Below are 461,373 nucleotides of genomic sequence, written 5' to 3' on the forward strand. Positions count from 1 at the left end.
TTGCAGGATAATCAAATAAGATTACAGGGCATTTAAAGTGTTTTTCAACTAAAAACCGTTCATGCTCACTTTGTAAATCTGCTCCCCATTCATCAATTAAATATTGAAATTTCTTTTTCTTGTTTGGTTTAGAATTTCTTAATATATCAATAGCTTCAGTATAGCTAACTCTTTTAAAGTTATTATCTACAACAAATCTTAGCTTGTCTGTAAGCGTCATTTCATTTCGCTCAATTTGAGGTTTCGATTTATCTTCTTGTATTTGACGTTGCTCTAAAAAGGCTAAGTCTTCTTTGTTGTTTTCTAGCACATAATTTAATACGGATTTCATGAAATCTTCAGCTAAATCCATATTACCATCTAAATCCATAAAAGCTACTTCAGGCTCTATCATCCAAAATTCTGATAAGTGACGGGACGTATTAGAGTTTTCTGCTCTAAACGTTGGTCCAAACGTATATACTTTACCAAGAGACATGGCATAGGTTTCAGCTTCTAATTGACCAGAAACGGTTAGATTAGCTTCTTTACCAAAGAAATCTTGAGAATAGTCTACTTTTCCATCTTCAGTAAGTGGTGGGTTTTTAGCATCGAGTGTACTCACTCGAAACATTTCACCAGCACCTTCGGCATCACTACCAGTTATAATTGGTGTATGCATATTATAAAATCCATTTTCAGTAAAATACTTGTGAACTGCAAATGATAATGATGAACGTAAACGCATTACAGCACTAAATGTATTTGTTCTAGTGCGCAAATGAGCATTTTCACGTAAAAACTCTAGTGAGTGTTTTTTAGGTTGAATAGGATATGTTTCTGGGTCTGAATCTCCTAAAACCTCTATTGATGTTGCTTGAACTTCAACGTTTTGGCCCTTTCCTTGACTCTCAACCAAAAGCCCTTTTATGTAAACCGCTGCTCCAGTAGTAATTCTTTTAAGAATAGCTTCATCAGTATTTTCAAAATCTACTACGCATTGAATATTATTGATAGTAGATCCATCATTTAGAGCAATAAAACGATTGGCTCTAAAGGTTCTAACCCAACCTTTAACTTCTACATCTATTAATGTGGTTTCTTGAGAAAGTAATTCTGAAACGGTACTTAATTTCATGGTTCATTTAATTTAAGCTGCAAAGATAAGGCATTCCTCTAAATTATTTATCGGCATTTTTATCTTCTTCATCTGGAATAATTCTAAAGTGAGGTTCTTTTAAAACCTCTTTGTTGGCAATGCTTCTTTCTAATGATAATAAAAGAGATGGTAACAATAATAAATTGGCTAACATAGCGAATAATAATGTTCCAGATACTAAGGCACCAAGAGCCACCGTACCTCCGAAATTAGATATTATAAATACTGAAAATCCAAAGAATAATACGATAGAGGTATAGAACATACTGACACCAGTTTCTCTTAATGCTGCGTATACCGATTTTTTAATCCTCCAGTGATTTGCTTGCAATTCTTGTCTGTATTTTGCTAGGAAATGGATAGTATCGTCTACCGAAATACCGAACGCAATACTGAACACTAAGATTGTGGAGGGTTTTATGGGTACACCTAAATAACCCATTAAACCAGCTGTAATAAGCAATGGTAATAAATTAGGAATTAACGACACAATAATCATTCTAAATGACCTAAACATATAAGCCATAAAAAGCGATATTAAGAAAATGGCTAACGATAAGGATAAGATGAGGTTATTTACTAGATACTTGGTTCCCTTTTGAAATAAATACGCTTTTCCAGTAATAATTACATCGTATCTATCTTTTGGAAATACTTTATCAATTTTTGTGCGAAGATTGTCTTCAATTCGTTCCATTTTATCTATACCACTATCTTTCATAAACGTGGTAATTCTAGCATATTGTCCAGTAGAATCTACAAAGTTTTTAAGCAGATCTACATCACTTGAAGAATTTTTTGCATAAGATAGAATGAAGCTATTTTCCTGAGATGTAGGTAACTGATAATATTTTAGGTTGCCATTATAATAAGCTTGCTTCGAGTATTTTACCAAACTAACAACAGAAATTGGTTTTGAAAGTTCAGGCGTTTCAATAATGAGCTCCTCAAGATCGTTCATTCGTTTTAATGTAGAGAGTTTCATAACTCCCTTTTTACGATTGGTATTCACCATAATTTCTAATGGCATAATGCCATTAAATTCTTCTTCAAAAAAGCGAATATCTTCAAAAAAAGCAGCCTTTTTTGGCATATCTTCAATTAAACTACCAGATATTTTTATTTGATAAATACCAATAATACTAGCTATTAACAAGATTAATGCAGTTACATAAATAGTAATTTTTCTATGCCTTACCATGTTTTCCATCCAATCAACAAACCCATTTATCCAACGCTTATTTAAATGCTCTAAATGCTTGTCTTTTGGCATTGGCATATAACTATAAATAATAGGAATAATAAGAAGGCATAGCAGGAAAATCCCAAGAATACTAAGCGAAGCAACAGTACCAAACTCTTTTAGTAATTTACTTTCGGTAATAATAAAGGTTGCAAAACCAGACGCAGTAGTTACGTTGGTCATTAAAGTGGCATTTCCAATTTTAGTAATTACACGCTGTAAAGACTTAGCCTTGTTACCATGTTTGTTTACTTCATGCTGATATTTATTAATTAAAAATATACAGTTAGGTATACCAATAACGATAATTAAAGGCGGAATTAAAGCTGTAAGTACAGTAATTTCATATTCTAATAAACCAATAATACCAAAGGTCCACATTACGCCAATCAATACTACAAACATTGAAATAAAGGTGGCTCTAAAAGACCTGAAAAAGAAAAAGAAAATGCAGGAAGTCACTAATAAAGCTGCACCAATAAATAGACTTATTTCGTCAATAATATTTTGTGAATTTAGGGTGCGTATGTATGGCATTCCAGATACACGAACATCGAGACCATAGGTAGTCTCAAATGCTTCAATTTTTGGTATAAGAATCTTAGTTATAAAATCTTTTCTTGCAGGAGTATTGACAATTGATTTTTCAAGATATATAGCAGACCTAATAGTTTTGGTCTCCTTATTAAACAAGAAATTATCATAAAAAGGATACTGCTCAAAGAGTTGCTCTTGCAACTCTTTAAGTTCATTAACATTGCTAATGGAATCCTTTATAAACGGTTCAAGATCAAACTGCTCTTTTTGGGTGTTCTTTATTAATTTTTGAAGATCATAAATAGAAACAACTGTTTCAACTTCTTTATTAGATTTAAAACTAGTAGATAGTTTATTCCAGGCATTTAAGTTTTCAACTGTAAAAAGTGAAGAATCTTTAATCCCAAGAACAATTAAGTTCCCTTCTTCTCCAAACGTTTCTAAAAAAGAATTGTATTCTAAATTTACACTATGCTCATCTGGTAATAAATTTGCTTCGGTATAAGTAAATCGCATTTTATCCCATTGCAAACTAAAAAAGACTGTTGCAGTAATTACAACTAGAATAATTCCAATTCTATTTCTAAGAATTAATCTAGCAATAGCTTCCCAAAAACCAACCGAAAAAAGTTTTGTCATAGCAAAATTAATGGCTGCAAAGGTAGATAAAATGAATAGATTATTCTCCTAAAATACAAGGATTTAATAGTATTAGTCCAGACTAATATTAAAAGTAAATTTAATGGCGATGTTATCCTCAAGATTTGGTAAATGATAAGCACCATAACGATAAGCGAAACTTAACCCAAAACCAAAAAACAACTTGTTTATTTCTAGTCCAGACTCTGTAAACCCTTTATCGAGCGTATTGAAACTAATACCTTCATGTCTAAATGTGTCTTTCATAGTGCCAAGCGCAAATCGAGAAATTAAAACGAGCTGAGGCTTAAACCAAGGAGAAATATTGAATGGTGCTAAGGCATGTTTTATTTGAAAAGTCACAAATGAATCTGAAAAGAACTCATTAAAATACATGGTTTCAAAACTATTGGTACCAGCAACAGAAAACCTATTCCATATTGTTTCTTTATTCACATTATTGGGATACGCATGGTACATATGGGTAAGTGGTGTGTTTTCACTTGTTATACCTGTGGTTAAAACTAATTCAGTAGAGGCATTATTTTTGTAATTAAATTTTTGAATGGTTCTAAAATCCAATTTTGAAAAACTTAAATCACCACCTAATACATCCGCTAAACTTTTGGTGTACTGAAGCGTAAATTTTGGATAACCTATAGTAGTTTCGTCAATACCATTATCGGTATATTCAAAATCACTAAAAGGGTTCCATTGCCATGAGGTTTTAAACAAGGTTAAATCGTAACTGTTAAAACTTCCTTGAGAACCTAGGTTAAAAGTATAATTGTAAGTTGGAGTTATTTTACTCACACCAAACTCAGTTTCGGTTATGACTTTTGGAAGTAATTGATGCTCAATAGATACTGTTTTAGAAATATATTTATGAAATAAATCAATATTAATTAATCGAGGCTCAAAAAATTGAAAGAAACGCTTATCTGTTAAAAAATTTGAACTTCCTGTTTCTTGTAAATCGCTTGTGTATGTTAGGTTAATCCAGGTGTTTGTCTTTTTTGCAACTTTAAAACCACCACCAAAACTATATTTAAAATTGTGGTCTAGAAAACCATAAACGGTATAACCTTGCAATCTAAAATTAGATGAAAACTCAGTATTTGTGACACCTCCCAAACCAGTTCTAAATCCTTCATATTGGTTGTATTTTATTAAATACCTTAAATCAATATTTATGTATTTAGTAGGAAAGTAACCATTGCCAATACTCCGTAAGAACTCTGCTTTTTTGATAGAATCTTGTTGACTTGTCTTAACAGAAGTGCTATCTACTTGAGATAATCCTTTATTTGAGAAAAGGAGAATAAATAGTAAGGGCAAAAAATACTTCATATAGGGAATTAAAGTAAGTATATAACACAAAAAAAGCGACTTTAGTGTCGCATCAATTAAACCGTCATAATCTCTTTTTCTTTTACATGGAAAATATCATCGACTTTCTTTACATAGCTGTCAGTCATTTCTTGAATATCCATTTCTGCATTGTTCTGTAAATCCTCAGAGGCATCATCTACTTTTTTAATATCATGATTTGCGTCTTTTCGAGCATTTCTTATACCTATTTTAGCATCTTCAGCTTCAGCTTTTGCTTGTTTTGACAATTCACGGCGACGTTCTTCGGTTAACGCAGGCACATTAATTATAATACTTTCACCATTATTCATTGGATTAAAACCAAGATTAGCAACCATAATACTACGTTCAATTTCCTGAAGCATACTTTTTTCCCATGGTTGTACTGTAATAGTCCTACCATCTGGTGTGTTGACATTGGCAACTTGATTTAATGGTGTTTGTGACCCATAATAATCTACCATGACGCTGCCTAACATTGCAGGACTAGCTTTTCCTGCTCTAATATTTACAAATTGTTTTTCAAGATGCTTAATAGCAGCATCCATTGCTTCTTTTGCTGTATCTAAAATAAATTGAATGTCTTCGTTCATTTCTAAAATTTTAATGTAATTATTTCAAAAACTAAGCCAAAAATAAACAATAACGTGATTATAAATTGACAGTTGTACCAATATTTTCTCCAGAAACTACTTTTAATAAGTTCCCTTTTTTGTTCATATCAAAAACTATAATAGGTAATTTGTTTTCTTGACTTAACGTAAAAGCTGTGGTATCCATAACTTTTAGTCCTTTTCTTAAAACGTCATCAAAACTAATATTATCGAATTTTATTGCAGCCGAATCTTTTTCAGGATCGACATTATAAATACCATCAACACGAGTACCTTTTAAAATTACATCTGCTTCAATCTCAATAGCCCTTAAAACTGCTGCCGAATCTGTTGTGAAATAAGGATTTCCTGTACCTCCGCCAAAAATAACTACACGTCCTTTTTCAAGATGTCTCATGGCTTTACGTCGTATAAAAGGCTCTGCAACTTCGTTTATTTTGATAGCAGATTGTAATCTGGTTGGGACGTTAGCATTTTCTAAAGCACTTTGTAAAGCTAGTCCATTTATAACTGTTGCAAGCATTCCCATGTGATCTCCTTGTACGCGATCCATTCCCTTGCTTGCGCCTGCAACACCTCTAAAAATGTTCCCACCACCTATAACAATGGCAACTTCTACGCCTAGATTTGTTATTTGTTTGATGTCTTGGGCATATTCTGATAGACGATCAGGGTCAATACCATATTGTCTAGTTCCCATTAAGGCTTCACCAGATAATTTTAGTAGGATTCTTTTATACTTCATTAGTTTGTTTGAATGTTTAGCAAAACTACAAATTTTTGTGGTTTACTGAAGTCCGATTTATTAAAATTAATGATGAGCTGAGAAAATATAATCAATGTCTTATATGTTTAACAGTAGAAATTCTGCATAAAAAAAGCTTCGATAACTATCGAAGCTTTTATATATAATTATGATAAGGTTATTATCTATCCTAAAGATACTCGAATAAAATCAGTTACAGCTACATCACCATAAGTGTTAATATAACCTGCAACGTTTAACTTTTCGTCTTTAATAAAATCTTGATCAAGTAAACATTGTTCTTTATCAAGAGTTGTATTATCTGAAATGAAACGATCCATTTTACCTGGAAGGATTCTATCCCAAATTTGCTCAGGTTTTCCTTCAGCTTTCAATTCTGCTTTAGCATCTTCTTCTGCTTGTGCTAATACTTCAGGAGTTAATTGTGCCATAGAAATGTACTTAGGTACATTTTTAAGAGTTTTTCCTAAACGACCAAGCTCGATATTATCTTTTTCAATAACCGCGATTCTTGCTTCAGTTTCTGACGCTACATAAGCTGGGTCAAAATCTTTGTAAGATAATGTAGTTGCTCCCATTGATGCTACTTGCATTGCTATATCTTTAGTTAATACATCAGCTTTGTCAATAGCATTGTTTAATCCAACAATAGCAGCAATTTTTCCAATATGTGTATATGCTCCAACGTAAGGTGCTTCTATTCTTTCAAATGCAGTGATATCAATTTTTTCACCAATTACACCTGTTTGCTCAATAAGTTTTTCAGCAACAGTCATGTTACCAAAACTAGCAGCTAAAAATTCTTCTTTGCTAGAATGGTTAATAGCAATGTTTACAAACTCTTCTGCTAAAGCTTTGTAAGTATCGTTTTTAGCAACGAAATCTGTTTCACACGCTAATACGATGGCAACACCAACAGTATTGTCACTGTTTATTTTTGTAATTGCAACACCTTCAGATGATTCTCTATCAGCTCTTTTTGCAGCAACTTTTTGTCCCTTTTTACGTAAAACTTCAATCGCTTTATCAAAATTTCCTTCAGCCTCTACTAAGGCTTTTTTACAATCCATCATTCCTGCACCAGTAGCTTCTCTAAGCTTCTTTACATCTGCTGCACTTATTTTTACTGTATTTTCCATAATGTATTCGTATAAAATAAAAGTCGTTTATATCTCTTCAAGAAAAGAACTAAACGACTTTTAAACTTTTAAAATAGTTTTTTATTCTTCTTCTTGAGTTGCAACTGGTGCAGGCGCAGGTGCTTCTTCCTTAGCTGGTTTAGCTTTTGGAGCATCCTTACCTTCAGCTTTTGCTTCTTTTTCAGCTTTTCTATCTGCTAATCCACTTGCAATACCATTGCTAACGTGTGTTAAAATTTTATCGATAGATTTTGAAGCATCATCATTTGCTGGTATTACATAATCAACCTGTCTTGGGTCAGAATTTGTATCAACCATTGCAAATATTGGAATGTTTAATTTTTGTGCTTCTTTAATTGCGATATGCTCACGCTTAATATCAACTACAAACAAAGCTCCTGGAAGACGTGTCATATCAGAAATAGAACCTAAGTTCTTTTCTAATTTTGCTCTTAAACGGTCTACTTGTAAACGTTCTTTTTTAGAAAGTGTCATGAATGTTCCATCTTTCTTCATTCTATCAATTGAAGCCATTTTTTTAACAGCTTTTCTAATAGTAACAAAGTTAGTTAACATTCCACCTGGCCATCTTTCAGTAATGTAAGGCATGTTTACGTTTCCTGCTTTTTCAGCAACGATATCTTTTGCTTGTTTTTTGGTAGCTACAAATAAAATTTTTCTACCTGATGCTGCAATTTTTCCTAAAGCTTGAGATGCTTCTTCTAATTTTGCAGCTGTTTTGTAAAGGTTAATTATATGGATACCGTTTCGTTCCATATAAATGTATGGAGCCATGTTTGGGTCCCATTTTCTGGTAAGATGTCCAAAGTGTACACCACCATCTAGTAAGTCTTTTACTTCTACTTTTGCCATTTTGTAATAGTTTACGTTCTGTTGAATTAGCAATGATTAAGTGGTCTTTATTTTAAATCGCCTTAATCATTTAGATGCTAAACTAAATCCTGACATTACTGTCATGGACAACAATAACTGGTTTAAATTTCTTTTAATATTAACGTTTAGAGAACTGGAATTTCTTACGCGCTTTCTTCTGTCCGAATTTTTTACGCTCAACCATTCTTGGGTCTCTTGTTAATAATCCTTCAGGTTTTAAGATGCCTCTGTTTTCTTCATTAAGCTCACACATTGCGCGAGATAATGCTAAACGAACAGCTTCTGCCTGACCTGTAACACCACCACCAAATACATTTACTTTTACATCAAAGTTACCTTCGTTGTTAGTCAATGCTAACGGTTGGTTTACTTTGTACTGTAAAGTAGCTGTTGGGAAGTATGTGTTAACATCTTTTTTGTTGACTGTGATGTTTCCTTTTCCTTCTGAAACATACACACGAGCAACAGCCGTTTTTCTACGACCAATTTTGTGAATTACTTCCATTAGTTAACTTCGTTTAAGTTAATTGCTTTTGGTTTTTGAGCAGCATGAGCATGCTCTGCACCAACAACAACATTTAAATTACGGAATAAAGCTGCACCTAATTTGTTTTTAGGGAGCATTCCTTTTACTGACTTTTCTACTAATCTTGCTGGATCTTTTCCAAACATTTCATTAGCAGTAAGCGATCTTTGACCACCTGGATAACCTGTGTGACGAATGTACGTTTTGTCATTCCACTTGTTTCCTGATAAGTTGATTTTTTCAGCATTAATAACAATAACGTTATCGCCGCAATCAACGTGTGGTGTAAAGTTAGGTTTGTGCTTACCTCTTAAAAGTATTGCTACTTTAGAAGCTAAACGACCTAATGTTTGACCTTCAGCATCAACTAAAACCCACTCTTTATTAACAGTAGCTTTGTTTGCCGAAATCGTTTTGTAGCTTAATGTGTCCACACTAAATTATTTTTCTAAATTAAACATTCCTCTCTCAAAAAGAGTTTGCAAATTTACAATTATATATTTGATTAACAAACTCTGTAACACGTTTATTTTCAGAGAATATTTTAAGTCTTAAGTTTGATAAAATTTTAATGCTTTAAAAGTTAAACTTTTCTCAAAGCATCGTGTTATTTAAAGCAACTATTTTAGCTTTAGTCTGTATTTTTATTTTCTTGACATGATTAATTGTATTTTTTATCAAACCACTATGGTTTATCATTGTCAATAGTAAATCAATCAAAAATCTTATGAAACTTCCAATCAAATTGCTTTTGTGTTTTTTATTGTGTTGCTTTAGTACTATCCAAGCACAAGAATCTTTATCAATAGCTAAGAGAATATATACAACTACCAATATTGGTAATAATACACCACCAGTAATTGATGGGAAACTGGATGATGCTGTTTGGGATATGGTTGAATGGGCAGAAAATTTTACTGAACTTATGCCTAATGAAAACACACCACCAAGTCAACGAACAAAATTTAGAATTCTTTATGACGACAAATATTTATATGTAGGCATTAGAGCTTATGATACTGCAGTTGATAGTATTGCAAAACGACTTGGGAGACGAGATAGTTTTGCTGGAGATTGGGTGGAAATAAATATTGATAGTGATCGTGATTTAAGAACGTGTTTTTCATTTACATCTTCAGCAACTGGTGTTAAGGGTGACGAATTTGCAAGTTTAAATGGTGGCAATTGGGATGGAAGTTGGAGTCCAATATGGACAAACAAATCTCAAATAGACGAAGAGGGTTATAGTACTGAAATGAGAATACCGTTAAGTCAGTTGCGTTTTAGTAGTGATGATGAGCAAATTTGGGGAATTCAAGTACAGCGCTTCTTTTTTAGAAAACAAGAGCGTTCTCTATGGCAACGAAAGCCTGTAACTGCTCCAGGTTGGATTAGTGAATTTGGAGAACTGCATGGGTTAAAAGGATTAAAACCTCAAAAGCAATTAGAAATTCAGCCCTTTACAGTTACAAAGTTAGATACTTATCCAGAGGAAGTTGGAAATCCATATCGTGATGGGAACGACTTTAGCATAAATGCAGGACTTGATGCTAAAATTGGAATTACAAATGATCTTACATTAGATTTAACCGTAAATCCAGATTTTGGTCAAGTAGAAGCCGATCCAGCGGCAATAACATTAGATGGTTTTGAAATTTTCTTTGAAGAGCAACGACCATTTTTTGTTCAAAATAAAAACATTTTTGACTATAATTTTGGAAACAATCAAGACAATCTATTTTTTTCAAGACGTATTGGAAGGAGTCCCCAAGGGTATCCAAACGCACCATCAGGAGCTTATGTAGATCAGCCTGATAATACTACCATATTAGGGGCTGCAAAATTTTCAGGAAAAACCAAGAATGGTTGGTCTATTGGTGTTTTGGAAAGTGTTACAGCAAATCAATATGCCGAAATTGACCTTAATGGTAATAGAAGCAAAGAGCTTGTTGAACCACTAACCAATTATTTTGTAGGTCGTTTACAAAAAGATTTCAACAATAGAAACAGCTATGTAGGAGGCATTTTTACAGCTACAAATAGAGATTTAGAAGATCATTTAAGCTACTTAAGAAAAGAAGCTTATACTGGAGGGTTTGACTTTAAGCACCAATGGCAAGGTAGAAAATACTTTGTTGAAGGAAATATTGTAACCAGTCATGTAAAAGGGAGTAAAGAAGCCATTACAGAAACTCAAACATCTTTAACACATTTATTTAATAGAGTAGATGCAGATCATGTTAATGTAGACCCTAATAGAACATCGTTAACAGGAACAGGAGGGCGTTTATCTGCTGGAAAAGTTGGTGGTGGACATTGGCAATATAATGGAGGTGTTATTTGGCGTTCACCTGAATTGGAATTAAATGATGTTGGGTTTTTAAGGCAAGCAGATGAGGTGCGCCAGTACTTTAATTTAAGTTATAGAACCTTGAAGCCAACAGAAACTTTTAGGCGAATTAGTGGAAATTTACAACAATTTACTACGTATGATTTTGAAGGAAATTTTAATAGGGTTCAATATTCTTTAGGAGGGAACTTTTTATTTAAGAACAATAATGGTATTAATTTAAGGGCTGTACACAAGCCTCGAATTTTCACCAACACAGCTTTACGAGGAGGTCCTCGTTGGAGGTTTTCTCAAGAAGATCATGTTTCTGCATTTTTTAATACTGATGTAAGCAAAAAATTTAGAACTAGCTTCGGATTTGCTTATTCAGGAGCAAAGCAAAATAATTTTTCTTTCTTCTTTACAGAAGCAGATTTTACGTATCAACCAACAAATGCATTAACTATATCTTTTAATCCAAGTTATAATAACAACCCAAGCAAAACACAATATGTTACACAAACTGATTATAATGGTACCACACGTTATGTGCTTGGAACTATTGATAATAAAACGTTAAGTGCATCCATTAGATTAAATTATACCATAAATCCTAATTTAACGATTCAATATTACGGACAACCATTTATTTCTAGAGCGAGGTATTCTAATTTTAAATATGTTACCAATCCAAAAGCTGATGATTTATATGACCGTTTTGATGCTTATGACAGCAACCAAATAACCTACAATAATGGTGTTTATGAGATAGATGAAGATATAGATACGACCACTGATTATTCGTTTGGTGACCCAGACTTCTCTTTTGTACAATTTAGGTCAAACTTGGTAATGCGTTGGGAATACATTCCAGGATCAGAACTTTATTTTGTTTGGTCTCAAGGCATCACAGGACTTGTAGACCCTAGTGATGGTTTGACTGATGGGTTGGAACAAGGAATTTTAAACCAAAAACCACATAACACCTTTTTAATTAAGGCAACTTATAGGTTTGTTTTGTAGTAAGCGAATCTTATTCAGCGAACACTTCGTAATGAGTGACTTTTTCTGGGAAATCAATTAGATAATTGTTGTCTTCTGGATAGTATTTTGCTTTTTCAAAATCATCTCCTGCAAAATTTTTAATAACCTCGATGTTTTTCCAAAACGTCAATAAATCGAAATAAGCAAATTCATTGTCCATTCGTTTAAGAAATGTCAGTTTAATAAATCCGTCGGTTTTTTTATAATCAGGTATTGCACGAACTTTCATAAACTCTGTGTAATCTTCTACATGTTCAATTTTTGTTTTTCCTTTCCAGATTCTTGCTATCATATCTAATTAATGTCTAGTTATTATTACGAAAATAATCGACTTGTCACAACGTATTCGTATTGTGGCTAGTCACTAAGTTAGCAAAAGAAAACGAACCATAGGGAAATTCTACGGATTTTCAGAGTAAGCATATCGCAAGCTACTAATTATACCAAACCGCATATCTTTTTCGTCTAAGTTCTAACGCTAAGAGCTCTTCCATTTTTAAAGCTTCAGTTCTTGTTGCTAATGGTGGAATATGATTATATAAACTTGGGCGTAAATACTCACCATATTTTTGAACAATATTAGAGGATAGTTTATGTCCTTTTTTGTTTCTATAGCCTGTTTTATGTTGTAAAAAGCGTTCTTTAGGCGTTTTACTTGTCATGCCAACATATAAGCATTCCAACACACCATTAAATTGAGGATTTACCGCTCTAAACTTAGCATTTTCGGTAAACACACGTTTGGATAATTCAACTACATATATATAGTATTTAGCCATTCAAGAGCGTTTAATGTGCTTCTAACCAATTATCGCCAATATCCAAATCGACATCCAAAGGCACTTCTAGTTTATAAGCATTTTCCATTTCGGTTTTAACAAGTGTTTTTATAGCTTCCAATTCCGTTTTAAAAACATCAAATACCAATTCATCATGGACTTGTAGTAACATTTTAGTTTTATAATGACCGTCTTGTAATTTTTGATAAATACGAATCATGGCAATTTTAATAATATCTGCAGCACTACCTTGTATTGGCGCATTTACGGCATTACGTTCAGCGGCGCCTCTAACCACAGCATTTCTAGAATTAATATCTTTTAAATAACGTCGACGACCTAACACTGTTTCTACGTAACCATTATCACGTGCAAAATCTACTTGTTTACTTATATAGGCTTTTAATTTTGGATAGGTTTCATAATAAGTGTCAATAAGTTCTTTAGCTTCCGTTCTATTTAAATCGGTCTGATTGCTTAAACCAAAGGCAGACACACCATAAATAATTCCGAAATTGACTGTTTTGGCATTACTACGTTGTTCGCGCGTGACTTCATTTAAAGGCACATTAAATACTTTTGAAGCTGTTGAGGCATGAATATCTTCACCATTTTTAAAAGCGTTAATCATGGTTTCTTCTTCACTCAAAGCTGCAATAACACGCAACTCAATTTGCGAATAATCCGCTGCTAAAAGTGTATAATTTTCATCTCTTGGTACAAATGCTTTACGCACTTGTCTACCACGTTCAGTTCGGATTGGGATATTTTGCAAATTAGGATTGTTGCTACTCAATCTTCCTGTAGCTGCAACGGTTTGCATATAATCGGTATGGACTCTTCCAGTAATTTCTTCAACTTGTTGAGGTAAGGCATCCACATACGTACTCTTTAATTTAGCTAATCCACGATACTCCAAAATGTGCCGAATGATTTCATGGTCTTTTGCCAAATAGCTTAAAATATCTTCTGAAGTGGCATATTGCCCAGTTTTAGTTTTTTTAGGCTTATCTACTAATTTTAGTTTTTCAAAAAGAATGATTCCTAATTGCTTAGGAGATGCTATATTAAATTCTTCGCCAGCAGCTTTGTAAATGTTAGTTTCTAATGTTGCAATATCGTTGTTAAGTGCTTCTGATAGTGAATTTAAGAAGTCTACATCTAGATTAATGCCTTCTAATTCCATGGCTGCAAGCACACGAAGCAATGGGATTTCGATTTCATCAAAAAGCTTTTGAGTATTTGCTTCACCTAATTCTTTTTGAAAGTGTTCTTTTAGCTGAAGTGTAATATCGGCATCTTCAACAGCGTATTCCGTTTGTTTGTCTAAAGGAACCTCTCTCATGGAAAGTTGGTTTTTTCCTTTTTTGCCAATCAATGTTTCTATTGAAATAGGTGTATAATTCAAATAGGTTTCTGCTAGTACATCCATGTTATGTCGCATATCTGGATTGATGAGGTAATGCGCCAGCATGGTATCAAACAGTTTTCCTTTTACATCTATGTTATATTTTGCAAGTACTTTAATATCGTATTTTAAATTCTGACCAATTTTTTCAATTACTTCGTTTTCAAAAAATGGTCGAAGTTGTTCAATATGTTCTTGTGCTTCATCACGATTTTCAGGAAAAGGCATATAAAACCCTTTACCAACTTCCCATGAAAAAGCAATACCAACCAATTCGGCAGTTATTGGGTTTATTCCAGTGGTTTCAGTGTCAAAACATACTGACTTTTGCTGCATTAAATTTTTGATAAACAATTTTGTGGCCATTCCAGGGGCAACACTTTGGTAAAAATGCGAGGTGGTTTCTGATGTTTTTCTGGTATACTCTGATGTGGATTCTGTTTCAGTGGAAGTTTCTTCAGCTCCACCAAATAATGAGAATTGTCCAGCTCCAGCTGCTACTTTTTCTTTTGGAGTAGCTTTTATCTCTTCTTTATTTGATAATTTCGTTGTTTCAGTTGAAGGAGTATCAGTACCTTCCGAAAAGGTTTTTAAGAAATTATCTGTTAATCGTCTGAATTCTAAATCCTGAAAAATCTCTTTTACTTTGTCAATGTCTGGATGATCCAGCTCAAAATCTTTAGCATCAAAGGTCACTGGAACATCAAGCATAATACGAGCCAACTCCTTTGATAGCGTGCCTAATTCTTTAGCAGCTTCCACTTTTTCTTTCATTTTGCCCTTAAGCTCATGGGTATTTGCTAATAAACCTTCCATGCTTCCATAAGCAGCTATGAATTTTTTAGCTGTTTTCTCACCAACTCCAGGAAGTCCAGGTATATTATCAGATGAATCTCCCATCATACCTAAGAAGTCAATGACTTGTTCAGGGCGTTCTACTTCAAATTTCTTTTGTACTTCTGGAATTCCCCAAGTCTCATAACCACCACCAAAAACAGGCTTGTACATAAAAATATTATCAGACACTAATTGTGCAAAATCCTTATCTGGTGTTACCATGTAAGTTTTATAACCCTCTTTTTCGGCTTGCTTAGAAAGGGTGCCAATAACATCATCTGCCTCAAAACCTTCTTTGACCATAATAGGAATATGCATGGCTTTTAAAATGTCTTGTATATAAGGGACAGCAATTTTAATGGCTTCAGGTGTTTCATCCCTGTTGGCCTTATAGGCTTCAAACATTTCAACGCGATCTACACTTCCACCTTTGTCAAAACAAACTGCTAAATGGTCAGGTCGTTCACGTTTGATAACATCTAGAAGTGAGTTCATAAAACCCATAATAGCTGAAGTGTCAACACCTTTTGAGTTTATTCTAGGATTTTTAATAAACGCATAATAACCTCGAAAAATTAAAGCATAGGCATCGACTAAAAAGAGACGTTTTTGTTCTGACATTGAATTTGTTTTTGAAGATTATAAAACTACAAAAACTTATGCTTTAATGAATGTTATTTGGATTGCAATTTGTAATTTTCGACCCTAAATAATTTTAAATGAATAACTTCTCAATTGTTATACATGGAGGTGCAGGAACTTTAGTAAAGGGCTTAATGACGCCTGAGTTGGAAGCTGAATATAAAGCAGCATTAAGAAACGCAAGAGATAAAGGGTATGAAGTTCTTGAAAAAGGAGGTTCAGCATTAGATGCAGTTGAGGTTGCTGTAAAGCTTCTGGAAGACTCTCCTTTATTTAATGCAGGTAAAGGAAGTGTATTTACAAACGAAGGCACACATGAAATGGATGCTTCTATTATGGAAGGAAAAACACTGGAAGCTGGTGCAGTGAGTTTGATTACAGGAATTAAAAATCCAGTATCCTTGGCAAGAGATGTCATGGAAAAAAGTTACCATGTATTTTTAGCTGGTGAAGGAGCTATGAAATTTGCAGATGGTTTGGGTTACGAAATTGAAGATCAAGATTACTTTTATGATGAGGTTAGGTACAAACAATGGCAAGGAATAAAGGATAGCGATAATTTTCAATTAGATCATAGTGTAAAAAAAGACGGTAAATTTGGAACAGTTGGCGCAGTGGCTTGTGATAAACATGGAAATATTGCGGCTGCCACATCTACTGGAGGTATGACAAATAAAAAATGGGGACGTGTAGGTGATTCTCCAATGGTTGGAGCAGGCGTTTATGCAAATAATAAAACATGTGCTGTAAGTTGTACAGGAAGTGGTGAGTTTTTTATTCGAGGCGTTGTAGCTTACGATGTATCTTGTTTGATGGAACACAAAGGTATGTCACTTGAAGATGCAGCAAAAGAAGTGATTCAAAAACGAGTCTTAGAAATTAATGGTGATGGTGGTTTAATCGCTGTGGATGCCCAAGGAAATATTGCCATGCCATTTAACACTGAGGGAATGTATAGAGCTTTTAAAACTTCAAAAGGCGAAAAAGGAATTTCTATTTACAAAAGCTAAATAAAAGGAGCATCAATAGCTAAAACAGTTACTTTTCGATTTTTTATATCATACATATCACTGTTTGATAAGACATGAACAGTCATATTAGCCATGGTCATTGGCGTTCCTTTCTCAAGTAGCTTTTCGTTATTATGTGTAAGTGTACTTCCATCAAAAATAATTGCCATTCCTGATCCAATTACAGTACAGTCATTCCCATTTTTTATTATCATGCCTGTGTCTTCCGCAAGTCCAATACCTAATAGATTAGGAAATGCTGCAACAGCTTCTGACACACGACCAAAACGACCTCGCTTAATGAAGTGTGTATCAATCATTAATTCAGGAATTAAACCTAAGCCATGATACATGGTAACGGCTCCTTTAATAAAAGCGTCTCTTGGGCTACCTCCAGCAATCATTTCATTTGTCATAGCCATAGCACCAGCGCTAGTTCCAGCAATTACAAATCCTTCTTCATTTTTATAACGATCAAGAAGAATTTTATGGATGGTTGTACCTCCAATTCTCTTCGTGATTTTTGATTGGTCACCACCTGAAAACATGATGCAGTTGGCAGATTTAATCAACTCAATAGAAGTTGTCTTTTCGGAATCTTTCTTACTTCTTATGTCAAGTATATGCACATTTTTGCAACCTAAAGTTGTAAAAGCTTCAAGGTAGTTTTCGCCCACTTCAACAGGAATACTCGAGGCTGTCGGAATTACAACTATTTTTGCATCAATGCCTCCTGCTTCTTTCACAACGTGAAAAAGTATACCTTCTTCAATAAATTCAAGGGTGTGTTTTTCATCGGTTTCAAACCCTTTATCTTCATTTCCGCCTATTGGGATTAGCGTACCTTTTACCTTTTGCATAAAATCAATCTAAAAATTACTGGGCAAAAATAAGGTAATTTTTTTATTGAAAATTGTCTATATTTATAATCTTTCACTTTAATAAACCTAAAAACCAACAAAACATGAAGATAAGAGAAATCAATGCTATGAGAGGGCCAAACTACTGGTCGGTAAGACGCCATAAACTAATTGTAATGGTTTTGGATCTTGAGGAGATGGAAGAGCTCCCATCCAATAAGGTAGATGGGTTTTATAATAGGCTAACAGCAATGTTTCCTGGGATGTACGAACATCGTTGTTCTGTGGGTGAACCTGGAGGTTTTTTTCAACGCGTTGAAGAGGGCACTTGGATGGGACACATTATAGAACATATTGCTCTTGAAATTCAAACTCTTGCTGGAATGGATGTTGGCTTTGGTAGAACTCGTGGTTATGGTGAAGAAGGAGTGTATAGTGTGGTATTTGCCTATATGGAGGAGTCTGTGGGTCGTTATGCAGCAAAAGCATCAGTTAGAATTTGTGAAGCTTTAATTGCTGGGGGAGATTATGATTTATCTGAAGACATACAGGAGATGCGAGAATTACGTGAGGCAGATCGCTTAGGACCAAGTACTGGATCCATTGTCGAAGAAGCCGCTAGTAGAGGAATTCCTTGGATTAGATTAAATAAATACTCGCTATGTCAACTAGGGTATGGTGCTAATCAAAAGCGTATTCAAGCAACAGTAACCAGTGAAACTAGTAGTATTGGAGTAGAGTTGTCTTGTGATAAAGAAGATACCAAGTACTTGTTAGAACAAGCTGAAGTAGAAGTTCCTCGTGGTGATATTATTCGTCGTGAACGCAGCTTAAAAGAAGCTTGTGGTTATGTAGGTTTTCCTTTGGTTATTAAACCAATTGATGGAAATCATGGTAGAGGCATTACAGTGGATATTCAGAATTATGACGATGCACTTCAAGCATTTCATCACGCGAAAGAAAGTTCAAAAAGCGGAGCTATTATAGTTGAAAAGTTTATAGAAGGTCAGGATTATAGATTATTAGTCATTAATAATAAATTAGTAGCTGCAGCCATACGCACGCCAGCACATGTAATAGGTGATGGAAAATCTACGGTTCAGGAATTAATTGATGAGGTAAATAAAGATTCTCGTCGAGGTTATGGTCATGAAAATGTGCTAACACAAATTACTGTTAACGAACTAACAAAAACAATTATAAAAGATGCAGGATATACACTCGATTCTATTATAGATGAAGGTGAAAAATTGATTTTAAAAGATACGGCAAACTTAAGTACAGGAGGGACAGCCGAAGACGTTACCGATATTGTGCACCCTGCAAATGTAAGTATGGCTGAACGTATTTCAAAGATTATAGATTTGGATATTTGTGGAATTGACATTATGACTACAGATATTTCTAAACCATTGTCCGAAACTGGAGGTGCTGTACTTGAGGTGAATGCAGGACCTGGATTTAGAATGCATTTAGCACCAACAACTGGATTGCCACGTAACGTTGCCGCTCCAGTAATTGATAAATTATTCCCACAGAAAGGAGATACAGGTCGTATCCCTATTATAGCTATAACTGGAACCAACGGAAAAACAACAACTTCTAGGTTAATAGCTCATATTGCAAAAATGAAAGGTTATAGAGTAGGCTACACTACTAGTGATGGGGTATATATTCAAAATAGACTGCTTATGACAGGTGATTGTACTGGTCCAGCGAGTGCAGAATTTGTACTAAAAGACCCAACGGTAAATTTTGCAGTTTTGGAGTGCGCACGAGGTGGTTTATTGAGGGCTGGTTTAGGTTTTAAAAAATGTGACGTAGCTGTAGTAACAAATGTAGCAGCAGACCATTTAGGTTTAAAAGGAATTCATACAGTTGACCAATTGGCTAAGGTAAAAGGTGTGGTGCCAGAAACAGTATTACCAGATGGCTATGCTATTTTAAACGCTGATGATGACCTAGTATATGATATGAGACGAACTGTTGATTGTAACGTTGCTCTGTTTTCAATGGATGAAAACAATCCTAGAATTAAAGCTTTACAACGTTTAAACGGTATTACAGCAATATATGAGAATGGTTATGTTACTATTTGTAGAGGCGAATGGAAAATGCGATTAATGAAAGCTGAGAATATCCCGTTAACCTATGGTGGGAAAGCTAAATTCATGATTCAAAATGTATTGGCAGCTGTACTCGCTGCACATGTTCAAGGCATTAGTATAGAAGATATGAAAGCTGCTTTAGAAACGTTTATACCATCTGCTACGCAAACTCCTGGAAGACTTAATTTATTTGAGTTTAATAATTTCACTATTTTATTAGATTATGCTCATAATCCTGCAGGAATGCGTGCGTTACAAAAATTCACTAATGAATTGGAAGCAACTGTAAAGGTTGGGATTATTGCTGGCATTGGAGACAGACGTATTGAAGACAATAATGAAATGGGAGCTATTGCAGCCGAAATGTTTGACGAAATTATTATTCGTCAAGATAAACGCCTACGAGGAAAAACTGAAGAAGAACTTATTAAAATGTTGAATGATGGTATTAAAAAGAAAGATCCTAATAAGAAGACTACCATTATCCCATCTGAAAAAGAAGCGATTAAATTTGCAGTTAAGAATGCAGTGAAAGGATCACTTATTATTATGTGTAGTGATGTGATTCCAGATGCTTTAGATTTGGTAAAACATTTTAAAGAACAAGAAGCCAAAGGCGAATTAAACTATGCTGATTAAAAATATTATTTCTATTAGAAATAAAAAGCCTCTGAATTATCAGAGGCTTTTTGCTATTTCACTATTATTATTTGATAAATAAAATGAATTTTAACTCATTACAGTTGCCTTACGCTTTAACTGTAAACTCTTTATATATGCCTTAACGCTAATAATATCGCTACTCTTTTTAAAGTTAAGGTCTAGATTTTGTTTTTTTGGATTAATTGAGATAGGATCAACTTTCTTAATAGTGAGCTTTAAATCTTTATTGATTTCTGCTTTAATAATAACATTAGCTTCAACTTCTACTGTAATTTCAGTTTTGTCGATTTTAGTATCGTTTTGCGCAGAAGCGAAAAATGGAACGATTAAAAATGCTATTACTATTAATACTCTTTTCATGACTTGGGGTTTGTTTCTGAGGCAAAGGAAAGGGACATAAAGAGTTACGACTCTAAATTTTTGTTCAAATGCAGAGAAAACTAGTTAAATTGAATTCTTTGTAAAAAAACATCGATGAAATACACTTTTAACTATTACCGTTAATCTAACAAACGTGTATTTGGTCGTTAATAGAGGTAATTTAACCATTCATCGAAACCAGAGGGTATATTAATTGTAGGAAAAAGACTATTTATCAAATTTATTCTTTATTGAAATAATCAGACGAAATATTTTTATTTTGGTCACTTTGATACTTCATATATGTAAACCCCTTATGAATACAATACGAGCCAATGTCTCCAGCTTTATTCATGGCGAGATATGCAATTTGAAAATCTTTATAGCGATCTCCTTTAGAAACAATTCTACTAATAGCTTCCTCACATGCTTCTTGTGGTGATTTTCCTTGACGCATTAATTCAACAATTAGAAAACTACCAACAGTTTTTACTACCTCTTCTCCCATTCCAGTGGCCACAGCACCACCAATTTCATTATCTATAAACAATCCAGATCCAATTATTGGTGAGTCACCAATTCTCCCTTTCATTTTATAAGCCAATCCAGACGTGGTGCATGCACCAGCAATATTCCCGTTTTTGTCCATGGTGAGCATACCTATAGTGTCGTGGTTTTCTATATTAATAATTGGTTGGTACTTTGAAGTTTCTTTCCACTTTTCCCAAGCTTTTTTAGATGCTTCTGTTAAAAGTTCTTCTTTTTTAAATCCTTGGGTATAGGCAAATTCTTCAGCACCTTTCCCAGCTAGCATTACGTGAGGTGTATCTTCCATCACTTTTTTGGCTAATGCTGCAACGTTAGTAATATTTTCAACACATAATACAGCACCACAATCCCCATCAGAGTTCATAACACAAGCATCTAACGTAACGTTACCATCTCTATCTGGTGCGCCACCTTTACCAACGGTAGTGTTTTTTATGTTTTGTTCCTCAACGGCAACACCTTTAATGGCTGCATCTAAAGCAGATATATTTTTAGATAATGCTTCTCCAGCTTTGGCATTGGCTTCAGCAAATCCCCAAGTACAAATAGCTATTGGAAATTTTGATGTGTCTATTGTTGCAGCTTTTTTTGAAGGCGTTTTTTCTTGTTCATTGCAAGCTATAGCTGAAGCTCCTACTGTAATACCAACTCCTGTTAAGGATGCGTTTTTTATAAAGTTTCTACGTTTCATCGAAAAATTTATTTTCATTCCCTAGAAAAAGGGAGTTATATTATTATTACATCTTTACTTTTTTGGTTACCTCTCTATCCTTACTCATTGAATATGGTAAGTCTTCTTCTTTACTTCCCCAATCTTTATTAGGTTTATTACTCATTTCAAAATTCAGAGAACCTCCATTTTGAACAGCATCGTAGGTTAAAAAATTGCGTGAATAAGACTTATTATTTAAAGAAGCTGATTGAATATAAAAATTATCTTCAGAATTATTATCGGCTTCTATCACAAAAGTATTTCCGTTTTCTAAATGCATGGTAGCTTTTTTGAACAACGGGCTTCCAATAATATACTCATCTGTAGCGGGAGTCACAGGGTAAAACCCTAATGAACTAAATACATACCACGCTGAGGTTTGTCCATTATCTTCATCTCCACAATAACCATCTGGTGTCGCACTGTATAAGGTGGTTAAAACATCTCTAATCTTTTCTTGTGTTTTAAAAGGAACACCTGCATGATTATATAAATAAATCATGTGTTGTATTGGCTGATTGCCATGTGCATAATTCCCCATATTTACGATTTGCATTTCGCGGATTTCGTGAATGGTGATACCATAATATGAATCGTCAAAATCTGGTGGCATTGTAAATACACCATCAAGTTGCTTGATGAAGTTTTCTTTTCCTCCCATTAAATTCGCTAAACCCTCTACATCTTGAAATACAGACCAAGTGTAGTGTAAACTATTTCCTTCTGTAAATGCATCTCCCCATTTTAGAGGATTAAAAGGTGATTGAAATGTGCCATCTTCATTTTTACCACGCATTAAATTAGTGGAAGGGTCAAATACATTTTTATATCGTTCGGACTGTTTGTAAAACTTTTCGGCAATCTCTGTTTTACCTAATTTATCAGCCATTTGAGCAATGGTGAAATCGGCATAAGCATATTCTAAGGTTCGTGCTACGTTTTCATTCACACCTATATCGTAAGGCACATAGCCAAGACTGTTGTAATACTCCAAACCTTCCCGACCAACCGAACCGACAGGTCTACCATCAGCAACTTCAGCATTTTTTAAGATAGCTTCAAATAGGGTAGCTGTGTCCTTATCATCTACGTTGCCTTTTAGAAATGCATCTGCAATAATTGGAGCAGAGTTAGAGCCAATCATACAATCTCTATGACCTGGACTTGCCCATTCTGGTAGCCATCCAGATTCCTTATAGGTGTTTGCTAAGCCTTCCATAATCTGACTATTTAATTCTGGATACATCATATTAAAAAATGGGAAGACTGCTCTAAAAGTGTCCCAAAAACCATTATCTGTAAACATGTAGCCTGGTAAAACTTCACCATTGTAAGGACTGTAGTGAACCACATTATTGTCAGCATCATATTCGTAAAATTTTCTTGGGAATAGCAACACACGATATAAACAAGAGTAAAAAGTTCTAATATTATCAATGTTGTCGTCTTCAATTTGAATTCTGTTCAGTTCGGTTTCCCAAGCTTGTTTGGCTTTTTCTTTAGTGGTTTCAAAAGAATCGTCACCAATTTCCCTATCTAAATTGAGTTGTGCTTGCTCTGGACTAATAAAGGACGACGCTACTTTTACATTTACCACTTCACCTTTTTTTGTTTTAAAACCAATAATGGCACCAACATGCTGTCCTTCGCTATCTGTTGTATTTTCTTGTAAAGTCCAATCATCATTCCAAGTATGGTTGATTTCGAAATCCTTATCAAACTCGGCAACAAAATAATTATGAAAATTATTAGGAACACCACCAGAGTTGTTACGGCAATAGCCAATAATTTTGCGTTCTTCAGGAATTATTTTCACCATAGAGCCTTTAAAAAAAGCATCGAGCATGATGTATGAATTATCAGATTCTGGAAAGGTAAATCTAAATTGAGCAGCGCGTTCGGTTGGTGTGACTTCCACTTTGGTATCATAATCTGCTAAATAGACTTCGTAATAATGTGGCTTCACGGTTTCAACTTTATGAGAGAACCATGATTGACGCTCTTCTTCTTTATATTTTAAATCGCCAGTGACAGCCATAAACGAAAAGGCTGCATAATCGTTTATCCAGGGACTTGGTTGATGCGTTTGTTTGATGCCTCGAATTTTGTTTTCATTGTATTTGTAAGTCCAACCGTCTCCCATTTTAGAGGTCATTGGCGTCCAGAAGTTCATTCCCCAAGGTGCCGCGATTGCTGGATAGGTGTTTCCGTTTGAAAGACTGTATTTGGAATCGGTACCCATTAACGGATTGACGTAGTCCACTAAATCTTTCTGTTGAAACACGATGTTTTCACCTTTATTTTCTTGATTGTTGCATGAAAATAGTCCTATTGTTATGATGAATAGTAATGTGATTTTGTTTTTCATTTATTACTGCTTTGGTTGATTAGACATTTCAAAAACGAGTTCTCCTCCATTCATAATATCATGATGTGATAACAAGTTGCCTTCAATAGTTTTTCCATTAATAGACACGCTTTGCACATACACATTTTCTTTACTCTGATTGTTGGCTTTAATCGTTAATGTTTTTCCATTGTCCAAATGAATTTTGGCTTCTTTAACCAATGGACTTCCCAACGCATAATCAGCAGAACCTGGAGTTACAGGATAAAACCCTAAACTACTGAAAACATACCAAGCACTCATTTGGCCAGCATCGTCATTACCACACAAGCCTTCAACAGTTGGGCCATACATGGTATCCATAATCATGCGTACACGAGATTGGGTCTTTTCTGGATGACCAGTCCAATTATATAAATATGGAATATGATGCCCTGGCTCATTGCCATGCACATAGTTGCCTATGATGCCATCACGAGTAATGTCTTCGTGTTTTGCGATATATTTTTCATCGATGTCCATCGTGAATAATGAATCCAGATGTTGTGTAAAACGTTCTTTTCCACCCATCATATCGACCATTTTATTAATATTTTGAGGCACATACAAGCCATAATTCCATGCATTGCCTTCAATAAAGCCTTGACCATGAGTGTCCATTGGGTCAAAGTTTTTTCTAAAAGTTCCGTCGCTTAATTTTGGTCGCATATACCCAATTTTTGGGTCATACACATTGTTATAATATTCTGAACGTTCCATGAATTCTTCTTCAGTAGAAGTATTCCCAACTTGCTTTGCCATTTGAGCAATACACCAATCGTTATAAGCATATTCCAAAGTTTTTGATACCGACGAATGACTTAAATCGTCAGGTACATATTTGTAATCGATATATTCTCCCAAGCCATCGAAATATCTAACACTTGCTGTATTGACTGAGGCTTGTAAAGCACGTTCATGGTCAAAATCACCAACATTTTTTGCCATGGCATCTGCAATCACTGATGTGGCGTGATAGCCAATCATACACCAGTTTTCATTGGCATAATGAGACCAAATGGGCAACATATTATGAACACTTTCATCATGATGCGCCAACATACTTTTTATCATATTGTTGTTACGTTCAGGTTGTGTGATGTTGAATAAAGGATGTAGCGCACGATAGGTGTCCCAAAGTGAAAAAATAGTGTAATTGGTAAACCCATCTGATTGATGAATGTTTTGGTCCAAGCCACGATATTGGCCATCAACATCTTCATATAAAATAGGAGAGAGGTTGGTGTGGTACATCGCTGTGTAAAAGGTAGTTTTATCAGCTTCTGTTAAGGTTTCAACTTCAATTTTAGAAAGTTCTGCGTTCCATTTATCACTTGTTTCTTCGTAGGTTTTATTGAAATCCCAATGCGGAATTTCGGCTTCCAAATTCTTCAATGCTCCAGCAGTACTTACTGGCGACAATGCGAATTTAATATTGATTTTTTCGTTTTCTTCTGTATCAAAATTAAAATAGGCACGAATATCCTTTCCTGCCATTTCTGGAAAATTTTCATCTTGTTTGAAACGTCTGTAAAAGCCATCGTAAAGTATGTCGTCGTACTTCTTATGTCCATAACTTTTAAAAGGTTTTGAGAATTGCATGGCAAAAAACACTTTTTTAGTCCTTGCCCAACCTTTGGTTTGTCTGTAACCTGTAATAAGCGAATTATTTTCAACACGAATAAACGTCCATACGTTTTTGTTGTCGTGATGATACACATTATACACCAAATCTAAAATAATATGTGCATCATCAGATTTTGGAAAGGTATATTGATGAAAGCCTACACGTTCGCTCGCTGTGAGTTCTGCTTTAATATTGTAACTGTCTAAATCCACTTTGTAATAACCTGGTGAGGCTTCTTCGTTGTCGTGTGAAAAGGTCGAGTAAAAGCCTTTTTTGCCTTCTGAAGTTTCTAATGGTTCAAGAATTAAATCGCCAGTTGTTGGCATGACCAGAAAATCGCCCAAATCTGAATGACCTGTACCACTAAAATTGGTGTGAGCAAATCCAATTATGGTAGAATCGCGATATTGATAACCTGCACAATATTCATAGGTTTCAGTGTTATAGCTACCGTCTTCGTTGTGCATGACTTCAAAGTTGGTCTGGGGACTTAATTGCACCATACCAAAAGGTGCAGTCGCTCCTGGAAATACATGTCCCATTTTACTGGTACCTATAAACGGATTCACAAATTGTGTATAATCGGTTTTTGAAGAGTTAATTGTTATTTCTTCGTTCGAAGTTGTTTCGTTTTTACAATTAAAAACAATTCCTAATAATAGAATGAATACAATTTTTTTATGCATGTGATACTGATTTTTTAGAATTTCTATACCCAAACCATAGAATGTATGAGTAACAAATTATGATAAATAATAAAGCTGTTTTAAATCCTATTTGGTCTGTTAGATAACCATATAAAGGCGGAATCAATGCACCTCCAACAATTGCAGTACATAATAATCCAGAGCCTTTTGGTTTTAATTCGCCTATTCCATCAATGGATAAAGTAAAAATAGTTGGGAACATAATCGAGTTGAACAATCCTACTGCTAAAATACTCCACATGCTTACCAATCCTGTCGTGCTGATTGAAATAATGATAAGTGTAATTGCTATAGTTGCAAAAATGCCAAGGACTTTTCCTGGTTTCATGATTCGTGTGAGATATGAACCTACAAAACGACCAATCATAGCGCCAGACCAATAAAATATGACGAATATTCCTAATAAGGCTTTGCTGTCACTTCCTTCCAACGATTTATTAAAAATACTCGCAACACCATCAGCAATTGACATTAAGACGTTACTCTCACTTATTAAAGGCGTTAAATTCATGTCTAAAAAGTAGCTAACTAAATAACTTCCAATAGCGACTTCGGCGCCTACATAAAAGAAGATACCTAAAACACCAAGCATTAAATTTTTGTTTTTGAAAGCTTCAGCATACGTTCCAGTCGAAGTTTCACTTATCATTTTTGGTAATTTTGCAAAGAGGAAAATAACAGCAATCAGGCCTATAAACAATGCTAATCCCAAAAATGGCATTTGCACAGCTGAAGCTTCAGTAGCAAGATAAGTGTCTTTGGCAGTTTCGGTTAAAGCTGCAATTTCATCTTCGGTTTTTATAGTATCGCTTAAAATAAACAAAGCGCCAACTGCAGGAGCGATTGCTGTTCCTAATGAGTTAAAAGCTTGAGATAAGTTTAATCGACTTGAGGCTCCATCTTCACTTCCTAAAACTGCAACAAACGGATTGGCAGCTACTTGTAAAATGGTCATACCTCCAGCTAAAATGAAATAGGCTAACATAAAGATGCCAAATACACGATAGGAAGCTGCAGGATAAAACAATAAACATCCAGTTGCCATCGTTAATAAACCCAGAATGATTCCTTTTTTGTACCCAATTTTAGATAAAATGTAACTTGCTGGAATAGACAGTAAGAAATATGCCCCAAAAAAAGCAAATTGCACTAAACCTGCTTGAAAGTAGGTTAGTGTAAATAGCTCACGTAATCGAGGGATTAAAGAATCTACTAAAACCGTTATAAATCCCCAAAGGAAGAATAGCGTAGTTAGTAGAATGAATGAGGAACGATAGGATTTTTGTTGGTTCATGTTAGTTTATGGTTGTTAGAATTCTGCATTTATAGATATTGTCTAAATATGTTTTGCTCTCATAATATTCATCAGGAATATCGTCATCAATTTCTAATAACTTATCCTGATAAATATAAATACACTTGCAATAGTCATCAAAATCTAGATTTTGATATTGTTCGTAATCTTCTATTTCAGAGTATAAATTTCTAAATTCTTGAAAGTCCTTATCGTTAAAAGGAGTTTTTGGAGGAATAAAAACATCTCTAAAATATATTTCTAATATTTTTTTAGTTGTTTTAATTTCATAAGCATCTAATAACATTCTTGCATTTAAATTAAAATAATCCCAACTGTCATACTTTTTATTATACACACCTATTATATCAGAGTTTACATTAACTAGTATTTTGTTTTCGCCTTCAATAGTTGTTATAAGGTTATTGTTTAAATAGTTTTTTATTTCATTTATAAATATGATGTCAAAACCTTTTTTTATATCAAATGTTTCATTTGCGCTTATTAATACAAAGTAGTTGTTGTCGGCTTTAATAACATCACTATTTTTATTAATTACCACATTATGATTTGAGAAATAATCAGGATTACTATTTAAAGGATTGTTTAATATTTTAGTTAAGCTATCCATTGCATTGAGCATAGAATCTTTACTTCTTTTTTTCCAGTATTTTTTTGGATAAAATGAAACTACTCTTTTAGTGTAATTTTCCTTGTTTAATAAATCTTTTTTGGTTGTTTTCTCAATATTATTTGTTTCTTTTTTTATGTCAAAGGCTGGCTTACAACCAATGATTGCCAATAAAAAAATAAGTATTAAGCAATGTTGTTTCATATTATCTAATAGTAATCTCATCAACAAACAACCAGCTTCTCCCATCATGTTCGTAACCTAAATGCCATTCAGGCAAGACACCCAATTTTTTGGCAATGATTTTTACATAACGATAGTTGGTATTTGCTTGTTTAAATTCAACAGTTTTTATATCGACTTCATCTGTGGGCAAAATTTCATCAAACTTATAATCCCCTATGGATTTAAAGTTTTTGCCATCATTAGAAACTAGACACTCTACTACAGTTGGGAAAAATATCCATGATTTTTGGTCTTTTAAAAAGTTCACTGAAATGGTATTGATAGGTTTTTCGCTTCCCAAATCAACAGTTGCTATTAAGTCTTCGTCAAAATACCCTTGCCAAGTACCTGTTCTGAAATCTCTAGCACCTATTATTCCATCAATTAAAGCATCATTTCCTCCAGCGTTGTATTGGTTAGCATATTCTGTTTCTAGTGTAATAGAAATATTTGGGTCTATTTTATAGAATTGTGTTTCAATGGTTGCACTTTTCACATCTTCCTTTTCAGAAAAAACACTTAATGTTATTGGTTCAGAAATGGTAAAAGGAGCTTCATACTTTTTATAATCTTCTTCTCCAAGCTTGTAAAAAATAGCCGCATTTTCATCTACATTTTCTAAGACAACTTCAGTGTCGCCTTTGAAAGCTACATCACCTTTTGCAATAAATGGTGCAGGAATAATTAAATGGTCTGTTATTTCGGTTTTTGGTTCTTGACCTTCTTTTGTTCCCCATTTTGAAGGCTGATTTGTCATTTGAAATTCTAGTGTCCCACCATCTATAACTTCATTATGATATATGAAAGTTCTGTTCAAAGGTTTTCCATTTAAAGTGACACTCTCAATGTATTTATTCGAATCACTAATACCATGCGCTACAATTGTAAATTGCTTATCATTTTCTAAGTTAATCGTAGCTTTAGGAAATAGTGGTGTTCCGATAATATATTGGTTAGACGCTGGTGTTACCGAATAAAATCCCATAGAACTTAAAATATACCACGCACTCATTTGTCCGCAATCTTCATTTCCTGAAATTCCATCAGGAGCGTTTTGATATAATTCGGTTAAAATTTGATGCACTCGCTCTTGCGTTTTGTGTGGCTTATTTACAAAGTTGTACAAATAAGCCATGTGATGACTTGGTTCGTTACCATGTGCATATTGACCAATTAAACCAGTAATATCTGCTTGATTGCGACCAGAAGTTTCAACTTTAGCTGTAAATAATTCATCCAGATTTTCTTCTAATTTGTCTTTTCCACCAAGTAAATTCATAAATCCTGAAATATCTTGAGGCACATAAAAACTATATTGCCATGAGTTAGCTTCGGTATAATTGAAATTAACTTCGTAAGGATCGAAAGGTGCAAACCACGTATTTCTGAAACGACCTCTCATAAACTGTGATTCTGGGTCAAAAATGTTTTTATAATACTGCGCTCTTTCAGAGAAGATTTTATAATCATCATCTTTACCTAAATCTTTTGCCATTTGCGCAATGGTCCAATCGTCATAAGCGTATTCAAGGGTTTTAGACACCGATTCACTTTCAAATTCTACTGGAATATAACCAAGTGATTTATAAGATTCCAAACCTAATTTATCTTGATTAGCCGAATGTTTCATAGCTTCAAAAGCTTTTTCAATATCGTAATCTCGAAGTCCTTTTAAGTAAGCGTCAGCAATTACAGGAACAGCATGATAACCAATCATACAGCCTGTGTAGCAGCCTGCTAAATCCCAAATTGGCATAATGCCGCCTTCATCATATTTTGCTAAAAACGTATTGATAAAATCATTGGTTCTGTCTTGTTCAATAATGGTGTACAATGGATGTGCAGCTCGATAGGTGTCCCAAAGTGAAAACACTGTATAGTAATCGAAATCTTTAGTTTCATGAATTTCTAAATCCATACCTCGATATCTGCCATCCACATCTTGGTAAAGGTTTGGTGCAATACTTACATGATACATCGATGTGTAAAAGTTGGTTTTATAATCATCGTTATCGCTTTCAACAACTATTTTTTCAAGTTGTTGTTCCCAGATATTTTGAGCTTCGGTTTTGATGTCTTCGAACGATTTTCCATCAAGTTCTTCTCTTCTGTTTTTGCGAGCACCCTCTTCATCAACAGGAGATATACTAACTTTTATTTCAAGCAAATTGCTCTCAGAAGAATCAAACTCAAAAGCCACTTTTACTTTTTTTCCTTCATTAACTTCATCAAGAAAAGACATATTTTTAAAGGGTCTTGAAAACTCCATATTGAAAAATAAGTATTGGTCAGTCGCCCAGGCTTTTGAATGTCTTTGTCCTCCAATTTCTGTGTTGGAATACATGTTTACTTTAGAGTCTAGTACTTCATCACGATGTTCTAAATCTAGAATCACAATTTGTTTTGAGCCTTCAGAAAATTGATATTTATGAATACCACTTCGTTTTGAAACCGTCAACTCTACATCAATTTCAGTGGAATCTAAATGCACTTTGTAAAAACCAGGTTCAGCCACTTCATTGGCGTGACTAAAATGTGCTTTATAGCCTTTTTCACCATCAGCACCATTATTAAAAACAACTTCGTTTGTTGGCATTAAGAGAATATCACCATAGTCAGAAACTCCTGTACCACTTAAATGTGTGTGCGAGAAACCATAAATGTAACTATCTGAGTAATGGTAACCTGAACAACCGTCCCAACCATCCAAACGTGTGTCTGGGGATAATTGCATCATACCGAAAGGCATCGTTGCTCCTGGATACGTATGACCATGACCTCCTGTTCCAATAAATGGATTAACATATGAGATGAGGTTCTTATCTTTTTTTGCTGGTGAGATATCATTGTTTTTCTGGCAGCTAACTATTAACAGAACAATGCTGAGGGAAGTAAAAAATCGGTTCATTAGTGTTTTTTGAAATAGAAGTTGAAAGATAATAAAACTTAACTAATCTTAAGCGAAAAGAATAAGGTTAAAAAGAAGTGTTGGATGTTAATTTATAGAGGAAAGAATAACACTCTTAACTGCCATTTTTTCAGTTTATAACTCTTTTTGGTACTGATATTGTTAATGTTTGCTAAAAGGATTATTAAATACAAGTTTTGGAGTTATTTTTGTGTTGGTAAGGAAAAGAAAAAATGATAAGGTGGTTAATTTTTGTTGCAATTTATGCAATAGTAGATTTTTATGCTTTTCAGGCAATTAAAACCGTTACAAAGAATAAATGGGTACATTATTTTCATGTTTTGGTATCTATTATTGTTGTGGGAAATTTTATTTATCAATTTACTCAAGCTAGTGATGGAAGGGTTTTATCTCCTGAAAAAAGTTATGCTTTTGGTTTTTTATTGACGCTTTTAGCTCTAAAAATAGTAGTCGTGCCAATTATGTTTAGCGAAGATATTTTTCGAAGTGTTTTAGGTATGTATAATAAAGTATTTTCTAAAAGCGACACCTTTCATTTACCATCACGCAGAAAATTTATTAGTCAACTTGCCTTAGGTCTGGCTGCCATACCATTTACATCACTTTTATACGGAATGTATAAAGGCAAATACAATTTTAAAGTATTAAAATACACCTTACATTTTGAAGATTTACCTGAGGCTTTCGATGGTTATAAGATTACCCAGATTAGTGACCTTCATAGCGGTAGTTTTGATAATAAAGAAAAGGTTTCTTATGCTGTAGATTTAATTAACGAGCAACAATCAGATGCTATTTTATTTACTGGCGATATGGTTAACAATAAAGCTACCGAAATGCTGCCTTGGAAGGATACTTTTAAAAAGTTAAAGGCCACAGATGGCATTTATTCAGTTTTAGGAAACCACGATTATGGTGATTATGTAGATTGGGATTCAGCCGAAGAAAAGCAGCAAAATTTAGAAGACTTAAGAAGCATTCAAAAAGATATAGGGTTTGATTTAATGCTAAATGAGAGCCGATTTATTGAAAAAAACGGACAACGAATCGCTATTGTTGGTGTTGAAAACTGGGGAAAAGGATTTAAGCAAAAGGGAGATTTAAAAAAAGCCACTAAAAGTATTAAATCAGAAGATTTTAAAATTTTAATGAGCCATGACCCAACACATTGGCAAGAACAAGTGATAGATGATGACTACCATTATCATCTTACTTTAAGTGGTCATACACATGGTATGCAGTTTGGTATTGAAATCCCTGGATGGATTAAGTGGAGTCCAGTAAAATGGCGATACAAATATTGGGCTGGAATTTATAAAGAAGCAGGTCAATATATTAATGTAAATCGTGGTTTTGGTGTTTTGGCTTATCCAGGGCGTGTTGGAATTTGGCCAGAAATAACCGTGATAGAGTTAAAAAGAGGTTCAAATAATGCATAATTGTTTGAAAATGTTATATTTTTATAATTAAGTAAGCGTGAACCTAATAGAATACTTGATTTAAAGCATAGTATAAAAAAAATACGTAGGTTTGTATAAGCACATTTGATTTAAAGCTTTAAAGTATGTCAAAGTTTGGTGAATTAATAGATGTAAATATTCCAGTTTTGTTAGATTTTTTCACAGAATGGAACGAGCAATCTGTATCAATGCATGCAGTTTTACGAGATGTAGCAGCAGCTCTTGGAGATAAAGCCAAGGTTATTAAAATTGATGTGGAAAAAAACAAAGACCTTGCAGAGGCTTTACGTATAAAGGGATTACCAACCTTAATCATCTACAAAAACGGTGAAATGAAATGGCGTCAAAGTGGTGAGCAAGATGCCAACACACTAATTGGTCTTATCCAGGAATACGTTTAAACGTAAATCCTTTTTCAGTAAAATATTCTAATATTTTTGGGAGTACGTAAGTCATATTTTTAGAGGCTTTAACGCTGTCATGTAATACAATGATACTTCCAGGTCCTGCATGATTCATAACGTTTTTCAAACAGGTTTCTTCAGTTAGAGAATTGTCCCAATCAATTGAGAGTACATTCCACATTACAATTTTATACCCTAATTCTTGAAGCTTTTTTATTTGCTTAGGCGTTATTTGACCATAAGGAGGTCTAAATAATTTTTCACTTTTAAAGTTTTGTCCTTTGAAGACTTTCTCACATAAAATAACTTCATCAAGATAACTTTTGGTTGTCGTTTTCCAGCCTTTTATATGATTTTGAGTGTGGTTACCAATGCTATGACCGTCTTTAACTATTTGTTGAAATATATTAGGATGCTGTTCTACATTTTTCCCAATACAAAAAAAAGTGGCTTTTGCGTTAAACTGTTTTAAAGTATAGAGCACCCAATTAGTGATTTCTGGTGTTGGACCATCATCAAAAGTCAAGTAAATATCCTTACTCTTAGTTGGGAAATCCCAAGTCAATGTTGGGAATAACGATTTAACAACTTTAGGAGTTGTTATTGGTGTGAAATTCATTTATTCAGTACTGTCAATAGGAACAATGGTTGTGTCTCTTGGAATATCAGCATCTTGACTGTCAAACTCTTCAGTTTCACCAGTAAATAGGCGAATAAAGTTGTTGTACTTTTGCATTTCGGCTTCTACAAACGATTGTTCTTCGTATCGCATTAACACATCAATTAACCCTCTATATCTTGCAATATCTGTAGATATTTCATCAATATATTGCGTCTGTTTTTCTTGGGATAAAGCACTAAAATAAGTCAAACTTTCTTGATATTTCATGGAAACATCTTTATATAGCTGTCTGCCTTTATCATTAGCTTCAACTTCATAATATGCACTAATAAATGGTTCCAGTAGCGTATAGAATCCAAACTCATCGACAGGCATTTTTTCCATTGCTAAATCGGTCATTTCTTCAGCTTTATCTAATTCATCTTCGTTGATAAGTGATTCAACTAAACGTGCAATATTACCTCGATAAGAAATTCCGTTTTTTCGTGTTTCAACATCATGATAAATGCCTTCACCACTATTTCCCCAGTCCCAATTTTTCACTTGCTCATACATTAAATCAGGATCCACTCGTCCCATATCAAAAGGGTTAGCTCTATCAACAGGCGTTTTTATAGGTACTAATTTGTAGCATAATCCATCTAGCTGTAAATAATCTTTCATCCAAATATAATCGTCGTCACCAAAAGCTCCGCCTGTAAAATATATTGGACGCTCCCAGTTATTGTTGGCGACAATATCCAACATTAATAGTCGGTTTTTGTATAAGGCGTTGTCAGTGATAGTTAAATCAATATAAGGCACTATCTCGTCAGCATCTTTAGGTTTTACAATGCCATGTTTTAGTACAGATTCCTTATCCACAGGAACTCTTAGGTGTCTTGTTGGTAAGTAATTGGCTTCTAAATCTTGACGTCGCATAGCATTTAGGTCATATCCTTTTTGTTGAGCTACATATTTAAATTTGGCTCTTTCATTATCACTAGTAATAAAATTTAATGCTTCTTTAATATCTAATGAAACTGAGTCAGGAAGCATCTGTTCTACAGATAAAGCGTCTCTTGTTCCGTATTTGTACTGGTCATGAGTTAACTGTGATGGAATAGGGTCACTCTCATAAGCTTTACGTTTCATTTGGTCAATATACCAATCGGTTTGAAATAAACTGGTGTTCACCACTCTTACATCTGTACGTACGCCTTCAATTTCCTGAATATACCACAAAGGGAAGGAATCGTTATCGCCGATACTAAATAAAATGGCATTTGGCGCACAGGATTCTAAGTATTTTCTAGCCATAGAAAGGGCTGTTTTTTTACCAGAACGGTCGTGGTCATCCCAATTGTTTGCTGCTAAAATACCTGGAACCAAGACTAAACAGACTAAGGTTACAGCAGGTGCTAATAACTTGTGCTTTGCGAATTTGGAAAGGAAATCATAAAGTGCATAAGCACCAAAACCAATCCAGATAGCAAATACATAAAAAGAGCCAACAACAGAATAGTCACGCTCTCTAGGCTCGAATGGTCGTACATTAGTATATACTTGAATGGCTAAACCTGTAAATAGGAAAAACACCAACATGACCCAGAACAGTTTTTTGTCTGAATTAAACATAAAAAACAAACCAATTAATCCTAAAATTAATGGTAAGAAGTAATAGGTGTTTCTGCCTTTATTGTTAAGTACATCACTTGGTAAGTTGTCTTGAGGCAAGCCAAGATGGATTTCATCAATAAAATTAATACCGCTAATCCAGTTGCCATGCATATCGTATTTACCTTGAATATCGTCTTGTCGTCCAGTAAAATTCCACATAAAATAACGCCAATACATATAGCCTAATTGGTATTCAAGCATATAAGCGACATTATTAAGTAAAGATGGTTTTTCTATATCAAGAAGTTGGCCTCCATATTGTCTCAAGAAATTATGATATTGTTCATAATCAATCTCTCCGTTTTGTACTCTTGATCTAAACTCATTCACTATAGATCTCACTTCATTATTCATCTGGTAATCGGGTTTTATCTTGAAGTTTAAAAACCCAGTGTACATCATATAATTTTCGGCGTGTTCACCACTCCACATTCGAGGCAAAAGAGATGCATGCTCAGAATTGTAATTTTGTTTAGCATTTATGTAATCGTTTACAATAACGTATTTCCCTTTCTCTAAATCTTTTTCGTATTTAGGCTTATCATCTCCATACGGATTATTTTCATCAAGGTATGCGTATTGATCTGTGAACTGTGGCCCATAAAACAAGTACGTTTTAGGATATTGCTCTAAGTTATAATAAGCCAATAGTTCTCTAGCGCTAGAAGGATTATTTTCATTAATAACCACATTAGCATTTGCTCTAATAGGCAACATTAGCCATGTAGAAAATCCTAAAATTACAAAGGTTAAACAAAAAATACCTGTGTTAATATGCTTGTATTGCTTTTTTCGAGTGTAGTTTAATCCGTAATAAATGGCAGCTACAATTAACAATCCAGCAATTATAGACCCAGAATTAAACGGTAAACCAATACTGTTCACAAAAAATATTTCTAAGGCACTAAAGAAACGTAAAATGTTTGGTGCCAATAACTTAAATATAAATAGTAAAATAGCAACTACTACTACATTGGCTACAATAAAGTTCTTTACGGTTATAGTTTTATAATTTTTAAAGAAGTAAATAAGTCCAATAGCCGGAATCGTTAGTAAGCCCATAAAATGCACTCCAAAAGACAATCCAACAATAAAAGAAATTAATACAAGCCATTTATTCCCTCTAGGCTTGTGCATATCCCTTTCCCAACGAAGCCCTAAATAAAACATTAATGCCATAATCATGGTTGCCATGGCATACACCTCAGTTTCAACAGCATTATACCAAAACGAATCTGTAAAAGTAAAAGCAATACTACCAACTAAAGAAGCTCCAAGAATTGCTTGCCCTTGGCTTAAAGATATTGTTTCACTTTTAACAACAACTTTTTGTAATAGCATTGATATAGACCAAAACATAAATGCAATAGTAAATGCACTTGCTGCAGCACTCATCATATTAAGCATTAATCCAACTTGAGAGGACTCCATTGCAAATATTGAGAAAAAAGCTCCAAGCATTTGAAAGAAGGGTGCTCCAGGCGGATGTCCAACTTGTAATTTTGACGAAGTCAGTATGTATTCTCCAGCATCCCAGTAACTTACTGTTGGTTCTACGGTTAAACTATAAGTTATAAATGCTATTAAAAAAGTGGTCCAACCTAAAATGGTATTCCATTTTTTAAAGTTGTTTTGTGTCATAATGGTTGTTTATTACTGATGGCGAATTTAATAATAAAAATATTACACTAGGCTATTTTTAAGTAAACGTTAAGGGTTTCATATTATTTTCTTCTAAAAATACTTGTGCAAATAAAACTTTGTTATAAATTTGCAACCTCAAAATAAGAGAATGGCCTATGGTGTAACTGGCAACACGTCTGGTTTTGGTCCAGAAGAGTCTAGGTTCGAGCCCTAGTAGGCCAACAAAAATCCAACATTATGTTGGATTTTTTTGTTTCTAACAATGATCAGAACAAAGAATTAGCTTTTTGAGTAAATCGAGCAAAAACCCTTGTAAAAATCAATAATAATGTTGTATATTTGCAGCGTTGTAAGAAAAAAGAATAAATGAGGGGACGATAAGTCCCCTCTTTTTATACTAAAAAATGTTCAAAGAGTCAGTTAAAACATTATTAAGTGAAGCACTTGATGAAAGACAGGATTTGTTTTTATTGAGTTGCGATATTTCAGAAGCTAATGCTATTAAGATAATAATTGATGGAGACAATGGCGTGCTTGTTGAAGATTGTATGTTTATAAGTAGAGCTATTGAGCATAATTTAGATAGAGAAGAACATGATTTTTCTTTAGAAGTGGCTTCGGCAGGAGCAACAACACCATTAGTTCATAAAAGGCAGTATAAAAAAAATATTGGCAGAACCTTACAGGTGAATGCTAATGGAGAAAAGTTTGAAGGTGTATTATCTCAAACCAATGAAGAAGATATTGTACTAACATGGAAAGCTAGAGAGCCAAAACCAGTAGGAAAAGGAAAAGTTACAGTAGAAAAAGAAGTAGCATTGCCTTATCAAAATATAACAGAAGCAAAAGTTAAAATAAAATTTTAATCCAGAATAATTATGGAAAATATTGCGTTAATTGAGTCATTTTCAGAATTTAAGGACGATAAACTAATAGATCGTGTTACCTTAATGGCGATTTTAGAAGATGTTTTTAGAAATGCATTAAAAAAGAAATTTGGAGATGATGATAATTTCGATATTATTATCAACCCAGATAAAGGTGATTTAGAAATTTGGCGTAATCGTGTTGTAGTTGCCGATGGTGAAGTAGAAGAGCCAAATCAAGAAATTTCTTTAAGCGAAGCACGCAAAATCGAACCAGATTTTGAAGTCGGTGAAGATGTGTCCGAAGAAGTGAAACTTATTGACTTAGGGCGTAGAGCTATTTTGGCATTGCGTCAAAACTTAATTTCTAAGATTCATGAGCATGATAATACAAATATCTATAAACAATTTAAAGATTTAGTTGGAGAAATTTACACAGCTGAAGTACATCACATTCGCCATAGAGCAATTATATTATTAGATGACGAAGGCAACGAAATAATTTTACCTAAAGACAGACAAATTCCATCGGATTTTTTCAGAAAAGGTGAAAATGTTAGAGGTGTTATAGAAAGCGTAGAGTTAAAAGGTAATAAGCCAGCAATCATTATGTCTAGAACTGCGCCAGTATTTTTAGAGAAATTGTTTGAGCAAGAAATTCCTGAAGTATTTGATGGCTTGATTACTGTTAAAAATGTTGTGAGAATTCCTGGTGAAAAGGCTAAAGTAGCAGTAGATTCTTATGACGACAGAATTGATCCTGTTGGAGCATGTGTTGGTATGAAAGGCTCTAGAATTCATGGTATTGTTCGTGAATTAGGAAACGAAAACATAGATGTTATCAACTATACTAATAATTTACAACTCTATATAACCAGAGCATTAAGTCCTGCAAGAATAACATCAATAAAACTTAATGAAGAAACTAAACGTGCTGAGGTTATTTTAAAACCTGAAGAAGTTAGTAAAGCAATTGGTAGAGGTGGTCATAATATTAGATTAGCTGGTCAATTAACAGGTTATGAGATAGATGTATTTAGAGAAGGTGTTGAAGAAGATGTTGAATTATCTGAATTCTCAGATGAAATCGATCCATGGATAATCGAAGAATTAGCAAAAGTAGGTTTAGATACTGCAAAAAGTGTTCTAGAACAAGATGTTGATGATTTGGTAAAACGTACCGATCTTGAAGAAGAAACAATCAATGAGGTTGTTAGAATTCTGAAAGAAGAATTTGAAGAATAAAAAATTATTATATATTAGGTGGATAAAGTAACACGTCGTTAGTTTTTCATCAAATTTTGTAAGCGCAAAACATAAACAGTTTATACCTGTTTGATATTAAAGGCAATTTATGGCTGAAACAATTAGATTAAATAAAGTACTAAGGGAATTGAATATCTCTATAGATCGTGCTGTTGATTTTTTAGAAACAAAAGGCATCGAAATAGAGAAACGTCCTACTACTAAAATTACTACAGAAGTGTATGATATTCTTTCAGGAGAATTTCAAACAGATGCTAGTAAAAAAGTAGCCTCTAAAGAAGTAAGTGAAGCAAAGCTTAAAGAAAAAGAAGCTTTGAGGTTAGAACGTGAACGTGAAATCGAAGAAAAACTTAAAAAAGAGGAAGCTGCTAAAAAAGAAGTTGTAAAGGCAAAAACAACACTTGAAGGGCCAAAACAAGTTGGTAAAATTGATTTAGAAGAACCTAAAAAAGTCGACACTACCAAAAAAGAAGAACCCGCTAAAGAAGAGCCTAAAAAGCCTGTTACTAAAGAAAAGTCTACAAAAATTATTGCCAAAAAGGAAGCTCCTAAAAAAGTAGAGGAAAAGGTTGAGGTAATAAAGGAGAAAAAAATAGTTGCTCCAAAAGTAGAAGAAACAGAGCAGCCAAAAGAGGAAAAAGTTGCTACTAAATATCAAAAACTTACTGGTCCAAAAATTTCAGGAGACAAAATAGATTTGTCTAAATTTAATAAGCCAAAGAAAAAGAAAGAAGATAAAAAACCAGATACCAATTCAAGTGCTGACGCTAAAAAGAAGCGTCGTCGTATAAGTAAAGTTGGTAATGGTAATGCTCCTGGAGGACAAAGAGGCCAGCAACGAGGAGGAAATAGAGGCGGTGCCAAAGGAAGAGGAGGGCAACGTCGTCCACAAGTAGTAAAAGAAGAGCCAAGTGCAGAAGAAGTACAAAAGCAAGTAAGAGAGACCTTAGAAAAGCTACAAGGAAAATCTAGTAAAGGTAAAGGTGCGAAATACAGAAGAGAAAAAAGAGATCAACACCGTCAGCAAACAGAAATTGATCAAGAAATTGCAGCAGCAGAAAGTAAGACAATAAAGGTAACCGAATTTGTTACAGCAAGTGAGATGGCTACAATGATGGATGTTTCTGTTACTGAAATTATTTCAGCATGTATGTCGCTTGGAATGATGGTAACTATGAACCAACGTTTAGACGCCGAAACGTTATCAATAGTTGCTGAAGAGTTTGGTTATGAAGTTGAATTTGTCACTTCAGATATTGAAGAATCAATTGAGGAAGTTGAAGATAAAGAAGAAGATTTATTGCCAAGAGCACCTATTGTAACCGTAATGGGTCACGTAGATCATGGTAAAACATCACTACTTGATTATATTCGTGAAGAGAATGTAATTGCAGGAGAGTCAGGAGGTATTACTCAGCATATCGGTGCTTATGGTGTAGAATTAGCAAATGGTCAAAAAATAGCATTTTTAGATACTCCTGGTCACGAGGCCTTTACAGCAATGCGTGCTCGTGGAGCTCAAGTTACAGATATAGCAATTATTGTCGCAGCAGCAGACGATGATATAATGCCACAAACTAAAGAGGCAATCTCCCATGCTCAGGCAGCAGGAGTTCCTATAGTTTTTGCAATAAATAAAATCGATTTACCAGCTGCTAACCCAGAAAAGATTAAAGAGGGATTGGCTGGTATGAATTTATTAGTTGAAGATTGGGGAGGAAAAATCCAATCGCATGATATTTCAGCTAAAGTAGGAACTGGTGTAAAAGAATTATTAGAAAAAGTATTGCTTGAAGCTGAATTATTAGAGCTAAAAGCAAACCCAAATAAACCTGCAGTTGGAACTGTAGTTGAAGCTTTCTTAGATAAAGGACGTGGATATGTTTCTACAATTTTAGTACAAGCAGGAACTTTACGAGTTGGAGATTATGTATTAGCTGGTAAAAACAGTGGTAAGGTAAAAGCAATGCACGATGAACGTGGAAATGATGTTGAAGCAGCTGGACCATCAACACCAGTATCTATTTTAGGATTGGATGGTGCACCACAAGCAGGGGATAAGTTTAATGTGTTTGAAGATGAGCGTGAAGCAAAACAAATTGCTGCAAAGCGTACGCAACTTCAACGTGAGCAATCAGTAAGAACACAACGTCATATTACACTTGATGAAATTGGACGACGTATTGCATTAGGAGACTTTAAAGAGCTTAACATCATCCTCAAAGGTGATGTTGACGGATCGGTTGAAGCATTAACTGATTCTTTCCAAAAATTATCTACAGAAGAGATTCAAGTAAATATTATACACAAGGGAGTTGGAGCAATTACAGAAAGTGATGTATTGTTAGCAACAGCATCTGATGCTATTATTATTGGGTTTAATGTAAGGCCAATGGGTAATGCTCGCCAAATAGCCGACAAGGAAGAAATCGATATCAGAATGTATTCAATCATTTATGATGCGATTAATGACTTGAAAGATGCTATGGAAGGAATGTTGTCGCCAGTATTTAAAGAAGAAATCACTGGTACAGCAGAAATAAGAGAAATTTTCAAAGTATCTAAAATAGGAAGCATTGCAGGATGTATGATAACTAATGGTAAAATTTATAGAAATTCTGGCGTGCGACTAATTAGAGAAGGAGTCGTTATTTACACTGGAGAACTAGCATCGCTTAAGCGTTTTAAAGATGATGTTAAAGAAGTTTCTAAAGGTTACGATTGTGGTATGCAAATTAAAAACTATAACGATATTAAAGAAGGTGATGTTATAGAAGCATTCCAAGAAGTAGAAGTTAAAAAGAAATTAAAATAAATCATTTTTTTCGAGAGATTCATTTTGTGAATTTTTTCGAGAAGTATTTGAAACAAAAAAGCGACCTCAGGTCGCTTTTTTTATGTATTTATTAGTAAAGAACTTTAATATTAATTTTTAAGATTGATAATAAAAGCGTTTCTAAACTCTTTTTTAATTCTTAGCAAAGCACGATCGGCTTCTAAGCGGGTTTTAAAACTACCAACCCAAATCTTATAATTTGGTGTTTGAAATTTCATTGACGGATTCCAATCAGAAAACACTTCTTTAAAGTCTGTTTCTGCTTTTTTTGCACCTTGACGATTACCATTATAAATTTGTATTCTGTAGTTAACAAGTGTTCGGTTAACATCCTTTTTCAATCGTAAAAGGGTTTCAACATCTTTGTCTTGATTTATGGCAACAACACCATCTTGAGCATTACTCGTATTTACGAATAATACTGAAAATAAGAACGTTAGAATTAAAAATTTATAGCTGTTTTTTTTCATCTTTATTTTTATTTTGTGCAAATGTAAAGTATATAAACTTAAACATTATTAGTTTTATTATTTAGAATCCTTATAAATTATGCTTTAACACTTATCTAACATTTCTAAAATCGACTTTAAATGTTACTTTTGTCCGAGATTTTTATAACCGAATATTGTCTATTTGTATGAAAAAATCGTACCAAAGTATAGAAGGTAATTCAACTAACGATATGAAACAGGTGATAAACCGTAAATTAACCGCAAGATTTCTGCTTTTAGGGTTAATATTTTTACTAACATTTTCAACATCATCATTTGCACAGGATGGAGATCCTGCAAAAGGTAAATCTTTATTTAACACCAATTGTGCTGCTTGTCATAGTCTTGATAAAAAAATGACTGGACCTGCACTACGATTTGTTGAACAGAGATTAGCTGACGATGAAGGCTTAGATAGAGATTGGATTGCAGCATGGATTAGAAACAGTGCCGCAATGGTTAAAGATGGAGATGCTTACGCAAACAAAATTTTTAATGAGTATGGTGGAGCTGCAATGACAGCTATGCCTCAATTAACCGATCAAGATATTGCAGATATCTTAGCGTATACTGCTCAAGAAAAAGCGACACCAGCTGCAAGTGCAGGAGCTGGAGCAGATGCTGCTACAGCGCAATCTGAAGGAGGTATTTCCAATGATTTGGTTCTTGGTGCATTAGCTATTTTATTTGTGTTATTAGCCCTTGGGTTAATAATGGTTAACAGAACATTACGTCGTTTCGCTGCTGCAAATAATGTTGAAATCCCAGAGTCTTCACAAAGAAAACCACTTTGGAAAGCATTTGTACAAAACCAATTTTTAATGTTGGTTGTTGCAATATTCTTTTTATTATCAAGTGCATATTTTGCCTATGGGTACTTTATGCAGTTGGGTGTAGACCAAGGTTATCAGCCAGTTCAAGAAATTCACTTTTCTCATAAAATACACGCAGGAGATAATGGTGTAGATTGTAAATATTGCCACTCTTCAGCAAGGGTAAGTAAAACATCAGGAATTCCATCGTTAAATGTATGTATGAATTGCCACAAATCTGTATATGAGTATACTGGAGAAACTACTGCTGAATACTCTAAGGAGTTTTATGATGGTGAGATAAAAAAATTATATGCTGCTGTTGGTTGGGATGATGAAAATCAAGAATATACAGGAGAAACTCAAGCTGTAAAATGGACAAGGGTACATAATCTTCCAGATTTTGCTTATTTCAATCACTCACAACACGTTACTGTTGCTGGATTAGAATGTCAAACATGTCATGGACCTGTTGAGGAAATGGAAATAGTGTATCAATATTCACCTTTAACAATGGGATGGTGTATTAACTGTCACAGAGAAACAAATGTGAAGGTTAAAGACAACGAGTATTATACAAAAATACACGAAGAGTTATCAAAGAAATATGGCGTAGACAAACTAACTGTAGCTCAACAAGGAGGGTTAGAATGTGGAAAATGTCATTATTAATATTAAAGAAGTAATTCAATTATAATATGTCATCAAACAAGAAATACTGGAAAAGTGTTGAGGAGCTAAACCAAGACAATAGCTCTATGGTTGAGGCGCTTAAGCATAAAGAGTTTGTGCAAGAGATTCCTGTAGATGAATTTTTAGGAGATAAAGAAACTCTTGAAACTTCTTCAACTACACGTCGTGATTTCTTAAAATATGTTGGTTTTAGTACTGCTGCTGCATCTTTAGCGGCCTGTGAGGGACCAGTAAGAAAATCGATTCCTTATGTAGTACAGCCAGATCAAATTATTCCTGGCGTTGCAAATTATTATGCAAGTACTATTGCAAATGGTCATGATTTTGCAAGTGTTTTAGTTAAGACACGCGAAGGACGTCCTATAAAAATTGAAAACAACGATTTAGCCGCAACAAATGGTGGAGCTAATGCTAGAGTAAATGCATCAGTTCTAGATTTGTATGATAGTTTGCGAGTTGGATGGCCAAAAAAGAATGGAGAAGATAGCTCTTGGACTGAGTTTAATGCAGATACAACTCAAGCATTAAACAGTGCTGTGGCTTCTGGGAAAGACATTGTGTTGTTAACACAAACTTTCGCAAGCCCATCTACATCTAAATTAATTTCAGAGTTTAAAGAAAAATATGGTAATGTTCGTCATGTAGTTTACGATGCTATTTCAGAGTCGGCTGCAGTTGAGGCATACCAAAACACATATGGAGAACGTGGTTTAGCTAATTATGATTTCTCTAAAGCCGCAACAATCGTTTCTATTGGTGCAGATTTCTTAGGAGATTGGCAAGGTGGTGGATTTGATTCTGCCTATGCAAAAGGACGTATTCCTAAAAACGGAAAAATGTCTCGCCATATTCAGTTTGAGTCTAATATGAGCTTAACAGGTGCTAATGCTGATAAGCGTGTGCCGTTAAAACCTAGCGAACAAAAAGTTGCTTTAGCTAAATTATATGGTAAGATTACTGGAAATGCTGTTTCAGGAAATCTTCCAGCACATGTTGAAGAGGCTGTTGGTACAGCAGCTTCCGAATTAAGTAAAGCAGGAAGCAATGGTGTAGTTGTAACTGGGATTCAAGATGTAAATGCACAAACTGTAGTGTTTGCAATTAACGAGGCTTTAGCAAGTAAAGCATTCGACCCTAAAACCCCAATTAAAACTAGACAAGGTAATGATAAAGCAGTTGCACAATTAGTAACTGATATGAATGCTGGAAAAGTTGGTGCACTTATTATGAGTGGTGTTAACCCAATGTACACATTGCCAAATGCATCAGAATTTGAAGCTGGTTTAGCAAATGTTACTACAACTATTACGTTTTCTATGAAAGAAGATGAAACATCTTCTCTAACAGATTATATAGCTGCAGCACCTCATTACCTAGAATCTTGGGGAGATGTGGAGCTTAAAAAAGGACATTATGGATTAATGCAGCCTGCAATTCGTCCATTATTCGATACAAAACAATTTCAAGAGGCTTTATTAATGTGGAATGGTAATGATATGTCTTACCATGATTATATTAAAGATAATTGGAATACAAACATATTAAATGGTGGTTCTTGGAATCAAGCATTACACGATGGTGTATTTGTTGGAACTGGGTCGCAAGTAGAAGAATATGTAGATGATGCCATTGAAGACCAAACACCAATGGATGCAAGTGCTGCTGCAAGAGCATTAGCAACAGCATCTTCTTCTGGATTTGAATTAACATTATATTCAAAAACAGGAATGGGAGATGGTCAACAAGCTAATAACCCATGGTTACAAGAGTTTCCAGATCCATTGACGCGTTTAACATGGGATAACTATTTAACCGTTTCTGAAGCTGATGCTAAAGAGCTAGGGTTAGATTTGGATCCAAGTACGTTTTTCACTGAAGGTCAACATGAAGCTACTGGAGGTTTAAACGGAAAATATGCTAACGTAACAGCTAATGGCGTTACAGTTACTGTTCCAGTAATTATTCAACCAGGACAAGCTAAAGGAACTTTTGGATTATCATTTGGTTATGGTAGAACATTAGGAATGAAATCTGAGATGCAAACAGGTGTGAATGCTTATCCATTATATGCTAATTTCAATCCTGTTCAAGAGGTAACAATTGAAGCTACATCTGGAAGACACGAATTTGCTAGTGTACAATTGCACAATACCTTAATGGGTCGTGGTGATATTATTAGAGAAACTTCTCTAGAGATATTTAACACAAAAGATAAAGATTATTACAATGCTGTTCCTGTTGTTTCTTTAAATCACAAAGAAACACCAGTTAACTCTTCTAGAGTTGATTTATGGGATGAATTTGATCGTTCTATCGGACATCATTTTAACTTATCTATTGACCTAAATGCCTGTACAGGTTGCGGTGCTTGTGTTATTGCATGTCATGCTGAAAACAATGTGCCAGTAGTTGGTAAAGAAGAAATTAGACGTAGTCGTGATATGCACTGGTTACGTATTGATAGATACTATTCATCGGAAGAATCATTTGATGGTGATAACGAAAAGAAAGACAACATTAAAGGCTTAAGTAGCTCATTAAGTAGTTTTGGTGAAATGGAATCTCCATCAGCTAATCCTCAAGTAGCATTCCAGCCTATTATGTGTCAGCATTGTAACCATGCGCCTTGTGAAACTGTTTGCCCAGTGGCAGCAACATCACATGGTCGTCAAGGTCAAAACCACATGGCTTATAACCGTTGTGTAGGTACAAGATACTGTGCAAACAACTGTCCTTATAAAGTGCGTCGTTTTAACTGGTTCTTATATAGTGAAAATGATGAGTTTGATTACCACATGAACGACGATTTAGGTCGTATGGTAATTAATCCAGATGTTACAGTAAGATCTCGTGGTGTTATGGAAAAATGTTCTATGTGTATTCAAATGACACAAAAAACAGTTCTTGATGCCAAACGAGATGGAAGAGAAGTTAAGCCAAACGAATTTAAAACAGCCTGTTCTGCAGCATGTAGTAATGGCGCAATGAAATTTGGTGATATCAATGACAAAAAGAGCGATATAGCTGCTCTTAAACATGATAAAAGAGCGTATCACTTATTGGAAGCTGTTGGTACTAAGCCAAATGTGGTGTATCAAGTGAAAGTAAGAAATACGAACGAAGCATAAATAAATTAATTAAGAAACAATTATAAAAGGATTATGGCGTCTCATTACGAAGCACCTATTAGAAGACCTTTAGTTACAGGAGAAAAATCATATCACGATGTATCGGTAGATGTGGCTGCTCCTGTTGAAGGAAAAGCAAATAAATCTTGGTGGATTGTATTTTCAATAGCACTTATCGCTTTCCTTTGGGGAATTGGCTGTATTATATACACAATTTCAACAGGAATCGGAACTTGGGGTCTAAACAAAACCGTTGGTTGGGCTTGGGATATTACTAACTTCGTTTGGTGGGTTGGTATTGGTCACGCAGGAACATTGATTTCTGCAGTACTTTTACTCTTCCGTCAAAAATGGAGAATGGCAATTAACCGTTCTGCAGAAGCAATGACGATATTCTCGGTTGTTCAAGCAGGTTTATTCCCAATTATTCACATGGGTCGTCCATGGTTAGGTTATTGGGTATTACCAATACCAAACCAATTTGGTTCGCTATGGGTGAACTTTAACTCACCGTTACTTTGGGATGTATTCGCAATTTCCACATATTTATCGGTGTCATTGGTGTTCTGGTGGACAGGTTTATTACCAGATTTCGCAATGATTCGTGATAGAGCAGTAAGACCTTTCCAAAAGAAAATTTACTCGTTATTGAGTTTTGGTTGGTCTGGTCGCGCAAAAGATTGGCAACGTTTTGAAGAAGTATCATTAGTACTTGCTGGTTTAGCAACACCTTTAGTACTTTCGGTACATACTATTGTATCGTTTGACTTCGCAACGTCGGTAATTCCAGGTTGGCATACTACAATATTCCCTCCTTACTTTGTTGCAGGAGCCATTTTCTCAGGATTTGCTATGGTAAACACCCTTCTTATCATTATGAGAAAAGTGTGTAACCTTGAAGATTATATTACAGTACAACACATCGAGTTAATGAACATAGTGATTATGATTACTGGTTCTATTGTTGGTGTGGCATATATTACTGAGTTATTTATTGCATGGTATTCAGGTGTTGAATACGAACAATATGCATTCTTAAACAGAGCAACAGGACCTTATGCTTGGGCATATTGGGCGATGATGACCTGTAACGTGTTCTCTCCTCAGTTTATGTGGTTCAAGAGATTGCGTACAAGTATTATGTTCTCATTCTTTATCTCTATTGTAGTAAATATTGGAATGTGGTTTGAGCGTTTTGTAATTATTGTAACATCGTTGCATAGAGATTATTTACCATCATCTTGGTCTATGTTCTCTCCTACGTTTGTAGATATTGGAATCTTCATTGGAACAATTGGATTCTTCTTTGTATTATTCTTGTTATACGCTAGAACATTCCCAGTAATTGCACAAGCGGAAGTGAAGACGATTTTAAAATCTTCGGGTGAGCGTTATAAAAAGATAAGAGAAGCTGGAGATAGTTTGGTTGGTACAGGAGCAGATGCAAGAACATCAGGAAAAACAGTTGCAGTTGAAGCACCAAAGGTTGAAGTATCGGAAAGCGATAAATCTGAAATGACGAGTTCATTACTGGATAGTATTGGAACCTTTGATCCATCAACTCAAACGGCTGATGATTTAAAGAAAATAAGTGGTGTTGGACCTAAAATGGAAGAAGTACTTAACAGTATTGGTATTTACTCATTCCTTCAGGTTAGCAAAATGACGAAAAGAGAATATGACTTGTTAGACTCTATCACAGGTTCTTTCCCAGGAAGAGCAGAACGTGATGATTGGTCTGGACAAGCTAAAAAATTAATAAACTAAAAGTAGCATATGGAATCTTCAAAAGTAATTCACGCTATTTATACGGATGATGATGTGTTAATGTCGGCTGTTAAGAAAGTTAAAGCTGCAAAACATCATATAGAAGAAATTTATACACCTTTTCCTGTTCATGGACTAGACAAAGCAATGGGATTAGCACCAACACGTCTTGCTATTACAGCATTTATGTATGGATGTCTTGGTTTGATTGTATCTATCGTAATGATGAATTATATCATGATAGAAGATTGGCCGCAAAACATTGGTGGTAAACCAAGTTTTAGCTATTTAGAAAATATGCCAGCGTTTGTGCCAATTATGTTTGAGTTAACTGTATTTTTCTCAGCCCATTTAATGGTAATTACGTTTTACTTACGTAGTAGAATGTGGCCATTTAAAAAAGCTGAAAACCCAGACCCGAGAACAACAGATGATCACTTTTTAATGGAAGTATCTGTACATGGAGACGAAAAGGAATTAGAAACATTCCTTGCAGGAACAGGAGCAGTAGAAATTAACATTGTAGATAAAGAAGCACATTAGTATGAAAGGCTTAGTTAAAATATTAGTATTAGCAATAATGGTAAGTTCGATAGTGTCTTGTAAAAACAACGAAACACCAAACTATCAGTTCTTTCCTAATATGTACACATCTCCAAGTTATGAAACGTATGGAGCGTACGAAATATTTCCAGGAGAACAATCGGCAATGCTTCCTGTTGAAGGAACCATTTCTAGAGGTCACTCAATATTCGATTATGGGAGCTCTACAGCTGAGTATGATCGCGCTAAAGCAGAATTAGTAAGTCCTTTAGATTCTACTCAAGTTGATTATGTTAGAGGAAAGGAGCTTTATGATATTTACTGTAGTGCTTGTCACGGAGCAAAAGGAGATGGTCAAGGAAATCTTGTAAAGAGAGAGAAGATTCTTGGAATTCCGTCATATGATGATGCAGCTAGAGCCATAAATGAAGGCAGTATTTACCATGTAATTTATTATGGTAAGAATGCTATGGGATCTCATAAGAACCAACTTAGGGAGGAAGAGCGTTGGCAAGTTTCAGCTTACGTGATGAAATTAAAAGCAGATTTAGAAAAATAAGATTTAGATAAAGTTATATATCGATATGTATACCATTTCAAATAGATTAAAAATAGTTTCTCTTATCCTAATGATTGTAGGAGGAGCATTTTGGGGAACAAGCTATGTGTCTTCACACGTTACTGTTGAAGACGTAAAAGTTATGTTAGCTGAAGAAGAAGCGTCTCATGGTGGAGGTCACGAAGCAGAGGCAACCAATCATGCGCCTGCGGACACACATGGAGAAGCAACAGCTGATCATGGTGATGAGCATGCAGAACACGTAATGCATCAAATACATAATAGACCGTATTCTGCATTGTATGTTGCAGCATTCTTTTTCTTTATGATTGCATTAGGTGTGTTGGCTTTTTATGGCATACAGTATGCTTCACAAGCTGGATGGTCTCCAGTATTGTTTAGAGTTATGGAAGGTATAACATATTATGTATTACCTGGAGGTTTAATAGTTTTAGCTATTGCATTTTGGGCAGGAGATCACATTTTTATTTGGATGGATCCAGAAGTGGTAGCTCACGATGAGTTAATTCAAGGAAAAGCTGATTGGTTAAATAAACCATGGTTCTTTATTCGTGGATTAATTTTCCTTGGTGGTTGGAGTTTGTATAGATATTTTTCTCGTAAGTTCTCAATTGCACAAGATAGTGCGGACGACAATAGAAACTTTAAAAAGAATTTCCGTATCTCGGCAGCATTCTTAGTATTCTATATTTACACAGAATCTATGATGTCTTGGGATTGGATTATGAGTGTAGACCCTCACTGGTTCTCTACATTATTTGGTTGGTATGTATTCGCATCTATGTTTGTAAGCGGTATTACAGTAATTGCATTAGTTACCATGTATTTAAAATCTAAAGGATTAATGGATTTTGTAAACGATAGTCATATGCACGATTTAGCTAAATTTATGTTTGCTATTAGTATTTTCTGGACTTATTTATGGTTCTCACAATTCATGTTGATTTGGTACGCTAATATTCCTGAAGAAGTAACATATTTTGTAACTAGAATAGAGGATTATAAATTACCATTTTTCGGAATGCTAGCTTTAAACTTTATTTTCCCATTCTTAGTATTAATGAATAGCGACTATAAGCGTATTAACTGGTTTATAGTAATGGCAGGTATTGCAATACTAGTTGGGCATTATGTTGATGTTTACAACATGATTATGCCAGCAACTGTTGGTGATAGATGGGGATTCGGATTAGCAGAATTTGGAGCTATATTCTTTTTCCTTGGATTGTTTATGCTAGTTGTATTTTATGCAATTTCAAAACAACCATTATTAGCCAAAGGAAATCCTTTTGTTAAGGAAAGTGAACAATTCCATTATTAATTATTAAAATAAAGACGAAGAATAACAATGACAGCTTTATTAACAATTATAGTTTTAGTATTTATTACAGTTGCCATTTGGCAAATGGTAAAAATCTTTGATTTAGCCAATGCTAACAATGAGAACTCTCAAGTTGCCAATGACAAGGATAATAGAGTTAATGGATATTTAATGTTAGGCTTTTTAGCCTTCATTTACATCATCACAATAGTATGTGTTGTTAAGTGGGGAGATTTACCACTAATGTCTAATTCAGCATCAGAACATGGACCTCAGATAGATAATTTAATGATTATCTCAATGGTGTTGATTTTCATTGTGCAAACAATCACTCAGTTTTTACTACATTATTTTGCATTTAAATATAAAGGAGAAAAAGGGCGTAAAGCATTATTCTTTGCCGATAATGACAAATTAGAATTTATCTGGACAATTATTCCAGTAATTACACTAGCTGGTTTGATTATTTATGGACTATTTACATGGTCAGATATCATGAATTTTGAAGAAGATGAAGATGCTCTAGTCGTTGAATTATATGCCCAACAGTTTAACTGGAAAGCAAGATATGCTGGAGAAGACAATGTTTTAGGTAACGCTAATGTTAGATTAATAAACCTTGACAATGCCAATATTTTAGGATTAGATGAAGCAGATCCGAATGCTCAAGACGATATTATTACTACCGAATTACATTTACCTGTTGGAAGACAAGTAATATTTAAAATGCGTTCACAAGACGTATTGCACTCTGCATATATGCCTCATTTTAGAGCTCAAATGAACTGTGTTCCTGGTATGATAACTCAATTTGCTTTTACTCCAACAGTAACTACTGCTCAAATGAGACAGACACAGCAAATGGTTAAAAAAGTAGAAAATATTAATAAAATTAGAACTGAGAAGAGTAAAGATTTAGTTGCTAAGGGAGAAGAAGCATTAGACCCTTATGAGTTTGATTATCTTTTAATTTGTAATAAAATTTGTGGTAAATCACATTATAATATGCAAATGAAGATTATTGTTGAAACTGAGGAAGAGTACAATGCTTGGATTAAAGAACAACAAGTTTTTAAAAACTCACTAGTTCAAAATTAATTATAATAAAAGAATAAAATAAGATATAGATTATGTCAGCACACGCAGATACTCACGCACACGAAGACGATCACGGACATCATCATAAAGAAACCTTTGTAACTAAATATATATTTAGTCAAGATCATAAAATGATTGCAAAGCAGTACCTTATCACAGGTACAATCATGGGAGTTATTGGTGTAATTATGTCACTAATGATTCGTATGCAAATTGCATGGCCTGAAGAACCTAATGTTATTTTTGAAGCATTATTAGGTAAGTGGGCTCCAGGAGGTGTTATGGATGCTGATATGTATTTAGCTTTGGTTACAATACACGGTACCATTATGGTATTCTTTGTATTAACAGCTGGTTTAAGTGGTACGTTCAGTAACCTTTTAATTCCGTTGCAAATTGGTGCACGAGACATGGCTTCTGGATTCCTTAACATGGTATCTTATTGGTTATTTTTCCTTTCAAGTGTTGTCATGGTAATTTCATTATTTGTTGAAGCAGGACCTGCAGCAGCTGGGTGGACAATTTATCCTCCATTAAGTGCATTACCTATGGCACAAGGAGGTTCAGGAATGGGTATGACCTTATGGTTAGTGTCTATGGCAATATTTATTGCTTCATCATTATTAGGGTCACTTAACTATATCGTTACTGTAATAAACTTACGTACTAAAGGAATGTCTATGACTAGACTACCCTTAACAATTTGGGCTTTCTTTGTGACTGCAATTATTGGTGTAGTATCGTTCCCAGTATTATTATCTGCGGCATTATTATTAATAATGGATAGAAGTTTTGGCACGTCTTTCTTCTTATCAGATATATTTATTCAAGGCGAAGTATTACACTATCAAGGAGGTTCTCCAGTATTATTTGAACATTTATTTTGGTTCTTAGGTCACCCTGAAGTATATATTGTTTTATTACCAGCTTTAGGGATTACTTCCGAAATTATTGCCACAAACTCACGTAAACCAATTTTTGGTTATCGTGCCATGGTAGCTTCAATTTTGGCAATTGCGTTCTTATCAACAATTGTTTGGGGTCACCATATGTTTATATCTGGAATGAATCCTTTCTTAGGATCGGTATTTACATTTACAACCTTATTAATTGCTATACCATCAGCGGTAAAAGCCTTTAACTATATAACCACCCTCTGGAAGGGTAATCTCCAATTTAACCCAGCGATGTTATTTTCTATAGGATTAGTATCAACATTCATCACAGGAGGTTTAACAGGAATTATTTTAGGAGATAGCGCATTAGATATTAATGTTCATGACACCTATTTTGTGGTAGCTCACTTCCACTTAGTAATGGGTATATCGGCACTATATGGAATGTTTGCAGGAATCTATCATTGGTTCCCTAAAATGTTTGGTAGGATGCTTAATAAGAACTTAGGATACATTCACTTCTGGGTAACAGCAGTCTGTGCGTACGGTGTTTTCTTCCCAATGCATTTTATTGGAATGGCAGGATTACCAAGACGTTATTACACAAACAGTAATTTCCCATTATTTGATGATTTATCAAATGTAAATGTGATAATTACCTTATTTGCTATTATAGGTGGTATCTTCCAATTAGTATTTCTATGGAACTTCTTCTATAGTATTTTCTATGGTAAGAAAACTGTTCAAAACCCATGGAAATCTAATACACTTGAGTGGACTGCACCAATTAAGCATATTCACGGAAACTGGGAAGGAGAGATTCCTCATGTACACCGTTGGGCTTACGACTATAGTAAACCAGGACATGATGAAGATTTTGTTCCTCAAAACGTACCACTTAAAGATGGTGAAGAAGAACTTCAGCATTAGCATTTTAAAATAAAAGTTATATAATATATTAAAAAGCCTTTCAGTAATTGAAAGGCTTTTTTTATCCAACACTTTGTAGTCTTTATCTCCTATCTATAATAGATGAAATACATTTTTTATCGATAAAATGTAAAATAATTACAAAAAAATCGTTTAAATACAAAAAAATCAGTTAAATTGCGCTCAATTAAATAATTATGAGTAGTTATATCTATGTGATTTAGGATAGTGCTCAGAGTTAAAAGCTATTACAAACAGTTAATAATTTAACCTACTATGAAAACAAAAGTCTTGTTTAGGAATGTTATAAAAAGAGCATCCTCTATAATGGTATTTTTATTTGCCACATCTTCTGCTTTTGCTCAATGCCCAACAATTAGTAATCCAGCACCAACTATATGTGATGCGTCAGGATATACTTTTGCCGATTTAAGTACTGACTATGCAGTTGATGGTGGTAATGGAATAGTTTGGTATGACGTACTTAGTGAAGGAAGTCCTTTTAATCCCAATCAGTTGGTTGAAGAAGGAACTTACTTTGCAGATGATAATTCAGGAACTTGTGGAGCGAGAGCTTCAATAGTAGTTGACTTTCAAGTTGACGCATCTGGGCAAAACCTGGACCAAATTTATTGTAGTAATGAAAACCCAACAATTCAAACGTATATAGATGATGTATTACAACCACATATTCCATCTGGTGGTTCTGTGGAGGTGTATACAGATATTGATTTAACAACCTTAACTAGCGGGACTGACCCTATTCCTGGTGGAGCAACGAACTTTTTTATAGTATTTGTTGATAATGGTGGTTGTAAAAGCCAAATAGAAATTGGTAGTACAGCAGTATTTGATTCACCACCAGATCCAACTCCTGCTAATCCACAAGATTTCTGTTCAGATACTAATCCAACAGTGGGAGATTTAGACCCAGGAACAACAGCTAGTTATAGTTGGTATGATAGTCTTGATGGTTTTGGAGATCCAATATTGCCAGCACTTTCGCTTTCAACACCTTTAATTGATGGAAACACATACTATGTTCAAATTAACGAAGTATTCTGTGTGAGTAATCCAGTAGCCGTTACTGTAAATATAGATACGCCTTTTAATCCTGGAACTCCAGGCTCTTTAGAATATTGTGATGATAATATCCCATCTGCAGACTTTAATTTATTTGACGAACTTGGTGGTACACCTGACACTAACGGAACATGGTCTGGACCTTTAACCACAACAAATGGACACTTAGGAACAGTTAATATTACAAGTCTAACAACTGCAGGTAACTATGTGTTTACATATACAGTGCCAAGTAATGGCGTTTGTCCAGAAAGCACATCTACAGTTGCAATTACAATTTATGAAACGTTTTCATCTGGAACACCATCAGCGACTAATCCTGCTACGTTTTGTGTTATAGATTTACCATCAGCGTTCGATTTATTTACATTATTAGAAAATGAAGATCCAAATGGACAATGGACGCAAGGTACTTTAAGTACAGATCCAGTTGTATCGACTCCAATAGATTTAACAGGATTTACTCCAGGAACGTATAATTTTACATATACTCAAAATGTATTACCAAACCCATGCCCTGAAGAATCAACAACTGTACAAGTTATTGTATTACAAGATCCTAATGCAGGCAATGCTGTTAATCAAATATTTTGTGAGAATGATTTGACGGCAAACTCACCTTTCGATTTATTTTTAGCCTTAGATGGTTCACAAGATAATAATTCTGGTGTTTGGACAGATGCAAATGATGTAGTAGTAACGAACCCTATTGATATAACAACATTCACTGTAACAGGAAGTCCTTATCAGTTTACCTATACGATATCAAACGGTACATGTGAAGATACAGAAACAATAACCATAACAGTAGAACCTTCTCCAGAATCCGGAACAGCTAATCCAGCAATTGAGTTTTGTGAAGGAGCAGCTCCTACAAGCTATAATTTATTTGATTTACTCACAGGAGAAGATCAAACAGGAACATGGTATATAGGTACAGACAATACTGGATCAACAACTGCTAACCCAATAGATGTATCAGTATTAACCGCTGGAACATATAATTACACCTTTGATGTTGACGCCATTGGTACTTGTGATGACGAACTAGTTACGGTAACAATTATAATTAACCCATTACCAAATACAGGAACGCCAACACCAGCAATATTTTGTGAGAACGATTTAGCAGCTAATTCACCATTAGATTTATTTGGACAACTTTCTGGTAATGATGCTGGAGGGACATGGACAGATGATGATGCTACAGGAGCTTTAACAGGAAGTGATGTTGACTTAACAATATTAACAATTGGCACATATGGTTTTACATATAGTATAACAAACGCTAATGGATGTACAAATAGTAGCACAGTTACAGTAGTTATTGAAGACGCACCAGAATCTGGAACAGTTAATACACCTTTAGAATTTTGTGTTGCAGATATTACTACCGCTCAAACAGTCAACTTATTTGATATATTAGAAGGAGAGGACCAAACAGGAACTTGGAATGATGATGATGCCACAGGTGCTTTATCTGGAAACTTAGTAACTATAGATGGTCTAACAGCAGGAACATATAATTTCACTTTTGATGTAGATGCCATAGGTAGTTGTGATGACGTTTTAGTCACCGTAAGTGTTATTCTTAATGATACTGCAACGCCAACTGGAGCAATTACTCAAGAGTTTTGCGACACTGCAACAGTAGCCGATTTAGTAGCTACAGGAACTTCAATTCTTTGGTATGATGAAGCAACAGGTGGAACACCTTTAGCAGATACAACAGCATTAGTTGATGGCGAAACGTATTATGCAACTCAAACAGATGCAACTACAGGATGTGAATCTTCGGTAAGATTAGAGGTTACTGTTACCATATTCCAAACACCAAATTCAGGAAACCCAAATGCAACACCAATAGTTGTTTGTAATGACAATACTACTGTTGATTTATTTTTAGGGCTAGATGGCACACAAGATGCAGGAGGAGTTTGGCAAGATACAGATGGTACAGGAGCCTTAACAGGAAATATTTTTGATGCTACGGCTGTGACAGCGGGAACTTATCAATTCACATATTTTATTGCAGGTTCTGCACCATGTGCAGATGCAAGTACGATTATAACTGTTACAGTAGAAGAACCCTATAACTCTGGTACTGATGCTACGCTTGATATATGTAGCGATAATGGTACAGTCGATTTATTTACACTAATAAATCCAGCAGATACAGGAGGAACTTGGTCACCAGCCTTAGCTAGTGGTACTGGAGTTTTTGACCCTTTAGTTGATTTGTTAGTTGGAACAAGAACGTACACTTATACATTATCTAATGCTTGCGGAACTACCAGTAGTGATGTAGTAGTTACTGTAACTCAAGCTCCAGACGCAGGAAGTGATAACACCATAATAGCTTGTGTTATTAATGGTACCGTCGATTTATTTACACAATTGGGAGGCACTCCAGATTCAGGAGGGACTTGGTCACCTGCTTTAGCAAGTGGCACAGGTGTTTTCGACCCAAATACAGATGCTTCAGGAACTTATACTTATACAGTTACTGCGACTTCGCCTTGTAACACAGATGCTACTGCGCAAGTTTCAGTGACAATAAGCGATATTTCGGCACCAACAGTATTGGATGCTAATCCTACTTTTTGTAGAACAGAAAACCCAACAGTCAATAGTTTAAATGCAAGTATTTCAGCAACTGGAACATTAACATGGTATACCGATAATACACTTACAACGTCATTAAACGGAACAGAAGCTTTAATCGATGGAGAAGATTATTATGTGACCCAAACTAATGGTTCGGGTTGTGAATCTTCCCAAAGCGTTTTTGTGGTTGCAACAGTAAATGATGCGCCAACACCAACACTTATTAATCTTAATATGGAATATTGTATTAATGACAATCCAACAATTGGTGATTTAACAGTAAACATCACAGAGTATAATGCATCCTCAAACAACATCATTTGGTATGATGCTGCAACAAACGGAACAGTATTAAGCGCAGGAACTTTACTTGTAAATGCTACTACATATTATGCAGTAATTTTTGACTCAAATACTGGTTGCGAAAGCAGTATAAGATTAACAGTCACACCTAATCTTTCAGCTTGTGGTAAATTAATATTACCAGATGGATTTTCACCTAACGGAGATGGTGTTAACGAAACGTTTAACATTGATAATTTAGATGTTATATACCCAAATTTTGTAATGGAAATTTATAATAGATACGGTAACCTTATATATAAAGGAAATGCATCAACACCTCATTTTAATGGTAAATCTAATGTTTCTGGAACATCTGGAAAAGACTTGCCAGTTGGTGTATATTTTTACATTTTCAATTTTAACGATGGTCAAAATAAACCTGAACAAGGACGATTATACTTAAGCAGATAATTTGTTGATAACACACAATTTTAGAAAAATGAAACAATCAAAAATATATCATAAAATAGCAGCTTTAATTTGTTTGACATTATTGTCCTTTCAAAGTAATGCACAGCAAGACCCTCAGTTTACACATTATATGTATAACATGAGTGTTATTAATCCAGGTTATGCAACAGCAACCGGAGATATCCTAAATATAGGAGGCTTATATAGAACGCAATGGGTTGGTATGGAAGGAGCACCTAAAACAGCAAGCTTTTTTGCACATACTCCAATAAACGAAAAGATAGAGTTGGGTATTTCTTTTACTAACGATAACATTGGAGATGTTATTAATGAAAATAATATATATGCCGATTTTGCTTATGTATTACCTATTGGTCTAGAAGCTAAATTATCATTAGGACTAAAAGCTGGCTTTACCTTTTTCAATGCCAACTTCGATGGCTTTATATTGAACTCTGGTAATACATCAACAGATATTGCTTTTAACGAAAATATAAATAGAACATTCCCAAATATTGGTATTGGAGCCTTTTATTTTACAGATAATTATTATTTAGGCTTATCAGCTCCAAACATGTTAACCACAACACATTTAGAGTCGGAAAACGGAATTAAATCGACAGGTGTACAAGACATACATTATTTCTTAACAGGAGGATATGTTTTTGATATTAATGAAGATTTAAAATTTAAACCTGCGTTTATGGCTAAAGGCGTTAAAGGAGCACCTTTGGCAATAGATATAACAGCAAACGTATTGATAAACGAAAAACTTGAAGCAGGATTAGGATATCGCTTAGACGATGCCATAAGCGCCTTGGTTAATTTTAGGGTATCTCCCGATTTAAGGATAGGCTACTCATATGATTTTACAACATCTAACTTGGGAAGTTTTAATTCTGGATCACACGAAATATTCATCTTATTCGATGTAGATTTATTTGGACTTAAAGGCGGTTACGACCGCTCACCAAGATTCTTCTAAACTTTAACGAAACAACCATGAAAACACAAAAATATATTCTTGTTTGCCTTTTATTAGTTAGTGGAATAACAATGGCACAAAACGCAAACCTAAAAAGAGCCAATAAGCTTTTTGAAATGAAAGCTTATGTTGAGGCAGCAGAAATTTATGAAACAAAAGAACGTTCACAAACTGTGCTTCAAAACTTGGCAGATAGTTATTACTACAATACGTCTTTACAAAAGGCCATTAAAACCTACCGTGAGCTATTTGTAACTTATGGAGACTCTATAGATATTGAGTTGCATTTTCGATATGCTCAAGCCTTAAAAGGAGTTAAAAGTTATAAAGAAGCCGATGTTCATTTAAGCAGATATTATAACAAAAGAATAAACACTCAAGCTTTTATTGAAAAAACAGAAAAAACAACACCTCATACATTTAGCCTAAAGGAAATTGAAAATAAGGGCTCTAGTAGTGATTTCGGATTGTCTTTTTACGGTGATGATAAAGTGGTTTTTGCTTCTGCAAGGAATAACGAAAACCCAACGTATGCATGGAACGACTTACCTTACCTAGACTTGTATAGTGCTAACTTAACAGATGATAATAAACTAGAAAACATCACGCCTTTTTCGGATGCTATTAATACAGAATCTCACGAAAGTAACGCCACATTTAGTCGCGATGGTAAAACCATGTATTTTAATAGAACCAACAAGACACGCAATAAAACAGATGAAGAAAGGATTGCTCATATTAAAATTTATAAAGCAGAATTAGTTGATGGTAATTGGACAAATGTGACTGCATTACCATTTACATCAAACAAGTATAGTACGGAGCATCCAAGCCTGAGTAAAGATGGTAAAACACTTTATTTTGCTAGTGATATGCCTGGAGGCATGGGAGGTTTTGATATTTATAAAGTAGCTATCAATGATGACGGTACTTATGGAGAGCCTGAAAATTTAGGAGCAACCATAAACACTAAACATAGAGAGCAGTTCCCATTTATCAGCAATTTTGATGTCCTGTATTTTGCATCAGATGACCATCAAGGATATGGTGGATTAGATGTGTTTAGAAGCAATATGGTAAATGGTAGTTTTGACAAACCAGTAAATTTAGGAAGCACTATTAACAGTAGTCTTGATGATTTCGCTTATGTCATTAGAGAAAAAGACAATAAAGGCTTTGTGTCCTCAAATAAAAGTGGGCACGATAGATTATATGGTTTTTCTAGAGAAGAAAATATGCTCACTAAATACCTTGTAGAAGGAATTGTTCAAGACAAAAACAGCAAAGAATTACTAGCAGGTTCATTAGTAACCTTATTTGATGAAACTGGAACTGTGATTCAAGATTCAATTGTTGGTAGTAAAGCAGATTACTTGTTTAAAATTGAGCCAAATAAAAAGTACACTATTCGCGGAACTAGAAAAGCATATATCCCTCAAGATGTAGAATTTTCAACAGATAGTGAAGGAAAAATTCAGCATAATATATACTTAACTCTAGAGTCTTATGCTGATGCTGAAGAGCGCGTGAAAGAAAATGAAAAAGGCGATGTTCAAATTGAGTTAGATAAAATTTACTTTGATTTCGACAAATCTAATATTCGTATTGATGCTGCAACAACTTTGGATGTACTAGTAGATTTAATGAACAAATATCCTAACATGGAGGTCGAAGTGTCTGCTCATACAGATGCTCGAGGAAAAGACCAATATAATTTAGAATTATCTAAAAAACGTGCTGCATCAACTTTAGAATATCTTGTTAGTAAAGGTATTGACAGAAATCGTTTAAAGAGCATTGGTTATGGAGAAATGCAGCCATTAAACAAATGTGATAAAGAAGGCATTTGCGAAGATGAAGAATACGATATTAATAGACGTTGTGAATTCACAATTATCAATTAAGTTTTAAAAACTAATATTTAAAAGCCTTTCTAATTCAGAAAGGCTTTTTTTATATAGAATTTTGCTTGAGTATCTTTATATTTGAAGTATGAACGAAAATCTTAATCCATCTAGCGAAAACCTCTCTTCAGAAGAACATGATATAGAAAGAGCGTTAAGGCCTTTGTCCTTTGAAGATTTTGCAGGACAAGATCAGGTATTAGAGAATCTAAAGGTGTTTGTTGAAGCCTCTAATTTACGTGGCGATGCACTAGATCATACCTTATTTCATGGACCACCAGGATTAGGAAAAACAACCTTAGCACACATTTTATCTAACGAATTAGATGTTAGTCTTAAAGTAACCTCTGGACCTGTACTAGATAAACCTGGAGATTTAGCTGGATTGCTAACAAACCTTGAAGAAAGAGATGTATTGTTTATTGATGAAATCCATCGTTTAAGCCCAATAGTTGAAGAATATTTATATTCAGCTATGGAGGATTTTAAGATAGATATCATGATTGAAACAGGACCTAACGCAAGGTCTGTTCAAATAAATTTAAACCCTTTTACCTTAGTTGGTGCAACAACACGTTCAGGTTTGCTAACAGCACCAATGCGAGCACGTTTTGGAATAAGCAGCAGATTACAATATTATTCAACTGAACTATTGTCAACCATTGTACAACGAAGCGCACATATTCTAAAAGTACCAATTTCTATGGAGGCTGCTATCGAAATTGCAGGTCGAAGCAGAGGTACACCTAGAATCGCAAATGCACTATTAAGAAGGGTCAGGGATTTTGCTCAAATAAAAGGGAATGGAAGCATTGATATTGAGATTTCTAAGTACAGTTTACAAGCCTTGAATGTAGATGCACATGGTCTGGACGAAATGGATAATAAAATTCTAACCACAATAATCGATAAGTTTAAAGGAGGGCCAGTTGGTATTACAACCATTGCAACTGCTGTAAGCGAAAGTGCTGAAACTATTGAAGAAGTATATGAACCATTTTTAATTCAACAAGGGTTTTTAATGCGAACACCTCGTGGTCGCGAAGTGACTGAACAAGCATACAGACATCTTGGAAAAATAAAAGGAGGGAATCAAGGTGGATTATTTTAATTAAAGGAAATGAAGAATTATATTTTATTATTTATACTCTTATTTATTGCGAAAACTTCTGCGCAACAAGGAGAACTCGTAGGAATGAATAGGGCAGTAGAAAGTCATAGATTAGATAAAAACTCAATAATAATTGATAAAGAAACCTCTAAAAAAATAACCCTTGCTGAGTATAGAGAATTATGGAAGCAGTATCCAAATTCATATACAGAAATGAAGGAAGAAGATCTTTATGGTAATCCAATATCATTCTATTACATAAAATCTCCTAGGCCATTAAATGAAAATATTATTGGAAAAAGCATTCAAATTCACAGAAAGGATATTAATGATGAAGAGTTTGATTTAAGCAAAATAAAAGGTAAAAATATTTTGATTATCTTACAATTAGACCTAGAGTTTCCAATGATAAATGTTGATTTAATTAAAGAAGCAGAAAATTTAGCCCTAAAAAAAGAAGGCTTTATTTCAGTTATAATTTCTCATACTAATTACGACAATGCAAAAGTTTTTGCATCTGAGCACAATTTAAAATCAATTATTATTCCTAATTCAATTAATTTGATAAGCCAAAAGTTCAAATTCTCTAGATATCCTATGTTTTTAATTTTGAATGAAGAAAAAAATGTAGAGTCTGCTGTGAAATATGATTATGAGCTAGAAGAAGAGTTGTTAAAATTTGAGTAGTAAAACAACACATACAAATCTCATTAAAACCGAAGCCAAACGCCTCGGTTTTTTGTCTTGTGGTATTAGTAAGGCAGCTTTTTTAGAAAAAGAAGCGCCTCGTTTAGAAAATTGGTTAAACAACAATATGCATGGCCAAATGCAATACATGGAAAACCATTTTGATAAGCGCCTTGACCCAACAAAACTGGTCGAAGGTTCTAAAAGTGTTGTGTCTTTATTATTGAATTATTTCCCTTCTAAAACTCAAAAAGACATAACTGCTCCAAAACTCAGTAAATATGCTTACGGAACAGATTACCATTTCGTCATAAAAGACAAACTGAAATCGCTTCTACAGTTTATTCAAGAAGAAATAGGAGAAGTAGAAGGCAGGGCTTTTGTAGATTCTGCTCCTGTATTAGACAAAGCTTGGGCAGCAAAATCAGGTTTAGGTTGGATAGGCAAACATAGTAACCTGCTAACGCAACAAGTGGGCTCTTTCTATTTTATTGCTGAGTTGATTATCGATTTAGAATTAGAATACGATACACCAGTTACTGATCATTGTGGTACTTGTACTGCCTGTATTGATGCTTGCCCTACACAAGCAATTACAGAGCCTTATGTGGTTGATGGTAGCAAATGTATTTCGTATGTCACCATTGAACTTAAAGAAAATATTCCAACGGAGTTTAAGGGACAATTAGATGATTGGATGTTTGGTTGCGATGTATGCCAAGATGTATGCCCTTGGAATCGTTTTTCAAAACCACATAACGAGCCATTGTTTAATCCGCATCCAGAACTACTCGATATGACCAAAAAAGATTGGGAAGAGATTACGGAAGATACTTTTAAAAAAGTGTTTAAAAAATCGGCAGTAAAACGTACAAAATTCTCAGGACTTACTAGGAACATTAAATTTTTAAAAGATTAGGCAATTAATTTCTAGGTTGTATCTTTGCCAATTCATAGCAACTAACTAATATATGAGCAAGGAAAGTAAACGAAGAGAGGCCTTAATTTATCACGCAAAACCAAATCCTGGAAAAATAAAAGTAGTACCAACTAAAAGGTACGCCACGCAAAGAGATTTATCTTTAGCGTATTCACCTGGAGTAGCCGAACCTTGTTTAGAGATTGAAAAAGATAAAGCCAATGCTTATAAATATACAGCAAAAGGAAACTTAGTAGCGGTAATTTCTAACGGAACAGCTGTTTTAGGACTTGGAAACATTGGGCCTGAAGCATCAAAACCAGTGATGGAAGGAAAAGGCTTGCTTTTTAAAATTTTCGCAGATATTGATGTGTTTGATATAGAAGTAGATACCGAAAATGTTGAAGAATTTATTCAAACAGTAAAAAATATTGCACCAACTTTTGGAGGCATTAACCTTGAAGATATTAAAGCACCCGAAGCTTTTGAAATTGAAAGGCGTTTAAAGGAAGAGCTTGATATTCCTGTAATGCATGATGACCAACATGGTACTGCTATTATTTCGGCTGCTGCATTGCTCAACGCATTAGAAATTATTGAAAAAAATATAGAAGATGTCACTATTGTAATAAGTGGCGCTGGAGCTGCTGCAATTTCTTGTACACGACTATACCAATCTTTTGGAGCTAAGAGAGATAATATTGTCATGCTAGATAGTAAAGGTGTCATTAGAAAAGACAGAGACAATTTGACTTCTCAAAAAGCAGAATATGCTACATCAAGAGACATCACTACTCTTGAAGATGCTATGGAAAATGCTGACGTGTTTATTGGCTTATCAACATCAGATATTGTAACGCCTGAGATGCTTAAAACAATGGCAAAAGACCCAATAGTCTTTGCTATGGCAAACCCAGATCCAGAAATAGCTTATCAACTAGCTGTAGATACTAGAGACGATATTATTATGGCAACTGGACGTAGTGATCATCCTAATCAGGTAAATAATGTACTAGGGTTTCCATTTATTTTTAGAGGTGCTTTAGATGTTAGAGCTACAGCTATTAATGAAGAAATGAAAAAAGCTGCGGTTATTGCTTTGGCAGATTTAGCAAAAGAACCTGTCCCAGAACAAGTAAATGTAGCCTACGGAGAAACACGTTTAACATTTGGAAGAGACTATATTATTCCAAAACCTTTCGATCCTCGATTAATAGGTGTTGTACCACCAGCTGTAGCAAAAGCAGCTATGGATAGTGGTGTAGCGACAGAGCCTATTGAAGATTGGGACAAATATGAACAGCATTTATTGCAGCGTTTAGGAAACGACAACAAATTAGTTCGATTATTGCACAGTCGCGCCAAACTAAATCCTAAACGAGTTGTTTTTGCTGAAGCTGATCAATTAACCGTTTTAAAAGCCGCCCAAATAGTTCATGAAGAAGGTATTGCTATACCGATTTTATTGGGGCGTCGTGATAAAATAGAAAAACTAAAGGAAGAGATTGAATTTGATGCAGATGTAGAAATTATCGATCCGAAATCTGATGAGCAAGAAGAAACCAAGAATGCCTACGCGGATATTTATTGGGGTCAAAGCAAAAGGCGTGGAATTACTCAACTAACAGCTAGAAAATTATTAAGAGAACGTAATTACTATGCGGCAATGATGGTAAATGAAGGCGATGCGGATGCACTTATTTCAGGATTTTCAAGAAATTACCCAACAGTCGTAAAACCAATGTTAGAACTTATTGGACTTGATAAAGGAGCTACTAGAATTGCTACGACCAATGTGTTAATGACCCAACGAGGATCATTGTTTTTAAGTGATACATCCATAAATATTGACCCAACCTCAAAAGACCTTGCCAAAATTGCACAAATGACTGCCACCACTGTAAAAATGTTTGGACTGGAGCCTGTTATGGCAATGATTTCTTATTCTAATTTTGGATCTTCCAATAATGAAAAAGCGTCAAAAGTAAGGCAAGCAGTTTCATATTTGCATCGTTTTTATCCAAGCTTGATAGTTGATGGTGAATTTCAAACGGATTTTGCATTGAATAATGAAATGCGTCAGGATATTTTTCCTTTCTCAAAATTAGCTGGAAGAAAAGTTAATACATTGATATTTCCTAATTTAGACGCAGCAAATATTACTTACAAGCTTTTAAAGGAGTTAAATAAGGCTGAAAATATTGGTCCAATAATGATGGGATTAAAGAAACCTGCACATATTTTACAGCTTGATGCTAGTGTCGACGAAATAGTAAATATGGCAGCGATTGCGGTAATAGATGCTCAAAAAAAGCAAAAAAGAGTGTAAAACTAGGGTCTGCGGTTTAATTATGTCGTTATAATGTATAATTATTTTATTACATTTGGAGCGTAACTAAACCAAATCTATGATTACGCATATACAAGGTAAACTTGTTGAAAAAAATCCTACAGATGTTGTGATTGATTGTAATGGTGTTGGCTATATGCTAAATATTTCATTGAATACGTATTCTCAAATACCCAATCAAGAACATCTAAAATTGTATACGCATCTTCAAATTAAAGAAGATTCGCATACGTTATATGGGTTTTCATCACTTGGTGAAAGACAAATTTTTAGACTGCTTATTTCTGTAAGTGGTATTGGAACAAGTACAGCACGAACCATGTTATCATCCTTAACACCTAAACAGATTAGGGAAGGTATTGCGCTTGAAGACATAGCTTTAATCCAATCGGTTAAAGGTATTGGCCTTAAAACTGCACAACGTGTTGTGATAGAACTAAAAGATAAAGTTTTAAAAGCCTACGATATTGATGAAGGAATTACATTCCAAAGCAATACTAATAAAGATGAAGCGTTATCTGCATTAGAAGTTCTTGGTTTTACCAAGAAACAGTCTGAACGTGTAGTAGATAAGATTGTTTCCATTAATCAAGAAGCAAGTGTCGAAGCTATTATAAAAGAAGCCTTAAAAAAATTATAATTGATTTGAAAGCCGCCAACATTAATTTTTCCAAACCTACTAGAACATTCATGCTGACAAGCGTGATGCTCTTAATGTATATAGCCTCTTTTGGGCAGCAAACTACAGTTAGAGATTCGACAAGTACCACGTTTTCGTTTAATAATTTATTATTACCAAATCCAGATAGTATTGTATCTAAGTACACTTACGATCCTTTAACTGATAGATACATCTTTAATCAAAGTTTAGGGAAGATAAACATTAACTACCCTATTATCTTAACACCTGAAGAATTTAGAAAACTCGTTGCTCAAGAAAATTTACGTAATTATTACAAAGATAAAATTGACGCTTACGATGGTAAAAAGACAGGTTTAGAAGATGCTAAGAAAAATTTAATTCCTGAGCTTTATGTCGATTCTGATTTTTTTGAGTCAATTTTTGGAGGAAGTACGATCGAAGTGATTCCTCAAGGATCGGTAGAAATGGATTTAGGGATACTATATACCAAACAAGACAACCCATCATTTTCGCCAAGAAATAGAAGTAATTTTACATTTGATTTTGATCAACGAATCGAACTAAGTTTACTTGGTAAAGTTGGAACAAGATTACAAGTAACTGCAAATTACGATACTCAATCGAGTTTCGATTTTCAAAACTTAATTAAATTAGAGTATACACCTACCGAAGATGATATCATTCAAAAAATTGAAGTAGGTAATGTGAGCATGCCATTAAATAGCTCGCTTATTACTGGAGCGCAAAGTTTGTTTGGTGTAAAAACTCAGTTGCAATTTGGAAAAACGACTATAACAGGAATTTTCTCTGAGCAAAAATCACAAACTAGAACCGTGGTTGCTCAAGGAGGTGGTACATTGCAGGATTTTGAGTTTTTTGGATTGGATTATGACGAAAACAGACACTTCTTTTTAGCCCAATACTTTAGAGATAATTATGATACTGCATTGCAAACCTATCCTCATATAAATTCAACTGTTCAAATTACTAGAGTTGAGGTATGGGTTACCAACCGTTCTAATCAAACAGATGATGTAAGAAATATTGTGGCATTGCAAGATTTAGGTGAGTCTAATCCAGCTAAAGTTGGGTCTGCGGTAAACATAACAGCTGGACCAAACGCATACCCCAACAACGCAAACAATGCTTACGATCCTACTAATATTGGAGGAGGAGGCTCTCAAATAACCAATGCTATTAGAGATATTGCAACGGTAGAATCTGGTATTTTAGTACCAGGAGTTAACGAAGGTTTTGATTATGGAAAACTTGAAAATGCTAGAAAACTTCAAGAAGGATCAGAGTTTACACTTAATACACAATTAGGATATGTGTCGTTAAATCAACGTTTACAAAATGACGAGATATTAGCTGTTGCTTATCAATTTACAGTTGGAGATCAAGTTTATCAAGTTGGTGAATTTGCAAACGATGGTGTGGATGCTACTGATGTTACTACAGTAGGTGGAAATACTGTTGTAACTAATAACAGTTTAATTCTAAAAATGCTTAAAAGTACAGTCACAAGTGTGGATCAACCAATTTGGGACTTAATGATGAAAAACATCTATAATACAGGTGCTTTTAACTTAGAAAGAGAAGATTTTATATTAAATATTTTTTACACAGAATCGTCGCCTGTAAATTTTATTACACCTGTTGGTACAACACCTTTTCCAACACCTGCCCCAACCGAAGATGCCTTAGAAGAAACCCCTTTATTAAGAGTATTTAATTTTGATAAGTTAAATTATAATAATGACCCTCAATTTAATGGTGATGGATTCTTCGACTTTGTACCAGGAATTACAGTAATTCAACAAAATGGAAAAATAATTTTCACGAATGTGGAACCATTTGGTAAATACTTATTTGATATTCTTGATATAGATAATAACCCAAGTGATAACGAGGCTGATTATAACGATCCTGCACAATTTAACCCTAACCAAGCTAAGTACGTTTACGATAAATTATATAAATCGACCAAAACAGCTGCCTTAGAAGACGGAGAAAAAAACAAGTTTCAGATAAAAGGACGATATAAAGCTGGCGGCGGCGGCGGAATTCCAATAGGTGCATTTAATGTTCCTCAAGGATCGGTTAAGGTAACAGCTGGAGGACGTGTATTGGTAGAAGGTGTAGATTATACTGTTAACTATCAAATGGGTACGGTTCAAATTTTAGATCCTGCCTTACAAGCATCTAATACACCTATTCAAGTATCTGTAGAAAATAATGCGGTATTTGGCCAGCAAACTAAACGTTTTACAGGAATAAACGTAGAGCACCAGTTTAATGAAAACTTTGTGTTGGGAGCAACATTCTTAAATTTGAATGAGCGTCCAATTACTCAAAAAGCAAATTACGGTACAGAGCCTATAAACAACTCTATTTTTGGAATTAATGGGAACTTCTCTACCGAAGTACCTTTCTTAACAAGACTTGCAAACAAGTTACCTAATATTGATACAGATGTACAATCTAATTTATCTATTAGAGGAGAATTTGCCTATTTATTACCTGGAGCACCAAAGGGATCAGATTTTCAAGGTGAAGCTACTACTTATGTAGACGATTTTGAAGGAACCCAAAACGCTATCGATTTATTATCCCCTATCTCATGGAATCTATCCAGTAGACCTAAAGAATTAGGAAAAACCTATGTAGAAGGACCAGAAGATGATAACGGTGTGCAAAATGGTTTTGATAGAGCGCTTTTAAACTGGTATTCGATTGATCCAATTTTCTATGGTGGACAAAGGCCAAGTGGTATTGACGACGATGATATGTCCAATTTATATACAAGACGTATTTTTATCGATGAGATTTTTCCTCAACAAGATATAGTTCAAGGGCAACCAACAGTTATTAACTCTTTAGACCTTGCTTTTTATCCTTCTGAAAGAGGACCATATAATATGGAACCAAGCGCAAGTAGTGGGACATTGGCAAATCCATTGGATTCTTGGGCAGGAATTACACGACAGTTAACATCAACCGATTTTGAACAAGCCAATGTTGAGTATATTGAATTTTGGATGCAAGATCCATTTTTAGATAATGCTTCAAATCCTGGAGGTAAGCTAACCTTAAATCTTGGTAATATCTCTGAAGATATTTTAAAAGATGGTAGAAAACAATATGAGAATGGATTACCAGAAAATGGTGACATTAGTACATTACCACAAACAGTTTGGGGAAGTGTAGCGCCACAAAATCAAGCGTTAATTTATGCCTTTTCAACATTAGGACAGCAAAGAGCAAATCAAGATGTTGGATTTGATGGTTATGATGATGGTGAAGAAGCAACTGCGTTTCCAGCGTTTTCAGGATTGGAAGATCCTGCTAACGATAATTACACTTACTTCTTAAATACTACTGGAGATGTTTTTGAACGTTATAAAAAATATAATGGATTAGAAGGAAATTCACCTGATACTTTTACACAAACCAATAGAGGTTCTACTACTGAGCCTGATGTAGAAGATATCAATAGAGATAACACTATGAACACCATAGATAGTTATTTTGAATACGAATTGGACATCACACCAACTAGTTTAGCCAACATAAACAACACTTTAATTAGAGATAGAAAACAAGTTACTGTAACACTTCCAAATGGTGATTCTGAGCAAGTAAGGTGGTACCAATTTAGAATTCCATTAACAGCCTATACAAATCAAATTGGAGGAATCACAGACTTTAGATCGATTCGATTTATGCGAATGTATTTATCTGAATTTTCTGAAAACACAGTGATGCGTTTTGGAACCTTAGATTTAGTAAGAAGTGATTGGAGACGTTACCAACAATCTTTAGATGACGACCCAAATAACGATGCTGATGGCACGGATTTTAGTGTTGGAATTATAGGTATACAAGAAAATGATGGACGCTATGTGTCTCCTCCTGGAGTTGAAAGAGAACAACTAAATAATAATAACACGCTTGTAAGACAAAATGAGCAATCATTAGTCGTTAACGCATGTAAGTTAGAGCCAGAAGATTCTAGGGCTGTATATAAAAATATTAATGTAGATATGCGTCAGTTTAAAAAGCTACGTATGTTTATTCATGCTGAAGAAGGTCCAGCTTTAGGATTACAAAATGGTGATGCTGTTGGATTTATTAGAATGGGTAACGATTTTACTCAAAACTATTATCAAATCGAAATTCCTCTAGCAGTTTCAATTCCAGGATCAACAAGCGAATCTGAAGTTTGGAAACCAGAAAACGAAATCAATCTTCCAATAGAAGTGTTAGCAAAAATAAAGGCACTTGGTATTTCAGCTGGAACTTTAGGGAATCTGGAGCCAACATTCTATAACGTCATTGATGGTGTTTTGGATGAAACTGGTGTTCCTGAATTTTCACCCTACACTATTGGTCAACAACGAGTAGCAATTAAAGGTAACCCTAACTTTGGAGATATTAGAACGTTAATGGTTGGTATTAAAAACTCTCATGAACAGATGGAAAGTATTGATGTTTGTGCCGAGGTTTGGTTTAACGAATTACGTTTGTCTGATATGGATAATGAAGGTGGTTGGGCAGCAATTGCAAGTATGGATTCCAATATTGCCGATTTCATGGATATTAGTGCAACTGGTAGACGAAGCACTACAGGTTTTGGAACCATAGAGCAAGGTCCAAATCAAAGAAGTAGGGAAGATGTGAAACAATACGATGTTGTTACAAATATAAACCTAGGGCAATTACTTCCTAAAAAATGGGGAGTACAAATTCCTTTTAATTATGGACAAAGCGAGGAGCTGATAACACCTGAATTTGATCAACAATATAAAGATGTGAAGCTTCAAGACAGATTAGATGCCGCTGCTACAAATGCTGAAAGAGAAACGATCAAACAACAATCTGAGGATTATACAAAAAGACAGAGTATTAACTTTATAGGTGTTAGAAAACAAAGAACAGGTGAAGCAAAGCCAAAGTTTTATGATGTTGAAAACCTTACATTAAATTACTCGTACAACCAGGTTGAGCATAGGGATTTTGAAATTGAGAATTCTTTAAATCAAAACGTTAGAGTTGGAGCTAATTATAACTTTAGCTTTGAGCCTTTGAAAATTGAACCATTTAAAAAGAACGATTCGTTATTTAAAAGTAAATACTTAAAAATTTTAAAAGATTTTAATTTCAATTTATTACCAACTAGTATTTCGGTCAATACTGACTTTATTAGACAGTTTAATAAGCAAAAATTTAGAGACCTAGATTTAGGAGGTTCAAATATTGGTATTGAAGAATTATATAGAAGAAATTACACCTTCGATTTACAATATACTATTAATTACAACCTTACTGATGCTTTAAGTTTAAACTTCTCAGCATCAAACAACAATATTGTTCGTAATTATTTTGTAGACGACAATCTTAATGGTGCTCAAGACCCAACAAAAGAAGTTTGGGATGGGTTCTTTGATGTTGGAGACCCAAACAGACAATTCCAACAATTAGGAGTTAACTATGAGCTACCTTTAAACAAAATTCCAGCATTAGAATTTCTAAGGGCTACTTATGCATATACTGGAGATTTCTTATGGCAGAAAGGTTCGGATTTGTATGGAAACTTAACCATAAATGGATTGACCTACGATTTAGGAAATTCGGTATCCAATGCTAGTTCACATACGCTAAATACAACTTTAGATATGAACCGCCTGTATCGTTATATTGGGTTGACAAGAAAAACGAATGCTAGACAGGGAACAACAAAAGGAGTGCCACCAGGAGCGCAACCAGGTGGAGCGCAACCAGTAACACCTAAAAAGAACGGTCTCTACAATGCGGCAATAGATTTATTGACAAGCGTTAAGAGAGTTCAAGTTAATTATACCCAACGCAACGGAACTTTCTTACCAGGGTATTTGCAAACCCCAGGGTTTATAGGAACACTAAAACCTACCTTTGGGTTTACGTTTGGTAGCCAGAGAGATATTAGATATTTAGCAGCTAAAAATGGGTGGTTAACTGTATTTCCAGAATTTAACCAACAATATACCGAGGAAGAATCAAAAATATTAGATTTTTCAGCAGCGCTCGAACCGATGCAAGATTTAAAAATAGATCTAACAGGAGGAAGAACTTATAATGAAAATTTAACAGAAAGCTTTAATACGGTAGATAGTAATAACGATGGACTTAGTGACAATTATAATCCATTAATTAGAAATAGCTTTGGAAATTATAATATCTCAACCTCAATGATTAAAACTGCTTTTGCTAGTAGTGACGAAAATGGATCAGCAACGTTTGATGATTTTAGAGCTAATAGATTGGAAATTGCAAGAAGACTTGCAACAAAAGCAGGTGTTGATATAAATAACCCAGCAAATTTAGATGCCGAAGGTTATCCATTAGGATTTGGTAAAACAAACCAAGCAGTATTGTTACCAGCATTTTTATCGGCCTATACTGGAAAAGACGCAAATAAAGTATCACTTGGGGCGTTTAGGGATATTCCAATTCCAAACTGGACACTAAAATATACAGGTTTAATGAAGTTGCCATGGTTTAAAAAACAATTTAAGCGTTTCTCTATAACTCATGGATATAATTCGGTCTATACCATTAATCAATTTAGATCTAACCTAGATTACAATGCTTTTGACCCTAATTCCGATTATGCATCACAAAATCCTAATGTTTTAGATCAATCAGGAAATTACAAAAACAAAACATTATTTAGTGCAGTTGCATTAACCGAAATGTTTAGTCCGCTAATAAAAATTGATTTTGAGATGAAAAATTCGATGAAAATTTTAGCTGAAATAAAAAAGGATCGTCGATTATTTTTAAGTTTTGACAATAACTTATTAACCGAAATTAAAGGTAGTGAATATGTTTTCGGTTTAGGTTACCGAATTAAAGATGTAAAGATAAACTCTAAACTAGCTGGTCCAAGAAATGTAATTATGAGCGACCTTAACATGAAAGCAGATATCTCCATTAGAGAAAACAAAACCATAATTAGATATCTTGATTTAGAAAACAATCAAGTAACAGCTGGACAAACTGTTTTGGGACTTAAATACACTGCCGATTATGCTTTTAGTAAGAATCTAACTGGGATTTTCTATTTTGATTATACTTTCTCAGAATATGCAATTTCTACAGCATTCCCTCAAACATCTATCCGTTCAGGCTTAACTTTGCGATATAACTTTGGAAATTAAATAAAAAACTAACATATTTACCAAAAATTACATTTTTATGAATATTCCATCTGAATTAAAGTACACTAAAGATCACGAATGGGTAAGCATTGATGGCGATGTTGTTACCATTGGTATAACCGATTTTGCTCAAAGCGAATTAGGAGATATTGTTTATGTTGAAGTAGAAACTGTTGATGAAACTCTTGATGTCGAAGAGGTTTTTGGTACAGTTGAAGCAGTTAAAACAGTTTCAGATTTGTTTTTGCCTGTAACAGGAGAAATTATTGAATTTAACGAATCTTTAGAAGACGAACCAGAAAAGGTAAATACCGATCCTTATGGAGAAGGTTGGATGATAAAAGTTAAATGCTCAGATACTTCACAGTTTGATGCATTACTTTCAGCAGAAGATTATAAGGCTTTAATAAGTGCTTAATAAGCGAGTATTTCTTTTTTTAGCACTAATTTATTCAGTTGCACTTGCGGCAATAAGCTTAGTTAAAAACGATGGCTTGCCCTATTTTGGGACTAATTACGAAGATAAGATATATCATCTACTAGCTCACGGAATATTATGCTTTTTGTGGTATAAAGCACTAGAAAGTCAAAAAATTAAGCGTCCAATAGTTATCGCTCTTATTATTTCTATCATTTATGGTATAATTATTGAAGTATTACAAGGACAGCTAACAACGACTAGAGATGCTTCAATTGGAGATATCTTAGCAAACATGGCTGGAGCTGTTGTTATTTCTTTAATTTTAACAATAAGAAGGAAAACAATCGTTAAAAATTTATAAACTCTTGCTTTTTTAGCAAATTATTGGTTATTTTACCAATCTCGAAAAAATAATAACTATGGAACCTAAAAAGAATCCGAATGCAGATGTAAGAAGAAACAGCTCAATTTATTTTGCTGTTGGTCTTGCCTTAATGCTTTTAATTACCAATTATTCAATTAACTACAAGACTTACGATAAAGAAGCTATCGATATTGGTCAGTTAAATATGGATGAATTAGATGACGAAGAAATTCCAATCACAGAGCAAATTCAAACACCTCCACCTCCACCTCCTCCACCAGCAGCGCCTGAAGTGATTGAGATAGTTGAGGATGAAGAAGAAATTGAAGAAACTGTAATTGAGTCTACAGAAACTACTGAAGAAGAAGAAATTGTTGAAGTAGAAGAAGTTGTAGTTGAAGAAGTAGAAGAAGACATTGAGGTGCCTTTTCATGTTATTGAAAACGTTCCGGTTTTTCCAGGTTGTGAAAATGGTAGTAACGATGTAAAGAGAAAATGTATGTCTGATAAGATTACAAAATTTGTACAAAAGAAATTTAATACAGACTTAGCTGGAGATTTAGGCTTATCAGGTAGACAAACCATACGTGTAATGTTTAAAATAGATAAAACAGGTTCTGTAACTGGCGTAATGGCTAGAGCACCACACCCAAGATTAGAGAAAGAAGCAGCACGAGTAATTAACTCACTTCCTAAAATGAAACCAGGAAAGCAAAGAGGTAAAGCTGTAACAGTACCTTATTCGTTGCCAATTATATTCGCAGTTCAAGACTAAGAATAGAACGACATAAATTTTAAATCCCGCTACTTTTAAAGTAGCGGGATTTTTTTTGGTATGTTTCTTGTGAGTTTACATAATATTAACATTTTAAAACAATAATTATGGAAACAAAAAAAAACCCGCGTGCAGACGTACGGAGAAACAGCTCAATTTATTTTGCTGTTGGCTTAGCTCTAATGCTTTTAGTTGCTAACTATTCTATTAACTACAAAACCTACGATAAGGAAGCTATTGATATAGCGATGTTGTCAATGGGTGAATTAGACAATGAGGTTATTCCAATTACCGAGCATCCTGTAACACCACCACCACAAACCAAGCCACCAGTGATTCCTGATGACTTTGATGTTAAAGAGGATGATGATCCTATTATTGAAGATATTATAGATTCAACAGAGGACAGCGAAGATGATCCAATTTTAGACGTTGTAGATGTTGATGTTGAAGATGTGCCAGAAGATGATGTAGAAGTGCCTTATATTTTAATTGAAGATGTGCCAGTTTTTCCTGGATGCGAAGAAGGTAATAATAAAGAAAGAAGAGCTTGTATGTCCAATAAGATTTCCAAACACGTCCAAAAAAAGTTTAACGCTGACTTAGCGGAAGAATTAGGTTTGTCAGGTAAACAAACGATACGTGTTATGTTTAAAATAGACAAAACAGGAAACATTGTTGGTGTACAATCTAGAGCACCTCACCCAAAATTAGAAAAAGAAGCAGCGAGAGTAATTAATTTGCTTCCTAAAATGAAACCTGGTAGACAGCGTGGAAATGCTGTTACCGTATCATATTCGTTACCAATTATATTTCAAGTTCAAAATTAAGAATATAATTTGTTTAAAATTAAAACCCCATTACAACTGTAATGGGGTTTTTTGGTATGTTTCTTGTGATTTACTCATAACATTAACATTTTAAAACAATAATTATGAATTTTTCAAAGAAAATTCACGAACTCGTTGGTCAGAACGAGCAAATCGTGAAAACATCACAGAAGCATGATGCAAATTTACAAAAAAACTCAACCCTCTACTTTCAGGTTGGGTTGATTTTAACACTTCTCGCAACTTATGGCTTGTTTGAAATGCAGTTTCAAACTAAATCAATTATTTGGGAAGATAATTATCAAGAAGCAGAACTTGATGTTTATGTTAACTATGTCCTTGAGCCAACTCCAGAGCCTGCTAAAGCCAAAAAAGTAGAACCAGTTAGGAAAAAATTATTGGCAATAAGTTTTAAACCAATTGACAATAATTCTCCAACAAAAGAACCAACAAAAGATGTTATTACCGAACCAATTCCTCTTAGTAAGCCAACAGTAAATAAAAAACCCAGCAAACCAGCGCCACCAGAAAAATCAACATATTCTATTATTGGTGTAGAACAAGTACCTATCTATCCAGGATGCGAAGATTTTCAAACCAATGATGAATTAAGAAACTGTATGTCAAAAAAAATAGGACGATTAATTAGTAGAAAATTTGATTCCGATCTTGCTGGAGAACTAGGTTTTACAGGAAAGCAACGTATTAATGTACAATTCAAAATAGATGAGTTGGGCAATGTAGTGGAGGTAAAAGCTAGAGCACCTCATAGCAAATTAGAAAATGAAGCTATAAAAACGATTAATAAAATTCCAAAAATGATACCTGCAAAACAAAGTAATAAGGAAGTAACGGTTATGTATTCGTTACCAATAATTTTACAGGTTCAGTAGAATAAAAGTATACTTTTTTTTAAGCTGCTATCGTTATATGATAGCAGTTTTTTTATAATTAAACTTAAAAAATAGTATCTTTCCCAAACAAAAAATTTTGTAGCTTCCTATGAAGAAATTATTCCTACTTCCTTTAATTTTCTTTTCTCTAAATGTACTTGCTCAAGATGTAGATTATGAAAAATCACCAGTTTTCCCTAAGTGTGAATCTCAAGATATTGAAGTTTTAAGTACTTGTTTTAAAAGTGAGTTAGCACATTTTATTCATGAAAAATTTAAAACACCTCAAATTATTATTGATGAGAATTACAAGGGCAATATTTTTGTATTATTTGAAGTAACAAATCAAGGAAATTTTAAGGTATTATACACAGATGCAACTTACACAGAATTAAAAACAGAAATTGAAGAGGTATTTAATCAATTACCTAAAATACAACCAGCCACTTATAACGGAAGACCCATATTTAAACAATATTCGTATAAAATAAGTATTCCGTTAGAAGCACCATTGACTGTTGAGTTAAGCGATGAGAATATTGAAATGAACCCTATTTCAAAGATAGAGCTAGAGGCTAAAAGTGAATATGACGATTTAAATGCTTCCATAAAACCCTATGAAGATTTAGAATATAGTAGCACGCTTAACGTTCCGTTTTTGCACAGTTCTTATGCGAAATTTGATAGAAGTTTAAATCTTGTAGGTACTAATAGTCATACAGCAGCTAAACCATTTATGTATAGTGAGGTTATAGATTATTATGATTTTAAAGCCGCTAAAGATGCTATGGTGAAAGAATCGAATAGTTGGTGGCAAAAAAAATTATTCAACGAACATTTGGTTCAACTGCAAGGGAAAGGGTATTGGTTCACTCTTGACCCAATTTTCGATCTTCAAGTTGGAAAGGATTCTGATGCAGATTTTAAATCAACCTTTAATAATACCAGAGGGTTTTATGTCCAAGGAGGTTTAGGAGAAAAGTTAAGTTTTTCATCTTCTGTGTATGAAAGCCAAGGACGTTTTGCAGATTATATAAATAGATATGCTGAAAGTTTAAGAGGTTTTGGTCCAGACCCAGCGGTTATTCCAGGTCGTGGTATAGCAAAACGATTTAAAAATGATGCTTATGATTACCCTGTAGCTGAGGCTTACTTATCGTATTCTCCAACCGATTTTTTAAACGTTCAGTTTGGTCATGGTAAAAACTTTATAGGTGATGGTTATCGTTCGTTATTACAAAGTGATGTTGCAAGTCCTTCACCTTTTTTAAAGCTGAGCACCAAATTCTGGAAAATTAAATACACCAATACTTGGATGTGGTTAAAAGATATTAGGACAGATGTTGTAAGTGATAAAGCTTTTTTAACAAAGTATATGGCTAACCATTATTTAAGTTGGAATGTGTCTAAAAAATTCAATCTTGGATTATTCGAGTCAGTATTATGGACCAACTCAAACAATAGAGGATTTGATGTTAATTATTTAAACCCTATTATTTTTTATCGTGCTATTGAGTTTGAAACTGGTCAAGGCGCAGGAAATGCCGTACTTGGAGCTACAGCAAAATATAAGGTGAATGATAATATTAATATTTACAGCCAGTTTGTGTTAGACGAATTCTCTTTAGGGGATATCAAAGGAGGTGAGAGGAGTTGGAAAAACAAATATGGTTACCAATTAGGTATGAAATATTATAATGCCTTTAAAGTAGATAATTTGTATTTACAATTGGAGTACAATCGCGTAAGACCTTACACATACTCTCACAATACTATTGTGCTTAATTATGGACATAACAACCAATCTATGGCGCATCTTTGGGGAGCTAATTTTAGTGAAGCCATCGTCATTGGACGTTATAACTATAAACGTTGGTTTGCCGATGCTAAGTTGGTGTTCGGGTCTAGAGGATTAGATTATAATAATGGCACAGACGATTTTAGTTATGGCGGCGATATTTATCGTAATTATAATGACCGTCCTTTTGATACAGGCGTTGAAGTTGAACAAGGCATAAAAACTAATATTTTTCATGCCGAATTACAATCAGGTTATGTGGTAAATCCAGCAACCAACTTAAAGTTGTTTGCTTACTTAAGTTACAGAGACTTTAACCCTAATGCAACCACAGCAACAACTTTTGAAAACAATACCCTTTGGTTTAGTATTGGCTTACGTACCGATTTATTTAATTGGTATTTTGATTTTTAATATTTCAAGCTTTCAACTTGGGAATAAATTAAACTTATAATAGTTATTGAAATACAGTAATTCAAAATAGTGAGGTATGCGATTAATTTATTGCTTAGGAGTATTTTTCTTATTCTTTGCTTCATGTGAAAAAGAAAATAATAGTGAAGAAGTTAAACTTATTGGAGATTTTTACAATAAAACATCTATTAAACTGCCTTCAGATAAGTCGCAATTAGACTTGAATCAAGATAAGTTAAATTTTTTATATGGTATTAACGAGAATTTAAATAATGAAGGTTTAAATAAAGAGATTGTAAATTCATTTTTTGTTTTTGATTCTGACGTTTTATTTGAAAGAAAAGAAATTAGCGAAGAGGAATTAGCATTAATTAAAGATTTAAAAGCTCTTAAAGGCAAAAAAATTAATAAGGAATTACTTGATGAATATGTTGGCAGAAGTTTTATTTATGTTAATGAAAGAATTATTAGCAATGAGATTAAACAAGAATACGGGATTGATGGAATATTAAGTTTTTCTAGAGTGTCATTTAATAGAGAGAAGAACAAGGCGGCATTAGCAATTGGAAAGAGTCTTGGAAAACTAAATGGAGAATTAACATTGTACATTTTTGAGAAAAATAATAATGAATGGAATCCTAAGTATTATTTAGTCTTAGAGGAGTCGTAATATTACTAATTTAAAAATAAGAAGAGTAGAATCAGGGTTAAGTATAGAAGTTAAATCTTAACCCTATTTTTTTTCAGTCAAACTCTTATAAATAGCACGTCTAATTTTTTCAGAATTAATAAAACTCCAGCTATAGTTTAAGACGTCGTATTCTTTAGTAATAGCAGTGTTGGCAACTACTTCAGCTTCGGTTTTTCCTTTGTCAATCTCAGCTTGTACATTGGTTCTTAATTTTGTGAGCATCTCTAAAAACGCCGCATATTCCGCTTTGTTAGATAAATCGCCATGACCAGGAATAATCTTTGTGTTTTCATCAATAACCATTAAGGCCATTTTTACAGCATCAATGTAACCGTCAATACTTCCGCCAGAATTCACATCAATATAAGGATAGCGCTTATGAAAATAGTTGTCTCCAGTATGCAATACATTACTTTCAGTAAAATAAAGCATTGCATCACCATCGGTATGTGCATTATCAACATGAAACACGAGTACTTGTTCGCCATTCATATGCACACTTAATTTATCGTTAAATGTGATAACAGGTAGTCCTTCGGTTGTCTTTCCTTCCGATAAACGCTTGTAAACATTATCATGTGCAATAATTTTAGCACCAGCTTTTTCCATATTTGCATTTCCTCCAGTATGGTCACCATGATAATGTGTATTTACTACAAACTGTATGGATTTATCACTCAATTTTTTTATGGCCGCAAGAATTTTAGGCGTTAATTGTGCAAATTGGTCATCTATTACAAAAACACCATCATCGCCTACAGATACCCCAATATTTCCGCCTTGACCAACAAGCATATACACATTATTGGACACAGGAATGGTTTTTATAGTAACGTCATTTTGAGCCGAGATAGTTGTTAATGCACTAACAAATAAAAGTGATAAAAATAGTTTAAGCGTTTTCATAATGTATATGTTTTTAAAGACCGTTAAAGATACTAAACTTATAGGAAGGTTTTTAAATGTGCAATTACTTATATTTTACATTGCTCAAAACCAATTTTAAAAGTATCTTTGCCAGCGCAAAACTTTAGCACAAAACCGACCAATGTCAAAGGTTTCAGATTCTACAATACCAAAGGCTTCGATAATTTCAAATTTTAAGGAAATTACAAAGATGCGCTTATCGTTAAGTGTGGTATTCTCGTCACTAGCAGGTTACTTGTTGGGAGCCGATGAAGTTAGTTTTTATACGTTGTTGTTGTTGGCATTTGGAGGTTATTTTATGGTAGGAGCTTCTAATGCATACAATCAAATTATCGAACGTGATTTGGATGCTTTAATGGAGCGTACTAAAAACAGACCAATTCCTTCAGGAAGTATGTCTGTGCAATCGGCATTTATTTTAGCAACAATTTTCACGATATTAGGTATTACGGTATTATATATTATCAATCCGCAAACGGCAATGTTTGGTGCCATATCTATCTTTTTATATACTAGTGCTTATACGCCTTTAAAAACTAAAACGCCATTATCGGTTTTTGTTGGAGCTATCCCAGGAGCCATTCCTTTTATGTTGGGTTGGGTTGCAGCAACCAATGATTTTGGCATAGAACCAGGAACATTGTTTATGCTTCAATTTTTTTGGCAGTTTCCTCATTTTTGGGCGATAGGGTGGTTTTTACATGAAGATTATCAAAAGGCAGGATTTAATATGTTGCCAACAGGCAAAAGAGATAAAGGCACAGCGGTACAAACTATTTTGTATACCGTTTGGACCATAATAGTATCTATAATTCCTGTATTTGGTTTTACTGGAGAATTAAAACTAACCATTGTAGGAGCTATAGTTGTATTGCTACTAGGATTGGTTATGTTGTATTATGCGATACAGTTATTTAAAAAAATGACAGTAGTAGCTGCAAGACAATTAATGCTAGCAAGTGTACTGTATATTACATTAGTGCAAATAGTTTACGTTTTAGATAAGTTTATTAGATAATTATGGATTTAACACAAGGAACCTTAGAAGAAAAGAATAAGAGAGCAAAAAAAATGATGCTATGGTTTGGTATTGTTTCTTTAATTATGTCGTTTGGTGGTTTAACAAGTGCTTTTATTGTTAGTAGTGTAAGAGAAGATTGGTTAAAAGATTTTATGTTACCTCAAGCCTTTACTATTAGTTTAATATTAATTGTTTCGAGTAGTATCACATTTATTTTAGCTAAACGTGCTTTGAAATCTGATAATAGAAATGCCACAACAATATTCTTACTAATTACATTAGCACTTGGTATTAGTTTTATTGCCAGTCAGGCTATTGGGTTTGGTGAAATCATGAAAGAAGGTTATAATTTTACTGGTCCTACGAGTAATATTACAATGTCATACATATTTTTAATCGCTGCAGTGCACATTGCGCACGTCATTGCTGGGTTAATTTGCTTATTAGTGGTAATTTATAATCATTTTAAACAAAAGTATAACGCCGCTGAAATGCTTGGTTTAGAACTAGCTGCAACCTTTTGGCATTTTATAGATATTTTGTGGATATACTTGTTTTTCTTTTTATATTTCTTTAGATAAGAAAAATGATTATTTTTGTTCAATTTTAAAAACGAAATTCATCTTATGGATAATACAGTTGTAAGTACTGGAACCGAGGGAAAAACTTGGGGTGGTGGAAATAAGCCATTAAAAGCAAGCTATGGAAAAATGATGATGTGGTTTTTCATCGTTTCTGATGCATTAACATTTTCTGGGTTTTTGGCTGCTTATGGATTTTCTAGGTTCAAATTTATAGACTCTTGGCCAATTGCCGATGAAGTTTTTACTCACGTACCATTTTTTCATGGGAATTACCCAATGATTTATGTGGCATTCATGACCTTTGTACTTATTATGTCGTCGGTAACTATGGTACTTGCTGTAGATGCTGGACATGAAATGAAGAAAGCAAAAGTAACATTTTACATGTTCCTTACCATTATTGGTGGTTTAATATTCGTTGGTTCTCAAGCTTGGGAATGGGCAACATTTATTAAAGGTGATTATGGTGCTATTCAAACAAAAGGAGGGAACATACTTCAATTTGGTGAATATGTTGAAAAAGATGGAGAGCAAATTTTTAAACGTGTCGCACTTCGTGATTTTGCAGTTATTGATGACCACAAAGAACGTGTGCAAGATGAAAGAAAATCTGGTCTTTGGTTTACAAGCGAAGGCACATTGCCAACTTATACTGTTGGTGAGGTTTTAAATGGTCTTGAGGCTAACAAAAATGTGTTAGTCCGTACCCAGATAATAAATGAGGAAGGGCATAAAACAGTATTGTCAAGGAAAGAATCTTTAAGACAAATTGAGGAAAACGGAATAATGGTAGTTGAGGGCGCAAATCTTCATGTTAATGAATATGGCACACCTTTATTTGCCGATTTCTTTTTCTTTATAACAGGGTTTCACGGTTTTCACGTATTTTCTGGAGTTGTTATTAATATCATTATTTTCTTTAATGTGATTATAGGAACTTACGAAAGAAGAAAAAACTACGAAATGGTCGAAAAAGTTGGACTTTATTGGCACTTTGTAGATTTGGTTTGGGTATTTGTATTTACATTCTTCTACCTTGTTTAATTATAGATAATTCGATTTTAAAATGGCAGATCACGCACATAAATTAGAAATATTAAGAGGTTTAATTAAGTTTAAATCCAATACACAAAAAATTTGGGGAGTATTAATACTTCTTACTATTGTTACTGCAGTAGAGGTTATATTAGGTATATACAAACCTGACGCATTAATGGCTCCATTTTTAGGAATGAAGATTCTAAACTGGATATTTATTATCCTTACAATAGTAAAAGCATATTATATCACTTGGGATTTTATGCACATGAGAGACGAAACTAAGTCATTGCGCCGTATGGTAGTTTGGACTGCAGTATTCCTTATTTGCTATTTAATTTTCATTCTATTATTAGAAGGAGGTTATGTTTTTGATGTATATAAAGAAGGATTTGTTAAAACAGATTTTTAATAAAAAATTAAACATAGAAATATGTTAAAACATATAGATAAAGGCGGTTATTAAGACCGTCTTTTTTATTTTTGTGCCATGCAAAAAAAGAGCTTAAAAAAAACAATCATACTATCGGTTTTATTCTTTCTACCAGTATTATTTTTATTGTTTTTATACCCTTCAAAACACAATTACAATCCTCTAGATGTTGTTAAAACGCAAATAGAAGAGGTTAGTGGTTTTAAGGATAAAGATGGAAATGATATCAATTTTAAAGGCAACATAACAGTTGTCGGTTTTCTAGGTAGTGAACCTATGCAACAAACCACAACAGCCTTAAACCTTAAAGAGCTAATCTATGATAAGTTTAAAGGCTTTAAACGTTTCCAAATACTTATTCTAGTACCAGATGGTTCGCAAGAACAAATTGCAGAATTAAGGAAAGAATTACTTAAATATGATGAGTTAAAATATTGGCATTTTGCTTATGGGAATCCGCAGGATATTTTAAACGTTTTTAATAGCTTAAAATCTGAAATTCCTTTAAATGACAATTTTGCAACTAGTCATGTATTTATAGTTGATAATGAGTTGAAACAACGAGGTAGAATTGACGATAGAACTGAAAATGAAATTGAAGCCAACAAAGCTGTTTATAGCATGAATTCTTATGATTGTGTAGAAGTTGCAGAACTCAAAAACAAAATGAGCGAAGACATTCGAATTTTGTTTACAGAATATAGACAAAAAAGAGATGGAAATTTTGACTCTTCATCAAGAAGAGCCGATGATATAAAAACAAATGAAGAAAACTAATTATTCATACGTAGGCATAGCACTAATCATCTTAGTGTTCGGAATTATTTTTATTCCAAGAATTATTGATAGAATAACCAGTGATGACATTACTAGGGAGGAGAGCAGAAGCAAAAAAGCAAGCACTCAAGTATCAAATGATGAGCCATTAGCTTTTTTAGAAATAAATGGAGAGCCTAAAAAAGTGCCAGCATTTAGTTTTACTAACCAAAATGGTGAAACGATAACTAATAAAGATTACGAAGGCAAAGTGTATTTGGTAGAGTTCTTTTTTACGACCTGTCCAACAATTTGTCCAAGAATGAGTAGGAACTTGGTACAAATACAAAACAACTTTGAAGGATATGATAACTTTGGCGTGGCTTCTTTTACTATCAATCCTAAAAACGACACGCCTGAAGTTTTAAAAGCCTATGCCGAAAAGTACGGCATAACGAATCCTAATTGGCATTTAATGACAGGAAATCAAGACACCATTTATGCGTTAGCTAACGAAGGTTTTAATTTATACACTGCTGAAGATGGAACTGTTGAGGGTGGATTTGAGCATTCAGGTAATTTTGCACTCATAGATAAAAACGGATTTATTCGATCTAGAACAGTTAATGGAAATCCGTTAATATATTATAATGGTATTATTAGCGAAGAAGAAAAATATGACGAAGATGGTTTTAAGGAGGAAATAACCATACTCAAAGAAGATATTGCAAAGCTTTTAAAAGAGTAATATGACAGACGATATAGCAAAAGAAAAAAAATACAATAAGTGGATAGTTGTTTTGTCTATTGTAATCCCTCTAATTGTCGCTGCTTTATTCGGAATTAAAATACCAAATGTAGAGCCACTTACGTTTCTACCACCAATTTATGCATCAATTAATGCGTTTACAGCATTTGTTTTAGTAGCTGCTTTTTGGGCTATTACCAATAAAAAGCAAAACCTACATAAGCGATTAATGCAATTTGCTATTTCGTTATCTGTAGTGTTTTTAGCAATGTATGTTGCCTATCACATGACTAGTGAATCTACTAAGTTCGGAGGTCAAGGAGCTATAAAGTACATTTACTATATCATTTTAATTTCTCATATTATATTATCTGTTGCTGTCATACCATTTGTGTTAATCACCTATGTTAGAGCTATTACAAATAACTTTGAAAGACATAAAAAAATAGCTAGAATTACATTTCCTTTATGGTTATATGTAGCAGTTTCTGGAGTAGTGGTTTTTATTATGATTTCACCTTATTATTGAACCTTTGAAAAAAAGTAACGTCATATTATTAATAATCATGCTTTTTGCAATTAGCAATGTTGAAGCACAATGCGCAATGTGTCGTGCAGTTTTGGAGAGTGAAGATGGGCAAAAGACAGCTCAAGGGATTAATAATGGTATCGTTTACCTAATGCTTATTCCTTATATATTAATAGGAGGGATAGGGTTTGTAATCTACAGGAAGCTTAAGCAAAAATAATTTTAACATTTAATTAAGTTTATTGATGTAACAAAAAAAGACTTTTGCAGTCTAATTGTTGTTATAGCTTATAAAGCTAAAAAACACTAACTATGTTAAAAATTAACCAACTACATAAATCCTATCCCATAGGAGATTCCAGTTTACATGTATTAAAAGGTATAGACCTTGAAGTAGAAGCTGGAGAAATGGTTGCCATTATGGGCTCTTCAGGTTCTGGAAAGTCGACATTATTAAATATTATTGGAATGCTGGATGAAGCAGATTCTGGTGACTATATTTTAGATGGTGTTCCAATTAAGAATCTTAATGAAAAAAAGGCAGCTATCTATAGGAATAAATTCTTAGGATTTATTTTCCAATCTTTTAATCTAATAAATTATAAGAATGCACTAGAGAATGTAGCATTACCATTATATTATCAAGGATTAAAACGTAAAGAGCGTCAGGAAAAAGGAAAATTTCATCTTAAAAAGGTAGGATTATTAGATTGGGCACACCACTTACCTAGTGAGTTGTCTGGTGGACAAAAGCAGCGTGTCGCAATTGCAAGAGCATTAGCTGCTGATCCAAAACTATTATTGGCTGATGAGCCAACTGGAGCTTTAGATACTACAACATCGTATGAAATTATGGAATTCCTTCAGCAATTAAACGATGAAGGCAAGACCATTTTAATTGTAACGCATGAGGAAGATATAGCAGAAATGTGTAAAAGGGTTGTGCGCCTACGAGATGGTGTTATTATGGAAGACAAAAAAGTTGAACAAGTAAGAGCTTCAGAATATGTTTGATATAGATCTTTGGCGTGAAATATTTCAAAGTATTAACAAGAATAGGTTAAGAACCATTTTATCTGGTTTGACTGTTGTTTTTGCTATCATGCTATTCACTATACTTTTTGGGTTAGTAAATGGTTTACAAAATACGTTTACAGAAGCTTTCGCAGACGATGCTAATAATGCTATTTTTATTAATTCAGGTAGAACTACTAAGGCTTACAAAGGGCTACAAGCAGGCAGACAAATTCAATTTGAGAATAAAGAGATAGATTATATTAAAGACGAAAATGGCAATAAAGTTGAATTTATTACTGCAAGAATTTATAAAAATGTAGTTGCTTCTTTTAGAAATGAAAAAAGTAATTACTCAGTAAGAGCTGTTCATCCAGATCATCAATATCTGGAAAGAACTATTATGGATGAGGGTCGTTATATTAATCAAAGAGATTTAAACCAAAAAACTAAGGTTATAGTTATTGGAAGACTTGTTGAAGAAGATTTATTTAGAAAAACTAAAGCACTAGGTAAATACCTTAATTTAAGTGGTATACAGTATAAAATTGTTGGAATTTTTTCTGATGAAGGGAATGATGATGAAGAACGGTTAATTTATATGCCAGTTACTACAGCTCAACAAGTATATGGAAATAATGAATTTGTAGATCAAATCAACTTAACATACAATCCAGATATGAATTTTGATCAAGCTATTGCTTTTAGTAATAGTATTGAGAAGAAATTAAAAGAGCGTTTCTCGGTTGCAAAACTCGATCAAAGAGCAATACGAGTACGTAATATGGCTGAAGCTTCCAAAAACGTTAATCAAATGATGGTGGTTTTAGGAATTCTTGTATTGGTAATTGGTCTTGGGACTTTAATTGCTGGAATAGTTGGTATCAGTAACATTATGATATTTATTGTTAAAGAGCGTACAAAAGAAATTGGAATACGAAAAGCATTAGGTGCTTCTCCAAAATCTATTGTATCAATTATTTTATTAGAGTCTGTTCTTATAACTGCTATCGCAGGATATATTGGGCTATTAATAGGTACAGGAATTTTAAATTTGGCAGGACCAAGTTTAGAGGAATATTTTATAAAGGATCCTAGTGTTAAAACATCACTTGTTGTATCTGCAACTATTCTTTTGGTTTTAGCAGGAGCTTTAGCAGGTTATGTACCAGCAAAAAAAGCATCAAAAATAAAACCAATTATAGCACTTAGAAACGAATAACTATGATTAAATTTTTATTTGATAGAGATACTTGGCAAGAAGTTTATGATAGTATGAGCAAGAATAAGCTTAGAACTGTTATAACAATGATAGGTGTTTGGTGGGGAATATTATTGCTTATTGGATTGTTAGGTGCTGCACGTGGAATGGAAAATTCTTTTAACCGATTATTTGGAGACTTTGCTACCAATAGCGTGTTTATTATTGGAGGCACAACTAGTATGCCTTTTAAAGGATTTCAAGAAGGAAAACGAGTGCGTTTAACATTATCAGATACAGAAAAAATACAAAACAATGTAGAAGGAGTAGAGTTTGTTGTACCAAGAAACCTAACTCAAAGTCTGGTTGTTCGAAATATGCTATCTGGAACATTTGGTGTGGCTGGAGATTTTCCATTATTAGATAAAGTTCAAAAAAAGAAACTATTGCATGGACGATTTATTAATCAGAATGATATAGATAACAGAAGAAAAGTTGCAGTTATTTCGGAAGATGTATACAAACAATTGTTTGAGAAAGATGTAGATGCGATTGGAGAATTAATTCAAATAAATAATAGTAATTATTCAGTCATTGGTGTGTTTGATGTAGGCAATATTCAAATGGGTCCAAGCGATGATATTCATATCCCATTTTCAACATTTCAACAAACATATAATCAAGGTGATCGTATAGGATGGATGATGATTACAGGAAAGCCAGAATTTAATATTGTACAAATTGAGCAAGATGCCGAATTAATGTTAAAGAATTTGCACAAAATCCACCCTGAAGATGATAGAGCTTTTAGAGGCTTTAATCTCGGTAAAGAATTTGCAAAAATCACCGGATTTTTAACAGGAATGCAATTCTTAACCTGGTTTGTAGGTATTGCTACACTTATTGCGGGTGTTTTTGCAATTGGAAATATATTACTTATTACAGTAAAAGAACGAACAAAAGAAATAGGAGTACGTCGAGCATTAGGTGCTACACCTTTTGAAATAAAAAGACAAATTGTAGTCGAGGCTGTATTTTTAACACTAATAGCTGGATTATTCGGAATTCTAACAGGAGGCTGGATTTTAATTTGGTTAGATTCAGCTTTTGGTCAAGGACCAGATGCAACATTAGTTAACGCATCAGTATCAATATTTGTAGTATTTGTGGCCCTTTTAGTTTTAGTATCATTAGGGACTATAATCGGATTAATACCTGCATTTAAAGCAACAAGTATTAAGCCAATAGAAGCATTAAGAGAAGAATAAAAAACCAACAATTATATTAATTAAAAAATGAAAAAACCAGTAAAAATTATTTTAGGAATAGTATTATTAATCCTGTTAGTTTGGGTATTAAAATATTTCAAAGATTCAAATACAGCCGAGGTAGTTGACTACAAGGTTGACGAACCATACTTTACATCTATAGATTTTAAAGTTGTGGCAACAGGTAAATTGAATCCTGAAGAGGAAATAGAATTGAAGCCTCAAATTTCAGGTATCGTTGATAAAATTGTTGTAGAAGAAGGAGATATTGTTCAAAAAGGAGATCTAATTGCAAAAATTAGAGTTGTACCTAATGAGCAAAGCTTAGTAAGTGCTAGAAGTAGAATAAAAACGGCAGAGTTATCAAAAAATAATGCACAAACTTTATATGATAGAAATAAAGCTTTATTTGATAAGGGCGTTATCTCTAAGCAAGATTTTGAAAACAGCGAGTTATCATTAAATCAAGCAAATGAAAGTTTAAGACAAGCACAAAATGATTATCAAATCATTAGACAAGGGTCATTATCGGGAGGAAGTTCAGCTAATACAAATATTATAGCACAAATTCCAGGAACTGTTTTACAAATACCTATTCGTGAAGGAGATCAAGTAATTCAAAGTAATAACTTTAATGCGGGAACAACTATTGCAACTGTCGCAGATATGAGCAAAATGATTTTTGAAGGAAAAGTTGATGAAGCAGAAGTAGGTAAATTAGAAGAAGGGAAAGACATAATAGTTGTTCTTGGAGCAATTAACGAACAAGAATTTCCTGCGAAATTAACATTTGTTGCGCCTAAAGGAATAGAAGAAGGTGGTGCTGTCCAATTTACAATTAAGGCAGATGTTGAAGTAGAACAATCTACTAAAATTAGAGCAGGATATAGCGCAAATGCCGAAATTGAAATTGAAAGCAAAGACAGTATCCTTTGTATTAAAGAAGCATTGTTGCAATTTAATAGAATAACAGAAAAGCCATTTGTAGAGATTTTAAAAGAAGACGGAAAATTTGAAAAAGTAGATGTTGAGCTAGGTCTATCGGATGGAATTAACGTAGAAATTACTGAAGGCGTAAAAGAAGGAGATAAGATTAAAGTATGGAATAAAGCTAAAGAAGATAATAATGATGATGATAACAATTAATCGAATAACTTTTAACCATAGCTTGAAATATAAGCTTACAGTATTATCCCTTTTGATTGGTTTTACAATATCTGCTCAAGATAAGGTATGGACTCTTCAAGAATGTGTGACTCATGCTTTGGAAAACAATATTACCATTCAAAAGTTTGAAAATAATTTGCTGATTAACGAGCAAGATATTATTGGAGCTAAAGGTCAGTTTTTACCATCAGCTGGTGCAAACATGTCGCAATCATTAAGTTTTGGTCAGCAAGAATTATTTCCTGGTGAATTTGTAAATAGAACCAGTAACTCAACTAGTATGAGTATAAATGTTTCTCAAACAATTTTTAATGGTTTTAGGTTGACCAATTTATACAAGCAAGCACAATTAAATTTAGAAACCAACGAGTTAGAATTAAACAGAATTAAAGATGATATTTCTTTAAACGTTGCAAATTCATACCTAAATGTATTGTTTAATAAAGAGCGTTTGGAGACCGCAAAAGCACAATATGAATTTTCAAGTAAGCAGTTACAACAAGTAAAAGACCTTGTTGATGCTGGAGTACAGCCACGAGTTAATATTTATGATGCTGAAGCAAATTTAAGTAATGATGAACAAAGTGTTACAGTTGCCGAAAACAATTATACATTGGCATTATTAAATTTATCTCAATTATTGCAGGTGCCTTTTGAGGGATTTAATGTTGAGGTTATAGAAATCGATACACCTTCGGCAGCATTAATGTACAAAGATATTAAGCCTATTTTAAACTACGCCTTAGAAAATAGAAACGAAATAAAAGTGGCAGAAAAAAATATTGAAAATGCTGAGTTAAGTACTGAGATATCTAAAAGTGGTTTTATGCCAAGCGTAAGTGCTAGTTATGGATTAGGAACAAACGCCTTTTATACTAATTTAAGCAGTACAGAAGAAAGCTTTCTTAATCAATTAAATGACAATAAAGGACATAGTTTTAGACTAAGCGTTAATATCCCAATTTTTTCAAGATTTCAAAATAAAACAGCAGTTGCTAAATCAAAAATCAGGGAAGAAAGTTCAAAATTAGATTTAGATCAAGCTAAATTAACTTTAGAATCTAATATTCAAAGAGCTTTTACTGATGCACAAGCTGCACTAAAAACGTATGTTGCTGCACAAAAATCTTTGCAAGCACAAGAATTGTCATTCTCTAATTCACAAGAGCGTTATAATTTAGGTGATATGAATTCTTTTGAGTTAGAGCAATCTAGAATACGATTGATAAATGCAGAGTCATCTTTAATAAATGCTAAGTATGATTTTGTTTTTAAAACAAAAGTGTTAGACTTTTTTCTTGGAAAAACAATAGTTTTATAAGATTGGCATACATACTTAACATAGAAACATCAACAACAAACTGTTCGGTCTCTCTTTCTAACAAAGGAGAGACTGTTGTTTTAAAAGAAGATTACAATAGTAACTATTCTCACGCCGAACGTTTGCATGTATATGTCGATGACGTTTTAAAAGAGGCTGATGTGTCGTTAAACGAATTGGATGCTATAGCCATTAGTAAAGGACCAGGGTCTTATACAGGTTTGCGTATTGGTGTTTCGGCAGCAAAAGGGCTTTGTTTTGCTTTAGATGTACCTTTAATAGCTATCCCAACTTTAGAATCTTTAGCACATCAAATCAATACTGAAACTGGAGTTATTGCTCCTATGTTAGACGCAAGACGCATGGAAGTTTATTCAGCAGTATTTGATGCTAATCATTCTCAAATTAGAGATACACAGGCGCAAATTCTTAATGAAACATCTTTTAATGAGTATTTAGAAGCAGGTAAAGTGTTTTTTGTGGGTAATGGCGTTGCAAAAACAAAAGCACTTATAACACATGTTAATGCTGTTTTTATTGAAGACAAATTACCTTCTGCAAACAATATGAGCCAGTTAGCTTACCAGAAGTATAAAAAAAGCGACATCGAGGATGTCGCCTATTTTGAACCTTATTATTTAAAAGATTTTATAGCATTAAAGCCTAAATCTAAATAAGTAATTACGCTTCTTTGTGTATTTCTACCTGATGAGGATAAGGAATCTCTATGCCAGCTGCATCAAGAGCCTCTTTAGTTTGTTCGGTAACATCAAAGTACACATCCCAATAATGTTCAGCTTTACACCAAGGTCTTACAGCAAAATTCACTGAACTGTCGGCTAATGCTGATACATTTACTGTTGGTTGAGGGTCTTTTAAAACTAAAGGATGTGAAGTGAGGACGTTCATGAGCACACCCTTGGTTTTCTTAATATCCGAATCGTATCCAACACCAAAAGTTAAATCAACACGACGTGTTCCTTCAGTTGTATAATTAATAATATTTCCATTGGATAAAGCACCATTAGGGATGATAATTTCTCTATTTGACAGTCCTGTAAGTTTTGTAGTGAAAATTTCTATTTCTTTAACCACGCCAACTTCTCCTTGGGCTTCAATAAGGTCACCAATTTTTATAGGTTTAAAAATCATAATTAAAACACCACCAGCAAAATTACCTAAGCTTCCTTGTAGTGCCAACCCTATTGCTAAACCAGCAGCAGCTATAATAGCAGCAAAAGAGGTTGTTGGAACGCCTAGAGTACCTAAAAGTGTTATTACCAATAGGATTTTTAATATCCAATTAATAAGATTGAGTAAAAATTTCTGAAGACTTTCATCATAATTACGCTTAGACATTACTTTTTTAATACCCCTCACTATCTTTTTAATAAGCCATGAACCAATGATCCATACTAAAATTGCACCTATTATTTTTATGCCATAAACTGTGGCAAAGTCTATAAGCTTGTCTAAAATGATTTCTAAATCCATTACTATTTTTTGTTTTTAATTATTAATTAATATTATTAAAAGAGCTAATATGGCTGGAATACCTTGTATGTAAAATAATCTAACCTTACGCGTACTATACGACCCATAAATGGCAGCGATAGTCACACAAACTAGAAAGAAAATTGAAAGATTTTTATCCTCAATAATTAAAGAATATACTAATCCAGCAGCTAAAAACCCATTGTATAAACCTTGGTTTGCTGCTAAAACCTTTGTGTCTTCAGCAAATTCTTTCGATTTTAATCCAAAGGTTATTATGCCTTTTGGTTTGGTCCATAAAAACATTTCTAAAATTAGGAAGTAAATATGTTCTATGGCTACAAGAACTATTAAAACTGTAATGAGTAATTCCATGTTATTTCATTAAATCAATTGCTTTGCCAACTTCAGATACTGGAAATTGGCAAGCTTTGTTAACACACACGTAAATGAGTGTTTTATCTTTTGAATACCTGTTTTTTAATAAAGGTAAATTATTTTCAATATTACTACCTGCAATAAGCTTATTTGGTAGGTATACTTTGTTTAAAGTACTGACTTTTTCTTTAGCATGTGCTCCAATTATAGCAACTTCGTAATAGTTATTTGTAAAATTCAGCATTAAATCCATCCAATTCGAAAAAGCTGATGGATATTTTTTTAGCTCAGGTAACATATTATGCAACATAGTTATTGAAATGGTTTCATAAGCTGAATTGCCATAAAAATGAGATAGTTTGAACAAATTTTTAGCCATCATAGAATTGCTAGCAGGAATCACATTATCTCTATATTCAATAGTTCTTGATACTAATGTAGGATCCTGATTGGAAGTAAAATAAAACATTTTGCTTTCCTCATTGAAAAAATGGTCAAGAGTATAGTTTGTTAAATTTCTAGCGTGTTGTAACCACGTTTCATCTAAAGTATTTTCATAAATCGAAATAAAAGCTTCAATGGTAGAGGCATAATCCTCTAAATAACCATTAATGGTGCTTTTTCCGTTTTTATAATTGTGATATAAACCTCCATCGTCTTTGGATTGCTTAAAAATGATAAATTGTGCATTTTTTAGTGCAGCTTTTAAAAAGCAATCTTCGTTAAAAACACGAAAGGCATCCATGTAGCCTTTAATCATTAAGGCATTCCAAGATGTTAGAATTTTATCATCTAGTCTAGGTCTGTTTCTTTTTTCTCTTTCTTCTAACAGTAAATATTTCCAGCGTTTTATTTTTTCTTTTAAATCTTTAGAAGTGATTCTATGTTTCTTAGTAATAATCTCTTCTGAATCTCTTCTAATTAATACAAAGTTATTATGCTCCCAAAAACCATAATCATTAATCGAATAGTAATCTGAAAATAATTGAAAATCTTCATTAAGTAATTCTTTTAATTCTTCCTTAGTCCAAACATAAAAAGCACCTTCTTCTAAATCTCCTTTTTTATTGATACTGTCCGCATCTAAAGATGAATAAAATGTACCATCAGTGTTAGTGAGTTCGCGTTCTACAAAGTCTAAAGTATCAAAAACAACCTGTTTATAAAGCGGATTTTTGGTTGCCAAATAAGCGTCGCTATATAAACTGACCAATTGTGCATTGTCGTAAAGCATTTTTTCGAAATGAGGGACATGCCATTTATCATCTACCGAATAACGTGAAAAACCACCACCAACGTGATCAAAAATGCCACCAAAGGCAATTTTTGTCAACGTGATATTTACATATTTTTGAAGCTCCACATGATCGTTTTGATATGCTTCTCTCAATAGAAAATGAAGATTATTAGGCATCATAAATTTTGGGGCACGATTGGTGCCTCCTTTTTCATAATCAAAGTTTTGTGACCAACTATTTATAGCATAGTCAATGATGGGCTTTTCAAACTTTACATCATCGGTATTTAGGTTTACAACATCTAACGATTTAATTCCAGTTTCTAATTGCTCAGCATATTCATGCAATTTTTCTGGATTCGAATGGTACAAATCTGCTATTTGAGTCAATGTGTTTATCCATTGTTTTTTCTTAAAATAAGTACCTCCCCAAACTGGTCTACCATCAGGTAATGCCACTATATTTAATGGCCAACCACCACTTCCAGTTAGGAGTTGTACAGCATTCATATAGACTTGGTCAATATCTGGGCGCTCTTCTCTATCTACTTTAATGTTTATATAATTATCATTCATTATTTGGGCGACTTCAATATCTTCAAAACTTTCATGTTCCATAACATGACACCAATGGCAAGCAGCATAACCAACGCTAATTATAATGAGCCTGTTTTTTTCTTTGGCTTCAGCTAAAGTATTGTCGTTCCATGCTTTCCAATGTATTGGATTGTGTGCATGTTGTAACAAATACGGACTCGTTTCATTAATAAGCTCGTTTGTATGTCTATGTATCATTTCTTAATGTACTATTCGAAGACTTTAGTGGCAGTGAATAAAAGAAGTTCATCGAATACGTTAATTTCAAATTTACAAAAAAGCATAAAAAAAGCGTTCCTTTTGGAACGCTTAATAATTTATTTGAAAATTAATTTTAATTAACTTCAAAAGTAATTTTTAAGTTTACTCTGAATTCTGTTACTTCATCATCTTTAACAACAGCACTTTGTGATTGTACAAATGCCGATTTAATATTTTTTACACTTTTTGAAGCTTGCTTAATCGCCTTTTTAGTTGCGTCTTCCCAACTCTTATCTGAATTTGCTAATACTTCAATTACTTTCATTACTGCCATGGTTATATTTTTTAAAGATTAATACTATCTATAAGAAACAAAAAAATAGACAAAGTCACAATGAAAGTGAGTGTTTTTTTATCCATTTATAGCCTCAACAGTTTCAACCTTTCCTTGCAACATTTCTTTTAACATATTTTCTATGCCATTTTTTAATGTGAATGTAGAAGAAGGACAACCACTACAAGCGCCTTGTAAAATAACTTTTACTTTTTTTGTGTCTGCATCATACGATTCAAATTGAATATTTCCACCATCACTAGCTACTGCTGGTTTTACATATTCCTCTAAAATATTTACAATCTCTTTTGAAATATCGTCCAGAGTTTCAAACTGCTCTTCTTTAGCAACTTCAGAGTTTTTAGTTATTTCAGGAGCATCATCTGTTACTACAGCTTTCCCATTTTCAATATAGGTTCTAATAAATTCTCTCAACTCTATGGTAATATCGTTCCATTCAGCAACGTCATATTTGGTGATAGACACATAGTTTTTGTCAATAAAAACGCTTTTAACAAATGGGAAATGAAACAATTCAGTAGCAAAAGGCGATGTTTTCGCCTCGTCTATTGAAGTGAATTCTAACATAAAAGGTGTTAAATTTTTGTTGGCAACAAATTTTGTAACTGCTGGATTTGGCGTGCTTTCGGCATATACTGTTACAGCAGTTTTTTTCTTTGTTTCTGTAGGAGCAACAACAACACCGTCGCTATTTAAATAATTTTCTATTTGTTCTCGAACTTCATTTTGAACATCATTCCAAGTGACTATATCAAATCGCTCAATAGCAACGAAATTACCAGATATATAGACTTTTTTTACAAATGGTAAGTAAAACAATTGTTGAGCTAAAGGTGAATTTTTAGCATCATCAATATTATTGAATTCAAAACTTTCGTATTGTGTTAAAAAAGAATTAGCTTCAAATTTAAGTATGGTTGGATTATTTGTTTCTTGAATTGAAACTTCAATTTTTTTCATTGCAAATATATTTTTTGCAAAAATAATAAAAGAAATGTCGAGTTATATATATATTTGATAATCATTAACCTAAATTTAGCAATCATTTTGCTAAATGATGTAAGGTAACTTACTTAAGCCCCAAGTACCTTGAAATATAAAATTATATGAAATTGAAAAAACTTTCGTTATTCTTCGTTGTGCTTTTTTTAGCACAATTTTCCAAAGCACAGGAAGGCTTGCCAATATACTCTGATTATTTAACAGATAACTATTATTTAATCCATCCATCTATGGCTGGAGCAGCAAATTGTAATAAAGTAAGGTTAACTGGGCGTCAGCAATGGTTAGGACAATCTAATGCGCCAAGTTTACAAACGTTAAGCGTTAATGGTCGTTTTGGGGAAACACCTTCAGCTTATGGAGCCATTGTCTTTAATGATAAAAATGGGTATCACTCACAAACTGGTGCTTATTTGACCTATGCACACCATTTAATGTTTTCTAGAAACCCAATTGATTTGAATATGTTGTCATTTGGATTGAGTGCTGGAATGATTCAATACAAATTAGATGAAACTTCTTTTTTAGCTGATGGTTTCGACCCTATTATTTCTGGAATAGAACAAAGTGCCACCAATTTCAATATCGATTTTGGGTTCTCATATTTCTTTCTAGACTTCTATGCACATGCAACTGTCAAGAATGTTCTAGCTAATGATGGTATAAATTTTAACGAACAAGGGCTTAGTTATAACAACTTAAGAACTTTTTTGTTTTCTGCTGGAAATGTATTTAGCCGTCTAGGTAGCGAATGGAGTTACGAACCTTCTATTATGTTTATGCACCGTGATGCTACTAAAGAATCTTTAATAGACTTAAACATGAAAGTGTATAAGGAGGTTGAATTTGGAAAGTTTTGGGCTGGATTATCCTATAGAACAAGCTTAGATGGTGCCGAGTTTTTAAATGGCACAGGCGTAAGCAGTCAAAAACTACAATATATTACGCCATTAGTTGGTGTTAATTATAAAAACTTTGTCTTCGCCTATACCTATTCTTATCAAGCAAATTCAGTGGTTTTTAATAATGGAGGTTTTCACCAAATCACGTTAGGAATCAACTTTGGCTGCAGGCGAGAGAAGTACGAATGTAAATGTCCAGCAATAAACTAATATTAAAAAGCCTTGATTATTTCAAGGCTTTTCTTTTTAATTCCACTGGTAATTTTTCTTTTTCGCTTGTGTTTTTATGGCTTGTATCATAGCGTTTTCTAAACCATTTTTAGTGTCTTTTTGTTTTGAAGCTATATAGGTTCTTCGTTTTGTATTTAATTCCTGTATCTCTTTTTGAATTTGTAATCGTTCTTTACTTTTTTTAGCAACATACGTCTTAATTTCTTTAATTGATTTTCCTTTTAATTCCGCTGGCAATGAAGTGTCGTCTAAACTGTCTAGTTCAATTTTGTCTTCTTCAATAGCATCAACTAAATCCCAAGTTGAGTTTTTATAAAAATGAGAACTTTTACTTATCGTTCGGCCTACCGCATTTGCTTTACTATAGTTTTCAGCTTCGTTATCCTGAGCCATTTGCATTGATGCTTTAGCAACTCCGCGTTTTCCATAAGCGATGTAGGTGTTGTTTAGTCTCTTGTTTAACTCTAAAATAGCATCGTCATAAGGTGAAGCTATATGAACTGTTTTCTGGTTATGGTCTATAGCTAAATAATCTCCATTGGTCAATTTTGCACCATCTTTCCAAAAGGTAGAAACCCCTTGTTGATAGTTGCCACAATAAATAGTGTTAATCGTTACATCTTTTTCATTGGCATTAGTTGCTGCATGTTTATAGTTGATTTTTCCTTGGTTAAATGGTTCGTTTCCAGCAATAAAAACGAGTTTTAAATCGTCTTGGTTGTTTCCCCAATCTAATTGATTTAATGACGATTGAATAACTTGACCGCAAAACTCACTACCTCCATTAGTTGTTAAAGAGAAGAGTTCTTTTGAAATATCATCCAAGTCGTTGGTAAAACCTAAAACTTGTCTAATATAGCCTTCATACGAGCTTAAATTATCATTTCCATATTCATAGAGTGCAATTTGAAGGTTAGGACGCTCATCATCACATTTAGCATACGACAACTCGTTTACAATGCTCCAAAGTTGTGCTTTAGCTTGGTCTATTAATCCGTCCATACTATTGCTAGTATCTAATAAGAGTGCAACTTTAATAAATTGCTTGTTTTTTTCAGTATGAGGTTTTTGATTTTCATAAATCTCGTTTGTGGCGTTTGTGGTAATAAAGCCAATCATTAAGGTCAATGTGAGACCAAGTTTTAACAGTGTTTTCATAATATTCGATTTTTATTGATGCTGTAAACATAGAACCAAACTTTTTGCAAAAAAACCCAGAATGAGTAAACTAGATATATTAATGAGTGAACTAACTTTTTGAATGAGTAAAGTGGTTAATTTGTAAGTGAAACTAACTTTTATAAGCTAAAAGGCATTTTATTTTACCAAGTAAAGTATGTAAGTTTACCTTTCAATAAATAAAAATGATAAAACTTGCTCGACATATTATTATACTACTTGTACTGTTGTTTTCAAGCTCAATACTTGCTCAAGAAGTAAATAACGAAGCGGCAAAAGAAACATTTGTAGTAAGAGGTTCGGTGTTAGAAAAAAGTACTTATAAACCTATTCCAAAAGTAAATATTCTAGTAAATGGAGGTGCTTATACTACTACTAATTCGCTTGGAGAATTCAAAATTAATGCATCTAAAGGTGATGAACTCATTATAAAACATAGTGATTTTGAAACCATTTACTATATTATTCAAGATAACGAGCGTATTAGGGTCGAGGTAGAGCATAATGACTCAAAAAACTTTATTAGTAAAATTTCTAAAAGAGATGCTGGTGCTTTTAAATCTTTAATAGATTCCGCAGATACCTATCTAAAAAAAGATGCAGAAAAGAGTATTCAATTTATTACCGACGCATTGACTATTTCTAGTTCTACAAAAGAAAATGCCGAAGTTTACGAAACTTTAGGTGATGTGTATTTTGAGTGGAAACAATACGATTTAGCGATTTCAAATTATAGAATAAGCCTTCAAAATATTGATGAGAATGCGGTGAAGTTAAAACTCGCTAAGTCATTTAAATTCAATGAAAACTATCAGGAAAGTATTGATGAGTATCTATCAATAAATAAAGAGAATTTGTCCAATTGGCAGCTAACTAGTCTTTACGAAGGCTTGGGTGATGTGTATGTCATTACTCAAAGTTTTGACGCTGCTGTAAATGCTTACAAAGAAGGACTCAAAATTGCTCAAAAACATTTAATCACGCCAAAAATCACAGATTTAAATTCTAAAATAGCTGAAGCCTATGATGCTTCTGGTGAAACTGAAGAAGCTGAAGGATATTTTCAAAATTCTCTAAGTCTTGCTTCCCAAGAGAATAAAAAAAGAGCTGTAGAAGAAAAAGTAAAAGTTGCTGACTTTGAAGGAAAAAATAAAGCGTATAACAAAGAGATAGAACTTAGAAAACAAGCACTTGTTGAAATAAATGATATTGAAGCTGATTCAACTTTTGATAACGAAAGTGCAATTACACCACAAAAGCAGAATTACAAAATTGGGAGTGCTTATGCCATACAAAAAGATTTCCCAAATGCTATTCAATACCTTGAAAAGAGTATTGAGGAAGCAGACGATAAAGAAGATTTAGTGGTACAAAAAGATGCTACTAGAAAACTTTCGGAAGTATTAAGAGACGCAGGAGATATTGATAAAGCCATTTCTACTACACGAACTTACGAGCGTTTAGTAGATGAGCTTTATATTAAAAAGGAGCAAGAAATATCACGCGCTGCACGTTTGGCAAAAGATTTGGCCGCAAAGCAAAATCGAATTACAAGTCTTGAAAGCGACCGAGCATTGTCCGAAAGCAAATACCAATTAACTACAGAGCGAAACAAACGTCAAAAACTCATTATTTATTCCTTAATTGGAGGTGTTTTATTATTACTTTTTGCAGTGTATTTTATGCTTAAAAACATGAAGCAACAAAAGTTAAACAATAATCTCTTGGCATTAAAATCTTTGCGTAGTCAAATGAATCCGCATTTTATTTTTAATGCTTTGAACTCGGTAAATAGTTTTATAGCAACTAATGATGAACGTACAGCTAACAAATATTTATCTGATTTTTCTCTGTTGATGCGTGCAGTGTTGGAAAACAGCGAAGAAGATTTTATTTCTCTGGAAAAGGAAATAGAATTACTTAAACTTTACACCAAATTAGAGCATTTTAGATTTAAAGATAAGTTTGATTACGATATTATTATTGATGAGAATGTAAAAGTAGACGAGTTTCAAATACCACCAATGTTATTGCAACCATATATTGAGAATGCTGTGTGGCACGGATTAAGGTATAAAACAGCGAAAGGAAATCTTACTATAAGTATTTCGCAAGTTGATACAAATCAACTTAAAATAAGCATTGTAGATGATGGTATTGGACGTACAAAATCCAAAGCCATGAAAACCGAAAATCAAAAAAAGCACAACTCTAAAGGTTTAGGGAATATTAAAAAGCGTGTTGCTATTTTAAACGAGATGTATAAAGATAAAGTAGATGTGTTTATTGATGATTATTTAGATGTCGAGGATTCTGGGACTAAAGTTGTAGTAACACTTAAAAAAGATTAAATGAAACTAAAATCTATCATAGTAGAAGACGAAGAAACAAGCAGAGAAATTTTAAAGAATTATCTTAAAAAATACTGCCCTAATGTTGAGGTGTTAGCCGAAGCTGCTAATGTTGATGAAGCGTTATTACTTATAAGAAATAATGAATTAGACCTTGTGTTTTTAGATGTAGAAATGCCTTTTGGCAATGCATTTGATTTGCTGGAAAAAGTAGGTGATAGAGATTTTGAAACAGTGTTTGTAACAGCCTATAATCATTACGCAATTGATGCTTTAAATGCACATGCGAGTTATTATTTAATGAAACCCATTTCTATTGATGAGCTTATTAAAGCAGTAGATTACGTGGTTGAAATTAAAACGAAAGAAGACGCTTTACAAGATCAAGTGCTAATTCCTAAAACCAATAACGTAAACGGTAAAATAACCATCCCGCAACAAGATGGATTTGAGGTATTGGAAACTGCCAATATTTTATATTGTAAAGCCGACGATAACTATACCGAGATTTATTTAAACAACAACAAAAAGAAGTTGGTTAGTAAAACGCTTAAGTATTTTGAAGAGACGTTAACAGATTCAGGATTTGCCAGAGTACATAAAAGCTACTTGGTAAATGTTAATGAAGTTGTTAAATACATAAAAGGAAAAGGAGGGAGTGTTATGTTAAGTAACGGAAAAGAGATTATGGTCTCAGCTTCTAAAAAATCAGATTTATTATCTTATTTTAAATAAAAAAAGAATGTCACTTCGAGTGATTTCACATAGCAAATTTTATCGAGAAGTACTTAACAAGTTCTCAATACATTTTCATCCAGAAAATACTCGAACAGACAAAGGACAAATAACGAATCAACCTATAAACAATAACACATGCCAATAATAAAACTAGTAAAAGGTAAATCACCAAACATACCAAACGATTGTTACATCGCGGAAAACGCAACTATTGTGGGTGAAGTCACTATGGGAAACCAATGCAGTATTTGGTTTAATGCAGTAATTCGTGGTGATGTACATTACATAAAACTAGGTAATAAGGTAAACGTACAAGATGGCGCTGTTATTCATGCTACTTATGAAACCTCACCAACTAATATTGGTAACAATGTATCTATAGGTCATAATGCTATAGTTCATGGTTGCACTATTCAAGATAATGTACTTATAGGTATGGGAAGTATTGTGATGGATGATTGTGTCGTTGAAAGTAATAGTATTATTGCTGCAGGAGCAGTGGTGACAAAAAACACAAGAGTTGAGGCAGGAAGTATTTATGCTGGAACTCCAGCTAAAAAGATTAAAGATATTAGCAAAGAATTGATTTCAGGAGAGATTAACAGAATTGCAAATAATTATGTAAAATACTCTAGTTGGTTTAAGGAGTAGTTTAAAACTCCAAATACTCAACATGATAGTTACCATCTAAAAGCTCAGTCATAACCTTAGGATTTACATTGGTACAAAATTGATGTGTTGATTTGGTGTGTTGAGTACAAAGTAGTTGATGTTTTTCTAAAATTGCCTTAGTCTGTTTAGCTACAGCTTCACCAGAATCTATAATTTTAAAATGTTTTGGGAGTATTTCAAGCAATATTGGCATTAAATATGGGTAATGGGTGCAACCAAGTACTAAATGGTCTATATTGGCTTCTATCATGGGTTTTAAATAGATGTTTAGCAACCCTTTCATTTCATCGGAATATAATTTTCCAGTTTCAATAAGCTGTACAATACCTTCACCCTCTTGTTCTATGATATTAATGCCGCTCCCAAATAGGTTGGTGGTTTTATGAAAAAGCTTACTTGAAAGGGTGCCTTTTGTTGCCAAAATACCAATGGCATTGGTTTTAGTTTGTAAAGCAGCTGGTTTTATTGCTGGTTCAATACCAATAAAAGGAATAGTATAGTTAGCGCGTAAATAATCAATAGCATTGGTTGTAGCAGTGTTACAAGCAACAACAATTAGTTTGCAGTTTTTGTTTAATAGAAGCTCTGTGTTTTTTATACAGAGTTCTTTAATGCGCTCTTCACCTTTTGGACCGTAAGGAGCATTAATACTATCTGCTAGATAGATAGTGTTTTCAAAAGGTAATAGTGTATGGATTTCTTTCCAAATAGAAGTGCCTCCAACACCAGAATCAAATATGCCAATAGGTTGTTTGTTCATTGTACTACAAAAATAAAAAAGCCGTTTCGTTAAAAGCGGCTTTTTAGTTATTATTTAGATTCCTAACTTCAAAGGAATAACAAATAGTAGTTTTTTAGAATCCTAATTCTTTCTTTACATCTGCCATTAAATCTTTACCATCGGCTAAGATAACTCCTTGCCCTTGTGTAGAATCCAATACATATTGAAATCCTTGAGCTTTGGCAACTTTAATAATAGCTGCTTTAGCTTTTTCGGTAATTGGCTTTAATAAATCAAACTCTTTCTTTTGCATTTCTTGTTGCGCATTACTTTGATATTGGCGGATATTTTGCTCCATAGCTGCAACTTCTTGCATTCTCTTTTGATTTGTTTCTTGAGTTTGAGCAGAAGCTTCAGCATCATATTGCTTTACCTTGTTTTCATATTCCTTCCCCATTGATTGAATATCTGCTTCATAAGTTTTACCCAATTTTTCCATTTCTGCTTGAGCTGCTTTATAATCTGGCATCGCAGCTATTAACTCCTGCGTGTTAATATGAGCAACTTTACTTTGCGCATTCATAATACTTGTGCTCCCAAATAAAAATATTGCTGCTAATACTAAGGTCTTTAAATGTTTCATTTTTAAATAAATTGTGTTATAAATTGTTGTCTATTAATTATTCTTTTTCTTTTTTGCTTTATTAATGCTGTCTTGAACTCTTTTTGCTTCAAGCTTTGCCTTTCTATCGGCTAATATTTTCTGTTTTTTTTCTTCTAATGCTTTTTTACGAGCTTCTTTAGGGCTTAATTTTTTTGCACCTGTACTATCTGTTGTTTTTTTAGCTGCTTCTTTTTCTGCTTTTTGGGCATCAATTTTTGCTTGTCTATCAGCTAAAATCTTCTTTTTCTTATCTTCTAGTGCTTTCTTTCTTTTTTCGGCAGCACTTAACTTAGGTTCTTCAGTTTTTTTCGTTTCCGTTTTAACTGCTTCTTCAGTTTTTTCTGTTTTATCTACTGTTTTTGTAGCTTCCTCTTTAACATCATCCGTTTTATTACTAGTATTGTTGCGTGCATCTAGTTTCTCTTGTCTTGCCTTAGCACGTTCTTCGAGAATTTGTTGTCTCTTATCTTCAAGCGCTTTTTTCTTAGCTTCACGATCTGCTTGCTGTTTAGCACGCTTATCTGCAATATCCTTTTCTCGTTCCGCTTTTTTATCTGCTAAAGCTTGTGCTCTTGCTTCTTGGCTTTCATTTATTTCAGGAACAACTTCTTCAGCTTCAGCAGCTTTTTTCTCTTTGCGATTTTGAACTTGTGTACGTTTTGCCGTTCTAGTAATAGAACGCAATACTTGGTCGCTTATATCAAATCTATCTGCCGAATAAAGCATTACAACATCTGCTGATTTATCAAAAACAAAATCATAGTTTTTACTTGAAGCAATTTCTTGTACTGCTGTGAAAATTTGATCCTGGATAGGTTGCATTAATTGTTTTCTTTGAATCATTAAATCGCCGTTAGGCCCAAAACGTTTTTGTTGATAATCTAGAACTTCATTTTCTTCAATGTTTATGTCTTCTTGACGCTCTTGAATTAGTTCAGGTGTTAACAGGACACTTTCAGAAGATAATTGCTTCTTCTTTTGGTCGATGTCACTTAAACGTTTTTCGATTTCTTTTTTCCATTTATCAACCTTGGTATCTAATTGAGTTGAGGCACTTTGGTATTCTGGGACATTTTGTAAAATATACTCAGTATCTATATAACCAATTCGTACACTTTTTTGTGCAAAAGTAGATAGACTAATAAAGGATGCTATTGCCAGTAAAAAAAGAACTTTTGTTTTCATCCGTATATGTTTTAAATAGTTTTTTTAATTTTAAAATACAACACTAACAGACAATTTTCGATTTGGATGCGAGCGTTATTATTTATCAAATTAACGAAATATATTTTGAAAAATTTTAACGCGCTAATTAAATCGTTAAACTGTACATTGAAAATATCGTGCCAAACTTAAAATTGTTGCCCAATTATAAAGTGTGTTTCCCATCCATGCTTTACAGTTTGTCCAGGTAAAGGATCAAATCCATGCCCAAAATCTATACCTAATAATCCAAATGCAGGCATAAACAATCTAATACCTAAACCAGCCGAACGCTTTAGAGCAAATGGGTTATAGTCTCTAAAACTATCATACGATGCACCGGCTTCTAAAAAGGCTAATGCGAAAATTTTTGCTTGTTGCGATTTTAAGGTTATTGGGTATCTTAATTCTAAAGAGAATTTATTGTAAATAGTTCCACCATCTTGTGATGATAATGATTGGTTTGGGTATCCTCTTAAAGCAATGGCTTCTCTGCCATCTAAACTGTAAGTTCCCATGCCATCACCTCCTAGGAAATAGCGTTCAAATGGAATTACACCTCGGTCATTATTATATGCGCCTAAGAATCCAAATTCCATTTTAGGGCGTAATACCATGTCCCCAACAACTCTAGTGTACCATTCACCATTAAATTTTACTTTATAAAACTCTAGCCATTTAAAGCGTTCTTGATCTATTTCTGCAATTCTATTCGCTGCTTCAGTTCTAATAGAGTTGGAGTTAGTCGTATTATTTTGAATTTCCAATTGATCTTCTCTTTCTTCTTTCAATCCCGTATAATCAATTTTGTTAAATGCTGAATACGGTAAAGACAATTTGGCAGTAATACCAAATTTAGAACCACCTGTTGGATAAATAGGGTCGAAATTTGTATCATCTCTACTTAAACCAATAGTATATGCTAAGTTGTTAGCTGATCCATCACCGAAAGTAAATAAGCCAGTATTATAATTTTTTAAATCGTAATGCTGAAAACTTATGGCTTGCGATAAGACAAAGAAATCATCAGGGACTGTTAATCTTTTTGCAAGTCCAACAGAAAGCCCTGTAATGTTAAAGCGTCTGTCTTTGTCTGCATCTCTTGTTAATGGATTATACAAAAACTGTTTTGTATGAGAAATAGATGTTGAAAAACTCACAGGTTTTTTACCACCAAACCAAGGCTCTGAAAATGAAAAGCTATAAGTTTGGTAAAATCTACTTGCTTGTAAACGAAGGGCTAGTTTTTGTCCATCTCCCATAGGAATTGGTTGGTAAGCTTCTTTTTTAAAGATATCTTTTATAGAAAAGTTGTTAAATGATAATCCTAAAGTACCAATAAAGCCACCGCCACCGTATCCGCCTTGTAATTCTATTTGACTCGAACCGCGCTCAACTACAGAGTATTCCATACTTAATGTACCATCATTAGGGTTAGGATCTACAAAATTAGGCACTATTTGTTGTGCATCGAAAAAGCCTAATTGCCCTAATTCACGAATAGTACGAAGCACATCTGCTTTACTGTATCTTTGCCCTGGACGTGTTCTAATTTCTCTATAAATAACATGGTCGTTTGTTTTGTCGTTTCCAACAACCGATATTTTATCAAAATATGCTGGTTTACCTTCAACAATTCTAATTTCCATGTCGATAACATTACCATCAGCACTAGTTTCAACAGGGGTTATATTTGAAAATAAATAACCGTTATTTTGATATAGGTTTGCTAAATCGTTCCCGTCTGGTTTGGTTTCGTCTTGGATTCTTTTTTCTAATTCGACACCATTATAAGTATCTCCTTTATCAATTCTCAAAATGGTGTTTAATTGTTTATCGGTATAAACGGTATTCCCTAAGAATTTTATATCACCATAAGTATATTTTTCGCCTTCTTCTAATTGTATGTTTAAGGAAACTGTATTATCTGCATTGTAAATTAAAGAGTCGGATATGATTCGCGCATCTCTATAACCGTTTTCTTTGTATTTATCAACAATACTGGTTAAATCTTCATTAAAGTCTGCTTCAATATATTTTGAACGTTTAAAAACTCTAATAGGATTCTTTTTCTTAGTGTTTTTCATGGCCTTTCTTAGCTTTTTCCCACTAAGCTTTTCGTTGCCATTAAACACAATATCTTTTACTTTTACTTTGTCACCTTTATCTATGTTAAGCTTCATGTTCACCCTTTGCTTATCGATAGAATCAGTTACTTCAGATGTTGTAATAACAACATCTGCTTTTAAAAAGCCTTTCTTTTGGTAAGAGCTCTCTAAATAATTTTTGGTGGTTGTAATTAGATTTTCGGTAACCTTTACTCCTGGGATGAGCTTATTGTCTTTTATAATATCATCGAATTTAGATTTCTTGACACCAACAATATTTACATCTTTTAGCTCTGGAAGATCTCTTAGTTTAATTTCGAGATTAGCCACATTACCGTCTTCAATACTACTTATAAATATTTCTATATCACTAAATAAGTTTAATTTCCATAGTTTTTTTACTGCTTCACTAATTTTTGAAAGTGAAGCTCTTGGTACAGTAATTTCTTGACCTGCTCTTAATCCAGAATATGTTATTACAGATTCCGCATTAAAACTCGTGCTTCCAGTAACGGTAATTTCGCCAATGGTATAGGTTGTTGAGTTTTCGGTATTTTCTATTTGTGCAGATACAGTTATGCTGCTAAATATAAAGGCAATAAATAAAAGTCTAGTAATATTTGCTCTCAATAGTTTAATATTAGCTAAGTTGTTCACTCGTTTTTCCAAATCGTCTTTCTCTTTGTTGATAGTTTATTATGGCTTCATACAAATGTTGCTTTGTAAAATCTGGCCAAAATACATTTGTAAAATATAATTCGGCATAAGCAATTTGCCATAATAAGAAATTGCTTATACGTTGTTCGCCACTAGTTCTAATTAATAAATCTACGTCTGGCAAATTTTGCGTGTAAAGATGCTCATTAATTACCGATTCATCAATTTTTTCTGGCGAAATTATATTATTTTTAACTTTAATACTTATTTGTTTAACAGTATTTATCAATTCATCCCTAGAACCATAACTTAAAGCAAGCGTTAAGGTTAAGCGATTGTTAGATTTTGTTAACTCTATAACATCTATAAGTTCATTATATACCTTTAAAGGCAAGGCTTTAAGGTCTCCTATGGCGTTAAGTTTTATATTGTTTTTTTGAAGTGTTTTTATTTCCTTTTTCAAGGATGAAATTAGTAGCTTCATAAGGGTTTGAACTTCAATTTTTGGTCTGTTCCAGTTTTCGGTAGAAAAGGCATATAGTGTTAAAAATTTAACACCAAGTTCTGCAGAACCCTCTACAACTTCTTTAACTGTTTTACTTCCTTTTTCGTGACCAAATAAGCGTAATTTACCTTTTTCTTTAGCCCAACGACCGTTACCATCCATAATAATGGCAATATGTTGAGGGAGGTGGTCTATATGTATTTGCTCTTTTTTATCCACGTTAAAAATCGCAGTAACAGGGTTTTCGTGCAAAGGTATAAGTTAAAGTGATACCTGTAAACATATACCAATCATTATTGTTTAAATTTCCAAAACTGTAATTGAAAAGTGATGGTCTTTCGGGGAAATTACCGTCAAGCTCATCGGAAAATGTGTAGCGAACTCCAATTTCGGCAGCGATTAAGATATGATCAGTTATTGTTGTTTTATAGCCTATTGCCATTGGGATTCCAGGAGCCCAACTTGATGTGTTTTCAGAGGCTTGAATACCATTTCTAAAATAATAATTGTCATGCTTTGTAAAAGAAACACCTGTATAGATGTATGGTGTAGATTTATTACCATCATTATGAAGGTTAAAATCAAAAAACGTAAATTCCATACCTAATGCTACCTCTAGAATACTTCCATTAAATGAATAATCCCTTTCAATCCTCCTAGGATCGTCCGATTTGTAATCTTGCGCATCTAAATCGGAAAAAATCACAGACAGCCTGTAAGAGTGTCTAGGGCTTCTATTCCATTTAAAAACGCCTCCAAACGCTGGTTGATTGGGAGCAATATATTTTGTTGAACCTACATCGCCAATTAAATTACTGCCACCAGCAAAAACACCAACCTCATAAATTTGGCCATAATTTAATTGACTGCTTAAAACGCACATAATAAAAATGGTTAAATACCTCATAGATGTTCAAAAGTTTGCAAATATAATAAATAAGATGAGCCTATTATAATTTGTTGTTTAGTATTACAGATAAACACCAATTAAGAAAATTTATTGTCTAATTCCGTTTATCTTCACCCCAAAGAAGTTTATTGCGAAGTGTACTTAAAAAACTCTCACTGTTTAGTTCAATCATTTTAATTTTGAAGTCGGCTAATTTTATAATAACAGTTGAGTTATTATCTAGAGTAGCAATTCTTGAGTCTAGCGAAACCAGATAGCTGTCTTCTCTTCCGCTTACTCTCAATTTTATTTCGGTAGAGTTTTGAATGACTAATGGTCTAGCATTTAAATTGTGCGGTGCTATTGGAGTTAATGTAATGCTATCTGATTCAGGCATTATCACAGGACCTCCACAACTTAAAGAATAGCCTGTAGAGCCCGTAGGCGTTGAAATAATGAGCCCATCTGCCCAATACGAGGTTAAATATTCATTATTTAAACTTGTTTCAACCGTTATCATAGAGGTTGTGTTTTTTCTACTTACGGCAATTTCATTTAGTGCAGCATTAAACTCAAATAGCGACTCATTTTCAGGATCTGTACTTATAGTGAGTAGGCTTCTTTCAGAGATTCTATAATTCCCTTTAACAATATCATCAATGGCTTTTGCAATATTATTTTTTTGGATGGTTGCCAAAAAACCTAAGCGCCCAGTATTGATACCAATAATTGGAATGTTTAAATCACGGACATAAGTGACAGCTCTTAATATGGTGCCATCACCACCAATACTAATAAATAAATCAAAAGAGTTGTCTAATTCTTTAAAGGTATTAAAGTCCTTGATAATTTCCCGAATGCTTTCTTCTTGTTTAATAGACTTAAAAAAGGAGGTTTCAATATAAACATCAAATGATTTTTTATGACAAATTTGAAAAAGGCTTTCAATGGGAATCAATGAGCTTTTTTGATACACTTGACCATATATAGCAACTTTCATGAACTTACAAGTTTAAGTATTTGTTTAAATAATCCGAGCGATCTTTAAGGTTTTGAACAAATGTATCGTCCTCATGACCAGAAATAATGTTATAACTATAGCGCCTAAAACTCTGGATAATATCGTTTAGTCCTGTATTTCCAATTTTTAGTGTTATTTGCACCATGTCATTTTCTGTTTTTGAAATAAATGTACCTAAAAGTTTTCCGTTATTGGATTCGACAATTTGGCAAATTTCGCTAAAAGAGTAATCATTATAGCCTTTTTCTACAATCAAAATTCCACCAGGTTCCGAGAAAAAAGGCGTTTGATTGAACATTGATATAATATCATTAAGCTCATAGTATCCTAAATACTCATTGTTGTCGCTTAAAACAGGCATGATATTGGTGTCTTTTTGAGCAAAAGCTTCCAAAACATCCAGCCAAAGCGTAGACCTTCGCACAAAAAACCCTTCAAGTGTATATAAATATTCTGCTATGGGTTTGCCCGAATCAAAGCAATGTGCATCGGTTTCAGAGAGACATCCAATATAAATTCCTTCTTTTTGAATAGGAATATGTGAATATGTTAACTGGTTAAAAAGCTGTTGCGCCTCACCAATATTGCTGGTGGCTTTTAGTGGTTTTATATCATTGATAATATACTCGCTTAAAGGCATAATTTAGGTTTGTTATTAACTGCAAAATAATCAAAAATAAGTACAATAAGCGTAACTTACTTTGTATTTTTGTCTTTAAAATTTTACTGATGACAAAGTTAAGTGTAAACATTAATAAGATAGCAACGTTGCGAAATTCAAGAGGGGGAAATACACCAAATGTAGTCCAATTTGCTAATGATGTTCAAGAATTTGGAGCCGAAGGTGTGACCATTCATCCGCGTCCTGACGAGCGTCATATTAGATATCAAGATGCTCACGATTTAAAGCCAGTTGTTTATACCGAATATAATATTGAAGGTAATCCTATTCCAAAATTTGTCGATATGGTTTTAGACATTAAACCAACACAAGTCACATTAGTGCCCGATGCTGTAGATGCCATAACAAGCAATGCTGGTTGGGATACCATTAAACATAGAGAATTTTTAACAGAAATTATTAAAGAATTTAAAAACAACGGTATAAGAACTTCTATTTTTTTAGATCCAGTTATTGCTCAAGTGGATGGAGCTATGGAAACTGGAACAGATAGGATTGAATTATACACCGAAGCTTTTGCACATCAATACAGCCTAGGGAACAAAAAGGCTATTGAATCATATACAAAATGTGCTGTTAGATGTAATGATTTAGGATTAGGTATAAATGCAGGACATGACTTATCACTAGAAAACATCAAGTTTTTTAAAGATAACATACCAAATCTTTTAGAAGTTTCTATTGGACATGCATTGATTTCCGAAAGTTTATACTTAGGAGCAGAAAACGTTGTACAAATGTATTTACATAAACTTAAATAATGTTGTTGCACTCAAATACAATAGGAGAGGGAAAACCATTTGTAATCCTTCATGGTTTTTTAGGAATGGGTGACAACTGGAAAACCCTTGGTAAACAATTTAGCGAACAAGGTTATGAGGTTCATTTGGTGGATCAACGTAATCATGGACGAAGTTTTCATGATGAAGATTTTGATTACGATATTCTTGCTGAAGACTTAAAAAAATACTGCGACCATCATAAATTAGAGAATATTATTCTTTTAGGTCATTCTATGGGAGGAAAAACAGCTATGCTATTTGCAGCAAAATACCCAGAAAAAGTAAAAAAATTAATAGTTGCCGATATTTCTCCACGCTTTTATCCAATACATCATGATGCAATTTTAGAAGGGTTAGGGTCGCTAGATTTAAATCATATAAAATCCAGAACAGAAGCAGATAAACAACTTTCAAAATATGTTTCGAATTTTGGAATAAGACAGTTTTTGTTAAAGAACTTGTATTGGGTAGAAAAAGGTAAACTAGGGTTAAGAATTAATTTGGAAATATTAACCAAAAACGTCTCTGAAGTAGGCGAAGCATTACCAATTCACTTAAAATTTGATGGAGATACGTTGTTTTTACGTGGTGATCGATCGGAATATATTGTAGCTAATGACGAACACTTAATAAAAATGCAATTTCCTAAAGCATCAATTTCTACAGTGTGTAAAGCTGGTCATTGGTTGCATGCCGAAAACCCTAAGGAGTTTTATCAATACGTTATGGATTTTATAGAAGAAAACTAATATTTTGTATCTTGAGTCAAATTAAAAAATAATATAGATGAAACTATTAATGAAACTCGTATTAAGTGCTATTGCAGTAATTATTTTAGCAAAATTATTGCCTGGAGTAACACTTGATGACACTTTTACGACACCTTTAATTGTTGCTTTAGTTTTAGCAATATTAAATGTGTTGGTAAAACCAATATTAATTATTTTAACCTTGCCTATTACCATCCTAACCTTAGGGTTATTTTTGTTAGTAGTAAACGCTTTAATTATATTATTGGCTGATAAGTTAATTGATGGTTTCCAAGTGTCTAGTATATGGACAGCTATTCTTTTTAGCTTGTTACTTTCGTTTTTACAATCCATCTTATATTCTGTATTAAAAGAAGATAAAAAATAGACTGAACTTCAGTCTATTAAAACTTTGTTCAATCTCAAAAATATCGTACTTTTGCAGCCAAATTTTATTTAGGCAAAAATGAATATTACAAGAGAAAATATCGATGCATTAAATGCAGTAGTAAAAGTAGATATTGAAAAAGGCGATTATGCAGATAAAGTAGAGAAAATATTATCTGATTACCGTAAAACTGCAAACATTCCAGGTTTTAGAAAGGGACACGTTCCAATGGGAATGGTAAAAAAGCAATATGGAAAGGCTGTATTGGTAGATGAGGTAAATAAATTACTTCAAGATGCATTGCACAAATACTTAACCGAAGAAAAACTTGACGTTCTTGGAAATCCGTTGCCAAAAGCACAAGACGATTTAAATTGGGATGCCGATAATTTTACTTTTGAGTTTGAATTAGGTTTAACGCCTGAGTTCGAAGTGAAGCTTAAAGGGAAAAAAGCCATTACACATTACGATATTGTTGCAGATGATAAAATGATTGATGACCAAGTTGAAAACATCCAGAAACAATATGGTAAGTTAATTTCTAAAAACGAAGTTGCAGAAAATGACGAAATCACTGGAACTTTTGTAAACGAAGAAAAAGAAATTAATAATACTACAACCCTAACTTTAGATAAATTAAAAGGAAAGGTAAATGCCAAAAAATTTATTGGCTCTAAAATAGGTGATGTTATTACCTTAAAAACAAAAGGGTTATTTAATGATGACCATGATTTAATGAATTTCCTAAAAGTCTCTCGCGAGGATGCTCATGGATTGGCTATTGATGTAGATTTTACAATTACGGAAGTAAATACAAGAGAACTTGCCGATTTAGACCAAGAGTTATTCGATAAATTATTTGGTAAGGGTGTTGTAACTTCTGTAACCGAATTAAAAGATAAAATTAAAGAAGATGCTGCAAAGCAGTTTGTACAACAATCGGATCAAAAATTATTGAATGATGTAACCGAATATCTAGTTGAAAGCACAAAATTTGATTTGCCAGCTGAGTTTTTACAAAAATGGATTCAAACCGCAGGAGAGGAGCCATTAAATGAGGAACAAGCTAAAGAAGAGTATGAAAAATCTGAAAAAGCAATGCGCTATCAGTTAATTGAAAGCAAGTTGATTGTAGATAATAATCTTCAAATTAACTTTGAAGATTTAAAAGCTTATACGCATGAAATGATTAAAGGTCAAATGGCACAATTTGGACAAATGAATCCATCTGAAAAAGAGTTAGATGATATTTCTGCTAGAATACTATCAAATCAAGATGAAGTTAAGCGTTTGTCCGAACAATTAACGAGTCAAAAACTATTAGCTTTCTATAAAGAAAATGCAAATCTTAAAACTAAAGAATTGTCTTACGACAAATTTGTTAAGGAAGTTTACGGTTCATAGTTTTAAAAATTCACTATATTTAGGCGTTGAATTCATAAGGATTCAACGCTTTTTTTATTATCAATTATATCACTTAAAATAACTATGGATTACGGAAAAGAATTTGAAAAATTCGCTATAAAAGATCAAGGTATTAGCAGTACATATTACAACAAAATTATCAGTAGTATGTATCCAACTAATTTAACGCCAAATATTATTGAAGAACGTCAAATGAACATTGCTATTTTTGATGTATTTTCAAGGTTAATGATGGATCGTATCATTTTTATGGGAACTGCAATTAACGACCAAGTAGCAAACATTATTCAAGCACAATTATTGTTTTTAGAGAGTACAGATTCTTCAAAAGATATTCAAATATATGTTAACTCTCCAGGTGGAAGTGTCTATGCTGGTTTAGGAATTTACGACACTATGCAGTTAATTAAACCAGACGTAGCAACCATTTGCACTGGAATGGCAGCATCTATGGGAGCGGTGTTATTATGCGCAGGAGAAAAAGGAAAACGCAGCGGATTAACGCACAGTAGAGTCATGATTCATCAACCTTTAGGTGGAGCGCAAGGACAAGCAAGTGATATTGAAATTACAGCACGTGAAATATTAATACTTAAAGAAGAGTTGTATAAAATAATAAGTAAGCACTCAGGTCAAGATTACGACAAAGTCTATAAGGATAGTGATCGTGATTACTGGATGAAAGCAGATAAAGCTTTAGAATATGGAATGATTGACGAGATATTATCTCGTAACTAATATAGAATTATGGCGAAGGAAGAATTAGAATGTTCGTTTTGCGGTAGAAAAAAACCAGAAACCAATTTATTGATTGCTGGATTAGACGCACATATTTGTGATCGTTGTATCGAGCAAGCTCATGGTATTGTTATTGAAGAATCCAAGCAAATGGATTCAGGTGACTTATCTGCCGAATTAATGTTGCGTAAACCCCAACAAATTAAAGGGTTTTTAGATGAATACATAATAGGTCAAGAGTATACTAAAAAAGTAATGTCTGTCGCTGTTTATAATCACTATAAGCGTTTATTGCAATCTCCAACAGATGATGATATTGAGATTCAAAAATCTAATATCATGATGGTTGGTCAAACTGGAACAGGTAAAACCTTAATGGCAAAAACTATTGCTAAAATGTTAAATGTACCTTTGGCTATTGTTGATGCCACAGTACTTACTGAGGCTGGCTATGTTGGTGAAGATGTTGAGAGTATTTTAACACGTTTATTGCAAGCAGCCGATTATAATCTAGAAAAAGCAGAAAGAGGTATTGTGTTTATTGATGAAATAGATAAAATTGCTCGAAAAAGTGATAACCCATCAATTACTAGAGATGTTTCTGGTGAAGGTGTGCAACAAGCACTTCTAAAACTTTTAGAAGGAACTGTTGTTAATGTGCCACCAAAAGGAGGAAGAAAACATCCAGATCAAAAATTTATTGAAGTAAATACCGAAAACATTTTATTTATAGCAGGAGGTGCTTTTGATGGTATTGAGCGTCATATCTCTAAACGTTTAAATATGTCATCTATTGGCTATAAGGCTTCTCATGAAGGCGAAATAATCGATAAGGATAATATTTTACAATATATTATACCTAAAGATCTTAAAGATTTTGGATTAATACCAGAAATTATTGGTCGACTTCCAGTATTGACTTACATGAACCCATTAGATGCCAATACACTTAGAGCTATTTTAACAGAACCAAAAAATGCTATAGTAAAACAATACAAAAAACTATTTGCAATGGACGATATAGAATTATCCATAACAGATGGTGCTTTAGATTTTATTGTAAAAAAAGCTGTTGAGTACAAATTGGGAGCTCGTGGCTTACGTTCGCTTTGCGAAGAAATTTTAACTGATGCTATGTTTAATTTACCAAGTACGAACGAAACTAAGTTAAATGTTACAAAAGCTTACGCAGAAGGAAAATTAACTAAAACTAGACTTAAAAAACTAAAAGCCGTTTCTTAAGCGTTAGGGAATACTGACTTTTTTCATCAGAAAAGTAATCTCTTTAATGAAAGCAATTATAAACTAAAACCACTCAAATTTGAGTGGTTTTTTGTTAGTAATGGATTGCTTTGTTGAAAGTTAGAAAATTATAAACACCATAAAATAAGGCATCCTAAAATAATTTTTTCTAAATTTGAGAAAAAGCACTCATGAAAAAGTTTAAGAACACACTGTTATTAATGGTTACAATATCTGCAATAGTAAGTTGTAGTAAGAATGAATCAGCTCCTACGCCACAAGCAAGAACAGCTGATGATGTTATAGAAGATTTTCAAAATCTAGATGTACAGCCTGGAATTAATGATTTTCGATTAGAAACACTAGTAAAAGATACTTATTGGAGCTTTAGGGTTATTGCACCAGCAGATGCCACAATTGATAATTTGAGACCTTTAGTTATAGATTTGCATGGAGCTTCTGGAGGAAGTCCATCTGCACATCAAAATACAGAATGCTATGTTGAAACTGGGTTGCAAACTCTAAATGCATTTATTATTAGTCCAAATGCAGGTTTTGATGAATGGTACGATTCTACAAACCAGCAACAAATTTTAGCGCTAGTAGATTTAGCAAAATCTAATTGGTTTATAAATCCGAGCCAAGTGATTATTACAGGATATAGTAACGGAGGAAACGGAAGTTGGTTTTATGCCGATTATTATCCTGAATTATTTTCAGCAGCGATCCCTATGGCAAGTTCTTACGATCCGGCGAGAAGCAGTGGAGAAGTTCTACCAATTGAAGTACCAATGTATGTAATACATGGTGAAGATGATGAGTTGTTTCCAATTGCAGAGACTGAAGCATTTGTAAACGAATCAATAGATGCAGGATCTAGTATCGAATTTGTAGTAGCTACTGGATTATCACATTTAGATGTTTGCGATTATGCTAGTTATTTAGCAGACGCAGCCACTTGGGTTCAAACCGAAATTTGGAATTAGAGAACTAAACTAAAATGCCCTTTGTAAGTAATGGCAGTATTGTTTTGGAGATCTGCGACACTTATGGTAAACCAATAATCACTAGAAGGTAATAATTTTCCATTATAAGTTCCGTTCCATCCAGAATTAGGTTTCATATTAATGAGTAGTTTACCATATCTGTCAAAAATATTGATATCCGAGAAAGTAAAATTATCATAATCTAAACCTTTTACTCTCCAAGTATCGTGATACCCATCATTGTTTGGTGTTAAGAATTTTTGAAAACCAAAAACAAAAATTCTTTCTACGATTGTACCACACACATTATTTACATAAACATCATAAGTGCCAGGAGGAACATTGTAAAAAGTGTTTTCTGGCTGGTAATTAAATGTAAAAACATCATCTATATTATTTAAAGCGTATAGGTTATCGCTATTTTGAGCAGCTGAAATGGTTACAGTATTAGAATCTCCAACATCAACAGTAATACTATTTAAAACAGGAATGGTTGAGCTTAACACTTTAAATATTTTTTGCTTTTCGCAACCCGAAACATTATCTACAATGGTTAGCGTTACTGTTTGAGCACTTGGTATAGAGATTTGGTAATTTGTGTCGTTTGTACTCCAATAGTAACTATAATTATTTTGCAAGTTTATTGGTATAGGTGCAGTTAATGTTATTGGAAAAGAATTATCACAAATAACAATAGTTTCTAGAGAATTTAAGTCTGGGAACGTGCTAATAATTAAATTTATAGTACCTGAGCCATAACAATTCCCATTGTCTTCAACTTTAAAAAACAACATGGTTGCTCCAGTTGTGTAATTGTTTCCAGAAATGGCATTGTCATTTATAGCATTTTCAAGAGAATCGTATAAGGTAACAGTATATGTTCCAGCTGGACCTAGAGAATTAACAATATTATTTTTTATTTCATTTAGTTTAAATAAAGCAGTGCTATCTCCTAAGTCACAACCATATTCATTTATCGGAGGGATTACGTCGCTAGGAGTTGCAACCAATTCTATATTGCTTAAACTATAGCAATCATTTCCTATTTCAAATACTTTCGCTATAACAACTTGGTTAGCCGCAGTATTAGAAAAAATTGGGTCTAAGCCATTTTCATTTAATGAGTCTGAGTTGGCATCAGCTGCATTTAAATAAAAATAAACATTGAATCTATGAGATTGATTACTTGTAATTAAATCAATACTATTTCTTAGGTCAAATGTCGTTAAGCCATCTTGCGAGTTATTGTCAAATAAATCACATTTGTCTAATACAACGTTAGTGTTTATTGTAGGAGGTAAATTAAATGTTATGTTTGCAAAACCTTCATATTTATTATCACACTCATCATGTGAATCAACAAAAAGTGAGTATGTTCCAATAGTATTAGTTCCATCACTATTAATAATTAATTGATGAGGTGGCGATGGTGTTGGTATCGGTGTTGTCGTTGTGCCATCGTTAAATGCCCAGAAATAATCTGCACCAGGAATATCTGGGCCATTTAGTGTATAAGTGCTATCATAACATATGGCTAGGTCTGCACTTGTTTCGGTAACTTCTTCATTAGGATTTACAATGTTAAAATCGTTTACTATAAAGAACGATTGAATAAAAGGAGGTAAACCTTGCATTACCTGTCTTCCATTTCCAAAATCGATATAATCCAACTCAAAATTACAATCATCACCTTTTAATTCAGGATTGTGTATCACGTCTAGATACTGCGTCCCAATTGTATATTCTTCGGGTATCGTGACATATATTTTTAAATCTGGACCTAGTTGTAAAGCACCTCTGTAGGCTAATTCTGAATGTAGAAGGGACATTCTCGTTCTAAGATTTGTATCTTTTAAATCGAATTGATAAAGTTTGTAGGTATCAAAATCTAAAGTAGAAGCATATAGCATATCGCCACTTGGTGAAAACTCAATACCATAAGGTGCTTCAGAACCACCAGAATTATATATCATTTCGCCATTGTTGGCAACAACCCCTGTACTATTGTTAAAACCGTATAAAAGCAATCCGCTTGTACTTGAAGTTAACCCTTGATGAGCTACAGCTAGTTTTTTTCCGTTGGGAGAAATTTTTAAATAGCCACGTGATTGTCTTGACATAAAATCTACTTGAGAAATAACTGGTGTTGGGCTCACTCCACTCTCGGTTACTTTATATGAGTAAAACAAATTATCAACTAACGAAATCACCCAATAGCCATCACAGTCAGCAGTTTCTACTGCTGTAATTTTTTCCGACCAAAAGCCTCCATCACTACTTCCAGATAAATCTGTAGCAACTCCTGAAATATCGCCTAAACCATTGTTAAGTGATAAATCTACCGTGTAATAATGATATCCCGAAGGTTCTATAGTAGAGCCAACAGTAAATAAATAATAAATATTTGGATATGTAGGATTGGGAACTATGATAGCTGATTGTGTACTAGATTCATCACCTAACAAATCGGTGCCATTTGGCATTGGTTGATGTGTTCTAGTCCATGCTGTTGAACCGTCAGAATAAAACAACAACCGTCCATTTGCATCAGAAATTGACGCACAACCTTCTAAGGTGTTCAAACTTCCTTGTTGAACTACTGGTCTAGGCGAATTACGATTAAACCTTAAGCCCATATTCTCACCAAAAAACCAGTTATTGGCTTCATTTTGAGAAAACATAAAAGTAGTGAACAACAAAAAACCTACTAAAATCTTCTTTTTCACTTACTAAATGTATGAAATTCTAAATAAACAGTAGTTTTTATTGGGTGTAAGCTATTAAACTTAGACAAAATGAAAAGTTATTAAAATAAAGAAACCACTCAATTTTGAGTGGTTTATTATTTTGGATTATAATTAATGTTTGCTTGTAGGGTTTTTAATGTCTTGTGTCTTAATTATAGTTTAAAAGTAGTATTATAATCGAAAGAAAAAAAAGTGAGTCTCTATTTTTAGATGAATATAGGTGTATATTCGTTTAAAGAAAAAAGTGCGTTATTATTACCGATAAAAAGCGCCCCGATTTTAATTGTTTAATTCCAACAACTCATCCAAATAATCTCTTGAATTTGAAAGTCTAGGTATTTTATGTTGCCCTCCAAGCTTATCTTTTTTCTTTAACCAATCATAAAATAATTGTGGTCTAGCCACATTTACTTTTGGTTGATTCAAAGTGATGTTGTTAAAGCGTTTCGCTTCATAGTCTGAGTTTAAAGATTGTAAAGCGCTGTCTAATAGCTGTTTAAAATTATTTATATCGACAGGAGGTGTTTTAAATTCAATAAGCCATTCATGTGACCCCTTTTCTTTGCCTTCCATAAAAATTGGTGCAGCTGTATAGTCAATGATTTCGGCATTGGTTTTTTTGCAAACATCTTTTAGGGCATCTTCAGCATTTTCAATAATAAGCTCTTCTCCAAATACATTAATATGGTGTTTGGTTCTTCCAGATACTTTTATACGATATGGACTTAAAGAAGTAAATCTAATAGTGTCCCCGATTTTATAGCGCCATAATCCAGCATTGGTAGTAATAATGACTGCATAGTTTACATCTTTTTCAACGTCACTTAAGGGAATGACTTTTTCTTGAGGCGTTCCATAAGTAGACATATCTATAAACTCATAAAAAATTCCATAATCCAGCATCAATAATAATTCACTAGTATTGTTTTGATCTTGAATTGCAAAAAATCCTTCAGATGCATTATAGATTTCGTAATACTTAAAATTTTTACTTGGCAAAATGGATTTATATTGGTCCATATAAGGCACAAAACTCACACCTCCATGAAAATACACCTCTAGGTTTGGCCAAATATCTAGTATATTTTGTTTTCCAGTTGTTTCTAATACATTATTTAATAGTACCAACATCCAGGAAGGGACTCCTGCTAAACTTGTCACGTTTTCGTTAATGGTTTCATCAACAATGGCTTGCATTTTGTATTCCCAGTCACTCATTAGTGATACTTTGTTGCTTGGTGTGCTACTGAATTCTGCCCAAAAAGGCATATTATCTATTAAAATTGCTGACAAATCACCAAACGCAGTCCCATTTTCTTTATAAAGTTCTTTACTGCCACCTAAACGTAAACTTTTTCCTGTAAAAAGCTGAGAATCTTCATTGTTGTTTAAATACATGCACAGTAAATCTTTTCCTGCTGCATAATGACAATCTTCAAGAGACTCCACACTTACTGGAATAAATTTGCTTTTTGCGTTGGTTGTTCCACTTGATTTAGCAAACCATTTAATTGGAGTTGGCCAAAAAATATTTTGAGTTCCTTGTCTTGATGCTTCAATATCATTCTGAATATCTTCATACGAAACAATTGGAATTCTTTCGCTAAACGTTTTATAGTTTTTAATAGAAGTAAAATCATATTGTTTTCCTATTTGCGTGTCTTTGGCAGTGTCTAAAAGCGAAAAAAGCAACTCATTTTGTACTTCATTAGGGTATTTTAAAAACAATTCAATTTGATGAAATCGTTTTTTTAAAAACCATGAAGCAATAGAATTTACTAAGGGAATTGGCATATATTGGTTATCTTTACGAGGTCTAAAATAGGAAAAATCTTTTTATGCAGTACCAAGGTGTGTTAACAAAAATGGAAACTGAATTTAGCAGTCCAATTAATTATTATTTAGTGTTTGAATCGGATTTTATAAATATGAATCAGCTTCTGAATAAAACGCTAAAAATCAGTTTTGTAAAATTTCAATGTCTTAATTGTGGTTTAGATAAAACCATTTATAGGCAGGGTTTTTGTAAAAGTTGCTTTTTTGATATTCCACAAGCAGCTGACTGGATTATGCGTCCAGAATTAAGTACAGCACATTTAGATAAAGAAGATAGAGACTTAGAGTATGAAAAAAAAGTCCAGTTGCAACCTCACGTAGTGTACTTGGCTAACTCAAGTAATGTAAAAGTAGGCGTGACTAGAAAAAGTCAAGTACCAACGCGTTGGATAGACCAAGGCGCTCATGAAGCAATAGAAATTGTTGAGGTGCCTAACCGATATTTAGCAGGAATTACCGAAGTTGCTTTAAAAGAGCATGTGGCTGATAAAACCAACTGGCGAAAAATGCTTAAAAACGATATTGAAGATGAAAATTTAGTGGACTGGCGTGAACGACTCAAAGATTACATTCCTGATGAGGCAAAGGAGTATTATATTGCCAACAATTCTGAAACTAATATGGAGTTTCCTGTTTTAGCTTACCCCAAAAAACCGTCTAGTTTAAATTTGATTAAATCACATGAATACCAAGGAACATTAGTTGGCATTAAAGGACAATATTTAATTTTTGAAGACGAAACCGTTTTCAATATTAGAGCTAATGAAGGATTGGTAGTTGATATTTCTATCAATTAAAAAATCCCATTCAAAACTAATTTCAAATGGGATGGATACTTTTATTTTATGAAATACTAAATATCTTCTTGGTCTCTTAGACTTTGAATATAAGAAGCTTTTTGGATTTCACGGCGTCTTTTAACTGAAGGCTTTGTGAAAAATTGATTTTCTCTTAAATTTTGCATCACCTTAATATTTCTGTGCTTTCGTTTGTAACGTTTTAAAGCACGCTCTATATTTTCTCCTTCTTTAATAATAATTTTTAACATATATATATTTATTAATGTTTTACTTTTAGGCTTATCCTAAATATGTTTTTAATACTTTACTTTTTGATGTATGTCGCAACCTGCGAATTCCTTTTTCTTTTATTTGCCTAACACGCTCTCGTGTTAATCCAAAAGAGTCGCCTATTTCCTGAAGGCTCATAGGTTGTTTTTGATCGATACCGTAATAATGGCGCAAAACTACGGCTTCTTTTTCTGATAGCGTGTCTAAAGCACGATTTATTTCAATTGTTAATGAGTTTCTCATTAAATCAGCATCAGGTTTTGGCGATTCCTCCGACTTTACAACATCGTATAGTGTTGATGTTTCTCCATCTTTTAAGGGCGAATCCATAGATACATGCCTTCCAGAAATTTTCAATGACTGTTTAACGTTGCTAACTGAAAGGTCTAGATTAAGGGCAATTTCTTCTGCACTTGGCGCTCTTTCATGCGTTTGTTCTAAGAAAGAATACGCTTTATTTATTTTATTAATTGCTCCAATCTTATTTAAAGGAAGTCTTACTATTCGTGATTGCTCTGCCAATGCTTGTAGAATGGCTTGTCTAATCCACCATACAGCATAAGATATAAACTTAAAACCTCTTGTTTCGTCAAAACGTTTAGCTGCTTTAACTAATCCAGCATTGCCTTCGTTAATTAAATCTGGTAATGATAAACCTTGGTTTTGGTATTGTTTTGAGACTGAAACTACAAAACGTAAGTTAGCAGTTGTGAGTTTATCTAAAGCATCTTGGTCTCCTGCACGAATCTTTTGTGCTAACTCAACTTCTTCCTCAGCAGTAATTAATTGAATTTTTCCAATGTCTTGTAGGTATTTGTCAAGTGATTTAGATTCTCTATTGGTAACTTGTTTCGTAATTTTTAATTGCCTCATATATTATATTGCCGTTTTTAATTATACATCTTTATAACTTAACGTTTTTATTAAAAAATCCTAATAAATGAGGTGTTTTTATTAAAAAAACTCTAAAAAAGAGCAAATTAGTAGAAGGAAGCTTAGTTTACGGTGTCTTTTTTCTTCTTACGGTTCTTAAGTAAATTACCCAAAAGACCCTTTACAGCATCTTCGGTTTTGGTTTTTGTAGAATCGCTTTTAGTGATTGTGCTGTCTTTCTTGGTTTGAGTTTTAGCCTTTGTGGTATCCGTTGATTTTTTCTTGTTGTTTAAAACGCCATCTAATAAATCTTTTAACTTGTCTTTTCCAGAATTTAAAAGTTTTTGTTTTTCAATTTCAATGAGTTGCTTGGTTAAATTAGAAATACCACTAGTTAAATCGGTTGATACTTGTGGACTAGCATAGGTGCCAGAAATATTTGCAGTGACAGGAATGGTTATTTTGTTGACTTCGATATCGTTAATTCTCCCAATTAATCTATTAACCTCTCCACCTAAATATTTTGCAGGCACATCAAGTACGGCTTTGTAATTTAAAGATTTATCGAAACCATGTGAACCTGCTACTTGAATATTAATGTCCTTATAGGTTACATTAAATGGTTTGACGTTTACCAAACCATCTTCAAAAGATAGATTAGTTTTTAAATCGTCTAGGTTGAGTTTTTTGAAATCAATAAAGCTTAAGTTTTCTTGTAGTTTCTCTAGCACTTGTAATTTTTCTGAATTTACAGAACTTACAAAAAGCTGCGCAAAAGTGTTTCCAGAAATTGTAGCCATATCTGGTGTAAATGACTGGTTTAAATTGCCTTTTAAGTTAATAGTAGAGTTTAATTTACCTTGTAATGCAGTAGCAATAGGTGCTAAACTTTGAAATAACTCTAAACCGTTAAACGACTTTGCGATATCAAAACTATCAACTCCTAAGTTAATATTAAATGTTGGTGTTGCTTCTTGGGTCGATACATTTCCAGTAATTGCTAAAATACCTTCAAATAGCTTTGAGGTCAAGCCTTTTAAATGGGCTTGCTGGTTATTAATAGCTAATGAGCCACTTACGTCTTTTAAATTAAGATTATCATAAATAACAGTATTGACATCAGCCGTGATATTACAATCTAAAAACTCAGGGATTTTGAGGGATTCTGTATTAGCTGTTGTTTTGTTTTCTTCGGCAGTGTCATCCTGTGCGACCATAAAATCGTTCACTGCAAATACGTTTGACTTTACTTTAAAGTCACCTTGCAATTTATTTTTCTGCATTAAAAAACCAATGAGGTTTTTAATAGTTCCAGTGGCATTAATGTCACTTTCGCCAGTTTTAGCAGCAAAATTGTTTAGCGAAATGGTTCCTGGTTTAAAAGTTAAATCAGCCTTTGAAATATGAATTGGGTTTACAATATCTTCCGAAGAGAAAATAAAATCGGTAATACTTACGGAGCCATTATTTTTTATTCGATTATACGAATTAGTTTCAATGGCATTCATATCGAAAGAGGTGTTTAGTTTCCCTTTTAAAATACCACTAAGTTCTTTGTTAATCTCAATTGGGTAGGCTTTTGATATGTTTGCAAGATTAAGAGTTCCGTCTAAATCGGCATTGACTTGCGTGTTATCTCCTAAGTTCTTGAAAATAGCAGATGATTTAAATACATCTTGGTCTATTTTAAAATTAAGTGTGCTTAAATCAACATAAGTGTCGTCTGGATTACCGTTATCATTTTTAACTGTTGCATTAATGTTTATGTTCTCGACGCGTTTAGGAAGATTAGGATATTTAAACGATGCATTGTTAGACATCATCTTTATATCGATAGTTGGAATTGTTATATCAGTCATTAATCCTTTGATAATGCCTTCAACCTTAAAATCGCCTGATGTTTCTACATCATTTAAGTTTTTAGCATAACGTTCTGGCATGACAGCTAGAAAATCTTTAAAAGATGACTCAGGGTTTTTAAAAGTGATATCTATTAATTGCCCTTCGTCTTTGAGTTGTACAAAACCATCAAATTCTAAAGATAACTGATTAATAAAACCTTTATTTTTTTTAAATGTGTAGGTATTACTTTTTAGGTTTAAATCGATTAGAGCATCTAAAGTCACATGGTTGTTTTCAAGGTAAGACGTGCTGTCTATACTTAAACTTACGTTAGCTTCAGACTTAGTATCTAGCTCAGAAACTACATCAGTAAACTTAGCATTCCCAGAGTGGTTTAAATTGGTGACATACACTGTTGTGTTAGAGCTTTCGTCAATATATGTTAGAGCACTATTATCAATTGTGTAGTCTTCAATGTTAATTTTAAAACCGCTGCTTTCAGCAGAAGAAGCACTTGTGTTTTCGTTGGTTTCTGTTTTAAAAATATCCCAGTTAGAGCTTCCAGCGGTATTTTCTTTTAAGGTCATTAAGGCTTCATCAATAGTGACACTTGTAATAGCAATAGGTTCATCTTCTTGGTTTTTAAAAAGCTCTTTTATAGCCATTTTTAAACCAATAGATTTTGCTGTTGTAAAAATTTCATCCTTAAATGGTTCGTTATTGGTAATGGTAAGATTCTCTATGGTCACTTTGGCATTAGGGAAACTACTAATTAGACTTAAACTAACATCGTCAAATTCTACTTTGGCATTAATATTTTCATCAGCATAGTTTTGTACAATAGCATCTATTTTAGATTCCAATACAAAAGGAATTGCCACTAAAATCGCAACAAAAATTAATAATATAATGCCAATAATCTTAAATACTTTCTTCATACATGTTGGTTTACATCTATATATACGATTAAAATTAGAAAATAAGTCTTAAAGAACTATTAAAGGAGTGAAATTTCTTCGTTTACTTTTAGATTGAAACGTTTTCTAAATAGATACACACCTAAATACAAGAAAGGTGTGTCAAATGCAGCAACCATCACTTTGAATAGGAAACCACTAATTAATAAGCCTTTAAAGCTTTCCCATGGCAAGACTTCAAAAGTGCATAATAAAGTAAGGATGGAAAAGGTGTCAATGAATTGCGAAAACCAAGTGGAAAAATTATTTCGCAGCCATAAATGCTTGCCTTTGGTTAGGCGTTTCCAAAAGTGATAAATTTGAATATCGATAAACTGAGCAAATAAATAGGCAGTCATGCTTGCAAATACTGCAATGGCTGATTGCCCAAAAACTTTAGTGAATAAGGCATCATCTACTGGAGAATTATTTATTGCAGGAACATTATCTGCCACCAGAATTATTAGAAGCGAAAAGATGGATGCAAAAATCCCAGTAACTACTACTTGGTTGGCGCTCTTTTTGCCATAAATTTCACTTATTAAATCCGTGATTAAAAAGGTAATTGGGTAGGGCAAAATACCTACTGAGATTTCAAAAAGACTCGCACCAAAAATTTCCATATCAAAAGGATACCAATAAAAAAACTTTTGAAAAATTAAGTTTGAAACCACTAAAGACGTAATAAACAAAGCTCCTAGTAGCATGTAAATACGTTGGGCTAGAAGTTTGTCTTTTAGTGTCATTTAAAATTGTGAATAAATACGCTATGTAAATATAAACTAATAAATTTTCTTTTAGTTAATTTGCCATTGCTTATGAACCAACCACAGCAAGTATATATATCATTAGGAAGTAACGAAGGCGATAGATTTAAAAATCTACAAGATGCCATTGACCTTATTCATTTAAAAATCGGGACTGTTAAAATTATATCTAAAGTGTATAACACACCTGCTTTTGGTTTTGATGGAGACGATTTTTATAATGCTTGCCTTCATGTATCAACCTATTTGAAGCCAAAAAAGGTAATGCAAGAATTGTTGTCGATTGAGAAAAGTTTAGGCAGAATTAGAAGCAGTAAAAAAGGTTACCAAGCACGAACAATTGATTTAGATATTTTGCTAATTGATGATGAAGTAATCAACACAAAAACGCTTAAAGTGCCTCATCCTGAAATGTATAAAAGGCGTTTTGTATTACGTCCTTTAAACAACATTGCTCCAAAAGTTGAGCATCCAAAACTTAATAAGTCTGCAAGTTTACTTTTAGAAGTATGTGAGGATGTTAGTGAATTGGAAGGCATTAATATTTGGCTTAAGAATCCAAGTAAAGTATTTAATTTTTCTAAGCATAACTATATTGCTATTGAAGGGAATATTGGTGCAGGAAAAACAAGTTTGGCAACAAAAATATCACAAGATTTTAATGCTAAATTGGTATTAGAACGTTTTGCAGATAATGCCTTTTTACCAAAATTTTATAAAGAACCACAGCGTTATGCTTTTGCATTAGAAATGTCTTTTTTGGCTGATAGATACCAACAAATAAGTGACGATTTATCACAACTGGATTTGTTTAAAGATTTTATTGTAAGTGATTATGATGTGTTTAAGTCGCTTATTTTTTCTAAAATCACCTTACCAGAAGATGAATTTAACCTATACCGAAAGCTATTCTATTTAATGTATAAAGACATTGCAAAGCCAGACTTATATGTCTATTTATATCAGAATACAGAGCGTTTACAAGCAAATATTAAAAAGCGAGGACGCGATTACGAGCAGAATATTGAAGACGATTATTTAGAAAAAATTAATGCGGGTTATTTAGAATTTCTGAAAAATCAAACGGAGATTAAAGTCAAGATTATTGATATTTCTGATGTAGATTTTATTAAAAATAGAGCAGACTATTTATGGTTACTAAACCAAATTTGTGAAGATGACGCATAGAATTATTCAATCACCTGAAATTTTAATTGTTGGCATGAAAGCAACAATGTCTTTCAGCAACATTAGCGAAGAAACGGGTAAGTTAGCAAGACAGTTTATGTCTAGACTGAAAGAGATTAGAGGTCGAGTAGATGACAATACTTTGTCGCTTCAAAACTATGATGATTTTGATTATACCAAAGTATCACCAACCATGACTTTCGAAAAATGGGTTGGTGTTGAAGTTGATAACTTAAATGATGTTCCAGAAGGAATGGAAACGCTTACTATTAATTCAGGCAGATATTTGGTAATTGATTTTAAAGGTTCTATACAAGAGTTTGTGAAAAACTGGAATTATCTACATTCGCAATGGTTGCCAAATTCTGAGTATGAATTAGACAACAGGCCGCATTTTGAAAAACTAAGTCCAAGTTACAGTCCAATGAACGCTGTTAATCAAGAAGAGATTTGGATTCCTGTTATTTAAGTTTACAAAACAAATCCCAAATTACAACACCAGCACTTACAGAGATATTTAACGAATGTTTTGTACCATATTGTGGAATTTCAATTACCACATCACTAGTATCAACAACCTCTTGTTGAACACCTTTCACTTCATTGCCAAAAACAATCGCGTATCTTGTTTCTTTATCAGGCGTAAAGTCATTAAGCATTGTGGCGTTTTCGGCTTGTTCGATTGATATAATTTTAATGTTTTTTGTTTTTAATTTTTCAACTAGCGTTAACGTATCTTCAACATATTCCCAATCAACAGTTTCGGTACTTCCCAATGCTGTTTTATGAATATCCTTATGAGGTGGTTTGGCAGTAATACCGCATAAATATATTTTCTCTATTAAAAACGCATCACTTGTTCTAAAGACACTTCCAATATTGTTGAGACTTCTAATGTTGTCTAAAATCATAATTAGAGGCGTTTTCTTAGATTCTTTGAATTTCTCAATGGACAATCTATCTAGTTCGCTATTTTTTAGTTTTCGCATCAAAATTTTTTTTTGTCATGCTGAGCGCAGTCGAAGCATCTTTTTAGTGAAGATTCTTTACCTTGTTCAAAATGGTTATCAACTGTTGTTAAAATCTCCTAATAATTGTAAATAACTTATAATGTTAAGCCTTCACTAAACATGAAATATTAGTTACATTAGCATTCTTACAATCTTTGCAAAAGTAACATTTAAAAATCACTTAAAATTGGCTAAAAAAGCAAAAAAGGTAACACCATTAATGAAACAATACAATGCCATAAAGGTAAAGTATCCTGATGCGTTGTTGCTTTTTAGAGTTGGTGATTTTTATGAAACATTTGGTAGTGACGCTGTAAAAGCATCCAAGATATTAGACATCATTTTAACCAAGCGTGGTGCAGGAAGTGAAAGTGAAACCGAACTTGCTGGATTCCCACACCATTCATTAAATACCTATTTACCAAAATTGGTAAAGGCTGGTGAGCGTGTTGCTATTTGTGACCAACTAGAAGACCCAAAGCAAACTAAAACCATTGTAAAGCGAGGTGTGACAGAACTGGTCACTCCTGGAGTTGCCTTAAATGATGAGGTGTTAAACTCAAAATCTAACAACTTTTTAGCATCGGTATATTTTGGTAAATATATTGGCGTGTCGTTTTTGGATGTCTCTACTGGAGAGTTTTTAACTTCTCAAGGGAATGCTGAATATATAGATAAACTGCTTCAAAATTTTAATCCAAGTGAGGTCTTAATTGAAAAGCAAAAACGCACAGCATTTTCTGAAACATTTGGCAACGATTTTCACACATTTTATTTAGAAGATTGGGTATTTCAAGATGATTATGCCAACGAGACATTGAATAATCATTTTCAAACAAAGTCATTAAAGGGGTTTGGTATTGAAGATTTATACGAAGGCATTGTTGCATCTGGTGCTATCATGCATTATTTAGGAGAAACACAACATCACAAATTACAGCATATTACATCCATTCAACGAATAGCCGAAGATGCCTATGTGTGGATGGATAAGTTCACCATTAGAAATCTTGAATTATATCATTCTACAAATGCAAATGCAGTTACATTAATTAACGTTATTGATAAAACCATTTCTCCAATGGGAGGAAGAATGCTCAAACGATGGTTGGCATTGCCTTTAAAGAATGCCAAGAAAATTAAGAGCAGACATGAAGTGATACAGTATTTGCTTGACAATGAAGCCGTATTACATAAAGTACAGCATCAGATAAAGCATATAGGAGATATTGAGCGTTTAATATCTAAAATAGCGACAGGAAAAGTGAATCCTAGAGAGGTTATTCAGCTTAAAAATTCTTTAGAAGCGATTGTTCCAATAAAAGCCTTGGCAAGCAATTGTAATAATGAAGCGCTAAAAGTTATTGGAGATAATATCCAGAACTGTGAAGTCTTAAGAGAAAAAATAAAGGAAACCTTAAATGAGGATGCTCCAGTAAATATATTAAAGGGGAATTCTATTTCATCTGATTTTTCTTCTGAATTGAAAGAACTAAGAGCATTGGCTTTTTCTGGGAAAGATTACTTAGATAAAATGCTAGAAAGAGAGAGCGAACTCACAGGTATTACCTCTTTAAAAATTGCCTCTAATAATGTATTTGGATATTACATTGAAGTAAGAAACACTCATAAAGATAAAGTTCCAGAAACTTGGATTCGAAAACAAACTTTGGTAAATGCAGAGCGTTATATTACTGAAGAGCTTAAAGAATATGAAGCTAAAATTCTTGGAGCCGAAGAGCGTATTTTAGCCATAGAACAGCAGCTATTTGCTGAGTTAGTAGGCTGGATGAACCAATACATTAAACCAGTACAACAAAACGCCAGTTTAATTGGTCAATTAGATTGTTTATGTGGTTTTACGCAATTGGCAAAAGAAAATAATTATGTGTATCCAACAATGGATGAATCGTTCGATTTGGATATTAAAAATGGACGCCATCCAGTTATTGAAAAACAATTGCCAATAGGCGAGCCTTATATTGCTAACGATTTATTTTTAGATAGAACTTCACAACAAATCATTATGATAACTGGACCTAACATGTCTGGTAAATCAGCTATTTTACGTCAAACTGCATTAATAGTTCTATTAGCACAAATAGGAAGTTTTGTATCAGCAGATTCAGCTAGAATAGGTTTAGTAGATAAAATATTTACTAGAGTAGGAGCCAGTGATAATATTTCTATGGGAGAATCAACCTTCATGGTTGAAATGAATGAAACTGCGTCTATTTTAAATAACATTTCTGAGCGTAGTTTGGTATTGTTAGATGAAATTGGTCGAGGAACAAGTACTTATGATGGTATTTCTATAGCTTGGGCAATTAGTGAATACTTACATGAGCATCCAAGTAAAGCTAAAACGCTTTTTGCGACGCATTATCATGAGCTTAATGAAATGACCGAAACCTTTGAACGCATTAAAAATTATAATGTGTCTATTAAAGAGTTAAAGGATAATGTCTTGTTTTTAAGAAAATTGGTTGAAGGTGGAAGTCAGCATAGTTTTGGTATTCATGTTGCAAAAATGGCAGGCATGCCACAACAAGTGATTCATAGAGCCAATAAAATATTAAAGCAATTAGAAAAGTCACATTCAAGTGAAGAGCTAACAGATAAAGTTAAGTCCCTAAATGATGAAATGCAGTTAAGCTTTTTTAATTTGGATGACCCTCTTCTTGAGGAGATTAAGGATGAGATTTTGCATATAGATATCAATACCTTAACACCTGTTGAAGCTTTAATGAAGCTCAATGAAATTAAGCGAATGTTGCAAAAAAAGAAAAGAGCATAAAAATTATAAAAAAGCCTTTGCTATTATTAGAATTGTTTTAAATTTGCATCCGCAATCATTGGATTGCACGTTCTTTAAAAACTGCGAAAGTAGCTCAGGGGTAGAGCATCACCTTGCCAAGGTGAGGGTCGCGGGTTCAAATCCCGTCTTTCGCTCTGAAGACTTTCTTTAAAATATACCAAGATGCTGAAGTGGTGGAATTGGTAGACACGTTGGACTTAAAATCCAATGAACATTAGTTCGTGCGGGTTCAAGTCCCGCCTTCAGTACAAAAGCCTTTATCGAAAGATAAAGGCTTTTTTTGTAAAATTTGAACTTAAAATAGGTCCTAGTTTTTTATCATATCAGCTGCTTTGTCAGCATCTTTTTTAGCGTCTTCCATCGCATTTTTTGCTTTTTCAACAGATTCTTTTGAAAGAGCTTTTAGTTCTTCAAGAGCCTTTTTAGCTTCTTCAACTTTTTTGTCAGCTGCTATCTTAGCGTCACCAACAGCATTTTTTGCAGCTTCTTGAGCTTCCATTAATGCTTTTTCCGCATTAGCAACTAGTTCGCTACCTGCTTCTTTAGCTTTAGTTACAGCATCTTCAGTGTTTTCTACAATCTCTTTAGTGTTTTCCACAACCTCAGTCATAGTTTCTTCAACTTCTTCTGAAGCTTTTTTGTCTTTACAAGATGTAAATGTTAAGCTTAATGCTAAAACAAATGCAGTACTTAAAATCAATTTTTTCATTTTTAGTGAATTTTAGTGTTTAAATTAGTTTTTATGAATTATAAATAGTTGTATTAGAGATAATATATTTCCAATAACTACACTATTTACGAATGAAATATGGATTTGGATGTTTATAAATAAAAAAGTTTTACAGTTTAGGAAGGTCTTCTTTATTTTTAATCTTATTGATTTTTGTATTCATACCCTCTAGCCATTTAAAATGTTCTTTAATTTTTAAACGTCTTTCCTCAACGGTTTGAAATTTTTCTTCTCTTAACTTTTGTAGCTCAAGTTTTTTGGCTTCTCTAAGGGCTAACTTTTGAAGTTTTAGCTTTTCTCGCTTTTTTTCTCGGCGAGCTTCAATGATTTCAGGCATCCAAGAATATAAATACATAGCTCCGAAAAAAAGAGCCATAGCGAGAATCATTTTTAAACCATCTGCCATATTCTAGAAAGTTAGTAAACATGTTTTGCCACAGATTTTATACTTCTAATGTCAATTATGTTTACTTAAATATATAAAAAAAAGCTCTAAACATTTTATTTAGAGCTTTATAATTTTTAGTAGAAACTAAATTAGAGCATTATTTATTTGATACAACACCTCCTTTTTCACTGTCTACAATAATAGTATAATTGGAATTTCCTTTAATAATCCAACGTACTTTAACAATGCTATTTCCAGGAATATTAGCAACTTCTATTGTTTCAGGATTCATTTTTTGTTCTTCTGTGAATCCAAAATCCTCATTAGTAACAATCATTCCTGCGACTACTTTTGCACCTTTTATGGAGATGTAATCTGGTCTAGTAATCTTATACTTTAAATCTTGACTTGCATGAGTTGGCATTAATCGTTCATTTTTAATGTATGCTGTAACTTCAGTTAAACCACCACCTAATTTTTTCTCTTTAACAGAGTCAACACTCAAGAGAGGCATGTGAAATGCATGATAAAATGTAAACGCCATATTACGATGTAATTCTTCTTCTAGCATAAAACCAGGAGTTGCACGACCAATATTCTTTCTAAAACCACCAATTTCAATCTCTCCATAGGTTGGATGATTGTAAGGTTTCCAATCGGTAAATGCATCACCCATTAATAAATCTTTTTCAAAATTATACATTTGGTTAGGGTCTCTTTCTTTTGTTTTATAATAAGCAAAAGAGCTAAATATTTCGTTGGTGAAAGTGTAAATACCCCGTCCACCGTAAAACCAATCTAATTCACCACCAAACACAGAATATAAATCTTTATAAACTACCATATAACGGTATCCAGGCATCATTTTTTCACCTTTTTTTCCAATAGCATCATATATAGCAATATCAGCTCTATTATAAGTTGATAGATCTTCTTCTGCGCCTGGACCTCTTAAAATCATACCTCCAGAGTTATGAAAACTTTGGGCTCCTGCAATATTTGGATGCTTCAATACAAAATCTGCAACAGCTCTTGTTTCTGGGGCCGAAAAAGGGTATTTATAGGCTCCACCTTGAATATAATCTGGTTGCCATTTCCAAGCCCAATCTCTATTTGGGTCGTAATAACCTGGACGATCTTCATTTACACGACCATCACCATCATTATCAATACCTTCAGATCCTAAAAATTCATAGCGTTGAGCAGTAACTACATCATCTGGTCCAATTTCAATCATCATTCTTGGGTCTTTAGGATCTACAATCATATTCCCATTCGGATTTTTTCGACGCATTCTTGTAACCGAACCATCACCATCTAAATCTTCAAGACCATCTTCATCAAATAAACCGTCTCTGTCGTCGTCTAAAGGAATCATTCCAGCTCTAGGACTGCTTCCAGTGTTAGCAGCTTTCATATAATTGTTTCTTGCATCTGGATTGATTGTTGGAACAATGTAGAATATGCGGTCGTTAAGCATGTTTGTGATGTAGTCAATATCTCCAAAATTTTCGGTTAAATACCAAGCCGTATAAGTGCTTATTTCGGCACCTTGAATTTCGTTTGAGTGTATGTTACCATCAATATAAAACCCTGGTTTTCTATCGGCATCACCTACTTTGTAATTGGTAATTGCCATCATCCAAATGTCTCTACCTTCGGTAGATTTTCCAATAGATTCTCTTTTAACAAGATTGGGATGCGCATCAGCAATTTTTTTGCTTATGGCAGCTAAACCTTCTGCTGTGTAATATTTATTAAAAGAAATTTGAACTTTTGGATTATGAGGTGAGCCTGCTGCTCTATAAATGTCTTCGGTTTTTTGTGCTAATATTGCTAATGGAAACATCATTGAAAGCAATACTACTTGTAATATATATTTGTGTGATTTCATGATATCTTATTTTAAGTTGATGGTTGTTGAGTCTGTTCCTGTGTGTGAAGCACCTGCTTGAATTGTTAAGGAGCCTTTTCCTTTAATTAACCATGTTAATTCTTTAGAGCTGTCACCATCAATACTATTTATAAGCTGCACTTTTCTTCCAGAAATAACTTCTTGATTGCTATTCAATTTTAAGTCAACTTTTATGCGCCTTAACCATCGTGAACGTTTACCCATTTCGGTGTGTGTTGGTAACAATCCTTTGTTGTGAATGTTAAGTGTAACTCTAGTAAGTCCGTTATCTACTTTTTCGGTAGTGACGTTTTCTATAGAGATATTTGGTTGCATTTTAGTGACTTCTACAACAAAATCTGTATGTTTTTTACTTATCTCATCTACCATACTATATGGAGGGTTGGTCATTACAAAAGGTGCAATACCACCAACTTCAACTTTTTTATTTGGAAAATCAGGATGACTTACTTCTTTCCAATCTACGAAGTAGTTTGATAGACCTTCTTGTTCTGCCCACTGTAAAAAATTAGCTTTATAATTCTTTTTGGCTTTTACTGTAGAATCGCCTTTAAATTTTGGTGCCCACCAACCTGGAGTACTCATGGCTAATTTTCCAAAATGGAAGTACGACCATTCAAAAAAGCCACCATCTTTTCCTTTAGCAGGAGGCGCTCCTTTAGTGTCAGTGATTTTAGAATATTTTTCTGAAAGAAATTTGTTTAATGCTTCATCATCTTTTAAAATACTGGTAACAACTCTTTTTTTGGCATTTGCTGCATTATACTTTAACGGATTTGATAGATTATTTGTTGGTCCCAAAGTAAGTATGGCATATATATTCCATTGTTCGTAAAGAAAATCTAGAAGAGCTCGATGTTCTTTTTCAGACACAGAATGCTCACCAGCACCTGGTTTAAAATAAGGGTAGTTATAACTAAGGTTTTTATTAAAATGAACGCCACCTTCTCCATCTTCATTATAATTTCCGTCTTTGTCATTGTCAATTCCTTCACTAAAAACTTTATAAGTGCCTAATTCGCCTTCTTTAGCATTAGCCTTAGACATGATTCTTTCATCTTCTTTCAGTTTTATGTAATCTCCAGTAACGTCTTCAACTCTAATCATGGTAATTAACCCATCATTGTTTAAGTCTTCAAAACCGTCTTCATTTATACGACCATCTCTATCATCATCTGTTTTTTTAGCATTACCAAGTTTATGATATTTAAGTTTTGAGAAATATTGCTCAGATGCATTAGGACTCATGTTTGGAAAAATATAAAACGTGGTATTATCTAATATTTCTTTATGATTGTTTAAAATGTTTTCGGCAATATTAACAGCCATGTCTCTGCTTAATAACAAACTACCGTCAACACCACCAACAATAGCTATAGCGGGATTATTTTCAGGGTTTCCTTTAAATAGAGTTAAAGCCCAAATATCATGTCCTCCAACAGTTTTTGTTAGAGACTGTAATTTTACATTGGCTGCATGTTTACTTTTAATTTGTTTGAGTGCATTGGTTAACTCGTTATTGGTTCTGTAATCTGATTGCGCAAAAGTGTTTACAGAAACGAGACACATACATATCCAAAATAGTTTGAATATGGGTTGGTTGGTTTTAAACATAATGTGTGTGAATTTAGTTTATGATTATGAATTACCCTATGAATAAGGTATCTAACAAACCTATTTGATATTTATATATAATCCAAACAAATTAAAGGCTTTAACGTTTGTTTAAGTAGCTCATAATTTGTTTTACTGCACCTCTGTTTTTAGAAATATAGTCAGCATTAAGTTGACCAGATTTTATTCTAAAACCAGCATCATTTATCAATTCATTTAAGATTACATCAAACTTTTCTTGAGTTTTAATACTAAACATGCCTTTATTAGAAATCATTGATTTGGCTTCGGGAAATTTATTATGATTATACCCAATAATAATTGGAACGCCAAACACAGCAGGTTCTAGAGTGTTGTGCAACCCAGTAGAACCCATTGCGCCACCTACATAGGCAATATCAGCATAACTATATATTTTTGATAGCAGACCAATAGTATTAACAATAAGCACTTTTACTTTTGCTAAATCAGCAGTGTCTTTTTCAGAATAAAGTATGGTTCCTTTATTAAGTTTACTCTTTAAGCTCGAAATTTGACCACTTTTTATGTTGTGTGGTGCAATAATATATTTGGTTTTTGAGCTATCATTGTTAATAAAATCAATTAGTAACGCCTCATCTTCTGGCCAAGTGCTACCAGCTACCACACATAGATTATCTTGCTTGAAGGTTTCAACAAAATGGAATTTATTATTGATGTTTAATTGATTTGAAACCCTATCAAAACGTGTGTCACCAGAAACTGTTACTTCATTATAGTCAATTTGCTTAAGCAATTCCTTAGACTCTTCATTTTGAACAAAAATATGATTGAAAGCAAACAACGCTTTTTGCATCCATTTTCCAGTAGGTTTAAAAAAGCTCTGATTTTTTCTAAATAATGCAGAAATCAACACTGCTTTTATCTGTCTTTTTTTAATTTCTAAAAGATAGTTGGGCCAAATTTCATACTTTACAAAAACCACTAATTCTGGATGGACTAAATCAAGAAATTGTTTTGCATTTTGTTTTGTGTCTAAAGGTAAATAGACCACACAATCTGCAATAGGTGCATTTTTTCGTATTTCATAACCAGAAGGAGAAAAAAATGACAGCACAATTTTATGGTTAGGATGTGAAGCTTTAATCTCTTCAAAAACTGGAAGTCCTTGCTCGTATTCGCCCAAGGAAGCGCAATGAAACCAAATTACGTTATCTGCAATAGTAATATTATCTTTTAAAACAGCAAAGGTTTTTGCTCTACCTTTTACACCAAGTTTTATCTTATTATTAAAAATGGCTGCTATTTTTATGTGGAAAGCTGCAATATGAGTTAATATGTTGTAAAGTCCTTTCAAAGTAATTTCTATAAAGCTAAAATACATTCTTTAATCTAAAATACATTCGCAAAAACCTATGAATTTTGTATTTTCGCTATCTAAGAAATTCAAATTCTACTGATGAAAAAAATACAAATGGTAGACCTTAAAGGTCAGTATGAAGAAATTAAAGAAACGGTTAATTCTTCAGTATTAGAAGTTATAGATTCTACAGCTTTTATTAATGGACCAAAGGTTCATGAATTTCAAAAACATTTAGAAGATTATTTAGGCGTAAAACATGTTATTCCTTGTGGCAATGGTACAGATGCGTTGCAAATAGCCATGATGGGGTTAGGTTTAAAACCAGGAGATGAGGTTATAACTGCCGACTTTACCTTTGCAGCAACTGTTGAGGTTATTGCATTATTAGGCTTAACACCAGTTTTGGTTGATGTTGAACCAGATACTTTTAATATAGATATTGAAGCAATAAAAAAGGCTATTACACCTAATACTAAGGCGATTGTACCTGTGCATTTATTTGGGCAATGTGCCAATATGGATGCTATTATGGCAATTGCAAAAGAGCACAACCTTTATGTTATAGAAGATAATGCGCAAGCAATTGGAGCAACTTACACCTCGAAAGATGGAACAAAACAGAAAGCAGGAACCATTGGTCATGTGGCTTCTACATCATTTTTCCCATCTAAAAACTTAGGTTGTTATGGTGATGGTGGTGCTATTTTTACTAATGATGATGATTTAGCTCATACTATTAGAGGTATTGTAAACCATGGAATGTATAGACGCTATTATCATGATGTAGTTGGCGTAAATTCTAGATTAGATTCTATTCAGGCTGCTGTTTTGAATACAAAACTCCCAAAACTCAACTCTTATAATAAAGCAAGACAAGATGCTTCAAGAAAGTATAATGATGCTTTTAAAGGTGTAAAAAACATTATCACTCCAGTAACAAAACAATCTTGTGATTCTATATGCGCCGATTGTGATTGCCATGTATTTCATCAGTACACTTTAAAAATAACAAATGGTAAACGAGACGCACTTGTTGAGCATTTAAATAGTAATAACATTCCTTGTGGTGTGTATTACCCTGTGCCACTGCATAGTCAAAAAGCGTATCAGGATTCAAGATATAATGATGAAGACTTTACTGTAACAAATCAGCTTATAAAGGAAGTGATTTCATTGCCAATGCATACAGAGTTAGATGATGAACAAATAGCATTTATAACTACTACAGTAATAAACTTTGTAAATGGCTAAAATACTTGTAACAGGAGGTTTAGGGTTTATAGGTTCTCATACAGTTGTAGAACTACAAAACGAAGGGTTTGAAGTGGTTATTATTGATAATTTATCAAACTCTTCAGAAGATGTTTTAGATAGAATTACTTCAATAACAGGCATAAAACCTCTTTTTGAAAAACTTGATTTAAAGGAAAAATCTAAAGTTCAATCTTTTTTTGAAAAGCATAGCGATATACAAGGCGTTATTCATTTTGCAGCAAGCAAAGCCGTTGGAGAAAGTGTAGAAAACCCACTTTTATATTACGAAAACAATATAAACACCTTGGTTTACGTACTTCAAGAAATGCAACAGCTTGAAACAGCTAACTTTATTTTCAGCTCCTCTTGCACAGTTTATGGACAAGCAGATGTTATGCCTATAACTGAAGATGCACCTGTAAAAAAAGCCGAGTCACCTTATGGAAATACTAAACAGATAGGAGAGGAGATTATTCAAGATGTATGTAATATAAATAGTGATTTTAATGGTATAGCTTTGCGTTATTTTAATCCTATTGGTGCACACGAAGGTGCAAAAATTGGGGAATTACCAATTGGAGTACCTCAAAACTTAGTGCCTTTTATTACTCAAACAGCCATTGGTTTAAGAGAACAGTTATCTGTTTTTGGTGATGATTATCCTACACATGATGGTACTTGTATTAGAGATTATATTCATGTGGTAGATTTAGCAAAAGCACATGTTGTTGCGCTTCAAAGATTGTTAGTTAAGAAAAACACTTCCAATTATGAAACTTTCAATATTGGCACAGGAAAGGGCAGTAGTGTGTTGGATGTTATAAAATCTTTTCAAAAAGTTTCTGGACAAAAGCTCAACTATAAAATAGCTGATAGAAGAGCAGGTGATGTTATTGAAGCCTATGCAAATACCGAAAAAGCCAATAATATTTTAGGATGGAAGTCACAATCTAGTTTGGATGATGCTTTAGCCTCTGCATGGAAGTGGGAACAGAACATTCGAAAAAATTCCTAACTTAGAGGTTTATTAATACAAACTTCTAACCAACCAATTATGAAGAACATATTTTTTTTATTAGCAGTATTACTGTCTTTCAGTATTACAGCACAAAACACCTATTTACATTGCGGAAAATTAATAGATACTAAAACTGGAAAAGTTCTAGAAAATAAAACGGTTGTAGTGTCTGGCAACAAAATACAATCGATATTAAACGGATTTGTTAATCCTAAAAGCGAAGACGATAAAGTAATCGATTTAAAAAGCAAAACCGTTATGCCTGGACTTATCGATATGCACGTACATATTGAAGGTGAATCTAGCCCAAGCAGATATATGGATGCATTTACTAAGAACGATGCAGATGTAGCTTTTGGATCTCTTAAATATGCAAAAAAAACACTTATGGCTGGCTTTACAACCATTAGAGATTTAGGTGGAAGCGGTGTTAATATTTCGTTACGGAATGCTATTAATAGCGGCGAAATTAAGGGTCCTAGAATTTTTACCGCCGGAAAGGCAATAGGTACAACTGGAGGGCATGCAGATCCAACCAACGGATTACGAAAAGATTTAATGGGAAATCCTGGACCAAAAGAAGGTGTAGTAAATAGTGTTGATGATGCAAAAAAAGCAGTAAGACAACGCTATAAAGATGGTGCAGATAATATTAAAATAACTGCTACAGGAGGTGTTTTGAGTATGGCTAAAAATGGTCAAAACCCGCAATTTACGCTTGAAGAAATACAAGCTATAACTCAAACGGCTAAAGATTATGGAATGATAATCGCAGCCCATGCACATGGTGACGAAGGAATGCAACGTGCAGTAATTGGAGGTGTCACTACCATTGAACATGGAACTTTGATGAGTGAAGAAACTATGGACTTAATGATAAAGCATGGTACCTATTATGTGCCGACAATTATTGCAGGAAAAAAAGTAGTTGAAAAAGCAAAAATTGAAGGCTATTTCCCAGCAATTATAGTTCCTAAGGCTTTAGAAATTGGTCCTAAAATTCAAGCTACTTTTGGAAAAGCTTATAAAAAAGGTGTTAAAATAGCTTTTGGTACAGATGCAGGTGTTTTTAATCATGGAGAAAATGGGGAAGAATTTGGTTATATGGTTGAAGCAGGAATGCCAGCAATTGAAGCCATTCAATCAGCAACTATTACAAATGCTAAAGTGTTAGGAATGGATAATGAACTTGGGCAGATATCAGATGGTTTTTTAGCAGATATCATTGCTACTGATGACGACCCAACAACAAATATTAATACCATGACAAACGTAGTTTTTGTTATGAAAGAAGGTAAAATCTATAAAAAATAGGCGAATAGTAATTTAAAATTTGTTAAAGATTATTGCTTTTTATTGTCAAAATCACAGCTATTGACTAATATAGCTATTGATATCATATTTAACACATTGATTAACAATGATTTAATATTTTAAATTAGGAGTTAGTCTTTAGCTTACGTTTCTTTGTAGCTAATGATAAATGATTTACAATGAAATTGATTAGTATTAAAAGAGAAACAAAACTTGAAGACAGGTACACCCCTAAGATGGGTTTACTACATGCAAAAGTTACTTACATTAAGAAACAATTTCTAAGTATTCCTTACAAAACACTTCACAAATACCGTGAAACTTATTACGGTGAAGTTAAAGACTGCGAAGATTGTGTTTTAGCAAGATAAAAAAAAAGAGCCTCTAATATGGAGGCTCTTTTTTTTATTTAAGCATTTATTTTATCTTTTTTACGTTGTTTTAAGCTTGACCAAAGAATTAATATCATTCCAGTGGTAACAGATAAATCGGCGATATTAAAAATGCCTGTTCTTACAAAACCTAAATCAATAAAAAGAAAATCGGTTACTGAACCATAGATAAACCTATCAAAAACATTGGCAATACCACCTCCGACAACACACGAAAAACCTATTATTGACAGTTTATCCATTTGTTTTTCTTTAAACATATAATATAAGACAAATAGTAGTACTGCTGCAGGAATAATTAATAGAACAAAGAATTTTAATGTCGGATTTAAGTCACTTCCCATTCCTAAAAAAGCACCTTCATTTTCAACATTCCTTAAAGTAAGATAGTCACCAATTATAGGAGAACTACTGTAAGGCTCTACCATAGCTCTAACCCAAAATTTTGAAATTTGGTCTGCTGCAATATTTGCAATAACCAATAGAATAATTGATACGTTACGAGATATATTCATTCAATTAAGCTTCTAAAGTCGCAGATGCTGTTTCGGCGTCACGATGTATTTTCTTTACTAACCCTTGCAATACTTTTCCTGGACCTACTTCAGTAAAATGTGTAGCTCCATCAGCAATCATTTGTTGTACAGATTGCGTCCATCTCACAGGTGCTGTTAATTGTGAAATTAAATTCGCCTTTATCTCATTTTCATCTGTTACTGCACTAGCAGTTACATTTTGATAAATAGGACAATTAGGTTTGCTAAAGGTTGTGTTTTCAATGGCTGCTGCCAATTCTTCACGAGCGGGCTCCATCATTGGAGAGTGAAATGCACCACCAACTGGTAATACCAAAGCACGTCTTGCGCCTTCTTCTTTTAAAGCCTCACAAGCTCTATTAACAGCATCAATCTCACCTGAAATTACTAACTGCCCTGGACAATTATAGTTAGCAGCCACCACAACACCATCGGTTGTAGCGCATATTTTTTCAACGACATCATCTTCCAAACCTAAAACGGCAGCCATAGTACTTGGTTGAATTTCGCAGGCTTTTTGCATAGCTAAAGCGCGTTGAGAAACTAGTTTTAAACCATCTTCAAAAGTTAAAGCACCAGCCGCTACCAATGCAGAAAATTCGCCTAACGAATGTCCTGCAACCATATCTGGTTTAAAATTATCTCCTAAGGTTTTTGCTAAAATTACAGAGTGTAAAAAAATGGCTGGTTGCGTGACTTTGGTTTCTTTTAAATCTTCAGCCGATCCTTCAAACATGATGTCTGTAATTGGAAATCCTAAAATAGTATTGGCTTTTTCAAATAACTCTTGCGCTAATGGAGAGTTTTCGTATAAGTCTAAACCCATTCCTGAAAATTGGGCTCCTTGACCTGGAAAAATATATGCGTTCATGTGTTTTATTTTGAGTTGCAAAAATAAGAATTATAATATTATTTATTTTCAGATTTTTTAAAACTAGAAGCAAGGTAAAGAAAGATTATAGCATTAAAGGCAATTGTTAATGCATCATCAACACTCGTTCCAAAAGTGATTCTTGTAATAAGTGCACCAACCATTACAACAAATAATATAATGCCTCCAAGATGTCTAGTTTTTGGGATGATTAAAAGTAATGCACCTAGTGTTTCGAAAACACCGATTAATGTTCTAAACCAATCGGGATAACCCCATTTTATAAAAGCGTTAGTCCAAAACCCTTCAGGATCTAGTTTTTGAAGGCCATGATACCCTAATCTATAAGCAAACCATAATGAGATTAGCCATAATAATATAGGTTGGATTTTTGTAATAAAATCTCGAAATGCATTTAAATATTTCATGATATTTGGATTGGTTTGCAGAACATCAAATTATAAAATATTAATTCTAAAAATGTGAATAAAAACTTAAATATTAGTTGCTGCTTCCGCACAACGTTCACCATCCATTGCTGCCGATACTATTCCTCCAGCATAGCCACCACCTTCACCACATGGAAATAAGTTATGTATGTCTGGATGATGTAATTTTTCATTTCTTGGAATACTTACTGGAGAAGATGTTCTGGATTCTACACCAACAACATTGGCTTCGGCTGTGTAATAACCTTTCATTTTCTGTCCAAATACAGCAAAGCCTTTTCTTAAGTTACTTCCAATTAATTTTGGTAATAACGAATGTAATGGTGCCGATTTTAATCCTGGTTGATACGAAGTTGAATTTAAATCTCGAGATAAATTTCCTTCAACAAAATCGGTGAGTCTTTGTGCTGGAGCTGTCTGTGTCCTTCCACCTGAAGTAAAGGCTAATCGTTCTAAATTCTTTTGGTACTCGAGACCTTTTAAAGCGCCAAATTGTTCATATTTTGGAAGGTCTTTATCAATATTTATTTCTACAACAATGCCTGAGTTGGCAAATTCGTTGTTTCGTTTTGAAGGCGACATACCGTTAACAACCACTTCACCATTGGCCGTAGCAGCTGGCACAATAAAACCACCAGGACACATGCAAAACGAATATACGCCTCTATCATTTACTTGTTGCACTAAACTGTAAGCAGCAGCAGGAAGTAATTCATCTCTTTTACCTAAGCAATGATATTGTATAGAATCTATAATATGTTGCGGATGCTCCACACGAACTCCCATAGCAAACGATTTTGCCTCTAGTGCAATGCTTTTTTTATCTAATAAATAAAAAATATCTCTTGCTGAATGTCCCGTTGCTAGAATCACTTTTTCGGTCGTAAATTCTTTACCGTTTTGTAATTGAATGGCCTGTATGGTATTATCTTTAATAATAAAATCAGTAACACGGCTTTCAAAATGAATTTCACCACCATATTTTAAAATAGTTTCTCTAATATTTTGGACCACTTTTGGCAATTTGTTTGTGCCAATATGTGGGTGTGCATCAATTAAAATTTGCTCTGTGGCTCCATGAAATACTAAATTTTCAAAAATGCGTCTTACATCACCACGTTTTAAACTTCGGGTATATAATTTGCCATCACTATAAGTTCCTGCACCACCTTCTCCAAAACAGTAATTGGAATCTTCATTCACAAAATGGTCTTGATTAATAGCTTTTAAATCACGACGCCTGTCCTGTACATTCTTTCCTCGTTCTAAAACTATTGGTTTATACCCTAACTCAATGCAGCGTAAAGCAGCATACATGCCTGCTGGACCAAAGCCAATAATATGAATAGGTTTAGCTTTCGATACATCTTTGTAATCAAATTGATATTCGGAAGTTTCTGGTAATGGTTCTTTTATAAAAACAGTAACTTTATAATTGAACATGATTTTAGGCTTTCTGGCATCAATGGATTTTCTAAGAATTTTAATGCCAGAAATATCACGACGTGGTATATCTAGAAATTCGGCAGATTTCTTTAGCAGAATATCTTTAATTCTTTCTTCTTTTAAAGAAATGCGAAGCTGAATGTCTTTTACCATAGCACAAAATTAGGTATATTTAGTAAGTTTAAAAGATAATTAAGAATAAAGATGGAGTTTACATTAACTACAACCATAAAAGCGACTGCAAAGCAAATTTATAAATCTTGGTTAAGTACTCAAGGACATACAAAAATGACAGGAGGTGTTGCCTTTGTGTCTGATAAAGTTGGCGACAAATTCACAGCTTGGGAAGATTATATTACAGGCGAAAATTTAGTGTTAGAACCTTACTACAGAATTGTACAATCATGGCGAAGCAAAAATTTTGAAGACCATGAACCAGATTCTCAAATAGAAATCACATTATCAGAAAACGAAGATGACACCACTCTAACTTTAAAGCATAGCACTGTGCCAGAATCTGGAGAGCATTATAAAAAAGGTTGGGAGGAGCATTATTTTATGCCAATGAAACGTTATTTTGAAGTTTTGAAGTAGGATTTTCGAAAGTAGGCTAGAACTAGCGATTGATTATATACCTTGTTAGTATGTTTATTAGATATTTTTTCTTTTTTAAGAAGAATAATTCGCAAAATTATCCATTAATGCTTTCCACCAAACCCAATCATCAACGTAATACATTAATCCGTGTTGTACAATTATAAAAACCAGAAAAGGGACATAAGTTAGCTTTATTTCCTTTTTATTTCTCTCTTTCCAAATAATAAATAAGAGTACTAGTTCAATAGCTAGGTAGGAGTAGGTTAGAGCTTGATTAAAGTTAGAGGCAATTCCAAATGTAAATAAGAACATCCTTGCAAGCGCAGGAAGTAGGGGGCCAAATATTGTTGCTACCATAAAACGAGAATGAAGCATTAGCTTCTTTCGGAAATATAATGCTAATACATACAATAAGGCAAAACTTAGTAAAGTACAAGCATCAATAAAAGCAAGTTGATAGACCAATTTCGGAGGGTAATTTGCTTGACCCTGTATCATTAATCTCATCATTATTACTCCACAAATCACTATCAGAGGAACTAACAATAATGAGATCCAGCCCAAATATCTATGAGTTTTTAGTTTACCTTTTTGAAATAAATAAGGTTGTACAATAAGTAAAATCATCCATAGAGTTGCACTAATTCCATGAACATGATATGGAAGAGAAAAATCACCTAATCTACTAAAATAGGTAGTACTAAATCCTAATAACACAATTACTAAGCCCAGCGTTAAATATAGGTGTGCATATTTGTAAAATGCTTTTCTAGGCATAGCCTTAGATTTAAATTACCGTCAATTCAATGTTTTAATAACAGACGTTAAACGAAGTTAGTTGTTTTTTGCTAGAAAGTCAAGCCTACTTTCTCGTGTAAGTTAAAAACGAAAAGGCATACTCATGATTCTCGTCTTTATCATGAAAGGTATTACTGGTTTCTTGCCATATGGAGGTGTCTATCTTTGGAAAAAAGGTATCTGCCTCAAAGGAGTGATGTACCCTAGTCAGTTCAATTATATCGGCCAAAGGCATGGCTTGTTTGTAAATTTCGCCACCTCCAATCACAAAAGGTTGTGTGTCGCTTTTAGACGCATCAATAGCATCTTCAAGAGAGTTAACTACAATAACACCATCTGGAACTTTGTAATTTGCTTGACGCGTAATGACTACGTGAATTCTATTTGGTAAAGGCTTTGGGAAGCTTTCAAACGTTTTACGTCCCATGATAATATGGTGATTATTAGTTAGACGTTTAAAACGTTGTAAGTCGTCACTTAAATGCCAAATAAGCTTATTGTCTTTGCCAATAGCATCGTTTTCTCCCGCAGCTACAATAATTGTGAGTTTATTTGTTTTTTTTTTGGAGATAACTTCTGTGGTATTTTCAGGATTAACTTCGTTATAAGCTTGACTTTGTGCTATGAGTTTTCCCTCTTTTATAAAACCTTCTTTTAGTTTGGCAATGCGCTCCTGTTGTTTTGTAACTAACTTATCTAACTGTTGTTTTTCCCAATCTTTCCCCATAAATTTATTGGTAATAAACACGTTAAATAAATGGTATAGAAATAAGAATAACCATATAATTATAGCAAAAAGAAACCACTCTTTACCAAAGAATTTGAGGTCTTTGCCAATCCCTAAAACAGTATTTGCTAGTATTAAAAACACAGAGCCAATTAAAAAAATAACAAAGTGAATGTATAAGCGTTTTTTTTGCTTAACACGTCGTTGTGCATTTTGAATTAACTCTAATTGTTCACTATCTATTGATGGTGTCCTTTTCTTTTTTCCAAACATATCAATATGCTTTATGTACTATGATTAAGAATTGTAAATTTAATCAAATAGATTAACAAAAAGAAGGGTTTTAACTTTCGCTAAAACCCTTCTTTTTTAATATTTACGTATTTTATTTTTTAATAAATCGTTTAACACCATTTTTTCCATTAGAAGAAATTTGAATAAAATAAATCCCAGTATTTAAACTATTAACATCTACTTGACTGTTTTCTAATGTACCTCTCATAACATTTTGTCCCAAGATGTTATTAATTATAAATGAGGCATTATCACTTAATTCGTTAGGCATGCTTAAGTTTAATCTGTCACTAACAGGGTTAGGATACACTTTAATGCTTTCACTAATTTCGTTGTCTTCTAAACTTAGTACATGATTAATAGTTGCTTCAAACATACCATTACCATGCGTTCCAATCAATAACTTATTATCTGCAGGTCTATAAGCCATAGATCTTACTACTGCATAGCCAATTAAATTTGGAGCTTCTCTAGTCCAATCAACACCTCCTGCGTTAAGAGGGTTTGTAGAACTATAAAGACCTCTTCCAGTACCTACAAGATACAAAGCTTCTCCAGCTGTATTTACAGTAATTGCTGCAGATCTTATGGAGTGGGCTGATAAATTACGTTCGGCAACAGCCCACACTGGTGAAGCTACCGTAACATCTTGAGTAATGTAGATACTCGTAATCCCATAATTAGAATATGTTAACATTACAATTTTATTATCTGTTGGATGAATCGCTAATCCTGAAACAATTCCAGTGGCACCACTCGGTGTGATGTTCACTGAAGAAGCTACAGAAGCTGCATTTTGAGGGTCATCTAACCTATGAACAGCACCATTCTCCCCACCTATTAATAAATAACTCGTTCCAGCATTATAGGCTCCCCAACTAGTTCCAAACCTTGAAATATTAGCTAAGCCACTTGGTGCTCCCATGTTTGTCCAATCTGTAGCGCCAGCGCCAACCACAGTTGTTACATTAGTTGCATCTGTAGTTCTATATAAAATACTGCCTCCACCATAATACAAGTTTTTATTATTATCTGGATCTAAATGAAAATAAGTTACAAATTGACTAGTTGATCCAGCTGGCTCAATATTAGTCCATCCGCCAACATTTTTGAAAATTCGATAAAATGATCCGAGTTGAGACCCAACAAATAAAGGAACATTTGCATTATCTCTCGAAATACCGACAGCAACACCATCACCACCCCATATTCTTGTTTGTTCAGTTAAACTGCCACCTGTTCCTCCTTCATTTGTTCCATTATCTTGAAGGCCACCTATTACATAATCTGAAGCTGATTGAGGATCTATAGCCACATGATAGAATTGCTGAGTTTGATAGTTGTTGTTTAAACTAGTCCAAGCGACTGAGCCAGCAGTAACATCGGTTGTTTTATGTATACCTCCATCAGTACCAGAAAATAGAGTATTAAAATTAGGGCTATCTGTTGGGTCAAAAACCAGAGAATGAATATCTGGGTGATGTTCAGTTCCTCCTACACTGTATAGAGCGTAACTACCAGCAGATGCATAACCTCCAATTCTACTAAAACTTCCTACAGCAGTAATATCTGCCATTTTATATGCGTTTGTTCCACCAATAACTACAAAATTTTCATTATTAGGTTTTACGCTAACTACTAGATCATAACCTCCTTGCACAGCCATTGGGTCATTACCGTTGCTGCATCCAGGTTCATCTGGAAGTTTACTTGAATAATCTGTCCAAGTTGTACTTGATTGATCCCACATAAATAAATCTGCTTCAGGAGCTGCTATACCAGCACAATCTGATGACACACCATTTACATAGAGTACATATAATTTATTTTCGTTTGATGGGGAAAGCCCTAAAACCGCTCTTCCTGTAAGTTTGGTATGTAATGGAATTCCTCCTGGATTAGATATTGCAGTTGGATAAACTGTATTGTCTGATATTCGAGTCCAACCACCAGTACCAGTAGCTGAGGTCCAAACCCCTTCAATAGCTGCACCAGTTGTACCACCCATAGCAACATAAACTCTACCTGTTGAAGTAATTACAACATCAGTATCATTACCAGAATTAAAGCCAGATGGCATTGTTACTTCAGCAACCCAAGATACTCCATTAAATCGTACAACGCGTCCTACAATAGCAGCAAAAAGTTCACCTGTTGTTGGGTGTACTGCTAATGTGTAAATTTGATCAAAAAGATTGTCAAATGATTCATAAGTTGAAAAAGTGCCAGCCATTTGCGTCCAAGTCAATCCACTATCGATAGATTTCCAAATTCCTTGGCCTAAATAATAAGTGGCTCCATTTGCAGCTGAACTACCTAAGCCCCTTTCTCCAGTCGCATAGTACCAAATATTTTGAAAGCCAACTCTTGGATCTTGTGCAATAGCTGATACATTATGTATCTCATCATTTGCAGAAACTTTAGTCCAAGAACTGCCACCATTTGTAGTTCTAAAAACACCACCGCTTACACCTCCAGCAATTATTGTATTTCCTGTTCCATCACTTTTATCAAAAACTATAGTTCTGGTTCTTCCTCCTAGATTTGTAGGTCCTCTATTAACAAAGCTTGCTACTGGAGCTCTGAGATTGTCATCACCGTCAATTCGGATTTTTGCTTTTTGAGCATTCTGAAATTCTATAATTGTTTCTTCACGAGGAATTTCTCCAGTCGCAGGATTTGCTAATTGCTTATATTCAAAACGCGCTCTTTCTTCAGCATATAAAGCTCTTTGCTCAGGCGTTTTTTTAGTTTTCTTCACAAGTTTAGCTTCACTTGCTTTATCGACTACTAAGTTGTTTTCTTCTTCTTGAGTTGTAAATTTAAAAGCAACAAAAGCTAAAATTAAAAATACTCCGATGGGTAATAGTTTCTTCATAGTTAATGTTTTAGTGTTTCTTATTTCGAGAGTTGTAAACTACTAAATTAAAGTTTTATTCGTCAAAGGCAAAACAATTTTCGATGAACTGTAATTGAGTCGTATTTTATTTAAATTAATTACACAGCTACAACACCTTTTATGTGAGGATGCGGATTATAATCTACAAGCGTAAAATCATCAAAAGTGAAATCGAAAATATTTTTCACCTCAGGATTTAAGATCATTTTGGGCAATGGTCTTGTGTCTCTAGATAGCTGCAATTCTAATTGTTCATAATGGTTGCTATAAATATGAGCGTCTCCAAATGTGTGTATAAATTCACCAGCTTCGTAACCACAAACTTGAGCCATCATCATCGTAAATAAGGCATAAGACGCAATATTGAAAGGCACGCCAAGAAAAATATCGGCACTACGTTGGTATAATTGGCAAGATAGTTTGCCATCTGCTACATAAAATTGAAAAAAAGCATGACAAGGAGGTAGTGCTGCTTTACCATTGGCTACATTTTCACTAAATGATACTGAAGTGTCTGGTAAAACCGAGGGATTCCATGCAGATACTAGCATACGTCTACTATCTGGATTGTTTTTTAAGGTGTCAACTACTTCTTGTATTTGATCAATCTCATCACTATTCCAGTTACGCCATTGGCGTCCATAAACAGGTCCTAAATCGCCATTTTCATCAGCCCACTCATTCCAAATTCTAACACCATTTTCGGTTAGGTAATCTATGTTAGTATCACCTTTTAAAAACCACAACAACTCATATACTATAGATTTTAAATGTAATTTTTTAGTAGTGACCATTGGAAATCCTTCACTTAAATCGAAACGCATTTGATGTCCAAACACGCTTTTAGTGCCAGTTCCTGTGCGGTCTGCCTTTTCATTTCCATTTTCTAAAACGTGTTTTACGAGGTCTAAATATTGCTTCATTATCTCTTTAATTTCGTGGAAATAAAAGTAAAAAAAAGCTCTAAACCTAAAAGGCTAGAGCATATATTTATTTAAAAAGTTATTAACGATTTATCCAATAATCATTCCTGCAATTGTAGCCGAAATAAGAGAGGCAATAGTACCACCAATTAAAGCTTTCATTCCAAATTTTGACAAAGTTTTACGTTGTCCTGGAGCTAAAGAACCAATACCTCCAATTTGAATACCAATGGATGCGAAATTTGCAAATCCACAAAGCATATACGTTGCCATAATAATGGATTTGTTGTATGTTAAGTGAGTTGCACTAGCTGCATTTTTCAAATCTGCTAATTGAATATAACCAACAAATTCACTTGCTGCAAGTTTGATTCCTAGGAGTTGTCCCATGAGAGCCATATCTTCCTTAGCTACTCCTAAAAGCCACATTAATGGAGCAAAAGCATAGCCCAAAATAAATTCAAGTGACAAACTTTTATAAGGTGTGTTTGCTACTATCCAATCATTTAGACCTCCTATTTGTCCTATTTGTAAAAAAATCCAATTACCCATTGCAATAAAAGCCACAAACACTAACAGCATTGCACCAACATTTACTGCTAATTTTAAACCTTCGGTTGTTCCATTGGCGATAGCATCAAGAATATTCGTTCCAATCTTCTCTTGTGAAACGGAAACATCTGAATTTATGTTTTCAGTTTGAGGGTATAATATTTTTGAGATTACTATAGCGCCTGGAGCTGCCATAACAGAAGCTGCTAAAAGATGCTTAGCATACTGTAAACGAAGAACTGGGTCATCACCTCCAAGGAAACCAATATAGGCAGCCAATACGGCACCAGCTACGGTTGCCATACCACCAATCATTACTAAAAGCATTTCAGATTTATTCATCTTTTCTAAATATGCTTTAATTAATAGAGGTGCTTCGGTTTGACCTAGAAAAATGTTTCCAGCCACACTTAAACTTTCTGCACCAGATATTTTAAGTAATTTAGAAAGTAACAATCCAAATGCTTTAACAATCCATTGAATAATACCTAAATAAAAGAGAACAGAAGTTAAAGCAGAAAAGAATATTATAGTCGGTAATACTTGAAAAGCGAAAATAAAGCCAAAAGTATCCATATCAACCACCAAGCCTTCAAATAGAAACTGACTTCCTGCACGAGTAAAATCTAGCACCTTAACAAATAGTTGTCCGACTAATTCAAAAGAATTTTGAACAAATCCAACTTTTAATACACCTATGGCAATTAATAATTGAAATGAAAGCCCAATACCAACCGTTTTCCAATTGATAGCTTTTTTATTGCTACTAAATAAATAGGCAATAAAGATAAGAGAGATCATTCCTAGAATACCTTTCCAAATACTAGTAAAAGAGGTGCCCTGACTTGGAACTATTTCAGTTAAAACTTCTTGTGCAAAAGTTGGTGTAATCACAAAAAAAATAGCTATAACAGCTAAGAAACATTTTTTCATAAGATTATATTTAAAAGTGAAGGACACTCATAATAATTAGCTTTCAGTAAAATTAGAAAAGCAAGATAAGGATTTATTTTGGTATAGAAGTTAGTAAAATCTAACGCTTAGACATTTCGTCTCTAATTCTTGCAGCAGTTTCGTAATCTTCGTTTGCAACAGCTTGATCTAGCATTTTTTGAAGTTCTTTTAAAGTCTTGCCTTTAAAATTATCTTTACCTGCTGAGGTTTCGATTTCTTCGGCAAGTACTTCATCTACTAAAATATTATCAGCTTTTTCTTCATCTTCTTTATTTACTTTTAAATAAATTCCAGCTTTATCTAGAATGTTTTTATAAGTAAATATAGGTGCTTGAAAGCGTAAAGCTAAGGCAATTGCGTCACTGGTACGTGCATCAATAATTTCCTCAATTTTGTCGCGTTCACAAATTAAACTAGAATAAAAAACACCATCTACCAACTTGTGGATAATAACTTGTTTTACTACAATATCAAATCTGTCGGAGAAATTTTTAAATAAATCATGAGTTAGAGGTCTTGGAGGTTTTATCTCTTTTTCTAAAGCAATTGCGATAGATTGCGCTTCAAAAGCTCCAATGACGATTGGAAGTTTTCGGTCTCCATCAACTTCGCTCAAAATAAGTGCATAAGCACCATTTTGGGTTTGGCTATAAGAGATTCCTTTTATGTTAAGACGTACTAAACTCATAATATTTAAAAGACAAAGAACTGTTTAAATTTAGACTTTACCAACTACAAAAGGTAGAATTAAGATGAACGAACCTCAAATTTCGCTAAAAGTTAGAAATTTGAAAAGTCATGGTCATTTTAAAGAAGATTTAAACAGTTCTTTGGTATTTAAAGTTAAGAAAATTATGCGTTTTGCGCTTTAAATTCTTTTAATTTTTCAATTAACTGTGGAACAACTTCAAAAGCATCACCAACTACACCATAATCTGCAGCTTTAAAGAAAGGCGCTTCAGGATCCGTGTTTATAACTACTTTTACTTTAGAAGCATTAACTCCAGCAAGATGTTGAATAGCTCCCGAAATTCCTATAGCAATATACAAGTTAGATGCCACTGGTTTTCCTGTTTGACCTACGTGTTCGCTGTGTGGTCTCCAACCAAGATCCGAAACTGGTTTTGAGCATGCTGTAGCTGCACCTAACACTTCGGCTAATTCTTCAATCATTCCCCAATTTTCAGGTCCTTTTAAACCTCGCCCACCAGATACTACAATATCTGCATCTGCAATAGATACTTTATCTGTGGCTTTATCTACCGATTGTACTTTAGTGTTAGAAGTTATTAAACTAGGAGAAAAATCTTCAACTGTTGCACTTCCTGAGTTTTCTACTAACCCAAATGAATTACTTGAAACACCAACAACTTTTACATCTGTATTAATTTCAGTAAAATTAAATGCTTTATTAGTGAAGGCTGTTCGTTTTACAGAAAAAGGAGATGTGCTAACAGGTGCTTCAATAACATTAGAAGCATAACCAGCGTTTAAACCTACAGCTAACAATGGAGCTAAATACTTTGAGTCTGCACTAGAACTTACAATTACAACTTTCGCATCTTCTTTTTCGGCAGCTTGTTTTAAGGCGTCTGCATAAATTTTAGCGTTGAATTCGCTTGTGTTTGTTATGTTTAATACTTTATCTACCCCATAGTTCCCCAATTCGGAAGCATCACTAACATTAAAAGTAACAGCAGTAACAGTTGTTCCCATTTGCGAAGCAACTGCTTTGGCATACGAAGCGACTTCTAGAGCTGCTTTTTTTAATTTTCCTTCTTCTGATTCTGTATATACTAAAACTGACATGTTTTTAAATTTTGAGAATGATTAAATCACTTTAGCTTCATTGTGAAGTAAGCTTACTAATTCGTCGATATTGTCTGGCGACACTAATTTCACAGCACCTTTTGGCGCAGGTTTTTCAAATTTTACAGCAGAAGTTTCTGCGCTTGCATCAACTGGTTCCAAAACGTTTAAAGGCTTTTTACGAGCCATCATAATTCCTCTCATATTCGGTATACGTAAATCACTTTCTTCAACCAATCCTTTTTGACCACCAATAATTAAAGGCAAACTCGTTGAAATTGTTTCCTTTCCTCCATCAATTTCTCTAGTCGCAGTCGCATTAGAACCATCAACTTCTAAACCAATACAGTTATTTACAAAATTTGCATCTGTTAAAGCGGCTAACATTCCTGGAACCATTCCTCCATTGTAATCAATAGACTCACGACCAGCAATTACTAAGTCGTAACCACCATCTTGGACTACTTTTGCTAATTGTTTCGCCACAGCAAATCCATCAGTTGCATCAGTATTAACTCTAATTGCGCTATCTGCTCCAATAGCTAGTGCTTTACGTAAGGTTGGCTCAGTTTCAGTGCCTCCAATATTAACCACATCTACGCTAGCTCCTTGTTTCTCTTTAAACCACATGGCTCTTGTTAACCCAAATTCATCATTAGGGTTTATTACAAATTGAACGCCATTTGTGTCAAATTTTGTGTCACCTTCAGTAAAATTGACTTTTGAAGTTGTGTCTGGCACATGGCTAATACATACCAATATTTTCATCTTATTTATTTGATTTATTAAGTGTAAAATTTTGAGGTTACGAAGGTAATTAAAATTCTAATAATTTCCTATGCATGCATAGGAAATTATTAAAGTGAAGAATCTCCAATATTTTTCTAATTATTGTTATTTTTGCTGTTCGATTAAAACTTTATAAATGAAAACAATTCAGTTTAGAGAAGCCGTTTGTGAGGCAATGAGTGAAGAGATGCGTAGAGACGAAAGTATCTACCTAATGGGAGAAGAAGTGGCAGAATATAATGGTGCTTACAAAGCGTCAAAAGGCATGTTGGATGAATTTGGTCCAAAGCGCGTTATTGATACACCTATTGCAGAACTTGGTTTTGCAGGTATCGCAGTAGGCTCTACAATGACAGGTAATAGACCAATTGTTGAGTTTATGACGTTTAACTTCGCCTTAGTCGGTATTGACCAAATTATAAATAACGCAGCTAAAATCAGACAAATGTCTGGCGGACAGTTTAAATGCCCAATCGTGTTTAGAGGACCTACTGCATCAGCTGGTCAATTAGCGGCAACACACTCTCAAGCTTTTGAAAGTTGGTATGCCAACTGTCCAGGATTAAAAGTAGTAGTGCCTTCAAATCCTTACGATACTAAAGGCTTATTAAAGGCAGCTATTAGAGATGATGACCCTGTTATTTTTATGGAAAGTGAGCAAATGTATGGCGATAAAGGGGAAGTGCCAGAAGGCGAGTATGTTTTGCCTATAGGTGTAGCTGATGTTAAAAGAGAAGGAACCGATGTGACTGTAGTATCTTTTGGAAAGATTATTAAAGAGGCGTTTAAAGCAGCCGACGAACTTGAGAAAGAAGGTGTTTCTTGTGAAGTTATCGATTTACGTACAGTTCGTCCTTTAGATATTAACACGATTTTAGAGTCGGTTAAAAAAACGAATAGACTGGTAATTTTAGAAGAAGCGTGGCCTTTTGGAAATGTATCTACTGAAATCACCTATCAAGTGCAAGAAAAAGTATTTGATTATTTAGATGCTCCAATTCAAAAAATTAATACGGCTGATACACCAGCACCATATTCACCTGTTTTACTTGAAGAATGGTTGCCAAACAGCAACGATGTGGTAAAAGCAGTTAAAAAGGTGCTTTACAAATAAAAACATATCTTTTACGTTATATAAACTTCATTAGCACGATTGTTGATGAAGTTTTTTCTTATTATGAAATATAGATTAGTAGTACTTCTTTTTTTATTCGGAATAGTTTCTGGATTCACCCAAACAAAAGTTAGTGGTCACGTGCTTGATGAGAACGACGAACCTGTGTCTTTTGCGAATGTTATTTTTAAAAATTCTTCCGAAGGAACCATCACCAACGAAAATGGACGGTTTTATTTGGAGTCCGATCAAATTTGGGAGACTATTATTGTTTCTTTTTTAGGGTATGAAACTTTGGAATTGAAACTTGATAAAAAAGTAGCTTTCGATTTAAAAATTATTTTAAAAGAGTCAGCAGCTGAACTTGATGCTGTCGTTTTAATTTCTGGGAAACAGCCAAAAAAGAATAATCCAGCCATTGACATTCTACGAAAAGTGTGGGAACATAAGCGTAAAAACGGACTTAAACAGTTTAAACAATACGAATATGACAAATACGAAAAGGTAGAATTCGACATAAATACCATTGATAGTGCCCTTATAAAAAGCAAACTGTTTAGAGGGATGGAATTTGTGTTTGACCAAGTAGATACATCTAGTGTTACAGGTAAAACCTATTTGCCAATGTTTATTAATGAGGCGGTTTCTAAAGTATATGGCGATAATACTATTAGTAAGGAGAAAGAGGTTTTGCAGGGAAACAAAAACTCTGGATTTAGCGATAACCAAGTCATTATAGATTTTGTGGATGATTTGTATTCCGATTTTGATGTTTACGATAATTACTTAAAGTTTTTCGACAAGAGTTTTGTTAGTCCACTCTCCAGAACTGGCATACAAACTTATAACTATGTCTTATCCGATAGTGCTTTTATAGATAACAAATGGTGTTACAATATCATTTACTATCCACGGCGTAAAAACGAATTGACGTTTAAAGGAGATTTTTGGGTGAACGATTCCACCTATGCGATTAAAGAAATTAATCTGCAAGCCACCAAAAGCGCCAATATTAACTGGGTAAAAGAAATTTATATAGAGCAAGAGTTTGAAGTCCTTAACGACTCCTTGTTTCTGGTGAAACGTGACTATATGCTATCTGATTTCGCTTTTAATAAAAAAGAAAAATCACGAGGCGTTTACGGAAAGAGAACTACCTTATTTAATAATTACATGTTCGACGTTAAAAAGGATAAAAAATTCTATGACGAAGAAGTATATTATTACGACAAGGATGTTTATGATCGAGGCGATGAATTTTGGAACGCCAACCGTTTAGAGGAGCTTAGTAAAGATGAAAAAGGGGTTTATAAAATGTTGGACACTTTAAAAACCGTCAAGAAATTTAAGCGACTCTATAATTTGGGTAGTATTTTATCCTCTGGTTATATAGAGTTTAATAGTTTGCCATTAGATTATGGGCCCATATTTTCAACTTTTGGATTTAATGAAGTAGAAGGTATACGCTTGCGAACTGGAGTGAGAACTTACTTTGGGCGAAATGATATTTGGCGATTAGAAGGTTTTTTAGCTTATGGTTTTAGAGACGATAAATTTAAATATGGTATTTCTGGAAAATGGTTGCTCGATAAAAAGAATCGACTCATTATTTCTGGAGGTAACCGTCGTGATGTAGAGCAAATAGGAGCAAGTTTAACAACATCAACCGATGTGTTAGGACGAAGTTTAGCCTCTTCATCAGTAGTTGGGACAGGAAGTAACGACAAGCTTACGTCTATTAATTTAACCAGCGCTGCTATCGAAATGGAGCCATGGAGAAATTTGATAATGCGACTTGGTGGAAACTATCGAACCTTAGAATCGGCATCTCCAACTTTTAGTTTAGATTATAATACACCAACTGGAATCGCCTCTAAAATTGAGCAGTTTGAAACCACATTTTCTATGTCTTATTTCCCAGGACGGAAAATGACAGGTTTTGGTGTAGAACGCTATGATGCTAATGATGATTATGCACGACTATTTGCTCAAATTAGTTTAGGAAATAAAAATATGTTTAATAGTGATTTTGATTACACGAAGTTACAATTTTCATATTTACAACCATGGCAAATAGGAGGTTTTGGACGTTTAACCACTACCATTGAAGCAGGAAAAACTATTGGCGATGTACCGCTTGGGTTATTAAGCGTCATTCCGGGAAATCAATCGTATTTTTCGATTTATAACACCTTTTCGCAGCTTGATTTTTATGAGTTTGTTACTGATACTTATGCGTCTTTACATTTAGAGCATAATTTTAACGGACGCTTTTTTTCTAGAATTCCATTATTACGTAAGTTGAATTTGCGTGAAATTATTAGTGTGCGTGGTGTTTGGGGAGAACTATCTGATGGAAATATAGCTTTGAATAGTCCAACCAATATTCCATTAGTGGCGCCTAATGATGAAATTTACTGGGAATACAGTTTGGGTGTTGGTAATATTTTTAAAATCTTTCGTTTAGACTTTAACTTTAGAGGGAACTATCTTGATAACCCTGATGCCAGAAAATTTGGGGTAACAGGAACTTTTGGGTTTCATTTTTAGGAGATTCATTTTTATATTAATATTCGTCAACTATCTTCAAAATATTTTTTAAAAATGGATGTTTGTATTTTACCAATATTATTTTGTCTTGTATAATTGTAATCGTTTAAAAACACCCAAAACTCCTTTTTTATTTCTGAATCTTGATGTAATCTCAGTGTTATAGATTTGTTTTGAGATTCAATTTTAATCTCAATTTTTTCTGTTGGATGAGAATTGTGCCCTTGATAATTATCTATTAGAATTAATTGATTTTTCACATTTTTAAAAAAATCACCATCTAGTTTTTTATTATTAATTTTTAGCACAATATTCGGCTCATTTAATAATGACTGAATCTCTTTCAAAGCTAAGTAATCCATGACAAAAAACAAGCTATAACCGACTCCCCAAACAAATACGAATACTCCAATTAATACAAGTCCAGTCTTTTTTTTGTCTTTATGTTTTTCAAATTTAGACTGATATAGGATTATGTAAATTACACCAATAAATCCGAAAAAGAATCCTGGTATTATTAGCCATTTTCCCCAAAATGAAGTAATTAAGTCTAGTTCATTCATTTCATTTTATATCACACATTTATTCCAAAAGCCCATCCAATACAGTAAACGATTCTTCACTATCGCCAACAAAACGGTATAGAATTTTGCCTTCAGGGTCTATAATAAACTTGGTTGGGAAACCTGCAACATTAAACTTCAATACAAAATCATCATCGCCATTACCATTCATTAAATGTGTCCAAGTATAATTGTTTGGCGTAATAAATTTTTCAACTTGCTCTTTGGTATCTCCTTGGTTTACACCTAGAACTACCAACTTATCTTTATACTTTTCTTGGTATTCTTTTACTTTAGGCATTTCGGCAATACATGGTCCACACCAAGTTCCCCAAAAGTCGATTAAGACATATTTTCCTCTTAAAGAGTTAAACTCAAAAGAATCTCCAGTAAAAGTGTTATTGGTACTGAAGTTAGCAACAGTGTTTCCAATTTTTGTAGATTTAATTCCTGCGACGCGTTTCGTTACTGCTTTGTAAAAAGGGTAGGTTTTTAAGTTATCACTAAAAGCATTGTAGGCAGTTACTGCATCATAATCAGAGACTTGATTACGCAACATCATATCGGATAAATACCAAACAGCCGCTTCCGAATTTGGATTAGATAGTACAAACTCTTTTTTTAAAGCAACTACTTTTTCATCTAAATGCTTTATAGAATCTTCAAGGACAGATTGCCTTGGGTCATTCTTTTCTAATTTTCCTTTTTCCAATAAGTAGTTTATAGATGTATTCATTAATGGAAAAACTTTACTATTAATACTTGCTAAATCTTCATTGGCTTTTGTGCCAGAAGGATATGCGTTTATATAATCGGTTACTTTGCCATTAAAAACAATATGGTCTCCAGGGCTTGCTAAAAAAGCCAATTGAGACGATTTTACAGGATAATAACCTGTCTCTGTCCTCTTCATAGTACTCTCAACATTAGGCCAAAAGAAGATAAAAGTTGGTTGGTCAATTTTTGCTGTATAAGAGAAGCTTCCATTTTCTACAAAAATAGAATCGGATACGCGATTGCCTTCAGCATCTCTGTAGCTTCTACTCATATATTCTGTATCTAAACCTTCTATAGTTCCAGATACTGTAAATGAATCTGCTGGAACTTTAATTTCTTCTTTGCAGGTTTGAAAAAATGCTATTGTAAAAAATGCTACGCCTAGTTTTATAAAATTCTTGATCATAATCTATTGTTTTTCTCCGGGTTTATATGTCTTCGTAGCTCTTTTTTCTACATCTTCTCTGTAATACGCAACTTCTTTAAACTCACCATCTGCGTAATGTTGTGCTTGGTCATCGAAATGAGGAGAATTAGGGTCGCCACTTTGCCCTCCAGCTAACATAGATTTAGCTTTCACCTTATCTCCAAACTCTACAACAGCTACAAAGCTATTTCCAGAGGTTCCATATTGACGCTTGGTATCTTTACCAAAACGTGTTCCGTAAGATGCTAAAGCTCCCCAAGAACCAGAAGCCATACCTACCGCAATACTAGGTTGAGAGTCGTCAAACTCTTGATTGATTTTACCATCCAAACGTTGAAAACGGTTGAATTCTCCCCAAGGTGTTTTCCAAGAGCCAAAATCTTCAACTAATTTTTTGATAGCAGTTTGAAAAACCTCTAGACGTTCTTCTGGATCTGCAGTTTTACTCATATAATCAAAGCGTCCTAATCTGGTAATGCGTTTATTTCCTGTCATTGTTGGAATGTTTCCTGATCGATAATAGGCATTCAAATAAAATTGCGCTAGTGTCATTTCAACCGATGTTTCAGAAACCCTAAAATCCCAATTTTTTAATAAAGCGATGGCATCTTTAGCTTCTTGAGTTTTAGCAGGTGCTTTTTCGGCAGCATCCAACAATCCAGAAATCAATAAATCAGCTCCAGGTAAATAGGTGTCGTACGCCAAATCTAGTAATGTGTCTAAAGTTAAATCGTCTGCTTTTTGTAATAAAGGAATAGCATGCATACCTCTAAAGTTCTCAGGATACGAACTCATATATTCTGGATAATCCTCTTTTTTAGGACTATATTCTGCTGCACTTGTAAAAGGTGTAGAGTTACAATTTTGTATCCAACCATTTGGTGGATTTAGCACTAAAATATTATCCTCTAAAGGATGTAGTCCATCCCAATCCGTTTCAGGATTACTCCCATCTACAGGTTTTGTGTAATCAAATTTTACGTTTCGTTTTGGAATAAAGTTGCCATGATAATACGCAATAGTACCATCAGCATCCGCGTACACCGTATTGTTTGAAGAGTTGGTGCGAATATCCATCATATTGTAAAACTCATCATGATTCGATTTTTTTGTTCTTGTAAACGATTGCTCTAAAGCTTTTATAGGACTCCACATTAAAGCGGTAGAGACCCATTTGTCATCATTGGAATGCGTTATTGGTCCATGATGTGTGCGATACATCATAAAGGTTTTGTCTTTTAAACCATCAGCACTTTTGTAGTTTAAAGTCACTTCCATAGAATCTACTGGGCGTAATTCCTCACCATATTTATAAGATGTTTTTCCGTTTTCTTGTACAATGGTTTCTTCAAATTCATCAATAATATCTGTTCCAGTTGAGGTGTGCATCCAACCAGTTTTTTCGTTAAAGCCTTGGTACACGAAAAATTGTCCCCAGGTTACAGCGCCATACGCATTTAAACCCTCTTCGCTAACGACGTGTACTTCGCCTCGAAAATAAAATGATGTGTGTGGATTAATCAATAACATTGCATTACCAGATTTTGTTTTGTCTCCAGAAATTGCAAAGCCATTAGAACCGCGTGGCTCATCATCTTTTAGTCTAATTAACCCATCGTTAACAGCAAGAACTTCTTCATTCTCATTATCATAAAAATCTTTAATTTTTCTAGTAGAAACTCGTTCAATATCTCCGCCAATAGAACCTTCGCTAAAATACATTGGCATCCAAGGTTCAAAGTGAGTTAGTAATTTTGGCTTCACTTCAGGGTGAGTTTTAAGGTAATAGTTGACACCATCAGCAAAAGCTATACATAAATCTTTTAACCATTGTGGACTATTATTGTAGTTTTCAATGGCCTCTTCTTTGGTCATGTATAACTTAGCTCTCAAATCACTATAAATAGAAGCTTCGCCTTCAACTTCGGCTAATCTTCCAATAGCCCAAATATAGTTGCGTTCAACACGATTAAAATCGTCTTCGCATTGTGCATATAATAAGCCAAACACAGCATCAGCATCTGTTTTGCCATAGATGTGAGGTACGCCAAAGTCGCCTCTAATAATTTCAACGTTTTCGGCATGTTGCTGCCAACGTTTCTCTTCTTTGGTTAACGTTGTTTCATTTTTACAACTGACTAAAATAAAAAGGATAAGAAGGGTTAATGCACGATTCATAATGGTTGGTTTTTTCAGTGTTTTAATTATTAAAATAACTATTGATTAAGTATGAATTTGGAGGAGCACCAAGTTAGTTTTTTTTTCTAACAAAATCAATGCGTTTTTTGTTGCTAAAAGTTAAAACGATAACTACCTTTGCGCACCCAAAAAGAAATGTAATTATGAGTAAGAATAATGAAACGACATTCGACGTGTTAATCGAAATTCCAAAAGGAAGCCGAAACAAATATGAGTACGATTTTGTCTTGAATAAAATACGTTTTGATAGAATGTTATTTTCGTCAATGATGTATCCTGGTGATTATGGTTTTGTACCAGAAACATTGGCATTAGATGGTGATCCACTTGATGTATTGGTACTTGGAGCCGAACCAACATTTCCAATGTGTGTTATGGAAGTACGCCCAATAGGTGTGTTCCATATGACAGATGAAAAAGGTCCTGACGAGAAACTAATTTGTGTATCAGTAAATGATCCATTTTGGAATAAAATAAATGATTTAAGTGAATTAAACCCTCATAGATTAAAAGAAATAGAACACTTTTTTGAAGTTTATAAGGATTTAGAAGAAAAGAAAGTAGATGTTGGTGGCTGGGGAAATGCCGAAGAAGCAAAAAATATTTATCATAAATGTGTACAACGTTATGATGAAAGTGAGCATAAAAAGAATCGTACTTTTACAATATAAATAGTACTTTAATAAAAGTAAGCAGGCCATTCTTTATAAATTAAGAGTGGCTTTTTTTATCTGCCATATTTTACTATTTTTGGCGGAGTTTAAAAATAAACAACTAACATATGGAATTATTAGTAAAATTATTACCTGCATTTGGTGTTTTGGCCTTGATTTTTGTTTTTATAAAAAGTGGCTGGGTTTCAAAACAAGACGTTGGTGATGCAAAAATGGCACGTATAGCCAAAAATATTGCAGACGGTGCAATGGCATTTTTAAAAGCCGAATACAAAGTTCTAGCAATTTTTGTGGTTGCAGTAGCAATCCTATTGTTTTTTAAAGGAAACAGCGAAGAAGGTTCAAACTGGATGGTAGCAGTATCGTTTATAGTTGGAGCTATTTGTTCAGCGTTGGCTGGATTTATTGGAATGAAAGTCGCTACCAAAGCAAATGTTAGAACCACACAAGCGGCAAGAACATCATTAGGGAAAGCACTAGAAGTTGCTTTTGCTGGGGGTTCTGTAATGGGATTAGGTGTTGTAGGTTTAGGTATTTTAGGTTTAAGTGGCTTATTTATGGCATATCAAATGATGTGGCCAGGAGCAGACAATATTCCAATGGTACTAAACGTACTTTCTGGATTTTCTTTAGGAGCATCATCTATTGCATTATTTGCACGTGTTGGTGGAGGTATTTATACTAAAGCAGCCGATGTTGGAGCAGATTTAGTTGGTAAGGTTGAAGCTGGTATTCCAGAAGATCACCCTTTAAACCCTGCAACTATTGCAGATAATGTTGGAGATAATGTTGGAGATGTAGCTGGAATGGGAGCCGACTTATTTGAATCGTATGTAGGATCTATTATAGGTACAATGGTATTAGGAGCTATTATTATAACTCCTAATTTTGATGGTTTAGGAGCGGTATATTTACCATTGGTTCTTGGAGCTGTAGGAATTATAATGTCAATTATAGGAACATTTTTTGTAAAAGTAAAAGATGGTGGAAATCCACAAACAGCATTAAATATTGGTGAATTTGGTTCAGCAGGATTAATGGCTGTTGCAACTTACTTTTTAATTCAAGAATTTATTCCAGAAACGTTTAACTTAAATGGCGTTGAGTACACATCTATAGGTGTGTTTTTTGCTGTGATTGCTGGTTTAATAGCTGGTTTGGCGGTTGGAAAAATAACAGAGTATTATACAGCTACAGGTAAAAAACCTGTAATGTCTATTGTAAGGCAATCTGAAACTGGATCTGCTACAAATATTATTGCTGGTTTAGGTGTAGGTATGATGTCTACAGCAATTCCTATTATTTTAATCGCTGCTGCTATTATTGTATCTCATCATTACGCAGGGTTATATGGTATTGCAATTGCAGCTGTAGGGATGTTAGCAAACACAGGTATTCAGTTAGCTGTAGATGCTTACGGACCAATTTGTGATAATGCTGGTGGTATTGCTGAAATGGCAGAATTACCAAGTGAAGTACGTGAGCGTACAGATAAATTGGATGCTGTTGGTAATACAACTGCAGCAGTAGGTAAAGGATTCGCCATTGCTTCGGCAGCATTAACAGCGTTAGCATTATTTGCCGCTTTTATGCAGACAGCAGGTGTAACTGCAATTGATGTATCTAAACCAAATATTATGGCAGGATTATTAGTTGGTGGTATGTTGCCATTTGTATTTTCTGCTTTGTCTATGAATGCAGTTGGTAGAGCAGCTATGGCAATGATTGAAGAAGTTAGACGTCAGTTTAGAGATATTCCTCAATTAAAAGCAGCTTTAGAAGTAATGCGTAAGTATGATAGTGATATGTCTAAAGCATCTGACGCAGATAGAAAAATATTTGATGATGCAGATGGCGTTGCGGATTACGGAAAATGTATTGATATTTCTACGAAAGCGTCAATTAAAGAAATGGTGTTGCCAGGTCTATTGGCAATTGTTGTTCCTGTTGCTGTTGGATTTATTGGAGGAGCAGAAATGTTAGGAGGTCTTCTAGCAGGTGTAACAACTTGTGGAGTACTTATGGCAATCTTCCAATCGAATGCTGGAGGTGCTTGGGATAACGCTAAGAAAACTATTGAAGAAGAAGGTAGAAAAGGAACAGAGGCTCATAAAGCTGCTGTTGTTGGTGATACTGTTGGAGATCCGTTTAAGGATACATCAGGACCATCATTAAATATCTTATTAAAGTTAATGTCTGTAGTAGCATTAGTTATTGCACCAAGTATTGCTTTAACTGGAGACAGTGCTTATGCTGTTGAAGCAAATGAAAAAGTTTGGATTGATGAAGATGGTAAAAAACACGTTGTTAAAGGAGATATGGCAATGTTAACTGAAGAAGCTGAAAAAATAGTAAAAGTAAACATCGAAAAGAATGACGATGGTACTGCTAAAGCAACTGTAACAACTACCGCTACTAAAGATGGCAAAACAACAACTGAAGATAAAGTATATGAAGGTACTTTAGAAGAAGTTAAAGCAAAGTTAGATGCGCTTGAAGATGTTGGGCAAAAGGTAGAAGGGAAAAAGAAGATGATTAAAAAAGTTATCGAAGAAGTAGAAGAAGAGAAAAGCTAATACTTCAAACTTCATATTAAATAAAAAACCACGCAATTAGCGTGGTTTTTTATTTATAAATTTGAGGTACATTCTAAAATCGTCAAAATGAAAAGATTTTTTTTATTACTCTTAATAGTTCTTATAAGTTGTAAATCAACAACGGATCAAGAAATTAGCAACACTAATGAACAGCACGTCATCTTGATTACATTAGACGGATTTAGATGGCAGGAATTGTTTTCAGGAATAGATGAAGATTTGATGACCAATAAAGATTTTTCTAGTGATTCTTCTGGATTAAGGAAGCTTTTCTGGAAAGGCACACCTCAAGAAAGACGTAAAGCATTGTTGCCTTTTATTTGGGAGACTGTTCCTGAATTAGGTCAAATATATGGTAATAGAATGTTGGGTAGTCATGTTAATCTTACCAATTCCTATTGGTTTTCTTATCCAGGGTATAATGAAATTCTCTCTGGGGATGCTGATGATGATAGAATACAAAGTAATGACAAAATACCAAATCCAAATAGAACTATTTTGGAGATAGCTAATGCAGATGAACGTTACAAAGGTAAAGTTGGTGCTTTTGCAAGTTGGGATGTGTTTCCATATATAATAAACGAAGAGCGTAGTGGAGTGCCTGTAAATGCAGGTTTTGATTTAGCTGAAGGAGATTTAACTAGTAACGAAGCCTATTTAAATAAGTTACAAGAAGCAACACCTAGTCCGTGGAGTACTGTTAGATTAGATGTGTTTACACATCATTTTGCTTTAGAATATCTAAAAAAAGAACATCCAAGTTTGGTATATATTTCTTATGGTGAAACAGATGATTTTGCTCATGATGGAAATTATGATGCTTATCTAAAATCGGCAAATACGACTGACGGATTTATTAAAGAACTATGGGAGTATACTCAAAATGATGCTATTTATAAAGATAAAACAACCTTTATCATTACTACAGATCATGGACGTGGAACACAACCAATTGAAACCTGGAGAGGCCATGGTTCAAGTGTAGATGGTGCAGATGAGGTTTGGCTTATTGCATTTGGAGCAGGAGTAAAGCCTTTAGGCGAAATTACTCAAGGTGAACAATTATATTCTAATCAAATTGCTAGTACCGTTGCGCAATTATTAAAACTGGATTTTGAATCTAGTAAGGTACCAATTAGCTTAAAAGATTAAATAAAAAACCACGCTATATGCGTGGTTTTTTATATTATTTAAGAACTCAGCTTAATCATTTTTTGGTGTTTCCCTATTCATCTCAGTCATATCTATTTCATTTGGACCAACACCTAATAAGTGTTCGCTGAAATAGTCAGCCCACATCCAGAAAAAATATTGACTCATATTTCCATAGCCATGACGTTGGGTTGGGAAAAGGAAAAAGTCAAAACGCTTGTTAGCTTTTATTAAGGCATTTGCCATTCTAATGGTTCCAGCTGGATGTACATTATTATCAATATCACCTGTGGTTAGCATTAAATGACCTTTTAAATTTGCCGCTAAGGATTGATTTTTATCGATCATATATTTGTAGCTAATCTTACCGTCAGCATCTTTTTCTTCTTTTATACCATGGTGCGTTTCACTCCACCAGCTATTATATACTGTATTATCATGATTCCCAGAAGACGACACCGCAACTTTAAAGAAATCTGGATATACTAACATGGCAGCAGTACTCATAAATCCACCTCCTGAGTGACCAAAGATGCCTACCTTTTCAATATCTATAAAGGAGTGTCTATCAGCTAATTGCTCAGCAACATATTTCTTATCTGCTAAACCATAATCTCTTAAATTATTGTAACCGTAAGTGTGGTACCATTTAGAACGCGCAGGATGACCACCTCTGTTACCTAAAGTAACCACAATAAACCCTACTTGAGCTAAACGATCAACCCTATCCATTCGAGCTGAAAATGATTTATTTACAGCTTCAGTTTGAGGTCCTGGATATACATATTGGATTAATGGATATTTTTTGTTTTCATCAAAATCGAAAGGTTTATATATTACGCCATAAATATCTGTGATGCCATCATCTGCTTTAGCTTTAAAAGGTTCAGGGAACTTATAACCAGTTGCCATTAGCTGAGATAAATCAGCTTCTTCTAATTTCATAACTAAGCCTCCAGTGCTGCTTCTTAACTCAGATTTTGGGACTGTATTTACTCTAGAAAAATTACTTACAAAATATTTATTAGAATCAGATACGTCCACACCACTATTGAAGTCGCCTGGATTTAAACTTTTAAAACCAGATCCATTTAAGTTGATTTTATATAAATGGGCATAATAAGGATCTATGTTTTTATCGACACCATTAGCTGTAAAATAAACTGTACGTTCACTTTCATTAATCCCTTGGAAAGTATCTACATGAAATTCACCACTCGTAACTTGACGCTTTAAGTTTCCGTTTGCATCGTATAAATAATAATGACCCCAACCATCTCTTTCAGACCAGAATAAAATTTCAGATTCATTATTAAATAATCTAATACTCTTTCCTCTACTTTCTATGTATGTATTAAAGTGTTCTTCTATTAAAGTAGTTGCTTCTCCAGTATTAATATCTGCAACATGCACGTCAAATCGTTTACGATCTCTACTAGTAGTATTGAAGTATACTTTTCCTTTTTTAGAAAGTAATAAAGCAGGTTTATGTTTGCTGTCGTCATTTTTCTTGTATCTATGAGAGTATAACCCAACACTTTGTTGTGCAGTAGTATCTAATTTAATTTCTGTCATTCCTTTTGTTGGAATATCAAAAATATGAACATAAGGCTTAGCAAATTCTTGTTCTCCAGCCATGTGGTATTTATAGGTTTCGAGAGTTGGACGACCTTTTGAAGCGTTGTTAATTACCCATAAATCTTTTATTTCTCTTGAATCTGAACGCTGTGTAACAAATTTCTTAGAATCATGCGACCATAAACCAAAAATACCTTTTCTGTGATCTTTAGTTTTTTCTTTTTCAACATTGGTTTGGCCTCTTCCACCACCTCCATAGCTAAAATGTTCAATACCATCAGTTGTCCATTGATGCTCAACAATGGTTGAGTCTTTTTCATCCTCTATGGCTTTAAGGAAGTTTTCTTTATCCATCCAATATAAGTTGTGTTTTTTGGAGAATAATACAATAGAGCTATCTGGTGCCACATTTGCCCAACGTATACGTTTTTCGTCATCTTTAGAATTGTCAATGATAGTTAAACCATTTCCTCCAAGACGATATTCAAGATAATACACCTTTTTTTCCATTTTAGGTTTTTTCTTTTTGGCCTTTTTAGCTTTTGTAGAGTCTTGTTCGGTTTCTTCTTTTTCTTCTTTTTCGTCGTCTTTAGCCTCAACTTCTTCAGTTGAGGTTACTCTAAAACGAATAGCTGTTTCATTTTTAACGAATTCAAAATCAAAACGTGGTAAGTGTTGTGCATCATATGGATCTTTTGTGATTTCGGTTAACCACTTAGCCATTTTAGCATTATCGAATAGTTTAGTTCTAGTACGCTTATCTGGATCTACAATGTAGTAGTTAGACCCTTCGGTGGTTTTGTATTGATACCAAAAACGATTGCCAGTTTTTAACCAATTAGGACGCACTGTGGTAGAGTGTACTAATTTACCAAGGTTGTTTGGTGAATATTTTGCGGCTAATCTATAATTAGGGATTGGCGTTTGACTTTCATCTTGAGCAAAAATGAAAGTTGTGCTTAAAATACATATAAGCAAGAATGTGAACTTTCTCATAATTGTTGGTTGGAAATTTATATAAACTTTAGTTTGAGTGACTAAAGTAATAAATCTAACCTTAAAAATGAGTAACTATTTTCTTAAAATAAACCGTGAATTTCGGCGTCGATAGTGTTTAAGATGCTTCCTAAATCTTCAGGATTATCTACAAAGTCTAGATTATCAACATCAATAATAAGTAATTTACCTTTGTCATAACCATGAATCCATGCTTCGTAACGTTCGTTAAGTCTACTTAAATAATCAATACTAATGGAGTTTTCGTAATCGCGACCTCGCTTATGAATTTGACTCACTAAATTTGGAATTGAGCTTCTTAAATAGATTAATAAATCTGGACCTTTTACTAAAGATTCCATAAGCTGAAATAATGATGAATAGTTTTCAAAATCACGATTGGTCATTAATCCCATTGCATGTAGGTTAGGTGCAAAAATGTGTGCATCTTCATAAATGGTTCTATCCTGGATAATTTCTTTCCCACTTTGGTGAATTTGTAAAACTTGACGAAAACGACTATTTAAAAAATATACTTGAAGGTTAAAGCTCCAACGCTCCATTTGATTATAGAAATCATCCAAGTAAGGGTTGTCAACGACATCTTCTAATTGAGCTTCCCATTTATAATGTTTTGCGAGTAATTTTGTGAGTGTAGTTTTTCCTGCGCCAATATTTCCTGCTACTGCAACGTGCATATTTTATTCGTTTATTAGTTGGTATTGATGAAGCATTTCACCGTCGTAAATATACAAGGTTTCATTGGTTACAAAAAACCGTTTTATTAACAATTTTGGTAAATCCAACTCAGTCATTTTACCACTATCTTTAGGTAATATAAACAGACTGTTATTAGATTTTAAAACTAAACTGCCGTTGGTTTCGGCTAATTGCTCAAAGCCATTATTTGGTTGTTTTGAGATAAGGCTTCCAAAATAATTATAAGTATAAATAAAAGTGTCGGTTAAAAGCCAACAAAAGTTATAGTTGCTTTTTAAATCTAACACATTTCCGTCTATTGGAAGTGTTGTATGTTTTGTTTTATTATTGATGAAATCAAAAAGTTCTAATTGCTGTGTGTTGTCATTAAAAAGCCAAATGGCATTGTCATTGGCTGAAGAGATTTTTGTAACAATCCGGAAAGGTGTAAGCAAATTAAAATCTATCTTTTTTATCTCTGCTAATCGATTGTCGAGAATTACAATAGTATTAAAATCTTTATAAAAAAGATTAATCTTTAAAGGATTAAAAGCATTTACAGATGTAATGTCCCCTAACTGTAAATTGCTATACTCAAAGTTTCCTTTTGTGCCTTTTGAGTAAAATGTGTTATCACTAAAGCTATATTGTGTTCCAAACTTATCTATCTGGATAATATTTTCACCTTCAAAATTATACTTGGCTATCTGCTTTACAGGAATTTTTTCTTGAGCAAACAACGAAAAAGAAAGAATAATAAATATGTACTTAGCGTAATTCATAACAGAATTGAAAAGTACAAAAATCAAACCATTTTTTAGCAAATTAGTTTATAACCAAAACCACGAACATTTACAATTTGAATACTCTCATCTTGTTTTAATTTTTTACGAAGCTTGGTTATAAAAACATCCATGCTTCGGGCTGAAAAGAAATCGTCGGTTCCCCAAAGTTTATTTAAAATTAACGAACGGTCTAAGACTTGGTTTTTATGTTTTATCAAATGATACAATAAATGTGCTTCCCTATGAGTGAGTTGTACTTTTTCGGAGTTTTTAAACGTGATGTGTTGTTTTGGAAAGTTAAACGTATACGCTCCAATTTCTAAAATATCAGCTGTTTTTTGTAGTTGCGTTCTATTTAGCAAATTATTAATTCTAGCAATAAGCTCCTCAATGCTAAATGGCTTTTTTAAATAATCATTGCCTCCAATATTAAAGCCTTCAACAACATCCTCAGTTTGGGATTTTGCAGTTAAAAAAAGTATTGGAATAGCATCGTCTTCCAAACGAATTTCTTTTGCCAAAGTGAACCCATCTTTTTTTGGCATCATCACATCAAGCACCAATAATTCTGGACTGCTTTGTTTATAAGCCTGATAGGCTTTTTCACCATTTTCACAAAGAAGTACGTTAAAGTTTCTGGTTTCTAAACTTTCCTTAATTATTTGCCCCAAAGCAGGTTCGTCTTCGGCTAGTAATATGGTGTTTTTTGATCTATCCATTTGGAACCGAAATTTTAAATGTTGTCCATTGATTATCTAAGTTTAAATGGACGGCACCATCATGCTTTTCTATAATTTTTTTTGCGTAATACAATCCAATTCCAAAACCTTTTATGTCGTGGGTATTCCCTTTTGGGATGCGATAAAATTTTTCAAAAATCCTATCCTTATTCCCTTCGGTTAACGTTTTTCCATCATCAGAAATAGTTACAGTAAAACCAATGGTGTTTTGTTTCAGACTTACCTTTATGTTTTTTCCACCATATTTTAGGGCATTATCGATTACGTTATTTATGGCATTTTCAAAATGAAAGCCATCTATGTTGGCAAAAAACTCTTTTTCTGAATCATCAAACGATATAGATTTTTCTTTTAATTCTAACGCATGCTTGCTTATAAGGGTTTGAATTAAATGAGTAACATTACTTTGTTCCTTTTTTAATTCTAAATTTTCGCTATCAAGCGATGCTGTTTCAAGAAGTTTTTCGACCATAACATTCAATTTTGTTAATTGATTGTTAGACATATCTATGTATGTTTTGGTTTTTTCTTTATCATTTATAACATTAAAATTTTTAATACTTTCTAGCGCAACACCAATAGTGGCTATTGGAGTTTTAAACTCATGTGTGATGTTGCTAATAAAATCGTTTTTAACTTCGGCTATTTGTTTTTGGTGTTTTATAATTTTAAGCAAATAGAACAAGCAACTTATTACAACTAGTACCAGTAATGTAGATAGTAAAATTCCTGTAAGTATGCGTTTTAGTATCTCTTTTGTGGAATTGGTAAAATGAATGGTTAAAGTGCTGTTTTTTGGTAAAAAAGTAGATTTTGAAATCGCATTTAAAGAGGCTGCTTCAATAATTTTTTCATTATACAATTCTCCCTCTTCGTCATTAATAATAAATGACAAGCCAAAATCAACATTCAATTTTTTTCTGAGAACTTCTTGCTTTATAAGAGTGTCTATTGAAGCTAAACTTAAAGAATCTTGAGATAATGAAAAAATGACTTTAGAGGTAAGAACTTTAAAGTTGTTAATAATTAAAGAATCTGGCTTATCTTGATTCAAACTTATATATTCAATTCTCTTACTTACATGACTACTATCATTGTGGTTATTGTGTATGGTTTTTAAAAGTGAATCTGCTTTTAATCCTTCAAAAACCTGTATACCATTAGGTTTGTCAACACTAATTTTTAAAGAATCAAAATTTGGCAACTTATTTTCACTGAATTTAATGGCGCCAAAAATACTATCAAATTTTCCAGCCTTGGCAAAAATATCATCTTCTGATGTTGCTTCAATGGCAAACCCAATAGTACTTTTTTCTGCTAAATTCGCATAATAGGTCTCAATAGCATTATCTAAACTAGCTTGTACATCATTAACTAATTGTTGTTTGTTTACGCCATAATTTTTATAGTTCCAATATATTTGAATACCAATGGTGCTAATAATTACAGCAATAATAATGTATAGAATTAGTCTATATCTAGTATCATTCATAAATCAAAAGTAAACGTTAAAAGCTTACTAAACCAATCACTTAACACACGTTAACACTAGTTAACGGTAAAATTGTAAATTGCTTGTCATATTTGTAATATCAAATTATTAATCAAAAAATAAAATGAACAGATTTACAAAATTATTAGTCGTCATCACAGTGCTTATATCTTCAAGTGTCATAGCACAAGATTTTCAAGGAATAGCTACTTATAAGTCACACCGAAAAGTGGATATTAAGTTAGATAGCTCTCAAATGAATTCCGATATGCATAAACGCATGATGGATATGATGAAAAAACAATTTGAAAAAACATACAAGCTTACTTTTAATAAGGAAGAGTCTGTTTTTAAAGAAGAAGAAAAATTAGAAGCACCACAGTCTCAAGGAATGGTTATGGTAATGGTTGAAACAGGTGGCTCAGATGTGTTGTATAAAAACACAAAAGAAAAGCGTTATACCAATCAAAATGAATCGTACAGCAAGCTGTTTTTAATTCAAGATGAATTAGAAGATTTAGAATGGGAATTGGGTAGTGAAACAAAAAACATTGGAGAGTATACAGCCTACAAAGCAACCTTAACAAGAGAGGTAGAAGTTCGTGAAAGTGGTATAAGCGTTAATGGAGACAAAGATCTTGATGAAGAAGCCGCCGAGCCAAAGATGGAAGAAATCACCATTACTGCTTGGTACACACCAGAAATACCTGTAAACTCTGGGCCAAGAAGTTATCATGGTTTGCCAGGATTAATTCTTGAGGTTACAGATGGCACCGAAACTTTAATGTGTACAAAAGTTGTTTTAAACCCTGAAAAGACTATAGAGATTAAAGAGCCTACCAAAGGCAAGAAAATTACTCAAGAAAAATACGATGCCATTATGGAAAAGAAGATGAAAGAAATGAGAGAGCGTTTTAGAAATAATCGTGAAAGAAGAGACGGAAACAGTGTCGAAATTCGTATTGGAGGCTAATTTTCTGAAATAATTAACATACCTCGATTAAACTATTCATCAATTTTATAGTCAAATACGTGTTAAACGTATTTTTTAACAAAAACTTTTAGACTTAAAAACAGATGAAATCACAATCTATTAAATTAATAATTAGCGCTTTAGTAATAATTGCGACTACCTTTTCTTATGGACAGCAAGATTTTCAAGGAAAAGCATATTATTTCTCTAAAACAACCATGGATATGGGGAACTTTGGCGGAAGAGAAATGAGTCCAGATATGAAAAAACGAATTGAAGAAAGAATGAAAAGCATGTTTGAAAAAACATTTATTCTAACTTTTAATAAAGAAGAATCTATTTATAAAGAAGAAGAAAAATTAGAAGCTCCAGGTGGCGGCGGAATGCGTTTTGGTGGATTTTCTATGACTGGAGGTGACCAATACAAAAATGTAAAAGAAAATAAACTGCTTATAGAACAAGAGTTTTTTGGAAAGCAATTTTTAATTAACGATGAATTAAAAAAACTAGATTGGGTAATGACTGCCGAAACCAAACAAATTGGGAAGTATATGGCAATGAAAGCTACTGCTGTAGTAGAATTAGATAACACAGATTTTATGAGCGCAAGAAGAAGAGATAGAGGTCGAGATAATGCAGATAGAGCTAAAGCGAGTGATTCTACAAAAACTAATAACCCAATGGATGAGATAGAAATACCAAAAACGCAAATAGTTACTGCATGGTACACACCTCAAATTCCAATTAACCAAGGACCAGGAGAATATTGGGGACTTCCAGGACTAATTCTAGAAGTAAGTGCAGGAAGAACAGTTATTTTATGTTCAAAAATAGTGATGAACCCTGGAGAGAAAGAAGAAATTAAACGACCATCTAAAGGAAAAGAAGTGAACCAAAAAGAATATAGCGATATAGTTAAGGAAAAGATGGAAGAAATGGTGAATATGCGAGGTAGAGGTCGTCCAGGAGGAGGTAGAAGAAACTAAAAATCATTAATCAAAAAAATCAACTAAAAACATCTAGATGAAACAATTAATTACAGCAATTATTTTGCTAGTAGCATGCACCTCTTTTGCTCAAGTGAGAGTAGAAGGCGTTATAAAAGATAGTATTGGTAATCCGCTTGAACTCGCTAATGTGATAGCAATCAATCAAGACACCAAAATTTTAGATTCTTACGGTATTACCAATGGTCAAGGTAGATATAAATTAAGTCTAAAAGAGAATTCAAAGTATGAGATTCAGGTGAGTTATATAGGCATGAAAACTGCCAAAGATAGCATTGAAACCAAGACTGAAGCCTTTAATAAGGACTTTACTTTATATGCCGACAATTCATTAGATGCCATAGAGTTGACCTATGAAATGCCTGTATCTGTAAGAGGTGATACTTTGGTTTATAATGCAGATTCCTTTAAAACAGGTACTGAAAGAAAACTAGAAGATGTACTTGAAAATTTACCTGGAGTTGAAATTAATGATGATGGGCAAATTGAAGTCGAGGGTAAAGTAGTTTCTAAAGTTATGGTAGAAGGTAAAGAGTTCTTTGATGGAGATTCTAAATTAGCAACTCAAAACATTCCATCTAATGCTGTAGATAAAGTACAAGTACTTAAAAATTATGCTGAGATTGGACAATTAAGTGGTGTTACTAACAATCAAGATAATGTAGCTATTAATATTAAACTAAAAGAAGGTAAAACTAATTTCTGGTTTGGTAATATAACAGCAGGTGGAGGTGATTCGCCTAATGGAGGCTTATACATGTTTCAGCCTAAGTTGTTCTATTATAGTCCAAATTACAGTATCAATGTTATTGGAGATTTAAACAACCTTGGTGAAGTGGCTTTTACAAGAAGAGACTATTTTAATTTCTCAGGTGGGTTTAGAGGTCCTAGTAGATCTAGCGGAACAAATATTAACTTAGGAAACAATAACTTAGGGTTTTTATCAACTCAAAACAATAGAGCGAAGGATATCGAAACCAAGTTCGGAGCTGCTAATTTTAGTTGGGCGCCAAACAAAGCTCTTGATTTAAGTGGGTTTGCAATCTTTTCTAATAACAAGACTGAAATACAAGAAAATAGAGATTTACAATATGTAGATCCTGATTCAAGTAATCGTGATGAAAGAACAGAAAGCAACACGGTTCAAAATAGTGATTTAGCAATGTTGAAGTTGTCTGCAAAATACAAGCCAAATACAAATAATCAATTGGATTATGATATTTTTGGAAAGGTTTCAAAAGAAAGGCAAGACCAAGGACTTTTGTCTTCGCAAATTGGGAATATCAATCAAATAGAAAGTTCTAGCCCTTATAGTATTAATCAGAATGTAAACTATTATTATACACTAGACGCAACCAATATTTTCGCCTTTGAAGCACAACATTTATTGAGCGATGAAGATCCATTTTACAATGCTATTTTAGCTGATAAAAGTAATTATGATGATACAGCAGTTAAATTAGGTTTAGATGGTGCGCAATTAGATTATAATATTGGACAAGATAAACGCATAAAATCTAATCAATTAGATGCCAAGCTCGACTATTGGAATATTTTAAATACCAAAAGCGATATTAATTTCACTCTAGGTACCATATTGAGTAATCAAAAATTTGACTCTAATATTTTTCAATTTTTAGATAACGGTTCAAGGTTTAATCCAACACCAACTATTAATGGAGGCTTAGACGACAATAATATAGATTATAGTTTTAGTGATGTGTATTTAGGGATTCATTACCGCTTAAAATCTGGTATTTTCACCTTTACACCAGGAGTTTCTGCACATGCATATAGTACAAAAAATGACCAGTTTGGAACAGAAACTACAGAAAGCTTCTTTAGAGTGCTCCCAGATTTTAATATGCGTTTGCAATTAAAAAAGAGTGAACAATTAGTATTTAATTATCGTATGCAAACACAATTTACAGATGTGTCTAAATTTGCTAGAGGTTTGGTGTTAAACAATTATAACTCTTTGTTTTCTGGTAATCCAGAGTTGGAAAATGCATTATCACATAATGTTAGCTTAAGTTATTTTAGTTTTAATATGTTTAATTACACTAATGTAAATGCTAGAATTGGTTATAACAAAAATATTGATAACATTAGAAATAGGTCAAATTTTGAACCAGGAAGCGTTATAAATATTAGTTCGCCTATTAATTCAGACTTTGCAGATGAAAGTGTAAGTGCTTCGGGACGTATGCAACGAACGTTTAATAAAATTCGAGGTACTTTAAGTGGAAGTTTTAATTATTCAAAATTCAATCAACTTGTACAAGATGTACCTTCTGTAAATGAAAGTTTTACACAAAACTATAGAGCGCAATTAAGAACTAATTTTAGAACGGCACCAAATGTAGAAATAGGATATCGATATACAATTCAAGATAATCAACAAGGTAGAGGAGACGATTTAAAATATTATACAAAAGCACCTTCCATAGAAGTGGATGCTTATATTTTAAAAGCGTTCACGTTTAGAACAGATTATTCGTATAATAACTTTAGCGACGAAGAGAAAACTATAAATACCTATGAGTTTTGGAATGCTTCCTTAGCTTATAGAAAAGACCGAGACGCAAAATTTGAGTACGAAATAAAAGCAACAAATTTATTAGATACTAGAGCGCAAAACCGAAGTAGTGCTACGGATTTTGTAGTGAGTGCCACCGAGTACTTTATACAACCTAGGTTTGTCTCCTTTAGGTTACGATACGAACTTTAATCATATGTATTTAAAAGAGCTTGTAAATTACAGGCTCTTTTTTTGTTAAACTTTATGTTAAAGCCGCATACTTTTAAGGCATATTTGTATATTAGACATCTTATATTTATGAATTTACAACCAATCAATTTTTAAAATGAAAAACGCAATTAAATTATTGTTAGCATTTGCATTACTATTTAGTAGTAATATTTATGCTCAAAGTGACGATCCTGTTATAGAAGGAATCGTTAAAGAAGCTAATGAAAACTCACAACTAGAGCGATTAGCACACGAACTTTTAGATGTAGTAGGACCAAGATTAGTTGGGACACCTCAAATGGAACACGCAAGTAAATGGGCAATCGAACAATATGCTAAATGGGGAATAGAAGCAAGACAAGAAAAATATGGTACATGGCGTGGTTGGGAGCGTGGTATTACGCATATCGATATGGTATCGCCTCGTGTACAGTCACTAGATGGTACGCAATTAGCCTGGAATCCAAGTACAGGAAGTAAAGGTGTCACAGCCGAGGCAATTACATTGCCAAACTTTGCCGATGAAGCTGCCTTTAAAGCATGGTTGCCTAGTGTTAAAGGAAAATTAGTGCTTATCTCAATGAACCAACCAACAGGGCGTCCAGATTATAACTGGGAAGAATTTGCAACTGAAGAATCTTTTCAAAAAATGAAGGATGGTCGTGATGCAATGACTAGAGAATGGAGAGCAAATATTCGTAGAACAGGATATAATACACGTACTATTATTGCCGCTCTTGAAGATGCTGGAGCAGCAGGTCTTGTGTCATGTAACTGGTCTAGAGGATTTGGTGTTAATAAAGTATTTAGTGCAAGAACAAAAAAGATTCCAACAGTCGATATGGAATTGGAAGACTATACAATGGTATATAGAATGGCAGAATATGGTGACAAGCCAGTACTTAATATTGTTGCAGAATCTAAAGATTTAGGTGAAGTACCAACGTTTAATACTATTGGAGAAATTAAAGGAAGTGAAAAACCTAATGAGTACATTATACTATCTGCACATTTTGATTCTTGGGATGGCGGACAAGGAGCTACAGATAATGGAACAGGAACTTTAGTAATGTTGGAAGCCATGCGTATTTTAAAGAAAATATACCCTAATCCAAAGCGTACTATTATTGTAGGACATTGGGGAAGTGAAGAACAAGGTTTAAATGGTTCCAGAGCTTTTGTTGAAGATCATCCAGAGATTGTAAAAAATGTACAAGCATTATTTAACCAAGATAATGGTACTGGTCGTGTTGTAAACATTTCAGGATCTGGATTTTTACATGCATACGACTATTTAGGACGTTGGCTAAATGCTGTACCAAGAAGCATTACCAATCATATAGAAACCAGCTTTCCTGGAACACCAAGTTCGGGAGGGACAGACCATGCAGCGTTTTTAGCTGCTGGAGCACCTGCATTTAATTTAAGTGCTTTAAACTGGTCTTACTGGAACTATACATGGCATACAAATAGAGATACTTATGATAAGATAGTATTTGACGATGTTCGTAATAATGCTATCCTTACCGCTATTTTAGCTTATAAGGCATCTGAAGATCCAGAAAGAGTCTCAAATGAAAAAATGGTAATGCCAATTAATCCAGGAAATGGAGAACGCCGCGAATGGCCGGCTCAAAGATCCCCTAATAGAAAAGGTGGCATGTAATCCTTTTGCATAAATTATAAAGCCTTCTCATAACGAGAAGGCTTTTTTTTGTTTCTTTAAACAATTCGAATATAAATTGTTTTAATGTTTTTAAAGGGAAAAGCTATTTTTAATTTAACTCAAGAAATGCTTAATTAAGATTCTGAAAACACTACAGAGGAATTTTCTAAAACATAGAAATATTCATCGTCTTCTTTTACTACAGATAAGGTACCTGTTACGGTAACAATGTCATCGGTTTTAAATTTTGACTTTTCGTTTTGAAAATCCGCAAGTTCAATAACCGTTTCAGGACCAACACCAGTGCAAAAAAAGCAATTTTCAAAAGGAAATCTTGATAGCATGTACCATATAGAATCTGCACCTAAGTCTAAAAAATAGCCTCTAACAGTAATCTGTTTTCCTTCAACATCTTTTAGGGTTAATGTTTTTTCATCGTCATTTTTGTTAGGAAGATATACGACAGTTGATTTTTTACCGTCATTTTTGTTAGGTAAAATTTCATTGCGATATACGGTAGTGAGTTCTTTCCAAGTTATTTTTTCTTGACTAAAAGCAGTAGTGTAAAATAAAGTAAAAAGAAAAAGAAACAATACAGATTTAACTTTCATGACTTATAATTTTAGAAATATCCATTTTAAATATTGGACGAATGGCTATTAATGTTGCAATAATAATTATGCCAAATATAAACAATAACAATTCTAAGATGTCATTTTGGTATTCTAATAAATAGATCTGTTGTTTATAAGTGTCTTTAATTAAAGAAATTATAGTTTGTAAACTAAAAGTAGCTAATAAAACACCTAAGAAAAAACTAAAAACGCCAACTAATAAACCTTCAGAAAACACAAGTAAAATTAAGGTGTTTCTATTAGCACCATAGGTTCTAATTAACGCTAATTCTTTGGCTCTTTCTTTTACCATTCTATATAAACTAACAAACATACTTATACCAGAAACAAATAGAATGGAAAGAGCAATCCATGTAATTGCTTTTGTGCCTATTGCTGTAAATTTAAAAAGCTTATCTAGCTGATATTTTGGTAATGCTGCTTGAAATGGAGTGTTTTCATTAATATTTCTTGGTAGGAATAGCAAGCCTCTTTTGTTTTTAAACTTTATTAATAATGCTGTTATATCTTCGTTGTCATGAGTGTGATCTTGGTTGCCATTTTCATCTTCATGCTCATGGAGATGCCAAATACTTTCTAGATTTGTTAAAATCAATCGATCTATAACATTTTGTGTAGGTTTTAAGATTCCTACAACTTTAAGAGGATAATCATCATGACTTTCAACAGCATTTTCAATCATTCCGTGCCCGCTGTAAAAAGTATCTCCAATGTTTAAGTTCAAGTTTTTAGAAACAGCATTGCCAATAACAACTTCATAGGTTTTATTGAACATAGCTCCAGCTTCTATACTTGTTTTATTCAGATCGACATAATCAACAGAAGTACCAACAATTTTATAGCCTTTATAATTATCACCAATTGCAATTGGAATAGCACTTCCGATGTACTTATTTTCTGCAATCTTTTTTGCTTCATTATAAGGAAAATTCCCAGTAGGATTGTCAATATGTAAAACAGTAGAAAGTACTAATTGTAACGGACTTCCTTTGGCACCAACAACCATATCAACTCCATTTAAACTTTGCTGTAATTGAGATTCAAAAACTTTGTTTAGTTGTTTTACTCCAAGTAGTAATCCAATACTTAAAGAAAGTATCAAAACCGTTAAAAAAGTTTGTAACGGTTTGGCAATAATGTTTTTGTAACTAAGCTTTACAATGTTCATAAAACAATAGTGTTAGTAAATGAATTTTTTATACGTTGATCATGAGTAATGATAATCAAATTCGCATTCGACTTTTTTGCCTGACTTTTCAATAAATCAATTACTAATTCACAATTTTCATCATCTAAACTTGAAGTTGGCTCATCCGCAAGAATAATATCTGGTTTATGAATAACACCTAAAGCAATCCCTAAACGTTGCAATTGACCTGTACTTAATGTATTAGGTTTTTGGTTTTTTACAGAAACTAAATCTAATTGATTCAAAATGTTTTCAATCGCTTCTTTTTGCTTGGAAATTCCACTAAAATACAATCTAGCTTGTAAGTTTTCGTAAACGGTTAATGAAGAAACCGCAATGGTATTTTGAAAAACAATACCAATATGCCTTCCCCTAAAAGCATCTAATTTTTTACTACCAATACTGGTGATATTGGTGTCGTTGATGAAAATATTTCCATTATCCGGACTTAAAATTCCTGCCAATAAATGTAAAAGAGTGGTCTTGCCAATACCCGATTTACCAAGAATTAATAATGATTGACTGCTGGTTAACTCAATATCAGGAAAATTAAAAGAAGATTCTTTAGTATAAGAAAAAGTTACATCTACTGTTTTAAGCATAAAAAACTATATAAGAGTGTAAATATATTAAGTTTTAATATTTATGAAGATACTTTATAAACGAATGTAGACATTTTTCTTATAATGATAAGAATAAAAAACCTCATAACAATCAAGTTATGAGGTTTTATTTTTTTATTGAGAAGAGGAATTAGAGTCCGAATTCTGTTTTTACTTTATCCACATAATCCAACTTTTCCCAAGTAAATAACTCAACGTCCATAGTAATTGGTTCGCCATTTGGTTGTTCAAAGGTTTTAGTTACAATCTCATGAGGTCGTCCCATGTGTCCATAGGCAGCAGTTTCGCTGTACATTGGGTTGCGTAGTTTTAAACGTTCTTCAATAGCAGCAGGTCGCATATCGAAAATCTTTGAGACTTTTTCTGCAATTTCACCATCAGTCATATTAAAAGCGCATGTGCCATAAGTATCTACAAAAATCCCCATTGGTTCAACAACACCAATAGCGTAGCTTACTTGTACTAGTACTTCGTCACAAACACCAGCAGCAACTAAATTTTTTGCAATATGTCGCGTTGCATATGCAGCACTTCTGTCTACCTTACTTGGATCTTTACCAGAGAAAGCGCCTCCACCATGAGCACCTTTTCCACCATAAGTATCCACAATAATTTTACGTCCTGTTAATCCTGTATCGCCATGAGGTCCTCCAATCACAAACTTTCCTGTTGGGTTGATGTGGTATTTAATATCATCTGTAAACAATGCTTGTATATCGCTAGGTAATTTTGCTATAACTCTTGGAATTAATATCTCAACAATATCTTTTCTAATTTTAGCTAGCATTGTCTCATCAGTATCAAAATCATCATGTTGTGTAGATATTACAATAGCCTCAACGCGCTGTGGTACATTGTCGTCGTTATACTCAATAGTAACCTGACTTTTAGAATCTGGACGTAAATAGGTAATCTCCTTATTTTCACGACGTAATTCAGCAAGTTCCTTTAAAATTAAATGAGCTAAATCCAATGCCAAAGGCATATAGTTTTCTGTTTCACGAGTGGCGTAACCAAACATCATACCTTGGTCGCCTGCTCCTTGTTCTTCTTTGTTTTCTCTATCAACACCTCTATTAATGTCCTCTGATTGCTCATGAATTGCCGAAAATACACCACAGGAATTACCGTCAAACATATATTCACTTTTGGTATAACCAATTTTATTAATGGTTTCTCTTGCTATTTTTTGAACGTCTAAATAGGTGTTCGATTTCACTTCACCAGCTAACACAACTTGACCAGTGGTTACTAAAGTTTCACAAGCTACTTTTGAGTCTTTATCAAAAGCTAAAAAATTATCAATTAAAGCATCACTAATTTGGTCTGCTACTTTATCTGGATGTCCTTCAGAAACACTTTCCGAAGTAAATAAATATGCCATAAATCACTATTTTGTTTAATAAAATAAGAAAAAATGTGATTGCTTGGTCGCTAGAGAAGTATCTTGATTACTGCTTTAGCATTTTTTAATGAGGTTGCAATCAGAACAAATTTTTCCTCTTATAATTTGATGGCAAATGTAAATAATATAAGGTAACTAAAAAATGGTTTTTATATAAATTGCGATTAAACAGAAAAATATTCTATAATTAGAAGTTTATTGGTTTTATAAACGAATATTTTTCTGCGGTAATTGAATTTGGTTATTAAAAATATTATTCTAATATTTGAACTAACAAATGCAAAAGCAAATATTAAATATCATTTCTATTATTAGCGTCGTGATTATTTCGCAACGGTAAAAGGATGGTATCTAAAATTCAAATAAAAATTTAAGCCTTCCTTTTTTCGGAAGGCTTTTTTTATGAATTACAAAATGAAATACATAGTCAACATTATAATTATTGCCATTATTAACTCAAGTTGAGTTGATGCAGCTAGCTATATATAATTTAGGCCTGTATCAATTTGATTCAGGCTTTTTTTGTTAGAATTTTTATACGTTGAACATCATATATAAAGCAGCTTAAAGTACTGATAAACAATAAAATACAAAAGATGAACACATAATGACTTTAGACTAGCTTAATTGATGTTCAATTAGTAAAAGATGGAAACCTCTAATTTCGAAATCTCTAAGCTTTGCTTAGCATCAAAAACGTAAAATGAAAGCATTAAATAAATACAGTAGAACAGTTACTCAAGACCCAACACAGCCTGCCGCGCAAGCTATGTTACATGGTATTGGTTTAACAAGAGAAGACTTTGAAAAACCGTTAGTAGGTATTGCAAGTACAGGTTATGAAGGGAATCCTTGTAACATGCACTTAAATGATTTAGCAAAATTGGTGAAGCAAGGAACACTTAATGAAAATGTAGTGGGATTAATATTCAACACCATTGGTGTTAGTGATGGAATTTCGATGGGAACTCCAGGAATGCGTTACTCATTACCTTCTAGAGATGTTATTGCTGATTCTATGGAAACAGTAGTGCAAGCTATGAGTTATGATGGTTTGGTGACTGTAGTTGGATGCGACAAAAATATGCCTGGAGCCTTAATGGCAATGATTCGTTTAAATAGGCCTTCCATTTTAGTGTATGGTGGAACTATAGACTCAGGTTGTCACAATGGTAAAAAATTGGATGTTGTTTCTGCTTTTGAAGCTTGGGGAAGTAAAGTGGCTGGAACCATGGAGCAAGAAGAATTTGAATGCATCGTTAAAAAAGCGATTCCTGGTGCTGGTGCTTGTGGTGGAATGTATACAGCTAATACTATGGCGTCAGCCATTGAAGCATTAGGAATGGCATTACCTTTTAATTCTTCAAATCCAGCGAGAGGAGAGGCAAAAGAAAAAGAAGCTGTAAAGGCTGGCGAAGCGATGAGATTGTTGTTGGAAAAAGATATCAAGCCTTCAGATATTATTACCAGAAAATCACTTGAAAATGCTATTCGATTAGTGACTATTCTTGGAGGCTCTACAAACGCAGTCTTACACTTTTTAGCAATAGCAAGAGCAGCACAAATAGACTTTACTTTAGCGGATTTTCAAAAAATAAGTGATAATACACCATTCCTTGCCGATTTAAAACCTAGCGGAAAATATTTAATGGAAGATGTTCATGCCGTAGGAGGTATTCCTGCGGTTTTAAAATACTTATTGAAAAAAGGGTTACTTCATGGTGATTGCTTAACTGTAACAGGAAAAACGCTAGCTGAAAATTTATTAGATGTTGACGATTTAACAGTAGGTCAAGAAGTAATTAAGCCAATAGAAAATCCTATTAAAATTTCAGGACATCTTAGAATGCTGTATGGCAATTTAGCACCAGAAGGTAGTGTTGCTAAAATCACAGGCAAAGAAGGATTGAAATATCGTGGAACTGCAAAAGTTTTTGAAGGAGAATACGATGCTAATGATGGTATTCGTGATGGCAAAGTACAAAAAGGAGATGTCGTTGTGATTCGTTACGAAGGACCAAAAGGAGGTCCAGGAATGCCAGAAATGCTAAAACCTACTGCTGCTATTATGGGGGCAGGTTTAGGAAAAGACGTGGCTTTAATTACAGATGGTCGTTTCTCAGGAGGAACTCATGGATTTGTTGTTGGACATATCACTCCTGAAGCGCAAGAAGGAGGAACAATTGCTTTGGTAAAAGATGGTGATATAATTACTATTGATGCCGAAACCAATAGTATTACTCTTGAAGTTTCAGAACAAGAACTTCAACAAAGAAAACAACAATGGAAAGCACCAAAATTAAAAGTAGAACGAGGTGTATTATACAAATATGCAAGAACAGTTTCATCAGCAGCCAAAGGTTGTGTAACCGATGAATTTTAAATTATGATTATGGAAACATTAACGGTAAAACAAAAGCAATACCTAGAGCAACCAAAAGAACGTATTTCTGGAAGCGAAGCTATTGTGAGATGCTTATTAGCTGAAGGAGTAGATGTACTATATGGTTATCCAGGAGGAGCCATTATGCCAGTTTACGATGAGCTTTATAAATATCAAGATAAAATTCATCATGTGTTAACACGTCATGAACAAGGTGCAACACATTCGGCACAAGGTTATGCACGTATTTCTGGAAAAGTTGGAGTAGCCATGGCAACATCAGGTCCTGGAGCAACAAATTTAATTACAGGTATTGCTGATGCACAAATTGATTCTACACCAATTGTATGTATAACAGGTCAAGTACCATCGCATTTATTGGGAAGCGACGCATTTCAGGAAACTGATATTGTTGGTATTTCAACGCCTGTAACAAAATGGAATCATCAAATCACTAAAGCTTCTGAAATTCCTGAAGTCATGGCTAAGGCATTTTACATTGCAAAAAGTGGACGACCAGGACCAGTTTTAATTGATATTACCAAAGATGCTCAGTTTGAAGAGTTTGATTTTCAATATAAAAAATGCGAAGGTATTAGAAGTTACAATCCTGTTCCCAAAGTTGAAGATTCTAAATTAGCAGCAGCAGCAGATTTAATAAACAATGCCAAAAAACCAATGATTGTTTGGGGGCAAGGTGTGATTTTAGGAAAAGCGGAAGATGAATTAAAAGCAGTGATTGAAAAAGCAGGAATACCTTCTGCATGGACAATTATGGGAGTATCGGCAATTCCAACATCACATCCATTAAATATTGGAATGGTTGGTATGCATGGGAACTATGCACCAAATGTTTTAACTAACGAATGTGATGTATTAATTGCCATAGGAATGCGATTCGATGATAGAGTAACTGGAAAGTTAGATGAATATGCGAAACAAGCCAAGGTCATTCATTTTGAAATAGATCCAGCCGAAATAGATAAAAATGTAAAAACTGACGTGGCTGTTTTAGGCAATTCTAAAGAGAGCCTAACAAAGTTATTACCACTATTAAATGCTAACTCACATACCGAATGGCTTCAAAAATTCAAAGATTTATATACTATTGAATTTAACAAAGTGATAAAAAATGATTTACACCCAACAAAGGAAGGTTTAACTATGGGAGAAGTATTGAATGAAATCAATACACAAAGTAAAGGAGAAGCTGCAATTGTGTCTGATGTTGGTCAGCACCAAATGATAGCTTGTCGTTATGCGGAATTCAATAAAAGTAAAAGCAATATTACTTCTGGAGGATTAGGAACTATGGGATTTGCCTTACCAGCTGCGATCGGAGCAAAAATGGCTGCTCCAGATAGAGAGGTTGTAGCTATTATTGGTGATGGTGGTTACCAAATGACTATTCAGGAATTGGGAACTATTTTTCAAACCAAAGTACCTGTGAAAATAGTGGTATTAAATAATGATTTCTTAGGAATGGTTCGACAGTGGCAACAACTGTTTTTTGACAAACGCTATGCGTCGACTGAAATGACAAACCCTGATTTTGTAGCTATTGCTAAAGGATATTATGTAGATGCTAAACGTGTGACTAAGCGTGAAGAACTAGCGTCTGCAGTAGAAGAAATGATGCAGAGTAAAGATGCTTATTTCTTAGAAGTTTGTGTAGAAAAAGAAGATAATGTATTCCCAATGGTGCCATCAGGTGCTTCAGTTTCAGATATTAGATTAGAGTAATTATGGATAAAAAAATAAAACAGTTTACGGTTTCGGTTTATACTGAAAATAACATAGGATTACTGAATAGAATTTCAGCAATTTTTCAACGAAGACATATAAATATTGAAAGTATTAATTCATCTGCTTCTGAAATTGAAGGCGTGACTCGTTGGACCATTTTGGTGAACATGACCGAAGACCAAATGAAAAAAATTATTGGTCAAATCGAAAAGCAAGTCGAAGTAATTAAAGCCTATTATCATACAGACGAAGAAACAATTTATCAAGAGTCGTGTATGTTTAAAATTAAGTCTGATTTACTGTTTGACGAACGTCAAATTCAGAATATTATTAAAGAAAGTAATGCTCGTATTGTTACTGTAAATAAAGAGTTTTTTGTACTTGAAAAATCAGGGCGAAGAAGCGAAATAGAATTATTACATAGAGAATTAAGTGCTTTCGGAATCATGCAATTTGTTCGTTCAGGGCGCATTGCAGTGACTAAAGATGAAATGAAAATAACAGAAATGCTAGCCGCATTCAATAATTAAAAATTAAAGTTGAGCTGTCACTTCGAGCGCAGTCGAGAAGAAGTGAAAACTAATAAAATTAAAAAAATGACAAATTATTTTAACACATTATCGTTAAGTCAAAAATTAGAACAATTATCTAAATGCAGATTTATGGAATCTTCAGAATTTGAGGATGGTGTTTCTGCATTAATTGGTAAGAGAATAGTAATCGTTGGATGTGGAGCCCAAGGTCTAAATCAAGGATTAAATATGAGAGATTCAGGATTGAATATTTCTTATGCATTACGTGAACAAGCAATTGCAGAACAACGTCAATCTTACAAAAATGCCACAAGCAACGGATTTAATGTTGGTACCTATGAAGAGTTAATTCCAACTGCAGATTTAGTATTGAATTTAACGCCAGATAAACAACACTCTAATGTTGTGGATACTGTGATGCCAATGATGAAAAAAGGTGCAACCTTATCGTATTCTCATGGATTTAATATCGTGGAAGAAGGCAAACAAATTCGTAAAGATTTAACGGTAATCATGGTAGCACCAAAGTGTCCAGGAACCGAAGTTCGTGAAGAATACTTACGTGGTTTTGGAGTGCCAACATTAACTGCTGTGCACCCTGAAAACGACCCAGAAGGAAAAGGTTGGGCTCAAGCTAAGGCATATGCTGCTGCAACTGGAGGGCATAAAGCAGGCGTGTTAGAATCGTCTTTTGTTGCTGAGGTAAAAAGTGATTTAATGGGTGAGCAAACCATTTTATGTGGTGTATTACAAACAGCGTCTATTTTGTCTTTTGATAAAATGGTTGAAGAAGGGATTGATGCAAATTATGCGGCAAAACTCATTCAATATGGTTGGGAAACAATTACAGAAGCATTAAAACATGGTGGAATTACCAATATGATGGACAGATTGTCTAATCCTGCAAAAATTAAAGCTTTTGAATTATCAGAAGAATTAAAAACAATCATGAAGCCATTGTTTGAAAAGCATATGGACGACATCATGTCTGGACATTTTTCAAAAACCATGATGGAAGATTGGGCTAATGACGATGTGAACTTGTTAAAGTGGAGAGCTGAAACAGGAGAAACAGCTTTTGAAAAAACAAGTGCAACTGCTGAACATATTTCAGAACAAGAATATTTTGACCATGGTGTATTAATGGTTGCATTTGTAAGAGCAGGAGTAGAGTTGGCTTTTGATACTATGGTTGCTTCAGGAATTATTGAAGAATCTGCTTATTATGAGTCATTACACGAATTACCATTAATTGCAAATACTGTTGCAAGAAAGAAGTTATTCGAGATGAACAGAATTATTTCTGATACGGCTGAGTATGGATGCTATTTATTTGACCATGCTTGTAAACCACTATTGGTAGATTTTATGAAATCCGTTGACACTGATGTTATCGGTAAATCGTATGCGTCTTCCAATGCAGTTGATAATGCTGAATTGATTGCCGTAAATGATGCGATTAGAAATCATCCCATTGAAGCTACAGGAAAAGTACTTCGTACAGCAATGACAGATATGAAAGTGATTAAAACTGAAGCCCAAGAAGCTGTACTAGCTTAAACTAATATATGCAAACGACAACAACATATTTTCCAAGTTTAAAAGACGTTGAAGCTGCCTCCGAAAAGTTAAAGGAGGTAGTTTCAGTAACACCTTTGTCTAAGAATGAACGTTACTCAAATCAATTTGATTGTAATGTGTTTTTTAAGCGCGAAGATTTACAGCAAGTTCGTTCCTATAAAATTAGAGGTGCATATAATAAAATGTCTTCGCTAACAGATATTGAAGCTGAAAATGGGATTGTATGTGCAAGTGCTGGAAATCATGCACAAGGTGTTGCATTATCATGTAAATTATTAAAAATACATGGCACAATTTATATGCCTGCACCAACACCAAATCAAAAAATTGAGCAAGTCAAAATGTTTGGTGGTGACTTTATAAACGTGGTTTTGGTTGGAGATACATTTGATGATGCCTATGAAGCTTCAAAATTGGAATGCGAACGCCTAAATAAAACTTTTATTCATCCATTTAATGATAAAAAAGTTATTGAAGGGCAAGCAACAATTGGTTTAGAAATAATTGACCAAGCACAGCACCCAATTCATTATGTGTTTGTTCCAGTTGGAGGAGGAGGATTGGCCTCAGGTTTATCTACACTGTTCAAAGAGTTATCTCCAGACACAAAAATTATTGGTGTTGAACCAGAAGGAGCACCTTCAATGTCAGTGGCTATTCAAAAAGATAGAATTGTTGAGCTTAAAAATATTGAACGTTTTGTAGATGGTGCTGCTGTACGTCGTATAGGAGATAAAACCTTTGAAATTTGCAAACAAAACTTAGATGTTGTCATCACAGTACCAGAAGGTAAAATATGCCAAACCATTTTGGAGTTGTACAACAAAGATGCTATCGTCGTTGAACCAGCAGGAGCTTTGAGTATTGCAGCTTTAGATTTATATAAAGATGAGCTAGTAGGAAAAAATGTAGTGTGTTTGGTAAGTGGTAGTAATAATGATATCACTAGAACACCTGAAATAAAAGAACGCGCTTTATTACACGCTAATTTAAAACACTACTTTATAATTAAATTCCCACAACGCGCTGGTGCTTTACGTGAATTTGTTGTAGAGATTTTAGGCCCAAATGACGATATTACACATTTTGAGTACACCAAAAAAGTAAACCGTGAAAATGATGTGGCTGTAGTTGGTTTAGAATTAAAATCTCCGAGCGATTTACAACCATTAATCACTAAAATGAAACTTCACAATTTTTATGGAGATTACCTTAATAACAAGCCAGACTTGTTTCAGTTTTTGGTTTAGAAGTGCCTTATTGTATTAATGAATAAATAAAAAACGTACTCCTAAGAGTTCGCTTTCAAAATCCATCAAATTTAATTTCAATTAACCATCAATTTACTATCAAATAATCGTTGATTGTCCTAAATGTATGTTCGTAAAATTAAGGTTTGTATCGTTAGGATGTAAAATATAATCTTCGATAAAATCACCTACTTTTTCTGTAGTCACGTTATCATATTTGGTGTTTAAATCTGGTATTGTAATATGTAATCTCAATGATTTTTCAACAGCAGTTTTTATAAGGTCAGCTTCAGTATGTAAATTAAAATGCTCTAACAACATAGCTGCAGACAAAATAGATGCAATTGGGTTAGCAATACCTTTTCCTGTTGCTTGAGGATACGAACCATGAATAGGTTCAAACATCGCATATTTATCTCCTACAGACGCCGAAGCCAATAAACCTATTGAACCACCAATAACGCTAGCTTCGTCACTAATAATATCGCCAAACATGTTCTCTGTTAAAATCACATCAAATTGTTTTGGGTTCAATATCATTTGCATGGCTGCATTGTCTACAAATAAGAAATCCAATTCAACATCTTTGTAGTTTGCTGCCACATCTGTGACCACTTTACGCCATAAACGAGAACTTTCCAATACATTCGCTTTATCAACTAAAGTCACTTTGTGTTTTCTAGCTTGTGCAGCTTTAAAAGCTAAATGAGCAATACGCTCAATCTCTTCACGAGAATATTCACATAAATCAGATGCAACATTGCCATCATCACTAAGGTGTTTTTTACCAAAATAAATACCTCCAGTGAGTTCACGATATATACTAATATCTGTGCCTTTAATGATATGTTTTTTCAAAGGTGATTTGTCAATAAGCGTATCATAGGCTTTTACAGGGCGAATGTTTGCATAAAGTCCTAATGACTTACGTAAACGCAATAAGCCTTGTTCTGGGCGTACTTTTGCCGAAGGATCGTTATCATATTTTGGGTCACCAATAGCTCCAAATAAAATAGCATCAGTAGTTTCACATACATCTAATGTTTTCTCAGGTAATGGATTCCCAGTTTGGTCAATGGCAATAGCACCAACTGGAGCGTAGGTAAATGTAAATGTATGGTCAAATTCCATAGCGATGGCTTTCAACGCTTTTATGGCCTGATTGGTGACTTCTGGTCCAATACCATCTCCTGGTAAAACTGCAATATTAAGTTTCATCGATTTCTTTTAATATGTTTTTTCAGCTTCAAAAGCTTCAATTTGTTCTTTTTTGCTCAATAAATAGTCAATATCATCATAACCATTTATCATGCATGTTTTTTTATAAGGATCTATATCAAATGATTCTGATACCTCAGAATTTGAAATAGAAATTGTTTGATTCTCTAAGTTGACTTCAAGGTTTGTTTCAGGGTGTGCTTCCACAGTTTGCAAAAGTGATTTCAAAAAAACTTCAGACACCTGAACTGGAAGTAAACCATTATTTAAGGCATTGCCTTTAAAGATGTCTGCAAAAAAACTCGATACAATAACTTTAAAACCATAACCAACTAAAGCCCAAGCTGCGTGCTCACGACTTGAACCACAGCCAAAATTATCTCCAGCAACTAAAATGCTTCCAGAATATGTTGGATTGTTTAAACTAAAATCCTCGTTGATATTTCCGTGTTTATCAAATCGCCAATCTCTAAAGACATTACCTCCAAATCCTTGCTTATCTGTGGCCTTTAAAAAGCGAGCAGGAATTATTTGATCTGTATCGACATTTTCAATGGCTAATGGAATAGCTCTAGACGTAAGTGTTGTAAATTTTTCCATGTTAAGCTAGTTCTAAAGTTTCAATGTCTTTTGTAACGTCTACTATTTTCCCAGCAACTGCTGTTGCTGCTGCTACCAATGGACTTGCTAATATAGTTCGTGAACCTTGTCCTTGTCTCCCTTCAAAATTCCTATTGGATGTTGAAACGCAATATTCGCCTTGAGGGATTTTATCATCGTTCATCGCTAAACATGCAGAACAACCAGGTTGTCGTAATTCAAATCCAGCATTTTCAAATATATCTTTAAGACCTTCATTTATAATTTCAGCTTCTACTTGTTTGCTTCCAGGAACTAACCAAGCAGTTACATTATCTGCTTTTTGTTTTCCTTTAATAAAATTAGCAGCCACTCTAAAATCTTCTATTCTAGAATTGGTACAGCTACCAATAAACACAAAATTTATTGGTTTATTAATTAGTGATTCACCAGCTTCAAAATTCATGTATTCCAATGATTTTTTAAAGGATGCATTATCATCAACTGGAATTGATTCAGAGATTTTAATACCCATTCCAGGATTGGTTCCATAAGTCACCATTGGTTCTATGTCTTCAGCATCAAAATAGTATTCTTTATCAAAAACAGCATCATCATCAGTTGGTAATGTTTTCCAATAGGATACTTTTTTGTCAAATGTTTCACCTTTCGGTGCAAATTCTCGACCTTTTACATACTCAAAAGTAGTTTCATCTGGAGCAATCATACCACCACGTGCTCCCATTTCAATACTCATATTGCAAACAGTCATACGGCCTTCCATACTCATGTTTTCAAAGACATCGCCAGCATATTCGCAAAAGTATCCTGTGCCTGAATTAGTACCTAATTTTGAAATGATATATAAAATTACATCCTTAGGTAATACGCCATTTTTAAGCTTACCATTAACAGTTACTCTTAGGCTTTTTGGTTTTGTAAGTAATAAGCATTGACTAGCAAAAACCTGAGCAACCTGACTGGTGCCAATACCAAAGGCAATAGTGCCAAACGCGCCATGTGTTGAGGTGTGACTATCACCACATACCATTGTCATTCCTGGTTGTGTGATGCCTAGTTCAGGAGCCATAACATGAACAATACCATTATACTTGTGACCAAGTTCGTAAAGTGTAATATTGTTTTTAGCACAGTTTGCAGAAAGTTGTTCTAACTGTTTTCTAGACAATTCATCCTTAATTGGTAAATCTTGATTTAAGGTTGGTGTGTTATGGTCTGCAGTAGCCACAATTTGATTTGGCCGATAAACTGGGATTCCGCGAGCTTCTAATTCATTAAACGCTTGTGGACTTGTTACTTCGTGTATTAAATGTTTATCTATATATAAAATTTGAGGTCCATTTTGGACTGAATCGACGACGTGTGTATCCCAAACTTTATCGAATAAGGTTTTTCCCATTAAGCTGAAATTATTTGTTGATAAACTTTACTGGTTTCAATAATTTGATGAATATCGTTATCGTTGATTTCTTTCTTTTTGTCTGCAAATGTTAAGAAATTTGCATATACTTCATCCAATTGTAACTTGGTTAATTCATAACCAACATTTTTCGCTCTGTAGGCTAAAGCTGCACGACCACTTCTTGCAGTCAATACAATTGCAGATTCTGTTACACCAACTTCTTTTGGGTCTATGATTTCGTACGTCTCACGATTTTTAATCACACCATCTTGATGTATTCCAGAACTATGTGCAAATGCATTGGCACCTACAATGGCTTTATTTGGCTGCGTATAAATTCCCATACTATCTGATACTAATTGGCTAATGCCATATAGCATTTCAGTTTGGATATTGGTGTCCAAATTTAAGTATGGATGTTGCTTTAAAATCATTACAACTTCTTCTAATGCGGTGTTCCCTGCACGTTCTCCAATACCATTAATGGTACATTCAATTTGACGAGCACCATTGATGACACCTTCAATAGAATTCGCTGTAGCTAAACCTAAATCGTTATGACAATGACAAGATAAAATGGCCTTTTCAATGCCTTTTACATTTTCTTTTAAGTACTTTATTTTTGCACCATACTCATGTGGTAAACAGTAACCAGTGGTGTCAGGAATATTCAACACTGTTGCGCCTGCTTTTATGGCTGCTTCACAAACGCGAGCTAAATAATCGTTATCTGTACGTCCTGCATCTTCAGCATAAAACTCGACATCTTCAACAAACGATTTTGCATAACTTACAGCTGCATAAGCACGCTCTATAATGTCTTCACGATTGGTCTTAAATTTGTGAATGATATGTGAATCAGAAGTACCTATTCCAGTATGTATTCTTGGTTTTTTAGCATATTTCAAAGCTTCAGCTGCGACTTTAATATCATTTTCAACTGAACGAGTTAAACCACAAACTGTTGCGTTTTTTACAGTTTTTGAAATTTCTTCAACCGATTTGAAGTCACCTGGACTTGATACTGGAAAACCAGCTTCTATAATATCAACACCTAAAGAGTCTAGCTGTTCGGCAATGACTACCTTTTGTTCAGTATTTAATTTGCAGCCAGGAACTTGTTCGCCATCTCTGAGGGTTGTATCAAAAATTTGTACTTGAGAATTCGACATTTCTTTTAATATATTTTCGTATTGTACTACGAATTTATATTTTGGATTATTCAAAGTGCCATTTGGCTATCATTTAATTACGATGTCAAAGCATATAATGTAATATTTAATATATTGAAAAACAGCAAATTAAATGATTAAATCACACTATGACTAAAGATCAAAAAGATAATCTATTTGTATTGGTGAAGTCACTGTCTAAATCTGAAAAAAGACAGTTTAAGCTTTATGTTGGTCGTTTAGGTGTCAATGAAGACTCAAAATTTTTGTTGCTGTTTAATATATTGGACAAAATGCTTGTGTATGATGAGCAAATAATTCTTAAAAAGGGCATTGTTAAAAAGCAACAGCTTTCTAACTTAAAGGCACACCTTTATAAGCAGATTTTAATTAGCTTAAGACTTAATCCATTGCATCAAAATATTAGGGTTCAAATTCGCGAACAATTAGATTTTGCGACTATTTTATATCATAAAGGATTGTATAAGCAAAGTTTAAAAATTCTTGATAAAGCCAAAACATTGGCTCTTAATTATGAAGAGAAAAATATTGCCTATGAAATTTTAGAGCTTGAAAAAATTATTGAATCTCAATATATTACTCGTAGTATAAGTAATCGTGCTGATGAACTGACAATTCAAGCTAAGCAGTTAAATGCTCAAAATATTCTAGCCAGTAAATTGTCAAATTTATCATTGCAACTTTATGGATTATTCCTTAAAACAGGTTATGTAAAAAACGATGAAGAGTATAATCGAGTAACAAAATATTTTAATGCTAGATTACCAAAATACGATATTAAGGAGCTTGGTTTTAGAGAAAAATTATGGTTATATCAGTCGTATTTGTGGTATAGTTTTTTAGTGCAAGATTTTTTATCTTGTTATAAATATTCGAGAAAATGGGTGGATTTGTTCTATGAACACCCTGATATGATGAAGCTTAATCCAGTTTTTTTTCTAAGAGGGAATCAATACCTGTTAGAGGCATTGTTTTTTATCAGGCATCACGATAAATTCAAATTAGCACTTAATAAATTAGAAACAATTACTCAAGAAAAATGGTTTCCAAGGAATGATAATGTAGAAAGCTTAACGTTTTTATATGTTTATTCAAATAAGTTCAATTTACATTTTATGGAAGGTGCTTTCAAGGAAGGTTTGCCTTTAGTGGATGAAGTTTTGGTGGGTATTAAGGAGCACAAAAGTAGAATAGATGAGCATCACATAATGGTGTTTTATTACAAAATTGCAAGTTTATATTTTGGTATTGGTGAGAATAAAAAATGCATAGAATTTTTAGATAAAATCATTTCCAATAAATCACTTTCCATGCGAGAAGATTTATTATGCTTTTCAAGAGTTTTAAATCTTGTTGCACATTATGAAGCTGGATTGGACTATAATTTAGATGCACTTATTAGAAGCACCTATAAATTCCTTATAAGAATGGAAGATTTGTACGAAGTGCAAAAAGAAATGATTAAATTCTTAAGAAATTTAGGAGATATTTATCCAAATCAACTGCGAAGAGAGTTTATTAATCTTCATAAAAAATTAAAAACTTATGAAGACCATCCATATGAAAGTCGCGCATTTTTATATCTAGATGTTATTTCGTGGCTAGAAAGTAAAATAGAAAATAAATCGGTTGATGTGATAATTAGAGAAAAATTTCAATTAAAAAATCTAAAAAAATAAAATAAGCCGAAAAATATTTGGTTATTAAGTATTTCTTTCTGAATATTTGCGCTCACAAAGTTCAAAAACTTACTGAAATGTTATCAAGAAAGGTGGAGGGATTAGACCCTGCGAAGCCTTAGCAACCCTTTAGCAATAAAGAAGGTGCTAAATTCTACCTGAAAAACGATTCATTTATCGTGATTCGGATAGATAACTCAAACGTAATTACTCATCTGTAATCTCGTAATTTTCTTATAACATTTTTCTATTAAGTATGCTTCTAACGAAGCTTATTTGACTTTTGGTTTAATTATTTATTAACTCAAAAAACTAGAAAAATGAGTACTCAAAAATTTGCAACCAAAGCGTTGCACGCAGGACATGACGTTAGTCAAAATGCTGGAACAAGAGCAGTTCCAATTTATCAATCAACAGCTTATGTTTTTAATGATTCTGATCACGCAGCAAATTTATTTGCTTTAGCAGAACCAGGAAACATTTACACACGTATTAACAACCCAACAAACGACATTTTAGAGCAACGTTTGGCAGCTTTAGAAGGTGGAATTGCAGCAGTTGTAACTGCTTCGGGAACATCTGCAATTGCTACATCGTTGCTAACGCTTTTAAAAGCAGGTGACCATATTGTAGCTTCAAACAGTTTGTATGGTGGAACATACAATTTGTTAAGTGTCACTTTGCCAAGACATGGTATTACAACCACATTTGTAGACCCTTCTAATCCTGAAAACTTTAATAAAGCAGCTCAGGAGAGTACTAGAGCATTTTTTATTGAGTCTCTTGGAAACCCAAAATTAGATGTACTTGATATTGAGGCTATTTCTAAAGAGGCAAAAGCATATAAAGTGCCATTAATTGTTGATAATACAGTAGCAACACCTTATTTATTAAATCCTATTGAGTTTGGTGCAAACATCGTTATACATTCGTTGACTAAGTATATTAATGGAAACGGAACAGCGCTTGGAGGTGTTATTATAGATGCTGGGACCTTCGATTGGAGCAATGGTAAGTTTCCTGAATTTACAGAGCCATCAGCTGGATATCATGGTTTAGTCTATAGCGAAGCTTTAGAGGCTGCTGCTTTTATTGCTAAGGTTAGAATTGAAGGACTTCGTGATTATGGAGGTGCATTAAGTCCTTTTAATGCCTTTCAAATTATTCAAGGATTAGAAACTCTAGAGTTGCGTATAAAAAAGCATAGTAGTAATGCTTTAAATCTTGCCAAATGGTTACAGGAACAACCAGAAGTTAATTGGGTAAACTATCCTGGTTTAGAAACTAGTAAGTATAAAGATTTAACAAGAAAGTATTTGCCAAATGGACAAAGTGGTATTGTAACCTTTGGAGTTCATGGTGGTTATGAGGCAGCTAAAACAATTGCAGATAAGACTGAACTATTTTCTTTATTAGCAAACATTGGTGATACTAAATCTTTAATAATTCACCCAGCAAGTACAACACACCAGCAGTTAAATGACGAAGCTCAAGAAGCTACAGGTGTTACTAAAGACCTCATTAGGCTGTCAGTTGGAATTGAAAACATTGAAGATTTAAAGGCCGACTTAAAAGAAGCTTTTAAACTTATAAAAGAACCATCCAAAATTTTAGTTTAGTTCTCTTGAACAGGTATGCTTATTTATTGAGTGTGCCTGTTCTTTTTTTAACATTAATCTAGACCAATGAGTGCATTAAAAATTTTGGAAATAACAAACTATATTACAAGTACAAGTTATAAAAGTGATATAAAACTTTCTTACGAGGTATTTGGGAAACCACTAGGGAGTGCGCCTGTAGTATTAGTAAATCATGCTTTAACAGGTAATAGTAATGTTGCAGGTAAAAATGGTTGGTGGAAAGATTTAATTGGTGAAGAAAAAGCTATAGATACAAATACGTACTCTGTTTTATCTTTCAACATACCAGGAAATGGTTACGACGGTTTTGTTATAGATAGTTATAAAGACTTTGTAGCTAGAGATATTGCAGATATTTTTTTAAAAGGGTTAAAGCTTTTAAAAGTAGATAAGCTTTTTGCAATTATAGGAGGTTCATTAGGAGGTGGAATTGCTTGGGAAATAGCAGTTCTTAATCCAAAAATAACTGAACATTTAATTCCAGTTGCAACCGATTGGAAATCTACAGATTGGCTAATTGCAAACTGTCAGATTCAAGAACAATTTTTATTAAACTCAACTAATCCGGTTCATGATGCTAGGATGCACGCTATGTTATGCTACAGGACGCCAGAATCATTTAAAGAACGATTCCAACGTTCTAAAAATGAAACATTGGAAATTTTTAATGTAGAAAGTTGGTTGCTACATCATGGAAATAAATTGCAAGAGCGATTCCAACTCTCTGCTTACAAATTGATGAATCAATTGTTAAAAACCATAGATGTTACAAAAGGTAGAGAAGATAATTTTAAAGTATTGGACACTATCAAAGCTAAAATTCACATTATAGGTGTTGATTCTGATATGTTTTTTACTGCTGAAGAGAATAGAGACACACATAAACAGTTGGCTTTAACGCATCCTAATGTCACTTACAACGAAATTAATTCGGTACACGGACATGATGCCTTTTTAATTGAGTATAAACAGTTAGAAAAAATAATTAAAGGAATCTTTAAACCAGATTCAAAAGAAAAACGAATGAAAGTATTAAAGTTTGGAGGAAAATCTTTGGCAAATGGAAAAGGTTTAGAAAAGGTTGTATCCATAATTGAAAATAAAGTAAAACAAGGGGAGCATATAGCAGTAGTTGTATCTGCAAGAGGAAACGCAACCAATGAGCTTGAGGCAATTCTAAATAAGGCTGTTAAAAATCAAACCTATAAAGAACAGTTAGAAGCTTTTAAAGAATACCAATCTAGCATCGCCACTAACATAAACTTTTCGAAAGAATTTTCAATTTTAGATAAATTGTTAGAAGGTGTTACATTATTAAAAGATTATAGTAACAAAACAAGAGATGAGCTTTTAGCACAAGGAGAACTTTTATCAATTAAATTATTGGAAACCTTATTAAAAGAGCGAGGTATTAACGCCAAGGCCACTGATGCAAGAACACTTATTAAAACCGATGAAAATTTTGGTGAAGCTCAGCCACTAATGAAACTGTCGAAAGAAAATGTTTTAAAACATTTTGAAAAATATAATGGAAACACCGTAAACATTGTTACTGGCTTTATAGCTTCTAATATAAAAAACGAAACAACTACCTTGGGTAGAAACGGTAGTAACTATACAGCATCATTATTAGCAAACTATTTAGATGCAGAAGAGTTACAAAACTATACGCATGTAAATGGCATTTATACAGCAAACCCAGATTTAGTTTCTGATGCAAAGAAAATAGACGAGTTAACATTTAGTGAAGCAAACGAATTAGCCAATTTTGGGGCAACGATTTTGCATGCTAAAACTATAATTCCTTTAATAGAAAAGAATATTTCTCTTAGAATTTTAAACACGTTTAACCCAGATGATAAAGGGACATTAATTACTTCCAGAACAAATTCTAAAGGGATTAAATCACTTTCTATTATCGATAATGTAGCTTTAATAAACTTAGAAGGTCGTGGTTTATTAGGGAAAGCTGGAGTTGATGCTAGAATTTTTAGAGCCTTGAGTTATCATAATATTAGTGTCAGTATCATTTCTCAAGGTTCTTCCGAAAGAGGTATAGGCTTGGTAATAGATGCTAACAAAGCTTCAGAAGCAGTTATTGCTTTAGAAAGAGAGTTCGAAAACGACTTCTATTCAAAAGATGTAAATAAGATTGAAATTATAGACAATGTTTCTGTGATATCAATAATTGGTCAGGACTTAAGTACATTTCATAAACCATTTAATGCATTAATAAAAAACCAAGTTGTACCATTACTATTTAACAACACGGTTACTGGTAAGAATGTAAGTTTAGTAGTTAAGAATAACAAATTACATAAAGCTTTAAATGTTATTCATGGTGAAATCTTTGGTATTTCTAAAAAAATAAATCTAGCCATTTTTGGTCATGGATTGGTAGGTGGTACATTAATTAATCAAATAATATCTTCAGCAAATGACATAGAAAAACGTAAAGGTGTTAAACTTAATATTTTTGCAATAGCTAACTCCAAAAGTGTGTTGCTCAATTCTAGAGGTGTAAATAGTAACTGGAAGCAAAACTTAGAATCACAAGAAAAAAATTACACAATAGAAGATATAATTGCTTACGCTAATGAAAATCATTTAGAAAATTTAATAGCTGTCGACAATACATCTTGTATAGAATTCGTACAACAATACACTAAGTTAGTAGATCATGGATTCGACTTAGTGTCTTCCAATAAAATAGCAAATACTATTGAGTTAGGGTTTTATCATAAACTTAGAGAACACTTAGTAAAACATCAAAAACGTTATTTATACGAAACCAATGTTGGCGCAGGTTTACCACTTATCGATACCATTAAGCTATTACACTTGTCAGGTGAAAATATTACTCGAATAAGGGGTGTGTTTTCAGGGTCATTAAGTTATTTGTTTAACAATTTTTCTAATGAAGAAAGGCTATTTTCCGAAGTGCTTAAAGAGGCAGTAAACAAAGGCTTTACCGAACCAGATCCAAGAGAAGATTTATGTGGAAACGATGTGGCCAGAAAACTATTGATTTTAGCTCGCGAATTAGACTTGCATAACGAAATTGAAGACGTGAAAATTCAAAACCTTATTCCGGAATCATTACGTACTGTTGATGCTTCAGAGTTTTTAAATTCTTTTGGAAAAATGGATAAAGAATATCAGATTTTAAAGGACAACCAGTCACCCAATCACGTTCTACGGTATATTGGCGATTTGCATGGTAATCTAGCAGATGAAAATGGAGCTAAGTTAGATGTTAAATTAGTGTCTGTTCCTCAAAGTTCACCATTAGGAGCTCTAAAGGGTTCAGATTCAATATTCGAAATATATACAGAATCTTATGGAGAACAACCATTAGTAATTCAGGGAGCAGGAGCAGGAGCTCAAGTAACAGCTCGAGGTGTATTTGGAGATATTTTAAGATTAGTAGATAACAATAACTAAATGAGTTAACGTCATTCTGAACTTGTTTTAGAATCACATAAAATTATAAAATGGACAATCATAAACTAGAAACAGAAGCAATAAGAACGCAATTAGAGCGTACGCAATTTTTAGAACACACAAGTCCATTATACTTAACCTCCAGCTTTGTGTTTGTAGATGCCGAAGATATGCGATCGTCTTTTGCAGAAGAAAAGCAACGTAACATTTACAGTAGGTTTTCTAATCCTAATAATTCTGAGTTTGTAGAGAAAGTTTGTAAAATGGAGGGAGCCGAAGATGGATATGCTTTTGCTACAGGAATGTCAGCTGTGTACTCAACATTGGCAGCACTTTTGGAAAGTGGAGATCACATCGTATCTGCCCAATCTGTATTTGGTTCTACACATACATTGTTCACCAAATATTTTCCAAAATGGAATATTACTACAAGCTATTTTAAAGTTGATGAGCTTGATACATTGGAAAGTCTTATAACTCCAAATACTAAAATACTATATGCTGAATCACCAACCAACCCAGCAGTAGATATTTTAGATTTGGAGCTTTTAGGAAACATTGCTAAAAAGCACAACTTAGTTTTAGTAATTGATAATTGTTTTGCAACTCCTTATTTACAGCAACCTATTAAATTTGGAACAGATGTAGTGATACATTCAGCTACTAAGTTAATGGATGGTCAAGGACGAGTATTAGGAGGAGTAGCAGTTGGGAAAGCTAGTTTAATTAGAGAAATTTATTTATTTTCTCGAAATACAGGACCAGCATTATCACCATTTAATGCATGGACATTGTCTAAAAGTTTAGAAACCTTAGCTGTACGTGTAGATAGACATTGTGAAAACGCTTTAAAAGTTGCCGAATTTCTTGAAAATCACGATAAAGTGAATTGGGTTAAATATCCATTTCTAAAATCGCACCCACAGTACGAAGTAGCAAAAAGGCAAATGAGTCAAGGAGGCAGTATTGTGGCGTTTGAAATAAAAGGAGGTATTGAATCTGGGCGTAACTTTTTAAATACGATTAAGATGTGTTCACTATCTGCAAACTTAGGAGATACACGTACTATTGTGACGCATCCAGCTTCTACAACGCATAGTAAGCTGAGTGAAACAGACAGACTTGAAGTAAGTATTACTGACGGATTGGTTCGCATATCTGTTGGGTTAGAGAATGTAGAAGATATTATTAAAGATCTAAATCAGGCATTAAAAAAATGAGTGATATAAAAAAAGAAATCCAAAAACGAATTTTAGTCCTCGATGGAGCCATGGGAACCATGCTTCAGGAGTATAATTTTACAGAACAAGATTTTCGTGGCGAACGTTTCAAAGACTATCCTTCGTCATTAAAAGGAAATAACGACTTGTTGTCCATTACGCAACCACAGGCGATTGCAGATGTTCATAGAAAGTATTTTGAAGCAGGAGCAGATATTGTTGAAACCAACACCTTCTCTGGAACTACCATCGCAATGGCAGATTACAACATGGAAGATTTGGTGTATGAACTCAATTTTGAATCTGCTAAAATAGCAAAGCAAGTAGCTGAGGAATTTACGAAGGCAAATCCAGACAAACCAAGATTTGTGGCTGGAAGTATTGGGCCAACAAACAAAACAGCGAGCTTATCTCCAGATGTTAATAAGCCAGAATATCGTGCCATAACATTTGATGAGTTACGAATTTCTTACAAGCAACAAGTCGAAGCCTTAATAGATGGAGGGGTAGATGTGGTGTTGGTGGAGACTATTTTTGATACACTTAACGCCAAAGCTGCATTATTTGCGATTGAAGAGGTTAAGGAAGAACGACAAATTGATATACCAATAATGGTTTCTGGAACGATTACAGATGCTTCTGGAAGAACATTATCTGGGCAAACGGTTGAAGCATTTTTAACTTCAATATCTCATATTCCACTGTTAAGTGTTGGTTTTAATTGTGCATTAGGAGCCGAACAGTTGAAGCCATATTTACAGCGTTTATCTAACAAAACAGAATTTTTTACATCAGCACATCCAAATGCTGGATTACCAAATGCTTTTGGTGAATATGACCAAACTCCAAAGCAAATGCAGCAATTTATTGAAGACTATCTACAAGATGGACTAATAAATATTATAGGAGGTTGTTGTGGAACGAGTCCAGCACACATAAAAGCTATTGCCGAAGTAGCAAAAATTTACAAACCTCGAAAAATTGTATTAAATGTATGAGTAGGGTAATATCAAAATACTTAACATTATCTGGTTTAGAACCTCTTGTAGTAACTCCCGAAAGTAACTTTATAAATGTTGGCGAACGTACTAACGTTACTGGCTCAAGAAAATTTCTTCGATTAATTAAAGAAGAAAAATATAGCGAAGCTTTAGAGGTAGCAAGGCATCAAGTTGATGGTGGTGCACAAATTCTGGATGTCAACATGGACGAAGGTATGCTTGATGGTGTATATGCTATGACCACTTTTTTGAATTTGATAGCCTCGGAACCAGATATTGCTAGAATACCAATAATGATTGACAGTTCGAAATGGGAAATCATTGAAGCAGGATTAAAAGTAGTTCAAGGAAAATGTGTGGTAAATTCCATTAGTTTAAAAGAAGGTGAAGCCGAGTTTATTCGTCAAGCAAAATTAGTAAAACGTTATGGAGCAGCTGTCATTGTAATGGCTTTTGATGAAGTTGGACAAGCAGATTCTTATGAACGAAGGATAGAGGTTTGTGAACGCTCTTATCACATTTTGGTTAATGTTGTCAAATTTTCGCCGCAAGACATCATTTTCGACCCTAATATTTTCCCAGTAGCAACAGGAATGGAAGAACATCGTAAAAATGCTTTAGATTTCTTTTATGCTACAAGATGGATTCGAGAAAACTTACCTTATGCAAATGTATCTGGAGGAGTGAGTAATGTGTCATTCTCTTTTAGAGGGAATAATACAGTTCGTGAAGCAATGCATTCCTCATTCTTATTTCATGCTATAAAAAATGGCATGAATTTAGGAATTGTCAATCCGACAATGTTGGAAGTTTATGATGAAATTGACAAAGAATTATTGCAATGTGTTGAAGATGTATTGTTTGACAGACGTGACGATGCGACCGAACGATTATTAGATTTTGCTGAAACTGTAAAAGGTCAGAAGAAAGAAACCGCAGAGCAAATTTTAGAGTGGAGAAATGATGCTTTACAAGACAGGATTACTCATGCATTAGTAAAAGGAATTGATGCTTTTATCATTGAAGATGTAGAAGAAGCACGTTTAGCTTCAGAGAAACCGATTGAAGTCATCGAAGGTCATTTAATGATTGGAATGAATGTCGTAGGAGATTTGTTCGGAAGCGGAAAAATGTTCTTACCTCAAGTAGTAAAATCAGCACGTGTCATGAAAAAAGCCGTAGCTTATTTGCAACCATTTATTGAGGCTGAAAAAGACGGCAAACAAGAATTTTCTGGTAAGATTTTAATGGCAACTGTAAAAGGCGACGTGCATGATATTGGCAAAAATATAGTGAGTGTCGTATTGGGATGTAATAACTATGAAATAGTCGATTTAGGCGTAATGGTGCCACCAGAAAAAATTATTGAAACAGCAATCAAAGAGAAAGTAGATATTATTGGTTTAAGCGGATTAATCACACCTTCGCTTGATGAGATGGCCTATGTTTCCAAAGAAATGGAAAAGAAAAACCTAAATATTCCATTAATTATTGGAGGTGCAACCACTTCAAGAGCTCATACTTCTGTTAGAATTGCTCCGAATTATAGTGATACTGTAGTACATATTAATGATGCTTCGAGAGCTGTAACCGTTGTTGGAAATTTACTTCAAAAGGATAATAAAATATATAAAGAACAGATTAGGGAAGAATATGATAAGTTCCGTGAGCAATTCTTAAAACGAGGAAGAAATAAAGAGTATTTATCTATTGAAGAAGCGCGGAAAAATAAATTCAAAATCGATTGGAATTCAACTGAAATAGTGAAGCCAAACCAATTAGGAATTCAAATTCTTGAAGATTTCGACATTACATTATTAGAAGATTATATTGATTGGTCGCCGTTTTTCCGTAGTTGGGATTTGCACGGTAAGTATCCTCAAATTTTAAAAGATGAGGTAGTTGGAAATCAAGCGTTAGAATTATTCAAAGATGCGCAAGAGTTGTTAAAACGAATCTTTGATGAAAAGCTACTTAAAGCTAAAGCTGTTTTTGGATTGTTTCCAGCCAACACAATTAATGATGATGATGTAGAATTATACGATAAATCTGGAAATGTTGAATCTACATTTCTAACCCTTCGTCAACAATCCAGAAAAGCAGAAGGAAAGCCAAACATAGCTTTATCAGATTTTATTGCGCCAAAAGATTCAGGGAAGCAAGACTATATAGGCGTATTTTGTGTGTCGACTGGTTTTGGAACTGAAAAACTTGCTAAAGAGTTTGAAGCAAATCATGACGATTATAATGCCATAATGATAAAAGCATTGGCTGATCGTTTAGCAGAAGCTTTCGCAGAATCTTTACATAAAGAAGTAAGAACGAATTATTGGAGTTATGCTCAAGATGAGGAGCTTACTAATGAAGAGTTAATTAAAGAAACCTATAAAGGCATTCGTCCTGCTCCAGGATATCCAGCTTGTCCAGACCATTTAGAAAAACAGACGATTTGGAAACTGTTAAATGTAAAAGAAAACATTGGTGTAGAACTTACAGATAGTTTGGCCATGTGGCCTGCGGCAAGTGTAAGTGGGTATTATTTTGGAAATCCTGAAGCGAGATATTTTGGCTTAGGAAAAATAACCGAAGACCAAGTAAAGGATTATGCAAGACGTAGAGGTATTTCTACAGAAGAAGCAAAGAAATGGTTGAATCCTAACATAGCAGATTAAAACATGAAAGTAACAGAACATTTAAAAAAAGCAAACGGAAACACACAGTTTTCATTCGAGATATTGCCGCCTTTAAAAGGGCAGCACATTCAATCTATATTCAATAATATTGACCCTTTAATGGAATTTAATCCACCATTTATTGATGTCACATACCATCGAGAAGAGTATGTTTATAAAGAGTTAGAAAATGGTTTGTTAAAAAAGCAAGTGGTCAAAAAACGTCCTGGAACGGTTGGTATTTGCGCTGCAATTCAGAATAAATATTCAGTAGATGCGATTCCACATATTTTGTGTGGAGGTTTTACCAAAGAGGACACAGAGAACTTTTTAATCGACTTAGATTTTTTAGGTATTGATAATGTCATGGCTTTACGCGGAGATGCAGTGAAAACAGAAACGTATTTTAAAGCAGAAAAAGAAGGGCATAATTATGCTAGCGAACTAGTCACTCAAATTCAAGAATTAAATCGAGGTAATTATTTAGATGAAGAATTACTTAATTCTTCAGCGACAAATTTCTGTGTCGGTGTGGCAGCTTACCCTGAAAAGCACATGGAAGCGCCAAGTTTAGATAGTGATATTCATTTCTTGAAAAAAAAGATAAGAAATGGTGCTGAGTATATTGTTACACAAATGTTTTTCGATAATCAAAAGTATTTCGACTTTGTTGAAAAATGTAGAAAAGAAAATATTACAGTCCCAATTATTCCGGGATTAAAACCTATCTCAACCAAGAAGCAACTTAATTTAATTCCACATAGGTTTCATGTAGATTTACCAGAAGAACTTATTATTGAAGTAGTTAAATGTAAAGACAATGCACAAGTAAAGCAAATAGGGATTGAATGGTGTATCGAACAATCTAAAGAACTTAAAAAAGCTGGAATTCCAGTATTACATTATTATTCTATGGGGAAAAGTGACAACATAAAAAGCATTGCTTCGCAAGTGTTTTAAGGTTACTTTAATTGCCTATATTTACTGACAATTATGAGAGCAAAACTGTTTCTACTTTTTGTTGGTTTTTCAATTTTTAGCTTTTCTCAAGAGAAAAATACATCTACTTTTTCCAGTATTGATGTTAACTATTTTAAAGGCAATATTGCACTTCATAATGATGGTATTTTACATCTAATTACAGGACATCCAGAAGGTGTCATCATCAGTTGGAATAAAAAAACATTTGGGTTCAATACTTGGGAACAACGCTATAATTACCCAGATTATGGTGTGTCGTTTAGTTATCAAAATTTAAAAAATGAGGTGCTCGGTAATAATTATGCGCTTTATGGTCATTATAATTTCTATTTTCTAAATCGGAATTTAATGGTTCGAATCGGTCAAGGGTTGTCCTACACAACCAATCCTTATGATAAAGAAACAAATCACAAAAACATAGCCTTTGGAACTAAGTTAATGAGTAGTACCTATGCTATGATTAACTATAAAAGAGAGCGTATTTTTGATAATTTCGGATTTCAAGCTGGTTTGTCACTCATTCATTATTCCAATGCCAATGTTAAAGCACCCAATACAAGCATTAACTCCTTAACTCTAAGCGCAGGAGTAACTTATAATTTTGATGACGAAGACCCAGAATATCAATACGATTTGAGTGACGATATAAAGTTTAAGCAACCAATAAAATACAATGTTGTTTTTAGGAGTGGCGTCAATGAAAGTGATGTGCTTGGAAGCGGTCAGTTTCCTTTTTATATTGTCTCTGCTTATGCAGATAAACGTTTGAACAGAAAAAGTGCCATCCAATTTGGAGTAGATGCTTTTTTCTCTAGGTTTTTAAAGGAGTTAATTTATTATGAATCTATTGCTTTTTCAGACAGAAATATTGACCCAGATACAGATTATAAGCGCTTAGGAGTGTTTGTTGGGCATGAGTTGTTTATTAATAAGCTATCCATTGAAGCACAGCTTGGATATTACGCCTATTATCCTCACGATTTTGAAGGTAGAGTGTATCAACGTATAGGTGCTAAACGCTATTTTGGAGATAAGTGGTTTGTTGCAGTTACCTTAAAATCGCATGCTGCAAAGGCTGAAGCTGTTGAACTAGGAATTGGAATAAGATTTTAGATGAAACAATTAATTTACATATTGATATGTTTATTACTGGTTGCTTGCAACAGTGAAGACGCTCTTGATTGTTTTCAAACAGAAGGAGCTATGGTACAAAAAGAAATCACAGTAAATTCTTTTGAAAACATCTTGGTGAATCGTGATATTGAATTAATTATAAAAGAAGGTTTAGAGTACGAAGTAATTGTAGAAACAGGAAAAAACCTTTTAAATGATGTTGAAGCAATAGTGGTTGGGAATGAGTTGCAACTAACAGATAATAACGGTTGTAATTACGTAAGGGGCTATGGCATCACCAAAGTATATGTCATTGCTCCAAATATTAAAGAAATTAGAAACTCTTCGCAATACGAAATATCATCAAACGGGATATTAACCTATCCCGACTTAACACTCATTTCTGAAGATTTTAATGCTCCTGGAAGTTTTACTGTTGGCGATTTTAGATTGCAAGTAAACAATAACAAATTGAGTGTGATATCTAATAATATCTCCTCATTTTATATTTCTGGAAATGTCAATAATTTGTTTGTAGGTTTTTATGCAGGCGCTGGACGTTTTGAAGGCGAGAACTTAGTAGCTCAAGATGTGGATGTATTTCATAGAAGCAGCAACGACATGATTGTAAATCCGCAAGTATCTCTTACAGGAACATTAAATGGTACAGGGAATTTAATTTCGGTAAATCAACCTCCAATGGTTGATGTTGAGGAACTTTATATTGGTGAGCTTATTTTTAATTAGAAGTCTTAATTAAATGGTTTCCATAGTAAAGGATACTTAAGGCGATTAATAGGCAAGGAAACAAACCTGAAAATAACCCAACTTGTAAACCGGTTAAAAACCCTCTCATAAAAAACGCTGCAAGAATATAAAATATAAATCCACTACCAAATTTCAATAGGCGCTCAATATTATTCATTTTTTGAGTCTTGTAAACAATAAAAAACGGAATTAAAAAGCTTAAAAGAAAAGCACAAATCTTACTGTTTAAGTTTGCTCCTGTATCTAAAGTTGAATAACCAAAAATCCCTATTAGAGCAATATTTAAAAGAACAAGAAAAACCCCATTAATTATTAAACTAGCGATTGAAGTTTGTTTGCTAGAGCTATTTTGAAGTTTAAACGTGATAGCATCTAGCTCTAAAGCATTACAAATAAGGTTTAATGTTTGACCACGAGGAGTGTTCTCGTCGTTTTCAATACGTTGTATCGTTCTAAGATTAACTTTACTTAGTTCAGATAATTCTTCTTGGGTTAATTGCTTTGTTTTTCGAGCTTCTTTAATTTTTTCTCCTAATGATTTCATTTAAGTAAATGTTTCTTTAAAATTAAAAAATTAAATAGTTTTTGATAACGGTATTTAAACGACATTTTTACGGCAAAGTGCATTTGTCGTATAGTTTTAACTCGTCAACTCCCTAAACAAACTCTCCAAACTGGCACTTTTTTGGTTTAATTGTAGAATTTTTAAATCGTTATCATGTGCAAAATCAAATACGTAAGAGCGCATATCTTCAGTAGAATCAAAGGTTATTTCATACATAAAGTCATAGAGGTTTTCAATTTTAACAACTTTAGGCATACTCTTTAAAAAAGCTTCTTCAACTCTATAATCAAAAGCTACGACTATCACTTGTTGTGAGCCTTCTCTAAGTTCTTTTAAGGTTTTATCAGCAACAATTTCGCCTTTATTAATAATAATCACACGGTCGCACATAGCTTCAACCTCTTGCATAATATGCGTCGATAAAAACACGGTTTTTTCTTTACCAATGGTTTTAATGAGGTTTCTAATATCTACCAATTGGTTTGGGTCTAATCCTGTGGTTGGCTCATCTAGTATCAATACATCAGGATTGTGCAATAAGGCATTTGCTAATCCAACACGTTGACGATACCCTTTAGAAAGCTGTTCAATGGTTTTATGTGCTTCAGGTGTTAAGCCAGTAAGCTCTATTACTTCCGCAATTCGCTCTTTTGAGACATTGTATATTTTTGCATTAAACGCTAAATATTCTTTTACATACATGTCTAAATACAACGGATTGTGCTCAGGTAAGTAACCAACACTTTGTTGTACTTTTTTGGTTTCGGTAGTGACATCAAAATCGTTGACATTTGCTGTCCCTTTGGTAGCATCAATGTAGGTGGTAAGTATTTTCATCATGGTCGATTTTCCAGCACCATTAGGCCCTAAAAACCCAACGACTTCAGGTTTTTTGACTTCAAAACTTACATTATTAAGTGCTTTTTGGGTTCCATAAACCTTTGTGAGTTGCTCTACTTTTATTGACATGCAAAAAAAATTTAATCAAAAATAAACATTAAATAAACTTTATTTTAGGTAAAACACCTAAAAAAATGCTTTAGTATTTTGATTTTTTAAAATAATAGTTACTTTAGCCCAATCAATTAGGATATAATGACATCAAACTTTGCATATTATAACTGGTTTTATTTCTTTTTTAGCAAAAGAAACGAGACGTTATATGTGTAATTTATAGATATAAATTTAAATGTAAGTCTCGATGAAAATCGGGACTTTTTTTATATATGATTAAATCAGTAGCCATACAAGGAGTAAAAGGATCGAACCATTATATTGTGTCACAACAATATTTTAATAATGGCGTGTCGGTTATGGAATGCTTAACTTTTGATGAGGTTGTAAACAATCTAATTACTAAAAAGTGTGATGCAGCTATTATGGCAATAGAAAACTCGATTGCAGGCTCTATTATTCCAAATTATGCCTTAATTGATGGTCAAAATTTGCATATAGTAGGAGAGCAATATTTAGATATTCAACATAATTTAATGGCACTTTCTGGACAGTCTATTAAAGATATTAAGGAAGTATATTCGCATCCAATGGCTTTACTACAGTGTAAAGAATTTTTTAAGAAACATCCTCATATAAAATTGGTTGAAGATAAAGATACAGCCGAAGTTGCACAGCGTATTCAGAAGGGTCAATTAAAAAATATTGGAGCTATCGCCACCGAAATGGCAGCCGATATTTTTGAAGTTGAAATTCTAGCTAAGAGCATTCAAACCATAAAGCACAACGAAACGCGATTTGTTATTGTAAAACGCACAAATTCTGAAATACCAGAAAATCAAATAAATAAAGCATCTTTGAAGTTTGAGTTAGACCATAAACGAGGTAGTTTAGCAACTATTTTAAATGTAATGAGTGATTGTAAACTGAATTTAACTAAGATACAGTCATTACCTAAAATAGAAACACCTTGGAAGTATGCATTTTTTGTGGATGTTACTTTTGATGAATATGAAGATTACACAAAAGCGAAATCAATTATGAATATTATGGCACAAGATTTTAAAGTGCTTGGAGAATATACAAATGCAAAGTTATGATTGAAGGAGCCAAGAGATTGCATACAGTTGAAGAATACTATTTCTCCAAAAAATTGCGAGAAGTAAACATGCTAAAAGCAGCAGGGAAACCAATTATTAATTTAGGAATTGGAAGTCCAGATTTGCAACCACCTCAAAAAGTGATAACAGCTATTACTGAAGGTTTGCAAGATGCAAATGCTCATAAATACCAGAGTTATCAAGGATTACCTGAGCTTCGAGAAGCTATGGCTGGGTTTTACCGAGAGCAGTTTCAGGTGCATTTAAGTCCAATGACAGAGATTTTACCTTTAATGGGAAGTAAGGAAGGTATCATGCTTATTTCAATGGCTTACCTAAATGAAGGCGATGAGGTGTTAATTCCTAATCCTGGATATCCAACCTATCAATCTGTTACTAAATTATTAGGCGCTAAACCTGTCTTTTATGAGTTAGATGAGGCCAATAATTGGATGCCTAATATTATGGCTTTAGAAAAGCAGGATTTAAGTAAAGTTAAACTAATGTGGATAAGTTATCCGCATATGCCAACAGGTGCACAAGCTAATTATAAGGTATTTGAAAAATTAATAGATTTTGCAAAAAGAAATAATATACTACTTGTAAATGATAACCCATACAGCTTCATTTTAACAGATGCTCCTAGAAGTATCTTAAAAGTTAACGGTGCAAAAGAGGTTTGCATTGAGTTAAATTCGCTTAGTAAAACATTTAATATGGCTGGATGGCGCGTAGGAATGGTGTTAGGGGATGGTAAGCATATCAATAACATATTAAAAGTGAAAAGTAATATGGATTCTGGTATGTTTTACGGAATCCAAAAAGGAGCTATTGAAGCATTACGTTGCTCAAAATTATGGTATTTAAGTTTAAATAGTGTGTATGAACAACGTCGAGCATTGGTATGGAAATTGGCTGAGGCTTTAAACTGTACTTATGATAAGAATGCTTCGGGATTATTTGTTTGGGCAAAGTTGCCGCCTTACGCTAAGGCAGAAGAATTTATAGATGTGTTATTAAAAAACAATCACTTATTTGTAGCTCCAGGAACCATTTTTGGAAGTCAGGGAGAAGGTTACATTCGATTTTCTTTATGCGCATCAACTGAAGATATACAAGAAGCAATAACTAGAGTATTATGAAAAACATATATATCATAGGAGTTGGATTAATAGGCGGAAGTTTAGCATTAGATATTAAAAAACTAGATGCAACAACTACTATTTATGGAATCGATAAGAGTGATGAGCATTTAGATATTGCTTTAGAGAATGGTATTATAGACCGCAAAGCAACTATTGAAGATATTAAAAATGCAGATTTAGTAATTGTGGCCATTCCTGTAGATGTAACAGTTAGAGAATTGCCAAAGTTGTTAGACATGGTTTCTGATAACACTTTAATTGTGGATGTTGGTTCAACTAAAGAAGATATTTGTTCAGCAGTAGAAAATCATCCTAAGCGTAGAAATTTCTTGGCAATGCATCCAATAGCTGGAACAGAATTTTCTGGCCCAAATGCTGCTCTATTAGGCTTGTATAATGGTAAGACTAATATTATTTGTGAAGTAGAGGAAACTGCTTTTAAGCTTCAAGAAAAAGCACTAAAACTGTTTTCAGGTATTGGTATGCGAATACGCTATATGAAACCAAAAGCACATGATAAGCATATAGCTTATATGTCCCATTTATCGCATATTAGTTCATTTATGCTGGGAAAAACAGTTATTGACAAAGAAAAAAATGAACGCGATATTTTCGATATGGCAGGTAGTGGATTTGAATCAACAGTAAGACTAGCAAAAAGTTCACCAGAAATGTGGACACCAATTTTCGAACAAAATAAAACTAATGTTATTGAAACATTAGAAGAATACATCAATAATCTAACGCAATTTAAAGAATTAATGCAGCGTGATGATTTTGAAGCTATTTACAACGAAATGAAAAATACGAATTACATAAAACAAATTCTTAACGGAATTGCTTAAAAACAAGTTATGGAAAACAAAAAAGAACTTAGAACATGGTTAGATAATTTTGGATTAGACCACCCATTAGTAATAGCTGGACCATGTAGCGCAGAAACTGAAGAACAAGTACTAACTATTGCGCACCAATTAAAAGATAGCGATGCTACAGTATTACGTGCAGGAATTTGGAAACCTAGAACACGACCAGGGAATTTTGAGGGTGTTGGTGCTTTAGGGTTAAAATGGTTGCAAAAAGCAAAGGAAGAAACAGGATTGCTTACTGCTACTGAGGTTGCAAATGCAAATCATGTAGATTTAGCATTGCAACACGATATTGATGTTTTATGGATTGGTGCACGTTCTACCGTAAGCCCATTTATCGTTCAAGAAATTGCTGAAGCACTTAAAGGTACCGATAAGCCAGTATTAATTAAGAATCCAGTAAATCCTGATTTAGCACTTTGGCTTGGAGCAGTGGAACGGTTTTATACTGCTGATGTTAAGAACCTTGGAGTTATTCACAGAGGATTTTCTACTTACGAAAAAACAAGATATCGTAATAATCCAGAGTGGCAATTACCAATCGATTTACAAAATAGATTCCCAGATTTACCATTAATATTAGACCCGTCTCACATTGCAGGTAAACGCGATATTATTTTCGATTTATGCCAGACAGGATTAGATTTGAATTTTGATGGATTAATGGTGGAAACTCACCATAACCCTGATAAAGCATGGAGTGATGCTGCACAGCAAATTACACCAGGAGAATTAATACAGTATATGGACGATCTTAAAATTAGAAAAGAAACATCTGCTGAAGCCGAATTTAATAACAAGATAAACACTTTGCGTACTCAAATAGATGTGATTGATCATCAATTAATTGAAGTGCTTGGGAAGCGAATGAAAGTGTCTGATGGAATAGGAGAACTTAAAAAAGCAAATAACGTTGCGGTATTGCAGTCTAAACGTTGGAACGAGATTTTAGGAAAAATGATTTTAGAAGGTGAACAACATAAATTAAGCGAAGAGTTTGTGTTAAGAATGTTTAAAGCCATCCACCAAGAATCTATTAACCATCAAGAAAAGATATTCAAGCAATCTTAAATATAAATAATGAGATAAAAAACTGCTTTCGAGCAGTTTTTTGTTTTTTAAACACTTTCACTCACTCAAAAGAAGACTTCACTCATTTGTCTTTTTTTTAACTTTCTCTTTGATTTAGTTTTGATGTCTAATCAAACTTTAACAAGATGAAAAATATAATACTCTTAATAGTTGTAATTCAACTTCCAATAAATATTAAAGCCCAAATTAACTTTACGGGAACTATTAAAGATAATTATGCAGTTCTAGCGGATGCAAGTATATTTAACGAAAGAACTCATGTAGGAACAATTTCAGATACTAAAGGTAATTTTAGTATAGAAGCGAAAAAGAATGATACACTTTCAATTTCTTATGTTGGGTATAAAAGAATTAGTTTAATCTTATCTAATTTTAAACATCAAGATATAACATTAGAAGTTGATAATGCTTTAGAAGCTATTTTAGTTGTAGCACAACCTATGAATACCACAACTCATACGATCAAATGTAATTTAGTGAAATGTGAAGTTTTTTGCTGGGTTAAAGGTGTTAAAATAGAACACCTAAATGGTCAAGTAGAAGAAAACTTGAACGTTCTTTATCCAAATCCATCTAAGACAGGTGATTTTAAACTTGAAATAGATATACCATTTACTCATTTTGAAGTAGAAGTATATACAATTACTGGTCAACTTGTTTTAAGTAGGAGGGTAAGTTATTTTAGTAAGCGAATAGACATCGATTTATCAAGTCATCCTAAAGGAATCTACATTATTAATTACTTAATTGATGGAAAAAGACAAACCCCAAAGAAAGCGATAATTGGATAAGTTTAAATAAAAAAGGGCGCCAACGGCGCCATTTTTATGTTTATATAAATCGAAAATTATTGAACGGAAAAATCAAAAACAGATTGATTAGATCGTCCTTGAGGTACTTGTCCTTGATATAGAAAAGCATATTCTCCAGCTTCTAAATTATCTATAGTCACTTTAAATTTATTTGACTCTATTTCTTCAATATTAAAAGGTATTGCATATTTTGGGTCAATACCAGATTGACTAGATACCCAACTCTTCTTTCCAATAATTACTTCTCTAGTATTTTTACGCTCTTTTACAGTTAATTTCACTAATACAAACTCATTTGGAGAGCTAGCAGTTCTAAACCACCAGTTTAAAATACCAGCAGAATTTCCTTGCGTAGTCTGTAAATTATCCACTTCGGTAACCGATGGGTCAAAAACAAAAGTAAACTCAAGAGGTCTTGGTAAAACATTGTTTGATCTAATTTTAGGAAGTACAGCTCTTTTTTTGGAGTTTATAAATCCAGAAACTAATTTTTGTGCAGCAGAGTTTGAATTTGAACCAGAAAAAACCGATGGAGGCAAATGTTTTTGTTCGCCATTAACAGCATAATAGATACCTGTACGAGACTTAGTGTTATGCTTAGATTTTTTCATAATCAAGCTAATAATGTCTGAAGAAACGTTGGCTTTTTTTAGTTTGCTGAGTTCGGCAATAGAAGTTTCAAATTTTACATCCGAAGTGTTTATTTTGTCAATAATGATATCATCGCTAAACCCCAATTCTACCATTTGAATAACCGTTTCGTTAGTAATAGTTTCTTGAGCAAACGTATATGCTGATAGGGTAAAACATATTAAAAATAAAGAGTATTTGATTTTTTTCATTTAATTCTAAGTTAATGGATTAATAGTGTTAAATATAATAAATTTAAAATCAATGCATTAAGTGTTCACATTTCAAATTTTAAAAGCTGCATTAACTATTCTTTATCTCTTTTAAAAATATATCTGGTAATAAAAATACCGTTACCATCACCTTTTCCTGAGTCGCTTTCAACAGCACTTGTTACAAAAGCCAATTCCCAGCCTTCGCTAATCATTGTATTGATTTTAGAAGATATTACAGCGTCGTTTGCAGCAATATTTTGAAAACGAATGCCTCCTAAATTAAAAAAGTTCAGCAATTTAGTCTCTTCAAAATCTTTAACACGTATCTCATTTCTTTTAGATTTGTTTCTAGTGTTGTCTTCTTCGGTTTGTTCCGATGTAAATTCTTTGTAATCTCTATTTTCATCTGTCGAAATAATTCTAGACCTACCTAAACCACCAGGAACTATAGACTCTACACTTGTAATTACTTTATATTCTACTTGTGCATTAATTTCGATGCAAACAAAAAATAAAAGGGCTATTAATACTGAAATTTTTCTCATGTTTTTGAGTTTTTTAATTTATGTTTCTAAGATAAGACTTTCTTTATATAAAATTGTTACTTTGTAATTCAGTTTAATATAATTAATGACAGGACTCGTTTATAAATCTACAGGCAGTTGGTACACCGTTAAAGCACTTAATGGTAAGTTTCACGAATGTCGAATTAAAGGGAAATTTAGATTAAAAGGGATTAAAAGTACTAATCCAATTGCCGTTGGCGATTATGTAGAATTCGAATTGGAAACAAAGAATAACGAAGAAACAGGAATCATTAATCGTATTCAAGACCGAAAAAATTATATTGTTAGGAAGTCAGTAAACTTATCCAAACAAACTCATATAATTGCTAGTAATATTGACCAAGTTTTTCTTTTAGTTACAATCAATAACCCACCGACTTTCACGAGTTTTATTGATAGATTTTTAATAACGGCTGAGGCATACTCAATTAAAACAGTATTATTGTTTAATAAAATTGATACCTATGATGAAGATACGCTGCTAGAAGTGAAATTATTAGCAGCATTATATAGGAAAATTGGGTATGAATGTATTGGTATTTCGGCTAAAACAGGCAAAAATATAGATAAGGTCAAGACACTAATGAAAGATAAAGTAAGTATGTTTACGGGTCATTCAGGAGTTGGAAAATCTACTTTAATTAATACTATAGAGCCTGGGTTGGATTTAAAAACTAAGGAAATATCCGAACAACATCGACAAGGACAGCATACTACAACATTTGCCGAAATGTTTGATTTAAGCTTTGGCGCTAAAATTATAGACACTCCAGGAATAAAAGGATTTGGTGTGGTTGATATGGATAAAGAAGAAGTTGGTGACTATTTCCCTGAGTTTTTTCAACTTAAACAACACTGTAAATTTAATAACTGTTTGCATTTAAAAGAGCCTAAATGCGCAGTAAAAAAAGCTTTAGAAAATGGCGATATTGCTTTTTCAAGATATAGAAGTTATTTACAGATTCTAGAAGGAGAAGATGAGCATTTTAGAACCGATAATTTTGATAACGAGTAAATGAAAGTAGTCATACAACGTGTTACCAAAGCAAGTGTCACCATTGATGGAATAAAAATCGCCTCTATAAATGATGGTTTATTAGTGTTGCTGGGAATTATAAATGAAGATACTCAAGAGGATGTTTCCTGGTTAAGTAATAAAATAGCCAATCTTCGCATTTTTGGAGATGACGGAGGTGTTATGAATAAGTCAGTTATTGATGTAAAAGGAGATGCTATTGTAGTAAGTCAATTTACACTCCATGCAAATACAAAAAAAGGCAACAGACCAAGTTACATTAAAGCGGCAAAGCCAGATGTGGCTATTCCGTTATATGAGCAATTCGTCTCTCAGTTAGAAGCCGATTTAGGCAGAAAAGTACAAACTGGCGAGTTTGGAGCCGATATGAAAGTAGAATTACTCAACGATGGTCCAGTAACCATAATTATAGACACCAAACAAAAAGGCTAATGGCATCCGTTTTTGGTCATAGCATTATTGGTGTAACCTTAGTTAAATTATTTGCATCAAAACAAACTAGATTATTATTGCTCTTGGCAATACTATCTACAATACTTCCAGATTTAGATGTAATTGCCTTTAATTTTGACATTCCTTATTCACACCCTTTTGGACATCGTGGTTTTACACATTCAATTTTATTTGCTGTTGTTTGGTCGTTATTACTCATGTGGTTTTTTGGGAAAAAAGATAAAATTGTTTGGTTTATAGTTATTTTTTTATCAACTATCTCTCATGGGGTTTTAGATGCAATGACTTCTGGAGGGAAAGGAATAGGTTTCTTTATTCCATTTAATAACGATCGGTTTTTCTTTCCATTTAGAGAGATTAAAGTGTCGCCAATTGGTATAGAAAAGTTCTTTTCGGAATGGGGTATGCAAGTGATTATTAGTGAATTAAAGTATATTTTCATTCCTTGTTTTATTATGCTTTTAGTGAGTTTTTTCTTTAAAAGACAAAAAAAATTCTATTTTAGCAAATATGATTAATGTCATATAATAAGTCCCCTAAGACTGCGTAATTAGACATTTGATAAATCTACTTTATATGAACTACAAAAATATAGTAGGCATAATTCTATTGCTTACTACCTTAAATGTTATGTCACAGAGCGGAACTTACGCTGTGTTCGAAATTCCTGAAGAACTTAAAAAGAATGCTAATGCTGTTGTTAGACTTAGCAATTTAGATATAGTAATAGAGAGAAAAAACAAGATGACTCTTACCTACACAAGAGTGGTTACAGTATTAAACGAAAGAGGGAATAAATTTGTTGAAGCTTACGCAGGATATGATAATCAACTTAAAATTCGAAAAATTGAAGCTCATGTTTACGATGAGTATGGAGAAGAAATTAAAAAAATTAAGAAAAGAGATTTTATTGACCAAAGTGCTGTAGATGGTGGTACTTTGTATTCAGATTCAAGAGTGTTGTATATGCCTTATATGCCCACGACATACCCTTACACAGTTTTTTTTACTTACGAAATGGAAACCCAAAACACAGCTTTCATACCTTCATGGAGACCAATTACGGGGTATTATGTAAGCACAGAAAAGGATAGTTACACTCTTAAAGATTTAGCCAATTTAGGAATTAGATATAAAACGAAGAACTTTGAAGAGTATGATATTGAAGTAAAAAATAACGATAAATCATTAGCGTTTAATTTATCTAATATTCAAGCAAAAAAACCTGAGCAATTAAGTCCAGTATTGTCAAAAATGACACCTCATGGAATGATTGCTGTAAATCAATTTCATTATTACGGAGCTGATGGCTATGCAAGTAATTGGAAAGAGTTTGGTGACTGGGTATTTAATGCCTTATTAAAAGGAAGAAATACCGTAAGCAATGCAACACAAGATAAGATTACACAATTGGTCAAGGGAATTGATAATCCGTTAGAAAGAGCTCAAAAAGTGTATGAATACGTTCAGAATAACACAAGATATATTAGTGTGCAGGTTGGTATTGGCGGCGTACAACCAATTCCTGCAAGTGAAGTAGATAGACTCAAATATGGAGACTGTAAGGGGTTAACAAACTATACGCAAGCTTTATTGACTGTTGCTAATGTGCCTTCCTATTATTCGGTAGTGCAAGCTGGCGATGAGATTGTAGATTTTGACCCAGAGTTTGCCACTTTAGAACAAGGAAACCATATTATTTTGGCCATCCCAAATGGAGATGAGTTAACATGGATTGATTGCACAACACAAGTGCACCCATTTGGGTTTATAGGTGATTTTACAGATAATAGAAATGTACTATTAGTTAAAGAAGGCGGAAGTGAAATAGTAAAAACTACTTTTTATCCTGACAACCAAAACACACAAAACACTAATGCTAAAATTAAATTAGAGTCTAACGGAAACTTTTCTTCGGATGTAGAAATTAATACTCAAGGAATTCAGTATGATTCAAGATTTCGTATTGAAAGTCTTTCAAATAAAGATTTAATGAGTTACTACAAAAATCTTTGGGGTAGCATTAACGATTTAAATGTTAGCAGTTACAAATTTAGTAATGATAAAGATTTAGTCAAGTTTACCGAAGAACTACAAGTAAATGCAAAAGGGTATGCGACCATAAATAATGAGAGTATCATTTTTTCTCCTAATGTGTTTAATAAAAATACGTTTGTTCCAGATAGGTACAGAAATAGGCAATTCAACATGGAAATTCAACGAGGATATTTAGATGTTGATGAATTTGAAATTGAAATTCCTGAAAATTATGTGGTTGAAGGATTGCCAGAACATGTAACCATCAACAATAAATTTGGAGAATATGCCATTGAGTTTTCTGTTAATGAGAGCAATATAGTTTATAAGAGAAAGCTTCTTATTAAGAAAGGAGAATATAGCAAAGAAGATTACAACCTATATAGAGACTTTAGAAGAAAAGTATCTAAACTAGACAAATCTATTATTGTATTAAAATCAAAATAATTAGTCATGATTAAAAAAATTAGCCTAATAATACTGTTAATCTCTGTAAGCTTTTTATCAGCACAAGAGATGGAGTTTGGAGAAGTAACTAAAGAAGAACTTTTAGAAACAAAATGTCCAATTGATAGTTCAGCGAATGCCATGGTCATTTATAAATATAGAAACACATATTTTGATGTTAATATTAGTGGAGGAGGACAGACAGTTACTGAAATTTATCAAAAAATTAAAATCTATAACAAAGAAGGGTTTGAAAATGCAACAAGACAAATACGTTTATTTGAAAGCAAAAGTGCAAGAGAAGTATTAAGCAAACTTAAAGCGGTAACTTATAATCTTGAAGGCGACAAAATTGTTGAAACAAAACTAGAAAAAAATCAAATTTTCGAAAATGAACAAAGCTACAATATCACAGAGACTAAATTTACGATGCCTAAAGTAAAGGAAGGGTCTGTAATAGAATTTAAATATAGAGTAACCTCACCTTTTTATTGGGCTATTGATGAGTTTCGTTTCCAAAGCCATATTCCAATAAAAAAGATTGAAGCACGAATTAAAACTCCTGAAAGCTTTGTGTTTAAACCAACGTTTAAAGGTTATATTAGTTTTTACCCAAAAAGAGAATCTTACATAGGTTCTGGCCTTGGAGGTGAAAGTATGGTTGTAGATGTTTATAATTTAGATAATGTCCCAGCTTTAAAAGAAGAGTTATATGTAGATAATATAGATAATTATACAGCTGGAGTAAATTACGAATTAGCTTCAGTTGAGGTGTCGCTTGGTGTTACTCGCGATTTTGCAAAAACTTGGGGCGATGTTGCTAAATCCATTGGAAGCTCAGATGATTATAAAAAAGAATTAGATAAAACAAGAACATTTGATAAAATATTAGACCCCATTTTAGCCGATGCAAGCAGTAAAGAGGAAAAGATGAAGCTCATTTTTAAGTATGTTAAGGATAATATTAAATGGAATGGTAGAGATGGCATATACTTTCAAAAGGGAATTAAAAAAAGCTTAAAAGAAAAAGAAGGAAATGCTGGCGATATAAATTTAGCATTAGTGGCAATGTTAAGGTATGCAGATATTGATGCTAACCCTTTAGTAATTAGTACAAAGGATAATCAGATACCATACTTTCCAACTTTAGAAAAACTAAACTATGTAGTTGCCTATGCAGAGATAAACGAAAAACAGTATTTCCTAGATGCAACACAAGAGTTTAGCGATATTAACTTATTGCCATTGAGGGATTATAATTGGGATGGAATCTTTATAGATAACCCTAATAAAATATGGAAAAAGGTAAGCCTTCTTAGCCCTAAACAAGCAATAACACAATATCAAATAGATGCTAAATTAGCCGAAGATGGTGTAGTGGAAGGAGACTTTAAATCACGCTTATCTGGTCATCAAGCATACCTATTTAGAGAAGAAATAAAAGACCAAGATATGGATGCTTTTATAACAAGCAGAGAGGATGATTTTAATGATATAGAAATCTCTAATTACGAAACTAAAAACACAGATGCCTATGAGGGTAATGTTAATGAGTCTTTTAGCTTTTATCAAGAAAACGGAGCAGAAGTTTTAAGTGATAAAATTTATTTTCAACCATTGATGTTTATGAGAATGAACGAAAATCCGTTTAAGCTAGACAAAAGAGAATATCCAATCGATTTTGGATTTCCATTTAAAGATATGTACATTGTAAATGTTGATATTCCCGAAGGTTATGAGTTAGAATCAGACTTAACACCACTTATGCTTCGATCTCCAGATGGAAACATAGAGTTTAAATATACTGTTTCTGTAATGAATAATAAATTAAGATTATCGGCAGTTTTTGATATTAAAGAAGCCAAACATGCTGCTGAAACTTATTTAATACTTAAAGAGATTTTCAAACAAGCAATTTCTAAACAAGCAGAACAAATAGTACTTAAAAAAATATAATCATGAACATCCAAAACGCACAAAAAGAAGTAGATAATTGGATTAAAAACCATGGTGTTCGCTATTTTAATGAGCTAACCAATATGGCACAATTAACCGAGGAGGTTGGTGAAGTAGCACGTATTATTGCTAGGCGTTATGGTGAACAAAGCGAAAAAGAAAGCGACAAAAACAAAGATTTAGGTGAGGAGTTAGCCGATGTCATGTTTGTAGTACTGTGTTTAGCGAATCAAACTGGTGTTAATCTTCAAGAAGCGTTTAATAAAAAATTAGATTTAAAAGCGAAAAGAGACCATGATAGGCATCATAATAACGAAAAGTTAAAGTAACTTTGCTAAACTCTTAAATGAGTTGTTGTTATGAATATTACCCTTCAAAAATCTAAAATTGCTAAAGCATCCATTGTTAAAATTACTGGTTCTAAAAGTGAGTCTAATCGGTTGTTGTTGTTGCAAGCATTATATCCAAATATTGAGATATCGAATGTGTCAAATTCCGACGATTCTAAACTCATGCAAAAAGCATTAAGCAAAGACTCTAGCATTATAGACATTCATCATGCAGGAACTGCAATGCGATTCTTAACAGCCTATTTTTCATTACAAGAAGGTAGAGACATTACACTAACAGGTTCGTCCAGAATGCAAGAGCGACCTATAAAAATTCTTGTTGATGCACTTAGGGATTTAGGAGCGGATATATCATATTTAAAAAACGAAGGCTATCCACCACTTAAAATTAAAGGGCACACATTAAAAAAACATCAAGTCACTTTGGCTGCAAATGTTAGTAGTCAATATATATCTGCTTTATTGCTTATAGCACCTCGATTAAAAAAAGGACTAGAGCTTACTTTAAAAGGCAAAATTACGTCTGTACCTTATATAAAAATGACACTCAATTTATTAGAGCAAATTGGCGTAATCACAAGTTTTGAAGACAATAAGATAATAGTTAAGCAAAATAATGAAGTTGCTGCTAAAAAAATAGTTGTTGAATCCGATTGGTCATCAGCATCGTATTTTTACAGTATTGTTGCTTTATGCAATGTTGGAACTAAAATAGAATTAGCTTCATACAAGCCAAACAGTTTACAAGGCGATTCTGTACTAAGTACTATTTATAAGGATTTTGGCGTGGAAACTGTTTTTAACAACACATCTATTACCTTAACTAAAGTAGATAGTAAGTTAAATCATGTGTCTTATAATCTTGCAAATGCGCCAGACATTGCGCAAACCATTGCAGTAACTTGCTTAGGTTTAGGAGTAGGCTGTCATTTAACAGGATTACATACACTAAAAATAAAGGAAACAGATAGGCTAGTAGCTCTAAAAACCGAAATCGAAAAATTTGGAACACAAGTAGAAATTTCTAATGATAGTTTAACTGTTTCAAAAATCAATCCTTTGGTAAGCAAAGTAGATGTCGAAACCTATCACGACCATAGAATGGCAATGGCTTTTGCGCCACTAGCTATTAAAACAACATTTAATATTCTTGAAGGCAATGTAGTCACGAAATCCTATCCAGACTTTTGGAATGATTTAAAAAATATTGGGTTTAACTTCACCGAATTTTAAAATAAAGGCTCAAATACTTGACAACCCCTATTTTGAGATTGTATATTTGCACCTCTCAAAAAAATAAATAATACATGAAATTATCACATTTCCATTTTGATCTTCCAGAAGAATTATTAGCCGAATACCCTTCAGAACATCGTGACGAAGCAAGATTAATGGTGCTTAATCGTAAAGATCAAACTATAGAGCATAAACTTTTTAAAGATCTTATCGATTATTTTGAAGAAGATGACGTTATGGTATTGAACAATACCAAAGTGTTTCCTGCAAGATTATTTGGTAATAAAGAAAAAACGGGAGCTAGAATAGAGGTGTTTTTATTAAGGGAATTAAATCCTGAACAACGCTTATGGGATGTATTGGTAGATCCAGCCAGAAAAATACGTATTGGTAATAAACTGTATTTTGGTGAGGATGAAACTTTGGTAGCTGAAGTTATAGATAACACAACATCAAGAGGTAGAACATTACGTTTCTTATATGATGGATCTTATAGTGAATTTAGAAGAAAACTAACAGCGCTTGGGCAAACACCATTACCAAAGTACATCAAAAGAGATGTTGAGCCAGAAGATGAAGAACGTTACCAAACTATTTTTGCTAAAAACGAAGGCGCTGTAGCGGCTCCAACTGCTGGGTTACACTTCTCGAAGCACTTGTTAAAACGTTTAGAAATTAAAGGTATAAATTTCGCCGAAGTAACTTTACATGTTGGTTTAGGAACCTTCAATCCAGTAGAGGTTGAAGATTTATCTAAGCACAAAATGGATAGTGAAGAAATCATAATTAATAAAATTGCTAGCGATACAATTAATTCTGCATTAAAAGAAAAAAGACGTATCTGCGCCATTGGTACCACAGCAATGAGAACTATTGAAAGTTCGGTGTCATCTAGTGGTACATTAAATGAGTATGAAGGGTGGACTAATAAATTTATTTTCCCTCCTTACGAATTTAGTATTGCTAATAGTATGGTAACCAATTTCCATACACCTAAGTCCACTTTATTAATGATGGTTTCTGCGTTTGCAGGACACGATTTTATAAAGCGTGCTTATCAAGAAGCTATAAAAGAAGGCTATAAATTTTATAGTTATGGCGACGCCATGTTAATCATATAAATTTAAAATGAGCCTCGTTTTTCGAGGCTTTTTTCTACAATGACACAAACTAAGAAAGACATACGTGCATTAACAAAAGACGAGCTCAGATCCTTCTTTGTAGATCAAGGGGACAAGGCATTTAGAGGTAATCAAGTGTACGAATGGCTTTGGCAAAAATCGGCTCATAGTTTTGATGATATGACGAGTATCTCAAAACAAACCAGACAAATGCTTGATGATAATTTTGTCATCAATCATATTAAAGTCGATAGTATGCAACGAAGTAGTGATGGTACTATTAAAAATGCTGTGCGATTGCATGATGGCTTAATTGTAGAATCTGTATTAATCCCAACAAAAACTAGAACAACAGCCTGTGTGTCTAGTCAAGTTGGCTGTAGTTTAGATTGCAAATTTTGTGCGACTGCACGTTTAAAACGTATGCGAAATTTAAATCCAGACGAAATTTACGATCAAGTAGTAGCTATCGATAAAGAAAGTAAATTATATCACAACAGGCCACTATCAAATATTGTATTTATGGGGATGGGAGAGCCTCTCATGAATTATAATAATGTACTTAAAGCGATAGATAAAATAACGTCACCTGAAGGTTTAGGGATGTCTCCAAAGCGTATTGTGGTGTCCACCTCAGGAGTTCCAAAGATGATTAAAAAAATGGCAGATGATGAGGTGAAGTTTAAATTAGCTGTGTCTTTGCATTCTGCAAGGGATTCAGTACGTACCTCTATTATGCCGTTTAATGCCACATTTCCATTGGCCGATTTACGAGAAGCATTAGAATATTGGTATACAAAAACTAAGAACCCAATTACCTACGAATATGTTGTTTGGCAAGGAATTAATGATAAAAAGGAAGATGTAGATGCTTTGATTAAGTTCTGCAAATTTGCACCGAGTAAAGTAAACCTTATTGAATATAACCCTATTGATGATGGCGATTTTAAACAAGCAGATAACGAAGCCATCAATATGTATGTATCGATGTTAGAAAGAAATAGAATTACCGTAACTGTAAGACGTTCACGAGGTAAAGATATTGATGCCGCTTGTGGTCAATTAGCAAATAAATCTTGATTATATTTGACTAAATCTTAGCATAACTAGGTTAATGAAAATAGTAGAGCAGATAAAACAACCAATAGATTATGAAATGGAACTGTTTGAGCAAAAGTTCCGATTGTCTATGTCAAGTAAAGTTGCGCTACTTAATAGAATCACACATTATATAGTTAATAGAAAAGGGAAGCAAATGCGACCTATGTTTGTGTTTCTAGTTTCTAAAATGGTTAGTAATGGCGAAGTAAGCGAACGCACTTATAGAGGTGCCTCGGTTATTGAATTGATTCATACGGCTACCTTAGTACATGACGATGTCGTAGATGATAGTAATAGACGACGAGGATTCTTTTCTGTTAATGCGCTCTGGAAAAATAAAATAGCCGTTTTAATTGGCGATTATCTGTTGTCAAAAGGATTATTGCTATCCATAGATAATAACGATTTTGATTTGCTTAAAATTATTTCGGTAGCTGTTCGTGAAATGAGCGAAGGCGAATTATTACAAATTGAAAAAGCAAGAAAACTTGATATTACCGAAGATGTGTATTACGAAATTATTCGCCAAAAAACAGCAACACTTATTGCTGCTTGTTGTAGCTTAGGTGCAGCATCAGTAAAACCAAATTCTCCTGAAGTGGATACCATGCACAAGTTTGGAGAACTTATAGGAATGGCATTTCAAATAAAAGACGATTTGTTTGATTATGGCAATACTAAAATAGGCAAGCCAACAGGAATTGATATCAAGGAGCAAAAAATGACCTTACCATTAATTCATGTACTGAATAATTGTTCTAAAAAAGACCGCGATTGGCTTATTAACTCCATTAAAAATCATAATAAGGATACCAAGCGTGTTAAAGAAGTCATTGCTTTTGTAAAAGCTAATGGAGGTTTAGACTATGCGGTAACTAAGATGAAACAATTTCAAGAAGAAGCCTTACAGTTATTGCAAAACTATCCAGACTCACCTTATAAAAATTCGTTAGAACTTATGGTGAATTATGTGATAGATAGGAAGAAATAGTCTACTTTAATATTTGTGCAGCTTCCCAAACAAATTCTTTAGGAAACTCACCAAAGTAGCTTATATAATCACCTTTACCGGAAATAACCACAAAACTTTTACAAGGATAATGGTGTTTAAAAAACAGTTGTTCAATAAATTGGTTGGGGTCCTGTTTCCAATCTAGCAAACCATAATAATCTTCTATATCTTTTGAATCTTTATAAACATATAGAGGTTTAATTTGAGCTACCTGCTCTAAGCCATCTTCAAGTTGTTCGTGCCAATTTTTAATCCATTCTTTATTTGTTGTACCACTATTATTGCAATCGTCTTCTCCTGGATAAAAGATAATAGCAATAGGTTTACTTGTGTCTAATTTGGTGTTTAAACCAACTTCTAGTGTTTCAATAAACTTTGACACATTCTTAAGTGTACCTCGTTTTTCTCTAGTTGTTAGCTTGAGTGTAGTAGAATCTATTGTAATGGGTAAATACTTTCGAGTTTGCCTCTTTTTATTAAACGCTTTCTTGCTTATTTCTATAGTATTTTCATCAAAATAGCTGTAGTCTTTTGTAGATGAACAAGAGAAGATAAATATGCTAAGAAGCAAGAATTTAAGTAGGATTCTCATTTTTAAAATGAAAGGTTCGTTTAATGCGATGATATGCAACGTTTCAATGTTTTATATCAGTCGTTAAACGAAGTTAGTAGTTTTTTCTCACAAAATCAATGTTTTACGACAATCAATACTTTGTCTAAATTGCAGTCTCAAAAAATATTTTTTAATCGCATACAACCATTTGCATCATTATTGCGTCTATATAAATAGAAGATTAAAATGAATCCATTGAAAGTCATTCAACTTTATAAAAATGAAGCTCAGCTTATAAAAAAAGCGAGTCGAAATAATAGAGAAGCGCAACATGTGTTGTACGAATGGCATGCACCAAAAATGTTAAGCGTATGTCGTTATTACATAAGCGATTTACAACACGCTGAAGAGGTGATGCTTAATGGATTTTTTAAAGTATTTACAAAGCTGAAAAGCTTTAACAGTAATGGAAGTTTTGAAGGATGGATACGACGTATTATGGTTAACGAGGCCATTTCGTTTTTACGCTCAAAAAAGCAATTAGAGTTTAGTGCAGACGACACGGTGTTTCCAGAAACAGCAACAAATAATATTAAAACAGAGATTGATGTTGCCGAGATTCAGCAACTCATAGATAATCTTCCTGAAGGTTACCGAATGGTATTTGTAATGTATGCCATTGAAGGATATAAACATAGCGAAATAGCAACGATGCTTGGTATTAACGAAGGCACTTCTAAATCGCAATTATTTAAAGCAAGACAGCTTTTACAACAACAATTAGCAAAACTTAATAACCTTACCCATGGCACCAATGAAATATGAAGATCAGCTAAAAGATAAATTGGAGCAACGTACCATACAACCTAGCTCTGTTGCGTGGCAAAAGTTAAATGATAAACTTGATGCCAACAAATCTAAAAAGAATAACAAAGGCTTTTGGTATTTAGGTATTGCAGCGAGTATCGTTGGTATCTTATTAATAACAAATGTATTTGATAATAGTAATACAAATATTGTTGAGCCAACTATAGTTGATACAGATAAAACAAGCTCAGAATCAATTAATAATAAGGTGCAAGAGGACATTCCTACTAAAGAAAAAGAAATATTTTCTAATGAAACTAAAGTTTTAGCTTCTGAAAATGATAAGACAGAAACTCCTAAAAAACAAACAACAAATAAATCTCAGTTAAAACAAAAAATAATTAAAGAGCAGCTTAAGTTAATTCCAAGTAAAACCGAAGAACCAATTGTTGCCAGTAATATTAAAGAAGAAAACAAAGAAACAGTCCCTAAAAAACTAAGCTTTGAAGAGCAAAAAGCACATGAAGTAGTAGCTCAAATTCAAAACATGCAAAAAACTAAGGAAGTGACAGATGCCGAAATAGACGCTTTACTAAGTGCGGCGCAACGAGAAATTACTTTTAAAAGGTTATATAACGAAGGCACTAAAACAATAGACGCTAATGCCTTATTGCTGAGTGTGGAAGAAGACATAGAAGAGCAGTCGTTTAGAACACGAGTTTTCGAAATGTTAAAAGCAGGATATAACGAAGTAAAAACAGTTGTAGCCGACAGAAATAATTAAAAAATCATCAAATCAAATCAATAAAAAACGAACAGTTATGCAAACAATTACAAAGTACTTATTAATTTCAATTTTATGCTTTAGTGTGCAATTAATGAACGCTCAAGAGCGAGCAACTAAAGAAGAGAGCATCGAAATGCTCATTAAACTTAAACAAACAATTGAAGAAGAAGAGCGAGAAGCTTTAAAATCTAAAGTTGAAGCGATTAATCAACGCTTAAGCAAAGGAGATATTACACAAGCTGAAGCCGAACGCCTAAAAAAAGAAGCTGCTCAAAAGCACGCTTTAAACATCGAAAACAGAATAGCCATTATTGACAACAAAATTGAACTATTAAAAAGAAATGGTTATGTATCTAAAGAACCTTCTGACGATGATGACAGTTATACATTTAGAATTGGAAGCGGAGAAGGTGAAGGTGACAGTTTTATCTATTTTGGAAAAAAGCGTTATGATAAGCCAAGAAAATACGACAGGCGGACATCAAGCGATATGGTTTTAGCCTTTGGTTTAAACAATGCTTTAATTGAAGGCGAAAATTTTGATGATACACCATACAAAATTGGAGGTTCTCGTTTTTTTGAAATAGGTTGGGCTTGGAAAACGCGAATATTTGAAAACTCTAACTTTTTAAGAATAAAGTATGGTTACTCATTTCAAATAAACGGTTTGAAACCAAAAGACAATATGTACTTTACTCAAAATGGAGATGAAACCATGCTAGAAGAATTTCCTTCTGAGTTAAAGAAATCAAAGCTATCTATTACCAACTTAGTGTTTCCTGTGCATTTTGAATTTGGTCCATCTAGACGTATAGATAGAGAAGATTATTTTAGATATACCACGCGTAACCAATTTAAAATAGGTATTGGAGGTTATGCAGGTTTTAATATTGGTACGAGACAAAAGCTTAAATATTCGGTTGATGGAGAAAAAGTAAAAGACAAAATGAAAAAAAGCTTTAATGCTACAAGCCTTGTATATGGTTTAAGTGGTTACATTGCCTTTGATGATACAGCGTTGTATATAAAATACGATTTATCACCAATATTTAATGATCAAGCCGTAAAACAGAATAATATTTCACTAGGTGTGAGATTCGATATGGATTAATAATCACTACTTACTTGTTTTTATAAAAAAGGTAGGTAAGAATTTATTCTTACCTACCTTTTAAATAATTATTACTATGGGTTAAACAGTAACAGGACTATTAGTTACAGCTTTTAATTTGTGCTTTTCCTCAATACGTCTTATAGCTTCAGTAGCAATATGATCTTGAATTCCCATGTCTAAATGACTAGTAAACCCAACACAGGAGCAATTAAACTCTCCTAAAACATATTTGTCGTTGCCATTTTCATCATAATCTAGCATAAAATCAGCTGTCCAGATAAGAGGTATGTCTATACCACCTATTTTTTCTGATATAATAGGTAGCGAGTCATTAAACATTTTCATTAATTCTGGCCAATCTCTAGGTCTGTCGTATGTGTAATGAGCACCTGAGAATAGTGTAGCCGAAAATGCATTTTCAGCTTCAGCAGGTTTTTTGTGTACCACAAACATTGGTTCGTTTCCAACCATTAAAATACGAATTTCCCCTTCTTTAATTCTTGGCATAAAACGCATATCTACTATCATTCCATTCTCACCAACAATATACTGCTCACAAAAATCCATAAATTCTTTAAGTGTATGGTACTCCACATGATTGTCTAATGCTTCAGTGCATTTTAATTTAGTGTCTAAAGGCAGACTATCTCCATGTTTGTGTTCTCTATCATCAATAACCTCTACACGCCATATACCGCTTCCAGTAGAGCCTCTGTTTTGCTTTAATACACGAACACCATAAGAAATACTTTTTGGAAACGTATCTCTAAAACTTTGGATGTCATAATATGCATAAGTATCTCTTGGAACTAAATTGGTTGTAGATAATTTTACTAAGGCATCTTTAGCTCCAAATTGAGTCATTACATCTGGATGCGGCATGCCAACTAGTCCAACATCCGAAAGTCTTCTTAGAGTCTCAAAATATACTTTCTCCCCATTTGGTAAATTCCCAGGATTTATTCGACTTATATAACCATCAAACTTATTGCTTACATAATCAAATATGAGGTCATTCCATTCATCTCTATAATATACAACTTCACTATCCCAATCTTTTTCTTTAATAGCGTTTAAAATGGGTCTTGTGTCCCTTCTGTGACCATTCATACATTTGTCTGATCCTCCTTCAGCTTCAAAAATTACAATACGTTTATACATATTCTTATAAGTTTTAATGTTTGTGTTTCAAAAATATTAGCCAAAAAATATCTAAAAAAGAACAAAAGTCATTGTTTGAATTTTTACGGTAATTTTTCTCAATATTTAACTAAATTTACACTCTTGTTTAATATTTAGAATGATATCAAAATCCACCATAGATAAAGTATTTGAAACTGCTCGTGTAGAGGAGGTTATTGGCGATTTTGTGAATTTGAAAAAATCTGGAAGTAACTTCAAAGGATTAAGCCCTTTTAGTGAAGAACGTTCACCAAGTTTTATGGTATCTCCCGTGAAGCAAATATGGAAAGATTTTTCAAGTGGAAAAGGTGGAACTGTAGTATCTTTTTTAATGGAGCATGAACACTTCACGTATCCAGAAGCGATAAAATACTTAGCCAAAAAGTATAATATTGAAATAGAAGAAACCGAACAAACCAACGAACAGAAGGAAGAAGCTAGCGAACGAGAAAGTATGTATCTGGTAAGCGAATTTGCGAACACGTATTTTCAAAATATCATGCACAAGACTGATGTTGGTAAGTCTATTGGTCTAAGCTATTTTAAAGAGCGAGGGTTTACAGATGAAATTATTAAAAAGTTTCAGCTTGGTTATGCATTAGATGAGTGGCAGGCTTTTACAGACGAGGCCATAAAGAAAGGATATCAGCTTGAGTATTTAGAAAAAACAGGGCTTACCATTGTTAAAGGTGAAAAACAATTTGACCGTTTTAAAGGCCGTGTTTTGTTTCCAATACATAGTATGTCTGGTCGTGTATTGGGTTTTGGTGGCCGTATTTTAGGCACAAATAAAAAAGCAGCTAAATACTTAAACTCTCCAGAAAGTGATATCTACCACAAGAGTAAAGTCTTGTATGGTATTTTTTATGCCAAACAAAGCATTGCTAAAGAAGATAATTGCTATTTGGTTGAAGGTTATACAGATGTGATTCAGTTTTATCAAAAAGGGATTACTAATGTAGTATCATCATCTGGAACAGCTTTAACGTCTGAGCAAATACGATTAATTAATCGTCTTACAAAAAACATTACTGTGCTTTTTGATGGTGATGCAGCAGGAATTAGAGCCTCTTTAAGAGGCATAGATTTGATTCTGGAACAAGGCATGAATGTAAAGGTGTGTACTTTTCCAGATGGCGAAGATCCAGACAGTTTTGCAAAACAAAACACACAAGAAGAATTAGCAGATTATTTAAAAAATAATGCTAAAGATTTTATAGCTTATAAGGCATCTTTGCTCATGGAAGATGCAAAGAACGATCCTGTTAAAAAGGCTGCTCTAATTAGAGATATGGTAACGAGTATTTCTAAAATCCCAGACCGTATTCAAAAAGAAATCTACGTACAAGAATGTGCTAGAATAATGGATATTAGTGAAGAAGTACTTTTTAGCACCTTAGCTCAGATTGGTAAAAAAGAACTTCAAGAAGCCAATAAATCTATTAAAAAAGAACAAAAAGCGTTTGAGGTCGTAAAGCCACGAATAGCCGCCAAAAAAGTAGATATTCAATACGAATTAGAAAGTAAAATAATTGAGGCTTTATTGCTTTATGGGAACAGGACTGAAGCGTTTGAAGATTTGGTTTTAAAAGAAAATGACGAAGGTGATCTGGAATTAAAACCTGTAGTGCACGAAGCCAAAGTTTTTGAGAAAATATACTTAGACTTACAAGAAGATGAAATGGAATTTTCTAACGATAATTTTAGAGAATTGTACTATGTGTTGATTGATACTTTAAACCAAGAATCTGAATTTGCCTTAGAGAGTTTTGTAAATAAAGTTGAACCACATATTGCCAACGAAATCACTCATATTTTAATGAATGATGAGCGATATAATTTGCATGATTGGGAAAGTAAAAATATTTACCCTAAGTCTAAAACTCACAGTATAGCACAATTAGTTAGTGAAACGATTTTAAGTTTACGTTGCTACTTAATAGATCAAAAAGTAAGTGACTTTAAACAGGAAACCATAGAGAATCCTTCAAATTCTAAATCGGTTTTAGAAGATGTTATGAATTACTCTAACCTAAAGATGTTACTTTCTAGAAAGCTTAATCGTGTACTGTAATTAACCAATATCTAGATGTCTAGCTTGATTAACAAGGTCTACTAAATTAGTAACATTTAGCTTTTTCATTAATCGTGCTTTGTAAGTACTTACGGTTTTTTCATTAATATCCAACTCTTTAGCAATTTCTTTATTTCGTCTTCCAGAAGAGAGAAGTTTTAAAACTTCAACTTCACGTGTAGATAACTTTTTGTAAAGCTTACTTGGTTTATTGCCACGTTCGTCAAAAGCTAAACGTTGTGCTAAATTGTTACTAATGTAAATACCACCATTGTATACTTTTAAAATAGCATCTTTAATGGTTTGTGTGCTTACGGTTTTAGTTAAATATCCAGAAGCACCAGCTTTTATGGTACTAACTGCATAAATTTCTTCAGGATGAATACTAAACATAATAACTTTTACGTCACTGTATTCCTTTTTTAGAGTTCTTAGGGCAGTAATTCCATTAAGTTCTGGTAAATCAATTTCAGAAAGAACAACGTCTACATTGTGATTTCCAACAAAATCAAATAATTCTTTTCCAGTAGTAACACTACCTACTACCTGAATGTCAGGAGATTTCTCGAAAAGCATTTTTAAACCAGTTCTAATGATAGGATGATGATCTGCAACCAATACCTTAATCATGATTAGTGTTTTTAAAAATTAGTAATTAGGGAAACATAAACTCAAATTAAGATTAAGTTTAATTTAAAAATGGAGAGATACTAAATTTACAAAAAAAAGTGTTAACTTTTTGTTTTTTAATAATAATTTTTTGTGCTATACCTTAAATTCTTTAGGAATTTCACAAATTGGAATTGGAATCATTTTGTGTTTATTGGCTGTGTTATAGCGTTTAAAGATTTGAAAAACTTCTTTTTCGCGACCTGAAAAATCTTCGGCAGTTTTACCTTCTCCATCCATTGTCATAGCCCATTCTAATTCATCATAATTAGCACCAATCTGGTCTTCGTCACTTCTTGCATCACCAAATAGACCATCACTTGGAGCAGCATTCATAATAGACTTTGGTACTTTTAAATACTCGCCAATTTTATAAACTTCTGATTTCACTAAATCAGCAATCGGACTTAAGTCTACACCACCATCGCCATATTTGGTATAAAAACCAACACCAAAATCTTCAACTTTATTTCCAGTTCCAGCAACTAATAAACCTAGCAATCCTGCATGATAATAAAGGGTTGTCATTCGTAAACGAGCTCTAGTGTTTGCCAAAGCCATATCTACAGTAGCTTGCTTCCCTTCTAGAGATACTTCTGTTTTAAACTCTTCAAAAACTGGCGTTAAATCAACTTCAATATCCGATACATTTGAGTATCGTTCTTTGAGTTGCGTAATGTGTTCTTGTCCTCTACTTACGTGACTCTCAGCTTGATGTATAGGCATTTCAATGCATAAAACTTTTAGGCCTGTTTCAGCACAAAGAGTAGAAGTGACCGCTGAATCGATACCTCCGGAAATACCAATAACAAATCCGTTTACTCTGGCATTTTCAGCATAATCTTTTAGCCATTGCGCAATATATTGGGTTACTTTTTCGGTATTCATTTGGTAAGGTTTTTTGTGTAAAGAATAGTACCTTTGCTCAACAAAAATAAACCAATAGAATAATTAATAAAAATTAAAGGCGTTTAAGTTTATTATCCTTAGTCTTATGAAGAAATTCCACATTATTTTGCTTGTTGCAATTATTTTTGTCTCGTGTGATAACGAGTCCAAAATAGAAAAAGAAATTGCTACAGTAGATGTTGACCTCACTATTGAAAGATTTGATAGGTTATTTGCTAATGCAGATGAAGCATCGTTACCAGAGTTAAAGCAAGCGTATCCATTTATGTTTTCTAGGCGCTATAACGATTCGGTTTGGATTAACAGAATTCAGGACACTTTACAACAACAACTAAACATTGAAGTAGATAAAGTGTATGGTGATTTTAAAGATGTTGAAGATGAGATGTACCGTTTTTATCAACACATGACATATTATTTTAAAGAGTTTAGAACGCCAAGAGTTATTACTGTTACCAATGATGTTGATTATAGAAATAAAGTGATTGTTACAGATTCTATAGCACTTGTTGCATTAGACACCTATTTAGGCGCAAGTCATGATTTTTATTACGATATATACGATTACATTAAGTTAAACATGGACAAAGACCAAATAGTTCCAGATTTAGCTTTTGGTTATGCTGAAAAGTATATTTACCAACCAAAACGAAAATCACTTCTGGATGAAATGATATATTTTGGAAAAACACTCTATTTTAAAGATGTAATGTTACCAGACACACCTGACGAAATAAAAATAGGCTATACTAAAAACCAATTAGATTGGGCAACGCTTAACGAAGAAAACATTTGGCAGCATTTTGTAGAAAACGAAATGCTATTTAGTACAGATAGTAAATTGCCTGCAAGATTTATTAATCCAGCACCATTTTCAAAGTTTAATTTAGAATTGGATGGTGAATCTCCAGGTCGATTAGGACAGTACATAGGTTGGCAAATAGTAAGAGCTTATGCAGAAAAAAGCGATGCATCACTTAAAGAGATATTAAATGCTACTGCTGAAGACATTTTTAATAACGCAAAATACAAACCACGTAAATAATGGCAAATACACATACATCTAAAATAGAGTTAAACGTAGAATTGGATGATAACAGAATTCCTGAAAAACTCTCTTGGACTGCACAAGATGGAGGTATTACCAATGAAGAAGCAAAAGCTGTGATGCTGTCGGTTTGGGACAGTAAAAATCAAGAATCGTTACGAATAGATCTTTGGACTAAAGATATGCCTGTTGATGAAATGAAATTGTTTTTTCATCAAACCTTAGTGAGTATGAGTGATACTTTTAATCGTGCAACACAAGACGAAAAAATGACAGCGACTATGAAGGATTTTTGCGATTATTTTGCTGAGAAGTTAGAGTTGAAGAAGTAATTAATGATATGCTTTGACCTGCTTTCGTTATTTGGAACTTCGATAATCGTCTATTGCTTTTATGACTTCATTACCTTTTTTTGTTAAGTTATCATAATGCTTTCTTGCAGTTTGTGTTACTAATTCATATCGAAATAAAATATATAATAGCTCATCATTTTCCATGATTTTAAGAAAATCAAAATGTGGATTATTATATTCAGTCGTAGTTGTATATCTGTTTTTGCGAAATGTTTTCCAAACAGTTCTAAAATATCCATTTCCAGCAGTTATCATTTCCATATTTTCAACCGCAGAGTTTTCTTTTATTTCAAATACGTTTAGAGTGTTAGAAATCTGTAAATATGACTTGATAAGATCTCTAATGCTTTCCATTTGTTCTAGTTCAAAGGCAGAGGACGCTATAACTTTATCAATGCCGTTTCTATTGATTTCAAAATTTCTTTCTGATAAAACAGGGTAGAGTAAAGCAATAAACTCATTTTCGTTAATCTTGATTTGATTTTCATAGTTATCAATTAAAAAACCAGCTCCTTCTGATACCTCTAACCTTCTTTCAATAAGATTTGATAGCTGAAGTTTATTACTTTCCAAATCCTCAATTAAGTTTTGAAAATTATTTACCATCTTGTTTTGAGCTTGCTGCTTTTCATTCCAATTGTTAATTGACAATGCAATCAATATTCCAATAACAACAAGAATAATTTCACCAATAGCATATTTTAGATATTTACCTATTTTGTTTTGTTCCATTAGGTTGTAGCGTATTTTTCTAAAGAATTTTATCATGCTTATTGGTTAGTTGTTATTAATTTAAAATATTAATAATTAATCTGGTAGCAAAACCTTACCACTCAACTCAGTTGCCAAATTCTCATTGTCCCTAACTAATTTTCCATTAACTAACACCTTATCAAATCCTTTTGAAAGTTGATGCGGATTTACATAATTTGCAGGTGCTTTGACGTTTTCTGGATTAAAAATAATAATATCAGCTTTATAGCCTTTTTTTAATAGACCTCTATTTTTTAGGTGTAGAATTTCAGCAGCGTAACCTGTCATTTTTTGGACAGCCTCTTTTAATGTTAATAGGCTATCTTGAACCACATAGGTTTCAATAATTTTAGCAAAAGTTCCATGACCACGAGGGTGATGTCCTGTTTTACTTCCATCAGAACAAATACCAACAAGGTCATCTTGTAATAATGTTTCTTGCAACTCTTTATCCATTACAAAATAAGCGCCAGAAGAGCCTTGAGGCCCAACATCTTCTATTAAAAACTTCTCAAAAGGTTTGTTTTTTTCTTTTGCAGCTTCAGCCAAAGTTTTTCCTGTATAAGGAGCAGAACCCAATAATGTAGCCTCTGGGCCGTTACGTAAATTCACTTTGTTTTTTATGAAAGTTTCCAATTCTTCGCGTCTGTCCCGTTTGGCAATTGCAAATTGTTTAGGAGTTTTAGACCAATCTGGAAACACAATGGAGATTCCTGTATAGCTTGCCATATATGGATATAAATCGGCAGTAAGTTTGACACCTGAATTTCTAATTTCTTTAATAGTGTCTAAAATTTGATGAGCGCGTTCTTTTCCTTTTCCATAAACCGATTTTAAATGTGCAATATGCACACGAGCATGTTTGCCTTGAGCAGCTAACGCTTTAATAGATTTAATGACTGCCTCATCATCTTCATTGCGCATGTGGCTCATAATCATTTTGTCTTGTTCGCCAACAACTTCAGCTAAAGCCAATAATTCACTCTCTTCAGCATATAATCCTGGAGCATATTCCAATCCAGTTGAGAGACCGTAAGTGTATTGTAGTTGTTCTCGTAATAGACTTTTTAAACTGTCTAATTCAGCAGCATTAATTTTGTTTTTAGTGCCAATTCCAGTAAGACCTCGTAAAGTACCATGACCAACAAATTCAATAATATTGACACCCAAGTTTTGTTTGTTAACCTCGTCTAAATAGGCTTTTAAATCTGTTACTCTTGTACTAGAACCATCTTGTCCTAACACAATAGTGGTTACACCCATTGCTAAAAAATTTTCAAAATCAGGTGTTTTTAAGGGATTTCCATGAGCGTGTAAATCGATAAATCCTGGGCTTACAAATTTGCCTTTTGCATCGATGGTATTACCAATTTTTAAATCAGGATTTGTAAGATTTCCTATGTATGAAATGGTGTCGCTATTAATGTAGATATTCGCCTTATAAGCTTCTTTCCCAGTTCCGTCTAAGATATTTCCATTGATAATCGCTACATCTACAGAGGTAATATTTGGTTGGGTTTCTTTTGTATCTTCTTTAGATTTATTTTCTTCACAAGAATAAAGAAGTAAGAAAAAAGCAATAAACACTAAAAGTAGGCCATTGTTTTTTAAAACAGTGTGGCGTATTTTTCTAAAGAACTTTATCATTTGCTAATCTTTGATAACTTATAAGTTTGTTTTCTTTTCATCTTATTTTACTTTGTTACATAAAGACATGTTTTAGAAATCACGATAAGGTGCATCTAAAAATGTATTGGCTTCTTCTTCAGCAAACTTTGCGTTTTTACTGTCCCAGTGTAAGGTTCTATTTGGGAAACGTTGTGCAATGACGCCAAGTAATATGGTTTCGGTTAGGCGAGAGGCATAGGAGAAAGGTGCTGTACATTCATCTTTACCTAAACAGGCATCTACAAACTGGTGATAGTGTTTAGGAGCTTCAGTTCCATAATCACGAATAGGTTCTTCTAAATTAAATTTTGAGACATCCATGTCTTCAAATTTCCCATCTATAATAAGTTTAGGCATCAATTGAAAATGTGGTAGGTATAAGTTCCCTTTTTCTCCAATAAACATAGCACCTTGATCGTGTAACTTTTCGTTATTTGGTAACATTAAATCCTCGTGCTGAGTAGGTGCACCTTCACCATCGTACCAGATCCATTTAAAATTTTCAGTGGTATACTTAGTTCCAGGAAATTCGTAGGTGACAACATTTTTTTCTGGAAACCCAAATCCTGTTGGTTGTCGGCATTCTGTTTTAATGGTATTAGGAACATCCAAATCCAATGCATTGTATGGTGTGTCAAATATATGAACGCCCATATCACCTAAAGTACCACAACCATAATCTAATACTTTTCGCCAATTCATAGGATGGTAATGTCCTTCTTTATATTGCCGTTCTGGAGATGTACCTAGCCAAAGATTCCAATCTAAATGATTGGGAACAGGATCAGAACCTTCTGGAGCTGCACCATCAAATCCCCAGTTTTTAGGAGACCAAGCGTGGACTGTACTTACTTTACCAATAATACCAGACTGGATTAATAAGGTTGCTAGCTTATAATCGTAAAAGGAATGTACTTGAATTCCCATTTGTGTTATTAGATTTCTGTCTTTTGCCATTTTTTGCATGGCTCGAGCTTCTGTAACATGATGAGTTAAAGGTTTCTGACAGTATACAGCTTTATTCATTTCCATAGCCATAAGTGAAGCAGGAGCGTGTGTATGATCTGGGGTAGATATTACAACCGCATCAATTTCATTTTCGAGTTCTTTTAACATCACACGATAATCCTTATATACTTTTGCATTAGGAAACATTTTATGCGCAACGTCAAGATAATTAGAATCGACATCGCAAAGAGCTGTGACATCTACTGATGGATGTGAAGACATCGCTTTTAAATCTTCCATTCCCATTCCACCGACACCTATGTGAGCAGATCTGATGCGTCCTGAAACCATATTTTTACAAGAATTAAGGATTGGCATAATAGCTATTGATGATGCTATAGCAGTCGTTTTTATAAAATTTCTTCTTTTCATTATATAGCCCAGATATTATAATTTTTTAATTTTTATGTTTTTAAACCATAATGGACTGTCATGATCTTGAAGGCCAATAAATCCAGATTTAGAAGTTCCGTAATTTGGGTAGTCTTTCCATTTTCCTTTTAATCTTCTGGCGTTCCAATCGTCTGACCAAGGTACAAATGATAATACTTTTTTTCCATTGAGCCAATGTTCTACTAATTCTTCAGTAAAAATAATTCTGGTGGTATTCCATTCACCAGCAGGTTTGGTGATTTTTACATTATTATCTGGAACATACATAGCATAATCAGCAGCCGTTTTTTGCCATTCTTGTAAAGTAGCTTTGTTGATTGCTTCCCAACCCAAGTCATCAAGTAGTTGATATTCAGGAGAAATTTCTGGAGGACTGTTATAACCTTCCTTTAAATGGTAAAAGACACCACTATTACCACCAGCAGGTAGTTTCCATTCTAGGTAGAGTTCAAAATTATCAAATTCTTCCTTTTCATAGATTATGTCTTTACCTCCTTGTTTTTCAGATTCTAATTTCTTTTCGGTATCAAAGGTTAAAGCACCATCTTTAATAACCCATTGTTCTGGAAGTGATTCGCCATTATAGGCTCGCCACCCTTCTGTTGTTGTACCATCGAAAAGATATATCCATTCGTCAGTTTCCGAAGTTGATTGGTTTTTGCAAGATGAAATCAATACGAATATTGAGAGTAATAATAAAAAGCGTTTCATTTTGGGTTGGTTGAGTTGCTACTAAGTTAATAAAAAAGAAAGTTTTTAATCTTCCTGATAAGCTTTCCATTTTTCAGCAAAGGTTTCATTAATGAGCCAAGAAGCATTTTCTGTATTATTCGGATAGTCATCAAAATTGTATATCTCTTTAGTTGTATTGTTTCCTAGCCATCCTGAATTTTCTGGAATAGAGACGAGTGCATTTGTGTCTTCAGTCAACCTTTTATCTAAAGCTGCTGATAAAAAAGCTCTTGTTAATCGCCAAGAAGTAAATAATCCTCCAAAATGATCCATATCTGGTTCTATTGCTAAACCAAAAAGACCTCCTTCATCACGTTTTGAAAGTACTACATTTGTCATTCGTTGGTTTCTTGAAGGTTCGTCGTTTTCGCCTAATAACATCAACCCTGGAATATGATTATTTGTACTAGATGTTGTGCCAATACCACCACCTCGAATGTTTACAAAGGCAATGACCCGTTCTGGTTTAAAATGTGAAAAGTTGTAGCTATAAACGCCTCCAGCGGAATATCCTTGCAGCAATAAAGGCAGTTTGCCTACGTCTGGTAAGTTATTTTTAAAAGATATGGTATCAAGTGCTTTAATTAATGCGTTGCCGCTACCTTGTTCTGGGTCAACATAGTTACCCCCTCGAAGTGTAACTCCCATGAGAGCTAATTTTTCATTTTCTGCATAAGTTTTCCATTCGTCTAGAGTTATGTCGCCAAAAGAGCTGCCATTGCTAAAACTTAATATGACTAATACAGCTTTTATATCATGATTGTTTTCTGGAAGCCATAATCTAAATTTGGCTTCGTCAAAGTCAAGAGATGTTTTTGAAAATACACTAAATGTCCAATCGTCAAGAAACTCACCCACTGGTTGAGATATAACAGGAGTGTCTGAAGGTTTTCTGTCGAGCGCATCAAAGCTACAAGCTGTTATTGATAGAACAACAATACATATTATTGGAAAATGTTTTTTCATGACGTTTTTTTAAACTCGAAAGACATAGCTTTAAATATACGACTAATTGGCTAGTAAATAACTAGTTTTTTTAGGCTAGAAATTTTTAAGTATCTTTAAACAAACACCAACCACGATGAAAAAAAGAGACTTTATTAAAACGTTATCCTTGGCTGCATTGGCGACACCTTTATATGGAAGTGTATTGCATTCTTCTTTGGAGGAAGTAGTGTCAACAACAGCAACTAACCTTGCTTCAAACGAAGATTTTTGGCTAAAAGTAAGAAGTGATTATAAACTAAAGTCAGACTATATAAACCTTGAGAGTGGTTATTATAATATCATTCCAACGCCAACACTCGAGGCACTTCATAAGCATATAAACATGGTCAATTATGAAGGGTCTTATTATATGCGTACCAAAAGAGTTAATGATAAAAAACGAATGGCAGCAAAATTAGCAGCTATTATTAAAAGTCCTACTAAGAATGTAGTTATCACTAGAAATACGACAGAGTCTTTAGATTTAGTGATTAAAGGAATGAATTGGAAATCTGGAGATGAAGCTGTTTTTGCCATTCAAGATTATGGTGCTATGAGAATGATGTTTGAACAGGTAGCAAATCGTTTTGGAGTTGTAAATAAAATTGTTTCTGTTCCCAACCATCCAAAATCTGACGAAGAAATTGTAGAGCTTTACGCTAATGCGATTACTCCAAAAACTAGATTATTGATGGTATGTCATATGATTAATATTTCTGGACACATTTTGCCTATTAAAAAGATTTGCCAAATGGCACACAGCAAAGGTGTAAAAGTAATGGTTGATGGAGCACATTGTGTTGGTCATTTCGAGTTTGATATTAAAGAATTGGAATGTGATTATTATGGTTCTAGTTTGCATAAATGGCTAGCTGTTCCGTTAGGAACAGGATTATTATATGTTGCTGACGAACATATAGATACTACATGGCCAATTTTTGCCTCGCATACAAAAGAGTCTGGAAATATTGCAAAGTTAAATCATACAGGAACGAATCCTGTGTATCATGATCTATCAATAGAAGATGCTATTGACTATTACAATATGTTAGGTGGTGCTAGAAAGGAAGCTAGATTAAGATATCTTCAAGAATATTGGACAAAACAAGTGAGAGATTTACCAAAGATTATTCTTAATACTCCAAAAGAATCTCATAGAGCCTGTGGAATTGCCAATGTGGGAATTGAAGGCATCATTCCAACGGATTTAGCTAAAAGATTAATGGATGAATATAAAATTTTTACCGTAGGAATAAATGGAAAGGTAGTTCGAGGCTGTAGAATAACTCCTAATGTGTTCACAACAATTGAAGAGTTAGATGTTTTTGTAGCAGCATTAAAAGAAATGGCTGCCTAATTACCATTCGTTAATTCGGTTTGAGTCTAACTTCACAAATACAAATAGCAGTAAGGTAAAGCCCCAAAGTCCTGAGCCTCCATAACTAAAGAAAGGCAATGGGATACCAATGGTTGGAATTAATCCCATAACCATTCCAATGTTAATCATAAAATGAAGAAATAATATTGAGGCAACACTATAGCCATAGATGCGACTAAATTGTGATTTTTGTAACTCAGCAAGATGTAAAATTCTAATAAGAAGTAATACAAACAAGATTACTACAAAACTACTTCCTAAAAAACCCCATTCTTCACCAACAGTACTAAAAATATAATCTGTGTGCTGTTCTGGTACAAATTTACCAATGGTACGTGTGCCTTCCATAAATCCTTTTCCAGTAACTCCACCAGAGCTTATCGCTTTTTCAGATTCATTTAAATTATATAAAATGGTACGTTTCATCTGTTCTAATTTCACTGGGTCTTTTTCTAAGCGTAGCCAAAGACTAATTCTATCTTGTTGGTGAGGCTGTAGAATATTGCTGTAGAAAAAGTAAACGCCAAAACTAAAAACAATACAAGCTAGCGTAATAAATATGGGTTGAAGGATACTCCCTTTTTTCTTCTTTAGAAAAAAGTGATGTACAAAAATTAAAACAGTAACTATAATTGAAGTTATTAATACCGAAAATTTTAATGCTGAGACTGATAGTAAAATAATACTTAAGAGTAATAGTAAATATATTTGTGGAATTCCTTCACGATAAAACACAAAAAAGAAAGCTGCATAAACAATAGTACTTCCAGCATCATTTTGAAGCAAAATTAAAAATGCAGGCACAAAAATGATTAAAGCAGTTTTAAGCTGGTCCTTAAGAGTTTTGATATTGGTTTGTAGGTCACTTATGTATTTGGCAACAGCCAAAGCAGTTGCAAATTTGGCAAACTCACTTGGTTGTAATGTAAACCCACCTATACCATACCATGAAGTGGCACCATTAACTGTTTTCCCAAAAAGAAACAAACCAATTAAAGATAGCATTGAAACAAGGTATATAACACTTGCAAAACGTTCATAAAACTTAGCTTCAATAGATAAAACTAAAATGATAAGGACAAAAGTGAATAGAATAAAAACCGACTGCTTCCCATAGGGCTGACTCATATCAAAATAGGAAGTTATTTCACCAGAAGACGATGCAGAAACAATATTAAGCCAACCAAAACCAACCAATAGTAAGAATAGTACTATGGTTATCCAATCGAATTTAAAATTTCGAGTCCTGTTTAAACTCATTGTAAATCTGTTTGAGTTTGCTCGTTTTCGATTTTCTTTAAACGTTCATATTGTTCAACGGTCATTAATCCTGAATTGGCATTTATTCTAAATGGTTTCCCAGAAGTAGGTTTTTCATATTCATGTTCTAACGTGTAATCCATGACCCATTTTTCTAAATCGGTTCGTGTAATGTCGCCTTTAATGTATTTTTCAATCATCAAACTGGCAATTCTTCCAGCAAAACGAGCTCCAAAGTAACCGTTTTCAACTAACACAGCAATGGCAATTTTTGGGTTTTCCTTTGGTGCAAACGCTACAAATATGGAATGGTCTGTTAATTGTGTTTTAACGCCATCAATAACTGTAAAATTTTCAGCTGTACCAGTTTTACCACAAATTTCAATATCTGGAACTTGTAAAAAATATGCAGTTCCTCCAGGTTTGTTGTAAACATCAAATAGCCCTTGGATTACTGGCTCAAAATGCTGCTTATCAATTGAGGTATGATGTTCTTTAGTGTAAGTACTGTCAATAGGTTGTCCTTCAATGGACTTGATAATATGCGGTGTATAATAGTGCCCTCTATTGGCAATGGCAGCCATCATGTTAGCTAATTGTATTGGAGTTACTAGTACTTCTCCTTGACCAATGGAGTTAGAAATATTGGTGGTTGCACGCCATCTAAAATCTGGGTACATTTTATCATAATAAGTACCATCTGGGATATTTCCTTTTTTTCCAATTGATAGATCATATCCTAGATAATCACCCAATCCAAAACTTTTAATATGACTGCTCCAAACATCCATAGCATGGGAGGCGTCATCATATTTATCGATGGTTCTTCTATATAATGTTGCAAAATAAGAGTTACAAGATTCTGAAATGCCATCAAATATATTTCTAGTTCCTGTACCACAATGACAACCCATTGGTCGCCTACCACCATAATTATAAGCACCAGAACACCTCACCGAAAAATTTTCATCTACAACGCCTTCTTGCAACGCAGCCAGTGCAACAAGTGCCTTAAATGGTGATCCAGGTTCGTGCATTCGTAACAAACCTTTGTCAATTAAAGGTAAATGGATAGAGTCATTACGTAGCTTTATGTAATTGTCGGAGCGTTCTCGACCAACCATTAAATTTGGATTGTATGAAGGTGCAGATACCAAGCTTAAAATTTCACCACTACTAGGTTCTATAGCAACAATACCACCAACTTTGTTTTGCATGAGCATTTCTCCATAGGCCTGCAATTTGGCATCAATTGACACTATAATATCTTTTCCAGGTGTAGGAATTGTGTCTTGTTTGCCATCATCAAAAGGACCTATGTCTCTATTAAATCGGTTTTTTTGAATAAACTTAACGCCTTTAACACCTCTTAATTCGTTCTCATAAGATTTTTCTATACCTTGTTTTCCAATAAGATCACCCATTTGGTAAAAACCATCAGCTTCAATTTCACCTTGGTTGGCTTCGGCAATAAACCCTAATACATTAGCACCAATAGTGGTTTGGTAATCTCTTAACGAACGTTTTTGAATATAAAACCCTTTGTATTTCCACATTTTCTCTTGAAGAACAGCATAATCTTTTTTAGATAACTGTGGCACAAAAGGCGATGGTAATCGAGGAGAATAATTATTTGCTCTACTAAATTTCTTTTTAAAATCGTCTTTACTAATTTTTAATAAAGAACAAAACTCCAAGGTGTCTAAAGGTTCAACTTCTCTTGGAATTATCATCACATCGTACGATGGTTGGTTGGCAACCAATAACTCGCCATTTCGGTCGTACACATACCCTCGTTTTGGGTAATAGAATACTTTTCTTATGGCATTGTCTTCATAAATATTATACGCTTTCCCTGTATATACTTGAAGATAGAAGAGTCTTGCAATAAAAGTGATTCCCACTAAAACAATTATAGAAAAGAGTAATAGTTTTCTCATTTAGTTTTTCTACTGAATAAAACGGTTATTAAAATAATAAGTATTAAAGTAAAGATACTAGAGAATAACGTCTTTTTTAAGATTAAAATTATTTTTGAGAAGTTAAAAATTTCTAAACTAAATAAAAGGAAGTGATGTACGAGAATAATGATTAAAAAATAGGTTAATCGCTGTCCAATATCTGTATTACTAAATTTTATGGTTTGATGCTCGTAAATAGCGCCAAAAGAAAATTTTAAAACAACAGGTCTTATGTAGGCTATCGTTACACTTGCAGCTGCATGAACACCTCCTGAATCTGTAAATAAATCAACAGTTAATCCTAGTAAAAAAGCTAAAAAGATAAATAACATTCTATTGTTTTTTATAGGGAATAGAATGATAAATAAAATATATAAGTATGGATTTATATAACCCAAAAAGTTAATATGATTAAGCACTAAAACCTGTGCCAAAACCAATACTATAAAGCGAACGATATTTGTGGTTGTGGCGTTATTCATCTAAATTGTTTAGATTAGAAATTTCTGCAGCATCTAAATTTTCTATGATATATACATGACCTATGTTAGTCATGTCATTAAAAAGTGCAACATCAATTTCAAAGTAATTTTCGGTTTCATCTGTTTTAACATATGCGACCGTTCCAATTGGGATTCCTTTAGGAAAAATAGTTGAAAGCCCTCCAGTAATAATGGTATCTCCAACCACAACAGGTGCTTGTTTCGGTAAATCGATAAGTTGTACCATATATGGTGAATTTCCATTCCAAGTTAAAATACCAAAATGATTGGTTTTTTTTAGTTGTGCGTTAACACCAATATTTGAGTTTAAAATTGACCGAACTCTACCATAATTAGGAGATACTTTGTCTATGATACCAACGATTCCTTTTGAAGTAATCACTCCAAATTCTTCTTTAATACTATCTTTTTGACCTTTGTTGATGGTCAAGTAGTTATTTGTTAGAGAGTAACTGTTTTTATAAACTTGAGCAGGCGTGTATTTATAATTGGCATTATAGTTTAAAGAGTCTATGAAGGCTTCCTTTAATTTACCTGTTTGAGCGTTAAATAGAACAGATTTAAGCCTATTGTTTTCTTCAAGCAATATTTGATTTTCTTTTTTTAAACCAAAGTAACCCCCAATATTATTTGCCGATTCGTAAACACCTCCTGTTAAAAAATTAGCTGAGTTAATGAATTTGCTTCTGTGATAAGAATGTGATTGGAACGTAAAAATTAGAGATATACAAAACAGCAACAAAAACAAAAGAAAGGTTTTGTTTCTTATTATAAAATTTATAATCTGTTGCATGAGTTATGCTCTATTTAATCAATACGCTTTTAAACTTTGGAAGGTTTTTTAGTACAATTCCAGTTCCTCTTACAACTGCTCTTAAAGGGTCTTCGGCAATGTACACAGGTAAATCTGTTTTTAAGGATAAACGCTTATCTAAGCCTCTAAGCATCGATCCTCCACCTGCAAGGTAAATTCCAGTATTGTAAATGTCTGCTGCTAATTCTGGAGGCGTTTGCGATAATGTTTCCATAACCGAATCTTCAACACGCAAAATGGACTTGTCTAAAGCTTTAGCAATTTCTCTATAGGAAATATTAACCTGTTTTGGCTTTCCAGTTAGTAAATCACGCCCTTGCACACTCATTTCGTCTGGTGGTAACTCTAAATCTTCTGTTGCTGCACCAATCTGAATTTTTATTTTTTCAGCAGTTCTATCACCAACATATAAGTTATGTTGCGTTCGCATGTAATAAATAATATCATTTGTAAATACATCACCAGCAACTTTGACCGATTTGTCACAAACAATTCCACCAAGCGCAATCACTGCAATTTCGGTAGTACCACCACCTATATCAACAATCATGTTTCCTTTTGGTTGCATAATATCAACACCAATACCAATAGCTGCTGCCATTGGTTCGTGAATTAAATACACTTCTTTACCATTAACACGCTCACACGATTCTTTTACAGCTCGCATTTCTACTTCGGTAATTCCAGAAGGAATACAAACCACCATACGTAATGCAGGAGCGAATAATTTCTTTTTCAAAGCAGGAATATTTTTAATAAACATGCTTATCATTTGCTCACTAGCATCAAAATCGGCAATTACACCATCTTTTAAGGGTCTAATCGTTTTAATGTTTTCGTGTGTTTTTCCTTGCATTAAGTTGGCTTCTTTACCAACTGCTATTATTTTTCCTGAAATTCGGTCTCTGGCTACTATCGATGGACTATCTACAACTACTTTATCGTTGTGAATAATAAGTGTGTTTGCTGTTCCTAAATCTATGGCTATTTCTTCGGTTAAGAAATCAAAAAATCCCATGTGCTATTGTAAATTATCTGAGGGTCGTTAATATTAAATTCTGATTGATTGTAAATGTAATAAAATATACGTTATTATTATGAAAATAGACTTCTAAAAAGCAGACTTTATTTTCTGCTGAAATTTAGTGTTTAAAATGTCTAGTTCCAGTCATTACCATTGTTAAATTATTCTCATTACAATAATCAATACTTAGTTGGTCTTTTATGGAACCTCCAGGTTGAATAACAGCAGTGATTCCTGCATTATCAGCAATTTCCACACAATCTGGAAAAGGAAAAAATGCATCACTTGCCATAACAGCACCTTTTAGATCGAAATTAAACGATTGTGCTTTATGAATGGCTTGATTTAAAGCATCAACACGACTTGTTTGTCCAGTACCACTTGCACATAACTGCTTATTTTTTGCAAGAACAATGGTGTTGGACTTTGTATGTTTGCATAATTTTGAAGCAAATAGTAAATCTTCAAGTTCAGCTTCAGAAGGTGAGTTATTTGTAGCAGTCGTCAGCATATCACGAGAATCTGTAATGTTATCTCTAAACTGAACTAAGGCACCATTTAAACAAGTTCTCACTGTGGTTTGAGGTAATTCAATATCTTTTTGAACTAAAAGAATTCTATTCTTTTTGCCTTTTAATATTTCTAAAGCTTCATTTGAAAAAGAAGGAGCAATTACCACTTCACAGAATAACTTATGAATCTCATTTGCAGTAGCAACATCAATTTCAGTATTGCTAATTAAAATTCCTCCAAAAGCAGAAACAGGGTCACCTGCCAAAGCATCAACATACGCTTGATGAATGGTGTTTCTTTGTGCCAAACCACAAGCATTGTTATGTTTTAAAATGGCAAATGTTGGTGCATCACCTTTAAATTCGTTCATTAAATTAACCGCTGCATCAACATCTAGCAGATTGTTATAGCTTAATTCTTTGCCGTGAAGTTTGTCGAACATCGCTTCAAAATCACCAAAGAAAAATCCTTTTTGATGCGGATTTTCACCATAACGCAACACTTGGCCTTTGGTCTCACTAAATTTTAATGATGCAATTTCGTGGTTTTTATTAAAATAATTAAAAATAGCAGTATCATAATGCGAAGACACATTAAACGATTTTGCTGCAAAATGCTTTCTGTTTTCTTCTGTAGTCACACCATTATTTTCAGAAATTAAATCTAAAAACTCTTGGTAATCATTAACAGATGATACACAAATCACATCTTTATAATTTTTAGCAGCAGCTCGAATTAATGAAATACCACCAATATCTATTTTTTCAATGATATCTTGGTTGCTTGCTCCAGAAGCTACAGTTTTTTCAAAAGGATATAAGTCAACAATCACACAATCAATTTGAGGGATTTCAAACTCCACTAATTCTGCAACATCTTGAGCATTGTCTTGACGATTTAAAATACCACCAAATATTTTTGGATGTAAGGTTTTAACACGCCCTCCAAGAATAGAAGGGTAAGACGTGATGTCTTCTGCAGGCACTACGTTAATTCCTAAATCATTAATGAATTTTTGTGTGCCACCAGTAGAGTATATAGTAACTCCTTGCTCGTTTAATTTATTTACAATTGGTGCTAAACCGTCTTTACTAAAAACGGAAATAAGTGCAGATTTAATGGTTTTGTTGTCGCTCATTTTAGTGTGTTGTGTTTCAAAAGGCAAAAGTAGCAATTAAAAGCAAAAAATGGAGACAAAGACCTCTTGAAAAGAAGATGATTTTTTAACTAAATAGGAAAGTTGTTAACAAAAAAAATAAGATAACATCATAAGTATAGATGCTAGAACTAAAATGCTCCCAGTAACCAGTAAAACTATATGAGATTGAAATATTCTTAGTATTTCCTTTTTTTGAGAATCAATATTTTTTTCATATTTCTGGCTCTTTTTATTTCCAATGAAAAAAAGAATCAGTCCGACAATTAAAAAAATAACATTTTCCATGTTATTTTAAAATACTTGAAACCTGCTTACAAATAAACTCCAAGAAACGTTCATCAGCTTCAGTAAAAGGGTCAGGAGTATTTGAGTCAATATCTATTTGTCCAATATTTTCACCATTAACAAAAATGGGTACTACAATTTCTGCTTTTACAGTAATACTGCATGCTATGTAGTTATCTTGTGCAGCAACGTCTGGTACTACAAAATTTTCATTGCTTACTGCTACTTGTCCGCAAATACCTTTTCCAAACGGAATAATAGTATGGTCTGTTGGTTCACCTACATAAGGACCTAGTTTTAGCTCTTCTTTGTCACCATTTTTAAAATAAAAACCAACCCAATTATAGTAGTTAATATTAGATTCTAATAACTTACAGATGTTATACAACCGATTTTCTACAGTTTCATTGGTGTTTGAAACAATTTCGATTATTTTTGGTTCGAGAGCCTTTAGTTCCATATTGTAATTTTTTGTAAAAGTATTTAAAAATCAAATCAATTTGCAAGCACTTTTAGTAAAATATAAATCGGTTATAAAATTCATTCTAACATTTGTGTTGGTGTATGCTGTTTTATCGTTTGCTTATAAACTGTATTTAGATTATTCCGATGGCTCAAAATTTTACCCCGATTATGTCACAAATCTCACTGCTAAACAAAGTGAGTCACTTTTGGACTCGCTAGGTTATGAAGCTTCAATTGAAGCGCATCCAGATGAGCCATCTATGAAGTTAATTATAAATAACAAATACGTTGCAAGGGTTATTGAAGGCTGTAATTCCATTAGTATTATTATTTTATTTATCTCGTTTATCATTGCTTTTGCTGGAAGAATAAAACCAACTATTATTTATCTTTTAGCTGGAAGTGTATTGATTTATGCGGTTAACTTATTTAGAATAGTAATACTATCTATAGGTTTATTTCATTACCCTTGGCGACGTGATATTTTGCATAATATAATCTTCCCATTAATTATTTATGGTATGGTGTTTTTATTGTGGATGGTTTGGGTAAATCGTTTTGCTAAGTTAAAAAAACAAGATGCATAAGTGGTCAAAATACATATTCGTTTTTGTATTGATTCTTTTGTTGGCGTTGATACGATATTTTGAAGATTATTTGTTTTACGATCCGTATTTACAGTTTTTTGAAAACGATTATTTGTATATCGATTCACCAAGACGCGAAGCTTTAAAACTTACGCTTTTTACAACGTTAAGATATGTTTTAAATACTGTGATTTCCTTAGGCATTTTATATGTTGTTTTTAAGGATAAAAGTGTTGTAAAGTTTTCGGTTATTATTTATGGAATTGCATATTTATTTCTGTTAGCTGCGTTTCTATATTTTGTAATAAACCCAAAGCAAGAAGAGTATTACTTGTTTTTTAATATTCGTAGGTTTTTAATTCAGCCTTTAATTTTGGTAGTGCTATTGCCAGCCTTTTACTACAATAAAATAAGACGTTAATGTTTGTAAAAAAGCAAAGCTTATTTTTAGTTTTTATATCTTTGCTGACATCTATGATAATGATAAAGCAAATATTTCATAAAATTTTTTCACTAAGTCTCGCTCTTATTGTGTTGTGCTCTACAGTGTCTTTTAAAGTTGAAAAGCATTTTTGTGGTGATGCTCTAATAGATGTAGCTGTTTTTACTGGAGCAGAAGATTGTAGTGGCATTAACACAAATAATACTGATTACACAAAAAAAAGCTGTTGTAAAAATGAAATATCTGTTATTGAAGGTCAAAGTGAATTACTTGTAAAGGTTTTTGATGATTTAGATTTAGAACAACAAATTTTTGTTGCCTCTTTTACGCATTCATACAGTAATCTTTTTAAAGGATTACCTCAATTAGTAATACCTCATAAAGATTATTCTCCTCCAAACTTGGTCACTGATAGGCAAATCATGGATCAAGTATTTTTAATCTGATATTTTTTTAATAGTATTTTGCTATAACTTCTAGCAATATTTAGTGCATTGATTTCAATGCGAAATTCTCAAATCATAAACTATTAGAAAAAAATATACTTTGAAACGTATTATATACATACTGCTTTTAATGCCAATCTTTATGTTTTCACAAGAAGAACTTAAAGGAATAATTTTTGAAGCAAACGAAAAAAACGAGCAAATACCTTTGCCAGGAGCAAATGTGTATTGGCTTAATAGTACAGTTGGCGATGTTACTGATATTGATGGAAAATTTAGTGTTCCTTATAAAAAGGAATACAAAAAACTAGTCATAAGTTATGTTGGTTTTACAACCGATACTATAACGATTACCAGTAATAAAATGGTGGAACATTGGCTGAACCCATCGTCAAACTTAGATGAAGTTACTATTAGAGGTAGAAACAAAGCTATGGCAACATCATATTTTGCGTCGCAAAATGTGATTAATGTGAGTAGTGAAGAGCTGTTGAAAGCTGCTTGCTGTAATCTATCGGAAAGTTTTGAAACCAACCCTTCCATAGACGTCAATTTTGCCGATGCGGTATCTGGAACACGGCAAATAAAAATGCTTGGTTTAACAAGTCCTTATATATTAATTACAACCGAAAATGTGCCGTCTATAAGAGGTGCGTCCCAAGCCTATGGTTTAAGTTTTATTCCTGGAACTTGGGTAGAGAGTATTCAAATCACAAAAGGTGCAGGAAGTGCTGTTAATGGTTTCGAAAGCATTGCAGGACAAATAAATGCAGAATTAAAAAAACCTTTAACAGACGATAAACTTTTTGTTAACCTATTTGCTGCAGGAAGCGAGCGTGTAGAACTTAATACGCACTTAAACACGAAAGTCAGTGAAAAATGGTCAACAGGATTATATCTTCATGGAAACACGCATAACAAAAAGCATGATGTAAACGATGACGGTTTTTTAGATATGCCTTTGTATCATCAAATTAATGTGATGAATCGTTGGCAGTATATTGATAATGAAAAAGGCTTTGTGAGTTTTTTAAATGTTCGATATCTAGACGATGAGAAGCAATCAGGACAGGTAAATTTTAACCCTAAAACAGATAAGTTGACCACTAATGCTTGGGGTAGTGAAATAGATACCAAACGTATTGATGTGTCTGGTAAGTTTGGCTATGTGAATCCAGAAATTCCATACCAAAAGCTAGGTGTGCAATTAGCTTATAGTAATCATGAGCAAGAGTCATACTTCGGATTGAATGCATACAATATTAAACACAATAGTTTTTATGCAAATGTGGTGTATAATTCCATTATAAGCGATTCTAGGCATAAAGTAAAAACAGGAATTAGTTATGCTAGTGATGTTTATGATGAAGACGTAAACATGAATAACTTTGCAAGAAATGAAAACTCCGTTGGCGCATTTTTTGAATATGCTTATGATAATTTAGAAGCTTTAAATTTAACAGCTGGAGTACGAGTAGATCATAGTAATTTACTAGGTACATTTATAACACCTAGAATTCATCTAAGATATACGCCTTGGGAAAAATCGGCGTTTAGAGCTTCTATTGGAAGAGGGAAGCGAAGTGCTAATATTTTTGCTGAAAACCAAAAAATGTTTGCAACCTCTAGAGTTATAAATCTTGTTGATACTGATGGTGATATTTACGGATTAGATCCGGAAGTTGCATGGAATTTTGGCGTGTCTTACCTACAAGGGTTTAATCTTTTTGGACAAAAAGCAGATATAACGTTTGATTTTTATAGAACAGATTTTAAAAACCAAGTAGTAGTAGATTATGAAAACTCACAGGAGGTTAGTTTTTATAACTTAGAAGGTGATAGTTATGCCAATAGTTTTCAAACAGAATTTAATTACAATATATCAGAAGGTTTAGATGTAAGATTGGCGTATAAATTTTATGATGTGAAAACCCAATATAATTCAGGGAAATTCGAAAAACCATTAACGCCAAAGCATCGGTTATTTGCAAATGTCTCTTATATGACTAAAGTAAAAAACAATTCTAGATGGAAGTTTGACGCAACATTTAATAGGTTAAGTAAGCAACGTTTTTCATCAACACAAAATAATCCAATTCAGTATCAACTTCCTGATTATTCAAATAGTTTAGAAACACTTAATGCACAAGTCACTAAAGTGTTTTCTAATAAATTTGAAGTATATTTAGGAGGTGAAAACATCACAAATGTAAAACAAAATAACCCAGTAGTTGCTGCTGATAATCCATTTAGTAGTAGTTTTGATACTACATTTGTTTATGGTCCAATTTTTGGAAGTAACTATTATGCAGGTTTAAGATTAAAAATAAATTAAAAATGAAAAAAGTATTAGTATTAACAATTATGTTACTTGGAGTAACATCATTTGCACAAAACAAAAATGCAAAGGCATCACTTGAAGTGGATGGAGTTTGCTTAATGTGTAAAGAGCGAATAGAAAAAGCCAGTGTAAAAACTAAGGGTGTGAAATCGGCAGTTTGGGATGTAAAAACTCACGAACTTAAATTAATTTTCGACGAGCGTAAAACAAATTTAGATGCTATTAGAAAAAATATTGTAGCTGTAGGTCATGATACTAAAGAACTTAAAGCTACAGACGAAGCTTATAACAGTGTTCATCCTTGTTGTAAATACCGCGATGAAGACGTAAAAAAAGATCACGAAAACGAAACAAAAACCAAAAATTAAATAACAATGAAAAAAACACTATTAATTTTAGCATTAATGCTAAGTGCAAGTACAGTTTTAGTATCTTGTAAAGGAGAAAAAAAAGAACAAAGCGAAGAAACTGAAATGCAAGAAAGCAATGCAGCAAGTGACGCTGATATGGCTATGAACGACATTTACCAATGCCCAATGGATTGTGAAGAAGGTAAAACATATGATGAAGAAGGAAATTGTCCTGTTTGCAAAATGGCTTTAAAGAAAGTTGAGGGTGATAAGGATGAAAATCACTCTGAAGATAATGATAAAGATTAATTTAATTTACAAATGAATGAAAAAGCACTTAGTAAAAACTAAGTGCTTTTTTTATGATTAAAAAGTAAGGAATTGAATTATTATGCGACTTTTTAGGAATAAACCACCAAATGAATTCAAAACTAATATTAATTTGTTTAGTATTAATATCTTCTTTCAGCTATGCGCAAACATGTTGTTCAGGTGGAATTCCATTATCAAATAATATAGGATTGCCAACACTGAGTAAAGGGAGTTTGCAAATTGGCATTAATTACGATTATAATAATCTTAATACTTTAAATTTTGGTAAGGAAAAACTTGATGATGATTCTAGGTTGAGAGTGACACATTCAGCATTACTAAATGTTAATTATTCTGTTTTCAATAATGTATCTATAGAAGGCTTGTTTACCTATGTTAACCAACGAAGAACAATCACACAATTTGGCAACGAAAACTTAGATCAAACTTCAGGGATAGGAGATGCTGTATTGCTTGCAATGTATAGATATCAGCCAAAGAAAATTAAAAATTTAGAGTTTAATATTGGTGTTGGGACAAAAATTCCTCTTGGATCTACTACCGAAAAAAGTGATGAAGGCATTGTTTTAAATGCCGACTTACAACCAGGAAGCAATACTTGGGATGTTATTTATTTAATGTCGATGGGGAAAAGCTTTGATTTTAGACCATCTTTTCAAATAGGCGGAAGGATTCTTTATCGAGCAACAGGAGTCAATAATTCATACTATGGAAACACTAGCTATAAATTTGGTAACGAATTTTTATCGTATCTAAGTTTTTCAGATGTCTTCGTTGCTCTTAAAACCTTAATTTCACCCAGTTTGTCTTTAAAGTATAGAAACGCAGTTAAAGATGAATTAGATGTGTTTTCGTTAGATAACACTGGAGGGAAGTTTGTGTCAATAATTCCGAATCTTGCAATAGATATAACACCTAGCATTACTTTTTCAACAAGGGCTGAATTACCAATTGTTAGTAATGTTGATGGGACTCAATTAGCACCAACATATAGAATAACTACTGGTCTAATTTTTAAATTTGAGGCGAGACAAACATTGTTTAATTAACTAGAATAACTATGAAAAAAGTAAGCTTATTAATATTAATTTTTACAATTGTTTATTCTTGTGATAAAGCAAGTATATCTAATCAAGGAGAAGGTATATCTTTAGAAGGTCAGGAGGAATGGTTAATCTCTCGACGAGAAATTAAAGATGGAGGTTCTGGAAAAGATGGAATTCCGTCTATTGATAACCCAATATTCATAAGCGATCCTGTAGGCCTTGAAGATGATGATTTGGTGGTAGGGATTTATTTTGAAGGAGAAGCTAAAGCTTATCCTCATTACATACTAGATTGGCATGAAGTAGTTAATGATGTGGTCGGAAACGACCCAATTGCATTATCCTATTGTCCTCTAACAGGAACGGCATTTGCTTGGGGAAGAGCTTCTGAAAATCCAGAAGACACTTTTGGTGTTTCAGGTTTGTTATACAATTCTAATTTATTGATGTACGATAGAAAAACGGAAAGCTTGTGGTCACAATTAAAGTTGCAATGTGTAAATGGTGATTTGGTTGGTGAAAGACCAACCTTATTTAATGTTGTTGAGACAGATTGGAAAACATGGAAAAAACTATACCCTGAAACATTGGTGCTAAGTGAAGATACTGGGTTTTCAAGAAATTATGAGGTATATCCTTATGGGGACTATAAGACAAATGATAATTATTTCCTTTTTCTTCCAGCGCCTCATGACAGAAGGTTGCTAAATAAAAAAAGAGTATATGCTATTATTGATGAAGATAAATCTAAAGTCTATCAATTTGAAGATTTTATAGGAGGAAATGCGATAATAGATACATTTAATAATAAAAAATATCTTATAGTAGGAGATGAACATATTTTAAACTCATTTGAATTAAGCCAAGATAATGTAGGGCTTACTTTTGAATATGAATTGAGTGGTTCAGGAGGGTTTTTTAAAGACAGCTTAGGCACTGTAAGAAGTGCTTTTGGGGATGTTATTTCTGGAAACCTTGGAGCATACTTAGCTCCTGCAAATTCAGTTGTTAGCTATTGGTTTGCTATTGGAGCCTTTTATCCTGAACCAGAAATATATCAACCATAAAAAAACGCTCCAATAGTATTGAAGCGTTTATCTATATTAATTTACTAATGTGTCTCTTACATCATTCCTGGCATTCCGCCTCCCATTGGCGGCATTGTTGCAGGAGTATCTTCTTTAATATCAACTAAAGCGCACTCTGTAGTTAAAATCATTCCAGCAACCGAAGCTGCGTTTTCTAATGCGATACGAGTTACTTTTTTAGGATCAATAATTCCAGCTTTAAGCATATCGACATATGTTTCGGTTTTAGCGTCAAAACCAAAGTCTTTTTTACCTTCCATTACTTTAGCTACTACAACGCTACCTTCACCTCCTGCATTTTCAACAATGGTTCGTAAAGGTGCTTCAATTGCACGTGCTACAATTTGTATTCCAGTAACTTCATCTAGATTTTCGGTAGTAATTTTTTCTAATAATGATTTTGCTCTTACTAAAGCAACACCACCACCTGCAACAATGCCTTCTTCTACAGCTGCTCTTGTGGCGTGTAATGCATCGTCAACTCTATCTTTTTTCTCTTTCATTTCCACTTCGCTAGCAGCACCAACATACAATACAGCAACACCTCCAGCTAATTTAGCTAAACGTTCTTGAAGTTTTTCTTTGTCATAATCAGACGTAGTTGTTTCAATTTGAGCCTTAATTTGATTTACTCTAGCCTTTATATCGGTTGCTTTTCCTTCACCATTTACAATGGTCGTATTGTCTTTGTCAACTGTTACTGTTTCAGCAGTACCAAGCATACTCAAGTCAGCATTTTCTAATGAAAATCCTCTTTCTTCAGAAATTACAGTACCACCAGTTAAAATGGCGATATCTTCTAACATTGCTTTACGTCTGTCTCCAAATCCAGGCGCTTTTACAGCTGCAATTTTAAGTCCGCCTCTTAATTTGTTTACTACAAGAGTAGCTAAGGCTTGACCATCAACATCTTCGGCTATAATCAATAATGGACGACCAGATTGTGCTACTGGTTCTAGTATTGGAAGAATCTCTTGTAGGTTAGATATTTTTTTATCAAATAATAAAATGTATGGATTTTCCATATCTGCAATCATTTTATCAGCATCAGTCACAAAGTAAGGAGATAAATAACCTCTATCAAATTGCATTCCTTCAACAACATCTACATAAGTGTCTGTCCCTTTAGCTTCTTCAACAGTAATGACACCTTCTTTACCAACTTTTCCAAATGCAGTTGCAATTAAATCTCCAATAACATCGTCGTTATTTGCCGAAATAGAAGCCACTTGCTTTATTTTGTCTGATGAGTTTCCAACTTTCTTTGCTTGTTTTTCCAAGTCCTTAGAAATTGCCTCTACTGCTTTGTCAATACCACGTTTTAAATCCATTGGGTTTGCACCTGCAGCAACATTTTTCAAGCCTTCTTTTACAATAGCTTGTGCTAAAACAGTAGCCGTTGTTGTTCCGTCACCTGCTAAATCATTGGTTTTAGAAGCAACTTCTTTTACCATTTGAGCTCCCATGTTTTCAAGCTCATTTTCAAGCTCAACTTCTTTTGCAACAGTTACACCATCTTTTGTGACTTGAGGAGCACCAAAACTTTTGCTAATAATTACATTACGACCTTTTGGTCCTAAAGTTACTTTTACTGCATTTGCTAATGCATCAACGCCACGTTTTAGACCATCGCGTGCTTCTATATCAAATTTTATATCTTTTGCCATTTGTTCGTTTTTTAATATTTATACAATTGCCAGAATATCACTTTCTCGCATAATTAAATAGTCTTTACCATCTAGTTTTAACTCTGTACCAGCATATTTTCCATAAAGTACAGTGTCATGCTTTTTTACTGTCATTGGCTCATCCTTTGTGCCTTTGCCAACAGCTATAACTGTTCCTTTTTGTGGTTTTTCTTTTGCGTTATCTGGAATAATAATTCCTGAGGCTGTAGTAGTTTCTGCTTCTAATGGTTCTATTAGAACTCTATCTGCTAATGGTTTAATGTTTAAAGCCATTTTTTATGATTTTTTAAATTAATAATTAAAATTAACGCTAAAGCGTTGTTCTAAAATTGTGCCAATAAAATATGACTGACAAACTTTCAGAAACAAAAAATGCCAACTGTTTAAGTTGGCATTTTTTATTATATATAACAGCATACTAATTTGTTGTATCGTTGCCTGCTGGGTTAGCAGGAGTTTCAACAGGTGTCGTTGTAGTTGGAAGAGGCTGAGATGTTGTCGCATCTTGATCTAAAGCTTTAGACTCGGTAGTTGCACCTCCACCACTAATTGCTACATTCGAAAGTAAAATTAAAGCAATTAATAAAGTTGCTAAGGCCCAAGTACTTTTATCTAAAAAGTCTGAAGTCTTTTTTACACCACCTAATTGCTGAGTGCCACCTCCACCAAATGAAGATGATAATCCTCCACCTTTTGGGTTTTGTACCATTACTACTACTACTAATAGGAACGCTACTATAACGATAAGTATTAAAAATATTGAAAACGTGCTCATTACTATTTATTGTTTTGTTCTTGTATTTCTTTTATTGCTTGAATTTGGTCTGCAAAGAAACCACTTTTTTCTGGATATTTCAAACTTAAAATTTTATAAGATTGAATGGCCTTGTCGTAGTTTTTTTGCTCAACATAAATTCGTGCTAATGTTTCAGTCATTAAGGATTCAGGTTGTATCATTTGTGACTGAGCAATATTTTGAATTGGTGCGTCCTTTTTTATTGGCTGTATCTTTGGACTTGTAGCAATAAACTTGTCTATTAATTCAAACTTTTTGGTTTTGGTGTCTTCTTCAAGTTCAACCGTATTGTCTGCTTCATCTTGCTCTCTAATAATTGGTTTGAAACTTGTAATTTTTAACCATTCTCCAAAGGAATGTACCTCATGTTTGTCGAAGGTTAAGGGTTTGCCAACCTCTAGAATTTCTTCTGGTGTTTTCTCGATGTTTGGAACATCTACTTTAATCATCTCTTCTTGAGGAATTAACTCTTGTTTCTCTTCAAAGAGATCTGGGCGTATTGTTGGCTCAGTGTCCTTAATGTGTTGTTTTAAGGTTTCATCAATAACCATACTTTTATTAACCGATATATCTTCAATATCGTTGACTTCAATATCTTTTAAATGTGCAATATTCTTTTTTATATGCTCTGAAATTTCGTTCTGTTGAAATTCATCAGAGGTTATAAAATCGAATAAAATACTTCTATCTGTTGTGTAAGCTGCAGTTGTTTTTAGCTCTTGATTGTATTTAAAACTACCTTGGTCTTTTAGCCCTTTAAGGTAGATAGCTCTTGCTGATTGAAAGTATGGAAATTCATCAATAATAGCTCTAACATCACTTACTTGATCAGCAGGAATTTGCTGAGGTTGTTGTAATAAGTTTGTGAAATTAGTGGTGTTCATTTTTTACCAGTTTGATGATAATGATGCATTTACAACATCTTGTGTGATGCGTTCAAATATTTCAGCTATTGCGGTGTCTTTTTGGCTACCAACTAATTGTGCGCTTCCTGCATAATCAAAATAAAATGAGAAACGTTGGTCAAACTCAGCTTCAGGATCATTTTTATCATAAAAATGAACTTTTACAGCGATTGTTAAACGGTTTTGAGCAGCAGTATTGTTTGCAGTGGCTGTAGTAGGAGAGATGCGATACTCCACTATTTCTCCTTCGTAAACGAGGTCGCCATTAGATTTTACTAAATCTAGTTTTGTTTGGTTTAATATAATTTCTTCAAGAGCTATTTTAAAATCCCGCTCTAAACCTGGCTCTATTAACGGTGCATTATTTTGAAAATAATTGACTTGAAACGTCTTCGTGTTTTCGGAAATTGAAACCGAAGTAAAGGAGTATTTCCAACAGCTTTGTAGAGTTGTCAATAAAACTAATAGAAATGAATATTTTAAATATTTCATTTAATACGTGTTAGGTCGTTTCATAGTAATAAACGCATAAATATAGCCAGCATTATCTGCAATATCAAAATCTACACTTATTAATCGGTATCCTTGATAATGCTTTTCGTTTACTAAATCTTCTGCTTCCTGTTTGATTTTTTCAGAGCTATTACGTGCAAACGATTTACGGATCATAAATATTTCTACTGCCTTCATAATGTTTTATTAAATTTCAAATTCTAAAACAACAATTACAAATCAAACTGTTTTATTTTTCTATATAAAGTACGTTCACTTATACCAAGTTCAGCAGCTGCTAATTTACGCTTTCCGTTGTGACGTTCTAAAGATTTTTTTATTAATTCTAACTCTTTGTCATGAAGCGACAAGGTTTCTTCTTCTTCGATCTCTTCGGCAAAGTGGTATTTATCTTGCGTATTTACTATTTCAACTGGCTGTGTACTTTCTTCTGGTAACGATAGGACTTCCAGCTCTTCTTTTTTAGTCTCATCATCTTCACCATAAATTTTTTGTATTAGCCCTTGATTATCTTTTTGAACATCTTGAGTGTTCCCTTTTTGCATGAGTTCCATGGTGAGTTTCTTCAAGTCATTCAAATCGCTTTTCATGTCGAACAATACTTTATAAAGTATTTCTCGTTCGTTACTAAAATCACTTTCTTTCTTAGCAGAGCTAATAACAGCAGGTAAATTTTGACCATTATCTGGTAAATAATGTCTTAAAATATCGGCAGATATTTCTCGTTTGTGTTCTAGAACAGAAATTTGTTCTGCAACATTTCGTAACTGTCTAATATTTCCACTCCAACGATATTTTAAAAGCATAGCGATAGCATCATCGCTAAGCTTAATTGTAGGCATTTTGTATTTAAGGGCAAAATCACTGGCAAACTTTCGGAATAATAAATGAATGTCTTCTTTGCGATCCCTTAAAGGCGGTAAATGAATATCAATTGTACTTAGTCTATAATACAAATCTTCTCTAAACTTTTCCTTTTTTATAGCATCAAACATATCCATATTTGTGGCTGCTACAATACGAACATTTGTTTTTTGAACTTTACTCGAACCTACTTTTATAAATTCTCCATTTTCCAAAACACGTAATAAACGTACTTGAGTTGTTAGTGGTAATTCGCCAACTTCATCTAAGAAAATAGTACCTCCATCTGCTACTTCAAAATAACCTGAACGTGTTTGTGTAGCACCTGTAAAAGCACCTTTTTCGTGACCGAATAGTTCACTATCAATAGTTCCTTCTGGAATAGCGCCACAGTTTACTGCTATGTATTTCCCATGCTTTCTATGTGAAAGCTGATGTATTATTTTTGGAATACTTTCTTTACCAACCCCAGATTCTCCGGTAACTAACACCGAAATATCTGTTGGTGCAACTTGTATTGCTTTTTCTATGGCACGATTTAAAACAGCATCGTTGCCAATGATTCCAAAACGTTGTTTTATAGCTTGAACTGATTCCATAATTTAATTATTTTCTGAATAACCTTCTGCTTCGCCAATAAGGGTGGCAGTAGTGCAATCATTCACTCTTACATTTACAAAATCACCAACCTTATAGTGTTCTTTTGGGAATACAGCAACTGAGTTATGTTCGGTTCTACCTGACCAATGCTCAGAAGATTTTTTTGATTCTTTTTCGATTAGTACCTCAACTGTTTTGTTGAGATATTCTTCAGTTCGTATTCTACTATGTTCTTGTTGTAAAGCGACCACTTCGGCTAATCTTCTTTTTTTAATTGGTTCAGGAATATCATCTTTTAGCTTTCTTGCAGCCATGGTTCCTGGACGCTCAGAATAAGCAAACATATAACCAAACGAATACTTTACATGCTCCATTAAACTCAAGGTGTCTTGATGGTCTTCTTCAGTTTCTGTAGGGAAACCTGTAATTAAATCATGAGACACAGTACAGTCAGGTAAAATTTCTTTTATATCATCAATCAATTTAATGTACTCTTCACGTGTATGTTGACGATTCATTTCTTTTAATATTCTGTTACTTCCACTTTGTACAGGAAGATGAATATAGTTGCAAATATTTCTATGTTTAGCCATAGATCTTACAACGTCCAAAGTCATATCTTGAGGATTAGAAGTTGAAAAACGAATACGCATTTTTGGTTGTGCTTCGGCGCATAGTTCTAACAAGTTGGCGAAATTTACTGCTGTCGCTTTTTGTATATCACTAGCTTTGTCAAAGTCTTTTTTTAAGCCTCCACCATACCATAAGTAACTATCTACATTTTGACCTAGTAAGGTAATTTCTTTAAAACCTTTTGATGCTAAATCGTTCACTTCTTCAATAATACTTTGCGGATTCCTACTTCGCTCACGACCTCTCGTAAAAGGCACAACGCAGAAAGTACACATATTGTCACAACCACGAGTAATGGATACAAATGCTGTAACACCATTGCTTTGCAATCTCACAGGCGAAATATCGCCATAAGTTTCATCTTTAGATAAAATAACGTTGACTGCATTTCTGCCTTCTTCAACTTCGGCAATTAAGTTTGGTAAATCTTTATAAGCATCTGGACCAACAACTAAGTCTACTATTTTCTCTTCTTCTAAAAATTTGCTTTTTAAGCGCTCTGCCATACAGCCTAAAACACCAACTTTCATTTTCGGATTATGACTACGTTTTACAGCATTGTATTTTTCTAAACGTTTTCTAATGGTTTGTTCGGCCTTATCTCTAATGGAGCAAGTGTTTACTAAAACCAAATCAGCTTCTTCTAGTTTTTGTGTTGTGTTAAAGCCATCATTAGCTAAGATTGAAGCTACGATTTCGCTATCGCTAAAATTCATAGCACAACCGTAACTTTCTATAAAAAGTTTTCTATTATTATCTTTATGTTGGTCTAAAACTAAGGATTCACCCTGTTTTTTCTCGTCTATAATCTTTTCCATATTGTACTTAAAACCTGTAATAGTCAATAAGCATGCAAAGATACAATTAATTTAGGTTTTATGACAAAGTGGCAGAGTGTTAAATTTAATTAAATTATTTACATTTGAGAGCGAACCAAACTCAATTAATTATGAACTACTCCGAAATACAATCGAAAATACAGAACGCTCAACATTTAGATTTTGGAAAAACCCTCGACCTTACAATTAACATGTTCAAGGAGATTTGGTTGAAAGGTTTTTTAATGGTTTTAGTGCTTGTTGCATTTGCTGTTGGTATTTCAATGTTCTTTAGCTTTATTGGCCTAGGTCCAGAGCCTTTTGAAGTCGATTACAATGGAAATTTTAATTTCTTTGAAAACTACACCAGTAATGCTTTTTACTCATTACCACAAACTATATTGATTTCTTTCTTGACAATCGGACTGTTAGCTGGATTTTATAGAATTTGCAAACAAACGGATTTGAATAATTTGCAAAAAGATGATTTATTCTATTATTACAAAGGTCAGTTTATAGGTAAAATTTTTACGCTAGGAATAGTTTACTCTTTAATTGCCGTAATTGCTCAATGGTTATTTATTATACCATATATATATGCTTTTGTGCCTCTGTCATTTTTTGCTGTGGTTTTTTCTAATAATCCTGAATTAACCGAAACAGAAATCGTAAAGATTAGTTTTAGTTTAGGAACAAAAAAATGGTTGCTAACTTTTGGGTTGCTATTCATTACTGGTATTTTAGGAATGCTGGGTATTATTGCTTGCGGAATAGGGTTGCTGTTTACAATGACCATAGTTTATTTACCTGTTTATTTTGTGTATCGTGATGTTGTAGGATTTGAAGATGATAGCGAAATAATGAAAATTGGAACTGAATAAAATAACTAATTATAATCTTTTAAAAACCTGTATTTCACAGGTTTTTTTTATACCCAAAAGCAAACTAAAATTTGCAAATAAAAAAAATCGTCTACATTTGTACCTCTAAAAAAACGAATAATGGCGAAGAATTTAGTGATTGTAGAGTCACCTGCTAAAGCAAAAACAATTGAAAAATTTCTAGGAAAAGATTTTAAAGTAGAGTCCAGCTTTGGGCATATTGCAGATTTACCTTCCAAAGAATTAGGTGTTGATGTTGATGGTGATTTTAAACCTAAATATAAAGTTTCCACCGATAAAAAAGCGGTTGTTAAAAAACTAAAAGAGCTTGCGAAAAAAGCCGATATGGTTTGGTTAGCAAGTGATGAAGATAGAGAAGGAGAGGCTATTGCTTGGCATCTTGCTGAAAACTTAGGATTAGACAAAGACAAGATAAAACGTATAGTTTTTCACGAAATTACTAAGGCCGCTATTCAAAAAGCTATTGAAAATCCAAGAACTATAGATTACAACTTAGTAGATGCACAACAAGCACGTCGTGTATTAGATAGAATTGTTGGTTACGAATTATCACCAGTACTTTGGAGAAAAGTAAAAGGAGGCTTGTCTGCTGGACGTGTACAATCAGTTTCTGTAAGGTTAATTGTAGAACGTGAAAGAGAAATTCAAGCGTTTAATCCAGAAGCATCTTATAGAATTGACGCCGAATTTTCTAATGAAGAAGGTCAAACATTCAAAGCAAAGCTACCAAAGAATTTTTCAACCAAAGCTGAAGCTCAAAAGTTTTTAGAGGATAATATCAATGCCAATTTTAAAGTTGCAGATTTAGAGAAAAAGCCTGCAAAAAAATCGCCTGCTGCTCCATTTACAACATCGACGTTGCAACAAGAGGCTGCTAGAAAATTAGGTTATTCGGTAAGTAGAACCATGACTAATGCACAACGTTTGTATGAAGCAGGTTTAATTACTTATATGAGAACCGATAGTGTAAATTTATCTGATGAAGCTAGAAAAGGAGCACAAGCTGAAATTGAAGATGCATTTGGTGCAAAGTATAGCAAATCAAGAAACTATAAAGGAAAGTCCAAAGGTGCTCAGGAAGCACATGAGGCTATTCGTCCTACTAATTTCGCACAACATACAGCAAGTGTAGAAAGAGACCAAGCACGCTTGTACGACCTTATTTGGAAAAGAGCAATAGCTTCTCAAATGAGCGATGCACAATTAGAAAGAACCAATGTGAAAATCTCAGCATCTACCCACAGTACTTTGTTTTCTGCAAATGGTGAAATGATAAAGTTTGATGGATTTTTAAAAGTATATCTTGAAGGTACCGATGATGAGGATACAGAACAAGAAGGAATGCTGCCAACACTAAAAGTCAATGAAAATCTTTTAAATAGATACATTACAGCTACTGAACGTTATACACGTCCTCCTGCAAGATATACTGAAGCATCGTTGGTTAAAAAGTTAGAAGAACTAGGTATTGGTCGTCCATCTACGTATGCACCAACTATTTCAACGATTCAAAATAGAAAATATGTTGAAAAAGGTACTGTTGAAGGGGAACCTAGAAACTATGTACAACTTGTTTTAGAAAGTAATAATGTTTCAGAAAAACAATTGACCGAAAAAGTAGGTTCAGATAAAGGGAAACTTGTTCCTACTGATATTGGAATGATTGTTACCGATTTTCTAGTGAATCATTTCGAGTCTATTTTAGATTATAACTTTACTGCTAAAGTCGAAAATCAGTTTGATGATATTGCAGATGGTAAAGAAGATTGGACTGAGATGATGAAAGACTTTTATAAAGAATTTCATCCACAAGTTGAAGATGTTCAAGCAAATGCCGAAAGAGAATCTGGCGAACGTGTTTTAGGAACTGACCCAGAAACAGGTCGTCAAGTAAGTGTGAGATTAGGGAAATTTGGACCTATGGTACAAATAGGAACTGTTGACGACGAAGACAAACCGCTATTTGCTAGCTTGTCTCCAGATCAGCAATTAACGACTATCACTTATGAGGAAGCTATAGATTTGTTCCAGCTTCCAAAAACTTTGGGAGAATATAAAGATGAAACCATAGAAGTTAATAATGGTCGCTTTGGGCCTTACGTAAAGTTTGGTAAAAAGTATGTGTCATTACCTAAAGGTGTCGACCCATTATCTGTAGAATTAGATGATGCTATTGAACTGATAAAAGAAAAAGAAAAAGCTGATGCACCTATATATATGTATCAAGATTTACCAGTTCAAAAAGGTAAAGGACGTTTTGGGCCATTTATTAAATGGAACAATATGTTTATTAACGTCAATAAAAAGTACGATTGGGACAATTTATCCGATAACGATATCATAACATTGATTGAAGAAAAAATACAGAAAGAAAAAGATAAATTAATCCACCATTGGGAAGCCGAAGGTATTAGAGTTGAGAAGGCACGTTGGGGACGACACAATATTATTAAGGGAAAACTCAAAATAGAATTGCCTAAAACGGTAGATGTTGCTAAATTTACACTTGAAGAGGTGCAAGACATTATAGAAAAGAATGCACCAAAGAAAAAAACAAGAAAAAAAGCAATCACCAAAAAGAAATAGCACATGAACTTAAATTTTCTTTCTCCAGTTCAAGACTTAGTTTTAGCACACAACGAATTACTCTCAAATCAAGTCTTAGGAAGAAAATTAAAAATTCACTCAAAGCAACATGGTATGCCAGATTTAACCAATGTTAAAATGGCAATTGTTGGTGTGCTTGAAAATCGTAACGACATAAATTATATAGGAGAAGAATTTCAATTAAGCGAAATTAGAAAATCTTTGTACTCCTTATTCCCTGGAAACTGGCATTATACAGTAGCTGATATAGGCGATATTTTAAAGGGTGATACCGTTGCTGATACGTATTTTGCATTACAAGAAACCATTAAAACACTATTAGATAATAATGTTGTGCCTATTATAATAGGAGGAAGTCAAGATTTGACCTATGCAAATTATCGTGCTTATGATGATTATTTACCGATGGTTAATATTGTAAATGTAGATTGTAATTTTGATTTAGGAGATTCTGCTAAACCCATTAAGAATAATTCGTTCTTAGGAAAAATCATTTTAGAGAAACCTTACAATTTATTCAACTATTCAACTTTAGGCTATCAAACCTATTTCAACGCTCAAGAAGAAATAGATTTAATGGAAAAACTTTATTTTGAAGCTTACCGACTAGGAGAAGTCTCAAATAATATAACTCTAGCCGAACCTGTACTTCGTGATGCTAATATTGTGAGTTTAGATTTAAAAAGTATACGTTCTGCCGAAGTAAGTACAAAACAAAAACATTCGCCAAACGGATTTGATGGTAAAGAAATTTGTGCCATTTCTAGATACGCAGGTATAAGTAATAAGGTGTCTTCTTTTGGTATATATGAATATAAAGCCTCTAAAGACGACGAAGCAACTTCTATGCTTATAGCTCAAATAATGTGGTATTTTATTGAAGGAGTAAACTGTAGAGTACAAGATGATGACTTTACTTTAGAAGACAAATACCAAAAATTCACGGTTTTAGTCGACGAACAGCAACTTATATTCTATAAAAGTAACCAAACTGGTCGTTGGTGGATTGAAATACCTTTTTTTCCAAACCTTAATAATAAATTAAAACGTCATGCGTTATTACCTTGCATGCATGATGATTACGTGGATGCTTGCAAAGGAAAAGTACCAGACAGATGGTACAAAGCATTCAAGAAAAACAGCGTTTAAACGTCGATCAAATACTCAAAATTCATCGATGAAATGCACTTTTTTTAGACAAAATGCATTTTTTTTGCTTAAAAAGTTGTTTTTATGGAAATATATAAATATGTTTACACCCTTAAAATATTTAAGATCATTAATTAACCTCAAATTTATGTGTATTAAGAAGTTATTAACATTAACAGCAGTCTTAGCTATATTAACTAGTTGTGGAACCGGAGACAAAGGCGAACTAGTTGGAGTTAAGGGAAAAAAGTGGCATCCTGAAAAACCTTATGGAATGAGTTTAATTCCAGGAGGAGCTTTTATTATGGGTAAGTCGGATGACGATAGAGCAGGTGTTAAAGATGCGCCTACCAAAACTGTTACAGTAAGAGCATTCTACATGGACGAAACAGAAATCACAAATAGTGAGTATCGTCAATTTGTAGAATGGGTTAGAGATTCTACGCTTAGAACTAACCTTGCTGAAATGGCAGACCTCGAAGGTAAAGAACCAGGAAATGGTGATATAGGTGAATTTGCATATAAAGATGTAAATCCTGAAGAAGAAATGACTCCTTACGAAAAGTACATGTTCGAAAACTACGAAGGAGAAATTAGAAAATTAAATACAGATATTGATTTAATATTCGACACAAGCGAGTATCCAGATGAATTGTATGCCGAAGTAATGGACAATATGTACTTACCATTAGAAGAGTCATATAATGGACAACGTACTTGGGATGTAAAGCAATTTAAATTCCAGTACACTACTATGGATATTCAAACAGCAGCTAAGTATAAAGAGCTAAGTCGTAGTGATGTAATCGAGCAAGAAGAAGTAGAAGTATATCCAGATACTACAGTTTGGATTCGTGATTTTGCTTATTCATATAACGAGCCAATGCATAACGACTATTTTTGGCATGATGCCTATAGTGACTATCCTGTAGTTGGTGTTACTTGGAAACAAGCACAAGCATTTTGTCAATGGAGAACATTGAATAAAAATGCATATCAAAAGAAGAGTAAAAAACAAAACGTAAATAGATTTAGATTGCCATCTGAAGCAGAATGGGAATACGCTGCAAGAGGAGGGCTTCAAGGAGCAACATTCCCTTGGGGAGGTCCTTATGCAATAAACGACAGAGGTTGTTTTATGGCAAACTTTAAACCATTACGTGGTGATTATGCAGCAGATCAAGCGTTGTATACAGTAGAAGCTGATGCATTTGAACCTAACGATTTCAATTTATACAATATGGCTGGTAACGTATCAGAGTGGGTAATGTCCTCTTATGATCCAGCTTCATACGAATATTCTTCAACAGTAAACCCAAGTGTTAACGATACCGAAAACGAACGTAAAGTTGTTAGAGGTGGATCTTGGAAAGATGTTGCTTATTTCCTACAAGTAAGCTCAAGAGATTATGAGTATGCAGATTCAGCAAGAAGTTATATTGGATTCCGTACAGTACAAGACTATATGGGAACTGAAGTTACTAAAAATGCCTCAAAAAACGGAAGAAAAAGATAAAACAAACAATTTAAAAAATTAAACCAAACTTAACTAAAAACAAATATTATGGCACAATCAAAAGCAAGTAAAAGGTTCATGAATATGGCCTACGGATTAGGAGCATCAATCGTAATTGTTGGAGCACTTTTCAAAATTATTCATTTCGAAATAGGACCATTAACGGGTAACGTTATGTTAACCATCGGTCTTGTAACTGAAGCAATTATTTTTGCAATTTCAGCATTTGAACCTGTTGATGATGATTTAGATTGGTCTTTAGTATACCCTGAATTAGAAGGTGGTATGTCAAAAGACAAGAAAAAAGATAACCCAAAAGACGCCGAAGGTTTATTATCTAAGAAATTAGATGATTTATTAAAAGACGCTAAAATCGATGGAGAGCTTATGGCTAGCCTAGGTGACAGCATTAAAAACTTCGAAGGCGCTGCTAAAAATATGGGACCAACTGTTGATGGTATTTCTGCAACAAAAAAGTATAGCGAAGAAATGTCGCTTGCTGCTGCACAAATGGAATCATTAAACAGCCTTTATAAAGTACAATTAGAGAACGTAAACAAGCAAGCAACAATAAACGAAGAGTCTATTGAAAATGCTGCAAAGTTAAAAGAACAAATGCAATCTTTAGCATCTAACCTGTCATCATTAAATGGTGTTTACGGTGGTATGTTAACTGCAATGAACAAAAACTAATTAGATTAATTAATAACCCATTAATAACAAAAACTAATTAGTTATGGCAGGAGGAAAATTATCTGCAAGGCAGAAAATGATAAACTTGATGTATTTAATCTTCATTGCGATGTTAGCATTGAATATGTCGAAAGAAGTGCTGTCGGCATTCGGTTTAATGAACGAACGTTTAACCGAATCTAACACAGCAGCAACAGAACGTAACTCAGCATTTATGGGCGAATTAGCAACAAAAGCTAGCGAGCAACCTGAGAAGTATCAACCATTAAAAGAAAAGGCAGATCAAATATCGTCTTTAGCTAACGATTTCAACTCATATCTTGATGGTTTAAAAGGAAAAATGACAGAGACTGTTGATGACCCTTCAGATTACGAGATTATGGATAAAGGTGATTACCTTGACCGAAATTTCTTTAAAGGTGATAAGTTAAAACCAGAAGGAGAAGAGTTCTTAAATCAAATAACTACTTTTAGAGATAAAGTGATTGAGGTTTTAGGAGACGATCCTAGATTTACTGAAATTGCTAAGGATGTAAAAAGTAAGTTTTCTACAGATCCAGTTACTAATAATGACGGAAATGTGTTAGAATGGTTGGATTACCATTATAAAGGATTCCCATTAGTTGCATCTTTAACTAAGATGACACAAATGCAATCTGATATTAAAACAACACAGTCAGAAGTATTAGGCGCTATGTTTACAGGAACATTGTCTAGTGAAGTGTCAATGACCAACTATACAACATTGTTAGAAACGTCAAAATCTGCTTATTTTAACGGTGAGCAATTTGATGGGCAAATTGTATTAGGTCGTAAAGATGCTTCTACAAAACCTAATAGAGTAGAATTAGCATTAGATGGTCGCGCATTGAGTGCAAATGAGTATTCAATTGAAGATGGTAAAGTAAAATTAAAAGTTGGTACAGGAAGACCTGGCGAACATAAAATTACTGGTAAGTTAATTTTCTTAGAAAATGGAGAAGAAACTGAGGTTGAAGTAAACCAATCGTTTGCAACAGTACCAAAACCAAATTCAGCAACAATTTCAGCTGATAAAATGAATGTAGTATATCGTGGTGTTAAAAACCCAATGACTATTTCTTTTGCTGGAATTTCTGATAATAAAGTTGTTCCAACTGGACAAGGATTATCTAAAGGAAATGGTGTTGGAAAATACATTATGGATGTGACTAGAGTACAAGGTAGAGAAGTAACAATTAATGTTACTGGAACTTTGCCAGATGGAAATAAAGTATCAGACAATGCTAAATTTAGAATTAAAGATATTCCAAGGCCAACAGGAACTGTTAGAGGTGAAGATGGATCTGTAAAGATGCAACGTAATAGCCTTGAAATTTCTACTATAGGAGCTAAATTGGATGATTTCGATTTTGAATTACCTTTAAATATTTCAGGTTTTAGTATTAAGGTTCCAGGACAGCCTACCATAGCTGTAAAAGGAAATAAGTTAGATACTAGAGCAAAACAAGCTTTGAAGAAAGCCAAACGTGGAGCTGGAATTCAAATATTTGATATTGAAGCTAAAATACAAGGAAACTCAAGCTATAAGCTTAAAAAAGTGTCTCCAGTATTTGTTGAATTAACAAACTAGTAAAGGAAAATAGCAGTCCCAAACTAAAATAAATTAAGAAAATGAATTTTAAAAGTTTTGTATTAACCGTTGCATGTGTTTTAGTTGCAAATAGTGTAATTGCGCAAGCAAATATTCTAAACGCGAAAAGCCCAGAAGAAATTGGTGTAAAAACAGATGCGCAGATATTAATGGATAATGATAGACCATTAGAGTATGGCTATGTTGATGACAGAGACATATTATACGCAACAATGGTTTGGGAAAAAGTTGTGCTTGATGAGCGAATTAATTTTCCGCTTTATTATCCTATAGATACTAATAATATTGGTAAAGATAGACGTTCGTTATTCGATGTATTAATGCGTAGTATAAAAAACGGAGACATCGAGAATGTTTATGACGATTCTTATTTTACTACTAAACGTACGTTAAAGGATATTGAAGCCTCAATGGTGAAAATTGACACTACAGAATTAGGTATTGAACAATTTAACGCAGGTGAACCAATTTCTCCAGAATACATAAGTAAACGAGAAATTAGTGCTGCAGATGTTGAAGAATACCATGTAAAAGGCATGTATTATTTCGACAAACGTTTAGGTGAATTAAAATACCGTTTGTTAGGTATTGCACCTGTAATTCCTGATGTGAACTTCCTAGATGAAGAAGACCCAGGAGTGTTCCCATTATTTTGGGTGTTTTTCCCAGATGCACGTGATGTGTTGCATCATGCTAAAGCCTTTAATGGTAAAAATACTGCAATCCCATTGTCATTTGACCACCTCTTAAACTCTAGACGTTTTAACGGCTATATTTTTAGAGAAATGAACGTGCAAGGCGATAGAGCTATTACCGAGTATATTTCAGATAATGCTTTAATGCAGTTATTAGAATCGGATAGAATAAAAGAAAAGATTCGAGATTTCGAACAAGATATGTGGAGTTACTAAAGTAACGTCACAATAATTTAAAACGCTCACAATTTTGTGAGCGTTTTTTTTATTCTAAAACTACTATTCAATAACTGTCATTCCTGTACATACAGCAATCCATTTTTAGTTACTTTTGCTTTTGATGAAGAAAGTAGATTACATTGTAGTTGGCTCAGGTCTTGCAGGCATTATGTTCTGTGATGTGCTCATGCAGCATAATAAAACATTTATCGTCATTGATGATGACTCTCAAAAATCATCAATTGTTGCAGGAGGATTATATAATCCAGTGGTTTTAAAACGATTTACACCAGTTTGGAAATCTAAAGAGCAATTAAAGTTAGCCTTACCAAGGTATAAAGCTTTAGAAAAAAACCTTAAAGTACAATTAGATTATAAAGTTCCAGTATATAGATTATTTGCATCCATTGAAGAACAGAATAACTGGTTTTTGGCAAGTGATAAAGTAGGATTGTCAGATTATATTAAACCAGAAATCCACCAAATAGAGAATAGGTTCATTAAAAGTGATTATGGTTTTGGGAAAGTACTTCATACAGGACGAATAGATACTAATACACTAATTGATGCTTTTAAAAACGAGTTGAGAAATAACAATCAATTAGTCGAAACGTCTTTCGATTATGATGCAATTCAATTCAATGAAAGTGATGTCGCTTATAAAAATATTGAAGCGCAACATATTGTATTCGCTGAAGGATTCGGATTGAAACAAAATCCATTTTTTAATCATTTACCACTAAAAGGCACCAAAGGAGAGTTGCTAACAATTTACGCTCCCAACCTTAATATTGATTTTGTATTAAAATCTGGAGCATTTTTAATTCCCTTGGGAGAAGACAACTATATTGTTGGTGCTACTTATGAGTGGCATGACAAATCAAACAAGACAACAGCAGCTGCAAAAACAGAGTTGTTAGATAAGCTTAAAACATTTATTAACTGCGATTTTAAAGTTGTAGACCAAGTAGCAGGAATGCGACCAACAGTTATAGATAGAAGGCCACTGATTGGGCAACATAAAAAATATAAGCAGCTTTATCTGTTAAATGGTTTAGGAACCAGAGGCGTCATGATTGCGCCTTATGTAGCAAAGAAACTGTTTGACTTTATTGAAAATAGTGTTGAAATTGATTCCGAAATAAACATTACAAGGTTTAGTAACTATTTTCCTTGGAAAGTTGTTTGTCGTAATGCATAAATAGGTTAATCCAAATATTTCTTGAAAGTCTTAAAATAATTGGTAAAAAACCAATCATAGTGCCAATTATAGCTATAAAAGCGGTTATAGTACTACTGCCTAAAAACACATAGGATATCACAAAAGCAGCAACAGCAAAAGCAATTCCTACACCATAACTAACATACATAGAGCCATAAAAGAAAGAAGGTTCTATCTTATATTTAGTATTACAGTTAGAGCAGCGTTCATGCATTTTTAAAGTCTTAGAAAGTATGTAAGCATTTTTATTTACGTACATATTTTCTTCATGACATTTGGGACAAGCACCAGTTAAAATGCTGTATAATTTATTTCCTTTCCTTAGCATGGTTAATTATGTTATTTTTGCACCAAAATTGACCACAAAATTAAACTTTATTTAAGTTTTAACCTGTAACTTTTGTAACAAAATGCTAAATATTCATAAGTTATCAATCTCATTTCAAGGTGAGTATTTATTTGAAGATATTTCCTTTAGACTAAAAGGTGGTGATCGAGTGGGTCTAATTGGAAAAAATGGCGCAGGGAAATCTACACTGTTGAAGATTTTATCAAACGAGATGGAGTATGATTCTGGTCAAGTAGCCACCGAGAAGGAGCTTAAAATAGGTTTTCTAAAGCAGGATATTGATTTTGTGTACGGACGAACTATTTTAGAAGAAGCCTATGAAGCATTTTCAGAAATAAAAGAAGTTGAGACAAGCATAGAGTCTATTAATACGCAATTAGCAGAACGAACCGATTACGAAAGTGATGCATATCATCAATTAATGGTCGATTTAAATGAAAAGCAGCATCAGTATGAAATTCTAGGAGGTTACAATTACCAAGGAGAAACCGAAAAAGTATTGCAAGGTTTAGGATTTAAGCGTAAAGATTTCGAGAAACTTACCGATACTTTTTCAGGAGGTTGGCGTATGCGTATTGAATTGGCAAAATTGCTTTTGCAAAATAACGACATATTATTACTCGATGAGCCTACAAACCATTTAGATATTGAATCTATTATTTGGTTGGAGTCTTTTCTTAAAAATTATTCTGGTGCTGTGGTTATTGTATCTCACGATAAAATGTTTCTTGATAATGTAACCAACAGAACCATTGAAATTTCACTAGGTAGAATATACGACTACCCAAAGCCGTATACAGAGTATTTGGTTTTACGTGAAGAATTGCGTGAACAACAATTAGCATCGCAAAAAAATCAACAAAAGCAAATAGAGCAAACCGAGAAGCTTATTGAGAAGTTTAGAGCAAAAGCATCTAAAGCATCAATGGCGCAATCTCTAATTAAAAAGCTCGACAAAATTGACCGTATTGAAGTAGATGAAGATGATAATAGTGTTATGACACTTAATTTTCCAGTGTCTATAACGCCAGGGAAAGTGGTAGTGGAAATGGAAAATATTGATAAGCATTACGGTGACTTACAAGTGCTGAAAGATATCGATATGATGGTCGCTCGTGATAGTAAAATTGCTTTTGTTGGACAAAATGGTCAAGGCAAATCTACATTGGCTAAAATTATTGTTGGCGAAATTGACTTTGGAGGACATTTAAAGCTGGGTCATAATGCGCAAATTGCTTATTTCGCTCAGAATCAAGCAGAATATTTAGACGGTAATAAAACCGTTTTAGATACCATGATTGATGCTGCTAATGAAACAAACAGAAGCAAAGTTCGTGATATTTTAGGTGCTTTTTTGTTTCGTGGAGATGAGGTAGATAAGTATGTTAAAGTACTATCTGGAGGTGAAAGAAATCGTTTGGCTTTGGCTAAGTTATTATTGCAGCCACTAAATGTTTTGGTAATGGATGAGCCAACAAACCACTTGGATATAAAATCTAAAAATGTATTAAAAGAGGCGCTTGCCAGGTTTCAAGGCACCTTAATATTGGTATCACATGATCGTGATTTTTTAAAAGGTCTAACTAATAAAGTATATGAGTTTAAGGGCCAAAAAATAAAGGAGTATTTAGGTGATATTGATTTCTTCTTAGAGCAACGTAATCTTGAAAATTTAAGAGAGGCAGAAAAACGTGATGTTGTAAAAGAGCAAAAAAACAAAACTCAAGTAAAACAGTCTTACGAGGAACAAAAAAAGCTAAAATCACTCAACAATAGACTTAGCAAGATTGAATCTAAAATCAATCAGTTAGAAAAAGAAATTAAGGAAATTGATGTCGAATTAGAGTCTAACTATGATGCGACTGTAGCAGATCCAAATTTCTTTGATAGCTATCAAAAAAAGAAGCAAAATCTTCAAGATCTCATGGATAATTGGGAGGTAATTCAACTGGAGATAGAATCATTTTAAGGTAGTTGTATTCTTACGCAATTACCGTTTATCGAATAAAATTGGTAGTTTATCTAGTTAACTATATATTCGTGGTAGATTAGCCCCTCAATTAAAATCTACTACTATGAAAACCTTAAAACTTTCACTACTGTTATGTTTTGTTACTACATTAACATTCGGTAATGTATCAACAAAAGAAAAAGAAGCTTTAATTGCAATATGCAATGCTACTAACGGTGACAATTGGACTGTTGTCTGGGATATAGACAAGCCAATAAACACATGGCATGGTGTAGTTGTTAAAAACGATAAAGTAATTGCTTTAGATTTAAGTTTTAATAACCTTGAAGGTGTATTGCCATCTCAAATAGGCGACCTTGAAAACTTACAGACATTAAATTTATTTAGAAATAAAATATCAGGAGTAATTCCAGAGTCCATTGGGAATCTTAAACAATTAACATCCTTAAACATAGCTTTTAACGCTTTAGAAGGAAGATTGCCAAACACTATAGGAAACTTAGCGTCTTTGGAGTCTTTAGAGTTATTTATGAATAAAATTGAAGGATCGATACCAACAACAATTGGTAGTTTATCTCAATTACAAAAAATAGAAATTTTCAGTAATAATCTTACTGGAGCAATCCCACAAGAAATAGGAACGCTTACAAATCTTAAAGAGTTGTCTTTAAGTAGTAATAATTTGTCTGGATCTATTCCTAAAACAGTTAAAAACCTAGTAAATCTTGAGAAATTGAGTTTATATGACAATCAATTATTTGGAGCTATTCCATCAAGCCTTGGTAATTTGACGAAACTTGAAGAAATTATGCTTTCAGATAACTTTTTATTTGGTAATGTACCAAGTAATCTAGCCAGTTTAGACAATCTGAAAATACTAATGATAAATAATAACGACCTACAAGGAGACTTTGCAAACTTAGGTAAGAGTCTTCCTGAAGGTGTGCAATTTGAATTCGCAAATATTGGAGAAAGAAAAAAAGCTGCTTTAGCAGGAACCGATTAAGTAATTTGTATTATAATTATTTTTTTGATGGAAAAGCCACTTCAATTTTGAAGTGGCTTTTTTTTAATTTTATGCTTGTTAAAATAGAAAAGGGTTGTATATTTGCAGTCCAAAATGATTGAGTCGGTATTATGAGCCGAAAGTTAAAAGCTAAGACAATTGTTTTGAAATTATATCGCGGGATAGAGCAGTAGGTAGCTCGTCGGGCTCATAACCCGAAGGTCACTGGTTCGAGTCCAGTTCCCGCTACTAGAAAGCCCAGTTTTACTGGGCTTTTTTTATTTTGTAGCAATATTGTAGTAAAATTGATATTATTTTATGTCAACTTAACAAATAGGCTTAATAAAATTCGTTAGTTCTAGTTAGTTTATATTTTTTATCATCTATTTTTTCTATTTCCATTCGTTCCTTTGTTCTAGTCAGGTATGGAACCCCTTCACTATCAAATTCATATTTTCTACCAGAATAGTATAATCTATCACTCAAATTAGAATGTATGTATTCTAATAATTCTATATGATTTTGAAAGTTCCAGTTTGATTTGGACTCGATTGGTTCTACTATAATTATTTCGCTTACTGTTCTATCTATATTGAATTCCCTACCAGTAAAGAAGTCATGACCCAAAGTGATTTCCTCAACCAAATTTCTATCATAAAATGCACGTCTGTTTCCTTTTATCCCTTCATAATCTTTCTCTGGACTTAAACCAGACTTAGAGCGAGGAATACCCATTTGATGTTTGCTAATTAAAAATCTCCATTCTTGTTCATATTCCCATTTATTTGATTTTACATTTGTTGCATAAAAGAATGGAATAACTGGATTAGGGAAATCACTAAAATCAATAGGATTTAATCTTTTAGTATAATTGATTGGGAATAGTCCATAACAGCTATCCTCATCTACCTTTTCTTTAATACTTGATTCTAGTTTTTCTGTATTGAATTTTATTTGAAATCCTTTCTCTTGTGTATAGTGTGGCCACATCAGTTCGTTATTATCGATACCTGTCATTGATATTATTCCAAAAATATTAGATATAGTTTCCCAAAAAGCCAATATATATCCATGTGAATAATAGCCCTCTACATTATCTTGTTCATAAAATTTTAAAAGGTCTTCTTCATTTTTATATACTTCACCTAAAAATCTTTTGTAATAAGAATAATCTATGCGTTCTTTTGAGCCTATGAGGAATACGCTAGAATCTAAACTATCATTTAATTCATACGGATGAGATGCATATAGATAACCTTTTAGAAGAGCATCGACAGAAAATTTACTTACACTGTAAAATTTATAAATGGAATCGGGTTTCGGAATATTATGAGTTATTTCACAAGTTAACTCACCCTTTTTAGTTGGTACTTCTGTATAGTTGAAATTATTATAATTGTATGTATGCCCCATTTTAATTTAGATTTATTGTCCTAGTAACGACTCATTTGTTTCAAAAATTGTTTTACTTGATATTGATTTTTAATTATCTTTTTAGCTTCCGCTGGATTTCCAGCTTCCACAGATACTGAAATAGCCGTTCCAGTTCCGTCAATTCTAATTTTGCCTTTATATGTTGCCATAATGTTATTTGTTTTATGCTGCGTTATTAATCAATCTTCTAATCTTCTGTACAGTTCCGCTAGACTTACCTGTTAACGCCATAATATTGCGTACAGATTGCTTTTGCTTAACGAATTTCACTATGTCTGAATGTTCTGCCAAAAGTTGTTTAGCATCCTTTACAGAGCCTTGTTTGCGCCCTAACTTACCACCATCTTTAATGTATTTTGCTCTCCCACTATCTAATCTCGATTTGATTAATCGAAGTTCTGCCGATGCGAATGTGGATGCTATGCTCAACATGGTTTGAACCATACCGTTTATTTCTCCGTTCTCTAGTAATGTATGTAGCTTGTAGTTGTCGATAATGATGTTAATCCCATTAGCATTACATTTCTCTAAAAACAATGCAAATGATGATATTTTACGGCTTATACGTGAAATCTCAGATGCAATAATATGCTTAACGTTGTTGGTTATTGCATATTCCAGTATCTCATCATTTACCGCATCATTTTTTGTTCCAGATTTATAGTAACTAAACTCTTTAACTATTGTATATGTGCTACTGTAATTTAACCTCAACTCTTGACTTTGGCGTGTTACATCCTGTTTGCTTTCCGTAGTTGAACATCGACAGATTAGTATTGCTTTTTCCATACATAAATATACAAAATATAATTCTATATATAAAAAAAATCTATCACTAATATTGTTATAATCAATAATATCTATATATTTATAATTAAATATAGTATTTCATGATTTTATTGTATTAAAAAATTAGCTTTAAGCAAACTTAACTCGATTAATATTGAATAATACGATTAAAAAAAATCAGCATTTTGTTCCCCAATTTTATTTGAAGTATTTCTCGCTATATAATGAAAAAACTAGTATTGGGCTTTACAATATCCCAAGTGCTAAATTCATTCCTTCTGCTCCAATAAAATCACAATCCGCTCAGAAATTTTTTTATGGGAAAGACGGGAAAGTGGAAGAATGGTTATCTGATGTAGAAAACAACATGGCACCAATATTTTCTAATATTATAAGTAACCAAAAGCTACCTGAATGGTCGTCAGCAATTCATTTAAAACTAATCCATTTTCTGATTGTTTTAGATTTAAGAAATCCAGTTCATAAAAATGAGATAGAAAAAGGATTTGAGCTATTTAAAGAGAAACTTAACAGGCACAACGTAGATAATTCAGATTCGGACATACAAAAAGCATTCGATTCTATTGATAATGACCAATTATTTAATGAAAGTCTTCTTGAAGCGACTAGCAGTATTCCATATTTAATAGATTTAAATTTTAAATTAATTAGAAATACTACATCAATACCTTTTATCATTTCCGACAATCCAATGGTAAATTATAATCAATTTCTGGAACATAGAAATTGGAAGCATAGTAGTCATAACGGATATGGAGCAATTGGAAGACAGATATATTTCCCATTAAATCATGAATATCTTATTGCATTTTATGACTCTGGTATATACAAAATCGGTAATAAAAAAGAGAAAATTGTAACTATTGATTCTGAAAACGAAATTCACCAACTCAACATTTTACAATATTTAAACTGTAATCAAAATTTATACTTTAATCAATTGGCATCAAGAGATTATATTCAAAACTTGGTTCAAGAGGCAGAAAAATATATCAAAGCCAATAAACCATATTCTAAAGTTGTTCCAATACTAGATAAATCAACTGGAAATCTCAAAAAGAATGAAGAAATAATAACTATTGGAAGCTCAGATGCAAAAATTAACCTAACTATTGCAAAAATCAAAATGCATTCAAAGTCAAAAGGCATAAAATTTGACAATCACGTTGTTCAACTTAGACCAAAAGTAAAACAGCATATAGAGGTTAACGGAAGGTAGTTACAATTAACAGGCTCATTAAATATTTTCTGTACCGATAAAGTAGCAAAATATATCAAAGAATTAATGTGATACGAAAAAGTGTATCATTAACTAACCCCTATGGATTAAAAATGATACACTTTTAGAATTGATACAATTATTACATATTAGAATATAAATCGTGTAGAAAAAAGGCGAGTTTAAAACCCGCCTTATATTATATCAACTAAAAATATATGATTTACCTTAATCTTCTAGTAAGTTGATATATTCTTTTATTTTCTGTTTAATAGCTCCAGCTAACTCAGTATTTCCATCTGGGTCTTCTGGGCTAATCTCAATAGTTCCATCCATATTCCCATCGTTAGCAATGGATAAATCTACGCCATTTGTACTATCCAGTATCATTCCAAGGTCAAAATCAATTACAATACCTTCGGATGCCTGAGAGATAGCAATGTCAAACTGTGTGTCTTCAAAATCAACTTCCACTTCTTCTTCAAAATAATGCCAGAAAATAAATGGAGTGCCATCAATGGTACCCTCAATTAAAACGGATTTACCAAATAAATCACTTGTAGGGTCAGTGCTTACATCAAATTCAAATTCTAGTTCTTCGTAAACACCCATAGGAACTTCAACATTTAAAAAGCTAATTTGTCCAGACATTAAATCTAATTCAAATGGACCCATAAGCTCTATTTCATCTTGAGAATCAAAATAACCGTCATCGTCCCATTGGTCGTTTTGGTCATCTTCATAATCATCATCTTCTAAATCCAACTCTAATTCAAATTCACTAATATTCATCATGAAATTGTTAATGACAATTTCGCTGTTCATTCCTTTGGAGGATGAACTGGTTCTTTGGGTTGTTAAATTGGTATAAGTTCCTTTGGCACTAATGTTTAATAAACCATTATCATTTAGTGTTTCATCGTCTGAACAACTAAAGAAAAGGGTAATTGTAAAAAATAAGGCTATAACATTCCTTAAATAAATAGGTTTCATAAGTTTTGGGTTTTAATTATTAATAAGTTAAACGTTTGTTTATACTAATATTATTACCCTATAGTGAGTAATAATAGTTGTACTTTTCATATATAACAACTGAAATTTAAAAACTCCTACCTAATTTGTTGCTTTTTTATTTTTTTAAGCTAAAAAATGTGGTGATACGAAATACTTCTAATTATTATTCATATTCTTGTTTAAATTCAACAATAGATAAGAAATCTTTGATAAGTTGGTTAGATAATTCAAGTCTTCCCGCTACTACAAACCAGATACGAAAGTATCTGGTTTTTTTATGCTTATATTCAAATAATTCAATAAAGAAATAAGCGTTATTTCGTGATAATCAACATATTAATTGGATTTTTAAAAAGTTTTTTGCTCATAAACAATTATTAAAAACAAAGAGTTATTTTAATTTTTTGTACATTTGAAATTGCAATGAAATCTATAGTTCATAAAATATTATCAATTGCTTTGGTCTTTGTAGTGTTATTTTCTACAATGTCATTCACCATTAATATGCATTATTGTGGCGGCTCCTTAATGGATACTGCTATTTTTAGCAAAGTTGAAACATGCGGAATGAAAATGGAAAATCCGTTAAGTGGAGGTTGTTCTATTACTAAAATGAATTGTTGCGATGACAAATCGTTGGTAGTAGATGGTCAAGACGAGCTAAAATTATCAGTTGATAAAATTTCTTTTGAGCAGCAAGTATTCATTGCATCATTTGTATATACTTATATTAACCTTTTTGAAGGTTTAGATAAAAATGTATCTTCTTACGAAGAATACAAACCACCACTCGTCATAAGGCAAATCTACAAGATTGACGAGACCTATTTAATTTGATTTTCAAACTATAGACGAATAAATCCTATGGCAATTTTGTCATAAGGATAATTTGTTATGCTTGATGTTTCCCTAACATCAAAGTCTAATTAGTTAAAATCAAATAAAACACTAAATGAAAATATCTAATTTATTAAAAAGAATATATGCAAAATTGAATGACAATAGCCTTAAAGATGCTTCATTTGATTTTGTAACATTCTTGTATGACTACTATTTCGACTTTATATATGGAATTGATACTGTTTCATGGTTTTCTATTGCCGAATTAGCTAAGGAAAATAAGGTAGCTGAACATGCTGTATTGTACCAAGCGACTAAAGTTCTACCATTAAAAACACTTTTTAAAAAATTAAATTTAAAAGAGGATCAAGTTTTTATTGATATTGGTTCAGGAAAGGGAAGAGTTCTTTTGTTGGCATCAGAACTTGGCTTTAAGGAAGTAAGGGGAATTGAGTTTTCCTCAACCTTATGCTCTATTTCTGAAAAAAATATCAAAAAATACAAGAAGAAAGTTAATACAAAGTCTAACTTTGAGATTATAAATTTGGATGCATCTCAATATCAATATAAAGATAACGAGACTGTGTTTTTCATGTATAATCCTTTTGACGAGTTTATTTTAGAAAAAGTATTAAAAAATATTACTGTTTCTATAGAAAATAATAAAAGAGAAGTACTAATAATTTATGTGAATCCAGTTCATAGACATTTTTTAGAAAAGACTATTAAACCGCGAAAAGTAACTAGTTATAATATTTGGAACGTAGAAATAGTTGTTTACAATATTTAATTAATAAAACATTTAAAAATGCTAAACAAAAGCATCAAATTTTTAATAGAAAATAAATTAGTTTCGGTACTTTTTTTAGTACTATTTATTGCTTGGGGAATTACCAATGCACCATTTAATTGGGATACAGGATTTTTACCCAGAAACCCTGTAGCTGTTGATGCTATTCCAGATATTGGTGAAAACCAGCAGATAGTATTTACCAAATGGGATGGTCGATCACCACAAGATATTGAAGACCAAATAACCTACCCTTTAACAACAACTTTATTAGGAATTCCAGGAGTAAAAACTATTCGTAGTTCTTCCATGTTTGGCTTTTCAAGTATCTATATCATTTTCGAAGAAGACATAGAATTTTATTGGAGTAGAAGTCGAATTCTGGAAAAATTAAATTCTTTGCCTGCAGGATTACTTCCGAGTAATGTGCAACCATCTTTAGGGCCAGATGCAACTGGTTTGGGACAAATTTTTTGGTACACTCTTGAAGGTCGTGATGAACAAGGAAACGTTACAGGTGGTTGGGATTTACAAGAGTTAAGAAGTGTTCAGGATTATTATGTTAAATACGGATTATCATCCGCATCAGGAGTGTCAGAAGTGGCATCTATTGGAGGTTATGTAAAAGAATATCAAATAGATGTTAATCCAGATATTTTAAAAGAGTATAACATCTCTTTACAGCAAGTAGTTAATGCCGTTAGAAATACTAACAAGGACATTGGAGCTAAAACCCTTGAAATTAACAAAGCTGAATATTTGGTAAGAGGTTTAGGTTATATAAAATCTATAAGTGATATAGAAAATACCGTAGTGACCTCCGAAAACAATGTGCCAATTTTTATTAAAGATGTGTCAAAAGTGTCTTTAGGTCCAGCCGAAAGAAGAGGAATTCTGGACAAAGAAGGCGCTGAGGTTGTTGGAGGTGTGGTTGTTGCAAGATACGGTGCAAACCCAATGGAAGTGATTACAAATGTCAAGAAGCAAATTCAAGAAATTAGTAAGGGCTTACCAACAAAAGAGTTAAAAGATGGTCGAATATCACAACTTACAATTGTGCCATTTTATGATAGAACAGAGTTGATTCAAGAAACACTTAATACGCTTGATGAAGCACTCACTTTAGAAATATTAATTACTATTCTAGTCATTATTGTGATGGTGTTTAATTTACGAGCCTCAGTGTTAATCTCTGGATTGTTGCCTGTAGCTGTTCTCATGGTGTTTATTGGTATGAAGTTCTTTGGAGTCGATGCTAACATTGTAGCACTGTCAGGTATTGCAATTGCTATTGGTACGATGGTCGATGTTGGTGTTATTCTCTCCGAAAATATTATCAGGCATATTGATGAAGACGAATCAAAAACTCCAGTTAATGAAGTTGTTTATAAGGCAACTAAAGAGGTTTCTGGAGCGATTCTTACAGCAGTAATGACCACGATTATAAGCTTTATTCCTGTGTTTACTATGATTGGAGCCGAAGGAAAACTATTTAGGCCTCTAGCAGCAACAAAAACTATGGCGTTGGTAGCTTCTGTAATTGTTGCACTATTTTTAATACCGCCATTTGCTGCATGGTTGTTTGGTTGGAAGCCACCAAAGAAAAAAATAGGACTTGCGTTAAATATAATTTTAGCTGTATTCGGAATTTTTACTGTTTTCAGTGGTTATACTTTAGGAATCATTCTCATCGCATTTGCTGTGGTTAGTTTCTTAAAATCAAACCAAATAGTAACAACGAAACAAGCTAATACCATTAACATTGCTATTTCGGGTATAGCTATAGTGATGCTATTGAGTGTGTATTGGCGACCTTTAGGTGTAGATTACAGTTTGGTATCTAATGTTATTTTTGTCGGTGTTATTTGCTTTGGCTTGTTAGGTGTTTTTACTGTTTTTAGACAATACTATGTACGTATTTTAACTTGGGCTTTAGCTAATAAAATTCTCTTTTTAAGTATTCCAGCATTAATTGTGTTTTTCGGAATCAATATTTGGAACAATACTGGAAAAGAATTTATGCCATCATTAAACGAAGGGTCTTTTTTATTAATGCCAACATCTTTACCACATTCAGGAGTAGAAGAAAACAAACGTGTGTTACAACAGTTAGATATGGCTGTAGCTACTATTCCTGAAATCAAAACAGTAGTTGGTAAAGCTGGTCGAGTTGAAAGCGCACTCGACCCTGCGCCATTGTCCATGTATGAAAACGTTATAATCTATAAGCCAGAGTATAAACTAAATGAAGAAGGAAAACGCGAGACATTTAAAGTCAATAATGACGGTTTGTTTGAAACCATTTCTGGTGATTTTATTGCTTCAGGAACAAAAATCGAATCAAATGCATTAATTATTAATGATAATGGTAAATATTATCGCAATTGGCGACCACATATTAAGTCCGCTAATGATATTTGGAATGACATTGTAGGAGTAACTAAGTTGCCTGGAGTAACTTCAGCGCCTAAACTACAACCTATTGAAACGCGTTTGGTGATGCTCCAAACTGGCATGCGAGCACCAATGGGAATTAAGGTTAGAGGACAAGATTTAAAGCAAATTGAAGATTTTGGATTGAAACTTGAAAACATTTTAAAGCAAGTTGATGGTGTTAAGAAAGAAGCAGTTTTTGCCGATAGAATTGTTGGGAAACCATATTTGTTAATTGATATTGATAGAGATAAAATTGCACGTTATGGTATCTCGATTGAAGAGGTTCAAACGGTATTGGAAGTAGCCGTTGGAGGAAAAGTACTCACGCAAACGGTTGAAGGTAGAGAGCGTTATGGCGTAAGAGTGCGTTATCCACGTGAACAACGTGATAGCCCAGAAGATTTAGAGAATATTTATATTCCAACATCCAAAGGAAGCCCTATTCCATTAAAAGAGTTGGTTACAATTAAGTACGAAAAAGGCCCTCAAGTAATAAAGAGCGAAGATACATTTTTAGTAGGTTATGTACTTTTTGATAAGGTTACCCAAGAGGCAGAAGTAACCGTTGTTGAAAATGCTCAGAAAGCTATTCAGGGTGCTATTGATAAAGGGGAATTGGTTGTCCCAAAAGGCATTAATTATCAATTCACAGGAACTTATGAAAATCAATTAAGAGCCGAAAAAACATTATCAGTTGTCGTGCCTTTAGCATTGGTAATTATCTTTTTAATACTGTATTTTCAGTTTAGGTCTGTTGCCACATCCTTAATGGTGTTTACAGGTATTGCGGTTGCATTTGCAGGTGGTTTTATTATGATTTGGTTGTATGGTGAATCTTGGTTTTTAAACTTTAATCTTTTTGGATTTAATCTTAGGGAATTGTTCCAAATGAATCCAATAAACTTAAGTGTTGCTGTTTGGGTTGGGTTTATAGCTTTATTTGGTATTGCTACAGATGATGGTGTGGTTATGGCAACCTATTTAACGCAGACCTTCAAAAAGAATGAACCAAAATCAAAAGAAGAGATTAGAGCATCAGTTATTGAAGCAGGAGAAAAGCGAATTAGACCATGTTTAATGACCACAGCTACAACGTTATTGGCGTTGCTGCCTATTTTAACTTCTACTGGTCGTGGTAGTGATATTATGATACCAATGGCAATTCCAAGTTTTGGAGGAATGCTTATTGCTTTAATCACCTTATTTGTTGTCCCAGTGCTATATAGTTGGAGCAAAGAAATTACATTAAAACAGATTTAAAATGAAGACAAAATATATTTGCACAATTGGTTTTACCTTTTTAATCATTAATGTTTGTAGTGCACAAACACTTCAGGATTATTTAAATATAGCTAAGTCTAATAGTTCTGAAATACAAGAGAAACGCCTAGAGTATTTACTGTCTCAAGAAAAAGTAAATGAAACAGGAAGCTTAGAAAATACTTTTGTAAGTGTTGGGCCTTTTTTGTCAACACCAGAAACAAGAGTAGGAGCTCAAATAATTAAGCTTGGAATAGAACAACAATTGCCTTGGTTTGGGGCTTTAAGTGCAGAAAAATCTTATGCAGAAGCTATTTCGGAAACCAAACAGTTTGACGCTAACTTAGCTGAAAGAGAATTGTTATTTCAAGTAAAGTCGCTTTATTATGAGTTGTATCAAAAATATAAAACAGAGAAGATCCTTAAGGATAATAAGCAAATTTTAACCACCTATGAAAATATGGCATTGTCGGCTTTAGAAAATAATAAAGCAACGATGAGCGATGTATTAAAAATTAAGGTTCAAAAAAATGAATTGCACAGTAAAATTTTTAAAAATCTAAACGAAATAGAAGCATTAAATAAAAACTTTAATAGGTTGTTGCAACAAGATTTAGAAACTCAAATCGTAATTCCTGATAGCTTAAGTGTTTTGGATATTCTTATAGAAGATGGTAGTGTTAATAAGCATCCTAGTATATCAAGGCTAGACACTTATAATCAGGTTTATCTCAAAGAGGAAAATCTAATAGAGAAGGATAAACTTCCAAAACTTGTTTTTGGACTGGATTATGTTTTGGTAGAAGAGCGTCAAGATTTAAAATTAAATGATAATGGAAAAGATATCATTATGCCTAAAATAGGTTTAAATATTCCAATTTTCACTAAAGAGTACACCTCAAAAGCAGCACAAATAAAAATTAAGCAAGAAGCATTACTTTCAAGAAAAGAAAACCAGAGAAAGCAACTAGAAATGGCGCTTCAAACGAGTGTCTTGGAGCTAGACAATGCCATTATAAATGTAGTTGCTGCCCAAAAAAATTCAGTTGAAACACAATTAGCCATAGATGTTGATTTAAAAGCTTATGAAACAGGAATTTTAAATTATGACAAAATATTAAACCTTCAATTGCAAAAAATTAAATTCCAATTAATGGAAGTAGAGGGAGTTAAAAACGCATTTATCTCAAAATCTAAAATGGAGTACTTAACAAATTAATAGACAGAAAAATGAAAAATTACATCTCATATATTATAATATTAGTAATCGGTTTATTTTTAGGTTGGTTGCTTTTTGGGACCGCAAATAATGATGAAAATACTCATAATCATGAAGTGGTTTCAGAAACCAATCAAATGTGGACTTGCTCCATGCATCCACAGATTATGCAACAAGAATCTGGTAGTTGCCCTATTTGTGGAATGGATTTAATTCCTGCTGAAATCAATAGTGATGGTTTGCTGGCAAACCAGTTTAAATTAACTGATAATGCTATGGCGTTGGCTAACATTGAAACAACCACAGTTGGGGTTGGAGAGTCAGCAACAAATCAATTAATCTTATCAGGTAAAATTCAAGCAAACGATAAAGCAACAGCTGTGCAAACAGCTCACTTTGGAGGGAGAATTGAGATTTTAAATTTTAAAAGTGAAGGTGAGTTTGTTAATAATGGAACAGTTATCGCTTCTATTTATTCTCCAGAATTAGTGACTGCTCAAAATGAGCTAATAGAAGCTATGGATATTAAAAATGAACAACCTGAGCTATACAAAGCTGTAAGAAACAAATTGAAGTTTTGGAAAATTTCTGAGCAGCAAATAAAGCAAATAGAACTAACCAAAAAAGTGATTACTAACTTTAAAATGTATGCCAATACAAAGGGATATATCGAAACAATTTTTGTAGAAGAAGGTAATCATGTTAAAGAAGGCACACCTTTATTCAAGGTAGCTAATTTAAATACTGTTTGGGCTCAATTAGATGTGTATGAGCAAGATGTGAGAAATTTAAGTATCGGTCAATCTGTGTTAATTAGCTTAAATGCTTTTCCAGATAAAAACATTGAAGGAAAAATTGATTATATAAGTCCAACACTTAATAATAAAACCAGAACAATTTCCGTAAGAGCAACGCTAAAAAATTCTAACGGAAACTTAAAACCTGGTATGCTAATTTCTGCTACCACTAAATTAAAAACTAATGATAAAGGAGCTGTAAGTATACCTAAATCTGCTGTTTTGTGGACAGGAGAACGTTCTATTGTGTATGTAAGGGTACCAAATGATTCACCAGTTTTTGAATTAAGAGAAATCACACTTGGTAACGCAGTTGGAGAAAATTATAAAGTTTTAAGCGGATTGGAACAAGGCGAAGTAATAGTAACTAATGGCGCATTTACAGTTGATGCGGCTGCCCAACTTAATGGAAAGCAATCCATGATGAATACTATAACTTCAGATGCTGATGAGTCATCTAAGATGATCGAGAGGTTGGAAGTGTCAACAACATTTCAAGAACAACTTAAAGCAGTAGTAGAAAGTTACCTCACTTTAAAAGACTATTTAGTAAATGATGATGCTTCTAACACAACAATGCAAGCAAAACTTGTATTAGCTGATTTAGATAAGGTAGATATGACACTTTTAACAAATAATAATGCCCACATGCAATGGATGGGACTTCTAAAAGATATTAAAACCGCTGCAAGTTCTCTTGCTAAAGAAACTGATATTGCTATGCAACGTAATTATTTTAAACCGTTATCGTCAAGCATTACAAAAGCTGTCGAATTATTTGGGATTAATCAAACTGTGTATTTACAATTTTGCCCAATGGCAGATGGTGATAAAGGAGCAAATTGGTTAAGTTTAACCGAAGAAATATTTAACCCTTATTTTGGAGATGCTATGCTAAAATGTGGTAGTGTTGAACAAGTTATTAAATAATTAATGATGCTAATTCGCCAATCAACAATAAAATTTCGCATTTAATCTAATTTATGTTTGTTAATAATTAATTATAATATAAATTCGCAATAGAAGATAAAATAGTCTCCTATATTATTAACCTTTTTTTGCCTATGAAATCACTACTACTAATCTACGTTTTTTGCTTAACCTCTTTTGCAATGGTGTCACAAAACCCAATTGTTATTCCTGGAACTATTGAGTCTACCAATGTAAATTTAACGCTTCAAAATGGGGTTTTTCAATTTTTTCCTGGAGAAAATACTGCTACAATGGGAGTTAATGGTCCCGTTTTAGGTCCCACACTAATAATGAACAATGGTGATAATATGAATATTAATATCACTAATACTTTAGGAGAAGATACGACTATTCATTGGCATGGTATGCATGTGTCTGCAGCAAATGATGGAGGACCTCATACAGTAATTGGTGCTGGACAAACTTGGAACCCGCAATTTGAAGTAAAAGATAAAGCAAGTACTTATTGGTATCATCCACATCTTTTAAACCACACAGACGAACATGCTAGTAAGGGAATCTCAGGCTTTATTATTGTTAGAGATACCGAGGAAGCTGCTTTAAGTTTACCTAGAACCTATGGTATTGATGATTTTCCATTAGCAGTACAAACAAAATCTTTTGATGGCTCTTATCAAATAAAAGCTAGTGTAAATGATGATACAACCTTAATGGTAAATGCAACTATAAACGGACAATTAGATGTCCCTGCACAAGTAGTGCGTTTGCGTTTGTTAAATGGATCTTCACAACGTACATTCAATTTTGGATTAACCGCAAATAGAACATTTCACCTTATAGGAACAGATGGAGGTTTGTTAAATGCTCCTGTTGCATTAACAAGATTACCTTTATCTCCAGGGGCTAGAGCAGAAATATTAGTTGATTTTACTGCTCTACAAGGGCAAACAATTAATTTGATGAGTTATGCTTCTGAATTGGCAAACGGTAACTATGGCGCTACATATCCAGGAAATTCACCGTCTAAACCACTTGATGGTTACAACCCGAATGCGTTAAATGGTGCAGATTTCAATATTTTGCAAATGGATGTTGTTGCTCAAACAGCAAGCCCAATAACAACGATTCCTGCGACCTTAGCAAATGATGTGCCTTTGGCTGAAGTGACAGCTGACGAAACAAGGTCTTTTACGTTTGAACCATTAACACCTGGGCAACAGCAATTAAATGGCGACTTTTCTATAAACAATGTTACAATGGATATGAACGTGATTAATGTTACTGTACCCTTAAACAATACAGAAATTTGGACTTTTCAGAATAATTCAGCAATAGCACATCCATTTCACATGCACGATGTTCAATTTTATATTTTAGATATTAACGGAAGTCCACCACCTTCATATTTACAAGGAAGAAAGGACACATTCATGGTGCCAACAGGTTCAACTGCAAGAATCATCACTAAATTTGAGGATCATTTTGATGATACCATACCATATATGTATCACTGCCACATGTTAAAACATGAGGATGCGCTTGCTGGAATGATGGGACAGTTTGTAGTGGTAGACCAAACAGCTGGATTAGACGATTTGGAGCTGTCTAAAGATGCGCTTCTATATCCAAATCCATCAAAAGGATCGTATATGACGGTTAAATTGCAAAAACCATCTGAGACAATTAAGGCCTATTCAATTGTTAATCAATTAGGACAAATAGTAAGATATCATAAAGTTCATGAAAATGAAATTAGTAATATGTATTCTTTTCCAATTTTTGAATTGGCACAAGGACAGTATTTTATAAAGGTATTTACAGAAGATAGAATTATAACAAAAAAGTTTACAAAAAATCATTAAACAACTTTAGATTTCCTTTCACAAGCTCTTTTTTTAAGCTATGATGGAGTGAGTGGAATTAATTAAAATTGATTATTTAGCAAGTAAAGCCTCATCTTTCGATGAGGCTTTTATATGAGTTAACCAAGCGTCATATGGCTCTTATTTTTTATGTAGTTGCTTTTAATTTTGATGAAGTTTACTTAGGTTTTGTATTTAAATATTTAAGTATATTTGGTTACAACCTAATTTAAGCTAATCATGATGAAAAAATCACTATTCTTTATTGCCTTATTTTTTATTTTCTCATCTTTAATTGCCCAAGAAGCAAATAAATATTTTGAACCAATAAAGTATAGAAATATAGGGCCTTTTCGGGGAGGTCGTTCCACAGGCTCAACTGGAGTGGTTGGAGATCCATTGACCTATTATATGGGAACCACTGGAGGAGGTTTATGGAAAACAGAAGATGCTGGACAAAGCTGGCATAATATTTCAGATGGATTCTTTAAAACAGGCTCAGTAGGAGCAGTAGCTGTCTCAGAATCCAATACTAATATAGTTTATGTTGGGATGGGAGAACATGCTATAAGAGGTGTTATGACATCTTATGGAGATGGTGTGTATAAATCGACTGATGCAGGGAAAACATGGACGCATCTAGGACTAAAAGAGACACAGCAAATTTCTAGAATAGTCATTCATCCAACTAATCCAGATATTATATATGTTGCAGCACAAGGTGCTATTAATGGATCGACTAAAGAGCGAGGTGTCTATAAATCAATAGATGGCGGGAAAACATGGAAAAACGTACTCTATGTGAATGATATGACTGGAGCAGCTGAACTCTCTATGGATATGAATTATCCAGAAGTGTTATATGCAGCGATGTGGCATCATAAGCGTGAGCCTTGGGTTGTAATTAGTGGAGGCGAAGGTAGTGGTTTATATAAGTCAACTGATGGAGGTGAAACATGGAAGAAAATTCATAAAGGGCTTCCAGATGAAAAAGGAAAAATGGCTATTGCTGTTAGTAGAGCAAATTCGAATAAAGTATATGCCTTAATTGAGAGTGACACTAATAAAGATTTAGGAGGGTTATTCGTTTCAAATAATGCTGGAGATAGTTGGTCACGTGTTAGTGATGATAATAGACTAACGCAACGTGCTTGGTATTATATAGAAGTGTTTGCAGATCCTAATGATGAGAATACAGTCTACGTGCTAAGTGCCCCAAACTTACGTTCTATTGATGGAGGGAAAACATGGGAACGCTTAGGTGGTACTCATGGTGACTATCATGATTTATGGATAAATCCCAATAATTCTAAAAACTTGGTCATTTCTAATGATGGAGGAGCAGCAATATCTTTTAATTATGGTGAGTCATGGTCTACACAAGCAAACATGCCTACTGCACAGATTTATAGAATTAATACTGATAATATGTTTCCTTATAACATTTACGGAGGGCAACAAGATAATTCATCAGTAAAAATGAAGAGCATGTCGCTTGGTGGATGGAGTATTTCGCATTCAGATTGGGAAAGTTCAGCTGGAGGCGAAAGTGCATTTGCGGCATTTGATCCTGATAATCCTCGTTACGTCATGGGAGGTGTTTATTTGGGTTATATCGAATTATTGGATACAGAATCAAAAGGGTCTATCAATATTATGGCTAAGCCAAATCAGTGGCTTGGTAGAGAAGCTCGTGATATGGAATATTTGTTCAATTGGAATGCTCCAATTATACATTCTATACATGAAAAAGGGACATATTTTCATTGTGCAAATAAAGTATTGAAAACTACCGACATGGGTAAATCATGGACAGAGTTCTCACCTGACTTAACAAGAAACATAGATGAAAAACAAGGCAATGGAGGTGCTCCTTATACCAATGAAGCGGTTGGTGCAGAAAATTATGGAACCATTGCTTATATTATAGAATCACCACATGAAAAAGGTGTTTATTGGACAGGAAGCGACGATGGTTTTGTTCATATAACAAGAGATAATGGAGTTTCTTGGCAGAATGTAACACCAAAAGGACTTGGCGAAACTTTGGTTAATGCAATTGATGTGTCACCTCATGATCCAGCGACTGCTTATGTAGCAACAACTAAGTATAAATTTAATGATTATACTCCAGCGTTGTATAAAACTACAGATTACGGTAAAACATGGAAAAATATAAGTTCCGGTATTCCTTATGGAGCATATACAAGAGTTGTTCGAGAAGATCAAACAAGAAAAGATTTATTGTACGCTGGAACTGAAGCAGGTGTTTACGTGTCATGGAATGGTGGTCAATCATGGGAAAGTATGCAACTTAATTTACCAATAACACCGATTACAGATTTAAAAGTCCACCAAGGTGATTTAATTGTGTCTACTTCAGGAAGAGGATTTTGGATTTTGGATGATTTAGGCTTGTTGAATCAATTTAAAACCAATTCAGAAGCTGTAAAATTATATACTCCTGAGCCAGCTTTAGACGGAGCTTGGGGAAGCCAACTTAATAGCAATAGTTCTGATGGAACAGATACTTTTGAAGGTGTTAATCCAGCTAATGGGGTTATTGTTTATTACGAATTACCAAAACTTGAAGATGATACAGAAGTTACTTTAGAGATTCGAAATAGTAAGAATGAAGTTGTAAATACTATTAGCTCGGAAAGAGATCCAAAGTATAGACGTTGGGATGGTGGACCACCACCAGCTGCAACACTTTCTAAAAAAGAAGGGCTAAATCGTTTTGTTTGGGATATGCGCTATCCAATCATGTCTGGAATTCCTGACACATACATTGAAGCCAGTTTTAGAGGGCATCGTACTCCTCCAGGAACTTATAAACTAACACTAAAGGCTGGAGAAAAAGTTGTTTCAACAGATGCTGTTATAAAGGAAAATCCAATTTATGAAACTAAACCTGGTCAGTACGAAGAGTACGATAGTTTTATGAAAGCTATGGAATCCAATTTAACCGAGATGCACTATATGGTTAATGTGTTGTTTAAAGCCAAGAATCAAATTAAAGATGTTGTTTCTGGATTAGATTCAGATAAGCATAAAGATTTAATTGAAAAAGGAAAAAACCTGATTAAAGATTTAACTGCTTGGGATGAAGATATGATTCAACGTAAATCTAAGGCATATGATGATGTTGAAAATTTCCCTAACAAATTTACAGCAGAATATATTTTCTTAATCAATCAGACAGAAAGCAGCATTCCGAGAGTTAATGATCAAAATAAAAAAAGAAAAGCTGAATTGGATGCTCAATGGAATACTTTAAAAAATAAAAGTAATAATTTTATTAATTCTGAAATCCCAAACTTTAATAAGCAATTATGGGAAGCTGGAATAGGAGCTATAAAAATGAACTAAAATAATAAAGCCTCATCGAAAGATGAGGCTTTTAACTTCTATACAAGTTCTTTTTTGTATTTCCCTTTACTTTTCCTAATTCTAACTGCTACTACCTTATATTCAGGACACATAGCTTCAGAGTCATGAACATCGCCAGTAATGTTGTTAATCATTATTTCTGGAAAATGAAACGTAGTACTTAGAATACCTTCTTTTACTTCATCTGTAATTCGAGCTTTTACATCTACTTTCCCACGAGGCGATTCTAAACACACATAATCACCTTCATTAATTAAATGATTTTTTGCATCATTTGGATGAATCATCAAATAATCATCCTGAAGTATTTGCTCATTAGCTGTCCTACGAGTCATAGCACCACAATTGTAATGTTCTAATTCGCGATTAGTTGTTAAAATATATGGGTAATCTTTGGCATGTTCTGTCAACTCAACTGTTTCTTTCCAAGCTTTAAATTCAAAAAGACCTTTGCCACGTTTAAAATCTACAGTATGTAAGATTTGTGTGTCAGTTCCATCAGGAGTAACTGGCCATTGTAACCCATTAATACCTAATCGCTCCCATTTAATTCCAGCAAAGAAAGGTACAATTTGAGAAATCTCTTCTAACATTCCATCTGGCGTATAATCAGGTTGAGGATAGCCCATTCGGTTCATAATATCTACAATAATTTGACCATCTGGTTTTGTTCCAGGAATTGGTTCTACGACTTGACGAACTGCTTGTACACGACGTTCACCATTGGTAAATGTTCCTGATTTTTCTAAGAAAGAAGCTCCAGGTAAAATCACATCAGCATATTTAGCCGTTTCTGTCATAAATAATTCCTGAACAATCACTAAATCTGTTGCTTCTAAAGCTTTTATTACTTTTTGGGTATTTGGATCGGTTTGCACCACATCTTCACCAATAATCCAGATAGCTTTTAGTTTGCCATCTAAAGCAGCATCAAACATTTCTGGAATTTTATAACCTATATGTTTTGGTACTTCAACACCATAAAACTCGTTGTATTTTTTATTGACTTCGTCATTGGTCACATCTAAGTATCCTGCTCCTTGATGAGGTTGAACTCCCATATCTGCAGAGCCTTGTACATTGTTTTGGCCTCGTAATGGATTTACACCAACACCACGACGACCTATATTTCCAGTCATTAGCGCTAAATCTGCAATTTGCATCACTGTGAATGTTCCTTGTGAATGCTCAGTTACTCCTAAACCATGGAATGACATGGCATTTGGAGCAGATGCGTAAGCCATTGCAGCAGCTCTGACTTCTTCTCTGGTAACACCAGAAATTTGTTCAATATGGTCTAAGTCAATAGAAAGTAATTCCTTTTTAAAGTCTTCATAACCTTCAGTTCTATTTTGAATAAATGCATCATCTACAAGACCTTCGGTAACTATATAATACATCATCATATTTAGTACAGCAACATTTGTTCCAGGCCTTAATGCAATATGATGTGTGGCATAGCGAGCTAACTCGGTACGTCTCGGATCTAATACTATAGACACATTATCCGACTTCATAGCAAACTGTTTTAGCTTTGCTCCTGTTACAGGATGTGCATCAGTTGGATTAGCTCCAATAACCATGATACAGTTGGTGTCTTTTAAATCGTCTATAGAATTGGTTGCAGCTCCTGTTCCGTAAGTGCGTTGCATTCCTAAAGCAGTAGGAGAGTGACACACACGAGCACAACCATCAATATTATTAGTGTTTAATACAGCTCTGAAAAACTTCTGCATTAAATAATTCTCTTCATTAGTACAACGAGAAGACGATATTCCAGCCATAGAATCTGGACCAAATTCTTCTTTAAATCCAGTTAATTTGTTAGCGATATAATCATAAACTTCATCCCAGCTTACTTTTTCAAACTCACCATTTCTTTTAATCATTGGTGAATTTAATCGTTCTGGATGATCGTAAAATTTAAAAGCGTAGCGACCTTTTAGGCACGTATGTCCTTGATTAACTTCAGCATCATATGGAGCTTGAATGCTTAATATTTCACCATTACTTGTAGATACCTCTAGGTTACATCCAACACCACAATAGGTACAAATGGTTCTCGTGGTATCTGTTGCTTGAATGGCTTTAGATTGGAATACATCAGAAATGGCTGAAGTTGGGCACGCTTGAGAACAAGCACCACAACTCACACAGTCGGAATCCATAAATGAATCGTCTAAGCCTTTGATGATTTTTGAGTCAAATCCTCTTCCTGACATGCTTAATACAAACTCACCTTGCACTTCATCACAAGCTCTCACACAGCGATAACAGTTAATACATTTTGACAAATCTGAAGTCATATAAGGATGACTCAAATCTTTCATTCTATATAAATGGTTGTCCCCTTCTGGATAACGTACATCACGAATACCAACTTGAGCTGCTACAGTTTGGAGTTCGCAATTACCATTTACTTCACAGGTTAAACAATCCAAAGGATGGTCAGTTAATACCAATTCCACAATGTTTTTGCGCAATGCTTTAACAGCTTCAGTACTTGTGTAAATATATTGTCCTTCTGCAACAGGAGTGTGGCAAGAAGCCATTGTTTTAACAGGCCCATTCGCTTCTAAAGCTACTTCAACACTACACACACGACAAGATCCAAAAGGGTCTAAATTTGGTGCATCACAAAGTGTTGGAACTAAGTTTTTGTCCTTATAGCGACGAATATAGGAAAGGATAGTTTCTCCTTCTTCAATTTCAAATGCTCTGTTATCTATATATGCTGTTTTACTCATAGTCTTCTAGTTGAAATATTGTCTTAATTCATCATCAAAATATTGCAAGGCATTACGAACTGGTAGCGGAATTCCACCACCATGTGCACATAAAGATCCTTGTTCAAGTGTTGTCAATAAATCTGTAAATAGTTTTTTGTCTATTTTATAATCTGATGTCAGGGCTTTTTCTGCTAATTCCTGACCACGTTTTGTTCCTAATCTACAAGGGAAACATTTTCCGCAACTTTCATAAGCAGCAAAATCAAATAAATGTTCAATAAATTTCATAATTGGATAATCACTAGGTACAGACACCACAGAAGCATGACCTAATAAGAACCCTTCTTTTGAGAATGATTCAAAGTCAATTGTTAAATCGTCTATTTTTGAAACTGGGACTAAACCACCTAGCGGCCCTCCAATTTGAACTGCTTTCACATCTGACTTAAAACCACCACCAAGTTCGTTAACAACAGTAGATAATGGTGTTCCCATCTCTACTTCATACATTCCAGGATTATTAAAAAAACTGTCTAATGATACTAGTTTAGTTCCTGAAGAACGTTCTGTACCAATGTCTTTCCAGGCTTGTCCACCATTAGAAATGATATAGTGTAATGCAGCTAATGTTTCTACATTATTTACTGTAGTCGGTTTGTTGAACAATCCTTTTTGTGCTGGGAAAGGAGGTCGAACTCTTACTTCTGGGCGTTGTCCTTCAATTGAGTTTATAAGTGCCGTTTCTTCACCGCAGATGTAAGAGCCTTGAGCCTGAATAATTTTAAAATCGAAACTAAAATCTGAACCATTAATGTTCTCGCCAATTAGATTGTTAGATTTTAAATCATCAATTGCTTTTTGAACAATTGAAACAGCTTCTGGATATTCTGCACGAATGTAAAGAATACCATATTTTGCATGAGTCACATAACCAGATATCAACATTCCGAACAATACAGAATGTGGTTGATGTTCTAATAGATATCTATCGGAATATGCTCCAGGATCACCTTCATCTGCATTACAAATAATGAATTTTGTTTCGTTTTCTACGTTTCTGCAAAATTGTAATTTTAATCCCATAGGGAAACCTGCACCACCACGACCACGAACATTAGAAGTTTTTATTTCCTCCAATACATCAGCTGAATCTTTTTTAAGAGCCTCTAAAAATGGTTGATAGTAATCAGTGATATTACTAAAAGGAGCGGTTAGAATTTCTTTGCCACTGGCTTTTATATTGTAGGTGTCTTGATTTAAATTGGACTCAGAATCAATAATTGAATTCAAATTCGATATTGCGTCACCTGAATAGTTTTTTCCATCATAATGAAAAGCAGAGTTTTCGTGGCAACGACCTAAGCAAGTCATGTGTCCTATTTCGTCAGCTTCGAATGAATCTTTTAACGAATCTATTACTTTATCTTGAGTTCCTGCGCAAACACATGCAGTTCCGTTGCAAACATATACTTTTTTGCCTTTGTTTTCAGGCTTTAAAAAATCATAGAAACTTGCGGTACCAAAAGCATTAGCTTTTCCAACAAGAAACTCATCAGCTAATTTTGCCATGACTTCCTCACTTGGAGTGCCTTCTGGTTTTGCTAATTTCCCTAATTTATCAAAGAGATTGTCTTTGATGCCTTTTCTTCCTAATAATTCACTTAAATTATCTGACATATATTTTTAACTCGCTTTTGTATTAGTTGATTGTATTTTGGTTCGTTGAGGGTTGGAATAACAGGTTGCTCTTTGGTCTCTACAAAAAGCAAAAAGAGTAATTCCTAATTCTTTAGCATAATCGACTGCTAGTGATGAAGGTGCAGAAACCGCAGCTAAAAAAGGGATTCTTGCTTTAAAACATTTAATGACTATTTCATAAGAAATCCTGCCACTCACTGTCATGATTTTAGCATCGTTTAATTCTTGATTATTAATCAGTTTTCCAACTATTTTATCAACGGCATTATGCCGTCCAATATCTTCCATAGCACACAGTAATTTTCCATTCAAAGTAAACGCAGCAGCAGCATGTGTGCCACCAGATTCTCTAAAATCATATTGAAAATTATTCATCTTATTAAATAAACTATGAATAAGTCCAATATCTATTTTGTTATTATCGTCAATAGTTTTTCCAATAAATGCTAAATCGCTAAGCTCTGTTTTTCCACAAATGCCACATGAGGAAACCGACAATAAACTTCTACTATTTGAATAACCTTCGCCTAATTCTTTCTCAGGAATATTCACATTAACAATCGTTACAATACCATTGTCATTTTCTTTTTTAAGAGATATTTCGGGGATAAAATCTACATTGTTTATAACACCTTCTGCATGAAGTAAACCACGAACAAGCTCAATATCGTTTCCAGGTGTACGCATAGAAACTGTGAACGGTTTGTTATTGATGTTTATTTGCAAGGCTTCTTCAATTGTTAATGCATCAACAATTTTGTCGATGGTACTATTATTAAATTTTTTTCCTTGATAGTTTCGAGTAGCCATTGTATTATGGTTAAATCAACGGTCAATTTACATAAAGTTGAGCGAATTTGCCATTTTTATTTTGTAATGATGTGTTAAAATCAAATTTTACTCATCTAGAAGCTGTAGCGTGACCAAATAAGCACAATGGTCTGAAGCAATGGTATCACAAATGGCTTCTGTTTTAAGAACCTTCCATCTGTGTTTTGGATAGAACAATACATAATCAATTTTTTTAACAGGATTAGCTGATGAATATGTTGGTTGAAAATTGTTTTTGTCATAGGAAGCTGTCCAAAAACTTTCCAAAATATTCATTGTATTACTATTAGGTTCTGCATTTAAATCACCAGCTAAAATGGTTGGGTATTGATTGTTTGAAAATACTTTATTGATTTCTTTTGCTTGCTTAATTTTATTGGTCTCTAGTTTTAAATGGTCTAAATGAGTCCCAATAAAAGAGATGGTGTCTTTTGATGGTAAAACTGTTGTGATTTCTAATGCAGCTCTAGGTTCATCACCTGGAATATAAGGTAAAGGAATGTTTCTCGTGTTTAAAAATGTGTGTTTAGATAATACACCTTCACCATATTCTCCACCATCATAATGCATCGCTCTTGCATAAATTGGTGCCATTTTTGTACGCCAACCTAATTCGGTTACCAAATCATATTTTTTAGCGCGATTGGTTTTGTAATCTACTTCTTGAAGGGCAACAAAATCTGGATTAACATCAATAATAACTTTTGCAATGACGTCTAAATTGAAATCGCCTTTCATGGTTTTTCCGTGAAGGATATTGAAAGATAATACTTTAACTATTTTGCTTGAGTCAACTTGAGTTTGAGACCAAACAGAACTTGAAATTAGACAAGCTACAAATAATCTCAATGCGTTAATTTGATTAATATTTCTCATAGATATTTGAAAGATGATCTTGCATATCACTTCTAATTTTAGAATTTGGTTGATTGTAATTATTGTTCATATAGCTAAAAATTAGGAGTGTTCCTTTTTTAGTAATAATATAACCACTTAAACAATAAGTATTGGAGAGCGTTCCAGATTTTGCATATACGTAAGGTTTATCTTTTCCGCCATACCAATTGCGCAAAGTTCCGCTTTCTCCTCCAACAGGAAGATAGTTTAACAGTTTTTCCAAAGGAATTTCTTCATACATTTTTGTTAGTAAGTGCACTGTATCTTCAGGTGAAAACAAGTTATAGACTGATAAACCTGAGCCATCTCTCCAAACAGGTTTCTGAGGGAGGTTTTGTAAGTGATTCTTAAGAATGTAATCAATACCATCTTCTACATTATAAGTGTCTTTCACTTTTTTTGCAACTTGTAGCATCAATTGCTCGGCAATAAAATTATCACTCACCACAAGCATTTGTTTGTAAACTGAATCTACAGCGACACTATTCAAAGACTTAAAATCAAAACCTCTTTTTTGAGGCATCACATATACAGGTTTTTGTAAGGTATCGCTCAATAATTCTGCAACCAATTTTGTGGATGTTTTAAAAGGAATGTAATTTAGAGTGGAATCCTGACGCTCTAAATAAAATTGATTTTCTTCAAACGCTCTATTCATATCTGTGGAGTCTAAAACAGTAATGTGTTTTTTGAAATAAGAAGGATGCGCTGTAATAGAATCACCTTTCATAGCATACGTTAACACATTTCCATACATTGGGAACAAGCTTCTTTCAGGCATGTAATAATATTGATAATCTTCCCATGACCACCCATTTCCAAAACGGTTGTCATCTAAAGATTCATCAAGTATAACTATTGGGCCATTATGACTATTTAAAAAAGGGATGGTTTTAGAACCTTCAAATTCATATAAAAAAGAAGGATCTGCAGTACCTTTAATAAATAAGGTGTCATTGTTTTTGTAATACTCAAGACCTACTAGAGAATCTCCTAAAGTTTTGTAAGCTGAATAAAACGTATACAATTTAGTGTTGGAAGCAGGCGTAAAAAACTTACTTCCATTATGGTTAATGATTTGAGTTCTTGTTTCAGGATTATATAAAACAAATCCTTTAAAAAACTCTGATTCTTTTTGATGCTTATTAAAATCTTTTTTGAGCTTGTAAGTAGTGCTGCAGGAGCTAACTGTGATTAAAAGCGTAAACAGAAATAGTTTGTAAAGTATTTTCATTTGAGAATGTTATTTGTCTCCTAGTTGTTCGAATTTAAAACGTTTATTTTCAGAAGGTTCATGTTCTTGAATCATAATTTCGGCTATTCTTTTAACAATCTCAGGATGTTGGTCTGCAAGATTGTTTTGTTCTAGAATATCGTTTTCTAAATCATATAATTCAATATCTAAATTACCATCAAAAATATTTTTACGTATACCTTTCCATTTTCCTAATCGTACAGCTTGTTGCCCTTTGTAACTAGGAAATTCCCAATATAAAAACTCGTGAGGTTGTTGTTGCTCACCTAATAAAACAGGCTTAAAACTTAAACCATCAATATTTTCAGGAGATTCAATATCAGCAATATCACAAATGGTGGGCATCATATCATAAAATGCTGATATATGTTCACTTGTTGTACCAGCTTTAATTTTATTTGGCCAACTTGCAATAAGTGGAACTCTGATACCACCCTCGTAGGTATAACCTTTGGTCTTTCCATAGCCATTTGAAAAAGGCTTTGAGCTTTCAAAAAACTCAAAATCTACACCTCCAGTATATGTTGGTCCATTATCACTTGAGAGAATAATTACGGTGTTATCATAGATTCCTAGTTCTTTTAGTTTTTTTACGAGGTCACCTAATTGATAGTCTAAATAGTCTATCATGGCTGCGTAGGTCGCTCTTGGGTATCTATTAGGAAAATATCCTTTGTCTCCAATATATGGTTCCTCATCGCCAAACAGCTTTAGGTATTTATCTACAAACTCTTTTGGTGCTTGTAAAGGTAAATGTGGCAATGGTGAAGCATAATAGATAAAGAAAGCACTATCCTTATTTTTTGTCATAAAATTAATAGCTTTTTCATGAATCCGTTCAGGAGCGTAATCAGTTTGATTATACTTTGCATAACTTGCTTCATCAAAAGGGTCTGCAAGAGAATCCAGTTTTGTTCTTGGAGGAACTAATTCGTTATTAAGTATATCTTTTTCGGTATTTTCCCATAGGTGAGGAGGGTATAAATTATGCGCTTGACGTTGGCAATTATAACCATAGAAATAATCAAATCCTTGAAGAGTTGGTATACCATCACTTTCTGGAGCACCTAAACCCCATTTGCCAAATAACCCTGTTTTGTAACCAGCTTTTTGAAGTTGATGCCCAATGGTAATAGTGTTGTTTGGTATTGGTCGTTGACCTTCTAAACTTGGGTCTTCTGAAACTGCTGCATAATCCCAAACGTTTCCTCGTTCGTTCCACTCGTCATTACCTCTAATGTATGCATGTCCAGAATGTTTTCCTGTTAAAAACATATAACGAGCAGGTGCACAAACTGGAGCGCCTGAATAATGCTGTGTAAACAACATACCATTTTTTGCTAAGGCATCCATATTAGGCGTCTGAATTTTTTGCTGACCGTAAATGCCAACTTCACCATAGCCTAAATCGTCGGCTAGAAAATAAATAATGTTGGGTTTCTTATTGGTTTCTTCTGATTTTTTACAGCCACAAATAAGAACTGTAACGAGCAATATTGAAAATAAATGCCTCATGAATATTGGTGGTGGTTTATGCTTTCCGAATATACAAATTAGATTAATACTTTTTAAATCCAATGTTTTGTTTGTTGTTAAAAAGCTTTTAAGCCTAAATAATTTTTATTTTTGTCTAACTATGATTGATAATTTTGAAAACGAATATTTTGGTATTGGCATCCAAAATGGAAAAACACCCGAGAATTTAGGCGTTCTTTGGAGGTCTGCTCAAAATTTATGCGCAAGTTTTATTTTTACTATTGGCAATAGATATGCAAAACAAGCTTGTGATACGCATAATGCCGTTAAAGCTATGCCATATTTTCATTACGACACCTTTGAAGATTTTTACAATCATTTACCTAAAGGAGCGAGGTTAGTTGGTGTAGAATTAACCGAAGAAGCAGTAGGTTTAGAATCGTTTCACCACCCAAGACGTTGTGTATATCTGTTAGGTGCCGAAGATCATGGATTATCAAAAAAAGCTATCGAAAAATCACATCATTTAGTAAAATTTCAATCCGAATTAAGCTTAAATGTGTCTGTTGCTGGAAGTATTGTGATGTACGATAGAGGCTTACACAAACCAAGAAGTTAAAGAATATACCACTATGAGAAAAATATTAATAATTATTGCTGTTTTAATTATTTCATGTAGTTCTAATCAGAAAAAAGAAATTGCAGATACCGTTGTCACTAATGCAAGAGTATATACTTTGAGTTGGGATGATCCTTCATTAGATGGAGTTCCAGCACAAAATGCATCGATTAAAAATGGTGTTTGGCAACCTGATGCAGAAGCCATTGCTATAAAAAATGGTTTAATTCAATTTGTTGGTACAACAGAAGAAGTACAAAACTATATTGGAGAAACCACTAAAATTATTGATGCTAAAAATGCTTTTGTGGTTCCAGGGCTTATTGAATCTCATGGTCATGTACATGAAATAGGAGAAAAATCTGAAATGGTAGCTTTAAATAATTTGTCTGGAGATGAGATTATTGAAGCGATATATCAAAAATCACTTCAAGTACCAGCTGGTGAGTGGATAATTGGTTATGGGTGGGATGAAGCTGAATTTGCAAATGAATATCCTGATATGATTGCCTTAAGCAACAAAGTAAAAAATAATCCAGTGGCATTGCAAGGCTTAAGAGGTTTTGGAGCTTTGGGAAATGCTTTAGCTTTTGAGTTGGCAGAAATTACTACAGAAACTGTTGCAACCGATGGAGGAGAAATTTTGAAAGATGAAAAAGGCAATTTAAAATATGTTTTACTAAACCATGCAAAAAACCTGTTAGATAATAAAATTCCAAAAAAGACATTAGAACAAAGAGGAAGAATTCTAAAATATGGGCTAAACCATTTGGCTAGTCTAGGGTATACTACAGCGCATCATGCTGGAGTGGTAAAAGAATGGATGGAAGGTTATGAAGATTTAGATAGTAAAAACGAATTAATGTTAAGAACGCAAATTTTTGTAGCTGCCAGAATGCATAACATTGAACTTGTTGAAGAATGGGTAGAAAAGGGACCAACAAGTAGCGATTCAGCTTTTTTACAAGTAAAAACGTTTAAAGCCTATTATGATGGTTCTTTGGGTTCTAGAGGTGCGAACTTTTTGGAAGATTATAGTGATCAGTCTGGGCATAAAGGTGTAGCAAGTACAGATTATGGCTTTCATGAAGGCTTAATAAAAAAGGCTCTAGATGCTGGATTTCAATTAGCAATCCATTGCATTGGAGATAAAGCAAATCGTGAAGTTTTAGATTTATACGATGATTATTTTAAAGAGCATCCTGAATCTAGAGATTTACGACATCGTATTGAACATGCGCAAATTATTCATCCAGATGATTTTACTCGTTTTAAAGACTTAAATATTGTTGCTTCATTAGAACCTGGACATGCTGTCGAGGATATGCCTTGGGCTATTGATCGAGTTGGAGAAGAGCGTATTAAAGGAGGTTATGCTTGGCGTTCTCTTAGAAAAGCAGGAGCAACAGTGATTTTTAATTCAGATTATGCTGGAACAGACCCAAGTTTTTTCTATGGTGCGTATTGTGCTATTACAAAGCAAAAAAGAGATGATGACAAGCAGTGGTTTCCAGAGCAAGCCTTTACACCAGAGGAAACTTTAAGGGCTTATACCATTTGGGCTGCTTATGCATCTAAACAAGAACACTTAACTGGAACTATTGAAGTAGGAAAATGGGCAGACTTAACTTTTATGGATGTAGATGTTTTAAATATTGGTAATACAAATCCAAATCAACTATTAAATGGTCAGATTCTAAAAACCATGGTTAATGGTAAAGTTGTTTATGAGAAATAAACTACTTCTCTTTTTAAAGTAAGCAATTAATTATATACGTCGCTGTAGAGAGTTTACTCAATTTTTTTAATGTAATCTATACAAAGAGGAACACCGGTTTCAGAAATTTTATTTAATTCGTTAACTGTAAATTCTATATTTCCTTGTATTTTTTCCCAATAAATCCATAAAGTTATATCGGTTGCGCCAGCTTTTTTAAACTCAGGTTTGTTTTTAACAATAAATTCAGCCATCCACTCGATTCTATTTAATTCAATATTATCAGGAGTTTTGATAGAACACGCTCCATAAGGAATCTTAGTATTCTTAAATCTTCCTTTTTCTCCAATATCATTGAATTCAATAATATATCCAAACTTAATATTTAGAATTTCTTTCAGTAGTTTTGGTGAAACTTTTCTCCATATAAATGGCATTCAGGATTTATCATTTCTTAAATTCTCTACAACTAAGAATTAATCCTCCTTTTCAAATACAACTTTACCATCAAAAATGGTCATAACAACCTTAGTGTCTAGAATTTTATCTTCATCTACAGTCATGATATCTTGATCAAAGATTGCAAAATCAGCAAGCTTACCAACACTAATAGAGCCTTTTATATCTTCTTCAAAAGCACCATAAGCAGCATCTAAAGTATACGATTTTAATGCTTGTTCTCTGGTCATTTTTTGCTCTGGTTCGTAACCTCCTTCAGGAGTGCCTTTTAAAGTTTTACGACTTACACTAGCATAAAAACTAGGAATTGGATTTAAAGGCTCCACTGGAACATCTGTACCATTTACGATTGGAATACCACTTTGTAACAAATCTTGCCACATATAAGCACCTTCCTTAATACGCTTTTCGCCTAAACGATCGATTGCCCAAGGTCTGTCCGACGACATATGAACAGCTTGCATTGCTGGAATTACTTTCAATTCTGCAAATCTTGGAATATCATCTGGATGTAAATGTTGTGCGTGTTCTATTCTAAATCGGTGATCAGAATCTACCTTAGATAATTCAGTCATTGCAGCTTCATAGCGATCTAATATTTCTCTATTTGCTCGGTCACCTATAGCATGTGAGCATACCTGAAACCCGTTTCGAAGCCCATTACGTGCTGTTTTATCTACCATTTCCATTGGAAGCGTTTCAAGACCAAAATGACCAGGTCTATCTGTGTAAGATTCAAGTAGCCATGCGCCTCGATTTCCTAATGCACCATCACAGTTTAATTTTATTGATCGAATAGTAAATCTATGATCAGGATCAATACTTGGTCCTTTTTCATACCATTCATTAAGAAGTTTTTCATCATTGCCAGTAAGCATTGCATAAATTCTAATATTCATATTGCCTTCAGCCTTCATACGATTGTAAAAAGCTATGGTTCCTCTTCCAATTCCTGCATCATGGAATCCTGTAATACCATTTTCGTAACAAGCTTCAATGGCTAAATTAAAGGCTTGGATATTTGATTCTGGTGTGTTAGCAGGAATATGTTTACCAATTAAACCTCCAGCACGTTCACTAAAAATTCCTGTTGGTCTACCAGCTTGATCAACAATAACTTCACCTCCTTCTATTTCATAGGTGTTAATACCATCTGTAGATAATGTGAGTAAGCCAGCAATTTCCATGGCTTTTTCATTAGCAAAGCCAGCATGACCACTAGCATGTCTTAAATACACTGGATTATTTGGAGAGACTTCACTTAGTCTATGATGTGTTTGAAACCCTTTAACAGTGTATTCTGGTACACTGTCCCATTTACTTTGATGCCAACCTCTTCCAGTAATCCATTCACCAGGCTCCGCCGTTTTAACACGTTCGGCTACGGCATCAATAATATCTTGATAACTATTGGTATACATTAAATCTAGTTCAAGCTCATTATAACCTAATCCCATAAAATGTCCATGGCCTTCTATTAAACCTGGTGTCATAGTTTTTCCTTCTAGGTCAATAAGCTCAGTTTGTTCGTTTTTAAAACTTTCGGCTTCTTCTAAGCTTCCAGCAAAGAGGATTTTATTGTCTTTAACTGCTACAGCTTCTACAGTTGCTTGATTTGAATCTACCGTGTATATAGTTCCACCATGAATAATCATGGTTGCGGAATCTTTATTCGTATCTGAACAAGAACTAAAAAAAATAAGGGCAAATGCAATTGAAAAAAATTGTGAAAATCGTGATATCATTTTGGTTGGTTTTAGAGATTGTAAGTTACAATTTGCTTTAAGTGTTTTTCAAATATAACTCAAAAATATTGGTTATTGAAAGCAATAAACAATTCAAGGTTGTAACTTTGCAACTAAATTTTAAATATGCATAAAGCAGGGTTTGTAAATATAATAGGGAATCCAAATGTTGGTAAATCTACTTTGATGAATGCCTTTGTTGGAGAAAAGCTATCTATTATCACTTCCAAAGCACAAACGACTAGGCATCGTATTTTGGGTATTGTGAATGGCGATGATTTTCAAATGGTATTATCTGATACGCCAGGAATAATCAAGCCAGCGTATGAACTGCAAGAATCGATGATGGGTTTTGTAAAATCAGCTTTTGAAGATGCAGATGTATTAATCTATATGGTTGAAATCGGTGAAAAAGAATTGAAGGATGAAGCTTTTTTTAATAAAATTACCAGTTCTAAAATTCCTGTATTATTGCTTCTAAATAAAATTGATAGTTCTAATCAAGAAGAATTAGAAGAGCAAGCAGCCTTATGGCAAAGTAAGGTGCCTAATGCCGAGTTTTTTCCTATTTCAGCATTAAAAGGATTTAACGTAAAGGAAGTATTTAATAGAATTATTGAGCTCTTACCAGAATCGCCACCGTTTTACCCAAAAGACCAATTGACAGATAAACCTGAGCGTTTTTTCGTCAATGAAAAAATCAGGGAGAAAATTTTAATGCATTATAAAAAAGAAATTCCTTATGCTGTTGAGGTGGATACGGAGGAGTTTCACGAAGAGGAAAATATTATTAGAATGCGTTCGGTAATTATGGTAGAACGCGAAACGCAAAAAGGCATTCTTATAGGACATAAAGGATCGGCTTTAAAGCGTGTGGGTGTGGAAGCGAGAAAAGATCTTGAGAAATTTTTTGATAAGAAAGTACATCTTGAATTATATGTCAAGGTGAACAAAAACTGGCGAAGTAACCAAAACCAGTTAAAACGATTTGGGTATAATCAGAAATAGAGACTTTTGATTATTTAAGTAAATAGTTCTTATTTATTGTAAGCTTACTTTTTTAAAACCGACTCCTTACCAAAAGGAAAAATAATGCAAAAATTAACCACGCTTCTTATTCTAATAGTTTTAGTTGGATGTTCAAAAAACAATCCTGGTACTGAGAAGATAGTTGAAGAAAATGAATGGTTGGTTAATAAAGATGATCTCTCAGGCTCTTTTGCGATGTATCCTTTAGGTGATAACCCAGAATATACAACCGTTGCAAATATCGATTTGCCAAATTCTGAACGTGTAGGCGTTATGAGCTTTGGTGATGAGGTGAGAGTATATCCTTATCCAAATACTTTTGCTACTGAAATTATTAATGACCAATACCAATCTCAAAAATACGCCTTTACCTATTGTCCTATTACCAAAAGTGCATTGGCATATACTAGAAGTAAAACACTTAGAGCTTCGGGTTATTTATATAAAAATAATATGGTGCCATGGGATGAGGATACCGAAACACTTTGGTCACAAATGCTTATAAGAGGTATTAAAGGTAATCGTATTAACCAAAGATTAAAAACACTTGCTGTTGTAGAAACCAGATGGGAAACCATAAAAAACTACTTTCCAAATGCGAGGGTTTTAAAAAACATTGTGCCTTCTTCAAGTAGAATCAATACATCATCAAAAACATCTAAATCAAACTTGAGAACTACTAACATCCCTGATGAAAGAGATTATGTTTATGGTGTTTTAGATGAAGATGATAATGTAACTATTTATCAATATGATGACTTTACAAGTCAAAACAGGTATGATATTACTTTAAGACAGTACAGTTATATTGTGTATGGAAACAAATCTCACCAAATTATAAGTGCATTTGAAGTTGATGATTTTAATAATTATCAAACACTTGACGAAAGTGAATTCCCTTATGTGTTACAGGATTTAAATGGTATAAAATATAATGTATTAGGTGTTGGCACAAATGGTGAAACACTAGAAAAGCCTAAGTACGCTTATGTAGCTGCATGGTGGGCTTTTGATGATTTTTTCACCAACTTCACATTTCAAGAATAAACTATTTACTATAAAGTAAACTGTTCATAAAATTATGCAGTAGTACCATTTGATCTCTTCCAGTTGCTTTTCCTAAGCGACCTCCCAAATAGAGCGCAACCCATAAAACAATCATTAATATGGCGACAAATAATTGAATGGCAAAATCGGTTTTTAAAGTCCAATTGGTATATGCCCAAATTCCAAAGCCAATAAATAAACCAGCAACAATAAAGTGGAAAAACATAAACATTGTCCAAACGGTTGGATTAGGTCCAAATAACCCAAACAAACGACTGGAATTTTTGTCAATTTCCATGATTTCTAAATGTAGTTGAGGTGACCAAAAATGTTGATCTGCTTTAGGAATTTTTATAAATACATGGTCGTCAACTCTAGAAACAATAAAATCCTTTTGAGTTTTTTTAGCTTCTTCAAAAACACTTAAAATCTCTTGATTGTTTTTTTTAAGTTCAATTTTAAACCTTGGGCGTAAAACGATGTCATTTTCTAAAGACATATAGAATTAAAATTATCTGATGAATTTACAGTTTTTTTTCAATAAGGAAACACTACCTTTGCAGAATATTTTAAGATATGGGAAATATTGTTGCAATAGTAGGTCGTCCAAATGTTGGGAAATCAACATTTTTTAATCGTTTAATTCAAAGACGAGAAGCAATTGTTGATGCTGTAAGTGGTGTGACTAGAGATAGACATTATGGGAAGAGTGACTGGAATGGAAAGGAGTTTTCATTAATAGATACTGGAGGATATGTAAAAGGGAGTGATGATGTTTTTGAAGCTGAAATTGACAAGCAAGTAGAGTTAGCAATTGATGAAGCGGATGCTATTATTTTTATGGTAGATGTAGAATCTGGAGTTACTGGAATGGACGAAGATGTTGCAAAATTGCTACGAAAAGTAGATAAACCAGTTTTCTTAGTAGTAAATAAAGTAGATAATGCCAAAAGAGCCGAAGATGCTGTAGAGTTTTATTCCTTAGGTCTTGGTGATTATTTTACTATTGCAAGCATTAATGGTAGTGGTACAGGTGATTTATTAGACGCCTTGGTTGAAGCTTTACCAGAGCAAGAAGATGTTGAAGAAGATGAGTTGCCTCGATTTGCAGTTGTTGGTCGTCCGAATGCAGGAAAATCATCATTCATAAATGCATTAATTGGAGAGGACAGGTATATTGTAACAGATATCGCTGGAACTACAAGAGATTCTATTGATACGAAATACAATAGATTTGGGTTTGAGTTTAATTTAGTAGACACTGCTGGAATTAGAAGAAAATCTAAAGTAAAAGAGAATTTAGAGTTCTATTCAGTGATGCGAAGTGTAAGAGCCATTGAGCATGCTGATGTTTGTTTATTAGTCTGTGATGCAACTAGAGGTTTTGATGGACAGGTCCAAAATATATTTTGGCTGGCAGAACGTAACAGAAAAGGCATTGTAATACTAGTGAATAAGTGGGATTTAGTTGAGAAAGATAATAAAACTACCAAGGATTTCGAGAAGTACATTCGTCAACAAATAGAGCCATTTACAGATGTGCCAATTGTATTCATTTCGGCATTGACAAAACAACGAATTTTCAAAGCTATTGAAACAGCTGTTGAGGTTTATAAGAATAGATCAAAACGTATTAAAACTAGTGTTTTAAATGATGTATTATTACCAATAATTGAGAACTATCCACCACCTGCTTATAAGGGTAAATTTGTGAAAATAAAGTATATTATGCAGTTGCCAACACCACAACCGCAATTTGCTTTTTTCTGTAACCTTCCGCAGTATGTAAAAGAACCATACAAGCGTTTTCTTGAAAATAAACTAAGAGAACATTTTGATTTTCATGGAGTTCCTGTGAGTGTTTACATGAGAAAGAAATAACATTTTATGATAAAATTATCATTTCTTTAAGAAAATTCACACGATAATTAATATACTTTCGCTTGGTAAAATCAATTACCAACCTTACTCATGAAGCAATTCATTTTTGCGTTAGCATTTTTTTGTGCATTTGCGTCTTATTCTCAATCTAAAGAATTCAAAATTTCTGGAACAGTAATATCTGAAGCCGAAAGCACACCCTTAGAATCTGCAACTGTTCACCTTGAAAGAATCAAGGATAGCACTCTAATTACTTACACTATAAGTGATAAAGATGGGAAATTCACTTTAGAAGGGAAATCATTCGATAAAGACTTAAACTTGTTTATCTCTTATGTAGGTTATAGAACACACAAGCAAAAAATTGTACTTGATAAAGAAACTATCACTCTCGACGATATAAAGTTACAGACAGATGATAATGCTTTGGATGAAGTGGTTGTGACTTCAAGAGCACCAATTACAGTAAAAAAAGATACATTAGAATTTAATGTAGCATCTTTTAAAACCAAAAGAGATGCCAATGTTGAGGATTTATTAAAACAGCTTCCTGGAGTTGAAATAGATGAAGCTGGAAAAATCACAGTAAATGGGAAAGATGTCAATAAAATATTGGTCAATGGAAAACCCTTTTTTGGAAATGACCCAGCAATAACCACTAAAAACTTAACCAAAGAACTTATTAGTAAAGTTCAAATAACAGATACCAAAACCAAAGCGCAAGCCTTTACGGGTGAAGAAGGAGATGGAGAGAACAAAACCATTAATTTAACAATACGGGAGGATAAAAATAAAGGTGTTTTTGGAAGAGTATCTGCAGGAGCTGGAACAGACGAACGTTATGAGTTTGCAGGCATGCTCAATGTGTTTGATAATGACCAGCGAATAACTGTTTTAGCTGGAGGAAACAATACAAATTCAACAGGATTTAGTTTTGGAGAACTTTATAGAATGTTTGGAAGTGGTGGAAATGTATCTTTTGGAGGTCGTGGTTTTGGTGGAGGACAAGGTCAAGGAATCACTACGTCTCAAAATTATGGAGCTAATTATGCCGATGAAATTAATGATAAATTAGATATATCCGCCGATTATTTTTATTCAGGGAGTAGTACAGAAAATGAGAGCGCAACAGAGCGAGAAAACATCCTTCCTAATAGAAGATATTTTACAAGCTCTAATTCAAACTCTTTTAGAGATGAAAAAAGTCATCGTGCCAATTTAGAATTTGAAGTAGAAATAGATTCGACACTTAGAATAGATATTGAACCATCGTTTAACACATCTAACGTTAAAAGAGAGTTCTCTGATAGTGAAGAATCTAGAGATGATCAAAATGTATTAACAAACGAATCTACATCCTCATCGTTTGTAGAAACTGTAGGTAAAGATTTCAGTAATGAATTGGATATTACTAAAAAATTTGGAAGCAATGGTGCTTTTCTAAGGCTTAGTTTGGATAATGATTACAATAATACCGAAACTGATGATTATTTAAACTCTACTACAAATATTTATGGAGCTATTCCTGAAGATATTATTAGAGATCAATTTACAGATGGAGATAGAACAACAAAAGGGCTTTCTACTAGCTTGACGTATAGGTTACCATTAAAAGGCAAAGAATGGTATATGGATATTAGGTATAGTTTTAATAATAATAGGCAAGAAAATAAAGTAAGTACTTTCGATTTTAATAATGTAGACCAAGATTATACCGATTTTAACACTGATTTAAGTTCAGACTTTGAATATGTAAATAGAACAAATACACCTTCAATTAGTATTAGTCATAGAAAAGACAAAATATTTACAAGTTTTGAAACGCGTTATATTTTTAGAAATTTAAGTAATAAAGATTTTTTGAGACCTAATTTGAGCTTGTCACGTGATTTTGAAGCAGTGGAAATTCGATCTAATTTTAGATACCGTTTTAGTAGAACAACGTCATTACGTATAGGATATAATTTAAGCAATAACTCGCCAAATTTAACACAATTACAGCCTTTTGAGAATGTCTCAAATCCTTTAAATACTGTTATTGGAAATCCAAATTTAGAGCCAACAAACAATCACAATGTGTCTGGAAGATTCCATTCATTTAATGTGCAAAAAGGCACTGGGATTTTCGGATTTTTAAGTGCAAATTTTAGAAATAACGATATAGTTTCTAAAACAGAGATTGATGATAATAATGTTAGAAATACAACTTACGACAATGTAAATGGAGGTTATAACTTAAGATCTAGCGCCAGTTACAGCAAATCTGTAAAAATTGATACGGTAAAAACCTTTAAATATAGAGTTGCGTTATCAGGAAGTATGAATAAAAATATTAACTTTAATAATGGTGAGCAATATGCCTCAAATATTAATTTGTTAACACCAAGCCTTGAATTGACGTTTGATTGGAAAGATATTATGCAGTTTATACCTAGTTACAATTTGTCTTTTACCAAAAGAAAATTTGATTTAACCGCTTATGAAGATGAAGATTTTGTGCAGCATTCCATTGGATTACGTACAGCGACAACTGTTCCAAAGAAACTAGAATGGCGAAACGATATTAGGTTTAATTATAACCCTAATATTGCTCCTGGATTTCAAAAAAGTGCATGGTTTTGGAATGCTACTTTAGCGTATTCGGTGCTAAAAGATCAAGGAGCCATTACTTTAAAAGCTTACGATTTGTTAAATCAAAACACCAACGCAAGAAGAGTAGCTACTGCAAATTACATACAGGATTCACAAAGTACCGTATTACAACGTTACTTCATGGTAAGTTTCAGTTGGAAGTTTAATAGCATGGGACCGCAAGCTAATCAAGGTGGTCGAAGAGGAAGTTTTAGAATGATGAGGCATTAAAAAAGTTACAAATTATTTTTTAATTTAATAAGTTGACTTTTTACAGCTTCCAGTTTATTGATAATTTCAAAGTTATCTAAAGACTGTTTTTTTTCTTCTTTTAAGTGGGTTTTTGCACCTTCAAGGGTGAACCCACGTTCTTTTACAAGATGGTAAATGAACTTAAGGTTTTTTATATCCTCAGGCGTAAATTTACGATTCCCTTTAGCATTCTTTTTAGGCTTAAGAATATCAAATTCTTTTTCCCAAAAACGTATCAATGACGTGTTTACGTCAAAAGCTTTGGCAACCTCGCCAATGCCATAATATCGTTTTTCTGGAAGTTCTACATGCATTAGTCTAGAGATTGATTTTCTAAGGATGCTTTTTCTAACAATTCACTAAATTCTTTGGCCGATAAATTCCCATAATAGAAATTTATTGGATTAATTCTTACACCATCTTTAAATATTTCATAATGTAAATGAGGTGCTTCCGATCTTCCAGTGCTACCAACAAAACCAATTAAGTCACCACGTTTTACTTTTTGATTTTTCTTCACATTATACTTATAAAGATGGGCATACAAACTCACATAGCCATAGCCATGATCTATACGTATATGTTTACCATATCCTGTAGCACCAGCATCAGCACGTTTAACAACACCATCACCTGAAGCATAAATTGGTGTACCACGAGGTGCAGTGAAATCCATACCATAGTGGAATTTCCTAACCTTAGTAAAAGGATCTGTTCTATAGCCATATCCTGATGCCATACGCGTTAACTCTTCGTTGTTCACAGGCTGAATAGCTGGAATGGTTGCCAAAAATTTTTCTTTGTCTTCGGCTAATACTGCAATTTCATCTAGAGATTTAGACTGAACCACAATTTGTTTTTGAATGATATCTAAACGTTTATTAGCTTCTATAATTAGTTTGGAATTATCATAGCCTTCAAATTGTTTGTATCGATTAATTCCTCCAAACCCTTGGCGTCTTTGTTCATTTGGAATTGGATTAGCCTCAAAGTAGAGTCTATAAATAGCATTATCACGCTCTTCTACGTTTGCTAAAACCGATTCAACTTCATCCATTTTTTTATTTAACAAATCATATTGAAATTGCATGTTTTGAAGCTCACGTGCAAGTGCCTTTTCTTTTGGGGATTCAAAATATTGACTAGCAATAAACACAAACATGAAACCAAACAAAGCAGACCCTAATAAGAATACGAAAATATATTTGGCTGTGGTTCGCTTCTTGCGTATCACTTTCCTGTAAGAAAGTGTTTCCGAATCGTAATAATATTTTACTTTAGACATATCTTAAAATATTCTATTTTTGCAGGATTAATAGAACGAACAACAAATATATAAATTGTTTCACATTTAAAGCAATTTACGTAAAACAGGTTATTAACAACGATATATGAAGTCTCAAGAGGTACGACAGAAATTTTTAGATTTTTTTGAAAGCAAAAAGCATAGCATTGTGCCTTCTGCGCCAATGGTTTTGAAAAATGATCCTACGTTAATGTTTGTTAATTCCGGAATGGCGCCTTTTAAAGAATATTTTTTAGGAAATGCTGAGCCAAAAAATAACCGAATTGCCGATACGCAAAAATGTTTGCGAGTTTCTGGAAAACACAACGATTTAGAAGAAGTTGGGTACGATACGTACCATCACACACTTTTCGAAATGCTTGGAAACTGGAGTTTTGGAGATTATTTTAAAAAGGAAGCCATTGCTTGGGCTTGGGAGCTTTTAACTGAGGTTTATGGTATCGATAAAGATATTTTGTATGTAACGGTTTTTGAAGGAAGTGATGATGCAGACAATTTAAAAATGGATAACGAAGCTTATGATATTTGGAAGCAATACATATCTGAAGATCGCATTTTAAAAGGAAATAAGAAAGATAATTTCTGGGAAATGGGAGACCAAGGTCCTTGTGGACCTTGTAGTGAAATTCATGTGGATATTCGTACTGCTGAAGAAAAAGCTAAGGTAGATGGAAAGTCTTTAGTAAATATGGACCACCCTCAAGTAGTTGAAATTTGGAATCTGGTGTTTATGCAATACAATCGAAAAGCTAATGGCTCGTTGGAAGTATTGCCTAGTAAACATATAGACACAGGTATGGGTTTTGAGCGTTTATGTATGGTATTACAGGATGTAAAATCCAATTACGACACAGATGTATTTACGCCTGTAATTCGTGAAATAGAGACCATTACCAATAAGGATTATGGCAAGGATGAAAAAATTGATGTTGCCGTTAGAGTGATTTCAGACCATGTTCGCGCAGTGGCATTTTCAATTGCAGATGGTCAATTGCCAAGTAACACAGGAGCTGGTTATGTAATACGACGTATTTTACGACGTGCTGTACGTTACGGATTTACATTTTTAGATAAAAAAGAACCTTTTATTTACAGATTAGTAGATGTATTGAGTAAAAAAATGGGGAGAGCATTTCCAGAATTAAAATCTCAAAAGCAACTTATTGAAAATGTTATAAAAGAAGAGGAAGCGTCGTTTTTAAGAACACTAGATCAAGGTTTAGTATTACTTAATGGTATTGTTGAGCAAACTAAGGGCGATATTGTTTCTGGAGAAAAGGCTTTTGAATTGTATGACACTTACGGTTTCCCAATAGATTTAACAGCATTGATTCTGTCTGAAAAAGGAATGAAATTGGATGAAGAAGGGTTTAATGAAGAGCTGCAAAAACAAAAAAACAGATCACGTGCTGCTAGTGAAATGTCTACCGACGATTGGACGATTCTAGTAGATGATGCCGAACAAGAGTTTATAGGTTATGATGCGTTAGAAGCAAACGTGAAAATTACAAGATATAGAAAAGTAACCTCTAAAAAAGATGGTGAAATGTATCAATTGGTGTTTAATTTAACACCTTTTTACGCCGAAGGAGGAGGTCAAGTTGGTGATAAAGGCTATTTAAAAGATACACATGGAGACGTGGTTTATATTTTAGATACTAAAAAAGAAAACAACGTGATCATTCATTTTGCTAAAAACTTACCAGATCATTTAACTGAAACTTTTAAAGCCGTAGTGGATGTAAAACAACGTCAAAGAACTGAGGCTAATCATACTGCTACGCATTTATTGCATCAAGCTTTAAGAGAAGTTCTAGGCGATCATGTAGAGCAAAAAGGTAGTGCAGTACATTCAAAATATTTGCGATTTGATTTTTCGCATTTTTCTAAATTAACTACTGAACAATTACGTGACGTTGAAAATTTTGTAAATGCTCGAATTGATGGAAAATTACCTTTAGAAGAAAATAGGAATGTGCCAATGGAACAAGCAATTGCAGATGGAGCAATGGCACTGTTTGGTGAAAAATACGGTGATACAGTTAGAACTATTAGATTTGGACAATCCATGGAATTATGCGGTGGTACACATGTAAAAAACACAGGAGATATTTGGCATTTCAAAATTAGATCAGAAAGTGCCATTGCATCAGGAATTAGACGTATTGAAGCTATTACAAACGATGCTGTTAAAGATTTTTATTTTGATACAAACAGAGCATATTTTGAAATTAGGGATTTGCTTAATAATGCTAAAGACCCAGTGAAAGCTGTTTCTGAATTAAAAGACGAAAACATCAATTTAAAAAAGCAAATTGAAACCTTATTAAAAGACAAGGCAAAAAATATAAAAGGTGATTTAAAAAACGAATTGACTGAGATTAATGATATTCAATTTTTAGCAAAGCAATTGGACTTAGATGCTTCTGGAATGAAAGATTTATGTTTTGAATTAGGTAATGAATTTAATAATCTATTCTTACTATTTGCTGCCGAAAATGATGGAAAGGCGTTGTTGTCTTGCTATATCTCAAAAGAATTAGTTGCAGAGAGAAATCTAAATGCTGGACAGGTAGTTAGAGAACTTGGTAAACACATCCAAGGTGGTGGTGGTGGTCAACCCTTCTTCGCAACTGCTGGAGGAAAAAACCCAAAGGGGATTAATGAGGCTTTAACTGAAGCAAAAAAATACATTCAGTAACTTGTCATTCCGCACTTGATGCGGAATCCACTATGAGACTACAAACGACTATACCATTTCGGCCACAACAGCATAATCAAATAGATTACGACTCTAGTGTCTTGTTATTGGGGTCGTGTTTTGTAGAGAATATTGGTAATAAACTAGACTATTTTAAGTTTCAAAATCTTCAAAATCCATTTGGTGTTCTATTTCAACCTTTGGCTATTGAAAAGCTAATCACTAATACCATAAATAAACAAAAATATACTGAAGACGATATTTTTTTTCATAACGAACAATGGCATTGTTATGATGCACACTCTAAATTAAGTCATGCTTCAAAAGAAGGTATGTTAAATGATTTAAACAAAAGAATCAAATCAACAAATCAACAAATCAACGAATCAACACACATCATAGTTACGTTAGGAACTGCTTGGGTTTACAGACATACAGAAACAGATAGTATCGTTGCTAACTGCCATAAAGTACCTCAGAAGAAGTTTTTAAAGGAATTGCTTTTGGTTGATGAAATCTCAGAATCTTTGCAATCAATTGAGGAGCTAATTAGAAGCGTTAACAAGAAAGCATCTATTCTATTTACAGTGTCTCCTGTTCGTCACTTAAAAGATGGGTTTTTAGAGAATATGCAAAGTAAAGCACATTTAATTGCTGCAATTCACCAAATTGTTGAGCCAAGAAATAATCTTCACTATTTCCCATCGTATGAAATTATGATGGACGAGCTACGTGATTATCGTTTTTATACTGAAGATATGCTGCACCCTAACCAAACAGCTGTCAATTATATTTGGGAGAAATTTCAAAATGTTTGGATTTCAAATGACGCTTTTCAAACTATGGAAGATGTAGGTATTGTACAAAAAGGGATACAGCATATACCTTTCAACCCAAATTCTGAAGCACATCAAAAGTTTCTTAAAAACTTAGAGCAGAAAAAAATGCTTCTTCAAAAAAAACATTCTTATATGCTTTTTTAAGTTGTTTTTACTCTAAACATCAAGAATTGAAGTGGTTATAAAATCACCCAAACTTCCTATGATGTTTTAATAATTATGCTTTAAAACTTTTCATCTTTTTTAACGACTTCTTATCGAAAAAAAACTTTTTGAATTCTAAAATAGTATATCTTCGAACTGCTATTAATCAATTTTTAAAAGGCGTCAGGAATTTCTGTTTAATCAGATTATTACTGATGCTTTTTTTTATATAAAAAGTTACTTTTTTATCGTTTGTCGAAAAAATCTGCAAAAATTCTCAGTTGGTCTAGTTTAATCTTACACTAGTCGAAAAACACAACTAAGTTCTATTATTAAGTTTACATTTACATTGCTATTAATCAATATATTTGAAGCGCTACAGACACTTGTTTACAAGAAGAAGTAGCGTTTCTTTTTTTTGTTTTGTTTTATTGCTTTATTCGATAAACTGTAAATGTTTTTTGTTGCTTTTCTTACTGTTTTAGTGTTTTAATCGAAAAAATAAGCATAATGTTTCCGTTTATCTAGTATTCTATTAAAGTAATCGAAAAACACAAGAATGTTGTACTAATAAGGTTACATTTACACTGCTATTAATCAAATATTTGAAGCATTAGTTGACGTTCGTTTACGAAAAGATCTAATGCTTCTTTTTGTTTAAGAGTATACTGAAATAATGGCTTTGTTAAACGCTACAACCTCTTCAATAGTTCCTGTGCTTATTCTGCACCAATTATAAAAAGGCGGAAAAGCACGACCAATCATGACACCTTTTTCTAGCATTTGCTTTCCTAAGGTGTTTATGTCCCTTCCAGATTTAAAGAAGATAAAATTAGTGCTGGACTTTACATACGGTAATTCTAAATGGTCTAAGGTTGCATAAATAAGCTGTTTGGCTTCTTTTGTTTTTTCTAAAGAGAATTTAAAAAATTCTTCGTCTTTTAATGCTTCTTTAGCTCCTTCAATAGCGTACACATTACTCATGGCAACTACATTACGTCTTATTATTTGAGCCAATTCAGGTTTAGCTATTAAATAGCCAATTCGCATTCCAGCCATTCCATAAACTTTAGAAAATGTTTTAGAAACCACTATGTTCTCACCTTTTTTAACTAAATCTACCATCGAAGGGTAATTAGGGTCGTCTATATATTCATAATAAGCTTCATCGCTAAACACAATAGTCTTCTTGCTTACCGAAGTGCAAAAGTCCACAAGAGCATCAGCAGGTAATAGTGTAGATGTTGGGTTATTAGGATTGCATAGAAATACCATTTTGGTTTTATTGGTGATTCTCTTTTCAATTTCTTGAAGGTCATAACCCATGTTTTTGTCAACAGGAACCCAATTAATATTTGCTCCCCACATTTCAGCATATTGCATCATGGCAAGAAAGGTCGGTTTTGCAGCAATGATTTCTCCTCCATCTGCAGTAAAAGTAATTCCAGCAATTTTTAATCCCTCAGTAGATCCTCCTGTAATAATAATTGATTCTTTACTTACACCATGTTTTACTGCTAACATTTCAGCTAATTCATCGGCATATCCATATGGATATCTACAACCATCATCAAACGCTTTTTTAACAGCATTTCTAACACGTTGTGATGGTCCATAAGGATTCTCATTAGAACTTAATCTAATTGGATTACTAAGTTTTCGTGGGTTGAATTTTAGTTTTTCTTCTTTTGTTAATGGTTTTATGGTCGTAAAACCATTTAAAAGTGTAAATCCGCCAGCTAGAGCAGTAGTTCTTAGCCATTCTCTTCTATTAAGTTCCATTTGAATTAAAGTTGAAGGTTGCTAGCTAAGATACTCATTTATAGGCTAGTTCACAAAAGTTGACTTAATCTTTGCCAACCACCACCGTTCATAGCCTCTATGCCATTTCGCTTTAAGATATTTGCTGCAGTTGCCGATCGCATACCGCTAGCACAGCAAGTAATAACAGGCTTGTTCTGCTTCTTAATTTTTGCTATATGATTATTAAGTGTTTGTAACGGAATATTCTTAGACCCAGAAATTGCTCCAATTGAATATTCTGCTTCTGTACGTACATCAAGTACTATTGCCTCTTTCGACATAAATTCTTCTACCATCTTTCTCTTGTTTTTAAATAAAAAATCAAAAAATCCCATAAATATTTTTTTTGCAAAGGACAGAAATAATAAACTATTAACATGTAACTTGTGTTACAGATTTTAGTATCTTCCATCATAATTTCTATAACAAATTTACAACTTTTGAAATACGAAACACGTAAAGACGAAATCATACAAACATCAGCAGTATTATTCCAAAAAAAAGGATATAGTGCTGTAACAATGCGTGATATTGCAAAAGCCATGGGGATTAAAGCTGCAAGCTTATACAACCATATTAAATCTAAACAAGAAATACTTTCAGAGATAATTATTTCTTTAGCAGAACAGTTTACCGAGCAAATGAAGATTATCAAAAATTCTGATGATAATAGCATTGATAAATTAAAACAGATTGTGGCTTTGCATGTTAATACAACTTCAAATAACCAATTTGGGATGGCTTCTTTAAATAATGATTGGATGCACTTGGAAGCAGAATTAGAGTATTACTTGAAACTTAGAAAAAATTATGAAAACGATTTTCGAGGTGTTATTGAGGAAGGTATTCAAGGCAGTGAGCTTATCAATGGAAATCCCGAAGTTATGCTATTCTCATTACTCTCAACCTTGCGATCTCTTTACATCTGGTTGCCAAAAAAAGAAGACTTAGATATTGAAAAATTTACGACCGAATTAAGTTTGGTGCTCATTAACGGAATTAACAAATAGTTATCATTTTATTTTGTAAATTTGTAACTAAAACTAACAAGTGTTAGTTTAATATTTAATTACAATATGGCAGATTTTTATAATATAAAAGTTGCAGATATATACAAGGAAACAAAGGATACAGTTGTTATAACTTTTGATATTCCTGAAAACTTAAAAGAAAAGTTTAAGTTTAAACAAGGTCAACATTTAACACTTCGAAAAGAGATAAATGGAGAGGATATTCGTCGTAATTATTCGTTGTGCACAAGTCCAATAGACAATGAATGGAAAGTTGCAGTTAAAACCATTCGCAATGGCGTGTTTTCTAATTATGCTTTCAATGAATTAAAAAAAGGAGATGAACTTCAAGTAATGCCGCCACATGGCGAGTTTTATGTCGAGATAGATAAAAAAGCTCCTAATAATTATGTAGCATTTGCAGCTGGTAGTGGTATTACACCAATGCTGTCTATTATAAAGACTCATTTGCTATTAGAGCCTAAAAGTACTTTCAAGTTATTCTACTTGAATCGAATGGTAAAATCAATTATCTTTAAGGAAGAGTTGGAGCAGCTTAAAAATCAGTTTTTTGGACGCTTTCAAGTATTTTATTTTTTGACTAAAGAAAAGCGCGATATTCCATTTTTAAATGGGCGATTTGATAAAGAAAAATTAGCTGTTTTAACAAAAACGTTTATTGATATTCCAGATACCAATCATGCATTTATCTGTGGACCTCAAGATATGATTTTCTTGATTAGAGACGAATTACAAGCAGCTGGATTGGATATAGAAAAAATTCATTATGAACTATTCTTTTCAGGAAGTTCAGAAGAAGAAAACAAACACATTGCGGAAGTGATTGATGAAAAAGCAGATGGTACTAAAGTAACCATCATTGATGGTGGTAAAGAATTTCATTTTGTAATGGATGACGATTTTGATAATATTTTAGATGGAGCACTTTCAGCAGGAGCTGATTTACCATTTGCTTGTAAAGGAGGAGTGTGTAGTACGTGTAAATGTAAAGTGTTGGAAGGTGAAGTAAAAATGAAAGTGAATTATGCACTTGAAGAAAAAGAAGTGGCACAAAATTTTGTATTAAGTTGTCAAGCAGTGCCTGTAACAGAAAAAGTAGTCGTGGATTTTGATGTATAAATTATGAGCGAAGCACAAATTAAAAGTTTAGAGGAGGAATTTGAAGCACGTATTGCACGTGACGAAAAAATTGAACCTAAAGATTGGATGCCTGAAAAGTATCGTAAAACACATATTAGGCAGATGTCTCAGCATGCACATTCCGAAATTGTTGGAATGTTGCCAGAAGGAAATTGGATATCAAGAGCACCTTCATTACGTCGCAAAGTGGCGTTATTAGCAAAAGTACAAGATGAAGGAGGTCATGGTTTATATCTTTATAGTGCAACCGAAACTCTTGGTATTACTAGAGATGAACTATTTGAGCAATTACATACAGGAAAAGCTAAATACTCAAGTATTTTTAACTATCCAGCATTAACTTGGGCAGATATTGGAGCTATTGGATGGTTGGTTGATGGTGCAGCAATTATAAATCAAGTAGCACTTTGTGGAACGTCTTTTGGTCCTTATGCAAGAGCTATGGTTCGTATTTGTAAAGAAGAGAGCTTTCATCAACGTCAGGGTTACGAAATCACTTTAAAATTGGCTCAAGGAACACTAGAACAAAAGGCAATGGCTCAAGATGCGTTAAATAGGTTTTGGTGGCCATCATTAATGATGTTTGGTCCAGCTGATGCTGATTCTCCAAATACTGAGCAATCTATGAAGTGGAAATTAAAACGTAAAACTAATGATGAATTGCGCCAACAATTTATAGACCAAACAGTTCCTCAAGCCGAATTAATAGGTTTAACAATTCCTGATCCAGATTTAAAATGGAATGAAGAAAAAGGATGCTATGACTCTGGTGAGATTGATTGGGACGAGTTTTGGCAAGTAGTAAAAGGTCATGGTCCATGTAATAAAGAACGAATGAAAGCAAGAGTATCTGCTTGGGAAAATGGTGAGTGGGTTCGTGATGCCGCTTTAGCTCACGCTGAAAAACAACAAGAAAAAAAATTAAATAAGGCAGTTTAGATATGAAAAAAGAATGGCCACTTTGGGAAGTCTTCGTAAGAAGTAAAAACGGATTAGAACATCGTCATTTTGGAAGTCTTCATGCAGCAGATGCTGAAATGGCTTTGGAAAATGCACGTGATGTTTATACAAGAAGAAATGAAGGTGTAAGTATTTGGGTAGTCGAATCTAAAAATATAACGGCTTCAAATCCTGAGCATAATGCCGAATTATTCGAGCCAGCTCAAGATAAAGTATATCGTCACCCAACATTTTACGATTTACCAGACGAAATTAAACACATGTAAATTATGAATACTAATTTATATAATTACTTATTAGGGATTGCAGACAATAGTTTAATACTTGGTCAGCGTCTAGGTGAGTTATGTGGTCATGGACCTTCATTGGAAACAGATATCGCTTTGACTAATATTTCTTTGGATTTATTTGGGCAAGTTAGAAGCTATTATCAATATGCTGCAAAAGTTGCTGGAGATAATCGCGATGAAGATACCATTGCAATGATGCGACCAGAACGAGAATATGTTAACGTATTATTAGTAGAACAACCTAATACAGATTTTGGATATGTTATAGCACGTCAATTTTTGTTCGATGTCTATCATTATATGTTTTTGACTGAGCTACAAAGCAGTAAAGATGAAACATTAGCAGCAATTGCTAAAAAATCCATAAAAGAAGTGTCGTATCATGTACGTTTTTCTTCTGATTGGATTAAGCGTCTTGGAGATGGAACAGAAGAAAGTCATAAACGAATTCAAAATGCCATAAACGACCTTTGGACATATACAGATGAATTGTTCCATCAAACAGAAGCAGATAAAAAGATGATTGCAGATGGTGTAGGTGTAGACACATCTAAGTTAAAAGAACAGTATTATAAACAAATCTCTAATGTGTTAGATGAAGCAACTATAGAAGTTCCTGACTTAAAGTATTTTCAAAAAGGAGGAAAACAGGGTGTGCATACAGAGCACATGGGATATATTTTAGCCGAATTACAATATATGCAAAGAGCATATCCAAACATGTCTTGGTAAATAAATGAATAAACCAATGATTGAGCATGCTGATATTGATACAGAATTAATTCCTATTCTAGACAAAGTTTCTGACCCAGAAATACCTGTGTTAACTATTTTGGATATGGGAGTAGTGCGTTATGCAAAGCTTGTTGATGATGTAGTGTTGATTAAAATAACTCCAACCTATAGTGGCTGTCCCGCTATGGATGTAATTGCAGATGATATAACAGCTGCGTTTAAAAAAGCTGGTTACAAAGTGAATATAGACTTGATATTATCTCCAGCTTGGACAACCGATTGGATTTCAGAAGAAGGTAGAGACGCACTTGAGAAATATGGTATTGCGCCACCTTTGGATGCAGATGCCGATAAAGAAGCATTATTAGGGAATAAAAAAATAGTGAAGTGTACCAATTGTGGTTCACATAATACAAAATTGGTAAGTCAATTCGGTTCAACAGCCTGTAAAGCATTATTTCAATGTGAAGACTGTCAAGAACCTTTTGATTATTTTAAATGTCTTAAGTAGACTAACAGAAAATAAGGTATGAGCAATTCAATTCTATTAAAAATTGAAAACGAAATAGCGTTTATTACACTCAACAGACCAGAAGTGTTTAATAGCTTTAATCGAGAAATGGCTTTGAGCTTGCAAAGTATTCTCGACGATTGTGAAACAAATAATGAGGTTAGAGCTATTGTAATAACTGGTGGAGGGAAAGCATTTTGCGCTGGACAAGACTTAAAAGAGGTCACATCACCAAAGTTGAATCCTGGATTCAAGAAAATCCTTGAAGAACATTACAATCCAATAATTCTTCGGATAAGAAACATTGAAAAGCCAATCATTGCAGCTGTCAATGGTGTTGCTGCAGGAGCAGGAGCAAATATTGCTTTAGCATGTGATATTGTGGTGGCAAATCAAAAAGCACATTTCATACAAGCCTTTAGCCTTATAGGATTAATTCCAGATAGTGCTGGAACCTACTTTTTACCAAGATTAATTGGATTTCAAAAAGCCACAGCCTTAGCTATGTTAGGAAACAAAATAAGTGCTGAAGAAGCTGAACGCTTAGGTATGATTTATAAGTTTGTGCCTTCTGAAGAGTTTGAAGAAACCACGCAAAGAATTGCTCTAAAATTAGCCAATATGCCAACTAAGGCTTTAGGATTGATCAAGAAAACATTTAATCAATCACTAACTAACACCTTAGAAGAGCAATTAGCACTAGAGTCAAAGCACCAAATTGAAGCAGCTGGAACAGAAGATTATGCAGAAGGAGTTGCGGCATTTATAGAAAAGAGAACGCCAAATTTTAAAGGAAAATAAATCAAATGTCACCCTGAGCGCAGTCGAAGGGTCTGTAAAATGAATAAAGAATTCCTCATACAAGTGCATAATCGTGTGAAACCTTATATTCACAAAACACCTGTGTTATCTTCAAAATTAATTAATGAGATGGCTGGATGTAATGTGTTTTTTAAGTGTGAGAATTTTCAAAAAATGGGAGCTTTTAAAATGCGTGGTGCAGCGAATGCTATTTTAAACTTGTCAGAAGAAGAGCGGGACAAAGGTGTAGTAACACATTCCTCAGGTAATTTTGCGCAGGCACTATCTTTAGCTGCTAATAAAATTGGAGTTGAAGCGTATATCGTGATGCCTGAAAATGCACCTCAAGTAAAAAAGAATGCCGTAAAAGGTTATAAAGGACATGTCATTGAAAGTGAATCAACACCAATAGCACGTGAGCAAATGGCCGAAAAAGTTAAGCAAGAAACTGGAGCAACATTCATCCATCCATCAAACGATGATGATGTGATTCATGGTCAAGGAACAGCAGCAATTGAACTTTTAGAAGAGTATCCAGAATTGGATTATATTTTCACACCTGTTGGTGGTGGTGGACTCGTAGCAGGAACCGCATTAGCAGCGAAATATTTTTCTGATACCTGTAAAGTTATCGGTGGAGAGCCAAAAAATGCAGATGATGCTTTTCGGTCTAAGCAATCAGGAAAAATTGAATATAACGATGTAGTAAACACGATTGCAGATGGTTTACGTACGTTTTTAGGAGATAGAAATTTCCCAATCATAATGAATGATGTAGAACGCATTATCTTAGTAGAAGAAGAAGACATCATTGAAGCGATGAAATTGGTTTGGGAACGAATGAAAATTATTATTGAACCTTCAAGTGCTGTCGCATTTGCAGCGTTATTAAAAGAAAAAGAAAAGTTTAAAAATAAAGACGTCGGAATTATTATTTCTGGCGGAAATGTAGATGTAACCAATCTACCATTTTAATTGAATGTCACCCTGAGCGCAGTCGAAGGGTCTCATCAAAATATATAACTATGAACGTAGGAATTATTGGTTCTGGAACAATGGGAAGTGGCATCGCACAAGTTGCTGCAACTTCTGGTTGTAAAGTGAAATTATACGACACAAATAATACAGCTTTATATAAGGCGCAAACTACTTTAGATAAAATACTGAATCGACTTATTGAAAAAGGCCGCATTGATGAAACTGAGAAGAATAGAATTCAAGGTAATATCGAGTATGTCGACAGCTTGAAAAGCTTATCTGATACCAATTTAACTATCGAAGCTATTGTTGAAAATCTTGAAATTAAGAAAAAAGTATTTTTAGAATTAGAAGGCTATGTGTCTGACGATTGTATCATTGCTTCTAACACTTCAAGTTTATCAATTGCTTCTATTGCAGCTTCTTTAAAAAAACCTGAACGTTGCATTGGAATTCACTTTTTCAATCCAGCGCCTTTAATGCAACTAGTTGAAGTCATTCCTGCAATTCAAACATCAAAAGCAACCCTAGATAAATCTGTTCAAATCATTAAAGATTGGAAAAAAACGGTCGCAGTGGCTAAGGATACTCCAGGTTTTATTGTCAATCGCGTGGCACGACCATTTTATGGAGAAGCTTTACGAATTTATGAAGAAGGTATTGCTGATTTTGCAACTATTGATAGGAGTTTAAAGGAACTTGGAGGTTTTAGAATGGGACCTTTCGAGTTAATGGATTTTATAGGAAACGATATCAATTACACAGTAACTGAAACTGTATTTAGTGCTTTCTATTTCGACCCAAGATACAAGCCAGCATTCACACAAAAACGTTTTGCTGAGGCTGGATATTTAGGACGAAAATCTGGAAGAGGCTATTATGATTATGACGATAACGGAAAGATTGTCACCTCGAGCGCAGTCGAGAGGTCACATAACGAAGAGTTATCACAAAAAATATTCAATCGTGTTTTAGTCATGCTCATCAACGAAGCAGCAGACGCCTTGTTTTTAAATATAGCTTCAGCGGAAGATATTGACAATGCCATGACCAAAGGCGTTAATTACCCAAAAGGACTATTAGCTTGGGCTGATGAAAAAGGAATAGATTGGTGTGTGACGAAAATGGACGAATTATATAACGAATATCACGAGGACAGATATCGTTGCAGTCCATTATTACGAAAAATGAATAAAGAAAATAAAACATTCTTTTAATGAACGGCGAAGCTATACCCCATAAAATGTTATCGTTAGACGCTTTCAGTCAATGGATGGGAATTGAGATCGTAGAATGTGAATTAGGTCGCTGTAAAGTTGCCATGACCATTAGAAAAGAAATGCTCAATAGTATGAATTATGCACATGGAGGCATCAGTTATACCTTAGCAGATACAGCTTTCGGCTTTGCTGCAAATACCCATGGTAAATATGCTGTGTCTATTGAAACAAGTATTAATCATATCGAAGCATTAAACGAAGGAGATTATTTAGTTGCCGAATCAGTGATAGAAAAAGTGAATAATAAATTAGGCTTCAATGTGATTGAAGTCAAACGAGGAGATGAACTAGTGGCACTTTTTAAAGGTGTTGTGTATCGCACTCAAAAAGATTGGGAAGAATAATGAAATCGAAGATTACATTTGACCATTAATAAAAATAGAAGATACCAAATGAAAGAAGCATATATCATAGATGGAGTTCGTACTCCAATTGGAAGTTATAAAGGAACATTATCTGCTGTTCGTATTGACGATTTAGGAGCATTAGTGATTAAAGAAGTTGTTAAACGAAATCCTAATATTCCAAAAGAGGCATATGACGATGTTATTATGGGTTGTGCTAATCAAGCAGGAGAAGATAACCGTAATGTAGCAAGAATGGCATCTTTATTAGCAGGATTGCCATTTACAGTTCCAGGTGAAACTGTCAATCGTTTATGTAGTTCAGGTTTGTCTGCAATTATTCATGCCAATCGTGCGATTAAAGCAGGCGATGGCGATGTGTTTATTGCTGGTGGAGTGGAAAATATGACACGCGGACCATATGTTATTGCAAAACCATCGAGTGCATTTGGTAACGATTCTAAAATGTATGACTCTAGTTTTGGATGGCGATTCATTAATCCAAAAATGCATGAGATGTATGGAACAGATGGTATGGGAAATACAGCAGAAAATTTAGTTGAAAAATATAATATCTCACGAGAAGACCAGGATGCGTTTGCGTATTGGAGTCAAATGAAAGCAACTAAAGCACAAGAAAATGGTCGAATGGATAAAGAGATAGTGAGTGTAGAAATTCCACAACGAAAGAAAGATCCAATAATTTTCTCAAAAGATGAGTTTGTAAAGCCTAATACGACAAGAGAGGTTTTGGCAAAATTGCGTCCAGCTTTTAAGAAAGAAGGAGGTAGTGTCACAGCAGGAAATTCATCAGGATTAAACGATGGTGCAGCTGCTACTATTATAGCTTCTGAAGAAGCGGTTAAAAAATATAACTTAAAACCATTAGCACGAATTGTAAGTTCAGCTGTGGTTGGAGTAGAGCCAAGAATCATGGGAATAGGTCCAGTGGAAGCGTCAAATAAAGCACTAGAAAAAGCAGGCTTAACAATGAATGACATGAGTGTTATTGAACTTAATGAAGCCTTTGCAGCACAAGCTTTGGCTTGTACAAGAGCTTGGGGTATAGCTGATAATGACCCTAGGTTAAACCCAAATGGAGGCTCTATTGCTATTGGTCATCCATTAGGAGTAACGGGAACAAGAATCGCTTATTCAGCAGCTTTAGAATTACACGAACAACAAAAGAGATACGCTTTAATAACCATGTGTATTGGAGTTGGACAAGGATATGCAGCAATAATTGAACGAGTTTAAAATGAAAATATTAGTCATAGGAGGAAGCGGAACGATTGGAAAAAAAGTCACTGAAAGACTTTCAGAAAAGCACGAAGTACTTGTAGCTGGACGAAACTCTGGTGATGTAAAAGTGGATTTTTCAGATTCAAAATCCATAAAATCAATGTTTGAAAAGGTTGGAAAAGTGGATGCAATTATCGCTATTGCTGGAGATGCTAAATGGGATAAGTTTGAGAACCTATCTGAAGATGATTTTTATATTGGAATAAAAAGTAAACTAATGGGACAAGTTAATGTGGTGAGAAATGGGAAAGACTATTTAAATCATGGAGGTTCTATTACATTATCAACAGGAATTTTAGCTGATGACCCAGTTGATATGACCACAAGTGCAGCAATGGTTAATGGAGCCATTCACAGTTTTGTAAAAGCTGTAGTTTTGGAATTAAATAACATTAGAGTCAATGTAGTTTGCTCCGATTTAGTTGAAGATGCTTACGAGAAGTATAAAGATTATTTTCCTGGTAACACGCCAGTGCCAATGCATAAAATTGTAGATGGTTATGTGAAGTGCATCGAAGGTAAAATAAACGGAAGAATATTAAGAATAATGGCATAACATTATGAAAAAAATACAACATTATATAACTGGACAATGGTTAGAGGGATCAGATGAAGGGATTCCCATTTTTGATGCAATAACTGGAGAACTTATAGCCAATTCGGCTGTTGAAGGACTTAATGTTTCTGATGCTCTACAATATGGTAGAGACAAAGGTGAAGCGTTACGAAGAATGACCTTTCAAGAGCGAGGTAATATGATTAAAAAATTAGCATTATACCTGACTAAAAAGAAAGATGCCTTTTACGAGTTAAGTTATAGAACTGGAGCAACTAAAGTAGATAGTTGGATTGATATTGAAGGTGGTTTTGGAAACTTGTTTGCTAATGCATCGTTGCGAAAATTATTCCCTAATCAGTCCTATCATGTTGAAGGCGATGCAATCGATTTGTCTCGTGGAGGCCGCTTCATGGCACATCACATTATGGTGCCTAAAAAAGGCGTTGCAGTCCATATTAATGCATTCAATTTCCCAGTTTGGGGAATGCTAGAAAAATGCGCAGTTAACTGGATGGCTGGAGTGCCTGCAGTCGTTTTGCCTGCTCCTTCATCGTCTTATTTGGCTGAAGCTGTGGCGCGAGAAATTATTAGTTCAGGAATTTTACCAGAAGGTGCTTTACAAATCATCAACGGAACAGTTAAAACTATTTTAGATACTGTTGAATCTCAAGATGTAGTTACGTTTACTGGCTCAGCGGCAACAGGTAGATTGTTAAAAGCACATCCAAGAATTATTCAAGAAGCTGTGCCTTTTACCATGGAAGCCGATTCGTTAAATGCATCTATTTTGGGAGAAGATGCTATTCCTGGAACACCAGAATTTGACTTGTTTGTCAAAGAAGTCAGAAAAGAAATGACAGTAAAGGCTGGCCAGAAATGTACAGCGATTAGAAGAATTATTGTTCCAGAAAATTTAGTCGAAGATGTACAAATAGCACTAAAAATTGAACTTGATAAAATTACGATTGGTGACCCAAGATTAAAAGAAGTAAGAATGGGCTCTCTTGTGAGTAAACAGCAAGTTGATGCAGTTAAAGATTCAGTTAATGATTTGGCGAAAGAAGCGCAAATTGTATATGGTAATATGGATACCGTTGAAACCATTGGTGCTGATGCAAAGAAAGGAGCGTTTATCAATCCAATTTTATTAAGAGCAGATCATCCGTTTGATAATATAGCAATACATGAACGTGAAGCCTTTGGTCCAGTCAGTACAATTATGCCTTATAAAAATTTAGATGAAGCCATTACGTTGGCACAAATGGGTAAAGGTTCTTTGGTGTCGTCAATTGTAACAAATGATGATAAAATTGCTAAAGATTATGTGGTAAATGCTGCAAGTCATCATGGTCGTATTTTGGTGTTAAATAGAGAAAGTGCAAAAGAAAGTACTGGCCATGGTTCACCATTACCAGCATTAGTTCATGGAGGTCCTGGACGTGCAGGAGGAGGTGAAGAAATGGGAGGAATGCGTGGAATAAAACACTATTTACAGCGTACTGCCATTCAAGGTTCACCAACAACAATAACTGAAATTACAGGAATATATCAACAAGGTGGTGCTTATAAAGAGACAGAAAAACACCCTTTTAAATATCATTGGGAAGACATTCAATCTGGAATGTCAATGAAAACTCATAAGCGTACATTAACAGATTCAGATATTATTAATTTCTCAAATCTTACTTGGGATCACTTTTATGCTCACACAGATATAACCTCGTTAGATGGGAGTATTTTTGAAAAGCGTACTGCTCATGGTTATTTCATTTTAGCAGCTGCAGCAGGATTATTTGTGTACCCTAACAAAGGTCCAGTGTCTGCGAATTATGGATTGGAAGAATGTCGATTCCTTAGACCACTATATCATAATGATACAATCTATGTAAGATTAACATGCAAACAAAAAATTGATAGAGATGTGGCTAGTGCAGAACATCCAAGTGGTATCGTAAAGTGGTTTGCTGAAGTTTTTGATGCTGATAATGAACTAGTAGCAGTGGCAACTGTATTAACAATGGTTCAGAAAAAGCAAGACGTTTTTGTTGAGATGACTGGTAAAAAAATTGAGGAATACTTAGCAAAATTATCATCAGATTCAAAACCAAAATGGGGAATCATGACACCACAGCACATGATAGAGCATTTAGAGTATACCTATAAAATTGCTTCAGGAGAAATTCAAGATTTTGATGTATCTACTCCTGAGAAAATTTTAGAAAAAGTACATGCAAGCTTATATAATTATGATAAGTTTCCTCGTAACACAAATTTTCCTTTGTTAGAAAAAGACACGTTAGATACTCTGAGATATGATAATTTAGAAATAGCGAAACTAAAGTTTATTGAGGCAAGAGAAGCTTATAAAACATTTTTTAAAGATAACCCTGAAGCTATATTAAAAAATATGGTGTTTGGAGATATGAATAGATACGAATGGTATTTATTAGAAAGAAAACACCTTAATCATCATTTTGAACAATTTGGACTTATATAACTTATGGAACCATACGTAAAACAAACTATTAAAAACGGAGTAGGATATATTGAATTTTTTCACCCTTCTCATAATTCACTGCCTTCAAATGTATTATCTGAACTAGCAAGAACTATAAAAAAAGCTGGAGACGATTCTAATATCAAAGTATTAGTATTAAAAAGTGGAGGTGATAGAACGTTTTGTGCAGGTGCAAGTTTTGAAGAATTGGTAGCCATCAATGATGAAGAAACTGGGAAAGAATTTTTCTCAGGATTTGCCAATGTGATTAATGCCATGCGAAAATGCCCCAAGTTTATAGTTGGACGCATTCAAGGCAAAACAGTAGGTGGAGGAGTAGGTTTAGCTTCTGCAACCGATTATTGCATGGCAACAAAGTTTGCTGCTATAAAATTAAGTGAATTAAATGTTGGCATTGGACCTTTTGTAGTTGGTCCAGCTGTACAACGAAAATTAGGATTAAGTGCCATGTCACAAATTGCCATTGATGCGAATAGTTTTTATTCAGCAGAATGGGCAAAAGAGAAAGGACTTTATACAAAAGTATTTGATTCTACAGAAGAATTAGACGAAGCAGTAGCAGCTTTCGCTGAAAACTTATGTAATTACAACCCAAAAGCTATGAGCGAAATGAAGACGATGTTTTGGAGAGGAACTGAAGATTGGGATCAACTACTAATTCAACGTGCTAAAATAAGTGGAAGATTAGTGCTAAGTAATTTTACAAAAGATACATTAAGACAATACAAATGATTTACAGTTTTAAAGGATACATACCAGTAGTTCACGAAAGTAGTTTTGTGCATCCTTTGGCTGCTGTTACTGGCAATGTCATTATTGGCAAAAACTGTTACATAGGTCCTGGAGCTGCCATTCGTGGAGATTGGGGACAAATCATTCTGGAAGATGGTGTAAATGTTCAAGAAAATTGCACAGTACACATGTTTCCAGGTAAATCAATCACACTTAAAGAAAGCGCACATATTGGTCATGGAGCAATAATTCATGGAGCCAATATTGGCAGAAATGTATTAGTTGGAATGAACACAGTTATTATGGATGATGCCGATATTGGTGACGAGAGTATTATTGGAGCCATGGCATTTGTAAAAGCTGAATCCATCATTCCTAACCGAAGTTTAGTGGTTGGCAATCCAGCAAAAGTTTTGAAACAAGTGACAGACGAAATGATTGACTGGAAAACCAAAGGCACAAAATTGTATCAACAATTGCCAAAGGAATGCCATGAAAGTTTAAAAGAAGTTGAGCCTTTGCGAGAGGTTCCTGTGAACATGAAAATGCAAGAAGGTGTTTATGACACCCTTCGAGATTTCATGAAGAAATAAGATTTAAAAACTAACAAACATTAGTTCATATAATGTCAAGATTTGAATTTAAAATGCCCAAACTGGGAGAAAGTATTACCGAAGCAGCCATTATTACTTGGTTCAAAAATGTTGGTGATACCATTGAACAAGATGAAATGTTTTTAGAGGTTGCTACAGATAAGGTTGATTCTGAAGTGCCTTCAACAGTATCAGGTGTGGTTGAAGAAATTTTATTCAAAGCCAATGAGGTTATAAAAATTGGAGACACCATTGCTATTATTAAAACAGATGGAAAGACTCTAAAAACAAAAAAGAATGTCACTTCGAGCACAGTCGAGAAGTCTCAGAAGAAAAAGGCAAATGTTCAAAAAACAGAAAAAAAACCAAAGCAATTAGCAACTGCATCTCAAAACAATAATACTTTCTTTTCGCCATTAATTATTTCAATAGCCAAAGAATATCATATTAGCTTTGAAGAATTGGCACGAATCCCAGCGACTGGAAATGATGGACGTTTGCGTAAAAGCGATGTGTTTCAATACATAAAAGAAGGTAGACCTTATAAGTTTGTACAACCAAGTGTGACACAAGACCCAACCGCTTATCGCATTCCTCAGCCAAACTTAGATAAAGGCACAGGAAAGATTGTGAAAATGGACAGGATGCGTCAAATGATTGCCGACCGTATGGTGTATTCAAAACATACCTCACCTCATGTGACTGCCTACGTTGAAGCCGATTTAACCGACTTGGTTGCATGGAGAAACGCAAATAAAATCGCGTTTCAAGAAAAGCATAATTGTAAACTAACGTTTACACCATTATTTGTCGAAGCTGTCGCAAAAGCTGTTAAAGATTTCCCGATGATTAATGTCTCTGTCGATGGTCAAAATATCATTGTCAAAGAACATATTAATATTGGAATGGCAACAGCGTTACCAAGCGGAAATTTGATTGTACCAGTAGTTAAAGACGCAGACAAAAAGAGTTTAAAAGAATTGGCAGCTGATGTCAATAAATTATCAGCAAAAGCTAGAGATAATAAATTAGATCCAGAAGATATTAAAGGAAGCACTTTCACGATTTCTAATGTTGGAACCTTTGGTAGCGTAATGGGAACACCAATCATCAATCAGCCAGAAGTTGCTATTCTCGCTTTAGGAATTATTAAAAAACGACCAGAAGTTATAGAAACCGAGAAAGGTGACGAAATAGCTATTAGAAGCATAATGTATTTGTCCTTATCATTTGACCATAGAGTAGTCGATGGTTATTTGGGAGGAAGCTTTGTACGTCGTGTGGCAGATTATTTAGAAAAATTTGATGTAAATAGAAAAATATAGTGATGTTAATAGGAATAGATAAATTAAAAATTTTCTGGAAGCATTATGATGATTTTGAATTAATATATGATGGTAGATATGTAAATGTTGATGAGATTCTGAAAAAGATAAGTCGAGAAGAAATTAATGTACTTGAAATACTTGATTATAATTACTCTTTAATTAGACAAAACAACGATTCAATAGAGCTTATTAATAGTTATAGAGAAAAGATTGAAGAATATAAAGGAAAGGTAACCAAGGAAGTTCTTGATTATTTAGAAAAAGGTGAAAAGTCTGAGATTTAAAATGAATAGAAAATATTATTCCACTATTTAAACGGAATATAATTGCAGTATAAATATTATGAAACATAACATTTCAATAAAAAGAGTAGAAAAATCGAAAGTTGAAGACTTAGATTTCAATAATATTCCATTAGGAACAACATTTACAGACCATATGTTCGTCTGTGATTACGAAAATGGACAATGGAACAATCCACGAGTAGAACCTTTACATTTAATACCAACCCATCCAGCAGCTATGGCATTACATTATGGTCAGGCCATTTTTGAAGGTATGAAAGCAACAGTTGATTCTGAAGGAACTCCAATGTTGTTCAGACCAAAAAAGAATGCAAAAAGATTAAACTTAAGTGCTGACAGAATGGGAATGCCAAATTTTCCTGAAGAGCTATTTGTAGAAGGGTTAAAACAACTGGTTGCAGTTGAACAACCTTGGATTCCGCCTCAGGAAGGAAGTGCTTTATATCTAAGGCCTTTTATGTATGCTGACGAGCCTTTTATTGGCATGCGTGCAGCAACAAGTTTCAAGTTCATCATTATTGCATCACCTTCAGGACCATTCTTTACTAAGAGAATTAAACTTTATGCCGAAACAAAATACATTCGTGCAGCAGAAGGCGGAACAGGAGAAGCCAAAGCAGCAGGAAATTATGCGGCAGCCATTCGTCCAACAGAATTAGCAAAAGCTAAAGGATATGACCAGGTATTATGGCTTGATGCCATAGAACACAAATACATTCAGGAAGTTGGAACTATGAATATTTTCTTCAAAATTGATGGAAAATTTGTAACGCCAAAACGTGATGGTTCTATTTTAGATGGTATTACAAGAATGAGTGTCATTGATTTGTTAAAACACAAAGGATTTGAAGTAATCGAAAGACCAATTAGCATTAATGAGATTCAAGAAGCATCTAAAAATGGCACACTTGAAGAGGCTTTCGGTACTGGAACAGCAGTTGGAATTGCTTATATACAAGAAATAGGATTTGGTGTGGAAACGATTCATGTTTCTGATGAAAGTCCTGTTGGATTAGATGTGAATGACACATTAAACGGAATTAAAACAGGAAAAATTGAGGATACTTTTAACTGGATGGTTAAAATTGAAAAAGAGCTAGTTTAATGAATAAAGAAACACTTAAAAAAGCATTTTCAAAGCTCTGTACAGCTAAAGCTATGACCGAATTGTACGAAGCTAATTTCAAGCAGGTTTCTAAATACGTGCATGCAACTTCCAGAGGACATGAAGCCATACAGATTGCTTTGGGCTTACAATTATTGCCACAAGATTATGCTTTTCCTTACTATCGAGATGATGCCATGTTATTGTCATTTGGTTTAGAGCCTTATGACTTAATGTTGCAGCTAATGGCAAAGCATGATGACCCTTTTTCTGGAGGAAGAACATACTATTGCCATCCAAGTTTAAAAGACGCAGACAAACCGAAAATACCACATCAATCCTCTGCTACAGGAATGCAAGCCATTCCAGCAACAGGAGTTGCTATGGGAATGCAATACCTCGAAAAACAAGACTTAAATAACCCTAATGTCACCCTGAGCGCAGTCGAAGGGTCACAAGAAAAACCAATAACCGTTTGCTCATTAGGTGATGCTTCAGTAACCGAAGGTGAAATAGCAGAAGCCTTTCAGATGGCTGCCTTAAAGCAGATGCCAATTTTATATTTAGTACAAGACAATGGTTGGGATATTTCTGCAAATGCTGCTGAAACTAGAGCGCAAAATGCGTTTGAATACGCTCAAGGTTTTCATGGATTAGATGCGATTTCTATTGATGGGGCTAATTTTACTGAAAGTTATGAAGCATTAGAAAAAGTAATAAAAATCATTCGTGAAGAACGCAGGCCTTTTTTAGTGCATGCTAAAGTACCTTTATTGAATCACCATACTTCTGGCGTTCGAATGGAATGGTATCGCGACGATTTAGACGAAGCACGTTCACGCGACCCTTTTCCAGTTTTAAAACAACAGCTATTAGATAACGGATTTTCAAAGAAAGAGATTGAAGAAATTGAAAAAGCTGCAATAACGAAAGTAAAAGAAGATTTTGAAAAAGCTTTAAAAGCTGAAGACCCAAGGCCAGAAGATTTATTTACTCATGATTTTGCTCCAACTCCAATTACTGAAGAAACAGGAACACGAGAACCAGAAGGAGCAGATAAAGTAGTGATGGTAGATTGTGCATTGTTTGCAGTAGAAGAACTCATGCGAGAGCACAAAGAGTGTTTGTTATATGGTCAAGATGTTGGAGGACGATTAGGAGGTGTATTTCGTGAAGCCGCAACTTTAGCGCAAAAATTTGGCGATGATAGAGTGTTTAACACGCCAATTCAAGAAGCCTTTATTGTAGGTTCTACTGTTGGGATGAGTGCTGTTGGGCTAAAACCAATTGTCGAGGTTCAGTTTGCCGATTATATTTGGCCTGGACTAAACCAATTATTCACAGAAGTGAGCAGAAGTTGTTATCTCTCAAATGGTAAGTGGCCAGTGAGTATGATTTTACGTGTGCCAATAGGTGCTTATGGTAGTGGTGGACCTTACCATTCATCTTCAGTAGAAAGTGTAATCACAAATATTCGAGGTATCAAAATAGTGTATCCGAGTAATGGAGCAGATTTAAAAGGCTTGATGAAAGCTGCATATTATGATCCAAATCCAGTGGTGATTTTAGAACATAAAGGCTTGTATTGGAGTAAAGTATCTGGAACCTTAACAGCAACGTCGGTTGAGCCTTCTGAAGATTATGTTTTACCACTAGGTAAAGCTTGGGTGTTACAAGAAATTTGGAAACAAGAAGATTTAGAAACCTTAACCATTGTGACTTACGGAATGGGAGTACATTGGGCTTATAATGCATCTGGTGAATTAGATATGAGAGACCAAATTGAAATCATTGATTTACGTACTTTATTCCCTCTAGATGAAGATACAATCATGAATTCTGTCAAGAAAACTGGGAAATGTTTAGTGGTCACTGAAGAACCAAGTAATAATAGTTTTGCATTAGCATTGGCAGGGAAAATCCAAGAACAATGTTTTCAGTATTTGGATGCTCCTGTAATGACTATTGGTAGCGAAAACATGCCTGCAATTCCATTAAATTCTACGTTGGAGCAAACAATGATTCCTTCAACAATAAAAGTGAAAGATAAAATCTTAGCGTTGCTTAATTATTAAGTTTTCGTATTTTACATACATTAAAAATTAGTGTATGTATATAAAACGTATTTATCCAATAATTGGCATGATGAAATGGACAAGATGGGAAACTATGTTGTTTTTTGTTATTGCCTTAATTCCAACAATTTTATTTGAAGTATTTGAGCTAACCTGGTTGCAAATACCTTGGACTCCTATAGCCCTTGTTGGTACTGCTTTGGCATTTGTTATTGGGTTTCAAAATAACGCTGCTTATGGACGTATTTGGGAAGCAAGAAAAATTTGGGGAGGCATTGTTAATACGTCTAGAACTTGGGGAATGAAGGTGAAAGCAATGGTTACCAACGAATATAATAGCAATCCAGTTTCTGAAGACTCACTAAAAAAAGAAATTAAAACCCTTACATATAGGCATATTGCTTGGATGACTGCTTTAAGGCATGCGATGCGTCAAAAAAAGCCTTGGGAAGTATTTATGAATCATAAATCGAATAGAGAGTACGAAAATCAGATGCACATTCCAGAAAGACTAAATACTTTAGAAGATGAACTAAAGCAATATTTGAGTGATAAAGAAAAAGAGTATGTACTTAGTAAAGGAAATAAGCAAACAGCACTATTAAATTTACAATCAAACCATTTAAAGAAACTAAAAGAAAAGGGGTTAATTTGGGAATTTTCGTTTTTGGAACTGGAAAATGTTTTAGAAGAATTATTTACACTACAAGGAAAATCTGAACGCATCAAAAACTTTCCTTACCCTAGACAATATGCCACAATTGGACATTATTTCGTTTGGGTATTTATTTTATTATTGCCTTTTGGTATTATACCAGAATTCGACAAAATTGGACAAAAACTGATTAGTGACTTCCCTTTTATTGGTCAATATTTTATTTGGGCAGCTATTCCATTTTCGGTTATTGTGTCATGGATTTTTCATACTATGGAGCGTATTGGTAGAGCTGGTGAAAACCCATTTGAAGGAACCGCAAATGACGTGCCTATTTCTACAATATCAAGAGGGATTGAAATTGATTTACGCCAAATGCTGGATGAAAATGATGACGAGATTCCAAAACAATATCCAGTTATGTGGGATGCTCAAATGTAATAAGTATACTAACTATGAGAGCAGTCGTTTATGAAAAATTTCAAGGCCCAATAACCATTCAAAATATTCCTGACCCAACGCCTAAAAGTGATGGTGTGGTTGTTAAGGTAAATGCAACAGGTTTATGTAGAAGTGATTGGCATGGTTGGATGGGTCATGACCAAGATATAGTGTTACCTCATGTTCCTGGTCATGAATTAGCTGGAACGATTGTTGAAGTAGGAAATGGCATCAAAAATTTTAATATTGGTGATAGAGTTACCATACCATTTGTAGCTGGTTGTGGTAATTGTGGCGAATGCAAATCTGGTAATCAACAAGTATGTGATTATCAGTCGCAGCCTGGATTTACACATCATGGTTCGTTTGCAGAGTATGTTGCTTTGGATTATGCGGATACTAATTTGGTAAGACTTCCAGAAGAAATAAACAATGTGACTGCTGCAACATTAGGTTGCCGATTTATTACAGCCTTTAGAGCTATTGTTGAGCAAGGAAAAGTGTCAGAAGGACAACATGTTGCAATACATGGTTGTGGAGGCGTAGGGTTATCTGCTATTATGATAGCCAATGCTTTAGGTGCTCAAGTAACAGCAATAGATATTAATGATGAAACCTTAGAATTGGCGAAACAACTTGGTGCGCAATCAATAATTAACGCTACAAGTAATAACGTTGTTGAAGCTATTAGAGAAATTACTAAAGGAGGTGCGCACGTCTCAATGGATGCTTTAGGTAGTGAAAAAACATGTCTTAATTCTATTGCATCTCTAAAGAAAAGAGGCAAACATATTCAAGTTGGATTGATGACAGAAAACCATAAGCATCCAAACATTCCAATGGATAGAATATTAGCTGATGAACTTGAAATTATTGGAAGTCATGGTATGCAAGCGTACAGATATCCAGAAATGCTGAAAATGATAGTTGATGGTAAATTGTATCCTGAAAAACTCATAGAAAAAACTATTACCTTAGAAGAAGCAATTGTTGCATTACCAAATATGAATAAATTTAAGAACAAAGGTATGCTGGTTATCAATTCCTTTTAAATTTAAACAAATGAAAAAACTAATTGGAATCTTAATATTGATATTAGTAGTATTCAGCTGTAAAAATGATGTTCAAACTAGTTATGATTTAATAATTGAAAATGGTAATGTTATTGACATTGTTACTGGTAACATAAGCAAACAAACGATTTTTATCAATGAAGGACGAATTGTGAAGCTTGCCAATTCTGATGATGAAAACACCTATAATTCTGAAATAGTATTAGATGGAACGAACAAATTTATTCTTCCAGGTTTTTGGGATAATCACGTGCATTTTAGAGGAGGAGACAGTTTAATTCAAGCCAATAAAGATTTTTTGAAATTATTTATAATGAATGGTATCACCACTGTTAGAGATGCTGGTGGTGATTTGACTACTTCAGTCATGGATTGGAAACAGAAAATTAATGACAAGGATTTAGTTGGACCAAACATATTCTCAGCTGGACCAAAAATTGATGGAAATAATGCTACTTGGGCTGGTTCTTTGGTTGTAGAGAATGATGAAGATATTGCAATTGCTTTAGATTCTTTGCAAGCATTGAATGTCGATCTTATAAAGCTGTATGATAGTAGAATTTCTGGAGAACTCTTTTTAAAAACTATTCAAGAAGCTACCAAAAGAGGATTGATAACTTCTGGACATATGCCATTTTCGGTGACATTGGATGAGACGTTAGATTCTGGAATTAATGCTATTGAGCATTTGTATTATGTGTTGAAAGGTTGTTCTGCTGAAGAAAAACAAATAACCGAAGCAATTATAAATGGTGATTACGGATTTTGGGCTTCAATGGAAAAACTTATTGAAACTTATCAGGATTCAACTGCTCAAAAAACATTTGAATCATTAAAAAATAAAAACACTTTTGTGGTACCAACATTACATATTGGTAATGTTTTGAGCTATCTAGATGAAGACAATCATGAAAATGATGCATATTTAAAATTAATGCCTTCTGGTATTATCGAAACTTACCAAGGTAGGATTAGAAGCTCTTTAAGTTCATCTAATCAGGCTCGACAAAACCGAAAAGAGTTAAATACCTTCTTTAAAAACTTAGCAAAATCATTAAGTGATGCAGATGTGAAATTATTGGCAGGTTCTGATAGTGGTGCATTTAACTCTTATACGTACCCAGGGATTTCGCTTCATAAAGAATTAGAATCGATGGTGGATATTGGAATTTCAAATTTAAAAGTATTGCAAAATTCAGTCTATAATGGTGCGCTTTTTTTAAAAAAAGAATCAGATTATGGTTCAATTGAAATTGGGAAGATTTCCGATTTAGTTATGCTAAATAGCAATCCACTAGAAGATATTACGAATACAAGAGATATCAATTATGTAATAAAAGGAGATGAAGTCTTTAATCCCAAAATCATGGCAATGGCAATTGATTGTACAGATTGTATAAAATAAACAAAAGAATTATGAAAAAAATTATCATTTTAATACTTAGTTGTATTGCTTTTTCATGTGTTGCTTCTCAAGAAAAAGTCAGTGAATCTGCTATTTTAATTTCAAATGTCAACATTGTTGATGTTCGTACAGGTGATATTATTGAAAATCGACATGTTGTTGTTGATTCTGGAAAAATTTCAAAAATTTCTAAGTCTATTTCTAATGTCGATAATTTTAAGACTTCAATTGATGGAACAGGGAAGTTTTTAATACCTGGATTAGCCGAAATGCATGCACATATCCCTCAACCATCAAATTCTAATCCTGAAATAGTAGGTGAGACCTTATTGTTGTATTTATCTAATGGAATTACAACAATTAGAGGCATGTTAGGGCATCCATCTCATTTAGAATTGAGAGAAAAAGCTAAAAGGAATGCTATTTTATCACCAAGGATTTATACTTCTAGCCCTTCATTAAATGGTAATTCAATTAAAACTAAAGAAGAAGCTATCCAAAAAGTAACAACTTATAAAGAGGCTGGATATGATTTTTTGAAGATTCATCCAGGAATTAAGTTAGAGGTTTTTAACGCAGCAGTAAAAACAGCCAAAGAGTTAGAAATTCCTTTTGCAGGTCATGTCCCTGTGGATGTTGGTGTGCGTCATGCCATGGAAAGTGGCTTTGCTTCTATTGATCATGTAGATGGGTTTCTTGAAGGTTTAGTGCCTCAATCTGCTAATGTAAAACCTAATGAAAATGGGTTTTTTGGATACAGTTTTACATCATTAGCTAATGTTGATGATATTGATGAATTAGTGTCAATGTCAAAAGAAAATAAGGTATGGATTGTTTCAACACAAAGCTTATTTGAGCGCTGGTTTGCACCAATAACTGCTGATGAATTATTGGAAGAGCCTGAGATGAAATACATGGCAAAATCTACCCTCGATAATTGGAAACGTAGAAAAGCACAATATACTGAGACGAACGATTTTAGTATGACCCAATGGGAAAAATTCAATGAGATTAGAAGGCAATTAATGTATAAGCTTCAAAAAAACGGTCATGGTATGTTGTTAGGTTCCGATGCGCCACAATTGTTTAATGTTCCAGGGTTTTCAATTCATCATGAAATTGAAGGTATGAAAAAAGCTGGTTTGACACCTTTAGAAATTATTCAATCAGGGACTATTAATCCTGCTATTTATTTTGACGAGGAAGATAAATTTGGAGAAATTAAAGAAGGTTTGTCAGCCGATTTGATTTTACTAAATGCTAACCCGCTTGAAGATTTAAAGGCTTTGAAAAATATTTCTGGAGTAATGGTAAGAGGTAAGTGGTTAACTAATGAGATCATTGATTCTAAGTTACTAAAAATTGCAAAAAGAAATATAAATAAATAGGATTAATATGAAGGCAGTATTTACAGTTTTATTTGGTTTTATAATATCAATCTCAAGCTCTCAAACATTGTTGAAACCAGACCGCGTTTTTGACGGTAATTCTATTCATGAAGGTTGGGTTGTGTTGGTTAAAGGAAACAAAATAATAGAGGTTGGGTCATCTAGTAGTGTTAAAATACCAAAAGGAACAAAAGAAATTGTTTTAAATGGTAAAACCTTGATGCCAGGATTAATTGAAGGACACTCACATGTGTTATTACACCCTTACAATGAAACTGTTTGGAATGACCAAGTTTTAAAAGAGTCTCCTGTAGAGCGTTCTATAAGAGCAACAAATCATGTTAGAAATTCACTATTAGCTGGTGTAACTACAATGCGAGATTTGGGTGCCGAAGGAGCTGGTTACAGCGATGTGTATATTAAGAAAACAATAGATGAAGGTATTATTATTGGTCCTAGACTTCTAGTTGCTGGTCCTGCTGTAGTCGCAACAGGAGCCTATGGTCCTAAAGGATTTCACGATGGAGTAAAAGTGCCTTTAGGTGCTGAGGAAGCCAGCGGAAATGATGTGATTAAAACCGTTAGGCGACAATTAGGGAATGGAGCCGATTTTATAAAAATTTATGCCGATTATCGTTGGAAACCAGGTGCAGTTTCCCAACCAACATTCACTTTAGATGAAATTAAACTCATGGTAGAAGTTGCCGAAAGCGCAGGAAGTTATGTAGTAGCACATGCAAGTACACCTGAAGGTATGCGAAGAGCAATTTTGGGTGGTGTAGAAACGATAGAGCATGGAGATGGAGGTACAGCTGAAATTTTCAAGCTTATGAAAGACAATGGTGTGGGTTTTTGTGCAACTATTGCAGCAGGTGATGCAATTACACAATACAATGGATGGGAAAAAGGAAAAGAGCCTGAACCAGCAAGAATTACTCAAAAGCGAAAATCTTTTAAACTAGCTTTAGATTCTGGAGTTGATATTGTTTTTGGAGGAGACGTAGGTGTATTTACACATGGCGAAAACTATCGCGAATTAGAATTGATGGTCGAGTATGGTATGGACCCATTAAAGACTTTGCAATCTGCTACATCATTAAATGCAAGGATATTTCATTTAGAGAATTTAGGGAATGTTAAAAAAGGGTTTTTGGCAGATTTGATTGCTGTTGATGGTAATCCAACAAAAGATATTAAGGCGATGCAGAATGTTCTTTTTGTAATGAAAGATGGGGTGATTTATAAAAATCAATAAAGCATAAAAAAGACACTCTTTACAAAGTGTCTTTTTTTGAGCCGATGGAGGGACTCGAACCCACGACCTGCTGATTACAAATCAGCTGCTCTAGCCAGCTGAGCTACATCGGCGTAATTGGCAGCAAATATAATTCTGTAAAATAATTTTGCAAATATTTAGAAAACTTTTTTTCGAATATTTTTCCAGTGTAGTTGTCTTATAAACCTACCTTGATTCTTGTCAACAAGAAATTCCTGCTTTTGCCGTTTAGCTTTAAAATAACCAATTACAGAATTTAAAAAATAAGTCCCACTTCTTTTATTAAAAGCGCTTTTAAGAGAAGCAATAATCGTTAGAATAAAACCGAAACGCATTTTGTATAAAGCTTCCCCTCTTAAATGTTTTGTATTTTTAGAATACGTATTCCCAGTTGGTTTTAGGTGTTTTACATGTAAATCTTTACTGGTTTGAACTTTCCACCCAAAATACTGAGCCAACAAAACATCGATAGAATCCCATCCAACCGATTCTTTTAATCCTCCAATATCTTCGAAACATTTTTTCCTATAAGATTTTATTGGACCTCTAACATGGTTTTTAGATGCAACCTTTTCAAACACCCATTTGTCTTTCTTTTTCACAAACGGAATACCTCCAGCGATTCCAATTTTTTTATCACTTTTAAATATTTTAGAAATTGACTCTAAATAGTTATTTGGGAAAATGATATCAGCATCATACTTACAAATTATATCATAATTATCATCAAGTATCTCAAACCCATTGTAGAATGCATTAATAACTTTAGCTCCTGGAATATGCTCATTTGAGGATGTTATGTTAATTGAAGAAATCCAATCATATTTCTTAGTATACGTTGAAATAATTTGAGGTGTTTTGTCCGATGAATTATCATTAACAACAACTACTCGTTTTGGCTGTAAAGTTTGATTAACCAAGGATTCTAAGGTAAGACCTATTGTGCCTTCCTCATTATGAGCTGGTATTATAATGTAGAAATTCATTATCTTCTTTCAGCATAAACAATGTAATAGCGAGGTGTAAACCATCTTAAAGTTGGTCTAAATCCAATTTTTTTAGTGGGATTAGTCCATTTTTTCCTATCAATAATTTTCCAACCAGCTTTTTCGAGTAACCAATCAAACTGCCAATCTTCAAATTCATGGTAATGTCTATCCCATTTGTCTGTTTTACTTCTATATGCTGTCGAGAACCATAACCTAAGAGGCACACTTGCAACAAGCTTGTTTCCTTTAATGCTTTTTAGGACAGTAAAAGGCGATAGTAGATGTTCAAAAATCTCAAAAGCAGTGACTACTTCCGCGTTAGATTTTTCAATATTTGTAGTATCAATGTCTATATCTTCTCCTTTGGTGTTTTCCACTTTATAGCCATAATCTTTCATGACTTTAGTAAATGGGTTTTCGACACCTAAATCTAGAATTGGAGACGTTGTAGAGATGTGTTTTTGTAAAAATTGAAATGTGAGTTTATAACGCTTATGCGGAAATTTACCTTCGTACATTTTAAACTTTGTATACTATAGCATTAATATTCATCCCAGCTCCAACACTTGCAAACAAAATGATGTCACCTTTGTTGATGCTGTGACCTTTTAATTTGCCTTTTAAAATCATATCGTATAATGTTGGTACAGTTGCAACACTAGAATTGCCAAGTTTGTTTATTGTCATTGGCATAATGTCTTTTGGCATGTCCATATTGTGCAATTTGTAGAAACGCTTTACAATGGCTTCATCCATTTTTTCATTAGCTTGGTGAATTAATATTTTTTTAATATCACCCACAGGTATTTCAGTTTGTTCAAGACAAGATTTCATTGCTTGAGGAACATTGTTTAAGGCAAACTCATAGATTTTTCGACCATACATTTTAATGTATCGACGTTTGTCTGTAACTTCTGGATTGTTAGTTTCTCCAAAATAGATAAAATGAGCTTCATCATATGTAAAAGTGGCAGTATCGTGTGCTAGAATGCCTCCTTCTTCGTTTGTAGCTTCGATAACAGTAGCAGCTGCTCCATCAGAATAAATCATGGAATCCCTATCATGTTTATCTACAACTCTTGATAATGTTTCAGAGCCAATTACTAAACATTTTTTTGCCATTCCTGCTTTAATGAATGCTTGAGCTTGAATGACACCTTCAACCCAACCTGGGCATCCAAAAAGAATATCATAACCAACACATTTAGGGTTTTTAATCCCAAGAAGATGTTTTACACGAGATGCAATACTTGGGACAGTATCACTTTGGTCGGTATTATGTTTGATATCTCCATAGTTGTGTGCAACTATAATATAATCTAGTTCTTCAGGATTGATTTTTGCATCTGCTAAGGCTTTTTCAGCTGCGTAAGTCGCAATATCAGAATTATTTAATTTGTCTTTAATATAGCGTCTTTCATCTATTCCAGTAATGGCTTTAAATTTCTCAACAATAACTTCATTAGAGTTGTTTATAGGAGAGCCATCGGCATTCAAAAATTCGTGTTGATAAAAATTTTCGTTCGTTTCAATTCGGCTAGGAATATAACTTCCAGTACCTGTAATCTTGATATTCATAAATAAAAAGTTGCCTTTAATTTTTGCTAATGTAACGAATATAATAGCAAAAAATTAAAGGCAAAAAGGGTTTTAGTTTATTTTACGATGTTCAACAGCTTTTAGGCTTCCATAAATTCTTCAATAGGAGCACAAGTACAGATTAAATTTCTGTCTCCATAAGCATCATCTACACGTCTTACAGATGGCCAAAATTTGTTATCATGTACGTAATCCAATGGAAATGCAGCCTCGATTCTACTATAAGGTAAATCCCAAGTATCGGCAGTTAGCATAGCCATAGTATGTGGTGCATTTTTAAGCACATTATTAGGGTTGTCCTTATCTGCTAATTCAATTTCCTTTCTAATAGAAATCATAGCTTCACAAAAACGATCTATTTCAGCTTTACTTTCACTTTCAGTTGGTTCAATCATCAATGTACCTGCTACTGGGAATGAAACCGTCGGAGCGTGGAAACCATAATCCATTAGGCGTTTAGCAATATCGCTAACTTCAATACCGTGTGCTTTAAATGCTCTACAATCAACAATCATTTCATGCGCTGCACGACCTCGCTCTCCTGAATATAAAGTATCAAAATGTCCTTCTAAACGTTGTTTTAAATAGTTTGCGTTTAAAATGGCAATTTCAGTTGATTCTTTTAAGCCTTCAGCACCAAGCATACAGATATATCCATAAGAAATTAGGCATGCTAAAGCAGAACCATAAGGAGCAGCAGAAATAGCAGTAATAGCATTTTCACCTCCAACTTTTACAACGGGGTTTCCAGGTAAAAATGGAACTAATTGTTCTGCAACACATATTGGACCAACTCCAGGACCACCACCACCATGTGGAATAGCAAACGTTTTATGTAAGTTTAAATGGCAAACATCAGCACCAATATTCCCAGGATTAGTTAATCCTACTTGGGCATTCATGTTGGCACCATCCATATATACTTGTCCACCATTGTCATGGATAATTTGCGTAATTTCTTTAATAGCAGATTCGTAAACACCATGTGTAGATGGATAAGTAACCATTAATGCAGACAAATTCTCTTTATGGAACTCGGCTTTTTCACGTAAGTCATCAACATCGATATTTCCTTCTTCGGTAGATTTTGTAACTACTACTTTCATTCCAGCCATTACTGCACTTGCTGGATTTGTTCCATGAGCAGATGATGGTATTAAACAAATATTTCTATGATGATCACCACGAGATTCGTGGTAAGCTTTAATAACCATTAACCCTGCATATTCACCTTGAGCACCAGAATTTGGTTGCAATGATGTGGCAGCAAAACCTGTAATTTCAGTTAATTGGTCTTCTAATTTTTTAAGAACTGTTAAATAGCCCTCTACCTGATTTAAAGGTGCAAAAGGATGAATATTTCCCCAATTTGACCAACTAAGTGGTAACATTTCAGCAGCTGCGTTTAGCTTCATTGTACATGAGCCTAACGAAATCATTGAGTGGTTTAAAGATAAATCTTTGCGCTCTAAAGATTTTATATAACGCATTAAATCGGTTTCAGAATGATAGGCGTTGAATACCTCATTCTCTAAAAAAGCAGACGTTCTTTTTACCTCATTTAATATATTATTTGCTTTTGTGATAGAGGTTAATTCATTTTTTGATTTACCAGCTACTTCAGCAAAAATTGAAATAATCGCATTTACATCTTTAAGTGTGGTCGTTTCATTTAACGCAATTGTTACTGTATCAGCATCAGGGTAATAAAAATTTACGTCTTTAGTTTCAGCTATTGCTTTTACTGTATTTGCATTGGCTTTAATTTTTAAAGTATCAAAATATGCTGAGTTTTCTTGAATTAATCCTAAGCCTTGCAAGGCTGTGTCTAAATTACAAGCTGCATTATGAACTTTATCAGCTATGTATTGTAATCCTTTAGGGCCATGATACACAGCATACATTCCAGCCATAACTGCTAACAAAACTTGAGCAGTACATATATTTGAAGTTGCTTTATCACGCTTAATATGTTGCTCTCTTGTTTGTAAGGCCATACGTAAAGCACGATTCCCATTAGTGTCTTTAGTAACACCAATGATACGTCCAGGGATATTTCGTTTGTAGTCTTCTTTTGTTGCAAAATATGCAGCGTGAGGACCTCCATAGCCCATTGGTATTCCAAAACGTTGCGTGGTTCCTACTACGGCATCTGCGCCAAATTTTCCGGGAGCTTCAAGTTTTACTAAACTTAAAATATCTGCGGCAACAGCTACTTTAATATTTGATTCGTTTGCTTTAGCTATAAACGATTTTATATCTTGAATTTGTCCATGTTTCCCAGGATATTGAATGATGGCAGCAAAATATTCGGATGAATAATCAAAATCATTTGTATTACCAACAACCAATTCAATTCCTAATGGATTTGATCTTGTTTGTAAAAGCGATAATGTTTGTGGTAAGATTTGATCATCTACAAAGAATTTTACAACGTTATCTTTCTTTTGCTGACGTTCTCTTACAGCAAACAATAAAGCCATGGCTTCAGCTGCAGCAGTACTCTCATCTAACAATGATGCGTTAGCTATTTCCATACCTGTAAGGTCAGTAACCATAGTTTGGAAATTTAAAAGTGCCTCTAAACGACCTTGAGCGATTTCTGCTTGATAAGGTGTGTAAGCTGTATACCAACCTGGATTTTCAAGAATATTTCGTTGAATAACAGCAGGCAAATTTGAAGGGTGATATCCCAAACCTATGTATGACTTGAACACTTTGTTTTTTGAAGCCATATCATGTATGTGTTGCAAGTACTCTTGCTCACTCATGGCAGCATCCAAATTAAGAGGTTGCTGTAATCTAATATTGTCAGGAATGGTTTCAGTAATTAGTTGTTCTATAGATGATGCTCCAATAGTTTTGAGCATAGCCTCATGGTCGCTACTTCTAGGTCCAATGTGGCGTAGTGCAAACGAATCTGTATTCATACTGTAAAGGTTGAGTTTTGAAGAGCAAAATTAAGGAAATAAAAACGGTTTTAATATGCTAATATTGAAAGTTTTTAACCATTTTAAGTCATTATTAACAGTTTGACTAAATTTGTATAATGCAAGTGCTAAAACGGCTTTTCGATTTTTACATTAATAGTAGTATACATGTTGCTCTGGCTGTATGCGGATTGGTATGGGTAACATTGTTGAATTTTAATGTTGGAGCTAATCTAGATTTTATCTATTTCATTTTTTTTGCAACAGTAACTGGTTATAATTTTGTGAAGTATTTTGGATTGGCAAAGTTTCATCATCGTAGTTTGGCGAGTTGGTTAAAAGCTATTCAAATATTCTCGTTTTTGTGTTTTCTTGGGCTATGCTATTTTACATTTAAATTAAAAACAGAGACATTATTTTATTTTACTGGTTTAGGTGTGGTTACATTTTTGTATGCCATTCCTTTTCTTCCTAAGAAAATATTTTTGGAGGCAGGTAATTTAAGAGCTATTAGTGGTTTAAAAATTTATGTAATTGCTTTTGTTTGGATGTGTGTAACAGTTATTATTCCTTTATTAAATGAAGATTATAATCTTAATAATGATGTGTTAATTGAAGCAATACAGCGTTACTTTTATGTTATTATTGCTATGTTGCCTTTTGAAATTAGAGATATGAGATATGATAGTCTTAAATTATCTACAATCCCTCAGCGTATAGGTATTGCAAGAACCAAAATTATTGGAATTTTATTGACTGTACTTGTGTTTCTTTTAGAATTTTTTAAAGACGAATTTTGGTTGAATAAAACTATTGTCTTAGGAATAATCTGTATGTTGTTATTAACTTCTTTACTGCTAAGTAATATTAATCAAAAGAAATATTTTAGTGGGTTTTGGGTAGAAGGAATTCCTATACTTTGGGCAATATTGGTAACTGCCAATTACTAATGATCTTTTAACTCTTTCTTAAAGTTAGTTTGTAGTTTTTCTTTTTCACAATTTTTAAGACAATCTACTTCTGGATTTTTTGTAAGTTTAGTTAGTTTGGCGTTGTTAGCCGAATATTTTCTACAAGCTTTACAGTAAATTAAATGAATATTAAGTTTGATTTTTTCCCATAACGAAGCTTCATCATACTGTGTTTTATCACAAGTATGAGCTGCTTTATCACATGAAACAAATAATTTAAAACCTTTACTCATTATTCTATTTTAAAACCAATTTTTTTCCATACAAGAGGCTAGAGATGTTCTGGCTCTATGTATAATTACCCAAAGATTAGACGCAGTGATACCCAATTCATTACAAATTGTTTCTGTCTCGTAACCCAATAATGTTTTCATTTTAAAAACTTCGGCTTGTTTTGCTGGTAATTTACTAATGCAATCATGAATTGCCAAACCAAGCTCCGTATTTTCTAAATTATTTTCAGCGGTTTTATCGAATGGATCGGCTACACGTTGTTCGAGCCAATCACCTTCATTTTCGCCATCAAAATTTAGGTTCATTCTAACTTCAGCTTTACCCTTATTAGAATTTATTTTTCGATAGTAGTCAATTATTTTTCTCTTTAAAATTGAAATTAACCAAGTGCGTTCGCTTGCTTGACCTTTAAAGTTTTTCATGGATTTAAGTCCAGCAAAAAACGTTTCTTGTACTAAATCTTGAGCAGTCTCTCTGTCTCGCACACGTGTAATTGTGTAGTTAAAGAGGTAATCTGAATACAAATCTATCCACTTATTGGGATTTATTTCGTGACCTGACATAGATGGCTATTAATTTTACTCACTCAAAAATAAAATAAAAAGTGGACTTATAGTTTATTTATGATAAGTTTAAATTTTTTGCTCATAGAATGGATTTATGATGCGCTTATTTCAACAACCCAGCACGCCTCAACAAAGCTTCAGGTTTTGGTTCTTGTCCACGAAAACGTTTATAGAGTAGCATAGGGTCTTCGGTGCCACCTTGTGACAATATATTATCTTTAAATTTATTGGCAACGGTTTTATTGAAAATGCCTTTTTCTTTAAAGTATTCAAAAGCGTCAGCATCTAACACTTCCGCCCATTTATAGCTGTAATATCCAGATGAATAACCACCTTGAAAAATATGTGCAAAAGCTGTGCTCATACAATTCTCAGCGACGTCAGGATATAATAATGTGTCACCAAAAGCTTTTACTTCTTGTACTTTTACATTTGTAATTTTTGAAGGGTCTTGACCATGCCAACTCATGTCTAATAAACCAAAACTTATTTGACGCAAGGTTTGCAACCCTTCATGAAAGGTTGAAGATGCCTTAATTTTATTTACCAAATCCATTGGAATCACTTCATTGTTTTCGTAATGCTTTGCAAATAACTCTAAAGCTTCTTTTTCGTAGCACCAGTTTTCCATGACCTGACTTGGTAGTTCTACAAAATCCCAATACACCGAAGTTCCTGATAAACTAGAATAGGTTGTATTGGCTAGCATACCATGAAGCGCATGACCAAATTCATGAAACAAAGTTGTGACTTCGTTAAAGGTTAGGAGCGAAGGCTTACTTTTTGTAGGTTTAGTAAAGTTGCAAACAATAGATACGTGAGGACGATGGTTATGTCCATTTTCAACATATTGAGGTTTAAACGACGTCATCCACGCACCATTACGTTTTCCAGCTCTTGGAAAGAAATCCGCATAAAAAATGGCTATTAATCCTTCATCATTAGTAACTTTATATGTTAAAACATCTTCATGATATTTGTCAATATAATCTATAGCATCTTTGTCTTTAATTTCCTCAAATCTTAATCCAAATAGTTTTTCTGCAACTTTAAATGCACCTTCAATAACATTTTCAAGCTTGAAATAGGGCTTTAATTGTTCGTCATCTAAATCAAAAAGTTTTTGTTTTAATTTTTCGGAATAGTAAGCAGAGTCCCATTTTTGCAGCTTATCAATCTTATCTAAATCTTTCGCAAAATTTTCAAGATTAGCAAACTCACGTTCTGCTGCTGGTTTTGCTTTTTCCAATAATTCGTTTAAGAAGCTTTCAACTTTTTCAGGTATTTTTGCCATACGCTCTTCCAATACAAAATGCGCATGTGTTTTATAACCTAATAATTGTGCGCGTTTAAAGCGAAGATTAGCAATTTTTATAACAATGTCTTGATTATCCAGCTCATCATTTTTAAATGCTTTGCTACCAAAAGCTAGTGATAGTTTTTTACGCAACTCACGATTGTCAGCGTAGGTCATAAAAGGTATATAGCTTGGGTAATCTAGAGTAATTAACCAGCCCTCTTTGTTTTTGCTTTCTGCCAATTGCTTTGCTGCTTCTTTAGCGCCATCAGGTAATCCAGACAAATCATTTTCATCTGTAATTAGCATTTCAAACTTATTGGCTTCGGCTAATACATTCTCTCCGAATTTTAGCTTTAACTGACTAAGTTCTTTATCAATAGCCCTTAGTTGCTCTTTTTTGTCTTCAGGAAGATTAGCGCCATTTCTTGAAAAACTTTTATAGCGTTTATTCAATAATGTTTTTTGTTCTTCGGTTAGATTTTTAGGTTTTGAATTGTAAACCGATTTTATACGTTTAAACAAATCTTCATTTAAAGTGATGTCGTTACCAAACTCTGAAAGTAAAGGAGATACTTCTTGTGCAATTTTTTGAATTTCATCATTAGTCTCGGCAGCATTTAAATTAAAAAAGATACTTGAAATCCTATCTAATTCCTGACCAGAAAATTCTAGGGCTTCAATAGTATTTTTAAAAGTAGGGCTTTCTGTATTTTTAACAATTGCATCAATTTCTTTTCTAGCTTTTTCAATGGCACTTTTAAAAGCAGGAAGAAAATTTTCATTCTTTATTTTTGAAAATGGAGCAGTATTAAATGGTGTTGAAAATTCTTGATTTAGGATGGACATTTTTGGATAAAAATTAAATTGATAAATAATTATTAGAAATTGGATTACAAAAAAGTTAATTCTATAAGTATTTTCTGTCTAACTTACTGATGTTATGAATAGTAATTAACAATTTACGGTTAACACTGAATATTTATTCTACTTTCGCGTCAAATTTATAAAGAGAATCTTCACTCTTAATAAAAATTAATAGCAAATGTAAAACCTCGATATTCTCGAGGTTTTATTGTTTTATAGATTTTGCAGCTTCAATCACTTTAGCCTTTAAGCCTTCTTTATAAATAAGTACTTTATCTAATACGCACTTATCTGAAGCACCAATAATTTGAGCCGCTAAAATACCTGCATTTTTTGCACCATCTAAAGCTACTGTAGCTACAGGAACACCTCCAGGCATTTGTAAAATGGATAGAACAGAGTCCCAACCATCAATTGAGTTTCTTGATTTTACAGGAACACCAATTACAGGTAAAGGCGATAATGAAGCTATCATTCCTGGTAAATGTGCCGCACCTCCAGCACCAGCGATGATTACTTTTAGACCTCTAGTATGGGCATTTTTCCCATAATCAAACATCTTTTCTGGCGTTCTATGAGCTGAAACAATATCGACTTCAACGTCTATATCAAATCCTTTTAAAATATTTATCGCTTCTTGCATAATAGGAAGGTCACTATTACTTCCCATAATTATTCCTACTTGTGCCATATTATTCACTTATTACTTTTATTTTCTTTTTTACTTCGGCTGCTATCTTACGTGCTTCATTAATATCTTCATGCACAATAGTTACATGTCCCATTTTACGAAATGGTCTGGTTTGCTTTTTGCCATAAATATGTGGTGTCACGCCGTCCATGGACATAATATCCTCTATGTTTTTATAAACGACATCTCCTGTGTAATCTTCAGCACCAACTAAATTAACCATAATACCTCCAACTTTACTATCGGTTTTTCCTAACGGTAAATTTAAAATAGCTCTTAAGTGTTGTTCAAACTGCGAGGTATAACTTGCTTCAATAGTATGATGTCCAGAATTATGAGGTCTAGGTGCTACTTCGTTTATTAAAATGTCGTCATCTTTGGTTTGAAACATTTCTACGGCCAATAAACCAACATGCTTAAAAGCAGCTGATGTTTTTAAAGCCACCAATTCAGCCTTTAAAGCAACTTCTTTTGAAATTCTTGCAGGACAAATAACATATTCTACTTGATTGGCCTCTGGGTGGAATTCCATTTCAACCACAGGATAAACTTTTACTTTCCCCTCAGCATTTCTTGCAACAATTACCGATAATTCATTTTTAAACGGAATTAGCGTTTCCGTAATACACTCTACATTTGGTAACTCATCTAAATCGGAATGAGAGCGCACCACTTTAACACCTGTACCATCATAACCAAATCTAGCACTTTTCCACACAAATGGAAACTCCAATGTTTCGTGTTGAATGGCTGTTAAAATTTCGTCTTTATATGCAAACCTTGAAAAAGGTGCAGTAGGAAGGTTGTTATCTATATAAAATAATTTTTGCTTTGCCTTATTTTGAATAGTTCGTAATGTTTTAGCCGAAGGAAAGATTTTAATGCCTTCTCTTTCTAACTTTTCAAGAGCATCCACATTTACATTTTCAATTTCAATGGTTAAGATATCCACTTTTTTGCCAAACTGGTATACAGTATCAAAGTCCATTAAATCACCTTGATAAAACTCGTTACAGGCAATTTTACAAGGTGCTTCGTTACTAGGGTCTAAAACACATGTATAAATATCGAATTTTCTAGTGTCATTTAGTAGCATCTTACCAAGTTGTCCACCACCTAGAATACCTAATTTGAAATTGGAAGAAAAATAGTTCATTTTAAAAATATCACCTTGTTTTTCATGTTTTCAATGCAAAAATACATTTAAATATTGAACCAATTTCTAAAAACATAAATCAAAATATCGTTTAAACCTAATCAATTGATTATCTTTGCGTCTTTCAAAATTTAATAAGGTGATAAAGCTTCACGATAAATATTTTAAACCGTTTATTTCTGAACAAGAAATTGATGATGCCATAGCAAAAATGGTTGATGAAGTTCTCGAAGATATTGGAGATGAAATCCCTGTGTTTGTAGGTATTTTAAATGGCTCATTTATGTTTGTGAGCGATTTTGTAAAAAAATACCCTAAGCCTTGTGAGGTAACGTTTATTAAACTAGCATCTTATGAAGGAGTAAAGTCTACCGAAGACATTCAGCGTCTTATTGGATTGACTCAGGATTTAACAGGAAGAACCGTTGTGATTCTTGAAGATATTATTGATACAGGTAATACACTAGAAGAGGTTCATAGAATTTTTGAAAATGAGAATGTAAAATCATTACTAATTGCGACACTGTTTTACAAACCAGAAGCCTATAAAAAAGATTATAAATTACATTATGTAGGTATAGAAATTCCTAACAAATTTATTGTTGGATATGGATTGGATTATGATGGTTTAGGTAGAGATATACCAGAAGTTTACCAAATAAAAGCAACACAACACATGACAAACTTAGTTTTATTCGGACCTCCAGGAGCGGGGAAAGGTACACAAGCCGAATTTTTAAAAGACAAATATAATTTAGTGCACATTTCTACAGGAGATGTATTTCGATATAATATAAAAAACGAAACAGCTTTAGGAACTCTTGCAAAATCCTATATGGATAAGGGAGGGTTAGTTCCAGATGAAGTAACTATTAAAATGTTAAATGCCGAAGTAGAAAAAAACTCGGATGCTAACGGATTTATTTTTGATGGTTTTCCGCGTACCGAAGCACAAGCAAAAGCACTAGATAAGTTAATGGAAGACAAAGATTCGAGTGTTAATGCGATGATAGCCTTAGAAGTTGATGATGAAGTACTTGTTGGACGTTTATTGGAAAGAGGAAAAACTAGTGGTAGAGCTGATGATGCTGATGAAAGTATTATAAGAAATAGAATTGCTGAGTATTATAATAAAACTGCGGTTTTAAAGAACTATTATTCAGCACAGAATAAATATTTTGGCGTTGATGGTGTAGGAAGCATTAAAGAAATAGCCGAACGTTTAAATAAAGTGATTGATACATTGTAAAAATGTTTTTCAATTTTAAATAAAAATTAATTAATTTGATTCCTGCTAATGCAGGAATCTTAATATATAAACATGACTGAAGGTAATTTTGTTGATTATGTAAAAATATTTGCTTCTTCTGGAAACGGAGGGAAGGGTTCTGTGCATCTTCATCGTGAAAAATACATTACCAAAGGAGGGCCCGATGGTGGTGATGGTGGACGTGGAGGTCATGTTATAATTAGAGGTAATGAAAATCTTTGGACACTCTATCATTTAAAATTTAAAAAACATTTTAAAGCAGGTCATGGAGGTCATGGGAGCAAAAGTAGAAGTACTGGAGCCGATGGTGAAGATGTCTACGTTGATGTGCCTTTAGGAACTGTTGTAAGAGATTCTGAAACCGATGAAATTCTTTTTGAAATAACTGAGCATAACGAAGAAAAGATTTTGTGTGAAGGTGGAATGGGTGGACGAGGTAATTGGCATTTTAAAAGTTCTACAAACCAGACACCGAGATATGCACAACCTGGAATCCCACTAGAAGAAAAACGTGTGACTATTGAGTTGAAGCTTTTAGCTGATGTAGGTTTGGTAGGATTCCCTAATGCTGGAAAATCGACCTTATTGTCTGTGATTACCTCGGCAAAACCAAAAATTGCCGATTACGAATTTACGACGCTTAAACCAAATTTAGGTATTGTAGAATATAGAGATTTTCAGTCGTTTGTAATGGCAGATATTCCTGGAATTATTGAAGGTGCTGCCGAAGGTAAAGGCCTCGGTCATTACTTTCTTAGACATATTGAGCGTAATTCTATTTTATTGTTTTTAATCCCTGCTGATGCTGACGATATTCATAAACAATACGATATTCTTTTAGATGAATTACGACGATACAATCCTGAGATGTTGGATAAAGAACGATTTGTAGCTGTTTCTAAAAGTGATATGTTGGATGATGAGCTAAAAGCTGAATTAAAAGTAGAACTAGATAATAATTTGCCAATTGACTATATGTTTATATCTTCGGTTGCACAACAAGGAATTACAGAGCTAAAAGATAAGCTTTGGAAAATGCTTAATTCTTAAATTAGTTCTTATGAGAGCATTTATAAAGAGCTTCGTTGAGTTTAATGATAATAAATTAAGCAAATGGTTTGCATTTTTTATTCAAGCTCTTATTTTATTGTCTTTAATAACATTTTCGGTTGAAACATTACCAAATTTAAAACCACAAACTCAGACCGCTTTAAGAGCTATTGAAATTTTCTGTGTTGTAGTCTTTACCATAGAATATATTTTAAGAATTTATGTAGCAGACAGTAAACCAAAATTTATTTTTAGTTTTTTCGGTCTTATTGACCTTGTTGCGATACTTCCATTTTACTTGTCCTTTGGAGTAGATTTACGCTCCTTAAGAGCTTTACGTTTTTTACGTTTGTTTAGGATTTTAAAATTGGTTCGTTATAATAGAGCAATGAATCACTTTGCACGAGCCATAAAATCTGCAAAAGAAGAGATACTGTTATTTATTGTTATTACTTTAATGCTCATATACTTTTCTGCAGTAGGTATTTACTATTTCGAGAATGAAGCACAACCAGAACACTTTACATCAATTTTTGATAGTCTTTGGTGGGCAATAATCACCTTGACGACCGTTGGATACGGTGATGTATACCCAATTACTGTAGGAGGCAAAGTATTTACATTTTTTATATTAATGATTGGTTTGGGTATTGTGGCAATTCCAACAGGAATTATTTCATCAGCTTTAACACGCTCTGTAGATAAAAAGGAATAATTTTTGATTAACTTTAATAAAAATTAAGTTGATGAAAAAGATATTAGCCCTACTAACTGTAATCACTTTTACATCGTGTGCATCAATTTATGTAAATTACGATTACGAAAAGCAAACGGATTTTACTAAATACAAAACCTACAATTACTATTCGGATATTGAATCGGGACTAAGCGAACTTGATACCAAACGATTACTAGATGCTTTAGATGAGGCCCTAGCACTTAAGGGGCTTATATTATCAGATACTCCAGATTTTTTTGTTGATATTACTAGCTCTGAATTTCAAAATGCTCAAAGGAATTCTGTAGGCGTTGGTGTTGGAGGAAGTGGTCGTAATGTCGGTGGCGGTATTTCTATTGGTTTGCCAATTGGTCAACCTAAATTGAGTAGACAAATAGTATTCGATTTCCACGATGAAAATGGTATTGGACTCTTTTGGCAAGCTATAAGCGAATCTGGTTATAATCCAAATACATCACCAGAGCAAAAAGAAGCTCGTATGAAAGCTATTGTTGAAAAAGTTTTAAAAGGATATCCTCCAAAGAATTAACCTTTTTTTATCAGTTAAGTATCTGTTAATTCGTTTTATGTGCGATTTTTAATGCCTTAATTTGGGATTAAATAAATCAATCATAAAATGAAAACACTTGTTAAATTATTACTTTTTACAATTTTTACAGTTTCAGTTCAAGCTCAAAATACCATTGAAGCTCCAAAAGGCTTCACAAATGATATTGGAAACATGGTATCAATGCTTGATAATTTAAAGCAACGAGTAGAACGATTGGTGGTCAACTTAAATCAAGAACAAACAGATTTCTTATTAGATGAGAATGCCAATAGAATAGGAGCAATCATTTATCATTTAGCAGCAACCGAAGCTTATTATCAAGTCTATACTTTTGAGAATAGAGGATTTAATAAAGAAGAAAGAGAAAAATGGGATATGGCTTTAAACTTAGGTGCTAAAGCTAGAAACGAGTTACAAGGGAAACCTATTCAATATTATTTAGATATTTATAACGATGTTAGAACTAAAACTAAGGAGCTTTTAAAGACAAAAGATGACAAATGGTTTTCTAAAAAGAATAGGAGTATGAGTAACCATTGGGCTTGGTTTCATGTTATGGAGCATCAAGCAAACCACATGGGACAATTGGCACTAATAACTAAGCGTTTATAAAGCAAAAAAGAGGCTTTAAGCCTCTTTTTTTTATGTATTATCCAACGAGTAAATCTTTGTATTTATCTTTATAACCAATAATCACTGCAATATTAAGTATTAATAAAGCTGCTGCTCCACCAACTCCTCCTTGGTCTAAGGTTAAATGAAATAATACGGCATTAACAGCAACACTCATTAGTATAAGAGCCATTAGAGCACCATATTTATTTAAAATCAAGGCTAATCCAGCAACCACTTCAACAATGCCCACCAGAGTTAAGGTTTTAGCACTTGATAATGCTCCAAAATAAGCGCCAGCTTCTGCAGACATTTCTGGCATTGGCATAAAATCGAAAAACTTGTTTAGTCCAAATACTAGAACAAATAGTCCAAGCAATATTCGAACAACCATAAAAACTTTTGAATTCATAATCTATATGTATTAGTTAGTAATGAGTTAATTATAAACTGTTTGTCGAAAACAAAGAAAGAAACTGACATTTATTCTAGTGAGATTCGGAAATAAACCCAGAACACTAAAATTAATTCACATTAACTCTAACACCCTCACTATGACTGCTAAACTCTGGAGCATACATGCTTTGTATGGTAGTGATACCATTACTCATATTTCCTGCATTGTTTACGCGTAAATCGTATTCAAATACATACACACCTTTTGGTAGATAGTCAAAAAAGAAGTTCGTGCTAGCGTCTTTAGTGCTTTGATAATAGCCTAAACCATCTTGCCATTTGTATTGAGACAACACATTTATAGGTTCCAATCCTGAAGCTCGCATATCTTTCATGTGAATAAATTCCATAGTTCTATCACTTCGTAATTCAATGCGGACTCTTACTAAATCACCAACTTGTAGTTTAGTTTCAGAAGTGATTTCAGTAATTTCTTCGCCTTTATCTGTATTGGTTTTTAGGAATAATTTTTTGTTTAATTTTAAAGGCGTTTCAGCTGAGGTAATCTTATCTAAATCCTCAAAATACTGCCAATACAAACTTCCCCAAGCAATACCTTTTCCTTTTTTTGTAAGTTTTACATCAGCCATTTCTGGTTGAATTTCGGAACCATTCCAAGAGGTCTTATAATAACCAGTACCAGCTTCAACTTTTACATTTTCTAGTTTTGAAGGACTAATTTCTTTCCCTCCTAAAACCACATCAACCATATCAGTAACGCTTAACCAATCACTACCTTGCAACAATAAAGCATATACAGCTTCAGTAGTTGCTTTGGTCGTTTTCCATTGGTTGGTTTGCTTGTTTTTAAGTAACCATATTTTCAGGTTATCAATCGTCTCTGTGTCATTTTCTATTTCCGAAAAAGCTTCAATTAGTAGGGCTTGAGTTTCAATTGGTGCTTGATACCAATACCATGAATTGGTGTTTTCTTTCCAATACATTCCTAATTCATCCGAAGTGATGCTATTCTCTTTTAATGACTTTAAAATTTTTGCAGACGTTGTGTTATCATCCATTCTATCTACAACCAAAGCCATCAATCCTTTTGCATACAATGAGCGAGATAGCCAATATTTTTTGATTTGAGAATGATAATATGCTGTGATATCTTCCACTTCTTTTGATTTTTCAATGTCTTTGAAGAAGCTTCGCATATACAAATAATGCAGTTGTGTATAGCTTAGATGGTCTTTGCTTAAGTCGACATCTTTATTGTATTTAGTGATGTTTTTGTACTCTTTTATAAATTCTGAATCCAAATATCTGATGGCTTTTTGAATCATAGACGTCTCGACGGAGCCTGTCCTGAGCGCAGTCGAAGGGCTCAGGGTGACACCTAACTGTTTTAAATGACCAAAACCTGTTATGATATGTTGAGTGATATAACGATTTTCGCGTCCACCATTAAACCAAGCCCAACCACCTGAAGTCATTTGACTGTTTTCAAGTTTATGTAAAGCCGATTGTAACTCGTTACTCATTTTATTCATGTCGAATAACAGAGCAATGCGTTTTTTCTGTTCGGTTTCGCTTTGTGCATCTCGTAACCAAGGTGTTTCTTGAATGAGAATAGATTTAAGTTCCTCATTTTTTTCAAGATTAGAAATAAGTGCGTCAGCATTTCTCCATTGATTAAAGACTTCTTGAATTCTAGGATTGCTATTTGCAATATGACTTGCTAAAGCATTGGCATAATAGCGTGAAAACGTTTGCTCATTACACTCATAAGGATATTCCATTAAGTATGGTAAGGCTTGAACAGCATACCAAGCTGGATTGCTTGTCATCTCTAATGTAAGTTTATGATGTTTAAGCGTTGTCGAGGTGTTTGTTTTTAGCTTATCTAAAGTGAATGTTCTGGTTTCGTTGCTTCTTATCCACATTGGTAAGGTTTCAGTCACTAACATTCTGTTACTTAAAACTGGTAAAGCGTTTTGTTCACCATCGCTAAAATCATTAGTTTTAGCGATCACTTTATACTGAACTGCCTGAACAGTCTCTGGGATGTTTAAACTCCAAGACACTTGAGTGTTGCCTTTGGCATCAACTTTAAATTCTTTATCTGTAAGCTTCATTGGAATTGTATAGTTTATTCCAGTTTTTCCAAGCAATTCAACAGTTAAGCTTTTACCAGTTATTGCATCTGTAAGTTCTAATCTAGCTGCGCCAGATAAAGTTTTATCAGTGAGGTTTGCAATTTTAGAACTAATGGTAATTTGGTCACCCTCTCGCAAAAAGCGTGGCGCATTTGGAATAACCATCAATTCTTTTTGAGTCAAGGTTTCTAAAGAAGTGACAGCACTTTCTAAAGTTTTAGTATGAGCTAATAATTGTAATTTCCATTTGGTTAAAGCTTCAGGTGTGGTGAAACTAAAGGTTACATTACCTTCTGCATCTGTTTGTAAATGTGGAAAGAAAAAGGTTGTTTCTTGAAGGTTTTTGCGGATTTGAATACCATCTGTATTAAATTTGCTTTTCTCTTTTCTTTTATATCCTTCACTGTTATATGCTAAAAGTACATCAACGTCTTCTTCTGTTGCTTCAACTTCAGTTAACACTATTTCTTCACTATCACTTATCATCATATTAGTAACACCAGAAGAAACTTTTCGTGAAGGTGATATATTAGCATAAGCATTTTCTCTGAAAAACCTAATATTCTTACCTCCAATATAAAACCCAAACCAATTTATTTGGTCGTATTGTTGTGCATTAAATTGATAATAAACAGGTATATCTCTTTGAATCCTAAAATTGACAGTCCCAAAACCTTGTCTAGCATTTCTACGTGAGTTACTGTAGTATGTTGGGTTTTGAATTGGGTTAAAATTCCAATTGTGTGGTTTAAATTGGTCTAAAGAGGCATCGTACATGCTTGCTAATAATTCGGCAGCGACTTTATCGCCTTTTGGACCTTTTATCTTAAAACTCCAAGTTTCGTCAGTTCCTGGTTGTAGCTTATCTCTAAAGGTGAGCGTTTCAATTTCTAAGTCGGTTTTTGGATAAGGTACACTAATGTTTACCACACCATTTTCAAAACTATTAAAGGCAGCAAAACTGTAATGCACAACAAAGCCTCCTAGGTCTTTTTTGTCGACAGGAATACAAATGGTTTCCTTGTTATTGTTAAGATGGATAACTTCAGTTTTAATGATGTTGTGGTCTTTTTCAATGTCAACGGTTACTGTGAGATTAGCTGCAGATGCAAATGTGATTTCAGCTGTATCTCCAATGTTATACTTCGATTTGTCAGTCGTAACAGCAAATAATTGGTTGTCAGAAACCTGCTTGTCCTTATCGCTATACAAGATGGTTTTTATTTGGTCTTTCACGTCTTGTCCAAATTTATCTTTGGTTATTAATACAATGATATATTGTCCAGACTCCCATTTTTTAATCTTTCCTAAAGCGAATTCTTTTGATGTTTCAGTATTGAAAGACTTTTCTAAAACAAGTGTTCCTTTTTCCCACTGATTACTATCATGTTCATTGGTGTAAGCATCATTTGGAAATAGTTTTTTGAACTCACTTTCAGATAGCATTTGATAATCTGGTGCTTTCCAAGGACGCTGTCTCAAGACAGATTTTGGAGCAATTAATTTATAGATTTTAATGCTTCCTTTTGCTGGTGCAAATTCACCATTCAGGTTTTTGGTGTCAATAGTTAGTTTATGCTCTTTTTGTGTTTTGTCCAGTTTAGCATCAACCGAAATATTGGCTGTTAAGGCATGATATCCAACATTAACAATAGTAGTTGCACTTCGTGTTTCACCATTTAAATCAGTGACATCTGCAATAATTTCATAATTAAAAATAGGTAAGCTGCTTTTATCGACGCTTTCATCTGGTTGCGCTTTAAAAGTGATTTCAAATTCACCTTTCTCATTTGTGATAGTTTCACCATGAGTGATTTCCTGTGGTTCACTATTAAACCAAGGACGATGCCAAAAATACCAACGAGGATATTGCACTTTTCTATGCACACGATACACCACTTTGGCATCTGTAATATTGCTTCCAGCATAAGCCAAAGCGTTTCCTTTTACAGTCACAGAATCGTTTATTTTATATGTTTCAGTAACTGGATTAAAAGTGGTTTCAAATTTAGGACGTTTGTATTCTTCGACTGAGATATAAGAATTAGTCCTAAATCTATTTTTTTCAACTGAATATAACTCAATTCTAAATTGACCATTTAGCCCATTATTAGGCAAAATAAATTCGCCTGACACTGAACCAAAATTGTTTGTTGTTAGTTTATGCTGAGATATAATTTCGTTATTTACGTCAAAAAGAGTGGCAGTGACTGCTTCTTTTTCTAAAACCTCTGATTTTCCATCTTCGGTTTTCATGGCAATGCCTTTAAAATATACTGTTTGTCCTGGCCTATAAATACTTCGGTCAGTAAATAAAAAAGCTCTAAATTCAGCTTCTTCTTCACTAAAATTTTCACGATTATTTACATAAAAATTATCGAAATAGGCTTTATCATTTTTTGTGCTAACTATAATGTCCAATTGCCAATAACGACCTTTAGTTTTTCTAATTTTAATGTCTCCGTTAGTATTGGTGGTTTTGTGTTCGGTTTGTTCTGTGCTATTGCCTCTACGAAAGTTTAAAGTCACTTTAGCATTTGCAATTGGTGCGCCATTATTTCTATTAATTACTTGGTAGATATGATGATTCGCATCACTTTTATCAACAATCGCCAAATTAGTGATTTGTACAGGTGCAAATGCAAACATGCTTTCTTTATCACTATCAGGTGATGCAAATACTACATAATAACCATTGTTTAATTCTGGCAATACAACTTCTGTGGAGTGAGTTTGATAATCGTGCTCATCACGTAAATTGCTTTGCCATTGTTTAGTAACTTTTAGTTTATTAATAAATGCTAATTGCTCTTCTTTTCTGTAAATTTTATTAAGTTTTTCAAGTTGATTTCTGCTTACGTGAAACACCTTGAAATTTAAATGGTCAAAATTCTTATAGCGAATGAGTAATCGAGAGTTTTTATCAATTGACAAATGACTTTCAGCTGTGATTTGTAAAGATTTTTTAAGGATTTGCTGCTTTAAAATCTGGCATTTTTCTGCGCCTTTGCTTTTAGGAAATTTGTTAATGACAGCATTACATATTTCAATTGCTTCTTTGAGTTTCCAGCGATGCGTTTCATTAGTTGTTGGTTGATAGGTGTCACCTTGTCGTCCGTAAATAGAAGCAATCTCAAAATCATATAAAGCAGAAACTTCGTGTGATTTTAAACGGTTGCTTTCAGCCTTTAAAGTTTCTAATAATTTAGTGTCAATATCACTAAAAGTTGCATGTTGTTTTACGTACAATAGTCGTTTAATGTCAACATCTGCAAGAGCATAATGCGATTTATCTTTTACATGAAACTGAATTAAATCCTGATACAATTTTAAGGTTTGTAATTGTAAAGACGTGCTATCTTTTGAAACGATGGCTAATTGCGAAAAACTTTTAGCATCATTCAAAAACTGCTCATTATCAATCTCAAATTTATAAGCAGGTTTAGTAATGCTGTTTTCGTCTGTTGTATAAAACTCTAAAGCATTATTAGCTAAAAAATCAAAGAGTGTTGGTCTATATGTTTTAGAATCTTTCTGAAGAATTAATAGCTCATCAAAGTTTTTTAAATCTTCTAGCTTCAACAATAATTGTTGTTTTAAAGAATTTTGGTAATGCAAGCTAATCTCATCAAATATAGTTTGTAAATCCCAAGTTCTAAAATCGTCTTTATCTACTTTTTCTGAAGTTTTAGTTCGGTTATAAAACTGCCATCTGTTTTGCTGGAAGTAATGCCAATAGAGATTAGCCAATAAGCTTTCTAATATGTTTTTTGTTGGAAATTCACTTTTAGAAATCTGTGTTTTAAAGTCGTTGATGATGTTTAATTTCGCATCTTCTTCAAGAATCAAAGCAAACTTGCTTTTGAATAAAAGCGCTTTTATCCGCTGAACATTATTATCATTTTTTTCTGCTTTAGCACTGATGACTTCAACCACTTCTAGAGCAGATTTTGGTAAGCCATCCACTTCAAGTTTCTCGACAGATTTCCATAAATCAGAGTAATTATTTTGTGAGTGGCTAAGGTTTGCAAATAGCAGAATCATTATGATGGTAATAGTTTTGTTCATGTTTATTAATTTATCACGATAATACGTTCAAAATGCGTTCCAAAAAATACGAAATGAGTAAAATACTTCGTTGGATGAGTAAAGTTACCTTTTTTTAAAGTCAACTAGAAAGTTTAATTTTACATTTTCGACAAAATAGCTAATGAAAAAGTTTTTGATTTTCTTATTTTTTCCAATGTTTGGCTTTTCACAATCTATCGTGATTGAGATCAATCAATTATTCGAACAAAAACGTTTTATTAAGGCGGAGGAAATAGCAAGTGATTATGCTAAACAAAACCCTAATAATTTAAAGGCTATTGAACTTTTGGGTGATGCTTATGGTCACCAAAAAAAATGGGATGAGGCCATTGAACAATACAAGAAACTGGTAGATACCGATGATGATAATGCTAATTATCACTATAAATATGGAGGTGCTTTGGGAATGAAAGCGCTTGAAGTGAATAAATTTAAAGCTTTAGGTATTATTGGTGACGTTAAAGAGGCTTTTTTAACAGCAGCAGAACTTGATCCAAAACATATAGATACGCGATGGGCTTTAGTGGAGTTGTACATCCAATTGCCAGGAATTATTGGTGGTAGTAAAAAGAAATCGCTCAAATATGCCGATGAGTTAGAGAACCTATCAAAAGTTGATGGCTACTTAGCTAAGGGTTATATTTATGAATATGATAAGGAGCCAAAACTTGCCGAAATCTATTACAAGAAAGCTATTGAAGTTGGTGGTTCGTTAACATGTTATGATAAACTAACGAAGCTGTACGAGTCGGAAAAACAACCGCAAAAGGCTATTGCAACCATAGAAGGAGCTTACGAAAAACACAATAAAAATCATTTGAATTATCAAATAGGTAAAGTAAGCTCAGATTATAATATTGAGTTGGACAAAGGTGAGCGTTGCTTGAAAATGTACATTGAAAATCATTCTGCAAAAGACGGAGTTCCGATAGAATGGGCATATTACAGATTGGCACAAATACAGAAGCACAGAGCAAATAAACAAGAAGCTTTAAAGTGGATTGATAAAGCGCTTGATATTCGGTCAGATTTTAAGCAAGCTAAAGAAGAGAAGGAAAAAATACTTTCGCTTTAGAATTTGGAATTTGGGTTACTATTCGTGAAATTTGTTGCTGTTGAATAACACACTATGAACGTACATTTTATTGCTATTGGTGGTGCTGCAATGCACAATCTGGCCATAGCTCTTCACAATAAAGGCTATAACATTACTGGAAGCGACGATGTCATTCACGATCCTTCAAAATCTAGGTTAGACGCTAAAGGCTTGTTGCCTGAAATTTTTGGTTGGTTTCCGGAAAAAATCACTCAGAATTTAGACGCTATCGTTTTAGGAATGCATGCCAAAGCAGATAATCCTGAACTATTGAAAGCTCAAGAATTAGGTTTGAAAATTTATAGTTATCCTGAGTTTTTGTACGAGCAATCTAAAGACAAAACTCGTGTGGTTATTGGTGGAAGCCATGGCAAAACAACTATAACGTCAATGATTTTACACGTGATGTATTATCACGACAGAGATGTAGATTATATGGTTGGAGCGCAATTGGAAGGTTTTGATGTGATGGTAAAACTCACTGAGGGCAACGATTTTATTGTGCTGGAAGGAGATGAGTATTTGAGTTCACCCATAGATAGACGCCCAAAATTTCATTTATACAAACCAAATATTGCCTTGTTAAGTGGTATTGCTTGGGATCATATTAACGTGTTCCCAACTTATGAAAATTACGTAGAGCAGTTCAATATTTTTGTAGATAGTATTGTGAAAGGAGGAAGTATTAATTACAATGAAGAAGATGCTGAAGTAAAGCGCGTTGTAGAAGCTTCTGAAAACACCATTAGAAAACTTCCATATAATACACCAGAATACACAGTTGAAAATGGAGTAACTTTATTGGAAACTCCTGAAGGCCCTTTGCCAATTGAAGTATTTGGAAAGCATAACTTAAATAATCTAGCAGGAGCAAAGTGGATTTGTCAACACATGGGAATCGATGAAGATGATTTCTATGAAGCTATTTCTACCTTTAAAGGCGCAAGCAAGCGTTTAGAAAAAATAGCTGAAAGTAATAAAAGTGTTGCTTTTAAAGATTTTGCACATTCGCCAAGTAAAGTTGAGGCAACCACTAATGCTGTAAAAGAACAATATAAAGATAGAGTAGTAGTGGCTTGTTTGGAGCTACACACTTACTCAAGTTTGAATGCTGAATTTTTAAAAGAGTACAAAGGAGCTCTAGATACTGCTGATGTGGCTGTGGTTTTTTATTCACCTCACGCTGTAGAAATTAAAAAATTAAAGGAAGTCACGCATGAGCAAATTGCCAATGCTTTTGAGCGTGACGATTTAATTATTTATACCAATCCAGACGATTTTAAGCAATTCCTATTCTCCCAAAATTTTGATAATAAAGCTTTACTCTTAATGAGTTCGGGCAATTATGGAGGTTTGGATTTTGAGGAGGTTAAAGCTCTTATCAATTAATAAAAATTAGGATTTCGTTTAACGTGTTTGTGTATGATTAGTTACGTGTTTCAGCAACTAATTTAGTAAACAAAAACGAACGCGAGAAAATTCCGAAGGAATTTTCATAAGTAGAAGAGAACAAGCAATTACTTAGAACCATTGTTGTGTGTAGGTTTTTTTTTCAATTTTCATTTACCCATTTTAAAGCAAAACCATTGACCTCATCCAAATGGTCAATCCATTCTTTTTTGCCCGATCCATCTGTTTTGGTTTCCATAAAAAAATGGTCACAGTTTGGAAATACTTTATAGGTTAAATTATCTTTCCCTTTCCGTAAGAATTCAAGTTTTGCGTAATCCATATTCAAGATACTATGGTGGTCATTTCCTCCAGCAACGTAAAGAATAGGGATGTCAAGCTTCAGCATATTTTCTATAGGGGAATTCAAGGTGAAACTACTCCACTTATAATAGGTTTCTCCAAACCATTCTTTTGTTGTAGATTTTGGGTCATTGTATATTTTTTCATATTCTGCATATAAAGAATCTATGTTTGACTGTGCTTCTTCATTAGACTTTTCACCATTCAAGGCTGAAACCCTTTCCATAAGGATAAAATCATACAAATGATTAAGTGAATTACCCATCATAGAAATTACATGCGTAACGTTTTTGTTCTTTATTGCTACTGCAGGCGCCACCTGAGAACCTTCTGAATGTCCCCAAACAATGACTGTGGAACTATCTACATTAAGTTTTTTTAATGCATCATTGATTACCTTGTCAGCGGAATTTGCTCTCCAATCTAAACCATACTTCTCACGATACTCTTCATTCAAAGGGTAATATTTCCTGCCTGAGGGTGTTACTTTGATGCTATCAACAAAAGGTGTATTGGGTTTGCTGATAAGAACAATATGATAATCGTTGCTTATGGATTTAAAACCCAGAGTAGTGCTGGTAGAATATCTCCCATTTGAGTTTGGCGAATACAAAGGGAAGTTCTTAGAACCCTGAAGATAAACAATTAAAGGTTTCTTGTCGCTAATTTTATTTTTGTAAACATGGTAATCAATTTTACCTAGATTATTGTCATTGATACTTATAGTTTTCCAATTATCTGTGATTTTCTCGTGTTGGGAAAAGATTTTTGAGCTCATTAGCAGCAGTAGCAGCAAGATACTTTTATTCATAAAATAATGGTTTTTTGGTTCAACTTACACTCAACTTATGATGTGTATGGAATCGTTTTAACTTTTTTTACACAATGTTAACGAAGTTAATCGCTTTTTCTTATAAAGTCAAACATGCTGATCCATCAAAATTGGGTTGCCTTCAGAATCTTCAATGACCAAGCTAGTGTTTTTTATCACAAAGTCAAGAGGTTAACTATGTTGTTCATTGGGTAATCCCAAAACATAATATCCCAAATTTTTACCATTGGCTTTTTTAACTGGTGATATTTCCCAAGTATAGGAATCATCTTTAAAATCTTGTAGTAAATACTCAATATCTTTAAAAGTATAAGTTCTAACTAAAGTAGCTTGTCCATCCCAAGCATAACAAATAGGAATAACTGGAATTAGATAAGTAAATAGCAGTTGATTCCAAGTTAACGACCTTACAAAAAGCGTCATAAAAAGTGACATTATAAAAAGTATTGCTAACGATAATGGTAATAGTATCCACCATAGCAAAATTGGAATTTTGTTTTCGGCTAATTCATAAATAAGTAACGGCTGTTTATTGTCTTGAGCCGATTTTAAAATACCTTTTGCTATGCTTGGAGGCATATGATGAAAACTAGCAATCATGGTTTTTAAGCCTTCTGGTACACTACTTAGATTAGTTGCGTTTAACGAGGTTTCTAAATATGAAATGTTTTTATGTTCGCTGTTAACGCGTTTAACTAATTTAGGATTTGGATGTAAATCTGTAAGAATGAGTTTTAACTTATTAGTTGTTTGCTCTTTGTTTAAGTTTTTTATCACTTCAGGCATCACGCCACCTGAACCAGAACCCAAATCGATGATTTGTGAAAAATGATGTTTCTTTTTTACAGTTGTAATTAAGTTAGTTAGAACTTCGTGAGTTCCAAAAAGTTTATGAAGCACGACTAGTAAATTTGTCATTCCTGTCCGTATTGGTTTTGGAAACCAATTAAAATCTTCAAATTCAAAGAGTTGGATGCGTTTCATATTATCGAAAAATTAATCACACATGCTGATCTACTAAAATAGGGTTGCCATCAGGGTCTACAATTACAAAACTTGCTGGACCTGATGTAGTTTCATCAGCTTCAGTAATCATAGTAAACCCTTTTCCTTTAAGCTCTTTTTGTATATCTCTAACATCTTTGAAAGATTCTAATTTATTGGCATTTCCATCCCAACCAGGATTAAAGGTTAAAATATTTTGGTCAAACATGCCTTGAAATAAGCCAATAGTAGTTGTGGCGTTTTTCATAATAATCCAATTCTGTTCTATATCACCACCAAATTTTGTAAACCCAAGTTGCTCATAAAACAGCTTTGACATTTTAATATCTTTTACAGTTAAACTTACTGAGAATGCTCCTAATTTCATGTCTTATGTTTTTAATTTTGTACTAAACTTATTTATGTTGCTCAAAGTCATTTATTATCCCATTATAAATCCACTTAGCTAAAGCCTCTCGGTTTTCGTGATTTAGTATTCGCTTTTGGTCTTTATCATTTTTTATGTTCCCCAATTCAATATATACCATAGGAGGTAATGTGTTTTTTACTAAATACAAATCACTTCTTGGGCTTACAGTTCCAGAATAATGTCTGTTTGGTTGATGTTTAGCATATTTTTGTTTAAAAGACTCGTGAATGTTTTTAGCTAATTGCTTTCCTTTTTTACTGTTTTTGTGATGATAGAAAAAAACATCGATATTTTTGCCTTTACTTCGGCTATCAACATGAGTAACAACTAATCTTTGGTACTTTGTTCCATGCTTCAAAAACAAATTATTTACGGCTTGAGTACGTTGCCTTAAACGTGATTTTTGACTTAAAGGGATCTTTTTATTTGGATAATTTAATTCATCATAATCAATTTTCAAGATTCGCTTATTTCTAATACCATCATCAGGGTCTTTAATAATTATATATACTTTGGCGCTACTAGAAATAAGCATCCGAGCTAGGCGTAAAGTTACATCGTAGGCATATTCATCTTCAGAGATTAATGTTTCATTATAGGTTTCGGTAGCTCCAGGATCTGGTCCACCATGACCAGAAATTAAATAGTAAATAGTACCATTTAGTTTTTTATCTTTAATAGTTACCGAAGCATACTCTTCACCAAAAATTGAAAACTCTTCTTTTTCTAATGCAGTAGTAATTTCTTTTAACTTAGGGGTTTTTTGTTTAATGCTATCCGTTTGGGTTGTAGAAGTGCTATCAGCTTTGGCTATATTAAGCTCTGGTAGTCTATAGATTCTACCAATAAATAGACTATTGTTTTTTCCTAAGTTCTTTTTGTTAAGTGTTATAAATTCTTCAAAATGTTTTAACGGATCTAATCCATTTTTACGAAGTAGAGAATAGATTCCTTCCCCTTTTATTGCAGTTACTTTGTTATGTGGAGTTTGACTAAAAACAAAATGACATCCAATGATAAAAAAGAATATAAAAGGTACTATTCTTGTCATAATTATTTAAAAATAGAATTTAAAAAGTTCTCAATACTCACTTGATTTGATCTAACTAGTTCTTGTTTGGCTCCGTCGATATCACTCTTCTTTTTATCTTGTGATAATTTGAATTTACCTTCCCAATCTGTAATAGTTATTTCAAACATTTTTATATAATCTAACGCAGCTTCCATTCTTGGATTGTCTGCTTCCAAAATATATTTATGCTTAGGTTGTTCTAAAAATTCTGTCATTATTATAAGCGATTCTTTTAAAGCACTCTTGCTTTCAATAGCCTTAACCTTTCCTTTTAAATGCACCTTTATGTAATTCCAAGTTGGCAACTGTGTTGTTGTATACACACTTGGAGAAATATAACATTGAGGACCAGAAAAAATGATAGTTACATCATTATCATCACGCATTAATTTGGTTTGAGGATTGTAAATATCAATATGACCAATTAGTTTTCCATCAGTTTCTCTATAAATTAAAGGTATGTGTGTGACAAGTGGTAGATTGTTTTTAACTGAAATGACTGTAGCTAAAGGATAAGCCTTAATCACTTTAATCATGTGATTAATATCATTTTCTTGATGATGAGGTGGTGGATAGTTACTCATTGTTATGCGCCAAATTGTGTTAAATGATGATCTAAATGTTTGTAGGCTGATTTCCCCCATTGATCTGCTGAAAATTTACCAAAATAAGGATGGTTTTTTGAAGGCTCAAAATAAGCCTTTGAGTTGCTCATTTTTTCAATCTTAGATTTTAGTTTTTTCTTTTCATCATCAAAAGAATAACTGTCTGTGATTACATACTCTTGTGCAGTAGGCAAGCCTTCTTTCCAAGGTTTATCGTTATACAATGCAGGGCTTATAATTTTGAAAAGAAATTTCTTTACAAAATTTGGCTTTTTTATGGTAGATTCTCCAAGAGATAATTCGATTGGTTTTTGACAATGAACCAACATTTGGTTCACACTCATTTTGCCCCATTTAGCTGGTGATTTTTCATCTAATTTTTCTATTCTGTCAAGAATTTCTTGGTGAGCTTCCGCTTCAAATAAAGATTTCATAATTTAATATTTAATTGCTTCTGAAATTTACAATATTTATATTTACTGAATGTCAGAAAAACCATCTTCTTTTTCCATAAAAAACTGGAATCAAGACGACCAACCTAGAGAAAAATTAAGAGACAAAGGAAAAGCGGCTTTGAGTGATGCTGAATTGGTTGCTATTTTAATTGGTTCAGGAAGTAGAAATGAAAGTGCTGTGGCTTTATGCAAGCGTATTTTGGCAAGTGTTGATAATAATTTAAGTGAATTGGGAAAGCTCTCAATTAAACAATTAATGGCTTTTAAAGGCATTGGTGAAGCAAAGGCTATTACTATTGCAGCAGCCTTGGAATTAGGTAGGAGACGAAGAGGAGGAGAGGCTCTTGAAAAGAAAAAAATTACATCTAGTGCATCGGTCTTTGAGCTTATGCAACCCATTATTGGCGAATTGCCACATGAAGAATTTTGGATAGTGTATTTAAACAATTCAAACAAAGTCATTCAAAAAAATCAATTAAGCAAAGGAGGCATTACGGGTACTTTAGTAGATGTTCGTTTGGCACTTAAAACAGCTTTAGAAGTTGGGGCCACAGGAATTATTTTAACTCATAATCATCCTTCAGGAGCTTTAAAACCTAGCGAAGCAGATAAACAACTAACATCTAAATTAAATACTGCTGCAAAAAGTTTAGACATAAAGGTTTTAGATCATTTAATTATAACTGAAAAAGCATACTTTAGCTTCGCAGATGAAGCTATGTTGTAAATTTACTTTAAGCTGTTGACTGTTACTAAAAATATGCTATTAGTCTATACTCATAAAATAACACCTCGTTTAAATTACATTTTTAAACAAGTTTGTACGCGTATTTTACATATTCCAGTATCTTTTACCACACAAGTCGAAGAGTTTATTGCTCATGATAGTTTAAAAATGTCTTACTCTGCACAACAACTAGGTAATGAGTTTCATATAAAAAGTCATTCAATCTTATTTGAACAAGGACTAGCCAATAATGATATTCATGTGCAAAACTGGGAGGAGACAAAGTGTTTCTTTTATAATGGAGAAAAGAGCTCAATACCTTTCGATGTTTTTGCGGCATCTTTCTATCTATTAAGCCGTTATGAGGAATATATGCCTCATGTAAAAGATAATTATGGACGTTTTACAGCCAAAGATAGTTTAGCATTTAAGCATGGGTTTTTAGAACAACCAGTAGTAGATATTTGGGCATACAAGTTTAGAAAAGCTTTACAGATAAAATTTCCTGATTTTCAATTTGAAGAGAGAGTTTATCGTGTAAAACCTGTTATAGACGTCCCAATGGCCTATTATTTTAGGCAAAAGGGTTTAATGCGAACTATAGGAGGGACTATGAATGATGTTTTTAGACTCAAATTAAAACAGCTGTACCAACGTTATTTGGTCTTATTGAGATTTAAAAGAGATCCTTACGATACCTATAAATGGATAATTAACATGCAGAAACACAGTAATAGTAAGTTTTTGATATGTTTTTTAATTGGTGATTATACAACTTACGACAAAAATATAAGTATCAATAAAAAAGAATTTGTGTCTTTAATAAAATCGGTAGCAGATTATTGTAATGTTGGTTTAAAGGCCTCCTTTTTTGCATTAGCAGATTTTAATATTTTAAAGAGTGAAAAATTAAACATGGAAACAACCATTAATACATCACTTGTGGCTTCCAGAAACTCATTTTCAAAATTAAATTTACCCCATTTATATCGTAATTTAATCGATTTAGAAATAAAGGAAGATTATACCATGGGTTATATTAGCCATATTGGTTTTAGAGCTGGAACTTGTACACCTTTTTTATTTTACGATTTAGATTACGAAATACAAACTCCTTTACTGGTAAATACATTTCATCTAATGGATTATGCCTTATTAAGACACGCTTCCTTATTAGATAAAAAACAAACTTTAGAAAAAATTATATTACAAATTAAAAAAGTGAATGGCACTTTTACACCAGTATTTCATAATTACTCTTTTAGTGATGACCCAAGATGGTTTGGGTTTAAGGAGTTATTTACTTTTGCATTAAATTCTGAACATGAAAATTAATAATATATCTCACGTTTTTTTTGATTTAGACCATACTCTTTGGGATTTTGATAAGAACTCAGGGCTAACTTTCGAAAAAATATTTCAATTAAACAATGTAGATACTAATTTAAAAGAGTTTTTGGAGGTTTATGAACCCATTAACTTTAAATATTGGAAATTGTATAGAGAAGAAAAAATAGAAAAATCAAAATTACGTTTTGGTCGTTTACATGATGCGTTTAGTGAGCTGAATGTTGCTGTAAAACCTAGCTTGATTTATAAACTATCAGAAGATTACATTGCTCATTTGTGTACGTTTAATCATTTATTTGATGGTGCTATAGAAATCTTAGACTACTTAAAACCAAAATATCAACTACATATAATTACCAATGGTTTTAAAGAGGTACAACAAGGAAAGTTAAACAATGCCAATATAGAACACTATTTTGATACTGTAACAAATTCCGAAATGGTGGGAGTAAAGAAACCAAACCCTAAAATATTTAATCATGCCCTCGGTTTGGCAAAAGCAAACACAAACAACAGTATTATGATTGGTGATAATCTAGAAGCAGATATTTTTGGAGCCTTAGGTGTTGGCTTGGATGCCATTTGTTTTAATTATCACAACGAAAATTTAAACGGAGAAGTAAAACATGTTGATAACCTCATAGAATTAAAACAATTTTTATAATTACAAAATGTATCTTTATCACAATAGATTAATTAGAATAAAATGAAAAAATTATTGATAATATGCCTGATTTTAGGCAGCATCTCATCGACAATAGCACAAAAAAATATTAACGATTATAAATATGTAATTGTGCCATATAAATACGATTTTGTAAACGAAAAAGATAAATATCAACTTAATTCCTTATCCCAATTTTTGTTTAATAAATATGGATTTGAAGCTATTATGGAAGATGCAGATTTCCCTGAAGATTTAATTAGAAATAGGTGTTTAGCATTAAGAAGCGACGTCATTAAGGAAAGCGGTATGTTTACCACTAAATTAAAAGTACAATTAAAAGATTGTAATGGAGATGTTATTTATACTACTAAAGTAGGTGCCTCTAGAGAAAAACAGTATAAAGTGGCATATAATATTGCAATTAGAGAAGCTTTTATGGATTTTGAAACAGTAAATTACAAATACCAACCAAATGAAGCTATTTTGGCTAAAGCTATTGTAGATTCTGGAGAGGACTCAAAAGAAGAACTTCAGAAGTTAAAAGAAGAAATAAATACCCTAAAACAAAAACAAGCAGAAGTAAAAGAAATTCCTGAAAAAAAAGCGGCAGCAGAAGAAAAGATAGAACCTAAGATGAAAGCTGTAAAAGAAGTCAATCAAGTTGCAAAAAAAGAAGCTTCTGAAATAAATATACTATATGCTCAAAAAATAGAAAACGGCTACCAGTTAGTAGATAAAACCCCAAAGGTAGTAATGATTATGCTTGAAACTAATTTGGAAAATGTGTTTTTGGTGAAGAACGAAAATGCTATTGTTTATAAAGAAGATAGCTTTTGGTATTTATCAAAAAACGATGGGAAACAAGCAACTGTAAAAACTTTAAATATTAAGTTTTAATAGTCGTATTTATCTTTCCAACGATTTTTTAAAAACTCGCGCATTCCTTTTTCCCGTGAGTTTTCACCTGGATCATAGAGTTTAGTACCAGATATATCATCTGGGAGGAATTCATGAAGCGCAAAATTATTTTCATGGTTATGCGCATATTGGTAATTATCGCCATAACCTAATTCCTTCATGAGCTTTGTTGGTGCATTTCTTATGGAAAGCGGCACACTTAAATCGCCAGTTTCTTGTATCAATTGTTGCGCATCTTTTATGGCTTTATAAGCTGCATTGCTCTTTGGTGAACACGCCAAATAGGTAACACATTGGCTTAATATAATTCTAGATTCAGGATTACCAATGGTTGAAACTGCTTGAAATGTACTATTAGCAATAACCAAAGCTGTTGGATTTGCATTTCCTATATCTTCACTTGCTAGAATCAATAATCTTCTTGCAATAAATTTCACATCCTCACCACCTTCAATCATTCTAGCCAACCAATACACAGCAGCATTTGGATCGCTACCTCTAATAGATTTTATTAATGCCGAAATAATATCGTAATGCTGTTCGCCAGTTTTATCATATCGAACTGTGTTGTTTTGCACTTTTTGTAAAACGGCTTCGTTGGTAATTATAATTTTATCAGAATCGTAAGAATTAACGATTAGTTCGAAAATGTTCAATAATTTTCTAGCGTCACCTCCAGAAAGGCGTAATAGAGCTTCTGTTTCGTCGATGATTATGTTCTTTTTGGATAGAATGTCATCTTTTTCAACAGCACGCTTTAAAAGGCTCTCTAAATCGTTTTTATCGAAAGAATTTAAAATATAGACTTGACAACGAGATAGCAATGCAGGAATAACTTCAAAACTTGGATTTTCTGTTGTTGCTCCAATGAGTGTTACCAAACCTTTCTCTACGGCTTGTAGCAAAGAATCTTGTTGCGATTTACTAAAGCGATGTATTTCATCAATAAACAAAATTGGATTTTTTGTAGTAAATAAGCCTCCGCTTTGCTTTGCTTTATCAATTACCTCACGTACATCCTTCACTCCAGAATTAATAGCACTTAAAGTGTAAAAAGGTCTTTTAGATTCATTCGCAATGATATGTGCTAACGTAGTTTTTCCAATTCCTGGTGGTCCCCAAAGTATAATAGAAGGAATAATTCCTTGCTTAATAGAACTTGTTAGTGAGCCATTAGGACCAATCAAATGTGACTGACTAATATAATCCTCTAAGGTTTTTGGTCTTAAACGTTCTGCTAAAGGTTCGTTCATATTGTAAAATTAAGCCAATTATTTATTATTTTGATGACAAAGTTTCATAATCAATAGCTTTGGTTAGTTATTTGATTAATAACGACTAAAAAGAACCATGAACAATCAAGATCAATTTAAGTATACAACAGGAGTCATTGGTTTTCCATTAGCCTTTGTAATAATTTTATGGTTAATTTTTTGGTTTGAAGTTAGATTTGGGTTCAGTTTTAATGATTTAGGAGTATATCCTAGAACCTTAAGCGGATTAAAAGGCGTTGTTTTTAGTCCATTTGTTCATGGCAGTATGGAACATTTGTATCATAACTCTATTCCACTTTTTGTTCTATCAATGGCATTGTTTTATTTCTATAGAGAAATTTCATGGAAAGTTATTGGTTACGGAATCTTATTATCTGGACTGCTTACTTGGTTTATTGCACGTCCATCTTATCATATTGGAGCAAGTGGATTGATTTATGTTCTTATGAGCTTCATACTTTTTAAAGGTATCTTCGCAAAACATTTTAGGCTTATTGCTTTATCGTTATTGGTGGTGTTTCTTTATGGCTCTATGATTTGGTATGTATTCCCAATTAAAGAAAAGGTTTCTTGGGAGGGACATTTATCTGGATTAATTATAGGATTTGTTTTTGCATTATTTTTTAGAAAGTCGATTGCAAAGCCTAAAAAATATGCTTGGGAACAACCAAATTATAATGAAGATGATGATCCTTTCTTAAAACATTTTGACGAAAATGGAAATTTTATTGAAACTTTACCAGAGGAGTCTGAAATAGTAGAGGAGCATAAGCCTAGATTAAAAATAACCTATCATATTAGGCGAAGTAGTAAAGATTAGAGTCTTTGCCTTACCACTTCATATAAAAAGGCACCACAAGCTACCGAGACATTAAGAGAGCCTATATCGCCATACATAGGGAGTTTTGCTCTGTCATCAGCGAGTTTTAAAATTGAGGATGATACACCTCTACCTTCAGATCCCATGATTATAGCACAAGGTTCTTTAAAAGATACATCATAAATGTTGTTGTCGGTTTTTTCAGTGGCTGCTATCACTTTTATTCCAGATGCTTGTAAATAGAACATGGCATCTTTTATATGGTCTACTTTACAAATGGGGATGTTAAAAACAGCACCAGCACTTGTTTTAATCGTATCACCATTTACGGGAGCACCTCCTTTTTTCTGAATAATAATACCATTAACTCCTGTACATTCAGCAGTTCTTATAATAGCACCAAAATTTCTAACATCACTTATTTGATCCAGAAGTAAGAATAATGGGTTTTTCTCAGATTCAATAACATCTAAAACTAAGGTTTCTAAATCATGAAATTCTATAGGTGAAATTTGTGCAACAACACCTTGATGGTTTTTATTTGATAGCCTGTTAAGTTTTTCAATAGGGACGTAAGAGGTATTAATGGAGTGTTTGCGAAGTAGTTTATCTAATTCTAAAAACAATTCTCCTTTAAGTCCTTTTTGTACAAATACTTTATTTATAGTTTCTCCAGAATTTATAGCTTCTATAATAGCGCGAATCCCAAAGATTTTTGTTTCTTTTTCCATGAATGCAAAAGTAGGTAAAATAAAAAACTCCTCTAAACATTGTTTAGAGGAGTTAATGTATATGAAATATATTTTATTTCTTTATCTCCAACCACCAGTTGAATAATCTTCACCAGCAACACCTTCTGTGCCACCTAAAGTATAATATTCAGCTGGAATAGATTCTAATGCACTTCCAGGTACAGGGAAATGTAATAAAGTACCTGCTTGTAAAAGATCTTCTTTTCTCATTTCACAGAATCCAATATAAGGTGCTGTATATGCAAACTCAACCATTCTTTCATAGTGAATTGCATCTGCAATTTCTTGAGCATCAGCAGCAACTGGAGGTAAATTTCCTCTAGTAACTCTTGTTCCTGCATTAATTACAGCGGCAGCACCAGCTAAATCTGGAGCAGCTTTGTTTAATAATGCTTCAGCCATGTACATATCATTCTCAGATTTTGAATACTCAACTACGTTCATAGTCCAATACGTGATATAGTCATCATATCTACTATAACGATAGCTACTGTAGTGATATTGACCTCTTTCAGGACGGAAGTTGTTAGAAGATAAGTAACCATAATCAGTTGCTAAACGAGCATCATCAGATGTAGATTCAGCTTGAAACGTTACACCATCTTCCCAATAATCAGGAGTAGAAGGATCCATCATGTTAATAACTCTCATGTCAACTCTTGCCCAACCTGGATATACTAAATATGTTTTAGGAACTAAATCATACCAAGTAACATCATCCATATAGATCTCAAAATCTTCTGTAATACCATTTTGCGTATAGGTTAATACTCTATCCCAATCTATTGAAGCTTTTTGAGTACTATTTCTTACGTTACCTACTAGCCAACGAGCACCAAGACTGTTCATGTATTTTACAGCATTTGCACCAGCACCACCAGGGATAATAGCTTCATCAAAGGTAATACCATTGGCTGAAGCAAGAGCAATAGCTTCGTCTAACTTATTTAAAGCAAATGTCATTGCTGCTGCATAACCAGATGCGCCTTCAAGACCAGGTCCAGCTACAACACCATTTTCGTCAGATAACCATACTTGATCAAATACTATAGCTAATTGTGCAATAGCAGTAGCTTGAGCAAACTTAGCAATAGTCATAATTTTATCTGGATCGTCAAATTCAGTGCCATTTTGAACAGCTAATGCTAAAGTATTGGCATCAGAAAGTACCGAATACATAGAATTAAAATAAGATCTTGTAACATTGTTACCGTATGCTGGTGAATTGTTAAATGCCACTCTTGGCTCACTAGATAAATCTCTCATACCAAAGTTACCCCAAGAACATGAAGTAATGTCTGCCATTGTAGCAAATGCTGCAGCAGGAGAGGCTGTACTGTGAGATGTCATAAATAAGTTTCTTACTACGCCATCTGCAGTTGCAGATAAGGCTACAGGATCAGATGTTAAAATGTCATCGTTTGGATTTTCTAAGTTGTCTACATCTAAATCTGTAGAGAAGTCGTCACATGACACTCCAAATGCTAATAGTGCAGCCAAAGAAAATATGTTAATTACTTTTTTCATAATATATGTTTGTTTTTTTAATAAGATGCAACCTTTTTAAAAAGGTTGCGTCTTACTATAATTTTTTTTAGAATTTAATTTGAACAGACATTGAGTATGACGATTGGTTAGGGTAAACACCATAATCAACGCTGTAGTACTGTTGTGTACCACCATCATAATTCGCAATCTCAGGATCCCATCCTAAGTAATCAGAGAAAGTTAATAAGTTTCTACCAATTAAACTCACTTTAAGTGAAGTTAAGAAAGGAATTTGCTTGTTATCAAATGTATAAGAAACTGAAGCTTCTTTTAACTTTACAAAGCTACCATCTTCAACCCAAAAGGCATTGTTTTGGTTCACATCGTATAAAGATCCATAATAAACTCTAGTTTTCTTTTCAGAATCTGGCTTACCTGCTTGATCTACAATAGCGTTTCTTTCACTAATAGTTGTCCATTGTCCGTTGGCGTTATAAATATCACCACCTTGTTTCCAATCCCAAAGCATATAGAAATCTAACTTTTTATAGCTAAAGTTAGATACAATACCTACGTTAAAGTCTGCATTTTGGTTACCAATTTTTTCAAAAACAGGAGTTCCATTCGCATCCACTTCAATAATACCTGCTTCACCAGTAGTACCAATTTGAGATGTTTCAACAACAACACCGTCGCTGTTTACACTGTAATCTCCAATAGACATTCCTGAAGGTAGTTGATTAGCCATAGTCGCTAAGTCTGTAACAAAACGTCTACCGTACATAGAACCATACTCTATGCCTTCTCTTAATAAGAATAAGCCATTAACACCCACTTGTTGTTCAGGAGCATTTAACTTAGTAATTTTAGAATCAACTGTTGTAAAGTTAACACCTAAGTTCCATTTTACATTTGGTGTGTCTAGTATTTGAGAATTTAAAGACACTTCAATCGTGTTAGACTCTAAATCACCAACGTTTTGCCATTGTCTGTTTTTTCCAGCATTCGCAGGAGCAAATAAACTAACAAGCATAAACTGATCTGAAGATACTTGGTTAGAGTATGCAGCTTCTAAAGTAAATCTATCTAAGAAAGATGCATTTAAACCAAATTCACTTTCAGTTGTTAATGAAGGTTTTAAATCTGGATTTCCTTTAATTCTGTTTGTAGATAATGAACCTCCCCCAAGAGCAGTTTGTTCATATTGCCAAGAGAACCCTGGACGTTGTCCTGAAGTACCTCTTGCAAAGTTTAACTTTAATTCTTGAACACCTGGAATTTCTATATCTTGAGTAACTCTATAGGCTCCAGAGACTCTGTAGTAGTTGTTCCATCTTTCATTAGCTCCAAATAAAGAAGAACCATCACGTCTAAATAAAGCATCAACAATATAACGATCTTTATATACTAAACCACCAATTACAAACATGTTTTGTGCTCTTTCAGCATTTTGATTAGAAGAAGCAGAAATATCTGCATTTGCAAAGTTATCTAATGTTGGTAAACCTCTAAATAAATAGTTTTGACCAGAAGCAGACACTTGCTCATAAGCTCTATCTTCAATTAAGTAACTTAGCTTACCTTTTACTTCAAGGTCACCAAAAACCTCAGAATAGTTTATTGTCGCTTGTGCTTTTTGAGATAACTCAAAAGAACTGTTTTTATTCATAGAACCTTCACTGTAACCAAATCCAAGAGGGTCTCCAGTTGTTGTATATGTTTCGTATTTGTTATGTCTAGTAAAACGATAGTTATTGCTTTCAAAAGCATACTCCAATTCAGCAGTAACAGCATCTGTTAATCTTAAGTTTAAATTATAAGATCCTAAGAAACGTTGTTGCTTAGCTTTTGCATCTCTAGCATATAAATCATATAATGGATTGCTAATTTCAGATTCCCATGGATCTGGCTTATACCAATAAGGTTGTCCATCTGGGTTCTCAACAAATAGTTGCGCATCTGGCGCTAGTCTTGCAATAGTTCTATAAATATCAGCTCCACCACCTGGAGAGTTATCATTTAATTTTATAAAAGAGTTACTCGTTGTAAATTTAATCCAGTCATTAAAATAATAATCGGCATTTAAACGTAAACCATTTCTAGTATATCCATCTGTTTCTTCAAGAACACCTTCTGCTTCTGTATTTTCAGAAGAGAAGAATACACGAGACTTATCATTACCACTAGAAATAGAAGCATAGTTAGTTGTGTTAATACCATTTTTAAAGAATGCGTCTTGGAAATTGTTGTATACACCATAAGGGTTGTCAGAATAACCATCGGCAGATTCAATTCTACCACCAGTAACGGCGTTAACACCTGAAGCAGCCCATACACCTTGGTAACCAGCTGGATAAGTTACACCTTCATATTTTGTGTACTGTCCTTTAAATTGTTCCCAATCTGAAGCAAGCTCGTAACCATGAGATTGGTTAGTTTCAATGTAGTTATTGATTTTAGAGAATCCAACTTCTGACCTAAGAGTAATCTCAGATTTACCAAGTTTACCTCTTTTTGAAGTAATAGATATAACTCCATTACCAGCTCTTGATCCATATAAAGAAGAAGCAGAAGCACCTTTTACAATTTCGAAAGATGCAATATCATCAACATTAATATCACCAAGACCGCCTTCAACAAATACACCATCTAATAATACTAATGGTGCTTGAGAGCCATAAAAATTAGCTGCACCTCTTAAAAGTAGTGTAGCTCCTTGACCAGGACGTCCTAAATTTGTTACGGAAACACCAGCAACTTTTCCTTGAAGAGCACTAGCTGCAGAACCTGCAGGTACTTTTTCAATTTGCTCAGTACTAACTTTTGCTACTGTAACGGATAGCTTTTTTCTTGATGTAGCTCCTGCCACACCAGTTACTACAACCTCATCCAATTGAGCAGCATCTTCTTCCATAGTAACATCAATTGTATTTGCAGCACCAACAGTTTGCTCAACAGTTTTTAACCCTACATAGGTAAAAACCAATACATCCCCAACATTGGCAGTAATGTTATACTTACCATCAAAATCAGTTTGAGTACCATTAGTTGTGTTTTTTACAATAATGTTAACTCCAGGAAGAGGCATTCCAGATTGATCTGAAATTGTTCCCGAAATTGTTTTTCCTTGTGCAAAGGTAAATTGCACAACAAACGCCAGTAATAGCGTTAAAATTCCACTAAACTTTGTTTTCATTTTATATTTTATTTGAATTAGTCTGTGCCAAAAATCATAATAAAAAGTTAAAAAAGCAATTATTATTTAGGTTATTTTAACTTTTTAACTTTAAATGCCATAAACTAGAGGCTGTTTTTTTGACATATCTTGTGGAAATTTTAAGCAAAAAAGAAAAGGCTCAACATAACTTGTTGAGCCTTTTTATATAAAACAAAGTTTTTAATAAACTAGTTTACATCCCACCATAATTTTGTATGTAAATTATCTGGTCCTTGTGCAGCTACCATAGTATCATAATTAGCTTTATTGTTACTTTCAATAGCAGCATCATATGCATCTCTAACAGGGATCCTTGGATCACTAGCAAAAGGAGAAGGCGTAAGTGCTGGAAGATCTAAACGTCTCCATTCAGCCCAAGCTTCAGGTCCTTGTAAATATAAAGATACCCACTTTTCGTAAGCTATTTCCGCAATTCCAGCATAAGGATGAGCAGCAATGTATGCAGCTGCTTCAGTAGTATCTACGCCCCAATAGTCCATTGAAGCTTGAATACCTAAAGCATAATGTGCAGCCGCAGTACCACCACCAACATTCCATCCTTTCATTGCAGCTTCAGCCATCTTGAAATGTGTCTCAGAAGCTGAAAATAACAATGAAGGGTATTGCTTTTCATAAATAATATCACTAGTGATGAAAGAGTAAGATGGTACGTTACCATTTACAGCTCCGTTAGGTGCTCCAACATAACCTGCATCTATACCTCCTGGGAAGTTAGGTGAAGGATGCACGCTATCTCTTGCCTCTTCAGCATATTTAAACATTCTTGGGTCTAAATTTGCTCTCTGCTCTTCAATCATTGTTACAGATAAAATGTAATCTTCACGTGTTTGGAAGTTATCCTCCCAAGGACTATCACTTGTTTCATCCGAACCATAGTTGAACTCAATGTTATCAGCATTATCTGTTACTAACATTCCAGAAGCAACAGCTTGTTCAAATTTAGATTGTGCTAATGTTGGGTTAACATCAGAAATTCTCATTGCCATTTGCGCTTTAAGGTTATTTCCAAAAGCAGCCCATCTATCCATATCTCCTCCAAATAACACATCACCTTGAGGTGAAGCAGTACCAGCATCTAACATTGCTAAAGCAGCATCTACTTCGGCAAACATAAAGTTATAAATGCTTTCTTGAGAATCAAAAGCTGGTTGAGGGCTTTCAACTCCTTTAAATGCTTCCGTCCAAGGTAAATAACCCCATCTGTCAGTCATGTACTGTAAATAATACGCTCTTAATATTTTAGCTAGAGCTATTTGATTTTCATTTGAACCAAAAGCTAATGCACCAGCTGCTGTAGCAGGATCTTCATTAAGCTTAATGATTTCATTAAGATTTTGCATTGGTCCTGTATACCAACCATTATAACTAGCAGTTAAAGTTTCGTAACGAGACGACCCTGGATACTGTCCTTGTGTTATATGTTGCATATACAAAATTGCTTTCTCATCTACAGCAATTGATGGTATAGATGCTTGAGCAGAAGTAAGCAACTGTGAAGTCACAGGTGCTGTAGGGCCACTCGGATTGTCATTTGTATTTCCATAATCAATAGTTTCACATGAACTAAAGAACATGGTAACGCATATTAATAATGCTATGTTTTTAATTATATTCTTCATTTTTCTTAGTTTTTTAGAATGTTAGTCTTAAGTTAACTCCCATAGATCTTGTTTGAGGAAGGGTACCAGCTTCTGCCCAGTTTATTCCACCTCTTCTTTCAAGCTCTGAAGGATCTACCCAATTAAGTTCAGAATCAATTAACCAAACGTTATTTGCAAAGAAACCTATAGATGCACCAGATAAGCTAAACTTGCTTACAAAATCTTTATCGAAGTTGTAATTTAATTTAACACTTCTTAATTTGATGTAAGAAGCATCATGTAAGTTGTTTTCATATATATTACCTAAGTTACCTAGGTTATATAAATCTTGTGCTTCAACATAAGCGTCAACAACAGTACCATCAGAAGTTGGTTGTCCATTTGCATCAGTACCAGTTTCTAACACACCAACAATATGTACACCACCACCAGAAGCTACAGGATCTCTTTTAGGATTTCCTTTGTCGTTAAGTCCAGCTGTTTTTGCTGATAAACCTGAGTGATCCATATATCTTTCAGTTCTTGAGTAATACTTACCACCTTTTTGGAAGTCAAATCCTAAACTTAAATCCCAATTTTTATAAGTCATGTTAGATGTTAAACCTCCAGTAAAATCTGGTAAAACATTTCCTAAATTTTTGTTTGTTTCACGGCTATAGAAATAACGACCACCTGAAGCAGCACGATACATAATCTCTCCGTTATCACCATGAGCAAACCCTCTACCTATTAAAGTACCCCATTCTTTGCCAACAATTTCTTGAAGTCTCATGTTAGATGTGTAAGTACTTAAATCTCTAGAATCAATACCTGGGTATAAAGCGTCAACAAATCTATTAAGCGTAGCAAAGTTTACACCTAGCTCCCAAGTAAAGTTGTCGTTTCTAACTACATCACCTAATAATGCAACCTCAAAACCAGAAGATGTTTGCTTACCACTATTAATATTAGTATTAGTGTAACCAGTTGCACCATCTAAAGGAATGTTTATTGGAAGTTGATCATCTGTTCTATCCCAGTAAGATAAGTCTAAACCAATTTTACCATTAAATAAACGGAATTCAGCACCAACTTCAAATTCTTTTCTTTCACCACCTTTTAGATCTGGATTTGGTTGCGTATTACTAATACCAAGTCTACCGCTTCCTTGATATAAAGAACCTACAGTGTAAACACCTTCAGTTAAATATGCTCCAGGGAAATAAGGCGCCTCAGAATAACCTACTCTTAGTTTTGCAAAACTAAAAACATCACTTTTAGGTAAAACTTCGTGTGCTAAGAAACTTGCTGAAACTCCAAGAGTTTCAACTCTATTATTATCTGGATTTGCCGTTGAAGACCAGTCTAATCTATACGACCCATCTAAGTATAAGAATTTTTTATAACTAACCGATGCCTTTGTGAAAAGACCATCATTCTTTTGAAGTCTCTTACCTCCACTTGCAGCTACAGGATCTAAAGAACCTGCTAAGTTATAAAAATCAGGAATTGTTAAATCACCAACTGTGTTAGCGTTTAAACTTCTAAAATCTCTGTGAATTTTTTCTACACCCACATTGACATTATAATCGATGTCCCCGTTTAAGGCCACATTATTATAAGTCGCCATGGCGAAATAATCAATTCTTTCATTTCTACTATGACTTTCACTAAAGAAAGCTGGGTCTAATAAACTTTTAGTTGTACTTCTATCATCTGTGTTATAAGAGTTAAATGTCTTTCTTATTTCAGCCGTAATGTTGAAGTTGTCATTAAAGGTATAAGTACCTCCTGCTTTTCCAAAATAGGTATTCTTTCTATAGTTATAATCGTTTTCATAAGAATGGAAATAAGGCATATCCCAATATAAAGGACGTGCATCTCTAGGGCCACGAATATTCCAAGATACTACTTGGCCATTACGCTCGTAACGCTTTAAACGATCAAAATCTAATTGTCTTTGCCACCATTGGTTGAAGTTGGAACCTAAGTTAGCATATCCTTGATCAGGATTGTTAAGCATGTCTCTATCTTCAACATTTATATTTGCAAAAAACTCAAATTTATCTGATACATTGTAAGAGGCATTTAGTGCAAATCTAGTTGATTTATTACTAGAATTTGGAACAATACCATTTGCTTCTACATAAGTTACTGCAGTTCTAATATTGAAATTATCTCCTGCTTTAGAAAATGATAACGTTGTATTATTAGTGTATGCATCTTCATAAAATGTATTGATGTCATTTTTTGAAGGAGACCAAGGTCTTAACTCTCCAAATTCTGGTGTTCCAGGAACCCAGCTATCCCAATGACGTACTAAAGTACCATCTAATTTTGGCCCCCAACTTTCATCTGCCCAAAAATCTGGGTAAGGCTGTCCATCAAAAGATGCCCAAGAAGCAGGGTCAGTTGCAGGGTTGTAAGTAAACGTATTGAATGTTTGGCTATAACCACCACCATATTCGTTTTGGTAATCTGGCAAGTTTGTTACTTGATTAATAGTAAAAGCTTGGTCAATTTGAAATTGAGCTACACCAGATTCTGCTGTTTTTGTTGTAATAACAATTGCACCACTTCTTCCATCAGGACCATACAGAGCAGTTGCAGCACCAGACTTAAGCACAGAAATATCTGCAACGTTTTCTGGGTTGATGTCACTAATAGCGTAAACACGTACACCGTCAACTACATATAATAAATCTGTTTGACCTCTTAATCTAATACTTGAATTTCCAAAAGTTGTACTAGAATTACCAACTATTTGCACACCAGCTACTTTACCAGCTAGGGCATCGGCAATATCAGTTTCTTTTGCTTTTACTAGTTCTTCACCTCCTACAGATTGCTGTGCATAACCAAGAGACTTCTTTTCTCTTTTAATACCTAAGGCAGTTACAACAACCTCATCTAACAACGCTGCATCTTCTTGCATTGTTACATTTATAGTATTAGACGATCCAACTGTTTGTTCAACAGTTTTAAGTCCTACATAGGTAAAAGAAAGAACATCACCAGTACTTGCATTAATGGTGTAATTACCATCAAAATCTGTTTGTGTTCCGTTAGTTGTACCTTTTACTAAAATGTTAACTCCAGGAAGAGGCATGCCAGATGCATCCGCAACCGTTCCCGAAATTGTTTTTTCTTGTGCAAAGGATATTTGCACAACAAACGCTAATAGTAGCGTTAGAATTCCACTAAACTTTGTTTTCATTTTATAATTTATTTGAATTAGTCAAGTCCAAAAATCACAATAAAAAGTTAATTAACCAATTATTATTTATTAAAATTTCAAAATTTGTTTGTAATTAATCAATAAAAAGGACGACTATATTAGAATTTAGCATTTAAACTAAGGTGTATTTTTGAATTTGAAAACTCAAATTTTTGGTCTTTATGTTTTCCACTTGCGTAGTTGAGTCTTAATACTCCAGCCTTTGTAAGAACTCCTAATCCAAATCCAAAACCGTAGAGTTTTTCGCTATAGTTTTCTAGGCTGTTGTTGAGATACGCAGCGTCTGTAATAGTATGAACGTAAACTGAAGGACTTAAGTTGTATCTGTATTCTAAATTTAATAAGGCATATAATGTTGCTAAAAGACTGTTTTCTTCAAAACCTCTTATGCTGTTAATTCCCCCAAAACGTAACAGTTCATTTGTGAAATAATCTTCTGATTGAATTCCTTGCGATTTAGCTCTAAAAAAAATGCTGTTTTTCATATTTAGATTAAAAATCTTGTAAGCGTTTACTTCATAATATGATTGGTTTGTTTTTTTACTATTATTTTTTCTGTTTCCAAAGCCTACTTTGGTGTCTAAATTAAAATTATTAGGAAATAGTATATTATTGTATTGTGGTTTAAATATTTGATACTGTAAATTGTAGAAGGTTGAATTATAATCCTCAACATTTAATAGAGAATTACCATCGATTAAATTGTTCGATTGTATTGATGTTAAACCAGTATACAATATTTGTTGATTGTTGATTTGATAGAATAAATTAGCCGACTGGCTGACCGTTGTAAATGTTGAGTCCTTTTTAAAAATCTCAAGGTCGAGTTCTGCACCTAAAGGTGAATTGAATATATAAGGTGCTTTTAGGTTTGCATTAAATGTTTTTTGCTCGCTTTCATCACTCTTGTAAATAACATTGATTGATTCTCCGTAGTTTAGGTTATTGTTAAGAGTTAAATCTAAATAGCCATCAAACTCCAATTTACTAGATGTTTCATTGGTGCCAAAACCTAGGAAGCCATCAAAAATATTGCTTTTGCGTTTTTGTAAGTATAAATATACTGTAGATGAGTCTTTTGTAAACAAAATTTCTGGCTCTCTAGTTAAGCTTGTAAAAGGCAATGAATTTAGTATTTTAACTTTTTCTTTTAATGTGTTAATATTTAAAGTTTTTTCATGCTTTAGTTTTAGATAATGCTTTAAATAGGGTTTTGGAAAATTCTCATAACCCTTAACGATAACCTTGTCAATAGTTCTTTCGCTATTAGATTCAATTACCAATTCAGAGCCAAGACTTTTGTTAGTGCTGCTCTTTTTTAAAAAATCTAATTTTACCGTAGAAAATGGATAACCGTTTTCAATTAGATAAGCATTTATTTTTGTAAGAAGAGATGGGATAGTTTCTATTTTGGTTTCAAAGAAAGACTCATTAGCATTTACTATTAGTGATTTTAAAAATTCAACAGAAATGGTATTTTTATCATAGTATATATATATGGTGTGATATTTTTCACCTAATCGTATTTTACTGTAATATGTTGAGTCGTTTTCTTTTTTGGTCGAAACTATCTTATTTTCAATAAAGCCAATCTTCTGAAGGTTTTCTTTTAGGTTAATGATTTCTTCTTGTAATAGTTTGAAATTTGAAAACGATTTCTTGTATCCAATAGAATCTATGACTGTAGTTTCACTGACTGTATTTCCAGAAACAATTAAAGTAAGATTTTGCGACGACAAACCATTGATAAGGAATGTGCCATAAAGAGAGTATATAATAAGAATTTTAAAATTTTTCAAGGTTCAAATTTGAGTATAAAACTAACGGAAATAAACATTAAATAATATTGAAGAAAAATTAATTTTTAATATAGAGTGAAAATTAATTATTTAAGATTTGAATTATTCATATTAATTTCTACCTTTGCAGCCCTCTAAAGTGAGGGTTAAATAAATATTATATAGAAATATATGCCAACAATTTCACAATTAGTAAGAAAAGGAAGAGCCAAAATAACTAAGAAGAGTAAATCGGCTGCTTTAAATTCTTGTCCTCAAAGACGTGGAGTTTGTACGCGTGTTTACACTACAACACCAAAAAAACCTAATTCAGCAATGCGTAAAGTTGCTAGGGTAAGGTTAACAAATGGTAACGAAGTAAACGCATACATTCCAGGAGAAGGGCACAATTTGCAAGAGCACTCGATAGTATTAGTTAGAGGTGGAAGGGTAAAAGATTTACCAGGAGTTAGATATCACATTGTACGTGGTGCATTAGATACTGCAGGTGTCGAAGGTAGAACGCAGCGTAGATCTAAGTATGGTGCTAAACGCCCTAAAAAGTAATTTAAACTTTAAGAAGAAGACATGAGAAAAAGAGCAGCGAAAAAAAGACCGCTTTTACCAGATCCAAAATTTAACGATCAGTTAGTAACTCGTTTTGTTAACATGATGATGTGGGATGGTAAAAAGTCAGTAGCTTTTAAAATTTTCTACGATGCAATAGATATTGTGGAAGAAAAGAACACAGACGAAGAGAAAACTGCCTTAGAAATATGGAAGGATGCTTTATCAAACGTTATGCCTCACGTAGAAGTGCGTAGTCGTAGAGTAGGTGGAGCAACATTTCAAATTCCAATGCAAATTCGTCCAGACCGTAAAGTTTCTACAGCAATGAAATGGCTTATTAGCTTTTCAAGAAAAAGAAACGAAAAATCTATGGCTCAAAAATTAGCAGCAGAAGTATTAGCTGCAGCTAAAGAAGAAGGAGCAGCTGTTAAGAAAAGAGTAGATACTCATAAAATGGCAGAAGCAAATAAAGCATTCTCACACTTTAGATTTTAGAAAATGGCACAAAGAGATTTAAAATATACAAGAAATATAGGTATTGCAGCACATATTGATGCTGGAAAAACTACAACTACAGAGCGTATCCTTTATTATACTGGTGTATCTCACAAAATTGGTGAAGTACATGATGGTGCGGCGACTATGGACTGGATGGAGCAAGAGCAAGAAAGAGGCATTACAATTACTTCGGCTGCTACAACTTGTACATGGCAGTTTCCATTAGAAAATGCTGAACCAACGCCTGAAACAAAAGGATATCACTTTAATATTATTGATACTCCTGGTCACGTTGATTTTACGGTTGAAGTAAATCGTTCATTACGTGTGCTTGATGGTTTAGTATTCTTATTTAGTGCAGTTGATGGTGTTGAACCACAATCTGAAACTAACTGGAGATTAGCAGATAACTATAAAGTACCACGTATTGGTTTTGTTAATAAAATGGATCGTCAGGGATCTAATTTTATGGAGGTTTGTCAGCAAGTTAAAGACATGTTGGGTTCAAATGCAGTGCCAATTGTAATGAATATTGGTGATGAAGCTGACTTTAAAGGTATTGTAGACTTAGTAAAAAATCGTGCCATTGTGTGGCATGACGAAACTCAAGGAGCTACTTTCGATGTTATCGATATTCCTGAAGAGTTAAAAGCAGAAGCTGCTGAATTAAGAGCAAAACTTATTGAAGAAGTTGCGACTTACGATGAGAATTTATTAGAAAAATTCATGGAAGATGAAGATTCTATTACCGAGGACGAAGTGCATGCTGCACTTAGAGCTGCTGTAATGGATATGGCAATCATTCCTATGATTTGTGGGTCTGCATTTAAGAATAAAGGCGTACAATTCTTATTAGATGCTGTGTGTCGTTACTTACCTTCTCCAGTAGATAAAGAAGGTATCGTAGGGATTAATCCAGATACAGAACAAGAAGAAATACGTAAACCAGATGTAAAGGAGCCGTTTGCTGCTTTAGCATTCAAGATTGCTACAGATCCTTTTGTTGGTCGTTTAGCATTTTTCCGTGCCTATTCTGGTCGTTTAGACGCAGGTTCTTATATTTTGAACAATCGTTCAGGTAAAAAAGAACGTATCTCACGTATTTACCAAATGCACTCTAATAAGCAAAATGCAATCGATTTTATCGAAGCAGGAGATATTGGAGCTGCGGTAGGATTTAAAGATATTAAGACTGGTGATACCATGTCTGATGAAAAACACCCTATTGTTTTAGAATCTATGGACTTTCCAGATCCAGTAATTGGTATTGCTGTTGAGCCTAAGACTAAAGCAGATGTTGATAAGCTAGGAATGTCTTTAGCAAAATTAGCAGAAGAAGATCCAACATTTACAGTAAGAACAGACGAAGCTTCAGGACAGACAATTATTTCTGGAATGGGAGAGCTTCACTTAGATATTATTGTTGACCGTTTGCGTCGCGAGTTTAAGGTAGAGGTAAACCAAGGTCAACCGCAAGTTGAGTACAAAGAAGCTATTACACAAACTGCAGATCATAGAGAGGTTTACAAAAAACAATCTGGTGGTCGTGGTAAGTTTGCAGATATTGTTTTTACCCTTGAGCCAGCAGATGAAGGTGCAACAGGGCTTCAATTTGAATCAATTATTAAAGGTGGTAACGTTCCTAAAGAATTTATCCCTTCAATTGAAAAAGGATTTAAAATGGCAATGGTAAATGGTCCATTAGCAGGTTACGAAGTTGATGCTATGAAAGTAACATTAAAAGACGGATCTTATCATGATGTCGATTCGGATCAATTATCATTCGAATTAGCTGCAAAACTTGGATTTAAAAATGCTGCAAAAGCTGCAAAAGCTGTAATAATGGAACCTATTATGAAACTTGAGGTAATTACTCCTGAAGAAAACATGGGTGATATTGTTGGAGATTTAAACAGAAGAAGAGGTCAAGTAAGTGATATGGGAGATAGAGCAGGAGCTAAAACAGTAAAAGCAACTGTACCATTATCTGAAATGTTTGGTTATGTAACAACATTAAGAACATTATCATCAGGTCGTGCAACATCAACTATGGAATTTTCACACTATGCTGAAACTCCTTCAAATATTTCAGAAGAAGTAATTAAAGCTGCTAAAGGCGTTGAATCGTAAATCTTAAGAAAATGAGTCAAAAAATCAGAATAAAATTAAAATCTTACGATCACAATTTAGTAGACAAATCTGCTGAGAAGATTGTAAAAACAGTAAAAAGCACTGGTGCTGTAGTAACTGGACCAATTCCATTACCAACACACAAGAAAATTTTCACTGTATTACGTTCACCACACGTAAATAAGAAGTCTAGAGAACAATTTCAATTAAGCTCCTACAAGAGGTTATTAGATATTTACTCTTCATCTTCAAAAACAATTGACGCTCTAATGAAGTTAGAGTTGCCAAGTGGTGTTGAAGTAGAAATTAAAGTTTAAGTATAAACTTACATGTCCTAAGCTGCGAGCGAAGGAAAAACGGTAAAAATACAATTCAAGGTCGAATGTATTTTCGACCTTGAATTTTAAATAACAAATAGTAATAATTAATAATAAATAATATGTCTGGGTTAATTGGAAAAAAAATCGGAATGACCAGCATCTTTGATGAAAACGGGAAGAATATTCCTTGTACAGTAATCGAAGCTGGACCATGCATTGTTACCCAAGTCAGAACTGAAGAAGTTGATGGTTATAATGCCCTTCAACTTGGTTTCGATGACAAGACAGAGAAAAATGCTACTAAAGCTGACATAGGTCACGCTAAAAAAGCAGGTACTTCTGTTAAAAGAAAAGTCGCGGAATTTAAAAGTTTTGATGAGGAGTACAAATTAGGTGATAAGATAACAGTAGAGCACTTTGTAGAAGGTGAGTTTGTTGATGTTGCTGCAACCTCAAAAGGTAAAGGATTTCAAGGCGTTGTAAAACGTCACGGATTTGCTGGTGTAGGTCAAGCTACTCACGGTCAACATAACCGTTTAAGAGCGCCAGGTTCTATTGGAGCTGCATCGTATCCTGCAAGAGTTTTCAAAGGAATGAAAATGGCAGGACGAATGGGTGGTGAAAAAGTGAAAGTTCAAAATTTAAGAGTTTTAAAAGTAGTAGCAGATAAAAATCTACTTGTGGTTAAAGGATGTATTCCTGGACACAAAAACGCTTATGTAACAATTCAGAAGTAATGAAGGTAGCAGTTTTAGATATTAAAGGAAAAGACACAGGAAGAAAGGTAGACCTTTCTAAAGAAGTGTTCGCTATAGAGCCTAATAATCATGCTGTTTACTTAGATGTTAAGCAATATCTTGCTAATCAACGTCAAGGAACACATAAGGCAAAGGAAAGAGCTGAAATTACAGGAAGTACACGTAAGATTAAGAAACAAAAAGGAACAGGTACGGCTCGTGCAGGTTCTATTAAGTCTGGTGTATTTAAAGGTGGTGGACGTATGTTCGGACCAAGACCAAGAAACTATAGTTTCAAATTAAATAAAAACGTGAAGCGTTTAGCTAGAAAATCAGCATTGTCAATCAAGGCTGGAGAGAAAGCAATTACAGTTTTGGAAGACTTCAATTTTGATGCTCCAAAAACTAAAAACTTCACAGCTGTATTAAAGGCTTTAGACCTAGAAAACAAAAAATCTTTGTTTGTGTTGGGAGCGTCAAATAATAATGTATATTTGTCGTCACGCAATTTAAAAGGGTCTGAAGTTATAAATAGCTCAGAATTAAGTACTTATAAGATTTTAAATGCAAATCAAGTAATACTTTTAGAAAGCTCTTTAGAAGGAATTGAATCGAATTTAAGTAAATAAGAAAACCATGAGTATCTTAATTAAACCTATAATCACAGAAAAGGCAACAAACGATAGCGAGTTAAACAACCGCTATACTTTTCAAGTGAACAAAAAGGCGAACAAGGTAGAAATCAAAAAAGCAGTGGAAACTGTTTATGGTGTTTCTGTTGAAAAAGTTCGTACTATAAATGTCCGTCCAGATAGGAAGACCAAGTTTACAAAAACTGGTGTTCAACATGGTAAAACAAATGCTGTTAAAAAAGCAATTGTACAACTGGCGGAAGGTGAGACGATTGATTTATATGCTAATATGTAATTAGACAAAAAAATGTCAGTAAGAAAATTAAAACCGATCACACCAGGACAGCGATTTAGAGTAGTAAATGGATTTGACGCCATTACTACTGATAAGCCGGAGAAAAGTTTATTAGCTCCGAATAAAAGGTCTGGTGGTAGAAACAGTCAAGGAAAAATGACCATGCGCTATAAAGGTGGAGGTCATAAAAAGAGGTACCGTATTATCGATTTTAAGCGAAATAAGACAGGAATTCCTGCCGAAGTAGCTTCAATAGAATACGACCCAAACAGAACAGCGTTTATCGCATTATTGAATTATCAAGATGGTGAGAAGCGTTACATTATTGCTCAAAATGGACTTCAAGTTGGGCAAAAAATTGTATCTGGAGAAGGTAGTGTTGCACCAGAAATTGGGAATGCAATGCCACTTAGTGAAATACCTTTAGGAACAATTATTTCTTGTATAGAGTTACGTCCAGGACAAGGAGCTGTTATGGCTCGTAGTGCTGGAGCATTTGCTCAATTAATGGCAAGAGATGGTAAGTTTGCAACGGTTAAATTGCCATCAGGTGAAACAAGATTAATTCTTGCTAACTGTATGGCTACAATTGGAGTAGTGTCAAACTCAGATCATCAATTATTAGTGTCTGGTAAAGCAGGTAGAAGTAGATGGTTAGGAAGACGTCCAAGAACAAGACCAGTAGTAATGAATCCAGTTGATCATCCAATGGGTGGTGGTGAAGGTAAATCTTCAGGAGGACATCCACGTTCTAGAAATGGAATACCAGCTAAAGGGTATAGAACACGTTCTAAGACCAAAGCAAGTAATAAATATATTGTTGAACGTAGAAAGAAATAATAAATCATGGCAAGATCATTAAAAAAAGGACCTTACGTTCATTATAAATTAGAAAGAAAAGTAGCTGCTAACGTTGAAGCTAATAAGAAAACGGTTATCAAAACTTGGTCGAGAGCAAGTATGATTACTCCAGATTTCGTTGGACAAACAATTGCAGTACATAATGGCCGCCAATTTGTACCAGTATATGTTACTGAAAACATGGTAGGGCATAAATTAGGAGAATTTTCACCAACAAGATCGTTTAGAGGTCATGCAGGTGCTAAAAATAAAGGTAAAAAATAAGAGCTATGGGAAGTCGTAAAAAACAAATGGCAGACGCTATTAAGGAAGGGAAAAAGCAAGTTGCTTTTGCTAAGCTTAATAACTGTCCTACGTCACCAAGGAAAATGCGCTTAGTAGCCGATTTAGTAAGAGGTGAAAAGGTAGAAAAAGCACTTAATATCTTAAGATTCAGTCAAAAAGAAGCATCTCGTCGTTTAGAGAAGTTGTTATTGTCTGCAGTTGCAAACTGGCAAGCTAAAAACGAAGATGCCGATATTGAAGAGGCAGAATTATTTGTAAAAGAGATCAGAGTTGATGGAGGAGCGATGTTAAAAAGATTGCGTCCAGCACCTCAAGGTCGTGCACATAGAATTAGAAAAAGATCTAATCACGTAACACTCGTGCTTGGAGCTAATAATAACACACAAAGCAATTAATAAATGGGACAAAAGACAAATCCAATAGGAAATCGCCTTGGAATTATCAGAGGATGGGAATCTAACTGGTATGGAGGAAATGATTATGGAGATAAACTTGCTGAAGACGACAAAATCAGAAAGTATGTGTATGCACGTTTATCAAAAGCTAGTGTGTCGAGAGTAATCATCGAAAGAACTCTTAAACTTGTAACCGTTACTATCACTACTGCTAGACCTGGTATTATTATCGGTAAAGGTGGACAAGAGGTAGACAAGTTAAAAGAGGAACTTAAAAAGATTACAGGTAAAGAAGTTCAATTGAACATCTTTGAAATTAAACGCCCAGAATTAGATGCATATTTGGTAGCATCAAGTGTTGCTCGTCAAATTGAAAATCGTATTTCATACAAACGTGCAATCAAGATGGCTATTCAGGCTGCAATGCGTATGAATTCTGAGGGTATTAAAATTCAAATTAGTGGTCGTTTAAATGGTGCTGAAATGGCACGTAGCGAACATTATAAAGATGGGAGAATTCCTTTATCAACATTTAGAGCCGACATTGATTATGCTTTAGTTGAAGCTCACACTACTTATGGTAGATTGGGTATTAAAGTATGGATCATGAAAGGTGAAGTATATGGTAAAAGAGAACTTTCTCCGCTTGTTGGTTTATCTAAGAAGCAAGGAAAAGGTGGACGTGGTGGAAACAAAGGAAACCAACGTCGTAGAAAGTAATTTTTTAAATTAAAGAAAAATGTTACAACCAAAAAGAACAAAATTTCGTAAGCAGCAAAAAGGGCGCATGAAAGGTAACTCTGGAAGAGGTCACTTGCTTTCAAGCGGAATGTTTGGTATAAAATCGTTAGACTCGAAGTTTATTACTTCTCGTCAAATTGAAGCAGCACGTATTGCCGCTACACGTTATATGAAAAGAGAAGGGCAGTTATGGATTAAAATATTTCCAGACAAGCCTATCACAAAGAAACCTCTTGAAGTACGTATGGGTAAAGGTAAAGGTGCCGTTGAATATTGGGCAGCTGTTGTTAAACCAGGAAGAGTTTTATTTGAAGTAGGAGGTGTGCCATTAGACGTTGCAAAAGAAGCATTACGTTTAGCTGCGCAAAAACTTCCAGTTAAAACTAAGTTTATTATCGCTAGAGATTACGAAGCTTAATTTATTGATATTATGAAACAATCAGAAATTAAAGAACTATCTACTGCTGAGTTACAAGAAAAACTTAGTGAAACTAAAAAGAGTTATACAGACCTTAAATTGGCTCATGCTATATCTCCTCTTGAAAACCCAATCCAGTTACGTACAGTTAGACGTAATGTAGCAAGATTGGCAACAGAGTTAACTAAAAGAGAAGTACAATAATTGTATTCGGCTGAAAGATGGAAAAAAGAAATTTAAGAAAAGAACGTATAGGAGTTGTTACTAGTAACAAAATGATGAAATCAATTGTGGTTTCTGAGGTTAAAAAAGTAAAGCACCCTATGTATGGAAAGTTCGTGTTAAAAACAAAGAAATATGTTGCACACGACGAAACAAACGACTGTAACGAAGGAGATACTGTAAGAATCATGGAAACAAGACCTTTAAGTAAATCTAAGTGTTGGAGACTAGTAGAAATAATTGAAAGAGCTAAGTAATTATGGTACAACAAGAATCAAGATTAAAAGTAGCTGATAACACTGGAGCAAAGGAAGTTTTAACTATCCGTGTTCTAGGTGGTACAAAGAGAAGATACGCTTCTGTTGGTGACAAAATTGTTGTTACTGTAAAAGATGCAACTCCTAATGGTAGTATTAAAAAGGGAGCTGTTTCTACAGCAGTAGTTGTTCGTACTGTAAAAGAAGTTAGAAGACCAGATGGTTCATACATACGTTTCGACGATAATGCATGTGTCCTTTTAAACCCTACAGGAGAAATGAGAGGAACTCGTGTATTTGGACCAGTTGCTAGAGAACTTCGTGATAAGCAATTCATGAAAATTGTATCATTAGCACCAGAGGTGCTTTAATGCAAAATATTACAATGGGAAAGTTTAAAATAAAATCAGGAGATACAGTGCAAGTAATTGCTGGAGACCATAAAGGGTCTGAAGGTAAAGTGCTTAAAGTATTGACCGATAAGAATAAAGCGATAGTAGAAGGTATCAATATGGTGAAAAAACATATGAAACCAAGCGCTGATAATCCTCAAGGAGGAATCGTAGAAAAAGAAGCTGCTATTCAAATTTCTAACCTTTCGTTGTTAAACTCAAAAGGAGAAACAACAAGAGTTGGATACAGAATGGAAGGCGATAAGAAAGTGAGATTTTCTAAAAAATCTAATGAAGTAATTTAATGGTTATGGCTTATATTCCAAGATTAAAACAAGAGTACAAGGACAAGATTGTTTCTGCTCTTACAGAAGAGTTCGGATATAAAAATGTAATGCAAGTACCAAAACTTTCTAAGATAGTAATATCTAGAGGTGTAGGTGGTGCAGTTGCAGATAAAAAGTTAATAGATTATTCTATTGATGAAATCAGTAGAATATCTGGACAAAAAGCAGTAGCTACAATATCTAAAAAAGATGTTGCATCATTTAAATTACGTAAAGGTATGCCAATTGGTGTAAAAGTTACTTTAAGAGGTGAGCAAATGTATGAGTTTTTAGATCGTTTAGTAACATCTTCATTACCACGTGTAAGAGATTTTAACGGTATAAAGGCAACTGGGTTTGACGGTAGAGGTAACTACAATTTAGGAGTTACTGAGCAAATCATTTTTCCTGAAATCGATATCGATAAGGTAAATAAAATTGCAGGTATGGATATTACTTTTGTAACAACTGCCGAAACCGATAAAGAAGCAAAATCATTATTAACAGAACTAGGACTACCTTTTAAAAAAAACTAAGTTATGGCTAAAGAATCAATGAAAGCCCGCGAGGTGAAAAGAGCAAAAACAGTAGCTAAATATGCAGCAAAACGTAAAGCTTTAAAAGAAGCTGGAGATTATGAAGCATTACAAAAGCTACCAAAAAATGCTTCTCCAATTCGCATGCATAACAGATGTAAGCTAACAGGAAGACCTAAAGGTTATATGAGAACATTTGGAATATCTCGTGTTACATTTCGTGAAATGGCTAACCAAGGATTAATTCCAGGAGTTAAAAAAGCAAGTTGGTAAAATTATAAATTGATTAAAGGTTTAACATAAGTTAAAAACCATAATCGCAAATTAATAACTATGTATACAGATCCAGTAGCGGATTATTTAACAAGAATTAGAAATGCTGTAGCAGCTAACCACAGAGTGGTTGAGATTCCAGCTTCTAATTTAAAGAAAGAAATCACTAAAATATTATTCGATCAAGGATATATTTTAAGTTACAAGTTCGACGATTCTTCTGTACAAGGAACTATTAAAATAGCGCTTAAGTACACAAAAGAAACAAAAGAACCTGTAATAAAAAAGATTCAAAGAATAAGTAAACCAGGTTTACGTAAATACGCAAGTTCAAAAGAATTACCACGTATTCTTAATGGTCTTGGAATTGCCATTGTCTCTACTTCTCATGGAGTAATGACAGGTAAACAAGCACAAAGAGAAAATGTTGGTGGTGAAGTATTGTGTTACGTGTACTAATTTAAAGCCCAAAAGAAATGTCAAGAATAGGAAATAATCCAGTAGCCATTCCAGAAGGCGTAACAGTTGATATTAAAGAAAATGTCGTGACTGTTAAAGGTAAATTAGGAGAGTTAACACAAAACTACGATTCTATAGAAATAAAAGTTAAAGATGGTAACATTATGGTTACTCGTTCTTCTGACACTAAAGATCAAAAAGCTAAGCACGGTCTATACAGATCATTAATGCATAATATGATTGAAGGTGTATCTAAAGGATGGACTAAAGAATTAGAGTTAGTAGGAGTAGGATATAGAGCAAGTAATCAAGGTCAAAAACTTGATTTAGCTTTAGGTTTTTCTCACAATATTGTTTTAGACATTGCTCCAGAAGTAAAAGTTGAAACAATATCAGAAAAAGGAAAGAATCCTATAGTGAAGTTAACATCTTTTGACAAGCAATTGGTAGGTCAAGTAGCGGCAAAAATCCGTGGATTTAGACCACCAGAGCCTTATAAAGGAAAAGGTGTTAAGTTTGTTGGAGAGGAAATTAGAAGAAAAGCAGGTAAATCAGCATAATAAGTAAGTTATGGCATTATCAAAGAACGATAGAAGACAAAGAATACAAAACAGAATTCGTAAAGTAGTTTCTGGTACAGAAGCTAGACCAAGATTATCTGTTTTTAGAAGTAATAAAGAAATTTATGCTCAAATAGTTGACGATGTAACTGGTAAAACTATCAGTGCTGCATCCTCAAGAGATAAAGACGTTAGTTCTACTAAAGGAACAAAAACAGAAGTTGCTGCTTTAGTAGGTAAAAGTATTGCTGAAAAAGCTTTAAAAGCTGGTGTAAAAACAATCTCTTTCGATAGAGGAGGGTATTTATACCATGGTAGAGTAAAATCATTAGCCGAAGGAGCTAGAGAAGCAGGACTTAAATTCTAAGAAATTATGTATCAGAAATACAAAAGCGCAGAGTTAGTAAAACCAAGTGGATTAGATCTTAAAGATCGTTTGGTTGGTGTGCAAAGAGTTACAAAAGTAACAAAAGGTGGTAGAGCATTTGGTTTCTCGGCAATCGTAGTGGTTGGTGACGAAGCAGGTGTTGTAGGACACGGTTTAGGAAAATCTAAAGATGTTGCTAGTGCAATTGCAAAAGCAGTAGAAGACGCTAAGAAAAACTTAGTTAGAATTCCTATTATTAAAGGAACATTACCTCATGAACAAAAAGGTAAATTTGGTGGAGCAAGAGTAAACATTATTCCTGCAGCACCTGGTACTGGAGTTATTGCTGGTGGAGCTGTAAGAACAGTTTTAGAGGCAGTAGGTGTTCATGATGTATTATCAAAATCTCAAGGTTCTTCAAACCCTCATAATGTTGTAAAAGCAACGTTTGATGCTTTATTGCAATTAAGAGATGCTAAAGTCATTGCTAAGAATAGAGGAATTTCTTTAGAAAAAGTTTTTAACGGATAATTAAGGATATCATGGCAAAAATTAAAGTAACAAAACAAAAAAGTGCGATCAACCGTACCCAAAGACAAAAAAGAACGCTAGTAGCTCTTGGTCTTAAGAAGATTGGTCAAACTGTAGAACACGACGCCACACCAAATATCCTTGGTATGGTTAATAAAGTTAAACATTTAGTTTCTGTAGAGGAAGCTTAAAAATATAAACTGAAATGGATTTAAGTAATTTAAAACCTGCAGAAGGTTCAGTTAACAATAATGCTAAACGCGTTGGTCGCGGACAAGGTTCTGGAAAAGGTGGTACTGCAACAAGAGGTCACAAAGGAGCGAAATCTCGTTCTGGTTATTCTAGAAAATTAGGTTTTGAAGGTGGGCAAATGCCACTTCAAAGACGTGTGCCAAAGTTTGGTTTTACTAACATTAATCGTAAAGAATATCAAGGAATTAACCTAGATACTTTACAACAAATGGTTGACGATAAGAAAATAAAAGGTACTGTAGATTTAGATACATTTGCTGCATTCCGTTTAGCTGGTAAAAACGACCTGGTTAAAATTTTAGGAAGAGGCGAGCTAAAAGCTAAATTGAAAGTATCTGCTCATAAATTTACTGCTTCAGCAAAAGCTGCAATCGAAGCTGCTGGAGGAGAAGCTGTAACTTTATAAAAAAAGCCCAACTAGAAGATGAAATTTATAGAGACTTTAAAAAATGTTTGGAAAATAACGGAACTAAAAGATAGAATCATTCTTACTTTAGGGATGCTTTTAGTATACCGTTTTGGAGCACAAGTTGTTCTACCTGGTATTGATGCTGCCCAATTAGGCGGTTTACAAGATACTGCTGAAGGTGGTTTACTAGGTTTGCTTAACGCCTTTACAGGTGGAGCCTTTGCAAATGCTTCAGTTTTTGCTTTAGGTATTATGCCATATATTTCGGCTTCGATTGTAGTACAGTTAATGGGAATAGCGATTCCTTATTTACAAAAACTACAAAAAGAAGGTGCTAGTGGTCAAAAGAAAATTACACAAATAACTCGATGGTTGACCATTGCTATATGCCTGGTTCAGGCACCAGGTTATTTAGTAAGTTTGCCTTCTTTAGGAATACCTCAGGAAGCATTTTTATTAGGTCAAGGAGGTTTATTTTATTTCTCTTCAATTGTAATATTAGTGACAGGCTGTATTTTTGCAATGTGGTTAGGTGAAAAAATTACGGATAAAGGAATTGGTAATGGTATATCTATATTAATTATGGTTGGTATTATTGCTACATTACCTGTGTCTTTTGTACAAGAATATGCTGCAAGAGTTACTGAGTCTAATGGAGGATTAATTATGATTCTTATTGAGCTGGTAATTTGGATGCTTATTATTTTAGCGTCAGTATTATTAGTTATGGCGGTTCGTAAAATTGCAGTACAATATGCACGTAGAACTGCTTCTGGTGGTTATGAGAAAAATGTGTTTGGATCAAGACAGTACATACCATTAAAATTAAATGCATCTGGAGTAATGCCAATTATATTTGCTCAGGCAATTATGTTTGTACCTGGATTAATTGGTGGAATGGATTTTATGAAAGATTCTACAGCAGGTCAATGGATGGTAACTAATTTCCAAGATATGTTTGGTTTATGGTACAACATAGTATTTGCATTATTAATTATAGTATTTACATATTTCTATACAGCAATTACGGTACCTACCAATAAGATGGCGGATGACTTAAAACGTAGTGGTGGTTTTATTCCAGGGATTCGTCCAGGGACTGAGACATCAGAGTACTTAGATAAAATAATGTCGCAAATTACATTACCAGGGTCTATATTCTTGGCATTAATTGCAGTGTTCCCTGCATTTATAGTTAAGCTAATGGATGTACAACCAGGTTGGGCATTGTTCTTTGGAGGTACTTCACTACTAATTATGGTTGGAGTTGCAATTGATACGATGCAGCAAGTGAATTCATACTTGTTGAATAAACATTATGATGGCTTGATGAAGACAGGTAAAAATAGAAAAGGCTAAAAGCTAATTACTATGGCAAAACAAGCAGCAATAGAACAAGACGGAACAATTATAGAAGCATTATCAAATGCCATGTTTCGTGTTGAATTAGAAAATGGTCACATTGTGACAGCGCATATTTCTGGTAAAATGCGTATGCATTATATTAAGTTATTACCAGGAGACAAAGTGAAATTAGAAATGAGTCCTTACGATTTAACTAAGGCTCGCATAACTTATAGATACTAATACGATGAAACCGTAAGGTTACGTCTTATAATAGTAGGAAATAAACAATACAAGATGAAAGTAAGAGCATCAGTAAAAAAACGTAGCGCAGATTGTAAAATCGTGCGTAGAAAAGGTAGACTTTACGTCATTAACAAAAAGAATCCTAGATTCAAACAAAGACAAGGGTAATTATGGCAAGAATTGCAGGTGTAGACATACCAAAACAAAAAAGAGGAGTTATCTCTTTAACTTATATCTACGGAGTAGGTAGAAGTAGAGCAAAAGAAATTTTAGCTACTGCTAAAGTTGACGAAAGTACTAAAGTTCAAGACTGGACCGACGACGAAATTGGAGCAATCCGTGACGCTGTTGGTGCATTTAAAATTGAAGGTGAATTACGTTCTGAAACACAATTAAACATTAAGCGATTAATGGATATTGGATGTTATAGAGGTATTCGTCATAGAGCTGGTCTTCCATTAAGAGGACAACGTACTAAAAACAACTCTAGAACTAGAAAAGGTAGAAGAAAAACAGTTGCTAACAAGAAAAAAGTAACTAAATAATAAGTAGGAAATGGCAAAGTCAAGTACTAAAAAACGTAAAGTTATAGTAGAATCTACTGGAGAAGCACACATTACTGCTTCTTTTAATAACATTATCATTTCTCTTACCAACAAAAAAGGTGACGTAATTTCTTGGTCATCAGCTGGTAAAATGGGATTTAGAGGATCTAAGAAAAACACACCTTACGCTGCACAATTAGCAGCTGAGGATGCTTTAAACGTTGCTAAAGAAGCAGGTTTAAAGAAAGTGAAAGTGTACGTTAAAGGTCCAGGTAATGGTAGAGAATCTGCTATCAGATCAATTCATAATGGTGGTATTGAAGTTACAGAAATTATCGATGTAACTCCAACACCTCACAATGGATGTAGACCTCCAAAACGTAGAAGAGTTTAATCTGAATTATTTCAGATTCTTTATAGAATTTAATAAAAACAAGTATCAACGAGAGGGCAACGATTATCGAAGGATAAGATTAAGACCTTAATTCATAATCACTCTCATAATAAATTAAAAATGGCAAGATATACTGGTCCTAAAACTAAAATAGCACGTAAATTCGGAGAAGCTATTTTTGGAGAAGATAAATCTTTTGAAAAAAGAAATTATCCTCCAGGTCAACACGGAAACGCAAGACGTCGTGGAAAAAAATCTGAATATGCTATCCAATTAATGGAAAAGCAAAAAGCAAAATATACTTACGGTATTTTAGAGCGTCAATTTAGAAACATGTTTAAGCAAGCAACTGCAGCTCCTGGAATTACAGGTGAGGTTTTGTTACAATTATGTGAATCTAGATTAGACAACGTTGTTTATAGAATGGGACTATCTCGTTCTAGAAGAGGAGCAAGACAATTAGTTTCTCACAGACATATTACTGTAAACGGAAACATTGTAAACATACCATCTTATTCTTTAAAAGCAGGAGATGTTGTTGCAGTTAGAGAGAAGTCAAAATCTCTAGAGGCTATTGATAGTGCATTATCTGCATCATCAAGTGTTTATGAGTGGATTACATGGAATAACGATACTATGCAAGGAACTTATGTTTCAGTTCCTGAAAGAATTCAAATTCCTGAGAACATCAACGAGCAATTCATAGTAGAATTATATTCTAAATAATAAATTAATCACATTGGTATTCAGCCAAAGGATCTATTTGTATTTCTTCACACATTAAGATCGCGCAACTGAATAACAATTAAAACGAAGAAAAAAATGGCAATATTAAATTTTCAGAAGCCCGATAAAGTAATCATGATTGATTCTACGGATTCTCAAGGTAAATTCGAATTTAGACCTTTAGAACCTGGATATGGATTAACAGTTGGAAATGCTTTAAGAAGAGTATTACTTTCATCTTTAGAGGGATTTGCGATTACTTCTGTTAGAATTGAAGGGGTAGAGCATGAGTTCTCTACTATTGCAGGCGTAGTAGAAGATGTAACAGAAATTATTCTTAACTTAAAACAAGTACGTTTTAAGCGTCAAATAGACGAAATAGACAACGAGTCAGTGTCTATTTCAATCTCAGGGCAAGAACAAATTACTGCAGGTGATTTCCAAAAGTTTATTTCAGGATTCCAAGTTTTAAACTCAGATTTAGTTATCTGTAACTTAGATCCTAAAGTAAGCATCAATATGGAAATTACTATAGAAAAAGGTAGAGGATATGTACCAGCTGAAGAAAACAAAAAAGCTACAGCGCCAATGGGAACTATCTTTACAGATTCTATTTACACACCAATAAAAAATGTTAAGTATAGCGTTGAGAACTTTCGTGTAGAGCAAAAAACAGATTACGAAAAACTGGTTTTTGAAATCGATACAGACGGTTCAATCAACCCTCAAGATGCATTAACCGAAGCAGCAAAAATATTAATTCACCACTTCATGTTATTCTCTGATGAGCGTATCACACTTGAAGCGGATGAAATTGCACAAACTGAAACTTATGATGAAGAATCACTTCACATGAGACAGTTGCTTAAAACTAAGTTAATCGATATGGATTTATCTGTACGTGCACTTAACTGTTTAAAAGCTGCTGAAGTAGATACATTAGGAGACTTAGTTTCATTCAACAAAAATGACCTTATGAAGTTCCGTAACTTTGGTAAGAAGTCTTTAACTGAGCTTGAAGAGCTTGTAAATGTTAAAGGTTTAAACTTTGGAATGGACTTAAGCAAATATAAATTAGATAAAGATTAATTAATCATATTTTGCTCTCCCGACGATTACAGTCTGGATTTGGTAGCAAGATGATAAAACAAATGTCATGAGACACGGAAAAAAATTCAATCACTTAGGAAGACAAACAGCGCATAGAAAAGCAATGTTAGCAAATATGGCTTGTTCTTTAATAGAGCACAAGCGAATTAACACTACTGTTGCAAAAGCAAAAGCGTTGAAGCAATTTGTTGAACCAATGATTACAAAATCAAAGGAAGATACAACGCATAACAGACGTATTGTTATGTCACGCTTAAGACAAAAAGAAGCTGTTGCTGAACTTTTTAGAGAAGTAGCTGCTAAGGTTGGCGATCGTCCAGGAGGTTATACAAGAATTATTAAACTTGGTAATCGTCTAGGTGATAATGCTGATATGGCAATGATAGAGCTTGTAGATTATAATGAAATCTACAACGCTGGTAAAGAAAAGAAGAAAACAACAAGAAGAAGTAGAAGAGGTGGTAAGAAGGCTGCTCCTGCTGCTCCAATTGCTGAAACAAAAGCTACTAACGAAGAAGAATAAATGTTAATAAGCTTTAATAAAATAGAGGATAAACTTTTTTAGTTTATCCTTTTTTTATACAATTTTGCGAAACCTTTTTTAAATAGCATATGAAATACAATAAACTTAGAAAAGCCTTAATACTATTAGCCGACGGAACAATATTCCATGGTAAATCTGTTGGAAACAAAGAAGGAACAGCCTTTGGAGAAGTTTGCTTCAACACTGGAATGACTGGATATCAAGAGATTTTCACTGACCCTTCTTATTTTGGACAGTTAATGGTAACTACAAATGCACACATAGGGAACTATGGAATAAACGATCAGGAAGTTGAATCAGATTCGATTAAAATAGCAGGTTTAGTTTGTAAAAACTTTAGCTATGATTATTCACGTGAGGATTCCAATGGGTCTCTAGAGGATTTTTTCAACAAAAACAATCTATTTGCCATTTCTGATGTGGACACTAGAGCATTAGTGAGTTATATTCGAGATAATGGCGCAATGAATGCTGTAATTTCAACAGATGTTGATAATGTTGAAGGATTAAAAGAACAACTAGCAAGCATTCCGAATATGGAAGGTTTAGAATTGGCTTCAAAAGTATCTACCAAAGAGCCTTATTATTTTGGTGAAGAAAACGCAACCTATAAAATTGCAGCGCTAGATATTGGCATTAAAAAAAATATACTTCGCAATTTAGCAAAGCGTGACGCTTACATAAAAGTGTTTCCTTATAATTCTAAATTTGAAGAATTAGAAGCATTTATGCCAGATGGTTATTTTTTGTCTAATGGACCTGGAGATCCAGAACCTTTAGTTGAAGCTCAAGAAGTAGCAAAAGAAATTATAAAGAGAGATTTACCATTATTTGGTATTTGTCTTGGACATCAAGTAATAGCATTGGCAAATGGTATCTCTACTTATAAAATGCATAATGGGCATAGAGGCATAAATCATCCTGTAAAAAACTTAGAAACTGGGAAAGGGGAAATCACCTCTCAAAATCACGGATTTGCAGTTAATAGAGAAGAAGCTGAAGCAAATAAAGATTTAAAAGTGACACATTTGCATTTAAATGACGATACTGTTGCTGGTTTAGCAATGAAGAATAAAAACTGTTTTTCGGTACAGTATCATCCAGAAGCAAGTCCTGGACCACATGATTCAATGTATTTGTTCGATCAGTTTATAGAAAATATAAAAGCAAAATAACCATAAGGCAGTGTGAAAACATTGCCTTTTTGTTTACTAAAACGTTTTAGCTGAAAATTGAACTAATAATAATTAGCTAAAGTGTTTTTGGTTTTACAATTTTGTAAATTTGAAAATTCAATTAAAGCAACATAAATAAGATATAATGAGTATAATAGTAGACATTCACGCAAGGCAAATTTTTGATTCAAGAGGAAACCCAACGGTTGAAGTTGATGTAATTACTGAAAACGGCATTTTAGGTAGAGCAGCGGTGCCTTCTGGTGCATCTACAGGAGAACACGAAGCAGTTGAACTTCGGGATGGTGGAAATGCTTATATGGGAAAAGGTGTTTTAAAAGCAGTTGAAAATGTCAATACTATTTTGGCTCAAGAATTATTAGGGGCTTCAGTTTTTGAGCAAAACCTTATTGATCAAACCATGAACGATTTAGATGGTACTCCAAATAAAGCAAAGCTTGGTGCTAATGCCATTTTAGGGGTGTCTTTAGCAGTAGCTAAGGCAGCAGCTAATGAATTAGGCATGCCTTTATACCGTTATGTTGGTGGTGTGTCTGCTAATACGCTTCCCCTTCCTATGATGAATATCATCAATGGTGGTTCACATAGTGATGCGCCAATAGCCTTCCAAGAATTTATGGTAATGCCTGTAAAAGCAAATAATTTCACTCAAGCAATGCAAATGGGTTCTGAAATTTTCCATCACTTAAAAAAAGTACTTCATGATAGAAACTTAAGCACAGCTGTTGGAGATGAAGGTGGATTTGCACCAAACTTAGAAGGTGGTACTGAAGATGCCTTAGAAACCATAGCAAAAGCAACTGCAAATGCTGGATATAAATTAGGCGATGATGTAATGATTGCGTTGGACTGTGCTGCAGCTGAGTTCTACAAAGATGGAAAATACGATTATAAAATTTTTGAAGGGGATAAAGGTCTTGTTAGATCCTCTCAAGAACAAGCAGAATACTTAGAAGAGCTATGTAATAAATATCCAATCATTTCTATTGAAGATGGTATGGATGAAAACGACTGGGAAGGTTGGAAAACATTAACCGAAAAAGTGGGAGACAAAGTCCAATTGGTTGGAGATGATTTGTTTGTAACAAATGTTGAGCGATTATCAAAAGGTATTAATAATGGTATAGCAAACTCTATTCTAATAAAGGTAAACCAAATAGGAACTCTTACCGAAACTATTGCTGCAGTTAATATGGCTCATAATGCAGGATATACATCAGTAATGTCACATAGATCAGGAGAAACCGAAGATAATACAATTGCCGATTTAGCAGTAGCGTTAAATACAGGACAAATTAAAACAGGATCTGCTTCACGTAGTGATCGTATGGCAAAATACAATCAATTACTTCGTATAGAAGAAGAATTAGGAAGTACTGCATATTTCCCTGGAGAAAGTGCTTTCAAAGTGAATTAATTGCTAATAAATTATTTTTTTAAGACCATTATTTTTTAAGTAATGGTCTTTTTCTTTGTATATATTTTTTTAATACTGGTATTGATAATTCCATGTGCTTTATACTTTAAAAATTGTAAGATATTTTGTATTTTCGTGTGGCTGTTTTTCAGCAATCAATTCATAATAAAATTTTCAAAAAATATGTCAAATACTGCTACGTTAGAGGTTAACGGTCAAAAACATGAATTCCCATTAGTTAAAGGAACAGAAGATGAAGTTGCTATAGATGTAAAGACCCTAAGAAGCGCAACAGGAGGTATAATTACTATTGATCCTGGTTATAAAAATACTGGATCTTGTGAAAGTGGTATTACCTTTTTGGATGGCGAAAAAGGAATTTTAAGGTATAGAGGTTATTCTATTGAAGAGCTTGCAGAAAAAGCAGACTTCTTAGAGGTCGCTTACCTTTTAATTTTTGGTGAACTACCAACAAAAGAACAGCACGATAAATTTCATGCAGATATTAAGTCAAAATCTGTTGTAGATGATGATGTACGTAAAATTGTAGATGCATTTCCAAAATCGGCTCATCCAATGGGTGTCTTGTCTTCGCTAACAAGTGCTTTAACCGCATTTAATCCTTCTTCTGTGAATGTAGATTCTGAAGAAGATATGTATAACTCTGTAGTAAAAATATTAGGAAAATTTCCAGTACTTGTTGCATGGACGTTACGCAAAAAAAATGGGCTACCATTAGATTATGGAGATAATAGTTTAGGGTATGTAGAGAACGTTCTTAAAATGATGTTTAAGCAACCTAATGAAGAGTATGTTCAAAATAAGGTAATTGTAGACGCTTTAGATAAATTATTAATTCTACATGCAGATCACGAACAAAATTGTTCTACATCTACAGTAAGAATAGTTGGTTCATCTCACGCAGGATTATTTGCATCATTGTCAGCAGGGATATCAGCGCTTTGGGGACCACTTCACGGAGGTGCAAATCAAGCAGTGTTGGAAATGTTGGAGGCAATTAGAGAAGATGGAGGCGATACTAAAAAGTATATGGCTAAGGCAAAAGATAAAAATGATCCGTTCCGTTTAATGGGATTTGGGCATCGTGTTTATAAGAACTTTGACCCTAGAGCAAAAATAATTAAAGTCGCAGCAGATGAAGTATTAGCTGATCTAGGTGTAGAAGACCCTATTTTAGATATAGCTAAAGGTCTTGAGAAAGAAGCTCTTGAAGACCCTTATTTTGTAGACAGAAAGTTATATCCAAATGTAGATTTCTATTCAGGAATTATTTATAGAGCCATGGGAATTCCAACAGATATGTTTACTGTAATGTTTGCATTAGGTCGTTTACCAGGTTGGATTGCACAATGGCGTGAAATGCGATTACGTAAAGAGCCAATTGGACGCCCAAGGCAATTGTATATTGGTGAGACGCATAGAGCATTTAAACCAATAAGCAAAAGATAAATTGTTAATAAACCAATAACTTAAACCTCATAGTGTACTCTATGAGGTTTTATATTTGTAATATGAATCGAATAAAAATAATAAAAAACAGATCAGATATAGGTGCAGGAACGCGTGGTTCAGACATGGGAATTGATGCAATTGAAATAGCAGCAATAAACGCTAATAACGATTATTTTACGAGATTTGATTTTGTAGATGTTGAGACTGAAAACGAGTCAATATACAACAAAGTGAAAAACACCTACATGAAGCGTATAGAGCATGTGTCTTATCAATGCGAAAGAGTTTGTAATGCAGTAAATGATAGTTTAAATGAGCAATCATTTCCATTGGTAATTTCTGGCGATCATTCATCTGCTTTAGGAACTATAAGTGGTATTAAAAAAACATTCCCAGAAAAGCGTCTTGGTGTTGTTTGGATTGATGCGCATGCCGATATGCATTCACCTTTCACATCGCCTTCAGGTAATATTCATGGAATGCCACTTGCTGCTGCACTAGGAGAAGACAATATTGAGAATAGAATTAATAAAGTCTCTACAAACTCAATTCATTATTGGGAAAACATGAAAAACATGGGGATTAAAGGCTCAAAATTAAAGCCTGAAGATCTTGTGTATTTTGGAGTAAGAGATACAGAAGAACCAGAAGATAATCAAATGCAAAAGCTAGCGCTTAGAAATTATATGGTTCATGAAATTCGCCATAGAGGACTAGAGGTATGCGTAGACGAAGCTTTAGATAAATTGAAAGATTGCGATATGATTTATATCTCTTTTGATGTAGATAGTATGGATTGCGACCTTATTTCGTATGGTACAGGAACTCCAGTACCTAAAGGTTTTGATGAATTTGAGATTATTAAAATTATTAATCGAATAATTGAAAGTAAAAAGGTTATCTGTTTAGAATTTGTAGAGGTAAATCCCTTATTAGATAATAAAGGAAATAAAATGGGAGAAACTGCTTTTGTGGTTCTAGATCAAGTCACTAAAACACTAACCAATGCATTAAAAATAAAAAACTAATTTATATGAAATTACTTTGTAAATATGTCGTTTTACTATTTTTAGTAAGTGCACAATTTTCTTTTGCACAAAAATTAACTAGAAAAGAAAAAAAGATTTTAAAAACAATCGAAGCCAACAATAATGAGGCTATAGAGTTTTTAAAAGATGTCGTTAATATTAATAGTGGTACTATGAATCACGATGGTGTGAAAGAGGTTGGCGATGTATTTGGAAAAGCATTTGAAGATATTGGTTTTAAAAGTTCTTGGTACGACATGTCTCAAGTAAACCGCTCAGGGCATTTATTTGCCGAAACGTATGGTAAAAAAGGAAAAAAACTATTGCTCATTGGTCATCTTGACACCGTTTTTGAAGAAAACAGTCCGTTTCAGGAATTTAAAATGGTTAACGATAGTATTGCACATGCTCCAGGAGGGAATGATATGAAAGGCGGAAATGTTATTATCCTTTATGCTTTAAAAGCCTTAAAAGAAAATGGTTTATTAAACGACGCACAAATTATAGCAGCTTTTACAGGTGATGAAGAGGCTTCTGGAAAGCCAATAAGTATCAGTAGAAAACATTTGGTTGACGCAGCAAAGCGCAGTGATATAGCCTTAGGTTTTGAAACTTCAACAGGGTTTAATTATGCAACAGTAGCAAGACGAGGTTCATCTGGCTGGAAAGTAGAAATTAAAGGCAAGCGCGCCCATTCTTCGGGGATATTTAGAGATAATGTTGGAGCAGGAGCAGTTTTTGAAATGTCGAGAATTCTTAATGAATTTTATAATGAAGTAAGAGGAGAAGAGTATTTAACCTTTAATCCAGGAATTCTGCTTGGTGGTACATTAATGGAATTTGACAGTGAGCTAAGTAAAGGTAATGTTTTTGGTAAAACTAACGTTGTAGCGCAAAAAGCTGTTGTAGAAGGAGGGTTACGTTTTATTTCGGAAGAACAGAAAGAAAATGCAAGAGCCAAAATGAGAGAGATAGTAAATAATAATTTGCCCCAAACATCAGCAGAAATCACATTTATAGATAGTTATCCAGCAATGGGGCCAACCAAAGGAAATCATAAGCTTCTTGACATTCTTAACGAGGTAAGTATCGATTTAGGACAAGGAGAAGTAGAAGCATACGACCCTGGACGTAGAGGTGCTGCCGATGTATCGTTTGTAGCTCAATATGTAGATTGTTTAGATGGACTTGGCACCATGGGAAATGGAGCGCATACGCCTCAAGAGACTGTTAACTTAAATACTATTGAAGCCTTAACTAAGCGTACAGCAATTTTAATTTATAGATTGATTAATCAGAGGTAGATTTTCGACTTTCGTTTAATGCTTTTACGGATATGCGTCGTTTTAATGACTTATACCCTACGTTAAACGAAGTTCGCTTATTTTTTTGAGAAAGTCAAGTCGTGTTCAATATAAAAATGCTTAATTTTAAGCATAAAATCTAAAGCGATGCAACAAACAACCAATACCATTTTAATGGTGCGTCCTACCAATATTAGAGCTAACGAGCAAACGGCCATTAACAACCATTATCAAAAAGAGATACACGATGTCACACAGTTGGCACTACAGTTAAAAGCCGAAAAAGAATTCGATACGTTTGTTGAAAAATTACGACATGTTGGTATTAATGTCATTGTGTTTGAAGCCAATGATGGCTTAGATACACCTGATGCCCATTTTCCAAATAACTGGATTTCGTTTCACGAAAATGGTGTTGTAGGTTTGTATCCTATGTTTGCCGAAAACAGACGTTTGGAGCGTCGAGAAGATGTGTTGTTTCAACTGGAAGATGAAGGCTTTATTATAAACCATATTATGGATTATAGAACTGCCGAAGATGAAGGCATGTTTCTCGAAGGCACAGGCGCATTGCTTTTAGATAGAGCGAATCGTAAAGCATATTGTGCGTTATCTAATCGCGCAGACGAAGAGTTGTTTATTGAATTTTGCGAAGATTTTGAGTTTACGCCTGTTATATTTACAGCTAACCAAACCGTTGATGGTAAACGTGAACCTATCTACCACACCAACGTTATGATGTGTTTGGGTGAAACATTTGCAGTGATTTGTTTAGCTAGTATTGATGATAGTAAGGAACGCAAAAACGTTATTAAAAACTTGAAGGAAGATGGTAAAGAAATCATTGATATTACCGAAGCTCAGGTTGCTAATTTTGCTGGCAATATGCTACAAGTTAGAGGTAAAGACGATAGGCATTTTGTAATTATGAGCCAATCGGCTTACGATTCGTTAACAACACTTCAAGTAAAAACCTTAGAAAAACATTCCGAAATTTTATCAAGCTCACTTAGTATTATTGAAGCTTGTGGTGGCGGTAGCGCACGTTGCATGATGGCTGAAGTATTCTTGCCAAAAACTTAGTTTACTCGATTGGTTTTGCTTTTGGAAGCTCCACAAAGAATTTACTTCCAAGGTTTGGCTCACTTTCTACCCAAATTTTGCCGTAGTTAAGTTCAACCATTTGCTTACAAATAGATAAGCCTAAACCAGTACCTTTTTCATGTCCAGTTCCGCGAGTTGTAAAGCCAGTACTTTTAAATAGTTTTTCTTGGTTTTCTTTAGAAATACCAACACCTGTATCTTCAATACAAATAAGTGCATTTCCATTACGTTCTCTATTGGAAATGGTAATTACATCACCAACTCTTGAGAACTTCACTGCATTAGCCAATAAGTTTTGTATTACGATTTCTACCATGCTTTTATCGGCATATACAAAATCTTTAATAGATTCGTCTAGCAAGATAATTTGTTTCTGGTTTACCTTTTTCTCGATTAAATTCATCTTATCGGCAAAAACCTCTTGTATATTAAATAGCTCTGGTTTGGGCTCCAGATTTTGCATTTGCGATTTAGACCAGTTTAATAAATTCATTAATAAAGCTGCAGCATTATCGGCATTTTCACTTAATTCAGGGATTAACTCGTCAAATTCTTCTTGACTAATGCTATCTTCTTTTAATAAATCTAAAAAGGCTTTAACACCAGTAATAGAGTCTTTTAAATCGTGAGATACAATAGAAAACAATCTATCTTTTACTTGATTCATTTCTTCAAGATGACGTGTCTGTTCTAAAATTGAATCGTTTTGTAATTTATACTGCTTGTTTGTTTGCTCCAGTTCTTCATACTCTTCTTTTTTGTTTCGGTTGTTAATGTACATAACTATAAAAGCGATTAGCGCAACAAGTAGTGCGCCACCTAGAGCATAAGCTATTAACTTTAATTGCTTCAATTTTTTTGTATCGACTGGAAAAGTCACTTCAGTTGTGTCTTTAGGTTGGTCAATATCTATTGGTTCTTCTTCAAAAATAAATGGTGTTGCTTTTTCTTCATCTAGTTTGTTTTTTAAAGCATGGTAATCAGCTTGCCATTTAAAAGCACTTCTAAAGTCTCCATTTGTAGAATCTATAGCAACTCTTAATTTGTAGTTTTTAAGGAGTTCCTCGTCATTATTTACTTGGCTTGTGAGTGAGTAAGCTTCATTTAATTGTACTTCAGCCAATCTTACTTTTCTTTGCTCAAAGTTGAGTTCTGCTAAACTATTAAGTGATTTTAAAATTCCTAACTTATTATCGGTTCTTCGGTTTAACCGTAATCCATCTAATAAATAAGAAGCAGATTTTTCGTAATCGTTAAACTGTAAATATTCGTTACCAATTCTTGGCAAGACATCGCCTCTAATAATTTGGTCTTCGTCATTTGAAGCATCTAAGTAACCTAATAATTTTTCGTAATACTCAATAGCTTTTCTATGTTCTTTACGCATAGAGTAGAGTATGGCAATATTTTTTGTGGATGCTTTAATTCCAGAGCTATCACGAAGCTGTTCACGTATTTGTAAAGCTTTGAGATTAAACTCAAGCGATTTATCGACTTGATTTGTGTTAAAATAGGCTTCAGATAAATTGTTGTAAGCCAAACTTAATTCACTTCTAAGATTTTTTTGTTCAAAAATATCGATTGCAGATAACGAATGACGTAAGCCTTTATTATAGTTACCTCTTTTAATTTCGATAAGCCCCAAACTGTTGTTCACTTTTGCAATCCCTAAAGAATCTTGCATCTGACTAAACAATCTAAGTGATGCATTGTAGTTGTCTAGCGCATTGAAGTAATCATCTCTTTGAGAGTAAATAAGTGCTTTGTAGTATTTAATTTCGGCCGTAGCACTATGGTATTGTAAGGATGCTGATAACTTTTCGGTTTGTGAGATATACCCTAAAGCCTTTTGATAATCTTTAGTATTGTAAAATGATTTTATAAGCTGTATTGAGGTGTCAACCTTAGTGGAATCTAGTTTTTGAAATGCAAATTGCATGACAAGACTATCCTGTTCCTTAGTTTGAGACAAACTAGAGAGTATAGTAAATAAAAATGCAGTTAAAGTAATTAACTGTTTCATAAACTATAAAAGGTTTTAGGCGCAACAATGACTGTACTACCTAAACTAACCTCGAGGGGAAGGAAAATTAAGTATTCACTAGCAAGCAATCTATTTGCTTTATAACTAAAAGTAGTTGTTATCATCGTTGGGGACCGAAATTAATAGCTTAACAAAAGTTGCCAAAAGTGAAGGAAAACCCTAATTTCTGCGTTTTAAAGCATAAATATTAGATAAAAGGAACAATATTTTTTTATAAAAAAAGTTGGTGTCGACAAACGGTAAAAAACATAGAAAAACGACACTTTTGTCGATGAAATGCATCTATCTAATTATCATATTTTCGATAAAATGTAAATAGCTGATAACTAATCTGTTAAACTTAATTTAAAATTGTTGTTTTTAGGCTTTTTAGTAATTTAGATTTATAGGTTAGCTACCGAGTATTTAAATCTCGATTATCGAGTAAAAGTTTTATCTTTGCAGCTTAAAATTTAGCAGGAATGACCATTCAGGAAACCTTATCGCAACATATTAAAACTGCCTTTTCTAAGCTATATAAAGCTGAACTTGAGACTGTAGAATTTCAGTTAACTCGTAAGGAATTTGAAGGCGATATTACAGTAGTAACCTTTCCAATGTTGCGTGTGGTTAAAATTAACCCTGCGCAATTAGGTGAAGATTTAGGAAACTATTTAGTAGAGCATGTAGATGAGGTAAAAGCATTTAATGTTGTTAAAGGCTTTTTAAACATTGTAATTGATGATGTATTTTATCTAAATTTCTTTAACACCATTAAAGAGATTAATACGTATGGATTTAAGCCCCAATCAAAAGAGGCAATTATGGTAGAATATTCCTCTCCAAACACAAACAAGCCTTTGCATTTAGGGCATATTAGAAATAACCTTTTAGGATATAGTGTTGCCGAAATTTTAAAGGCAGCTGGACATAAAGTGTATAAAACCCAAATTATAAACGACAGAGGCATTCATATTTGTAAAAGTATGTTGGCTTGGGAGCGTTATGGTATTGGTGAAACACCAGAAAGTACTGGGTTGAAAGGTGATAAATTGGTTGGGAATTACTATGTAAAATTTGACCAAGAATATAAGAAAGAAATAGCGAGTTTAGTTGCTCAAGGGAAAACAGAAGAGGAAGCTAAAAAAGAAGCGCCTATTTTAGTGGAAGCTCAACAAATGCTCCTTAAATGGGAAGCTGGAGATAAAGACGTTGTGGCTTTATGGAAAATGATGAACGCATGGGTGTATGAAGGTTTTGAAGCCACATATAAAAACTTAGGTGTTGATTTTGATTGCTATTATTATGAAAGTGATACCTATTTATTAGGAAAGGAGTTTGTTGCCGAAGGATTAAAAAACGGTGTGTTTTTTAAGAAGGAAGATGACTCGGTTTGGTGCGATTTAACCGAAGATGGTTTAGACGAAAAAATAGTATTACGTGCTGATGGTACAGCAGTATATATGACGCAAGATATTGGTACAGCTATACAGCGTATTAAAGATTATCCTGATGTTGGAGGTATGGTGTATACGGTTGGAAACGAACAAGATTATCATTTTAAAGTCTTGTTTCTAATCTTAAAGAAACTTGGTTTTGATTGGGCAAAAAACCTATACCATTTAAGTTACGGTATGGTAGACTTGCCTAGTGGAAAGATGAAAAGTCGTGAAGGTACTGTGGTGGACGCCGACGATTTAATTATTGAAATGGCAACGACTGCTAAAGAACTATCTCAAGAGCTAGGGAAATTAGACGATTATAGTGATGAAGAGAAGCAAACTATTTACAATACCATTGGTTTAGGTGCTTTAAAGTATTTTATATTAAAGGTTGATCCTAAAAAACGTATTCTGTTTGACCCAAAAGAGTCGGTAGATTTTCAAGGAAACACAGGGCCTTTTATACAATATACCTATGCTCGAATTCAAGCTATATTACGAAAAGCCAATTTCGATACCTCCGTCACACTTAGTGCAGTCGAAGTGTCTTTAGAGCCTAAAGAAAAAGAACTCATCAAGCAATTAGAGTTATTTCCTGAAGTGATACAAAACGCTGCACAAAACCACAGTCCTGCATTAATTGCTAATTATACCTACGATTTGGTTAAAGAGTTTAATTCGTTTTACCAAAATGTATCTATTCTAGGAGCTGATAGCCAAAACGAAAAGGTATTTAGAGTACAACTCTCAAGAGCTGTTGCTAATACTATTAAAAATGCGTTTGGACTATTGGGAATTGAAGTACCTGAGCGAATGTAAGTTGTTATTTTTTGACCTTACTACTTTTTTTCAATATTAATTGAGCTTTTTGGATTACGTAGTATTAATATTAATCGCCAACCATATAATAATGCGAACAGTGCAAGAAGATGTTCAAATGATTCACTATGTCCTTTATATGTTGAAGCTGCCATAAAGAAAGCAAGAATAATAAGGCTTTTGTGTGGCGTTAAAAACTCTAGCCATATTGGCTTATGGTCTTTATAAAAAAACCATAATATACTACAAACAGCAAACAAACCGAAACCAAGAGTAGGATAAATAAAGCGATAAAACGGATTTATAAAATTATGTAGATTCGTTTCATTCTGAAAATTGTATGTTTCAAATACGCCAGAAGATTCCCATCCAAATAAATGTTGCCCATAACTAATCTCCTCTAAAAAGATAAACATTAAAGCAAGACCAGCCATAATTAAAAGGTTTCTAATTAAAATCTTTTGCTTTTTTAAATTGGTTAGGTTTTTTAAGTAAAAAGGAATTATTAAAAATAATAAAGAGCTAGTAAGAAAAAAACCTTCACTAACATGCTCAAAAATATCTTCTTTGACATCGTCTCCAAAAATGATTTGCTTTAAATGAATAACAACAGCAAATAAAGATGAAAAAATAAATGATTTTTTTGCAAAATTATTATTAGGGAGGAGGCTATCAATAAAAAAGATTCTCGACATTCTCTCACTATCAACAATATGCTGTACTAGAGAAAACACCTTTTTATGAATATTCAACAAAAGAATAATCGTCGTAGCAAACCCTAAAGAGATTATTAGAATTATACCAATTCTAATAATGGCCAACCTTCTTGGATTCATTATCTCTTCAGGCTCTAGAATATGATTTGTTGTATATTCGACTAACCAATTGTATATAGTATTAAACTGTAAAATTAGAACTATAGAAATAATAGTGCATAAAGATGCAATAACCTTATGTAAGAGAGACGTTCTAATATGTGATTGGCGTTTAATTAGCCGAATAATAATAATTTTTTAAGAGTGAGACAAAAAATAATGATGTATAGCTATTTTGGTCGATGAAAGCAATAAAATATTTCTATTTCATCATCATTTTCTTTTGAAACTTTTTGTTCTATAGGATGTTTTGGCAAATTGTCTTTGCCGTAAAATAGTATTGGTACTGGTAATATTGCAGCCATCCCTATCATAAGTAATAATAGAAATAGACGCAAGAAGCGTTTAAATTTTTGCATAGGTTTATTTATAAAAATGATACAATATCTACAACCAAGGTTTTGGTGTAGAATACATTAGAAATAAAAAGTGATTAACCTATGAGTGTGTCGTCTTTAGAAAGAGAAGACTGAAGTATGATTTTTAGATAGTTGGTTTTTGTTGGGATGTTTAAATTATTTTGCTGCTTGTATTGTGAAGCAAACAGACTTTTATGGTGCGTTAAGCAGCACTTAAAATCAAAAAATGTAAAGTTGTTTTCAAGGATGCTATGTGCCTTTCTATGATTTAAATGATACGAATTTTCGTTTGAAGACTTTTCAATATCACCTATAATCCAAGATGAATTAAATGTATTTCCAGTTGGTAAAAAGCCATCGGCCTGAAATGTTAGGCAACAAGCAATAAGGGTAAAACTTAAAAAAAGAGGTGTAATCCGTTTTGAAATTCGCATGTTTAAATATACACTTTTTATGATTGATTTTTCATGCTAAATCTATAAATATATCTTAAAATTATGGATGTAAAATCTGTTTGCCTAAAGCCATAAAAGATAAAAGCAACAAATAACAACTACTATATGTTTTATGAGTTATTATTTGTTGCTTTTTAATAGTTAACATTATAAAAATGACTTAGTCATTCTTAAAAGACTTGTCTGGATATGGCGGAACTGGTGGTACTTTTCTAGGATCTTTCGCAATTAACTCTTTAAGATGTTTAATAGCAGCCTCCAGTTGTGCGTCTTTACCATTAAAAGTAGCATGAGGTAAGTTATCTACTTCAATGTCTGGAACAAAACCATGTCCTTCTATGAGCCATTCGCCATTATCTCCATAAACACCCATCATTGGTGCTCTGGCTAATCCATTGTCACTAAGTCTATTGGCGCTACTTAACCAAATTTCACCTCCCCAAGTACGCATGCCTATGGCTGTTCCCAATCCTAGTTTTTTAAAGCCATCTGCAAAAGCTTCACCATCAGAGGCTGTGTTTTCATCAACTAAAATAACAATATGGCCTCTAAAGGCGTATTGCATGTTCCAGTATGGCTTCCCTGAACGTGATTTCCAATACATCCATGCTTTACGTAATAGTTTTTCAAGGATAAAACTTTCTATATTTCCACCTCTGTTATGACGTACATCTATAATTAAACCAGGTCTGTCAAAAACAGGGTAAAACTCTCTATACCACTGGTTAATATCGTTGGCTCCCATTGCTTGAAGGTGTACATAACCAATGTTGTTATTACTTTCTTTTTCAGTGATTAAGCGTCGAGAATATTCCCAATCTTTATAACGTAAACTATACATGCTACCAATAGGCTCAACAATAATATCTCTGCTTGTAGAAGCACGTTTGACTTTAAGTTTTACTTGTTTACCTATTTGATTTCTTATGAGTTCACCTATATCTAATGATTCTAATGATGGTTTGCCATTAACATGTGTAATCACATCACCAACTCTTACATCTAAATAAGGGTCATCTAGAGGTGATTTAGTATCAGGGTAATCAGGATCAGCTTTGTATATATAATCTATACGATAACCTTTATTTGCATTGTCTCTACTAAAACGAGCTCCTAGATTCGCAATAGGAATATTAGCATTATCACTTCTGGTATCACCACCTCTTACACTTGTATGTAAGGCAGAAAGCTCTCCAACAAATCGACCAATAAGATCGGATAATTCATTTCTAGTAGTTACACGATCTACTAAAGGATAGTATTTGTCATGCATTTTTTTCCAGTTAACGCCATGCATATTTTTATCGTAAAAATAATCGCGCTCCATACGCCAAGCGTCAGTGAAAATTTGTTTCCAATCTTCTAAAGGTGTAATAGCAAATTTCCAACCGCTTAAATCTATTTTACTGTCGTTTAATCCATTAACTTTTCCTGTGCCAGCATTTACCATGTAAAAGTTATTTCCTCTACTTGCTAGCAACTTTTTACCATTTCCAGTTAATTGGTAATTATTAATACGCTCAAGCATGGTATTTACTTTAACGTCTTCGTTTCCAATTTTTACTACTGCTAGATTTGTTTGAGAATTGGCACCCGTTGTACTTGATAAAAAGTATAAAGCCTTGTCATTAACTTCTAGATTTCTATAATTTCCGGGAGCCACTGGTACTTCTTCAAGACGTTCTAGAATACCATCTTTATCAATTTTAATAGATACAGGTTCTTTTGAATCGTCTTTTTTTGCTTCAGAAACTAATTCATTATGTTCTCTAAAAGGAGATCGTGTTCCTTTTTGTAACGCTATATGATATATTTTCTCACTAATATCAAAATAAGGCTCTGGTTGTCTTGGTCCCCAAGGTGATCCAACGATTGTTCTAAAATTTCTATCTGAAATAAAGTAAATAAACTTGCCATCTGGACTCCATTTTGGATTTACACTATTGGCACGATCGGTTGTGATTGGGAATGTGTCATTGGTGTCTAAACCATGTAAAAATACTTGCGCCATGGTATTATCGGCAACTTGTACAAACGCTAGCCATTTGCTATCTGGAGACCATGAGAAATCGTAAATGCCTTCTTCGTTGGTTGATATTTTTTTGCTTTTTCCGTTGGCGAGATTAAGAATAAACATGTTGTTTTCTAAATCATTGTAAGCAAGCCATTTTCCATCAGGAGAAGGTATTCCTTCAAACCTTAACACTTTGCCATCTTTAGTTATGGGTTGTGGTTTGCCTTCGCCTTGAGCATTTATTTTTACAAATTCAAATTCACCACTTTCATCAGATAAGGTGTAAATACTTTTCCCATCAGCTGAAAACGTAGCGTCTCTATATCTTACATCTTTTTGATGCGTAAATTCTAAAAATCTTCCTGACTTTACAGGTGCAATAAAAGCACGTCCTCTTGCTGTAATAACAATACGCTCACCTTTGGAATCTGTAGAAACAGATGTGATATATCTCGAAGGGTTTTCAACCCAGTTCTCTCTAAGTTGGTCTAAATCGGATTGTAACTTTATGTTTATTTTTTTTGTTGAATTTGATGAGACATTATAATGCCAAATATCAGCACCCATTTGGTAAACAAAATTCCCATTGTTTTGTTTTGCATAGCGAACATCAAAACCTTCATGTTTGGTATGTTGTTTTAAGTCACCACCATTTTCGTCCATAGACCAGATATTCATAGTGCCATCTCTATCTGTAATAAAATACACACGATTATTGTACCACATAGGGTGATGACTTCCTCCAGCAAAATCTGTAGTTAATTTTACAGCTTCTTTACTTCCATTAGTAAACTTCCAAATCTGTCTAGCGGTTCCACCTTTATAACGCTTAGTCACGTTGCCATGATAAGAAGGGCGAACAAAAAACACGGTATTCCCAGATGCATTATAAGTTGCTTCACTCGCTTGATGTAGAGGCACTCTGTTTTTATCTTTAGTTTTTGGGTTAATGGTTACTAACTGTCTATCTGGTAATGTTGCAAAAGCTCTAGTGTCGTAAACAACTTCGCCATTTGGAGTCCAAGTATTAACTAAAGATGCATCACTTTCGTAAGTCCATCGCATTGGTAATCCACCAGTAATTGGCATAGTGTAAACCTCTATTGGACCTTCATAGCTTGCTGAAAATGCAATGGTTTTTCCGTCTGGAGAAATAGCTGGATTAAACTCTTCCTCAGCATGTGTGGTTAATCTTTGTGCAAGTCCACCGTTTAAAGGAACGCTCCACAAATCACCTTCAGCACTAAAAATTACTGTATTTCCATGAACAGTAGGAGTACGATAATAGCCTTCAAATCCTTGTGAAAAGACTAAAGTTGAAGAAAAAAATAAAACAAAAAAGAGTAAAAAGAGATGCAACTTGGAAATGCGAGTTTTAGAATACATACAATAGTTTTTTTAAAAATTAAATAATTGTAGTAGTTAAATTCACATAAACTAAAGGCAAGCTAATTTAGTTTATTTTAAATGAATTTCAAAGTATCAAAAACGTAGTCTAAAACTAAAATTTGGAGTAATTCCGAGAGATAAATTTTCTACTTTAGAGATAGTGTCTTCATCATTAATAATGTAGTAGCTGTTAATAGTATTCTTCTTATTAAGTAAATTCCATAATGAGAAACCTGCAATTGCAATGGTATTATCTGCGACTTTAAAAGTATAAGTAGTCGAGAAGTCGGTTCTTAAATAATCTTCAATATTGCTGCTATTTGGAGAAGCATAATTTATAGTGCCACCAGTAGAAGGGTTGTTGGCCTCTGGTTTAGTATATGGTTTGCCTGTTCGCCAGTTAAAACCTAAAGCAAACTTAAATTTGTTAATGGTATAAGTACCCGCAAAAGTCAGTGCATGTGTGACATCAATATTATTAGGAAAAGAATTGCCAAGGTTTAAGTTTTTAAACTCATAGTCATTTTTACTGTACGAGTAACTTAACCAAACACTCGTATCGTCATATTGTTTATTGATTAAAAAATCTAAGCCTCTTATTTTATAATTACCAATAGCATTTACAAATTGGTATTGGTTTTGAAACCCTTGACTTCTAGTGGTAATACCATCAACTTTTTTAATGTACGCCTCTGCGCTAAGTAATAGCCCATTTTTATTGTATCTAATTCCAGTAGAAAGTTGTTTGCTTTTTATAATAGGAATTGTGTGGTCATTAGATAATACCCATCGACGCTTTTCAATTCCTAAAAAGTCATTTTGTAAATCAATTATTTGTGAGGTAGTTTGACTTTTTATTTCACCTAGAATTTCAAACCTAAAATTGCTTAAAAACCTTTGATTGAAACTAAAACGAGGTTCTATATGTGTTTTGGAGAATTTCTCAAAATAATTACCTCGAACACCAATTTTTAGTTTGGTGCTTTGTGAATTTGAAGCAACATGTAGCTCGCTATAAAGCGAATGTGTTCGCATTACTTCTTTAATATAACTTCTAAAAACAGGATTATTAACATCTTCCAAATTGCTTACACCAACTTCAGAAAATTGATAACCACTTTTTAGTTTTAAATTATCACTAAACTGATAATTTAATTTGGTTTTAATGCCATTGTCATACACTTGGTTTTCTTGTATAAGACGTTGGTTGTTAATAAGGTCAAAATTAGTAGCATCTAAATTATATTTAGATACATAAGCTTGAATGGATGTGGATAAATTCGAGCTCCAGTCTTTTGTGTAATCTACTGAGGCTGCCAAATTACTTTGTGTAAGATTACTATTTAACTCTTCGTCAACATCATTAACTCTAGATTGTTCCTTGTAGTTTAAACTGTTAAAGACATTTAGAAAATTAGCTCTTATTTTGTCTTTCTTAGATAGGTCATAAAGAAATTTTAATGTGGTATCGTAAAAATAGAAACGTTCATCTTTGGATACAGAACTATTATTTTGATTATTAGTGAGGTCCGAATCTTGAAAAATACGTTTAAAATATTGATCGTATGTGGGTGTTTCAATTAAATCGGTTAAGGAACGTCGCGCCGAAAGTTGAATTTCCGTTTTTTTACTTAAAGGCACTTTGGCATATGCATCACCGTTAATAAGATTGAAACCACCGCCACCAGATGCTTTTTTGCTAATGTTATTTGAAGATTGCATGTCAATAACACTAGACACACCATCTCCATACATGGCGCTTGTGCCATTTTTAGATACACTAACGGTTTCTGTCAAGTAAGGGTTAAAAGCAGAGATTAAACCAAAAAAGTGCCCAGATTGATACATTTTTATACCATCCCAAAGCATGAGGTTTTGGTCATGAGTACCACCACGAATATTGACGTTAGATACACGTTCGTCTACACTAATAATTCCAGGGAGTGATTGTATGGTTTGTAACACATCAGGTTCTATAAGTCCTGGTAAAATTCCAAAAGATTCAGGTTCGATATTTGTAGAACCATCATTGTTTAACGAAATACCTTTGGTTAAATAATTACTTATGACGACTTCTTCTAAATATTGTGTTTTAAAAGATTTTGATGGTTTTAGTGCTTCCTTTTTTATAATTAAAATTTTATTACCTAATGTTTCAAAAGAAAGATTTGTATTGGCTGTAATATAATCTAATACTTCAGTAAGAGATAATCCAGAAGGAGGTAAAATAATGGCTTCACCTTTTATGTTAGCATCAGCATAAGAAAAAGTAACGTTATGTTTTGTTTCTATTTGCTTTAAAAAATCTACAAGAGGAATTGTTTCTTTATTAATTTGAGCAGTAACCGTCAAAGAACTAAAGAAAAATAAAACAATGTATAGAAAACTTAAAGTTGTTCTAGTCACGTGATAATTCTATGGAGGTTTTATTTTTAAAATTATACTTTACATCTAAAGGTAAAGTTATAGATTTTAAAGCCAATTCTATATTGTTATGGCTAAAACTTCCTGTGAATAATTGTTTTATATCTACATTTTGAGGGTTTATAGACACATTGTATTGCCTTTCGAATTCACGAACTACGTACTCGAAAGGCATACTTTTAAAGTAGCTTTCATTATTAATCCAAGAAGGATGTAATGAGGTTTCTTTTTCTCTAGCAATTAATTTCCCATCAATTTTTAAAAAGCTATTTCCTGGTTTAAGTATTACAATGTCACTATTATGTGTTACTTTAACGGAGCCTTCGTAGCAAATTACTTCAAAATAATCATCACGTTGCTTTACGTTAAATTCTGTTCCTAAAACGGTAACCATACCGTGTTTTGTTTTTACATTAAAAGTTGCTCCTTTTGCTACCTTAAAAAACGCTTCACCTTCTAAAGTTACATCACGATTTTTATCCCAACGACTTTCATTAAACACTAATGTTGACATAGCATTTAGCGATACATTTGAAGCATCAGGCAACTCAATAGTTGTTTTTTGAGCTGCAAGTGTGGCAAAATTTGTATCCAATGTAGTTGTATAATAATACACCGAAAAAGAAATAGCCAAAATAGCAGCTATTCTTAAAATTGGACGTAACAAATGAGTTTTGGATTCTTTTTTAGACGTATTAATATTTTGTAACGCAGCATTAAGCTCTTCATGAACATTGTATTCAGGAGCTTTAAACCGTGTAAGGTTATTAGATAGTGTTGTTAATTCCTTATAGTCTTCAAGTTTTTTAAATGCTTCAAGTTCTTGAGGGTTTAACTCGTTATCTAACCATTTCTTTATTAAATCTTTGCGTTCCATACTATTAATTACACCTATATAACAATCTACTTTTAAAAACTCCTACCTTAGTTTTAAATTTCTTTTATATCTTCTCTTAATTTTTTTAGTGCACCATATATTCGTTTCTCGACAGCTTTTTGAGAAATATCTAAAAGCAAAGCAATTTCTTTATGCTTTTTGCCCTCAATTCTATTAAGTAAAAAAGCAGTGCGTTGAGCTTCAGTTAAATTGCCAACAGCTTTTTGGAGCTTATCCATATATTCATTTCCTTCCAGAATAAATTCGGGAGTTTCATTGGTATGGGTTTTGGGTTTCGTTTTTTGATATTTCAAAACCACTTTTTGATGTGATGCTTCATTCAGCATTAAATTATTAGCCACTGTAAATAAAAAAGATTTTGCTTTACCTGGAGTTATTTTACCACAATGTTCCCAAAGTTTAATAAATGCTTCTTGCACTTTATCTTTAGGATTAAAATGCTCCCCAAATTTATAATACAGAAAGTCGTGTAGGTTTTTAGAGTGCTTTTCAAACAGCGTTGAAAACAATCGTTCGTCACAAATATTATCACTTATGTCTTTATTCATAATTGAATCTTGGTACGGTAAAAATAAAAAAAAGAAGTTTGAGGGTAGGAGTTTTTAAAGTTTAGTTGTTTTATAAGAAAATTGAAGTAAAACAAAAACCTACATTATGAAAACGAAATTTAATTTCACGCTTTTATTAGCCTTTTTTGCCCTTTTAACTTTTTCTTCATGTCAAGATGAAGTTATTGAAATTACCGAACCTAATGAAAATCAGGTTATTGCTCCACAATCTACCTTGGCTAGCTTGATGAGATCTACATCGTCTAATGACGGTACTACAGATGATATTATGGATAATGCTAACTGCTTATCTATAAATTTACCTGTAACTATTATTGTAAATGGAATCACAATCACAATTACTACTGAAGAAGACTTAGACTTTATTAGAGATGTTTTCGAAGAATTTAGTGATGACGAAGACACGCTAGAATTTATCTTTCCTATTACCATTGTATTGAATGACCATACAGAAGTAGTTATTGAAAACATGGATCAATTAGAAGATTTTATCGATAGATGTGAAAATGAAGAAGTTATTGAATGTGTAGATTTTGTTTACCCTATTTCATTTTCTATTTATAATACAGATTTTCAAGTTATTGAAACAGTTGTTATAGAAAACGACAGAAAACTTTACCAATTCATGCAAAGAATAGAAAATTCTGAACAAGCTATTTTAGCAAGTTTAAATTTTCCAGTTGAAATGGTTTATGCTAATGGAGAAACCGTTGAGGTTAATAGCAACCAAGAGTTAGAACGTGTGATTAATGAAGCCGAAGATATGTGTGATGATGACGATGATTGCGATATAGATGAAGTTGACGAATATTTAATGGAATGTTACTGGAAAATATTTAGATACAATGGAGATGACCATTTAAGACCTTACCATCTTGCTTTTCTTGAGAATGGACAATTAAAAGTCATTAATCCAGACGGTTCTATGACACAATATGGAAGCTGGAATACAAGAGAAACAGATGATGGTGTTGTATTAAAAATCACAGAAATAAACACCTTTAATGAAAATTTAAGTGGAGAGTGGTTAATAGAAGAATGTGATGACGACAGATTTAAACTTGTAAGAGAAAGTGATACTGCTGGAACTAGTGATACTACAATGGTTCTTAAGCAACGTTGTGAAGATGAACCAGACTGCTCAGCTCAAGAAATAAAAAGATACTTAAAAGACTGCTCATGGTTTGCAGGTACGAATGTATTTAACAACACGCAATATCCAGAGTTTATATTTGGTGATGATGGTTCAGTAATTGTTGTAGATAGCGTAAATAATGTAGAGGTTTCAGGTACATGGGAAGTTGCTTTAACGGATTATGGTATTAAATTAATTTTAGAATTACCTGCACCATATAATGACTTATCTGGTTATTGGAAAATTTACGAATGTGATGATGATAGAATTAAAGTAATTCGCGACGATTATTATATAGTTTTTGAAAAAGAATGTGATAATCCATTTGATTGTTTCGAGAATAAAGATGTAGTTATTTGTGATGATAGTGTTGAGTTTGATGGAATTGCAACATTTAATTTAAATGATGTTTATGATGAATGTCCAAATGATGATGTAGAAATTACATTCCATTTAAGTGAAGCAGATGCGCACGATAATGTAAATGCTTTACCATCAGAATATACAAACACTAACAATCAACAACCTCTTTGGGTTAGAGTGACTTTAGCAGGAACAAATAGATACGAAATTTTCTTCGCTGTACTTTATGTAGAGGATTGTAGTGATGACTGTACAGAAGAGATGGTAGATTCATATTTAGTAGAAGAGAATTGTCATTGGGTACCAGTTACAATCAATAGTAGCAACGACTTTAATGGTTACGATTTCTATTTCAACGCAAATCAAAATTTAGTTATCAAAGATGCCTCAGGAAATGAAACTGTTGGTACATGGTCAACTAGTGCTGGAACAGGAACAGGTGTAGTAATAAGCATTAGTCAAATAGCAAGCCCTTTCGAGCCTTTCAACAAAGATTGGATTGTTGTTGAATGTGGTGCAGAACGTATGGTACTTGTTAATGATAATGTAGAATTAATTATAGAAAGAGAATGTCTGTAAAGACATAATAATATACGGGCTTTCAAAAAAGCTTTAGTTGTTTTTAGTTATTGGTTAGACAAAAAGGGTTGCAATTTAATTGCAACCCTTTTTTATGATGTTATAACTTCTATTATACGCTTCAAATTATTAAATTTGCATTTCTCAAAATTAGAAGTAGAATATGTTTAATAATTTAAGCGATAAGTTAGATAAAGCACTTCACGTCCTAAAGGGTCATGGAAGTATTACCGAAGTAAATGTAGCAGAGACTTTAAAGGAAGTGCGTAGAGCGCTTTTAGATGCCGATGTTAACTTTAAAATTGCTAAAGATTTTACCAACAAAGTAAAAGAAAAAGCTCTAGGTCAAAATGTATTAACAACATTACAGCCAGGGCAATTAATGGTTAAAATCGTTAAAGACGAGCTAACCGAATTAATGGGTGGAGATGCTGCAGGAATAAATCTTTCAGGAACACCATCGGTGATTTTAATGTCTGGTTTGCAAGGATCTGGTAAAACAACATTTTCTGGTAAACTAGCCAATTATTTAAAAAATAAGAAAACTAAAAAACCTTTATTGGTAGCTTGTGATGTATATCGTCCTGCTGCAATAGACCAATTACATATTGTTGGCGAGCAAATTAACGTTGAGGTATTTAGCGATAGAGGGAATAACGATCCAGTTGCTATAGCTCAAGCTGGTGTGGCTCATGCTAAGGCAAATGGATTTAATGTGGTAATTATAGATACCGCTGGTCGTTTAGCCGTAGATGAAGCAATGATGACCGAAATCTCTAACATTCATAAAGCAGTACAGCCAGAAGAAACATTGTTTGTGGTCGATTCTATGACAGGTCAAGATGCGGTAAATACAGCAAAGGCTTTTAACGATATTCTGAATTTCGAAGGTGTTATCTTAACAAAACTTGATGGTGATACACGTGGTGGAGCAGCAATTTCTATTAAGTCGGTTGTAAATAAGCCAATCAAATTTATAGGTACAGGAGAAAAGATGGATGCAATCGATGTGTTCTATCCTGCTCGTATGGCAGAACGTATCCTAGGTATGGGAGATGTGGTGTCGTTAGTTGAACGTGCTCAAGAACAGTTTGATGAAGAAGAAGCCAGAAAACTTCAAAAGAAAATAGCAAAAAACCAATTTGGTTTTGATGATTTCCTAAAGCAAATTCAGCAAGTTAAGAAAATGGGAAGCATGAAGGACCTAATGGGAATGATTCCAGGTGCTGGAAAAATGATGAAAGATGTCGATATTGATGATGATGCTTTCAAAGGTATTGAAGCCATTATACATTCAATGACACCTGAGGAGCGCACAAATCCATCAATATTAAATGCTAGTAGAAAAAAACGTATTGGTAAAGGTTCAGGAACTTCAGTACAAGAAGTAAATCAGTTGCTAAAGCAATTCAATCAAATGAGTAAGATGATGAAGATGATGCAAGGCGGCGGCGGAAAGAAAATGATGCAAATGATGAAAAATATGCCAAGATAATATTAAACTTAAAATAGCACAACATGACAATTCTAGACGGTAAAAAGGTTAGTAACGATATTAAAGATGAAATAGCTGAACAAGTATCAGTAATGAAATCTAATGGCGAAAAAGTACCGCATCTGGCTGCTGTGTTAGTTGGAACAGATGGTGCAAGTATGACTTATGTTGGTGCTAAAGTTAAGGCTTGTGAGCGTATTGGGTTCGATTCTACATTAATCGATTTGCCAGAAGAAACTACCGAAGAAGAATTATTAAATCATATCGATAATTTAAATAACGATGATGATATTGATGGTTTTATAGTACAATTACCATTACCAAAACATATTGACGAACAAAAAGTGTTAATGGCTGTTGACCCTGATAAAGATGTTGATGGATTTCATCCAACAAACGTAGGAAGAATGACCTTAGATTTGCCATCATTTTTACCAGCAACACCATTCGGAATTTTAGAATTGTTAGAGCGTTACAATGTTGAAACCTCTGGGAAACATGTTGTTGTTATGGGACGTAGCCATATTGTTGGTCGCCCAATGAGTATCTTAATGAGTCAAAAACGTAAAGCAGGAAATGCAACTGTTACCGTGGTACATAGTCGTACACAAAATCTTGCTGAATTTACTCTTGAAGCTGACATTGTTGTCGCTGCTATTGGTATTTCTGAATTCTTAACAGGAGATATGGTTAAGGATGGCGTGGTAATTATTGATGTTGGCATCACACGTGTTCTAGACGAAACGAAAAAACGAGGTTACAGACTTGCAGGCGACGTAGATTTTGAAAGTGTTAGCAAAAAAGCAAGTTATATAACCCCAGTTCCGGGAGGTGTTGGACCAATGACTATTGCAATGCTTCTAAAAAACACATTGCTAGCAAGAGAAATGCGTAGCAAATAGTAACAATCACTTTGAGCTTAGTCGAAGTGTCTTTTTAGTGTTTTTCCCTCTCAAAAAAAATGAGTACCTTTTTTACAAATTAAAAAGGTTTTCTTATGAGACTATTTAAAATCCTGTCACTATCATTATGTTTTCTTATTTTCAATTGTGAAACAACTACTAAAAAAGCCAACTCTGTAGCAGTTAGTGTATCGTTTTCTAGCGATGCTAACAGCCAACCTATCGATGGAAGATTACTCTTAGTATTTGCAGATAATAATGAACGTGAACCACGTTTTCAAGTGACTGAAGGTCTTAATGCGCAACCCATTTTTGGAATGAACATTGACGGTTTAGCACCTGAAGAAAAAGTGGTGTTCGATGAAACTATTTCAGGATTTCCGTATCAAAGTTTAGGCGATATGGCGCCTGGAACCTATTATGCGCAGGCAGTGTTGCATACGTACGAAACGTTTAATCTGTCTACAGGACATACGGTAAAATTACCAATGGATAATGGTGAAGGGCAACAGTGGAATCGCTCACCAGGAAATTTATATAGCACACCAATTCAGGTTGAGGTTACCGAAAATGGACTTAAAGACTTTGAAATTATTATGGATAATGTCATTCCAGAAATTGTACCTCCAGAAGATACCGAATGGATTAAGCATATTACTATGAAATCAGAATTACTATCCGAGTTTTGGGGACGTGATATGTATTTAGGAGCGCATGTATTATTGCCAAAAGGGTTTGATGAACATCCTGAAGTCAAATATCCACTTATGGTGTTTCAAGGTCATTTTCCGTCAGACTTCGGAGGCTTTAGAACCACACCACCTGATGAAAATCTAGAACCTGTGTATTCTGAAAGATTTGATTTAGATGGTTACAATATTATTCAACAACAGGAAGCTTACAATTTTTACAAACGCTGGAATGAACCAGATTTTCCACGTTTCTTAATTATCGAAATCCAGCATCCAACACCATATTATGATGATTCGTATGCAGTAAATTCTGCAAGTCAAGGACCTTATGGGGATGCATTGACGTATGAGTTAATTCCTTATATCGAAAAAATGTTTAGAGGTCAAGGCGAAGGCTGGTCGCGATTTTTGTATGGAGGTTCTACAGGAGGTTGGGAAGCCTTAGCGGTTCAAGTAAAATACCCTGAGGAGTATAACGGTTGTTTTGCAGCATGTCCTGACCCAATTGATTTTGCAGCCTATTGCTTAACTAATATTTATGAGGATGAAAATGCGTATTATGTTGGTGGTAAACATAAAAAAGTAGAGGTTCCAGGACGTAGAGATTATTTAGGAAATATAAGTTCTACAGTTAGAGAGTCTAATCATCTAGAGTTAGTTTTGGGAGATAAAACACGTTCAGGTGGACAATACGATATTTGGGAAGCTACTTATTCACCACAAGGCGATGACGGTTATCCAACCAGGTTATGGGATAAAGTTACAGGTGATATTAATCATGATGTGGCAGAATATTGGAAAGAGAACTATGATTTGCGACATATTTTAGAACGTGATTGGGATAAAGTAGGCGAGAAACTCAAAGGAAAAATACACATTTACTGTGGAGATATGGATAATTATTACTTAAATAACGCTGTGTATTTAATGGAAGACTTCCTTGAAAACACAACTGATCCATATTATGATGGCGAAGTAGCTTATGGTGACAGAGCAGAACACTGCTGGAATGGTGACCAAGAGAACCCAAATGCTATTTCTAGATTGCGTTACAATAGTATGTACGTGCCAAAAATTATGAAACGCATTGCTGAAAGTGCACCTGCTGGCGCCGATTTAACGAGTTGGAGGTATGAGTAGTAGTATTTCATAATTGAAGATTGAAAATGGAAATTGAAAAAGGATTTAAAATAGACTCGCCAGATGTATTTGTCCCTTGGAATATTAGCGAGAAAGAATTTGTTAAATTATTTGAGACTAACAAATTGAAAAATGTTGCAAACGGATATTATACAATATCTTGTGAATCTCTAGATGGATTGAAATGTTTCATTGGATTTCATTTCGATCCGAGAAGAAATGGAATATTAAATGAGTTAGAATTCTTTAGACTAGATTATACTAACCAAAAAGCATCGTTCGAAGATTTTCAATTTCATTTTGAAAAAGCATTTGGAAATCCAAATCTAAAATCAAAAGGGAAAGAAGGATTTGACAATTATCAATGGTCAATTAATGAAATTAGAATAATGCACTATATTTTTGATAGATTCGGAAATGAAGAACATATGAGGATAAGGAACGAAAGTACATCGATTATTAAGGAACTTTAATCCCTACTCTCAAACAACAACCAAGAATTTGGGTCAATAACCACCTCTTTAACTTTTCCTTTTGCATCCAATTTGGCTGAGGTTTTTTTATCTTTTACAGATAAAGTCACAACCTCAGAAGAGTCATCTTCATATACAAGTTTTAACTCTATTGGAAACGCAAAGACTACATCAGTTTTTTGAGTTTGCTCAATATTAAACGTTAGTGTTTTATCATTAGATTTCCATGAGGTTTTTAAAATTGGATGTCCAGGTTTCTCTAACCATTGCTCAAAAAAGGCATCTAATTCTTGTTTGGTTACTTCTTCAAACACATTTTTTAAATCGTTACTAGAGGCATTTTTTAAAGCATATTTTTTATAATAGGCTCTAATGCTATTCCAAAACGGTACATCGCCTACTTTTTTGCGTAACATGTGTAATACCCAAGCACCTTTTCTATAAGAATTAGCATTTAACAAACGCATCAAACTTTTGGTTTCAGTATCTAAAACAGGTGTTAATTGTTCTTTAGAAAACTTAATAACTGCGTTGCGTTGGTCATGAACTAATTCTAGAAACGCCTCTCTGCCTTTCATTTTTTCAACATATAAGTTGGTGAAATAGGTTGCAAAACCTTCACTTAACCAAACATGTGTCCAATCACTTTCTGAAGCTGAGTTTCCAAACCATTGGTGTGCAATTTCATGAGCAATAAGATTTTCAATTTTACGCTCACCACTAACTGAGTTTTCAAAATAGAAAATATTACTGGCATTTTCCATACCACCAAAACGTGTTTTAGACTGTACATTAGCCAATTTTGAATAAGGATAAGGACCAACATGTTCTATAAAGAAATTAATGATGTCTTTTCCCATAGCATAATCGTAAAAACCAGCCTCTTTATTTTGCGGATATACCCAAGATGAAATAGGGATATTAATAGTTTCACCAATGTGTTGTACTGCAAATCGAGCAATACCAATCACCATAACTTTAGTAGGAATTGGAACTTCTGTTTTCCAAACATAATAGGTGGTTTCATTATCTAAATCGGTTTCCTCTATTTGCGTACCATTACCAACAACTTGATAGTGTGAAGGTGCAGTAACATACCATTCTACTAATGCTTTGTCTGAAGGATGGTCTACCGTTGGTAACCATTGATGTGCTCTATTTGGCCAATTATCGCCAAAAAAAGTACGATCGCCATATTTGTTTTTAGAAATCACCAATCCATCTTTTGGAACACCATGATATGTAATAGTGAATGTTTTTTGCTCACCAGAATTTGCATTACTAAAAATGGTCAAAACGTTGTTTTGATGCTCAAATTTTACAGGGTTTCCATTCTCAGAAACTGAGGTTACCATCATTCCTTTATTTGTCTCATCGGTATTTTCTAAGTCCAATTTAAAACTCTCTAAATTTGAGGTTGCAATAAGGTTGACTTTTGCTTCTCCTTGCATGTCATTATTATCGTCATTTACAGAAATATGAAATTCATATTTTTGAACATCAATAGCGCCATAATTGGTGTAAACACGTTGACTAAATGATGTTAAGCTAAAACAAAAAGCGACTAAAAGGAAGATGATTTTTTTCATGGTATGGATTAATTATTTTGCAAATAGTTGATTCATGTCTTTAAAGGCTTTAAACTCTAAGGCATTTCCTGAAGGGTCTAAAAAAAACATCGTTGCTTGTTCGCCAACAAGGCCTTCAAACCTAATATAAGGTTCAATAATAAATTGAATGCCTTTTGCTTTTAATGATTCAGCGAAGGTTTGAAACGTATCCCAAGTTAGCACAACGCCAAAATGAGGAACAGGAACATTTTTACCATCCACTGGATTAGTGTGTACAGCCTCTTTAGATTTTTCTTTGTAATGAATCACTAGTTGATGACCAAAAAAATCAAAATCTACCCAATGGTCACTACTGCGTCCTTCAACACAACCAAGCGTGTCTCTGTAAAATGTTCTGCAAGTGTCTAAATCCCATACAGGAATTGCTAAGTGAAAAGGTGAAATTTGTGTCATTGGTTGGTTTTTAATGTAAAGTTACATTTTTTGTCGAATACAATTAATTTTCCAAGTAGGATAAATAATTTTTTCTTCTTTATCTGCCCATTCTCCAACCCATTTAAAACCAATGTCACTCATATCATAAAAGGTTAATCTAAAGTAGCCGTCTGTTCCATTTGGTGCTTTTTGTTCACGATAGAGTACAATTTCATCCTCTTTTTTATTGCCTTCCCAAACAGGAAAAGTGGTTGAAGGTGTTTTTGATGAATACCAATGCACGTACCATCTGCTACTATCTGCTATAAATTGTCTAATACTTCCTGCATGCGAACCATCAGATTTAAATGATTCATCTTGAACAGCCATGCCGTTTAAAGTGTATTTCCAAGTCCAAATCATATCGACAGGGTTAGCCCACGAACCATCAGGATTTCTGCTTTCTGAACTACATTTGTTTGTGCCAATTAAAGTTTGGTAATCTTTAACTTGTTGAGGTGCTTCAGGATTGGCTTTTCCATACGGAAATTCTTTAGAAGCATTATAATTTTTCTGTGCAAACGATGAAAACGATGAAAACGATGAAAACGATGCAAATGAGGCAAGAAGGAATAGTAGTGTAGCTTTTTTCATAATAACTTTTTTTTATTTTCAAGTTACTTATCAAAAATAAAAGTAGAATGCTAATTATGAATAAATTAACAGCTAATTAGTGTTTGTGATTCTTTTTATTTGAAGAGAATTTACCACCGTTTTGTGAGTGAGATTTATAGATTTTTGTTGACTCGCTTAATAAATCATTGAGGGTTTTAAGCTCTTCAGAAGTAAGTTCTCTATAACTTCCAACGGGAACATCTAAACTTATATTCATAATACGAGTACGTTTTAAAGTTTGTACTTCATAAGTTAAATACTCACACATTCTACGAATTTGTCTGTTTAAACCTTGAGTTAGTATAATGCTAAAGGTATGCGAGTTTATTTTTTTAACCTTACACTTTTTTGTTGTTTGGCCTAAATCTTCAATAAAAATTCCACCAGACATTCTATTAACAAAGGTTTGCGAAATTGGTTTGTCAACCGTTACAATATATTCTTTTTCGTGATTGTTACTAGCTCTAAGAATTTTATTAACGATATCGCCATCATCAGTTAGGAGTATTAAACCTTCGCTTGGTTTGTCTAAACGACCAATTGGGAAGATGCGTTTATGATAATTAATATAATCGATGATGTTGTCTTTTTCAACGCTTGTATCTGTGGTACAAACAATACCAACGGGTTTGTTAAATGCTAAATAGGTGCGTTCAACGTCTTTGTTTTTAATAATTTCACCATCAACAGCAACAACATCTTGTTCTGTGACTTTGCTTCCCATTTCTGGAACTAATCCATTAATGGTCACACGACCTTCTTCAATAAGTTTGTCGGCTGCTCGTCGAGAGCAAAAACCAGCTTCACTTAAATATTTATTGAGTCGGGTTAACTTTTCTTCCATTAGACAAAAGTACTATTTATTATTAGCTTTTTATAAAGTCAACAATGCTTTTGGTAACAGATGTACTATTAAGTGAATGGCCTAATCCTTTTGTAGAAATTAAGGTACTGTTTTTATAATTCGATGTAATAAGTTTTGCATCTGAAAAAGGAATAATAGGGTCTTTAACATCATGAATTATAAGTCCTTCAGTAGCTATGTCTTTGACAAATTTTGAAGTTGAAAATGCTGTTGGCGCAGCGCCAAAACGATTGATGATGATTCTACTTAAGCTGTTCTCAATTTTCTTATTGTAGCCTAAAAGATTGATGTAGTTTTTAAGAATATCTTCAAATTCGGATGGTGCTCCTAGCAACACCATTTTTTGAATAGATTCCAATTGATATTTTTGTTGATAAAACACTAATGACATACCACCAACCGAGTGACCAATAACTATTTGAGGTTGGTGTTTTTGTGCGACAATATTTATAAATTCAGAATAAAGTAATGCATTAAAAGATTTGCTTTCAGACGCGCCATGAGCTGGAGCATCTAAAGCAATAACATTAAACCCTTCATTAATAAAACTGTCAATTTTATTTTTCCAGCGGGCCGAATTACTTTCCCAACCATGAGCCAGCAAAATGGTTGCTTTGTCTCCTTTCCAATGGTAGGTTGCAATCTTTAAGTCGTCATAATGTAAGACTTCTTTTTTAGCTGAATTTAAAAAAACTTCTTGCTTACGTGTTAGCTTTCCTTTTCGTGGTTTTGAAAATATATGTAGTGCTTTGTTTGCAGCATAATCTGGCGAAACATAACTTAATACATTAAGGTATGAACCAATAAGTTTGATGATGTGTTTTTCCATAAAAATAGGTGTGCTTAGTCTTCTCTATGAACTTTGTCAATTGAGAATGCAGGTGTGCATATTGCTAAATACTCACAAGGTTCGGTAAATGGATTTGAGTACTGCACTCTAATATTTTTATTAATTTTTATAGATTGCCCAGCTTCTAATACAATGGTTTCACCATCAATAATAAATTGCTTTTTGCCTTTAATAATATAGGTGTATTCATCAAACTCAGGTGTTTGAAAAGGTTCGCTCCAACCCGAAGGCGCAACCATATGTGCAATACTTAATTCTGGGTTGTTGTTTATTGCATTTCCAAAATGTTCTTCGATAAGTTTACCATCATCAGTAGGAACAATAAAAGGTGATTTTTGTAGGGTGTATTTTTTCATCTAATACCACTGAATAAAAAAGTTTTTAATCTTAGCGTCATCAGGAATATGAATAGCTTCAATTTTTAAATTCATGTCAAAACGCATTTCTGCTGGTAATTCATTTTTATCAATTGTAAAATACGCATTGATGTCATCTACAGATACAATAATATTGCGCAACGTATTTTGAATGCTTGAAATTTTGTAGTTATCTCTAATAGCTTTAAAAGTGCTTTTTGTGTCTAATCCTTTAGGTGTTTTATAGCGTTCGTCCATAACTCTAACAGTTCTAATGGTTGCAGTAGAATCTAATGATTGAGAAGGCGATAAGACTAAAAGCTCTTTGCGGCCTTTTTCGTAAACAATAATATCATTTGTACTACCACTAAACTCATCACCGCTCACAGAAGTAACAATGGAATCGTTTGCAAATACCATTTTTAAATCTTTTACTTGCGTAGAATCGTTGAGGTTACCAACATTTTGTGTTGCTATTTGAAAAGGGTCTTGTTCTATATTACAAGAAGTTAATAAGGCGATAGATAGGATTAGGGCTAAGATTGAGTGTTTTTTCATTTACAAATAATTTTGTGATGCAATTTTATATTTAATGACTCCAAATGTATATTATGAACTTATTTCATTACTTTTTTTAGTACTCCAAATACTGCTCGTATAAAAGTAGCACTAGTTAACACTTTAACGACAGGATTTTGACGTTGGTATCTCGTTGAAGATTTTCTTCTAGACTTGGATTCTTTTTCTTTTTTTATTGCTTCTCGTTCTTTTTCTAGAGCTAAACGTTCGTCTTCTTTTTTCTTTAAGTCTTCCGCTTTTTTAATTTTCTCGTTGAGCATTTCATAAGCGCTTTCACGATCAATTTCATCATTATATTTTAAGACTAACTTCGAGTCGTCTAGTAATTGATTTAACTCTTTTTGGGTCAAAATATCCATCCTACTCATAGGAGCTCTCATCATAGTTGCAGCCAATGGTGTTGGACGCCCTTTTTCGTCTAGTGCAGATACTAATGCTTCACCAATTCCTAGAGAAGTTAATACTTCGGCAGTGTCATAATAATCCGTGTCTGGATAATTTTGTGCTGTTAGTTTTATAGCTTTTCTGTCTTTAGCGGTAAACGCTCGTAAGGCGTGTTGCACTTTTAAACCTAACTGACTCAAAACTGCTTCAGGCACATCTGTTGGATTTTGAGTTACAAAATAGAGTCCAATACCTTTACTTCTAATAAGTTTTACAATGCTTTCAATTTGATTAAGAAGGGCTTTAGAAGCTTCGTTAAAAATTAAATGCGCTTCGTCAATAAACATGATAAGCTCTGGTCTTCCAGAATCACCTTGCTCAGGAAAGGTCTCGTAAATTTCAGCCAATAAACTCAGCATAAATGTTGAAAATAGCTTTGGCTTATCTTGAATATCTGTTAATCTGATAATATTTATATAACCACGACCATCTCTAGTTGTTCGTACTAAATCTTCAACTTCAAAGCTTTTTTCTCCAAAAAATAAATCACCTCCTTGTTGCTCTAATTCTACAATGCGTCGCAAAATAGCACCTGTTGAAGCTGTAGAAATTCTACCATAGGAATCTTCAAATTCTTTTTTTCCTTCATTGGTAGCATATTGTAGTATTTTCTTGAAATCCTTTAAGTCTAAAAGAGGTAGTTTGTTATCATCGCAATACTTGAAAATAACAGATATGATTCCAGCTTGAGTTTCCGATACATCTAAAATTCTTGATATTAAAACAGGTCCAAATTCACTTACAGTTGCTCTTAATCGCACACCATCTTGTTCAGATAGTGACATGACTTCAACAGGAAATGCTTTAGGGTCAAAAGGCAAGCCTATTTTTTCGTGACGCTCGTCAATTTTTGGATGCCCAGGACTTGGTTGCGCCAAACCACTTAAATCACCTTTAATATCCATTAACAGTACAGGAATTCCTTTGTCACTTAAATTTTCAGCCAAGACTTGTAGCGTCTTGGTTTTTCCTGTTCCAGTTGCTCCAGCAATTAAACCATGTCTATTCATGGTCTTAAGCGGCACTTTTACATAAGCATTTTTTACTGTTTCTTCGTCTAATATTGCTGAACCTAAAGTGATATAATCACCTTTAAATGTGTTGCCTTCAGCGATATGATTAAAGAATTCTTCTTTGCGAGTCATGGTCTCATAATTTTTCATAAAAATAAGTAATCTTAAATTAAACCAAAATAAAAAAACTTTTAAGTTTTATGAAGAAACTAGAAACTCTAAACTATCTTTGCGCACGATGAATAAAGAAATTTTAGAACTTGTAAATAAAGGTGAAATGCTTCCGTTAATGGAAGAGTTTTACACTATTCAAGGAGAAGGCTATCACAAAGGAACTGCTGCTTATTTTGTAAGAATTGGTGGCTGTGATGTTGGTTGTCATTGGTGCGATGTAAAAGAAAGTTGGAATGCTAATTTACATCCTCCAACTGATACGCCCACAATTATTGATAATGCCATAAAATATAGCGACACAGTGGTTGTAACAGGAGGGGAGCCTTTAACTTGGAATATGACTAAGTTAACCGAAGGTTTAAAAGAAAAAGGTGCAAAGGTACATATTGAAACTTCTGGTGCTTACAAACTTACTGGAACATGGGATTGGATTTGTTTATCACCTAAAAAACTAAAATTACCTACCAAAGAAATATATGATAAAGCTCATGAGCTTAAGGTGATTGTCTACAACAAAGACGATTTAAAATTTGCTGAAGAGCAAGCTGCAAAAGTTAATAAAGACTGCATTTTGTATTTACAACCAGAATGGAGTAAACGTGATAAAGTAATACCATTAATTGTGGACTATGTGATGGAAAACCCTAAATGGAAAGTGTCCTTGCAAACGCATAAATATTTAAATATACCTTAATAAAAAAAAGCCTTGATTTCTCAAGGCTTTTTTTTATTAGTTGTTATATAGAGTTTACATCATAGGTACAGATACTCTAACCTTATCCCAGCCCATATGCATTGTTCCATCTTTATCAAATACAATAGAGAATGCTTCTAGTGACTCGTCTACCATTGTTGCTTTAACTTTAATTCTTGCAACGTCATTTGCTTCGTTATAAAAATAACTTCCCCAAACATTAAGGTCTGAGCTTAAAATTAACGTCCATTCTTTTTCGCCCGGAATAGCAGACATTGTGTATGTTCCTGCTTTAATTGCTTGACCACCAAAAGTCACATCTTTGTAAAAAGATATTTCGGCAGCTTCATTAGCACCTAGACGCCATTGTTTTCCGTTAGGAGCAAGTTTTTCTAAAGAACGACCATTTAATTGTGGGCGACCATAAACGATTTTCGCAACTTTATTAGATACTTTATAATCGTTTGGGTGAGAGGCTGCATCCATTGGACTTTTATCTAGTCCAGGAAATTTTTGAGCATTAACATTTGTAGTTAATAACATTACAAATGCGAAAGCAATGCTAGTAATTAATGATGATTTTTTCATGTTTAGTTTTATTTAAAAATTGTTTTAAAAATATTGAATTTATTACTTATAAGTCGAAAGGTTTTGTTAAACTTAACAAAAGGATAATAATTTTTAAATAAAAAAAGCCTCAATATTTTGAGGCTTTTATAACTTATTTATTGAATTCTTAATTTAAAAGTACTGCTACCCTAACAGTTCCCCATCCTAAATGCATATTTCCTTCGTCGTCAAATGCAATAGAAAATGCTTCAAGAGAATCACTACTAGTTGAGGCTTTAGCCATGAATCTAGTAACTTCACCAGATTTTGCATTACCTCCCCAAGTACCAAGAGTAGAGTTAAGAATAACTGTCCATTCTTTCTCTCCTGGAATTGTTGTTAACGTATAAGTTCCTGCTTTTACACTTTTGCCACCAAGTGTCATATCATTTTTAAAAGTGATTTCAGTGCCTTCATTAGCACCAGTACGCCACACTTTTCCATTAGGAGCAAGCTTACTTAACTCTCTACCTTTTAATTGTGGTCTACTGTAAATAATTTTTACAGATTTGTCTTTTGACACGCTAATGTCTAATGGGCTTTTATCTAAGCCTGCAAATTTTTGCGCTTCTACATTAGTTGATAATAACATTATAAATGCGAAAGCAATTGTCGAAATAAATGATGATTTTCTCATGTGTAATTTTATTGATTTTATTTTTTTAAAAATATTGAATACAAAATATAAAAATTGTAAGGTTTTGTTAAACTTTACATTTTACAAGTGTTTCTTGCTTTTTATAACGATTATAGTTACAATATTATATTATTATAGTTATATATGTTTATAATACGTAACCAATAATATGTTATGTGTTTATAATATGATATGTAATTCTCAGATTTGTGCTATAATAATTAAAGAAAAAGATTATGTGCGGTATTGTATGTGCCTTCGATTTAAAAGAAAAATCAGAAATATTAAGGCTTCAAATTCTTGAAATGGCAAAAACTATTCGTCATCGCGGACCAGATTGGAGCGGTGTATATAGTGATGAGAAAGCCATTTTGGCTCATGAGCGTTTAGCAATTGTAGATCCAGCTTCTGGAAAACAACCTTTATTTAGTGAAGACAAGAAATTAGTCTTGGCTGCTAATGGAGAGGTATACAACCATCGTGAGCTTCGTAAGCAATTTCCAGATTATAAATTTCAAACAGAAAGTGATTGTGAAGTTATTTTAGCTTTATATAAAGAAAAAGGATACGATTTCATTGATGAGATGAATGGCATTTTTGGTTTTGCTATTTATGATGTTGAAAAAGATGAATATTTTATAGCTCGAGACCATATGGGAATTATTCCATTATATATTGGTTGGGATAAACAAGGAACGTTTTATGTAGCGTCAGAATTAAAAGCATTAGAATGTGTGTGTACAAAAATTGAATTGTTTCCTCCAGGACATTACATGAGCAGTAAAGATGGCAAATTTGTACAATGGTACAAACGCGACTGGGAAGATTATGATGCAGTAAAAGATAATAAAACCGAAATAGCTGAAGTACGTCAAGCATTAGAAGATGCAGTACATAGGCAATTAATGAGCGATGTGCCTTATGGTGTATTGTTGTCTGGAGGACTAGATTCTTCAATAACATCTGCTATTGCGAAAAAATATGCTGAGCGACGTATAGAGGCAGATGATAAAGAACAAGCTTGGTGGCCGCAACTGCATAGTTTTTCGGTTGGACTTGAAGGTTCACCAGATTTGAAGGCGGCTAGAAAAGTAGCAGACCATATTGGGACCGTTCATCATGAAATAAAGTTTACAATTCAAGAAGGATTAGACGCTATAAAAGATGTGATATATCAATTAGAAACGTATGATATAACAACAATACGTGCAAGTACGCCAATGTATTTAATGGCACGAGTTATTAAATCTATGGGAATAAAAATGGTGTTGTCTGGTGAAGGAGCAGATGAGTTGTTTGGAGGCTATCTCTACTTTCATAAAGCACCAAACGCCAAGGAATTTCACGAAGAAACTGTACGCAAATTAAGTAAGTTACATATGTACGATTGCTTAAGAGCGAACAAAAGTTTAGCTGCTTGGGGAATTGAAGGACGTGTACCATTTTTAGATAAAGAATTTATGGATGTAGCCATGCGTATTAACCCTCAAGATAAAATGATTAATGGTGAACGTATGGAAAAATGGGTGATAAGAAAAGCCTTTGAAGGTATGTTACCAGAATCTGTAGCTTGGAGACAAAAAGAACAGTTTAGCGATGGCGTTGGGTACAGTTGGATTGACACGTTGAAAGAAGTAGTGGATGCTGAAGTCACTGACGAACAATTGGAAAATGCTCATTTTAGATTCCCAATTCAAACACCACAGAATAAGGAAGAGTATTATTACAGAACGATTTTCGAATCACATTTTCCAAGCGATGCAGCTGCGCTAAGTGTGCCACAAGAACCAAGTGTAGCTTGTAGTACCAAAATTGCATTAGAATGGGACGAAGCTTTTAAAAACATGAATGACCCTTCTGGAAGAGCAGTGGCGAAAGTTCATGACGATGCATACTAAAATGACTAATTTGGTTGGTTAATTAGTTATTAGTTAAGGTTGGCAATTTGCCAACCTTTTTTATTTAAAAAATTATTAGAAATTATAAAAATTGATGATTTTACTCTTGAATCACCTATATTTACTGTAAGTGACAGATAGGTGACATTTAAATGACGTGCTAAAAACCAATACTCTGCCGTAGATTTGTGTCATCAAAATAATCAAAATGAAAAGTAAAACATTAAGCGAAAATTTAATCTACCAGCGAAAGCTAAAAGGATATACTCAAGAAGACCTTTCTGATAAAACTACAGTTGGAGTCCGAACCATTCAACGTATAGAAAAAGGTGATGTGCAACCACATTTACAAACTGTAAAATTATTAGCGGTTGGTTTAGAAGTTGAGGTTGATGATTTATTAGTGCTTGATAACCCTAATGAAGAAGTCATACAACGTAAATGGATGTTGTTATTGCATGGTACTCCATTTGTTGGTTTAGTAATTCCATTTGCAAATGTGCTAATTCCACTTTTTATATGGATTAGTAAGGCCGATGATAATAAAATTTATGATGCACATGGTCGTGCTGTGGTCAATTTTCATGGTACCATAAATTTGTTGCTCATCATCTCTTTATTGTTGTTTTTCGTTTTCCCTGGATTTAACTTTTTCCTTTCAGGTGCTATTTTTCTTTATGGAATAATAGTTAGTCTTATGAACATTTCGTCTGCTTTAAATAAGCAAACTTATAATTACCCTTTATCAATTCCTTTTTTAAAGCCGAAGTCGGTTTAAGTTTTTTTAATTTAAATAATTTATAATGTTAGGATTATTAGTAATAATAGTAGTCTCTTGGGTGCTTTTGCGCTTCATTGAGAAAAAAAATATCGAAGCTTTAGGAATTGTTCCAAACCTAAATAGGCTGATTCAATTTGTAATTGGGTTTTTTATTATCGCAGTTATTGTATTAATTAATATTTATATAGAGACCATTATTTTAAAAGTTGAATGGGAATTATATTCCATTGATTACAATACTATTTTTAATGCCTTTGTGTACCATCTTAGGTCTGCTTTAACGGAAGAATTAGTGTTTAGAGGTGCCATTCTTTACATTTTAATTCAAAGAATTGGAGCAATCAAAGCGATATGGCTGTCTGCAATTGTGTTTGGAGTGTACCATTGGTTCTCTTATGGGATAATAGGTGAGAGAATCATTCTATTAGCTTACGTTTTTGTAATAACAGGATTTACAGGATATGTTTGGGCTTATACGTTTCATAAAACTAAATCTATAATGTTGGGTCTTGGATTTCATTTAGGGTATAATTTAATAATGAGTTTCTTTTACGAATCTCAACCTTTTGGCGAATTAATTATGAGCCAAACATCAAAAGTAGGTTTAATAGGTTGGAATGAGTTTTACTATTCAATGTTTAAAGGTTTATTTCCAACTATGACAACTTTAGTTTGCGTAAAGCTCTTGCTTAAAACCAAGTTGTACCCTCAAAAAGAAAACCAATAATTATGAAAATTTTGTTTCAAAAACATCCTAATGCATCCAGATTTGTTTTAGCAATTGTATTGTTTGTGTTTGTACTAGCTATAAGTGTAATTGTAAATAAAGGCGTAGTTAAGCAATATTTTCCTTATACAGCACCATTACTTTTAATAGTAGCTACCTGGATTCTATGTAAAACCGACAAAAAATCACTTTATGCCATTGGAATAAATTTAAATTTAAAGAATTTGTCTTTTTTGCCATTAGGAGTTTTTATTGGTGCCATAGCTTTATTTGGAGCAAAATATGTAAGAGCGCTTTATACAGGAGAAACCATGGAGTTGTCCTCTTCAATTAATTATGCAACTATGGCCTATGCATTCTATTTTATATTACCACAAGTAGCTACCGAAGAACTTTTATTTCGAGGGTATTTATTTAAAAAAACCATTGAAGTTTCTAATGTAATAATTACGAATATTGTCTTTTCAATCTTATTTATGCTCATTCATGTGCTTGATGATAGCGTGTTAAGTAATAAAGGCGCTATTATTATGTTGGTAATTGGGATACCTGTTGGTCATTTACTATTTGCGACAGCTTTGTTAAAATCTAAGACCTTATTCTTTCCAATAGGATTACATTTAGGGAATAATTGGTCGACGAGACATTTAATTACAAACAGTAATTCTGGCGATAGTATTTTGTATATCTCAAATGTAGCAACGTTTGATGCTTGGACATCATTTCTTATAACTATTATACTGTTTAATGGATTTTTTTTATTGGTAACATTAGTGATTTGGAAATGGGATAAAATTTTGACATTATTTAAAAGATAAGATTAGTATTTTTATTGCATGAAACTAAACCTTCAGTCAAAACAATATAGGCTTTTTTTAAAGCATCCATTTACAATTTCTAGATCTACTAGAACTCATCAAGATACTGTAATTTTATCTATTTCCGATGGCGTTACAACAGGTTACGGCGAAGCAATACCCTATCCATATTATAACATTACTTATGAAAAAATTGAGCAATCTGTTGCAAAGTCTAAATCAATAGTAGAAAATGCCTTTGGAATGCTCCCTAACGATCTGTGGAGCTATCTAGAACCAAATCTAAAAGACAATTATTTCACTTTGTGTGCTATTAACTGTGCCTACTGGGATTATTATGCCAAATCTCAAAACAGGACTACAAGAAGTTATTTTTGCGATGAGAATAAGTCTACACCATTAAGCGATTACACCATTGGTATTGATACCATAGATATTATGAAACAGAAAATATTGGACACACCTTGGCCAATCTATAAAATTAAATTAGGAACAGAACATGACGTAGAAATTATTTCAGAACTAAGAAATATCACAGATGCTATCTTTAGAATTGATGCCAATTGTGCTTGGACTGTCGAGGAAACATTGCAAAATGCGATTCAGCTAAAAAACCTTGGAGTAGAGTTTATAGAACAGCCACTAAAAGCAGAAGATTGGGAAAGCATGAAACGCTTGAAAAGAGATTGTGTTTTACCTTTAATAGCAGACGAAAGCTGCCAACGTCTTGAAGATGTCCAAAAATGCGCAGAAGGTTTTCATGGCATTAATATTAAACTCATGAAATGTGGCGGACTTACACCTGCTCTAAAAATGATAGAGAAAGCAGGAGAACTCAATTTAAAAGTTATGGCTGGTTGTATGGCAGAATCTACAGTAGGGATCTCTAACTTAGCTCAAATTGCGTCACTTTTAGATTATATAGACGCCGATGGCGCCATGTTATTGAAAAATGACACAGCGAATGGCATTAAACTAGACTATGGAAAAATTGTGTACCCAGAGATAAAAGGCTCTGGCATAAGCTTACTTTAATTAGACTAAAATTAGCTGAAATTTTGCCTAAAACCCAATAGCGAAAATCAAAAATATTGCCTTAGAGCGACGATTGTCTAATTTTCTTTTATAAGTCAGTCAAAAAATCATCAAAATCAATTTTAAGATACTTTTTAAGCGATTTAAGGCGTTTTTATGTAATTAACAAATGTTAATAATTATGTGATAAATGCGATAAAAACCTTAAAAATGAGGTTTAATAATTGTATATTTGTATGTATTAGAAATGATACAAATTGTATCATTTTTTTTATGAAATAAAACGAAAATTTAACTTATAGATTAATATTAATATGAGTCAAGAAAAAGAAGAGTTTAACAAGCATAATTATTCAGCCGATAGTATTCAAGCATTGGAAGGCATGGAGCACGTGCGTATGCGTCCATCGATGTATATTGGAGATGTTGGCACAAGAGGATTACACCACTTAGTGTATGAGGTTGTAGATAACTCTATTGATGAGGCTTTAGCAGGTCACTGTAACAATATTACAGTAATAATTAACGAAGACAATTCAATCACAACCGAAGACGACGGTCGTGGTATTCCAGTAGATATTCATAAAAAAGAAGGTGTATCTGCTTTGGAGGTTGTAATGACTAAAATTGGAGCTGGAGGAAAATTTGATAAGGATTCTTATAAAGTATCTGGTGGTTTGCACGGTGTTGGTGTAAGCTGTGTAAATGCACTTTCAGAGCATTTAAAAGCAACCGTTTATAGAGATGGAAAAATATATGAGCAAGAATACGAACGTGGTAAAGCCCTATATCCTGTAAAACCAATTGGAGATACAGATAAAAGAGGGACAACAGTAACTTTTAGACCAGACTCTACAATTTTCACTCAAACATTAGAGTACAGTTATGATACACTAGCTAGTCGTTTGCGTGAATTGGCATATTTAAATAAAGGAATCACCGTTCACTTAATTGACAGAAGACATAAAAAAGAAGATGGTTCATTTGAAGGAGAAACATTTCACTCTGAAGAAGGTCTTAAAGAATTTATCAAATTTTTAGATGGAAATAGAGAACCTTTAATGAAAGAGGTTATTGCTTTTGAAGGTGAGAAGAATGGTGTTCCAGTGGAAGTAGCAATGGTTTACAATACATCTTATGCCGAAAATTTACATTCATATGTAAATAATATTAACACACATGAAGGAGGTACGCATTTAACAGGATTCCGTCGTGGATTAACACATACGCTAAAAAAATATGCTGATGAATCTGGGATGTTAGATAAATTGAAGTTTGATATCGCCGGAGATGATTTCCGTGAAGGGTTAACGGCTATTATTTCTGTAAAAGTTCAAGAACCTCAATTTGAAGGGCAAACAAAAACCAAGTTAGGAAACCGTGAAGTTTCTGCATCTGTTAGTCAAGCAGTTTC

The 461,373-nt window shown here is 33.5% G+C and carries 399 protein-coding genes, 5 tRNA genes and 1 riboswitch (2 of these 405 only partly in view); of the genes, 237 read left to right on the forward strand and 167 right to left on the reverse strand.

The annotated features are described in order from the left end of the window. The 9 genes from asnS to rplM all read right to left on the reverse strand — a co-directional run. Positions 1-1,117, reverse strand: the 5' portion of a protein-coding gene (gene asnS / locus HB672_RS04040) for an asparagine--tRNA ligase (RefSeq protein WP_167608122.1). Its footprint begins 317 nt before the window's first position; 1,117 of the gene's 1,434 nt are visible here — the first part of the coding sequence; its start codon is at positions 1,115-1,117; its stop codon lies off the left edge, out of view. A 43-nt stretch (positions 1,118-1,160) separates the two neighbouring features. Continuing rightward, complete coding sequence (locus tag HB672_RS04045) at positions 1,161-3,557, reverse strand: efflux RND transporter permease subunit (protein ID WP_167608125.1); 2,397 nt, start codon at positions 3,555-3,557, stop codon at positions 1,161-1,163. 72 nt (positions 3,558-3,629) lie between these two features. After that, on the reverse strand, positions 3,630-4,907 hold the full coding sequence (locus HB672_RS04050) for a hypothetical protein (protein ID WP_167608129.1): 1,278 nt from the start codon (positions 4,905-4,907) through the stop codon (positions 3,630-3,632). 56 nt (positions 4,908-4,963) lie between these two features. Continuing rightward, positions 4,964-5,521 carry a ribosome recycling factor gene (gene frr, locus HB672_RS04055; RefSeq protein WP_167608133.1) on the reverse strand — a complete coding sequence of 186 codons (558 nt, stop codon included), beginning with the start codon at positions 5,519-5,521 and terminating at the stop codon, positions 4,964-4,966. Between the two features lie 58 nt (positions 5,522-5,579). Beyond that, the gene (pyrH, locus tag HB672_RS04060; protein ID WP_167608137.1) at positions 5,580-6,287 is read right to left on the reverse strand and encodes a UMP kinase; all 708 of its coding nucleotides are present in this window, start codon (positions 6,285-6,287) and stop codon (positions 5,580-5,582) included. Positions 6,288-6,472: 185 nt separating this feature from the next. Then, complete coding sequence (tsf, locus tag HB672_RS04065) at positions 6,473-7,447, reverse strand: translation elongation factor Ts (protein WP_167608140.1); 975 nt, start codon at positions 7,445-7,447, stop codon at positions 6,473-6,475. A gap of 81 nt (positions 7,448-7,528) precedes the next feature. Continuing rightward, positions 7,529-8,320 carry a 30S ribosomal protein S2 gene (gene rpsB / locus HB672_RS04070; RefSeq protein ID WP_167608146.1) on the reverse strand — a complete coding sequence of 264 codons (792 nt, stop codon included), beginning with the start codon at positions 8,318-8,320 and terminating at the stop codon, positions 7,529-7,531. A 139-nt stretch (positions 8,321-8,459) separates the two neighbouring features. After that, a complete protein-coding gene (gene rpsI, locus HB672_RS04075) occupies positions 8,460-8,846 on the reverse strand; it encodes a 30S ribosomal protein S9 (protein ID WP_167608150.1) in 387 nt (128 codons plus the stop codon). Further along, a complete protein-coding gene (gene rplM, locus HB672_RS04080) occupies positions 8,846-9,301 on the reverse strand; it encodes a 50S ribosomal protein L13 (RefSeq protein WP_167608155.1) in 456 nt (151 codons plus the stop codon). Before rplM ends, rpsI begins: the two co-directional genes overlap by 1 nt. Before the next feature lie 293 nt (positions 9,302-9,594). Here rplM and HB672_RS04085 point away from each other — a divergent pair, with 293 nt between their 5' ends. Beyond that, on the forward strand, positions 9,595-12,219 hold the full coding sequence (locus HB672_RS04085) for a DUF5916 domain-containing protein (protein ID WP_167608158.1): 2,625 nt from the start codon (positions 9,595-9,597) through the stop codon (positions 12,217-12,219). A gap of 10 nt (positions 12,220-12,229) precedes the next feature. Here HB672_RS04085 and HB672_RS04090 read toward each other — a convergent pair whose 3' ends face one another. The 3 genes from HB672_RS04090 to polA all read right to left on the reverse strand — a co-directional run bounded on the left by HB672_RS04090 (position 12,230) and on the right by polA (position 15,885). Continuing rightward, a complete protein-coding gene (locus HB672_RS04090) occupies positions 12,230-12,532 on the reverse strand; it encodes an antibiotic biosynthesis monooxygenase (protein ID WP_167608163.1) in 303 nt (100 codons plus the stop codon). A 142-nt stretch (positions 12,533-12,674) separates the two neighbouring features. Continuing rightward, positions 12,675-13,019 carry a ribose-5-phosphate isomerase gene (locus tag HB672_RS04095; protein ID WP_167608167.1) on the reverse strand — a complete coding sequence of 115 codons (345 nt, stop codon included), beginning with the start codon at positions 13,017-13,019 and terminating at the stop codon, positions 12,675-12,677. Between the two features lie 10 nt (positions 13,020-13,029). After that, the gene (gene polA, locus HB672_RS04100; protein WP_167608172.1) at positions 13,030-15,885 is read right to left on the reverse strand and encodes a DNA polymerase I; all 2,856 of its coding nucleotides are present in this window, start codon (positions 15,883-15,885) and stop codon (positions 13,030-13,032) included. Between the two features lie 98 nt (positions 15,886-15,983). On the opposite strand from polA, the gene HB672_RS04105 reads away from it, so the two are divergent. Beyond that, complete coding sequence (locus HB672_RS04105) at positions 15,984-16,916, forward strand: isoaspartyl peptidase/L-asparaginase (RefSeq protein ID WP_167608176.1); 933 nt, start codon at positions 15,984-15,986, stop codon at positions 16,914-16,916. Here the strand turns inward: HB672_RS04105 and HB672_RS04110 are convergent. Continuing rightward, entirely contained in the window at positions 16,913-17,776 is an 864-nt protein-coding gene (locus tag HB672_RS04110) for a cyanophycinase (RefSeq protein WP_167608179.1), read from the reverse strand. The two genes, HB672_RS04105 and HB672_RS04110, sit on opposite strands and share 4 nt — an antisense overlap. A 104-nt stretch (positions 17,777-17,880) precedes the next feature. Here HB672_RS04110 and cphA point away from each other — a divergent pair, with 104 nt between their 5' ends. Further along, complete coding sequence (cphA, locus tag HB672_RS04115) at positions 17,881-20,523, forward strand: cyanophycin synthetase (protein WP_167608182.1); 2,643 nt, start codon at positions 17,881-17,883, stop codon at positions 20,521-20,523. 90 nt (positions 20,524-20,613) lie between these two features. Here the strand turns inward: cphA and HB672_RS04120 are convergent, their stop codons facing one another. The 7 genes from HB672_RS04120 to HB672_RS04150 form a co-directional block, all read right to left on the reverse strand. Then, positions 20,614-20,907 carry a hypothetical protein gene (locus tag HB672_RS04120; protein ID WP_167608186.1) on the reverse strand — a complete coding sequence of 98 codons (294 nt, stop codon included), beginning with the start codon at positions 20,905-20,907 and terminating at the stop codon, positions 20,614-20,616. 241 nt (positions 20,908-21,148) lie between these two features. Then, positions 21,149-22,147, reverse strand: coding sequence for a N(4)-(beta-N-acetylglucosaminyl)-L-asparaginase (locus HB672_RS04125; RefSeq protein ID WP_167608191.1), 999 nt, complete (start codon positions 22,145-22,147; stop codon positions 21,149-21,151). 46 nt (positions 22,148-22,193) lie between these two features. Beyond that, positions 22,194-24,536: a GH92 family glycosyl hydrolase gene (locus HB672_RS04130; RefSeq protein ID WP_167608194.1), complete on the reverse strand. Its 2,343-nt coding sequence runs from the start codon at positions 24,534-24,536 to the stop codon at positions 22,194-22,196. 3 nt (positions 24,537-24,539) lie between these two features. Then, positions 24,540-26,867: a GH92 family glycosyl hydrolase gene (locus tag HB672_RS04135; protein ID WP_167608197.1), complete on the reverse strand. Its 2,328-nt coding sequence runs from the start codon at positions 26,865-26,867 to the stop codon at positions 24,540-24,542. Next, on the reverse strand, positions 26,860-28,182 hold the full coding sequence (locus HB672_RS04140) for a sugar MFS transporter (RefSeq protein ID WP_167608200.1): 1,323 nt from the start codon (positions 28,180-28,182) through the stop codon (positions 26,860-26,862). Before HB672_RS04140 ends, HB672_RS04135 begins: the two co-directional genes overlap by 8 nt. A 1-nt stretch (position 28,183) precedes the next feature. Beyond that, on the reverse strand, positions 28,184-29,017 hold the full coding sequence (locus tag HB672_RS04145; protein WP_167608203.1) for a hypothetical protein: 834 nt from the start codon (positions 29,015-29,017) through the stop codon (positions 28,184-28,186). Position 29,018: 1 nt separating this feature from the next. Continuing rightward, a complete protein-coding gene (locus HB672_RS04150; RefSeq protein ID WP_167608206.1) occupies positions 29,019-31,946 on the reverse strand; it encodes a GH92 family glycosyl hydrolase in 2,928 nt (975 codons plus the stop codon). A gap of 233 nt (positions 31,947-32,179) precedes the next feature. Here HB672_RS04150 and HB672_RS04155 point away from each other — a divergent pair, with 233 nt between their 5' ends. Together HB672_RS04155 and HB672_RS04160 are read left to right on the forward strand one after the other, a co-directional pair. Then, positions 32,180-33,406 (forward strand): metallophosphoesterase, encoded by a 1,227-nt coding sequence (locus HB672_RS04155; RefSeq protein ID WP_167608209.1) that lies wholly within the window; start codon positions 32,180-32,182, stop codon positions 33,404-33,406. Positions 33,407-33,531: 125 nt separating this feature from the next. Continuing rightward, on the forward strand, positions 33,532-33,828 hold the full coding sequence (locus tag HB672_RS04160) for a thioredoxin family protein (RefSeq protein WP_167608213.1): 297 nt from the start codon (positions 33,532-33,534) through the stop codon (positions 33,826-33,828). Here HB672_RS04160 and HB672_RS04165 read toward each other — a convergent pair. Together HB672_RS04165 and HB672_RS04170 are read right to left on the reverse strand one after the other, a co-directional pair. After that, positions 33,809-34,450: a polysaccharide deacetylase family protein gene (locus HB672_RS04165; protein ID WP_167608216.1), complete on the reverse strand. Its 642-nt coding sequence runs from the start codon at positions 34,448-34,450 to the stop codon at positions 33,809-33,811. The two genes, HB672_RS04160 and HB672_RS04165, sit on opposite strands and share 20 nt — an antisense overlap. Then, positions 34,451-37,753, reverse strand: a complete 3,303-nt coding sequence (locus HB672_RS04170) for a DUF2723 domain-containing protein (RefSeq protein WP_167608219.1) — start codon at positions 37,751-37,753, stop codon at positions 34,451-34,453. A 152-nt stretch (positions 37,754-37,905) separates the two neighbouring features. On the opposite strand from HB672_RS04170, the gene HB672_RS04175 reads away from it, so the two are divergent. From HB672_RS04175 to infB, 4 genes are all read left to right on the forward strand, one after another. Further along, positions 37,906-37,978 (forward strand) — tRNA-Gln (locus HB672_RS04175). Positions 37,979-38,160: 182 nt separating this feature from the next. Further along, positions 38,161-38,622, forward strand: a complete 462-nt coding sequence (gene rimP, locus HB672_RS04180) for a ribosome assembly cofactor RimP (protein ID WP_167608222.1) — start codon at positions 38,161-38,163, stop codon at positions 38,620-38,622. Positions 38,623-38,634: 12 nt separating this feature from the next. Beyond that, entirely contained in the window at positions 38,635-39,867 is a 1,233-nt protein-coding gene (nusA, locus tag HB672_RS04185; protein ID WP_167608226.1) for a transcription termination factor NusA, read from the forward strand. A gap of 109 nt (positions 39,868-39,976) precedes the next feature. Next, positions 39,977-42,703: a translation initiation factor IF-2 gene (gene infB, locus HB672_RS04190; RefSeq protein WP_167608229.1), complete on the forward strand. Its 2,727-nt coding sequence runs from the start codon at positions 39,977-39,979 to the stop codon at positions 42,701-42,703. A gap of 110 nt (positions 42,704-42,813) precedes the next feature. On the opposite strand, the gene HB672_RS04195 is transcribed toward infB, so the two are convergent. Next, complete coding sequence (locus HB672_RS04195; RefSeq protein WP_167608233.1) at positions 42,814-43,194, reverse strand: SPOR domain-containing protein; 381 nt, start codon at positions 43,192-43,194, stop codon at positions 42,814-42,816. Positions 43,195-43,406: 212 nt separating this feature from the next. Between HB672_RS04195 and HB672_RS04200 the strand changes: the two genes are divergently transcribed. The 24 genes from HB672_RS04200 (at position 43,407) to HB672_RS04315 (ending at position 81,395) form a co-directional block, all read left to right on the forward strand. Continuing rightward, positions 43,407-44,699, forward strand: coding sequence for a cytochrome c3 family protein (locus HB672_RS04200; RefSeq protein WP_167610270.1), 1,293 nt, complete (start codon positions 43,407-43,409; stop codon positions 44,697-44,699). A gap of 26 nt (positions 44,700-44,725) precedes the next feature. Then, positions 44,726-47,848: a TAT-variant-translocated molybdopterin oxidoreductase gene (locus tag HB672_RS04205; RefSeq protein ID WP_167608237.1), complete on the forward strand. Its 3,123-nt coding sequence runs from the start codon at positions 44,726-44,728 to the stop codon at positions 47,846-47,848. 33 nt (positions 47,849-47,881) lie between these two features. Continuing rightward, positions 47,882-49,615 (forward strand): NrfD/PsrC family molybdoenzyme membrane anchor subunit, encoded by a 1,734-nt coding sequence (nrfD, locus tag HB672_RS04210; protein ID WP_167608242.1) that lies wholly within the window; start codon positions 47,882-47,884, stop codon positions 49,613-49,615. Positions 49,616-49,624: 9 nt separating this feature from the next. After that, positions 49,625-50,158 carry a DUF3341 domain-containing protein gene (locus tag HB672_RS04215; protein ID WP_167608245.1) on the forward strand — a complete coding sequence of 178 codons (534 nt, stop codon included), beginning with the start codon at positions 49,625-49,627 and terminating at the stop codon, positions 50,156-50,158. Position 50,159: 1 nt separating this feature from the next. After that, a complete protein-coding gene (locus HB672_RS04220; RefSeq protein WP_167608250.1) occupies positions 50,160-50,717 on the forward strand; it encodes a cytochrome c in 558 nt (185 codons plus the stop codon). Positions 50,718-50,742: 25 nt separating this feature from the next. After that, positions 50,743-52,059, forward strand: a complete 1,317-nt coding sequence (locus tag HB672_RS04225; RefSeq protein WP_167608255.1) for a quinol:cytochrome C oxidoreductase — start codon at positions 50,743-50,745, stop codon at positions 52,057-52,059. Positions 52,060-52,086: 27 nt separating this feature from the next. After that, the gene (locus HB672_RS04230) at positions 52,087-53,157 is read left to right on the forward strand and encodes a cytochrome c oxidase subunit II (protein WP_167608258.1); all 1,071 of its coding nucleotides are present in this window, start codon (positions 52,087-52,089) and stop codon (positions 53,155-53,157) included. 32 nt (positions 53,158-53,189) lie between these two features. Further along, positions 53,190-54,983: a cbb3-type cytochrome c oxidase subunit I gene (locus HB672_RS04235; protein WP_167608261.1), complete on the forward strand. Its 1,794-nt coding sequence runs from the start codon at positions 53,190-53,192 to the stop codon at positions 54,981-54,983. Positions 54,984-55,259: 276 nt separating this feature from the next. Then, the gene (locus HB672_RS04240; protein WP_167608266.1) at positions 55,260-59,429 is read left to right on the forward strand and encodes a gliding motility-associated C-terminal domain-containing protein; all 4,170 of its coding nucleotides are present in this window, start codon (positions 55,260-55,262) and stop codon (positions 59,427-59,429) included. 28 nt (positions 59,430-59,457) lie between these two features. Next, positions 59,458-60,414 carry a type IX secretion system membrane protein PorP/SprF gene (locus HB672_RS04245; protein WP_167608270.1) on the forward strand — a complete coding sequence of 319 codons (957 nt, stop codon included), beginning with the start codon at positions 59,458-59,460 and terminating at the stop codon, positions 60,412-60,414. Positions 60,415-60,431: 17 nt separating this feature from the next. Continuing rightward, positions 60,432-62,318: an OmpA family protein gene (locus HB672_RS04250; protein WP_167608273.1), complete on the forward strand. Its 1,887-nt coding sequence runs from the start codon at positions 60,432-60,434 to the stop codon at positions 62,316-62,318. Between the two features lie 88 nt (positions 62,319-62,406). Continuing rightward, positions 62,407-63,429 carry a Holliday junction branch migration DNA helicase RuvB gene (gene ruvB / locus HB672_RS04255; RefSeq protein ID WP_167608277.1) on the forward strand — a complete coding sequence of 341 codons (1,023 nt, stop codon included), beginning with the start codon at positions 62,407-62,409 and terminating at the stop codon, positions 63,427-63,429. Positions 63,430-63,438: 9 nt separating this feature from the next. Next, complete coding sequence (locus tag HB672_RS04260) at positions 63,439-64,116, forward strand: hypothetical protein (RefSeq protein ID WP_167608280.1); 678 nt, start codon at positions 63,439-63,441, stop codon at positions 64,114-64,116. Beyond that, a complete protein-coding gene (queG, locus tag HB672_RS04265) occupies positions 64,109-65,035 on the forward strand; it encodes a tRNA epoxyqueuosine(34) reductase QueG (RefSeq protein WP_167608283.1) in 927 nt (308 codons plus the stop codon). The genes HB672_RS04260 and queG overlap by 8 nt, the downstream gene beginning before the upstream one ends. 52 nt (positions 65,036-65,087) lie before the next feature. Beyond that, on the forward strand, positions 65,088-67,364 hold the full coding sequence (locus HB672_RS04270) for an NADP-dependent malic enzyme (RefSeq protein WP_167608286.1): 2,277 nt from the start codon (positions 65,088-65,090) through the stop codon (positions 67,362-67,364). 79 nt (positions 67,365-67,443) lie between these two features. After that, entirely contained in the window at positions 67,444-68,025 is a 582-nt protein-coding gene (ruvA, locus tag HB672_RS04275) for a Holliday junction branch migration protein RuvA (protein ID WP_167608289.1), read from the forward strand. Between the two features lie 50 nt (positions 68,026-68,075). Beyond that, positions 68,076-75,230 carry a cell surface protein SprA gene (gene sprA, locus HB672_RS04280; protein ID WP_167608292.1) on the forward strand — a complete coding sequence of 2,385 codons (7,155 nt, stop codon included), beginning with the start codon at positions 68,076-68,078 and terminating at the stop codon, positions 75,228-75,230. 37 nt (positions 75,231-75,267) lie between these two features. Continuing rightward, positions 75,268-75,648: a glycine cleavage system protein GcvH gene (gene gcvH / locus HB672_RS04285; RefSeq protein WP_167608295.1), complete on the forward strand. Its 381-nt coding sequence runs from the start codon at positions 75,268-75,270 to the stop codon at positions 75,646-75,648. Beyond that, positions 75,641-76,012 (forward strand): VanZ family protein, encoded by a 372-nt coding sequence (locus tag HB672_RS14680; RefSeq protein ID WP_167608298.1) that lies wholly within the window; start codon positions 75,641-75,643, stop codon positions 76,010-76,012. Before gcvH ends, HB672_RS14680 begins: the two co-directional genes overlap by 8 nt. 58 nt (positions 76,013-76,070) lie before the next feature. Beyond that, positions 76,071-76,790, forward strand: coding sequence for an energy transducer TonB (locus tag HB672_RS04295; protein ID WP_167608301.1), 720 nt, complete (start codon positions 76,071-76,073; stop codon positions 76,788-76,790). 107 nt (positions 76,791-76,897) lie between these two features. Further along, positions 76,898-77,620, forward strand: coding sequence for an energy transducer TonB (locus HB672_RS04300; RefSeq protein WP_167608304.1), 723 nt, complete (start codon positions 76,898-76,900; stop codon positions 77,618-77,620). A 104-nt stretch (positions 77,621-77,724) separates the two neighbouring features. Next, positions 77,725-78,513 (forward strand): energy transducer TonB, encoded by a 789-nt coding sequence (locus tag HB672_RS04305; protein WP_167608307.1) that lies wholly within the window; start codon positions 77,725-77,727, stop codon positions 78,511-78,513. A gap of 109 nt (positions 78,514-78,622) precedes the next feature. Continuing rightward, positions 78,623-80,725, forward strand: a complete 2,103-nt coding sequence (locus tag HB672_RS04310) for a gliding motility protein RemB (protein ID WP_167608310.1) — start codon at positions 78,623-78,625, stop codon at positions 80,723-80,725. A gap of 76 nt (positions 80,726-80,801) precedes the next feature. After that, positions 80,802-81,395 carry a hypothetical protein gene (locus HB672_RS04315; RefSeq protein WP_167608313.1) on the forward strand — a complete coding sequence of 198 codons (594 nt, stop codon included), beginning with the start codon at positions 80,802-80,804 and terminating at the stop codon, positions 81,393-81,395. 63 nt (positions 81,396-81,458) lie between these two features. On the opposite strand, the gene HB672_RS04320 is transcribed toward HB672_RS04315, so the two are convergent. Next, positions 81,459-82,322 (reverse strand): MBL fold metallo-hydrolase, encoded by an 864-nt coding sequence (locus HB672_RS04320; protein WP_167608316.1) that lies wholly within the window; start codon positions 82,320-82,322, stop codon positions 81,459-81,461. A gap of 142 nt (positions 82,323-82,464) precedes the next feature. Between HB672_RS04320 and cyoE the strand changes: the two genes are divergently transcribed. The 14 genes from cyoE to tsaB all read left to right on the forward strand — a co-directional run bounded on the left by cyoE (position 82,465) and on the right by tsaB (position 94,100). Next, positions 82,465-83,361: a heme o synthase gene (gene cyoE, locus HB672_RS04325; RefSeq protein WP_167608320.1), complete on the forward strand. Its 897-nt coding sequence runs from the start codon at positions 82,465-82,467 to the stop codon at positions 83,359-83,361. 2 nt (positions 83,362-83,363) lie between these two features. After that, on the forward strand, positions 83,364-83,945 hold the full coding sequence (locus HB672_RS04330) for a cytochrome c oxidase subunit 3 (protein ID WP_167608323.1): 582 nt from the start codon (positions 83,364-83,366) through the stop codon (positions 83,943-83,945). Positions 83,946-83,990: 45 nt separating this feature from the next. Further along, positions 83,991-84,992, forward strand: coding sequence for a cytochrome c oxidase subunit 3 (locus tag HB672_RS04335; RefSeq protein WP_167608326.1), 1,002 nt, complete (start codon positions 83,991-83,993; stop codon positions 84,990-84,992). A gap of 22 nt (positions 84,993-85,014) precedes the next feature. Next, positions 85,015-85,398, forward strand: coding sequence for a cytochrome C oxidase subunit IV family protein (locus HB672_RS04340; protein WP_167608329.1), 384 nt, complete (start codon positions 85,015-85,017; stop codon positions 85,396-85,398). 78 nt (positions 85,399-85,476) lie between these two features. Further along, complete coding sequence (locus tag HB672_RS04345; protein ID WP_167608332.1) at positions 85,477-86,196, forward strand: hypothetical protein; 720 nt, start codon at positions 85,477-85,479, stop codon at positions 86,194-86,196. Next, the gene (locus tag HB672_RS04350) at positions 86,183-86,923 is read left to right on the forward strand and encodes an SCO family protein (RefSeq protein ID WP_167608335.1); all 741 of its coding nucleotides are present in this window, start codon (positions 86,183-86,185) and stop codon (positions 86,921-86,923) included. Before HB672_RS04345 ends, HB672_RS04350 begins: the two co-directional genes overlap by 14 nt. A gap of 1 nt (position 86,924) precedes the next feature. After that, positions 86,925-87,452, forward strand: a complete 528-nt coding sequence (locus HB672_RS04355; protein ID WP_167608338.1) for a DUF420 domain-containing protein — start codon at positions 86,925-86,927, stop codon at positions 87,450-87,452. A gap of 37 nt (positions 87,453-87,489) precedes the next feature. Continuing rightward, the gene (locus HB672_RS04360; protein ID WP_167608341.1) at positions 87,490-87,672 is read left to right on the forward strand and encodes a hypothetical protein; all 183 of its coding nucleotides are present in this window, start codon (positions 87,490-87,492) and stop codon (positions 87,670-87,672) included. 92 nt (positions 87,673-87,764) lie between these two features. Next, positions 87,765-88,466, forward strand: coding sequence for an ABC transporter ATP-binding protein (locus HB672_RS04365; protein ID WP_167608344.1), 702 nt, complete (start codon positions 87,765-87,767; stop codon positions 88,464-88,466). Further along, positions 88,459-89,688, forward strand: coding sequence for an ABC transporter permease (locus HB672_RS04370; RefSeq protein WP_167608346.1), 1,230 nt, complete (start codon positions 88,459-88,461; stop codon positions 89,686-89,688). The genes HB672_RS04365 and HB672_RS04370 overlap by 8 nt, the downstream gene beginning before the upstream one ends. Before the next feature lie 2 nt (positions 89,689-89,690). After that, complete coding sequence (locus HB672_RS04375) at positions 89,691-90,935, forward strand: ABC transporter permease (protein WP_208864179.1); 1,245 nt, start codon at positions 89,691-89,693, stop codon at positions 90,933-90,935. Positions 90,936-90,962: 27 nt separating this feature from the next. Further along, on the forward strand, positions 90,963-92,081 hold the full coding sequence (locus HB672_RS04380; protein WP_167608349.1) for an efflux RND transporter periplasmic adaptor subunit: 1,119 nt from the start codon (positions 90,963-90,965) through the stop codon (positions 92,079-92,081). 22 nt (positions 92,082-92,103) lie between these two features. Next, positions 92,104-93,423, forward strand: a complete 1,320-nt coding sequence (locus HB672_RS04385; protein WP_167608352.1) for a TolC family protein — start codon at positions 92,104-92,106, stop codon at positions 93,421-93,423. Between the two features lie 2 nt (positions 93,424-93,425). After that, positions 93,426-94,100: a tRNA (adenosine(37)-N6)-threonylcarbamoyltransferase complex dimerization subunit type 1 TsaB gene (tsaB, locus tag HB672_RS04390; RefSeq protein WP_167608355.1), complete on the forward strand. Its 675-nt coding sequence runs from the start codon at positions 93,426-93,428 to the stop codon at positions 94,098-94,100. 4 nt (positions 94,101-94,104) lie between these two features. On the opposite strand, the gene HB672_RS04395 is transcribed toward tsaB, so the two are convergent. From HB672_RS04395 to HB672_RS04415, 5 genes are all read right to left on the reverse strand, one after another. After that, a complete protein-coding gene (locus HB672_RS04395) occupies positions 94,105-94,917 on the reverse strand; it encodes a mechanosensitive ion channel domain-containing protein (RefSeq protein WP_167608358.1) in 813 nt (270 codons plus the stop codon). Positions 94,918-94,932: 15 nt separating this feature from the next. Then, positions 94,933-95,292, reverse strand: coding sequence for a DUF1304 domain-containing protein (locus HB672_RS04400; protein ID WP_167608360.1), 360 nt, complete (start codon positions 95,290-95,292; stop codon positions 94,933-94,935). 1 nt (position 95,293) lies between these two features. Beyond that, positions 95,294-97,327, reverse strand: a complete 2,034-nt coding sequence (locus HB672_RS04405; protein WP_167608363.1) for a thioredoxin domain-containing protein — start codon at positions 97,325-97,327, stop codon at positions 95,294-95,296. A gap of 136 nt (positions 97,328-97,463) precedes the next feature. Next, on the reverse strand, positions 97,464-97,664 hold the full coding sequence (locus HB672_RS04410) for a dodecin family protein (RefSeq protein WP_167608366.1): 201 nt from the start codon (positions 97,662-97,664) through the stop codon (positions 97,464-97,466). A gap of 78 nt (positions 97,665-97,742) precedes the next feature. Beyond that, complete coding sequence (locus HB672_RS04415; RefSeq protein ID WP_167608369.1) at positions 97,743-98,645, reverse strand: NifU family protein; 903 nt, start codon at positions 98,643-98,645, stop codon at positions 97,743-97,745. A 146-nt stretch (positions 98,646-98,791) separates the two neighbouring features. On the opposite strand from HB672_RS04415, the gene HB672_RS04420 reads away from it, so the two are divergent. Continuing rightward, positions 98,792-99,799, forward strand: a complete 1,008-nt coding sequence (locus HB672_RS04420) for a type IX secretion system membrane protein PorP/SprF (RefSeq protein WP_167608373.1) — start codon at positions 98,792-98,794, stop codon at positions 99,797-99,799. A gap of 36 nt (positions 99,800-99,835) precedes the next feature. On the opposite strand, the gene HB672_RS04425 is transcribed toward HB672_RS04420, so the two are convergent. Further along, positions 99,836-100,978: a vWA domain-containing protein gene (locus HB672_RS04425; RefSeq protein WP_167608376.1), complete on the reverse strand. Its 1,143-nt coding sequence runs from the start codon at positions 100,976-100,978 to the stop codon at positions 99,836-99,838. Positions 100,979-101,184: 206 nt separating this feature from the next. Between HB672_RS04425 and HB672_RS04430 the strand changes: the two genes are divergently transcribed. The 3 genes from HB672_RS04430 to HB672_RS04440 all read left to right on the forward strand — a co-directional run bounded on the left by HB672_RS04430 (position 101,185) and on the right by HB672_RS04440 (position 104,739). Beyond that, positions 101,185-103,350, forward strand: coding sequence for a histidine kinase (locus tag HB672_RS04430; RefSeq protein ID WP_167608379.1), 2,166 nt, complete (start codon positions 101,185-101,187; stop codon positions 103,348-103,350). Next, on the forward strand, positions 103,351-104,085 hold the full coding sequence (locus tag HB672_RS04435) for a LytTR family DNA-binding domain-containing protein (RefSeq protein WP_167608382.1): 735 nt from the start codon (positions 103,351-103,353) through the stop codon (positions 104,083-104,085). 138 nt (positions 104,086-104,223) lie between these two features. Beyond that, positions 104,224-104,739, forward strand: coding sequence for a gamma carbonic anhydrase family protein (locus tag HB672_RS04440; protein ID WP_167608385.1), 516 nt, complete (start codon positions 104,224-104,226; stop codon positions 104,737-104,739). 1 nt (position 104,740) lies between these two features. Here the strand turns inward: HB672_RS04440 and murI are convergent, their stop codons facing one another. The 8 genes from murI to HB672_RS04480 all read right to left on the reverse strand — a co-directional run bounded on the left by murI (position 104,741) and on the right by HB672_RS04480 (position 113,168). Then, positions 104,741-105,520: a glutamate racemase gene (murI, locus tag HB672_RS04445; RefSeq protein WP_167608388.1), complete on the reverse strand. Its 780-nt coding sequence runs from the start codon at positions 105,518-105,520 to the stop codon at positions 104,741-104,743. Positions 105,521-105,614: 94 nt separating this feature from the next. Then, positions 105,615-106,124 (reverse strand): OmpH family outer membrane protein, encoded by a 510-nt coding sequence (locus HB672_RS04450; protein WP_167608391.1) that lies wholly within the window; start codon positions 106,122-106,124, stop codon positions 105,615-105,617. A gap of 33 nt (positions 106,125-106,157) precedes the next feature. After that, entirely contained in the window at positions 106,158-107,330 is a 1,173-nt protein-coding gene (locus HB672_RS04455) for an OmpH family outer membrane protein (RefSeq protein WP_167608394.1), read from the reverse strand. A gap of 167 nt (positions 107,331-107,497) precedes the next feature. Beyond that, on the reverse strand, positions 107,498-110,113 hold the full coding sequence (bamA, locus tag HB672_RS04460) for an outer membrane protein assembly factor BamA (RefSeq protein ID WP_348272544.1): 2,616 nt from the start codon (positions 110,111-110,113) through the stop codon (positions 107,498-107,500). Continuing rightward, positions 110,097-110,780, reverse strand: a complete 684-nt coding sequence (locus HB672_RS04465) for an isoprenyl transferase (RefSeq protein WP_244306590.1) — start codon at positions 110,778-110,780, stop codon at positions 110,097-110,099. Before HB672_RS04465 ends, bamA begins: the two co-directional genes overlap by 17 nt. A 58-nt stretch (positions 110,781-110,838) precedes the next feature. Continuing rightward, positions 110,839-111,501 (reverse strand): DUF6089 family protein, encoded by a 663-nt coding sequence (locus HB672_RS04470; protein ID WP_348272545.1) that lies wholly within the window; start codon positions 111,499-111,501, stop codon positions 110,839-110,841. A 121-nt stretch (positions 111,502-111,622) separates the two neighbouring features. Then, entirely contained in the window at positions 111,623-112,507 is an 885-nt protein-coding gene (locus HB672_RS04475; RefSeq protein ID WP_167608403.1) for an NAD kinase, read from the reverse strand. A 4-nt stretch (positions 112,508-112,511) separates the two neighbouring features. Next, positions 112,512-113,168, reverse strand: a complete 657-nt coding sequence (locus HB672_RS04480; protein ID WP_167608406.1) for a CBS domain-containing protein — start codon at positions 113,166-113,168, stop codon at positions 112,512-112,514. A gap of 89 nt (positions 113,169-113,257) precedes the next feature. Between HB672_RS04480 and HB672_RS04485 the strand changes: the two genes are divergently transcribed. From HB672_RS04485 to HB672_RS04515, 7 genes are all read left to right on the forward strand, one after another. Beyond that, entirely contained in the window at positions 113,258-113,971 is a 714-nt protein-coding gene (locus tag HB672_RS04485; protein WP_167608409.1) for a pyridoxine 5'-phosphate synthase, read from the forward strand. Continuing rightward, positions 113,971-114,741 (forward strand): alpha/beta fold hydrolase, encoded by a 771-nt coding sequence (locus HB672_RS04490; RefSeq protein WP_167608412.1) that lies wholly within the window; start codon positions 113,971-113,973, stop codon positions 114,739-114,741. Before HB672_RS04485 ends, HB672_RS04490 begins: the two co-directional genes overlap by 1 nt. A 37-nt stretch (positions 114,742-114,778) precedes the next feature. Beyond that, positions 114,779-115,129, forward strand: coding sequence for a phage holin family protein (locus HB672_RS04495; protein WP_167608415.1), 351 nt, complete (start codon positions 114,779-114,781; stop codon positions 115,127-115,129). Positions 115,130-115,207: 78 nt separating this feature from the next. Next, positions 115,208-116,533 carry a trigger factor gene (gene tig / locus HB672_RS04500; RefSeq protein ID WP_167608418.1) on the forward strand — a complete coding sequence of 442 codons (1,326 nt, stop codon included), beginning with the start codon at positions 115,208-115,210 and terminating at the stop codon, positions 116,531-116,533. An 84-nt stretch (positions 116,534-116,617) separates the two neighbouring features. Further along, positions 116,618-117,292 (forward strand): ATP-dependent Clp endopeptidase proteolytic subunit ClpP, encoded by a 675-nt coding sequence (gene clpP / locus HB672_RS04505; RefSeq protein WP_167608421.1) that lies wholly within the window; start codon positions 116,618-116,620, stop codon positions 117,290-117,292. 9 nt (positions 117,293-117,301) lie between these two features. Further along, the gene (gene clpX, locus HB672_RS04510) at positions 117,302-118,534 is read left to right on the forward strand and encodes an ATP-dependent Clp protease ATP-binding subunit ClpX (protein ID WP_167608424.1); all 1,233 of its coding nucleotides are present in this window, start codon (positions 117,302-117,304) and stop codon (positions 118,532-118,534) included. Between the two features lie 191 nt (positions 118,535-118,725). Next, on the forward strand, positions 118,726-119,520 hold the full coding sequence (locus HB672_RS04515; RefSeq protein ID WP_167608427.1) for a prolyl oligopeptidase family serine peptidase: 795 nt from the start codon (positions 118,726-118,728) through the stop codon (positions 119,518-119,520). Here the strand turns inward: HB672_RS04515 and HB672_RS14765 are convergent. Together HB672_RS14765 and HB672_RS04525 are read right to left on the reverse strand one after the other, a co-directional pair. After that, positions 119,517-122,246 carry a T9SS type B sorting domain-containing protein gene (locus HB672_RS14765; RefSeq protein ID WP_167608430.1) on the reverse strand — a complete coding sequence of 910 codons (2,730 nt, stop codon included), beginning with the start codon at positions 122,244-122,246 and terminating at the stop codon, positions 119,517-119,519. The two genes, HB672_RS04515 and HB672_RS14765, sit on opposite strands and share 4 nt — an antisense overlap. Positions 122,247-122,546: 300 nt before the next feature. Further along, positions 122,547-124,061 carry a GH3 auxin-responsive promoter family protein gene (locus HB672_RS04525; protein WP_167608433.1) on the reverse strand — a complete coding sequence of 505 codons (1,515 nt, stop codon included), beginning with the start codon at positions 124,059-124,061 and terminating at the stop codon, positions 122,547-122,549. Positions 124,062-124,105: 44 nt separating this feature from the next. Here HB672_RS04525 and HB672_RS04530 point away from each other — a divergent pair, with 44 nt between their 5' ends. Then, positions 124,106-124,900, forward strand: coding sequence for a DUF2797 domain-containing protein (locus HB672_RS04530; RefSeq protein WP_167608435.1), 795 nt, complete (start codon positions 124,106-124,108; stop codon positions 124,898-124,900). Positions 124,901-124,956: 56 nt separating this feature from the next. On the opposite strand, the gene rpsU is transcribed toward HB672_RS04530, so the two are convergent. The 4 genes from rpsU to HB672_RS04550 form a co-directional block, all read right to left on the reverse strand. Continuing rightward, on the reverse strand, positions 124,957-125,151 hold the full coding sequence (gene rpsU / locus HB672_RS04535; protein ID WP_167608438.1) for a 30S ribosomal protein S21: 195 nt from the start codon (positions 125,149-125,151) through the stop codon (positions 124,957-124,959). 31 nt (positions 125,152-125,182) lie between these two features. After that, positions 125,183-126,046 carry an RNA polymerase sigma factor RpoD/SigA gene (locus HB672_RS04540; RefSeq protein ID WP_167608442.1) on the reverse strand — a complete coding sequence of 288 codons (864 nt, stop codon included), beginning with the start codon at positions 126,044-126,046 and terminating at the stop codon, positions 125,183-125,185. 122 nt (positions 126,047-126,168) lie between these two features. Continuing rightward, positions 126,169-128,826, reverse strand: a complete 2,658-nt coding sequence (locus HB672_RS04545; RefSeq protein ID WP_167608445.1) for an AsmA family protein — start codon at positions 128,824-128,826, stop codon at positions 126,169-126,171. 59 nt (positions 128,827-128,885) lie between these two features. Beyond that, the gene (locus tag HB672_RS04550) at positions 128,886-129,590 is read right to left on the reverse strand and encodes a queuosine precursor transporter (protein ID WP_167608448.1); all 705 of its coding nucleotides are present in this window, start codon (positions 129,588-129,590) and stop codon (positions 128,886-128,888) included. Between the two features lie 72 nt (positions 129,591-129,662). Here HB672_RS04550 and folK point away from each other — a divergent pair, with 72 nt between their 5' ends. Next, positions 129,663-130,799, forward strand: a complete 1,137-nt coding sequence (folK, locus tag HB672_RS04555) for a 2-amino-4-hydroxy-6-hydroxymethyldihydropteridine diphosphokinase (protein WP_167608450.1) — start codon at positions 129,663-129,665, stop codon at positions 130,797-130,799. After that, positions 130,789-131,268: a GyrI-like domain-containing protein gene (locus HB672_RS04560; protein ID WP_167608453.1), complete on the forward strand. Its 480-nt coding sequence runs from the start codon at positions 130,789-130,791 to the stop codon at positions 131,266-131,268. The genes folK and HB672_RS04560 overlap by 11 nt, the downstream gene beginning before the upstream one ends. Here the strand turns inward: HB672_RS04560 and HB672_RS04565 are convergent. Further along, the gene (locus tag HB672_RS04565) at positions 131,261-131,788 is read right to left on the reverse strand and encodes an RNA methyltransferase (protein WP_167608456.1); all 528 of its coding nucleotides are present in this window, start codon (positions 131,786-131,788) and stop codon (positions 131,261-131,263) included. The genes HB672_RS04560 and HB672_RS04565 overlap by 8 nt on opposite strands. A 208-nt stretch (positions 131,789-131,996) precedes the next feature. On the opposite strand from HB672_RS04565, the gene mutS reads away from it, so the two are divergent. From mutS to HB672_RS04580, 3 genes are all read left to right on the forward strand, one after another. Further along, positions 131,997-134,606 (forward strand): DNA mismatch repair protein MutS, encoded by a 2,610-nt coding sequence (gene mutS / locus HB672_RS04570; RefSeq protein WP_167608460.1) that lies wholly within the window; start codon positions 131,997-131,999, stop codon positions 134,604-134,606. Positions 134,607-134,689: 83 nt separating this feature from the next. Continuing rightward, positions 134,690-134,761: transfer RNA gene (locus HB672_RS04575), tRNA-Gly, on the forward strand. Positions 134,762-134,791: 30 nt separating this feature from the next. Then, positions 134,792-134,875: transfer RNA gene (locus tag HB672_RS04580), tRNA-Leu, on the forward strand. Positions 134,876-134,934: 59 nt separating this feature from the next. Here the strand turns inward: HB672_RS04580 and HB672_RS04585 are convergent. The 5 genes from HB672_RS04585 to HB672_RS04605 form a co-directional block, all read right to left on the reverse strand. Then, positions 134,935-135,336 (reverse strand): hypothetical protein, encoded by a 402-nt coding sequence (locus tag HB672_RS04585; protein WP_167608463.1) that lies wholly within the window; start codon positions 135,334-135,336, stop codon positions 134,935-134,937. A 130-nt stretch (positions 135,337-135,466) separates the two neighbouring features. Continuing rightward, positions 135,467-135,763 carry a hypothetical protein gene (locus HB672_RS04590; protein WP_167608466.1) on the reverse strand — a complete coding sequence of 99 codons (297 nt, stop codon included), beginning with the start codon at positions 135,761-135,763 and terminating at the stop codon, positions 135,467-135,469. 139 nt (positions 135,764-135,902) lie between these two features. Continuing rightward, positions 135,903-137,639 (reverse strand): M14 family metallopeptidase, encoded by a 1,737-nt coding sequence (locus HB672_RS04595; RefSeq protein WP_167608469.1) that lies wholly within the window; start codon positions 137,637-137,639, stop codon positions 135,903-135,905. A 6-nt stretch (positions 137,640-137,645) separates the two neighbouring features. Further along, positions 137,646-139,274: a M14 family metallopeptidase gene (locus HB672_RS04600; protein WP_244306574.1), complete on the reverse strand. Its 1,629-nt coding sequence runs from the start codon at positions 139,272-139,274 to the stop codon at positions 137,646-137,648. A 100-nt stretch (positions 139,275-139,374) separates the two neighbouring features. Beyond that, positions 139,375-140,637 (reverse strand): glycosyltransferase N-terminal domain-containing protein, encoded by a 1,263-nt coding sequence (locus tag HB672_RS04605; protein ID WP_167608472.1) that lies wholly within the window; start codon positions 140,635-140,637, stop codon positions 139,375-139,377. A gap of 75 nt (positions 140,638-140,712) precedes the next feature. Between HB672_RS04605 and HB672_RS04610 the strand changes: the two genes are divergently transcribed. From HB672_RS04610 to HB672_RS04625, 4 genes are all read left to right on the forward strand, one after another. Next, positions 140,713-141,867: a DegT/DnrJ/EryC1/StrS family aminotransferase gene (locus HB672_RS04610; RefSeq protein WP_167608475.1), complete on the forward strand. Its 1,155-nt coding sequence runs from the start codon at positions 140,713-140,715 to the stop codon at positions 141,865-141,867. Continuing rightward, positions 141,860-142,885 (forward strand): UDP-glucose 4-epimerase GalE, encoded by a 1,026-nt coding sequence (gene galE, locus HB672_RS04615; protein WP_167608478.1) that lies wholly within the window; start codon positions 141,860-141,862, stop codon positions 142,883-142,885. The genes HB672_RS04610 and galE overlap by 8 nt, the downstream gene beginning before the upstream one ends. Before the next feature lie 39 nt (positions 142,886-142,924). Continuing rightward, positions 142,925-144,202, forward strand: a complete 1,278-nt coding sequence (locus HB672_RS04620) for an amidohydrolase family protein (RefSeq protein ID WP_167608482.1) — start codon at positions 142,925-142,927, stop codon at positions 144,200-144,202. Between the two features lie 179 nt (positions 144,203-144,381). Next, a complete protein-coding gene (locus HB672_RS04625) occupies positions 144,382-144,573 on the forward strand; it encodes a hypothetical protein (protein ID WP_167608485.1) in 192 nt (63 codons plus the stop codon). A 38-nt stretch (positions 144,574-144,611) separates the two neighbouring features. Here HB672_RS04625 and lspA read toward each other — a convergent pair whose 3' ends face one another. From lspA to HB672_RS04645, 4 genes are all read right to left on the reverse strand, one after another. Then, positions 144,612-145,109: a signal peptidase II gene (gene lspA / locus HB672_RS04630; protein ID WP_167608488.1), complete on the reverse strand. Its 498-nt coding sequence runs from the start codon at positions 145,107-145,109 to the stop codon at positions 144,612-144,614. A gap of 4 nt (positions 145,110-145,113) precedes the next feature. Continuing rightward, positions 145,114-146,001, reverse strand: a complete 888-nt coding sequence (gene fabD, locus HB672_RS04635; protein WP_167608491.1) for an ACP S-malonyltransferase — start codon at positions 145,999-146,001, stop codon at positions 145,114-145,116. A 38-nt stretch (positions 146,002-146,039) separates the two neighbouring features. Continuing rightward, positions 146,040-146,429 (reverse strand): DoxX family protein, encoded by a 390-nt coding sequence (locus HB672_RS04640; RefSeq protein ID WP_167608494.1) that lies wholly within the window; start codon positions 146,427-146,429, stop codon positions 146,040-146,042. A 66-nt stretch (positions 146,430-146,495) separates the two neighbouring features. Beyond that, the gene (locus HB672_RS04645) at positions 146,496-148,049 is read right to left on the reverse strand and encodes an FAD-dependent protein (protein WP_167608497.1); all 1,554 of its coding nucleotides are present in this window, start codon (positions 148,047-148,049) and stop codon (positions 146,496-146,498) included. Positions 148,050-148,100: 51 nt separating this feature from the next. Between HB672_RS04645 and HB672_RS04650 the strand changes: the two genes are divergently transcribed. Next, positions 148,101-148,490, forward strand: a complete 390-nt coding sequence (locus tag HB672_RS04650) for an SRPBCC domain-containing protein (RefSeq protein ID WP_167608500.1) — start codon at positions 148,101-148,103, stop codon at positions 148,488-148,490. A 75-nt stretch (positions 148,491-148,565) separates the two neighbouring features. On the opposite strand, the gene HB672_RS04655 is transcribed toward HB672_RS04650, so the two are convergent. The 8 genes from HB672_RS04655 to HB672_RS04690 form a co-directional block, all read right to left on the reverse strand. After that, positions 148,566-149,270 (reverse strand): hypothetical protein, encoded by a 705-nt coding sequence (locus HB672_RS04655; RefSeq protein WP_167608503.1) that lies wholly within the window; start codon positions 149,268-149,270, stop codon positions 148,566-148,568. Between the two features lie 85 nt (positions 149,271-149,355). Then, positions 149,356-150,291 carry a dihydrofolate reductase gene (locus tag HB672_RS04660; protein ID WP_167608506.1) on the reverse strand — a complete coding sequence of 312 codons (936 nt, stop codon included), beginning with the start codon at positions 150,289-150,291 and terminating at the stop codon, positions 149,356-149,358. A 112-nt stretch (positions 150,292-150,403) separates the two neighbouring features. Then, complete coding sequence (locus HB672_RS04665; protein WP_167608509.1) at positions 150,404-153,190, reverse strand: T9SS type A sorting domain-containing protein; 2,787 nt, start codon at positions 153,188-153,190, stop codon at positions 150,404-150,406. Positions 153,191-153,309: 119 nt separating this feature from the next. Then, complete coding sequence (locus HB672_RS04670; protein WP_167608512.1) at positions 153,310-154,134, reverse strand: thymidylate synthase; 825 nt, start codon at positions 154,132-154,134, stop codon at positions 153,310-153,312. 90 nt (positions 154,135-154,224) lie between these two features. Continuing rightward, complete coding sequence (locus tag HB672_RS04675; RefSeq protein WP_167608515.1) at positions 154,225-155,619, reverse strand: nucleoside transporter C-terminal domain-containing protein; 1,395 nt, start codon at positions 155,617-155,619, stop codon at positions 154,225-154,227. A gap of 100 nt (positions 155,620-155,719) precedes the next feature. Continuing rightward, the gene (locus tag HB672_RS04680) at positions 155,720-156,328 is read right to left on the reverse strand and encodes a bifunctional nuclease family protein (RefSeq protein WP_167608518.1); all 609 of its coding nucleotides are present in this window, start codon (positions 156,326-156,328) and stop codon (positions 155,720-155,722) included. A 164-nt stretch (positions 156,329-156,492) separates the two neighbouring features. Beyond that, positions 156,493-157,449 (reverse strand): electron transfer flavoprotein subunit alpha/FixB family protein, encoded by a 957-nt coding sequence (locus HB672_RS04685; RefSeq protein ID WP_167608521.1) that lies wholly within the window; start codon positions 157,447-157,449, stop codon positions 156,493-156,495. A 21-nt stretch (positions 157,450-157,470) separates the two neighbouring features. Continuing rightward, on the reverse strand, positions 157,471-158,217 hold the full coding sequence (locus HB672_RS04690) for an electron transfer flavoprotein subunit beta/FixA family protein (RefSeq protein ID WP_167608524.1): 747 nt from the start codon (positions 158,215-158,217) through the stop codon (positions 157,471-157,473). Between the two features lie 157 nt (positions 158,218-158,374). Between HB672_RS04690 and HB672_RS04695 the strand changes: the two genes are divergently transcribed. Together HB672_RS04695 and HB672_RS04700 are read left to right on the forward strand one after the other, a co-directional pair. After that, positions 158,375-159,352 (forward strand): pyruvate dehydrogenase complex E1 component subunit beta, encoded by a 978-nt coding sequence (locus HB672_RS04695; protein WP_167608527.1) that lies wholly within the window; start codon positions 158,375-158,377, stop codon positions 159,350-159,352. 63 nt (positions 159,353-159,415) lie between these two features. Further along, positions 159,416-161,902, forward strand: a complete 2,487-nt coding sequence (locus HB672_RS04700) for a DUF5686 and carboxypeptidase-like regulatory domain-containing protein (protein ID WP_167608530.1) — start codon at positions 159,416-159,418, stop codon at positions 161,900-161,902. Positions 161,903-161,928: 26 nt separating this feature from the next. Here the strand turns inward: HB672_RS04700 and HB672_RS04705 are convergent, their stop codons facing one another. From HB672_RS04705 to HB672_RS04715, 3 genes are read right to left on the reverse strand one after another with little or no spacing between them, the layout of a single operon-like run. Further along, positions 161,929-162,465, reverse strand: coding sequence for a hypothetical protein (locus HB672_RS04705; protein ID WP_167608533.1), 537 nt, complete (start codon positions 162,463-162,465; stop codon positions 161,929-161,931). 19 nt (positions 162,466-162,484) lie between these two features. After that, positions 162,485-163,648, reverse strand: a complete 1,164-nt coding sequence (locus HB672_RS04710; protein WP_167608536.1) for a TlpA disulfide reductase family protein — start codon at positions 163,646-163,648, stop codon at positions 162,485-162,487. A gap of 3 nt (positions 163,649-163,651) precedes the next feature. Next, the gene (locus tag HB672_RS04715) at positions 163,652-165,847 is read right to left on the reverse strand and encodes an acylase (RefSeq protein ID WP_167608539.1); all 2,196 of its coding nucleotides are present in this window, start codon (positions 165,845-165,847) and stop codon (positions 163,652-163,654) included. A 164-nt stretch (positions 165,848-166,011) separates the two neighbouring features. Here HB672_RS04715 and HB672_RS04720 point away from each other — a divergent pair, with 164 nt between their 5' ends. From HB672_RS04720 to HB672_RS04730, 3 genes are all read left to right on the forward strand, one after another. Next, complete coding sequence (locus HB672_RS04720; RefSeq protein ID WP_167608542.1) at positions 166,012-166,539, forward strand: inorganic diphosphatase; 528 nt, start codon at positions 166,012-166,014, stop codon at positions 166,537-166,539. Positions 166,540-166,649: 110 nt separating this feature from the next. Then, positions 166,650-169,118, forward strand: a complete 2,469-nt coding sequence (locus HB672_RS04725; protein WP_167608545.1) for a sodium-translocating pyrophosphatase — start codon at positions 166,650-166,652, stop codon at positions 169,116-169,118. 87 nt (positions 169,119-169,205) lie between these two features. Beyond that, positions 169,206-170,291, forward strand: coding sequence for an alkaline phosphatase family protein (locus HB672_RS04730; protein ID WP_167608548.1), 1,086 nt, complete (start codon positions 169,206-169,208; stop codon positions 170,289-170,291). Positions 170,292-170,342: 51 nt separating this feature from the next. Here HB672_RS04730 and HB672_RS04735 read toward each other — a convergent pair whose 3' ends face one another. The 5 genes from HB672_RS04735 to HB672_RS04755 form a co-directional block, all read right to left on the reverse strand. Beyond that, positions 170,343-172,865, reverse strand: a complete 2,523-nt coding sequence (locus HB672_RS04735; RefSeq protein ID WP_167608551.1) for a DPP IV N-terminal domain-containing protein — start codon at positions 172,863-172,865, stop codon at positions 170,343-170,345. Positions 172,866-172,948: 83 nt separating this feature from the next. Further along, positions 172,949-173,563, reverse strand: a complete 615-nt coding sequence (locus HB672_RS04740; protein ID WP_167608554.1) for a deoxynucleoside kinase — start codon at positions 173,561-173,563, stop codon at positions 172,949-172,951. Positions 173,564-173,566: 3 nt separating this feature from the next. Further along, positions 173,567-174,346: a hypothetical protein gene (locus tag HB672_RS04745; protein WP_167608557.1), complete on the reverse strand. Its 780-nt coding sequence runs from the start codon at positions 174,344-174,346 to the stop codon at positions 173,567-173,569. Between the two features lie 35 nt (positions 174,347-174,381). Further along, positions 174,382-175,068 carry a response regulator transcription factor gene (locus HB672_RS04750; protein ID WP_167608560.1) on the reverse strand — a complete coding sequence of 229 codons (687 nt, stop codon included), beginning with the start codon at positions 175,066-175,068 and terminating at the stop codon, positions 174,382-174,384. Further along, positions 175,061-176,581 (reverse strand): HAMP domain-containing sensor histidine kinase, encoded by a 1,521-nt coding sequence (locus tag HB672_RS04755; protein ID WP_167608563.1) that lies wholly within the window; start codon positions 176,579-176,581, stop codon positions 175,061-175,063. The genes HB672_RS04750 and HB672_RS04755 overlap by 8 nt, the downstream gene beginning before the upstream one ends. A gap of 124 nt (positions 176,582-176,705) precedes the next feature. Between HB672_RS04755 and HB672_RS04760 the strand changes: the two genes are divergently transcribed. The 4 genes from HB672_RS04760 (at position 176,706) to HB672_RS04775 (ending at position 182,979) form a co-directional block, all read left to right on the forward strand. After that, positions 176,706-177,554: a GLPGLI family protein gene (locus HB672_RS04760; protein WP_167608566.1), complete on the forward strand. Its 849-nt coding sequence runs from the start codon at positions 176,706-176,708 to the stop codon at positions 177,552-177,554. Positions 177,555-177,658: 104 nt separating this feature from the next. Beyond that, positions 177,659-178,540 carry a GLPGLI family protein gene (locus tag HB672_RS04765; protein WP_167608568.1) on the forward strand — a complete coding sequence of 294 codons (882 nt, stop codon included), beginning with the start codon at positions 177,659-177,661 and terminating at the stop codon, positions 178,538-178,540. A 37-nt stretch (positions 178,541-178,577) separates the two neighbouring features. Beyond that, entirely contained in the window at positions 178,578-181,292 is a 2,715-nt protein-coding gene (locus HB672_RS04770; protein ID WP_167608571.1) for a TonB-dependent receptor, read from the forward strand. A gap of 136 nt (positions 181,293-181,428) precedes the next feature. Continuing rightward, entirely contained in the window at positions 181,429-182,979 is a 1,551-nt protein-coding gene (locus HB672_RS04775) for a M20/M25/M40 family metallo-hydrolase (protein WP_167608574.1), read from the forward strand. A 134-nt stretch (positions 182,980-183,113) separates the two neighbouring features. On the opposite strand, the gene HB672_RS04780 is transcribed toward HB672_RS04775, so the two are convergent. The 4 genes from HB672_RS04780 to metK all read right to left on the reverse strand — a co-directional run bounded on the left by HB672_RS04780 (position 183,114) and on the right by metK (position 186,810). Further along, positions 183,114-183,590 (reverse strand): hypothetical protein, encoded by a 477-nt coding sequence (locus HB672_RS04780; protein ID WP_167608578.1) that lies wholly within the window; start codon positions 183,588-183,590, stop codon positions 183,114-183,116. After that, on the reverse strand, positions 183,580-184,782 hold the full coding sequence (locus HB672_RS04785; protein ID WP_167608582.1) for an FtsX-like permease family protein: 1,203 nt from the start codon (positions 184,780-184,782) through the stop codon (positions 183,580-183,582). Before HB672_RS04785 ends, HB672_RS04780 begins: the two co-directional genes overlap by 11 nt. Further along, a complete protein-coding gene (locus tag HB672_RS04790) occupies positions 184,779-185,405 on the reverse strand; it encodes an ATP-binding cassette domain-containing protein (protein ID WP_167608585.1) in 627 nt (208 codons plus the stop codon). The genes HB672_RS04785 and HB672_RS04790 overlap by 4 nt, the downstream gene beginning before the upstream one ends. A 151-nt stretch (positions 185,406-185,556) precedes the next feature. Beyond that, the gene (gene metK, locus HB672_RS04795; RefSeq protein ID WP_167608589.1) at positions 185,557-186,810 is read right to left on the reverse strand and encodes a methionine adenosyltransferase; all 1,254 of its coding nucleotides are present in this window, start codon (positions 186,808-186,810) and stop codon (positions 185,557-185,559) included. A gap of 724 nt (positions 186,811-187,534) precedes the next feature. Here metK and ilvD point away from each other — a divergent pair. The 5 genes from ilvD (at position 187,535) to ilvA (ending at position 194,324) form a co-directional block, all read left to right on the forward strand. After that, the gene (gene ilvD / locus HB672_RS04800; RefSeq protein ID WP_167608594.1) at positions 187,535-189,214 is read left to right on the forward strand and encodes a dihydroxy-acid dehydratase; all 1,680 of its coding nucleotides are present in this window, start codon (positions 187,535-187,537) and stop codon (positions 189,212-189,214) included. Positions 189,215-189,223: 9 nt separating this feature from the next. Further along, positions 189,224-190,957, forward strand: coding sequence for a biosynthetic-type acetolactate synthase large subunit (gene ilvB, locus HB672_RS04805; RefSeq protein ID WP_167608598.1), 1,734 nt, complete (start codon positions 189,224-189,226; stop codon positions 190,955-190,957). Positions 190,958-190,959: 2 nt separating this feature from the next. After that, the gene (ilvN, locus tag HB672_RS04810) at positions 190,960-191,490 is read left to right on the forward strand and encodes an acetolactate synthase small subunit (protein ID WP_167608602.1); all 531 of its coding nucleotides are present in this window, start codon (positions 190,960-190,962) and stop codon (positions 191,488-191,490) included. Positions 191,491-191,556: 66 nt separating this feature from the next. Further along, the gene (ilvC, locus tag HB672_RS04815; protein WP_167608605.1) at positions 191,557-193,053 is read left to right on the forward strand and encodes a ketol-acid reductoisomerase; all 1,497 of its coding nucleotides are present in this window, start codon (positions 191,557-191,559) and stop codon (positions 193,051-193,053) included. An 8-nt stretch (positions 193,054-193,061) separates the two neighbouring features. Further along, positions 193,062-194,324, forward strand: coding sequence for a threonine ammonia-lyase IlvA (gene ilvA / locus HB672_RS04820; protein ID WP_167608609.1), 1,263 nt, complete (start codon positions 193,062-193,064; stop codon positions 194,322-194,324). Positions 194,325-194,423: 99 nt separating this feature from the next. Here the strand turns inward: ilvA and leuB are convergent, their stop codons facing one another. From leuB to HB672_RS04840, 4 genes are read right to left on the reverse strand one after another with little or no spacing between them, the layout of a single operon-like run. After that, positions 194,424-195,542: a 3-isopropylmalate dehydrogenase gene (gene leuB, locus HB672_RS04825; RefSeq protein ID WP_167608612.1), complete on the reverse strand. Its 1,119-nt coding sequence runs from the start codon at positions 195,540-195,542 to the stop codon at positions 194,424-194,426. 9 nt (positions 195,543-195,551) lie between these two features. Then, the gene (leuD, locus tag HB672_RS04830) at positions 195,552-196,142 is read right to left on the reverse strand and encodes a 3-isopropylmalate dehydratase small subunit (RefSeq protein ID WP_167608615.1); all 591 of its coding nucleotides are present in this window, start codon (positions 196,140-196,142) and stop codon (positions 195,552-195,554) included. A 1-nt stretch (position 196,143) separates the two neighbouring features. Then, complete coding sequence (gene leuC / locus HB672_RS04835) at positions 196,144-197,541, reverse strand: 3-isopropylmalate dehydratase large subunit (protein WP_167608618.1); 1,398 nt, start codon at positions 197,539-197,541, stop codon at positions 196,144-196,146. Then, the gene (locus HB672_RS04840) at positions 197,541-198,716 is read right to left on the reverse strand and encodes a 2-isopropylmalate synthase (RefSeq protein ID WP_167610282.1); all 1,176 of its coding nucleotides are present in this window, start codon (positions 198,714-198,716) and stop codon (positions 197,541-197,543) included. The genes leuC and HB672_RS04840 overlap by 1 nt, the downstream gene beginning before the upstream one ends. 149 nt (positions 198,717-198,865) lie before the next feature. On the opposite strand from HB672_RS04840, the gene HB672_RS04845 reads away from it, so the two are divergent. The 9 genes from HB672_RS04845 (at position 198,866) to HB672_RS04885 (ending at position 213,234) form a co-directional block, all read left to right on the forward strand. Then, positions 198,866-200,416, forward strand: a complete 1,551-nt coding sequence (locus tag HB672_RS04845; protein WP_167608622.1) for a hypothetical protein — start codon at positions 198,866-198,868, stop codon at positions 200,414-200,416. A gap of 77 nt (positions 200,417-200,493) precedes the next feature. Next, a riboswitch (SAM riboswitch) is annotated at positions 200,494-200,615 on the forward strand. A gap of 121 nt (positions 200,616-200,736) precedes the next feature. Further along, positions 200,737-202,035: an O-acetylhomoserine aminocarboxypropyltransferase/cysteine synthase family protein gene (locus tag HB672_RS04850; RefSeq protein WP_167608625.1), complete on the forward strand. Its 1,299-nt coding sequence runs from the start codon at positions 200,737-200,739 to the stop codon at positions 202,033-202,035. Positions 202,036-202,101: 66 nt separating this feature from the next. Further along, entirely contained in the window at positions 202,102-205,500 is a 3,399-nt protein-coding gene (thrA, locus tag HB672_RS04855; protein WP_167608628.1) for a bifunctional aspartate kinase/homoserine dehydrogenase I, read from the forward strand. A gap of 50 nt (positions 205,501-205,550) precedes the next feature. Next, complete coding sequence (locus tag HB672_RS04860; protein WP_167608631.1) at positions 205,551-206,720, forward strand: aminotransferase class I/II-fold pyridoxal phosphate-dependent enzyme; 1,170 nt, start codon at positions 205,551-205,553, stop codon at positions 206,718-206,720. Next, complete coding sequence (locus tag HB672_RS04865; RefSeq protein ID WP_167608634.1) at positions 206,717-207,718, forward strand: homocysteine S-methyltransferase family protein; 1,002 nt, start codon at positions 206,717-206,719, stop codon at positions 207,716-207,718. The genes HB672_RS04860 and HB672_RS04865 overlap by 4 nt, the downstream gene beginning before the upstream one ends. Next, positions 207,715-210,393, forward strand: a complete 2,679-nt coding sequence (gene metH / locus HB672_RS04870; RefSeq protein ID WP_167608637.1) for a methionine synthase — start codon at positions 207,715-207,717, stop codon at positions 210,391-210,393. The genes HB672_RS04865 and metH overlap by 4 nt, the downstream gene beginning before the upstream one ends. Before the next feature lie 3 nt (positions 210,394-210,396). Then, positions 210,397-211,353 carry a methylenetetrahydrofolate reductase [NAD(P)H] gene (metF, locus tag HB672_RS04875; protein WP_167608640.1) on the forward strand — a complete coding sequence of 319 codons (957 nt, stop codon included), beginning with the start codon at positions 210,397-210,399 and terminating at the stop codon, positions 211,351-211,353. A gap of 33 nt (positions 211,354-211,386) precedes the next feature. After that, positions 211,387-212,487 (forward strand): acyloxyacyl hydrolase, encoded by a 1,101-nt coding sequence (locus HB672_RS04880; RefSeq protein ID WP_167608643.1) that lies wholly within the window; start codon positions 211,387-211,389, stop codon positions 212,485-212,487. Beyond that, a complete protein-coding gene (locus tag HB672_RS04885) occupies positions 212,488-213,234 on the forward strand; it encodes a head GIN domain-containing protein (protein ID WP_167608646.1) in 747 nt (248 codons plus the stop codon). Here the strand turns inward: HB672_RS04885 and HB672_RS04890 are convergent. Further along, positions 213,227-213,799, reverse strand: a complete 573-nt coding sequence (locus HB672_RS04890) for a helix-turn-helix transcriptional regulator (protein ID WP_167608650.1) — start codon at positions 213,797-213,799, stop codon at positions 213,227-213,229. The genes HB672_RS04885 and HB672_RS04890 overlap by 8 nt on opposite strands. Before the next feature lie 96 nt (positions 213,800-213,895). Continuing rightward, complete coding sequence (gene gldA, locus HB672_RS04895; protein ID WP_167608652.1) at positions 213,896-214,789, reverse strand: gliding motility-associated ABC transporter ATP-binding subunit GldA; 894 nt, start codon at positions 214,787-214,789, stop codon at positions 213,896-213,898. Positions 214,790-215,046: 257 nt separating this feature from the next. On the opposite strand from gldA, the gene HB672_RS04900 reads away from it, so the two are divergent. The 5 genes from HB672_RS04900 (at position 215,047) to HB672_RS04920 (ending at position 219,771) form a co-directional block, all read left to right on the forward strand. Beyond that, a complete protein-coding gene (locus HB672_RS04900; RefSeq protein ID WP_167608656.1) occupies positions 215,047-215,874 on the forward strand; it encodes a prephenate dehydratase in 828 nt (275 codons plus the stop codon). Then, positions 215,871-217,016 (forward strand): aminotransferase class I/II-fold pyridoxal phosphate-dependent enzyme, encoded by a 1,146-nt coding sequence (locus HB672_RS04905; protein ID WP_167608660.1) that lies wholly within the window; start codon positions 215,871-215,873, stop codon positions 217,014-217,016. The genes HB672_RS04900 and HB672_RS04905 overlap by 4 nt, the downstream gene beginning before the upstream one ends. Beyond that, positions 217,013-217,864 carry a prephenate dehydrogenase gene (locus tag HB672_RS04910; RefSeq protein ID WP_167608663.1) on the forward strand — a complete coding sequence of 284 codons (852 nt, stop codon included), beginning with the start codon at positions 217,013-217,015 and terminating at the stop codon, positions 217,862-217,864. Before HB672_RS04905 ends, HB672_RS04910 begins: the two co-directional genes overlap by 4 nt. A gap of 9 nt (positions 217,865-217,873) precedes the next feature. Next, positions 217,874-218,959, forward strand: a complete 1,086-nt coding sequence (locus HB672_RS04915; RefSeq protein WP_167608666.1) for a bifunctional 3-deoxy-7-phosphoheptulonate synthase/chorismate mutase type II — start codon at positions 217,874-217,876, stop codon at positions 218,957-218,959. A gap of 146 nt (positions 218,960-219,105) precedes the next feature. Beyond that, a complete protein-coding gene (locus HB672_RS04920; protein WP_167608670.1) occupies positions 219,106-219,771 on the forward strand; it encodes a T9SS type A sorting domain-containing protein in 666 nt (221 codons plus the stop codon). Between the two features lie 56 nt (positions 219,772-219,827). Here the strand turns inward: HB672_RS04920 and HB672_RS04925 are convergent, their stop codons facing one another. Together HB672_RS04925 and HB672_RS04930 are read right to left on the reverse strand one after the other, a co-directional pair. Further along, the gene (locus tag HB672_RS04925; RefSeq protein WP_167608673.1) at positions 219,828-220,634 is read right to left on the reverse strand and encodes a hypothetical protein; all 807 of its coding nucleotides are present in this window, start codon (positions 220,632-220,634) and stop codon (positions 219,828-219,830) included. A gap of 95 nt (positions 220,635-220,729) precedes the next feature. After that, complete coding sequence (locus tag HB672_RS04930; RefSeq protein ID WP_167608676.1) at positions 220,730-221,182, reverse strand: hypothetical protein; 453 nt, start codon at positions 221,180-221,182, stop codon at positions 220,730-220,732. A gap of 85 nt (positions 221,183-221,267) precedes the next feature. On the opposite strand from HB672_RS04930, the gene rsgA reads away from it, so the two are divergent. The 10 genes from rsgA (at position 221,268) to HB672_RS04980 (ending at position 231,931) form a co-directional block, all read left to right on the forward strand. Then, complete coding sequence (gene rsgA / locus HB672_RS04935; RefSeq protein ID WP_167608679.1) at positions 221,268-222,218, forward strand: ribosome small subunit-dependent GTPase A; 951 nt, start codon at positions 221,268-221,270, stop codon at positions 222,216-222,218. Then, positions 222,219-222,671: a D-aminoacyl-tRNA deacylase gene (gene dtd / locus HB672_RS04940; RefSeq protein ID WP_167608682.1), complete on the forward strand. Its 453-nt coding sequence runs from the start codon at positions 222,219-222,221 to the stop codon at positions 222,669-222,671. Continuing rightward, positions 222,671-223,210: a metal-dependent hydrolase gene (locus tag HB672_RS04945; protein WP_167608685.1), complete on the forward strand. Its 540-nt coding sequence runs from the start codon at positions 222,671-222,673 to the stop codon at positions 223,208-223,210. The genes dtd and HB672_RS04945 overlap by 1 nt, the downstream gene beginning before the upstream one ends. 58 nt (positions 223,211-223,268) lie before the next feature. Continuing rightward, complete coding sequence (locus HB672_RS04950; protein WP_167608688.1) at positions 223,269-225,176, forward strand: DUF3857 domain-containing transglutaminase family protein; 1,908 nt, start codon at positions 223,269-223,271, stop codon at positions 225,174-225,176. 6 nt (positions 225,177-225,182) lie between these two features. After that, a complete protein-coding gene (locus tag HB672_RS04955) occupies positions 225,183-227,132 on the forward strand; it encodes a DUF3857 domain-containing protein (protein WP_167608691.1) in 1,950 nt (649 codons plus the stop codon). Positions 227,133-227,134: 2 nt separating this feature from the next. Further along, positions 227,135-227,461 carry a nucleotide pyrophosphohydrolase gene (locus HB672_RS04960; RefSeq protein ID WP_167608694.1) on the forward strand — a complete coding sequence of 109 codons (327 nt, stop codon included), beginning with the start codon at positions 227,135-227,137 and terminating at the stop codon, positions 227,459-227,461. Positions 227,462-227,491: 30 nt separating this feature from the next. Beyond that, the gene (locus HB672_RS04965) at positions 227,492-228,715 is read left to right on the forward strand and encodes a 3-phosphoshikimate 1-carboxyvinyltransferase (protein WP_167608697.1); all 1,224 of its coding nucleotides are present in this window, start codon (positions 227,492-227,494) and stop codon (positions 228,713-228,715) included. 74 nt (positions 228,716-228,789) lie between these two features. After that, entirely contained in the window at positions 228,790-229,839 is a 1,050-nt protein-coding gene (gene queA / locus HB672_RS04970; RefSeq protein WP_167608700.1) for a tRNA preQ1(34) S-adenosylmethionine ribosyltransferase-isomerase QueA, read from the forward strand. A 39-nt stretch (positions 229,840-229,878) separates the two neighbouring features. Beyond that, positions 229,879-230,919 carry a 23S rRNA (adenine(2503)-C(2))-methyltransferase RlmN gene (gene rlmN / locus HB672_RS04975; protein WP_167608703.1) on the forward strand — a complete coding sequence of 347 codons (1,041 nt, stop codon included), beginning with the start codon at positions 229,879-229,881 and terminating at the stop codon, positions 230,917-230,919. Between the two features lie 34 nt (positions 230,920-230,953). Then, a complete protein-coding gene (locus HB672_RS04980; RefSeq protein ID WP_167608706.1) occupies positions 230,954-231,931 on the forward strand; it encodes a polyprenyl synthetase family protein in 978 nt (325 codons plus the stop codon). A 1-nt stretch (position 231,932) separates the two neighbouring features. On the opposite strand, the gene HB672_RS04985 is transcribed toward HB672_RS04980, so the two are convergent. Next, positions 231,933-232,544 carry a hypothetical protein gene (locus tag HB672_RS04985; protein WP_167608708.1) on the reverse strand — a complete coding sequence of 204 codons (612 nt, stop codon included), beginning with the start codon at positions 232,542-232,544 and terminating at the stop codon, positions 231,933-231,935. 216 nt (positions 232,545-232,760) lie between these two features. Between HB672_RS04985 and HB672_RS04990 the strand changes: the two genes are divergently transcribed. From HB672_RS04990 to HB672_RS05000, 3 genes are read left to right on the forward strand one after another with little or no spacing between them, the layout of a single operon-like run. Further along, positions 232,761-233,330, forward strand: a complete 570-nt coding sequence (locus HB672_RS04990) for an RNA polymerase sigma factor (RefSeq protein WP_167610285.1) — start codon at positions 232,761-232,763, stop codon at positions 233,328-233,330. Further along, the gene (locus tag HB672_RS04995; RefSeq protein WP_167608711.1) at positions 233,311-234,096 is read left to right on the forward strand and encodes a hypothetical protein; all 786 of its coding nucleotides are present in this window, start codon (positions 233,311-233,313) and stop codon (positions 234,094-234,096) included. Before HB672_RS04990 ends, HB672_RS04995 begins: the two co-directional genes overlap by 20 nt. A gap of 37 nt (positions 234,097-234,133) precedes the next feature. Then, positions 234,134-235,210: a DUF5320 domain-containing protein gene (locus tag HB672_RS05000; protein WP_167608714.1), complete on the forward strand. Its 1,077-nt coding sequence runs from the start codon at positions 234,134-234,136 to the stop codon at positions 235,208-235,210. Between the two features lie 81 nt (positions 235,211-235,291). Here the strand turns inward: HB672_RS05000 and HB672_RS05005 are convergent, their stop codons facing one another. Then, positions 235,292-236,374: a Cj0069 family protein gene (locus tag HB672_RS05005; protein WP_167608717.1), complete on the reverse strand. Its 1,083-nt coding sequence runs from the start codon at positions 236,372-236,374 to the stop codon at positions 235,292-235,294. Between the two features lie 139 nt (positions 236,375-236,513). On the opposite strand from HB672_RS05005, the gene dnaG reads away from it, so the two are divergent. Next, positions 236,514-238,469 carry a DNA primase gene (gene dnaG / locus HB672_RS05010; protein ID WP_167608720.1) on the forward strand — a complete coding sequence of 652 codons (1,956 nt, stop codon included), beginning with the start codon at positions 236,514-236,516 and terminating at the stop codon, positions 238,467-238,469. Here dnaG and HB672_RS05015 read toward each other — a convergent pair whose 3' ends face one another. Next, positions 238,470-239,099 carry a response regulator transcription factor gene (locus tag HB672_RS05015; RefSeq protein ID WP_167608723.1) on the reverse strand — a complete coding sequence of 210 codons (630 nt, stop codon included), beginning with the start codon at positions 239,097-239,099 and terminating at the stop codon, positions 238,470-238,472. A gap of 135 nt (positions 239,100-239,234) precedes the next feature. Further along, the gene (gene nadE / locus HB672_RS05020; protein WP_167608725.1) at positions 239,235-240,026 is read right to left on the reverse strand and encodes an NAD(+) synthase; all 792 of its coding nucleotides are present in this window, start codon (positions 240,024-240,026) and stop codon (positions 239,235-239,237) included. 106 nt (positions 240,027-240,132) lie between these two features. On the opposite strand from nadE, the gene gldB reads away from it, so the two are divergent. Both gldB and gldC read left to right on the forward strand, forming a co-directional pair. Further along, positions 240,133-241,092, forward strand: a complete 960-nt coding sequence (gldB, locus tag HB672_RS05025) for a gliding motility lipoprotein GldB (RefSeq protein WP_167608728.1) — start codon at positions 240,133-240,135, stop codon at positions 241,090-241,092. Beyond that, positions 241,092-241,427: a gliding motility protein GldC gene (gldC, locus tag HB672_RS05030; protein ID WP_167608731.1), complete on the forward strand. Its 336-nt coding sequence runs from the start codon at positions 241,092-241,094 to the stop codon at positions 241,425-241,427. The genes gldB and gldC overlap by 1 nt, the downstream gene beginning before the upstream one ends. A 27-nt stretch (positions 241,428-241,454) precedes the next feature. Here the strand turns inward: gldC and HB672_RS05035 are convergent, their stop codons facing one another. The 5 genes from HB672_RS05035 to HB672_RS05055 form a co-directional block, all read right to left on the reverse strand. Beyond that, a complete protein-coding gene (locus HB672_RS05035) occupies positions 241,455-242,216 on the reverse strand; it encodes a DUF6090 family protein (RefSeq protein ID WP_167605654.1) in 762 nt (253 codons plus the stop codon). Between the two features lie 39 nt (positions 242,217-242,255). Continuing rightward, on the reverse strand, positions 242,256-243,848 hold the full coding sequence (locus tag HB672_RS05040) for an amidohydrolase family protein (RefSeq protein WP_167608733.1): 1,593 nt from the start codon (positions 243,846-243,848) through the stop codon (positions 242,256-242,258). Positions 243,849-243,920: 72 nt separating this feature from the next. Then, positions 243,921-245,249 (reverse strand): Gfo/Idh/MocA family oxidoreductase, encoded by a 1,329-nt coding sequence (locus HB672_RS05045; protein WP_167608736.1) that lies wholly within the window; start codon positions 245,247-245,249, stop codon positions 243,921-243,923. A gap of 15 nt (positions 245,250-245,264) precedes the next feature. After that, a complete protein-coding gene (locus tag HB672_RS05050; protein ID WP_167608739.1) occupies positions 245,265-245,981 on the reverse strand; it encodes a DUF1080 domain-containing protein in 717 nt (238 codons plus the stop codon). Between the two features lie 45 nt (positions 245,982-246,026). Then, the gene (locus HB672_RS05055) at positions 246,027-246,968 is read right to left on the reverse strand and encodes a hypothetical protein (protein ID WP_167608742.1); all 942 of its coding nucleotides are present in this window, start codon (positions 246,966-246,968) and stop codon (positions 246,027-246,029) included. Between the two features lie 115 nt (positions 246,969-247,083). Here HB672_RS05055 and HB672_RS05060 point away from each other — a divergent pair, with 115 nt between their 5' ends. Continuing rightward, on the forward strand, positions 247,084-248,346 hold the full coding sequence (locus HB672_RS05060; RefSeq protein WP_167608745.1) for an aminotransferase class V-fold PLP-dependent enzyme: 1,263 nt from the start codon (positions 247,084-247,086) through the stop codon (positions 248,344-248,346). Here HB672_RS05060 and rodA read toward each other — a convergent pair whose 3' ends face one another. The 7 genes from rodA to HB672_RS05095 all read right to left on the reverse strand — a co-directional run bounded on the left by rodA (position 248,347) and on the right by HB672_RS05095 (position 256,346). Further along, the gene (gene rodA / locus HB672_RS05065; protein WP_167608748.1) at positions 248,347-249,627 is read right to left on the reverse strand and encodes a rod shape-determining protein RodA; all 1,281 of its coding nucleotides are present in this window, start codon (positions 249,625-249,627) and stop codon (positions 248,347-248,349) included. Beyond that, positions 249,624-251,567, reverse strand: a complete 1,944-nt coding sequence (gene mrdA / locus HB672_RS05070; protein WP_167608751.1) for a penicillin-binding protein 2 — start codon at positions 251,565-251,567, stop codon at positions 249,624-249,626. The genes rodA and mrdA overlap by 4 nt, the downstream gene beginning before the upstream one ends. Next, positions 251,564-252,070, reverse strand: coding sequence for a rod shape-determining protein MreD (gene mreD / locus HB672_RS05075; protein WP_167608754.1), 507 nt, complete (start codon positions 252,068-252,070; stop codon positions 251,564-251,566). Before mreD ends, mrdA begins: the two co-directional genes overlap by 4 nt. Further along, a complete protein-coding gene (gene mreC, locus HB672_RS05080) occupies positions 252,063-252,884 on the reverse strand; it encodes a rod shape-determining protein MreC (protein WP_167608757.1) in 822 nt (273 codons plus the stop codon). The genes mreD and mreC overlap by 8 nt, the downstream gene beginning before the upstream one ends. A 10-nt stretch (positions 252,885-252,894) precedes the next feature. After that, a complete protein-coding gene (locus HB672_RS05085) occupies positions 252,895-253,923 on the reverse strand; it encodes a rod shape-determining protein (protein WP_167608760.1) in 1,029 nt (342 codons plus the stop codon). A 124-nt stretch (positions 253,924-254,047) separates the two neighbouring features. Continuing rightward, positions 254,048-255,580: a bifunctional phosphoribosylaminoimidazolecarboxamide formyltransferase/IMP cyclohydrolase gene (gene purH, locus HB672_RS05090; protein ID WP_167608763.1), complete on the reverse strand. Its 1,533-nt coding sequence runs from the start codon at positions 255,578-255,580 to the stop codon at positions 254,048-254,050. Positions 255,581-255,887: 307 nt separating this feature from the next. Next, a complete protein-coding gene (locus tag HB672_RS05095) occupies positions 255,888-256,346 on the reverse strand; it encodes a GAF domain-containing protein (protein ID WP_167608766.1) in 459 nt (152 codons plus the stop codon). A gap of 40 nt (positions 256,347-256,386) precedes the next feature. Here HB672_RS05095 and xrtF point away from each other — a divergent pair, with 40 nt between their 5' ends. The 8 genes from xrtF to HB672_RS05135 all read left to right on the forward strand — a co-directional run bounded on the left by xrtF (position 256,387) and on the right by HB672_RS05135 (position 262,963). Beyond that, positions 256,387-256,938 (forward strand): exosortase family protein XrtF, encoded by a 552-nt coding sequence (gene xrtF / locus HB672_RS05100; protein WP_167608768.1) that lies wholly within the window; start codon positions 256,387-256,389, stop codon positions 256,936-256,938. Further along, a complete protein-coding gene (locus tag HB672_RS05105) occupies positions 256,931-257,359 on the forward strand; it encodes an exosortase F system-associated protein (protein WP_167608771.1) in 429 nt (142 codons plus the stop codon). Before xrtF ends, HB672_RS05105 begins: the two co-directional genes overlap by 8 nt. Before the next feature lie 59 nt (positions 257,360-257,418). After that, positions 257,419-257,826 (forward strand): hypothetical protein, encoded by a 408-nt coding sequence (locus HB672_RS05110; RefSeq protein WP_167608774.1) that lies wholly within the window; start codon positions 257,419-257,421, stop codon positions 257,824-257,826. A gap of 100 nt (positions 257,827-257,926) precedes the next feature. Further along, positions 257,927-260,161, forward strand: a complete 2,235-nt coding sequence (locus HB672_RS05115; protein ID WP_244306575.1) for a TonB-dependent receptor — start codon at positions 257,927-257,929, stop codon at positions 260,159-260,161. Between the two features lie 2 nt (positions 260,162-260,163). Further along, positions 260,164-260,535 (forward strand): cation transporter, encoded by a 372-nt coding sequence (locus HB672_RS05120; protein WP_167608777.1) that lies wholly within the window; start codon positions 260,164-260,166, stop codon positions 260,533-260,535. A 6-nt stretch (positions 260,536-260,541) separates the two neighbouring features. Then, a complete protein-coding gene (locus tag HB672_RS05125; RefSeq protein ID WP_167608780.1) occupies positions 260,542-260,826 on the forward strand; it encodes a heavy metal-binding domain-containing protein in 285 nt (94 codons plus the stop codon). Positions 260,827-260,936: 110 nt separating this feature from the next. Continuing rightward, positions 260,937-261,899, forward strand: a complete 963-nt coding sequence (locus tag HB672_RS05130) for a hypothetical protein (protein WP_167608783.1) — start codon at positions 260,937-260,939, stop codon at positions 261,897-261,899. Positions 261,900-261,910: 11 nt separating this feature from the next. Next, positions 261,911-262,963, forward strand: coding sequence for a DUF3179 domain-containing protein (locus HB672_RS05135; protein ID WP_167608786.1), 1,053 nt, complete (start codon positions 261,911-261,913; stop codon positions 262,961-262,963). 56 nt (positions 262,964-263,019) lie between these two features. On the opposite strand, the gene groL is transcribed toward HB672_RS05135, so the two are convergent. The 8 genes from groL to miaB form a co-directional block, all read right to left on the reverse strand. Then, positions 263,020-264,651 (reverse strand): chaperonin GroEL, encoded by a 1,632-nt coding sequence (gene groL / locus HB672_RS05140; RefSeq protein ID WP_167608789.1) that lies wholly within the window; start codon positions 264,649-264,651, stop codon positions 263,020-263,022. 18 nt (positions 264,652-264,669) lie between these two features. Next, on the reverse strand, positions 264,670-264,945 hold the full coding sequence (gene groES, locus HB672_RS05145) for a co-chaperone GroES (RefSeq protein ID WP_167608792.1): 276 nt from the start codon (positions 264,943-264,945) through the stop codon (positions 264,670-264,672). Between the two features lie 145 nt (positions 264,946-265,090). Beyond that, on the reverse strand, positions 265,091-265,447 hold the full coding sequence (gene secG, locus HB672_RS05150; protein WP_167608795.1) for a preprotein translocase subunit SecG: 357 nt from the start codon (positions 265,445-265,447) through the stop codon (positions 265,091-265,093). Between the two features lie 2 nt (positions 265,448-265,449). After that, the gene (locus tag HB672_RS05155; RefSeq protein WP_167608798.1) at positions 265,450-266,352 is read right to left on the reverse strand and encodes a hypothetical protein; all 903 of its coding nucleotides are present in this window, start codon (positions 266,350-266,352) and stop codon (positions 265,450-265,452) included. Positions 266,353-266,355: 3 nt separating this feature from the next. Next, positions 266,356-266,865, reverse strand: a complete 510-nt coding sequence (locus HB672_RS05160) for an LptE family protein (protein ID WP_167608801.1) — start codon at positions 266,863-266,865, stop codon at positions 266,356-266,358. Next, complete coding sequence (locus HB672_RS05165; protein ID WP_167608805.1) at positions 266,866-267,063, reverse strand: hypothetical protein; 198 nt, start codon at positions 267,061-267,063, stop codon at positions 266,866-266,868. A gap of 35 nt (positions 267,064-267,098) precedes the next feature. Further along, positions 267,099-268,349 (reverse strand): sigma-54 dependent transcriptional regulator, encoded by a 1,251-nt coding sequence (locus HB672_RS05170; protein WP_167608808.1) that lies wholly within the window; start codon positions 268,347-268,349, stop codon positions 267,099-267,101. A gap of 3 nt (positions 268,350-268,352) precedes the next feature. Then, a complete protein-coding gene (gene miaB / locus HB672_RS05175; RefSeq protein WP_167608811.1) occupies positions 268,353-269,801 on the reverse strand; it encodes a tRNA (N6-isopentenyl adenosine(37)-C2)-methylthiotransferase MiaB in 1,449 nt (482 codons plus the stop codon). 131 nt (positions 269,802-269,932) lie between these two features. Here miaB and HB672_RS05180 point away from each other — a divergent pair, with 131 nt between their 5' ends. The 8 genes from HB672_RS05180 (at position 269,933) to HB672_RS05215 (ending at position 280,416) form a co-directional block, all read left to right on the forward strand. Continuing rightward, positions 269,933-270,682, forward strand: a complete 750-nt coding sequence (locus tag HB672_RS05180; protein ID WP_167608814.1) for a hypothetical protein — start codon at positions 269,933-269,935, stop codon at positions 270,680-270,682. 120 nt (positions 270,683-270,802) lie between these two features. Next, on the forward strand, positions 270,803-273,289 hold the full coding sequence (gene topA / locus HB672_RS05185; protein WP_167608817.1) for a type I DNA topoisomerase: 2,487 nt from the start codon (positions 270,803-270,805) through the stop codon (positions 273,287-273,289). A gap of 3 nt (positions 273,290-273,292) precedes the next feature. After that, positions 273,293-274,459 (forward strand): formimidoylglutamase, encoded by a 1,167-nt coding sequence (locus tag HB672_RS05190; RefSeq protein ID WP_167608820.1) that lies wholly within the window; start codon positions 273,293-273,295, stop codon positions 274,457-274,459. Positions 274,460-274,607: 148 nt separating this feature from the next. Further along, positions 274,608-275,975 carry a gliding motility lipoprotein GldK gene (gene gldK, locus HB672_RS05195; protein WP_167608824.1) on the forward strand — a complete coding sequence of 456 codons (1,368 nt, stop codon included), beginning with the start codon at positions 274,608-274,610 and terminating at the stop codon, positions 275,973-275,975. Between the two features lie 48 nt (positions 275,976-276,023). Continuing rightward, positions 276,024-276,668, forward strand: coding sequence for a gliding motility protein GldL (gene gldL, locus HB672_RS05200; RefSeq protein WP_167608828.1), 645 nt, complete (start codon positions 276,024-276,026; stop codon positions 276,666-276,668). A gap of 43 nt (positions 276,669-276,711) precedes the next feature. Then, positions 276,712-278,280, forward strand: coding sequence for a gliding motility protein GldM (gene gldM / locus HB672_RS05205; RefSeq protein WP_167608831.1), 1,569 nt, complete (start codon positions 276,712-276,714; stop codon positions 278,278-278,280). A gap of 41 nt (positions 278,281-278,321) precedes the next feature. Then, entirely contained in the window at positions 278,322-279,212 is an 891-nt protein-coding gene (gene gldN, locus HB672_RS05210; RefSeq protein ID WP_167608834.1) for a gliding motility protein GldN, read from the forward strand. 124 nt (positions 279,213-279,336) lie between these two features. Then, positions 279,337-280,416 carry an FAD-dependent oxidoreductase gene (locus tag HB672_RS05215; RefSeq protein ID WP_167608837.1) on the forward strand — a complete coding sequence of 360 codons (1,080 nt, stop codon included), beginning with the start codon at positions 279,337-279,339 and terminating at the stop codon, positions 280,414-280,416. Here the strand turns inward: HB672_RS05215 and HB672_RS05220 are convergent. Then, the gene (locus tag HB672_RS05220; RefSeq protein WP_167608840.1) at positions 280,373-280,765 is read right to left on the reverse strand and encodes a DUF983 domain-containing protein; all 393 of its coding nucleotides are present in this window, start codon (positions 280,763-280,765) and stop codon (positions 280,373-280,375) included. The genes HB672_RS05215 and HB672_RS05220 overlap by 44 nt on opposite strands. A gap of 82 nt (positions 280,766-280,847) precedes the next feature. On the opposite strand from HB672_RS05220, the gene HB672_RS05225 reads away from it, so the two are divergent. From HB672_RS05225 to HB672_RS05235, 3 genes are all read left to right on the forward strand, one after another. Continuing rightward, on the forward strand, positions 280,848-282,755 hold the full coding sequence (locus tag HB672_RS05225; protein WP_167608844.1) for an ABC-F family ATP-binding cassette domain-containing protein: 1,908 nt from the start codon (positions 280,848-280,850) through the stop codon (positions 282,753-282,755). Between the two features lie 106 nt (positions 282,756-282,861). Beyond that, on the forward strand, positions 282,862-283,764 hold the full coding sequence (locus tag HB672_RS05230) for a Two component regulator three Y domain protein (protein WP_167608847.1): 903 nt from the start codon (positions 282,862-282,864) through the stop codon (positions 283,762-283,764). Between the two features lie 176 nt (positions 283,765-283,940). Beyond that, positions 283,941-284,013, forward strand: a tRNA-Met gene (locus HB672_RS05235). 90 nt (positions 284,014-284,103) lie between these two features. On the opposite strand, the gene HB672_RS05240 is transcribed toward HB672_RS05235, so the two are convergent. Genes HB672_RS05240 through HB672_RS05250 form a run of 3 tightly spaced genes read right to left on the reverse strand, consistent with a single transcriptional unit; the run spans position 284,104 to position 285,987 of the window. Beyond that, entirely contained in the window at positions 284,104-285,177 is a 1,074-nt protein-coding gene (locus HB672_RS05240; protein WP_167608850.1) for a DUF2971 domain-containing protein, read from the reverse strand. A gap of 20 nt (positions 285,178-285,197) precedes the next feature. After that, positions 285,198-285,347 carry a hypothetical protein gene (locus HB672_RS05245; protein ID WP_167608853.1) on the reverse strand — a complete coding sequence of 50 codons (150 nt, stop codon included), beginning with the start codon at positions 285,345-285,347 and terminating at the stop codon, positions 285,198-285,200. Positions 285,348-285,360: 13 nt separating this feature from the next. Further along, positions 285,361-285,987: a recombinase family protein gene (locus HB672_RS05250; RefSeq protein ID WP_167608856.1), complete on the reverse strand. Its 627-nt coding sequence runs from the start codon at positions 285,985-285,987 to the stop codon at positions 285,361-285,363. Between the two features lie 154 nt (positions 285,988-286,141). On the opposite strand from HB672_RS05250, the gene HB672_RS05255 reads away from it, so the two are divergent. Next, complete coding sequence (locus HB672_RS05255) at positions 286,142-287,227, forward strand: DUF4238 domain-containing protein (RefSeq protein ID WP_280115282.1); 1,086 nt, start codon at positions 286,142-286,144, stop codon at positions 287,225-287,227. Positions 287,228-287,455: 228 nt separating this feature from the next. Here HB672_RS05255 and HB672_RS05260 read toward each other — a convergent pair whose 3' ends face one another. Then, complete coding sequence (locus HB672_RS05260) at positions 287,456-288,220, reverse strand: hypothetical protein (RefSeq protein ID WP_167608862.1); 765 nt, start codon at positions 288,218-288,220, stop codon at positions 287,456-287,458. A 444-nt stretch (positions 288,221-288,664) separates the two neighbouring features. On the opposite strand from HB672_RS05260, the gene HB672_RS05265 reads away from it, so the two are divergent. The 7 genes from HB672_RS05265 to HB672_RS05295 all read left to right on the forward strand — a co-directional run bounded on the left by HB672_RS05265 (position 288,665) and on the right by HB672_RS05295 (position 301,750). After that, complete coding sequence (locus HB672_RS05265) at positions 288,665-289,078, forward strand: hypothetical protein (protein ID WP_167608865.1); 414 nt, start codon at positions 288,665-288,667, stop codon at positions 289,076-289,078. Positions 289,079-289,193: 115 nt separating this feature from the next. Next, positions 289,194-289,871, forward strand: coding sequence for a methyltransferase domain-containing protein (locus HB672_RS05270; protein ID WP_167608868.1), 678 nt, complete (start codon positions 289,194-289,196; stop codon positions 289,869-289,871). Positions 289,872-289,889: 18 nt separating this feature from the next. Further along, a complete protein-coding gene (locus HB672_RS05275; protein ID WP_167608871.1) occupies positions 289,890-293,567 on the forward strand; it encodes an efflux RND transporter permease subunit in 3,678 nt (1,225 codons plus the stop codon). A gap of 1 nt (position 293,568) precedes the next feature. Beyond that, the gene (locus HB672_RS05280; protein WP_167608874.1) at positions 293,569-294,786 is read left to right on the forward strand and encodes a TolC family protein; all 1,218 of its coding nucleotides are present in this window, start codon (positions 293,569-293,571) and stop codon (positions 294,784-294,786) included. A gap of 11 nt (positions 294,787-294,797) precedes the next feature. Beyond that, positions 294,798-296,513, forward strand: a complete 1,716-nt coding sequence (locus HB672_RS05285) for an efflux RND transporter periplasmic adaptor subunit (RefSeq protein WP_167608877.1) — start codon at positions 294,798-294,800, stop codon at positions 296,511-296,513. A 134-nt stretch (positions 296,514-296,647) separates the two neighbouring features. Next, a complete protein-coding gene (locus HB672_RS05290; protein ID WP_167608880.1) occupies positions 296,648-298,378 on the forward strand; it encodes a multicopper oxidase domain-containing protein in 1,731 nt (576 codons plus the stop codon). Positions 298,379-298,618: 240 nt separating this feature from the next. Next, positions 298,619-301,750 (forward strand): glycosyl hydrolase, encoded by a 3,132-nt coding sequence (locus HB672_RS05295; protein ID WP_348272546.1) that lies wholly within the window; start codon positions 298,619-298,621, stop codon positions 301,748-301,750. Positions 301,751-301,788: 38 nt separating this feature from the next. Here HB672_RS05295 and fdhF read toward each other — a convergent pair whose 3' ends face one another. The 6 genes from fdhF to HB672_RS05325 all read right to left on the reverse strand — a co-directional run bounded on the left by fdhF (position 301,789) and on the right by HB672_RS05325 (position 310,696). Then, complete coding sequence (gene fdhF, locus HB672_RS05300) at positions 301,789-304,518, reverse strand: formate dehydrogenase subunit alpha (protein ID WP_167608884.1); 2,730 nt, start codon at positions 304,516-304,518, stop codon at positions 301,789-301,791. 6 nt (positions 304,519-304,524) lie between these two features. Then, on the reverse strand, positions 304,525-306,177 hold the full coding sequence (locus HB672_RS05305; RefSeq protein ID WP_167608887.1) for an NADH-ubiquinone oxidoreductase-F iron-sulfur binding region domain-containing protein: 1,653 nt from the start codon (positions 306,175-306,177) through the stop codon (positions 304,525-304,527). Between the two features lie 6 nt (positions 306,178-306,183). Next, positions 306,184-307,008, reverse strand: coding sequence for a formate dehydrogenase accessory sulfurtransferase FdhD (gene fdhD, locus HB672_RS05310; RefSeq protein ID WP_167608890.1), 825 nt, complete (start codon positions 307,006-307,008; stop codon positions 306,184-306,186). A gap of 87 nt (positions 307,009-307,095) precedes the next feature. Beyond that, the gene (locus tag HB672_RS05315; RefSeq protein ID WP_167608893.1) at positions 307,096-307,905 is read right to left on the reverse strand and encodes an endonuclease/exonuclease/phosphatase family protein; all 810 of its coding nucleotides are present in this window, start codon (positions 307,903-307,905) and stop codon (positions 307,096-307,098) included. Beyond that, positions 307,892-309,160: a D-alanyl-D-alanine carboxypeptidase gene (locus HB672_RS05320; RefSeq protein ID WP_167608896.1), complete on the reverse strand. Its 1,269-nt coding sequence runs from the start codon at positions 309,158-309,160 to the stop codon at positions 307,892-307,894. The genes HB672_RS05315 and HB672_RS05320 overlap by 14 nt, the downstream gene beginning before the upstream one ends. Before the next feature lie 9 nt (positions 309,161-309,169). Continuing rightward, on the reverse strand, positions 309,170-310,696 hold the full coding sequence (locus HB672_RS05325) for an arylsulfatase (protein ID WP_167608899.1): 1,527 nt from the start codon (positions 310,694-310,696) through the stop codon (positions 309,170-309,172). Positions 310,697-310,817: 121 nt separating this feature from the next. Here HB672_RS05325 and HB672_RS05330 point away from each other — a divergent pair, with 121 nt between their 5' ends. Both HB672_RS05330 and HB672_RS05335 read left to right on the forward strand, forming a co-directional pair. Further along, a complete protein-coding gene (locus HB672_RS05330; protein WP_167608902.1) occupies positions 310,818-311,276 on the forward strand; it encodes an RNA methyltransferase in 459 nt (152 codons plus the stop codon). A 13-nt stretch (positions 311,277-311,289) separates the two neighbouring features. Continuing rightward, positions 311,290-313,014 (forward strand): amidohydrolase, encoded by a 1,725-nt coding sequence (locus HB672_RS05335; RefSeq protein ID WP_167608905.1) that lies wholly within the window; start codon positions 311,290-311,292, stop codon positions 313,012-313,014. Positions 313,015-313,067: 53 nt separating this feature from the next. Here HB672_RS05335 and HB672_RS05340 read toward each other — a convergent pair whose 3' ends face one another. After that, positions 313,068-313,430 (reverse strand): hypothetical protein, encoded by a 363-nt coding sequence (locus HB672_RS05340; RefSeq protein ID WP_167608908.1) that lies wholly within the window; start codon positions 313,428-313,430, stop codon positions 313,068-313,070. A gap of 39 nt (positions 313,431-313,469) precedes the next feature. Continuing rightward, positions 313,470-315,197 (reverse strand): amidohydrolase, encoded by a 1,728-nt coding sequence (locus HB672_RS05345; protein WP_244306576.1) that lies wholly within the window; start codon positions 315,195-315,197, stop codon positions 313,470-313,472. 126 nt (positions 315,198-315,323) lie between these two features. Between HB672_RS05345 and era the strand changes: the two genes are divergently transcribed. Both era and HB672_RS05355 read left to right on the forward strand, forming a co-directional pair. Beyond that, positions 315,324-316,205 carry a GTPase Era gene (era, locus tag HB672_RS05350; RefSeq protein ID WP_167608911.1) on the forward strand — a complete coding sequence of 294 codons (882 nt, stop codon included), beginning with the start codon at positions 315,324-315,326 and terminating at the stop codon, positions 316,203-316,205. Between the two features lie 84 nt (positions 316,206-316,289). Beyond that, a complete protein-coding gene (locus HB672_RS05355) occupies positions 316,290-317,273 on the forward strand; it encodes a DUF3179 domain-containing (seleno)protein (RefSeq protein ID WP_167608914.1) in 984 nt (327 codons plus the stop codon). Position 317,274: 1 nt separating this feature from the next. On the opposite strand, the gene HB672_RS05360 is transcribed toward HB672_RS05355, so the two are convergent. Continuing rightward, positions 317,275-317,772 (reverse strand): GTP-binding protein, encoded by a 498-nt coding sequence (locus HB672_RS05360; protein WP_167608917.1) that lies wholly within the window; start codon positions 317,770-317,772, stop codon positions 317,275-317,277. Positions 317,773-317,849: 77 nt separating this feature from the next. Here HB672_RS05360 and der point away from each other — a divergent pair, with 77 nt between their 5' ends. Together der and HB672_RS05370 are read left to right on the forward strand one after the other, a co-directional pair. Next, positions 317,850-319,154, forward strand: a complete 1,305-nt coding sequence (gene der / locus HB672_RS05365) for a ribosome biogenesis GTPase Der (protein ID WP_167608920.1) — start codon at positions 317,850-317,852, stop codon at positions 319,152-319,154. 90 nt (positions 319,155-319,244) lie between these two features. After that, the gene (locus HB672_RS05370) at positions 319,245-322,016 is read left to right on the forward strand and encodes an outer membrane beta-barrel protein (RefSeq protein WP_167608923.1); all 2,772 of its coding nucleotides are present in this window, start codon (positions 319,245-319,247) and stop codon (positions 322,014-322,016) included. Between the two features lie 5 nt (positions 322,017-322,021). On the opposite strand, the gene HB672_RS05375 is transcribed toward HB672_RS05370, so the two are convergent. Together HB672_RS05375 and HB672_RS05380 are read right to left on the reverse strand one after the other, a co-directional pair. Then, positions 322,022-322,351: a MerR family transcriptional regulator gene (locus tag HB672_RS05375; protein ID WP_167608926.1), complete on the reverse strand. Its 330-nt coding sequence runs from the start codon at positions 322,349-322,351 to the stop codon at positions 322,022-322,024. Beyond that, positions 322,351-323,322, reverse strand: coding sequence for a M23 family metallopeptidase (locus tag HB672_RS05380; RefSeq protein ID WP_167608929.1), 972 nt, complete (start codon positions 323,320-323,322; stop codon positions 322,351-322,353). The genes HB672_RS05375 and HB672_RS05380 overlap by 1 nt, the downstream gene beginning before the upstream one ends. A 106-nt stretch (positions 323,323-323,428) precedes the next feature. Between HB672_RS05380 and alaS the strand changes: the two genes are divergently transcribed. Together alaS and HB672_RS05390 are read left to right on the forward strand one after the other, a co-directional pair. Next, complete coding sequence (gene alaS / locus HB672_RS05385; protein ID WP_167608932.1) at positions 323,429-326,044, forward strand: alanine--tRNA ligase; 2,616 nt, start codon at positions 323,429-323,431, stop codon at positions 326,042-326,044. A gap of 32 nt (positions 326,045-326,076) precedes the next feature. Then, positions 326,077-327,027: a GSCFA domain-containing protein gene (locus tag HB672_RS05390; RefSeq protein WP_167608935.1), complete on the forward strand. Its 951-nt coding sequence runs from the start codon at positions 326,077-326,079 to the stop codon at positions 327,025-327,027. Between the two features lie 657 nt (positions 327,028-327,684). On the opposite strand, the gene HB672_RS05395 is transcribed toward HB672_RS05390, so the two are convergent. After that, complete coding sequence (locus tag HB672_RS05395) at positions 327,685-328,809, reverse strand: histidinol-phosphate transaminase (RefSeq protein WP_167608937.1); 1,125 nt, start codon at positions 328,807-328,809, stop codon at positions 327,685-327,687. A 50-nt stretch (positions 328,810-328,859) separates the two neighbouring features. Then, complete coding sequence (locus tag HB672_RS05400; protein ID WP_348272547.1) at positions 328,860-329,126, reverse strand: rhodanese-like domain-containing protein; 267 nt, start codon at positions 329,124-329,126, stop codon at positions 328,860-328,862. Between the two features lie 144 nt (positions 329,127-329,270). On the opposite strand from HB672_RS05400, the gene HB672_RS05405 reads away from it, so the two are divergent. From HB672_RS05405 to HB672_RS05520, 24 genes are all read left to right on the forward strand, one after another. Continuing rightward, positions 329,271-329,840 carry a TetR/AcrR family transcriptional regulator gene (locus HB672_RS05405; RefSeq protein WP_167608943.1) on the forward strand — a complete coding sequence of 190 codons (570 nt, stop codon included), beginning with the start codon at positions 329,271-329,273 and terminating at the stop codon, positions 329,838-329,840. A 66-nt stretch (positions 329,841-329,906) separates the two neighbouring features. Then, positions 329,907-330,980: a 1,2-phenylacetyl-CoA epoxidase subunit PaaE gene (gene paaE, locus HB672_RS05410; RefSeq protein ID WP_167608946.1), complete on the forward strand. Its 1,074-nt coding sequence runs from the start codon at positions 329,907-329,909 to the stop codon at positions 330,978-330,980. A gap of 3 nt (positions 330,981-330,983) precedes the next feature. After that, positions 330,984-331,940, forward strand: coding sequence for a 1,2-phenylacetyl-CoA epoxidase subunit PaaA (gene paaA / locus HB672_RS05415; protein WP_167608949.1), 957 nt, complete (start codon positions 330,984-330,986; stop codon positions 331,938-331,940). Positions 331,941-331,942: 2 nt separating this feature from the next. After that, a complete protein-coding gene (gene paaB, locus HB672_RS05420; protein ID WP_136841305.1) occupies positions 331,943-332,227 on the forward strand; it encodes a 1,2-phenylacetyl-CoA epoxidase subunit PaaB in 285 nt (94 codons plus the stop codon). A 3-nt stretch (positions 332,228-332,230) separates the two neighbouring features. Continuing rightward, positions 332,231-332,983, forward strand: coding sequence for a 1,2-phenylacetyl-CoA epoxidase subunit PaaC (gene paaC / locus HB672_RS05425; RefSeq protein WP_167608952.1), 753 nt, complete (start codon positions 332,231-332,233; stop codon positions 332,981-332,983). Between the two features lie 4 nt (positions 332,984-332,987). After that, positions 332,988-333,497, forward strand: coding sequence for a 1,2-phenylacetyl-CoA epoxidase subunit PaaD (gene paaD, locus HB672_RS05430; RefSeq protein ID WP_244306577.1), 510 nt, complete (start codon positions 332,988-332,990; stop codon positions 333,495-333,497). Positions 333,498-333,515: 18 nt separating this feature from the next. Continuing rightward, the gene (locus tag HB672_RS05435) at positions 333,516-334,298 is read left to right on the forward strand and encodes an enoyl-CoA hydratase-related protein (protein WP_167608955.1); all 783 of its coding nucleotides are present in this window, start codon (positions 333,516-333,518) and stop codon (positions 334,296-334,298) included. Between the two features lie 39 nt (positions 334,299-334,337). Continuing rightward, positions 334,338-335,273 (forward strand): pyridoxal-phosphate dependent enzyme, encoded by a 936-nt coding sequence (locus HB672_RS05440; RefSeq protein WP_167608958.1) that lies wholly within the window; start codon positions 334,338-334,340, stop codon positions 335,271-335,273. A gap of 50 nt (positions 335,274-335,323) precedes the next feature. Continuing rightward, a complete protein-coding gene (locus tag HB672_RS05445) occupies positions 335,324-336,493 on the forward strand; it encodes a 3-hydroxyacyl-CoA dehydrogenase NAD-binding domain-containing protein (RefSeq protein WP_167608961.1) in 1,170 nt (389 codons plus the stop codon). Continuing rightward, complete coding sequence (locus tag HB672_RS05450) at positions 336,493-336,900, forward strand: hotdog fold thioesterase (protein ID WP_167608963.1); 408 nt, start codon at positions 336,493-336,495, stop codon at positions 336,898-336,900. Before HB672_RS05445 ends, HB672_RS05450 begins: the two co-directional genes overlap by 1 nt. Positions 336,901-336,948: 48 nt before the next feature. Beyond that, the gene (pcaF, locus tag HB672_RS05455) at positions 336,949-338,157 is read left to right on the forward strand and encodes a 3-oxoadipyl-CoA thiolase (RefSeq protein ID WP_167608966.1); all 1,209 of its coding nucleotides are present in this window, start codon (positions 336,949-336,951) and stop codon (positions 338,155-338,157) included. 1 nt (position 338,158) lies between these two features. After that, the gene (locus tag HB672_RS05460) at positions 338,159-338,758 is read left to right on the forward strand and encodes a short chain dehydrogenase (protein WP_167608969.1); all 600 of its coding nucleotides are present in this window, start codon (positions 338,159-338,161) and stop codon (positions 338,756-338,758) included. 4 nt (positions 338,759-338,762) lie between these two features. Continuing rightward, positions 338,763-341,258 (forward strand): phenylacetic acid degradation bifunctional protein PaaZ, encoded by a 2,496-nt coding sequence (gene paaZ, locus HB672_RS05465; protein WP_167608972.1) that lies wholly within the window; start codon positions 338,763-338,765, stop codon positions 341,256-341,258. Between the two features lie 3 nt (positions 341,259-341,261). Then, positions 341,262-342,011: an enoyl-CoA hydratase/isomerase family protein gene (locus tag HB672_RS05470; RefSeq protein WP_167608975.1), complete on the forward strand. Its 750-nt coding sequence runs from the start codon at positions 341,262-341,264 to the stop codon at positions 342,009-342,011. Beyond that, positions 342,008-342,604 carry a transferase hexapeptide repeat family protein gene (locus HB672_RS05475; protein WP_167608978.1) on the forward strand — a complete coding sequence of 199 codons (597 nt, stop codon included), beginning with the start codon at positions 342,008-342,010 and terminating at the stop codon, positions 342,602-342,604. Before HB672_RS05470 ends, HB672_RS05475 begins: the two co-directional genes overlap by 4 nt. 32 nt (positions 342,605-342,636) lie before the next feature. After that, positions 342,637-343,929: a dihydrolipoamide acetyltransferase family protein gene (locus HB672_RS05480; RefSeq protein ID WP_167608980.1), complete on the forward strand. Its 1,293-nt coding sequence runs from the start codon at positions 342,637-342,639 to the stop codon at positions 343,927-343,929. Next, complete coding sequence (locus tag HB672_RS05485) at positions 343,929-344,216, forward strand: hypothetical protein (RefSeq protein WP_167608983.1); 288 nt, start codon at positions 343,929-343,931, stop codon at positions 344,214-344,216. Before HB672_RS05480 ends, HB672_RS05485 begins: the two co-directional genes overlap by 1 nt. A gap of 58 nt (positions 344,217-344,274) precedes the next feature. Next, on the forward strand, positions 344,275-345,342 hold the full coding sequence (locus HB672_RS05490; RefSeq protein WP_167608986.1) for a branched-chain amino acid aminotransferase: 1,068 nt from the start codon (positions 344,275-344,277) through the stop codon (positions 345,340-345,342). Further along, entirely contained in the window at positions 345,342-347,417 is a 2,076-nt protein-coding gene (locus HB672_RS05495) for an alpha-ketoacid dehydrogenase subunit alpha/beta (RefSeq protein ID WP_167608989.1), read from the forward strand. Before HB672_RS05490 ends, HB672_RS05495 begins: the two co-directional genes overlap by 1 nt. Before the next feature lie 34 nt (positions 347,418-347,451). After that, entirely contained in the window at positions 347,452-348,513 is a 1,062-nt protein-coding gene (locus tag HB672_RS05500; protein WP_167608992.1) for a bestrophin family ion channel, read from the forward strand. A 14-nt stretch (positions 348,514-348,527) separates the two neighbouring features. Continuing rightward, positions 348,528-349,565 (forward strand): zinc-dependent alcohol dehydrogenase family protein, encoded by a 1,038-nt coding sequence (locus tag HB672_RS05505; RefSeq protein ID WP_167608995.1) that lies wholly within the window; start codon positions 348,528-348,530, stop codon positions 349,563-349,565. Between the two features lie 10 nt (positions 349,566-349,575). Then, positions 349,576-350,991 (forward strand): amidohydrolase family protein, encoded by a 1,416-nt coding sequence (locus HB672_RS05510; protein WP_167608998.1) that lies wholly within the window; start codon positions 349,576-349,578, stop codon positions 350,989-350,991. An 11-nt stretch (positions 350,992-351,002) separates the two neighbouring features. Further along, positions 351,003-352,379, forward strand: a complete 1,377-nt coding sequence (locus HB672_RS05515) for an amidohydrolase family protein (protein WP_167609001.1) — start codon at positions 351,003-351,005, stop codon at positions 352,377-352,379. A gap of 7 nt (positions 352,380-352,386) precedes the next feature. Then, positions 352,387-353,634 carry an amidohydrolase family protein gene (locus HB672_RS05520; protein ID WP_167609004.1) on the forward strand — a complete coding sequence of 416 codons (1,248 nt, stop codon included), beginning with the start codon at positions 352,387-352,389 and terminating at the stop codon, positions 353,632-353,634. Between the two features lie 39 nt (positions 353,635-353,673). Here the strand turns inward: HB672_RS05520 and HB672_RS05525 are convergent. From HB672_RS05525 to gcvP, 5 genes are all read right to left on the reverse strand, one after another. Further along, positions 353,674-353,747: transfer RNA gene (locus HB672_RS05525), tRNA-Thr, on the reverse strand. 45 nt (positions 353,748-353,792) lie between these two features. Then, positions 353,793-354,641, reverse strand: a complete 849-nt coding sequence (locus tag HB672_RS05530) for a glycosyltransferase family 2 protein (RefSeq protein ID WP_167609006.1) — start codon at positions 354,639-354,641, stop codon at positions 353,793-353,795. Beyond that, complete coding sequence (locus tag HB672_RS05535; RefSeq protein ID WP_167609009.1) at positions 354,641-355,162, reverse strand: class I SAM-dependent methyltransferase; 522 nt, start codon at positions 355,160-355,162, stop codon at positions 354,641-354,643. Before HB672_RS05535 ends, HB672_RS05530 begins: the two co-directional genes overlap by 1 nt. A 1-nt stretch (position 355,163) precedes the next feature. After that, complete coding sequence (locus HB672_RS05540) at positions 355,164-356,222, reverse strand: ketoacyl-ACP synthase III (RefSeq protein WP_167609012.1); 1,059 nt, start codon at positions 356,220-356,222, stop codon at positions 355,164-355,166. Positions 356,223-356,323: 101 nt separating this feature from the next. Continuing rightward, entirely contained in the window at positions 356,324-359,173 is a 2,850-nt protein-coding gene (gcvP, locus tag HB672_RS05545) for an aminomethyl-transferring glycine dehydrogenase (RefSeq protein ID WP_167609016.1), read from the reverse strand. 119 nt (positions 359,174-359,292) lie between these two features. On the opposite strand from gcvP, the gene HB672_RS05550 reads away from it, so the two are divergent. Then, complete coding sequence (locus HB672_RS05550; RefSeq protein WP_167609019.1) at positions 359,293-360,123, forward strand: hypothetical protein; 831 nt, start codon at positions 359,293-359,295, stop codon at positions 360,121-360,123. On the opposite strand, the gene HB672_RS05555 is transcribed toward HB672_RS05550, so the two are convergent. The 5 genes from HB672_RS05555 to HB672_RS05575 form a co-directional block, all read right to left on the reverse strand. Further along, positions 360,120-360,377, reverse strand: coding sequence for a hypothetical protein (locus tag HB672_RS05555; protein ID WP_167609022.1), 258 nt, complete (start codon positions 360,375-360,377; stop codon positions 360,120-360,122). The genes HB672_RS05550 and HB672_RS05555 overlap by 4 nt on opposite strands. A 9-nt stretch (positions 360,378-360,386) precedes the next feature. Then, a complete protein-coding gene (locus tag HB672_RS05560) occupies positions 360,387-360,941 on the reverse strand; it encodes a sigma-70 family RNA polymerase sigma factor (protein WP_167609025.1) in 555 nt (184 codons plus the stop codon). A 106-nt stretch (positions 360,942-361,047) separates the two neighbouring features. Continuing rightward, a complete protein-coding gene (locus tag HB672_RS05565) occupies positions 361,048-363,090 on the reverse strand; it encodes a M3 family metallopeptidase (protein WP_167609028.1) in 2,043 nt (680 codons plus the stop codon). A gap of 223 nt (positions 363,091-363,313) precedes the next feature. Further along, positions 363,314-363,799 (reverse strand): 5-(carboxyamino)imidazole ribonucleotide mutase, encoded by a 486-nt coding sequence (gene purE / locus HB672_RS05570; protein ID WP_167609031.1) that lies wholly within the window; start codon positions 363,797-363,799, stop codon positions 363,314-363,316. A 1-nt stretch (position 363,800) separates the two neighbouring features. Beyond that, positions 363,801-364,955, reverse strand: a complete 1,155-nt coding sequence (locus HB672_RS05575) for a 5-(carboxyamino)imidazole ribonucleotide synthase (protein ID WP_167609034.1) — start codon at positions 364,953-364,955, stop codon at positions 363,801-363,803. Positions 364,956-365,094: 139 nt separating this feature from the next. Between HB672_RS05575 and HB672_RS05580 the strand changes: the two genes are divergently transcribed. The 5 genes from HB672_RS05580 to HB672_RS05600 all read left to right on the forward strand — a co-directional run bounded on the left by HB672_RS05580 (position 365,095) and on the right by HB672_RS05600 (position 369,176). Then, on the forward strand, positions 365,095-366,204 hold the full coding sequence (locus HB672_RS05580; protein ID WP_167609037.1) for an adenylate kinase: 1,110 nt from the start codon (positions 365,095-365,097) through the stop codon (positions 366,202-366,204). 72 nt (positions 366,205-366,276) lie between these two features. After that, positions 366,277-367,275 carry a GTPase ObgE gene (gene obgE, locus HB672_RS05585; protein ID WP_167609040.1) on the forward strand — a complete coding sequence of 333 codons (999 nt, stop codon included), beginning with the start codon at positions 366,277-366,279 and terminating at the stop codon, positions 367,273-367,275. Positions 367,276-367,285: 10 nt separating this feature from the next. Continuing rightward, positions 367,286-367,990, forward strand: a complete 705-nt coding sequence (locus HB672_RS05590; protein WP_167609043.1) for an ion transporter — start codon at positions 367,286-367,288, stop codon at positions 367,988-367,990. Positions 367,991-368,021: 31 nt separating this feature from the next. Continuing rightward, positions 368,022-368,543 carry a DUF4136 domain-containing protein gene (locus HB672_RS05595; protein ID WP_167609047.1) on the forward strand — a complete coding sequence of 174 codons (522 nt, stop codon included), beginning with the start codon at positions 368,022-368,024 and terminating at the stop codon, positions 368,541-368,543. Positions 368,544-368,630: 87 nt separating this feature from the next. Beyond that, the gene (locus tag HB672_RS05600) at positions 368,631-369,176 is read left to right on the forward strand and encodes a DUF664 domain-containing protein (protein ID WP_167609050.1); all 546 of its coding nucleotides are present in this window, start codon (positions 368,631-368,633) and stop codon (positions 369,174-369,176) included. A 37-nt stretch (positions 369,177-369,213) separates the two neighbouring features. On the opposite strand, the gene HB672_RS05605 is transcribed toward HB672_RS05600, so the two are convergent. Next, the gene (locus HB672_RS05605) at positions 369,214-369,588 is read right to left on the reverse strand and encodes a DoxX family membrane protein (RefSeq protein WP_167609052.1); all 375 of its coding nucleotides are present in this window, start codon (positions 369,586-369,588) and stop codon (positions 369,214-369,216) included. Between the two features lie 112 nt (positions 369,589-369,700). Further along, positions 369,701-375,799, reverse strand: a complete 6,099-nt coding sequence (locus tag HB672_RS05610) for an MG2 domain-containing protein (protein ID WP_167609056.1) — start codon at positions 375,797-375,799, stop codon at positions 369,701-369,703. Between the two features lie 142 nt (positions 375,800-375,941). Between HB672_RS05610 and HB672_RS05615 the strand changes: the two genes are divergently transcribed. Together HB672_RS05615 and HB672_RS05620 are read left to right on the forward strand one after the other, a co-directional pair. Further along, positions 375,942-376,895, forward strand: a complete 954-nt coding sequence (locus HB672_RS05615) for a tetratricopeptide repeat protein (protein WP_167609059.1) — start codon at positions 375,942-375,944, stop codon at positions 376,893-376,895. Positions 376,896-376,949: 54 nt separating this feature from the next. After that, positions 376,950-378,305 (forward strand): Mur ligase family protein, encoded by a 1,356-nt coding sequence (locus tag HB672_RS05620; RefSeq protein ID WP_167609063.1) that lies wholly within the window; start codon positions 376,950-376,952, stop codon positions 378,303-378,305. A gap of 163 nt (positions 378,306-378,468) precedes the next feature. Here HB672_RS05620 and HB672_RS05625 read toward each other — a convergent pair whose 3' ends face one another. The 6 genes from HB672_RS05625 to HB672_RS05650 all read right to left on the reverse strand — a co-directional run bounded on the left by HB672_RS05625 (position 378,469) and on the right by HB672_RS05650 (position 383,025). Further along, the gene (locus tag HB672_RS05625) at positions 378,469-379,479 is read right to left on the reverse strand and encodes an alpha/beta hydrolase (protein WP_167609066.1); all 1,011 of its coding nucleotides are present in this window, start codon (positions 379,477-379,479) and stop codon (positions 378,469-378,471) included. A 192-nt stretch (positions 379,480-379,671) separates the two neighbouring features. Continuing rightward, positions 379,672-380,484, reverse strand: a complete 813-nt coding sequence (locus HB672_RS05630; protein ID WP_167609069.1) for a hypothetical protein — start codon at positions 380,482-380,484, stop codon at positions 379,672-379,674. A gap of 16 nt (positions 380,485-380,500) precedes the next feature. Then, complete coding sequence (locus HB672_RS05635; protein WP_167609072.1) at positions 380,501-380,872, reverse strand: VOC family protein; 372 nt, start codon at positions 380,870-380,872, stop codon at positions 380,501-380,503. 28 nt (positions 380,873-380,900) lie between these two features. Next, a complete protein-coding gene (locus tag HB672_RS05640; protein WP_167609075.1) occupies positions 380,901-381,965 on the reverse strand; it encodes an N-acetylmuramoyl-L-alanine amidase in 1,065 nt (354 codons plus the stop codon). 2 nt (positions 381,966-381,967) lie between these two features. Then, entirely contained in the window at positions 381,968-382,570 is a 603-nt protein-coding gene (locus HB672_RS05645; RefSeq protein WP_167609079.1) for an FMN-binding negative transcriptional regulator, read from the reverse strand. 2 nt (positions 382,571-382,572) lie between these two features. Then, complete coding sequence (locus HB672_RS05650) at positions 382,573-383,025, reverse strand: DUF1569 domain-containing protein (RefSeq protein WP_167609082.1); 453 nt, start codon at positions 383,023-383,025, stop codon at positions 382,573-382,575. A 49-nt stretch (positions 383,026-383,074) separates the two neighbouring features. On the opposite strand from HB672_RS05650, the gene radC reads away from it, so the two are divergent. From radC to HB672_RS05670, 4 genes are read left to right on the forward strand one after another with little or no spacing between them, the layout of a single operon-like run. Beyond that, positions 383,075-383,773, forward strand: a complete 699-nt coding sequence (gene radC, locus HB672_RS05655) for a DNA repair protein RadC (RefSeq protein WP_167609085.1) — start codon at positions 383,075-383,077, stop codon at positions 383,771-383,773. A gap of 33 nt (positions 383,774-383,806) precedes the next feature. Next, the gene (locus tag HB672_RS05660; protein WP_167609088.1) at positions 383,807-385,108 is read left to right on the forward strand and encodes a polysaccharide deacetylase family protein; all 1,302 of its coding nucleotides are present in this window, start codon (positions 383,807-383,809) and stop codon (positions 385,106-385,108) included. Next, the gene (locus tag HB672_RS05665; protein WP_167609093.1) at positions 385,098-385,787 is read left to right on the forward strand and encodes a YjjG family noncanonical pyrimidine nucleotidase; all 690 of its coding nucleotides are present in this window, start codon (positions 385,098-385,100) and stop codon (positions 385,785-385,787) included. Before HB672_RS05660 ends, HB672_RS05665 begins: the two co-directional genes overlap by 11 nt. A 42-nt stretch (positions 385,788-385,829) precedes the next feature. Next, positions 385,830-386,687 carry a hypothetical protein gene (locus HB672_RS05670; protein WP_167609096.1) on the forward strand — a complete coding sequence of 286 codons (858 nt, stop codon included), beginning with the start codon at positions 385,830-385,832 and terminating at the stop codon, positions 386,685-386,687. Here HB672_RS05670 and HB672_RS05675 read toward each other — a convergent pair. Beyond that, complete coding sequence (locus tag HB672_RS05675) at positions 386,684-387,961, reverse strand: replication-associated recombination protein A (protein WP_167609098.1); 1,278 nt, start codon at positions 387,959-387,961, stop codon at positions 386,684-386,686. The two genes, HB672_RS05670 and HB672_RS05675, sit on opposite strands and share 4 nt — an antisense overlap. 97 nt (positions 387,962-388,058) lie before the next feature. On the opposite strand from HB672_RS05675, the gene HB672_RS05680 reads away from it, so the two are divergent. Then, on the forward strand, positions 388,059-388,802 hold the full coding sequence (locus HB672_RS05680) for a rhomboid family intramembrane serine protease (RefSeq protein ID WP_167609101.1): 744 nt from the start codon (positions 388,059-388,061) through the stop codon (positions 388,800-388,802). Here HB672_RS05680 and rlmB read toward each other — a convergent pair. The 6 genes from rlmB to HB672_RS05710 form a co-directional block, all read right to left on the reverse strand. Beyond that, on the reverse strand, positions 388,799-389,533 hold the full coding sequence (gene rlmB / locus HB672_RS05685; protein WP_167609103.1) for a 23S rRNA (guanosine(2251)-2'-O)-methyltransferase RlmB: 735 nt from the start codon (positions 389,531-389,533) through the stop codon (positions 388,799-388,801). The genes HB672_RS05680 and rlmB overlap by 4 nt on opposite strands. Positions 389,534-389,614: 81 nt before the next feature. Further along, on the reverse strand, positions 389,615-391,081 hold the full coding sequence (locus tag HB672_RS05690) for a hypothetical protein (RefSeq protein ID WP_167609106.1): 1,467 nt from the start codon (positions 391,079-391,081) through the stop codon (positions 389,615-389,617). Positions 391,082-391,148: 67 nt separating this feature from the next. Beyond that, positions 391,149-394,238 carry a SusC/RagA family TonB-linked outer membrane protein gene (locus HB672_RS05695; RefSeq protein WP_167609109.1) on the reverse strand — a complete coding sequence of 1,030 codons (3,090 nt, stop codon included), beginning with the start codon at positions 394,236-394,238 and terminating at the stop codon, positions 391,149-391,151. 209 nt (positions 394,239-394,447) lie between these two features. Beyond that, complete coding sequence (locus HB672_RS05700) at positions 394,448-395,899, reverse strand: SusD/RagB family nutrient-binding outer membrane lipoprotein (RefSeq protein ID WP_167609113.1); 1,452 nt, start codon at positions 395,897-395,899, stop codon at positions 394,448-394,450. 13 nt (positions 395,900-395,912) lie between these two features. After that, entirely contained in the window at positions 395,913-399,077 is a 3,165-nt protein-coding gene (locus HB672_RS05705) for a SusC/RagA family TonB-linked outer membrane protein (protein WP_167609115.1), read from the reverse strand. Between the two features lie 119 nt (positions 399,078-399,196). Then, on the reverse strand, positions 399,197-400,897 hold the full coding sequence (locus tag HB672_RS05710; protein ID WP_167609118.1) for a hypothetical protein: 1,701 nt from the start codon (positions 400,895-400,897) through the stop codon (positions 399,197-399,199). A 171-nt stretch (positions 400,898-401,068) separates the two neighbouring features. On the opposite strand from HB672_RS05710, the gene rpsL reads away from it, so the two are divergent. The 38 genes from rpsL to HB672_RS05900 all read left to right on the forward strand — a co-directional run bounded on the left by rpsL (position 401,069) and on the right by HB672_RS05900 (position 425,752). Next, on the forward strand, positions 401,069-401,443 hold the full coding sequence (gene rpsL / locus HB672_RS05715) for a 30S ribosomal protein S12 (RefSeq protein ID WP_044399731.1): 375 nt from the start codon (positions 401,069-401,071) through the stop codon (positions 401,441-401,443). A gap of 21 nt (positions 401,444-401,464) precedes the next feature. Beyond that, positions 401,465-401,941: a 30S ribosomal protein S7 gene (gene rpsG, locus HB672_RS05720; protein WP_167609121.1), complete on the forward strand. Its 477-nt coding sequence runs from the start codon at positions 401,465-401,467 to the stop codon at positions 401,939-401,941. A gap of 3 nt (positions 401,942-401,944) precedes the next feature. Next, a complete protein-coding gene (gene fusA, locus HB672_RS05725; protein ID WP_167609124.1) occupies positions 401,945-404,074 on the forward strand; it encodes an elongation factor G in 2,130 nt (709 codons plus the stop codon). An 11-nt stretch (positions 404,075-404,085) separates the two neighbouring features. Further along, positions 404,086-404,391 carry a 30S ribosomal protein S10 gene (rpsJ, locus tag HB672_RS05730; RefSeq protein ID WP_010181931.1) on the forward strand — a complete coding sequence of 102 codons (306 nt, stop codon included), beginning with the start codon at positions 404,086-404,088 and terminating at the stop codon, positions 404,389-404,391. A 122-nt stretch (positions 404,392-404,513) separates the two neighbouring features. Beyond that, on the forward strand, positions 404,514-405,131 hold the full coding sequence (gene rplC / locus HB672_RS05735) for a 50S ribosomal protein L3 (RefSeq protein ID WP_167609127.1): 618 nt from the start codon (positions 404,514-404,516) through the stop codon (positions 405,129-405,131). Then, positions 405,131-405,760, forward strand: coding sequence for a 50S ribosomal protein L4 (rplD, locus tag HB672_RS05740; protein ID WP_167609131.1), 630 nt, complete (start codon positions 405,131-405,133; stop codon positions 405,758-405,760). Before rplC ends, rplD begins: the two co-directional genes overlap by 1 nt. 7 nt (positions 405,761-405,767) lie before the next feature. Next, entirely contained in the window at positions 405,768-406,058 is a 291-nt protein-coding gene (gene rplW, locus HB672_RS05745) for a 50S ribosomal protein L23 (RefSeq protein ID WP_167609134.1), read from the forward strand. Between the two features lie 12 nt (positions 406,059-406,070). Next, on the forward strand, positions 406,071-406,898 hold the full coding sequence (gene rplB, locus HB672_RS05750; protein WP_167609137.1) for a 50S ribosomal protein L2: 828 nt from the start codon (positions 406,071-406,073) through the stop codon (positions 406,896-406,898). 6 nt (positions 406,899-406,904) lie between these two features. Beyond that, positions 406,905-407,183, forward strand: coding sequence for a 30S ribosomal protein S19 (gene rpsS / locus HB672_RS05755; protein WP_013869040.1), 279 nt, complete (start codon positions 406,905-406,907; stop codon positions 407,181-407,183). Positions 407,184-407,188: 5 nt separating this feature from the next. Then, on the forward strand, positions 407,189-407,599 hold the full coding sequence (gene rplV / locus HB672_RS05760; protein ID WP_167609142.1) for a 50S ribosomal protein L22: 411 nt from the start codon (positions 407,189-407,191) through the stop codon (positions 407,597-407,599). Between the two features lie 3 nt (positions 407,600-407,602). Continuing rightward, entirely contained in the window at positions 407,603-408,319 is a 717-nt protein-coding gene (gene rpsC / locus HB672_RS05765) for a 30S ribosomal protein S3 (protein ID WP_167609145.1), read from the forward strand. Positions 408,320-408,338: 19 nt separating this feature from the next. Then, positions 408,339-408,758 (forward strand): 50S ribosomal protein L16, encoded by a 420-nt coding sequence (gene rplP / locus HB672_RS05770; RefSeq protein WP_167609148.1) that lies wholly within the window; start codon positions 408,339-408,341, stop codon positions 408,756-408,758. A 12-nt stretch (positions 408,759-408,770) separates the two neighbouring features. After that, a complete protein-coding gene (gene rpmC / locus HB672_RS05775; RefSeq protein WP_136841414.1) occupies positions 408,771-408,962 on the forward strand; it encodes a 50S ribosomal protein L29 in 192 nt (63 codons plus the stop codon). Positions 408,963-408,979: 17 nt separating this feature from the next. Then, a complete protein-coding gene (rpsQ, locus tag HB672_RS05780; RefSeq protein WP_167609150.1) occupies positions 408,980-409,237 on the forward strand; it encodes a 30S ribosomal protein S17 in 258 nt (85 codons plus the stop codon). A 2-nt stretch (positions 409,238-409,239) separates the two neighbouring features. Continuing rightward, a complete protein-coding gene (gene rplN / locus HB672_RS05785) occupies positions 409,240-409,608 on the forward strand; it encodes a 50S ribosomal protein L14 (protein ID WP_167609153.1) in 369 nt (122 codons plus the stop codon). A 14-nt stretch (positions 409,609-409,622) separates the two neighbouring features. Continuing rightward, entirely contained in the window at positions 409,623-409,934 is a 312-nt protein-coding gene (gene rplX / locus HB672_RS05790) for a 50S ribosomal protein L24 (RefSeq protein ID WP_167609156.1), read from the forward strand. Positions 409,935-409,939: 5 nt separating this feature from the next. Continuing rightward, positions 409,940-410,491 carry a 50S ribosomal protein L5 gene (rplE, locus tag HB672_RS05795; protein WP_167609159.1) on the forward strand — a complete coding sequence of 184 codons (552 nt, stop codon included), beginning with the start codon at positions 409,940-409,942 and terminating at the stop codon, positions 410,489-410,491. A gap of 3 nt (positions 410,492-410,494) precedes the next feature. Next, positions 410,495-410,764, forward strand: coding sequence for a 30S ribosomal protein S14 (rpsN, locus tag HB672_RS05800; protein ID WP_167609163.1), 270 nt, complete (start codon positions 410,495-410,497; stop codon positions 410,762-410,764). A 60-nt stretch (positions 410,765-410,824) separates the two neighbouring features. After that, on the forward strand, positions 410,825-411,223 hold the full coding sequence (rpsH, locus tag HB672_RS05805) for a 30S ribosomal protein S8 (RefSeq protein ID WP_167609166.1): 399 nt from the start codon (positions 410,825-410,827) through the stop codon (positions 411,221-411,223). A gap of 17 nt (positions 411,224-411,240) precedes the next feature. Further along, a complete protein-coding gene (rplF, locus tag HB672_RS05810) occupies positions 411,241-411,783 on the forward strand; it encodes a 50S ribosomal protein L6 (RefSeq protein WP_167609169.1) in 543 nt (180 codons plus the stop codon). Between the two features lie 10 nt (positions 411,784-411,793). After that, the gene (rplR, locus tag HB672_RS05815; protein WP_167609172.1) at positions 411,794-412,150 is read left to right on the forward strand and encodes a 50S ribosomal protein L18; all 357 of its coding nucleotides are present in this window, start codon (positions 411,794-411,796) and stop codon (positions 412,148-412,150) included. A gap of 6 nt (positions 412,151-412,156) precedes the next feature. Continuing rightward, positions 412,157-412,681, forward strand: coding sequence for a 30S ribosomal protein S5 (gene rpsE / locus HB672_RS05820; protein WP_167609175.1), 525 nt, complete (start codon positions 412,157-412,159; stop codon positions 412,679-412,681). A gap of 11 nt (positions 412,682-412,692) precedes the next feature. Beyond that, positions 412,693-412,872 carry a 50S ribosomal protein L30 gene (gene rpmD, locus HB672_RS05825; RefSeq protein ID WP_167609178.1) on the forward strand — a complete coding sequence of 60 codons (180 nt, stop codon included), beginning with the start codon at positions 412,693-412,695 and terminating at the stop codon, positions 412,870-412,872. A gap of 14 nt (positions 412,873-412,886) precedes the next feature. Further along, positions 412,887-413,339, forward strand: a complete 453-nt coding sequence (rplO, locus tag HB672_RS05830) for a 50S ribosomal protein L15 (protein WP_167609181.1) — start codon at positions 412,887-412,889, stop codon at positions 413,337-413,339. An 18-nt stretch (positions 413,340-413,357) separates the two neighbouring features. Continuing rightward, a complete protein-coding gene (gene secY, locus HB672_RS05835; protein WP_167609184.1) occupies positions 413,358-414,701 on the forward strand; it encodes a preprotein translocase subunit SecY in 1,344 nt (447 codons plus the stop codon). Positions 414,702-414,713: 12 nt separating this feature from the next. Continuing rightward, a complete protein-coding gene (gene infA, locus HB672_RS05840) occupies positions 414,714-414,929 on the forward strand; it encodes a translation initiation factor IF-1 (RefSeq protein ID WP_007094967.1) in 216 nt (71 codons plus the stop codon). A 54-nt stretch (positions 414,930-414,983) separates the two neighbouring features. Then, entirely contained in the window at positions 414,984-415,100 is a 117-nt protein-coding gene (ykgO, locus tag HB672_RS05845; RefSeq protein WP_013305171.1) for a type B 50S ribosomal protein L36, read from the forward strand. A gap of 2 nt (positions 415,101-415,102) precedes the next feature. Further along, complete coding sequence (gene rpsM, locus HB672_RS05850) at positions 415,103-415,477, forward strand: 30S ribosomal protein S13 (protein WP_167609187.1); 375 nt, start codon at positions 415,103-415,105, stop codon at positions 415,475-415,477. Between the two features lie 10 nt (positions 415,478-415,487). Then, the gene (rpsK, locus tag HB672_RS05855; RefSeq protein ID WP_167609190.1) at positions 415,488-415,871 is read left to right on the forward strand and encodes a 30S ribosomal protein S11; all 384 of its coding nucleotides are present in this window, start codon (positions 415,488-415,490) and stop codon (positions 415,869-415,871) included. Between the two features lie 120 nt (positions 415,872-415,991). Beyond that, positions 415,992-416,597, forward strand: a complete 606-nt coding sequence (gene rpsD, locus HB672_RS05860) for a 30S ribosomal protein S4 (protein WP_167609195.1) — start codon at positions 415,992-415,994, stop codon at positions 416,595-416,597. Between the two features lie 96 nt (positions 416,598-416,693). Further along, positions 416,694-417,686, forward strand: a complete 993-nt coding sequence (locus HB672_RS05865; RefSeq protein WP_167609198.1) for a DNA-directed RNA polymerase subunit alpha — start codon at positions 416,694-416,696, stop codon at positions 417,684-417,686. Positions 417,687-417,753: 67 nt separating this feature from the next. Next, positions 417,754-418,230 carry a 50S ribosomal protein L17 gene (gene rplQ, locus HB672_RS05870; protein ID WP_167609200.1) on the forward strand — a complete coding sequence of 159 codons (477 nt, stop codon included), beginning with the start codon at positions 417,754-417,756 and terminating at the stop codon, positions 418,228-418,230. Between the two features lie 89 nt (positions 418,231-418,319). Further along, on the forward strand, positions 418,320-419,426 hold the full coding sequence (gene carA / locus HB672_RS05875; protein ID WP_167609204.1) for a glutamine-hydrolyzing carbamoyl-phosphate synthase small subunit: 1,107 nt from the start codon (positions 418,320-418,322) through the stop codon (positions 419,424-419,426). Positions 419,427-419,571: 145 nt separating this feature from the next. After that, a complete protein-coding gene (gene eno / locus HB672_RS05880) occupies positions 419,572-420,864 on the forward strand; it encodes a phosphopyruvate hydratase (protein WP_167609207.1) in 1,293 nt (430 codons plus the stop codon). Positions 420,865-421,047: 183 nt separating this feature from the next. Next, entirely contained in the window at positions 421,048-422,334 is a 1,287-nt protein-coding gene (locus tag HB672_RS05885) for a citrate synthase (RefSeq protein ID WP_167609210.1), read from the forward strand. Between the two features lie 62 nt (positions 422,335-422,396). Further along, a complete protein-coding gene (locus HB672_RS05890; protein ID WP_167609213.1) occupies positions 422,397-423,365 on the forward strand; it encodes an arginase in 969 nt (322 codons plus the stop codon). A gap of 5 nt (positions 423,366-423,370) precedes the next feature. Then, entirely contained in the window at positions 423,371-424,669 is a 1,299-nt protein-coding gene (locus HB672_RS05895; RefSeq protein WP_167609216.1) for a M20/M25/M40 family metallo-hydrolase, read from the forward strand. Positions 424,670-424,816: 147 nt separating this feature from the next. Further along, the gene (locus tag HB672_RS05900) at positions 424,817-425,752 is read left to right on the forward strand and encodes an arginine deiminase-related protein (RefSeq protein WP_167609219.1); all 936 of its coding nucleotides are present in this window, start codon (positions 424,817-424,819) and stop codon (positions 425,750-425,752) included. 1 nt (position 425,753) lies between these two features. Here the strand turns inward: HB672_RS05900 and HB672_RS05905 are convergent, their stop codons facing one another. After that, positions 425,754-427,796, reverse strand: a complete 2,043-nt coding sequence (locus HB672_RS05905) for a tetratricopeptide repeat-containing sensor histidine kinase (protein ID WP_167609222.1) — start codon at positions 427,794-427,796, stop codon at positions 425,754-425,756. Positions 427,797-428,278: 482 nt separating this feature from the next. Here HB672_RS05905 and argS point away from each other — a divergent pair, with 482 nt between their 5' ends. Then, the gene (argS, locus tag HB672_RS05910) at positions 428,279-430,057 is read left to right on the forward strand and encodes an arginine--tRNA ligase (protein ID WP_167609225.1); all 1,779 of its coding nucleotides are present in this window, start codon (positions 428,279-428,281) and stop codon (positions 430,055-430,057) included. A 20-nt stretch (positions 430,058-430,077) separates the two neighbouring features. Here argS and HB672_RS05915 read toward each other — a convergent pair whose 3' ends face one another. From HB672_RS05915 to HB672_RS05940, 7 genes are all read right to left on the reverse strand, one after another. Then, positions 430,078-430,893: a hypothetical protein gene (locus HB672_RS05915; RefSeq protein ID WP_167609228.1), complete on the reverse strand. Its 816-nt coding sequence runs from the start codon at positions 430,891-430,893 to the stop codon at positions 430,078-430,080. A 209-nt stretch (positions 430,894-431,102) separates the two neighbouring features. Beyond that, on the reverse strand, positions 431,103-431,237 hold the full coding sequence (locus HB672_RS14755; protein WP_280115283.1) for a hypothetical protein: 135 nt from the start codon (positions 431,235-431,237) through the stop codon (positions 431,103-431,105). A 128-nt stretch (positions 431,238-431,365) separates the two neighbouring features. Further along, a complete protein-coding gene (locus HB672_RS05920) occupies positions 431,366-431,725 on the reverse strand; it encodes a hypothetical protein (protein WP_167609231.1) in 360 nt (119 codons plus the stop codon). Positions 431,726-431,906: 181 nt separating this feature from the next. Beyond that, positions 431,907-435,146, reverse strand: coding sequence for a S41 family peptidase (locus tag HB672_RS05925; protein ID WP_167609234.1), 3,240 nt, complete (start codon positions 435,144-435,146; stop codon positions 431,907-431,909). Between the two features lie 96 nt (positions 435,147-435,242). After that, a complete protein-coding gene (locus HB672_RS05930; RefSeq protein WP_167609237.1) occupies positions 435,243-437,555 on the reverse strand; it encodes a TonB-dependent receptor in 2,313 nt (770 codons plus the stop codon). Beyond that, a complete protein-coding gene (locus tag HB672_RS05935) occupies positions 437,548-438,450 on the reverse strand; it encodes a FecR family protein (RefSeq protein WP_167609240.1) in 903 nt (300 codons plus the stop codon). The genes HB672_RS05930 and HB672_RS05935 overlap by 8 nt, the downstream gene beginning before the upstream one ends. A gap of 53 nt (positions 438,451-438,503) precedes the next feature. Further along, complete coding sequence (locus HB672_RS05940; RefSeq protein ID WP_208864182.1) at positions 438,504-439,019, reverse strand: RNA polymerase sigma factor; 516 nt, start codon at positions 439,017-439,019, stop codon at positions 438,504-438,506. Between the two features lie 106 nt (positions 439,020-439,125). Here HB672_RS05940 and HB672_RS05945 point away from each other — a divergent pair, with 106 nt between their 5' ends. The 5 genes from HB672_RS05945 to HB672_RS05965 all read left to right on the forward strand — a co-directional run bounded on the left by HB672_RS05945 (position 439,126) and on the right by HB672_RS05965 (position 445,819). Then, positions 439,126-441,117 (forward strand): hypothetical protein, encoded by a 1,992-nt coding sequence (locus HB672_RS05945; protein ID WP_167609243.1) that lies wholly within the window; start codon positions 439,126-439,128, stop codon positions 441,115-441,117. Positions 441,118-441,280: 163 nt separating this feature from the next. Further along, the gene (gene ffh / locus HB672_RS05950; RefSeq protein WP_167609246.1) at positions 441,281-442,612 is read left to right on the forward strand and encodes a signal recognition particle protein; all 1,332 of its coding nucleotides are present in this window, start codon (positions 441,281-441,283) and stop codon (positions 442,610-442,612) included. Between the two features lie 23 nt (positions 442,613-442,635). Then, positions 442,636-443,514: a bifunctional methylenetetrahydrofolate dehydrogenase/methenyltetrahydrofolate cyclohydrolase FolD gene (gene folD / locus HB672_RS05955; protein WP_167609249.1), complete on the forward strand. Its 879-nt coding sequence runs from the start codon at positions 442,636-442,638 to the stop codon at positions 443,512-443,514. A gap of 95 nt (positions 443,515-443,609) precedes the next feature. Continuing rightward, positions 443,610-445,346 carry an alpha/beta hydrolase-fold protein gene (locus HB672_RS05960; protein WP_167609252.1) on the forward strand — a complete coding sequence of 579 codons (1,737 nt, stop codon included), beginning with the start codon at positions 443,610-443,612 and terminating at the stop codon, positions 445,344-445,346. Positions 445,347-445,372: 26 nt separating this feature from the next. Then, on the forward strand, positions 445,373-445,819 hold the full coding sequence (locus tag HB672_RS05965; protein ID WP_167609255.1) for a hypothetical protein: 447 nt from the start codon (positions 445,373-445,375) through the stop codon (positions 445,817-445,819). On the opposite strand, the gene HB672_RS05970 is transcribed toward HB672_RS05965, so the two are convergent. The 8 genes from HB672_RS05970 to HB672_RS06005 form a co-directional block, all read right to left on the reverse strand. Continuing rightward, a complete protein-coding gene (locus HB672_RS05970; protein ID WP_167609258.1) occupies positions 445,816-447,408 on the reverse strand; it encodes a M1 family metallopeptidase in 1,593 nt (530 codons plus the stop codon). The two genes, HB672_RS05965 and HB672_RS05970, sit on opposite strands and share 4 nt — an antisense overlap. Before the next feature lie 12 nt (positions 447,409-447,420). Then, complete coding sequence (locus HB672_RS05975; RefSeq protein WP_167609261.1) at positions 447,421-447,843, reverse strand: VOC family protein; 423 nt, start codon at positions 447,841-447,843, stop codon at positions 447,421-447,423. Between the two features lie 21 nt (positions 447,844-447,864). Beyond that, positions 447,865-448,458, reverse strand: a complete 594-nt coding sequence (locus HB672_RS05980) for a hypothetical protein (protein WP_167609264.1) — start codon at positions 448,456-448,458, stop codon at positions 447,865-447,867. A 76-nt stretch (positions 448,459-448,534) separates the two neighbouring features. Next, positions 448,535-449,323, reverse strand: coding sequence for a 23S rRNA pseudouridine(2604) synthase RluF (gene rluF, locus HB672_RS05985; protein ID WP_167609268.1), 789 nt, complete (start codon positions 449,321-449,323; stop codon positions 448,535-448,537). A 22-nt stretch (positions 449,324-449,345) separates the two neighbouring features. Continuing rightward, a complete protein-coding gene (locus tag HB672_RS05990; protein WP_167609271.1) occupies positions 449,346-450,173 on the reverse strand; it encodes an alpha/beta hydrolase in 828 nt (275 codons plus the stop codon). Positions 450,174-450,187: 14 nt separating this feature from the next. Continuing rightward, positions 450,188-450,550 (reverse strand): cupin domain-containing protein, encoded by a 363-nt coding sequence (locus tag HB672_RS05995; RefSeq protein ID WP_167609274.1) that lies wholly within the window; start codon positions 450,548-450,550, stop codon positions 450,188-450,190. Continuing rightward, on the reverse strand, positions 450,551-451,108 hold the full coding sequence (locus tag HB672_RS06000) for a hypothetical protein (protein WP_167609277.1): 558 nt from the start codon (positions 451,106-451,108) through the stop codon (positions 450,551-450,553). It abuts the gene before it with no gap. Between the two features lie 59 nt (positions 451,109-451,167). Further along, complete coding sequence (locus tag HB672_RS06005; protein WP_167609280.1) at positions 451,168-452,718, reverse strand: helicase HerA-like domain-containing protein; 1,551 nt, start codon at positions 452,716-452,718, stop codon at positions 451,168-451,170. A 106-nt stretch (positions 452,719-452,824) separates the two neighbouring features. On the opposite strand from HB672_RS06005, the gene HB672_RS06010 reads away from it, so the two are divergent. Continuing rightward, positions 452,825-453,454 carry a 7-carboxy-7-deazaguanine synthase QueE gene (locus HB672_RS06010; RefSeq protein ID WP_167609283.1) on the forward strand — a complete coding sequence of 210 codons (630 nt, stop codon included), beginning with the start codon at positions 452,825-452,827 and terminating at the stop codon, positions 453,452-453,454. 54 nt (positions 453,455-453,508) lie between these two features. Here HB672_RS06010 and HB672_RS06015 read toward each other — a convergent pair whose 3' ends face one another. Both HB672_RS06015 and HB672_RS06020 read right to left on the reverse strand, forming a co-directional pair. Beyond that, the gene (locus tag HB672_RS06015; protein WP_167609286.1) at positions 453,509-454,042 is read right to left on the reverse strand and encodes a DUF2911 domain-containing protein; all 534 of its coding nucleotides are present in this window, start codon (positions 454,040-454,042) and stop codon (positions 453,509-453,511) included. Between the two features lie 148 nt (positions 454,043-454,190). Beyond that, positions 454,191-454,700, reverse strand: coding sequence for a DUF2911 domain-containing protein (locus HB672_RS06020; protein ID WP_167609289.1), 510 nt, complete (start codon positions 454,698-454,700; stop codon positions 454,191-454,193). A gap of 236 nt (positions 454,701-454,936) precedes the next feature. Here HB672_RS06020 and asnB point away from each other — a divergent pair, with 236 nt between their 5' ends. The 6 genes from asnB to gyrB all read left to right on the forward strand — a co-directional run. After that, the gene (gene asnB / locus HB672_RS06025) at positions 454,937-456,598 is read left to right on the forward strand and encodes an asparagine synthase B (RefSeq protein WP_167609292.1); all 1,662 of its coding nucleotides are present in this window, start codon (positions 454,937-454,939) and stop codon (positions 456,596-456,598) included. 208 nt (positions 456,599-456,806) lie between these two features. Further along, entirely contained in the window at positions 456,807-457,376 is a 570-nt protein-coding gene (locus HB672_RS06030) for a helix-turn-helix domain-containing protein (RefSeq protein ID WP_167609294.1), read from the forward strand. A 25-nt stretch (positions 457,377-457,401) separates the two neighbouring features. Continuing rightward, complete coding sequence (locus HB672_RS06035; protein WP_167609297.1) at positions 457,402-458,106, forward strand: CPBP family intramembrane glutamic endopeptidase; 705 nt, start codon at positions 457,402-457,404, stop codon at positions 458,104-458,106. A gap of 2 nt (positions 458,107-458,108) precedes the next feature. Beyond that, complete coding sequence (locus HB672_RS06040; RefSeq protein WP_167609300.1) at positions 458,109-458,924, forward strand: CPBP family intramembrane glutamic endopeptidase; 816 nt, start codon at positions 458,109-458,111, stop codon at positions 458,922-458,924. An 18-nt stretch (positions 458,925-458,942) separates the two neighbouring features. Beyond that, positions 458,943-459,959 carry a dipeptide epimerase gene (locus HB672_RS06045; protein ID WP_167609303.1) on the forward strand — a complete coding sequence of 339 codons (1,017 nt, stop codon included), beginning with the start codon at positions 458,943-458,945 and terminating at the stop codon, positions 459,957-459,959. 314 nt (positions 459,960-460,273) lie between these two features. Then, positions 460,274-461,373 carry the 5' portion of a DNA topoisomerase (ATP-hydrolyzing) subunit B gene (gene gyrB / locus HB672_RS06050; protein ID WP_167609306.1) on the forward strand. 850 nt of this gene lie beyond the right edge of the window, so only the first 1,100 of its 1,950 coding nucleotides appear in the window; its start codon is at positions 460,274-460,276; its stop codon lies beyond the right edge, outside the window.

The sequence above is a fragment of the Gaetbulibacter sp. S0825 genome, assembly GCF_011777505.1.
GTDB lineage: Bacteria > Bacteroidota > Bacteroidia > Flavobacteriales > Flavobacteriaceae > Pontimicrobium.

Excerpts from the sequence above, each read along its gene's own strand:
- HB672_RS04045 (WP_167608125.1), bottom strand. The coding sequence starts at position 3,557 with ATGACAAAACTTTTTTCGGTTGGTTTTTGGGAAGCTATTGCTAGATTA.
- HB672_RS04050 (WP_167608129.1), bottom strand. The coding sequence starts at position 4,907 with ATGAAGTATTTTTTGCCCTTACTATTTATTCTCCTTTTCTCAAATAAA.
- frr (WP_167608133.1), bottom strand. The coding sequence starts at position 5,521 with ATGAACGAAGACATTCAATTTATTTTAGATACAGCAAAAGAAGCAATG.
- pyrH (WP_167608137.1), bottom strand. The coding sequence starts at position 6,287 with ATGAAGTATAAAAGAATCCTACTAAAATTATCTGGTGAAGCCTTAATG.
- tsf (WP_167608140.1), bottom strand. The coding sequence starts at position 7,447 with ATGGAAAATACAGTAAAAATAAGTGCAGCAGATGTAAAGAAGCTTAGA.
- rpsB (WP_167608146.1), bottom strand. The coding sequence starts at position 8,320 with ATGGCAAAAGTAGAAGTAAAAGACTTACTAGATGGTGGTGTACACTTT.
- rpsI (WP_167608150.1), bottom strand. The coding sequence starts at position 8,846 with ATGGAAGTAATTCACAAAATTGGTCGTAGAAAAACGGCTGTTGCTCGT.
- HB672_RS04085 (WP_167608158.1), top strand. The coding sequence starts at position 9,595 with ATGAAACTTCCAATCAAATTGCTTTTGTGTTTTTTATTGTGTTGCTTT.
- HB672_RS04090 (WP_167608163.1), bottom strand. The coding sequence starts at position 12,532 with ATGATAGCAAGAATCTGGAAAGGAAAAACAAAAATTGAACATGTAGAA.
- HB672_RS04095 (WP_167608167.1), bottom strand. The coding sequence starts at position 13,019 with ATGGCTAAATACTATATATATGTAGTTGAATTATCCAAACGTGTGTTT.
- polA (WP_167608172.1), bottom strand. The coding sequence starts at position 15,885 with ATGTCAGAACAAAAACGTCTCTTTTTAGTCGATGCCTATGCTTTAATT.
- HB672_RS04105 (WP_167608176.1), top strand. The coding sequence starts at position 15,984 with ATGAATAACTTCTCAATTGTTATACATGGAGGTGCAGGAACTTTAGTA.
- HB672_RS04110 (WP_167608179.1), bottom strand. The coding sequence starts at position 17,776 with ATGCAAAAGGTAAAAGGTACGCTAATCCCAATAGGCGGAAATGAAGAT.
- cphA (WP_167608182.1), top strand. The coding sequence starts at position 17,881 with ATGAAGATAAGAGAAATCAATGCTATGAGAGGGCCAAACTACTGGTCG.
- HB672_RS04120 (WP_167608186.1), bottom strand. The coding sequence starts at position 20,907 with ATGAAAAGAGTATTAATAGTAATAGCATTTTTAATCGTTCCATTTTTC.
- HB672_RS04125 (WP_167608191.1), bottom strand. The coding sequence starts at position 22,147 with ATGAAACGTAGAAACTTTATAAAAAACGCATCCTTAACAGGAGTTGGT.
- HB672_RS04130 (WP_167608194.1), bottom strand. The coding sequence starts at position 24,536 with ATGAAAAACAAAATCACATTACTATTCATCATAACAATAGGACTATTT.
- HB672_RS04135 (WP_167608197.1), bottom strand. The coding sequence starts at position 26,867 with ATGCATAAAAAAATTGTATTCATTCTATTATTAGGAATTGTTTTTAAT.
- HB672_RS04140 (WP_167608200.1), bottom strand. The coding sequence starts at position 28,182 with ATGAACCAACAAAAATCCTATCGTTCCTCATTCATTCTACTAACTACG.
- HB672_RS04145 (WP_167608203.1), bottom strand. The coding sequence starts at position 29,017 with ATGAAACAACATTGCTTAATACTTATTTTTTTATTGGCAATCATTGGT.
- HB672_RS04150 (WP_167608206.1), bottom strand. The coding sequence starts at position 31,946 with ATGAACCGATTTTTTACTTCCCTCAGCATTGTTCTGTTAATAGTTAGC.
- HB672_RS04155 (WP_167608209.1), top strand. The coding sequence starts at position 32,180 with ATGATAAGGTGGTTAATTTTTGTTGCAATTTATGCAATAGTAGATTTT.
- HB672_RS04160 (WP_167608213.1), top strand. The coding sequence starts at position 33,532 with ATGTCAAAGTTTGGTGAATTAATAGATGTAAATATTCCAGTTTTGTTA.
- HB672_RS04165 (WP_167608216.1), bottom strand. The coding sequence starts at position 34,450 with ATGAATTTCACACCAATAACAACTCCTAAAGTTGTTAAATCGTTATTC.
- HB672_RS04170 (WP_167608219.1), bottom strand. The coding sequence starts at position 37,753 with ATGACACAAAACAACTTTAAAAAATGGAATACCATTTTAGGTTGGACC.
- rimP (WP_167608222.1), top strand. The coding sequence starts at position 38,161 with ATGTTCAAAGAGTCAGTTAAAACATTATTAAGTGAAGCACTTGATGAA.
- nusA (WP_167608226.1), top strand. The coding sequence starts at position 38,635 with ATGGAAAATATTGCGTTAATTGAGTCATTTTCAGAATTTAAGGACGAT.
- infB (WP_167608229.1), top strand. The coding sequence starts at position 39,977 with ATGGCTGAAACAATTAGATTAAATAAAGTACTAAGGGAATTGAATATC.
- HB672_RS04195 (WP_167608233.1), bottom strand. The coding sequence starts at position 43,194 with ATGAAAAAAAACAGCTATAAATTTTTAATTCTAACGTTCTTATTTTCA.
- HB672_RS04200 (WP_167610270.1), top strand. The coding sequence starts at position 43,407 with ATGAAACAGGTGATAAACCGTAAATTAACCGCAAGATTTCTGCTTTTA.
- HB672_RS04205 (WP_167608237.1), top strand. The coding sequence starts at position 44,726 with ATGTCATCAAACAAGAAATACTGGAAAAGTGTTGAGGAGCTAAACCAA.
- nrfD (WP_167608242.1), top strand. The coding sequence starts at position 47,882 with ATGGCGTCTCATTACGAAGCACCTATTAGAAGACCTTTAGTTACAGGA.
- HB672_RS04215 (WP_167608245.1), top strand. The coding sequence starts at position 49,625 with ATGGAATCTTCAAAAGTAATTCACGCTATTTATACGGATGATGATGTG.
- HB672_RS04220 (WP_167608250.1), top strand. The coding sequence starts at position 50,160 with ATGAAAGGCTTAGTTAAAATATTAGTATTAGCAATAATGGTAAGTTCG.
- HB672_RS04225 (WP_167608255.1), top strand. The coding sequence starts at position 50,743 with ATGTATACCATTTCAAATAGATTAAAAATAGTTTCTCTTATCCTAATG.
- HB672_RS04230 (WP_167608258.1), top strand. The coding sequence starts at position 52,087 with ATGACAGCTTTATTAACAATTATAGTTTTAGTATTTATTACAGTTGCC.
- HB672_RS04235 (WP_167608261.1), top strand. The coding sequence starts at position 53,190 with ATGTCAGCACACGCAGATACTCACGCACACGAAGACGATCACGGACAT.
- HB672_RS04240 (WP_167608266.1), top strand. The coding sequence starts at position 55,260 with ATGAAAACAAAAGTCTTGTTTAGGAATGTTATAAAAAGAGCATCCTCT.
- HB672_RS04245 (WP_167608270.1), top strand. The coding sequence starts at position 59,458 with ATGAAACAATCAAAAATATATCATAAAATAGCAGCTTTAATTTGTTTG.
- HB672_RS04250 (WP_167608273.1), top strand. The coding sequence starts at position 60,432 with ATGAAAACACAAAAATATATTCTTGTTTGCCTTTTATTAGTTAGTGGA.
- ruvB (WP_167608277.1), top strand. The coding sequence starts at position 62,407 with ATGAACGAAAATCTTAATCCATCTAGCGAAAACCTCTCTTCAGAAGAA.
- HB672_RS04260 (WP_167608280.1), top strand. The coding sequence starts at position 63,439 with ATGAAGAATTATATTTTATTATTTATACTCTTATTTATTGCGAAAACT.
- HB672_RS04270 (WP_167608286.1), top strand. The coding sequence starts at position 65,088 with ATGAGCAAGGAAAGTAAACGAAGAGAGGCCTTAATTTATCACGCAAAA.
- ruvA (WP_167608289.1), top strand. The coding sequence starts at position 67,444 with ATGATTACGCATATACAAGGTAAACTTGTTGAAAAAAATCCTACAGAT.
- sprA (WP_167608292.1), top strand. The coding sequence starts at position 68,076 with ATGCTGACAAGCGTGATGCTCTTAATGTATATAGCCTCTTTTGGGCAG.
- gcvH (WP_167608295.1), top strand. The coding sequence starts at position 75,268 with ATGAATATTCCATCTGAATTAAAGTACACTAAAGATCACGAATGGGTA.
- HB672_RS04295 (WP_167608301.1), top strand. The coding sequence starts at position 76,071 with ATGGAACCTAAAAAGAATCCGAATGCAGATGTAAGAAGAAACAGCTCA.
- HB672_RS04300 (WP_167608304.1), top strand. The coding sequence starts at position 76,898 with ATGGAAACAAAAAAAAACCCGCGTGCAGACGTACGGAGAAACAGCTCA.
- HB672_RS04305 (WP_167608307.1), top strand. The coding sequence starts at position 77,725 with ATGAATTTTTCAAAGAAAATTCACGAACTCGTTGGTCAGAACGAGCAA.
- HB672_RS04310 (WP_167608310.1), top strand. The coding sequence starts at position 78,623 with ATGAAGAAATTATTCCTACTTCCTTTAATTTTCTTTTCTCTAAATGTA.
- HB672_RS04315 (WP_167608313.1), top strand. The coding sequence starts at position 80,802 with ATGCGATTAATTTATTGCTTAGGAGTATTTTTCTTATTCTTTGCTTCA.
- HB672_RS04320 (WP_167608316.1), bottom strand. The coding sequence starts at position 82,322 with ATGAAAACGCTTAAACTATTTTTATCACTTTTATTTGTTAGTGCATTA.
- cyoE (WP_167608320.1), top strand. The coding sequence starts at position 82,465 with ATGTCAAAGGTTTCAGATTCTACAATACCAAAGGCTTCGATAATTTCA.
- HB672_RS04330 (WP_167608323.1), top strand. The coding sequence starts at position 83,364 with ATGGATTTAACACAAGGAACCTTAGAAGAAAAGAATAAGAGAGCAAAA.
- HB672_RS04335 (WP_167608326.1), top strand. The coding sequence starts at position 83,991 with ATGGATAATACAGTTGTAAGTACTGGAACCGAGGGAAAAACTTGGGGT.
- HB672_RS04340 (WP_167608329.1), top strand. The coding sequence starts at position 85,015 with ATGGCAGATCACGCACATAAATTAGAAATATTAAGAGGTTTAATTAAG.
- HB672_RS04345 (WP_167608332.1), top strand. The coding sequence starts at position 85,477 with ATGCAAAAAAAGAGCTTAAAAAAAACAATCATACTATCGGTTTTATTC.
- HB672_RS04350 (WP_167608335.1), top strand. The coding sequence starts at position 86,183 with ATGAAGAAAACTAATTATTCATACGTAGGCATAGCACTAATCATCTTA.
- HB672_RS04355 (WP_167608338.1), top strand. The coding sequence starts at position 86,925 with ATGACAGACGATATAGCAAAAGAAAAAAAATACAATAAGTGGATAGTT.
- HB672_RS04360 (WP_167608341.1), top strand. The coding sequence starts at position 87,490 with ATGCTTTTTGCAATTAGCAATGTTGAAGCACAATGCGCAATGTGTCGT.
- HB672_RS04365 (WP_167608344.1), top strand. The coding sequence starts at position 87,765 with ATGTTAAAAATTAACCAACTACATAAATCCTATCCCATAGGAGATTCC.
- HB672_RS04370 (WP_167608346.1), top strand. The coding sequence starts at position 88,459 with ATGTTTGATATAGATCTTTGGCGTGAAATATTTCAAAGTATTAACAAG.
- HB672_RS04375 (WP_208864179.1), top strand. The coding sequence starts at position 89,691 with ATGATTAAATTTTTATTTGATAGAGATACTTGGCAAGAAGTTTATGAT.
- HB672_RS04380 (WP_167608349.1), top strand. The coding sequence starts at position 90,963 with ATGAAAAAACCAGTAAAAATTATTTTAGGAATAGTATTATTAATCCTG.
- HB672_RS04395 (WP_167608358.1), bottom strand. The coding sequence starts at position 94,917 with ATGGATTTAGAAATCATTTTAGACAAGCTTATAGACTTTGCCACAGTT.
- HB672_RS04400 (WP_167608360.1), bottom strand. The coding sequence starts at position 95,292 with ATGGAATTACTCATTACAGTTTTAATAGTTCTTGTAGCCATAGAACAT.
- HB672_RS04405 (WP_167608363.1), bottom strand. The coding sequence starts at position 97,327 with ATGATACATAGACATACAAACGAGCTTATTAATGAAACGAGTCCGTAT.
- HB672_RS04410 (WP_167608366.1), bottom strand. The coding sequence starts at position 97,664 with ATGGCAGTAATGAAAGTAATTGAAGTATTAGCAAATTCAGATAAGAGT.
- HB672_RS04415 (WP_167608369.1), bottom strand. The coding sequence starts at position 98,645 with ATGAAAAAAATTGAAGTTTCAATTCAAGAAACAAATAATCCAACCATA.
- HB672_RS04420 (WP_167608373.1), top strand. The coding sequence starts at position 98,792 with ATGAAATTGAAAAAACTTTCGTTATTCTTCGTTGTGCTTTTTTTAGCA.
- HB672_RS04425 (WP_167608376.1), bottom strand. The coding sequence starts at position 100,978 with ATGAAAACACTGTTAAAACTTGGTCTCACATTGACCTTAATGATTGGC.
- HB672_RS04430 (WP_167608379.1), top strand. The coding sequence starts at position 101,185 with ATGATAAAACTTGCTCGACATATTATTATACTACTTGTACTGTTGTTT.
- HB672_RS04435 (WP_167608382.1), top strand. The coding sequence starts at position 103,351 with ATGAAACTAAAATCTATCATAGTAGAAGACGAAGAAACAAGCAGAGAA.
- HB672_RS04440 (WP_167608385.1), top strand. The coding sequence starts at position 104,224 with ATGCCAATAATAAAACTAGTAAAAGGTAAATCACCAAACATACCAAAC.
- murI (WP_167608388.1), bottom strand. The coding sequence starts at position 105,520 with ATGAACAAACAACCTATTGGCATATTTGATTCTGGTGTTGGAGGCACT.
- HB672_RS04450 (WP_167608391.1), bottom strand. The coding sequence starts at position 106,124 with ATGAAACATTTAAAGACCTTAGTATTAGCAGCAATATTTTTATTTGGG.
- HB672_RS04455 (WP_167608394.1), bottom strand. The coding sequence starts at position 107,330 with ATGAAAACAAAAGTTCTTTTTTTACTGGCAATAGCATCCTTTATTAGT.
- HB672_RS04465 (WP_244306590.1), bottom strand. The coding sequence starts at position 110,780 with ATGGATGGTAACGGTCGTTGGGCTAAAGAAAAAGGTAAATTACGCTTA.
- HB672_RS04470 (WP_348272545.1), bottom strand. The coding sequence starts at position 111,501 with ATGTGCGTTTTAAGCAGTCAATTAAATTATGGCCAAATTTATGAGGTT.
- HB672_RS04475 (WP_167608403.1), bottom strand. The coding sequence starts at position 112,507 with ATGAAAGTTGCTATATATGGTCAAGTGTATCAAAAAAGCTCATTGATT.
- HB672_RS04480 (WP_167608406.1), bottom strand. The coding sequence starts at position 113,168 with ATGCCTTTAAGCGAGTATATTATCAATGATATAAAACCACTAAAAGCC.
- HB672_RS04485 (WP_167608409.1), top strand. The coding sequence starts at position 113,258 with ATGACAAAGTTAAGTGTAAACATTAATAAGATAGCAACGTTGCGAAAT.
- HB672_RS04490 (WP_167608412.1), top strand. The coding sequence starts at position 113,971 with ATGTTGTTGCACTCAAATACAATAGGAGAGGGAAAACCATTTGTAATC.
- HB672_RS04495 (WP_167608415.1), top strand. The coding sequence starts at position 114,779 with ATGAAACTATTAATGAAACTCGTATTAAGTGCTATTGCAGTAATTATT.
- tig (WP_167608418.1), top strand. The coding sequence starts at position 115,208 with ATGAATATTACAAGAGAAAATATCGATGCATTAAATGCAGTAGTAAAA.
- clpP (WP_167608421.1), top strand. The coding sequence starts at position 116,618 with ATGGATTACGGAAAAGAATTTGAAAAATTCGCTATAAAAGATCAAGGT.
- clpX (WP_167608424.1), top strand. The coding sequence starts at position 117,302 with ATGGCGAAGGAAGAATTAGAATGTTCGTTTTGCGGTAGAAAAAAACCA.
- HB672_RS04515 (WP_167608427.1), top strand. The coding sequence starts at position 118,726 with ATGAAAAAGTTTAAGAACACACTGTTATTAATGGTTACAATATCTGCA.
- HB672_RS04525 (WP_167608433.1), bottom strand. The coding sequence starts at position 124,061 with ATGCCAATTCCCTTAGTAAATTCTATTGCTTCATGGTTTTTAAAAAAA.
- HB672_RS04530 (WP_167608435.1), top strand. The coding sequence starts at position 124,106 with ATGCAGTACCAAGGTGTGTTAACAAAAATGGAAACTGAATTTAGCAGT.
- rpsU (WP_167608438.1), bottom strand. The coding sequence starts at position 125,151 with ATGTTAAAAATTATTATTAAAGAAGGAGAAAATATAGAGCGTGCTTTA.
- HB672_RS04540 (WP_167608442.1), bottom strand. The coding sequence starts at position 126,046 with ATGAGGCAATTAAAAATTACGAAACAAGTTACCAATAGAGAATCTAAA.
- HB672_RS04545 (WP_167608445.1), bottom strand. The coding sequence starts at position 128,826 with ATGAAGAAAGTATTTAAGATTATTGGCATTATATTATTAATTTTTGTT.
- HB672_RS04550 (WP_167608448.1), bottom strand. The coding sequence starts at position 129,590 with ATGACACTAAAAGACAAACTTCTAGCCCAACGTATTTACATGCTACTA.
- folK (WP_167608450.1), top strand. The coding sequence starts at position 129,663 with ATGAACCAACCACAGCAAGTATATATATCATTAGGAAGTAACGAAGGC.
- HB672_RS04560 (WP_167608453.1), top strand. The coding sequence starts at position 130,789 with ATGACGCATAGAATTATTCAATCACCTGAAATTTTAATTGTTGGCATG.
- HB672_RS04565 (WP_167608456.1), bottom strand. The coding sequence starts at position 131,788 with ATGCGAAAACTAAAAAATAGCGAACTAGATAGATTGTCCATTGAGAAA.
- HB672_RS04585 (WP_167608463.1), bottom strand. The coding sequence starts at position 135,336 with ATGAAAAAATTGATTTTAAGTACTGCATTTGTTTTAGCATTAAGCTTA.
- HB672_RS04590 (WP_167608466.1), bottom strand. The coding sequence starts at position 135,763 with ATGGCAGATGGTTTAAAAATGATTCTCGCTATGGCTCTTTTTTTCGGA.
- HB672_RS04595 (WP_167608469.1), bottom strand. The coding sequence starts at position 137,639 with ATGAAATCACACAAATATATATTACAAGTAGTATTGCTTTCAATGATG.
- HB672_RS04600 (WP_244306574.1), bottom strand. The coding sequence starts at position 139,274 with ATGTTTAAAACCAACCAACCCATATTCAAACTATTTTGGATATGTATG.
- HB672_RS04605 (WP_167608472.1), bottom strand. The coding sequence starts at position 140,637 with ATGTATTTTAGCTTTATAGAAATTACTTTGAAAGGACTTTACAACATA.
- HB672_RS04610 (WP_167608475.1), top strand. The coding sequence starts at position 140,713 with ATGAAAAAAATACAAATGGTAGACCTTAAAGGTCAGTATGAAGAAATT.
- galE (WP_167608478.1), top strand. The coding sequence starts at position 141,860 with ATGGCTAAAATACTTGTAACAGGAGGTTTAGGGTTTATAGGTTCTCAT.
- HB672_RS04620 (WP_167608482.1), top strand. The coding sequence starts at position 142,925 with ATGAAGAACATATTTTTTTTATTAGCAGTATTACTGTCTTTCAGTATT.
- HB672_RS04625 (WP_167608485.1), top strand. The coding sequence starts at position 144,382 with ATGAAATTGATTAGTATTAAAAGAGAAACAAAACTTGAAGACAGGTAC.
- lspA (WP_167608488.1), bottom strand. The coding sequence starts at position 145,109 with ATGAATATATCTCGTAACGTATCAATTATTCTATTGGTTATTGCAAAT.
- fabD (WP_167608491.1), bottom strand. The coding sequence starts at position 146,001 with ATGAACGCATATATTTTTCCAGGTCAAGGAGCCCAATTTTCAGGAATG.
- HB672_RS04640 (WP_167608494.1), bottom strand. The coding sequence starts at position 146,429 with ATGAAATATTTAAATGCATTTCGAGATTTTATTACAAAAATCCAACCT.
- HB672_RS04645 (WP_167608497.1), bottom strand. The coding sequence starts at position 148,049 with ATGGTAAAAGACATTCAGCTTCGCATTTCTTTAAAAGAAGAAAGAATT.
- HB672_RS04650 (WP_167608500.1), top strand. The coding sequence starts at position 148,101 with ATGGAGTTTACATTAACTACAACCATAAAAGCGACTGCAAAGCAAATT.
- HB672_RS04655 (WP_167608503.1), bottom strand. The coding sequence starts at position 149,270 with ATGCCTAGAAAAGCATTTTACAAATATGCACACCTATATTTAACGCTG.
- HB672_RS04660 (WP_167608506.1), bottom strand. The coding sequence starts at position 150,291 with ATGTTTGGAAAAAAGAAAAGGACACCATCAATAGATAGTGAACAATTA.
- HB672_RS04665 (WP_167608509.1), bottom strand. The coding sequence starts at position 153,190 with ATGAAGAAACTATTACCCATCGGAGTATTTTTAATTTTAGCTTTTGTT.
- HB672_RS04670 (WP_167608512.1), bottom strand. The coding sequence starts at position 154,134 with ATGAAGCAATATTTAGACCTCGTAAAACACGTTTTAGAAAATGGAAAT.
- HB672_RS04675 (WP_167608515.1), bottom strand. The coding sequence starts at position 155,619 with ATGAAAAAATGTTTCTTAGCTGTTATAGCTATTTTTTTTGTGATTACA.
- HB672_RS04680 (WP_167608518.1), bottom strand. The coding sequence starts at position 156,328 with ATGAGTTTAGTACGTCTTAACATAAAAGGAATCTCTTATAGCCAAACC.
- HB672_RS04685 (WP_167608521.1), bottom strand. The coding sequence starts at position 157,449 with ATGTCAGTTTTAGTATATACAGAATCAGAAGAAGGAAAATTAAAAAAA.
- HB672_RS04690 (WP_167608524.1), bottom strand. The coding sequence starts at position 158,217 with ATGAAAATATTGGTATGTATTAGCCATGTGCCAGACACAACTTCAAAA.
- HB672_RS04695 (WP_167608527.1), top strand. The coding sequence starts at position 158,375 with ATGAAAACAATTCAGTTTAGAGAAGCCGTTTGTGAGGCAATGAGTGAA.
- HB672_RS04700 (WP_167608530.1), top strand. The coding sequence starts at position 159,416 with ATGAAATATAGATTAGTAGTACTTCTTTTTTTATTCGGAATAGTTTCT.
- HB672_RS04705 (WP_167608533.1), bottom strand. The coding sequence starts at position 162,465 with ATGAATGAACTAGACTTAATTACTTCATTTTGGGGAAAATGGCTAATA.
- HB672_RS04710 (WP_167608536.1), bottom strand. The coding sequence starts at position 163,648 with ATGATCAAGAATTTTATAAAACTAGGCGTAGCATTTTTTACAATAGCA.
- HB672_RS04715 (WP_167608539.1), bottom strand. The coding sequence starts at position 165,847 with ATGAATCGTGCATTAACCCTTCTTATCCTTTTTATTTTAGTCAGTTGT.
- HB672_RS04720 (WP_167608542.1), top strand. The coding sequence starts at position 166,012 with ATGAGTAAGAATAATGAAACGACATTCGACGTGTTAATCGAAATTCCA.
- HB672_RS04725 (WP_167608545.1), top strand. The coding sequence starts at position 166,650 with ATGGAATTATTAGTAAAATTATTACCTGCATTTGGTGTTTTGGCCTTG.
- HB672_RS04730 (WP_167608548.1), top strand. The coding sequence starts at position 169,206 with ATGAAAAGATTTTTTTTATTACTCTTAATAGTTCTTATAAGTTGTAAA.
- HB672_RS04735 (WP_167608551.1), bottom strand. The coding sequence starts at position 172,865 with ATGAGAAAGTTCACATTCTTGCTTATATGTATTTTAAGCACAACTTTC.
- HB672_RS04740 (WP_167608554.1), bottom strand. The coding sequence starts at position 173,563 with ATGCACGTTGCAGTAGCAGGAAATATTGGCGCAGGAAAAACTACACTC.
- HB672_RS04745 (WP_167608557.1), bottom strand. The coding sequence starts at position 174,346 with ATGAATTACGCTAAGTACATATTTATTATTCTTTCTTTTTCGTTGTTT.
- HB672_RS04750 (WP_167608560.1), bottom strand. The coding sequence starts at position 175,068 with ATGGATAGATCAAAAAACACCATATTACTAGCCGAAGACGAACCTGCT.
- HB672_RS04755 (WP_167608563.1), bottom strand. The coding sequence starts at position 176,581 with ATGAATGATACTAGATATAGACTAATTCTATACATTATTATTGCTGTA.
- HB672_RS04760 (WP_167608566.1), top strand. The coding sequence starts at position 176,706 with ATGAACAGATTTACAAAATTATTAGTCGTCATCACAGTGCTTATATCT.
- HB672_RS04765 (WP_167608568.1), top strand. The coding sequence starts at position 177,659 with ATGAAATCACAATCTATTAAATTAATAATTAGCGCTTTAGTAATAATT.
- HB672_RS04770 (WP_167608571.1), top strand. The coding sequence starts at position 178,578 with ATGAAACAATTAATTACAGCAATTATTTTGCTAGTAGCATGCACCTCT.
- HB672_RS04775 (WP_167608574.1), top strand. The coding sequence starts at position 181,429 with ATGAAAAACGCAATTAAATTATTGTTAGCATTTGCATTACTATTTAGT.
- HB672_RS04780 (WP_167608578.1), bottom strand. The coding sequence starts at position 183,590 with ATGAAAGTTAAATCTGTATTGTTTCTTTTTCTTTTTACTTTATTTTAC.
- HB672_RS04785 (WP_167608582.1), bottom strand. The coding sequence starts at position 184,782 with ATGAACATTGTAAAGCTTAGTTACAAAAACATTATTGCCAAACCGTTA.
- HB672_RS04790 (WP_167608585.1), bottom strand. The coding sequence starts at position 185,405 with ATGCTTAAAACAGTAGATGTAACTTTTTCTTATACTAAAGAATCTTCT.
- metK (WP_167608589.1), bottom strand. The coding sequence starts at position 186,810 with ATGGCATATTTATTTACTTCGGAAAGTGTTTCTGAAGGACATCCAGAT.
- ilvD (WP_167608594.1), top strand. The coding sequence starts at position 187,535 with ATGAAAGCATTAAATAAATACAGTAGAACAGTTACTCAAGACCCAACA.
- ilvB (WP_167608598.1), top strand. The coding sequence starts at position 189,224 with ATGGAAACATTAACGGTAAAACAAAAGCAATACCTAGAGCAACCAAAA.
- ilvN (WP_167608602.1), top strand. The coding sequence starts at position 190,960 with ATGGATAAAAAAATAAAACAGTTTACGGTTTCGGTTTATACTGAAAAT.
- ilvC (WP_167608605.1), top strand. The coding sequence starts at position 191,557 with ATGACAAATTATTTTAACACATTATCGTTAAGTCAAAAATTAGAACAA.
- ilvA (WP_167608609.1), top strand. The coding sequence starts at position 193,062 with ATGCAAACGACAACAACATATTTTCCAAGTTTAAAAGACGTTGAAGCT.
- leuB (WP_167608612.1), bottom strand. The coding sequence starts at position 195,542 with ATGAAACTTAATATTGCAGTTTTACCAGGAGATGGTATTGGACCAGAA.
- leuD (WP_167608615.1), bottom strand. The coding sequence starts at position 196,142 with ATGGAAAAATTTACAACACTTACGTCTAGAGCTATTCCATTAGCCATT.
- leuC (WP_167608618.1), bottom strand. The coding sequence starts at position 197,541 with ATGGGAAAAACCTTATTCGATAAAGTTTGGGATACACACGTCGTCGAT.
- HB672_RS04840 (WP_167610282.1), bottom strand. The coding sequence starts at position 198,716 with ATGTCGAATTCTCAAGTACAAATTTTTGATACAACCCTCAGAGATGGC.
- HB672_RS04845 (WP_167608622.1), top strand. The coding sequence starts at position 198,866 with ATGACTAAAGATCAAAAAGATAATCTATTTGTATTGGTGAAGTCACTG.
- HB672_RS04850 (WP_167608625.1), top strand. The coding sequence starts at position 200,737 with ATGAGTACTCAAAAATTTGCAACCAAAGCGTTGCACGCAGGACATGAC.
- thrA (WP_167608628.1), top strand. The coding sequence starts at position 202,102 with ATGAGTGCATTAAAAATTTTGGAAATAACAAACTATATTACAAGTACA.
- HB672_RS04860 (WP_167608631.1), top strand. The coding sequence starts at position 205,551 with ATGGACAATCATAAACTAGAAACAGAAGCAATAAGAACGCAATTAGAG.
- HB672_RS04865 (WP_167608634.1), top strand. The coding sequence starts at position 206,717 with ATGAGTGATATAAAAAAAGAAATCCAAAAACGAATTTTAGTCCTCGAT.
- metH (WP_167608637.1), top strand. The coding sequence starts at position 207,715 with ATGAGTAGGGTAATATCAAAATACTTAACATTATCTGGTTTAGAACCT.
- metF (WP_167608640.1), top strand. The coding sequence starts at position 210,397 with ATGAAAGTAACAGAACATTTAAAAAAAGCAAACGGAAACACACAGTTT.
- HB672_RS04880 (WP_167608643.1), top strand. The coding sequence starts at position 211,387 with ATGAGAGCAAAACTGTTTCTACTTTTTGTTGGTTTTTCAATTTTTAGC.
- HB672_RS04885 (WP_167608646.1), top strand. The coding sequence starts at position 212,488 with ATGAAACAATTAATTTACATATTGATATGTTTATTACTGGTTGCTTGC.
- HB672_RS04890 (WP_167608650.1), bottom strand. The coding sequence starts at position 213,799 with ATGAAATCATTAGGAGAAAAAATTAAAGAAGCTCGAAAAACAAAGCAA.
- gldA (WP_167608652.1), bottom strand. The coding sequence starts at position 214,789 with ATGTCAATAAAAGTAGAGCAACTCACAAAGGTTTATGGAACCCAAAAA.
- HB672_RS04900 (WP_167608656.1), top strand. The coding sequence starts at position 215,047 with ATGATTAAATCAGTAGCCATACAAGGAGTAAAAGGATCGAACCATTAT.
- HB672_RS04905 (WP_167608660.1), top strand. The coding sequence starts at position 215,871 with ATGATTGAAGGAGCCAAGAGATTGCATACAGTTGAAGAATACTATTTC.
- HB672_RS04910 (WP_167608663.1), top strand. The coding sequence starts at position 217,013 with ATGAAAAACATATATATCATAGGAGTTGGATTAATAGGCGGAAGTTTA.
- HB672_RS04915 (WP_167608666.1), top strand. The coding sequence starts at position 217,874 with ATGGAAAACAAAAAAGAACTTAGAACATGGTTAGATAATTTTGGATTA.
- HB672_RS04920 (WP_167608670.1), top strand. The coding sequence starts at position 219,106 with ATGAAAAATATAATACTCTTAATAGTTGTAATTCAACTTCCAATAAAT.
- HB672_RS04925 (WP_167608673.1), bottom strand. The coding sequence starts at position 220,634 with ATGAAAAAAATCAAATACTCTTTATTTTTAATATGTTTTACCCTATCA.
- HB672_RS04930 (WP_167608676.1), bottom strand. The coding sequence starts at position 221,182 with ATGAGAAAAATTTCAGTATTAATAGCCCTTTTATTTTTTGTTTGCATC.
- rsgA (WP_167608679.1), top strand. The coding sequence starts at position 221,268 with ATGACAGGACTCGTTTATAAATCTACAGGCAGTTGGTACACCGTTAAA.
- dtd (WP_167608682.1), top strand. The coding sequence starts at position 222,219 with ATGAAAGTAGTCATACAACGTGTTACCAAAGCAAGTGTCACCATTGAT.
- HB672_RS04945 (WP_167608685.1), top strand. The coding sequence starts at position 222,671 with ATGGCATCCGTTTTTGGTCATAGCATTATTGGTGTAACCTTAGTTAAA.
- HB672_RS04950 (WP_167608688.1), top strand. The coding sequence starts at position 223,269 with ATGAACTACAAAAATATAGTAGGCATAATTCTATTGCTTACTACCTTA.
- HB672_RS04955 (WP_167608691.1), top strand. The coding sequence starts at position 225,183 with ATGATTAAAAAAATTAGCCTAATAATACTGTTAATCTCTGTAAGCTTT.
- HB672_RS04960 (WP_167608694.1), top strand. The coding sequence starts at position 227,135 with ATGAACATCCAAAACGCACAAAAAGAAGTAGATAATTGGATTAAAAAC.
- HB672_RS04965 (WP_167608697.1), top strand. The coding sequence starts at position 227,492 with ATGAATATTACCCTTCAAAAATCTAAAATTGCTAAAGCATCCATTGTT.
- queA (WP_167608700.1), top strand. The coding sequence starts at position 228,790 with ATGAAATTATCACATTTCCATTTTGATCTTCCAGAAGAATTATTAGCC.
- rlmN (WP_167608703.1), top strand. The coding sequence starts at position 229,879 with ATGACACAAACTAAGAAAGACATACGTGCATTAACAAAAGACGAGCTC.
- HB672_RS04980 (WP_167608706.1), top strand. The coding sequence starts at position 230,954 with ATGAAAATAGTAGAGCAGATAAAACAACCAATAGATTATGAAATGGAA.
- HB672_RS04985 (WP_167608708.1), bottom strand. The coding sequence starts at position 232,544 with ATGAGAATCCTACTTAAATTCTTGCTTCTTAGCATATTTATCTTCTCT.
- HB672_RS04995 (WP_167608711.1), top strand. The coding sequence starts at position 233,311 with ATGGCACCAATGAAATATGAAGATCAGCTAAAAGATAAATTGGAGCAA.
- HB672_RS05000 (WP_167608714.1), top strand. The coding sequence starts at position 234,134 with ATGCAAACAATTACAAAGTACTTATTAATTTCAATTTTATGCTTTAGT.
- HB672_RS05005 (WP_167608717.1), bottom strand. The coding sequence starts at position 236,374 with ATGTATAAACGTATTGTAATTTTTGAAGCTGAAGGAGGATCAGACAAA.
- dnaG (WP_167608720.1), top strand. The coding sequence starts at position 236,514 with ATGATATCAAAATCCACCATAGATAAAGTATTTGAAACTGCTCGTGTA.
- HB672_RS05015 (WP_167608723.1), bottom strand. The coding sequence starts at position 239,099 with ATGATTAAGGTATTGGTTGCAGATCATCATCCTATCATTAGAACTGGT.
- nadE (WP_167608725.1), bottom strand. The coding sequence starts at position 240,026 with ATGAATACCGAAAAAGTAACCCAATATATTGCGCAATGGCTAAAAGAT.
- gldB (WP_167608728.1), top strand. The coding sequence starts at position 240,133 with ATGAAGAAATTCCACATTATTTTGCTTGTTGCAATTATTTTTGTCTCG.
- gldC (WP_167608731.1), top strand. The coding sequence starts at position 241,092 with ATGGCAAATACACATACATCTAAAATAGAGTTAAACGTAGAATTGGAT.
- HB672_RS05035 (WP_167605654.1), bottom strand. The coding sequence starts at position 242,216 with ATGATAAAATTCTTTAGAAAAATACGCTACAACCTAATGGAACAAAAC.
- HB672_RS05040 (WP_167608733.1), bottom strand. The coding sequence starts at position 243,848 with ATGATAAAGTTCTTTAGAAAAATACGCCACACTGTTTTAAAAAACAAT.
- HB672_RS05045 (WP_167608736.1), bottom strand. The coding sequence starts at position 245,249 with ATGAAAAGAAGAAATTTTATAAAAACGACTGCTATAGCATCATCAATA.
- HB672_RS05050 (WP_167608739.1), bottom strand. The coding sequence starts at position 245,981 with ATGAAACGCTTTTTATTATTACTCTCAATATTCGTATTGATTTCATCT.
- HB672_RS05055 (WP_167608742.1), bottom strand. The coding sequence starts at position 246,968 with ATGAAAAAACATTTTCCAATAATATGTATTGTTGTTCTATCAATAACA.
- HB672_RS05060 (WP_167608745.1), top strand. The coding sequence starts at position 247,084 with ATGAAAAAAAGAGACTTTATTAAAACGTTATCCTTGGCTGCATTGGCG.
- rodA (WP_167608748.1), bottom strand. The coding sequence starts at position 249,627 with ATGAGTTTAAACAGGACTCGAAATTTTAAATTCGATTGGATAACCATA.
- mrdA (WP_167608751.1), bottom strand. The coding sequence starts at position 251,567 with ATGAGAAAACTATTACTCTTTTCTATAATTGTTTTAGTGGGAATCACT.
- mreD (WP_167608754.1), bottom strand. The coding sequence starts at position 252,070 with ATGAATAACGCCACAACCACAAATATCGTTCGCTTTATAGTATTGGTT.
- mreC (WP_167608757.1), bottom strand. The coding sequence starts at position 252,884 with ATGCAACAGATTATAAATTTTATAATAAGAAACAAAACCTTTCTTTTG.
- HB672_RS05085 (WP_167608760.1), bottom strand. The coding sequence starts at position 253,923 with ATGGGATTTTTTGATTTCTTAACCGAAGAAATAGCCATAGATTTAGGA.
- purH (WP_167608763.1), bottom strand. The coding sequence starts at position 255,580 with ATGAGCGACAACAAAACCATTAAATCTGCACTTATTTCCGTTTTTAGT.
- HB672_RS05095 (WP_167608766.1), bottom strand. The coding sequence starts at position 256,346 with ATGGAACTAAAGGCTCTCGAACCAAAAATAATCGAAATTGTTTCAAAC.
- HB672_RS05105 (WP_167608771.1), top strand. The coding sequence starts at position 256,931 with ATGCATAAGTGGTCAAAATACATATTCGTTTTTGTATTGATTCTTTTG.
- HB672_RS05110 (WP_167608774.1), top strand. The coding sequence starts at position 257,419 with ATGATAAAGCAAATATTTCATAAAATTTTTTCACTAAGTCTCGCTCTT.
- HB672_RS05120 (WP_167608777.1), top strand. The coding sequence starts at position 260,164 with ATGAAAAAAGTATTAGTATTAACAATTATGTTACTTGGAGTAACATCA.
- HB672_RS05125 (WP_167608780.1), top strand. The coding sequence starts at position 260,542 with ATGAAAAAAACACTATTAATTTTAGCATTAATGCTAAGTGCAAGTACA.
- HB672_RS05130 (WP_167608783.1), top strand. The coding sequence starts at position 260,937 with ATGAATTCAAAACTAATATTAATTTGTTTAGTATTAATATCTTCTTTC.
- HB672_RS05135 (WP_167608786.1), top strand. The coding sequence starts at position 261,911 with ATGAAAAAAGTAAGCTTATTAATATTAATTTTTACAATTGTTTATTCT.
- groL (WP_167608789.1), bottom strand. The coding sequence starts at position 264,651 with ATGGCAAAAGATATAAAATTTGATATAGAAGCACGCGATGGTCTAAAA.
- groES (WP_167608792.1), bottom strand. The coding sequence starts at position 264,945 with ATGGCTTTAAACATTAAACCATTAGCAGATAGAGTTCTAATAGAACCA.
- secG (WP_167608795.1), bottom strand. The coding sequence starts at position 265,447 with ATGAGCACGTTTTCAATATTTTTAATACTTATCGTTATAGTAGCGTTC.
- HB672_RS05155 (WP_167608798.1), bottom strand. The coding sequence starts at position 266,352 with ATGAACACCACTAATTTCACAAACTTATTACAACAACCTCAGCAAATT.
- HB672_RS05160 (WP_167608801.1), bottom strand. The coding sequence starts at position 266,865 with ATGAAATATTTAAAATATTCATTTCTATTAGTTTTATTGACAACTCTA.
- HB672_RS05165 (WP_167608805.1), bottom strand. The coding sequence starts at position 267,063 with ATGAAGGCAGTAGAAATATTTATGATCCGTAAATCGTTTGCACGTAAT.
- HB672_RS05170 (WP_167608808.1), bottom strand. The coding sequence starts at position 268,349 with ATGGAATCAGTTCAAGCTATAAAACAACGTTTTGGAATCATTGGCAAC.
- miaB (WP_167608811.1), bottom strand. The coding sequence starts at position 269,801 with ATGGAAAAGATTATAGACGAGAAAAAACAGGGTGAATCCTTAGTTTTA.
- HB672_RS05180 (WP_167608814.1), top strand. The coding sequence starts at position 269,933 with ATGAACTACTCCGAAATACAATCGAAAATACAGAACGCTCAACATTTA.
- topA (WP_167608817.1), top strand. The coding sequence starts at position 270,803 with ATGGCGAAGAATTTAGTGATTGTAGAGTCACCTGCTAAAGCAAAAACA.
- HB672_RS05190 (WP_167608820.1), top strand. The coding sequence starts at position 273,293 with ATGAACTTAAATTTTCTTTCTCCAGTTCAAGACTTAGTTTTAGCACAC.
- gldK (WP_167608824.1), top strand. The coding sequence starts at position 274,608 with ATGTGTATTAAGAAGTTATTAACATTAACAGCAGTCTTAGCTATATTA.
- gldL (WP_167608828.1), top strand. The coding sequence starts at position 276,024 with ATGGCACAATCAAAAGCAAGTAAAAGGTTCATGAATATGGCCTACGGA.
- gldM (WP_167608831.1), top strand. The coding sequence starts at position 276,712 with ATGGCAGGAGGAAAATTATCTGCAAGGCAGAAAATGATAAACTTGATG.
- gldN (WP_167608834.1), top strand. The coding sequence starts at position 278,322 with ATGAATTTTAAAAGTTTTGTATTAACCGTTGCATGTGTTTTAGTTGCA.
- HB672_RS05215 (WP_167608837.1), top strand. The coding sequence starts at position 279,337 with ATGAAGAAAGTAGATTACATTGTAGTTGGCTCAGGTCTTGCAGGCATT.
- HB672_RS05220 (WP_167608840.1), bottom strand. The coding sequence starts at position 280,765 with ATGCTAAGGAAAGGAAATAAATTATACAGCATTTTAACTGGTGCTTGT.
- HB672_RS05225 (WP_167608844.1), top strand. The coding sequence starts at position 280,848 with ATGCTAAATATTCATAAGTTATCAATCTCATTTCAAGGTGAGTATTTA.
- HB672_RS05230 (WP_167608847.1), top strand. The coding sequence starts at position 282,862 with ATGAAAACCTTAAAACTTTCACTACTGTTATGTTTTGTTACTACATTA.
- HB672_RS05240 (WP_167608850.1), bottom strand. The coding sequence starts at position 285,177 with ATGGGGCATACATACAATTATAATAATTTCAACTATACAGAAGTACCA.
- HB672_RS05245 (WP_167608853.1), bottom strand. The coding sequence starts at position 285,347 with ATGGCAACATATAAAGGCAAAATTAGAATTGACGGAACTGGAACGGCT.
- HB672_RS05250 (WP_167608856.1), bottom strand. The coding sequence starts at position 285,987 with ATGGAAAAAGCAATACTAATCTGTCGATGTTCAACTACGGAAAGCAAA.
- HB672_RS05260 (WP_167608862.1), bottom strand. The coding sequence starts at position 288,220 with ATGAAACCTATTTATTTAAGGAATGTTATAGCCTTATTTTTTACAATT.
- HB672_RS05265 (WP_167608865.1), top strand. The coding sequence starts at position 288,665 with ATGAAATCTATAGTTCATAAAATATTATCAATTGCTTTGGTCTTTGTA.
- HB672_RS05270 (WP_167608868.1), top strand. The coding sequence starts at position 289,194 with ATGAAAATATCTAATTTATTAAAAAGAATATATGCAAAATTGAATGAC.
- HB672_RS05275 (WP_167608871.1), top strand. The coding sequence starts at position 289,890 with ATGCTAAACAAAAGCATCAAATTTTTAATAGAAAATAAATTAGTTTCG.
- HB672_RS05280 (WP_167608874.1), top strand. The coding sequence starts at position 293,569 with ATGAAGACAAAATATATTTGCACAATTGGTTTTACCTTTTTAATCATT.
- HB672_RS05285 (WP_167608877.1), top strand. The coding sequence starts at position 294,798 with ATGAAAAATTACATCTCATATATTATAATATTAGTAATCGGTTTATTT.
- HB672_RS05290 (WP_167608880.1), top strand. The coding sequence starts at position 296,648 with ATGAAATCACTACTACTAATCTACGTTTTTTGCTTAACCTCTTTTGCA.
- HB672_RS05295 (WP_348272546.1), top strand. The coding sequence starts at position 298,619 with ATGATGAAAAAATCACTATTCTTTATTGCCTTATTTTTTATTTTCTCA.
- fdhF (WP_167608884.1), bottom strand. The coding sequence starts at position 304,518 with ATGAGTAAAACAGCATATATAGATAACAGAGCATTTGAAATTGAAGAA.
- HB672_RS05305 (WP_167608887.1), bottom strand. The coding sequence starts at position 306,177 with ATGTCAGATAATTTAAGTGAATTATTAGGAAGAAAAGGCATCAAAGAC.
- fdhD (WP_167608890.1), bottom strand. The coding sequence starts at position 307,008 with ATGGCTACTCGAAACTATCAAGGAAAAAAATTTAATAATAGTACCATC.
- HB672_RS05315 (WP_167608893.1), bottom strand. The coding sequence starts at position 307,905 with ATGAGAAATATTAATCAAATTAACGCATTGAGATTATTTGTAGCTTGT.
- HB672_RS05320 (WP_167608896.1), bottom strand. The coding sequence starts at position 309,160 with ATGAAAATACTTTACAAACTATTTCTGTTTACGCTTTTAATCACAGTT.
- HB672_RS05325 (WP_167608899.1), bottom strand. The coding sequence starts at position 310,696 with ATGAGGCATTTATTTTCAATATTGCTCGTTACAGTTCTTATTTGTGGC.
- HB672_RS05330 (WP_167608902.1), top strand. The coding sequence starts at position 310,818 with ATGATTGATAATTTTGAAAACGAATATTTTGGTATTGGCATCCAAAAT.
- HB672_RS05335 (WP_167608905.1), top strand. The coding sequence starts at position 311,290 with ATGAGAAAAATATTAATAATTATTGCTGTTTTAATTATTTCATGTAGT.
- HB672_RS05340 (WP_167608908.1), bottom strand. The coding sequence starts at position 313,430 with ATGCCATTTATATGGAGAAAAGTTTCACCAAAACTACTGAAAGAAATT.
- HB672_RS05345 (WP_244306576.1), bottom strand. The coding sequence starts at position 315,197 with ATGATATCACGATTTTCACAATTTTTTTCAATTGCATTTGCCCTTATT.
- era (WP_167608911.1), top strand. The coding sequence starts at position 315,324 with ATGCATAAAGCAGGGTTTGTAAATATAATAGGGAATCCAAATGTTGGT.
- HB672_RS05355 (WP_167608914.1), top strand. The coding sequence starts at position 316,290 with ATGCAAAAATTAACCACGCTTCTTATTCTAATAGTTTTAGTTGGATGT.
- HB672_RS05360 (WP_167608917.1), bottom strand. The coding sequence starts at position 317,772 with ATGTCTTTAGAAAATGACATCGTTTTACGCCCAAGGTTTAAAATTGAA.
- der (WP_167608920.1), top strand. The coding sequence starts at position 317,850 with ATGGGAAATATTGTTGCAATAGTAGGTCGTCCAAATGTTGGGAAATCA.
- HB672_RS05370 (WP_167608923.1), top strand. The coding sequence starts at position 319,245 with ATGAAGCAATTCATTTTTGCGTTAGCATTTTTTTGTGCATTTGCGTCT.
- HB672_RS05375 (WP_167608926.1), bottom strand. The coding sequence starts at position 322,351 with ATGCATGTAGAACTTCCAGAAAAACGATATTATGGCATTGGCGAGGTT.
- HB672_RS05380 (WP_167608929.1), bottom strand. The coding sequence starts at position 323,322 with ATGTCTAAAGTAAAATATTATTACGATTCGGAAACACTTTCTTACAGG.
- alaS (WP_167608932.1), top strand. The coding sequence starts at position 323,429 with ATGAAGTCTCAAGAGGTACGACAGAAATTTTTAGATTTTTTTGAAAGC.
- HB672_RS05390 (WP_167608935.1), top strand. The coding sequence starts at position 326,077 with ATGAGACTACAAACGACTATACCATTTCGGCCACAACAGCATAATCAA.
- HB672_RS05395 (WP_167608937.1), bottom strand. The coding sequence starts at position 328,809 with ATGGAACTTAATAGAAGAGAATGGCTAAGAACTACTGCTCTAGCTGGC.
- HB672_RS05400 (WP_348272547.1), bottom strand. The coding sequence starts at position 329,126 with ATGGTAGAAGAATTTATGTCGAAAGAGGCAATAGTACTTGATGTACGT.
- paaE (WP_167608946.1), top strand. The coding sequence starts at position 329,907 with ATGGCAGATTTTTATAATATAAAAGTTGCAGATATATACAAGGAAACA.
- paaA (WP_167608949.1), top strand. The coding sequence starts at position 330,984 with ATGAGCGAAGCACAAATTAAAAGTTTAGAGGAGGAATTTGAAGCACGT.
- paaB (WP_136841305.1), top strand. The coding sequence starts at position 331,943 with ATGAAAAAAGAATGGCCACTTTGGGAAGTCTTCGTAAGAAGTAAAAAC.
- paaC (WP_167608952.1), top strand. The coding sequence starts at position 332,231 with ATGAATACTAATTTATATAATTACTTATTAGGGATTGCAGACAATAGT.
- paaD (WP_244306577.1), top strand. The coding sequence starts at position 332,988 with ATGAATAAACCAATGATTGAGCATGCTGATATTGATACAGAATTAATT.
- HB672_RS05435 (WP_167608955.1), top strand. The coding sequence starts at position 333,516 with ATGAGCAATTCAATTCTATTAAAAATTGAAAACGAAATAGCGTTTATT.
- HB672_RS05440 (WP_167608958.1), top strand. The coding sequence starts at position 334,338 with ATGAATAAAGAATTCCTCATACAAGTGCATAATCGTGTGAAACCTTAT.
- HB672_RS05445 (WP_167608961.1), top strand. The coding sequence starts at position 335,324 with ATGAACGTAGGAATTATTGGTTCTGGAACAATGGGAAGTGGCATCGCA.
- HB672_RS05450 (WP_167608963.1), top strand. The coding sequence starts at position 336,493 with ATGAACGGCGAAGCTATACCCCATAAAATGTTATCGTTAGACGCTTTC.
- pcaF (WP_167608966.1), top strand. The coding sequence starts at position 336,949 with ATGAAAGAAGCATATATCATAGATGGAGTTCGTACTCCAATTGGAAGT.
- HB672_RS05460 (WP_167608969.1), top strand. The coding sequence starts at position 338,159 with ATGAAAATATTAGTCATAGGAGGAAGCGGAACGATTGGAAAAAAAGTC.
- paaZ (WP_167608972.1), top strand. The coding sequence starts at position 338,763 with ATGAAAAAAATACAACATTATATAACTGGACAATGGTTAGAGGGATCA.
- HB672_RS05470 (WP_167608975.1), top strand. The coding sequence starts at position 341,262 with ATGGAACCATACGTAAAACAAACTATTAAAAACGGAGTAGGATATATT.
- HB672_RS05475 (WP_167608978.1), top strand. The coding sequence starts at position 342,008 with ATGATTTACAGTTTTAAAGGATACATACCAGTAGTTCACGAAAGTAGT.
- HB672_RS05480 (WP_167608980.1), top strand. The coding sequence starts at position 342,637 with ATGTCAAGATTTGAATTTAAAATGCCCAAACTGGGAGAAAGTATTACC.
- HB672_RS05490 (WP_167608986.1), top strand. The coding sequence starts at position 344,275 with ATGAAACATAACATTTCAATAAAAAGAGTAGAAAAATCGAAAGTTGAA.
- HB672_RS05495 (WP_167608989.1), top strand. The coding sequence starts at position 345,342 with ATGAATAAAGAAACACTTAAAAAAGCATTTTCAAAGCTCTGTACAGCT.
- HB672_RS05500 (WP_167608992.1), top strand. The coding sequence starts at position 347,452 with ATGTATATAAAACGTATTTATCCAATAATTGGCATGATGAAATGGACA.
- HB672_RS05505 (WP_167608995.1), top strand. The coding sequence starts at position 348,528 with ATGAGAGCAGTCGTTTATGAAAAATTTCAAGGCCCAATAACCATTCAA.
- HB672_RS05510 (WP_167608998.1), top strand. The coding sequence starts at position 349,576 with ATGAAAAAACTAATTGGAATCTTAATATTGATATTAGTAGTATTCAGC.
- HB672_RS05515 (WP_167609001.1), top strand. The coding sequence starts at position 351,003 with ATGAAAAAAATTATCATTTTAATACTTAGTTGTATTGCTTTTTCATGT.
- HB672_RS05520 (WP_167609004.1), top strand. The coding sequence starts at position 352,387 with ATGAAGGCAGTATTTACAGTTTTATTTGGTTTTATAATATCAATCTCA.
- HB672_RS05530 (WP_167609006.1), bottom strand. The coding sequence starts at position 354,641 with ATGAATTTCTACATTATAATACCAGCTCATAATGAGGAAGGCACAATA.
- HB672_RS05535 (WP_167609009.1), bottom strand. The coding sequence starts at position 355,162 with ATGTACGAAGGTAAATTTCCGCATAAGCGTTATAAACTCACATTTCAA.
- HB672_RS05540 (WP_167609012.1), bottom strand. The coding sequence starts at position 356,222 with ATGAATATCAAGATTACAGGTACTGGAAGTTATATTCCTAGCCGAATT.
- gcvP (WP_167609016.1), bottom strand. The coding sequence starts at position 359,173 with ATGAATACAGATTCGTTTGCACTACGCCACATTGGACCTAGAAGTAGC.
- HB672_RS05550 (WP_167609019.1), top strand. The coding sequence starts at position 359,293 with ATGCAAGTGCTAAAACGGCTTTTCGATTTTTACATTAATAGTAGTATA.
- HB672_RS05555 (WP_167609022.1), bottom strand. The coding sequence starts at position 360,377 with ATGAGTAAAGGTTTTAAATTATTTGTTTCATGTGATAAAGCAGCTCAT.
- HB672_RS05560 (WP_167609025.1), bottom strand. The coding sequence starts at position 360,941 with ATGTCAGGTCACGAAATAAATCCCAATAAGTGGATAGATTTGTATTCA.
- HB672_RS05565 (WP_167609028.1), bottom strand. The coding sequence starts at position 363,090 with ATGTCCATCCTAAATCAAGAATTTTCAACACCATTTAATACTGCTCCA.
- purE (WP_167609031.1), bottom strand. The coding sequence starts at position 363,799 with ATGGCACAAGTAGGAATAATTATGGGAAGTAATAGTGACCTTCCTATT.
- HB672_RS05575 (WP_167609034.1), bottom strand. The coding sequence starts at position 364,955 with ATGAACTATTTTTCTTCCAATTTCAAATTAGGTATTCTAGGTGGTGGA.
- obgE (WP_167609040.1), top strand. The coding sequence starts at position 366,277 with ATGACTGAAGGTAATTTTGTTGATTATGTAAAAATATTTGCTTCTTCT.
- HB672_RS05590 (WP_167609043.1), top strand. The coding sequence starts at position 367,286 with ATGAGAGCATTTATAAAGAGCTTCGTTGAGTTTAATGATAATAAATTA.
- HB672_RS05595 (WP_167609047.1), top strand. The coding sequence starts at position 368,022 with ATGAAAAAGATATTAGCCCTACTAACTGTAATCACTTTTACATCGTGT.
- HB672_RS05600 (WP_167609050.1), top strand. The coding sequence starts at position 368,631 with ATGAAAACACTTGTTAAATTATTACTTTTTACAATTTTTACAGTTTCA.
- HB672_RS05605 (WP_167609052.1), bottom strand. The coding sequence starts at position 369,588 with ATGAATTCAAAAGTTTTTATGGTTGTTCGAATATTGCTTGGACTATTT.
- HB672_RS05610 (WP_167609056.1), bottom strand. The coding sequence starts at position 375,799 with ATGAACAAAACTATTACCATCATAATGATTCTGCTATTTGCAAACCTT.
- HB672_RS05615 (WP_167609059.1), top strand. The coding sequence starts at position 375,942 with ATGAAAAAGTTTTTGATTTTCTTATTTTTTCCAATGTTTGGCTTTTCA.
- HB672_RS05620 (WP_167609063.1), top strand. The coding sequence starts at position 376,950 with ATGAACGTACATTTTATTGCTATTGGTGGTGCTGCAATGCACAATCTG.
- HB672_RS05625 (WP_167609066.1), bottom strand. The coding sequence starts at position 379,479 with ATGAATAAAAGTATCTTGCTGCTACTGCTGCTAATGAGCTCAAAAATC.
- HB672_RS05630 (WP_167609069.1), bottom strand. The coding sequence starts at position 380,484 with ATGAAACGCATCCAACTCTTTGAATTTGAAGATTTTAATTGGTTTCCA.
- HB672_RS05635 (WP_167609072.1), bottom strand. The coding sequence starts at position 380,872 with ATGAAATTAGGAGCATTCTCAGTAAGTTTAACTGTAAAAGATATTAAA.
- HB672_RS05640 (WP_167609075.1), bottom strand. The coding sequence starts at position 381,965 with ATGACAAGAATAGTACCTTTTATATTCTTTTTTATCATTGGATGTCAT.
- HB672_RS05645 (WP_167609079.1), bottom strand. The coding sequence starts at position 382,570 with ATGAGTAACTATCCACCACCTCATCATCAAGAAAATGATATTAATCAC.
- HB672_RS05650 (WP_167609082.1), bottom strand. The coding sequence starts at position 383,025 with ATGAAATCTTTATTTGAAGCGGAAGCTCACCAAGAAATTCTTGACAGA.
- radC (WP_167609085.1), top strand. The coding sequence starts at position 383,075 with ATGTCAGAAAAACCATCTTCTTTTTCCATAAAAAACTGGAATCAAGAC.
- HB672_RS05660 (WP_167609088.1), top strand. The coding sequence starts at position 383,807 with ATGCTATTAGTCTATACTCATAAAATAACACCTCGTTTAAATTACATT.
- HB672_RS05665 (WP_167609093.1), top strand. The coding sequence starts at position 385,098 with ATGAAAATTAATAATATATCTCACGTTTTTTTTGATTTAGACCATACT.
- HB672_RS05670 (WP_167609096.1), top strand. The coding sequence starts at position 385,830 with ATGAAAAAATTATTGATAATATGCCTGATTTTAGGCAGCATCTCATCG.
- HB672_RS05675 (WP_167609098.1), bottom strand. The coding sequence starts at position 387,961 with ATGAACGAACCTTTAGCAGAACGTTTAAGACCAAAAACCTTAGAGGAT.
- HB672_RS05680 (WP_167609101.1), top strand. The coding sequence starts at position 388,059 with ATGAACAATCAAGATCAATTTAAGTATACAACAGGAGTCATTGGTTTT.
- rlmB (WP_167609103.1), bottom strand. The coding sequence starts at position 389,533 with ATGGAAAAAGAAACAAAAATCTTTGGGATTCGCGCTATTATAGAAGCT.
- HB672_RS05690 (WP_167609106.1), bottom strand. The coding sequence starts at position 391,081 with ATGAAAAAAGTAATTAACATATTTTCTTTGGCTGCACTATTAGCATTT.
- HB672_RS05695 (WP_167609109.1), bottom strand. The coding sequence starts at position 394,238 with ATGAAAACAAAGTTTAGTGGAATTTTAACGCTATTACTGGCGTTTGTT.
- HB672_RS05700 (WP_167609113.1), bottom strand. The coding sequence starts at position 395,899 with ATGAAGAATATAATTAAAAACATAGCATTATTAATATGCGTTACCATG.
- HB672_RS05705 (WP_167609115.1), bottom strand. The coding sequence starts at position 399,077 with ATGAAAACAAAGTTTAGTGGAATTCTAACGCTACTATTAGCGTTTGTT.
- rpsL (WP_044399731.1), top strand. The coding sequence starts at position 401,069 with ATGCCAACAATTTCACAATTAGTAAGAAAAGGAAGAGCCAAAATAACT.
- rpsG (WP_167609121.1), top strand. The coding sequence starts at position 401,465 with ATGAGAAAAAGAGCAGCGAAAAAAAGACCGCTTTTACCAGATCCAAAA.
- fusA (WP_167609124.1), top strand. The coding sequence starts at position 401,945 with ATGGCACAAAGAGATTTAAAATATACAAGAAATATAGGTATTGCAGCA.
- rpsJ (WP_010181931.1), top strand. The coding sequence starts at position 404,086 with ATGAGTCAAAAAATCAGAATAAAATTAAAATCTTACGATCACAATTTA.
- rplC (WP_167609127.1), top strand. The coding sequence starts at position 404,514 with ATGTCTGGGTTAATTGGAAAAAAAATCGGAATGACCAGCATCTTTGAT.
- rplD (WP_167609131.1), top strand. The coding sequence starts at position 405,131 with ATGAAGGTAGCAGTTTTAGATATTAAAGGAAAAGACACAGGAAGAAAG.
- rplW (WP_167609134.1), top strand. The coding sequence starts at position 405,768 with ATGAGTATCTTAATTAAACCTATAATCACAGAAAAGGCAACAAACGAT.
- rplB (WP_167609137.1), top strand. The coding sequence starts at position 406,071 with ATGTCAGTAAGAAAATTAAAACCGATCACACCAGGACAGCGATTTAGA.
- rpsS (WP_013869040.1), top strand. The coding sequence starts at position 406,905 with ATGGCAAGATCATTAAAAAAAGGACCTTACGTTCATTATAAATTAGAA.
- rplV (WP_167609142.1), top strand. The coding sequence starts at position 407,189 with ATGGGAAGTCGTAAAAAACAAATGGCAGACGCTATTAAGGAAGGGAAA.
- rpsC (WP_167609145.1), top strand. The coding sequence starts at position 407,603 with ATGGGACAAAAGACAAATCCAATAGGAAATCGCCTTGGAATTATCAGA.
- rplP (WP_167609148.1), top strand. The coding sequence starts at position 408,339 with ATGTTACAACCAAAAAGAACAAAATTTCGTAAGCAGCAAAAAGGGCGC.
- rpmC (WP_136841414.1), top strand. The coding sequence starts at position 408,771 with ATGAAACAATCAGAAATTAAAGAACTATCTACTGCTGAGTTACAAGAA.
- rpsQ (WP_167609150.1), top strand. The coding sequence starts at position 408,980 with ATGGAAAAAAGAAATTTAAGAAAAGAACGTATAGGAGTTGTTACTAGT.
- rplN (WP_167609153.1), top strand. The coding sequence starts at position 409,240 with ATGGTACAACAAGAATCAAGATTAAAAGTAGCTGATAACACTGGAGCA.
- rplX (WP_167609156.1), top strand. The coding sequence starts at position 409,623 with ATGGGAAAGTTTAAAATAAAATCAGGAGATACAGTGCAAGTAATTGCT.
- rplE (WP_167609159.1), top strand. The coding sequence starts at position 409,940 with ATGGCTTATATTCCAAGATTAAAACAAGAGTACAAGGACAAGATTGTT.
- rpsN (WP_167609163.1), top strand. The coding sequence starts at position 410,495 with ATGGCTAAAGAATCAATGAAAGCCCGCGAGGTGAAAAGAGCAAAAACA.
- rpsH (WP_167609166.1), top strand. The coding sequence starts at position 410,825 with ATGTATACAGATCCAGTAGCGGATTATTTAACAAGAATTAGAAATGCT.
- rplF (WP_167609169.1), top strand. The coding sequence starts at position 411,241 with ATGTCAAGAATAGGAAATAATCCAGTAGCCATTCCAGAAGGCGTAACA.
- rplR (WP_167609172.1), top strand. The coding sequence starts at position 411,794 with ATGGCATTATCAAAGAACGATAGAAGACAAAGAATACAAAACAGAATT.
- rpsE (WP_167609175.1), top strand. The coding sequence starts at position 412,157 with ATGTATCAGAAATACAAAAGCGCAGAGTTAGTAAAACCAAGTGGATTA.
- rpmD (WP_167609178.1), top strand. The coding sequence starts at position 412,693 with ATGGCAAAAATTAAAGTAACAAAACAAAAAAGTGCGATCAACCGTACC.
- rplO (WP_167609181.1), top strand. The coding sequence starts at position 412,887 with ATGGATTTAAGTAATTTAAAACCTGCAGAAGGTTCAGTTAACAATAAT.
- secY (WP_167609184.1), top strand. The coding sequence starts at position 413,358 with ATGAAATTTATAGAGACTTTAAAAAATGTTTGGAAAATAACGGAACTA.
- infA (WP_007094967.1), top strand. The coding sequence starts at position 414,714 with ATGGCAAAACAAGCAGCAATAGAACAAGACGGAACAATTATAGAAGCA.
- ykgO (WP_013305171.1), top strand. The coding sequence starts at position 414,984 with ATGAAAGTAAGAGCATCAGTAAAAAAACGTAGCGCAGATTGTAAAATC.
- rpsM (WP_167609187.1), top strand. The coding sequence starts at position 415,103 with ATGGCAAGAATTGCAGGTGTAGACATACCAAAACAAAAAAGAGGAGTT.
- rpsK (WP_167609190.1), top strand. The coding sequence starts at position 415,488 with ATGGCAAAGTCAAGTACTAAAAAACGTAAAGTTATAGTAGAATCTACT.
- rpsD (WP_167609195.1), top strand. The coding sequence starts at position 415,992 with ATGGCAAGATATACTGGTCCTAAAACTAAAATAGCACGTAAATTCGGA.
- HB672_RS05865 (WP_167609198.1), top strand. The coding sequence starts at position 416,694 with ATGGCAATATTAAATTTTCAGAAGCCCGATAAAGTAATCATGATTGAT.
- rplQ (WP_167609200.1), top strand. The coding sequence starts at position 417,754 with ATGAGACACGGAAAAAAATTCAATCACTTAGGAAGACAAACAGCGCAT.
- carA (WP_167609204.1), top strand. The coding sequence starts at position 418,320 with ATGAAATACAATAAACTTAGAAAAGCCTTAATACTATTAGCCGACGGA.
- eno (WP_167609207.1), top strand. The coding sequence starts at position 419,572 with ATGAGTATAATAGTAGACATTCACGCAAGGCAAATTTTTGATTCAAGA.
- HB672_RS05885 (WP_167609210.1), top strand. The coding sequence starts at position 421,048 with ATGTCAAATACTGCTACGTTAGAGGTTAACGGTCAAAAACATGAATTC.
- HB672_RS05890 (WP_167609213.1), top strand. The coding sequence starts at position 422,397 with ATGAATCGAATAAAAATAATAAAAAACAGATCAGATATAGGTGCAGGA.
- HB672_RS05895 (WP_167609216.1), top strand. The coding sequence starts at position 423,371 with ATGAAATTACTTTGTAAATATGTCGTTTTACTATTTTTAGTAAGTGCA.
- HB672_RS05900 (WP_167609219.1), top strand. The coding sequence starts at position 424,817 with ATGCAACAAACAACCAATACCATTTTAATGGTGCGTCCTACCAATATT.
- HB672_RS05905 (WP_167609222.1), bottom strand. The coding sequence starts at position 427,796 with ATGAAACAGTTAATTACTTTAACTGCATTTTTATTTACTATACTCTCT.
- argS (WP_167609225.1), top strand. The coding sequence starts at position 428,279 with ATGACCATTCAGGAAACCTTATCGCAACATATTAAAACTGCCTTTTCT.
- HB672_RS05915 (WP_167609228.1), bottom strand. The coding sequence starts at position 430,893 with ATGAATCCAAGAAGGTTGGCCATTATTAGAATTGGTATAATTCTAATA.
- HB672_RS14755 (WP_280115283.1), bottom strand. The coding sequence starts at position 431,237 with ATGGCTGCAATATTACCAGTACCAATACTATTTTACGGCAAAGACAAT.
- HB672_RS05920 (WP_167609231.1), bottom strand. The coding sequence starts at position 431,725 with ATGCGAATTTCAAAACGGATTACACCTCTTTTTTTAAGTTTTACCCTT.
- HB672_RS05925 (WP_167609234.1), bottom strand. The coding sequence starts at position 435,146 with ATGTATTCTAAAACTCGCATTTCCAAGTTGCATCTCTTTTTACTCTTT.
- HB672_RS05935 (WP_167609240.1), bottom strand. The coding sequence starts at position 438,450 with ATGGAACGCAAAGATTTAATAAAGAAATGGTTAGATAACGAGTTAAAC.
- HB672_RS05940 (WP_208864182.1), bottom strand. The coding sequence starts at position 439,019 with ATGAATAAAGACATAAGTGATAATATTTGTGACGAACGATTGTTTTCA.
- HB672_RS05945 (WP_167609243.1), top strand. The coding sequence starts at position 439,126 with ATGAAAACGAAATTTAATTTCACGCTTTTATTAGCCTTTTTTGCCCTT.
- ffh (WP_167609246.1), top strand. The coding sequence starts at position 441,281 with ATGTTTAATAATTTAAGCGATAAGTTAGATAAAGCACTTCACGTCCTA.
- folD (WP_167609249.1), top strand. The coding sequence starts at position 442,636 with ATGACAATTCTAGACGGTAAAAAGGTTAGTAACGATATTAAAGATGAA.
- HB672_RS05960 (WP_167609252.1), top strand. The coding sequence starts at position 443,610 with ATGAGACTATTTAAAATCCTGTCACTATCATTATGTTTTCTTATTTTC.
- HB672_RS05965 (WP_167609255.1), top strand. The coding sequence starts at position 445,373 with ATGGAAATTGAAAAAGGATTTAAAATAGACTCGCCAGATGTATTTGTC.
- HB672_RS05970 (WP_167609258.1), bottom strand. The coding sequence starts at position 447,408 with ATGAAAAAAATCATCTTCCTTTTAGTCGCTTTTTGTTTTAGCTTAACA.
- HB672_RS05975 (WP_167609261.1), bottom strand. The coding sequence starts at position 447,843 with ATGACACAAATTTCACCTTTTCACTTAGCAATTCCTGTATGGGATTTA.
- HB672_RS05980 (WP_167609264.1), bottom strand. The coding sequence starts at position 448,458 with ATGAAAAAAGCTACACTACTATTCCTTCTTGCCTCATTTGCATCGTTT.
- rluF (WP_167609268.1), bottom strand. The coding sequence starts at position 449,323 with ATGGAAGAAAAGTTAACCCGACTCAATAAATATTTAAGTGAAGCTGGT.
- HB672_RS05990 (WP_167609271.1), bottom strand. The coding sequence starts at position 450,173 with ATGGAAAAACACATCATCAAACTTATTGGTTCATACCTTAATGTATTA.
- HB672_RS05995 (WP_167609274.1), bottom strand. The coding sequence starts at position 450,550 with ATGAAAAAATACACCCTACAAAAATCACCTTTTATTGTTCCTACTGAT.
- HB672_RS06000 (WP_167609277.1), bottom strand. The coding sequence starts at position 451,108 with ATGAAAAAACACTCAATCTTAGCCCTAATCCTATCTATCGCCTTATTA.
- HB672_RS06005 (WP_167609280.1), bottom strand. The coding sequence starts at position 452,718 with ATGACTCGCAAAGAAGAATTCTTTAATCATATCGCTGAAGGCAACACA.
- HB672_RS06010 (WP_167609283.1), top strand. The coding sequence starts at position 452,825 with ATGAATAAAGAAATTTTAGAACTTGTAAATAAAGGTGAAATGCTTCCG.
- HB672_RS06015 (WP_167609286.1), bottom strand. The coding sequence starts at position 454,042 with ATGAAAAAATCATCATTAATTACTAGCATTGCTTTCGCATTTGTAATG.
- HB672_RS06020 (WP_167609289.1), bottom strand. The coding sequence starts at position 454,700 with ATGAGAAAATCATCATTTATTTCGACAATTGCTTTCGCATTTATAATG.
- asnB (WP_167609292.1), top strand. The coding sequence starts at position 454,937 with ATGTGCGGTATTGTATGTGCCTTCGATTTAAAAGAAAAATCAGAAATA.
- HB672_RS06030 (WP_167609294.1), top strand. The coding sequence starts at position 456,807 with ATGAAAAGTAAAACATTAAGCGAAAATTTAATCTACCAGCGAAAGCTA.
- HB672_RS06035 (WP_167609297.1), top strand. The coding sequence starts at position 457,402 with ATGTTAGGATTATTAGTAATAATAGTAGTCTCTTGGGTGCTTTTGCGC.
- HB672_RS06040 (WP_167609300.1), top strand. The coding sequence starts at position 458,109 with ATGAAAATTTTGTTTCAAAAACATCCTAATGCATCCAGATTTGTTTTA.
- HB672_RS06045 (WP_167609303.1), top strand. The coding sequence starts at position 458,943 with ATGAAACTAAACCTTCAGTCAAAACAATATAGGCTTTTTTTAAAGCAT.